Origin of the sequence: Enterococcus sp. DIV0008 (assembly GCF_050542615.1) — a bacterium.
Lineage (GTDB): Bacteria > Bacillota > Bacilli > Lactobacillales > Enterococcaceae > Enterococcus_D > Enterococcus_D innesii.
This window is the reverse complement of the sequence record NZ_CP172937.1, coordinates 2,286,866-2,748,238: the sequence shown is the minus strand read 5'-3', so window position 1 is coordinate 2,748,238 and position 461,373 is coordinate 2,286,866. Positions and strand designations below refer to the sequence as shown.

The 461,373-nt window shown below is 43.2% G+C and carries 413 protein-coding genes, 4 tRNA genes, 2 pseudogenes and 2 other annotated features (2 of these 421 only partly in view); of the genes and pseudogenes, 313 read left to right on the top strand and 106 right to left on the bottom strand.

Going from position 1 to position 461,373, the window contains the following annotated elements:
* The 3 genes from IGI84_RS12900 to IGI84_RS12890 form a co-directional block, all read left to right on the top strand.
* Positions 1-555, top strand: partial view of a methionine ABC transporter permease gene (locus IGI84_RS12900; protein ID WP_081117871.1) — the 3' portion only. It extends 105 nt beyond the left edge of the window; the window shows 555 of its 660 coding nt (coding positions 106-660); the start codon falls outside the window, past its left edge; the stop codon is at positions 553-555.
* 181 nt (positions 556-736) lie between these two features.
* On the top strand, positions 737-1,069 hold the full coding sequence (locus tag IGI84_RS12895) for a zinc ribbon domain-containing protein YjdM (protein WP_005228268.1): 333 nt from the start codon (positions 737-739) through the stop codon (positions 1,067-1,069).
* A 94-nt stretch (positions 1,070-1,163) separates the two neighbouring features.
* Positions 1,164-1,871: a zinc metallopeptidase gene (locus tag IGI84_RS12890; protein WP_016612795.1), complete on the top strand. Its 708-nt coding sequence runs from the start codon at positions 1,164-1,166 to the stop codon at positions 1,869-1,871.
* A gap of 56 nt (positions 1,872-1,927) precedes the next feature.
* Here IGI84_RS12890 and IGI84_RS12885 read toward each other — a convergent pair whose 3' ends face one another.
* The 4 genes from IGI84_RS12885 to IGI84_RS12870 form a co-directional block, all read right to left on the bottom strand.
* Complete coding sequence (locus IGI84_RS12885) at positions 1,928-2,617, bottom strand: hypothetical protein (protein WP_220426440.1); 690 nt, start codon at positions 2,615-2,617, stop codon at positions 1,928-1,930.
* Positions 2,607-3,092 carry an RNA polymerase sigma factor gene (locus tag IGI84_RS12880; protein ID WP_096741670.1) on the bottom strand — a complete coding sequence of 162 codons (486 nt, stop codon included), beginning with the start codon at positions 3,090-3,092 and terminating at the stop codon, positions 2,607-2,609. The genes IGI84_RS12885 and IGI84_RS12880 overlap by 11 nt, the downstream gene beginning before the upstream one ends.
* Positions 3,093-3,391: 299 nt before the next feature.
* Positions 3,392-4,084: an HAD family hydrolase gene (locus IGI84_RS12875; protein WP_081117874.1), complete on the bottom strand. Its 693-nt coding sequence runs from the start codon at positions 4,082-4,084 to the stop codon at positions 3,392-3,394.
* Positions 4,085-4,086: 2 nt separating this feature from the next.
* Positions 4,087-4,872, bottom strand: coding sequence for a DeoR/GlpR family DNA-binding transcription regulator (locus tag IGI84_RS12870; protein WP_016621693.1), 786 nt, complete (start codon positions 4,870-4,872; stop codon positions 4,087-4,089).
* A gap of 236 nt (positions 4,873-5,108) precedes the next feature.
* Here IGI84_RS12870 and lacG point away from each other — a divergent pair, with 236 nt between their 5' ends.
* From lacG to IGI84_RS12845, 5 genes are all read left to right on the top strand, one after another.
* Complete coding sequence (gene lacG / locus IGI84_RS12865; RefSeq protein WP_142425066.1) at positions 5,109-6,509, top strand: 6-phospho-beta-galactosidase; 1,401 nt, start codon at positions 5,109-5,111, stop codon at positions 6,507-6,509.
* A 24-nt stretch (positions 6,510-6,533) separates the two neighbouring features.
* Positions 6,534-6,851 (top strand): PTS lactose/cellobiose transporter subunit IIA, encoded by a 318-nt coding sequence (locus IGI84_RS12860; protein WP_010749967.1) that lies wholly within the window; start codon positions 6,534-6,536, stop codon positions 6,849-6,851.
* A 12-nt stretch (positions 6,852-6,863) separates the two neighbouring features.
* On the top strand, positions 6,864-8,537 hold the full coding sequence (locus IGI84_RS12855) for a PTS lactose transporter subunit IIBC (protein WP_220426439.1): 1,674 nt from the start codon (positions 6,864-6,866) through the stop codon (positions 8,535-8,537).
* A 15-nt stretch (positions 8,538-8,552) separates the two neighbouring features.
* The gene (locus tag IGI84_RS12850; RefSeq protein WP_081117876.1) at positions 8,553-10,184 is read left to right on the top strand and encodes a glycoside hydrolase family 53 protein; all 1,632 of its coding nucleotides are present in this window, start codon (positions 8,553-8,555) and stop codon (positions 10,182-10,184) included.
* A 525-nt stretch (positions 10,185-10,709) separates the two neighbouring features.
* A complete protein-coding gene (locus tag IGI84_RS12845) occupies positions 10,710-12,317 on the top strand; it encodes a CTP synthase (protein ID WP_081117877.1) in 1,608 nt (535 codons plus the stop codon).
* A 261-nt stretch (positions 12,318-12,578) separates the two neighbouring features.
* Here the strand turns inward: IGI84_RS12845 and IGI84_RS12840 are convergent, their stop codons facing one another.
* Positions 12,579-13,034, bottom strand: a complete 456-nt coding sequence (locus tag IGI84_RS12840; RefSeq protein ID WP_142425536.1) for a YehR family lipoprotein — start codon at positions 13,032-13,034, stop codon at positions 12,579-12,581.
* A 368-nt stretch (positions 13,035-13,402) separates the two neighbouring features.
* Here IGI84_RS12840 and IGI84_RS12835 point away from each other — a divergent pair, with 368 nt between their 5' ends.
* From IGI84_RS12835 to IGI84_RS12820, 4 genes are all read left to right on the top strand, one after another.
* Positions 13,403-14,272 carry a class II fructose-bisphosphate aldolase gene (locus tag IGI84_RS12835; protein ID WP_005228297.1) on the top strand — a complete coding sequence of 290 codons (870 nt, stop codon included), beginning with the start codon at positions 13,403-13,405 and terminating at the stop codon, positions 14,270-14,272.
* A gap of 173 nt (positions 14,273-14,445) precedes the next feature.
* Complete coding sequence (locus IGI84_RS12830) at positions 14,446-15,705, top strand: UDP-N-acetylglucosamine 1-carboxyvinyltransferase (RefSeq protein WP_060791464.1); 1,260 nt, start codon at positions 14,446-14,448, stop codon at positions 15,703-15,705.
* Between the two features lie 2 nt (positions 15,706-15,707).
* Positions 15,708-17,003: a transcription termination factor Rho gene (gene rho, locus IGI84_RS12825; protein ID WP_005228301.1), complete on the top strand. Its 1,296-nt coding sequence runs from the start codon at positions 15,708-15,710 to the stop codon at positions 17,001-17,003.
* Between the two features lie 99 nt (positions 17,004-17,102).
* Positions 17,103-17,366: a type B 50S ribosomal protein L31 gene (locus IGI84_RS12820; protein ID WP_005233979.1), complete on the top strand. Its 264-nt coding sequence runs from the start codon at positions 17,103-17,105 to the stop codon at positions 17,364-17,366.
* Positions 17,367-17,553: 187 nt separating this feature from the next.
* Here IGI84_RS12820 and IGI84_RS12815 read toward each other — a convergent pair whose 3' ends face one another.
* Positions 17,554-18,174: a site-specific integrase gene (locus IGI84_RS12815; RefSeq protein WP_259280111.1), complete on the bottom strand. Its 621-nt coding sequence runs from the start codon at positions 18,172-18,174 to the stop codon at positions 17,554-17,556.
* 105 nt (positions 18,175-18,279) lie between these two features.
* The gene (locus tag IGI84_RS12810; RefSeq protein ID WP_241508708.1) at positions 18,280-18,342 is read right to left on the bottom strand and encodes a hypothetical protein; all 63 of its coding nucleotides are present in this window, start codon (positions 18,340-18,342) and stop codon (positions 18,280-18,282) included.
* A gap of 392 nt (positions 18,343-18,734) precedes the next feature.
* On the opposite strand from IGI84_RS12810, the gene IGI84_RS12805 reads away from it, so the two are divergent.
* A complete protein-coding gene (locus IGI84_RS12805; protein WP_140965297.1) occupies positions 18,735-19,022 on the top strand; it encodes a hypothetical protein in 288 nt (95 codons plus the stop codon).
* 325 nt (positions 19,023-19,347) lie between these two features.
* Here the strand turns inward: IGI84_RS12805 and IGI84_RS12800 are convergent, their stop codons facing one another.
* Positions 19,348-20,232, bottom strand: coding sequence for a hypothetical protein (locus IGI84_RS12800; protein WP_220426438.1), 885 nt, complete (start codon positions 20,230-20,232; stop codon positions 19,348-19,350).
* Between the two features lie 119 nt (positions 20,233-20,351).
* Positions 20,352-21,338, bottom strand: coding sequence for a choloylglycine hydrolase family protein (locus tag IGI84_RS12795; RefSeq protein ID WP_220426437.1), 987 nt, complete (start codon positions 21,336-21,338; stop codon positions 20,352-20,354).
* Positions 21,339-21,640: 302 nt separating this feature from the next.
* On the opposite strand from IGI84_RS12795, the gene IGI84_RS12790 reads away from it, so the two are divergent.
* A complete protein-coding gene (locus tag IGI84_RS12790) occupies positions 21,641-22,006 on the top strand; it encodes a YopX family protein (RefSeq protein WP_321205992.1) in 366 nt (121 codons plus the stop codon).
* Between the two features lie 366 nt (positions 22,007-22,372).
* Positions 22,373-22,588, top strand: coding sequence for a hypothetical protein (locus IGI84_RS12785; RefSeq protein ID WP_140965293.1), 216 nt, complete (start codon positions 22,373-22,375; stop codon positions 22,586-22,588).
* 1,298 nt (positions 22,589-23,886) lie between these two features.
* Here IGI84_RS12785 and IGI84_RS12780 read toward each other — a convergent pair.
* The 4 genes from IGI84_RS12780 to IGI84_RS12765 all read right to left on the bottom strand — a co-directional run bounded on the left by IGI84_RS12780 (position 23,887) and on the right by IGI84_RS12765 (position 26,831).
* Positions 23,887-24,054, bottom strand: coding sequence for a hypothetical protein (locus tag IGI84_RS12780; protein WP_005234033.1), 168 nt, complete (start codon positions 24,052-24,054; stop codon positions 23,887-23,889).
* 223 nt (positions 24,055-24,277) lie between these two features.
* The gene (locus IGI84_RS12775; RefSeq protein ID WP_086291731.1) at positions 24,278-25,051 is read right to left on the bottom strand and encodes an ABC transporter permease; all 774 of its coding nucleotides are present in this window, start codon (positions 25,049-25,051) and stop codon (positions 24,278-24,280) included.
* Between the two features lie 5 nt (positions 25,052-25,056).
* On the bottom strand, positions 25,057-25,860 hold the full coding sequence (locus IGI84_RS12770) for an ABC transporter permease (protein ID WP_220426435.1): 804 nt from the start codon (positions 25,858-25,860) through the stop codon (positions 25,057-25,059).
* The gene (locus IGI84_RS12765) at positions 25,857-26,831 is read right to left on the bottom strand and encodes an ABC transporter ATP-binding protein (protein ID WP_081117895.1); all 975 of its coding nucleotides are present in this window, start codon (positions 26,829-26,831) and stop codon (positions 25,857-25,859) included. The genes IGI84_RS12770 and IGI84_RS12765 overlap by 4 nt, the downstream gene beginning before the upstream one ends.
* Before the next feature lie 390 nt (positions 26,832-27,221).
* Here IGI84_RS12765 and IGI84_RS12760 point away from each other — a divergent pair, with 390 nt between their 5' ends.
* The gene (locus IGI84_RS12760) at positions 27,222-27,890 is read left to right on the top strand and encodes a CPBP family intramembrane glutamic endopeptidase (protein ID WP_096741662.1); all 669 of its coding nucleotides are present in this window, start codon (positions 27,222-27,224) and stop codon (positions 27,888-27,890) included.
* 46 nt (positions 27,891-27,936) lie between these two features.
* Here IGI84_RS12760 and IGI84_RS12755 read toward each other — a convergent pair whose 3' ends face one another.
* Positions 27,937-28,728, bottom strand: a complete 792-nt coding sequence (locus IGI84_RS12755; RefSeq protein ID WP_096741661.1) for a helix-turn-helix domain-containing protein — start codon at positions 28,726-28,728, stop codon at positions 27,937-27,939.
* A 233-nt stretch (positions 28,729-28,961) separates the two neighbouring features.
* On the opposite strand from IGI84_RS12755, the gene IGI84_RS12750 reads away from it, so the two are divergent.
* The 3 genes from IGI84_RS12750 (at position 28,962) to IGI84_RS12740 (ending at position 31,751) form a co-directional block, all read left to right on the top strand.
* On the top strand, positions 28,962-29,975 hold the full coding sequence (locus IGI84_RS12750) for an acyltransferase family protein (protein WP_096741660.1): 1,014 nt from the start codon (positions 28,962-28,964) through the stop codon (positions 29,973-29,975).
* Positions 29,976-30,152: 177 nt separating this feature from the next.
* The gene (locus tag IGI84_RS12745) at positions 30,153-31,217 is read left to right on the top strand and encodes a DUF1002 domain-containing protein (protein ID WP_081117899.1); all 1,065 of its coding nucleotides are present in this window, start codon (positions 30,153-30,155) and stop codon (positions 31,215-31,217) included.
* Positions 31,218-31,379: 162 nt separating this feature from the next.
* Complete coding sequence (locus tag IGI84_RS12740) at positions 31,380-31,751, top strand: YccF domain-containing protein (RefSeq protein ID WP_010749951.1); 372 nt, start codon at positions 31,380-31,382, stop codon at positions 31,749-31,751.
* Between the two features lie 258 nt (positions 31,752-32,009).
* Here the strand turns inward: IGI84_RS12740 and IGI84_RS12735 are convergent, their stop codons facing one another.
* The gene (locus IGI84_RS12735) at positions 32,010-32,861 is read right to left on the bottom strand and encodes a MurR/RpiR family transcriptional regulator (RefSeq protein WP_005228428.1); all 852 of its coding nucleotides are present in this window, start codon (positions 32,859-32,861) and stop codon (positions 32,010-32,012) included.
* Between the two features lie 152 nt (positions 32,862-33,013).
* Between IGI84_RS12735 and gnd the strand changes: the two genes are divergently transcribed.
* The 11 genes from gnd to IGI84_RS12680 all read left to right on the top strand — a co-directional run bounded on the left by gnd (position 33,014) and on the right by IGI84_RS12680 (position 42,301).
* Positions 33,014-33,913 carry a phosphogluconate dehydrogenase (NAD(+)-dependent, decarboxylating) gene (gnd, locus tag IGI84_RS12730; protein ID WP_081117900.1) on the top strand — a complete coding sequence of 300 codons (900 nt, stop codon included), beginning with the start codon at positions 33,014-33,016 and terminating at the stop codon, positions 33,911-33,913.
* Between the two features lie 11 nt (positions 33,914-33,924).
* Positions 33,925-34,926: a D-isomer specific 2-hydroxyacid dehydrogenase family protein gene (locus IGI84_RS12725; RefSeq protein WP_081117901.1), complete on the top strand. Its 1,002-nt coding sequence runs from the start codon at positions 33,925-33,927 to the stop codon at positions 34,924-34,926.
* Between the two features lie 15 nt (positions 34,927-34,941).
* A complete protein-coding gene (locus tag IGI84_RS12720; protein ID WP_220426432.1) occupies positions 34,942-36,045 on the top strand; it encodes an iron-containing alcohol dehydrogenase family protein in 1,104 nt (367 codons plus the stop codon).
* Positions 36,046-36,056: 11 nt separating this feature from the next.
* Positions 36,057-36,890: a PTS mannose/fructose/sorbose/N-acetylgalactosamine transporter subunit IIC gene (locus tag IGI84_RS12715; RefSeq protein ID WP_081117903.1), complete on the top strand. Its 834-nt coding sequence runs from the start codon at positions 36,057-36,059 to the stop codon at positions 36,888-36,890.
* Positions 36,891-36,909: 19 nt separating this feature from the next.
* Positions 36,910-37,767 (top strand): PTS system mannose/fructose/sorbose family transporter subunit IID, encoded by an 858-nt coding sequence (locus IGI84_RS12710; protein ID WP_008380577.1) that lies wholly within the window; start codon positions 36,910-36,912, stop codon positions 37,765-37,767.
* A gap of 18 nt (positions 37,768-37,785) precedes the next feature.
* Positions 37,786-38,292, top strand: a complete 507-nt coding sequence (locus tag IGI84_RS12705) for a PTS system mannose/fructose/N-acetylgalactosamine-transporter subunit IIB (RefSeq protein ID WP_005228434.1) — start codon at positions 37,786-37,788, stop codon at positions 38,290-38,292.
* A gap of 102 nt (positions 38,293-38,394) precedes the next feature.
* The gene (locus tag IGI84_RS12700; RefSeq protein ID WP_220426431.1) at positions 38,395-39,270 is read left to right on the top strand and encodes a hypothetical protein; all 876 of its coding nucleotides are present in this window, start codon (positions 38,395-38,397) and stop codon (positions 39,268-39,270) included.
* A 24-nt stretch (positions 39,271-39,294) separates the two neighbouring features.
* On the top strand, positions 39,295-39,750 hold the full coding sequence (locus tag IGI84_RS12695; protein ID WP_220426430.1) for a PTS sugar transporter subunit IIA: 456 nt from the start codon (positions 39,295-39,297) through the stop codon (positions 39,748-39,750).
* Positions 39,751-39,770: 20 nt separating this feature from the next.
* On the top strand, positions 39,771-40,868 hold the full coding sequence (gene uxuA, locus IGI84_RS12690; protein ID WP_220426429.1) for a mannonate dehydratase: 1,098 nt from the start codon (positions 39,771-39,773) through the stop codon (positions 40,866-40,868).
* Positions 40,865-41,482 (top strand): bifunctional 4-hydroxy-2-oxoglutarate aldolase/2-dehydro-3-deoxy-phosphogluconate aldolase, encoded by a 618-nt coding sequence (locus tag IGI84_RS12685; protein ID WP_430600434.1) that lies wholly within the window; start codon positions 40,865-40,867, stop codon positions 41,480-41,482. The genes uxuA (IGI84_RS12690) and IGI84_RS12685 overlap by 4 nt, the downstream gene beginning before the upstream one ends.
* Before the next feature lie 96 nt (positions 41,483-41,578).
* Positions 41,579-42,301 (top strand): HAD family hydrolase, encoded by a 723-nt coding sequence (locus IGI84_RS12680; protein WP_220426427.1) that lies wholly within the window; start codon positions 41,579-41,581, stop codon positions 42,299-42,301.
* Between the two features lie 262 nt (positions 42,302-42,563).
* On the opposite strand, the gene IGI84_RS12675 is transcribed toward IGI84_RS12680, so the two are convergent.
* Complete coding sequence (locus IGI84_RS12675; protein ID WP_220426426.1) at positions 42,564-43,358, bottom strand: AraC family transcriptional regulator; 795 nt, start codon at positions 43,356-43,358, stop codon at positions 42,564-42,566.
* A 266-nt stretch (positions 43,359-43,624) separates the two neighbouring features.
* Between IGI84_RS12675 and IGI84_RS12670 the strand changes: the two genes are divergently transcribed.
* From IGI84_RS12670 to IGI84_RS12655, 4 genes are all read left to right on the top strand, one after another.
* The gene (locus IGI84_RS12670) at positions 43,625-45,241 is read left to right on the top strand and encodes a glycoside hydrolase family 43 protein (RefSeq protein WP_220426425.1); all 1,617 of its coding nucleotides are present in this window, start codon (positions 43,625-43,627) and stop codon (positions 45,239-45,241) included.
* Positions 45,238-46,563 (top strand): ABC transporter substrate-binding protein, encoded by a 1,326-nt coding sequence (locus IGI84_RS12665; protein WP_140965280.1) that lies wholly within the window; start codon positions 45,238-45,240, stop codon positions 46,561-46,563. Before IGI84_RS12670 ends, IGI84_RS12665 begins: the two co-directional genes overlap by 4 nt.
* Before the next feature lie 128 nt (positions 46,564-46,691).
* The gene (locus IGI84_RS12660; protein WP_042890501.1) at positions 46,692-47,603 is read left to right on the top strand and encodes a carbohydrate ABC transporter permease; all 912 of its coding nucleotides are present in this window, start codon (positions 46,692-46,694) and stop codon (positions 47,601-47,603) included.
* Positions 47,604-48,437, top strand: a complete 834-nt coding sequence (locus tag IGI84_RS12655) for a carbohydrate ABC transporter permease (protein ID WP_005228444.1) — start codon at positions 47,604-47,606, stop codon at positions 48,435-48,437.
* Positions 48,438-48,492: 55 nt separating this feature from the next.
* Here IGI84_RS12655 and IGI84_RS12650 read toward each other — a convergent pair whose 3' ends face one another.
* On the bottom strand, positions 48,493-49,671 hold the full coding sequence (locus tag IGI84_RS12650; protein WP_096741648.1) for an ROK family transcriptional regulator: 1,179 nt from the start codon (positions 49,669-49,671) through the stop codon (positions 48,493-48,495).
* 250 nt (positions 49,672-49,921) lie between these two features.
* Between IGI84_RS12650 and xylB the strand changes: the two genes are divergently transcribed.
* From xylB to IGI84_RS12615, 7 genes are all read left to right on the top strand, one after another.
* On the top strand, positions 49,922-51,418 hold the full coding sequence (xylB, locus tag IGI84_RS12645; RefSeq protein WP_220426423.1) for a xylulokinase: 1,497 nt from the start codon (positions 49,922-49,924) through the stop codon (positions 51,416-51,418).
* Positions 51,419-51,535: 117 nt separating this feature from the next.
* Positions 51,536-52,843 (top strand): xylose isomerase, encoded by a 1,308-nt coding sequence (xylA, locus tag IGI84_RS12640; protein ID WP_008380597.1) that lies wholly within the window; start codon positions 51,536-51,538, stop codon positions 52,841-52,843.
* A gap of 141 nt (positions 52,844-52,984) precedes the next feature.
* Positions 52,985-54,451 (top strand): glycoside hydrolase family 1 protein, encoded by a 1,467-nt coding sequence (locus tag IGI84_RS12635; RefSeq protein WP_207490732.1) that lies wholly within the window; start codon positions 52,985-52,987, stop codon positions 54,449-54,451.
* 36 nt (positions 54,452-54,487) lie between these two features.
* A complete protein-coding gene (locus IGI84_RS12630; protein ID WP_220426421.1) occupies positions 54,488-55,897 on the top strand; it encodes a response regulator in 1,410 nt (469 codons plus the stop codon).
* A 137-nt stretch (positions 55,898-56,034) separates the two neighbouring features.
* Complete coding sequence (locus IGI84_RS12625; RefSeq protein ID WP_096741644.1) at positions 56,035-56,934, top strand: ROK family protein; 900 nt, start codon at positions 56,035-56,037, stop codon at positions 56,932-56,934.
* Positions 56,931-59,201 (top strand): alpha-xylosidase, encoded by a 2,271-nt coding sequence (gene yicI / locus IGI84_RS12620; protein ID WP_194195144.1) that lies wholly within the window; start codon positions 56,931-56,933, stop codon positions 59,199-59,201. Before IGI84_RS12625 ends, yicI begins: the two co-directional genes overlap by 4 nt.
* Positions 59,202-60,665: a glycoside hydrolase family 43 protein gene (locus IGI84_RS12615; protein ID WP_220426420.1), complete on the top strand. Its 1,464-nt coding sequence runs from the start codon at positions 59,202-59,204 to the stop codon at positions 60,663-60,665.
* Between the two features lie 58 nt (positions 60,666-60,723).
* On the opposite strand, the gene IGI84_RS12610 is transcribed toward IGI84_RS12615, so the two are convergent.
* Both IGI84_RS12610 and IGI84_RS12605 read right to left on the bottom strand, forming a co-directional pair.
* Positions 60,724-62,508 carry a histidine kinase gene (locus IGI84_RS12610; RefSeq protein WP_220426419.1) on the bottom strand — a complete coding sequence of 595 codons (1,785 nt, stop codon included), beginning with the start codon at positions 62,506-62,508 and terminating at the stop codon, positions 60,724-60,726.
* A 10-nt stretch (positions 62,509-62,518) separates the two neighbouring features.
* Positions 62,519-63,124: a YesL family protein gene (locus tag IGI84_RS12605; RefSeq protein ID WP_086291759.1), complete on the bottom strand. Its 606-nt coding sequence runs from the start codon at positions 63,122-63,124 to the stop codon at positions 62,519-62,521.
* Positions 63,125-63,358: 234 nt separating this feature from the next.
* Between IGI84_RS12605 and IGI84_RS12600 the strand changes: the two genes are divergently transcribed.
* The 5 genes from IGI84_RS12600 to IGI84_RS12580 all read left to right on the top strand — a co-directional run bounded on the left by IGI84_RS12600 (position 63,359) and on the right by IGI84_RS12580 (position 69,487).
* On the top strand, positions 63,359-64,300 hold the full coding sequence (locus tag IGI84_RS12600; RefSeq protein ID WP_015510289.1) for an ABC transporter permease: 942 nt from the start codon (positions 63,359-63,361) through the stop codon (positions 64,298-64,300).
* Between the two features lie 12 nt (positions 64,301-64,312).
* Positions 64,313-65,260 carry a carbohydrate ABC transporter permease gene (locus tag IGI84_RS12595; RefSeq protein WP_086291760.1) on the top strand — a complete coding sequence of 316 codons (948 nt, stop codon included), beginning with the start codon at positions 64,313-64,315 and terminating at the stop codon, positions 65,258-65,260.
* Between the two features lie 30 nt (positions 65,261-65,290).
* A complete protein-coding gene (locus IGI84_RS12590) occupies positions 65,291-67,027 on the top strand; it encodes an ABC transporter substrate-binding protein (protein ID WP_086291761.1) in 1,737 nt (578 codons plus the stop codon).
* Positions 67,028-67,200: 173 nt separating this feature from the next.
* Entirely contained in the window at positions 67,201-68,667 is a 1,467-nt protein-coding gene (locus IGI84_RS12585; protein ID WP_220426418.1) for an alpha-L-fucosidase, read from the top strand.
* A gap of 10 nt (positions 68,668-68,677) precedes the next feature.
* Complete coding sequence (locus IGI84_RS12580; RefSeq protein WP_220426417.1) at positions 68,678-69,487, top strand: alpha/beta hydrolase; 810 nt, start codon at positions 68,678-68,680, stop codon at positions 69,485-69,487.
* Positions 69,488-69,568: 81 nt separating this feature from the next.
* Here IGI84_RS12580 and IGI84_RS12575 read toward each other — a convergent pair whose 3' ends face one another.
* On the bottom strand, positions 69,569-70,786 hold the full coding sequence (locus IGI84_RS12575; protein WP_220426416.1) for an amidohydrolase family protein: 1,218 nt from the start codon (positions 70,784-70,786) through the stop codon (positions 69,569-69,571).
* 229 nt (positions 70,787-71,015) lie between these two features.
* Between IGI84_RS12575 and IGI84_RS12570 the strand changes: the two genes are divergently transcribed.
* The 20 genes from IGI84_RS12570 (at position 71,016) to IGI84_RS12475 (ending at position 94,943) form a co-directional block, all read left to right on the top strand.
* A complete protein-coding gene (locus IGI84_RS12570) occupies positions 71,016-71,429 on the top strand; it encodes an RDD family protein (protein ID WP_200125462.1) in 414 nt (137 codons plus the stop codon).
* On the top strand, positions 71,407-71,700 hold the full coding sequence (locus tag IGI84_RS12565; RefSeq protein WP_220426415.1) for a hypothetical protein: 294 nt from the start codon (positions 71,407-71,409) through the stop codon (positions 71,698-71,700). Before IGI84_RS12570 ends, IGI84_RS12565 begins: the two co-directional genes overlap by 23 nt.
* A gap of 50 nt (positions 71,701-71,750) precedes the next feature.
* The gene (locus tag IGI84_RS12560) at positions 71,751-74,078 is read left to right on the top strand and encodes a glycosyl hydrolase family 65 protein (protein WP_220426414.1); all 2,328 of its coding nucleotides are present in this window, start codon (positions 71,751-71,753) and stop codon (positions 74,076-74,078) included.
* Between the two features lie 11 nt (positions 74,079-74,089).
* Positions 74,090-75,367 (top strand): extracellular solute-binding protein, encoded by a 1,278-nt coding sequence (locus IGI84_RS12555; RefSeq protein ID WP_194195135.1) that lies wholly within the window; start codon positions 74,090-74,092, stop codon positions 75,365-75,367.
* A gap of 62 nt (positions 75,368-75,429) precedes the next feature.
* Complete coding sequence (locus IGI84_RS12550; RefSeq protein ID WP_008380619.1) at positions 75,430-76,338, top strand: carbohydrate ABC transporter permease; 909 nt, start codon at positions 75,430-75,432, stop codon at positions 76,336-76,338.
* Positions 76,339-76,343: 5 nt separating this feature from the next.
* Positions 76,344-77,180, top strand: a complete 837-nt coding sequence (locus IGI84_RS12545) for a carbohydrate ABC transporter permease (protein ID WP_016612747.1) — start codon at positions 76,344-76,346, stop codon at positions 77,178-77,180.
* On the top strand, positions 77,167-79,293 hold the full coding sequence (locus IGI84_RS12540) for a glycoside hydrolase family 65 protein (protein WP_220426413.1): 2,127 nt from the start codon (positions 77,167-77,169) through the stop codon (positions 79,291-79,293). Before IGI84_RS12545 ends, IGI84_RS12540 begins: the two co-directional genes overlap by 14 nt.
* A gap of 3 nt (positions 79,294-79,296) precedes the next feature.
* The gene (locus IGI84_RS12535; RefSeq protein WP_220426412.1) at positions 79,297-80,322 is read left to right on the top strand and encodes a LacI family DNA-binding transcriptional regulator; all 1,026 of its coding nucleotides are present in this window, start codon (positions 79,297-79,299) and stop codon (positions 80,320-80,322) included.
* Between the two features lie 244 nt (positions 80,323-80,566).
* Positions 80,567-82,447: a BglG family transcription antiterminator gene (locus IGI84_RS12530; RefSeq protein ID WP_220426411.1), complete on the top strand. Its 1,881-nt coding sequence runs from the start codon at positions 80,567-80,569 to the stop codon at positions 82,445-82,447.
* A 3-nt stretch (positions 82,448-82,450) separates the two neighbouring features.
* Positions 82,451-83,236 (top strand): tyrosine-protein phosphatase, encoded by a 786-nt coding sequence (locus IGI84_RS12525; RefSeq protein WP_220426410.1) that lies wholly within the window; start codon positions 82,451-82,453, stop codon positions 83,234-83,236.
* Between the two features lie 15 nt (positions 83,237-83,251).
* Positions 83,252-84,517: a PTS sugar transporter subunit IIC gene (locus IGI84_RS12520; RefSeq protein WP_430600431.1), complete on the top strand. Its 1,266-nt coding sequence runs from the start codon at positions 83,252-83,254 to the stop codon at positions 84,515-84,517.
* Between the two features lie 28 nt (positions 84,518-84,545).
* Positions 84,546-84,845: a PTS sugar transporter subunit IIB gene (locus IGI84_RS12515; protein WP_010749922.1), complete on the top strand. Its 300-nt coding sequence runs from the start codon at positions 84,546-84,548 to the stop codon at positions 84,843-84,845.
* Position 84,846: 1 nt separating this feature from the next.
* Complete coding sequence (locus tag IGI84_RS12510; protein ID WP_061053195.1) at positions 84,847-85,188, top strand: PTS lactose/cellobiose transporter subunit IIA; 342 nt, start codon at positions 84,847-84,849, stop codon at positions 85,186-85,188.
* 156 nt (positions 85,189-85,344) lie between these two features.
* Positions 85,345-86,685, top strand: a complete 1,341-nt coding sequence (locus IGI84_RS12505) for a hypothetical protein (protein WP_086291778.1) — start codon at positions 85,345-85,347, stop codon at positions 86,683-86,685.
* Positions 86,686-86,906: 221 nt separating this feature from the next.
* Positions 86,907-88,262, top strand: a complete 1,356-nt coding sequence (gene guaD, locus IGI84_RS12500) for a guanine deaminase (RefSeq protein ID WP_142424669.1) — start codon at positions 86,907-86,909, stop codon at positions 88,260-88,262.
* 49 nt (positions 88,263-88,311) lie between these two features.
* The gene (locus IGI84_RS12495; protein ID WP_220426531.1) at positions 88,312-89,595 is read left to right on the top strand and encodes a solute carrier family 23 protein; all 1,284 of its coding nucleotides are present in this window, start codon (positions 88,312-88,314) and stop codon (positions 89,593-89,595) included.
* 328 nt (positions 89,596-89,923) lie between these two features.
* Positions 89,924-90,541: a LysM peptidoglycan-binding domain-containing protein gene (locus tag IGI84_RS12490; protein ID WP_008380639.1), complete on the top strand. Its 618-nt coding sequence runs from the start codon at positions 89,924-89,926 to the stop codon at positions 90,539-90,541.
* 289 nt (positions 90,542-90,830) lie between these two features.
* Positions 90,831-91,232 (top strand): MmcQ/YjbR family DNA-binding protein, encoded by a 402-nt coding sequence (locus tag IGI84_RS12485; RefSeq protein WP_259280110.1) that lies wholly within the window; start codon positions 90,831-90,833, stop codon positions 91,230-91,232.
* A 229-nt stretch (positions 91,233-91,461) separates the two neighbouring features.
* Positions 91,462-93,171, top strand: a complete 1,710-nt coding sequence (locus IGI84_RS12480; RefSeq protein ID WP_220426407.1) for an ABC transporter ATP-binding protein — start codon at positions 91,462-91,464, stop codon at positions 93,169-93,171.
* Positions 93,172-93,173: 2 nt separating this feature from the next.
* Positions 93,174-94,943: an ABC transporter ATP-binding protein gene (locus IGI84_RS12475; RefSeq protein ID WP_194195127.1), complete on the top strand. Its 1,770-nt coding sequence runs from the start codon at positions 93,174-93,176 to the stop codon at positions 94,941-94,943.
* A 206-nt stretch (positions 94,944-95,149) separates the two neighbouring features.
* On the opposite strand, the gene IGI84_RS12470 is transcribed toward IGI84_RS12475, so the two are convergent.
* Both IGI84_RS12470 and IGI84_RS12465 read right to left on the bottom strand, forming a co-directional pair.
* Complete coding sequence (locus tag IGI84_RS12470) at positions 95,150-95,467, bottom strand: RNHCP domain-containing protein (RefSeq protein WP_170920085.1); 318 nt, start codon at positions 95,465-95,467, stop codon at positions 95,150-95,152.
* Positions 95,468-96,127: 660 nt separating this feature from the next.
* Entirely contained in the window at positions 96,128-96,919 is a 792-nt protein-coding gene (locus IGI84_RS12465) for an L-threonylcarbamoyladenylate synthase (RefSeq protein ID WP_430600429.1), read from the bottom strand.
* 324 nt (positions 96,920-97,243) lie between these two features.
* Here IGI84_RS12465 and IGI84_RS12460 point away from each other — a divergent pair, with 324 nt between their 5' ends.
* A complete protein-coding gene (locus tag IGI84_RS12460; protein ID WP_142424663.1) occupies positions 97,244-98,164 on the top strand; it encodes a cation transporter in 921 nt (306 codons plus the stop codon).
* 65 nt (positions 98,165-98,229) lie between these two features.
* Entirely contained in the window at positions 98,230-99,066 is an 837-nt protein-coding gene (locus IGI84_RS12455) for a YitT family protein (RefSeq protein ID WP_081117936.1), read from the top strand.
* 97 nt (positions 99,067-99,163) lie between these two features.
* Here IGI84_RS12455 and IGI84_RS12450 read toward each other — a convergent pair whose 3' ends face one another.
* The gene (locus IGI84_RS12450; RefSeq protein WP_220426406.1) at positions 99,164-99,832 is read right to left on the bottom strand and encodes a GntR family transcriptional regulator; all 669 of its coding nucleotides are present in this window, start codon (positions 99,830-99,832) and stop codon (positions 99,164-99,166) included.
* A gap of 188 nt (positions 99,833-100,020) precedes the next feature.
* Between IGI84_RS12450 and IGI84_RS12445 the strand changes: the two genes are divergently transcribed.
* The 5 genes from IGI84_RS12445 (at position 100,021) to IGI84_RS12425 (ending at position 105,270) form a co-directional block, all read left to right on the top strand.
* A complete protein-coding gene (locus tag IGI84_RS12445; protein WP_220426405.1) occupies positions 100,021-101,616 on the top strand; it encodes a mannitol dehydrogenase family protein in 1,596 nt (531 codons plus the stop codon).
* Between the two features lie 3 nt (positions 101,617-101,619).
* Complete coding sequence (gene uxuA, locus IGI84_RS12440; protein WP_194195123.1) at positions 101,620-102,696, top strand: mannonate dehydratase; 1,077 nt, start codon at positions 101,620-101,622, stop codon at positions 102,694-102,696.
* A gap of 16 nt (positions 102,697-102,712) precedes the next feature.
* On the top strand, positions 102,713-104,101 hold the full coding sequence (gene uxaC / locus IGI84_RS12435; protein ID WP_194195122.1) for a glucuronate isomerase: 1,389 nt from the start codon (positions 102,713-102,715) through the stop codon (positions 104,099-104,101).
* 138 nt (positions 104,102-104,239) lie between these two features.
* Positions 104,240-104,566 (top strand): MGMT family protein, encoded by a 327-nt coding sequence (locus tag IGI84_RS12430; RefSeq protein WP_008380664.1) that lies wholly within the window; start codon positions 104,240-104,242, stop codon positions 104,564-104,566.
* A complete protein-coding gene (locus IGI84_RS12425; RefSeq protein ID WP_077451974.1) occupies positions 104,563-105,270 on the top strand; it encodes a GntR family transcriptional regulator in 708 nt (235 codons plus the stop codon). Before IGI84_RS12430 ends, IGI84_RS12425 begins: the two co-directional genes overlap by 4 nt.
* Before the next feature lie 93 nt (positions 105,271-105,363).
* On the opposite strand, the gene IGI84_RS12420 is transcribed toward IGI84_RS12425, so the two are convergent.
* Positions 105,364-106,563 carry an enolase C-terminal domain-like protein gene (locus IGI84_RS12420; RefSeq protein ID WP_194195121.1) on the bottom strand — a complete coding sequence of 400 codons (1,200 nt, stop codon included), beginning with the start codon at positions 106,561-106,563 and terminating at the stop codon, positions 105,364-105,366.
* A 290-nt stretch (positions 106,564-106,853) separates the two neighbouring features.
* Here IGI84_RS12420 and IGI84_RS12415 point away from each other — a divergent pair, with 290 nt between their 5' ends.
* Entirely contained in the window at positions 106,854-108,683 is a 1,830-nt protein-coding gene (locus IGI84_RS12415; RefSeq protein WP_194195120.1) for a glucose PTS transporter subunit IIA, read from the top strand.
* 65 nt (positions 108,684-108,748) lie between these two features.
* On the opposite strand, the gene IGI84_RS12410 is transcribed toward IGI84_RS12415, so the two are convergent.
* The 5 genes from IGI84_RS12410 to IGI84_RS12390 all read right to left on the bottom strand — a co-directional run bounded on the left by IGI84_RS12410 (position 108,749) and on the right by IGI84_RS12390 (position 112,979).
* Complete coding sequence (locus IGI84_RS12410; protein WP_430600427.1) at positions 108,749-110,023, bottom strand: ABC transporter permease; 1,275 nt, start codon at positions 110,021-110,023, stop codon at positions 108,749-108,751.
* A complete protein-coding gene (locus IGI84_RS12405) occupies positions 110,020-110,703 on the bottom strand; it encodes an ABC transporter ATP-binding protein (RefSeq protein ID WP_194195118.1) in 684 nt (227 codons plus the stop codon). The genes IGI84_RS12410 and IGI84_RS12405 overlap by 4 nt, the downstream gene beginning before the upstream one ends.
* A 153-nt stretch (positions 110,704-110,856) precedes the next feature.
* On the bottom strand, positions 110,857-111,627 hold the full coding sequence (locus IGI84_RS12400; RefSeq protein WP_005228499.1) for an ABC transporter permease: 771 nt from the start codon (positions 111,625-111,627) through the stop codon (positions 110,857-110,859).
* Entirely contained in the window at positions 111,620-112,555 is a 936-nt protein-coding gene (locus tag IGI84_RS12395; RefSeq protein WP_220426404.1) for an ABC transporter ATP-binding protein, read from the bottom strand. Before IGI84_RS12395 ends, IGI84_RS12400 begins: the two co-directional genes overlap by 8 nt.
* A 175-nt stretch (positions 112,556-112,730) precedes the next feature.
* Positions 112,731-112,979, bottom strand: coding sequence for a helix-turn-helix domain-containing protein (locus tag IGI84_RS12390; protein ID WP_077451962.1), 249 nt, complete (start codon positions 112,977-112,979; stop codon positions 112,731-112,733).
* Positions 112,980-113,173: 194 nt separating this feature from the next.
* On the opposite strand from IGI84_RS12390, the gene IGI84_RS12385 reads away from it, so the two are divergent.
* The gene (locus IGI84_RS12385; RefSeq protein ID WP_005228502.1) at positions 113,174-113,437 is read left to right on the top strand and encodes a hypothetical protein; all 264 of its coding nucleotides are present in this window, start codon (positions 113,174-113,176) and stop codon (positions 113,435-113,437) included.
* A gap of 13 nt (positions 113,438-113,450) precedes the next feature.
* Positions 113,451-114,368 carry a LacI family DNA-binding transcriptional regulator gene (locus IGI84_RS12380; RefSeq protein WP_220426403.1) on the top strand — a complete coding sequence of 306 codons (918 nt, stop codon included), beginning with the start codon at positions 113,451-113,453 and terminating at the stop codon, positions 114,366-114,368.
* A 60-nt stretch (positions 114,369-114,428) separates the two neighbouring features.
* On the opposite strand, the gene IGI84_RS12375 is transcribed toward IGI84_RS12380, so the two are convergent.
* Positions 114,429-115,202 carry a MerR family transcriptional regulator gene (locus tag IGI84_RS12375; RefSeq protein WP_096741619.1) on the bottom strand — a complete coding sequence of 258 codons (774 nt, stop codon included), beginning with the start codon at positions 115,200-115,202 and terminating at the stop codon, positions 114,429-114,431.
* Between the two features lie 114 nt (positions 115,203-115,316).
* On the opposite strand from IGI84_RS12375, the gene IGI84_RS12370 reads away from it, so the two are divergent.
* From IGI84_RS12370 to IGI84_RS12350, 5 genes are all read left to right on the top strand, one after another.
* Complete coding sequence (locus tag IGI84_RS12370) at positions 115,317-116,198, top strand: HAD-IIB family hydrolase (RefSeq protein ID WP_220426402.1); 882 nt, start codon at positions 115,317-115,319, stop codon at positions 116,196-116,198.
* Complete coding sequence (locus tag IGI84_RS12365; RefSeq protein WP_077451954.1) at positions 116,185-116,541, top strand: DUF1827 family protein; 357 nt, start codon at positions 116,185-116,187, stop codon at positions 116,539-116,541. Before IGI84_RS12370 ends, IGI84_RS12365 begins: the two co-directional genes overlap by 14 nt.
* Before the next feature lie 243 nt (positions 116,542-116,784).
* On the top strand, positions 116,785-118,251 hold the full coding sequence (locus IGI84_RS12360; protein ID WP_096741617.1) for a nicotinate phosphoribosyltransferase: 1,467 nt from the start codon (positions 116,785-116,787) through the stop codon (positions 118,249-118,251).
* Positions 118,252-118,313: 62 nt separating this feature from the next.
* Positions 118,314-119,138 (top strand): ammonia-dependent NAD(+) synthetase, encoded by an 825-nt coding sequence (gene nadE / locus IGI84_RS12355; protein WP_430600425.1) that lies wholly within the window; start codon positions 118,314-118,316, stop codon positions 119,136-119,138.
* 192 nt (positions 119,139-119,330) lie between these two features.
* The gene (locus IGI84_RS12350) at positions 119,331-121,151 is read left to right on the top strand and encodes an LTA synthase family protein (RefSeq protein ID WP_077451950.1); all 1,821 of its coding nucleotides are present in this window, start codon (positions 119,331-119,333) and stop codon (positions 121,149-121,151) included.
* 67 nt (positions 121,152-121,218) lie between these two features.
* Here the strand turns inward: IGI84_RS12350 and IGI84_RS12345 are convergent, their stop codons facing one another.
* Positions 121,219-122,868, bottom strand: coding sequence for a MutS-related protein (locus tag IGI84_RS12345; protein ID WP_430600424.1), 1,650 nt, complete (start codon positions 122,866-122,868; stop codon positions 121,219-121,221).
* 41 nt (positions 122,869-122,909) lie between these two features.
* Complete coding sequence (nrdI, locus tag IGI84_RS12340; protein WP_220426400.1) at positions 122,910-123,359, bottom strand: class Ib ribonucleoside-diphosphate reductase assembly flavoprotein NrdI; 450 nt, start codon at positions 123,357-123,359, stop codon at positions 122,910-122,912.
* 136 nt (positions 123,360-123,495) lie between these two features.
* Between nrdI and gloA2 the strand changes: the two genes are divergently transcribed.
* A complete protein-coding gene (gloA2, locus tag IGI84_RS12335; RefSeq protein ID WP_220426399.1) occupies positions 123,496-123,873 on the top strand; it encodes an SMU1112c/YaeR family gloxylase I-like metalloprotein in 378 nt (125 codons plus the stop codon).
* A gap of 94 nt (positions 123,874-123,967) precedes the next feature.
* Positions 123,968-124,534, top strand: a complete 567-nt coding sequence (locus IGI84_RS12330; protein WP_220426398.1) for a GNAT family N-acetyltransferase — start codon at positions 123,968-123,970, stop codon at positions 124,532-124,534.
* A 4-nt stretch (positions 124,535-124,538) separates the two neighbouring features.
* Here IGI84_RS12330 and IGI84_RS12325 read toward each other — a convergent pair whose 3' ends face one another.
* A complete protein-coding gene (locus tag IGI84_RS12325; RefSeq protein ID WP_005228514.1) occupies positions 124,539-125,060 on the bottom strand; it encodes an LURP-one-related/scramblase family protein in 522 nt (173 codons plus the stop codon).
* 39 nt (positions 125,061-125,099) lie between these two features.
* Positions 125,100-125,969 carry a Cof-type HAD-IIB family hydrolase gene (locus IGI84_RS12320; protein ID WP_077451942.1) on the bottom strand — a complete coding sequence of 290 codons (870 nt, stop codon included), beginning with the start codon at positions 125,967-125,969 and terminating at the stop codon, positions 125,100-125,102.
* A gap of 132 nt (positions 125,970-126,101) precedes the next feature.
* Here IGI84_RS12320 and IGI84_RS12315 point away from each other — a divergent pair, with 132 nt between their 5' ends.
* The 5 genes from IGI84_RS12315 to IGI84_RS12295 all read left to right on the top strand — a co-directional run bounded on the left by IGI84_RS12315 (position 126,102) and on the right by IGI84_RS12295 (position 129,653).
* Complete coding sequence (locus tag IGI84_RS12315; RefSeq protein ID WP_220426397.1) at positions 126,102-126,791, top strand: uracil-DNA glycosylase; 690 nt, start codon at positions 126,102-126,104, stop codon at positions 126,789-126,791.
* A 141-nt stretch (positions 126,792-126,932) separates the two neighbouring features.
* Positions 126,933-127,916: a phosphate acetyltransferase gene (gene pta, locus IGI84_RS12310; protein WP_005228517.1), complete on the top strand. Its 984-nt coding sequence runs from the start codon at positions 126,933-126,935 to the stop codon at positions 127,914-127,916.
* Positions 127,917-128,130: 214 nt separating this feature from the next.
* Positions 128,131-128,604 carry a tRNA (adenosine(37)-N6)-threonylcarbamoyltransferase complex ATPase subunit type 1 TsaE gene (gene tsaE, locus IGI84_RS12305; protein ID WP_220426396.1) on the top strand — a complete coding sequence of 158 codons (474 nt, stop codon included), beginning with the start codon at positions 128,131-128,133 and terminating at the stop codon, positions 128,602-128,604.
* Positions 128,597-129,121: a GNAT family N-acetyltransferase gene (locus IGI84_RS12300; protein ID WP_220426395.1), complete on the top strand. Its 525-nt coding sequence runs from the start codon at positions 128,597-128,599 to the stop codon at positions 129,119-129,121. The genes tsaE and IGI84_RS12300 overlap by 8 nt, the downstream gene beginning before the upstream one ends.
* 16 nt (positions 129,122-129,137) lie before the next feature.
* A complete protein-coding gene (locus IGI84_RS12295; protein ID WP_220426394.1) occupies positions 129,138-129,653 on the top strand; it encodes a GNAT family N-acetyltransferase in 516 nt (171 codons plus the stop codon).
* Between the two features lie 75 nt (positions 129,654-129,728).
* On the opposite strand, the gene IGI84_RS12290 is transcribed toward IGI84_RS12295, so the two are convergent.
* A complete protein-coding gene (locus IGI84_RS12290) occupies positions 129,729-130,262 on the bottom strand; it encodes a 3'-5' exonuclease (protein WP_010749886.1) in 534 nt (177 codons plus the stop codon).
* A gap of 84 nt (positions 130,263-130,346) precedes the next feature.
* Positions 130,347-131,099: an exodeoxyribonuclease III gene (locus IGI84_RS12285; RefSeq protein ID WP_194193373.1), complete on the bottom strand. Its 753-nt coding sequence runs from the start codon at positions 131,097-131,099 to the stop codon at positions 130,347-130,349.
* Positions 131,100-131,321: 222 nt separating this feature from the next.
* Here IGI84_RS12285 and murB point away from each other — a divergent pair, with 222 nt between their 5' ends.
* Both murB and IGI84_RS12275 read left to right on the top strand, forming a co-directional pair.
* Entirely contained in the window at positions 131,322-132,206 is an 885-nt protein-coding gene (murB, locus tag IGI84_RS12280) for a UDP-N-acetylmuramate dehydrogenase (RefSeq protein WP_370447898.1), read from the top strand.
* Between the two features lie 116 nt (positions 132,207-132,322).
* On the top strand, positions 132,323-133,540 hold the full coding sequence (locus IGI84_RS12275) for a hypothetical protein (protein ID WP_220426393.1): 1,218 nt from the start codon (positions 132,323-132,325) through the stop codon (positions 133,538-133,540).
* Between the two features lie 66 nt (positions 133,541-133,606).
* Here the strand turns inward: IGI84_RS12275 and IGI84_RS12270 are convergent, their stop codons facing one another.
* The 4 genes from IGI84_RS12270 to IGI84_RS12255 are packed head-to-tail and all read right to left on the bottom strand — an operon-like array spanning position 133,607 to position 136,579.
* A complete protein-coding gene (locus tag IGI84_RS12270) occupies positions 133,607-134,251 on the bottom strand; it encodes an ECF transporter S component (protein WP_005228527.1) in 645 nt (214 codons plus the stop codon).
* A gap of 2 nt (positions 134,252-134,253) precedes the next feature.
* Positions 134,254-134,811, bottom strand: coding sequence for a phosphopantothenoylcysteine decarboxylase (gene coaC, locus IGI84_RS12265; protein ID WP_008380717.1), 558 nt, complete (start codon positions 134,809-134,811; stop codon positions 134,254-134,256).
* A gap of 32 nt (positions 134,812-134,843) precedes the next feature.
* Positions 134,844-135,593 (bottom strand): phosphopantothenate--cysteine ligase, encoded by a 750-nt coding sequence (coaB, locus tag IGI84_RS12260; protein ID WP_430600422.1) that lies wholly within the window; start codon positions 135,591-135,593, stop codon positions 134,844-134,846.
* Positions 135,590-136,579: an acryloyl-CoA reductase gene (locus tag IGI84_RS12255; protein WP_216682331.1), complete on the bottom strand. Its 990-nt coding sequence runs from the start codon at positions 136,577-136,579 to the stop codon at positions 135,590-135,592. Before IGI84_RS12255 ends, coaB begins: the two co-directional genes overlap by 4 nt.
* Before the next feature lie 386 nt (positions 136,580-136,965).
* Here IGI84_RS12255 and IGI84_RS12250 point away from each other — a divergent pair, with 386 nt between their 5' ends.
* From IGI84_RS12250 to IGI84_RS12215, 8 genes are all read left to right on the top strand, one after another.
* Complete coding sequence (locus IGI84_RS12250) at positions 136,966-137,508, top strand: helix-turn-helix domain-containing protein (RefSeq protein WP_015510239.1); 543 nt, start codon at positions 136,966-136,968, stop codon at positions 137,506-137,508.
* A 16-nt stretch (positions 137,509-137,524) separates the two neighbouring features.
* The gene (locus IGI84_RS12245) at positions 137,525-138,613 is read left to right on the top strand and encodes an ABC transporter ATP-binding protein (protein ID WP_016608869.1); all 1,089 of its coding nucleotides are present in this window, start codon (positions 137,525-137,527) and stop codon (positions 138,611-138,613) included.
* A gap of 12 nt (positions 138,614-138,625) precedes the next feature.
* Positions 138,626-139,435, top strand: coding sequence for an ABC transporter permease (locus IGI84_RS12240; RefSeq protein WP_005234157.1), 810 nt, complete (start codon positions 138,626-138,628; stop codon positions 139,433-139,435).
* A complete protein-coding gene (locus tag IGI84_RS12235; protein ID WP_216682329.1) occupies positions 139,432-140,268 on the top strand; it encodes an ABC transporter permease in 837 nt (278 codons plus the stop codon). The genes IGI84_RS12240 and IGI84_RS12235 overlap by 4 nt, the downstream gene beginning before the upstream one ends.
* On the top strand, positions 140,265-141,338 hold the full coding sequence (locus tag IGI84_RS12230) for an ABC transporter substrate-binding protein (protein WP_010749877.1): 1,074 nt from the start codon (positions 140,265-140,267) through the stop codon (positions 141,336-141,338). The genes IGI84_RS12235 and IGI84_RS12230 overlap by 4 nt, the downstream gene beginning before the upstream one ends.
* 395 nt (positions 141,339-141,733) lie before the next feature.
* Positions 141,734-143,500 carry a 1-deoxy-D-xylulose-5-phosphate synthase gene (locus tag IGI84_RS12225; protein WP_194195103.1) on the top strand — a complete coding sequence of 589 codons (1,767 nt, stop codon included), beginning with the start codon at positions 141,734-141,736 and terminating at the stop codon, positions 143,498-143,500.
* Positions 143,501-143,791: 291 nt separating this feature from the next.
* Positions 143,792-144,970, top strand: a complete 1,179-nt coding sequence (locus IGI84_RS12220; RefSeq protein ID WP_194195102.1) for an MFS transporter — start codon at positions 143,792-143,794, stop codon at positions 144,968-144,970.
* Between the two features lie 127 nt (positions 144,971-145,097).
* Positions 145,098-145,985, top strand: a complete 888-nt coding sequence (locus IGI84_RS12215; protein WP_430600420.1) for a MurR/RpiR family transcriptional regulator — start codon at positions 145,098-145,100, stop codon at positions 145,983-145,985.
* Positions 145,986-146,020: 35 nt separating this feature from the next.
* On the opposite strand, the gene IGI84_RS12210 is transcribed toward IGI84_RS12215, so the two are convergent.
* Positions 146,021-146,842 carry an MBL fold metallo-hydrolase gene (locus IGI84_RS12210; protein ID WP_194195100.1) on the bottom strand — a complete coding sequence of 274 codons (822 nt, stop codon included), beginning with the start codon at positions 146,840-146,842 and terminating at the stop codon, positions 146,021-146,023.
* Positions 146,843-147,307: 465 nt separating this feature from the next.
* Here IGI84_RS12210 and IGI84_RS12205 point away from each other — a divergent pair, with 465 nt between their 5' ends.
* The 7 genes from IGI84_RS12205 (at position 147,308) to IGI84_RS12175 (ending at position 157,145) form a co-directional block, all read left to right on the top strand.
* Positions 147,308-149,164 carry a beta-glucoside-specific PTS transporter subunit IIABC gene (locus tag IGI84_RS12205; protein ID WP_194195099.1) on the top strand — a complete coding sequence of 619 codons (1,857 nt, stop codon included), beginning with the start codon at positions 147,308-147,310 and terminating at the stop codon, positions 149,162-149,164.
* Positions 149,165-149,175: 11 nt separating this feature from the next.
* Complete coding sequence (locus IGI84_RS12200; RefSeq protein ID WP_194195098.1) at positions 149,176-150,600, top strand: 6-phospho-beta-glucosidase; 1,425 nt, start codon at positions 149,176-149,178, stop codon at positions 150,598-150,600.
* Between the two features lie 242 nt (positions 150,601-150,842).
* Entirely contained in the window at positions 150,843-152,492 is a 1,650-nt protein-coding gene (locus IGI84_RS12195; RefSeq protein ID WP_194195097.1) for a sensor histidine kinase, read from the top strand.
* Positions 152,485-153,243, top strand: coding sequence for a response regulator transcription factor (locus IGI84_RS12190; RefSeq protein WP_186366377.1), 759 nt, complete (start codon positions 152,485-152,487; stop codon positions 153,241-153,243). The genes IGI84_RS12195 and IGI84_RS12190 overlap by 8 nt, the downstream gene beginning before the upstream one ends.
* A 98-nt stretch (positions 153,244-153,341) precedes the next feature.
* Positions 153,342-154,385 carry an ABC transporter substrate-binding protein gene (locus tag IGI84_RS12185; RefSeq protein WP_144771384.1) on the top strand — a complete coding sequence of 348 codons (1,044 nt, stop codon included), beginning with the start codon at positions 153,342-153,344 and terminating at the stop codon, positions 154,383-154,385.
* Positions 154,386-154,400: 15 nt separating this feature from the next.
* A complete protein-coding gene (locus IGI84_RS12180; RefSeq protein WP_144771385.1) occupies positions 154,401-155,480 on the top strand; it encodes an ABC transporter ATP-binding protein in 1,080 nt (359 codons plus the stop codon).
* Positions 155,481-157,145, top strand: a complete 1,665-nt coding sequence (locus tag IGI84_RS12175; RefSeq protein WP_144771386.1) for an ABC transporter permease — start codon at positions 155,481-155,483, stop codon at positions 157,143-157,145.
* 194 nt (positions 157,146-157,339) lie between these two features.
* Here IGI84_RS12175 and add read toward each other — a convergent pair whose 3' ends face one another.
* From add to IGI84_RS12155, 4 genes are all read right to left on the bottom strand, one after another.
* Positions 157,340-158,362, bottom strand: a complete 1,023-nt coding sequence (gene add / locus IGI84_RS12170) for an adenosine deaminase (protein WP_216682327.1) — start codon at positions 158,360-158,362, stop codon at positions 157,340-157,342.
* A 152-nt stretch (positions 158,363-158,514) separates the two neighbouring features.
* Positions 158,515-159,621: an alanine dehydrogenase gene (gene ald / locus IGI84_RS12165; protein ID WP_216682326.1), complete on the bottom strand. Its 1,107-nt coding sequence runs from the start codon at positions 159,619-159,621 to the stop codon at positions 158,515-158,517.
* 147 nt (positions 159,622-159,768) lie between these two features.
* Positions 159,769-160,491: a C39 family peptidase gene (locus tag IGI84_RS12160; protein WP_220426390.1), complete on the bottom strand. Its 723-nt coding sequence runs from the start codon at positions 160,489-160,491 to the stop codon at positions 159,769-159,771.
* 100 nt (positions 160,492-160,591) lie between these two features.
* A complete protein-coding gene (locus IGI84_RS12155) occupies positions 160,592-162,523 on the bottom strand; it encodes an ABC-F family ATP-binding cassette domain-containing protein (protein ID WP_142425483.1) in 1,932 nt (643 codons plus the stop codon).
* Between the two features lie 217 nt (positions 162,524-162,740).
* On the opposite strand from IGI84_RS12155, the gene IGI84_RS12150 reads away from it, so the two are divergent.
* The gene (locus IGI84_RS12150) at positions 162,741-163,415 is read left to right on the top strand and encodes a redox-sensing transcriptional repressor Rex (RefSeq protein ID WP_005228549.1); all 675 of its coding nucleotides are present in this window, start codon (positions 162,741-162,743) and stop codon (positions 163,413-163,415) included.
* 92 nt (positions 163,416-163,507) lie between these two features.
* On the opposite strand, the gene IGI84_RS12145 is transcribed toward IGI84_RS12150, so the two are convergent.
* Entirely contained in the window at positions 163,508-163,870 is a 363-nt protein-coding gene (locus tag IGI84_RS12145) for a thioredoxin family protein (RefSeq protein ID WP_096741580.1), read from the bottom strand.
* 220 nt (positions 163,871-164,090) lie between these two features.
* Between IGI84_RS12145 and IGI84_RS12140 the strand changes: the two genes are divergently transcribed.
* The 15 genes from IGI84_RS12140 (at position 164,091) to IGI84_RS12070 (ending at position 176,330) form a co-directional block, all read left to right on the top strand.
* On the top strand, positions 164,091-165,038 hold the full coding sequence (locus IGI84_RS12140) for a permease (protein ID WP_216682324.1): 948 nt from the start codon (positions 164,091-164,093) through the stop codon (positions 165,036-165,038).
* A 3-nt stretch (positions 165,039-165,041) separates the two neighbouring features.
* The gene (locus IGI84_RS12135) at positions 165,042-165,872 is read left to right on the top strand and encodes a TIGR03943 family putative permease subunit (protein WP_220426389.1); all 831 of its coding nucleotides are present in this window, start codon (positions 165,042-165,044) and stop codon (positions 165,870-165,872) included.
* 145 nt (positions 165,873-166,017) lie between these two features.
* Positions 166,018-166,284, top strand: a complete 267-nt coding sequence (locus tag IGI84_RS12130) for an IreB family regulatory phosphoprotein (protein ID WP_005228556.1) — start codon at positions 166,018-166,020, stop codon at positions 166,282-166,284.
* Entirely contained in the window at positions 166,284-166,715 is a 432-nt protein-coding gene (gene ruvX, locus IGI84_RS12125; RefSeq protein ID WP_005234242.1) for a Holliday junction resolvase RuvX, read from the top strand. Before IGI84_RS12130 ends, ruvX begins: the two co-directional genes overlap by 1 nt.
* A 22-nt stretch (positions 166,716-166,737) precedes the next feature.
* Positions 166,738-167,055: a DUF1292 domain-containing protein gene (locus tag IGI84_RS12120; protein WP_005228559.1), complete on the top strand. Its 318-nt coding sequence runs from the start codon at positions 166,738-166,740 to the stop codon at positions 167,053-167,055.
* A gap of 106 nt (positions 167,056-167,161) precedes the next feature.
* A complete protein-coding gene (locus IGI84_RS12115) occupies positions 167,162-167,581 on the top strand; it encodes an NUDIX hydrolase (protein WP_081117531.1) in 420 nt (139 codons plus the stop codon).
* Between the two features lie 146 nt (positions 167,582-167,727).
* Positions 167,728-168,831: an alpha-hydroxy-acid oxidizing protein gene (locus IGI84_RS12110; RefSeq protein ID WP_010749842.1), complete on the top strand. Its 1,104-nt coding sequence runs from the start codon at positions 167,728-167,730 to the stop codon at positions 168,829-168,831.
* A gap of 175 nt (positions 168,832-169,006) precedes the next feature.
* On the top strand, positions 169,007-169,633 hold the full coding sequence (locus IGI84_RS12105; RefSeq protein ID WP_010749841.1) for a glycosyltransferase family 32 protein: 627 nt from the start codon (positions 169,007-169,009) through the stop codon (positions 169,631-169,633).
* Between the two features lie 112 nt (positions 169,634-169,745).
* Positions 169,746-170,255: a GNAT family N-acetyltransferase gene (locus IGI84_RS12100; RefSeq protein WP_086297857.1), complete on the top strand. Its 510-nt coding sequence runs from the start codon at positions 169,746-169,748 to the stop codon at positions 170,253-170,255.
* 121 nt (positions 170,256-170,376) lie between these two features.
* Complete coding sequence (locus tag IGI84_RS12095; RefSeq protein WP_216682319.1) at positions 170,377-171,219, top strand: DUF368 domain-containing protein; 843 nt, start codon at positions 170,377-170,379, stop codon at positions 171,217-171,219.
* Between the two features lie 259 nt (positions 171,220-171,478).
* Positions 171,479-172,930, top strand: coding sequence for an amidase (locus IGI84_RS12090; protein WP_216691327.1), 1,452 nt, complete (start codon positions 171,479-171,481; stop codon positions 172,928-172,930).
* 12 nt (positions 172,931-172,942) lie between these two features.
* On the top strand, positions 172,943-173,794 hold the full coding sequence (locus IGI84_RS12085; RefSeq protein WP_194195088.1) for a transporter substrate-binding domain-containing protein: 852 nt from the start codon (positions 172,943-172,945) through the stop codon (positions 173,792-173,794).
* Positions 173,794-174,474, top strand: a complete 681-nt coding sequence (locus IGI84_RS12080; protein ID WP_430600419.1) for an amino acid ABC transporter permease — start codon at positions 173,794-173,796, stop codon at positions 174,472-174,474. The genes IGI84_RS12085 and IGI84_RS12080 overlap by 1 nt, the downstream gene beginning before the upstream one ends.
* 276 nt (positions 174,475-174,750) lie before the next feature.
* Positions 174,751-175,389 carry a GyrI-like domain-containing protein gene (locus IGI84_RS12075; protein WP_216682317.1) on the top strand — a complete coding sequence of 213 codons (639 nt, stop codon included), beginning with the start codon at positions 174,751-174,753 and terminating at the stop codon, positions 175,387-175,389.
* Positions 175,386-176,330 (top strand): ROK family protein, encoded by a 945-nt coding sequence (locus IGI84_RS12070; protein WP_216682316.1) that lies wholly within the window; start codon positions 175,386-175,388, stop codon positions 176,328-176,330. Before IGI84_RS12075 ends, IGI84_RS12070 begins: the two co-directional genes overlap by 4 nt.
* Positions 176,331-176,376: 46 nt before the next feature.
* Here the strand turns inward: IGI84_RS12070 and IGI84_RS12065 are convergent, their stop codons facing one another.
* Both IGI84_RS12065 and IGI84_RS12060 read right to left on the bottom strand, forming a co-directional pair.
* A complete protein-coding gene (locus tag IGI84_RS12065; protein WP_081117519.1) occupies positions 176,377-177,576 on the bottom strand; it encodes an AI-2E family transporter in 1,200 nt (399 codons plus the stop codon).
* A gap of 202 nt (positions 177,577-177,778) precedes the next feature.
* On the bottom strand, positions 177,779-178,147 hold the full coding sequence (locus tag IGI84_RS12060; RefSeq protein ID WP_016612672.1) for a PaaI family thioesterase: 369 nt from the start codon (positions 178,145-178,147) through the stop codon (positions 177,779-177,781).
* Between the two features lie 188 nt (positions 178,148-178,335).
* Here IGI84_RS12060 and menB point away from each other — a divergent pair, with 188 nt between their 5' ends.
* Genes menB through menC form a run of 6 tightly spaced genes read left to right on the top strand, consistent with a single transcriptional unit; the run spans position 178,336 to position 185,676 of the window.
* Positions 178,336-179,151 carry a 1,4-dihydroxy-2-naphthoyl-CoA synthase gene (gene menB, locus IGI84_RS12055; RefSeq protein ID WP_010749830.1) on the top strand — a complete coding sequence of 272 codons (816 nt, stop codon included), beginning with the start codon at positions 178,336-178,338 and terminating at the stop codon, positions 179,149-179,151.
* Positions 179,151-180,650 (top strand): o-succinylbenzoate--CoA ligase, encoded by a 1,500-nt coding sequence (menE, locus tag IGI84_RS12050; protein WP_081117518.1) that lies wholly within the window; start codon positions 179,151-179,153, stop codon positions 180,648-180,650. The genes menB and menE overlap by 1 nt, the downstream gene beginning before the upstream one ends.
* The gene (locus tag IGI84_RS12045; protein ID WP_220426387.1) at positions 180,628-181,992 is read left to right on the top strand and encodes an isochorismate synthase; all 1,365 of its coding nucleotides are present in this window, start codon (positions 180,628-180,630) and stop codon (positions 181,990-181,992) included. The genes menE and IGI84_RS12045 overlap by 23 nt, the downstream gene beginning before the upstream one ends.
* Positions 181,985-183,697 (top strand): 2-succinyl-5-enolpyruvyl-6-hydroxy-3-cyclohexene-1-carboxylic-acid synthase, encoded by a 1,713-nt coding sequence (gene menD / locus IGI84_RS12040; protein WP_216682315.1) that lies wholly within the window; start codon positions 181,985-181,987, stop codon positions 183,695-183,697. The genes IGI84_RS12045 and menD overlap by 8 nt, the downstream gene beginning before the upstream one ends.
* A complete protein-coding gene (menH, locus tag IGI84_RS12035; protein ID WP_430600417.1) occupies positions 183,694-184,533 on the top strand; it encodes a 2-succinyl-6-hydroxy-2,4-cyclohexadiene-1-carboxylate synthase in 840 nt (279 codons plus the stop codon). Before menD ends, menH begins: the two co-directional genes overlap by 4 nt.
* Before the next feature lie 15 nt (positions 184,534-184,548).
* Positions 184,549-185,676 (top strand): o-succinylbenzoate synthase, encoded by a 1,128-nt coding sequence (menC, locus tag IGI84_RS12030; RefSeq protein ID WP_216682313.1) that lies wholly within the window; start codon positions 184,549-184,551, stop codon positions 185,674-185,676.
* Between the two features lie 73 nt (positions 185,677-185,749).
* Here the strand turns inward: menC and IGI84_RS12025 are convergent, their stop codons facing one another.
* Entirely contained in the window at positions 185,750-187,288 is a 1,539-nt protein-coding gene (locus IGI84_RS12025) for an AMP-binding protein (RefSeq protein WP_140965981.1), read from the bottom strand.
* Positions 187,289-187,482: 194 nt separating this feature from the next.
* On the bottom strand, positions 187,483-188,106 hold the full coding sequence (locus IGI84_RS12020; protein ID WP_142425568.1) for a DapH/DapD/GlmU-related protein: 624 nt from the start codon (positions 188,104-188,106) through the stop codon (positions 187,483-187,485).
* Positions 188,107-188,200: 94 nt separating this feature from the next.
* Between IGI84_RS12020 and IGI84_RS12015 the strand changes: the two genes are divergently transcribed.
* The 4 genes from IGI84_RS12015 to IGI84_RS12000 all read left to right on the top strand — a co-directional run bounded on the left by IGI84_RS12015 (position 188,201) and on the right by IGI84_RS12000 (position 193,169).
* Complete coding sequence (locus tag IGI84_RS12015) at positions 188,201-189,394, top strand: NAD(P)-dependent oxidoreductase (RefSeq protein ID WP_140965983.1); 1,194 nt, start codon at positions 188,201-188,203, stop codon at positions 189,392-189,394.
* A 54-nt stretch (positions 189,395-189,448) separates the two neighbouring features.
* Positions 189,449-190,102 (top strand): GntR family transcriptional regulator, encoded by a 654-nt coding sequence (locus tag IGI84_RS12010; RefSeq protein WP_005234303.1) that lies wholly within the window; start codon positions 189,449-189,451, stop codon positions 190,100-190,102.
* Between the two features lie 135 nt (positions 190,103-190,237).
* Positions 190,238-191,452: a quaternary amine ABC transporter ATP-binding protein gene (locus tag IGI84_RS12005; RefSeq protein WP_430600416.1), complete on the top strand. Its 1,215-nt coding sequence runs from the start codon at positions 190,238-190,240 to the stop codon at positions 191,450-191,452.
* Complete coding sequence (locus tag IGI84_RS12000; protein WP_430600415.1) at positions 191,445-193,169, top strand: ABC transporter permease/substrate binding protein; 1,725 nt, start codon at positions 191,445-191,447, stop codon at positions 193,167-193,169. Before IGI84_RS12005 ends, IGI84_RS12000 begins: the two co-directional genes overlap by 8 nt.
* Before the next feature lie 117 nt (positions 193,170-193,286).
* Here IGI84_RS12000 and IGI84_RS11995 read toward each other — a convergent pair whose 3' ends face one another.
* From IGI84_RS11995 to IGI84_RS11985, 3 genes are read right to left on the bottom strand one after another with little or no spacing between them, the layout of a single operon-like run.
* Positions 193,287-194,123, bottom strand: a complete 837-nt coding sequence (locus IGI84_RS11995) for a histidinol-phosphatase HisJ family protein (RefSeq protein WP_194195081.1) — start codon at positions 194,121-194,123, stop codon at positions 193,287-193,289.
* 19 nt (positions 194,124-194,142) lie between these two features.
* Entirely contained in the window at positions 194,143-194,784 is a 642-nt protein-coding gene (locus IGI84_RS11990) for a sugar O-acetyltransferase (protein ID WP_081116352.1), read from the bottom strand.
* A gap of 13 nt (positions 194,785-194,797) precedes the next feature.
* On the bottom strand, positions 194,798-195,190 hold the full coding sequence (locus IGI84_RS11985) for a VOC family protein (protein ID WP_016619764.1): 393 nt from the start codon (positions 195,188-195,190) through the stop codon (positions 194,798-194,800).
* Positions 195,191-195,360: 170 nt separating this feature from the next.
* Here IGI84_RS11985 and IGI84_RS11980 point away from each other — a divergent pair, with 170 nt between their 5' ends.
* Entirely contained in the window at positions 195,361-196,341 is a 981-nt protein-coding gene (locus tag IGI84_RS11980) for an ROK family protein (RefSeq protein ID WP_216697793.1), read from the top strand.
* Between the two features lie 88 nt (positions 196,342-196,429).
* Here IGI84_RS11980 and rnhC read toward each other — a convergent pair whose 3' ends face one another.
* Entirely contained in the window at positions 196,430-197,356 is a 927-nt protein-coding gene (gene rnhC, locus IGI84_RS11975; protein ID WP_216682311.1) for a ribonuclease HIII, read from the bottom strand.
* Positions 197,357-197,572: 216 nt separating this feature from the next.
* On the opposite strand from rnhC, the gene zapA reads away from it, so the two are divergent.
* From zapA to IGI84_RS11930, 9 genes are all read left to right on the top strand, one after another.
* Positions 197,573-198,013, top strand: a complete 441-nt coding sequence (zapA, locus tag IGI84_RS11970) for a cell division protein ZapA (protein WP_005228634.1) — start codon at positions 197,573-197,575, stop codon at positions 198,011-198,013.
* A gap of 23 nt (positions 198,014-198,036) precedes the next feature.
* Positions 198,037-198,591: a CvpA family protein gene (locus IGI84_RS11965; RefSeq protein WP_005234314.1), complete on the top strand. Its 555-nt coding sequence runs from the start codon at positions 198,037-198,039 to the stop codon at positions 198,589-198,591.
* A 78-nt stretch (positions 198,592-198,669) separates the two neighbouring features.
* Positions 198,670-201,033: an endonuclease MutS2 gene (locus IGI84_RS11960; protein ID WP_430600414.1), complete on the top strand. Its 2,364-nt coding sequence runs from the start codon at positions 198,670-198,672 to the stop codon at positions 201,031-201,033.
* 96 nt (positions 201,034-201,129) lie between these two features.
* Complete coding sequence (trxA, locus tag IGI84_RS11955) at positions 201,130-201,444, top strand: thioredoxin (protein WP_005228645.1); 315 nt, start codon at positions 201,130-201,132, stop codon at positions 201,442-201,444.
* Between the two features lie 179 nt (positions 201,445-201,623).
* The gene (locus IGI84_RS11950; RefSeq protein WP_216682310.1) at positions 201,624-203,858 is read left to right on the top strand and encodes a L,D-transpeptidase; all 2,235 of its coding nucleotides are present in this window, start codon (positions 201,624-201,626) and stop codon (positions 203,856-203,858) included.
* A gap of 120 nt (positions 203,859-203,978) precedes the next feature.
* Positions 203,979-204,305 (top strand): PadR family transcriptional regulator, encoded by a 327-nt coding sequence (locus tag IGI84_RS11945; protein WP_077451805.1) that lies wholly within the window; start codon positions 203,979-203,981, stop codon positions 204,303-204,305.
* The gene (locus IGI84_RS11940; protein ID WP_140965993.1) at positions 204,292-204,972 is read left to right on the top strand and encodes a DUF2812 domain-containing protein; all 681 of its coding nucleotides are present in this window, start codon (positions 204,292-204,294) and stop codon (positions 204,970-204,972) included. The genes IGI84_RS11945 and IGI84_RS11940 overlap by 14 nt, the downstream gene beginning before the upstream one ends.
* A 17-nt stretch (positions 204,973-204,989) precedes the next feature.
* Complete coding sequence (locus IGI84_RS11935) at positions 204,990-205,889, top strand: ABC transporter ATP-binding protein (RefSeq protein ID WP_086291903.1); 900 nt, start codon at positions 204,990-204,992, stop codon at positions 205,887-205,889.
* Positions 205,882-207,135, top strand: a complete 1,254-nt coding sequence (locus IGI84_RS11930) for an ABC transporter permease (RefSeq protein ID WP_220426383.1) — start codon at positions 205,882-205,884, stop codon at positions 207,133-207,135. The genes IGI84_RS11935 and IGI84_RS11930 overlap by 8 nt, the downstream gene beginning before the upstream one ends.
* Before the next feature lie 72 nt (positions 207,136-207,207).
* On the opposite strand, the gene IGI84_RS11925 is transcribed toward IGI84_RS11930, so the two are convergent.
* Together IGI84_RS11925 and gloA are read right to left on the bottom strand one after the other, a co-directional pair.
* A complete protein-coding gene (locus IGI84_RS11925; protein ID WP_081117498.1) occupies positions 207,208-207,921 on the bottom strand; it encodes a gamma-glutamyl-gamma-aminobutyrate hydrolase family protein in 714 nt (237 codons plus the stop codon).
* 87 nt (positions 207,922-208,008) lie between these two features.
* The gene (gene gloA / locus IGI84_RS11920; protein ID WP_005234340.1) at positions 208,009-208,383 is read right to left on the bottom strand and encodes a lactoylglutathione lyase; all 375 of its coding nucleotides are present in this window, start codon (positions 208,381-208,383) and stop codon (positions 208,009-208,011) included.
* A 147-nt stretch (positions 208,384-208,530) separates the two neighbouring features.
* Here gloA and IGI84_RS11915 point away from each other — a divergent pair, with 147 nt between their 5' ends.
* A complete protein-coding gene (locus IGI84_RS11915; protein WP_220426382.1) occupies positions 208,531-208,974 on the top strand; it encodes an NUDIX hydrolase in 444 nt (147 codons plus the stop codon).
* A gap of 45 nt (positions 208,975-209,019) precedes the next feature.
* Here the strand turns inward: IGI84_RS11915 and yidA are convergent, their stop codons facing one another.
* The 3 genes from yidA to IGI84_RS11900 are packed head-to-tail and all read right to left on the bottom strand — an operon-like array spanning position 209,020 to position 212,023.
* Positions 209,020-209,838, bottom strand: a complete 819-nt coding sequence (gene yidA / locus IGI84_RS11910; RefSeq protein ID WP_016619757.1) for a sugar-phosphatase — start codon at positions 209,836-209,838, stop codon at positions 209,020-209,022.
* 9 nt (positions 209,839-209,847) lie between these two features.
* The gene (locus IGI84_RS11905; RefSeq protein ID WP_077451793.1) at positions 209,848-211,218 is read right to left on the bottom strand and encodes an HD domain-containing protein; all 1,371 of its coding nucleotides are present in this window, start codon (positions 211,216-211,218) and stop codon (positions 209,848-209,850) included.
* Positions 211,202-212,023 carry a lipoate--protein ligase family protein gene (locus tag IGI84_RS11900; protein ID WP_430600965.1) on the bottom strand — a complete coding sequence of 274 codons (822 nt, stop codon included), beginning with the start codon at positions 212,021-212,023 and terminating at the stop codon, positions 211,202-211,204. Before IGI84_RS11900 ends, IGI84_RS11905 begins: the two co-directional genes overlap by 17 nt.
* A gap of 222 nt (positions 212,024-212,245) precedes the next feature.
* Between IGI84_RS11900 and IGI84_RS11895 the strand changes: the two genes are divergently transcribed.
* Entirely contained in the window at positions 212,246-212,683 is a 438-nt protein-coding gene (locus IGI84_RS11895; protein WP_077451789.1) for a DUF1934 domain-containing protein, read from the top strand.
* Positions 212,684-212,767: 84 nt separating this feature from the next.
* Positions 212,768-213,376 carry a DNA-directed RNA polymerase subunit delta gene (gene rpoE, locus IGI84_RS11890; RefSeq protein WP_005234347.1) on the top strand — a complete coding sequence of 203 codons (609 nt, stop codon included), beginning with the start codon at positions 212,768-212,770 and terminating at the stop codon, positions 213,374-213,376.
* Positions 213,377-213,541: 165 nt separating this feature from the next.
* Here rpoE and IGI84_RS11885 read toward each other — a convergent pair.
* Positions 213,542-213,613, bottom strand: a tRNA-Arg gene (locus tag IGI84_RS11885).
* Positions 213,614-213,664: 51 nt separating this feature from the next.
* On the opposite strand from IGI84_RS11885, the gene rpoN reads away from it, so the two are divergent.
* From rpoN to IGI84_RS11840, 9 genes and pseudogenes are all read left to right on the top strand, one after another.
* The gene (rpoN, locus tag IGI84_RS11880; RefSeq protein WP_220426380.1) at positions 213,665-214,984 is read left to right on the top strand and encodes an RNA polymerase factor sigma-54; all 1,320 of its coding nucleotides are present in this window, start codon (positions 213,665-213,667) and stop codon (positions 214,982-214,984) included.
* 247 nt (positions 214,985-215,231) lie between these two features.
* The gene (locus tag IGI84_RS11875; RefSeq protein WP_005228675.1) at positions 215,232-216,269 is read left to right on the top strand and encodes a sugar-binding transcriptional regulator; all 1,038 of its coding nucleotides are present in this window, start codon (positions 215,232-215,234) and stop codon (positions 216,267-216,269) included.
* Between the two features lie 40 nt (positions 216,270-216,309).
* Positions 216,310-217,311 carry a type I glyceraldehyde-3-phosphate dehydrogenase gene (gene gap / locus IGI84_RS11870; RefSeq protein WP_008380858.1) on the top strand — a complete coding sequence of 334 codons (1,002 nt, stop codon included), beginning with the start codon at positions 216,310-216,312 and terminating at the stop codon, positions 217,309-217,311.
* 99 nt (positions 217,312-217,410) lie between these two features.
* Complete coding sequence (locus tag IGI84_RS11865; RefSeq protein ID WP_005234355.1) at positions 217,411-218,601, top strand: phosphoglycerate kinase; 1,191 nt, start codon at positions 217,411-217,413, stop codon at positions 218,599-218,601.
* A 63-nt stretch (positions 218,602-218,664) separates the two neighbouring features.
* Positions 218,665-219,420 carry a triose-phosphate isomerase gene (gene tpiA / locus IGI84_RS11860; RefSeq protein WP_220426379.1) on the top strand — a complete coding sequence of 252 codons (756 nt, stop codon included), beginning with the start codon at positions 218,665-218,667 and terminating at the stop codon, positions 219,418-219,420.
* A 112-nt stretch (positions 219,421-219,532) separates the two neighbouring features.
* A complete protein-coding gene (gene eno / locus IGI84_RS11855) occupies positions 219,533-220,834 on the top strand; it encodes a surface-displayed alpha-enolase (protein ID WP_005228686.1) in 1,302 nt (433 codons plus the stop codon).
* A 227-nt stretch (positions 220,835-221,061) separates the two neighbouring features.
* The gene (gene glf / locus IGI84_RS11850; protein ID WP_194195071.1) at positions 221,062-222,174 is read left to right on the top strand and encodes a UDP-galactopyranose mutase; all 1,113 of its coding nucleotides are present in this window, start codon (positions 221,062-221,064) and stop codon (positions 222,172-222,174) included.
* Positions 222,175-222,334: 160 nt separating this feature from the next.
* Positions 222,335-233,740, top strand: a pseudogene (locus tag IGI84_RS11845) (KxYKxGKxW signal peptide domain-containing protein); the annotation flags it as partial.
* Between the two features lie 192 nt (positions 233,741-233,932).
* Complete coding sequence (locus IGI84_RS11840) at positions 233,933-235,852, top strand: LPXTG cell wall anchor domain-containing protein (protein WP_430600964.1); 1,920 nt, start codon at positions 233,933-233,935, stop codon at positions 235,850-235,852.
* Between the two features lie 135 nt (positions 235,853-235,987).
* Here the strand turns inward: IGI84_RS11840 and secA2 are convergent, their stop codons facing one another.
* Positions 235,988-238,357 carry an accessory Sec system translocase SecA2 gene (secA2, locus tag IGI84_RS11835; protein ID WP_220427196.1) on the bottom strand — a complete coding sequence of 790 codons (2,370 nt, stop codon included), beginning with the start codon at positions 238,355-238,357 and terminating at the stop codon, positions 235,988-235,990.
* A 41-nt stretch (positions 238,358-238,398) separates the two neighbouring features.
* The gene (locus tag IGI84_RS11830; RefSeq protein WP_194195765.1) at positions 238,399-238,854 is read right to left on the bottom strand and encodes a hypothetical protein; all 456 of its coding nucleotides are present in this window, start codon (positions 238,852-238,854) and stop codon (positions 238,399-238,401) included.
* A gap of 258 nt (positions 238,855-239,112) precedes the next feature.
* Between IGI84_RS11830 and IGI84_RS11825 the strand changes: the two genes are divergently transcribed.
* The 48 genes from IGI84_RS11825 (at position 239,113) to IGI84_RS11590 (ending at position 287,242) form a co-directional block, all read left to right on the top strand.
* Complete coding sequence (locus IGI84_RS11825; RefSeq protein WP_140966004.1) at positions 239,113-240,330, top strand: accessory Sec system protein translocase subunit SecY2; 1,218 nt, start codon at positions 239,113-239,115, stop codon at positions 240,328-240,330.
* A gap of 21 nt (positions 240,331-240,351) precedes the next feature.
* Positions 240,352-241,953 (top strand): accessory Sec system protein Asp1, encoded by a 1,602-nt coding sequence (gene asp1 / locus IGI84_RS11820; RefSeq protein WP_259280207.1) that lies wholly within the window; start codon positions 240,352-240,354, stop codon positions 241,951-241,953.
* Positions 241,940-243,526 (top strand): accessory Sec system protein Asp2, encoded by a 1,587-nt coding sequence (gene asp2, locus IGI84_RS11815; RefSeq protein ID WP_220427194.1) that lies wholly within the window; start codon positions 241,940-241,942, stop codon positions 243,524-243,526. The genes asp1 and asp2 overlap by 14 nt, the downstream gene beginning before the upstream one ends.
* A gap of 15 nt (positions 243,527-243,541) precedes the next feature.
* The gene (gene asp3, locus IGI84_RS11810; protein ID WP_430600413.1) at positions 243,542-244,447 is read left to right on the top strand and encodes an accessory Sec system protein Asp3; all 906 of its coding nucleotides are present in this window, start codon (positions 243,542-243,544) and stop codon (positions 244,445-244,447) included.
* 16 nt (positions 244,448-244,463) lie between these two features.
* Positions 244,464-245,903, top strand: a complete 1,440-nt coding sequence (locus IGI84_RS11805) for a glycosyltransferase (protein WP_220427193.1) — start codon at positions 244,464-244,466, stop codon at positions 245,901-245,903.
* Complete coding sequence (locus IGI84_RS11800; protein WP_220427192.1) at positions 245,893-246,741, top strand: hypothetical protein; 849 nt, start codon at positions 245,893-245,895, stop codon at positions 246,739-246,741. Before IGI84_RS11805 ends, IGI84_RS11800 begins: the two co-directional genes overlap by 11 nt.
* A 7-nt stretch (positions 246,742-246,748) precedes the next feature.
* Positions 246,749-247,306 carry a hypothetical protein gene (locus IGI84_RS11795; RefSeq protein ID WP_220427191.1) on the top strand — a complete coding sequence of 186 codons (558 nt, stop codon included), beginning with the start codon at positions 246,749-246,751 and terminating at the stop codon, positions 247,304-247,306.
* A 48-nt stretch (positions 247,307-247,354) separates the two neighbouring features.
* Positions 247,355-247,546 carry a hypothetical protein gene (locus tag IGI84_RS11790; protein ID WP_077452924.1) on the top strand — a complete coding sequence of 64 codons (192 nt, stop codon included), beginning with the start codon at positions 247,355-247,357 and terminating at the stop codon, positions 247,544-247,546.
* Positions 247,547-247,591: 45 nt separating this feature from the next.
* Positions 247,592-248,578 carry a helix-turn-helix domain-containing protein gene (locus tag IGI84_RS11785; RefSeq protein ID WP_140966011.1) on the top strand — a complete coding sequence of 329 codons (987 nt, stop codon included), beginning with the start codon at positions 247,592-247,594 and terminating at the stop codon, positions 248,576-248,578.
* Positions 248,575-249,591: a sugar transferase gene (locus IGI84_RS11780; RefSeq protein WP_194195759.1), complete on the top strand. Its 1,017-nt coding sequence runs from the start codon at positions 248,575-248,577 to the stop codon at positions 249,589-249,591. The genes IGI84_RS11785 and IGI84_RS11780 overlap by 4 nt, the downstream gene beginning before the upstream one ends.
* Complete coding sequence (locus IGI84_RS11775; RefSeq protein ID WP_194195758.1) at positions 249,588-249,971, top strand: hypothetical protein; 384 nt, start codon at positions 249,588-249,590, stop codon at positions 249,969-249,971. Before IGI84_RS11780 ends, IGI84_RS11775 begins: the two co-directional genes overlap by 4 nt.
* Positions 249,972-250,042: 71 nt before the next feature.
* Positions 250,043-251,380: a hypothetical protein gene (locus tag IGI84_RS11770; protein WP_321206008.1), complete on the top strand. Its 1,338-nt coding sequence runs from the start codon at positions 250,043-250,045 to the stop codon at positions 251,378-251,380.
* Positions 251,381-252,040: 660 nt separating this feature from the next.
* Positions 252,041-256,207, top strand: a complete 4,167-nt coding sequence (locus IGI84_RS11765) for a Cna B-type domain-containing protein (protein ID WP_430600411.1) — start codon at positions 252,041-252,043, stop codon at positions 256,205-256,207.
* 144 nt (positions 256,208-256,351) lie between these two features.
* Positions 256,352-257,308, top strand: a complete 957-nt coding sequence (locus tag IGI84_RS11760; RefSeq protein ID WP_216681998.1) for an alpha/beta hydrolase — start codon at positions 256,352-256,354, stop codon at positions 257,306-257,308.
* A 17-nt stretch (positions 257,309-257,325) separates the two neighbouring features.
* Entirely contained in the window at positions 257,326-257,598 is a 273-nt protein-coding gene (locus IGI84_RS11755; protein WP_005234370.1) for a GNAT family N-acetyltransferase, read from the top strand.
* A 156-nt stretch (positions 257,599-257,754) separates the two neighbouring features.
* Positions 257,755-257,991, top strand: coding sequence for a preprotein translocase subunit SecG (gene secG, locus IGI84_RS11750; RefSeq protein ID WP_005228700.1), 237 nt, complete (start codon positions 257,755-257,757; stop codon positions 257,989-257,991).
* A 123-nt stretch (positions 257,992-258,114) separates the two neighbouring features.
* Positions 258,115-258,867, top strand: coding sequence for an alpha/beta fold hydrolase (locus IGI84_RS11745; protein ID WP_220427188.1), 753 nt, complete (start codon positions 258,115-258,117; stop codon positions 258,865-258,867).
* Between the two features lie 3 nt (positions 258,868-258,870).
* Entirely contained in the window at positions 258,871-261,231 is a 2,361-nt protein-coding gene (rnr, locus tag IGI84_RS11740) for a ribonuclease R (protein WP_220427187.1), read from the top strand.
* A 15-nt stretch (positions 261,232-261,246) separates the two neighbouring features.
* Entirely contained in the window at positions 261,247-261,705 is a 459-nt protein-coding gene (gene smpB, locus IGI84_RS11735; RefSeq protein WP_008380870.1) for an SsrA-binding protein SmpB, read from the top strand.
* A 293-nt stretch (positions 261,706-261,998) separates the two neighbouring features.
* The gene (gene atpB / locus IGI84_RS11730; RefSeq protein ID WP_077452900.1) at positions 261,999-262,718 is read left to right on the top strand and encodes a F0F1 ATP synthase subunit A; all 720 of its coding nucleotides are present in this window, start codon (positions 261,999-262,001) and stop codon (positions 262,716-262,718) included.
* A gap of 32 nt (positions 262,719-262,750) precedes the next feature.
* Positions 262,751-262,963, top strand: coding sequence for an ATP synthase F0 subunit C (atpE, locus tag IGI84_RS11725; RefSeq protein ID WP_005228705.1), 213 nt, complete (start codon positions 262,751-262,753; stop codon positions 262,961-262,963).
* A gap of 88 nt (positions 262,964-263,051) precedes the next feature.
* On the top strand, positions 263,052-263,576 hold the full coding sequence (gene atpF, locus IGI84_RS11720; protein WP_005228706.1) for a F0F1 ATP synthase subunit B: 525 nt from the start codon (positions 263,052-263,054) through the stop codon (positions 263,574-263,576).
* On the top strand, positions 263,563-264,105 hold the full coding sequence (locus IGI84_RS11715; protein WP_016619750.1) for a F0F1 ATP synthase subunit delta: 543 nt from the start codon (positions 263,563-263,565) through the stop codon (positions 264,103-264,105). The genes atpF and IGI84_RS11715 overlap by 14 nt, the downstream gene beginning before the upstream one ends.
* 23 nt (positions 264,106-264,128) lie before the next feature.
* Positions 264,129-265,685, top strand: a complete 1,557-nt coding sequence (gene atpA, locus IGI84_RS11710; protein ID WP_005228708.1) for a F0F1 ATP synthase subunit alpha — start codon at positions 264,129-264,131, stop codon at positions 265,683-265,685.
* Positions 265,686-265,700: 15 nt separating this feature from the next.
* Positions 265,701-266,603: a F0F1 ATP synthase subunit gamma gene (locus IGI84_RS11705; RefSeq protein WP_005228710.1), complete on the top strand. Its 903-nt coding sequence runs from the start codon at positions 265,701-265,703 to the stop codon at positions 266,601-266,603.
* 26 nt (positions 266,604-266,629) lie between these two features.
* On the top strand, positions 266,630-268,036 hold the full coding sequence (atpD, locus tag IGI84_RS11700) for a F0F1 ATP synthase subunit beta (protein WP_077452892.1): 1,407 nt from the start codon (positions 266,630-266,632) through the stop codon (positions 268,034-268,036).
* A gap of 31 nt (positions 268,037-268,067) precedes the next feature.
* On the top strand, positions 268,068-268,490 hold the full coding sequence (locus tag IGI84_RS11695) for a F0F1 ATP synthase subunit epsilon (RefSeq protein ID WP_005228716.1): 423 nt from the start codon (positions 268,068-268,070) through the stop codon (positions 268,488-268,490).
* Between the two features lie 161 nt (positions 268,491-268,651).
* Positions 268,652-268,885 (top strand): DUF1146 family protein, encoded by a 234-nt coding sequence (locus IGI84_RS11690; RefSeq protein ID WP_008380880.1) that lies wholly within the window; start codon positions 268,652-268,654, stop codon positions 268,883-268,885.
* 90 nt (positions 268,886-268,975) lie between these two features.
* Complete coding sequence (murA, locus tag IGI84_RS11685; RefSeq protein ID WP_077452891.1) at positions 268,976-270,268, top strand: UDP-N-acetylglucosamine 1-carboxyvinyltransferase; 1,293 nt, start codon at positions 268,976-268,978, stop codon at positions 270,266-270,268.
* A gap of 20 nt (positions 270,269-270,288) precedes the next feature.
* A complete protein-coding gene (locus IGI84_RS11680) occupies positions 270,289-270,465 on the top strand; it encodes a DNA-directed RNA polymerase subunit beta (RefSeq protein WP_005228723.1) in 177 nt (58 codons plus the stop codon).
* 92 nt (positions 270,466-270,557) lie between these two features.
* Positions 270,558-270,833 carry a membrane protein insertion efficiency factor YidD gene (gene yidD, locus IGI84_RS11675; RefSeq protein WP_206600723.1) on the top strand — a complete coding sequence of 92 codons (276 nt, stop codon included), beginning with the start codon at positions 270,558-270,560 and terminating at the stop codon, positions 270,831-270,833.
* 34 nt (positions 270,834-270,867) lie between these two features.
* Positions 270,868-271,326: a GNAT family N-acetyltransferase gene (locus IGI84_RS11670; protein ID WP_220427186.1), complete on the top strand. Its 459-nt coding sequence runs from the start codon at positions 270,868-270,870 to the stop codon at positions 271,324-271,326.
* Positions 271,327-271,452: 126 nt separating this feature from the next.
* Positions 271,453-272,334, top strand: a complete 882-nt coding sequence (locus IGI84_RS11665; protein WP_220427185.1) for an ROK family protein — start codon at positions 271,453-271,455, stop codon at positions 272,332-272,334.
* A gap of 284 nt (positions 272,335-272,618) precedes the next feature.
* Positions 272,619-273,806 (top strand): ABC transporter substrate-binding protein, encoded by a 1,188-nt coding sequence (locus IGI84_RS11660; RefSeq protein ID WP_220427184.1) that lies wholly within the window; start codon positions 272,619-272,621, stop codon positions 273,804-273,806.
* Positions 273,807-273,914: 108 nt separating this feature from the next.
* On the top strand, positions 273,915-274,793 hold the full coding sequence (locus tag IGI84_RS11655) for a branched-chain amino acid ABC transporter permease (RefSeq protein WP_005228742.1): 879 nt from the start codon (positions 273,915-273,917) through the stop codon (positions 274,791-274,793).
* 9 nt (positions 274,794-274,802) lie between these two features.
* Positions 274,803-275,780, top strand: a complete 978-nt coding sequence (locus IGI84_RS11650) for a branched-chain amino acid ABC transporter permease (RefSeq protein ID WP_005228744.1) — start codon at positions 274,803-274,805, stop codon at positions 275,778-275,780.
* Positions 275,761-276,537, top strand: a complete 777-nt coding sequence (locus tag IGI84_RS11645; RefSeq protein ID WP_008380898.1) for an ABC transporter ATP-binding protein — start codon at positions 275,761-275,763, stop codon at positions 276,535-276,537. The genes IGI84_RS11650 and IGI84_RS11645 overlap by 20 nt, the downstream gene beginning before the upstream one ends.
* The gene (locus IGI84_RS11640; RefSeq protein ID WP_005234392.1) at positions 276,537-277,238 is read left to right on the top strand and encodes an ABC transporter ATP-binding protein; all 702 of its coding nucleotides are present in this window, start codon (positions 276,537-276,539) and stop codon (positions 277,236-277,238) included. The genes IGI84_RS11645 and IGI84_RS11640 overlap by 1 nt, the downstream gene beginning before the upstream one ends.
* A gap of 3 nt (positions 277,239-277,241) precedes the next feature.
* Positions 277,242-277,889, top strand: coding sequence for a CBS and ACT domain-containing protein (locus IGI84_RS11635; protein WP_077452887.1), 648 nt, complete (start codon positions 277,242-277,244; stop codon positions 277,887-277,889).
* Between the two features lie 122 nt (positions 277,890-278,011).
* Positions 278,012-278,245 (top strand): DUF2969 domain-containing protein, encoded by a 234-nt coding sequence (locus IGI84_RS11630; RefSeq protein ID WP_430600409.1) that lies wholly within the window; start codon positions 278,012-278,014, stop codon positions 278,243-278,245.
* Between the two features lie 85 nt (positions 278,246-278,330).
* A tRNA-Tyr gene (locus IGI84_RS11625) sits at positions 278,331-278,414 on the top strand.
* Positions 278,415-278,418: 4 nt separating this feature from the next.
* Positions 278,419-278,490: transfer RNA gene (locus IGI84_RS11620), tRNA-Gln, on the top strand.
* Between the two features lie 381 nt (positions 278,491-278,871).
* The gene (locus IGI84_RS11615; RefSeq protein ID WP_220427183.1) at positions 278,872-279,579 is read left to right on the top strand and encodes an EAL domain-containing protein; all 708 of its coding nucleotides are present in this window, start codon (positions 278,872-278,874) and stop codon (positions 279,577-279,579) included.
* Between the two features lie 4 nt (positions 279,580-279,583).
* The gene (locus IGI84_RS11610; RefSeq protein ID WP_220427182.1) at positions 279,584-280,693 is read left to right on the top strand and encodes a GGDEF domain-containing protein; all 1,110 of its coding nucleotides are present in this window, start codon (positions 279,584-279,586) and stop codon (positions 280,691-280,693) included.
* 330 nt (positions 280,694-281,023) lie between these two features.
* Positions 281,024-282,076: a GGDEF domain-containing protein gene (locus IGI84_RS11605; RefSeq protein ID WP_220427181.1), complete on the top strand. Its 1,053-nt coding sequence runs from the start codon at positions 281,024-281,026 to the stop codon at positions 282,074-282,076.
* Between the two features lie 60 nt (positions 282,077-282,136).
* Positions 282,137-283,177 (top strand): bifunctional glycosyltransferase family 2/GtrA family protein, encoded by a 1,041-nt coding sequence (locus IGI84_RS11600; protein WP_077452883.1) that lies wholly within the window; start codon positions 282,137-282,139, stop codon positions 283,175-283,177.
* Complete coding sequence (locus IGI84_RS11595) at positions 283,174-285,438, top strand: glycosyltransferase family 2 protein (RefSeq protein WP_077452882.1); 2,265 nt, start codon at positions 283,174-283,176, stop codon at positions 285,436-285,438. Before IGI84_RS11600 ends, IGI84_RS11595 begins: the two co-directional genes overlap by 4 nt.
* Complete coding sequence (locus IGI84_RS11590; protein WP_220427179.1) at positions 285,413-287,242, top strand: lantibiotic ABC transporter permease; 1,830 nt, start codon at positions 285,413-285,415, stop codon at positions 287,240-287,242. Before IGI84_RS11595 ends, IGI84_RS11590 begins: the two co-directional genes overlap by 26 nt.
* A 71-nt stretch (positions 287,243-287,313) precedes the next feature.
* Here the strand turns inward: IGI84_RS11590 and IGI84_RS11585 are convergent, their stop codons facing one another.
* Complete coding sequence (locus IGI84_RS11585) at positions 287,314-288,282, bottom strand: AraC family transcriptional regulator (RefSeq protein WP_005225350.1); 969 nt, start codon at positions 288,280-288,282, stop codon at positions 287,314-287,316.
* A gap of 152 nt (positions 288,283-288,434) precedes the next feature.
* On the opposite strand from IGI84_RS11585, the gene IGI84_RS11580 reads away from it, so the two are divergent.
* Together IGI84_RS11580 and IGI84_RS11575 are read left to right on the top strand one after the other, a co-directional pair.
* The gene (locus IGI84_RS11580) at positions 288,435-291,092 is read left to right on the top strand and encodes a glycosyl hydrolase (protein ID WP_259280206.1); all 2,658 of its coding nucleotides are present in this window, start codon (positions 288,435-288,437) and stop codon (positions 291,090-291,092) included.
* Positions 291,089-292,903, top strand: a complete 1,815-nt coding sequence (locus tag IGI84_RS11575) for a beta-glucoside-specific PTS transporter subunit IIABC (RefSeq protein WP_220427177.1) — start codon at positions 291,089-291,091, stop codon at positions 292,901-292,903. Before IGI84_RS11580 ends, IGI84_RS11575 begins: the two co-directional genes overlap by 4 nt.
* Before the next feature lie 54 nt (positions 292,904-292,957).
* Here IGI84_RS11575 and IGI84_RS11570 read toward each other — a convergent pair whose 3' ends face one another.
* Positions 292,958-293,839, bottom strand: a complete 882-nt coding sequence (locus tag IGI84_RS11570; protein WP_034872044.1) for an AraC family transcriptional regulator — start codon at positions 293,837-293,839, stop codon at positions 292,958-292,960.
* A gap of 199 nt (positions 293,840-294,038) precedes the next feature.
* Between IGI84_RS11570 and rhaB the strand changes: the two genes are divergently transcribed.
* The 11 genes from rhaB to tkt all read left to right on the top strand — a co-directional run bounded on the left by rhaB (position 294,039) and on the right by tkt (position 305,942).
* Positions 294,039-295,454 (top strand): rhamnulokinase, encoded by a 1,416-nt coding sequence (gene rhaB, locus IGI84_RS11565; RefSeq protein ID WP_259280208.1) that lies wholly within the window; start codon positions 294,039-294,041, stop codon positions 295,452-295,454.
* Positions 295,451-296,704 (top strand): L-rhamnose isomerase, encoded by a 1,254-nt coding sequence (gene rhaA, locus IGI84_RS11560; RefSeq protein WP_430600406.1) that lies wholly within the window; start codon positions 295,451-295,453, stop codon positions 296,702-296,704. Before rhaB ends, rhaA begins: the two co-directional genes overlap by 4 nt.
* Before the next feature lie 7 nt (positions 296,705-296,711).
* Complete coding sequence (gene rhaD / locus IGI84_RS11555) at positions 296,712-297,536, top strand: rhamnulose-1-phosphate aldolase (RefSeq protein WP_005234418.1); 825 nt, start codon at positions 296,712-296,714, stop codon at positions 297,534-297,536.
* Positions 297,537-297,620: 84 nt separating this feature from the next.
* The gene (gene fucO, locus IGI84_RS11550; RefSeq protein WP_220427175.1) at positions 297,621-298,772 is read left to right on the top strand and encodes a lactaldehyde reductase; all 1,152 of its coding nucleotides are present in this window, start codon (positions 297,621-297,623) and stop codon (positions 298,770-298,772) included.
* A gap of 347 nt (positions 298,773-299,119) precedes the next feature.
* Positions 299,120-300,598 carry a BglG family transcription antiterminator gene (locus IGI84_RS11545; protein ID WP_140966522.1) on the top strand — a complete coding sequence of 493 codons (1,479 nt, stop codon included), beginning with the start codon at positions 299,120-299,122 and terminating at the stop codon, positions 300,596-300,598.
* Positions 300,591-301,028 carry a PTS sugar transporter subunit IIA gene (locus IGI84_RS11540; protein ID WP_220427174.1) on the top strand — a complete coding sequence of 146 codons (438 nt, stop codon included), beginning with the start codon at positions 300,591-300,593 and terminating at the stop codon, positions 301,026-301,028. The genes IGI84_RS11545 and IGI84_RS11540 overlap by 8 nt, the downstream gene beginning before the upstream one ends.
* 58 nt (positions 301,029-301,086) lie before the next feature.
* A complete protein-coding gene (locus IGI84_RS11535; protein WP_074536500.1) occupies positions 301,087-301,539 on the top strand; it encodes a PTS sugar transporter subunit IIA in 453 nt (150 codons plus the stop codon).
* A 25-nt stretch (positions 301,540-301,564) separates the two neighbouring features.
* Positions 301,565-301,885 carry a PTS fructose transporter subunit IIB gene (locus IGI84_RS11530; RefSeq protein ID WP_220427173.1) on the top strand — a complete coding sequence of 107 codons (321 nt, stop codon included), beginning with the start codon at positions 301,565-301,567 and terminating at the stop codon, positions 301,883-301,885.
* Positions 301,886-301,909: 24 nt separating this feature from the next.
* The gene (locus IGI84_RS11525; protein ID WP_220427172.1) at positions 301,910-303,010 is read left to right on the top strand and encodes a PTS fructose transporter subunit IIC; all 1,101 of its coding nucleotides are present in this window, start codon (positions 301,910-301,912) and stop codon (positions 303,008-303,010) included.
* Positions 303,011-303,080: 70 nt separating this feature from the next.
* A complete protein-coding gene (gene alsE / locus IGI84_RS11520) occupies positions 303,081-303,773 on the top strand; it encodes a D-allulose 6-phosphate 3-epimerase (RefSeq protein WP_086294769.1) in 693 nt (230 codons plus the stop codon).
* A gap of 165 nt (positions 303,774-303,938) precedes the next feature.
* Positions 303,939-305,942 (top strand): transketolase, encoded by a 2,004-nt coding sequence (tkt, locus tag IGI84_RS11515; RefSeq protein ID WP_430600402.1) that lies wholly within the window; start codon positions 303,939-303,941, stop codon positions 305,940-305,942.
* An 85-nt stretch (positions 305,943-306,027) separates the two neighbouring features.
* Here the strand turns inward: tkt and IGI84_RS11510 are convergent, their stop codons facing one another.
* Positions 306,028-306,900, bottom strand: a complete 873-nt coding sequence (locus IGI84_RS11510; protein WP_216681985.1) for an alpha/beta hydrolase — start codon at positions 306,898-306,900, stop codon at positions 306,028-306,030.
* 169 nt (positions 306,901-307,069) lie between these two features.
* Here IGI84_RS11510 and allC point away from each other — a divergent pair, with 169 nt between their 5' ends.
* The 7 genes from allC to arcC (IGI84_RS11475) are packed head-to-tail and all read left to right on the top strand — an operon-like array spanning position 307,070 to position 315,038.
* Entirely contained in the window at positions 307,070-308,299 is a 1,230-nt protein-coding gene (allC, locus tag IGI84_RS11505) for an allantoate deiminase (protein ID WP_220426890.1), read from the top strand.
* A 15-nt stretch (positions 308,300-308,314) separates the two neighbouring features.
* Positions 308,315-309,100: a (S)-ureidoglycine aminohydrolase gene (allE, locus tag IGI84_RS11500; RefSeq protein ID WP_081117457.1), complete on the top strand. Its 786-nt coding sequence runs from the start codon at positions 308,315-308,317 to the stop codon at positions 309,098-309,100.
* A gap of 13 nt (positions 309,101-309,113) precedes the next feature.
* Complete coding sequence (gene allD, locus IGI84_RS11495) at positions 309,114-310,190, top strand: ureidoglycolate dehydrogenase (protein WP_096741530.1); 1,077 nt, start codon at positions 309,114-309,116, stop codon at positions 310,188-310,190.
* 8 nt (positions 310,191-310,198) lie between these two features.
* Positions 310,199-311,953 carry an acyl-CoA synthetase FdrA gene (gene fdrA, locus IGI84_RS11490; protein ID WP_220426889.1) on the top strand — a complete coding sequence of 585 codons (1,755 nt, stop codon included), beginning with the start codon at positions 310,199-310,201 and terminating at the stop codon, positions 311,951-311,953.
* Positions 311,954-311,965: 12 nt separating this feature from the next.
* Positions 311,966-313,228 (top strand): DUF1116 domain-containing protein, encoded by a 1,263-nt coding sequence (locus tag IGI84_RS11485; RefSeq protein ID WP_005234461.1) that lies wholly within the window; start codon positions 311,966-311,968, stop codon positions 313,226-313,228.
* Positions 313,229-313,266: 38 nt separating this feature from the next.
* Complete coding sequence (locus IGI84_RS11480) at positions 313,267-314,130, top strand: DUF2877 domain-containing protein (RefSeq protein ID WP_220426888.1); 864 nt, start codon at positions 313,267-313,269, stop codon at positions 314,128-314,130.
* A complete protein-coding gene (gene arcC, locus IGI84_RS11475; protein ID WP_194194823.1) occupies positions 314,103-315,038 on the top strand; it encodes a carbamate kinase in 936 nt (311 codons plus the stop codon). The genes IGI84_RS11480 and arcC (IGI84_RS11475) overlap by 28 nt, the downstream gene beginning before the upstream one ends.
* Positions 315,039-315,068: 30 nt before the next feature.
* On the opposite strand, the gene IGI84_RS11470 is transcribed toward arcC (IGI84_RS11475), so the two are convergent.
* Positions 315,069-316,700 carry a PucR family transcriptional regulator gene (locus tag IGI84_RS11470; protein ID WP_096741525.1) on the bottom strand — a complete coding sequence of 544 codons (1,632 nt, stop codon included), beginning with the start codon at positions 316,698-316,700 and terminating at the stop codon, positions 315,069-315,071.
* Positions 316,701-316,830: 130 nt separating this feature from the next.
* On the opposite strand from IGI84_RS11470, the gene IGI84_RS11465 reads away from it, so the two are divergent.
* The 4 genes from IGI84_RS11465 (at position 316,831) to abc-f (ending at position 322,563) form a co-directional block, all read left to right on the top strand.
* Positions 316,831-318,045, top strand: a complete 1,215-nt coding sequence (locus tag IGI84_RS11465; RefSeq protein WP_220426887.1) for a pyridoxal-phosphate-dependent aminotransferase family protein — start codon at positions 316,831-316,833, stop codon at positions 318,043-318,045.
* Between the two features lie 151 nt (positions 318,046-318,196).
* On the top strand, positions 318,197-319,447 hold the full coding sequence (locus IGI84_RS11460) for an MFS transporter (protein WP_005225368.1): 1,251 nt from the start codon (positions 318,197-318,199) through the stop codon (positions 319,445-319,447).
* A gap of 18 nt (positions 319,448-319,465) precedes the next feature.
* Positions 319,466-320,734: a dicarboxylate/amino acid:cation symporter gene (locus tag IGI84_RS11455; RefSeq protein ID WP_220426886.1), complete on the top strand. Its 1,269-nt coding sequence runs from the start codon at positions 319,466-319,468 to the stop codon at positions 320,732-320,734.
* Positions 320,735-321,093: 359 nt separating this feature from the next.
* The gene (abc-f, locus tag IGI84_RS11450; protein WP_220426885.1) at positions 321,094-322,563 is read left to right on the top strand and encodes a ribosomal protection-like ABC-F family protein; all 1,470 of its coding nucleotides are present in this window, start codon (positions 321,094-321,096) and stop codon (positions 322,561-322,563) included.
* Between the two features lie 156 nt (positions 322,564-322,719).
* Here the strand turns inward: abc-f and IGI84_RS11445 are convergent, their stop codons facing one another.
* The 3 genes from IGI84_RS11445 to IGI84_RS11435 form a co-directional block, all read right to left on the bottom strand.
* The gene (locus IGI84_RS11445) at positions 322,720-323,865 is read right to left on the bottom strand and encodes a monovalent cation:proton antiporter-2 (CPA2) family protein (protein WP_220426884.1); all 1,146 of its coding nucleotides are present in this window, start codon (positions 323,863-323,865) and stop codon (positions 322,720-322,722) included.
* A gap of 203 nt (positions 323,866-324,068) precedes the next feature.
* Positions 324,069-324,866 carry an alpha/beta hydrolase gene (locus tag IGI84_RS11440; RefSeq protein WP_220426883.1) on the bottom strand — a complete coding sequence of 266 codons (798 nt, stop codon included), beginning with the start codon at positions 324,864-324,866 and terminating at the stop codon, positions 324,069-324,071.
* A complete protein-coding gene (locus IGI84_RS11435; protein ID WP_420680700.1) occupies positions 324,863-326,440 on the bottom strand; it encodes a PucR family transcriptional regulator in 1,578 nt (525 codons plus the stop codon). The genes IGI84_RS11440 and IGI84_RS11435 overlap by 4 nt, the downstream gene beginning before the upstream one ends.
* Before the next feature lie 116 nt (positions 326,441-326,556).
* On the opposite strand from IGI84_RS11435, the gene fdrA (IGI84_RS11430) reads away from it, so the two are divergent.
* The 11 genes from fdrA (IGI84_RS11430) to IGI84_RS11380 all read left to right on the top strand — a co-directional run bounded on the left by fdrA (IGI84_RS11430) (position 326,557) and on the right by IGI84_RS11380 (position 342,249).
* Complete coding sequence (fdrA, locus tag IGI84_RS11430; protein WP_220426881.1) at positions 326,557-329,565, top strand: DUF1116 domain-containing protein; 3,009 nt, start codon at positions 326,557-326,559, stop codon at positions 329,563-329,565.
* On the top strand, positions 329,555-330,376 hold the full coding sequence (locus IGI84_RS11425) for a DUF2877 domain-containing protein (RefSeq protein WP_077452860.1): 822 nt from the start codon (positions 329,555-329,557) through the stop codon (positions 330,374-330,376). Before fdrA (IGI84_RS11430) ends, IGI84_RS11425 begins: the two co-directional genes overlap by 11 nt.
* 15 nt (positions 330,377-330,391) lie before the next feature.
* Complete coding sequence (locus tag IGI84_RS11420; RefSeq protein WP_096741518.1) at positions 330,392-331,642, top strand: MFS transporter; 1,251 nt, start codon at positions 330,392-330,394, stop codon at positions 331,640-331,642.
* On the top strand, positions 331,639-332,571 hold the full coding sequence (gene arcC, locus IGI84_RS11415; RefSeq protein WP_430600398.1) for a carbamate kinase: 933 nt from the start codon (positions 331,639-331,641) through the stop codon (positions 332,569-332,571). The genes IGI84_RS11420 and arcC (IGI84_RS11415) overlap by 4 nt, the downstream gene beginning before the upstream one ends.
* A 13-nt stretch (positions 332,572-332,584) precedes the next feature.
* On the top strand, positions 332,585-333,802 hold the full coding sequence (locus IGI84_RS11410) for a dicarboxylate/amino acid:cation symporter (protein WP_216691455.1): 1,218 nt from the start codon (positions 332,585-332,587) through the stop codon (positions 333,800-333,802).
* A 49-nt stretch (positions 333,803-333,851) separates the two neighbouring features.
* Positions 333,852-334,913, top strand: a complete 1,062-nt coding sequence (gene allD, locus IGI84_RS11405; RefSeq protein ID WP_194194816.1) for an ureidoglycolate dehydrogenase — start codon at positions 333,852-333,854, stop codon at positions 334,911-334,913.
* Positions 334,914-335,141: 228 nt separating this feature from the next.
* The gene (locus IGI84_RS11400) at positions 335,142-335,624 is read left to right on the top strand and encodes a single-stranded DNA-binding protein (RefSeq protein ID WP_077452856.1); all 483 of its coding nucleotides are present in this window, start codon (positions 335,142-335,144) and stop codon (positions 335,622-335,624) included.
* A gap of 292 nt (positions 335,625-335,916) precedes the next feature.
* Positions 335,917-336,627: a gamma-glutamyl-gamma-aminobutyrate hydrolase family protein gene (locus IGI84_RS11395; RefSeq protein ID WP_220426878.1), complete on the top strand. Its 711-nt coding sequence runs from the start codon at positions 335,917-335,919 to the stop codon at positions 336,625-336,627.
* 28 nt (positions 336,628-336,655) lie between these two features.
* Positions 336,656-338,299 carry a peptide ABC transporter substrate-binding protein gene (locus tag IGI84_RS11390; RefSeq protein ID WP_220426877.1) on the top strand — a complete coding sequence of 548 codons (1,644 nt, stop codon included), beginning with the start codon at positions 336,656-336,658 and terminating at the stop codon, positions 338,297-338,299.
* Between the two features lie 463 nt (positions 338,300-338,762).
* The gene (locus IGI84_RS11385) at positions 338,763-340,517 is read left to right on the top strand and encodes an ABC transporter ATP-binding protein (RefSeq protein WP_220426876.1); all 1,755 of its coding nucleotides are present in this window, start codon (positions 338,763-338,765) and stop codon (positions 340,515-340,517) included.
* Positions 340,501-342,249: an ABC transporter ATP-binding protein gene (locus IGI84_RS11380; protein WP_220426875.1), complete on the top strand. Its 1,749-nt coding sequence runs from the start codon at positions 340,501-340,503 to the stop codon at positions 342,247-342,249. The genes IGI84_RS11385 and IGI84_RS11380 overlap by 17 nt, the downstream gene beginning before the upstream one ends.
* A 137-nt stretch (positions 342,250-342,386) precedes the next feature.
* Here IGI84_RS11380 and IGI84_RS11375 read toward each other — a convergent pair whose 3' ends face one another.
* Positions 342,387-343,298: a LysR family transcriptional regulator gene (locus tag IGI84_RS11375; protein ID WP_220426874.1), complete on the bottom strand. Its 912-nt coding sequence runs from the start codon at positions 343,296-343,298 to the stop codon at positions 342,387-342,389.
* Between the two features lie 138 nt (positions 343,299-343,436).
* Positions 343,437-344,276 (bottom strand): MetQ/NlpA family ABC transporter substrate-binding protein, encoded by an 840-nt coding sequence (locus IGI84_RS11370; RefSeq protein ID WP_430600395.1) that lies wholly within the window; start codon positions 344,274-344,276, stop codon positions 343,437-343,439.
* Positions 344,277-344,325: 49 nt separating this feature from the next.
* Positions 344,326-344,557 (bottom strand) — a binding site (T-box leader).
* Positions 344,558-344,749: 192 nt separating this feature from the next.
* Here IGI84_RS11370 and IGI84_RS11365 point away from each other — a divergent pair.
* Positions 344,750-345,355 carry a short chain dehydrogenase gene (locus tag IGI84_RS11365; RefSeq protein WP_077452848.1) on the top strand — a complete coding sequence of 202 codons (606 nt, stop codon included), beginning with the start codon at positions 344,750-344,752 and terminating at the stop codon, positions 345,353-345,355.
* An 80-nt stretch (positions 345,356-345,435) separates the two neighbouring features.
* Here the strand turns inward: IGI84_RS11365 and IGI84_RS11360 are convergent, their stop codons facing one another.
* The 4 genes from IGI84_RS11360 to IGI84_RS11345 form a co-directional block, all read right to left on the bottom strand.
* The gene (locus IGI84_RS11360) at positions 345,436-346,020 is read right to left on the bottom strand and encodes an SOS response-associated peptidase (RefSeq protein ID WP_077452847.1); all 585 of its coding nucleotides are present in this window, start codon (positions 346,018-346,020) and stop codon (positions 345,436-345,438) included.
* A 218-nt stretch (positions 346,021-346,238) separates the two neighbouring features.
* Positions 346,239-346,385, bottom strand: a complete 147-nt coding sequence (locus IGI84_RS11355) for a hypothetical protein (RefSeq protein ID WP_005234527.1) — start codon at positions 346,383-346,385, stop codon at positions 346,239-346,241.
* Positions 346,386-346,847: 462 nt separating this feature from the next.
* Positions 346,848-348,452 (bottom strand): amidohydrolase, encoded by a 1,605-nt coding sequence (locus IGI84_RS11350; protein ID WP_077452846.1) that lies wholly within the window; start codon positions 348,450-348,452, stop codon positions 346,848-346,850.
* The gene (locus IGI84_RS11345) at positions 348,453-349,532 is read right to left on the bottom strand and encodes an ABC transporter substrate-binding protein (RefSeq protein ID WP_077452845.1); all 1,080 of its coding nucleotides are present in this window, start codon (positions 349,530-349,532) and stop codon (positions 348,453-348,455) included.
* Positions 349,533-349,799: 267 nt separating this feature from the next.
* Here IGI84_RS11345 and IGI84_RS11340 point away from each other — a divergent pair, with 267 nt between their 5' ends.
* The 4 genes from IGI84_RS11340 (at position 349,800) to IGI84_RS11325 (ending at position 353,069) form a co-directional block, all read left to right on the top strand.
* Complete coding sequence (locus tag IGI84_RS11340; RefSeq protein ID WP_220426872.1) at positions 349,800-350,768, top strand: NADP-dependent oxidoreductase; 969 nt, start codon at positions 349,800-349,802, stop codon at positions 350,766-350,768.
* 14 nt (positions 350,769-350,782) lie between these two features.
* A complete protein-coding gene (locus IGI84_RS11335; protein ID WP_077452843.1) occupies positions 350,783-351,145 on the top strand; it encodes a TIGR02328 family protein in 363 nt (120 codons plus the stop codon).
* Between the two features lie 153 nt (positions 351,146-351,298).
* Positions 351,299-352,360, top strand: coding sequence for an LLM class flavin-dependent oxidoreductase (locus tag IGI84_RS11330; protein ID WP_015509212.1), 1,062 nt, complete (start codon positions 351,299-351,301; stop codon positions 352,358-352,360).
* Positions 352,353-353,069, top strand: coding sequence for an NADPH-dependent F420 reductase (locus IGI84_RS11325; RefSeq protein WP_077452842.1), 717 nt, complete (start codon positions 352,353-352,355; stop codon positions 353,067-353,069). The genes IGI84_RS11330 and IGI84_RS11325 overlap by 8 nt, the downstream gene beginning before the upstream one ends.
* Before the next feature lie 235 nt (positions 353,070-353,304).
* On the opposite strand, the gene IGI84_RS11320 is transcribed toward IGI84_RS11325, so the two are convergent.
* Positions 353,305-353,757 carry a DIP1984 family protein gene (locus IGI84_RS11320; RefSeq protein ID WP_077452841.1) on the bottom strand — a complete coding sequence of 151 codons (453 nt, stop codon included), beginning with the start codon at positions 353,755-353,757 and terminating at the stop codon, positions 353,305-353,307.
* Between the two features lie 562 nt (positions 353,758-354,319).
* Here IGI84_RS11320 and IGI84_RS11315 point away from each other — a divergent pair.
* Positions 354,320-355,972, top strand: a complete 1,653-nt coding sequence (locus IGI84_RS11315; RefSeq protein ID WP_077452840.1) for a peptide ABC transporter substrate-binding protein — start codon at positions 354,320-354,322, stop codon at positions 355,970-355,972.
* A 92-nt stretch (positions 355,973-356,064) separates the two neighbouring features.
* Here IGI84_RS11315 and IGI84_RS11310 read toward each other — a convergent pair.
* Positions 356,065-356,146: transfer RNA gene (locus IGI84_RS11310), tRNA-Leu, on the bottom strand.
* Between the two features lie 630 nt (positions 356,147-356,776).
* Positions 356,777-357,016, top strand: a binding site (T-box leader).
* A gap of 92 nt (positions 357,017-357,108) precedes the next feature.
* On the opposite strand from IGI84_RS11310, the gene IGI84_RS11305 reads away from it, so the two are divergent.
* From IGI84_RS11305 to IGI84_RS11280, 6 genes are all read left to right on the top strand, one after another.
* Complete coding sequence (locus tag IGI84_RS11305) at positions 357,109-357,957, top strand: SAM hydrolase/SAM-dependent halogenase family protein (protein WP_220426871.1); 849 nt, start codon at positions 357,109-357,111, stop codon at positions 357,955-357,957.
* On the top strand, positions 357,954-358,508 hold the full coding sequence (locus tag IGI84_RS11300) for an ECF-type riboflavin transporter substrate-binding protein (protein ID WP_005225401.1): 555 nt from the start codon (positions 357,954-357,956) through the stop codon (positions 358,506-358,508). Before IGI84_RS11305 ends, IGI84_RS11300 begins: the two co-directional genes overlap by 4 nt.
* Before the next feature lie 26 nt (positions 358,509-358,534).
* Positions 358,535-360,244 (top strand): ABC transporter ATP-binding protein, encoded by a 1,710-nt coding sequence (locus tag IGI84_RS11295; RefSeq protein WP_220426870.1) that lies wholly within the window; start codon positions 358,535-358,537, stop codon positions 360,242-360,244.
* The gene (locus tag IGI84_RS11290; RefSeq protein ID WP_220426869.1) at positions 360,234-361,064 is read left to right on the top strand and encodes an energy-coupling factor transporter transmembrane component T; all 831 of its coding nucleotides are present in this window, start codon (positions 360,234-360,236) and stop codon (positions 361,062-361,064) included. The genes IGI84_RS11295 and IGI84_RS11290 overlap by 11 nt, the downstream gene beginning before the upstream one ends.
* Positions 361,065-361,507: 443 nt before the next feature.
* A complete protein-coding gene (locus IGI84_RS11285) occupies positions 361,508-362,392 on the top strand; it encodes an ABC transporter ATP-binding protein (protein WP_220426868.1) in 885 nt (294 codons plus the stop codon).
* Positions 362,389-363,204, top strand: coding sequence for an ABC transporter permease subunit (locus IGI84_RS11280; protein WP_430600393.1), 816 nt, complete (start codon positions 362,389-362,391; stop codon positions 363,202-363,204). Before IGI84_RS11285 ends, IGI84_RS11280 begins: the two co-directional genes overlap by 4 nt.
* A 285-nt stretch (positions 363,205-363,489) precedes the next feature.
* Here IGI84_RS11280 and ypfJ read toward each other — a convergent pair whose 3' ends face one another.
* Positions 363,490-364,380 carry a KPN_02809 family neutral zinc metallopeptidase gene (ypfJ, locus tag IGI84_RS11275; protein WP_220426866.1) on the bottom strand — a complete coding sequence of 297 codons (891 nt, stop codon included), beginning with the start codon at positions 364,378-364,380 and terminating at the stop codon, positions 363,490-363,492.
* Positions 364,381-364,581: 201 nt separating this feature from the next.
* Between ypfJ and IGI84_RS11270 the strand changes: the two genes are divergently transcribed.
* From IGI84_RS11270 to IGI84_RS11250, 5 genes are read left to right on the top strand one after another with little or no spacing between them, the layout of a single operon-like run.
* Positions 364,582-366,222, top strand: a complete 1,641-nt coding sequence (locus tag IGI84_RS11270; RefSeq protein WP_140965795.1) for a BglG family transcription antiterminator — start codon at positions 364,582-364,584, stop codon at positions 366,220-366,222.
* Positions 366,219-366,647, top strand: a complete 429-nt coding sequence (locus IGI84_RS11265) for a PTS sugar transporter subunit IIA (RefSeq protein WP_096741496.1) — start codon at positions 366,219-366,221, stop codon at positions 366,645-366,647. Before IGI84_RS11270 ends, IGI84_RS11265 begins: the two co-directional genes overlap by 4 nt.
* Before the next feature lie 12 nt (positions 366,648-366,659).
* Positions 366,660-366,941 carry a PTS sugar transporter subunit IIB gene (locus IGI84_RS11260; RefSeq protein WP_005225413.1) on the top strand — a complete coding sequence of 94 codons (282 nt, stop codon included), beginning with the start codon at positions 366,660-366,662 and terminating at the stop codon, positions 366,939-366,941.
* 2 nt (positions 366,942-366,943) lie between these two features.
* Positions 366,944-368,194, top strand: coding sequence for a PTS ascorbate transporter subunit IIC (locus IGI84_RS11255; protein WP_430600392.1), 1,251 nt, complete (start codon positions 366,944-366,946; stop codon positions 368,192-368,194).
* Entirely contained in the window at positions 368,195-368,932 is a 738-nt protein-coding gene (locus IGI84_RS11250; protein WP_220426865.1) for an SIS domain-containing protein, read from the top strand.
* Between the two features lie 150 nt (positions 368,933-369,082).
* On the opposite strand, the gene IGI84_RS11245 is transcribed toward IGI84_RS11250, so the two are convergent.
* Positions 369,083-371,224 carry a helix-turn-helix domain-containing protein gene (locus IGI84_RS11245; protein WP_220426864.1) on the bottom strand — a complete coding sequence of 714 codons (2,142 nt, stop codon included), beginning with the start codon at positions 371,222-371,224 and terminating at the stop codon, positions 369,083-369,085.
* A 222-nt stretch (positions 371,225-371,446) separates the two neighbouring features.
* Here IGI84_RS11245 and IGI84_RS11240 point away from each other — a divergent pair, with 222 nt between their 5' ends.
* The 4 genes from IGI84_RS11240 to IGI84_RS11225 all read left to right on the top strand — a co-directional run bounded on the left by IGI84_RS11240 (position 371,447) and on the right by IGI84_RS11225 (position 377,722).
* On the top strand, positions 371,447-372,817 hold the full coding sequence (locus tag IGI84_RS11240) for an extracellular solute-binding protein (RefSeq protein WP_194194801.1): 1,371 nt from the start codon (positions 371,447-371,449) through the stop codon (positions 372,815-372,817).
* Positions 372,818-372,902: 85 nt separating this feature from the next.
* Positions 372,903-373,796 (top strand): carbohydrate ABC transporter permease, encoded by an 894-nt coding sequence (locus IGI84_RS11235; RefSeq protein ID WP_194194800.1) that lies wholly within the window; start codon positions 372,903-372,905, stop codon positions 373,794-373,796.
* A gap of 9 nt (positions 373,797-373,805) precedes the next feature.
* A complete protein-coding gene (locus IGI84_RS11230) occupies positions 373,806-374,636 on the top strand; it encodes a carbohydrate ABC transporter permease (RefSeq protein WP_008379135.1) in 831 nt (276 codons plus the stop codon).
* Complete coding sequence (locus tag IGI84_RS11225; protein ID WP_220426863.1) at positions 374,633-377,722, top strand: alpha-mannosidase; 3,090 nt, start codon at positions 374,633-374,635, stop codon at positions 377,720-377,722. The genes IGI84_RS11230 and IGI84_RS11225 overlap by 4 nt, the downstream gene beginning before the upstream one ends.
* Before the next feature lie 50 nt (positions 377,723-377,772).
* On the opposite strand, the gene IGI84_RS11220 is transcribed toward IGI84_RS11225, so the two are convergent.
* Positions 377,773-378,612 carry an aldo/keto reductase gene (locus IGI84_RS11220; RefSeq protein ID WP_220426862.1) on the bottom strand — a complete coding sequence of 280 codons (840 nt, stop codon included), beginning with the start codon at positions 378,610-378,612 and terminating at the stop codon, positions 377,773-377,775.
* Positions 378,613-378,744: 132 nt separating this feature from the next.
* Positions 378,745-379,572: a manganese catalase family protein gene (locus IGI84_RS11215; RefSeq protein ID WP_430600391.1), complete on the bottom strand. Its 828-nt coding sequence runs from the start codon at positions 379,570-379,572 to the stop codon at positions 378,745-378,747.
* A gap of 186 nt (positions 379,573-379,758) precedes the next feature.
* Here IGI84_RS11215 and IGI84_RS11210 point away from each other — a divergent pair, with 186 nt between their 5' ends.
* Positions 379,759-380,700 carry a magnesium transporter CorA family protein gene (locus IGI84_RS11210; protein ID WP_220426861.1) on the top strand — a complete coding sequence of 314 codons (942 nt, stop codon included), beginning with the start codon at positions 379,759-379,761 and terminating at the stop codon, positions 380,698-380,700.
* A 72-nt stretch (positions 380,701-380,772) separates the two neighbouring features.
* Here IGI84_RS11210 and IGI84_RS11205 read toward each other — a convergent pair whose 3' ends face one another.
* The 3 genes from IGI84_RS11205 to IGI84_RS11195 form a co-directional block, all read right to left on the bottom strand.
* The gene (locus tag IGI84_RS11205) at positions 380,773-381,624 is read right to left on the bottom strand and encodes a carbohydrate ABC transporter permease (protein ID WP_010747711.1); all 852 of its coding nucleotides are present in this window, start codon (positions 381,622-381,624) and stop codon (positions 380,773-380,775) included.
* A complete protein-coding gene (locus tag IGI84_RS11200) occupies positions 381,614-382,486 on the bottom strand; it encodes a carbohydrate ABC transporter permease (protein WP_086291975.1) in 873 nt (290 codons plus the stop codon). Before IGI84_RS11200 ends, IGI84_RS11205 begins: the two co-directional genes overlap by 11 nt.
* A 92-nt stretch (positions 382,487-382,578) precedes the next feature.
* Positions 382,579-383,838, bottom strand: coding sequence for an ABC transporter substrate-binding protein (locus IGI84_RS11195; RefSeq protein ID WP_077452822.1), 1,260 nt, complete (start codon positions 383,836-383,838; stop codon positions 382,579-382,581).
* Positions 383,839-384,244: 406 nt separating this feature from the next.
* Here IGI84_RS11195 and IGI84_RS11190 point away from each other — a divergent pair, with 406 nt between their 5' ends.
* The 3 genes from IGI84_RS11190 (at position 384,245) to IGI84_RS11180 (ending at position 386,191) form a co-directional block, all read left to right on the top strand.
* Entirely contained in the window at positions 384,245-384,493 is a 249-nt protein-coding gene (locus tag IGI84_RS11190) for a GlsB/YeaQ/YmgE family stress response membrane protein (RefSeq protein ID WP_077452821.1), read from the top strand.
* A gap of 184 nt (positions 384,494-384,677) precedes the next feature.
* Entirely contained in the window at positions 384,678-385,079 is a 402-nt protein-coding gene (locus tag IGI84_RS11185) for an Ohr family peroxiredoxin (protein ID WP_005225423.1), read from the top strand.
* A gap of 77 nt (positions 385,080-385,156) precedes the next feature.
* Complete coding sequence (locus tag IGI84_RS11180; protein WP_216681952.1) at positions 385,157-386,191, top strand: hypothetical protein; 1,035 nt, start codon at positions 385,157-385,159, stop codon at positions 386,189-386,191.
* 60 nt (positions 386,192-386,251) lie between these two features.
* Here IGI84_RS11180 and IGI84_RS11175 read toward each other — a convergent pair whose 3' ends face one another.
* The gene (locus IGI84_RS11175) at positions 386,252-386,596 is read right to left on the bottom strand and encodes a peptidase (protein WP_005234590.1); all 345 of its coding nucleotides are present in this window, start codon (positions 386,594-386,596) and stop codon (positions 386,252-386,254) included.
* A gap of 292 nt (positions 386,597-386,888) precedes the next feature.
* On the opposite strand from IGI84_RS11175, the gene pepA reads away from it, so the two are divergent.
* The 4 genes from pepA to ytpR all read left to right on the top strand — a co-directional run bounded on the left by pepA (position 386,889) and on the right by ytpR (position 389,781).
* Entirely contained in the window at positions 386,889-387,965 is a 1,077-nt protein-coding gene (gene pepA / locus IGI84_RS11170) for a glutamyl aminopeptidase (RefSeq protein WP_034878843.1), read from the top strand.
* 132 nt (positions 387,966-388,097) lie between these two features.
* On the top strand, positions 388,098-388,418 hold the full coding sequence (locus tag IGI84_RS11165; RefSeq protein ID WP_026008043.1) for a thioredoxin family protein: 321 nt from the start codon (positions 388,098-388,100) through the stop codon (positions 388,416-388,418).
* 12 nt (positions 388,419-388,430) lie between these two features.
* A complete protein-coding gene (locus IGI84_RS11160) occupies positions 388,431-388,892 on the top strand; it encodes a universal stress protein (protein WP_005225429.1) in 462 nt (153 codons plus the stop codon).
* 274 nt (positions 388,893-389,166) lie between these two features.
* Positions 389,167-389,781 carry a YtpR family tRNA-binding protein gene (ytpR, locus tag IGI84_RS11155; RefSeq protein WP_005225431.1) on the top strand — a complete coding sequence of 205 codons (615 nt, stop codon included), beginning with the start codon at positions 389,167-389,169 and terminating at the stop codon, positions 389,779-389,781.
* A 68-nt stretch (positions 389,782-389,849) separates the two neighbouring features.
* On the opposite strand, the gene IGI84_RS11150 is transcribed toward ytpR, so the two are convergent.
* The gene (locus IGI84_RS11150) at positions 389,850-391,154 is read right to left on the bottom strand and encodes a trypsin-like peptidase domain-containing protein (protein WP_220426860.1); all 1,305 of its coding nucleotides are present in this window, start codon (positions 391,152-391,154) and stop codon (positions 389,850-389,852) included.
* Positions 391,155-391,528: 374 nt separating this feature from the next.
* Here IGI84_RS11150 and rlmH point away from each other — a divergent pair, with 374 nt between their 5' ends.
* From rlmH to map, 3 genes are all read left to right on the top strand, one after another.
* The gene (gene rlmH, locus IGI84_RS11145) at positions 391,529-392,008 is read left to right on the top strand and encodes a 23S rRNA (pseudouridine(1915)-N(3))-methyltransferase RlmH (RefSeq protein ID WP_220426859.1); all 480 of its coding nucleotides are present in this window, start codon (positions 391,529-391,531) and stop codon (positions 392,006-392,008) included.
* Between the two features lie 65 nt (positions 392,009-392,073).
* Complete coding sequence (truA, locus tag IGI84_RS11140) at positions 392,074-392,811, top strand: tRNA pseudouridine(38-40) synthase TruA (RefSeq protein ID WP_195264693.1); 738 nt, start codon at positions 392,074-392,076, stop codon at positions 392,809-392,811.
* A 42-nt stretch (positions 392,812-392,853) separates the two neighbouring features.
* Positions 392,854-393,639: a type I methionyl aminopeptidase gene (map, locus tag IGI84_RS11135; RefSeq protein ID WP_430600388.1), complete on the top strand. Its 786-nt coding sequence runs from the start codon at positions 392,854-392,856 to the stop codon at positions 393,637-393,639.
* 336 nt (positions 393,640-393,975) lie between these two features.
* Here the strand turns inward: map and IGI84_RS11130 are convergent, their stop codons facing one another.
* Together IGI84_RS11130 and IGI84_RS11125 are read right to left on the bottom strand one after the other, a co-directional pair.
* Complete coding sequence (locus IGI84_RS11130; protein ID WP_086291981.1) at positions 393,976-394,857, bottom strand: DMT family transporter; 882 nt, start codon at positions 394,855-394,857, stop codon at positions 393,976-393,978.
* Entirely contained in the window at positions 394,854-395,339 is a 486-nt protein-coding gene (locus IGI84_RS11125) for a GNAT family N-acetyltransferase (protein WP_077452813.1), read from the bottom strand. Before IGI84_RS11125 ends, IGI84_RS11130 begins: the two co-directional genes overlap by 4 nt.
* A gap of 104 nt (positions 395,340-395,443) precedes the next feature.
* Here IGI84_RS11125 and IGI84_RS11120 point away from each other — a divergent pair, with 104 nt between their 5' ends.
* The 22 genes from IGI84_RS11120 (at position 395,444) to IGI84_RS11015 (ending at position 418,263) form a co-directional block, all read left to right on the top strand.
* Positions 395,444-396,313 (top strand): AraC family transcriptional regulator, encoded by an 870-nt coding sequence (locus tag IGI84_RS11120; RefSeq protein ID WP_194194791.1) that lies wholly within the window; start codon positions 395,444-395,446, stop codon positions 396,311-396,313.
* A gap of 208 nt (positions 396,314-396,521) precedes the next feature.
* On the top strand, positions 396,522-396,812 hold the full coding sequence (locus IGI84_RS11115) for an AbrB/MazE/SpoVT family DNA-binding domain-containing protein (protein ID WP_081118257.1): 291 nt from the start codon (positions 396,522-396,524) through the stop codon (positions 396,810-396,812).
* Positions 396,806-397,156 carry a type II toxin-antitoxin system PemK/MazF family toxin gene (locus IGI84_RS11110; protein ID WP_220426858.1) on the top strand — a complete coding sequence of 117 codons (351 nt, stop codon included), beginning with the start codon at positions 396,806-396,808 and terminating at the stop codon, positions 397,154-397,156. Before IGI84_RS11115 ends, IGI84_RS11110 begins: the two co-directional genes overlap by 7 nt.
* A 310-nt stretch (positions 397,157-397,466) precedes the next feature.
* Entirely contained in the window at positions 397,467-398,390 is a 924-nt protein-coding gene (gene msrA / locus IGI84_RS11105; protein ID WP_086291984.1) for a peptide-methionine (S)-S-oxide reductase MsrA, read from the top strand.
* Positions 398,391-398,738: 348 nt separating this feature from the next.
* A complete protein-coding gene (locus tag IGI84_RS11100; RefSeq protein ID WP_005225442.1) occupies positions 398,739-400,100 on the top strand; it encodes a hypothetical protein in 1,362 nt (453 codons plus the stop codon).
* Positions 400,101-400,116: 16 nt separating this feature from the next.
* Positions 400,117-401,340 (top strand): amidohydrolase family protein, encoded by a 1,224-nt coding sequence (locus IGI84_RS11095; RefSeq protein WP_430600387.1) that lies wholly within the window; start codon positions 400,117-400,119, stop codon positions 401,338-401,340.
* Between the two features lie 246 nt (positions 401,341-401,586).
* On the top strand, positions 401,587-401,994 hold the full coding sequence (locus IGI84_RS11090) for a helix-turn-helix domain-containing protein (protein WP_008379091.1): 408 nt from the start codon (positions 401,587-401,589) through the stop codon (positions 401,992-401,994).
* A 321-nt stretch (positions 401,995-402,315) separates the two neighbouring features.
* The gene (locus IGI84_RS11085) at positions 402,316-402,882 is read left to right on the top strand and encodes an LOG family protein (protein WP_430600386.1); all 567 of its coding nucleotides are present in this window, start codon (positions 402,316-402,318) and stop codon (positions 402,880-402,882) included.
* Positions 402,879-403,319, top strand: coding sequence for a nucleoside 2-deoxyribosyltransferase (locus IGI84_RS11080; protein ID WP_325810895.1), 441 nt, complete (start codon positions 402,879-402,881; stop codon positions 403,317-403,319). The genes IGI84_RS11085 and IGI84_RS11080 overlap by 4 nt, the downstream gene beginning before the upstream one ends.
* Positions 403,320-403,335: 16 nt before the next feature.
* The gene (locus IGI84_RS11075; protein WP_430600385.1) at positions 403,336-404,040 is read left to right on the top strand and encodes a deoxynucleoside kinase; all 705 of its coding nucleotides are present in this window, start codon (positions 403,336-403,338) and stop codon (positions 404,038-404,040) included.
* 646 nt (positions 404,041-404,686) lie between these two features.
* The gene (locus IGI84_RS11070; protein ID WP_077452806.1) at positions 404,687-405,736 is read left to right on the top strand and encodes an FUSC family protein; all 1,050 of its coding nucleotides are present in this window, start codon (positions 404,687-404,689) and stop codon (positions 405,734-405,736) included.
* A gap of 235 nt (positions 405,737-405,971) precedes the next feature.
* Positions 405,972-408,041 (top strand): BglG family transcription antiterminator, encoded by a 2,070-nt coding sequence (locus IGI84_RS11065; protein ID WP_430600384.1) that lies wholly within the window; start codon positions 405,972-405,974, stop codon positions 408,039-408,041.
* A 22-nt stretch (positions 408,042-408,063) separates the two neighbouring features.
* Positions 408,064-408,366, top strand: a complete 303-nt coding sequence (locus IGI84_RS11060; protein WP_220426853.1) for a PTS sugar transporter subunit IIB — start codon at positions 408,064-408,066, stop codon at positions 408,364-408,366.
* A gap of 31 nt (positions 408,367-408,397) precedes the next feature.
* Positions 408,398-409,687 (top strand): PTS sugar transporter subunit IIC, encoded by a 1,290-nt coding sequence (locus tag IGI84_RS11055; protein WP_430600382.1) that lies wholly within the window; start codon positions 408,398-408,400, stop codon positions 409,685-409,687.
* A gap of 18 nt (positions 409,688-409,705) precedes the next feature.
* Positions 409,706-410,098 carry a tetratricopeptide repeat protein gene (locus tag IGI84_RS11050; RefSeq protein WP_430600381.1) on the top strand — a complete coding sequence of 131 codons (393 nt, stop codon included), beginning with the start codon at positions 409,706-409,708 and terminating at the stop codon, positions 410,096-410,098.
* A 22-nt stretch (positions 410,099-410,120) separates the two neighbouring features.
* The gene (locus tag IGI84_RS11045; RefSeq protein ID WP_005234664.1) at positions 410,121-410,987 is read left to right on the top strand and encodes a class II fructose-bisphosphate aldolase; all 867 of its coding nucleotides are present in this window, start codon (positions 410,121-410,123) and stop codon (positions 410,985-410,987) included.
* On the top strand, positions 410,988-411,608 hold the full coding sequence (locus IGI84_RS11040; protein WP_142424217.1) for a zeta toxin family protein: 621 nt from the start codon (positions 410,988-410,990) through the stop codon (positions 411,606-411,608).
* 206 nt (positions 411,609-411,814) lie between these two features.
* Positions 411,815-412,414 (top strand): NUDIX hydrolase N-terminal domain-containing protein, encoded by a 600-nt coding sequence (locus tag IGI84_RS11035; protein WP_430600379.1) that lies wholly within the window; start codon positions 411,815-411,817, stop codon positions 412,412-412,414.
* Positions 412,415-412,574: 160 nt separating this feature from the next.
* A complete protein-coding gene (locus IGI84_RS11030; protein WP_081116571.1) occupies positions 412,575-413,885 on the top strand; it encodes an NCS2 family permease in 1,311 nt (436 codons plus the stop codon).
* 373 nt (positions 413,886-414,258) lie between these two features.
* Positions 414,259-415,254, top strand: a complete 996-nt coding sequence (locus IGI84_RS11025; RefSeq protein WP_430600378.1) for a LacI family DNA-binding transcriptional regulator — start codon at positions 414,259-414,261, stop codon at positions 415,252-415,254.
* A gap of 146 nt (positions 415,255-415,400) precedes the next feature.
* Positions 415,401-416,777 carry a PTS transporter subunit EIIC gene (locus tag IGI84_RS11020; protein ID WP_195264710.1) on the top strand — a complete coding sequence of 459 codons (1,377 nt, stop codon included), beginning with the start codon at positions 415,401-415,403 and terminating at the stop codon, positions 416,775-416,777.
* Positions 416,778-416,820: 43 nt separating this feature from the next.
* Complete coding sequence (locus IGI84_RS11015) at positions 416,821-418,263, top strand: glycoside hydrolase family 32 protein (RefSeq protein WP_430600377.1); 1,443 nt, start codon at positions 416,821-416,823, stop codon at positions 418,261-418,263.
* Positions 418,264-418,388: 125 nt separating this feature from the next.
* Here IGI84_RS11015 and IGI84_RS11010 read toward each other — a convergent pair whose 3' ends face one another.
* Positions 418,389-419,057 (bottom strand): cyclic nucleotide-binding domain-containing protein, encoded by a 669-nt coding sequence (locus IGI84_RS11010; protein WP_086292000.1) that lies wholly within the window; start codon positions 419,055-419,057, stop codon positions 418,389-418,391.
* 92 nt (positions 419,058-419,149) lie between these two features.
* On the opposite strand from IGI84_RS11010, the gene IGI84_RS11005 reads away from it, so the two are divergent.
* Positions 419,150-419,809, top strand: coding sequence for a YczE/YyaS/YitT family protein (locus IGI84_RS11005; protein WP_034878443.1), 660 nt, complete (start codon positions 419,150-419,152; stop codon positions 419,807-419,809).
* A gap of 21 nt (positions 419,810-419,830) precedes the next feature.
* Here the strand turns inward: IGI84_RS11005 and IGI84_RS11000 are convergent, their stop codons facing one another.
* From IGI84_RS11000 to IGI84_RS10990, 3 genes are all read right to left on the bottom strand, one after another.
* Entirely contained in the window at positions 419,831-420,157 is a 327-nt protein-coding gene (locus IGI84_RS11000) for an arsenic metallochaperone ArsD family protein (protein WP_229045485.1), read from the bottom strand.
* Between the two features lie 130 nt (positions 420,158-420,287).
* Entirely contained in the window at positions 420,288-421,265 is a 978-nt protein-coding gene (locus IGI84_RS10995) for an ABC transporter substrate-binding protein (RefSeq protein WP_430600376.1), read from the bottom strand.
* Positions 421,262-422,014 (bottom strand): polysaccharide deacetylase family protein, encoded by a 753-nt coding sequence (locus IGI84_RS10990; protein WP_411415492.1) that lies wholly within the window; start codon positions 422,012-422,014, stop codon positions 421,262-421,264. Before IGI84_RS10990 ends, IGI84_RS10995 begins: the two co-directional genes overlap by 4 nt.
* A 96-nt stretch (positions 422,015-422,110) precedes the next feature.
* Between IGI84_RS10990 and IGI84_RS10985 the strand changes: the two genes are divergently transcribed.
* From IGI84_RS10985 to IGI84_RS10950, 8 genes are all read left to right on the top strand, one after another.
* Entirely contained in the window at positions 422,111-422,830 is a 720-nt protein-coding gene (locus IGI84_RS10985) for an ABC transporter ATP-binding protein (protein ID WP_430600375.1), read from the top strand.
* On the top strand, positions 422,827-423,561 hold the full coding sequence (locus IGI84_RS10980; protein WP_081118232.1) for an ABC transporter permease: 735 nt from the start codon (positions 422,827-422,829) through the stop codon (positions 423,559-423,561). Before IGI84_RS10985 ends, IGI84_RS10980 begins: the two co-directional genes overlap by 4 nt.
* 229 nt (positions 423,562-423,790) lie before the next feature.
* Complete coding sequence (locus IGI84_RS10975) at positions 423,791-424,615, top strand: PRD domain-containing protein (protein WP_223273017.1); 825 nt, start codon at positions 423,791-423,793, stop codon at positions 424,613-424,615.
* 97 nt (positions 424,616-424,712) lie between these two features.
* Positions 424,713-426,614 carry a beta-glucoside-specific PTS transporter subunit IIABC gene (locus IGI84_RS10970; protein WP_430600374.1) on the top strand — a complete coding sequence of 634 codons (1,902 nt, stop codon included), beginning with the start codon at positions 424,713-424,715 and terminating at the stop codon, positions 426,612-426,614.
* A gap of 42 nt (positions 426,615-426,656) precedes the next feature.
* Positions 426,657-428,162 (top strand): sulfatase-like hydrolase/transferase, encoded by a 1,506-nt coding sequence (locus IGI84_RS10965; protein WP_430600373.1) that lies wholly within the window; start codon positions 426,657-426,659, stop codon positions 428,160-428,162.
* 18 nt (positions 428,163-428,180) lie between these two features.
* Complete coding sequence (locus tag IGI84_RS10960) at positions 428,181-429,293, top strand: SPASM domain-containing protein (protein WP_430600371.1); 1,113 nt, start codon at positions 428,181-428,183, stop codon at positions 429,291-429,293.
* On the top strand, positions 429,290-430,066 hold the full coding sequence (locus tag IGI84_RS10955) for a sulfite exporter TauE/SafE family protein (protein WP_220426838.1): 777 nt from the start codon (positions 429,290-429,292) through the stop codon (positions 430,064-430,066). The genes IGI84_RS10960 and IGI84_RS10955 overlap by 4 nt, the downstream gene beginning before the upstream one ends.
* Positions 430,067-430,081: 15 nt before the next feature.
* Positions 430,082-430,945, top strand: coding sequence for a formylglycine-generating enzyme family protein (locus tag IGI84_RS10950; protein WP_142424232.1), 864 nt, complete (start codon positions 430,082-430,084; stop codon positions 430,943-430,945).
* A gap of 51 nt (positions 430,946-430,996) precedes the next feature.
* Here IGI84_RS10950 and IGI84_RS10945 read toward each other — a convergent pair whose 3' ends face one another.
* From IGI84_RS10945 to IGI84_RS10930, 4 genes and pseudogenes are all read right to left on the bottom strand, one after another.
* Entirely contained in the window at positions 430,997-431,839 is an 843-nt protein-coding gene (locus IGI84_RS10945; RefSeq protein WP_220426837.1) for a hypothetical protein, read from the bottom strand.
* 182 nt (positions 431,840-432,021) lie between these two features.
* A complete protein-coding gene (locus IGI84_RS10940; protein ID WP_008379021.1) occupies positions 432,022-432,237 on the bottom strand; it encodes a DUF378 domain-containing protein in 216 nt (71 codons plus the stop codon).
* Between the two features lie 28 nt (positions 432,238-432,265).
* Positions 432,266-432,601 carry a YrhK family protein gene (locus IGI84_RS10935; protein WP_128488157.1) on the bottom strand — a complete coding sequence of 112 codons (336 nt, stop codon included), beginning with the start codon at positions 432,599-432,601 and terminating at the stop codon, positions 432,266-432,268.
* Positions 432,602-432,629: 28 nt separating this feature from the next.
* A pseudogene (locus tag IGI84_RS10930) lies at positions 432,630-433,762 on the bottom strand (alcohol dehydrogenase catalytic domain-containing protein).
* 287 nt (positions 433,763-434,049) lie between these two features.
* Here IGI84_RS10930 and IGI84_RS10925 point away from each other — a divergent pair.
* Positions 434,050-434,334 carry a hypothetical protein gene (locus IGI84_RS10925; protein ID WP_026008050.1) on the top strand — a complete coding sequence of 95 codons (285 nt, stop codon included), beginning with the start codon at positions 434,050-434,052 and terminating at the stop codon, positions 434,332-434,334.
* A 55-nt stretch (positions 434,335-434,389) separates the two neighbouring features.
* On the opposite strand, the gene IGI84_RS10920 is transcribed toward IGI84_RS10925, so the two are convergent.
* Entirely contained in the window at positions 434,390-434,908 is a 519-nt protein-coding gene (locus IGI84_RS10920; RefSeq protein WP_081118224.1) for an isochorismatase family protein, read from the bottom strand.
* 241 nt (positions 434,909-435,149) lie between these two features.
* On the opposite strand from IGI84_RS10920, the gene IGI84_RS10915 reads away from it, so the two are divergent.
* The 9 genes from IGI84_RS10915 (at position 435,150) to IGI84_RS10875 (ending at position 446,398) form a co-directional block, all read left to right on the top strand.
* Entirely contained in the window at positions 435,150-436,466 is a 1,317-nt protein-coding gene (locus tag IGI84_RS10915; protein ID WP_008379010.1) for an ABC transporter substrate-binding protein, read from the top strand.
* Positions 436,467-436,598: 132 nt separating this feature from the next.
* Positions 436,599-437,510: a carbohydrate ABC transporter permease gene (locus IGI84_RS10910; protein WP_005234717.1), complete on the top strand. Its 912-nt coding sequence runs from the start codon at positions 436,599-436,601 to the stop codon at positions 437,508-437,510.
* Positions 437,510-438,370 (top strand): carbohydrate ABC transporter permease, encoded by an 861-nt coding sequence (locus tag IGI84_RS10905; protein ID WP_005225484.1) that lies wholly within the window; start codon positions 437,510-437,512, stop codon positions 438,368-438,370. The genes IGI84_RS10910 and IGI84_RS10905 overlap by 1 nt, the downstream gene beginning before the upstream one ends.
* Entirely contained in the window at positions 438,367-438,969 is a 603-nt protein-coding gene (locus IGI84_RS10900; RefSeq protein ID WP_086292009.1) for a hypothetical protein, read from the top strand. The genes IGI84_RS10905 and IGI84_RS10900 overlap by 4 nt, the downstream gene beginning before the upstream one ends.
* Before the next feature lie 141 nt (positions 438,970-439,110).
* Positions 439,111-440,145, top strand: coding sequence for a LacI family DNA-binding transcriptional regulator (locus IGI84_RS10895; RefSeq protein ID WP_081118221.1), 1,035 nt, complete (start codon positions 439,111-439,113; stop codon positions 440,143-440,145).
* A gap of 100 nt (positions 440,146-440,245) precedes the next feature.
* Positions 440,246-441,580, top strand: a complete 1,335-nt coding sequence (locus tag IGI84_RS10890; RefSeq protein ID WP_077452777.1) for a PTS sugar transporter subunit IIC — start codon at positions 440,246-440,248, stop codon at positions 441,578-441,580.
* Positions 441,581-441,633: 53 nt separating this feature from the next.
* The gene (locus tag IGI84_RS10885) at positions 441,634-442,101 is read left to right on the top strand and encodes a hypothetical protein (RefSeq protein WP_077452776.1); all 468 of its coding nucleotides are present in this window, start codon (positions 441,634-441,636) and stop codon (positions 442,099-442,101) included.
* A gap of 8 nt (positions 442,102-442,109) precedes the next feature.
* Complete coding sequence (locus IGI84_RS10880; protein WP_430600370.1) at positions 442,110-444,347, top strand: alpha-galactosidase; 2,238 nt, start codon at positions 442,110-442,112, stop codon at positions 444,345-444,347.
* Positions 444,344-446,398, top strand: a complete 2,055-nt coding sequence (locus IGI84_RS10875; RefSeq protein WP_430600369.1) for a beta-galactosidase — start codon at positions 444,344-444,346, stop codon at positions 446,396-446,398. Before IGI84_RS10880 ends, IGI84_RS10875 begins: the two co-directional genes overlap by 4 nt.
* 74 nt (positions 446,399-446,472) lie before the next feature.
* On the opposite strand, the gene IGI84_RS10870 is transcribed toward IGI84_RS10875, so the two are convergent.
* Positions 446,473-447,309 (bottom strand): NAD(P)H-hydrate dehydratase, encoded by an 837-nt coding sequence (locus IGI84_RS10870; RefSeq protein ID WP_140965825.1) that lies wholly within the window; start codon positions 447,307-447,309, stop codon positions 446,473-446,475.
* Between the two features lie 160 nt (positions 447,310-447,469).
* On the opposite strand from IGI84_RS10870, the gene pepV reads away from it, so the two are divergent.
* Positions 447,470-448,894 (top strand): dipeptidase PepV, encoded by a 1,425-nt coding sequence (gene pepV, locus IGI84_RS10865; protein ID WP_430600367.1) that lies wholly within the window; start codon positions 447,470-447,472, stop codon positions 448,892-448,894.
* Between the two features lie 221 nt (positions 448,895-449,115).
* Entirely contained in the window at positions 449,116-449,409 is a 294-nt protein-coding gene (locus tag IGI84_RS10860; RefSeq protein WP_005234725.1) for a hypothetical protein, read from the top strand.
* Between the two features lie 140 nt (positions 449,410-449,549).
* Here IGI84_RS10860 and IGI84_RS10855 read toward each other — a convergent pair whose 3' ends face one another.
* Complete coding sequence (locus tag IGI84_RS10855; protein WP_008378986.1) at positions 449,550-449,756, bottom strand: hypothetical protein; 207 nt, start codon at positions 449,754-449,756, stop codon at positions 449,550-449,552.
* A gap of 128 nt (positions 449,757-449,884) precedes the next feature.
* Positions 449,885-450,193, bottom strand: a complete 309-nt coding sequence (locus IGI84_RS10850; RefSeq protein ID WP_008378984.1) for a DUF5960 family protein — start codon at positions 450,191-450,193, stop codon at positions 449,885-449,887.
* 160 nt (positions 450,194-450,353) lie between these two features.
* Between IGI84_RS10850 and IGI84_RS10845 the strand changes: the two genes are divergently transcribed.
* Positions 450,354-450,692, top strand: coding sequence for a hypothetical protein (locus IGI84_RS10845; protein WP_077452769.1), 339 nt, complete (start codon positions 450,354-450,356; stop codon positions 450,690-450,692).
* A gap of 116 nt (positions 450,693-450,808) precedes the next feature.
* Here IGI84_RS10845 and IGI84_RS10840 read toward each other — a convergent pair whose 3' ends face one another.
* A complete protein-coding gene (locus IGI84_RS10840) occupies positions 450,809-451,552 on the bottom strand; it encodes an NADPH-dependent oxidoreductase (RefSeq protein WP_220426832.1) in 744 nt (247 codons plus the stop codon).
* A 349-nt stretch (positions 451,553-451,901) separates the two neighbouring features.
* Between IGI84_RS10840 and IGI84_RS10835 the strand changes: the two genes are divergently transcribed.
* Entirely contained in the window at positions 451,902-454,553 is a 2,652-nt protein-coding gene (locus tag IGI84_RS10835; protein WP_220426894.1) for a cation-translocating P-type ATPase, read from the top strand.
* A gap of 58 nt (positions 454,554-454,611) precedes the next feature.
* On the opposite strand, the gene IGI84_RS10830 is transcribed toward IGI84_RS10835, so the two are convergent.
* The 5 genes from IGI84_RS10830 to IGI84_RS10810 all read right to left on the bottom strand — a co-directional run.
* Positions 454,612-456,750 (bottom strand): transglutaminase-like domain-containing protein, encoded by a 2,139-nt coding sequence (locus IGI84_RS10830; RefSeq protein WP_430600366.1) that lies wholly within the window; start codon positions 456,748-456,750, stop codon positions 454,612-454,614.
* A complete protein-coding gene (locus tag IGI84_RS10825) occupies positions 456,747-457,790 on the bottom strand; it encodes a DUF58 domain-containing protein (RefSeq protein ID WP_430600364.1) in 1,044 nt (347 codons plus the stop codon). The genes IGI84_RS10830 and IGI84_RS10825 overlap by 4 nt, the downstream gene beginning before the upstream one ends.
* A gap of 2 nt (positions 457,791-457,792) precedes the next feature.
* Positions 457,793-458,731 carry an AAA family ATPase gene (locus IGI84_RS10820; RefSeq protein ID WP_077452765.1) on the bottom strand — a complete coding sequence of 313 codons (939 nt, stop codon included), beginning with the start codon at positions 458,729-458,731 and terminating at the stop codon, positions 457,793-457,795.
* 198 nt (positions 458,732-458,929) lie between these two features.
* Entirely contained in the window at positions 458,930-460,771 is a 1,842-nt protein-coding gene (locus IGI84_RS10815) for an FAD/NAD(P)-binding protein (protein WP_430600362.1), read from the bottom strand.
* Between the two features lie 37 nt (positions 460,772-460,808).
* Positions 460,809-461,373: the 3' portion of an ROK family protein gene (locus tag IGI84_RS10810; RefSeq protein WP_430600361.1), read on the bottom strand. It continues 431 nt past the right edge of the window; only the last 565 of its 996 coding nucleotides appear in the window; its start codon lies off the right edge, out of view; it ends in the stop codon at positions 460,809-460,811.

Sequence of the window (461,373 nt, the reverse complement as noted above, 5' to 3'; positions counted from 1 at the left end):
TTGATTGGATTAGTCCTGTTTTTAGTCGGCAGTAAACTTTTTCATAAAAATGTTTTCTTGCATCATCTGGCCGATTTTGTCGTCAATGCAATCCGTTCGCTACCATTTTTGATCTTATTGATTACGCTGATTCCGTTATCAGCGATGCTGATCGGTGATCCTTATACCCCGGCCGGCGGAGCGATTGCTTTATCGATTGCCGCGATTCCTTTTTACGCCCGAATCGCTGAATCCGCATTTGCCGAAATCGACTATGGCGTCCTTGAAGCTAGTGTCGCTTCCGGAGCATCGACGGGGCAAATTATTCGCGAAGTGATTTTACCAGAAAGCTTGCCAGCCTTGATTCGCGGATTTGTGCTAACTTTGATCAGTCTTTTAGGCTACTCAGCGATGGTGGGAACAATTGGTGCAGGCGGCATTGGCGATTTAGCAATTCAGTATGGTTATTATCGCTATGAAACGGCGATTTTGATTGTGGTGATTCTCTTGTTGATCCTTTTGGTACAACTCATCCAGTGGATCGGCGATGCTTGTGCAAATTATTTCTCGAAATAAAAATGAATTCTGTGTAGTTCCTTTTCGGATACACGTGAATTATCGCTTCTGTTATTACTCTACAGAAGCGATTTTTTTGCTTATCGGTCACTGATTTTTGGTTGCGCCACTAGTGGTTTTTCGGTATGCTGATGGTGAGTTGTTTTTTACAGCGAAAATTATATTTTAAAGGAGCAACATTATGACTCAAATTCCTAACTGTCCAAATTGCCAATCTGAATACGCTTATGAAGATCGCGGGCTGTTTGTTTGTCCTGAATGCGGAAACGAATGGCAAGAGCAACAAGCGGCGGAAGAAGCACCCGTATACAAAGATGCCAATGGCAATATTTTAGTAGATGGTGATACAGTGACAGTCATCAAAGACTTGAAAGTCAAAGGCGCATCTGGCGCCATCAAACAAGGAACGAAAGTGAAAAACATCAAATTAGTCGAAGGCGACCACAACATTGATTGCAAGATCGATGGCTTCGGCGCGATGAAACTAAAATCAGAATTTGTAAAAAAAGGTTAAAAACAAAATCTTCCAGTCATCTTCATAATTTTTTCACCACTTTAATGGTAAAATAAGGTCAAAGATTAAAAGGGGGAATTTTATCGTGTATGGTATGGGCGGATACGGGTTCGGCTTTTTTTATGACCCGACTTTCATTCTCGTAATTATCGGTATGGTGATATCGCTAGCAGCGTCAGCGTACGTCAAAAGTACCTTTAACAAATATGACAAAGTCAGAAGTAAAAATAATATTACCGGCACAAAAGCGGCGCAGTACATCTTGCAGAGCCAAGGAATCAATAATGTTGGTGTGCAAGCGATCGCTGGTGATTTGACGGATAATTACAATTCTGGCAACAAAATGCTGAGTTTATCACAATCCACCGCACAATCAACTTCGGTAGCAGCAATCGGTGTTGCAGCCCATGAGTGTGGTCACGCAGTCCAAGATGCCAAAGGTTATTTTCCTTTGCGTTTGCGTCATGCGATCGTGCCGATCGCCAATATCGGAACTAGCATCTCGATCCCGTTGATTTTGATCGGGGTACTGTTACGAGGCTCGTTTCTGATCAACTTAGGTTTGTTGGCTTTCTCATTGGCATTTATTTTCCAATTAGTGACCTTGCCAGTCGAGTTCGATGCCTCAAAACGGGCGATCCGTATTTTGGCAGATGGTGGCTTGTTAACAGAAGAGGAAGTGCCTCAAGCGAGAAGAGTGCTCTTTGCCGCAGCGTTGACCTATGTCGCAGCTGCCGTAGCAACCTTATTGCAGCTCTTACGTTTGATTATTTTATTCGGTAATAACAACCGTCGGAATTAATCGACAGTATGACAGAAAAAAGACCAGCTCAGGCATCCTGAACTGGTCTTTTTTCGTTATTCTACTATTAAGTAAATGTAATAGACGTTTTCAACGCTTTTTAAATTTTCTTCGGACAAGTTATTTTCCATCACATCATATAATTTTAGGTCGCCACCTTGTGCAATATAAATCAAAGGAATCTCAACATTTTTTTGGATTTCTAGGGGATCTTCTTCAATGTGGTAGATTGCTCCCCCGGGAAGATCATTGTCTTCTCCAAGAGAAATATACTGAAATGCCGTAAGATCTGTCGTTGTTTCTGATGCTCCGCCATTGGAAGATAAGTTTACGAGCAGCTTTTTTTCCCCTTTAGAAATACCAATTGTTAAATAACCGTTATAATTGCTTTTGGTATCTGTCATTAAGGAAGCAATCAGCTTGTGGGTTGTTTTATCGCCTTTTTGATAGTGATCAAAATAAACCGTCATCGCTCGAGCTTGGGTATTAAATTTTAGCTGTGAGCCAAAATCAAATAATAATCTGGAAAGATCCATTTGATTTTCGACTTGAACTAGATGATTATCTGGAACACCCGCTATTTTTTCTCCTCGAAAAGGACCGTAATTGTAATAGTTTAAATAAAGCCCCCCTGGTAGACCAATCAATACTATCAAAGACAGTACAGCAATAACAATTGTCCTATGTGTGTTTTTTAGCCGAGCTTTTTTCACGATTTTTTTAAATTCTTGATCTTTAATAGTCATGATTCTTTTCCTCCATTCGTTTTTTCAGTTGTTTTCTTCCTCGGTATAATGCTGTTTTGATGCTATCTTCCGGGCGATTCAGTAAAAAGCTTATTTCTTTTAAACTCAAATTTTCTGCGTACTTCATGATCAAAAGGGTGGAGGTAGAAACGGGTAATTCTTGAAGTGTCTCATAAAGATCATCATCAGTTTCTTGCCAGTTGATACCAGAAGCAGTCACTGGCAAATACTGCCTGACGATTTCTCGCCGTCGCTTTGTTTGTTTATACAACGTAAAGTAACCATTGATCCCCACACGAAACAGCCACGGACGAATCGCTTCTGCGGTTAAGACCGAATCGATTTCAAGGATTTTAACAACTGCTTCTTGAGCAATATCTTCGGCATCCTGTTGAGAAGCGCCGAGGGACTGCAGGTAATGAACCAAGTCATTCGTTAACTTCAGTAAATAATGTTCGTAAGCATTCAAACGCATTTTTCTCCCTCCTTAACAATACAACAACTGAAAATAAAAAAAGTGAACATCTTTCAACTGAAAAAATCGAAAAAAATCGATAAAATGTTAAATTAATCGATTGAGTTGTGCTTATTTTCTCAAAGAACAAAAAGAATGACAATGATTGGTTGGAGAAAATCTAGAAATTTTTAGCAGAATGAGTAAGAACTAAACGAAAATGAAAAAAACTGCAGTGAAATGACATGAAGACACGTGTCATTTCACTGCAGTTTTTTATAAAAGGAGATATGCATCTCAGTTGTTTTTAATAGAATCGCTTAAGAATTAACGGATATGACAGATAGGTACTCTGTCCAAAAATCAGTAAAATCTTTGATTGTTCCATCTTTATTTAGCTGTGCCTGTTCAAATACTGCATTATTTTTTCCGAATGGATCAATTGCGATAATTGTTCCAATCCCAGCACGCTTGGCAGCAAGCAAACCTGAATAAGCATCTTCGATAACAAGACAATCAGCAGGAGCTAAGCCCAATTTGCCAGCCGCTTTAAGAAAAATATCCGGTTGCGGTTTTCCAGGAAAAGAGCCATCGTCATAGACGATCTTATCCCAATCAAACCAGCGTGCTAAATCGAAAGTATCAAAATAAAAAGCAACATTCTCTTTAACAGTAGCCGTGGCAATCGTTAATGGAATCTGCTGGTCAGTCAGCTGATCAAGAGTCGCTTCAAGCCCCTTTGTCAATTGGAGATCGTTCTCATTTTGCAAGCAAAGCATACGATAATAGCTTTCTTTTTCTTCTGACAAGACGGCGATCTCAGAGACAGTCAAATGTTCTGAAATGAAATGTTTTAAAATCTCCGTATTCGTTCGACCATGGATATTTTTTAAAATATCCTCATCTGATAAACCATCTTTTGTATGATCATGAATCATGTGCAGCCAAGCAGCTTCATGTAGATGAGAGTCCAAAAACATTGTTCCGTTAAAATCAAAAATAATCCCTTTCATAGTTACACTCCTATAGTGGTATTTTCGGTTGAATCAGCAATTTGCAGATCGACATATTGTGCATAGTGCTCTTGTAGCTCAGGTGATATTTGACGATCCGTAATGAGTAGGTCGAAGTCATGCAAATTATAAAATACATAAAAATCATCACGGTTGAACTTTTTGTTATCAACGAGCAGATATTTCTTACGGGAATTATTTAATGCGATCTGCTGGGCTTCTCCTTCTTCTGTACTATAAGTAGAAATGGCTTCGTTGTGTACCCCGTTTGAACTGATAAATGCTTTTGTAAACTTTAATCTTCTTAAATTGTCGTTAGTAATCGGTCCAACAAATGCACCGGTATTTTTACGAAAATCGCCGCCAATTAGTAAAATTTCCGGTCCATCTGCTTGCGCAAGAATATCAAAAACCGGGTAATTATTAGTAATGATCCGGATTTTCTTGTTCAGTAAATGTGTCGCCAATAGTTCGATTGTTGTACCTGGTCCTAAGAAAATCGTTTCCCCTTCGTGAATCAATGAGGCTGCTGCGGCAGCAATTTCTTTTTTTTCTTGAATCTGTAGAGTGGCTTTTTCGGTGTGAGAAAGTTCTTGATCTAAAGTATAGGAAAGACTTTGAGCCCCTCCATGGATACGTAGCAGCTTGCCCGATTTTTCTAATTCATCTAAATCTCTGCGAACGGTCATATCAGAAACATCTAATTGATTGATGATCTCGTTAACAGTAAGAATTCCTTTTTTATTGACCATTTCTACGATAGTAAACAATCTTTCTTTTTTCAGCATCGTCTTCACCTCTAATTTAAAGATAATCTATCATATAATCGGCTAGCAGTCAATCTAATTCGAACAAAAACAAACATTTTAAACATATTCTATGTTTGTTTCAATAAAAACCATCATTATTTTCCGATTTTTGTGATTATTTATGTTTGTTTTTGTTGACAAATGTTTTGGATGCGATTACAATTCAATCAGTTAGAAAATGCGGAAACTGATTATAGATTTGAGGAGAGATGTACATGCTTAAATTACCAGAAGATTTTATTTTTGGTGGAGCCACAGCAGCCTATCAGGTTGAAGGAGCCACTAAGGAGGGCGGCAAAGGCGCTGTTGCTTGGGATGATTTTTTAGAGGAACAGGGTAGATTCAGTCCTGATCCGGCAAGTGATTTTTATCATCAATATGCAAGGGATATTGAATTGTGTGAACGATTTGGTGTGAATGGGCTAAGATTATCCATTGCATGGAGTCGAATTTTTCCTGATGGTGATGGGGAACCGAACCCAGAAGGAATCGCTTTTTATCATCGTGTGTTCGAAGAATGTGCGAAAAGAAACGTAACGCCGTTTGTGACATTGCATCATTTTGATACCCCTAAACGTTTGTTTGACCAGGGAGATTTTTTGAATCGAGAAACAATAGAAGCATTCGTTTCCTATGCCATTTTTTGTTTTCATGAATTCAAAGAAGTGAAAGTGTGGAGTACCTTTAATGAAATCTATCCTGTTGCGACCAATCAATATTTGTTAGGCGTTTTCCCACCAGGAATCAAATATGATTTTACAAAAATCATCGCCTGTCTTCATAATATGATGGTTGCCCATGCACGTGTTGTGAACTATTTCAAAGAAAACGAACTTCCAGGCGAAATCGGTGTCGTTCACTCATTGGAGACGAAATATGCGGCAACAGATGCTCCAGAAGATAAGCATGCAGCCTTTTTAGACGATGCATTGTCGATCCGCTTCTTATTAGATGCTACTTATTTAGGCTATTATTCAACTGAAACCTTGACTGCTCTTGATGAGATATGTGAAGCAAATCAGGCCAGCTATCATTTTCCTGAAGAAGATTTCGTTGAATTGAAAAAAGCCTCCACGCGTAATGACTATTTAGGGATCAATCACTACCAATGCCATTTTGTCAAAGCTTACGATGGAGAAAACGCGATCCATCATAATGGCACGGGTGAAAAAGGGACCTCTGTTTATAAAGTGAAGGGGATCGGAGAACGCATTTATAAAGAAGGAATTCCTCGAACAGATTGGGACTGGCTGATTTATCCAGAAGGTCTTTATGACTTGTTGTTGCGAATTAAAAGCGATTACCCGCATTACAACAAAATCTATATCACTGAAAACGGCATGGGGTATAAAGACCAGTTTGAAGATGGCATCATTATGGATCAGCCGAGAATCGACTATTTGAGAGTCTATTTGGAATCCTTAAGCAAGGCGATAACAGCTGGGGTAAATGTGAAGGGATATTTTTTGTGGTCGCTTATGGATCTTTTCTCATGGACAAATGGGTATAACAAAAGGTATGGCTTGTTTTATGTTGATTTTGAAACCCAGAAGCGTTACCCGAAAGAGTCAGCATACTGGTACAAATTAGTTAGTGAAACCAAAACGATTATTTAATAAGTAATAATGGAGGAAGAAAAGATGAATAAAGAGGAATTACAAATGCTTGGTTTTGAGATCGTTGCTTATTCAGGGGACGCTCGCAGTACATTATTGAAATTATTGAAAGAAGTAAGACAAGGGAACTTTGAGCATGTTGATTCAGCACTGAAAGAAGCCGACGAAAATTTAACTCTTGCACACAATTCGCAAACGAAAATTTTAGCGGAAGAAGCATCGGGAAAAGAGATGGAGATGGGATTCATTTTTATTCATGGACAGGACCATTTAATGACCACTTTGTTGCTGAGGGATCTGATTCAAGACTTTATTGCACTGTACAAGCAGAATCAAGGATAGGAGAAGAACGCTATGGATGGAATCATTAAACAAATCGAAAAAGGGAAACCGTTTTTTGAAAAAATCTCACGCAATAGTTATCTGGGAGCCGTTCGTGACGGATTTTTAACAGCGATGCCGGCTATTTTATTCTCAAGCATATTCATTTTGATTGCTGCGGTTCCTGAGATTTTTGGTTACCAATGGCCTGAAGCTGTCTCCACTTGGTTGTGGAAAGTCTATAATTATTCGATGGGGGTTGTAGGGTTACTTGTTTCAGCAACCACTGCTCGCTGCTTGGCTGATTCGATGAATCGCCGCTTACCGAAAAACAAAGTGATCAACACGACTTCTGTGATGCTGGCTTCTGTGGTAAGTTTCCTGTTGTTAAGCGTCTCTCCGATCGAAGGCGGATTTTCAACGGAATACATGGGGACAAAGGGGCTATTGGCGTCCTTTGTCGCTGCATTTTTAACAGTTAATTTATATAAGTTTTGTGTGCTGAAAGACATTACCATTAAGATGCCTAAAGAAGTTCCTGGTACGATTTCGCAAACCTTCCGAGATATTTTTCCTTTCTCTTTTTCAGTATTTGCGGCCGTTTTAATTGATTTAGGTATTCGGCAAATTTTCCAAATCTCATTTGCAGAAGCAATCATTACTGTGCTGCAGCCATTATTCACAGCAGCCGACGGTTATTTAGGAATCGCTATCATCTGGGGAGCGATGGCGCTATTTTGGTTTGTCGGTGTTCATGGACCGTCAATCGTGGAACCAGCAATTGCAGCAATTATCTATGCCAATGTGGAAACCAATCTGCAATTGTTCAATTCCGGTGAGCAAGCTTCAAAAGTACTGACAGTCGGTTTAGGAAATTTTGTAGGAACTATGGGAGGAACTGGGGCCACATTGGTCGTTCCTTTTATCTTCCTACTCTTTGCTAAGTCCAAACAATTGAAGGCAGTCGGGAAAGCTTCCTTTATTCCAGTAAGTTTTGCTGTCAATGAACCATTGTTGTTTGCAGCACCCATGATTTTGAATCCTTATTTTTTCATTCCGTTTTTGTTAACACCAGTTGTAAACGTTTGCTTGTTTAAGTTTTTTGTCGATGTGCTAGGCATGAACAGTTTTATGTACGTTTTACCTTGGGCAACTCCGGCACCGATCGGTCTGGTTCTAGGAACGGGCATGGGGGTGTTAGCCTTTGTTTTAGCAGCGGTTCTAATCGTCGTTGACTTCCTGATCTATCTACCATTTTGTAAAGCATACGATGCTGTTTTAGTAGAGCAAGAAGCACAAAAAGCGGAAGTGATCGCAACCGAGGAAGGTGCTTCTGCTGCTATACGTGAGGAAGTACCTGTGGTAGCGAGCCAAATTATCAGCGATACAAATAAAGAAATCAATGTGTTGGTGCTTTGTGCTGGAGCAGGGACAAGTGCGATGTTAGCTAATGCTTTAAAAGAAGGCGCATCTGAATCGAAAGCACCGATCAGTGCAATGGCGGGTGCTTATGGTTCTCATTACGAAATGCTGCAGGATTTTGATATGGTGGTCTTAGCACCGCAAGTCAATTCTTATTATGATGATATCAAAGAAGATACCGATCGCTTAGGAATCAAGCTGGTTGCGACAAAAGGAGCAGAATATATCGGATTAACGAGAGATCCTGAAAAAGCCGTTCAATTTATTCTGAACCAATTTCAATAAAGGAGGAGCAAATGAATGAAAAAGGGAGCGTGGTTACGTAAAGTCGCTTTATTTGCAGCTGTGATAGGGACTTTGGGGGCTGTTTCAAAAACAGTTGAAGCATCTGCCAGCGAGTTTATTCGCGGAGCAGATATTTCAATCTTGTCAGATATGGAAAAATCTGGTGCAAAATATTATGAAGATGGTATTTCAAAAGATGCCTTAGAGATTCTAAAAAATAATGGTGTCAACTATGTTCGACTGCGTTTGTGGCAGGATCCTTATAATAGTAACGGAGAAAGTTATGGGGCAGGGACAAATGATCTGGAAACGACGATTGCCCTTGCAAAACGAGCAAAGAGTCTTGGACTCAACGTGTTGCTAGATTTCCATTACAGTGATTTTTGGGTTGATCCTGGGAAACAGAATGTTCCTAAAGCGTGGCAAGATCTGACCTTTGAAGAAATGAATACGGCGTTGTATGACTATACAAAGAACGTTCTGTCGGAAATGAAGCAGCTAGACGTTTATCCTGATATGGTTCAGATCGGCAATGAACTGAATAGTGGCATGCTCTGGCCTTATGGCAAGTCTTGGGGAGAAGACGGGGGAGAGTTTGATCGATTAGCTACTTTTTTGAAGTCTGGTGTCCAAGCTGTTCGAGACACTCAACCTAAAACAACTCCAGTAATGCTCCACTTAGCTGATGGTGGCGATACAGGAGCATTTACTTGGTGGTTTGATGAAATCACCAGTCGGGGTGTGTCATTTGATTTAATTGGAGTATCGTATTATCCGTATTGGCACGGTTCAATGAATGAACTTCAAACCAATATGAATACGATCAGTCAACGGTATGGCAAAGAAGTGATCGTAGTTGAAACAGCTTATGGGCATACAACAGCGAATGCAGATACTATGCCAAATGCCTTTGGCGAAGCCGAAGCAGCGGCGGGGGGATATGAACCAACACCGTCAGGACAAGCAGAGTATTTGCTGGATCTAGCCGATCGTATTCAAGCGGTGCCGAATGATCGCGGGGCGGGCTTCTTTTATTGGGAACCTCTTTGGTACAACGGAAACGTGAGTTGGGCAACACAAGCAGGTATGAATTATCTCGGTGTTCAATCTACTATGGGAAACGAATGGGACAACCAGGCGATGTTTGATTTTGCTGGAAACGCCTTGCCAAGCTTGCGTGCGTTTAAACAAGCAGGGGCGCAAACAAATCTGGTTAAAAATGCAAGTTTCGAGAGCGATGGACCAACGACCAGTCCTTCCGATTGGCAAACGTGGTTTCAACAAGGAACAGCTGAAGGTACGATCAAAACGGAAGCTGGGACTTTTTTTGGAGACTACAAATTAACTTTTTGGCAGGACCAAGCTTACGAGGCATCAGCTTATCAAAATGTTAGTGGCATCAGCGATGGAACTTACACATTGAGTGCCTATGTAATGTCTGGGGGAGAGTTTGATACCAATCAGTTATATATCAAAAATTATGGTGGAGCGGAACTAAATACTGCGGTTGTTAAAACAAGTGAATGGACAAAAATTACAATCAAAGACATTCCAATTACAACAGGTGCTTGTGAAATCGGGGTTTACAGCAAGGCTTCAGCAAATGCTTGGACGAACGTTGATTTTGTTTCATTGGTTAAACAATAATCTAAGGATTGCTGCGATTGATCCTCAGAGCTTCCTTTCAACCGCATCACTAGCGTAGAAGGCAGGAATCGAACCTGCACCTCGTCTTTGCCAAAAATAACCAGAAATACGTTCCGATCATTTTTACCAAAACGAGTAAAGCGCCAGACTTCATCTACACTTTGTATTATGCCAAAGAGAGTTCAACGATTTCGTAAGAAGCAATGAAAAAATTGCAAAAAGTTGTGTAGAAAACATGAAGGTTGTTTAAGAAAGAGTAACCATAGAATGCCGGCGTGAAAAAGGAGAAACTAGCTGCATCGAAGCGTAAAACGCTTCGTTTGGAAACCTCCGTTTTTTCTGAAAAAATCAGATAAAGTTTTCTTGACATTTGCTAGGTGAGAATGTATCATTCTGTTTGGGCACTCTTTACAAGAGTCAGAAAGTGATTTAGAATTTTCGCTCCCTATTCATTTATGGATAGGGAGCTTTTATTATTTTCTAAATGCTTTTCCTGTAAAATAGATTAAAGGAGTTTTTCAGTTTATGACAAAATATATTTTTGTAACCGGCGGTGTGGTTTCTTCTATTGGTAAAGGGATCGTAGCAGCATCATTAGGACGTCTGTTGAAAAATCGCGGCTTGAAAGTAACCATTCAAAAATTCGATCCGTACATCAACGTTGATCCAGGAACGATGAGCCCATACCAACATGGTGAAGTATTCGTAACCGATGATGGAGCAGAGACCGACTTAGACTTAGGTCACTATGAACGCTTTATCGATATCAATTTGAACAAATACTCAAATGTAACAACTGGAAAAATCTATTCAGAAGTTTTGCGGAAAGAGCGTAAAGGAGAATACTTAGGCGCGACTGTTCAAGTGATCCCGCATATCACCAACGAGATCAAAGAAAAAATCATGCGGGCAGCCAAAATGACTGATTCAGATGTGATCATCACAGAAGTCGGCGGTACAGTAGGGGATATTGAATCATTGCCGTTTCTAGAAGCTTTGCGTCAAATGAAAGCAGACGTAGGTTCAGACAATGTGATGTACATCCACACGACGCTGATTCCTTATTTGAAAGCAGCGGGCGAAATGAAAACCAAACCGACCCAACACAGTGTGAAGGAACTGCGCGGCTTAGGGATTCAACCAAATATCTTGGTCGTTCGGACAGAACAACCCGTAGGACAATCAACAAAAAACAAATTGGCACAATTCTGTGACGTGGCACCAGAAGCCGTGATCGAATCTCGTGACGTTGAGACCCTTTATTCGATCCCATTGGCACTGCAAGCGCAAGGCATGGATCAAATCGTGTGTGATCATTTGAAACTGACCGCACCAGTTGCTGACATGACTGAATGGCAAGCATTGGAAGAAAAGGTGCTGAATTTGAAGAAAAAAGTACGCATCGCATTAGTCGGAAAATATGTGGAATTGCCAGATGCTTATCTATCAGTTGTCGAAGCCTTGAAACATTCTGGTTTTGCCTTTGATGCAGACATCGAGATCGATTGGATCAAAGCCCAAGAAATCACACGGGAAAATGTGGAGTCTTACTTAGGTGAAGTAGACGGAATCCTTGTTCCTGGTGGATTTGGGGATCGTGGGATTGAAGGGAAAATCGAAGCGATCCGATATGCTCGGGAAAACGATGTGCCATTCTTAGGGATTTGTCTAGGGATGCAAATGGCTTGTGTGGAGTATGCCCGCAATGTCGTTGGCTTGGAAAATGCCAACTCCGCAGAAACGGATCCTGAAACAGCCAATAACATCATTGACTTGATGGCTGACCAAGAAAACATCGAAAACTTAGGTGGAACATTGCGTTTAGGCTTGTATCCATGTAAAGTGAAAAAAGGCACCAAAACAGCTGCAGCTTATGATGGGGAGGAAGTTGTTCAAGAACGTCACCGTCATCGTTATGAATTTAATAACAAATACCGTGAAATCTTTGAAGCAAATGGTATGGTCTTCTCAGGTGTATCGCCAGACAATCGTTTGGTTGAGATCGTTGAGATTCCAGAAAACAAATTCTTCGTGGGTTGCCAATTCCACCCAGAATTGATTTCTCGTCCAACACGCCCACAACGCTTGATCAAAGCATTTGTTGGTGCTTCATTAGACAACCGTCAAGCGTAATAATCGCTAGCCGCAAACCAAAAAATGAATGTGCGAAACTCCTCATCTCAAGATGGGGAGTTTTTTGAGTTGCGCGATCCCAGTAATCCGTAAAAGGTTGACACTTGCGTGAGCGTTGGTGGAAATCATCTGTTTCTGCATACAAAAAACTTCCGTCAAAACGACCGGAAGTTTCAGGCTGATGCATTATTTTTTTCGCTAACAGTTCGAATGAAATCCGCCAGCGGAAACGCGTGTTGATTTGCTGGTGCCTAGAGAGGATTATTCTTTTAATTTATACCCTTGATCCAAGAGCATTTCCTCTGTACGTTCCATGCTGATCCCATTTTCGGTATTTCCTTCAAAACTAACCCCAGGCAATTGTTTTGCTGAATCATAATCCAACTCGTCGTAATTGATCTTCAAGGATTCAGTCGCTTCACTATCTGTATAGTCGAGGGAATAGTCCAACCCTTTGACTTGCTGATACTGTTCTGCGATCGGATCAAGTACCGTCTGTGCTTCTTCTTTGGTCGTTACCCCAATTGCTGAATAAGGCATGACATTGTTCGCAGTCTGAGTTTTTACTTTATCGCCTTCATAAGTGAAGACCAGTTCCATCGAAACCCCATTTTGATCCATTGTGAATGTTTTGGTTTCTTCTTTGGCCCCCGAGCTGCAACTTGCCAAGAAAAGAACTCCGATGACTGCCAAAAATCCAATAAGCGCTTTTTTCATTTTATCCCTCCTTTTTTACATAATAATATAGCCGCTTTCACAAGGCTATTCTTATGCTCAGAGGAGAAGAAGGAAGGATTTACTGGAAAATTATGATAAAACGACGAAAAAATATGTGAAATTTTTCTCGAATTTTCACACGCTGATATGTTATCTAACGACCGCATATAGGAGAGCAAAACCTTACAGAATCGTAGACTTTCAGAAAAGATGATGAAAATGCTGGATTTTTATATTTGTGCAATCTTTTTTTGAAAAGAGAAATTCCTCTTTTTAGTAGCAAATACCGCAAATATTTGCTAAAATAGCATTGTCGGTTAAGCATTGCTTAACAAATAAAGTTTTTCAAAACTTAGGAGGAATTTTTTATGCCAGTAGTATCAGGAGCTGAATTCTTAAAAGCTGCTCGTCAAGGCGGATATGCAGTCGGCGGATTCAACACAAACAACTTAGAATGGACACAAGCGATTTTAAAAGCTGCTGAAGCGAAAAAAGCGCCAGTTCTAATCCAAACTTCAATGGGTGCTGCCAAATATATGGGCGGATACAAAGTTGCTAAAGACATCGTTACAAACTTGGTTGATTCAATGAACATCACTGTTCCAGTTGCAATCCACTTAGACCATGGTGATTATGATGCAGCAATGGAATGTATCGAAGTTGGTTACACTTCTGTTATGTTTGATGGCTCTCACTTACCATTTGAAGAAAACTTGAAATTGGCTAAAGAAGTTGTCGAAAAAGCACACGCAAAAGGCGTTTCTGTGGAGTGTGAAGTTGGTTCAATCGGCGGAGAAGAAGATGGAATCATCGGTTCTGGCGAATTAGCTGACATCGAAGAATGTAAACAAATGGTTGCAACTGGTATTGATTACCTAGCTTGCGGAATTGGTAACATTCACGGTCAATACCCTGAAAACTGGAAAGGCCTTGCTTTTGACCACTTACAAGCAATCGCTGATGCAGTAGGTTCTGATGTACCATTAGTATTACACGGTGGTTCTGGTATTCCTCAAGACCAAATCGAAAAAGCAATCTCAATGGGTGTTTCTAAAGTAAACGTAAATACTGAATTCCAATTATCATTTGCTAAAGCAACTCGTGAATACATCGAAGCTGGCAAAGATAAAGAAGGTAAAGGATTCGACCCTCGTAAATTATTAGCACCAGGTGTTGCTGCAATCGTTAAAGATGCAGAAGAACACATCGACTGGTTCGGTTCAGCTGGTAAAGCTTAATCTTAATCAAAGATCAAAACTCTTAGAATCACTGATTCTAAGAGTTTTTTTGTTTTCCAAGAAAATATTCTTGATGCGGGGATCAAAAATATCCTGCATCTTTTTTCTTTGAGGGATCTGTGCTAAAATTGGAATGATACACATAAATTAAAAAAGAGTATAGGTGGAATTCCATGAAAAAAATTGTCATCAACGGCAATCGTCCCTTAAAAGGTGAAGTCACCATTAGCGGCGCAAAAAACAGTGCAGTCGCATTGATCCCGGCAGCGATCTTAGCTGATTCACCGGTCATTTTAGAAGGAGTGCCTGACATCCAAGATGTGCACTCATTAATTGAGATTATCGAAATCATGGGTGTGAAGACCCATTTTGAAAACAATACGCTTGAGATCGATCCGACAAACATCGTTTCGATCCCGATGCCTAACGGAAAAATCAATAGTCTACGAGCTTCTTACTATTTCATGGGGGCATTGTTGGCGAAGTTTGGTGAAGGCGTCGTTGGATTGCCTGGCGGCTGCTTCTTAGGCCCGCGACCCATCGATCTGCATATTAAAGGCTTCGAAGCACTTGGCGCAAAAGTCACCAATGAACATGGTGCTATGTATTTGCGTACCGAAGAAGAAGGCTTGACTGGCGAACGGATCTTCCTAGATATGGTCTCCATCGGAGCAACCATCAATGTGATGCTGGCAGCAGTAAAAGCCAAAGGCAAAACGATCATTGAAAATGCCGCACGGGAACCTGAGATCATTGATGTTGCCACCCTTTTAAATAATATGGGAGCGAAAATCAGAGGTGCAGGTACCAATGAAATTCGTATCGAAGGCGTGGAAGAATTGCACGGTTGTCGTCATTCCATCATTCCAGATCGGATCGAAGCAGGAACCTACCTTTCTTTAGCCGCAGCAGCGGGGGAAGGCATTACTGTCAAAAATGTGATTTATGAGCATCTAGAAAGCTACATTGCGAAATTGGAAGAAATCGGCGTGCGAATGGATATTAGTGAAGATGAAATCTATGTGCATCCCTCAAAAGACTTGAAACCAGCGACTGTGAAAACTTATCCTTATCCAGGATTTGCCACAGACCTGCAACAGCCGATCACACCATTATTGCTAAAAGCAAAAGGAACGTCGGAAATCATGGACACGATTTACGCCAAACGGGTCAACCATATTCCTGAATTAGCACGAATGGGCGCACAAGCAACGACAGAAGGCAACATGATTTTTGTCAGCGGACCAAGCCAATTGCACGGAGCAGAAGTTGTCGCTTCTGATTTACGAGCAGGAGCTTGCCTTGTCATTGCCGGATTGATGGCGACTGGCACGACCAGCGTCTTTAATGTCGAGTACATTTTGCGCGGCTATGATCATATCATCGAAAAACTAACGGCTCTTGGAGCTGATATTCAAATGATAGAGGAGTAATTATGAGCGATTATCTTACGATGGCAGAGTTGGAAAACAAAACCTTAAAAGAAATCTACACCTTTGCCAAAGAGTTTCGAATTCCTTATTACAGCCAAATGAATAAAAAAGAATTGTCATTGGCTGTGATACGGGCGCAGGCGGAAAAACAAGGCTTCTTTTATATGGAAGGAATCTTGGATATCGTAGGCCAAGAAGGCTACGGTTTTTTACGCCCAATCAACTACGGACCGAGTGCAGAAGATATCTATATTTCTTCGTCACAGATTCGTCGGTTTAGTTTGCGTAATGGCGATAAAGTCGCCGGTAAGGCGCGCCCGCCCAAGGAATCTGAGCGCTATTATGGATTGATGCACGTTGAGTCTGTTAATGGCAAAGATCCAGAAGATGCCAAAGAGCGTCCGCATTTTCCAGCGTTGACGCCGCTTTATCCGAATCGTCATTTAAAATTAGAAACAACGTCAGGACGCCTTTCTACTCGGATGATCGACATGCTGTCGCCAGTGGGTTTTGGACAACGGGGACTGATCGTTGCTCCGCCTAAAGCTGGGAAAACCAGTATATTGAAAGAAATTGCCAATGGGATCACTGACAACTATCCTGAGGTGGAATTGATCGTTCTTTTGATCGACGAGCGCCCAGAAGAAGTGACTGATCTGGAACGCAGTGTCAAAGGCGATGTTGTTTCTTCAACCTTTGACCTGCAGCCTAGCAATCATACCCGTGTCTCTGAATTGGTACTAGAACGGGCGATGCGTTTGGTAGAAGACAAGCGTGATGTCGTGATTCTGATGGATAGTATCACTCGTTTGGCAAGAGCCTACAACTTAGTGGTACCTCCAAGCGGACGTACACTAAGCGGCGGGATCGATCCAGCTGCTTTGTACAAACCAAAGAAATTTTTTGGTGCTGCCCGTAATATTGAAGAAGGCGGCAGTTTGACGATTCTTGCCACAGCACTGGTGGATACCGGTAGCCGCATGGATGATGTCATCTATGAAGAGTTTAAAGGAACCGGCAATATGGAGCTGCAGCTTTCTCGCAGCTTAGCAGAACGTCGAATCTTCCCTGCGATCGACATCAAGAAATCTGGTACCCGTAAAGAAGAATTGCTGATGAGCAGTGAACAATTGGAAGAAACTTGGCGCTTGCGCAACAACATGTTAGGGGATTCCTTGGAGTTCACAGAACAATTCATTCAATTCTTGCGCAAAACGAAGAACAATGAAGAGTTTTTAGCGGCTTTTCATGATGTCCATTTCGGAGACAAGCGGCAAAAAAGAAATATAAAAAGATAATTGCATCTAAAAACTAAACATGGTAAGATAGTCATGTTGTAAAATCGACAAATCAACTCTGGTGAAGCAAATGAGCCAGGGCAAAGGAGAGAAGAAGAAATGAAACAAGATATCCATCCAGATTATCATCCAGTTGTATTCATGGACTCAACTACTGGTTTCAAATTCTTATCAGGTTCTACAAAGAATTCTCAAGAAACTGTTGAGTGGGAAGACGGCAACACGTATCCATTGATCCGTGTCGAAGTAACTTCTGATTCACATCCATTCTACACTGGACGTCAAAAATTCACACAAGCAGACGGACGTGTGGACCGTTTCAACAAAAAATACGGTCTCAAAGACACAAACGCTGCAGAATAAGACAAACATTGTCCAAGGGCTGTCTTATCAGCTTTCTAGAGGTTTTCCTATTTATAGGGAAACCTCTTTTTTTACATTTGACTACCCCTAGTATTTTTATCTGGATATGGGCTGCCGTTTGCCATGAAGTTTGCAAAGTCATGAGCAGTTTTTTCTTTTCTTTGTTCAGTTACGTGAGCGTATATGTTCATAGTAGTTTAATATCAGTATGGCCCATTCGTTCCTGCACGTCTTTTATTGAAACACCTGCTTCAAAAAGTAAACTACAATGAGTATGTCTAAATCCGTGGACAGTCATTTTAGGTAAAATGTTTTCTTTCAGGATTTTTGAAAGATTATGGTTCAGGTAATCTAGATAAAGCGGTTTGTTTTCAGTAGAAGGGAAGAGCAATTGCTCTTGAGATAATGAGTTTATGCCAAACTGAAAAAGAAATTTTTGTTGGTGTAACTTCCATTTTTTTATCAGACCCAGCGTCTCATCATCCAAAGAGATAGTACGAATACTTTTTCTTGTCTTCGGCGGCTGAAAAACTAACTCCCAATTCTGAATAGTTGCTAGTGTTTGTTTGACGGTAAGAGTTTTCTTATCGAAATCAATATCTTTCCAACGTAAGGTATGCAATTCTCCTTTGCGAAGACCCGTATACCCAAGAATGCGAAACATCACAAATAATTGTTCTGAATAGTTTTCTTTTACTTCTATTACCACCGACAAAAAAGTAAGCAACTGTTCACGATCATAGAAAGGTGCGATGTAGTCCTCTTCATCTACTTTTTGCTGTTTCTTAGGTCGAATTACACCATCCATTGGCTTATTATTGAGTAACCGGATATTGATAGCATAATTGAATACTGATGCCGTGATACCGATTAAGTTGGAGTACTTTTTATAGCAACTAAACCAATGATTTACCTATTTTTGGCAAAATTGAATAGTAATCTTACTCATTCGGATATGACCAAATAAAGGGAGAATGTGTTTGTCTATAGCAACTTTTTGAATATTTTAAGTGTCACGATGAAGTTACGGAGACTACCCACTTTGTTATCAAGAATGGCTACATTTACGTTTATCGATACCTAAACTTCAAGCGTTGGTTCTCAGAAGACGGTACGTTACAAGCTTTGGAGAAGGACTTGCATGAATACATACAGCTAGGAACTTTCGCTAACGGTACAAACGGTTATGGCGGTGTGTATTGCCAACACTGGAGCTATCCTGAAGAGTCAATGAAGGTTATTCAACAAAAAGTTATTGATATTGGTTTTTTTCAATACCATTGTCGAAGACCTTTTTAACTATAATTAATCAGTAATCCACCAGAATAGTTGATTGGTGGAAGAAATAGAATAATAGGAGGGATAAGAATGAAATCAGAACTTGAATATGATTCTTCGAGACCGTTAATGCGTTTGGAAAAGGGCGACAAAGTTTTCATTAAATATAGAGAAGCTATCTACGAAAATGAAAAGGATAGATCAATGTACAAAAATGTGCCAGATGGGTATTATAACGGAACTTACATGGGAAATTACACTGTTAAATGTAGTGAATACCCAGAATTAAGCGGAAAGTATAACTACTGGCGAGGTGATCGCTGGGGTTCTTCTTCGTTCTTGTTCGCTGACGAGAGCCTTTCTAGTAACAAAAACTAATTACAATAGTGACAGAGATTAACAACTTAAATACCAGTTTTTTGAGAAAACAAAAAGGCAACTCAAGAGTTACCTTTTGTAGGTATATTCTGCTTATTTTTTCTTCCTATCAATGCCGTAAGTAGCGAAAGCAGGAATAAAGAGGACCGCTAAGAATACACCAACCCATTTAAATGCTTTAGGAACTTTTTTCAAAGAAACCGCCTCCTTTATAGATATGATTATAGATTATAGAGGAGAAAAATAGTCTGATATGACAAAAATGATAGAAAGATTTATAGTTTGAGCAGTCAGCAATCCACCAAAATAGTTGACTGTGAAGCGGTCATAAAACAATGGATCCTAACCAGTTAGAGAATAGTGCAGTTATCCATTCAGAATCTTTTCTTCTGTTATCAAATGGAGTATAGCCGTTATAAGAATAGTTATAATCAGTTTTCCATCCACCGGAAGATGTTTGTTTTTTTCGGAGCACTTCCAACAGTGGGGAAACTTCTGGTCGATTAAAACTATTTGTTTTACTGACTATATAAACAAGATCCGTAAAGGAGAGCATATAACTTTGAGGAAACATAATGTCGGTAATATGGGCGCTAATCGGTTGACGATTACTTAGGCGTTGGAACATATTGTGCTGTAACATATATTCTAATCCGATATGAATTAAATGTTTTACCTCTTTATCTGGAACAGGAGAAAATTCACGATAGGTAATTAATGCTCGGATTGTTTTACCTATACCAATATAACAAGGAACATTATTCATACATCCGCCATGTTTACAAATACCACTGTACGGCCAAGTAGTTTTCGTAACACGATCAAAAACTTGATAGTTTTTAATCCAATAAAGCGCATTTTGAGCCTCTGTAGATTGATGTAAACCAAGTCGGCAGTAAGCTTCAAAAATCATTGCATTGTAACAAGGAACAATATCATTAATTGATCCGGTGTAAGAAAAACCTTTGTCAGTGGATAAATTTTTATTAATAAAGAGCAATAAGTTTTGTGTGTATTCTAGGTAAATTGAATTCGGGATTTCTGCTATTCCGATTAAATTCCAGATATAACTCAATAGATTTTTATGTTCAATACTCGTCAGCTTTTCAATAAGCTTTGAGTCTGTTAATAGATGCATCACTTCTATATGAGTTTGGTCTTTGAGTAAATTTTTTTCTTTGAGCAATCGAAGTTTTAATGCAGTATCCATTCTTTACACCTGCTTTTTACTTTAATTATAGCAAATAAAAGATATTTTATAAGTCAGCTATCCGACGAAATAGAAAAAAAGAACCCTATAAAGGATTCTAGTTTAGAAAAGCCACCTTTTTAGCAGTTCATAAATTGGATCTGAAGTTCTTCTTCAAAAAGGAATTCAGTAGGTTCTACTGCATTCAATAGTTCTTCCGTTAGTTTAACTGCAAAAATGCTATTTGTATCATATGGGTTAAAGTAATAGATTTTGTTTGAAGCATCCATTACTGCTCGGTATTGTGTGTAATCATCTAGTCCATCGTCCTTGATATTTACTCCTTTTGGAATAGTCACACCGTTTAAAATTTTCAATATCGTATTTACGGCTTCAGTGGAATCAGCAGCTTGTTTGATCAAGTGTTTCATATAGACTGTTCGAACAAATCTTTCAGGAGAAGTAAAGCCGCCTGGCAATCCGAATGTTCCTGAACCTTGACCGAAAGGATGTAGGGTGAGTTCGCCTACTTGTCTATTTTTTACATTTGTTGGTTTTAACGAGAGAAAATTATTTAAATTTGTTAAATGCCATTCGAATTTTGGGCTATTTGTCATTACTCCTACTGGGTTCTCTTTGATGACTAGCTCTTTATCTTCGGTCTCGATTACAATCGACTCTCCAGTGGAATCGGTAATGATGTAGTGTAGTGGAGGAACATCATCCAACAGTGAGACTTTTTTATTGATTAATCGGACACCGCCGATATTTTCTTTTATTTCGGCAATGGATTTATTTTCTCCCATCACCCACATTATGAATTCATGTGGAGCTAAGTTAAGCTTGCCTGGTTTTTTAGAATCATGATAGGTTGCTTCATTTGGATGATATAGTTCGGCCACCGACAATCCAAATTCATTCACACCATCAGCAAAAAAGTACCCATCCAATTTACGTCCAGTTCCGACGAAACCGTATCTTGTTTTAATTTCTTTGCCATTTTGTCTTTCCCACACATAGTTTCTAGGGATTGCGACAGGTCTACCTTCTAACTTAACCCCAAAATCCATTGTTCTTGCAAGAAAGAATGTATGGTTCTTTGCTTCATAAGTTAAGCTTGTACACATTGTTGATCTACCTCCTCGGATTAATTCTAGTTCGATTCTGATTTTATCATACGTAGGTTTTGTATAGATGGAAATGTGTATTTTATAATAAAAAGTTGAAGGGTAATGAAAAAAAGAGCGTATTTACTAATTTTAGATTTTGATAGCTTGTTATCATCGACAGTAAACAAAAGAAATTGAAGAGAAGGAGCGATTATATGGTCAGAAAAATAAGAGTGGATATTGAAACGACTTGGTCAGGTGTTGGTGAAACCGAATATTTTGAAGTGGAGGATGATGCAATCGAAGATGAGGGATAAGATATACCAAAATTAAGAGCTTGGGATAAAGGGTTAGAATCTATGATGCCGGTTGAAAGTATCGACTTTGAATACGGAATGATAAATGTAAATGCCGCTTGGCGGTGGTTCGAAGAAATTGAACACATGCAATCACCAGGCTTGAAAGACAACAACGGCGTGGAGATTTTCGAAGGGGATATTATCTTCTATACTTATTTTGAAAAGAATGCAAACAATCGCCTAGTAATGTTTGTGAATGGCCAATTTATTACTGAGTTAATTAGACATGGTTACTACAAACCTTTAGTTAATGTTAGTGATGATGCAAAGAAAATCGGCAACATATACGAGAATCCAGAACTATTGGAGCCGGCCGATGAAATCTAAAATTATCTTTCTAGACCTACACATTGAAAATAGAAAGAAGGCGATTATTTTAGATTCTAAGCTAATTGAATCGAGAATGAAGCAAGAGGCTTGAAAATAGGGTGACCCAGGTTGATGTAGCAATTAGGAATCTCTAGTAATTATTATGGAAGCATTGAAAATGGTAAAAATCCACCTGCTGTTTAGAAGCTAAGTTCAATAATAAAAGTACTTGGATGTCGCTTACATATTACATGGATGACATGGAAAAGCGTGTGACAGAAGAAAAGGATCGTCTTCAACAAATGTTCAATACAATTCCTCGTGACAAACTTAGTATGGTTGAAGAACTAATTACTCAAGCTGCAAGATTAAGAGTTTTGCTAGATGATAATTGGATCTGACATTATTCGTACAATCCAAATGGGGCTTAAATCTAGAGGAGGATATTATTCTAGTGTAATGGATGGTTTATGTGGCGAAGCAACAATCAAACCGATGCAAAAAGTATTGGGAACAATGGTTGACGGTATTGTTAGTCAAGTTTCTGATATAGTTAAGGAATTGGAACGAGCGATGAACGATAATAAGCTTCCATGGTAGACTCTTTCTTGGATAAGTATAATCTTGCAAAAACAGGATAATTGAAAGTGTAGGAACTCGTGGAAATATGTTATATAATTAAGTCACGGATAGAACATAGATTAGTGCTAGTCACAATCTCCTTACTTTGGCCCCCTCATTATGAGGGGGTTTTGTGTTATGTCCCAAGACTTTTTATTCCAAATTCAACCATGATTTTGTATTGGAAGTATCAAAATGCTTTCTTGGAATTTCCCGATTTAGCAAAATTTCGCAAAAATAAGATAATGGATGTTATTGAAAAAAATTATTCTTCTTATATAATGTATTTATGAATAATAGTCATAACCTTACTATTATTACATCCTTTTTTCTGTCCTCCTCAAACGAGGGGGATTTTTTTTTAATTGCTTGCAGTAGCTAAGTTTAGGATTTAAATTAGTAAGTGCATGCAAAAGAAGCTGAGGAGTATTAGGCCGGAATGCTTGGGGAAGTGTACCTGATACTCTTCAGTTTTCTTATTCTAGCACTATTCACGACAATGAATATTTATATTTTGATTGTCGGAAAATTTTTATGTGTAACAAAAAGATTCTAATCATAACCTAATGTCAAATAGTTCATTCTCTCTACCTTTTTAGCTTCTGTACTTTTTCGCAAATAATTAACTATAGTGGGATTGTGCACAAAAGAAATAAACACCTTGAATGTCTAATGAAATGGTATTTACAAATGTTAGTAAGTAAGAGATATTTTTTTATAAGACAAATAGAATTACATGATTAAAATTACTATGCCAAAATCTCTTGCTAAGTACACTATAAACAAGATTTCGATGGCTGTTTTTGATCAAAATCTTCGCCCTAAAGATAACAAATTTGCTATAAATAGAAAACTGCGTTCTGTTTAGTCCTTCAGGATTAAATGATGGGGCATTGGCGGCAACCGGTGCTCCTTTTTATTTTACCGAAAAAAATCGCAAGAAATGAACGCTTTCTCTTCATTTCTTGCGGTTTTCTTTTATGGACTTATGTCAAAGCCTCTTTATTTAGGTGTAATTTAAACAAACTCGTTCCATACGAATGTTCCATCATGCAGTCGGAAGACTGAGTGCCTAACTCTATGGGTTGCAAAATGTTTTGGAAAGACGAGGCGGTAACGAACGCGTATATGATACTTTCGGCAGATTAAGTGATCGAAAAAGCAGCGATTTTTTGAAGCAGGACGCAATTTTGGTATGTCCTACTGCTTCTAAACAGGGGATAATGAGTAAATTAGCTACGGTTATTTTGAAGCCAGCTCCCCGTGTTTTTGACGACTTAAAGTGTATTTGAATAGAAGAAAACGTAAGAAATGGCAATCAAACAAACCAACAATAAACCAGAGAGTGACAGAAAAAGCAGCATGATCCGTTTCTTCTTCAATCCTAGTACAAGTATCACTACATTCAATAGAAAGAAAACAAGTAAAATCGCTAAATATTCCATAACTGGTCCTCTTTTACGTTTTTATTTATCTTACCAGAGATTGCTTGCTTTTCCTAGCCAGTTTTTGTCTTTAAGGGGATAAATATTTACAGTATATCAGGGACGGGATTGCTCAAATAAAAAAGCGACTGAGCAATTTTACAATTATCGAAAAGAAAAAGAGCATCAATCATTAGAGGATGTGTCTTCAATGATTGATGTCTAAAAGGGCTTCTTGCTTGTTCTATGAACCCGTTGAAATATAATTCTTCAAACCTACTCGCCAAAAGAAGAAGGCGGGAAAGGCAAAGAGCAGACAAACCAACGGCGATAAGATCCACCAAGGATTAGTTACGCGACCAATGACATACAAAAACGGATAATACTGAAACCAAGCCATCGGCACGACGTAGGTCAACAAACGCAAGACGTGTTTTCCGTAGATACTAAATGGGTAGCGACCAAACTCGCGGGCACCATCGGTAAAAATATTCATAAATTCAAGTCCTTGGATCGTAAAGAAGGAAATGGCAGCATACACTAAGAACAATAGGGCGAAAAAGAGGGCGCCGCAGACGATCATTAGAAAAAGAGTCAGGACATTTCCAAAATGCCAAGCAATTCCACTATTGGGAATCGCATAAGCAAACAACAGCAAGGCTTGAATAAAACGACCGAGACGCGAGAACTCCATTTTGGAAGCTAAGACTTGAAAGATCAAGGAGCGGGGACGCACGAGTGCCCGATCGAACTCGCCATTACTGATCATTTGTGGAAAAAGATCGAACCCGCGAAAGAAGCATTCCGCAATCGAAAAGGCAAACAAAACCGTCGCAAAGGAAAGCAGGACTTCCTCAAAGGTAAAGCCATCCACTTGATGAAACCGCGTAAACATAAACCAAATGCCTAAAAAAGCAGTAAAGGAACCTAGAAATTGTCCCAAAGCAGTTAACATAAAGGAAACTTTATACTGCATCTGACTTTTGATATGAATACAAAAATAATGCCAATAAACCATATTCCTTAACCTCCTTGCACAACGACACGCTTGAGTGCCTGATGCAGCCAAATTTTTCCGATCACGATCAAAAGTACGAGCCAAAAGACTTGTAAGAGCAATGCGGAAACCAGCGCAAAGCCAGTCAGATCCCCATTGTAAATTCGCAGCGGGACGTTTTGCATGGAAGCAAAAGGCAATAGTTCCACGAATTGGCGAAAAGGCTGCGGAAAGAAAGGCAGAGGAATGACCCCGCCAGCTAAAAATTCACCGATGGAGCTGATGACGATCCGCACCCCGATGGAGGATAATGTATAAAAAGTTGAGATGTAGACCAGCTGCGACATAGCGATCACTACACCTAAACTCAGCACCATAGACAAAAGAAACAAGAACAGGGCAGCGACGTTTGTTGGCAGAATCAAGCGATAAGGGGCTGGTAGTAAAAAAGCAATCACAAAAATTGGTCCGCAACGCAAGAGGGCTTTTGCTAAGCGATTGGCAGCCGATTGGCAAAACCAGCGATTGTATAGCTCCATCGGCCGCACAAGTTCGTAGGCGATCGACCCTTTGGTGATGGTATCGAAAATTTCTGCCTCAAAGAACCACAACATAAACAAGGATAAGAAGGCTTGCTGGAGCCAAACATAGGAGACGGTTTGTTGAAAGGTCATGGGAAAGGCACTAGGATCTGCTTGGTAAAAGGCGTGGAATGCCAGAATCTCCATCAAGCCCCAAGCTAGTTGTGTAGCCATCCCGGCAATCGCCGCCGAGCGGTATTGCAAGGTATTGATAAAGCGAATGCGGAAAAATGCCTGATACTTCCTCATATTTGATACTCCTGATACAGCTTGGCGACCATTTCTTCGGCGGTGATACTGGCAACGGCCAAATCGGTGATCTCGACTTGATTGCTGAGCAGACTGAGCAGCTGAGCGACTGACACTTCTTTGGGATCAAGCTTCAGAACCAGGCGACCAACGTCTTTTTGAAGCAGCTGGACATTTTCTGGCAGATGGGGCTCCTTCCCTTGATAGTCGATCTCCAGCGTTTTGACATCAGAAAAACGATGCTTTAGTTCATCGAGGCGACCATCCAGCAAAATTTGCCCTTTGCCGATCAACAGAATTCGTTGTGTCAGCGCCTCGATATCTTGCATATCGTGGGTCGTCAGGATGACTGTGGTACCTTTTTCTTGGTTTCTTTTTTTGATGAACTGACGCACAGCAATTTTTGATACAGCATCTAAACCGATGGTGGGTTCATCAAGAAATAAGATTTTGGGGTCATGGAGTAAGGAGGCGGCGATCTCACAGCGCATACGCTGACCGAGACTCAAGGAACGAGCCGGGGTTTTTAAGATCTCACCTAAATCTAGTAAGGTGACTAATTCTTCTAGGTTGCGCTGATAACTAGCAGCGTCAACTTTGTAGATATCACGGATCAAATCAAAGCTGTCATTGACGGGGACATCCCACCAAAGTTGACTGCGCTGACCGAAGACGACGCCGATGTCTTTGACATGTTGGATACGTTCTTGCCAAGGGGTACGACCATTGATGTGACAAACGCCTTGATCAGGGGTCAAAATCCCACACATGATTTTGATGGTGGTACTTTTTCCAGCACCATTAGGCCCGATGTAGCCAACCATTTCGCCCTCATTGATGGTAAAGCTGATGTCTTGCAACGCATGGACGGTGGTGGTTTCACGAGAAAGAAAGGCTTTGGCTGCTTGGCGAAAGCCGCTTTTTCGCTTGGATACTTGGAAGGTCTTGCTGAGGTGTTCTACTTGGATCATTTGGATTCACTCACTTTCTTTTGACAAACGCGACAAAAAGAGCATTCGAAATCGAATACTCGCAACGAGTTGGTCCAAACGAACATGGTTGGGGCAGCGGTTCGTCAGCCAAACAAAAGTAGGAACAGTGTAGCATAAGAGAGCGCTTTTTTCAAACATTACTTATATTTTTTTGAGAGCAGCAAAAGAAAAAACGTGGTTTATTGGATAAAATACGCAAAATAACTGTTTTTATTTTTTATTTGTTGTAAATACTGAAGAAACTCAGTATCATTAGAAACAAGCCGATAGCGGCTTGCTTCTGGATATATGGGGAACCAAGTGATGAGCTGTGTCATGATTTGTCGTAACCCAATCCTGCAAAATGCAATGAGAAAAAAGGAGGAGAGCATGAAAGCAGTAAAGAACTTATTTATTTTGATTGGCTTATTCTTACTTAGTCAAGTAGGGATGACCGTATTCAGTGTGGTAAAAATCTATTATTTGGAAGCCGGAGAGCCGAGGATTCCTGCGATGATGAGCTACGGATTGATTGCCTTGCTTTTGGCAAACATTGGCCTGATGATGTATTTGGCTTGGAAGCTAGGACTTGCCACCTTTGACTTTGGCTGGTCAACGAAGCGCAACTGGTTATGGATCATCGGTGGCTTTGTTTTAGGACGAGTTATTGCTGTTGGTGGTACCATGTATCTGCAGCATATTTCCGATCAAGAAGCGACCGCCAATGATGCAGTGTTAGGGGAACTGTTTACAGGCGAAAATCCGCTTTTGATCTTTCTATTGATCGCCGTGGCGGCGCCAATCATGGAAGAGATCGTTTTCCGGGGTGGATTCATCGGCCTTTTATTCAAGAAATACCCGATAGTCGGGATCATCTCAAGTGTGGCGGCTTTTAGTATCATCCATTCCGTCACCAATCTGGTCGAGTTTCTAATTTACGGTGCTATGGGATTGATCATGGCGCTGATTTATGTAAAAACTAAGCGCTTAGAAACAGCCATCGCCATGCATTTTCTCAATAACGCCTTGGCAGCGATCGCAATGATCTTGTTAGGATAAGAAGTCAGCAAAAAACCACCGATCAAAACGATTCGGTGGTTTTTGTTTACTCTGGCAGTTGTCCTTGTTCAAAGGGTAATTGTTCCAGTTCTTCTGCAGTAAAGAGGAGATCGCCTTCGTCTTCGATAGAAAATGTGTCACCTGCTGCAGATTTTTGATAGGCGCGTGCTTTATTCATATTACGAAGATAAAGATCCTTGCCTGCATTTAATTCTGGTGCAGCTAAATTGTCTTGGCGATTGCTGCGAATGACGATTTTACTTGTTTGCGTGCCAAAATGAAAACCGCGATGACCAAAAGCCATTAATTGGCTGGCATTTTCGCTGCTGTATTCTTTATAACCCGACAGACGGCCCGTTTTTACCAATGGCCGATCGATCGTATAAGTGATCAAGTATTCCGTATCTTCAGGCAGCTGAATCACTTGTCCGGTTTCCTGATTCGTTATCTCAGTGGCAGGCAAGTGGTACTTTTTAATAGAAGTGATCGTTAGGTCTTCTTTTGTGAAAAAGACTGGATCGATCCAAAATCCTGCCAGCAAAATCGTACTTAAGCTAATACTGAGAACAGTCAAAAGGGCGATCAATACGAGGCCAATTCGTTTGCGGTGGGTGGTCAGATTGAGTTCTTGCACCATCTGCTGATCTTCTTTTAATAAATAGTCCAAGGTCAATTCAAAATAGTTGCTCAGCTTGACTACTTGATCTAGATCAGGATAGCTCTTGCCGTTTTCCCATTTTGAAATCAGTTGCCGAGTGACAAAAAATTCCTGCGCCAATTGTTCTTGTGTGAGATTTCGTTTGGTGCGTTCTTCTTTAATAATTTTCCCAATATCCATGTGTCTGTTTTGCCTCCATCATTCTTTCTATATTATAGCAAACTCTTTTCTATGCGAACGAGGATCTATGAAATTAGCGATGCAACAAAGGGTAACATCCTTTATTTATCAATGTTTCTACTTGTTGCACTGTCTTTCTATCCTGGAAGCTTTCAGTGCTGGTCATAAAAAGAAAGGGTCAGTAAAGTGAAGGATGTTTGATCAAATTTGACGGAGAAAGGAGAAACGATTGAATGAAGACAAAACAACCTATGGTTCCAATTGGCTACATCCAATTCATCGCTTCCTTACTGGTGATTCTCGTTCACTGTGGTCGACTGGCGGAAAACAACGGGCTTCATTTTTTGTTAAAGAGTCTCTTATGTCGTTTGGCGGTTCCTTTTTTTCTGCTGCTGAATGGCTATTTTTTTCAAAAGAGCACCTGTTCATGGCAGCAATGGTGCAAACGACAACTTAAGTTATATTTGCGTTGGTCGATCGTGTATCTTCCCTTAGGCTGGTTTTATTTAGGAGAGCAAAATCTTGCCGATCCATTACGGGTCATCGGTTTGGTTGTTGGCTTTTTTACTGTAGGCATTTGGTATCATCTCTGGTATTTTCCAGCGTTGCTCTTTGGCATGTGGTTAGTACGGAAAACCCGCTTTCTTGGCTATCGGCGGCAGTTTTTACTGGCGATCAGTTTGTATGTGATTGGCTGTCTTGAAACGTACAGCAGTTATTTAAGTGGACCTTTATTAGTATTTTATCAAAATTATCGGACCCTATTTTTTACAACGAGAAACGGTCTTTTTTATGGGTTTCTTTTTTTGCTGTGCGGGTTTTGTTTAGGTGAACACCAGAAACGTCCTTTTTTCACGAAGCATCTTGGCAGAAAATTCGCGGTCTCTCTTTGTTTATTAGGCATTGAAGGTCGACTGGTGTATCTCAATCAGGGGGACGATAAGAATTTCATGCTGTTCTTTGTGCCGACGACTCTTTTTTTCCTTGCTTGGCTGATCAAGCAGCAACCACAAAAGCGGACTTGGCAAGCAAAACAAGCAGCTGAGGCTAGTCGATTGATCTTTCTGAGTCACCCGCTGTTTCTGGAATCCGGGAAAGTCTTTTTTTCACTCACAGGGTTTCCGTTGTTCTTTTATACGATAGCTTTAACGGGAGCCTTTCTTAGTTTGAGGAAAGTGGGCAGCCGTTTGAAATCCTATGCGGTTGGTTTTGCTAAAAAAACAGTTGATGAAAAGAAAAGCGTCTAAAGTATTGCTGTACCAAGGATAATACCAAATTGTGCCTTTTTTAAATAGCAGCAGAGTTCTAAGTTTTTCTTCATTTCAGACCCTAGACGTAGGCTTTGCAAGAAAACCTATAGTACAATAACAGCAGTAAGTGGGAAAAATCCCTGAAAAAGAGATCAACACTTGGAGGATATAGTGATGAAAAAACAGACTCGAAAACCAGCGATGATTTTAGCGACTCTCTTGGTATCTAGCCAAGTTTTATTAGCAGCACCACAAGTTTTTGCTGACGAAACCAATTCAACGACCAGCAGTTCCACTGCAACAAGCAGTTCTACTGCAACGACAGCCACTACCGACAGTCAGACGAGTACCTCTGACAGCAGTTCAGATCGTTTGCAAGTCAATGCCGTGGCGATCGGAAATGCCTTGACGAAAGCACAAGAAGACTACACACTTGAACGCCTGGGCATTCAAGGCGAAACACCGATTTATACGACAAACGGTACTGACTTGATGAAATACATTCCCGATGGTGGCTTTACCGCAGATTGGGCGGTCTATAGCTCGGTCAGAATGCAGACGCTAGAAAGCGGAGCAGGAATCACTGTCGATATCGCGACACCAGATAACATTACCCGCATCACCGCAGCCCAATATCAAAATGCAGCGCTGACGGCAGGGATCACTGATGCGAAGCTAACGGTAGCTTCTGCTGTACCGATCGACGGTTCCGGTGCTTTAGCTGGGGTATACAAAATCGTTGAAGAATCAGGCGGCGTCATCAATCAGAATCGAGTAGCTGTAGCTCAAGATGAGATGGATGTGCTTTCTACGATCACCGAAGAGAACAAAGACAAAGAAGGCTATTCCGATGAAGCATTGAATGCAGCGCAAGAACAAGCGAAAACCGATTTGGCTGCTCAAACCGCAGATGGTACGGAATTAACCCAAGCAGACATTCAAGAGACAGTAGAAAAAGCCTTGAAGGACAACGGACTTGAAGGAATCGTTACGGAAAATCAAATTTCTGAATTGACCTCTTTAATGAGCGACATGCGAGACAACAATATCTTCGATGACTTCATCAAAGAATTGGATCTATCAGAAGCCCGCAAGCAAATCGAAGAAACCTCTAAGGGCCTTTGGGAAAATATCAAGAGCTTTTTTAGCGGCATCTGGTCTTCGATCACCGGTGTCTTCGGCAATGACTCAAATGAGTCCAACAATAGCAGCGAATCAACCGTTGATTCTGGGCAATAAGCATTTTACAAAATAACACATTTCGCTCGTATTAAGAAAAAAGAGAAGCGCGCAGGGGAAGGATCACCAGACGATAGCGCATGTCTGAGTGCTAACGATGCCCCCTGCTTTCTTTGCTAAAACAGGAGCAGTCTTTATTAAAAAAAGAAGGAGGGCAATCAGATGAATTTTTTAGGCAACGTGATTTGGTTTGTCTTTGGCGGCTTGATCGGTGCGATCTCATGGTTTTTGGCTGGGTGTTTATGGTGTATCACCATCATCGGCATTCCCATTGGTCTGCAATGTTTTAAGTTTGCGACGTTGTCACTCGCACCATTTGGGAAAGACATCGTTTACCGTGGCGGTGGCGTGTCCGTGATTCTAAATATTTTATGGTTGATTTTTTCTGGTATACCACTGGCTTTAGGACATTTAGCTAGCGCAGTCATTCTAGCCATCACGATCATCGGCATTCCATTTGCGGCGCAATCATTGAAAATGGCGCGCTTAGCGTTGATGCCCTTTGGAGCAGAGATTGTGTCTAGTCGTTATTGATTTACCTAAAAAAAGATAGTCTTAAAAAACCACATTACAGAGCGGATAGCTTTGTGATGTGGTTTTTTTGCGACCATCAGCAAGAGTAAGGGACAAGATTTTTGGCAGGCTCAGCGCATTTGAGATTCAGAACTGAAGAAGTTGTTAAGAAACCAAAGAAGAGTACAGAAAAAAGCACAAGTTTTTTTTGCATATCAACTGTGATTCACAAAAGATTTAGCGAAACACAGAAAAATGTTAAGTTTTTTTCTTCCCTTCTCAGGGTTCTTTGATTTTTGAAATGGAGCGCCGAATTTTGGCAATCGATTGTTGCGCTTTGTCTCGATTAATAAACATTAAGATGACATAGAGGGAATCCATGATGCTCAGTTGAGCGATTCTGGATGCCAATGCCTCTGAGCGAAACTCAGTTTCTTCGGAAATAGAGATGAAAACCACGTCGCCGAGTTTGGCTAAAGGGGAAGCAGCATGGCTAGTAATGACGATAATTTTGGCACCATTGTTTTTGGCAACTTGAGCTAGTTCAATGGTTTCTCTTGATTTTCCAGTATGAGAGATAAAAATGCCGCAATCATCTGGCGTCAACAATGAAGCCTCCATCAGTTGGATGTGATAATCACTGCTGTGAAAAACAGTGATCGGCGAGCGCAAAAATTTGTGATAGGCATCGGTTGCCACGATCTCTGAACCACCAACGCCGAAGAAAAAAAGTCGTTTAGATTGATTGATCATTGCAGCAGCAAGCTTTAAATCTTCTTCTTTCAAAAGATTTTTAGTATCAGTCAATGTGGTCATATTGGAATCAAATACTTTTTGAGCCATAGTCAATTCATTATCAGACTTCTGGATATTTTCATGGATCGAAATGGCAGAAAAATCATTTTCCTGCATTAGCATTGCCATTTTGAAGTCTTTAAATCCGTTGTAACCGAGTTTTTTTGTGAATTGAAAAAAGGTCGAATCAGCGATGCCTAATTCATTGGATAAATCACTGATTGAACTGTGGCTGACTTTACTAGGATTTTCCAAAATGTAGTCGGCAATCGCTTGTTCTTTGAGACTTAAGTCTTTATAAAGCGTTTTTATTTGCAGGCGAATCGAAACAGTCAAAGACGGTTACCTCCTTTATATGAACATTATTATCTTTGTATTGTTACGTTACCTCTTTTAAAGAAAAAAAGCAAATAAAAATTATTTTTATTTTTTATGTTTACAAAAAAATATTTTTTTGTATAATGAAAGTATGAAATGGAGGCGCTGTCATGGAGATAGGAATTATCGGACTTGGAAAAATGGGATTGAACTTGGCCCTCAATTTAAAAGATCAAGGTTATCAAGTAAAAGGGCTGGATCTTTCGATACATGCGCAGAAAACAGCGCAAGAAGCTGGAATTACACTCTATCAAACGCTAGCTGATTTGACGAATTCTTTTAGCGGCCGACAGATTTTATGGTTGATGCTTCCTGCGGGAACGGTGACTGAGGGGATTCTTGAAGAACTATGGCCCCTTGTATCAGCGAAAGATATCGTGATTGAAGGCGGAAATTCTAATTACAAAGATTCGATTCGCCGAGCAGCCTGGTTTAAAGAAAAAGAGGTGCATTACTTTGATTGTGGGACTTCTGGTGGGGTTTCCGGAGCTAGAAAAGATGCATGTTTGATGATTGGCGGGAATGAAATCGCTTTTTCAGAAGTGGAATCTTTGTTTGCAGATGTGGCTATTTTAGGAGGCTACCTTTACGCAGGGGAATCAGGAAGCGGTCATTTTCTAAAGATGGTCCATAACGGTATCGAATACGGAATGATGCAAGCGATCGGTGAAGGCTTTCAATTGATTGAACAAAGTGCCTATGACTTTGATTTGGCTTCCGTCGCAGAGGTATGGAATCATGGATCTGTTATTCGCAGCTGGCTGATGGAAATCGCAGCGGCCCAATTTAATGAGAGCCCTAAGTTGGAGGAATATCGCGGGGTTGTTGCAGCTTCTGGTGAAGCTAGGTGGACAGTGGAAACGGCTTTGGAGATGAATGTTGCTGTACCGACGATCGCTATGAGTTTGTTTATGAGAAATTTGTCCCAAGAAGAAGACAGTTTCTCAGCAAAAGTCGTCTCTGCGCTAAGGAATGGTTTTGGTGGTCATGAGATTGTTGCAAAAGAGTAAGGAGGAAGAATATGGAACAGTTTAAGATCGCTATAGTGAATTCCAGCAGCTTTGGAAAAATCTTTCCGCAACATATCGAGCGGTTGCAAGCAATCGGAACTGTCAGTCATTTCACGTTCGATAGCGAAATCAATGGGAAAGAATTAGCAGAAAAGCTTAAGGGATATAACATCATTATAGCAAGTGTTACCCCGTTTTTTACCAAAGAGTTTTTTGAGTACAAAGATGAATTGCTACTGATCACACGCCACGGGATCGGCTATAACAATATTGATTTAGAAGCAGCGAAGGACCACCAAACGATTGTTTCGATCATTCCAGCTTTGGTCGAGCGAGATGCAGTAGCAGAAAATAATGTGACCAATCTATTGGCGCTTCTGCGCTGTACAGTTGAATCGAATACAAAGGTCCGCGAAGATCAATGGGAAAAACGAGCGGACTTTGTCGGACGGGCATTATTTAACAAGACGGTAGGAGTGATCGGTGTCGGCAATACTGGAAGTTGTGTAGTAGAAATATTGAGAAATGGTTTCCGCTGCGAGGTTTTGGCATACGATCCATATAAGTCCGCTTTGCATATTCAAAGCTATGGCGGAAAAAAAGTCGAGCTAGACGAGCTGCTAGCAAAATCAGATATTATTTGTCTATGTGCTAACTTGACGGAGGAAAATTATCATATGATTTCCTTTGAAGAAATTTCAAAAATGAAAGATCAAGTGTATCTCTCCAATAGTGCCCGTGGCGCACTTTTGAATGAAGAGGCAATTGTAAGCGGATTAAAAAGTGGGAAAATCGCTGGTCTTGCCACCGATGTCTTAGAGGAAGAGCCTGGTCATAAAGATCATCCGTATTTAGCTTTTGAAAATGTAGTTATGACACCGCATACATCAGCTTATACTATGGAATGCTTAGAAGAGATGGGAAACAAATGTGTCACGGATATTGAACGAATCGTTAAGGGACTGCTGCCAGACCGTGCTGTTCAAGCGGAAAGTCGGTTTTTAGCTGTATAAAGGAGAGTGAAACTCGTGCTAACGGATTTAAAAGTAAAGGTTGGACCGCAAGTTTATCGTTACCATGAAGGCGCGATCGACTATGTGCCGGAAGTATTAAAAGAGTACAAAGTAAAACGCCTGCTGCTCGTACATGGAACGGTTTCTTGGGAAAAAGCGAAACCAAAATTACCCTTTTTAGAAGATGCGCATTTGGAAATTTTTTATCATCGCTACACAGGAGAATGTAGTTATTATGGCGCTGGACTGATTGCTGATCTTGTTGAAGAACTGGCGATCGATTTTATTCTGGGGGTTGGCGGCGGGAAGTTAGCCGACTTAGTGGGGTATGCAGCACATGTAGTCAATCGACCCTTTGGACTGATCCCAACATTGGCCAGCAATTGTGCACCATGGACACCCTTGTCTGTCATGTATAAAGAGTCAGGAGAATCTGAAGGAAAGTCGGAACACTATTTAAGACAGGCTGCTTTTTTGATTACCGATCCGACGTTAGTGATCGATGCACCAGTCTCCTACTTTATCGCCGGTTTAGCAGATACGTTGGCAAAATGGATTGAATCGGAAGCAATCTTAGCCCAACCACATTTGGAAAATGAGCCCTTCTTGCAAATGGCAGGCTATACAGCAAAATTATGCGAAACAGCTATTTTGACACAAACGAAACAAGCGATTGAAGATATGAAGCAGCAGGAAGTGACAGACGCCTTTTGTCATTTGTCGGAGATCGTTATTGCAGTTGCTGGAATGGTAGGCGGGCTAGGCGATAAATATGCCCGCAATGCAGCGGCGCATGCGATGCATGATGCCATCAGTAAATATCTGCCTGAGAGTCATCGTTTTCTTCACGGGGAAAAGGTTGCCTATGGGATGTTTTATCAATTAGCCCTTGAAGAAAAATGGACGGTCATCGATCAGTTGATCCCCTTTTATCAAGAATTGCACTTACCAATGAGTTTACATCAAATGGGTATTTTTCCTGAAGATGCACAGGTCATCGATCAGTTGGTGCAGTTCATAGATTCGAAAGAAAAAGTACACTTGATTCCAGTCTTAATCACCAAAGAATGCTTGAAAGAAGCTGTTCTTGATTTAGAAAACTATTTGAAAGAAGTTTAGGAGGAGGAAAAATGGATACATTAAGTGTTACACAAAGTTTACTGATTGCGCTGTGGGTTGCAGCAGTCATGTCTCGTTGGCTCGGCGGAGGCGCCACACTGACTTTACGTTTTTCACCATTGATGACGGGATTAGTTGTCGGACTGGTGATGGGAAATGTGGCTCAAGCCATGATCGTCACTGCCGCTTTACAAATGATTTACATGGGGGTATTTTCTCCTGGCGGATCCATGCCGGCGGAACCTTCGATTGCTGCGGCGATTGCCGTACCGGTAGCTTTGCTAGGAAATCTGCAACCAGAAGCAGCGATTGCTGTTGCCGTTCCTGTTGGGTTGCTAGGGAGTTATTTGTATCAGTTCCGTTTCTTTATCAATACCTTCTTAGGAAAGTATACGGATAAAGCAGTAGAAGATCTGAATGCCAAAGCAATGACTCGTTCAATTATTTTATACCCAACGTTGGCTTCATTTATTTTATTTGTTCCGCTGGTATTTATTGCACTTTATTTAGGCGCTCCACTGATTGCTGATGTCATCAATGCCCTTGAGGGGACAGTCGTTATCCATATTTTAGAAGTAGTCGGTGGCGGATTGGCAGCGATCGGGATTGCAACTACCGTCTATGTGATCGGTCGAAAAGATTATATGGTCTTTTTCTTCTTGGCCTATTTCATGAGTGTAGTTTTCAGTTCGCTGGAAATTACCATGGTCACCTATGCGATTTTTGGTATTTTAATCGCGTTGATTTTTGTTCAGTCACAAAAAGGAAAATTGGCCCCAGCCCCAGAAACGAATACAGCATCACCATCCTTTGATGATGACGATGACTATGATGACGGGTTCTAATCGATAAGGAGGAGCAGTAATGACCGAAATAATTCAAAAAGCGCAAGGCGCACCGGAAGAAATCACGAAGAAAGATGTCACAAAAGCATACCTAAGATGGCATTTCGCCAATGAGATCCCGCATTCATTTGAACGGTATTTATCACCCTCGCTTTTATACGCCATGATGCCGATTTTGCGCAAACTTTACAAAGACGATGAGGCACTGAAAGCTGCCTACAAACGCCAACTGCTGTTTTTCAATACCCAGCTGAGTTGGGGTGGCGGAGTCATCACTGGGCTGATGTCATCAATGGAACAACAGCGGGCCGAGGAAGAGCATGAGAAAAAAGAGATCTTGATGCAAGATGATCTAATGTACAACACGAAAGCTGGTTTGATGGGGGCTTTAGCAGGAATTGGGGATGCCATCGACTCAGGAACCGTTCAATATATCTTTATTGCGATTGCCGTCCCTTGGGCACAGCAAGGAAGTCCGCTAGGTGCGTTGTTCCCATTCATTTGCTTTGCACTGTATCAAGTTTCTCTAGGAATGTTTTTCGCCCGTCAAGCATTTTCGATGGGGCGCAATGCAACTGGTTTGATGCAGAGTACAGGCGTCCAAACCGCAATTGAAACACTGTCGGTTCTCGGTTTATTTATGATGGGGGTTCTGGCTGGAAACTATGTCAAAGTCAGTTCTTCGCTACAGTTTGATATTTCTGGACGAGAATTTATTATCCAAGATATCCTTGATCAGATTGTACCAGGGATTTTGCCGTTAGCAGTTGTAATGGGCGTCTACTGGTTCTATACAAAGAAAGGATTAAAAGTCACGCAAGCATTACTATGGCTGACCTTGATTCTGATTATTTTAGCCGGTGTCGGTATTTTATAAGAAAAGGAAGTGTCAAAAATGGGTGTAGTAAATTTAGCACGAGTCGACGAACGATTGATCCATGGGCAGGTCATGATGACCTTATCGCAAAAAAGCGGAGTCAACTCGATCTTTGTAGTGGATGAGGTAGTAGCTAAGGATAAGTTCATGCGGGAATTATACAAAAATGCCGGTAGCCGCACAGGGCAAAAAACGATCGTCGTGACACCAGAAAAAGCCAAATTTTACTGGGATGAATACAACTTCAAAGATTACAACTGTATTTTGATCGCTAAAACCGTCAGTGTGATGTACGACTTAGTCAAACACGGCGTGCCAATGAAAGAATTGAACATAGGCGGTATCGCCCAAAAAGATCCTGAAAAGGACCTTCTCGTTACAAAATCTGTTTATTTAAATCAAGCGGATGCGCAAAAACTCAAAGAAATGAACGAAGCGTACGGTGTGGAATCAATCTATTTTCAAGCAACACCTTCTGCACCGAAATCAACACTTAAAGATGTGTTGAAGCAGTTCAATTTGTAATCATTGAGCGAGTTCGTCATCTGTTGAAGAGGAAGGCGGAGGATCTTATAAAAAAAGAGTTCCTCCTTCCTTGTCGGTAATTTGTGAATAGGAGAATTCGCCATGAATCAAACAGAAACATTTCGTGATTGGCTTTTTCGTTATCGGTATGTCTACCAGTCGCGATCCACGGATAAAAGCAAACAAAGATTTTTGAAGGCACTCATCGCAGATATCATTCCGTTTCGCAAAGATCTTCAGGTGATCGAATATGATCACACGAAAAAAAACGCCTCACGCAATTTGTATGTTGGCGATCTGACCAAAGCAAAACGGATCATCTGCACATATTATGATACACCGCCACAGCATTTCGGCGATTACCATTTTTTTGATCGGCAGGAGCAAGGGCGCAAAACAAATCAATTTATTCTGACTGCTTCAGCAGTGATGATTCTTTTAGGGGTGTTGGGTACCTGGCTTTATATCCACTTTGCCTCAGGGAGATTTCCCTTGTTGTCATGGCAAACAGCGCTTTTTGCTTTAGGAGTCGGTATTTATTTTCTACTATTAAATCGCGTAAGCCGCGGGGCAGGATTTGAGCAAAATTTGACCCGCAATACATCCTCTATCTTAGCGCTGCTGTCACTGATTAGTCAAAACAGTCAAACAGCGACTGCCTTCGCATTTCTTGATGAAGGAAGTTACGGAGAACGCGGGTTGGAAGTGTTACGTGATTCAGCAAGGCCGAATGCGAAGATTTATTATTTAGATTCTATTGGTGCCGATGCGCCGATTCGAGCTATCGGCAAGCAATTCAATGAAGGGCAACTGCAGCAGCTGGCGATCGAACACAGCACTGAAGCGATGGGCAGCATCAACTATCTGTTTTGTGCAGAAAAGCAGCAGGATCAGACGTATGTGTTGCCTAGAAAACAATTAAAGCAAAAAGAGCTGAATAGTAGGAATATGCAAAAAGTCCTTGCATTATTTGGTTAGGAAGCGAAAAAGGAGGAACAACATTTGTTAGGAATCGTATTGGCAACTCACGGACAGCTGAGTACTGGTTTTAAAGATGCCGCAGAGGTGATCATGGGCAGTGTCGAAAATATTGCGGTCGTTAATTTGAACCACGGAGAGGATATTCAGCTTCTGGGAAACAAAATCCATGAAGCAATCCATGAAACAGATCAAGGGGACGGTGTATTGGTGTTTGCTGATCTATTGAGTGCGAGTCCCTACAATCAGTCGGTTGTAACGATCAATCAATTAGATGAACCACTTCAGGAAAAGACGTATGTGATCGGCGGGGTGAATTTGCCGATGGTATTAGAAGCGATCAATCACCAATTTTTGGCGACACCGATTGAACAGGCGGTGGCAGCAGTGATCCAGCAAGGAGAAAACAGTGTAGCGCTTTGGCACAATTCTTCGGCAGGTGATAGTAGCAAAGAAACTGATGAGGACGATGATTTTTAAAAACGAAAGGATGACAGCAAATGCAATGGGGGTTTCGATGGTACGGGGAAGGGGATACGATCCCGTTAACGAATATTCGACAAATTCCAGGAATGCACGGCATTGTAGGAACACTTCTGAATAAAATGCCCGGAGATGTCTGGGAGATTTCCGAAATCAACGCACTAAAAGCATCAATTGAAAAAGATCATCTTTCGCTATTAGGGATTGAGAGTGTGGCGATCCACGATGCGATCAAAGCCGGAACAGAGGAACGGGATCACTACATCGATCATTATATTCAAACGATTCGGAATTTAGCAGCTTGTGATGTACATATGATCTGCTATAGCTTCAAACCGATCTTCGGCTGGGCCAAAACAAACCTATTTTATCAAAACGAGGATGGCAGTTTCTCCTTGCTCTATGATCAAGCCGTTGTAGATGATATGGAACCTAGTGAGATGTATACGTTGATCCATAGCCAATCAAAAGGCTTTAAATTGCCAGGCTGGGAAGAAGAACGACTGAAAAAGTTCCAGCGTTTGATGGCAACTTATGAAGGGGTCACTCAAGAGATCCTCTTTGATAACTTAAGCTATTTCTTAAAGCGGATCATTCCTGTGTGTGAAGAAGTAGATGTGAAAATGGCGATCCATCCCGACGACCCACCTTGGGAAATTTTTGGCTTGCCACGGATCACCAAAAATTTAGAGGACTTGAAAAAAATCATGGCCATCGTGGATTCACCTTATAATGGGGTGACGTTGTGCACCGGTTCGTTAGGTGCCGATCCAGAAAACGACATGGTGGAGATCGTTCATGCCTTAAAAGGCCGCATCAACTTTGTTCATTTCCGCAATGTGTTGTTTATGGGGGAACGCAAATTTAAAGAATCTGCCCATCTTTCCACTGAAGGATCGTTAGACATGTATGCCATCATGAAAGCCTTGGTTGAGGTCGGTTTTGATGGCGTCATCCGTCCTGATCACGGACGGACGATCTGGGGGGAAGTGGCGATGCCAGGCTATGGTCTGTATGATCGCGCGATTGGAATCAGTTATCTTCAAGGGCTTCATGAAGCCGTCTTGAAAGAACAAATACAATCGAAGGAAACGAAGGGAGGAAAGAGTGTATGACACTCTATGAACAATTGGCAAAAACAAGGGTATTGCCTCTTTACACTGCAACGGATCTTACCTATTTGCCAGTAGTAGAATCACTGCTGATTGAGCATGAACTGTATTTTATTGAAGTGACCTTCCGCAGTGACCTTGCTTTAGCAGCGATTGAAAAACTCTCTCAATCGGGCAAATTGATCGTAGGCGCAGGCACGGTACGCACCTTAGAACAAGCGAAAGCAGCAGTTGAGAAAGGGGCGCGCTTTATTGTTTCCCCTGCTCTTGTACCTGATGTGGTGGAATTTTGTCTTGCCAAAAACATTCCAGTATTTCCAGGAACAGCTACCCCAAATGACATTCAACGAGCAGCGGCTTATGGCTTATCAGTTGTGAAATTTTTCCCCGCGGATATCTACGGAGGCTTGTCGGCGATCAAAGCCCTCAGCGGTCCGTTTTATGATATTCGATTTGTCCCAACTGGTGGCATCACTCTCGAAAATATGCAAGACTATTTATCTGATCCGCAGGTGCTAGCAGTTGGCGGCTCCTTCATTCTTTCAGAATCACTAGTAAAAGAAGGTCGGGAAAAGGCTGACAGCCATTTGGCGCATGTAAAATCATTGCTAAGTTGAGCAGTCAGCTGTAAATAAACAAGGTGAAGCAATGGGTGCCAAAGGATTTTGGTACCATTGCTTTTTTATTCGCAGAAAAGTAAAGGAGGCTATAGGATGAAAAAGATAAAACTGGTGATTTTTGATATGGACGGTTTGATGTTTGAAACAGGTCGTCTAGCTTACCGCGCTTATTTAAGCGCCGCGGAGGAATATGATTTTGAAGTTTGCCAAGAAGTTTATTATTACCTGACTGGCAGAACGGAAGCCGATATTCGTAAAGGGATGCAGGAACTTTATGGCAGTACGGTACCAACGGATCGGTGGCGAGCAGCGATGAATCGTCAGAAAGAAGTGATTTTAGCTGAAGAAAAACGGGTATTCAAAAAGCCCGGCCTTCTTGATCTGTTGGAAGCATTAAAAAAACAAGATTGCTTGATAGCCGTGGCATCCTCTTCATCGAAAGAAAAAATCAAGGCGTATTTTGAAATGGAACAGATGCCAGATTGGTTTGACACGGTGGTTTCTGGGGATCAAGTGCGAAAGGGCAAACCTGATCCAGAAATCTTTCTAACAGCTTGCCAACAATTAGGCGTAAAGCCTGAAGCAGCCTTGGTGTTAGAAGATTCTCTCGCCGGCATAAAAGCCGCAAAACAAGCCGAGATCCCAGCTTTTCTGATTGTGGATGATTTGAGTGCTTTGCCAGTCAAAAAAAATGGGAAGTATCCTTTGCTTAAACAGCCAAAACTTGAGCAAGAAGTAGCTGCACAGGTGAAAACTTTTTCTGATCTGACGGAAGTCAAAGACTGGCTAGTCGTGAATCATTTTTCTTGGGCTTGATCAATATTTAAAGAAGCTTCGATCAAGCAAACGGTATTAGGCAAGAACATACGGTGCTGTAAATCAGGGATAGTGTTGCGGAATCGGTAAAACAACAAAGGTTTATTTTGGCAATTGTTTTTTTTCTGCTCATTTCTCTATGAAGAAGGGGAGCGTTAGAACGTTTTTCACTACTTTCTGGGAACGTGGCAAAAGGTTGACTAGAATAACGAGTAAGATTGTAGCAGCTCACTTTATAGGTAAGTGAAGCTGCTTTTTTGCGCTATTCCTTCAGCAACGAAAAATGAGCATTGTGTTTTAAGCGGTATTCTTTCGGAGTCAGTGAGGTCAATGCTTTGAAATTTCGATTGAAGGTTCGCACGTTTTGAAAGCCAGCTTGTTCTGCTACTTCCGTAATCGGCAAGAGACTATGGGTCAGCAAAAAAGAGGCATGGCGAATTCTTGCTTGATTCAAAAGCCGAGGAAAGGTGCTTTTCAATTTATCAGTGATCATTCTGGAAACGTAGACGCTACTATAACCGATACTGCTGCTTAGTTTTTCGAGCGTCAGCTCTTCTTTGAAGTGTGACTCGATATAGGCAAGCAGCTGGATCAGGATATCCTCTTGGTTTTTGGCTGGTAGTAAAGTCGTTTGGTGCTCAAAAAGGTAAAGGACTTGATACAGTGCCGATTTTCGTAAATAGAGGGAATCCGTTTCAAATAAAGGATAATACAGCTGATTTGCGACAGACGGATCAATGGTGATAACGGGATCTGACAAAGCGAAATCTTTGGTTTTGGCATAAAAATCTGGAATAAACTCCGGCGAAAAAACCAGAATATGCAGTTGTGATTCCTTAGGGGTTTCGATGGCATGGGTCTGGTAAGGCATGACTAATAACACTTGGCCAGTTGTAAGGACATAGGGACTTTCTTCAATTTTGACAACCGCTTCGCCGTCACTACAAAAAAGCAATTCAAAGGAACGATGAAAATGTTCCATGTAATTAAGCGAGTAGGGATGGTAACTGGAAACGCCTAGATATTCGCCAAAATGGTATTCTTCTAAAATGGTCACGCAATCTTTCCTCCATTTTTTGTCTATCGATGTGTGGAAATCGTCCTGTGAATGATAGCGATTTCATTTTATAATTATGACAGTTCAGCTGAAGAAAGTAAATAGAACAATGATTAGTGAATATTTTTAAAATGGACTACAGCAGCAAGTTTCTTTTTTTAGTTAGGTATATTAGTAAAGAAAACTTACTAACTGAAAGAAGCTCATTCCTACTGTCTCTCAGTTGAATCACAAAATGCCAAAAAGGGAAAGAGGAGGAAATTTTTTTGATTACCAATCCGATACTAACAGGCTTTCATCCAGACCCGAGTATTTGTCGTGCAGGAGAAGATTATTACATTGCTACATCGACCTTTGAATGGTTTCCAGGTGTGCGCATCTTCCATTCGAAGGATTTGAAGAACTGGCGCTTGATCAGTACACCAGTCAATCGTGTCAGTCAGTTGAATATGCTGGGAAACCCTGATTCTGGGGGCGTTTGGGCGCCAAACTTAAGTTACAGTGATGGTCGTTTTTGGTTGATTTATTCAGATGTCAAAACCCAATCCAATAGCTGGAAAGATGTGAACAATTATTTGATCACCTGTGAAACCATTGATGGGGAGTGGTCAGAACCAATCTATATGAACTCTTCTGGTTTCGATCCCTCGTTATTTCATGACGACGACGGCAAAAAATATTTTCTGAACATGGTATGGGATTATCGCCCGACAAACCATTCCTTTTATGGGATCGCTCTTCAAGAGTTTGATTGGCAAGCCAAGAAATTGGTGGGGCAGCCCAAAATTATCTTCAAAGGAACAGAGCGCAAATTGACGGAAGCACCGGTTATGTATAAAGTAAACGGCTATTATTATTTATTGACGGCAGAAGGTGGCACCAAGTTTGAACATGCAAGTACCATCGCTCGTGGAACGCACATTGAAGGTCCCTATGAAGTTCATCCTCAAAACCCTCTGATCAGTTCCTGGGGACAGCCAGAGATCCTGCTACAAAAAGCTGGCCATGGTTCATTTGTGAAAACGCAGACCGATGAATGGTATTTTGTTCACTTAACAGGGCGAGCGCTGAAGTATCCAGAAACGCCCCTCTTAGAAAATCGCGGCTATTGCCCGCTCGGACGGGAAACAGCGATCCAGTCTGTTTATTGGGAAAATGATTGGCCGTATATCACAGGTGGAAACTTTCCAAAAGAGGAAGTCCCACAGCCACAGCTGCCCGAACATCCGTGGGAAACAGAATCAGGCTTTGATGATTTTGAAGAGAAGTCTTTGGCACCAGTGTTTCAAACCTTGCGGATTCCTTTTTCTGAGGAGATCGGTAGTTTGACCGCACGACCTGGATACTTGCGCTTGTATGGGCGAGAATCATTCAATTCCTTGTTCCATCAAGCACTGGTGGCAAGGAGATGGAGCGATTTTCGTTTCGAAGCAACGACTGCCGTCGAATTTTCACCGACCTCGTTTCTACAGTTGGCAGGCATGACGAATTACTACAATACACAAAATTGGTCGGCGATCTACATCACTCATGATGAGACGAAAGGAAAAATCATCACTGTATTGGCAAGCGAAAAGGGCCAACTGAAGAGTCAAAAAGCACCAGAAGTTATGATACCAGCCGATGTACAAACAGTCTACTTCAAAACGATCGTCAATTATGCCCACTATCAATACGCGTACTCCTTTGATCAAAATGAGTGGCAGGTCATCGATCAGCTATTTGACAGCTTGCAATTGTCTGACGACTATGTGGCAGAACATTACGGTGGGTTCTTTACGGGGGCTTTTGTGGGGATGTTTGCGATCGATACGACTGGCAATCGTTTGGCGGCTGATTTTGATTCATTTGACTATCAAAAAATCGAGGAGGAAGAAAGATGAAAAATTGGAAACGGGTCTTACAAACAGCGTCAGTGGCGGGCTTAGCGGCTTTTATGCTTAGTGGCTGCGGGAATGGTTCAGGAAACAGCGGCTCGGATAACAGCGCAACGGGAAGCAGTGGCAAGAATGAACTCGTGGTTTGGACCTTTACTTCAGAATTATCAACGATGATCAATGATTACTATTTGCCGGCGCATGACGATTTGGCCTATGACATTCGGATCGTGGAGATTCCTTCTGACCAATTCGAGACCAAGCTCGATCCGATTCTCGGTTCCAAAGATGCACCAGATGTGATTGCTTTAGAATCTGCCTTTGTCAAAAAATATGTGGAATCAGGGATGATGGCAGACCTTGGTTCACTGGGACTTGATGAAGCCGCGGCAGATACGTATCAATATGTCAAAGACGTAGGAACTTCAAAAGACGGGGTTCTTCATGCCTTGGCTTGGCAAGCTGCTCCTGGCGGGTTTTATTACCGGGCGTCGATGGCAGAAGAGCTGCTAGGGATCGATGATCCAGCGGCTGCGCAAGCGGCCTTGTCAGACTACGACAAGTTCTATGAGGAAGCCAAAGCAGTCAAAGAAAAAAGTGGTGGAACCACCTATATGATCTCTAGTGTCCAAGATTTGGCGAAGCCTTTTTATGGTCAACGCGAACATGGCTGGGTTGAAGACGGTAAATTAGTGATCGACGACAGTTTGTATGATTTGTTGGATATATCACGAAAATTTGTAGAAGAAGGCCTGACACAAGATACAGAAGGACAATCAGAAGCTTGGTTTGCTGGAATGAATAGCGACAATGTATTCGGTTATAGTTTGCCGACATGGGGGCTGCACTATTGGTTAAAACCAAATGCGACAGCTGCCGATAACTCCAGCTCAACAGAAGGGGACTGGCGCATGATCCAAGGACCGTCGTCGTGGTTCTGGGGCGGCACATGGATCGGTGCTACGGCAAATTCTGAGATGCAAGAAGAAGCGGCGCAATTGGTGGCTTACTTGACCACAGATCAAGCATTTTTAAAACAATGGGCCGAAGATACCGGTGATTTTGTATCGAATGAGCGAGTCGTTGAAGAAATTAAAAGCGAATACCAAGAGGAATTTTTAGGCGGTCAAAACCACTATGCAGAATTTGCCGATATGGTTCAAGACATCAACGCGAAAATTCTGACCGAGTATGACCAAACGATTGAAACCCTCTTTACGGATAGTTGTTTGACACCATATTCAAAAGGTGAAGTGGATCAGGAAACGGCGATCCAAAACTTTAAAGATGCGGTCGTCAATGCTTATCCAGATGTTCAAGTAGATTAGGTGTTGTTGAAACCGGCACCGAAGACGGGGTCGGTTTCAACCTTTTCTAGGTACTAGGCGCTGCTTAAATGGCTTGTCTTTATAGGCAGAAGTTGACAGTGGAAGAAAAAAATATCAGGGGGATTACGATGCAGAATAAGAGAAGATTTGAACAGTATCATCGCTATGGGCTATTATTTATCGCACCATTTTTTCTAGCATTCTTGGTTTTTCAGCTTTATCCAATTCTCTATACAATTTACCTGAGCTTTACAGATCTAAAAGGGTGGAATCCGACTGCCAATCTTGTCGGACTGGATAACTATCTTGCGATTTTTCGCAACCCGTTATTTTTAAAATCGATCAGCAATACCTTTATTTTGTGGGGCGTAAACTTTGTTCCTCAAATTGGCTTGGCTTTGTTGCTGGCGGCATGGTTTACCAATATCAAGCTGCGCTTGCGGGGGAAAGGCTTCTTCAAAGTCGCTTTTTACTTACCCAACATCATTACTGCCGCTTCAGTAGCAATCTTATTTTTTGTTTTGTTCAGTTTTCCGTTAGGTCCGATCAACCTAGTCTTGCAGCATTTCGGTGTTTTGGACCAGCCCTATGACTTTTTCCGTAGTGAAACGGGCACTCGGCTGATCGTTTCCTTTATCCAATTTTGGATGTGGTATGGTCAGACCACGATCGTTTTGGTTTCGGGCATTTTGAGCATTGATGATGCTCTTTTTGAATCAGCAATGGTCGATGGAGCCAATGATGGTCAAATTTTCCGCAAGATTACGCTGCCTTTGTTAAAACCAATCTTGCTTTATACATTGGTGACGTCCTTGATTGGCGGCTTGCAAATGTTCGATATTCCTTTTTTGCTGACAAATGGTAATCCCAACAATAGCGTCTTAACGATCACGATGTTTATCTACAACCAGGCCTTTACCGGGAGTCGGAATTTCAACGTTGCCGCAACCGCGTCGGTACTATTATTGGTACTTTCAATCGTATTAAGCACGTTATTGTTTCAATTTTTCAAAGAAAACAGCAAAGTGGGGCGAAAATAAATGGAAAATAGCTATCGAGCAAAACGATTGTTGATCTATGTCTTTTTGGTGTTGCTGACCATCCTAAGTATACTGCCGTTTTGGGTCGTCTTAGTCAATGCGACCCGTTCAGCGGAACAGATCCAGCAAGGGCTGTCCTTGTGGCCCGGCGGTAATCTCCAATACAACTGGTCCGTCTTAATGGGCAGAGGTTTCAATGTTTTCAATGGGTTTAAAAATAGTTTCCTGATTGCTGCTGGTGCTACCGTTCTCAATGTGTATTTTTCGGCGCTGACGGCTTATGGCGTGATCGCCTATGAATTTCGTGGCAAGAAAGTCCTGTTTGCTGTCATTCTTGGGCTGATCATGATTCCTCAGCAAATCAGCATGATCGGTTTTTATCAATTTATGAATCGCTTAGGGCTCTTAAATAATTTTCTGCCATTGATTTTACCAGCGATCGCATCACCCGCTACCGTTTTTTTCTTAAAGCAATATTTAGAAACGATCTATCATCCTGATTTGGCAGATTCTGCTCGTTTGGACGGAGCCGGCGAAATCAAAATTTTCCATCGCATCATGTTGCCCTTGATGAAACCGGGCTTAGCTACCATGGCGATTTTCTCGTTCGTGACCTCGTGGAATAATTTCTTGATGCCCTTGATCTTGATCAACGATACGGAAAAGTATACGTTGCCGATGCTGGTCCAATTGTTGAAAACTGATGTTTACCGTACTGAATTTGGCAGTATGTATCTAGGGATCTCATTAAGTATTATTCCTTTACTGCTGATTTACCTGTTTCTATCGAAATACATCGTGGGCGGTGTGACGGCTGGCGGAATCAAAGGATAGCGAGACCCTTTTACCAAAAGAAAACGCTGGACTGAGTTTTCAGTCCAGCATTCATTTAACGGATCACACGGGAGAGATCAAGTGCCGCAAAGCGCAAATCGTTGATATTCAAGAAATGTTTTGCCACTAGAACGTTACCGCCAAACAGCGGGGCTTGATCGCCTAATCGGCTGTTTTTGATCTTCGTGTTTTTGGTGAACTGACTGGTTAATTTTTGCTGCAGCGCCAGTAATAAATCAGGAATTTTGCGATAGACCGAGCTGTTGATATAGACTTCTTCGGGATCAGAAAAAGTGATGACATTGTTTAGCCCAATGCTAAGAAACTCAACATTTTGTTGCGCCAATTCAACTGCTGATTTTTCTCCGGCATGGTAGGCTTGTGCGAAGGTATCCGAATTTACGAAGGCAGTTTTTGTATAGTGACTGTAGGTGTCAAACAAGACTTTGTTCGAGGCATATTGCTCTAAGCAGCCTCGATTGCCGCAAGGGCACAAGTTGCCGTGAGGAAAGAGCGTAGAATGGCCAACTTCCCCCGCCATACCGTGAGTACCGGTTTGCAACTGCCCATCAACGATGATTCCGACACCGATCCCGCTATGGACGCTGACGCTCAGTAAATTCGTGGAATCAGAAGAAAAACAGTACTCGCCTAAAGCTGTTAAATTGGCTTCGTTTTCTATATAGACCGCCGTATTGTATTTTTGGCTCAAAGGGGCGATCAAATCAAAGTGTTCCAAGTCGTAGTAGGGGGCAAAGGTGATCGTCTGATTGTGAACGATGCCGTGGATCGCCAAACAGATTCCTACTAATCCATGAGTAGTTTGCGGCATTTGCGGCCAAAATTCTTTCATCATAGAATCGATCGTCGCCAGTACATTTTCTTTGGTGATCAATTCATGGGAATGATCGGCGGAGGCGATCATCTCGCCATTGATATAAGAAAGCATTCCACGAACATAGTTATAGCCGATGTCAAAGGTAACAGCTAAGCTGCTGCGGTGATTGAATTGCAATTGAATCGGTTTGCGACCACCGATCGAAGTGGAATCCCCAATGCCGACTTCGCGCACGAAGTCCGTGTCGATCAGTTTTTTGGTTATTTGAGAAACAGACGCTTTATTGAGATGGGTCAAATTTGACACTTCCGCTCTTGACACATTTTCATTGTCAATGATTGTCTTCAATACAGCCGCTTCATTTTGTTCGCGTATGCCCATTTTATTGATAATCATGTGTTCTCCTCTTCGTAGATGTGATTAGTGTTAGTTTACCGTGCAAATTAATATTGTGCAAGCTGAAGAATAAAGAAAAAACGAAGAATGTAGGAACAGTAGTTTGAGAACGAAAAACCATAAAAGAATCGTTGAAAGCGCTTGACAGGAATGCGAGAATCGTTTACTATCCAATTAGTTAGTTTTGAATGCTAATTAACCTATTGAGGGTCAATGGTTAACTGCTTCAAACAGAGGAAGGAGAGAAGAGATGGCTTATTTTTTAGGGTTGGATCTAGGAACAAGTGCGTTAAAAGGCCTAGTTTTTGATCAAACCGGGGAACTCCAAGGAACAGCAAGTGCTGACTATCCATTGTCATCCTCTAGACCGGGGTTCAGTGAGCAAGAGCCGGTGCATTGGCAAGAGGCGGCAGATAAGGTAATCAAAACCTTGATCCAGCAGCTTCCAAAGCTGCAGAAAGAATTGATCGGCATCAGCTTTTCCGGACAAATGCATAGTCTTGTTTTACTGGATGAAGAAAACCGAGTCATTCGCCCGGCAATATTATGGAATGACGTTCGAACCACCAAACAATGTCAAGCGATCATGGCATCCTTTGGAGAGGAAATAAAAGCAATCACCAAGAATGTTGCTTTGGAAGGGTTCACCTTACCAAAAGTTTTATGGGTTCAAGAACATGAGCCTGAACATTGGCAACAAGTTCGTCACATGATGCTGCCAAAAGATTACTTGGCTTTTTGGCTGACTGGTAACTATTCGATGGATTATTCCGATGCAGCGGGTACATTACTGCTGGATATCGAAAAGAAGTGCTGGTCTGAAGCCATTCTAGAAAAATTCGCAATCGCATCGGATTTACTGCCGCCGCTTTTTGAATCAGCAGCGCCTGTAGGGCAAATGCGAAAAGAGCTGCAAGAAGCCTTTGGCTTTGAACAAGAGGTGACGATCTATGCAGGTGGCGCAGACAATGCCTGTGCTGCATTAGGGTCAGGGATCATTGCCGAAGGTGTCGGCATGGTGTCGATTGGCACTAGCGGTGTGTTCTTATCCTTTGAAGAAGCGCAAGAGGTTGATTATCAAGGCGATCTACACCTTTTCCGTCATGCGATCAAAGACAAGTTGTATTCAATGGGGGTCACGTTAGCCGCTGGAAATTCCTTAAGCTGGTATCGTGATACGTTTGCCCCAAACCAATCGTTTCAGGAATTGCTTTCAGCGATCAGTGAGGTAAAACCGGGGGCAGAAGGCCTGCTGTTTACGCCTTATATCGTGGGCGAACGCACCCCACATACCGACAGCCAAATCAGAGGAAGTTTTATTGGCATTGACACACGGCATCGCGAAAAGCATTTCAGTCGTGCCGTCTTAGAAGGGATCACCTTCTCTTTGAAAGATTCCCAAATGATCATGGAAGAACGAGCACAGCGGAAATTCACCCAGATCGTTTCTGTGGGGGGCGGTGCGAAAAATGCCGAATGGCTGCAAATGCAAGCCGATATTTTTAATGCAGAAATGCTGACTTTGTCTACTGAGCAAGGTCCAGGTATGGGCGCAGCAATGCTGGCAGCAATCGGCAGTGGCATTTATCCAGATGCAGGTGCTTGTGTTAACGCCTTTGTCAAATATGGAAAGGCCATTGCACCGATTCCTGAAAATGTCGCCAAATACCAAGAAATCTATGCGATCTACCGGACCGTCTACCAGCAGACCGCGCCTATCTGCCATGCGTTGGCGCAAATCGAATAGCGTAATGGCCACAGGCAATCTGCTTGATCAAAGCGAGGAATCGTTTTTGGTTCTAAATGATTGGAAACAAGTAAGTTAGTTTATTACACTAAAAAACATAAAATGGAGGCAACAATAATGACTTATTTCCCAGAGATCGAAAAAATCCGCTACGAAGGTCCTAAAACAGACAATATGTTTGCATTTCGCCACTACGATGCCGAAGAAGTTGTTTTAGGCAAGAAAATGAAAGATCATCTACGTTTTGCAATCGCCTATTGGCATACCATGACGCAAGACGGCTCTGATCCTTTCGGCGCACCCGTCAACAAACGGACGTGGATCGGTGACACCGAAATGGAAACAGCGAAAAATCGAGTAGAAGCCTTCTTTGAGATTTGCGAAAAATTAGGAGCAGAGTTCTTCTGTTTCCATGATGTTGACGTGGCACCTGCGGGAGAAACGTTAGAAGAATTTTTCCAAAACTTAGACGAAATCACCGATTTAATCAAAGAAAAAATGGAACAAACGGGAATCAAACTATTATGGAATACAGCAAATATGTTCTCACACCCTCGTTTCAACAACGGCGCTGCTTCCACCAATAATGCGGAAGTTTACGCGTATGCAGCAGCCCAAGTTAAAAAAGGCTTAGATATCTCGAAAAAATTAGGCGGTGAAAACTATGTCTTCTGGGGCGGCCGTGAAGGCTATGAAACCTTGTTGAATACAGACATGAAATTTGAACAAGACAACATCGCCCGTCTATTCAAAATGGCGATCGCTTATGGCGAAAAAATCGGTCATAAACCGCAGTTCTTATTAGAGCCGAAACCAAAAGAACCATCAAAACACCAATATGATTTTGATGCAGCGACAACGATGGCCTTCATTCAGCACTACGGCTTAGAAGGAGATTTCAAATTAAACCTAGAAGCCAATCATGCAACATTAGCTGGTCATACCTTTGAACATGAAATCGCTGTTGCCCGCAGCTATAACGCATTAGGCTCACTGGATGCCAACCAAGGAGATATGCTGTTAGGATGGGATACGGATGAATTCCCAACTAACGTTTTTGACTCGACACTCGCTTTATACGAAGTCTTAGAAAACGGCGGCATCGCACCGGGAGGAATCAACTTCGATTCTAAAGTCCGTCGTTCGTCATTTGAAATGGAAGATCTGTTGTTAGCCCACATCGCTGGTATGGATACGTATGCCCGAGCGTTGAAAGCAGCAGCCAAACTAAAAGAAGACCGCTTTTTAGACGAGTTGAAGGAAAAACGATACGCCTCGTTCCAAGAAGGCATCGGAGCGAAGATCGTTGCTGATGAGGAAAACTTAGAAACACTGACAGATTACGCATTGGCGCATGATCAAATCGAATTAGAATCCAGCCACATTGAATATGTGAAATCGCGTTTGAATGATTATCTGTTTTAATAAGAAACGACTGTCGTTCTGAGGAGCGACAGTTTTTTCACCTAAAAAATATCTTTTGGCAATTGTTACGAATCAACCAAATTATGATACGATAAAATGTAACCGATTTAACTCGGTTTAGGAATTGAAGGAGGCAACTTGATGTTTCACACAAACTTAGATCCTTTCCCAGAAAACTTCTTATGGGGGGCGGCTTCGGCGGCCTATCAAATTGAAGGTGCGTGGGCAGAAGACGGCAAAGGTCCGTCGATTTGGGACACCTATGCCCAAATTCCCGGCAATACCTTTGAGGAAACCAACGGCAAAGTGGCGATCGATCACTACCATCGATACAAAGAAGATGTTGCCTTGATGAAGCAAATGGGCTTGAAAGCCTATCGCTTCAGTGTGGCGTGGTCGCGAATCTTGCCTGATGGCGAAGGCGTGGTCAACGAAGCGGGTGTGGCGTTTTACGAAAAGCTGGTGGACGAATTGCTTCGGCAAGGAGTAGAGCCGGTTTTGACGCTGTATCATTGGGACCTTCCTCAGGCTTTGCAAGACAAGTACCAAGGATGGGAGGGGCGAGAAACAGCAGCGGCATTTGAACGGTATTGCCGAATCCTTTTTGAACGCTTAGGAAAGAAAGTCACCTATTGGGTCACCATGAATGAACAAAATGTCTTCACTTCCTTAGGGTACCGTTGGGCGGCACATCCACCGGGCTTGAAGGACTTAAAACGGATGTATGCAGCCAATCATATCATCAACCTTGCTAATGCAAAGGCGATCAATTTGTTCCATGAGCTGGTTCCACAGGGCAAGATTGGTCCAAGTTTTGGCTATGGTCCGATGTATCCGTTTAGCTGTGACCCAGAAGATGTGCTGGCAGCAGAAAATGGCGAAGCCTTCAACAACGCGTGGTTTTTAGATGTCTACTGCAAAGGTGAATACCCGAAATTTGTCTACAAGCAATTAGCCAAAGTCGGTCTGGCTCCTGAAGTTACTCCAGAAGATCAAGCACTATTAAAACAGGCAAAACCTGATTTCTTAGGAATCAATTACTATCACGGCGGGACGGCCCAGCAAAACAATTTGCAAAAGCAGTCAGCTGAAAAGAAAGAATTTTCTAAAGTCGATCCGTATTTGATGCAAGCGGCAGCTGGTGAGTTCTCACCCGAAGAAACCATGTTTGCGACAGCAGAAAATCCTCACTTGAAAAAAACAGATTGGGGCTGGGAGATCGATCCCGTTGGTTTCCGTGTAGCCTTGCGGCGCATCCAAGCCAATTATGACTTGCCGATTTTTATTACTGAAAATGGGTTAGGCGCTATCGATCAATTGACAGAAGACAAACAGATCCATGACCCATATCGCATCACCTATTTGCAGGAACATCTGGTGGAACTGCAAAAGGCCATCACGGATGGGGTTGAGCTGATCGGCTATTGTGCTTGGTCCTTTACAGATCTACTAAGTTGGTTGAATGGATACAAAAAACGCTATGGGTTTGTTTATGTTGATCGCGACAATCAAAGCGAACGTCAGTTGGCGCGCATCCCGAAAGATAGTTTTTATTGGTATCAAGAGGTGATTCGCACCAACGGGGCAAGTTTGACAAGTGAAACATGATGTAACGAAGGAGTAGCTGAAAATGGAGGTTGGAAAATGCGTAAAGTGTTGATCGTTGACGATGAAGCATCGATCCGAAATGGGCTACCTCTGATCATCGATTGGGAACGTCTGGGGTATCAAATCGTCGGGTCGGCGGAAAACGGCGAAGCTGGCTTGGCAATGATCCGCGAATTGAAGCCAGATGTTGTGATCGCTGATATCCGTATGCCGGGAAAAAATGGTCTTGAGATGGTGCAAGCAGCATCGGAGGAAGGGCTTTTGTTTTTTGCCATTATTTTGTCCGGATACTCAGATTTTGATTATGCCAAACAAGCGTTGCAACTGGGCGCTGTGACCTATTTGCTGAAACCAGTTGATGAAGAAGAGCTGATCGGTATTTTGACGAAAATCGATCAAAAAGCCAAGACCGATCAGCAGAAAAATCAGAAGAGTCAGTTGATGGAGAAATTGTTTGGCGGGGATCCAACGGGGATCAAAGACGCACAAGCCATCAAGCTATTGCGACTTCCCGAGGAGGCAGATGCCCAAAAGCTGGTTGAGAAATTGCAGGAGCAAGTGGCGCAAGTCATCACCTTGATCCATCGGCATCATCGGTATTTGGTTTTGTTAAACGAGGAACGCTTTCCCGACGAGGCGATCGATGCGTGGTGCCGCAAAAAAATGGCTCATCAAGAGATCTTGATCTCTCGCTGGTTTGCGGCGCAAGATAACTTGAAGCCATTGATGATCGATATCCAGACATTAAGTAAATTAATTTTCTTATTTCCCAATCAAGTCATTTCCCACCATGTTTTGGATACGACCCGAGAAGCAGAAGAACGAAGCGATTTGCGTGAAGAATTAGTTAAGGCGATTTTGGCAAACGATCCATTGGAAAAGCCGTTATCCCGCTATTATCAAACCTTTTATCATTCATTGGCATTGGAAGAAGAGATCAAATGGCAAATCAATGGTGACATCGAATGGTTGCAGCATCAAATCAGTGAAAAAGTAGCCTTAGCAATCGAATGGTCGACAGACGAAGTGCATCAGCAGATTTTTCTCGCCCAAACGTTTCCGATGCTGCAAGAGGTCATCACCGCAAAACTAGCAGCCTTGCAAGCAACAGTCGCCAGCAGTTTGAACCAAATCGATATCATTGCAGAATTGATCCAATATACAAAAAAGCATTATCAAGAAGATTTGACCTTGAAAAAAATCGGGGAACGTTTCAATTACAATAGTGCCTATCTAGGCAAGAAGTTTCGCAAAGAAACCGGTAAAAATTATTTGGCGTTCTTGGATGAAGTACGAATGGAAAAAGCGGTGGAAATCTTACGTCATTCCAATCTAATGGTCTACGAAGTCGCTGAATTGGTAGGCTACAGCAATGTTGATTATTTCTACAAAAAGTTCAAACAATACCATCAGGTTTCACCAAATGAGTTTCGGAAAAATGAATAACCACAAAGATGTCCGTGATTTTCTACGGACATCTATTTTTTAGGGTAACGATGACTAAATTGCTTGGTAGGTTTTCTTTTTTTTCTTTTATATAATTTAGATGAAACTGTAAGCGCTTTTTGAACGGAGGAGGAGAAATGACAGATGTACGCCTGTGCTTTGATGTAGGCGGGACCTATATCAAATTCGGGGTTTTTACCGAGAAGAATCAATGGCTGGACCGAGGCAAAATCAAAACCCCGAGTAATACGCGGGATGAATTTTTTGCTGCCTTAGCTGCCAAAATACAAGAAGTCGAGCAAGCGCATGTTATCGAAGCGATCGGGCTGAGTTTTCCTGGTTTCATTGATTCAGTCAATGGCCGAGCGATCATGGCGGGGGCGTTGGCTCCTTTACACGGCTGTGCTGTCGTACAAGAGCTGCAGCAGCGTTTAACCAAGCCCTATCCGATCTGGATCGAAAATGATGCGAAATGTGCTGCTTTAGCAGAACTTTCGACCGGCAATGCTACTGACGTACAAGATTTTGTCATGATCACATTAGGTACCGGTATTGGTGGCGCGCTCGTTCATCAGCGCCAGTTGATTCACGGGAATGGGTTTCGGGCAGGAGAATTCGGGATGATGATCACTGATTTTCAAGCATCTTCTTTTGCGACCCTCCATGATCTAGCTTCAACGAGAGGACTGATTGCTGCCTATCGACGGGCAAAAGCGATTCCTGAATCAGAGGAGATTTTAGGCGAAACCATCATGCAGCAGCGGTCGAGTGATCCTGAAACGCAGGAGATTCTGAAACAGTGGGCACGTTATGTCGCACTTGCGATTTACAACCTAGCTGTCACGATGAATCCCGAAAAAATACTGATCGGCGGCGGCATCAGCCAAAACCCTGATCTATTAGCTATAATCAAACAAGCAATCAATGAGAACCCCCATTGGCCAGATTTCCAAGTGCCGATTGAGACTTGTCGTTACTATAATGATTCCGGTCTGTTAGGGGCGTTGACATTGATCCAACAAGGAGGAAAAAAATGAAATTTTCAGATGGCGGTTGGTTATTTCGTGAAGGATTTGATGTGAAATTTGCGGTGCATGTCTACGATGCCCGTAAAGAAGAAAACAAATTGGTCTTATATCTGCCTTATAGCTATGTCGGGCATAAAGGGGCAACCTTGGATGGCGGATTGTTAACGATGGAAGTCACTACCCCTAGAACCAATATCATTGGGATCACCCTCTATAATTATAAGGGAGTCCAAGCCAAAGCCCCCGATTTTGAATTGATGACAGAAGCGATCACTCCTGATATTTCAGAAGATGAGCAATCGTATGTTTTTCGCTCGGGAGACTTGCAAGTCGTGATTAGCAAAGAGGAAAATGTGACAGCTTCGTTTTATTACAAAGACCAGCTGATTACCCAAAGCAAACCTCGCAGTAAAGCCTTAGTGATTGATCCGCAAGCAAATACCCATATCAGCGAACAGTTGACCCTGGATGTGGGAGAAACGATCTATGGTTTAGGGGAACGCTTTACAAATTTCGTGAAGAACGGCCAAAGTGTTGATATTTGGAATGCCGACGGGGGCACTGGTACGGAGCAAGCTTACAAAAATATTCCGTTTTATGTAAGTAATAAAGGGTATGGCGTCTTCGTCAATTCACCAGACCGGGTGCAATTTGAAGTGGGGAGTGAAAAAGTTTCTCGTGTTCAATTCAGCAATCCAGGACAATCGCTGCAGTACTTTGTGATCGCCGGTGATGAGTTAAAACAAGTGATCCAGCGCTACACTGATTTGACGGGGAAACCGTCGCTGCCACCTGCGTGGTCCTTTGGGTTGTGGCTAAGTACCTCGTTCTTGACGGATTATGATGAACAAACCGTAACATCTTTTGTAGACGGTATGGCAGAACGTGAGATTCCCCTTGAGGTCTTTCATTTTGACTGCTTATGGATGAAAGAATACGAGTGGTGCAACTTCACGTGGGACGAACGAACTTTCCCAGAACCGGAAAAAATGCTGCAGCGCTTGAAAGCCAAAGGATTGAAAATCTGTGTTTGGATCAATCCTTACATTGGGCAAAAATCCCCCTTGTTTGACGAAGGAATGGCGAATGGCTACTTTTTGAAACGCGCCAATGGAGATGTCTGGCAATGGGACAAATGGCAAGCAGGTTTGGCGATCGTCGACTTCACCAACCCTGAAGCGGTCGCTTGGTACAATAGCAAGCTGCGTGCCTTATTAGACATGGGTGTGGATTGCTTCAAAACGGATTTTGGGGAACGGATTCCCACCGATGCGGTATACTATGACGGCTCTGATCCAGAAAAAATGCACAATTATTACGCCTACCTATACAATAAAGTCGTCTTTGACTTGCTGAAAGAAGTCAAGGGAGCAGAAGAAGCCATCGTTTTTGCGCGGGCAGCTTCGGTTGGTTCGCAACGTTTGCCTGTACACTGGGGTGGCGACAGTACCTCAGATTATCCATCGATGGCAGAGTCACTGCGAGCAGGTCTGTCCTTTGGGTTAGGCGGCTTTGGGTATTGGAGCCACGATATCTCAGGGTTTGAAGCTGGCTCAACCCCAGACCTTTACAAGCGCTGGACACAATTTGGTCTGCTGTCTTCCCATAGCCGTTACCATGGCAGCTGGGAATACAAAGTGCCTTGGGTCTATGACGACGAAGCCGTGGCGGTAGCCAAAGCCTTTACCAAGTTAAAATTGTCCTTGATGCCTTACTTGCAAGCCCAATCGGTGCTAACCGCCCAAACGGGGATTCCGATGATGCGGGCGATGGTCTTAGAGTTTCCTGAAGACGAGATGACCCATCATTTGGATCGCCAATACATGCTGGGGGAACACCTTTTAGTTGCACCCATTTTTAATGATCAAGGAACGGTCTCCTTTTACGTACCGAAGACGAAGGGGCATTGGATCGACTACTTATCTGGCAAAGCCTACGAGGGCGGACACTGGTACCAAGAAACCTATGACTATTTCCACTTGCCACTGTTAGTCCGACCAAATCAACTGATTGTCGAAGGCCATGAACAAACCAAAGCAGTCTATGACTATGCCCAACATCCAACGATCCATCTCTTTGATCCGCAAGACAAGACCGCTGCCGCTATCTATGATCACCACGGTGAATGGCTTGGCGAGGTAGCTGTCGAAAGAGTCGCTCAAGAACTGATCGTCAAGCTGACTGGCATCCAGCAAGCATCCTTGCAGATTCACACGACTGCTGGAAAAACGAGCCATGAGCTGACCGCTGACCAAACCACGATAAAGGAGTTCTAGATGCCCATGCGAACCATCACGAATCCAATTTTGCCTGGATTTCATCCAGATCCCAGTATTTGCCGTGTCGGTGAAGACTTTTATCTGGTGACGAGTACCTTTGAATATTTTCCTGGATTACCAATCTATCACAGTAAAAACTTGGCAGACTGGCAGCTGATTGGCCATGGACTTTCGCGACCTGAGCAGCTGCAGTTATCGACTGAAAATCCCAATGCTTTTGGTCTGTATGCCCCAACCTTGCGTTTTATCAAGGACCGCTTTTACCTCGTTTGCACCAACGTTGGCGCAAACGAAGGAGGAGAAGGCAACTTTCTGATCTGGACGGATGACATCGCCGGTGAATGGTCTGCCCCGATTTGGCTGGACACTCCTGGGATCGACCCGACGATTTTCGCAGATGACGATGGACAGACCTATTACTTAGGCACCCATAAGGAGATCTATCTGCGGACGATCGATTTGGTTTCTGGAGAACTAGGCCCGCGCCAAAACATTTGGACGGGCAGCGGAGCGGCTGATCCAGAAGGCCCCCACTTGTATAAAAAAGACGGCTATTACTACCTGTTGATCTCCGAAGGCGGAACGTCCTATGGGCATATGCTGACCATGGCCCGCAGCCGTTCCTTGACGGGACCCTACGAAGCATGCCCCAACAATCCAGTGATGACCAATCGCAGTACGAATTTGCCACTGCAAGCCGCAGGGCATGCGGATCTCGTGCAAGATACTAAAGGCAACTGGTGGGCAGTCTGTCTAGCAGTACGCCCCATCAGCTATCCTTTGAGGCATTTGTTAGGGCGGGAAACATGCCTACTGCCAGTGGACTGGTCAAACCCATGGCCGGTGTTTGGCGAGGAAGGTCATTTACCAGAAACCATTCAGGTAGACACAGCGGCAGCACTAAAGGAAACACGAAAGGAGAGCAGCAAGCCTGATTACGTGACTTTATTCGAATGGGACCCAACATTGATTGAAGAAGAGCCACATGGCTTCTTGCTGCATCCTAATCAGACGGGTCTGTCTGATCAAGGCAAACTCGCCGCAGTGTTCCAACGGCAAACCGCCTTTGAGCAACAATTTCAGGCAACCTTTGATTGTCGGCAACTAACGGATGGACAAGCAGGATTGACGGTTCTCTTAAATGCCACCCATCACTATGAGGGTTACCTTGAAAAAACGGCATCTAGTCAGCAGCTGGTTTTCCGCCGACAAATCGGTTCCTTATGGAAAGTGGAAAAGAAACTGCCTTATGCAGCAGATATGGTCACCTTGCAGCTGAGCGCCGATAAAGAAACCTATCGTTTTTCTGTTCTTGATGAACAAGGACAAGCACAGCCTTTAGGCAGTGGAGAAACAAAATATCTGACTACTGAAGTCGGTGGTGTCTTTACTGGAATCATGGTGGGCTGTTACGCCAGTGCTTCTTCACCACAACAAACCGTTCGTGTGCGGGATTTCTAATCAATCAAAAGCCCCCCTTCGATTTCTGAAACAGGAATCGAAGGGGGGCTTTACTGTTTTAGCGAGGAGAAAATGAATCTTGGCTTAGATCGTGGATCCGCAAGGTGACTTGTGTGCCGCTGCCCAACACACTCTCGATCGTTAAGCCGTATTCAGGTCCATAAAACATTTTGACCCGATGATTGACATTGGCTAGCCCAATGTTCTTTTTGGCATGGGTGGAGGGCGTCTTGATTTTTTGCTGCAAGTGTTCAAGTTTTTCTGGCGGTATCCCGCTGCCGTTGTCTTGTACCACGATCACCAGATCATGGCCGTCTTTAGTGATCGTCAAACGGACAAATCCTGGATAGGTGATGCCTTCCAAGCCATGGGAGATGGCGTTTTCCACCAATGGCTGAATCAGGAGGGGCAATATTTGGACTTCTTTTTGGTCGATCTCATTGGAGACTGAATAGGAAAAGTTGACTCGATCGCCAAAGCGCATCCGCTGGATCTTGACATACACGTGAACGGCATCTAAGGACTCTTCTAAACTCGTTCGCTTGGTCCCGTGGGCTTCTAGCGTATAGCGCATCGATTTTGCCAGTAATTTGATGGCATAAACTACGTCTGAATTGCCGGAAGTCAGCGCCATCATGCGAATCGTTTCTAACGTATTGAACAAAAAGTGGGGATTGATCTGCCCCGCTAAGATATTAAATTCCATTTGCTGCTGCTGAGTCAATAGCTCTTGCTGTGCCAAACGCGAGCGGTAGATCTCTTCTTCTTTTTTCTTGATTCGTTGAATGATCTTATGGAAATCAAGAGAGATCTGAGAAATTTCATCTTCGCCGCTAATATTTTGAAAGAAATCATAATCCTCGATCGAGGCAAAGTAGACCGCCTGCTGCAGTTGAGAGATTCGTTTGGTAAAGAATCGAGCAAAGAGAAAGACGATGATGAAAGTAGTGATCAAAATCACCAAAACGATCGTGCTCCACCGGATCAGATTGGCGCGTAGATTGCGATAGGCATTGGTATCCGCACTATAAATTGTGATGATGTCTTCTTTGTTACTCATGGGTAAGGTGCTTTTTGCAATCAGAAAACGATCATCATTTTTCTTGAGAAAGGTGTCTGCTGTACTTAGTTCAGAATCACTTGAAAAACGAATTGGTTCCCCGACTTGATTGATCGTATCACTGTAAAAGTTGACATCATCGTTCAGTTGCAGTTCTAATTTATAGGAAGAATTACGAAGTCGGTTACTTAAATAATTGTAATCCACTTGAATGGCTAAAACGGCTCTTTCCTCAGAGAGCGGCAGGGGAAGATTTTTATATAAGGTGAGCCGATTCATTTCCCCCTCTTGTTCAGAGGTCATTAAAAAAGCATCCGGCTGTTTCATTGCTCGTTGGTACCAGAGGCTTTCTTTGATCGCATCATCCGCTTGGCGAAAGAACTTGTAATCTGGAATCGTCTCATTTGTAGTATAGATGGTCAAATCAGCAATCGAAGTTTGTAAACTACGTATTTCATCGATACGTTCATACTCACTAATCGTATCAACTGCTTCTTGTTCTTCTGAGAAAGCAGTTGTCAAAATCGTGCGTAAATGCGTATCATTAGAAAGCGTGCTGGCTGAGTTGGTCAAAGTGTTAGTGGTATCGAACAAAATAGATTTGACACGCTGAGCATTCAGCTCTGTAAGATGCTGATAATTGCCAGTCAATTGTTTGGTAGAGTCCCAAACCAACATCAAACCGATAGTGACGGTCGAAAGAATAATAATCGGCAGATAGATAATAAACAACTGTCGACGAATAGAGAACTGGTTGAGGTGTTTTACAAAGGAATGTTTCATTCAATCATCCTCACGCTTGATATCTGGTGAAAATCTTTAATAAGAGAAAGCAACTGCAGTAGATAACAAAAGCAATTCCGAACATCAGAAAGAGTATTCTGAAAAACGGTACGAATAACCATAATACACTGGTAATCACTAGTATTAACAACAGCATCATTGAACGCAGTGGTTCAACCAGCGGCAGCAACATCGCATTTTTAAGGGTTTGTTTGATCGTCGTGTCATATCGACCAACCAATGCTAAGCTATAAATCAGCACGATCAAGAAATAACTGCCTAAAATCAAAGCAACTATGCCAACGATACCGGCAAAGAGTGTCTTGAGGGAAAACCAGAAGCTAATACTGAAAATCAAGATTACCAATGGTAGGAGCAAGACAAAAAATACGACAGTTGCTGGTTTCCAATTGCTTTTTAAGGCTTGAAAATAGTCAGGTATCAATTCGCCTCTTTCACCATCAGCATAGTTGAGGCAGACTTCATACAAAGCGGATGTGGCCCAGCCAATGGTAATGACGGGCAAACATAATAAAAGATAAACAATATTTAAAAAAATGAAATGGATGAGTGTCGTCGTTACTTGATGAAACGTACTGTCGGGTTTGAACTTCATTAACTGTTCCTCCTCGTTGATGTTATTTGTAGTTTACATGTAAATCAGGCATTTTGAAAGCCTTATCAAAATTGTTTTTTTATGTTAAATGCTGATTTAATAATGTTTCTGGACAAGTTGTTATTTAGAATGTCTAAAATGTACGTATCAAAGTCCATTTTTGTCAGATGGCAAATAGAAGATGAGATGATAGGATAATTAATGTAAAGCGTTTACAATGCGAGGGGGATGAAAATGGAGATTGGAAGAAATAAAGAACCGGTTATCAGCAAGAGGGCAAACCGAGAAGGAAAGATCATGTTCCTTTGTGTCTTGCCTTTTCTTTGCTTAGTATTTTTATTTGCTTATTTTCCTTTACACGGATGGATTTATTCATTGTTTGATTACAAGCCGGCGTTAGGATTATCCGGAAGTGAGTTTGTCGGATTAAAGTGGTTCCGCATGCTGATTTCAAGTGAAACGCAAGTTGCACAGATCGTGCAAGTCATGAAAAATACTTTTGCGATGAGCTTTTTAGGTATTGCTACATCGATTTTTCCTGTGGCTTTTGCAATTCTCTTAAATGAAGTCAAATGGAAGTGGTTTAAAAGTTTGGTGCAGACGTTGACTACATTGCCCAACTTTATTAGCTGGGTGTTGGTTTATACCATTGCTTTCAGTCTCTTTTCTACGACGGGCCTATTGAACACACTGCTAGAAGAGTGGGGACTGATCACAGATCCAATCAAATTCTTAGACAGCGGCAATCATACGTGGCTGATGATGTGTCTATGGAACATCTGGAAAGGTTTGGGCTGGGGAGCAATTATGTACTTAGCGGCGATTGCGGGGATCGATCCTGAATTGTATGAAGCCGGACGAATTGACGGCGCCAGCCGCTTTCAATTGATGCGCCATATCACGCTACCTGCGCTGATGCCCACGTTTTTAGTCATGTTGATGCTGTCGATTGCTAATTTGCTTAATAACGGGATGGATCAGTACTTTGTATTCCAGAATGCCTTCAATAAAGAAACGATCCAAGTGTTGGACCTCTATGTCTATAACATCGGTCTTGGCGGCAATAGTTTGTCATTAGCAACTGCCATCAGTATGCTGAAAAGTTTAGTCAGCGTCGCTCTTTTGGCAATCGTTAATATTGCATCAAAGAAAATCAGAGGGTCATCGATCATCTAAGGAGGGATAGTCATGGAATTATCAGAAAATCTCAATCGAAAACGAACCAAAAAGAAAACAAAAGAAGCGCGCAGCAAAGGCGACGTCGCATTTACGATTTTAAACTATACATTTTTTGTTTTGATCACGTTGATTTGCGCTTATCCCTTTTATTATCTGATCATTAATTCAATCAGCAACAACGAATTAAGTGCATTAGGCGATGTTCGGTTTGTACCAAAAGGGATTCATTTTGAAAATTATCGACAAGTATTTCAATTAAGCGGATTGACCGCTGCGGCCATCGTATCGGTTGCCCGAACAGTCATTGGTACGGCTTGTACAGTACTAGCTTCTGCTTTTCTTGGCTTCATGTTCACGCAAGAAAAAATGTGGAAAAGAAAATTCTGGTATCGGTTTATCATTATCAGCATGTACTTTAATGCAGGACTGATCCCAATGTTCATCACCATGAAAACCCTTGGTTTAACAAATAACTTTTGGGTCTATATTTTGCCGGCGATTGTTCAACCATTTAATATCATTTTGGTGAAAACCTATATCGAATCGATTCCAAAGTCGCTACAGGAAGCAGCTGAAATCGATGGAGCAAACATTCTGCAAGTTTTCTTCAAAGTCATTTTGCCAAACTGTATGCCGATATTAGCAACTGTTGCAATTTTTTCGGCAGTTGCTCAGTGGAATTCATTCCAAGATACATTGATTTATATCACCGATCAAAGCCTTTATTCACTGCAATATCTGCTGTATACCTATATTAATCAAGCCAATTCACTAGCCCAGATGGTCAAAAATTCCGGCGGTGCGCTATCTAGTGTGGCCTCGGCAGCCACGACACAAACACCTACATCGATTCGGATGACCGTTTCAGTGATCGTTGTGTTACCAATTATGTTTATTTATCCGCTTTTCCAACGGTACTTTGTAAAAGGAATCATGTTAGGAGCGGTCAAAGGGTAGATAATAACAAAACAGGAAGGGGAAAAACAAATGGAAAGCAAAAAATGGTTGAAAAAAACAGTAATGGGTCTCGTATGCGGGGGAGCCTTGCTCGGGTTAGCTGCCTGCGGTTCATCGAATGAATCTTCGAATGAAAGTTCTAATGATAACAGTGAAACACTAACGATCGATGTCTACAATAGTGTTGCTAATTATATGGGCATCCAAGGCGGATGGTTTGGTGAATTAGTTAAGGATAAGTTCAATATTGAGTTAAATATCATTGCGCCTAATGTCGCAGGTAACGGTGATACCTTGTATCAAACTCGTACCGCAGCCGGTGATTTAGGTGATTTGATTATCATCAATAATGGAAAAGAGTACAATGAATTGGTACAAGGCGGCTTACTGTATGAATCATCCGAATTGTATGAATCAATGGAGAACTTAAAGCAGTATGATGGTGCTGTCCAATTTTTGAATGAAGGACAAGATGGAATTTATGGTTTTCCAACAGAGGTTTCCACTTCTGCTCCTGATACTTCTTCTGAAGGACTTGATTTGAATGTAGGGCCTTACTTGCGCTGGGATCTTTATAAGGAAGTCGGCTATCCAGAAATGAATACCTTGGAAGATCTGCTTCCAATCCTTCAACAAATGCAAGAAGCCAAAGGGACAACCGAAGATGGTAAACGCGTCTATAGCTTCTCCTTGTTCAGCGATTGGGACGGTGATTCCATGTCAAATGCAGTTCAATTAGCCCAAATGTATGGCTATAATACAGTAGGATATGCATTGGCGAGAGCTGATGGTAGTGATATCCAAGGGCTGTTGGATGATGATTCAGAATATATGCGTGCGTTGAAGTTTTATTATGAAGCAAATCAAATGGGGCTAGTTGATCCTGAATCTACGACGCAAAATTATGACACTCTTTATTCAAAATTCCAAGGCGGCCAAGTTTTGTATTCGTGGTTCCCATGGTTAGGTCAATCTGCTTACAACACGACCAAAAATATGGATGAAGGTGTTGGGTTCATGCTGGCACCGATCAAGGATCAAAAAAATTATTCTGATGGTGCTAAAGTCAACGGTGGAAATCTTTTCATTGGCATCGGTTCAAATGCAGATGATCCACAAAGGATTTCTGAATTTATCGATTGGCTATACTCCCCAGAAGGAATTATGGCGAATTCGTCTCAAACCGTCGGTGGTTCCGGTCCAGAAGGATTGACTTGGGAAGTCGGCGAAGATGGTGCGCCCGTATTAACAGATTTCGGGAAAGAAGCATTGATCGATGGCGATGCAGATGTACCAGAAGAATTTGGTGGTGGCAGTTATAAAGACGGTGGTTCAGCATTGAATTTCAACTCTGTCTTGCTGATCGATGAAAACCCAAATACGGGCTATCCTTATAATTTCAATCAATGGGATTCGTATGCAGAAGCCACTTCTAATGCATTGAAAGAAGACTGGTCGTCTCAAATGGGCGGTGCTTCAAGTGCCATCGAATTTTTACAAGAAAATGATCAAATCATGGTAGCACCAGGTGCTACATTTGTTACCCCAGAAGATAGCTCTGAAATTTCTACGCTACGAAGTCAGATCGGATCAACGATCAAAGAATTCTCATGGAAAATGGTCTTTGCTTCTAACGAAGAAGAATTTGAACAGTTAAAAGATGAAATGCAGAAAACCGCAATTGGTTTAGGTTATGAAGATGTCTTGGCTGTTGATATTGAAAATGCTGAGAATCAAAATAAAGCAAGAGAAGAGATTATGAAATAAATGACAGCGAATCTGTACGAACCGGTTGCTTAAATTGCATAAGAAGAAAGTCTGGCAGAAAACGAGTTGACGTTTTTTGCCTCTCTTTCTTTTTAAGTAAAACTAGATAACGATACTAGCTGTCTGAAAAAAATATAGCAGTGATTCGCTGCTTTTCACAAGGAGGATGATCCATGATCACGATCGAAAAAATCAAACAAGTCGCGCACCAAGGCCCCTTTTTCCCAAATTGGCAGTCATTGGGCGCTTTTGTTCTACCAGAATGGTTCCCCAAAGCAAAATTCGGGGTCTTCATTCATTGGGGATTGTATAGTGTTCCTGCATTTAATAACGAGTGGTACTCCAGAAATATGTACATCAAAGACCATCCGGAATACGATCACCATATCAACACCTACGGTCCACAAAAAAACTTTGGCTACAAAGACTTTATTCCCATGTTTACTGCAGAAAAATTCGATGCAAATGAGTGGATTCGACTGATCAAACAAGCCGGTGCCAATTATCTTTTTCCCGTTGCAGAACATCACGATGGGTTTCAGATGTACAAAAGCGAGCTGTCTGAATGGAATGCGGCAGTTATGGGACCGAAAAAAGATATTCTTGCGGAATTAAAAGAAGCAGCTGAGGAACAAGGCCTGCATTTTTGCACATCATCTCATCGTGCCGAACATTGGTTTTTTATGGGACACGGTAAGGAATTTGACAGCGACATCAAGGAACCGTTAGAAAAAGGCGACTTTTATTGGCCTGCTATGCCAGAACCTGATAATCAAGATTTGTATAGCGAGCCATATCCATCAAAAGAGTTTTTAGATGATTGGCTACTGCGAACTTGTGAATTAGTCGATAACTATCAACCAGAGCTGCTCTATTTTGATTGGTGGATCCAACACGAAGCCTTCAAGGAGCACCTGCAACTTTTCGCTGCTTACTATTACAATCGTGGGGCTGAATGGGGCAAAAAAGTTGGTATCTGCTACAAACACGATGCCATGATGTTTGGTAGTGGTATTGTGGAGATCGAACGGGGAAAATTTGCCGAACCACAACCTTTTTACTGGCAAACAGATACAGCGATCGCTCGTAATTCATGGTGCTATACCACAACGTTGGATTACAAACCAACGCGTGAGATTTTACAGGATTTGATCGAAGTCGTCAGTAAAAATGGCAATCTCCTTTTGAATATCGGGCCGAAAGGGGATGGTTCGATCCCAGAAAAAGATCAAACGATCTTAAAAGAAATCGGTGCGTGGTTGGATGTAAACGGTGAAGCCATTTATGAAGCGAAACCATGGCGCAAAGCTGGGGAAGGACCCACGACCGTTGTCTCAGGCCAATTTCAAGAGGCACAGGCGACGACATACACGAGCCAGGATTTCCGCTTTACGGTTCAGGGGGATTCGTTGTATGCTATTGGCATGGCAAGTCCTGAGAATGGACACGCAAGGATCCAAGCACTGGCCCAGTCTAAAGATCAAAATTTGCCAGAATTTCACGGCATCATCCAAACCGTGACGATTCTAGGATACGAAGAACATTCTGTTGATTGGCAAGTGACCGATGAAGGCTTGCAACTAACTTTTGAACCAATTGAAACCGACCAACCAATTGTCTATAAAATTACAATGAAATGAGGCGCAATCCGTGATACATGAAAAAATAACCGCACTTTTACCAGAAAGCCAAGCCAGTTTAACTACCTATGTCGTCGAAAATTCTCCTGAAATGGAACCAGATCGTGTCCGACCGGCGGTCATCATCTGTCCTGGCGGCGGCTATGAAATGTTGTCGGATCGTGAAGCGGAACCTATCGCCATCAAAATGATGAGCTTTGGTTTCCAAGCCTTTGTGTTGCATTATAGTATCAAACCGGCTGTCTATCCGTTAGCCCTAAAGGAATTGGCGGCTGCCGTTCGTCTTGTGCGCACCAATCATGAGGTCTGGCACGTCGATCCTGAAAGAATCATTGTTGCCGGTTTTTCAGCTGGTGGTCACTTAGCTGCTAATCTGGGTGTGTCTTGGCAGCAACCTTTTCTAGCAGAGGCTTTACAAGGAGCCAATGAAGAATGGCGACCTAACGGGTTACTGTTGAGTTATCCAGTATTGTCTAGTGGAGAGCTTGGGCATCAAGATTCCTTCCGTTCATTATTAGCAGATCGCTATGAAACAGAAAAAGCCGCTTTGTCTTTAGAGACTTTAGTCAATGAACAGACACCGCCGACGTTTCTTTGGCATACGTTAGAAGATGGATTAGTCTTGGCGGAAAACAGCCTCCTTTTTGCCGAACAGCTGCGCAAATTTAATATACCTTATGAGCTGCACATTTTCCCTCGGGGCGGTCATGGACTAAGTTTAGGAACACCGGAAACCGCCAACAGCGATCAATACGGGATCGAAGCGTCGGTTGTCCGTTGGCCAGAATTATTTGCTGATTGGGTGAAGTGGAATTTTTGAGAAACGTTTTAAGGTCGGAAGAAATAAGCCATTGTCTGTTGAGTTCAGACAATGGCTTTTCTTTTGTTGCTATCAGATAGTTTATTCAGCTGAAAAGACAACCGTTCCTCGATAAAAACTTTTGCTGACGAAGCCTTTACGGGCAACAAATTCTGCCGTACAAGCAGCTGGTGTCAGTAAGAAATCAGCCGAATCACCAACCTTAGGCCATTGCTGCGCACCGTTTTTATCCAATGGCACTTTGCCATCCGTGACTAAACCTAATGCTTGCGTCAAGTCTTCCTGACTTTTGACGGCAAATATCTCTAAATAGCGGGCCAGTTTTTCTTGTAAAGAACCATCTCCTAGAGAAGACCAGGAATCATAGACGTTGTCGCAACCAATATGAACAGCAACGCCATAGCATTGCAGTTCCTTAAGTGGCGGAATCGTGCCAGGGCTGATGGGAATACTTGAAATGATGTGGATCTCTAAATCTGCTAACGCTTGAAAGACTTCTTTGCGTTCTGCGCCTTCAAAGTCATTTAGACCAAAGGCGTGACTGATGGCCACTTTTCCTTGCATATTGAATTCCTTCGTCAAACGAATCATTTCTTTGACGGTCGCTCTGCCAGCTTCTTGCCGATCATGAAGATGGAGGTCAATACCGACATGCCCTTTTTGAGCAAGTTCAAAAGTTGTCTGTAAGGAAGTTTTATAATCTTGATCGAGTGTATACGGATCAACACCGCCAATAAAAGAAGCTTTGCCCGTTGCTAAGGCTTCTTCAATCAAAGAAGCAGCATTTGAACGCAATAAGCCATGTTGTGGGAATAAGACCAACTCCGAGCCAAAAGGTTGTTCGGCAACTAATTCGGTAATTGCATCAAAATAACGCAGCTGAGTCATTGGTTCAATATCAATATGTGAGCGGAACATCACCGCACCATGAGGCAGTTCTAAATCGATTAGCGCTTGTCCGCGTTCTTTGATCGATAACGGCAAGGCATCTAATTGGGGAATCTCAGTTTCAAATCGTTCTACCAAGCTAGCTGCCGGCGTTACTGGACGCCAAGGAGTACCTAATTTACTTTTGTCCAAATGACAATGTTTTTCGATCAATCCTGGCAACAATAACTGATTTTCCCCATCAATGATCGTCGCTTCGCTTGATGCCTGCCATTCGGTCATCGGCACGATCTCCGCTATTTTTCCATCATTGATCCCGATTGCTGTATTTTCTGTTTTGGTTCCATAAGACCAATCGCCTTCTTTTAAATAACTCGTCTCAAGTTGTACATTTGTAAGCCATAAATCCAAGAAATCGCCTTCTTTCGTGTTTGCTTCATGGTATCACAAGTAAAGCTGGTTCCCAACCAAATCGCTTGCAAAAAAACAGACAATCTAAAACGTTTTAGTGTTTACGCGATTTTCCATTAGGAAATCGGAAAAAATAAAAATTATTTTTTATGAAAACGCTTGAATAGAGAAAAAATGTCTGGTAATATGTGGATATAACGAAAAGGTTTTCGAAAAGAGGGGGACAAATATGCTGTTACTAAGATTGCTAGCATTTTTGATTGATTGCATGATCATTTTTTTACCAAGTACCATGCTTAGCTATCTCCTAATGGTACCTGCTGGAGTAACGATTGTCTTGCCACAACTTCTCTTTGTGGTCTACAACATGATTTGTTTGAGTAGCTTTGAGGGGAAAACGATTGGCAAACATTTTGCGAAACTCGTTGTTTTTACGAATCAACGTAATATATTAACTGTAGGAATGAGGGAAGTAGCAAAATTGCTCTACTTTTTACCAATGATCGGTTGGTTGTTTTTCACTGGTTCTTTCTTCCTCTATCTAGGTACGAAAAAAACGTTACACGACATTTTAGGACAAAGTGTAGTGGGGTTCAATAAGAAACAGGGGAATGATCAGTATGAACGAAACCTCCTTCGATGAGTTGTTAACAGGGAATCCTTTATTGGAGATCAATACACAAGCGCTACTTTTGCTAGTTATTTTTGCTTGGGCTATTGCTAGTCTTATTGCTTGGAAGTGGCGAAACGAATACCAAGCCGCAAAAATAATTAGAGATTATGCTTACTATGCGCCACTCCACTTGATCGTAGGATGGGTGTTTCTTAACGCAGCAATTGTCCTAGTAATTGGTAGTTATTTCATGGGCTTGATTGTACTTTTGTTTCGGTCCAATAACTATTTTTATAAATAAAAAATTTTTGAAAGAAACTAAAACGTTTTCTGAAGAAATAGGAGGAAGAAATGGAGACAGCGATGCAGTATTTAAAAGAAGACCCTTGGAAAATTACGGAAAAGACCTTTGATACAAAATGGTTAGGCAAAGCAGAAGCCATCATGTGTTTGGGCAACGGGTATCTGGGGATGCGCTCTGTGACAGAAGAGAAATATGTTGGCGAAACGCGTAATCTTTTTGTTGCAGGAACCTTTAATAAATTCGACGAAAATGAAGTGACTGAGCTTCCTAATGTGCCGGATATGATTGGAATGGAGCTCCTTTTTGATGGCGAACGATTAGATTTATCAAAAGGCAAATATTCAAACTATTCACGTGTCTTAAATTTGAGAACTGGGGAACTCACGCGCTCCTTTCAATGGAAACATGGTCAGATTAATGTCGAACTGACCTTTAAGCGATGTGTTTCCTTTGCCCAAAAGCATGTGTTTGCGCAACAAGTGCTGGTCGAAAATTTAGGAAAAGAAGTCACGTTGGAAATTATTTCTGGTATTGACGGACAAAAGACAAATAGCGGCTCGCAGCATTTTACTGAAGGTGACAAATCATTAACAGAAAATCGTTTCTTACAAATGATGCCAAAGACCACTCAATCTAAGATCGCCTTTGTTCTTTCGACAGCACATAATCTAGAAAAAACAGAAGATTGCTATGATGGAACGAAGAAGCGGATCGAGATGGGAAGACGGAAAATCTACAATCGTTACTGGCAAACCTTGGCACCTAATGAGACGTTGAAGCTTGAGAAGTTTTCTTCTGTTTATACCACGATCGATAAAGAGCATTTAGGAAAGACACCACAAGATTTGAAGAAGATTGCCCTTGAAGAGCTGAAAGAGATTCGCAAAAACGGCTATCAGGAATTAGCAAAAGCTTCAGCAGCGGCATGGGACAAAGAAGTCTGGTCCGTCTTTCCAATCAAAATCAAGACAGAGAACACACTAGATCAATTAGCGATTCATTTTGCAAAATATCATCTTCATGTGATGACACCAGCCCATGACGAACGCATGAACATAGGTGCCAAAGGCCTATCTGGGGAAGGGTACAAAGGACATACCTTTTGGGATACAGAGATTTTTATGCTGCCATATTTTACCTTCACACACCCAGAAATCGCCAAAAAATTAGTGACTTATCGCTATTTAGGTTTGGCTGGTGCCCATAAAAAAGCTACTGAGAACGGCTATCAAGGCGCCCAATTTCCGTGGGAAGCTGCTTGGCCTGAAGATGGTGAGACTACGCCAGTTTGGGGCGCTGCGGATATCCTTACGGGCTTACCAACGAAAATTTGGTCAGGATTTATTGAACAGCATATTACCAGTGATGTCACCTACGGCATCAAACAATTTATTGATGTAACGAATGATCAACAATTTGCATGGGAAAAAGGTTATGAAGTGATTTTTGATACGGCGATCTTCTGGGCGAGTCGTTTAGAGTGGTCCGAAGAAAACCAGCGCTTTGAAATTTTAGACGTAGTCGGACCAGATGAATATAAGGAGCATGTCGATAACAATGCTTTCACGAATCATACTGCGCACTGGAACATTCAATTAGCTATTTCATTGTATGAAGAGTTGAAAAAGAACCAGCCAGAACATTTTGCGAAACTAGCTGAAAAATTACCATTAAATGAAGCTTATCAAGAATGGCAAACAAAAGTAGCTGCTATTTATTTACCGCAACCGAATGAAGCGGGAATCATCCCGCAAGATGATACCTATTTGACGAAAAAAGAGATCGATCTCACGAAATATAAAAATGATTCGCAGGTAGGCACACTGTTCCATGAGTATAACTTAGAACAAGTCAACGAGATGCAAGTTTCGAAACAAGCGGATGTTCTTTTGCTCTTGTTCTTATTTGAGAACCTTTTTCCAAAAGAAGAGAAACGGTTGAATTGGGATTACTATGAGCCGAAAACGTTGCATGATTCTTCCTTATCCTTATCGACACATGCCATCCTCGCTGCTGATTTAGGGGAAATAGCACTTTCTTATGATCTGTTTCAACAAGCAATCAACATTGATATGGGAGAAAATATGCTGTCTTCTAATGAAGGGATCCATGCAGCATCACTCGGCGGTATTTGGCAAATGACGGTCTTCGGCTATGGCGGTGTCCGTTGTTTAGACGGCCAGTTAAGAATCGAACCACATTTACCAAAGGCTTGGGAAGCACTTGAATTTGGTATTATGTGGCACCAACAGCCATTAAAGATTGAGGTCACACAGGAAGGTTTTACGGTCACCAACCATGGGGAGCAAGCGATTGAGTTTATCGCTTTTGATAAGGTTTATCTGCTTGAAGAACAAATCAAAATCACTTTTTAGGGGGAAATAAAATGACTGGATGGAAAAAAGTAGTAGGAACAGGGCTTCTATTGTCTGGAGCAGTGGTGCTGGCAGCTTGTGGGGGAAACGAAGACACCAGTAGTTCGACAGATCAGACGGATTTCACAGGGGATTCGTTAACGATCGGTGTTTGGGGTGGCAACGAGGCAGAAGAAAAATCGTTGGATGAGATGATCCAATCTTTTGAAGAAACAACGGGTGCAACAGTTGAAAAGAAAGTATATACCGATTATAATACCCAAATTCAAGCTGACATGGCTGGTAGAACGGCACCAGATGTCTTTTACGTGGATGCCTATATGTTCCCATGGTTCTCAGAGAATGGCACACTTGCAGAGCTGGATCCGGCTAATTTTGAAAGTGAGCAGTTTTATGATAGCTTGATCGATGCTTTTACGACTTCGGATGGACAACTGCAAGCTGTTCCCAAAGATATGTCAACTTTAGCACTCTATTTCAATACAGCGATTTTTGAAGAAGCGGGTGTGTCGATCGATGAAGTGCCAGACACACTTGAAGCGTATGTTGAGTGGCTGCCGTCGTTCCAAGAAAAAATCAATGAGGCATATGGTGACGGAAATGTTTTTGCCATGAGCTATAACCAAGATATGGCTCGCAACTATCATCTTGCAACGCGGGAAAATGCTCAACCAATCAATGAAGATGGGACGGCTAATTTGGCTGATCCAGCAGTAGTTGATAATCTTTCGATTTTAAAAGAGTTGGTCGATACGAAAGCAGCTGTTACACCGCAAGATATCGGAACAGGTTGGAACGGCGAAGCTTTTGGTTCTGGAAAAATTGCGATCATGGATGAAGGAAACTGGGTGTATGAGACACTTAAGACAGAATTTCCTGATATTCCTTTTGTTGTAAAAGAAATGCCAACGTATAAAGGAACGGAAGGGTCAATGATGTTTTCTGTCGGTTGGGGAAAATATGTTGGGACTGAAAAAAGTGGCTTGGCAGATAAATGGATTCAACACGCTACTGGTCAAAGCGGTATGCAAGCATGGGTTGAAGGAACCGGGACATTACCTAGTCGTCAAGATGTAGCAGATGCGGCCAAAATCACAGAAAACAGTGACTTGAATGTTCACCTAGAGGCTTGGGATTATGCAACGATTTGGCAAAAGGGCACCACTTTAGATACGATCAACAAAGCCTATCAAAACTTTTTACCGAATGCTTTAAATGGAAACATGACCTTTGAAGAAGCAATGGAAGCTGCTGATGAACAAGCGAACGCAGATATTACAGCAAACTAGTCTGAATTTGAACGAGGGAGAGGAACTCCTCTCTCTTTTCTTTTGGGAAAGGTGACAACATGATGGAACGAAAAAAAACTAACTATACAAAAAGCCAATGGCAAGAAATCCGACAAGCGTGGCTCTTTCTGGCTCCAGCAATCATTGTCGTAGGAATCTTTTTCGTCTTAGCTGTTCTCTTTGCTTTTTATCTATCTTTCAACGACGTCAATTTGTTTACCAATACATTTTCTTTTAAAGGGATAGAAAATTATTTACGTATCTTCACCGATCAAAAAGCGCGAATCGCTCTTAGAAACACGGCCACGTTTGCCTTGGTCGTCGTTCCGTTACAAACGATTTTTGCTTTGATTATCGCGTATATTTTAAGCAGCAAAGGAATCAAGGGGAAGAAACTGTTTCGGATGGTTTATTTTTTGCCAACTTTAACCTCTAGTTCAGCATTGACGATCATCTTTATGTTTATTTTTAATATTTACGGTCCAGTCAATGACTTATTTATGAATTTAGGATTTTACTCAGAACCAATCAATTTTTTACAAGAACCGGCCTATGCGTTGAAAGTGATTATGGTAATGAATATCTGGTCGACCGTGCCTTATTATATGACGATCTATTTGGCTTCTTTAGTTGATCTGCCTCATTCTTTGTACGAAGCAGCAGAGATCGATGGTGCGACAACCGTGGATAAATTACGGTATATCACGATTCCTTATCTACGCCCAATCACTACCTATGTACTGCTGACGGGGATCATTGGTACCTTTCAGATGTTTGACCAGGCGTATATCTTCTCGAACGGATCAGGGGGACCCAACAATTCGACTCTGACCTTGTCACTAATGATTTACCAATACGCCTTTGGACAAATGAACACGATGGGGTATGCGGCAGCATTAGCGATCGTTTTAGCAATTATTATCTTTATCACGTCACTTTTAGCAGAAAAATTGAACAAAGAAAGAGGGTAACGTCCGTGAGAGGAAAAGAGAAAACAAAAATTTTAAAGATCTTGCTCTATACGATCTTGATTCTTTATGCAGTACTGACCTTTTATCCTTTTGTCTGGGCAATTGCTGCATCTTTCAAACCCTATAGAGAAATTGTTTCTGGGGATATGAGTTTGATCCCCAATGAGTTTACTTTAGACAATTTTCGATATGTCTTGGGGCGCTCTTCTTTGTTTATGCGCTGGTTTCTAAACTCCGTGATTATATCCGTTATTGGAACGACCATCAATATTTTATTAAATACGATGGCAGGTTATGCCTTAGCAAGATTAAATTTTCCGGGGCGTGAACGAATTTACTATGGGTTTTTGGCATTGATGATGGTGCCAGCTCAGGTTTTGTTGATTCCAAATTACTTAATCTTGATGAATCTAGGAATGTTAGATAGTTTTTCAGCGTTGATTTTACCAGCTGCGATCAACATCGGGAATATCTTTATGATGCGTCAATTCTTTTTATCTTTTCCAAAAGATGTGGAAGAAGCTGCGGCAATCGATGGTCTCGGCAGATTTCAAACATTCTTTCGTATCGTGATGCCATTAGCAAAACCATCCATCGCAACCCAAGCTGTCTTTATTTTTATGGGCTTTTGGAATGAATTCATGAAACCAATGCTCTATTTGACCACGCCAAGTAAATATACTTTGACTCTAGGGTTGCAGACTTTCCAAAGTCGAAATGGTGGTGTACGATGGGATCAGACGATGGCGGCAAGTGTGATCACGATCATTCCCATTGTGATCATTTACTTGCTGTTCAACAAATATTTCTTACAAGGAGTGCGAATGGATGGCGAAAAATGATTCATTTAAAGTAAGTGCAGAGGAACTTTCTCATCAAACCCCTGAATACTTAGAAACATTGTTTGCAGTTGGCAATGGTCAAATTGGCGTGCGGGCAGGGCATCCTTTAAAAGTTAATGAGCTTTACGGGGGGAATCCGGGCTCCTTTGTTAACGGTTTTTTTGATAGTGAGCCGATTCAATACGGTGAATGGGCATACGGCTATGCCAAAGAGCATCAGACGATCATCAAGCTGCCGAATCTAAGAGGCGTACGTTTACAGATTGGTGACGAGGACTCTAGTGCTTCAGAATGGCAAGTAAAGCCTATACAAATGACTTTGGATTTGGAAAAAGGCGTGTTGGATGAATCCTATAAACTAGTAACGCCACTAGGTAAAACTTTTGAATTGGTGATGCAGTCGTTTGCCTCTGTGACACGAAGTGAGCTCTACGTCTGTCAGTATCAAATTAAGAACACCAATTTCTCAGAGCCAATTTCCATGACACATCCGTTAGAACAAAAAGCAGCAATTGTTCAAACAGATGATCCTCGGGTTGCCAGTAAAGCACATCACTTACGAAAAGCTGATTATCAGGATTATGCGATTTGGACTGCTGAAAATAGTCAACGAAGTATAGCAATTCGAGTGATCAATGGCGAAAAGCAATTACAAGCAGAGGAAACGCTTACGGCGGTTTTCCAAATGAAACTACTTGAAGATAATCAAAATCACGAAACACCTTTTAACCAAGAGTTAGCCGATTTTGAAGTTCTCTTGCAAGAGCAGCAACAAAGTTATCAGCAATTTTGGGCGGCAAGTGATATCCAAATCGAAGGAGATCCAGTTCTTCAAAAAGGCATTCGGTTCAATTTGTTTCATTTGAATCAAGGTGCGGGGCGAGACGGCAGAACAAATTTCGCAGCCAAAGGATTGACTGGCGAGGGATATGAAGGGCATTACTTTTGGGATACGGAAATGTATCTGTTGCCATTTTTTATTTTCACGAACCCTGAAATAGCCAAGGCATTGCTTTCCTATCGCGGGAAGATCTTGCCGCAAGCCAAACAACGGGCGCAGGAGCTAAGCCAAGAGGGTGCTTTGTTTGCTTGGCGAACAATTGATGGAAATGAGACGAGTGCTTATTATCCAGCGGGAACTGCCCAAGTCCATATCAATGCGGATATCGTTTATGCATTCCAATTGTATGAACGAGTGACTGGCGACCAGGCATTCATCGAAACGGTTGGCAGTGATGTTGTTTTTGAAACGGCGAAATTCTGGTTGAGCTATGGCGATCTAGTAGAAAAAGAGGGCAAGCTTGCCTTTTGCATCAATGGAGTGACTGGACCTGATGAGTACAGTGCCCTTGTTAATAATAATTTTTATACGAATAAAATGGTTCAAAATAATCTTTACTACGCAATTGAGTTAGCACAGCGGTATGGTAAATACCAAGAAACAATTAGTGCTTGGCAGCAAGCAGCCGACTTAATGTACTTTGGTTACGATGAACAGCGAGGGATTACGAAGCAAGACGATGGATTCTTAGAACAAGCAGTCTGGCCATTTGAAACTACACCTGCTGAAAAGTATCCTCTCCTGCTGCATTATCATCCAATGGTCATCTACAAACATCAGGTCTGTAAACAAGCCGATACGGTTTTGGCCCAAATGCTTTATACAGGAGATTTCAGTCTTGAGCAATTAAAAAAAGATTATGATTATTACGAGCAAGTAACGACGCATGATTCTTCCTTATCTCGTTCTATTTTCAGCGTGATGGCGAGTCGAATTGGGGACTCTGAGAAGGCGTATCGTTATTTCATGGATACGGCTTTGATGGATTTAACGGATTTACAAAAAAATGTTGTCGATGGCATTCACGCAGCCAATATGGGGGGAAGCTGGCTGAGCTTGATTTACGGATTTGCTGGTTTGTATTACGATCAAGGGTTGCGATTAGCGAATCACTTGCCACAGAAAATAAAAGAACTAAAATTTACGCTCTTTTATCAAGGAGAACCTGTTAAAATCAATTTAAAGGATCAACGTATTGACTGTCAGTTAGCGGAGGAAACACGATTGATCGCTAGTAAGACTGATGGTGGTATCTGGATAAAGGAGAGATAGCAAATGCGAACAACGATTCGCGATGTGGCAAAGGCAGCCGGTGTATCAATAGCGACTGTATCCAAAGTTTTTAACGGGTATAGTGATATCAACCGGCAAACCAAGCAAGAAATTTTAAAAATAGCGAAAGAATTAGACTATTCCCCAAACATGGCAGCAAGGACACTGTCTTCCAAGAAACAACAAACCATCGCCTTGATTTTAAATGAGTTGAATTTTAACCGAAAATCAACGATGCCTTTGGAAGTGTTGAATGGAGTTTATCGTTATACAGATCAGTCAGATTTTGAGTTTGTCTTTTATGGGACAAGTACTGAGAAACAAAAGCAAAAGACGTTTAGTCAGTTCTGCAATGAGCACAATATCACTGGTGTAGTGATCCAAGGGTTAAAAACCACCGATCCTTACTACCAGGAAGTACAGCAAACCTCTTTGCCGACAGTTCTGATTGATATGGAAATCGACAATCCTAAGATCGGCTTGGTTTCGATTGACAATGAAAAAGCGGCGCAAGAAGCTGTGGATTTTTTGATTGCCAATAATCATCGACAAATTGGCATGATCAACGGGAGTCGTGATGCCAATGTCAGTGAACTTAGAGAAAAAGGCTACCGCGCTTCTTTGGCAGCGCATGGCTTGTTAGTGAATGAGTCGTATATCCAGTACGCCAACTATGAAGAAGAAATTGCCTATTTGATTTGTAAAAATCTGTTAGAAAACAATCAAGAAATCACTGCACTGTTCTGTGCTAGTGATATTATGGCAATCGGAGCGATACGTGGAATCAAAGACATGGGCTTGCGGGTTCCTGAAGACATTTCGGTCATCGGGTTCGATGATATTATTTTGGCTAGCTACGTAACGCCTGAATTAACAACCGTTGCTCAAGATATGGAACGAATCGGTTATGAAGCAGCTGAATTACTAGCAGACATCATCACCAATCAAGCAGAAACGAGCCATCGAAAAATTAGTCCCCATCAATTAAAAGTGCGACAGTCGGTAGAGAAAATCAGCGAGGTTCGCTAAATAAAAAAGACATGACCTTCATTTAGTGAAGATCATGTCTTTTTTTGTGGAGAAGAAAACTCAAACAAATTGGTCGGTCATATGTGGCAACAACAAAGTGAAAGTCACGACCATTCGTTTTTTTGATAAGAAGCAAAGCACAAGTCAAGCAACTTCTTGTAGAAATTTCCCTTAATGAAAGGGAAGATATACCTATGGAGGTTGTTTGGGTTTGACTCTAAACTAGTAAGCGAGGGAGAGAGAGATGGAAAAATTAAGCCTATTGTTGTTAAGAACACTTTCGGAGCATGACGGTTTTATGACGAGTAAAGCGGCTGCTACCGAGTTGGGTGTTAGCAGGAAAACCGTTCGCCGTTATGCAGAAGAAATTAACCAGCATCAAGAACGATACGGTTGTATGATTCAAGCGAAAAAAGGGAGTGGGTTGTATTTACAAATAACGAACGAAGAAGCTTTTCAGCGAAGGAAAGAACAAGCGTCACACAATGACGACTTTGTTTCTAGAATTATTGAATTCTTTATTCAAGAAGAAACGTATATTAAGTCCGAAATGCTTTGCGAACGCTTATTCATTTCTCAAAGCAAGCTATCTCAAGAATTGAAAAAGCTGCGACGGATACTAAGCCATTACCAGCTCTCCATTCAAACGAAGCCGTATTACGGAATGAAACTTAGCGGCAGCGAATTTGACTTGAGACGATTTATGGCTAGTAATTATTTGCAAAGAACCCATATCAAGCAGTTAGAAGAGGGCACAATCAGCGAAGATACACCGTCGCTTCTTCACCAGCAGATAAAAGCGATCGTTTCGTCGGAGTTTTCGCAAAAAGCCTACCCCATGTCGGAGGCTATTTTGAACAATCTGGTGAATCATTTAGCGATCGCTGTCTTACGCATGCAAAGCGGCCGCTACTTAGATCGAAACCTACCGATCAGCGGCAGGACCAATGATGAACAGACATTACTAGGAGAGCGAATCATCGCCAGAATTGAAAAAGAGTGTGCTGTACATTTTACCGAATACGAGCGAAATTATGTTTTAGGGCAAATCGTTGGCAAACGAGTAGTCCCTAGAAATGAAAAGATGACTGTTTCAGATGAAGCAGCAGAATTGGTCAGCAAAATTTTAAAAGCGATCAAGGAAAGCCGCCAAATCGATTTCATTAAAGACTTGGATCTGCAAACGATGTTGATGTTGCACTTTGCTCCGCTGATCGATCGGATCGAATTGGGGATCGAGCTGAAAAATCCTTTGTTGAATGAGGTGAAGGTACACTGTAATGTCGCTTATGATTTAGCCATTATTGCCGGTCAAGTCATTGCAAAGCAATTTGAAAAGACCATCAGTGATCATGAACTCAGCTATTTGGCGATGCACTTTGATGTGGCTTTAAATAAGAAAGATTCGCAAACACAGCGCAAGTATATTTTAGTGGTCAATGACCTCGGCCGAGCGACCAATACCTTCCTTAAAGAGAAATTTGAGTTTTATTTTCGCAATTATATCAAGAAAGTCACGGTATGCAATCAATATGAATTTTTGCAAATGATCGAAGAGCAGGAGTTCGATTTTATCTTTTCTTCGATTCCACTTCCTTACGAAGGAACGATTCCTGTTATGAATGTTGATTATTTTATGCAACCGGATATGATCAAAAAGATCGAAGCCGCATTGGCTGCTGTCTTCACAGAAGAAGTGCTTTTGAACTACTTTAAGGAATCGTTATTCATCTGTGAACAAGAATTTGAAACAAAAGAAGCGGTGTTGCATTTTTTATGCCAACAAATCAAAGAACAGTATTCAATGCCTGAGAATTTTGAAACCTTAGTTTTTGAACGAGAAGCCTTTTTTGGAACCGATTTCTTGCCGTCAGTCGCTTTCCCTCATCCCAATGCACTGATTGGTTCAGAAACGGTGATTGCCGTTGCAAACTTGAAAAAGCCAGTGTTCTGGTACAAACAGACGGTTCGTCTCGTTTTCTTATTAGTGATTGCTGAACAAGATCACTTAAAAGTGAAACCGTTGAATGATCATTTGATCAAACAATGTTCTTCGTTGGATAAAGTAAACAAACTAGCTGCGACAACGGATTTTATGACGTTCATTAATTATTTAAAGGAGTAGTATATGACAAATGAAAAAGTAACCTTAGAAGGTGCGTATAATTTTCGCGATTTTGGCGGCTATCGGACCAAAGAGGGCAAATACGTAGTGACTGGAAAACTATACCGCTCAGACGAATTGAGCAAATTGACAGAAGCCGATCAGAAAAAATTAGCAGCTCTGGGAATTGAGAAAATTATTGACTACCGCAATGCCCAAGAAAGAGCAGACAATGAAGACAAACCTATTGGGAATGCTCAGATCCTTTATTTGACGCCAATTGCTGATATTGCTGCTTTAGCTTCTTCAGAAGAAGGGGAGCCAATGGCGCTTTCTTCAGAAAAAATCACCGCCGAAGTTGCAAAAGAATTGATGATTCGGCAAAATTATGAATTTGTTGAAAACAGTCAGTGCAAGACCGTTTTTAAAGAAGTATTGGACATTCATTTGGAAGCTGAAGGTGCAGTGGTTCAGCACTGCCGTGGTGGCAAAGACCGCACCGGGTATGGGGTTGCCCTGATTCAGTTACTGTTGGGTGTCAGTTATGAAGAGGTCATGGAAGATTACCTGCTGACCAACGAGTACAAAAGGGAGAAAAATACCAAGAGTCTCAAGCTGATACAAGAAGAAACGAACAACCCCGATTTTGTGGCAGCAATGCGATACTTCAAAGAAGCTGATCGGTGTTTTTTACAAACCGCTTTGGATTTGATTGAGGCTCATGGGGGGATTGAAACGTATGTAAAAGAAGAACTGGGTTTTTCACAGCAGAAAATCCAGCTGTTTAAAGATAAATACTTGCGGGATTAAGTGAAGGAGGACCTTATGAATACACTGAAAGATAAAATACTAGCTGCAGCCGTTCAAGTACAAAACAATATTTATATGAAAGCCATTGCCAATGCAATGATGGGCTTAATGCCCGTCATGATGATCAGTTCCATTGCTTCCTTGATCAATGCGATCGACATCGGGGCAACGCAACAGATAATGGAACAAATTGGTTTGAAAGCATTATTAACCCAAGTCAACGCGATGACAATCGATGTCGTTTCCGTTTATGTCGCCTTTCCAGTCGGCTATAAATTAGCCGAGCATTTAAATGCGGATCAACTAAATGCCGGTATCATGAGTTTGGTCTCATTTTTGATCTTGAGTCCGATTTCGACTTTAGAAGAAACCCGTACGATGGAGTTGTCGACCCTTGGCTCCGGTGGGATGTTTGTCGCCATGTTTGGCGGATTGTTGGGTGCCAGAATTTACATTTTATGTGTACAGAAGAATTTGATGATCAAAATGCCGGATTCGGTACCGCCGATCGTCAACAAATCCTTTGCAGCGATCGTGCCAGCAATTATTGTTTCAGCCATTATGGGCATCATTTATGTGGGCATGGCGGCAACTCCTTACGGCACGCTGACAGATATGATCTATACTTGGGTACAAGCTCCATTGACCTTGCTAGGAGCGAATATTTTTGCTTGTATGATCATTGTGGCGTTTATCGAATTTCTTTGGTTCTTTGGCATTCACGGAGTGTTGGCTGTTTATCCGATCTTGATGTTGGTCTTTTACCAACCAGGGCTTGATAATCTGGCGGCGTACAGTGCCGGCCAAGCATTACCACATTTGTTTACGATTGGGTTTATTTTGAACAATCGCGGGGCTCGTTCATTTGCAGTCGCTTTACTGGCTATTTTTGGTTGCAAATCAGAGCAGCTAAAAGCTGTTGGTAAAATTGGTTTGATCCCTTCCATGTTTGGTATTTCTGAGCCAATCAAATTTGGGATTCCTCAGGTGATGAATATCAGAATGCTGCTTCCCTTGATGTTAACACCGGCTGTTTCCGTGTTGTCAGCATATCTCTTAACAATTGTCGGCTTTTTGCCTTATCACAATGGAGTCAATATCCCAACTGGATTTCCGATTATTTTCGGTGGCTTCTTAGTGAATGGCTGGCAAGGGATCATTGCACAATTGATTCAATTTATCTTATGTGTCATCATCTACATCCCTTTTATGCGTCTGCAAGACAAAGCAGCACTCGCTGAAGAAAAGAATCTGCAAACCCAAGCGGCAGTCGTTGAGTAACAAATAACGAGAAAATGGAGGAACAATGATGAAAAAAATAGTATTAGTTTGCGCTGGCGGCATGTCTACTGGCGTCTTAGTAAATAATATGAAAAAAGCAGCGCAAGAAAAAGGAGAAACGGTGGCGATCGATGCGTTCTCTATTGAATCGGTCACGACTGCAGCAAAAGATGCTGATTGCGTACTGTTAGGACCGCAAGTTTCATACCGATTAAATGAAGTCCAAGGTTTAGTTGCTTGTCCAGCAGCCAGTATCGACATGCGCACCTATGGCATGATGGATGGAAAAAAAGCATTGGAACAAGCACTTGAACTAATAGGAGAGTAGAATGGAAGAAAAAGAACAAATTTGTTTTCAGATTATCTCGCAAGCGGGTATGGCAAGAAGTTGCTTTTTTGAAAGTATTCAAAAAGGAAGAGAAGCCCAGAATCTGGCTGCACTGCAAGCAATCGAAAAAGGAAAAGAACACTATCATGAAGCCCATTTGGCACATCGGAAGTTAGTTCAACAAGAAGCACAAGGGGACAAAGTTTGGATGTCCTTACTACTAAGTCATGCGGAAGATCTTTTGATGAGCGCAGACATCATGAGTGAGCTTGCAAAAGAGTTTCAAGGGTTGTATGAAGAAATTCAGGCAATTAAGCAAACAATTCAGTCTACTGGCTCCTAACCGAAAATCGCAATAAGAAAAAGAAACGAAGTGTCAGTCTTTTGACAACACACTTGGTTTCTTTTTGCTTAAATTTGGCACGCAAGTTGACAGGATTGCTTGAAAGTGTAGGATAGAAGAAAGATGGAACTTTAAATCAAGGCAAGGAGTCGGACGATGAAAGCTTTAAAATCCCATACCGCACTTTTGATCATTAGCAATACGATCACGATCATCCCGTATCTTTATTTCTTATCTTTGAGCAAAGAGCAGTCGCTAAGTGCAGCATTAGCCTTTGCGCTCTTTTATACCTTTCGCATGACAGGGGTCTTTTTCTTACAGACGCTAACGGCGCTTTTCGCACCATCGCTCTTAGCAGCCAGTGTCTTGATCGGCGGCGCCGGCGCATTGGTAGGTATCTTGAGCACTTGGTGGAGCGCTGCACTCTTGCCAGCTGCTGGTTTGTTGGGGATCAGTGCTTCTTGGTTGCCGCCAGCTGACCTGATGGTACGCCAAAAAGCCAAGCTCACTGAACAGCCGCTGAAAAATGATTGGAAGGAGGCGCTGTTCTTTCTTTTCGTTTTATTGTTTGCCTTACGGTTGCCTGATGACCTTCAAGGCATTGGTCTATTTGGCAGTTATCTTGCACTCTTTGTGCTGGCGGCTAAGAGTAGTCAAACCTTCAAAAACCTACCGAAAAGACCGCTGATGCAGCGCAACCAGTTATTCAACAAGCAATTTTTGTTGTATTTCTTTTTCTTTCTCTTACTGTTTGGCTTGCGAGCAGCCAGGCTGATCAAGTCGAATGCCCTCTTTGAGTGGGCGATCACTGGTTTCTTGTTTCTCTTTGCTTTGCTGCTGATCACTTTAACGAAACGCAGTAAGTCGTGGAGACAGCCGCTTCACTTGAACACCCTCACCTTTATTCGGGGAGTGATCGGTAACTTTCTTTTTCTTTTCGGCTCGGTCTATGTTACCGGTCGATTTGGGGCACAAGCGCTCAGTACTCATGTTTACTTGCCGTATGCACTGGGCCTTTTTGGCGCAATGTTTCTCGGAGGAAAACTCGCACGCTTGCTAGAAAAACAGTTAGTACCGGCGTATTTGCTTGGATTGATGGTTGGTGTTCTTCTATTTAGCAGCGATTTTTTGATCCCAATAAGTTTATTTGTCATTAGTTTCTTTAATGCGGGATTGAATCAATGGCTCACGAAACAGTATTTGGCGGCAAAACCGGAAGCAATTGAACAGCAGAGCTTAGCCAAGTATGCCACACAAAACAAAGGGAGTCTGGTACATCAATTTCTTTTGATGACACTCCTATTTGTTATTCTTCGTTTTGAACATCAGCCGCTGGCTTTCTTGTTTCAGCTATCAGGAACGACGGCAACGAATCAAACCTCAAGAATCCAAAGCTTTTTAGAGCCAGCAAAATGGGGCTCGATTGCAGGAGTACTCTGTTTGCTAGTAGGTGGACTGGTGGTATTTCGCCGACAATCAAAGAAAACAAAAGAATAAGCGTCTTTAGCAGTCACTATCTTGATTCAAGACAGTGGCTGCTTTTTTTTGAAATCGCATAAAAACCGAACGTTTATCGTTTTATCTTCCTTTATGATAGTGAATTTTATTGCACTATTTTCGAATAGCGTTAAAATAAGAACATCGTGTTAGTGAAAAAGGAACATTAAATGAACAGCTTTTTCCTGACAATGTCTTAGAGAACGGGGGAAATCAACCAAATGGCAACCATTCGCTATTTTAAAGGAGATGTTTTCCATACGCCAAGTGATGGAAAATTGGAGTATATAGAAGAAGCTTTGATTCAAGTCGATGACGCAGGGATCATCACAAAAGTCACTGCTAAAACAGATCAAGGGTATGAGTCAGAGCTGGCGAAAGCATCAGAGAATCTGCAGGCTTTATCTGAAGGCCAGTGTTTTTTACCAGGGTTTGTCGATCTGCATGTCCATGCACCACAATGGCCGCAAGCAGGGATCGCGTTAGATGAACCGTTAAATGTCTGGTTAGATGAATGCACGTTTCCGCTGGAGGCAAAATATGCCGATCCGGCATTTGCCAAAGCTGTCTATCAGGATTTGGTGGCACAGTTGTTGGCAAGAGGAACGACAACGGTTCTTTATTTTGCAACGATCCATCTAGAAGCGAGCCTTCAATTGGCGAAGATTTGTGCCGCTCTTGGTCAACGGGGATTAATCGGAAAAGTCGTTATGGACGATCCTCAAGCCAATCCTGCTTTTTATCGGGACGCATCAACAGAAGAGGCATTAGCGGATACAGAACGTTTTATTCAAGAAGTACAAGCAATCGCAAAGACCGCACCTCAAGGCGTTTATCCTGTGGTTACTCCGCGATTTGTCCCGAGCTGTACCGATGAAGGCTTGGCAGGGTTAGGCGCATTGGCTCAAAAATATGATGTCCATGTTCAGACCCACTGCAGTGAAGGGCAATGGGAACATGACTTTGTTCAAGAGCGATTTGGCAAAACGGATACCGAAGTGCTGCAAGATTTCGGCTTGTTGCGAGAAAAAGCAGTGATGGCTCATGGCAATTTCATCAGCCCAGCTGACGGCGCCCGTTTTGTCGAAACCGGTGCTGCAGTTGCGCACTGTCCCATTTCAAATGCCTACTTTGCCAATGGCGTGATCCCAATCAAGCGCTTGAAAGAGCAAGGGGTCACGATTGGTTTAGGAACGGATATCTCCGGCGGTTTTTCACCGAGTTTGTATGACAACATCAAACAAGCTGTGATGTCTTCGCGAATGTTAGAAGATGGTGTAGACGTCACGCTTCCCCAAAACACACGAGGAGTAGCCGATTCTCGTATATCCGTGATCGATGCGTTCTCATTGGCGACAAAAGGCGGCGGTGAGGCACTGAAATTACCAGTAGGTGTCATCAAAGAAGGTTATGCGTTTGATGTGCAAATGATCGATACGCGCCAAAAAGAAAATCCTTTGCCTGACTTCGGTGTGTTCACCTCACCCGAAGCAAGATTACAAAAAATCCTGTACTTAGCAACGATGCAAAATATTCGCCAAGTCTGGGTCCAAGGAAAAAAAGTACACGAAAAATGAGGAGAATGAGACAGTGGAATCAACGAAAAACAAACATTTAACGATCGGAATGAATGAAGACATTCCCTTTGGTCAAGCAGTACTATTAGGATTGCAGCATGTGTTGGCAATGGACGTGTATGTGCCGCCATTTATTATCGCAACGGCGGTGGCGATGTCCTCTTCAGACGCATCAGGTTTGATCCAATCGACCTTTTTAGGAGCAGGGATCGCTTCTTTGATCCAAGTCCTCTTTTTCTTGAAATTACCCGTATGTCAAGGGCCATCCTTTGTCCCCGTTGGAGCGATCATCGGTATTTATTTTGGTGCCAACGGCATGGACACGGTGTTAGGAGCCAGCATCGTTGGTGCCGCAGCAGTCATTTTACTAGGTTTTACGGGCATCTATAAGTATATCGTTCGTCGTTTTATTCCTACGATCGTCAGTGGAACGATCATTATGATCGTTGGGTTGACCTTGCTGCCAACGGCATTTACTAGCAATATCTATCCTGCCACTGAAACACTAAGTGCCAATCAAAACATGTTGTTAGCTGCGATTACTGCGGCGATTTTGATCTTGTTTTCCATGTTAGGTGATTATTTTCCGGGAATGGGAAAATACTTCCGGATCAGTTCGGTCATTATTGCATTGGTTATCGGTACCGTGATTGCTTCCTTTATGGGGGGCGTTGATTTTCAGTCGGTGGCGGATGCTTCTTTCTTTAGTCTGCCAAAACTGGTATTTCTAAACTATGGCCTGCACTTTGATGTTTCAGCGATCTTAACGATGCTAGTGATCTATATGGTGCTCCTAGCAGAAACAACAGGTACTTGGTATGCGGTCAGCTCTGTGACAGAAGAACCTGTTACAGATGAACAGATCAATAAAGGCGTGATCGGTGAAGGGTTAGGCTGCTTGGTTGCCGCCTTAGTAGGAACGACCCCTGTGACTGGTTATTCTACCAATGCAGGGATCATTTCGATCACAGGGGTTGCTAGTAAAAAAGTCTTTGTGATGGCATCCGTCTGGTTTATCCTATTGTCCTTTATGGGAAAACTTTCAGCCTTGATTCATGCAGTACCTTCTGCTGTCATCGGTGGCGTGTTCGCGGTCGTCTGTGTCATTATTTTGTTGAGCGGCTTTCGGGTCATTAAGAATGAAGAGTTTTCCGAGCGGGAGTTGTATATTATCGGGGTACCGTTGATTATTGCCATCGGCTTGTTGTTTATGCCAGCAGAAATCAAAGAATCTGCGCCTCAATTCTTACAATATTTATTAGATTCACCGATTGCTTTAAGCGCTATTGCGGCGATCGTCATGAATAAATTGATCCCAGTGAAGAAAAAATAGGAAGTAAATGAGGAATGAGACCTTGTCTCGTTCCTTCTTTTGTTACAATCCTGTGTAAAAAGAGGGTTTTTTGTAATATAGGAAAGGTTTTCTAAGGTTAACTGGTTTACCTAAAAACAAAATAACTGTAATGTTAAAAATTACAGCAGAGAAAAACTTGATATGATAGTCTTTTTCAATTCTTACGAAACGTAAGGCAACTGTCGTTTTCGTAATCATCTGTAATGATTTTTTTACCTATGAAATATTCTTCGGTGTTAGACTTGTTTATGCGCTTGAGTCATCTCAAATGACGCAAAATGAGTTTCAAAGAAGGAGATTTAATTATATGAAGTCTTTAAAAACTGTTTTACTTAGTACAGCTGTCCTTGCCGGTTTCGGCCTTTTCTTAGGTGGGAAAGACGCCTTTGCAGACGAACAATACACTGTTCAATCTGGTGATACATTATCAACAATCGCTACTAACTTTTATGGTTATAGCTCTGATGATACGATCAATGCGATCGTTGAAGCAAACGAGATTGCTGATAAAAACTTGATTTTTGTTGGGGAAGCATTGATCATCCCTACAGATGGCACTGCAACTTATACAGAATCTGCAAACACGACTGCTGCAGCAAGTGTCCAACAACCAAGTGAACCAGCAGCTTCACAATCAAGCAACACACAATCTGCTGCTGCAAGCACTCAAAGCAGCTCAAGCTATAGCTCTTCAGCTAGCGGCTCAGAAGCTTCAGCAAAAGAATGGATCGCAAACAAAGAATCTGGTGGTTCTTACACAGCGACAAACGGACAATACTACGGTCGTTACCAATTAACCAACTCTTACTTAAATGGTGACTATTCAGCTGCTAACCAAGAAAAGGTTGCCGATGAATATGTAGCATCACGTTATGGTTCTTGGTCTGCTGCCAAAGCATTCTGGGAAGCAAATGGTTGGTACTAAGATTCTAAAATGAATCTTGTCCATGACATCTAGTAATCAATTGCCCTTATTGGCGAGTACATCTTACTCGCTGATGAGGGCTTTTTTTGTATCTTCTGAGAGAGATGAATGAATGTAACGCCGCATGCAACTCTCAAGAGTCATTTTCAGGCGACATGCCATTGATAAAAAATCCCTTTTTACACGGCAACCATGTATAATAGTAGGAAGTAGAGCAGAAGGCGATTCAATCTGTCAAAAATTGAGACAGAAAATGACGGTTTTGATAGTAGAAAGTGAGGGGCACACAATGAGTACATCGATTGAAGAAAAAATTGCACAAAAAATGCAGCGATTTCAAGCATTTGGGGAAAGCTTGCCGGGAGCCAAAGTCTATTACCGCGAAGATTGGGATGCAATCTACTTTGATTTAGTAGGAAAACAGTTTGGGATCATGAGTCCGCAAGCAGAAGAAACAGCGTTTTTGACTTTGAAAAATCTGCCCGAGGTCAACGAAACGCTGCGAGAGCAATTTCCTGACGTCATCATTCCGGGGTATTATGCCAATAAGACCCATTGGAATACCATCAAGTTGGCATCTGATGCCTTGATGGAAGAAAACATCGAACAAATGATTTTGGTTTCCTACGATCTAGTCAAACAAAAACTGACAAAAAAACAAAAAAGTGAGCTGGAAAACAGCGAATCGTAAGTCAAAGATTTAGCGACAGAAAATAAGGAAGACCCTCTTGAGGATCATCATAATCCCTTTATTATTCGTTATTTTCGCCAACGTTTATGCAATATTTTCAAAGAGCTTTCATGAAAGCTCTTTTTGTTTTATTTGTTCGCTTGTTTCTAGTCGTGATCCATGGTAAATTGTTGTGCAACCGAAATTTTTTGGCAGTCTTTTCTGCTAAACACAAAGGAGTGGTACGTATATGGATCTGGTCTTACGCCATGTCAAAAAGTACAAAGCGGCAACCAGCATTGCCTTATTATCGGTCATTTTAATGGTCGTTGCTGCATTATGGCAGCCAAAGCTCTTGCAGCAAGTGCTAGAATCAATTATTACCGAAAACAATGATGAAATGAAAAAAATTGGTGTGCAGCTGATTGGGCTAGCATTGCTAGGCCTTGTTGCAGGGATCATCAACACGATTTTTTCTGCGAAAGTGGCGCAAGGCGTTAGTGCCGATATTCGGGAAGAGATGTTTCGGAAAATCCAGACATTCTCATTTGGTAATATCGAAACCTTCTCGGCAGGAAACCTAGTGGTGCGCTTGACCAATGACATCACGCAAATTCAAAACTTAGTGATGATCTCGCTGCAATCGTTGTTTCGCATCCCGTTCTTATTTATCGGTGCCTTCATTTTGGCGATGACAACCATGCCACAACTTTGGTGGATCATCGTCTTACTGATTATCGCTGTTCTAGTGATTACGGCACTCTCCTTTACACGGATGGGGAAACACTTTATGATCATCCAAAACTTGATCGATAAAATCAACGGGATCGCCAAAGAAAATTTGATGGGGATTCGTGTGGTGAAATCCTTTGTCCAAGAAGACAACCAACTGCAAGGCTTTTCCAAAGTCAGTGAAACGTTAACGAAGCATAATATTATTGTAGGAACCCTGTTCTCTGTAATGATCCCCTCCTTTATGCTGGCGGCCAACTTAGCAGTGGTCGGCGCGATTTTCTTTGTCAGTGATCTAGCGAAAGATGACCCAACCTTGATTGGGGGAATTGCCTCATTCATGAACTATTTGATGCAAATTATGATGGCGATCATTATCGGCGGCATGATGATGATGATGACATCACGGGCTGCAGTTTCCCTAAAACGGATCAAAGAGATTCTAGATACCGAACCAGATCTGCAATACCAAGATGTCCCAGAACAAGAATTGTCTGGAAGTGTCGCTTTTGAAAACGTCAGCTTCCGTTACCCTGGGGATGAAAAAAATGCCCTAACGGATATCAGTTTTACCATCAAACCTGGCGAAATGATTGGGATCGTAGGAGCGACTGGTGCCGGCAAATCAACACTGGCGCAGCTGATTCCCCGTTTGTTTGACCCAACGGAAGGTATCGTGCGGGTTGGCGGCGTTGACCTAAAAGAAGTCAATGAACAAAGCTTGCGTAAAACGGTCGCCTTTGTCTTGCAAAAAGCGATCCTCTTTTCAGGAACGATTGCCCAAAACTTGCGGCAAGGGAAAAAAGATGCTTCAGAGTCTGAGATGTCTCGGGCAACAGAAATCGCCCAAGCCAGTGAATTTATTCAAAAATTGACAGCGGGTTTTGAAGCGCCGGTCTCCGAGCGCAGCAGCAATTTTTCTGGAGGACAAAAGCAACGCTTATCGATTTCTCGAGGCGTGATCGGTGAACCGAAAATTTTGATTTTGGATGATAGTACGAGTGCATTAGATGCGCGTTCGGAAAAGTTGGTTCGCGAAGCGTTTGAAAAACAATTAAAAGACACGACAACGATCATTATCGCGCAAAAGATTGCCTCTGTTGTGAAAGCCGACCGTATCTTCGTTTTAGATAATGGACGTCTGGTTGGTGAAGGAAGCCATGAATTTTTAGCCAATAACAATGCCATCTATCAAGAAATCTTCGCAACACAGAAAGGAGAGGAGTAACCATGACAGATTTGTTCAAAGCGAGTAAATTTTTCTATCATTACTTAAAACAATACAAGTGGTCGTTTCTATTCATTTTTGTAACGGTGATTCTGGCAACGTATCTGCAAGTGCAAGCACCAGTTTTTGTCGGAGAAGCGTTCCAAGAGTTGGCGAATTATGTTGGTGGTTTGATGCAAGGGGTCGATGATAAATCGGCTTTTCTATCAATCATTTGGAAATTGTTGATTTTTTATGTCTTAGCCAGTGCAGCCAATTTTGTTTATAGTATCTTGTTCACGCAAGTGGTGGGAAAATCAACCAACAGAATGCGGATCGGCTTATTCAATAAACTGGAAAAATTGACAATCAAATTCTTTGATTCCCATCAAGACGGTGATATTTTGAGCCGTTTCACCAGTGACTTGGATAACATCCAAAACAGTCTGAACCAAGCATTGTTGCAAGTGCTGACCAATGTAGTCTTAATGGTGGGAATCTTGATCATGATGTTCCGTCAAAACGTTGAATTGGCATGGGCAACGATTGCTTCTACCCCGATTGCGGTGTTGATCGCGGTGATCGTGATCCAAAAAGCCCGCAAATATGTCGATCTGCAGCAAGATGAAGTCGGAAAATTAAACGGCTATATCGATGAAAAAATCAGTGGTCAACGAATCATCATCACCAATGGACTGCAAGAAGAAACCATCGACGGTTTCTTGGTCCACAACCAACAAGTCCGCGAAGCTACCTACAAAGGGCAAGTCTACTCTGGGCTGCTTTTCCCCTTGATGCAAGGGATGTCCTTGTTGAACACGGCAATCGTGATTTTCTTTGGTGGCTGGTTAGCATTGAACGGTGACTTAGAACGTTCCGTTGCTTTAGGATTAGTTGTGACCTTTGTCCAGTATTCACAGCAATATTACCAACCATTGATGCAGATCTCTTCTGGTTACAGCATGATTCAGTTGGCGATCACCGGTGCGCGCAGAATCAATGAAATGTTTGATGAACCTGATGAAATCAAACCAAAAGACGGGATCAAAGTGAAGGGCATCAAAGAGGCGGTTGCTTTGAATCATGTGGACTTTGGGTATGACAGTCAAAAATTGGTCCTAAAAGATGTCTCGATCACGGTCAACAAAGGCGAAATGGTCGCATTGGTCGGGCCGACGGGTTCAGGAAAAACGACCATCATGAACTTGTTGAATCGGTTCTATGATGTGAATGGTGGTTCTGTGACCTTTGATGGCATCGACATCCGGGAGCTAGACTTGGATCTGCTGCGTTCTCAAGTGGGGATCGTTTTGCAAGAATCCGTGTTGTTCTCAGGGACGATTCGTGAAAACATTGCTTTTGGGAAACCAGAAGCGACTGAAGCCGAAGTCATTGCAGCAGCGAAACAAGCCAATATCCATGAGTTTGTTATGACGTTGGAAAAAGGCTATGACACGGAGATCACCGAAGAGAACAATCTTTTCAGTACTGGTCAAAAACAATTGATGAGTATTGCCCGAACGATTTTGACCAATCCAGAATTGTTGATTTTGGATGAAGCCACCAGTAACGTTGATACCGTGACTGAAGCGAAAATTCAACGAGCAATGGATGAAGCAATCAAAGGACGAACCAGTTTTGTGATCGCCCATCGCTTGAAGACGATTTTGAATGCCGATCGCATCGTTGTCTTGAAGGACGGCGAAGTCATTGAAGAAGGCAATCACCATCAGTTGGTGGCGGCTGACGGCTTTTATGCAGAACTGTATCACAATCAATTCGTTTTTGAATAAGCGCAAACCAACGTAAACTCATTAAGAAGACACTAGCAGGACAGCCCGCAATTTCGTCAACCAATCGACGAAACAGCGGGCTGTTTTTTAGGTTAGAGTAAGCGCTTCTTATGACCACAATGTCTATGAGCAGTTAGTGGTATAAGGGGTCCGTTGTTCTGATAACCAAAAAAAGACCAGCCTGAAGCATGGTCTTCTTTGGTTTTTTAGTGATACGCAGCGGTTTGTGCCAACCACTCAATAAAATGGTCTGGCTGTTGCGTATCCTGTGCCACGATATTCCACTGCTGGTTTTTGCAACGAGTGCATTCATGCAGCAGCTGATAGCCTTTTTGGGAATGTTGGCGATAGTCGATCGGTCGCATCAGGCCATGGCAAGTATTTTGACGATCACCCGGGCGAATATCCACGTGTAACGAGTAGAGGCATTGGGGACAATGGTTGCGGTACGAACCATTGGTCAAGGGGGCAACAGGCGTACTGCAGTTTTTACAAACAAAGGTCGTGTTTTCATCTTTTCTCATTTTGCTTTCCTCCAAAAGAATGATTTCTTTTGAGAGAAAAGGGTTCCGTTCGTTCTTCATCAGGCTTCTTTGGCTAGGGACACATTCACCGTCCGTAACGATTACTTCTGCTTCCAGCTTCATGCGATTTCGCAATCCGTACCACGCTTAGTTTTTTTGTTTTGTGCTAAGCACTGTGTTGCGGCAGCCCACAACCCAGCAGTAAGTGTAGTCCAAAGTCACTGTCATTGGCGTCGTCCCCTAGAAAGCAATTGAGGAATGCTTTTTCATAGAGTCCCTCCTATGTGTTTATGAGGGTATTATAGCAGAGAAAGAATTGGAATTCTAAAATAGATAAAAATATTGATCCTAATTATGGATTCGTTTTTCGTAAAAAATATAATGATTTATATATAATGCTCATATTTTTTGTATAAGTAGATAGCTTCCAGTTGAATTTTATTTATAAAAGAAGAGACACTGATTCATAGCATGGAGAAAGGGTAATTGAATGAAAGGAATGCCATGAGGTCTTCCGCTAACTAGAAAGCTGAAGATTCAAACGGAACAGTAGCAAAAAATGTATGGGACGCGATAGAAAAACCGAAGAACGAGCTGAGCGTTTTTCCTTGAAAAGGAGGCAGCTAGCTGGTTCTTCGGTTCTTTGTTGACGATGAAAGATTAATAGTACTCCCCGTGGCGATAGTCCCATGAGTTGAACTGATCAGAAAGGTACATTTGGATTTTTTCAACATCGAGTCCTTTACGGATCAAGACAGGTGCTGGCGTGATGGAGCGTTGGTCTCCTTGCTCTGGAATCAAGTTGCCGTCTTGGTCAACGAAAGAAACCATGACTCCTTGCTCATAGCGGGTTTCCAGCGTTTTATCTGGTTGGATCGATGCAACATAGTCGTTTCCTTCGATGATCAGATCGGCTTCTTGAGCGATTTGTTCACCGATCCCTTCAACAAGTCCACGATTTCCTTTGCCTGAAGGGTTCGCTGAGCTGGCGAAAAGCAATTTCTTTTTTTGATCCCAAAGTTCTTTTGAGATCTGCTCACCAGGGACACCGAATTTGATCACGAAACAGCTAGTTCCCCGAACGTCCGTCATCAATTCTTCTGAGCCATCGTTTGTGATATAGGCTTTTCCTGATTCTTTCCAAGGCAAAATCGCACCGAATAACACGTCATTGTTCCAACACGTTTCATAAACAGCGGCGGTTTCCGTATTTAATTCAGCTAGTTCGTGTAGCTGCTCCAATGAGCTGCAAAGAACGACACCTGGTTTATTACGTTTGCGATTCTTTGCCGAAAACTTGCGTTCCAGCCCTTTTTTATCAGAGACGGCAATAATATAGCCGACTTTGGTGGGGCAGACGATCACTTTGCCTTCTTCATTCAAATAGTTGATCGCTCGTTGGTTAGGTTCTCCTGTCCATGGGACTTGTTTTGCTTCATTCACTCTCTTCATCCTCCCTGTCTTCCAATGAATCGCCGTTATGAAAAATATAACGGAATATTCTGAAAATTCTGATTGAATATGGTTACCCTTGATGATAAGGGAATCAATCTGCGTAGTCAAGGGGATTTACACCAGAATGTAAAAAGAATAGGCCGGGGAAATCGAGTATCTGTAACGAGGACTAGGAAGAATGAGTGACAGCAACACTATTTTTTTCCGCTTTGTATGAAAAAAATGACTGTTTTTTATGTTATTTATATGGGAAGATAGGCTTATAGATAGAAGAATGCAATCAAATTGATAGTTTTTTTGAAAAAAAGAAAGAGGAATATCATGAGTGAAAAGAAAAAAATACGCAAGCTCTTGCTGGCATCGATTGTCGCTGGAAGTATCTATGGCGGCGGTGCCTTGCTTTTTGGGTTACTGGTCAGTTATAACGTTCTCTTGTTAGATGGAGTTTATACATTGATTGGTGCAGTGATGTCGCTGATTGCTTTATATGTAGCAAAGTATATCCAAGCCCAAGATTTTGAACGTTTCCCATTCGGTAAAGAGGCATTGATGCCATTAGTGGTATTTATTCAATATAGTATCATCCTGCTGATCTCAATTTATGGGATTATTGAGTCTGCCTTTAGTTTGTTACACGTTAGTGACGGCATGATTGATCCAATCGGTTTGTATTTCTCACTGGTTGGTACGATCTACTGTTTCTCTTTTTACTTGTACTTAAAAAAGAAACCACTGACTCATCCCTTTTATTGGGTGGAACTAGAACAATGGCGTTTCGGCTTTTTCTTTAGTCTGGGTGTTGTCGGTTCGTTCCTTGTGTCCTGGCTGATCCAAGCCAGTCCCTATGGAAATTTCGCAATGTATGTCGACCCAATCATCTCCATCGGGATCACCTTGTTCTTTATTCAGCTTTCGATTAAAGAGTTGAAAGCGGCCATTCTGGAATTGACTTCTTCAACACCGAAAGAAGAACTACGAGAGTCCATCATGACGATCGTTGAAAAAGAATTGCGCGCAGAAGAAGTGGTGGACTTTGTGTTACGTACCGCCAAAGTCGGCAATCAAGTCATTGTGGAATTAGATGTGGTGATTTTACCTGCCAGTCCTCTCGATACAGTTGGGCGGCAAGATCCCTTGCGAGAACGGTTGAATCAAGCAATCAGCCGACAGATATCCGGTTATTCCCTCTGGCTAAACATAAATTTTGTCGGAGACATCAAATGGGCGTATAGTGAGGAGTAAGAATGGCTGCTAGGCGGTCACTGACGGAATCAACTTGTGAAAATGACAAAGAAAAGAGGAAACAAATGACAATTCTGAAAACTTATGGAAAAATTACCGCAGCACTTTTTTTGCTAGCGGCAAGCATCAATTTATTTTTAGGCCCGCATCATGTGGCAGCTGGCGGTGTCAGCGGAATCGGTATTTTATTAGAGTCAGCACTCGGTTGGGATCGAGCGGCTGTTATTATGGTGTTGAATATTTTTATGCTTATTCTGGCCTATGCTTTCTTAGGGAAGGGGCCTTTTCTGAAAGTCCTCTATGGTAGTTTTGCTTTTCCAGTAGCAATTGCTTTAGTCCCAGAATATATGGTGGCTGAAGATCGGCTGCTTTCCGTGATATTTGGCAGTGCGATTTTTGCTCTAGGTGTAGCGATTTTGTACAAAAATCAATCTTCCAGCGGCGGCACAACGATTCCACCGCTGATTTTCAAGAAATACTTTAATTTGAATCCAGCGATTGGCTTGCTGGCGACCGATGCGATCGTTGTTTCCATGAACTTGTTCGTTTTCGGGTTTGAAGAGTTCTTGTTTGCGATATTATCGATCGTGATCACCTCTGGTGTGATGACCTACATTGAAACGGGCTTTAACCGGAAGAAATCCATCATGATCTTAAGTGAGAACCACGTGAATGAGATTCGAGAAGCGGTCTTTGATAAAACAGCTCGTGGTGCCACTCTATTGGCTGCCCAAGGCGGTTACCAGCAAGCCGACAAGCAAGTGTTGCTGATCGTGGCCAGCGACCAAGAGTTTATGCAGATCAGACAAATCATTGAGACCATTGACCCCAAAGCGTTTGTGATCGTCAATAATGTCTCAGAAGTACTGGGCCAAGGCTTTAGTTATCACCCAATCGAATGAGCGTATTCTCGCTTGTTCAGCGTATGAAACCACCCTCGTCAAGTAGGCTATCTACTCGACGAGGGTGGTTTTTAGGGTCCATGATTTTCAAATAGCTTTACTCCGTAAAGTAATCGGGAAAGGCCTTTTCCACAAAAATCAAATCGTTATCAATGACATCAATGTGTTGTCCGACCAAGGGAGCAATTTTGGCTTGGTCTTTTTCTTTTAAAGTGGCTAAGATTTCTTCGTGATCCCGCAAAATAATTTCCCAAGACAATTCCTCCACCTCTAAACGTAAGAAGCGGAAGCGATTTAAAGGCAGATTGATCGTTTGTAGCCAATTCCAGACATTTTCTTTGTCGGCGATTTTATAAATCAACTGATGGAAGGCCTCGTCGAGTTGGAAAAACTCGATTTCATCCTTCAATTGGGCATAGGTCCGCTGCAAAATAACGAGTTTTTCTAGTTCTTTCAGCTGTTCTTCTGTAACGGCTTGGCAGGCAGCTACGAATACTTCTTTTTCAAGCGTCTCTCTGACAAAACGAGATTCTTCAATTTGTTTGATACTGATTTTAGAAATATAGGTGCCGCTTTGGGGAACGACATGGATCAGTGCTTCACGGCGCAGACGAATAATTGCTTCACGGATCGGCGTCCTGCCAATGGTTAGCCGTTGCTCCAATTCCTTTTCAGATATTTTTTGACCGGGAATCAGTTTGGCGGTTAAGATCAACTCTTTGATTGATTCATAAGCTTGTGATTGAAAATTTGTAGGGTTCAACATAAACGCTTCTTTCTGTATCAGGCATTCAATTCCCTTCTAAAGAAAAACTCTGAAGGAAGGTGCCTAGGGATAGTTTTGAGTAATAAAACTAGTATATAAGTTGAATAACCTTTTGTAAAGGCTTGCAATTCAGTATAGAATGAACTAGAATACTAATATATCAGTTTCAAGAAAAAGGAGGAAGTAGGATGTTTGATTTTGCTGCCTTGAAGCAGGCAGGAGTTACGATGCCGATCGTTCCCAAAGAAGTGACGGATCAATCAGATACTCAGTTTCAATGGCTACACTTTGGTGGGGGAAATTTGTATCGGGCATTTCACGCAGAAGTAGCCCAAACGTTGATCGATCAACAAGCACTGACAAAAGGAATCGTAGTTTGTGAAACCTTTGATGAACAGGTGATTGATCAAGTATATGCCCCTTACGAGAATGATATTTTAGAAGTAATCATGGACGAAGGGGGACGGTTGGAGAAAAAATTGCTCCAGTCAACGGCGGCTAGTTATTATTGCCATCCTTCCCGTGCTGCGAGTTATGAGCAAATACGCAAAGTATTTCAGGAGCCGTCACTACAGTTGGTTACCGTAACGATCACAGAAAAAGGCTATGGCTTAAAAGACAGTCAGGGGAATTTTTTACCTGTTGTCCAAGCGGATCTTGCTGCGGGTCCCCATCAGGTCAACCATACAATGAGCATTTTGGCTAGCTTTTTATGGGATCGTTTTCAATCAGGGGCACTTCCGATCGCTATGGTCTCCACCGATAATTTTTCGCAAAATGGGCTCCGTTTCCAAACGGCGATTGTCACCATCGCAAAAGAATGGCAAAAGCTAGGGCATGTTTCAGAAGCGTTTGTCCGATACTTAGAAAACAACGCGCAGGTGACGTTTCCGTGGTCAATGATCGATCGGATTACACCAAATCCTTCAACAGCAGTTGCAGAAGATTTAGCAGCAGCTGGCATTCAGCAGTTGCCAGTCATCCGAACCGATAAAGGAACGACGATCGCTCCGTTTGCTAATACAGAGGCGACTCATTACTTAGTGATTGAAGATGATTTTCCAAATGGTCGCCCGAATTTGGATAAAGCGGGGGTGATCTTGACGAGTCGAGAGATCGTCGACAAAACCGATAGTATGAAAGTCACAACTTGTTTGAATCCACTGCATACCGCAATGAGTTTGTTCGGCTGTTTACTCGGTTATACATCCATTGCTGCGGAAATGTCCGATCCTGATATTGTTGCTTTGATCAAAGGAATCGGCTATCGTGAAGGCTTGCCGGTAGTGGAAGATCCTGAGATCATTCAGCCAAAGAAATTTATCGATGAGGTGGTCGGCCTTCGTTTACCCAATCCGCTGATTCCTGACACTCCACAGCGGATCGCCGCAGATACCTCACAGAAAATCGCCATCCGTTTTGGCGAAACCATCAAAAAGTATGTGGAAAAAGAAGGCTCGGCTTCTGAGCTGACTTTCATTCCCTTAGCGATTGCAGGCTGGTTGCGTTATCTATTAGCGATCGATGATGAAGGCCATCCATTTGGCCCAAGTCCTGATCCCCTCTTAGCAGAATTACAAGAGAATTTACATGAGTGTCAGTTGGGGACAGTCGCTGATGTTCAAGGGATCATTCGACCAATCCTAGCAAATCCGCAGATTTTTGGTTTGGATCTCTATCAAGCAGGAATCGCTGAAAACGTGGGTCACTTGTTTGCTAAGATGCTGGCAGGAACCGGCGCAGTCCGTAAAACATTACATGAAACAGTAGAAGGGATCGAATAAAAAATGGAAATGACATTTCGTTGGTATGGAAAAGACTACGATAAAATCAAATTAGCAGATATCCGGCAAATTCCTGGGATGAAAGGCATTGTCGGCACACTCTTTGATTTGCCTGCTGGGGCAGTTTGGCCGAAAGAACGGATCAAGGCGCTCGTGGAAGAAGTCGAAGCAGCTGGACTTTCCCTCAAGGTGATCGAAAGTGTCAATATTCATGATGACATCAAGATTGGCTTGCCTTCGAGAGACCTGTATATCGAAAACTACAAAGAAACGATTCGAAATTTGGCAGCATATGGGATCGAAGTGATCTGCTATAATTTTATGCCGATTTTTGATTGGATCAAAACGGATCTCGATTATCGATTGGCTGATGGTTCTTCTACGATGGCATTTGAAAAAGCAGGGATCGACAAAGACCCAGAAGAGATCGTCAAAGAAGTCGAGGAATCAAGCTCTGGCTATACCTTGCCAGGCTGGGAACCAGAACGTTTGGCACATGTCAAAGAACTGTTTGCTGCGTATAAGGATGTCGATGATGACAAATTAAGAGAAAACTTTGCTTACTTCCTAAAAGCCATCATTCCCACCTGTGAAGAGGTCGGCATCAAGATGGCTGTTCATCCAGATGATCCCCCCTATTCGATTTTTGGTCTGCCGCGTATCGTTAAAAACCGCGATGATCTGGATTGGGTCTGCAACGTGGTCGACAGTCCGTCAAATGGCATCACACTTTGTACTGGCAGTATCGCCGAAGACCCAGACAATAATGTCTATGAGATTTTGGCTGAGTTTTGTCGCCGGGACCGGATTCCTTTTGCCCATGTTCGTAACATTCAATACTTGGGTAATGACAAAGACTTTTATGAAGCACCGCATCTCTCCTCTGAAGGTTCGTTAGACATGTATCAAATCCTAGAAGCGATGTACAAAAATGGCTTTGACGGCTACATTCGACCAGATCATGGGCGAATGATCTGGGGAGAGACGGGACGTCCAGGCTATGGCTTGTATGATCGGGCGATCGGCGCTTCTTACTTATTAGGGTTGTGGGAAGCCATCGACAAGAGCGTGGGGCGTTAAGAAAAGGAGCGAAGAAATGTTTTTAACTGATGATTTTATTTTGAAAAACAGCTTTGCCAAACAGTTATACCATGGGTATGCAAAAAAGCAGCCGATCATTGATTACCATTGCCATTTAGATCCGAAAGAGATTTTCGAAAACCAAAACTTCACCAATCTCACCCAAGCGTGGCTGGCGGAAGACCATTACAAATGGCGCTTGATGCGAGCCAATGGTGTTGCGGAATCATTGATCACTGGCGATGCTGACGACTACGAAAAATTCTGTGCTTGGGCGCAGACCTTGGAGGCTTGCATTGGCAATCCCTTATATGTCTGGACCAATTTGGAATTGAAACGAATCTTTGGTATTGATGAGCGGTTGACACTAGCCAATGCAGCAAGCATTTGGGAAAAAGCCAATCAACAGCTGCAAACGAAGGAATTTTCACCACGAGGGCTGATCAAAAAGATGGCCGTTGAGGTGATCTGTACGACGGATGATCCCATTGATTCGTTGACGTATCATCAAAAGCTGGCAGAAGAATCCTTTGCTGTGTATCCTACCTTTCGTCCTGACAAAGCAATCAATCTGCAGAATCCAGAATTTCCAGCATACCTTAAGCAATTGGCTGTAGCTGCGAGCAAAGAGATCACTAGCTATCAAACGCTAGTTGAAGCATTGACCGTACGTATTTCTTATTTCCAGCAACAGGGCTGTCGTTTAGCAGATCACAGTCTGTCACGTCTTGGAGAGGAAGCTTATGATGTCGCTGCACTTGAAGCGATTTTTCAAAAGCGTTTGACCACTGAGACATTGACTAATGAAGAAATCAGACAGTTTCAAACCGGCTTGCTGATTGACTTGATGCGCCAGTATGCGAAACAAGGCTGGACCGCGCAATTGCATCTGATGGCGACTCGCAACAACAGTCAAAAGCTCTTCCAACAACGAGGACCTGATAGCGGCGGTGATGCGATGGGGGACGACCGTCTAGCGAGGGGCTTAAGTCGGACATTGGCGCAGCTTCAGGCGGAAAGCTTACTGCCGAAGACAATTTTGTATTCACTGAATCCCAAAGATTATCCGGTGTTGACTGCGCTGATGGGGGCGTTCCAAGAAGAAAGCAAAGGTAAGCTGCAATTAGGCTCTGCTTGGTGGTTCAATGATACGTATTCTGGCATGCGGCATCAGTTGACGACCCTAGCAGAAGGCGGGATTCTCGGAAACTTCGTCGGCATGCTGACGGATTCCCGCAGCTTTTTGTCTTATCCACGCCACGAGTATTTCCGGCGGATTTTGTGTCAGGTGATCAGTGAATGGGTGGAAGACGGTCAACTGCCAGCAGATGAAATATATTTAGGACAGATCGTCGCAGATATCTCTTATCACAATGCGAAAACCTACTTTGATTTTCCAAACTAATGACTACTCGATTCGTTCTTGGCTTACTAGAGAAGGAATCGAGTGTTTGTACGGCTATTGCTAAAGTTGCGTCTGTTCATTTACTATTGGTAGGGAATCCAGTACTATGATAGAAAGATCAAAGAAGGAGCGAACAGTATGAATCCATTCTATGAAGAAGTCTATGCGCTGGCGCGGCAGATCCCTTTTGGTAAAGTCGTCTCCTATAGTCAGATCGCATGGAAATTGGGACAAATCAACGGTGCGCGGGCAGTCGGTCGAGCGATGCGCTTGAGCCCTCAGGATGTCCCTGCCCATCGAGTCGTGCGGGCAGATGGCGTCTTAGTTGGTCCTACCGCCAATGTGCGAAAAGCAGCACTCGTCGATGAAGGGGTGGTCTTCAAAGCCAGTGGTCGTATCGATATGAAGGCTTGCAGTTGGTCCATGAGCGAGATCGCTCCCGCTCAAATGAAGGAGCCGTTATGAAAAAACGTGAATTTATCGTACAAGATCTGTTGAGTAAAATCTATCAGGAAGAATTTTCTGCCGGCAAACTACCCAACCAAAGAACCCTTGCGCAAACCTATGGCGTTTCTCGGTTTACGATCCAGCAAGCAATCAAAAACCTTGAAGAGATCGGGATCGTCAAAGTGGTTCAAGGCTCAGGGATTTTTATCCATGAAAAATGGGTCAAAAACCCAATGATCTTTAATTCCTTGACCCGCACCCCTTATGACCGAATCCGTTCCAAAATGATTTCCTTGAATAGGGCGGCAGCAACGTTGGATGAACAGCAGATTTTCCAAATAGGCCCAGATGAGGAAGTCTGGACCTTTGAACGAGTGCGGATCGTCAATTACAAAATCGAACAGCTGGAAACCTCTAAATTGCCTGTCAGCCTATTTCCCGAATTGACACAAGAAATCGTGGAGCACTCGATCCAACGCTATGTCGAAAGCTGCGGGTACCGCATTTCCCACTACATCACCAGCTATACCCCCATCACCACATCGACTGCGCAGTCGGGCATTTTATTGTGCAAGCGGGGGACGCCGGCAATGCAGATCAGCAATCGGGCGATTTTAGAAGACGGCCGCGTGTATGAGTTCAGCAATATCGTTGCCATTGATTATGCCGTGACCTACATCCGTCCCTTTGACCGCGAGATCCATCGCTCACGCATCGATTGATTTTGGGAAAGCAAAGGTGCCAGTTGCGTCGTCTTTACCCAGAGAGAACAAAGACATCCCCTGTCGGTGGACAGGAGATGTCTTTTGTTGTGTTTAAGGAGTGATCAAAGTGCCGTCTGGTGTACGGCTCTGGGTCCATTCATGAGGACGGTAAACCACGGGAAATTCCGCAGCTGCTGCTTCATCAAACGTGATCCCAATCCCACTTTTCTCGATGGGATAAAAATAGCCATTTTTTGGTTGGGGACTGCCACCAAAGACCGATTGGGTATTTGCTGGGATCGCAATCGTTTCTTGGATCGCGGCATTGTGGAGATGGATGTTTAAATGGGTGTTGACGGCTAGGCCGACAGGGCTGATATCAGACGGTGTGTGCCAAGCGATCCGAATGCCCATCGCATCGCAGAAGTGAGCCAATTTCAATGCTGGCGTGATCCCACCGATTTGCGAGACATGGGCACGCATAAAGTCGATCTGTTGATTTTTGACCAGCTCTTGCCATTCCATCGGATTATTGAACAATTCGCCGGTCGCGATCGGGGTCGCCGACTGGCTGCGGAGTTGCTGCAACCACTTGTTTTGATCCGGCGACAAAATATCTTCGAGGAAAAAGAGATTAAAAGGTTCCGCAGCTTTTGCAAATTGAATCGCTTGGTTTGGATGCAGCCGTTCATGCACGTCATGCAGCATTTGGAATTGATTGCCGTATCGTTCTTGGATCGCAGCAAACATCTTTAGTGTTGTGTCCATGTAGTCTGTTTGATCAAAATAGGAACCAGCGATGGGCTGATCGGGTGTTTGCAGTTGGCTAGGATTTCCACCATAAAAGCCTAATTGGCAACGGATATAGCGATACCCCTCAGCCAAGAAGCGATCGATTTCTTGGTAAAGGTCTTCGAGATTATCTGCCACGGCATGGGTATAGGCGGGAATCGCCGTACGCGCTTTTCCACCTAACAGTTGATACAATGGCATATCGGCTAATTGTCCCTTGATGTCCCACAAAGCCATATCGACTCCTGAGAGGGCATTGTTGGTGATCGGACCATTCCGCCAGTAAGAATTGACATTCATCACTTGCCAAAGGTCTTCGATTTGATTGGCATCGCGGCCAAGTAAGAGAGGGCGCAAATACTCGTCAACGACGGTTTTTACGGCTAGTGGGCGAAACTGGAAGGTTGCACAACCTAACCCAGATACGCCTTTGTTCGTTTCTACTTTAACGACAACAAGGTTATGACGATCAGGTTTGATCGCAAAGGCTTTGACGTCGGTGATGATCGTTGGTGTCATTTCATTCACTCCAATTTTTGTCTCTAGTTGCTATAGCCATTGAAACATGCTTGGCAACCGCTGTCAATTTGGTCTAATAAAAACTGGATATACACCATAAAACCAGTCCAATTTTTACTTATTTTATAATAAAACGTTGATATATAGCGTTTTTATTCTGGTTTTATCAAAAAAGGACTGGTTTTACAAGTCTGTGTGAGCATGCTACTATGTGTGTGAAAACGGAAACACCTGAAAGGGCGCCCGTCAAAAGGATCAGGACCGTTAGCAAACAACAGGGGGAAAAAAAGATGACCAAAGAAGACATCGTAAAACAGATCATTAAAGATGTTGGCGGATCAGACAATATCAACAATGCATGGCACTGTATGACTCGCTTGCGTTTTGATTTAAAGGATGAGAAAAAAGTCGACTATGCGGCGTTAGAAAAAACACCCAAAGTCGTAGGAACAAAATATCAAAGCAATCAGCTGCAAGTAGTGATAGGAACGGATGTTGCTGATTATTATGCACCTTTAGCCAAAGAATTAGGTCTTGATGAAGCGAACCAAGGGGAAACATCAGAGAAAAAAGGAGCCGTTTCCTTATTTATGGATACCGTTTCTGGCGTTTTTGGTCCGATCGTTCCAGCTATCGCTGGCGCAGGAATGATCAAAGGATTGATGGCTGGATTGGTGGCATTGAATGTCATCTCTAATCAAACAGATACCTATTTAGTGATCGACATGATCGCGAGCGGCGTATTCACATTCTTGCCATTTTTTGTTGCTGCCTCTGCCGCTCGGATTTTTAAAACCAATCAATATTTAGCGATCGCAATCGCGGCAACGCTGCAATTTCCAACGATGACCAATGCGGTAGCTGAAGGAAGCATTTCCGCCTTTCGTTTGTTCGGCGTATTGCCAGTACCCGTCTTTAACTATGCAGGGACAGTGATTCCCATTATCTTTGCCGTGCTGGCGCTCAGTTATATTTACCGTTGGGTCGATAAACTCTTACCACAAGTGCTACGTACCGTGTTTACACCGACGATTTCGTTGTTTGTCGCTGGTATCTTGACATTAACGGTCATTGGCCCAATCAGTATCCATCTAGGAAACTTATTGGCTGCTGGCGTGGCTGGGTTATTCACTATCTCGCCTGTCTTAGCAGGAATCGTGGTAGGGGCGATTCGACCAATCGCAATCTTCACGGGACTGCATCATGCCATGACCCCAATCGCTTTGCAAAACTTTGCCAATCAAGGGTATGACATGCTGATGCCAATGATGTTTATGGCAAATATGGCAATCACCGGCGCAACAGCAGCTATCTATTTCAAAGTCAAAACCAAAGAAGAAAAATCGATCATTCTATCTTCGGCGGTTTCTGGCTTGTTAGGGATCACAGAACCTGCGTTATTCGGGATTTTGTCGAAGTATAAAAAAGCCTTTATCGCAGCAACAGTTGGTAGTTCTGTGGCTTCTGCCTTCATCAGTTTCTTCGGTGTTCGGATTTATGGGTACATTCTTTCAAGTATCTTTAGTTTGCCAGCCTATATTGGGGAATACTTTATCTATGCTGTTTTAGGGATCATCTTGGCGATCGGCTTATCTTTTGCCATGAGCTGGTTCTTGGTACCAACTCAAGCAGCCGAAGGCGATCGTTACACCAACGAAGTGGATCTGCATGCCGTGACCCATGGTGAATATGTCCCATTAGAAGATGTACCAGATGAAGTTTTTTCAACGAAAATGATGGGAGAGGGCTATGCCATCGAGTCCCAAGATGGCCAAATCTTTGCACCAGTCAGTGGCGAAGTCACCACTGTGTTCCCTTCAAAACATGCCGTTGGGATCAAAACCCAAAACGGCGTTGAAGTTCTTGTGCATATGGGGATCGATACAGTTTCCCTTGGCGGTCAAGGCTTTGAAGTCTTTGTCAAAGCTGGGGAGCAAGTCACTCCGCAAACCAAACTGGCACAAATGGATCTGCCTTATATCAAGCAGCAAGGCAAAGAAACCATGGTGATCGTTTTGATCACCAACATGGATCGCGTGCAGCAATTTTCTGGAAGTACTGATTTAGAAGGCAGACACCAAGCCGGGGCATTACTGGAAAAAGTTGTTTTGAATGCCTAATAAAAGAAAAAAGATGAGCTTCTTCAAGGAAGTTCATCTTTTTTGTTTGTCCAGTAACTATTTTTTTACTCATAGCGCAAAGCTTGAATTGGATCTAGTTTGCCTGCGCGGTTAGCAGGCAATGTGCCGGCTAAAAAGGTGATCAATAGGATGACACCCATAACAGTCAGCGTGTTCGACCAAGAAAAGCCGATCAATTCAAAGCCAGTCAATTCTTCTAGGAAGGTGTTCGCAGCGTAATCGTTGATGACATTTCCTAAACCATAAGCGGCGAGAATTCCGGTGAGGGCGCCAAAGAAACCAATCAAAAGCGCTTCGAAACTGAAGGTGAGAAAGACCTTGCTGCGGCTCATGCCTAATGCTTTCATCAATCCAATCTCACGGGTACGATCTTGAACTGACATATAAAGTGTATTGATGATACCAAAGCTAGCGGCAAGTAATGAGATAGCGCCAAAGAGTGTAAGAACCCCAGTGATAGCGTTGATGACTAGTCGGAACATATTGATTTCATCTTCGATCGTCACACCTTGAAACCCGAATTCACGCAATTCTTTTTTGATCGTATCGATTTTTGTGCTGGACAGATCATCCTCTAGATAGGCCTGTGCTGCAAAGGATTGATTTTTTAAGTTTTCTGGTAATCCCTTTTCGGCGATTGTTTGCACACGCTGGCTTAATGCTTGGTTCAAAATAGACATGCCAGTTTGGACAAAACTAAAATTACGGACTCCAACGACTTTGGCGGTCACAGTTTCTTGTTCGCCAGTCACTTGAGCAGAAACTCCGAGAAGGACTTCTTTTTCCAATGCATCTTGAGCATTTTTAAAACCTAGTGGTTCGATATATTCTTGATCAAGGACGATCTCATATTCGTCTGTCTCATTATTGATTTGACGCCCCGCCTCTAAGTCTAAATCAATACCTGCTGAGCCCATGGCGTTTAATTGATATTTTGAATCAGTCAGACCTTGAATATAATCAATCGTTAAAGCCGCGATTGGTTCTACTCGATGGATATTGTCAATTGTTCCTATTTTTTCGATATCCTTTGGAGTGATCATACTTGCCTCAGCGGCATTTTTTTCTGGATCGTATTCTTGTAAATTGCTGCCCGGAACCATGTTGCCAGTCTCATCTGATTTATAAACAAGTAAAAGCTGATCATTACCAGCGGTTTCTAGCTGCAGATCTATATAATTATTGATGCCAGTATTAATACCTAGTGTTAAGTAGATCGTAAAAGACCCAATAAAGATTGCGATGATCGTTAGAAGTGTTCGACCTTTGTTGCGTAAGAGATTTCCTGCAGAAGATTTTATTAAATCGATTAGGTTCATTTTTCTACCTCCTTAATCACTAAACCATCTTTGATATGGATCTGACGATCACAGCGATCAGCCAGCTCAGGATCGTGAGTGACGATGACTAAGGTGATATTTTCTTTTTTATTGAGGCCGAACAAAAGGTCCTCAACTTTTTGGCCAGTCGTTGAATCAAGGTTTCCAGTCGGTTCGTCGGCAAAAATGATCTTGGGTTTGTTAACGATGGCGCGGGCAATACAGACCCGTTGTTTTTGACCGCCAGAAAGGTCGGTTGCTTTATTTTTGGATTTTTCTGATAATTCGACAGCTTGTAAGGCTTCATCAACCAATTTTTTTCGCTGACTGCGGCGCATGCCATTTATTTTTAATGGCAACATGACATTCTCATGGACTGTATCTTTAGCATTCATAAAGAATTGTTGGAAAACAAAGCCAAATGTTTCATTTCGTAAGTGATTTAATTCCGACGCTTTTTTTCCTTTGACGTTTTGACCCATCAAGAACAATTCTCCGCTAGTGGGTTGATCAAGTAACGCCAATAAGTGCATCAATGTGGATTTTCCGGAACCACTTTTTCCGACGATTGCTACTGAGTCACCTTCTCTGATTTTTAAATCAATTCCTTTTAACGCATTGAAGGATGATTCGCCTTTTCCGTAGACCCTTGTTAAGTTTCGTGCTTCTAAAACAATCATTTCATTCCTCCTCTTAAAAAGTTATTAAGTTAAGGTTATCACAAATAGTTGTCAATAAATCAGTCTCTAGTCGTAGATTTTTAAATATAATGAAAAAAAAGACGATTTCCGCTGGAAATCGTCTTGAAAATGCAAGAAAGATTTTAAGTTCAATTAACTACGCAGCCCGCGGCCTTTTTGGATCAAGTACCAGCATACGCTGTATAAGACAACAATGAACAAGACCAAAATACCGATGGATAGGAAAATTGGGACATCGATGGTGCCTAAAAAGCCGTAGCGGAAACCAGAGATCATATACACGATCGGGTTGACTTTGGAGATCGTTTGCCAAATCGGCGGTAGCATGCTGATGGAGTAAAAGACGCCTCCAAGATAGGTCAATGGTTGTAAAACAAAGGTTGGCACGATGGAAACATCGTCAAAGGATTGGGCGAAGATCCCATTTAGCAACCCTGCTAATGAAAATAAGATGGCGGTCATGACTAGGGTTAAGACAACGATGACCCAAGAATACACATGTAATGGGACGAAGAAAAGGGAAATGATGGTCACCAATGTGCCCACCAAGATACTACGGCCAAGTCCGCCAAAGACAAAGCCCCAAATGATGACGTGGGTAGGGACCGGCGCCACTAAGAGTTCCTCAATGTTTTTTTGAAACTTCTGTGAAAAGAAGGAAGAAGACACATTAGAGTAAGAACTAGTGATCGTCGACATCATGATCAGCCCAGGAACGATAAATTCCATATAAGAAAAGCCGCCCATTTCGCCGATGCGGCTGCCGATCATTTTCCCAAAGATAATAAAGTATAAGGAAGTAGTGATGACGGGTGGGACGAGGGTCTGCACCCAAATCCGTAAATAGCGGTTGGTCTCTTTGACCGCTAAACTTTTTAAGGCTGTAAAATAAAGACTAAACATGGTTTTCCTCCGCTTCGTGTGCTTCTTCGGTGATTTTCAAAAATAGTTCTTCCAAGCGATTGGATTTGTTGCGCATGGAGAGGACATTGATCTCTTGCTGGCTGAATTGAGCAAAAAGATCGTTGACGCCTTGGTCTCGAGCGACTTCAACGGCGATGGTCTGTTCATCTTCCATTTGGATCGGATATCCAGTGATCGTTGGTGCTTGTTTGATCGGTGCGATATCAAAAAGAAAGGTTTCAAATTGCAGTTTTGCTAACAAAGATTTCATACTGGTGTTTTCGATCAGTTCACCAGATTGAATGATCCCGATGTTGCGGCAAAGCATTTCCGCCTCTTCTAAATAATGGGTCGTCAAAATGATCGTTGTGCCATTTTGGTTCAGCTCCCGCAAAAAGCTCCACATTTCCCGACGCAATTCGATATCGACACCTGCCGTCGGTTCATCCAAAATCAATAGCCGTGGTTCATGCATCAGGGCACGGGCAATCATCAAACGACGTTTCATCCCGCCTGACAGCATCCGCGCACGAACATTGCGTTTTTCCCACAAATTCGACTGCTTCAAGTATTTTTCGCTGCGCTTGATGGCTTCGTTGCGGGGGACTCCATAATACCCGGCTTGATTGACCACGATCTGCTGGACCGTTTCAAAGGGATTGAAATTGAATTCTTGGGGAACTAGACCAATCTGTTGTTTGACTTGGACCAATTCTCTGTCTAAATCGTAGCCGAAGACTTTGACGCTTCCGGAAGATTTATTGACAAGAGAGGTGATAATGCCGATGGTGGTGGACTTTCCAGCGCCGTTTGGACCTAACAAGGCATAAAAGTCGCCTTCTTCCACCGTCAAATTTATGCCCCGCAACGCTTCAACGCCGGTAGCATAGACTTTGCGTAAATCGGTTAGTTCTAGTGCATAGGTCATGTTTATTTGAACTCCTTCTATGTATGATGGTTTATTCTATCATTTTTTTTCAAGAAGAACCGCATGTTTTGATTTTTTCATTCGATTAGATAACGATTGTTGCTAATTGATTAAAAGTGGGAAAGAGACAAAAGAAAAAACGACCGTTTGATCGTTTTTTCGATAAAGTCGATTGTTAGCATAAATACCGTTCTGGTCGTTCTGTCTGTCCTAGTAAGTAATCGACAGAGACATTATAGAGGGAAGCTGCGTGTAGCAGCGTCAATACATCGGGTAAGCGATCGCCTGCTTCGTATAAGGTGTAATCGGGGTAAGGCACATCGAGATGCTGGCATACTTCTTTTGGGCTCAATCCGCGTTCTTCTCTTAAAAATTTGAAGCGGCATCGCAAGGTGTCTAATAAAAAAGCTTCTTCTAATGTCACTTTGCGGTCCTCCTTAAAAAAATCGCGCTTCCTTTCGCACTGTTCTCTTTTTATTGTACCAACAAAAGCAAAATATGCGAAGTAATTCACATGAAGGTCGATCGGTTTTTGTTAAAAAGTGAAACAAATGACTTGCTCTGAGACGCGTTTCATACAGTATGCTTGATTCATAAAAAGGAAGGCGGGATGAAAAAATGAATACGTACATGAAGAAGAATGGTGCGGAATGTTGTTATGTAACGTTGGCTTTTGATGGACAACAATTGGTATTGACGAAACCAAAAGGGTTCTTTCAAGAACGCTTGGTAGAAATTCCGGTGGATGAGATCAGTCATTTGACATGTGATGAACACTTCGGGTCTCAGCGGATCGGGTTTATTCATCACAATGATTACTATGAATTTTATACATGTGGGTTAAGTGTGATAGACTATATGAAAGAACAATTATTCGTTTAAGGAGCAGTGAGTCATGGCAAACATTCGGGATATTGCACGCTTGACCGGTTATTCGGTCTCCACAGTTTCACGAGTCATTAACAACAATCCGTATGTCAGTGAAGAAAAGCGTCGCAGGATCCTGGCTGTCATGAAAGAGGTCAACTATATTCCAAATTACACCGCGCGGGCATTGAGTGTTGGCAAAACCAAAAATATTGGTGTGATTCTGCCATTTGTCAATCATCCGTACTTCGATCGCTTGTTGAGCGGCATCACGACAGCAGCGTTTGCTCGGGGTTATAAGGTGACGCTTTTAGCCACGAACTATGATCCGCAAGTAGAGGAAGCGTATTTGCAAGAATTTGCGGCGAAAAGCTTTGATGCCTTGATCATTGCCTCGCGGGCGAATCCGATCGAAACCTTATTGCCTTATCGTTCTTACGGTCGCATCGTCTTTTGTGAGAATATCCCGTATTTGACTGATGGCTGCACCTATATCGATCGAGAGGAATCGATCAAAGAAGTCTTTACGTATTTTAAGGAACAAGGTATCCAGAAAATCGGCGTGACATTGGGACGTAGCCGTAAGCTAAGCAGCAATTCAAAAATCACGGTCCGTTTGGCTCATGACTATTTTCCGAACTTTTCCGAAGACTTGATCTTTTGGGATTGTTTGACGGAAGAAGATGGCAAAGAAGCAGCTGCTTATTTTGCAGATAAAGGGGTCGAAGCAATCTTCACCAATGGGGATCATGTTGCTGCTGGGATCCAGTCGCAGGCGCCGGGAGAATGGCTTGTGATTGGACGGGACAATTTATACATCAGCGAGCTGCTGCAGCTTTCAACGATCGATCATCACTTGCAAGCTTGCGGGGAGACTGCCGTCCAATTGGCGATAATGGAAAAAAGCGGCAACTATCGCATGCCCTATGAGTTCATCAAACGATAGCATAGACGAAACGATGCGCAAACAAAGCCCCTGAGCGGGCAGTGCTTGCGCATCGTTTTTTTAATGGGATTTGGTGTAATGGTCAATGATCTGTTTCAACAGCTGGGCGCTGCCGACACCCGCTTTTTGATCGTAATAGGCGGTAAAACGCTCGTCTTGAACGTACATTTCCCCTAAAGATCGGTGATATTCTGCTGAGTAAAAGGGCGCTGCTTGTTTGAGCCATGCTTGATGCGCAGCAAAAGCCATTTGGGCTTTGTCAGAAGGGATTCGTTTCCCTTCCTTTTCATTCAACAGCTCTTTTATCAGCTGCAATAAGCGGTTTTCGTTGTCGGTCAGTGCTTGATAATCGACTTGGGTCATCTGCTGCCACTTTTGGTTGCTTTGTTCGATGATTTCCTCACCGTAGGCTTCTCGTAATTCGGCACCGTAGTTCGCTTCGTTTTCACGAATTTTTTGTTCCTTAAAATAACTGAATTTCTCTTGATCGGTCATGGTCTTTTCTCCTTCATAATAATCAATTGTTTGCGCTAAGGTGGTCAAAAGACTGTCCAGGGCTGCTCGTTCTTGTAAAAGCTGTTGGTAATGCTGCAACAAGACCGTTTGGATCGATGCTTGCGGCTCATCCAAGATTCCGCGGATCGTTTCTAATGACAGCCCAAAAGACTTAAAATACAAAATCTGCTGCAGGCGATCGACTTCCTGCCTCCCGTAGATACGGTAACCAGCTGAGTTGGTGCGTTGCGGTTGTAACAACTTGATCTGATCATAATACCGCAGGGTACGACTGCTGACTCCTGACAGTTTGGCTAAGGCACTGATCGTATATTCCATCGGCTTTTCCCTCCTTACACCTGTATCCTAAAGGTTGACGTAACGACAAAGTCAAGAAAATTTTTTTGCGTTTTTTAAAATGTGCTATAATTATAACAAAGAAAGGAAGATAAGATGCAAATAGTTTTTTCTGATATTGATGGGACGTTTCAAGAAATGGGGCACCCGATTCATGAGATCAATAAAGAAGCCATCCGTTGTTTGCAAGCCCAAGGGGATCACTTTGTGTTTGTCACAGGGCGAGGATTTGAGCTTGTTCAAGATATGATGGCGGAAGAAGGCCTTTCCTGCGATGTGATTTTCGGAAACGGCGCCGGTCTGATGATAAAAGGAGAAGCGCCTGTTTTGACGCATACCTTACCCTATAAGACATTGGCACAAGTGATTGGTATCTTAGAGACAGAAGAGGTTTTTTATTTCTTACATACTGACCATGGCATCATTTCCCCACAAGCGCATTTGTATGAAGCGCAATTTCAAGAAAGCCGTAAGCAGTTACTCGCGGAGTTAGGGGAGCGAGGACAAATCATCGCTGACTACAAATATGAGTTCTTTTACAACGAATGTCTTCATAAAGACGACGTGCTGCAGTTTATGAAGGAACATCCAGAGATAAAGGTCATCAAAATCGAACTGATGGAAGCGTCAGACGAAAAAAGAGAACGGCTGCGGGAGATGATCCAATCAGAAACGGCTGCGATTTTTCAATCCTTTGTCCAAACACTGGAGATCGTTGATCCATTGGCGACCAAAGGTGCCGCGATCCGTTCCTTTTTAGAAGCTTTTCCCGCTGCCAAAAGCTATGGGATCGGTGATGGTGAAAATGACCTTGCGATGTTTGAAGCGGTGGATGTTTCTTTGGCTGTAGCGAATGCCAGCCCAGCGATCAAAGCAGTTTGTGATCGAACCATTGAGCGCGCGGAAGACGGCGGTGTTGGCCGCTTTATTTTAACAGAATTAGTTTCGAGAGAGGATGTTGTGCATGAAGTTGATTGAAACCCCAGTAAACCAAAATCTAAATATGGAAACTTTTTACCCGAACATCTCCAAGTACCTATTCGACAAAATAGCGATCAAATACTATAAATTGTACTCGCTTGATCGGACGCAGATTCTCTATGTGGATAGTTTTGATACGATTTCTTTAGTATTGATCAACAATAAAAAGAAAATCAGTCGGGAAGAAGTCGACACAGCGATTCATCGTTTGCTGAAGGTCGATCGCAAAGACGTGACCGTCAATGTTAATATTCGTAAAGAAATGGAAGCAAGAGGCATCACCTTTTCTAAACCGAGAAAAGATGTCATTCTTGTTCAATTGCCTGTGAAAGAACACTAGTTGAAAGAAGTTGGGACATGCACGTTGCAAGAGTAATCAAACGTTGAACAAAGGGGCGACCTTATACGAGCGCGTAAATAATGCGCAATAAGTAGGAGGTTGACCCATGCTTTGAGCAATTTGTTCTCAGGTGGATTGTCTTGTACTGGCAAAAACCCAACTTTTTTTTGAAAAAACAAGTTTTTCTGTCTTTTGTGTTTTTTTTGCTATAATGAGAAGAAGTAAGCTAGAGGGAGTAAGAACATGCAGAAATTATTTAAAGATGACAGCTTGACGCTACACACCGATCTCTACCAAATCAACATGATGCAAACCTATTGGGAGTTAGGCAGAGCCGATCGTAATGCGGTGTTTGAATGCTATTTCCGTGACATGCCTTTTGAAAACGGCTATGCGATCTTTGCCGGTCTGGAACGATTGATCGATTATTTGAACGATTTATCCTTTTCAGAAACGGATATTGCCTACTTGCGAGAAATCGGCGGCTACCCAGAAGCCTTTTTAGAGTATCTAAAAGAGTTCAAGTTTGCTTGTACCGTTCGTTCAGCGTTAGAAGGCGATTTGGTCTTCAACAATGAACCGATCATTCAAGTAGAAGGGCCGTTGGCACAAGCGCAGCTGATCGAAACGGCGTTACTAAATATGGTCAATTTCCAAACCTTGATCGCCACGAAAGCTGCCCGCATCAAATCCGTGATCGGCACGGATCCCTTGTTGGAATTTGGTTCACGGCGGGCACAAGAATTGGATGCAGCCATTTGGGGGACTCGAGCGGCCTATATTGGCGGAGCGGATGCGACAAGTAATGTGCGAGCAGGGAAGATTTTTGGCATCCCAGCCAGCGGAACCCATGCCCATTCCCTCGTGCAATCCTACGGCAATGACTATGATGCATTTATGGCGTATGCCCAAACCCACAAAGATTGCGTATTCTTAGTCGATACCTATGATACATTGCGTTTAGGTGTGCCAAATGCGATTCGTGTGGCCAAAGAGATGGGGGATAAAATCAATTTCTTAGGTGTGCGGATCGACAGCGGCGATATGGCGTATATCTCGAAAAAAGTCCGTGAACAGCTGGATGAAGCGGGATTCACGGAAGCCAAAGTCTATGCTTCCAATGATCTAGATGAAAATACGATTCTAAGCTTGAAAATGCAAAAGGCGAAAATCGATGTGTGGGGTGTCGGCACCAAGCTGATCACCGCTTACGATCAACCGGCATTAGGTGCGGTTTATAAACTGGTTGCCATCGAAAATGAGCAGGGAGAAATGATCGACACCATCAAATTATCCAGCAATGCCGAAAAGGTTTCGACCCCTGGGAAAAAACAAGTCTGGCGGATCACCCGTAAATCGGACGGCAAGTCCGAAGGCGATTATGTCACGTTATGGGAAGAAAATCCCCAAGCAGCAGACGAACTGTTCATGTTCCATCCTGTTCACACTTTTATCAACAAAACAGTGACGAACTTTGATGCGCGACCATTGTTGCAAGACATCTTTGTAGATGGCCAGCAAGTGTATCAAGTGCCTGACTTAGAACAGGTCAAAGCCTATGCGACGAATTGCTTGGATTCCCTTTGGGATGAGTACAAACGTGATTTGAATCCACAGAAATACCCAGTCGATCTCTCGCAAGAATGCTGGGATCATAAAATGCGGACGATTGAAAAAGTACGCAAACAGACCAATGGCGCGATTTTGTAATCCGCAACTGCGCTGGTCCTAAGATCAGTCAGCTGCTTCAAAAAATAAGAGGAGGCGTTTCTATGACCATGCAACAAGAAATTATCAAAGAATTAGGAGTCTTACCGACCATCGACCCGAAAGAAGAAGTTCGTAAGAGTATTGATTTTTTAAAGGCGTATCTGCAAAAGAATCCGTTCTTGCATACGTTTGTCTTGGGGATCAGTGGTGGACAAGATTCGACGTTAGCCGGCCGAATCGCGCAATTGACGATGGAGGAAATGCGTAGCGAAACCGGGAATCCCAACTATCAGTTCATAGGGGTACGCTTACCTTATGGGGAACAAGCAGATGAAGAAGATGCCAAAAAAGCCATTGAATTTATCAAACCAGATATTGAGCTGCGGGTAAACATCAAAGCCGCCGTCGATGCCCAAGTGCAAGCGGTGGAGGAAGCAGGCTTAGTGGTTTCTGACTTTAATAAAGGCAATATCAAAGCCCGTCAACGGATGATCACACAATATGCCATTGCGGGTGAAAAAGCAGGGGCTGTTCTGGGTACGGATCACGCTGCGGAAAATATCACCGGCTTCTTTACGAAATACGGCGATGGCGGTGCCGATATCTTACCACTGTTTCGTTTGAACAAACGCCAAGGTCGTCAACTCTTGCAATACTTAGGCGCGCCAGAAGCGTTGTATACAAAAGTCCCAACTGCGGACTTGGAAGATGGCAAACCTTTAGTGGCAGATGAAGCAGCTTTAGGAGTGACCTACAACGACATCGATGACTATTTAGAAGGCAAGGAAATTGCGGCTGAAGCCCAACAAACCATTGAAAACTGGTGGAACAAAACGCAACATAAACGCCACTTGCCCGTCACGATTTTTGATGATTTTTGGAAATAAACGAAACCAGTGATTGAGTTCCATTCGGATAGAAAGAAGAGTCTAGGGGGCAAGAAACCTTAGACTCTTTTTATATGAGGGTTGCTTTCTTTAAAAATAACAAAAGCTTCTTGCCCTGGCTTTACTTTCTTGTCCTGAAAGCATAAAATACGGGGGTACCTAGAACGTGTAGAAAAGGAGGAATGTTCCTTCGTGAAAATAAATAGCCATCCTTATCTGAAGATCGCATTAAAAGGCATCGCCATCGTCCTGTTGATCATTTTCAGTAATTTATATTTGCAATGGTGTCAAAACAATCTTTCCGTTGAATTAGCCTTGAAATTTGCCTTTTCGTGGCATACAGCAAAGTTTTTCTTGGCTTGTGGGGTGTTACTGCTGGTGTATGGGGTGTTTGCCAGCTTGGCAGGTTCGGTACTGATCGGGGGCATCTTTTATAGTGTCGTCATCGGAATCTTAGGATATGCCAACCACACGAAGATGGTCTATCGCCAAGAACCAATCTATCCCGATGATTTAAAGATGGTCACTCAATTCGACCTTCTACGAACTATGATCGGCAATGGCGCCTTTTTCTTAGCCATCCTCTTCGCTCTGGCGGCGATCGGAGCGATCGGCTGGAGTATCTATCGCAGCCGCAAATTAAACCGGCGTTTGCAAGTGATGCGAGGGGCAGTGCTGGTCGTATGCTCGCTAGGCTTAGTCTATGTTTCTCACTTCAATGACAGCAACAACCTTTTACGCAAAGCCTACAATCAGACCGCACTTTGGATTCCTTATTCACAAAAAATGAACTATTACAATACGGGATTTATCGGTGGGTTTTTGTACAACTTGCGGGTAGATGCCATGACGAAGCCTGAGGGGTATTCAAAAGAAGCGATCCAAGCGATTGCGGACACCTATAATGCACAGGCGGCGGAGAAAAACCAAGACCGTGAAAGTGAAGCACCAAATATCGTTTATGTGATGAGTGAGAGCTTTTCCGACCCGAGCCATTTAAATGGCTTGTCAATCACCGGCGATCCGTTGAAAGACTATTACCACGTCGCCGATCAAACCATCAGTGGAAAAATGCTTTCGCAAAATTATGGGGGCGGTACGGCAAACATCGAATTTGAAGCGTTGACTGGTTTTGCCATGGGCCTATTGAATCCGCAAATGACAACGCCTTACACGATGCTAGTGCCGAAATTGACGCAACTGCCATCCTTGGTTTCTTTCTTGGAACAATCAGGGTATACGGCAACGGCGATCCATCCTTACGATACATCAATGTACAAACGCAAGGATGTCTATGGGGTGATGGGGTTTGAACAGTTTATCGATCAAGATACGATGACCTATACCGACAAAATCGAAAATAATCCTTACATCTCTGATGAGGCGGCCTACAAAGAAGTGCTGGCATTGTTGGAAAACGATCAGCAACCGCAATTTGTCCATTTAGTGACGATGCAGACCCATATGCCCTATGCTGGCAAATACGATACGCTGAATTACCAAGCGAGCGGTCCGGGCAATATGGCTTCCTTGGAAAACTACCTACAGGATATCTCTTATAGCAGTACAGCGTTGAAAAACTTTGTGGCTGAATTAGAGCAGCTGGATCGGCGAACGCTGGTCGTCTTTTGGGGCGATCATTTACCAGGCATTTATGCCGATGAGATCAAGGATCAAAATGAAACGGCTGCCCTGCATGAAACCGAGTTTTTGATGGTTGATTCGCAAGGGAATTTTGCACCAGAAGATGTACCAGTAACAAGTCCTTTTTATTTTGCGCCGAACCTATTAGAAGCCAGTGATCAACCAACCAGCGGGTTTTACCAGTTGTTGTTGGCCTTGCAAGATGAGTTGCCGGCTTTTGAACTGGGTCAATATTATCAAGAGGGACAATGGCAGACGACTCTTGCGTTGGATCAAGAAGCTCAAGAAATCTATGATGCCTATAGTTTGATCCAATACGATGTGTTACAAGGAGAGCAATACAGTTTAACGACTGGTTTGTTTGACTAAATGAAACATAAAATAGCGCCCTATCCTGTGACTGACACTGGGAGAAGGCGCTTTTTTGTGTGTGAAGTTATAATTCCTGCCATTTCCGGTTTTGATCAAAATCATTGGCGGCGGCATAGGCGTCTTGAACGATCATTTCAGGGTAGCCCATGACTTTTAAGAGGGCGATCGCGTTGCGGCTCAAGGCAGGACCGGATTTGACCTTATAATCAAAGGAGATGCCGTCATCTTCCGTGACTTGTTCAGAAAAATGAATGTTGCGGCAATCATTTTTCAAAATTTCAGTCAGCTCAATATCATGGGTAGCGACAAAGGCCAATGATGGGTAGGCTCGCAACCAATGGATGATGCTAGCAGAAGAAGCGATTCGTTCCACCGTATTGGTTCCTTTTAAAATCTCATCAACAAAACAGTAGCAGCGCTGTTTCGTGGCAACGGTATCTAGCAGGCGTTTGATGGATTTGATCTCCGCCACGAAATAGCTGTCGCCTTCAAATAGATCATCTTCGACAGCCATCGAGGTAATAACGTGACCAGGAACCATCGTAAAGGTTTCAGCTACTGCTGTCTGGATGGTTTGTGCCAAAATACAGTTGATGGCGACACTTTTGACATATGTCGATTTGCCTGAGGCATTGGAGCCAGTTACAAGGGTATTGTGGTTCCAAGTGACATCATTCATGACTGCTTCACTCAGAAGGGGATGATACGTACCCGTTGCTTCTACACCTCCGCTTGCTTGGAAGGTCGGTAGGCAAGTGATGGGCATATACGTGCGAAAATTTAAAATGGCGACTGCGACTTCCAATTTTCCCAGCAAATTCCACAGATCGATGGCTGCTTGTTGGTGTTTGGCCAGAGTAGTGGTGACCGTTTGATAGGAAATAAATGGCAGCATAAAAATGATATTGATGTATTCAAACAACATGTCTCCTTCGCTGCCGTTTTTGGCACGAAACGAGAAAGCGAAACGAGTGATCTTCTTTAATGGTGCCAAGGATTGTTTGATCTCTTCTTGGAGGGGTGTGTTGATTTTAGCAATCTGACTGCCACAGGCAATCGTTTGAACCAAATAACGCATACTGTTCAGTTCTGTTTCCAGCTTGGCTTTTTTGATGGAGTAATAGATCGTATTGAAAACGACACTAACCAACGTCAACAGGATGCCTTGGACAAACCCCAGCAGGAGCAGCAAGATGCCGACTAATGGCAGCACACCTAAAAAGACAAAGAAAGGCAGAGAACCGATGGATTGCGCCGCTTCATTGGCTAAGTAGGCTTTCGAAAAATTATCATCTTGTTTTCCTAAACGAGCAAACGTATATTGGGATTGTTCGCGTGCGGCACTGTCAGCAGCAAAAAAGTCGATCAATTTGGTCAGCTGTTTGTCCGTTTTGAAACGAAAATTGCGTAACTGCTGATACAACGCTTCTGAACCGACACTGGAAAACGTCAGATTAATGGACTCAAACAACGAAAAGCCATCTAAGTCATACCAAGTGATGTCATCGACCTCACTATCAAAATCGTGAAACTTCTTCTCCGTCAGCCAAGCCTTTTTCAAACTCGCTTCTTTATCAAAGCGGGGCTGACGGGGAAGCTTTCCCCAAGCAAGCCGAACGTAACGGCGTACTTTGTATCGATTCCAGATATCTAGTGCGGTCAAGATGAGAATGCTGGCGAGTATGATCAAAATGACCATCGTTTGTGGTTCCATATGCAAAAGTCCTCCTAATGGCTAATGAATGCTGGCTAAAGCTAAGTGTTGCTGTGGGCAGGATCGATTTCTTTTAAACAAGCATAGATCCGTTCAATATCTTGGGTCGTGCCTCGCAGCTCGAAATCCGCTAAGAACGGGATCGAAAATTGTTCCGCATATTGCTTTGCGGTCAAACAATATTGATAATTGAAGTTTTTGTTGCCGCTGCCGATCACGCCCAAGCAAAGAGCGGCGTTGTTTTCATAGTCAATGTATTCACGCATGGTTTCTGTGAGGATCTCTTGATCGCCGTTATCGACGCCATTTCCACCTTCTAAATAGGTAGGGACAAAAACCACATAAGGTTCGTCTTCTTGTTCAAAGATACTATTGTCATGAATTTCTTTGGCTTCCCAAGTACTCGGGGTATCTTGCTGATCCGCATAGGCCAACAAGCGGTTGACGAATGCACGGGTATTTCCAGAGATTGAAATATAGAGTATTTTCATTTTTTCATCACCTTCCGCTTTCTAGTATAACAGAAACCATTTATGAAAAGAGGAGAACTTCGGCAGTCTTTTTCTAGTAAAATGCAGCCAAAGGCATTAAACTGAGAGAGGAGTCCAATACAAAGGAGTGGCAATAATGTTTTCAAAAATGCATCATGTGGCGATCATTGCTAGTAATTACCAACAGACCAAAGAGTTTTATGTAGAGAAATTAGGCTTTGAAGTGATTCGTGAACATGCGCGCCCAGAAAAGAAAGATGTAAAAATCGACTTGCGCTTTGGGGAATCAGAAATAGAACTGTTTGTGGTGGAAAACCCACCAGCACGACCAAGTTTTCCCGAAGCAGCCGGCCTGCGGCATTTGGCCTTTGCGGTGGAAAATATTGAAGCAGTCGTAGCGGAGTTAGCCGCTAAAGGGATTGTGTGCGAACCGATTCGTTTTGATACCTTTACCAATAAGAAGATGACCTTTTTCCAAGATCCAGACGGCTTGCCCTTGGAATTGCATGAATAAATAGAGGGAACTTCAGGTAGGGCATTTTTTTGATTCAACTTGGTTTTTCTTAAAAGAATTGTTATTCTATGTATAGAAGCAAGGAGGAAAAAACGTGATAAGATTTGCAAAAGAAGAAGATCGTTTTGTCATGGCTGAACTCGTTTTAGTCATTTTAAAGGACATGGAATTGCCGTTTGTCAAAGAGATCGGAGAAGCCAAGACCTTAGAGATCTTGGCAGATGCCATGCTAGAACCCGATTATCGTTACGGCTTTCGCCGTGCGCTAGTCAATGAGATCGACGGAGAAGTTGCTGGGGTCGCCTTTGGATACCCAGACAAAGAAGAGGCGACGATCGATCAGCCTCTAGATAAAGTGCTGGAACAGTACGGTTTGAGTAAAGACATGAAGCTGTTTATCGATGAAGAGACTTTACCAAATGAATGGTACTTAGATACCATTTGTGTGGCTGAGAAATTTCGGGGCAAAGGTGTCGGCTCAGCCTTATTAGAAGCATTGCCAAAAATTGCTTCTAGAGATGGCTATGAGGTGATCGGCTTGAGTGTTGACCGAGAAAATCCCCATGCGAAGCGGCTCTATGAAAAGCACGGCTTTGAAGTCGTGGCCCAAAGAGAGATCAGTGGCCATCTTTACGACCATATGCAAAAAAGAACCAGCTGATTTTTCAGCTGGTTCCATTTGTTAGTCGAAGCTCAAGAGGATGGTCTTTTTTGCGGTGCCGATTGTACAGCCAGTAATCCATGACGGCCGCAATACAGATGCAGACCGGCGCATCCCGGTCATCGACAACATCCAGTACATAATAATCCCCCGTCAACAAGGTCGCTTTGTCCATCTCCATAATCTTTTTATTGAAATGATGGATCCCATAGCGATGATTGTAGATATCGCCATGGACTGCCCAGTGAAGCTGTTGGATATAGTAGAAATCACCTGGCCAGTTAAAGATTTTTTGCAGTGTACCGACTTTCTCAAAGTCTTTGTAGATCTCAAAGCGTGTACCAAAAGTAAAGCTGATTTGTTTGATACTAGCGACCATTTGCCCATTTAAACGGTAAAGGGAGAGGGCATCGCCCTTTGTTCCCCAACGTCCCACCATCAAAAATAGTGATTTGCCTGTTTCATCTTTGACAATGGTTCGTGTGACTCTGCTAAGTTGCCTATCTTGGATGAAAAATTCTGACATACTTACGCCTCCTCATGTATCCCCAAAAAGCTGCGTGGTTTAAAGATTTTCATCAATTGCCCGAACGATTGCTTTGCCGACACCAGCCTCAATATTGGTGTCCGTCAAATACTTCGCGGCTTCTTTTACCTCTAACTCGCCATTTCCCATTGCAAAACTAACGCCTGCCAGTTGCAGCATACTTACGTCATTTAAGTTGTCACCGATCGTCATCACTTCCGCCAGTGAGATCATCCGATCTTTGGCGACATGTGCCACTGCGATTCCTTTTTGCGCGTTTCGGTGGTTGATCTCAATATTGTTTTGTCCAGAAGAAGTCACCACTAGATCGCCGTACCCATCGATGATTTTCGTGATAGGACCCAATACCCGCGCACCATCTTGATGGAAGCAGATCACTTTCAAAAATTCTAATTCTTCGATCGAAAACAACTCACTGAAATCATCGACATAATTGATCGGTAAAAATTCTAAACGGGCTGCTGTCATAGCAATCGCCATCTTATGAGTGAGATGGGGCATTGCTTCTGCCGTATGGATCGCAAAATTTTCGATCCGACGTGTCTGACTTTCCGAATAGATCCCATTGCTCGTTGAGATCTCAAAATAGATGTCGTTTTCTTTTAGTAGGTCGATCAACGAACGAGTTTGTTCATGGCTGATCGGCACAGTAAATAATGAATTACCCGCTTCGTCATAGACTTGGGCCCCATTCAAGGTGATCATTGCACAGTCGATCCCGGCTTCTTGCAGCGGCGGCAATGCCTCTTTACGGTTACGGCCAGTTGCGACCATAAATTCGATTCCTTTGGATTGGGCATATTTGATTGCTTGGATATTTTCTTCTGAAATCTGCATACTGGCATTTAAAAGCGTACCATCCATATCAGAAGCAATTAATTTGATCATTGTCAGCGTCCTTTCTTAATCGTTTCTACAAATAGTGTACCATAAATCACGGATTTTTTTTCTTTCGAAGAGTAATTCTTGTTTCTAAGGGGAGGGATTTGTTATCCTAGAAGAAAACAAAGGAGATTCGCCATGAAACGACTATTGGACAATGATTGGCAAGAGCAATTGCAAGAATCATTTGAGCAACCCTATTACCAACAACTACGGGCTTTCTTGAAACAAGAATATGCCCAGCAAACGATCCATCCAGCGATGGATCATATTTATGAAGCACTTAAACTGACGCCATACCATGACGTAAAAGTTGTCATCTTAGGTCAAGATCCTTATCATGGCCCGCACCAAGCCCACGGACTGTCGTTTTCCGTGCAGCCGGGGGTCAAAATACCGCCTTCCTTACGCAATATTTACAAGGAATTAGCCGATGACTTAGGGATTGCACCTGTGTCCCATGGCTATCTTGTGCCATGGGCGCAACAAGGGGTCTTATTGTTGAATACCGTATTGACGGTACGTGAAGGGCAAGCCTATTCACATCATGGACGTGGCTGGGAGCAGCTGACTGATACAATCATCGAAAAATTGAATCAACGAGAAGAACCGGTCATTTTTGTACTTTGGGGCAAACCCGCCCAAAAGAAAGCCGCTTTGTTAGATACCAGCAAACATATTATTATAACAGCGCCTCATCCAAGTCCGTTATCAGCGCATCGAGGATTCTTTGGTTCGAAGCCTTTTTCTAAGATCAATCAAGCATTGCTGGCGTTAGGGGAAGAACCGATTTCCTGGGCGTTGCCAGAAAAAATAACACAGTTTTAAAACTGTGTTATTTAGAATGAGTTAATTTGTGAAAAAGGTAACGATATTTAAAATAATCGACTAATACAGGATTTTTATCTGTTCTTTTTTTCGCAGTTATTGTACAATGGAAGGGTATAAAAAAACTGGAGGTCTTTACCCGTGGAATTATTCGAAAGTTTAAAATTTAAAATCGTGCGTCGTCATATCAAAATCGTTTTTCCAGAAGCAACAGATCCTCGTATCCTAGGTGCTGCTAGCCGTTTACGTTCAGAAGAATTAATTGAACCTGTTTTGATCGGTAACCCGGTTGAAATCGAAAAAGCAGCGGAAGCTCGCGGAATCAACGTATCAAACTTTGAAATTTTAGATCCTGAAAATTATGATCGTTGGGATGAAATGGTTGAAGCTTTTGTGGAACGCCGCAACGGCAAAGCAACCAAAGAACAAGCAGAAGAAATCTTAAAAGATGTCAACTATTTCGGTACAATGTTGACTTACATGGGCATTACTGAAGGAATGGTTTCAGGAGCGATCCATTCTACGGGTGATACAGTAAGACCCGCTTTACAAATCATCAAAACAAAACCAGGTGTGAGCCGTACAAGTGGTGCTTTCTTAATGGTTCGTGGTCGTGACCAAGAAAAATACTTGTTCTCAGACTGTGCCATCAATGTAAACCCAACTGCACAAGAATTGGCAGAAATCGCTGTTGACTCAGCGAAAACCGCTGAATTATTTGAAATCGATCCAAAAGTTGCTATGTTAAGCTTCTCAACGAAAGGGTCTGCGAAAGCACCAGAAGTAGATAAAGTCGTTGAAGCAACAAAAATCGCCAAAGAATTGGCACCAGAATACCAAATCGATGGAGAATTGCAATTCGATGCTGCGTATATCTCAGCAGTTGCGCAATTGAAAGCTCCTGAATCTGAAGTAGCAGGTAAAGCAACCGTCTTTGTTTTCCCAGATTTACAATCAGGAAACATTGGCTACAAGATCGCCCAACGTTTCGGTAACTTTGAAGCGATTGGACCAATCTTACAAGGATTGAACAAACCAATCTCTGATTTGTCTCGTGGTTCAAATGAAGAAGATGTCTACAAATTATCAATCATTACTGCGGCACAAACACTAATGGAAAAATAAGCAGCCAATCGCTGCACTGATGAAAAACTGATCCCTTAAGGGTCAGTTTTTTGTTTTGCCCTTGGAAAGTTGAGGGCAGCAAAGGAGGAAGTGTGCGCAAAAGCAACGATCCAGTGATCGTCGGGGAATTTTCCCTAAGCTCCTTCTTTACAATTCCTTGAAAAACAAGCTATACTAGCAACTAGTAAATTAGATTGATCAAAGGATGGGGACTATGTTTACCATTAACGACTTAGAAGCAACCGCAGCATTTGCAAAAATCATTGGAGAGGCAGCCGAGCCAGGGGATAATCTGGTATTGACGGGCGATTTAGGTGCTGGCAAAACAACCTTGACGAAAGGCATCGCCTTGGGGCTAGGAATCGAGCAACTGATCAAAAGTCCGACCTATACGATCATTCGTGAATATACCAATGGGCGGATGCCCCTGTACCATATGGATGTCTATCGGGTGGAATACGGTGCAGAAGATTTAGGACTGGATGATTATTTTGAAGGGGATGGCTTGTGTGTGATCGAGTGGGGCAATCTCTTAGAAGCCTCCCTGCCAGAGGATTATTTAGAACTGATTTTGGAAAAAGATGATACAGATGAACAAAAACGTTTTGTGAAATGTCATGCATATGGCACCAAAGCAACCGCCTTTTTGCAACGGATCACAACCAAATGGCAGGCAGCCCATGAGTGAAATCCAATTACAGATCAAAGAAGCCGCGGGTGCTGATGCCAAAGCTGTGTTAGCAGTCAGTCAACAGCTAGGAGAAGAAACGGATTTTCTCTTAATGGACGAAAGCGGCTTGGCGTTGCCAGAAGCCTTATTGGCAGAACAGCTGGATGCTATCTATGAACGGGAGGACTATTTGCTGTTGTTGGCATTTGATCAAGAACAGTTGATCGCCATGGCATCAGTCAAAGGCAATGAAGAGTGGCAATTAGCCCATGTCGGGGAGATCGGTATCTCGATTTTAAAAGACTATTGGGGCTTGGGCTTAGGTTCACTCCTGATTGAAGAATTACTGGACTGGGTAGTAGAAGTTGGCGAATTGACCCGCATCGAATTGACCGTCCAAGCGAGAAATCTACGAGCGATCCATCTGTATCAAAAATTTGGTTTTTTAACAGAAGGCTGCATGAAAGAAGCGGTGCAAACCCGCGAGGGGCAAAAAGTTGACGTCTTGATGATGGCACGTCTTTTTGAATCATAAAAAAGGAGTGAAGGAAATGGAGTTTCGGGAACCGACGATCGCAGACTGCGATCAAATCGAAGCGTATCGGCAAGCGTTTGAGAAGAATCAAGAAGTCATCCATGGTGGGGCAGGACTTGTAGAAAGTCCGACAGCCAAAGACTGGCTAGAGGGATTGGCGGATTTTAAAACAGCAGAAACGGTACCAGAAGGATTCGTTCCCGCCCGTACCTATTTGGCTATTCAAGATCAAAAAGTGGTCGGTCTCTTGAATCTGCGTCTGACACTTAATGCGTATTTGCGCCAAATTGGCGGACACATCGGGTATTCGGTGCACCCAGATCATCGAAAGCAAGGCATCGGCTCGGCAATGCTGGCACAGTCATTGGTAAAGGCCAAACAATTTGGCTTGAACAACGTGTTAGTAACCTGTGAAGAAGCCAATCGCGCCTCCGCCAAAGTCATTGAAAACAACGGCGGTAAACTAACCGAAAAAGTCATTGATCCAGAAGATGGCGCTGTAATCTGTCATTATTGGATCGACCTGACCTGAAATGAATGCTTCCTTAAATGAAAACGTGCGTCCTAAAGTCTAGCGCAATGCTGACTTTAGGACGCACGTTCTTATTTATTTGACTAATACTAATTTTTTTAATGGATCGATGCCAAATTCTTCTTCTTGACGCAATAAGATTTGGGCACATGCCCGACTATCTTCCAAGGCATCATGGTGGTTTAGTAAAGGAATCTGTAATTGCTCACAAACCGTGTTTAATTTGTGGTTCGTAAATTCTGGATACAGTTTGCGGCTCGTTCGCACCGTGCATAAGGAAAGATAATTTGGTTGTGACAACCCATAATAATCAAGACATCCTGCCAAAACCCCAGTATCAAAACCAGCGTTATGCGCAACGATCAAACTGTTCAGTTGATAATATTGTTGGATTTGTTTCCATACGTCAGGAAACTTAGGCGCTTCTTGTACATCTTCTGGACGGATGCCATGAATTTGAATGTTTTTCCAAAAAAATTCCGTTTCCGGTTGGATCAATGTGTAATATTCGCCCACGATTTTGCTATCTTGTACCATGACTAGTGCAAGGGAACAGGCACTATGCTTTTGATAATTTGCTGTTTCAAAGTCCATTGCGATAAAATTCATCAGACTCACCTCATTGCCATTCTAGCACAAAATCAAAGAATGAAAAGCGAACAAACGTTAAGAAAAACTGAAGTTTTCTTACGGTTAGTTGAGATCCAGTTCCACCGGACAATGGTCACTGCCGATGATATCTGTATGGATCTTGGCGTCTAGCAAGCGCTCATTTAAGTCATCCGAAACGACAAAGTAATCGATGCGCCAGCCGGCATTGTTTTTGCGAGCGTTGAAACGGTAGCTCCACCAAGAATAAATGCCTTCTGCATCTGGATAGAAATAACGGAACGTATCGGTAAAGCCAGCAGCCAAAAGAGTCGAAAACTTTTCCCGTTCTTCAGGTGTGAACCCAGCATTTTTTTGATTGGTTTTCCAGTTTTTGATATCGATATTCTTATGGGCAACATTCAAATCACCACAGAGAATCACTGGCTTTTGTTGTTTCAATTCAGTCAAGTAAGCCAAAAAGGCATCTTCCCAAGTCATGCGATAATCTAAGCGGCGCAATTCATTTTGAGAATTTGGTGTGTAGCAAGTAATCAAGAAAAATTCAGGATACTCTAGTGTGATGACGCGACCTTCCGTATCATGTTCTTCGATCCCTAATCCATAACGGACGGATAGTGCAGGTTCTTTTGCGAAAATCGCTGTGCCAGAATAGCCTTTCTTCTCCGCATAATTCCAGTATTGATGATAGCCTGGTAAGTCCAATTCGATCTGACCTTCTTGCAACTTTGTTTCTTGTAAACAAAAGAAATCAGCATCGAGGGCTTCAAACACTTCAGAAAAATTTTTTTTAACGATGGCCCGTAAACCATTCACATTCCAAGAAATAAATTTCATTGAGACTCCTCCTTATTTTCCACTACGCCTCCCATTTTACCTAAAAAAGCCAGAAGCGCAAAGCAAGTGAGCGGAATGAGGAAAACAAGGAGGAATGCTTGCCTTCAAGAGGGGGGATTGGTTGAAGATCATATTCACCAGAGGTAGCAACTTTTCCTTGAACATGCTAAAATAAGTGAGATGTTTATTGTGAAAGGAAACCTTCTCGTGAATAAAGACTTGATGATTGCGCAATTCCCTGAAATTGCCTTATTAAAAGATGAACCCTTATTGAACTATACGTATACAAAAACTGGTGGACCGGCAGACATTTTGGCTTTTCCCAAAACAGCGGAAGAGGCTAAACAGCTGCTTGATTATTGCCGAGAACAAGCGATTCCTTGGATCGTCTTAGGAAATGCCAGCAACTTGATCGTCCGTGATGGTGGTATTCGTGGCGTGGTAATCATGCTATCAGAAATGAACCAAATCGTGGTGGACGGCACTTCTTTGATCGTCGATGCTGGAGCAAAGTTGATCGATACTACCTATGTCGCTTTGCATGAATCGTTGACTGGTTTTGAATTTGCCTGCGGGATTCCCGGCAGTGTCGGCGGTGCCGTCTTTATGAATGCAGGCGCCTATGATGGCGAGATCCAAGATGTCTTTGCGTCATGCGACGTTTTGCTGGCTAATGGTCAAATCGTGACTTATACCAAGGAAGAAATGGAATTTGCTTATCGTCATAGCAAATTGCAAGAGCAAAAGATGATTATTTTGAGCAGTCGCTTTGATTTAGCAAAAGGCGATCAAGAACAAATCAAAAAGCGGATGGATGAACTGACAGAATTGCGGCAATTGAAGCAACCGCTAGAATACCCCTCATGTGGGAGTGTCTTCAAACGCCCAGTCGGTCATTTTACCGGCAAGCTGATCCAAGATGCAGGCTTACAAGGATTGAAATGGGGCGGTGCCCAAATTTCGGAAAAACATGCGGGCTTTATCGTAAATGTCGATCAAGCCACTGCAACGGATTACGTTGAACTGATCGCTCATATCCAACAAGTCATCAAAGAAACTTTTGATGTCACCTTAGAAACAGAAGTCCGAATCATCGGCGAAGAATAGATTAGCGAAAAGATTGTCCCGAGGGGCAATCTTTTTTTCATGAGAGCTAATAAAAAGAGCTTAGGATTGTAAGCTTTCGCAGTCTTCGGTACAATAAACGAAAAGGAGTGAGCAGGATGAAAAAGTGGGGACGCGTCATTTTGTTTGTTGGGTTCGCCTTTCTTATCGGTGGTTGTACGAAATTACCGCAAGAACAGTTTGCCGAACAGTTGACGAATCAGCAAGCAGCGAATGCTGGTGAATTCCAAGCGACGATCGATACGTTTGAGATGGGCAACAGCAGCGATTACGGTCAAGAAGCCGATAGGTATGCCTCTATGTTGATGTCACAGTTAGTCGGCTCGTCATTTAAAGGGGACTTCGTCCAGGACAAAGAAACCAAAGCGATTTTACTCAATCTGGCAGTCGCTTATGGTGGTCAGGAGCTGCCGATCAAGCTGATCGTCGATCCAGAAAAACAAGAAGCGTATGTGTCAGCTGAAATCTATGAAACACTGCAAGGGTATATCAGCGCATTTGGTAGTGACAGTTATGGGACAAAACCAGACGCTGCGGAATATGAAGGCAAATACCTGCGCATCGATCAAGAAACCTTAGATTCTTACTTTGGCGAAGGAACTTTTGCAGAGGACGACGAGGGGACGACCGAAGCAGAAAAAGCGCCTGAAAACCTCTTTACCATGAACAGTCTTTTTCATAATGAGACATTTGCAGACTATTTGAAAACCTTTGAACCGGATGCTTTCAAAAGAGATGGAGATACGATCAGCCACACGTTTACCAAAGAAGAATTGGCAGATTATGCAACCTATGCTCAAGAACACGGCGCCGATCAAAATCAAGTCGCCGAATTAGAAGCGCTGCTGGAAGAAGTCGAGCAGTTTGACTTAGCTATGACCGTCAATACGAAAACGAATCAGCAGAAAATGGCTTTTCACTTCGTGCAAGCAGATGAGCTGCAAACCACTATCGGAGCCACGGTGACTTTTACAGGGAAGAAAAGTGATACTGCGGTTGCGATTCCCACAGCGGAAGAATTGATTGACCCAGAAGAATTGTTTACTCCCTATGATTATGGCTGGGATGACAGCTATGACGATGGGGATGAAAATGATTATGATGATGAGTACTGGGATAGCTATGATGAAGCCGATGATTGGTCTTCTTATATGCTGACGGATGAGGAGTTTGAAGAATTGCTGCTGCAAATCAAGCAAGAGCTGCCTTATTTGACCCAAGCAGATATCGATGATTATCTGACATTTTATGAAGAGTACTTGACCCAAGAGCAGTATCAAGAGCTTGTCGAAGCACTCCAAGTGCAAAGTCTATGAGTCACTCAAAAGGGAAGCGACCGCCTAAGTTAGCCAAAAAGCTAACTTTAGGCGGTCGCTATTTTTTTAGATACGATTTTTTTTGCGGTTCATGACTAAGCGCAAAAGGACGGTTCCAACTGCCATCGTGGCGATTCCCGCTACAATGGCTTCAGGTACACCTTGGGCGAAGATTACACCTAAAATCGCTGCATAGACAGCATTGCCAGCTTTCCCCACAACCTCCGCATATTCTTGCTGGAACAAGAAGTAGATCAAGTTCATTACCAGAATCGTATTCGTCAAGCCTCCAGCAACACCAGCAATCAGTAGCGAGAGACTTTGCTGTTTGTTTTTCCAGATTTTTTGACAGCCCTTATAAACAAAGTAAGGAACGACACCAATCAAAATACGGGGAATCAGCGCTACGAGGATCGCTTTCCAGCTTCCTTGATCACTCCCATAAATCGGTACGAAAGGAGAGAAGACAAAAGAAAGCGGGGTGATGATCCACGTCGAACGCACCATACTGATGATCCCAAAGGCGCCACCTAAAAAGCCGCCGATCCGAGGGCCCAATACAATGGAAGCAATGATGACAGGAATGTGCATCGTTGTCGCATTGATTGGTCCTAAGGGAATAAACCCAAGAAAGGGTACCGATGCTAAAAGAATCAAGATTCCTAAAAAGAAAGCTGTTAAGACAAGTTCAAAAGTTGATATTTTTTTCATTGTTAGACACTCCGTACTTCCAAAGCAGTCAATGCTTTTTCAAGAATCGTTTCTGTTGCTGCTAATGCGCCTCTGCCGAAATCACCGCAAGCCAGTAACGCTTCACGGGGTTCAATCTCTTGGAAGCCGACTTCTTTCAAAATCCCCAAATTTCTTTGAACAATCGGGTTTTCATACATGACGGTATTCATGGCTGGCGCAATCAAGCGGGGCACGGATAACGGCAACGCTAAGGCAACTGTTGAGATCAAATCATCGGCTAAACCATGCGCCAGCTTGCCAATACTGTTGGCACTGGCTGGGGCGAGCAAGAAAAGATCGGCTTGTTTGGCTAGTTCAATATGGTTGATCCGATCTGGTTGGCGCTCTTGCATAACATCCACATGGATCGGGCGTTTGGATAATGACTGTAACGTCAAAGGCGTAATAAATTGTGTGCTATTTTGAGTCATTAAGACATCCACTGCATAGCCCTTTTTGGTTAATTCATTGGTCAGGTCGGCTGCTTTGTATGCAGAGATACTGCCGCTGACGCCAAGCAGAACGTGTTTTTGTTTCATGATTCTTTCTCCTTTTCTAAAAAAACATCTAGCTAAGCACGCAGGTCATTGCGTAATGTGTCAACGATCAAGGTTGCAATCTCAGCTTTTGTGCGACCAGTCCCGATTTGTCCTTCTTGTGTCAAAAGGTGGCCAACATGCTGGTTTCCTGAAATTTGCGTCAAGTCGTTGGCCAACACATAGTCCGCTTGGCTAGCCAGTAAACTTTTTCGTGCGACCGCAAACAACTCGTCTTCTGCGACGTCTACTAATAATTTGAATCCGACTAATAAGGTTGTCGGCTGTAATGCTTTGATGGTTTGGATCACTTTCGGGGTTTTCTTCAACACTAAAAACAAATGATCAGTATTGGAAGAAACTTTGCCTGCCGTTGCTTCAGATTGTGCGAGCACGTGTGCTATCAATGCCGGAGTGACCTGGTTGTCATAAGTCGGTAGGGCATCGTTGATTGCTTCATAAAAGGCTGCTTCTGAAAAATGAGCAGCAGGGGTAAAATCACTAACTGCCATACTGTGGATCACGGCAGCATACGAATGGGTCGTCAATAAATCGGTCAATTGCGCCAACAAGTCCGTGGTCCCTTCAATGAAATGACAGGTAACGCGTGGATCGGACGGCGGTTGCTTGGCAGTTTTCGTCGTAACGTAATCGATGGTCACCTCAGGGGACTGCAGCCATTCCTTGGCAATCGCTTGACCAAGTGAACCCGTGGAATGATTCGTAATTGCACGGACATCATCGATTTTTTCAGAAGTACCGCCAGCCGTAATCAAAATTCTCATTGCCCTTGTGACACCTCAACGATCGTTCGTCCCTGGTGCGTGCCAGCTAATAAAGCTGCCAACGTTTCTGGCAAGTCTTCCAAAGTGATGGCTTTCGTGTAAAGCTGATCGATCACATTCCACTCACCCGCTAATTTCTCCCATAATGCCGTGCGGATCTCATGGGAAACATTGACTGAATCGATCCCAATTACGCGAATCCCACGCAAAATAAAGGGTAAGACAGTCGTTTCGATTTTGATTCCACCAGCATTGCCGCATAAGAAGGCACCGCCCCCATAAGCGATTTGCGGAAGCACTGCCGCAAGCAATGGACCGCCAACAGTATCGATGACCGCTGCAAACGATTGTTTTGCTAATGGTTTGACCTTTTCGGGTACCACTTCATCAGGACTGACGATTTTTGCTGCGCCTAGGTCCAACAACCATTGCGCATCGGTTTTCCGAGATAGCGCCACTATATTTGTATAGCCCAGTTTTTTCAATAAAGCAATGCTGACACTGCCGACGCCACCGCTCGCACCTGTCACCAAAATAGCAGCGTCTTTTGCTAAGTGCAGCTGTTCTAATTCTTGCACCGCTAAAGCTGCTGTGAACCCAGCAGTGCCATAAGTCATACTGTCTTTTGCTGAAAAACCAGCAGAACGTTTCACGAGCCACTCGGCTGGGACCCGTTGAAATTGACTGTAACCGCCTGGGTGAGAAACCCCTAAGCCATAGCCAGTCACTAAGACTTGGTCGCCTGGGGCAAAATCAGCAGACTGACTGTCCACGACTTCCCCTGCTAAATCGATTCCCGGCGTCATCGGATACGTGCGGATCACCCCGCCATTTTCTTTTGCTGCCAAGGCATCTTTGTAATTGACATCTGAGTAATCAACCCGGACAAGCACATCGCCTGCTAGCAGCTCGTCAAGGGTTGCAGTTGTGAGTGAAGCAGTAAAATTTGGTTCATTCATGACACGAAAGGTAGAGAAATTCGTCATTTCAGACACTCCTTTGATGGTTTGTACTCATAATACCATAAGTTTTATTTTTTTAACCAGTGAAGCAAGAAAAGGCAGGGCTTCTTATCAAAAAATCAGTAAAAACAGATCATTATTAAATCTACCTTTTCTTCGTTAAAATAGAAGTTGTTCTTTTAAACCTGTGAAAAGCGAAAATGACGGGACCGCCAATCCTTTCCTTTATAGCACAAGCGTTTAGCGTCACTCCTTTTTTTGAGCAGCAAGAAAAGAATTCAAAGAAATGCAGAAAAAAGGCTTGTGTTTTTTGCAATTATTTGTATACTAGAAAAAGTGAAATTAAACATGAAGTTTACTTATAGCAAACTTTTTTACTTACAGTTGTGTCAATAAAAGGGGGAATGAACATGGAGATTGGCGAGAAGCTGCGCAATTTGCGCGTTCAAAAGAATTTGACCCAAGAAGAATTAGGCGAGCGGACCGATTTGACGAAAGGCTATATCTCACAGTTGGAACGTGATTTGAGTTCGCCTTCTATGGAAACTTTTTTTACGATCTTAGAAGTTTTAGGCGTGACACCAGAGGAATTTTTCCGAGAAGAAAATGCGCAGCATCAAGTGGTTTATCGCGAAGAAGACAGCACGCTCTATTATGATGAAGAAAATGGCTATGAATTGAAGTGGCTGATTCCCGATTCCAATGAAAAAGAAATGGAGCCCGTCTTGCTGACTTTTGATAAAGCGGGCGAATACAAGACCTTTGAACCATCGTTAGCAGAAACATTTATCTATGTCTTAGAGGGCAGTGTGGCGTTGACACTTGGAGAAACGCAGTACAAGGCTCGTAAAGGCCAATCGATTTATTATCAGGCGACTGAGCCGCATCAATTAAAAAATATTGCGGGCAAAAAAAGCCGTGTGCTTGTAGTCGTGACAGATTCTTATTTATAGTACAGGAGGAAAGAGTGTGGGAAAAACAATAATTTCATTCAACAATGTGGTGAAGCGATTTGATGATGATGAAACAGTTTTGAAAAAAGTGAGTTTTGATATTGAAGAAGGTCGCTTTTATACATTGTTAGGTCCTTCAGGTTGTGGAAAAACAACTATTTTACGTATCATTGCGGGTTTTTCGGACGCAACAGAAGGCGACGTTTATTTTGACGGACAAAGAATCAATGACGTTCCTGCCAATCAACGGCAAGTGAATACTGTCTTTCAAGATTATGCCTTATTCCCACATATGAACGTTTTTGAAAATGTGGCATTTGGTCTGCGAATCAAAAAATTACCAAAAGATGAAGTGAATAAAAAAGTCTTAGAAGCGTTACGGTTAGTACAACTTCCTGGTTATGAGAATCGTGAAATCAGCGAAATGTCAGGAGGTCAACGCCAACGGGTCGCAATCGCACGAGCGATCGTCAATGAACCCAAAGTATTGCTTCTTGATGAACCATTGTCCGCATTGGACTTGAAATTGCGAACTGACATGCAATACGAGCTGCGGGAATTGCAGCAGCGACTAGGCATCACCTTTATTTTTGTCACCCATGACCAAGAAGAAGCGTTGGCCATGAGTGATGAGATTTTCGTTATGAACAAAGGGAAGATCGTCCAAAGCGGCACACCAGTGGATATCTACGATGAACCAATCAACCATTTCGTGGCGGATTTTGTCGGTGAAAGCAACATCGTCACAGGCACGATGATCGAAGACAACTTAGTGGAGTTTGTCGGCAAGCAATTTGAATGTGTCGATGGCGGGATGCGGCCGAATGAAGCCGTTGAGATCGTGATTCGTCCAGAAGATTTGAATTTGACGACGGCAGAAAATGGCAAGCTGGTCGTTGAAGTAGACACGCAATTGTTCCGAGGCGTGCATTACGAGATCATTTGTTATGACGAACAAGGCAACGAATGGATGGTTCACTCTACAAGAAAAGCTACTGAAGGAAGCAAGATCGGGCTTTCCTTTGAACCAGAAGATATCCACGTCATGCGTTTCAATGAGTCCGAAGAAGATTTTGATGCTCGTTTAGAGAGCTACGAAGATTAGGAGGGAAAGCTAATGACGAAAATGCGTCGTTTTTATGCGATACCCTATGTCTTTTGGTTATTGCTATTTGTTATTGCACCAGTCTTATTGATCATCTACCAATCCTTTTTTGATATGAACGGCAACTTTTCGCTGGTCAACTATCAAAGCTACTTGGGTTCTGGCAAATATTTGATCATGACCTTAAACTCGGTTTGGTATGCCTTTTTGATCACCTTGATTACCTTAGTGATCAGCTACCCGACAGCCTATTTCTTAACTAAGCTGCGTCACAAAGATTTGTGGCTGCTGCTGATCATCTTACCGACGTGGGTCAACTTATTGTTAAAAGCCTATGCGTTTATTGGGATTTTCGGCATTCATGGCAGTGTCAACAACTTCCTAGAAATCATGGGTGTTGGACCAAAGCAGATTTTGTTTACCGACTTCAGCTTTTTGACGGTTGCCGTCTATATCGAACTGCCCTTTATGATCATGCCGATTTTTAATGCCTTAGAAGAAATGAATCCCTCTTTGATCAGTGCCAGTCGCGATTTAGGGGCAAACAGCTATGATACTTTCCGACGAGTGATTTTCCCTCTGTCGTTAAACGGTGTGAAAAGCGGCGTCCAAGCCGTCTTCATTCCGTCGCTCTCCCTCTTCATGTTGACCCGTTTGATTGGGGGCAATCGCGTGATCACGCTTGGTACAGCGATCGAGCAGCATTTTCTCGTTACCCAAAACTGGGGCATGGGTTCGACCATCGGGGTCATTTTGATCATCGCCATGTTCCTCGTGATGTTGTTTACGGGAGAAAAGAAAAAAGGAGGGCAACGTAAATGAAAAAATTTCGCTGGTCGAATCTTTATCTGATCGTCGTCTTTATTCTTTTGTACGTGCCGATCTTTTATTTGATTTTCTATTCCTTCAATGAAGGAGGCACCATGAATACTTTTACGGGTTTCACTTTTGAGCATTACCAATCCGTCTTTCAAGATACCCGCTTGATGATCATCGTGTTGAACACCTTTATGCTGGCATTTTTATCAGCATTACTGGCAACGATCATCGGCACATTTGGTGCGATGGGCATCTACTATACCCGCAAACGCCGAACGAGAACGGCATTGTTGAGTTTGAATAATATTTTGCTGGTTTCACCAGATGTCATCATTGGTGCCAGCTTCTTGATTTTCTTTACGATGATCGGCAACTTGTTCCGTGGGTTTAGCTTAGGCTTTTTCAGCGTATTGCTTTCGCATATCGCTTTTAGTATCCCGATCGTGGTCTTGATGGTCTTGCCGAAACTGCAAGAGATGAACGATTCAATGATCGATGCTGCCCGTGATTTAGGCGCGAATAATTTTCAAGTCATTAAAAATATCATTTTGCCTTTCTTGACGCCGGGCATCATCGCCGGCTATTTCATGGCATTTACTTATTCACTCGATGATTTTGCCGTGACATTCTTTGTGACAGGCAATGGCTTTAGTACCTTATCGGTAGAGATCTATTCTAGAGCACGTCAAGGAATCAGTTTAGAAATCAATGCATTAAGCACACTTGTCTTCTTATTCTCCATGATCCTGGTGGTAGGCTATTACTTTATCAGTAAAGAAAACGGCGCGAAAAAGTTGCGTAAAAACCGCCGTGTGGAGGTGGCAAATCTGCGATGAAACGACTACAATCTCTGATTATCGGTATTGTTGCGATCGTCCTGATCTTGCTCTTTGGTGTCCGTGAATTGGAACGCTCCTCTGGTATGGCAGGCGCTGAGGTCGTCAACATCTACAACTGGGGCGACTACATCGACCCTGATTTGATCAGTAAGTTTGAAGAAGAGACAGGCTACAAGGTCAACTATGAAACCTTTGACTCAAATGAAGCGATGTTCACGAAGATCCAACAAGGCGGTACGTCTTATGACATCGCCATACCGAGTGAATACATGATTGAGAAAATGATGGAACAAAATCTTTTAAAACCATTGGATCACAGTAAAATCAAAGGGTTAGACAATATCGACCCTCGCTTTTTGGACCTGAGTTTTGATCCAGGCAATCAATATTCCATCCCTTATTTCTGGGGAACACTGGGGATCGTCTATAACGATAAATTCTTTGATGAAGGTGAGATCACCCAATGGGACGATCTTTGGAAACCCGAATTAGCAAATAGCATCATGCTGATCGATGGCGCGCGTGAAGTAATGGGATTAGGTTTGGACAGCTTAGGCTATTCTCTAAACAGCAAAGACGATGATCAGCTGCAAGAGGCATTCAATAAGCTGCGGACCATGACCCCAAATATCAAAGCCATCGTCGCAGATGAAATCAAGATGTACATGGCCAATGAAGAAGCATCGGTTGCGGTCACATTTTCTGGGGAAGCAGCCGACATGATGTACGAAAACGAGCACATTCATTATGTGATCCCTTCAGAAGGCTCCAACTTGTGGTTCGATAATATGGTCATTCCTAAGACCTCACAAAACGAAGCCGGCGCTTATGCCTTCTTGAACTTTATGCTGGAACCCGAGAACGCTGCACAAAACGCAGAATACATCGGCTATTCCACGCCTAACCAAGAAGCCATGGCATTACTGCCAGACGAGATCACCGAAGACGAACAATTCTATCCATCCGATGAATTGATGGAACACCTCGAAGTCTATGAAAACTTAGGTGCTGAGTATCTTGGCATCTATAATGATTTGTTCTTGGAATTGAAGATGTATCGGAAATAAGCAAACTGCCATTAAGCAGGGAATGGATCCTGTTTAATGGCAGTTTTTTTTAATTTACTATGACATATCAAAGGAACCTCAAGGAATATGTATTAGAAAAAATCAGCCTCACTTTGTTCAAAATGTTTCAAAAAGTGCTTGACCTAAAGTCAACTCTAGGTGGTATCTTTTTAGATAGAAGAAATGAGCAGCGATTGTTGAAACTCAGAAAAATCACGATTTCCCTTTAGGATAACTTGCTATTTCTTGGTTTAACAGGAATTTAAAAAAGAGCGTCCATCTCCGATTGCCGCTTTTTTTCATTCTAGAAAACGATCAACTCATTTCGACTTCGTGTCTTTTTCCTTGTGAGTAAACACACGAACCATTCAAACATTTCTACAGGAGGTACGTACATGTTATTAGAAAAAATCAAAAGCCCCAAAGAGTTAAAAGAATTGACCAGTGGGCAACTTCAAGAACTGGTAGTAGAAGCACGAACTGCTTTATTGGAAAAAATCAGTCACCATGGGGGGCACAATGGCCCCAATCTGGGGATGGTTGAGATGACGATCGCGTTGCATAAAGTCTTTGATTCCCCCACCGATAAGCTGATTTTTGATGTGTCTCATCAGACCTATATCCATAAAATGTTGACGGGACGCGCCCATGCCTTTCTTGATGCTACGCAGTATGATGCGGTTTCTGGTTACACGAATCCGAAAGAAAGCGAGCACGATCTCTTTACGGTCGGTCATACCTCCACCTCAGTTTCGTTGGCAAATGGTGTGGCGAAAGCCCGTGACCTAAAAAATGAAACGTATAACGTCGTTGCCGTCATTGGCGATGGTTCTCTATCAGGTGGCTTAGCGTTTGAAGGCTTGAACAATATTGTGGAATTAGGCACCAATACCATCGTGATCCTCAACGACAATGACCAATCAATCGCAGAAAACCATGGGGGGATGTATCAGAATTTGCGGGCATTGCGGGAAACCAAGGGGCAAGCAGCAGATAATCTGTTCAAAGCGATTGGTTTTGAGTACCACTATTTAGATGACGGAAATGACCTCGCTGCCTTGATCGCTTTATTTGAAAAAGTGAAAGACATTGATCATCCTGTTTTATTACACATTCATACGATCAAAGGCAAAGGCTTCAAGTTTGCGGAAGAAAATCGTGAAAAGTTTCATGCAGGCGGTCCTTTTAGTTTAGAAACAGGCGAATATATTTCTGCTGGCGGCAATCAAGTAACCTACAACAGCTTAACAACGGATTATTTATTAGAAAAAATGGCGTCAGATCCTAAAGTCGTGGCAGTAAACGCTGGTACACCGATGCTGCTTTTTTCTCCAGAACAACGAGAAAAAGTAGGCAATCAATTTGTAGATGTAGGTATTGCAGAAGAACATGCGGTATCGATGGTTGCTGGGTTAGCAAAAAATGGCGCGAAACCTATCTGGGCCGTTTTTTCTACCTTTATGCAACGTAGTTTTGACCAAATTTCCCATGATTTGGCCTTAAATCATCTGCCTGGAACGATTCTGGTATATGGTGCATCGATTCACGGCATGAATGACGAGAGCCATTTGGGAATTTTTGATATTCCATTTTTGGCACATATTCCCAACCTTATTTATCTTGCGCCAACCTCTAAAGAAGAATATCTGGCAATGTTGGATTGGTCGCTGGAACAAACCAACGCACCAGTTGTGATCCGGGTACCGGTTGGACCTGTCAACGAAACGGCAGTGGCAGTCTCTACTGACTATAGCGATCAAAAAAATGAGGTGACTCAAGCTGGCACGCAGGTAGCCATCGTCGGTGTTGGAAACTTTTATGCGCTAGCAGAAGAGATCGCAGAACAATTGAAAATGCAACATGGAATTACGCCAACGGTGATCAATCCTAAGTTTATTTCAGAGGTCGACAAAGAGTTGCTGGATGCTGTGGCACGATCGCACAAACTCGTTGTCACGTTGGAAGACGGCATACGAGAGGGCGGCTATGGACAAATGATTGCCAGCTATCTTGGTGATCGTGAGATTGCCGTCAAAAACTATGGCTTAGAAAAGAAATTTTATGATAATTACCGGGCAGCAGACGTTTTATCTGAACTTGGTATCACTGCTGAGGCAATTACGAAAGACGTTATGGAACAGTTACAGCAATCAATTCACTAAGGCGTTTTTGAGTAATTACAGTCGATTTATGAAAAGAAGGAAACCTAGCAGAAAACATACTGCAAGGTTTCCTTTTTTTAGACAAACATAAATGAGTTCCAGCAATCGCCATAGAAACCTAGCAAAATACAGAAGACCAATGCTTTTCAAGCATAAAGCCCAAGCGCGTTAAGCATTGGTCAACGAGGTTAATCTAGCGAATAATAAGGTAGTGAAAGGATCACTTTGTCATCTTGGACTATTGGGTTCAGATACAAGGAAGAAAAGGTGTTTTTAAGGAAAGGGGTATTTATGAAATTTTTTTCTATGAAGTTGCTGGCACTACTATCGGTGGCAATGGTCGTCTATTCGGCACCGGCGATTTCTGCCAATGTTCCAGCGATTGCGGCAAGCTTTCCAGAAGTTGAAGCGGTCTACATTGGGTTACTGACCACAATTCCGTCATTGTTTCTTTTACTGGGGATTTTTACTACCAGCATGATCGAAAAAAGGATCGGCAAAAAATACACGATGGTCACCGGCTTGGTCATTGTGGCAGTTTTTGGCACGCTGCCGGCATGGTATCAGGGGAGCTTTCCCGTCTTGTTTCTTTCTCGAGGGATTCTTGGCTTCGGGATCGGCTTATTCAATCGTTTGGCGATTCAAATGATTAGTTTGCTGTTTCAAAATGAGCCGCAAAAGAAAGCCAAAGCCCTTGGATTAGAAAGTGCCGTCGGTGGTTTAGGTGGTATCTTTATGACTTTGCTGGTTGGGCAGCTAGTGAAAATCAGTTGGGAAATGTCCTTCTTGGTTTATGGCTTTGCCCTGATCAGTCTCTTCTTTGTCCAGCTATTTATTCCAAACGAAACACAGGCTGTGACTAATGAGATGTTATTGGCGAACGTCACGGTTTCAAAAGAACGGAAACAGCGATCATTCATTCTGGGTGTGCTCTTGTTTCTAATCGTTGTCTTGTTTATCAATTACAATTTACAGATCACACCATTGTTATTGGAAAAAGGAATCGGGGACGCCACCGAAGGCAGTAACATGATCGCCGCCATTGCGACGGGGGCATTTATCGCCGGCAATGCCTTTGGCTTGATATACAGTCGCCTACATCGCTGGTTGCTGCCCATTGCGGCATTGCTTGCAGGAAGCAGCATCTATTTGACCTATCCCTTGCAGACAGTGGGGCTACTCTTGGGTTGTTCTTTATTATTAGGCTTTGCCTTTCGCAGCATCATGCCTTTTTTCACCCACTTGCTGACGACTGGTGGTGAAGCGGAAGCTAAGTTTGGCACGATCGTCTCGATCGTTGCTTACAATTTAGGGGTCACGTTAGCGCCTTATGCATCACGCTTGCTGATACTAGTCAGCGGCAGTGAAACAGCAGGGATGCAGATGATTCTATCAGGGGGCTTGTTGTGCTTGATTGGTGTCCTAGCTTTTTTGGGAAATAAATACTTTCTGTATTTTGAACGAGGATAGGCGAAAGCTAGCTTGATCCTCGTTTTCCGTCTTCATTTCATCCTTCTCATCGCTTATAATAAAAAGAAACAATGATGAGTTGAGCGCACTAGACAAACTGCCAGCGTCAATCAGAGGGGAGAACCAGATGTATCTTTTTCAAAAAATTGAAGAAGCAGCGTTTAAACAAAATGACGCGAGACGAACGATCGGTGACTTTTTATTAAGCAATCGAGAAAAAGTTAGTGAGTATAGCATGGAAGAAATCGCAAAACTGACCCATACCTCCAAGCCGACGCTGGTCCGTTTTGCAAAATATTTTGGCTTTTCTGGTTGGAAAGAATTTGTATATGCCTTCATGCACGAATTGGCTCATTTTGATGATGGCTCAGCAACGATCGATGTGAATATCCCTTTTGGTGAGACGGCAGACACATTAGAAATCATTGAAAACTTGGCGAACTTGCGCATACAGACGATTAAAGAAACAGCTTCACTTATGACAGTGAAAGACCTGAATCAAGCCGCTCGGCTCATCAATGGAGCTCAAACCATTGTCATCTATGGGCGTAGTCCAAATTCGTATTTCGGGCAGCTGTTTAAACGCAACTTAAACACGATTCATAAAAAAGCCTTTGTTGCGGATACGGACGAAGCGAGCTTGATTTCTAATACGCTGACCCCACAGGATTGTGCCATTCTTATCTCTTATTCTGGTAATAATTCAGAAACGTATCCTATGAAAAATGTGAAAACATTGTTGAAAAATGGTGTGCCGATTATCAGTATTACGAGTGGTGGAGAGAACTATTTGCGGGACTATTCGACGATCGTCTTGACGATTGCTAGCCGAGAAAAACTGTATTCTAAAATCGGAAATTTTTCCACAGAAGAATCGATTCAATTCCTTTTGACAGTTTTGTTTGCTAAGATTTTTTCCCTCGATTATCAGGAAAATATCCAAATGAAAATCACCAATGCTCGTTTTTTAGAGACGAGCCGAAAAACGACGTTTAAAGAGATGGCAGAAGAATAAAAGGACCGCACCGAACATGGTGTGGTCCTTTTTCCCTATTGTACATTGTTGGAAGTGGTTAATTTCAATTCAATCGGCTCACCGGCAGCGACAAGACGAATCCGCTTTGGATTGACGATCCGATCGTACAAAGCTTCAGGATCCCCATTAAAGGCATCGATATGCGGAGCATCCACTGTTCCCCAATGGGAGAGGATCAATTCAGCATGCGGATAGGTGTTTGCCAGCTTGACGGCATTCTCAAAGCCGATGTGCCACGCGTTGTCGTTAAAGTCAAACAAGATCGCATCTGGCTGAGGCATCTCTAATTGCTCTGGTAAAAGACGAGAATCGCCAGGAATCCACAAGGAACCATCCGGGGTATCGATCCAAAAGCCACAATAGTCCTCAATTTGGAAGACACGATCAAATTTTTTCGTTTCATTTTGCCAAAGGTGATACGCCTTTGTTAAAGAAATCGTCAAATTCTTCACGGTGAATGAATCGTAGATTTCGTGGCCTTGGGCAGCAACTTGAAAGTGCTCTTGCATAAGTTCGGCAACATATTTGGGTCCATGGAAGCTATCGGTAACCGGGACTAATTTTTCAATCGTCGGAATGCCGTAGTGATCATTATCTGAATGGGTGATCAATACCGCATCTAAGTGAGGGACTGCCGCCGGTTTGATTGGCAGATCGATCAGTAACGGCAGGTCAAATCCTTCTAAGACCGGATCGACCATGATACAAGTACCACGGCTGTTTAGAAGAATACCGGAGTTTCCTAACCAGCGAATGATCGTTTGATCCGTTTTTTGAAAAGCGTCTTCATGAAAAAAAATCGTTTTTGGAGGCATTGCTTGTTTCGCATTTGTCATTTTCCATCGTTCCCTTCGCCTGTTTTTTATAAAGCCAACGTAAAATAGCCGTTCATAACCGGCTAGATCAAATCGGTGATTCAGTAAGGATTGCTTCAATGGTCGGGGGAAGAAGCAGTGGTTTGGTCCGTTGTTGCGGGATCATCGGGGTGTTCATTTTGGTTGGTAGATCCATTACGTTTAAAGGCCTATTATGATCGCAGTAAATCAAAAGTAACACAATCATCTAGTAAATTATATCATTGTTTCTAGTGGCTTCGTCAAGGCGATGTTTGGTCTTTTAATGGAATAAATTTCGAAAAAAGAGCGGTATTTAATGAAAAGGTGAAATCCATTTCGACTTTAGGAAAATGTGTTGGAACCGCTCTCTAAAAATGGTACATTGCTGGCAGAAAGAACAGTATGTTTTACCGGTGAGCACATACAACATAGATTTTCTTTGAAATTTATCTAGGGGTGGAATGTATGAGTGAAAATTATCAATCATTAGCAAAAAAAATCGTCCAGTATCTGGGGGGACAAGAAAATATCACGGATGCCTATCATTGTCAAACACGATTACGCTTTAAAGTCAAAGATGAAAAGTGTATAGATCAAGGAGAACTAGAGGCACTCGATGGGGTTGCCAAATACATCAATAACGCAGGGGTACATCAAGTCGTGATTGGAACACATGTCAAAGATGTCTATGAAGAAGTCACAAAATTGGTTTCGCTTCAATCATCAGGGACGTCAGAGCCTGGGGAGAAAAAAGGGCCGGCAGCTGCAGTGATCGATTTTGTGGCAGGAACGTTTCAACCAATTATTCCGGCATTGTCCGGTGCTGGAATGGTTAAGGCAGTTTTGGCTTTGTTGATCGTCTTTGATGTGATCACCGCTGATTCGCAAACCTATTACATGCTGAATCTTTTTGCAGATGGTGTTTTCTTCTTCTTACCAATGATCCTGGCCTTCACTGTGGCACAAAAATTGCGATGCAATCCGATTTTAGCGGCTTCAGTGGCTGCTATGATGATGCATCCTAATTGGGGTGCCTTGGTCACAGCAGGCGAACCCGTTCACTTTTTTGGGGTTATTCCTTTTACATTAGCAAACTATACGGGATCAGTTATTCCGATCCTGATCGTGATTTTTTTCCAATCGTATGTCGAAAAGTTTTTGAACAAAGTGATTCCAAAATCAGTAGAACTGGTTTTTGTTCCAATGCTAACATTTTTGATAATGGGTACATTAGCCTTCTCGCTATTTGGACCGATCGGTAGTATCTTGGGTGGCTATTTGGCAACTTTCTTTACCTTCTTAAGTGTCCATGCTAGCTGGGTTCCAGCGGTTTTGATTGGGGGCTTTTTACCAATCATGGTGATGTTTGGTTTGCACAATGGGATTGCTCCTTTAGGGGTGATGCAAATGGCAGAACTTGGGTATGACAGTATTTTTGGTCCAGGGGCATTAGTCTCAAACATAGCTCAAGCAACCGCAGTAGCAATTGTCGCATTGCGTACGAAAGAGAAAAAGACTAAGCAGTTGGCGGTATCAGGGGCGATTACTGCCTACATGGGGATTACTGAACCCGCTTTATATGGAATCAATTTGCCAAAAAAATATCCGTTAGTTGCGGCAATGATCGGTGGGGCTTCTGGTGGTTTGTATGCTGGCTTAACCAATACGCATCGCTTTGCGACCGGTTCGTCTGGTCTCCCAGCAGTCTTACTATATATCGGTGATGATACGATGCGCTATTTTTGGAATATCATTATTGCATTGGTGATTGCAGCTGTGGTGAGTGCGGTCGTTACCTATGTCTTAAGTTTCAAATATGAAACAAAAGTGACAATTGATGTTCCGGAGATGAAAGCAGTAGTCTTAGAAGATACCCAATTGATCAATCCTGTACCAGGAACCGTGATGCCACTGAATCAAGTCAAAGATGACGCATTTGCTTCTGAAGCACTCGGAAAAGGATTCGCGGTCGATGAACCCATCGGTGAAGTCATTGCGCCTTTTGATGGAAAAGTCGCTGCTGTTTTTCCTACCAAACACGCGATTGGCTTGGTTTCAGACACGGGAATTGAATTGTTGATCCATGTCGGTTTAGACACAGTGGAACTAAATGGTCAGTATTTTGATGCGTTAGTAGAAGCAGAGCAAAAAGTTACAAAAGGGCAGCGATTGTTGACGTTTGATGTACAGCAGATAAAAGCTGCAGGATATGTCACACAAGTACCGATCATCGTTACCAATACACCACAATATACCGCAGTCGAACTTTTGAAAGAAGGATTGGTAGCTAAAGAAGAGGAAGTACTTGTAGTCAAAGTTTAGGAGGAAATAACATGGGATTATCAGATGATTTTTTATGGGGTGGTGCAACGGCTGCCAATCAAGCAGAAGGAGGCGTATTAGCAGGAGGACGTGGCTTATCAAATGTCGACCTCTTACCAACTGGTCCTGATCGCGCAAAGGTCGCTGCTGGTGAACTGGAAATGTTGGAATGGCAAGAAGATTCTTTTTATCCAGCCCAAACGGCCATTGATATGTACCACCATTATATGGAAGATATTGCCCTTTTTGCCGAAATGGGTTTTAACGTGTACCGGATGTCACTTTCTTGGTCACGGATTTTTCCAAATGGCAATGACGAAGAGCCCAACGAAGAAGGATTGCTTTTTTATGAGAAAATCTTCAAAGAATTGAGAAAACATCAAATCGAGCCATTAGTCACGATTGCCCACTTCGATGTTCCGCTGCATTTGATCAAGGAATTTGGGGGCTGGAAAAATCGCCGACTCATTGATTTCTATGTGACCTATGCGGAAACCGTCTTCCAGCGCTATCGCGGGTTGGTCAAATATTGGCTGACAATCAATGAAATCAATATTTTGCTGCATCAGCCCTTTGTAGGTGGCGGGATCGTCTTTAAAGAAGGGGACAATCGTCAAGAAATCAAATACCAAGCAGCGCATCACCAGTTAGTCGCCAGTGCCTTAGCAACCCAAAAGGCTCATGAGATCGATCCGACCAATCAAGTTGGTTGTATGCTGGCTGGTGGCAGTCATTATCCTTATACTTGCCGACCTGAAGATTACCAAGAAGCAATCAATCGTGATCGCGAAGGCTATTTCTTTATCGATGTGCAAGCCCGAGGCAAATACCCCAATTATGCCTTGAAAAAATTTGAACGAGAAGGCTTAACGATCAAAATAACACCTGAGGACGAGGCGATTTTAGCGGCTTCGCCGGTTGATTTTGTCAGTTTTTCTTATTACTGTTCGCGAACGGTCAGTGCCCATTCAGAAGACTATGCGCAAGCGACAGGGAATCTCTTTCCATCAATTAAAAATGAACATCTACCATCGACTGAGTGGGGGTGGCAGATTGATCCGTTAGGACTGAGAAATTCATTGAATCAATTGTATGATCGCTATCAAAAACCGTTGTTTATCGTAGAAAATGGGTTAGGGGCGATCGATACCCCTGATGAGAATGGGTTTGTCGCAGACGATTATCGGATCGACTATTTAAAAAAACATATTCAAGCCTTCAAAGATGCAGTGACGATCGATGGCGTGGAACTACTTGGTTATACTACTTGGGGGTGTATTGATCTTGTAGCAGCCAGCACGGGTCAAATGAGTAAACGCTACGGCTTTATCTACGTGGATCGAGACGATCAAGGCAATGGCAACTTGAAACGAACCAAGAAAAAATCCTTTGAGTGGTATAAAAAAGTGATCGCTTCAAATGGGGATTGGCTATAAGATCGATTGCCATTCATACTTTCAATAACGGAAATTAGAAGAACATATAACTTTGCAGTGGTACCTCTTAGAATGGGTACTACTGTGAAGTTTTTTTATAGACGTTAAGGCGAACGTCCAAAAATGAAATTGGATCTGCATTATCTGCCTATGAAGAATTTGGTAAAGTAAAGACAATGTAGAAAGCGTTATCATTAGTGTGGTATGATACAACTATTGATAACTATTATGGAGAAAAGTCTATGAAACATTCCTTTCAAGAAGAATTAAATCATGAGATAAAAAAACGCTTTTCACTATTAGCGATCCTAGTGTCAGCGTTCTTGTTTTTATTGTTGATTTTGTTTGTATTTGCTATCCAATATTATCAGTTGACGCTGGAAACAAATAATATAAGAAATAATTTTCATGAAGATCAAGCAGAATATAAAAAAATTTTAAGTACTATGAATAGAAAGTCAATTCCGTTATTTTTAAAAAACGAAAAAACAGATCGTGAAATATATAGCGAATATTATGAGCTGAGTGCTGAGCATCTATCCAGAGGTATTTTAGTGATTATGGATCAAGCAGGATCCATCAGATTTACCACTCAACAAACCGGACAAAATCCAGTTATTTCGCCCAATTATTTAAAAACAGTTCTTTCAGGAAATAACTACCACCGCAGCATGAGACGTATTACGAAAGGGGAGGACAGCAATCATTATTTAGTGATGATTGATACTATCAGTGAGGGAGGGACAGAGTTAGGGTATAGTGCGATACTGCTCAATGGAAATGACTTCTTACCTGAGGGCTTATATTATGGTACCAATTACATCATTGCTGATCAGTTTGACAATGTCTACGCAAATAATGCGAATCATTTTATCACAGGAACATTGAAAAAAATTAATTCGAATGTTTTTGATCGCTTCTTATTTTCCTATGATAGACAATTATACCTTTCTAAGAAAAGTCTGATTGGTCAAAATATTAACCTTTATACTTATTCGATGATTTTTCCAATCAGTGTATTGGCATTATTTGGTATCACTTCAGCATTGATTATTTTTCTAGTATTGCTATATCACTCAAAGCGTTTAGCAACTAAGATAGCCAAAAGAAACACGGTGAGTATTAAGATGCTTGTAGATGAAACAAAGAAAATCAGGAATGGTGAAAAGCAAAAAATCGAGATACAAACGGAAGATGAGTTTGAATTCTTAGCCGACAACATCAATGAGATGATGGAGGAATTGGATCGATTGATTCAAATGAAAATTTATTTGGAAAAAAAGAAGAATTTATATGAGATCAAGATGCTGGAAGCGCAATTTCATCCTCATTTTCTATATAACACTCTTGAAAACATCAGAATTACCAGTAAAATTGATACAGATTTGAGTGAAAGGCTGATTTTATCATTAAATCGAGTGCTGCGTTACAGCATCGATCATGCCAATGAAAAAAGCAATCTGATAGATGACCTTGCGATTTTACAGGATTTTTTGGAAGTTACAAAAATACGTTTTGAAAAATTTATTTACACGATCGATGTGGAAAAAGATCTGCACATGATTCAGATACCGCGACTGTTTTTATTACCGGTTGTTGAAAATGCAATCAAATATGGAATGAAAGAACGAAATGATCTTAAAGTAGCGGTCGCTGTATTTTCAAAAGGGGAAGAAATTTTTTTTGAAGTGCGCGATAATGGGCCTGGATTTGAAGAAGAATTGATTGAAAAAATCTATCTGCAGTATGAAGAAGAAGAGACGCATCATGGCTTGATCAACAGTTATCGCAGATTAAAAATAGAATATCCTTTTCTTGATTTGCGTATTTTTAATCATAAGAAAGGCGCATGTGTTCAATTTGTAGTTTGGAGGACTATCGATGGTGTATAAATTATTAATAATAGAGGACGAGCATTTAATTCGACGTTGGTTAGCCTATGCGATCGATTATTCTGATATAGGATTGAAAGTAGTTGGTGCTGCAGAAAACGGACAAGAGGGAGCTGATATGATTCGCAATTATCTGCCAGATATTGTGATTTCTGATATCAATATGCCGGTTATGGATGCCTTCGAAATGTTTGAACTGACGAAAGATCTCTTCTTCAAAAAAATCATTCTCTCAGGATACAATGATTTTTTTAATGCAAAAAAGGCGATTCATTACGGCGTTAGAGAATTTCTTGCTAAACCATTACAAACAGAGGAACTAAGGCTAAGCTTGCTTCAGCTAACGAATGAATTGGAAAACGAAAAGCGTTTGACCAATCAGAAAAAGTATGAAGCATTGGTGGTAGCTAGAAAAACGCACCACGATAAAGATATGATCGTTCATCAGGTACTAAGTTGGATCCATGAGTATTATGCACAAAAATTTACTATTGCGGATATAGCAGCTAGTTTAGGCTACAGTGAAAGTTACCTGTATAAAAAAATTAAAGACCATCTTGACATCACCATTAACGATTATGTGAATCGTTATCGAATCAAAAAGGCAATCGATCAATTAATCGAGGATCCAAATGTACTCATATATGAAGTAGCAGATAGGGTTGGATTTTCTGACTATAAATATTTCAATAAAGTATTTAGAAGATATATTGGTGTTTCGGTCACTGAGTTTAAGGAGGAGATTCTCTAAAGTGTAGAGAATTTTCTCCTTTTTGTATAGATGTGTGCTATTTTGAAAGCGTTTTATAGAGTGTATGATAAAGGTATACTTTGGAGAGGGGAATGAAAATGAAAAACAAATTTGTTTATTCAGTTATATGTGCATCGGCATTAGTTGGTTTAGCAGCTTGCGGCAATGGAGGAACATCCAACTCGTCAGACACTGCTTCTTCTGGCAGTGATACATTAGTGATTTATTCACCAAACTCAGAAGGACTAATCAACGCAACAATACCTGCTTTTGAAGAACGTTATGGGATTAAAGTGGACCTGATTCAAGCAGGAACTGGTGAATTATTCAAAAAACTTGAAAGTGAGAAAAATGCACCTGTTGCAGATGTCGTCTTTGGCGGTTCCTATACACAATATTCTGAAAATCAGCATCTTTTTGAAGAATATGTATCAGATGAAAATGACAATATTGAAGAAGATTATCAAAATCAAACCGGTTTCTATACACCTTATACGATTGACGGCAGTGTTTTGATCGTAAATCCAGACCTAACAGAAGGAATGACTATTGAAGGGTATAGTGATTTGCTGAATGATGATTTAGCCGGAAAAATAGCTACGGCTGATCCAGCTAATTCTTCCAGTGCCTTTGCTCAGTTAACAAATATGTTGCAAGCTCAAGGCGGCTATGAATCTCAAGAAGCTTGGAATTATGTAGAGGATTTATTTACGTTGATCGATGGAAAGATAAGTTCAAGTTCTTCCAACGTCTATAAAGCAGTTGCTGATGGGGAGATGGCTGTTGGTTTGTCTTATGAAGATCCGACTGTCAAACTGCTAAATGATGGGGCGAATGTAGAAATCGTGTACCCGAAAGAAGGTACCGTTTTCTTGCCAGCTAGTGCTGCAATCATCAAAAATGCAAAAAACATAGAAAATGCCCAAAAATTTATTGATTTTATTATTTCAGAAGATGTTCAAAATACGTTGGGGACAACGACAACAAATCGCCCTGTACGTAAAAATGCACAAACAAGCGATAATATGAAACCACTCAAAGAGATCAATACGATTGTAGAAGATTACGACTATGTAATTGAAAATAAAGATGAAATCGTCAATAAATATAATGAAATTTATGTTGGTATCCAATCCAAATAAGAAGGTGTGGAAAATATGAGTCAAATAACCATAAATAAAGCAAAAAAAGTCTATGACTTACAGCCAGTGATTGAAAATCTTGATTTGACAATTCCTGAGGCGTCTCTATTTACTTTATTAGGACCCTCAGGATGCGGAAAGACAACTTTGCTTAGAATGATTGCAGGTTTTAACTCGATCGAGGGAGGCGATTTTTACTTTGGGAGTGAGCGAATCAACAATATGGAGCCAAGTAAACGCAATATTGGCATGGTCTTTCAAAATTATGCAATTTTTCCTCATTTAACAGTGAGAGAAAATGTAGCTTTTGGACTTCGTCAAAAGAAAACTTCAAAGGAAGAACTGACAAAACGGACAAATAAGTATTTAAAGTTAATGCAAATCGACAAGTTCAGTGAAAGAAAACCGGATCAGTTGAGTGGCGGTCAACAGCAACGAGTTGCTTTAGCTAGAGCTTTAGCTATTAATCCGAAGGTTTTGCTTATGGATGAGCCTCTCAGCAATCTAGATGCGAAACTCCGTGTAGATATGCGTCAGGCGATACGTGAGATTCAGCATGAAGTAGGAATAACGACAGTCTATGTCACTCATGATCAAGAAGAAGCGATGGCTATCTCTGACCAGATTGCAGTAATGAATCTAGGGAAGATCCAACAAGTAGGAAGACCGAAGGAATTATATCATAGACCGAGCAACGAGTTTGTTGCTACCTTCATTGGACGAACAAATATGATTCCTGCTAAATTGATTCACGATGATGAAGGTACTAAGATCCAATTGTCTAATGGTTACCAGATGGCATTTCCAGAACTAGATAGTGAAATGGAACAAGATGTACGTTTAAGTATTCGACCTGAAGAATTTACCCGCAGCGATCAAGGTGATATTTCTGCCGTCATTATTGATAGTCTTTATCTTGGACAAAACACAGAATACTATATGAAGACAGAATTTGGCGAGAAAATTCAGGTCAGTGAGGAATCTACTTTTACAGAAGATTTGGGTGCAGGTGATAAAGTCAAGTTGCTGATCAAACGAAACAAGATCAATATATTTACCTCAGATGGCTCAATCAATCTTTTGGGGGTGAGATAAATGAACTCGGAAAGAAAAAAAATCAATATTTGGACAGTTTCTTCGTTGTTTATTTTTACAGCATATTTGATTTTCTTGGTCTATCCTATTGTTACTATCTTAGGACAAGCAATGTTTGTAGATGGAAGAATGTCTTTTAATAATTTTTCCCAATTCTTCTCCCAAAGTTATTATTTTGATACTCTGTTTAATAGTTTTAAAGTTTCGTTGACAGCGACTCTCTTCGCACTGATATTAGGAACTCTATTAGCATATTTTTTCTCGATGTATGCTTTTAAAGGTAAGAAAACCTTGCAAATTCTCATTATCATTGCCTCCATGTCGGCCCCTTTTGTCGGTGCATATTCATGGATCCTATTACTTGGACGAAATGGGCTGATTACTCGTTTTATGATGAACGTTTTTGGATTCCCACAAATTGACATTTACGGGTTCTCTGGAATTGTTCTCGTATTTACATTGCAACTATTTCCACTGGTTTTTCTTTATGCTTCGGGCGCATTTTCTAGTATTGATAATTCCATTTTAGAAGCGGCTGAAAGTATGGGCGCGCGAGGAATCAATCGGTTTTTTAAAGTTATTCTTCCACTACTTGTTCCTACGTTATTAGCAGCTGGTTTACTCGTTTTCATGAGAGCATTCTCTGATTTTGGTACACCTATGTTGATTGGAGAAGGGTATCGTACGTTTCCAGTTTTAATTTATACGCAATTCATAAGTGAAGTAGGAGGGAATGCAGCCTTCGCTTCAGCATTGGCCATTTTAGCCATTATCATCGCACTCTCTATTTTTCTTATTCAAAAGTATATTGCTAATCGTCATAGTTTTAGTATGAACTCATTGCACCCGATTGAGCCGAAAAAAGTCAGCAAAGGGAAAACTGCGATGATCTCATTTTTTGTCTATAGTGTGGTATTTATTGCCATTTTACCGCAACTCTATTTGATTTATACTTCGTTTTTAAAGACATCAGGAATGATTTTCGTACCCGGTTATTCGTTAGATAGTTACAGAAATGCTTTTGGCAGAATGGGCTCAGCCATTTTTAATACAATACGTTTGCCTTTGATCGCATTAGCAATCGTGATCGTTTTTGCTACGATGATTTCCTATTTAGCAGTTCGAAAAAGAAATATTTTTACTTCAATGATTGATAGTTTGAGTATGATTCCTTATATTGTACCAGGCACAGTTTTAGGTATTGCCTTTATCACTTCGTTCAATACAGGGATTGGCGGCACAGGGATTCTAGCCATAACAGGTACAGCATTTATTATGATCGCCTCGCTGACAGTCAGAAGATTGCCTTATACTATTCGCTCATCTGTTGCAAGCCTTCAACAGATTTCGCCAAGTATTGAAGAAGCGGCAGAAAGTTTGGGAAGCACACGAATGAATACGTTTGTTAAAATAACTATTCCCATGATGATGTCCGGAATCGTGTCAGGAGCGATATTATCTTGGATAACGATGATATCAGAGCTTTCTACATCGATCTTGCTGTACAATGTACGAACTCGCACAATGACAGTTGCGATCTATACTGAAGTAATAAGAGGAAATTATGGTATTGCGGCGGCCTTGTCAACGATATTAACTGGCTTGACGGTTCTTTCATTAATGCTTTTTATGAAAGTATCGAAAAGCAAAACAATCACTATGTAGCGGAATTCAAAAATAGTTGTAAGTCACATGATTTCGAGGTATCGGCTTTTCGAACCGCTCTATTTAAGGAAATGAACGCCAACAGAATCTCCTGCTGGAAATTATGCGGCATACACATGAATCCAAATAAAAAAGTAGAAGATCTAAATTATCTTTAAGTAAAAAAGCACTCGCTTCTAAACGAGTGCTTTTTACTATTGAATAATTTGCCATTCTTGAATTTTTTTCAAGAGTACCGCTTTGTCGGCAGCTTCCGCAAAGGAATGCTGAGCGGCGGTTTCGTTTAAGAAGCGCATCTCTGATTCGGTCATGTCGCAATGATGAGCCATTTGCAGGTATTCATTGGTCAATGTCGTGTTTGAGACCGTTCGGTTATCGGTGTTCAAACAAAAAGGGACCTTGGCTTCTAGCCATTCTCTTAATGGGTATGCCGAGTATGTGGGAATCGCACGAGTATGAACATTGCTAGTAGGACAGCCTTCGATACAGCGATTTTGTTCTCGAACAAACGCTTGGGCAGTGTGGTCTCCTTTTAAGGCGATGCCGTGGCCAATCCGCTGCGCACCGCTTTCGATGGCTTGATAAATGTTTTGCACACAGCCACATTCGCCTGCATGTAAGGTCAGCTGGACACTTTGGTTCTTGAGGAACACTTGATAGCTGGCAGCTAAATCAGGGACGTACCCATCTTCTTCTGGACCTGCCAGATCAATGCCGACTACTTTTTCATCGGTAAGAGCGATCGCTTCATCAAAAATCGCCGTAATAGCTGGTAGGTCTTCTTGACGCATCCCAATGACCAAAACATTGCCTTTGATTGGGTAGCGTTCTTCTGCTCGTGCGATGCCTTCAATCACGGCTTGGATGGTCTGGCTGCAAGTAAGTCCTTTGTCCATCGATAAGCTGGGAGCAAAGCGAATCTCAATATAAGCGACCCCATCTTGAGCAGCTTGTTCCATCACGTCATAGGCGGCGGCAGCTAGCGCTTCTTGTGTTTGCAGATACGGCCGAACGAAATCAAAACAGCTAAGGTAATCCCTCAGGTCATGACAATCCTTGGGGGCTTGCATCTGTGCTTTCACAGCTTCTATGTCTTGCTCGATCGGTAGTTCTTGCTGATTGGCGATGGCGATCAATGTTTCTGGACGAATGGAACCGTCGAGATGGCAGTGAAGTTCTACTTTAGGAAATGCTTGGATTTGTTGTTGAGTAAGCACAGTGTTCCTCCTGTCTAGGTCGAATTTTTTTTAAGTATGAATATAGCATACTTCCAAAGCCCATGCTACCCAAAAAAGGAAATTCTCATAGAAAGCAAAACAGCAGCCGCGAATTACTTGTGCGGCTGCTGGTTTTATTGTGGGAGAGTGACTCAAATCAATTCCGATAGATCGGTAAAAGGCAATGACAGATCGTGAGCGGCTTCTTTTGAAGTAAATGCGCCCTCATAGGCGATGACCCCTTTGGCAAGTGCCTGATTTTCTCGCAACGCTGCTAAAGGATCGTTCGCTAGCTGCTGGGCATACGGCAAGGTGGCAATGCTCAATGCGATGGTTGCCGTTTGTGGTACAGCACCTGGCATATTCGCCACTGCATAGTGAATAACTTCTTCCCGGATATAGGTTGGCTCGTCGTGGGTGGTGACTTTGTCTTCGGTCTCAAAAATTCCGCCTTGGTCAATGGCAATATCGACGATCACAGATTTTTCAGGCATCTGTTTCACCATGTCGCGGGTCACTAAGCACGGAGCTTTTTGTCCTGGCAATAAGACGGCTCCTACCACCAAGTCTGCGGATTGGATCGTTCGTTCGATATTCAAGCGATTGGAATACAAGGTTTGGACTTGACCAGAAAACTGTCGATCCAGCTCTTGTAAGCGTGGGATCGAAACGTCTAAAATCGTTACTTGTGCGCCCAGACCTACGGCGACTCTCGCGGCATTCTCACCGGCAACGCCACCACCAATGATCGTTACCCGACCTTGACGGACGCCGGGAACACCTGAAAGCAGGATCCCTTTTCCGCCATATATTTTTTCGAGAAATTGTGCGCCGATTTGAACAGACATTCTTCCAGCGATCTCACTCATAGGCGATAGCAGAGGCAGGGTGCCGTTCGCCAGCTGGACGTTTTCATAAGCAACAGCGATCACTTTGCTGTCGATCAATGCTTGAGCAAGCTTTTGATTGGCGGCTACGTGGAAATAGGTGAATAAAACCAGTCCCTCATGCAAAAAGGGGTATTCTTCTGGTAAAGGTTCTTTGACTTTCATAACCAATTCAGAGGCCCAAACCTCTTCAACGGTAGTAATCGTAGCGCCGACTTCCTGATACGCTTGATCAGAAAAGGTTGATCCTGCACCAGCGCCTTGTTCAACGAAGACTTCGTGTCCGTCTTGGACTAACTCATAGACTCCCGAGGGCGGCAATGCCACACGATTTTCATTGTTCTTGATTTCTTTTGGGATACCGATTTTCATAGACTTCACACCTTTCTTTCTTCCATTATAATAGAAAGCGGATTCCTAAGGGGAGAAAGAATGGTTTTTTTATTAAAAAAGTAAGATCCAGTTGCTGCTTTCGGGACGACAAAGAAAAAAGCCCCCAATGGGACTTTTTTCGATCAATCAGCTGAAGGTCCAAAAGCGCAAGCTTTGATCAGCGATTTCATCTAGTGTGTAATAGATAGAGTAATGGGATTTTTCTGGATCATCATTGGGATCTAAGACAAACACTTGATCGTCCATCATTCCACCTAAGACCATAATATGGCCGCCATCTGTAAATTCCCCTGGGGTCATAGAAACGATGACGGGATGGTTTTGTTGCAAATAAGCTTCAACGCTGGCTAGATCTGTGCCGAGATCATAATAGTTGTAGCCGTTTGCATCGGCAAAGTCAGAAAAAATCCGCCAGTCCGTTCCTTGGCCGTCAACGTAATAATGATCTCCTGCCCAATCGAGGACTTCCAGTGGCGAAATGGGATAGCCTTCAAGGTAGGATTGAACCATCGCAAGAGAAGCGATCGCGCAGCCGTTTTCTGCCAAGGTCTGGCTGCCGTCATTGCCATAGGATCTATCGGCCCATTCTTCGTTCGTCTGCAAGAAAATCGGTGTTGTGATGTCCATTTCCCCTAAGTAAGCATTGATATCTTCACTTAAAATAGCTTGGGAGTAAACATAGTCGTCATCGTAGCTATCATCATAGGCAACGGCGGTAGACACGTGTTCGGACAACTCTCCGTACAACACGTGATGAGAGATTCGATTGAACCCTATCCAAATCAACACCAATCCTGCTAAAACAATCATTGGCCGACGCTTTCGATAAACATCTGTCTGTTTTTGCATTTTTCCCTCCTTGTTTTACGAATCGTACGTATTCATCCTGTTCTTTTAAGTAAAACAAAGGAGGGGGAGCTTGTCATCGGCCTACAGACCGATTCCACGATCAACTTTCAAATACCTCTAGTTCTAAGCTAGTATTTTCCCATGCTTCTAATAGGGCTTCTTGTTCAGTGCGGGCTTGTTCTAACGCTTGATTCAACGCGGTCAATTTTACATGATCATTCAACGCTTCTGGTGCGGTCATGTCTTGTTCCAGTTGCTGGATCGTTTCTTCTATCTTGGCAAGCTCTTCTTCGATTTGGGCGACTTTTCGCTGTAAGGTTCTAACGGCTTTTTGCTGTTCTTTGCTTTGGACAAAGTTTTGTTTGCCTGCTGAAATGGTGGTTTCGGTTGTTTTTGCTTCCAGCATCGCTGCGATTTCAGCTTCTTCTTGTTTCTTTTCTAAATAATAATCGTAATCGCCTAGATAGAGCTTGCTGCCATTTTCAGACAGTTCCACGACCTTGGTGGCGATTCGATTGATAAAGTAGCGGTCGTGAGATACGAAGAACAACGTGCCTTCATAATCGATCAGGGCATTTTCTAAGACTTCTTTGCTGTCGATGTCTAAGTGGTTGGTTGGCTCATCCAAAATCAAGAAATTGTCATGGTCCATGGCTAATTTTGCCAAAGCGACACGGGCTTTTTCGCCACCGCTTAACAGCGTGATCGGCTTTTCAACATCTTCTCCCGAAAATAAGAAGCTGCCTAATATATTGCGAATCTCGACTTCAGGTGTGGTACTGTGGTCATCCCAAAGCTCATGGAGGATCGTTTTGGTTGAGTGCAGATCGGATTGAGTTTGGTCATAGTACCCGATTGAGACATTGGCGCCAAAATGGACCTTTCCTTGAATAAAGGGGATTTTATGAATCAGCGATTTCAGTAAGGTTGATTTGCCGATCCCATTCGGTCCTACTAAAGCGATCGCATCTTTGCGCCGAACATCTAAGTCGATGGGCGCCGATAAGACTTCTTCTTCAGAATAACCGATAGCGGCATTTTCTACTTGCATTACAACATTTCCTGAAGGTTTTTCAATGGAAAAAAGGAAGTGGGCGGACTTTTCATCTCCTTGCGGGCGATCCAACCGGTCCATTTTCTCCAATTGCTTACGGCGACTTTGCGCGCGTTTGGTGGTAGAGGCACGGACAAGATTGCGGGCAACAAAGTCTTCCAGTTTATTGATTTCTTCTTGCTGCTTTTCAAAGGCTTTCCATTCGCTTTGCAGCTGTTCGGCTTTCAGGGTCAAATAGCGGCTGTAATTGCCTTTGTAGTGGCGCATTTTTTGGCGACTCAGTTCGTAGACTTCGTTGACGACTTTGTCTAGGAAGTAACGGTCATGGGAAACGATCAGCAACGCACCGGCATATCCTTGTAGATAGTTTTCCAGCCAAGATAACGTTTCGATGTCTAAATGGTTGGTCGGCTCATCCAGGATCAAGATATCAGGTTTTTGCAGCAGCATTTTTGCTAATGCCAAACGGGTTTTTTGACCACCGGAAAGGGTATCGATCGGCTGTGTGTAAAAAGAAGGATCAAACTGAAAGCCGTGCAAGACGGAGCGAATTTCATTTTCATAGCCATAGCCGTTTTTTTCTGCAAATTCATGCTGCAACTGGTCGTATTCTTTCAGGAGATTGCCAGAGTCAGCAGCAGGATCTGCTTCGGAGATAGCGATCTCTAAGGTACGCATGCGCTGCTCCATCTGCCGAACCGTTGCAAAAGCTCCTAGCATTTCTTCCCAAACGGTGGCCTGACTATCAAGTCCGGTATCTTGAGCTAAGTAGCCCATCGTAGCAGTTTTGTTTTTAGCGATCGTTCCTTTATCAGGACTTTCGAGTCCAGCAATAATTTTCAGTAGCGTTGATTTACCAGCACCGTTGCGCCCAACAAGCGCGATTCGGGAATTGCTGGCAATCTCTAATTGGATATTTTCAAATAAAACCTCGGCTCCGAAAAGACGGGCGATTTGGTTGGCTTGTAATAAAATCATGTGTATGTCATTCCTATCTTTAAGAAACTTGTCTGTATCAAGGTTGCAATACTACAAGTCTATCATATTTTAGGGGAAACGGCGATTGGGAAAAAGTTTGATTTTACCATTATAAAATTTATATTTCAAATTATGAGCATTCAAATTGATTTTTGAACAATGTATTTGTTATGATAGCTTCATCACAAGTGAATTTTTCACAATGGGGGAGTATTCTTTGAAAGATCATCAAATTCCAAAGGCAACAGCGAAGCGATTGCCTTTATATTATCGTTACTTGCGTATTTTGCACCAAGCAGGCAAATTAAAAGTTTCTTCGACCGAACTAAGTGAAGCTGTTCAAGTTGATAGTGCGACGATCCGCCGCGACTTTTCCTACTTTGGTGAATTAGGAAAACGCGGCTACGGCTATGATGTTGAAAGCTTGATGCAGTTCTTTGCGAAGACATTGAACGAAGACCACATGACGAATGTAGCTTTAGTCGGTGTCGGAAACTTGGGGAGCGCCTTGTTGAAATACAAATTTCACCAAAGCAACAGCATTCGGATCAGTGCCGCATTTGATGTCAACGAAGATCTAGTTGGTCGAATCGTAGATGGTGTGCCGGTCTATCCAATGGATGACATGAAGGAACAAGTGAAGATCCAACAGATCGATGTGGCTATTTTGACGGTTCCCGCACAACATTCACAAGATTTAGTGAACGAGCTTGTGAAAGCTGGCATTAAAGGAATCTTGAACTTTACACCTGCGCGAATCACTGCACCAAAAGGCGTGCTGATTCAAAACGTTGACTTAACCAATGAATTGCAAACATTGATTTATTTCTTGCATTCAGGCAACGTCTTGTCACATGAAGAACCAGTAGAAGAACCATCACTAAGCGAATAATCGCATCACATAAATAGGAACCAGCAAAACAGCTGCCAGATCGTAGTATACACAACGATCTGACAGCTTTTTTTGACTTTTATTCACTGAACTTACTCGTCTAACTGGTCAAAAAGTGATTCGTAGGAATCTTGCTCCTCAACGCTTGTGAGCGCTTTTTGATACCGCAAGATTTGTTGAGTCAAACGTGTGAAATCGATGATGCGGGCTTCACGATGCACTTCTTTCCCATTCGCGAACAAGAGGACGACGGGAACCGTCAAGACCGAAAATAAACTGGCTGCTTCTGGCTCTGCCAGCGTGTTGATGGTAAATAGGGGGAGTTGTTGGGTTTGTGCCAGTGTTTGGATGCGTGGTTTGTCTGCAACACAAATACTGCAATTCGGTTGAGAGAGATAGAGTAGTGCCAACGGATGTTGGTCGAGCTGCTCTTGGATCGGTTGATTTTTTTGCATAAGTCATTCCTCCATGGAAAATGTACGCTGTTCTTGAGGAAAAGTCAAAATATCTGCTAGCAGCTGATCGCTTAAATGAGTAAGAAGGATTCAAAGATAAGGGAAATCTAAAGCAACGATTAAAAAAATAGGCTGCTTTAAAAAAAACGTTGTATAAAAAAAGGAAAAAACGTATAGTAATTCCAGCGTTTCGAATTTATTGATAAAGAAGGTTAAAGTTATGTTTCAGGCATTACCGAATTCTGTCCTGCAAATGAGTGTTATTTTTTTATCTATCGTCATTGAAGCCTTGCCCTTTGTCCTATTGGGCTGCTTGATCTCAGGTGCTTTACAAGTCTTCTTGACGCCAGAAAGAGTCACGAGACTCTTACCAAAAAACAAATTGGCATCGATCACAGTTGGTTGTGGTCTGGGGGTCTTTTTTCCTTCCTGCGAATGTGGGATCGTACCGATCGTTAATCAGTTCGTAAAAAAAGAGGTTCCAGTGTATACGGCGTTTGCCTTTATGCTGACTGCACCGATCATCAATCCTATCGTGATTTTTTCTACATTCATTGCCTTTGGAAATTCCGCGAAGTTCGCCTTTTTGCGTGTACTGGGCAGCTTATTGGTCGCAATGGTCGTGGGGATCTGGCTGGCGTATTTTAACAAACAAGAGGTCTTAAAAACACGGCTTGCCAATCAATTAAGTGGCGGGAATGAGCAGGCAGCTCACCGACACCATCATGGGCATGATCACGCCCACCATCAAACAGAAAAGACCAGTCATCCGCTCCTTCGGCAGATTCGTCATTTGCTGCAGCATAGTTTGGATGAGTTTTTCGATACTGGGCGTTATTTGATCATTGGTGCGTTGATCGCCTCAGCGATGCAGACCTATCTGCCAACTGGCTTGATGCTGACATTAGGCTCCACGAAGCTGTTAGCGGTCTTCGTCATGCTGCTGTTGGCACTAACGTTATCCCTATGTTCCGAAGCAGATGCCTTTATCGGCTCTTCGTTGTTGAGTTTATTCGGCACGGGACCAGTCGTCGGTTTCCTGGTTTTTGGTCCAATGGTAGATATTAAAAACCTGTTGATGATGAAGCGGTACTTTTCGGGGCGTTTTATCGCTTCTTTAGTTGGTTTAGTCGCAATCGTCGTTTCAATTTATGCATGGGTGGTGTAAAGAATGATTCGTTTTTTGATCTTATCAGGCTATTTTGAATTAATGATGTATTTGCAAGTGACGGGCAAACTCAATCAGTTTATCAACATTCATTATCGCTATCTCGCTATTTTATCTATGATCATTTCTTTATTGTTGGCTTTGGTCCAGCTGTACTTTTGGGTCAAACAAGAGCCCGATCATCATCATGACGACGAGCACCAGCATGGATTAGGGAAAAAATACCAACGAGTGATTGCGTATTTTCTATTAGCCTTACCGATCATCGTGGGGCTCTTTTTCCCCACCGTTAGCTTGGATACGACGATCGTTGAAGCAAAAGGGTTTAATTTCCCCCTAAGTGAAGAATCTGTAGGGGATCCAGAAATGACGACCCAATATCTGAAACCCGATACAAGTCTTTATTTTAACAAAGAAGATTATGACACTCAGATGGATGCCGCATTGGCACGTTACGCCAAAGATGAGACGATTGCGGTAACGGAAGAAAATTACTTGGAAGTCATGGAGTTGATCTATACGTACCCGAGTGAATTCATTGGTAAGAAAATCACCTATGATGGATTTGTGTACCATGCAGATCAAGATGATGCCAATGAAATCTTTTTGTTTCGTTTTGGCATTATCCATTGTGTGGCTGATTCAGGCGTTTTTGGCTTGCGAGTGGAATTACCTCAACAAACAACGGCAGAAAATAACCAGTGGCTCCACGTGGAAGGGACGATCCAATCGAAGTACTATCAACCCTTCAAACGGGACTTGCCGATGGTGGTAGCAGACCAAGAGAAGACGATTGAAGCACCAGAAAATCAGTATGTCTATCGCGCTTTCTAGCTTTTTTTAAGAAAGTTCATAAAAACATCATAAACCTTTGTTATAATGGAGAAAATCTAAGCATATGTTTGTAGTTTTATCAAACGTTTAGTACAATATAGAAGGAACATATGCTAAAATCTATACAAAAGAGAGGTGTCGTGAAATGGGTTTTACAGATGAAACAGTTCGCTTTGATTTTGATGATAGCCGTAAAAAAGAAGTCAGCGAAACATTAGCTATCGTCTACCGAGCATTAGAGGAAAAAGGATACAATCCGATCAATCAAATCGTCGGTTATCTCCTTTCTGGCGACCCGGCTTACATTCCTCGTTATCGGGATGCCCGGAATTTGATTCGTCGTCACGAACGGGATGAGATCATGGAAGTTCTGATCCGTTATTATTTAGGCAATCACGGGATCAACCTATAATGAGAATCATGGGATTGGATGTTGGTTCGCGGACAGTCGGCGTGGCGGTCAGTGACCCAATGGGCTGGACAGCACAAGGGATTGAGATCATTCGCATCAATGAAGATGAAGGCAATTTCGGTTATGATCGACTTGCTGAATTGGTGAAAGAATATGAAGTCTCACGTTTTGTGGTAGGACTACCTAAAAATATGAATAATACGATCGGACCTAGAGCGGAAGCTTCTATGGCTTACGGCGCAGCGATCGAACAGCAATTCGGTTTGCCGGTCGTTTACCAAGACGAACGTCTGACGACCGTTCAAGCAGAACGAATGCTGGTAGAACAGGCGAATACCTCGCGTGCCAAACGAAAAAAAGTGATTGATAAATTAGCAGCAGTCATGATTTTGCAGAATTATTTAGATGGTGCTGGGAAACAGCTGTTTTAATTTACAGAAAAGAGGAAAATAAATGTCAGAACATACACACGATCATAACCACGATCACGATCATGAAGGACATGAACACATTACTTTAATCGATGATCAAGGAAATGAAACATTATACGAAATTCTATTAACGGTTGACGGTACGGAAGAATTCGGCCGCAACTACGTCTTGCTTTATCCAGCAGGCGTACCAGAAGAAGAAGATGTTGAATTACAAGCGTACGCTTATATTGAAAACGAAGACGGTTCTGAAGGTGAATTAGAACAGATCGAAACAGAAGCAGAATGGGATATGATTGAAGAAGTCTTCAACACATTCATGGCGGAAGAAGAAGAGTAATAAGCTGCAAGTGCTGGCCCTTTTCATAAGGGATCAGCACTTTTTTTGATTTTTAACGACTGTTTATTATAGAAGCAAGCCTGCTTTTTTGAAAGGAATGAGTAAAATGAATCACGTAACGATTTTTGAGCTTGAAAAGATCGCAGAAGAGCAGCTAGTTTTTGCGGTGATCATCAGCAAGTATCAAGAAAAGCTCGTCTATGTCAAACACAAAGAACGAGACACATTAGAAATACCCGGAGGTAAGCGAGAACTAGGAGAAAGCATCACAGAGTGTGCCGCCCGTGAATTAAAAGAAGAAACAGGCGCTAAGCAATTTACTCTAGAGCCGTTATTTATCTATGGGGTAGAAAAAGACGGGGAGACCGATTACGGCTTGGTGTTTGAAGCCCAGATCACGGACTTGCAGGATGAATTGACCTCAGAGATCGAAGCAATCTATGTAATGGCAGAGCCGCCTACCAGCTGGACATATCCAACGATTCAGCCGTTGTTATTGGCAGAATATGTTAAACGAGCAAAATAATAATTCAGCCAGCTCAATGGAGGGCTGTCTTGAGTGGGAAAGTAAAAGAAGCTTATTTGAAAGAGTGAGCGAATGAGTTGCGTGATCCTACAATCAGGCGTAGGATGAAAATGTAAACGTTATCTTATTGGAGAGTAGGGAAAGGCATGGAAAAAATTTATCAAGCAAGTACAGCAGAAGGAGCAATTGATTTTATCAATATGCGCGATTTGGAGATCGCGGCAGAGGAAGTGATTCCTAAAGGTGGGTATGGCTATATCAGCAGTGGTGCGGGGGATATTTTTACCTATCAAGAAAATGAACGCGCCTTCAATCACAAATTGATCATTCCTCATGTCTTAAAGGACATTGAATTACCGGACACAACGTTGTCCTTTGGCGGTGATACGTTGTCAGCGCCAATCATTATGGCGCCTGTGGCTGCCCACGGCTTAGCAAATGTTGCGGCAGAACAAGCGTCAGCCAAAGGTGTTTCACGTTTTGGCACGATCTATACGGCGAGTTCGTATGCCTCTTGTACGTTGGAAGAAATCCGAGCAGCTGGTGGCCAAGAAGCGCCGCAGTGGTTCCAATTTTATATGAGTAAAGACGATGGCATCAATAAAGACATCTTGGCGATGGCAAAACGCAATGGCGCCAAAGCGATCGTTTTGACCGCAGATGCAACTGTTGGGGGCAATCGAGAAACGGATCGCCGCAATGGCTTCACCTTTCCGTTGGCAATGCCGATCGTTCAGGCCTATCAATCAGGGATCGGACAAACGATGGATGCCGTTTACGGCTCCTCAAAACAAAAATTAAGTCCCCAGGATGTCGCTTTTATCGCCAAAGAATCTGACTTGCCAGTTTATGTCAAAGGGGTGCAATCAGAAGAAGATGTGGAACGAGCTTTAGGGGCAGGTGCACAAGGGATTTGGGTCTCAAATCACGGGGGACGCCAATTGGATGGTGGCCCAGCTTCCTTTGATTCCTTACAGATCGTGGCTGAAGCAGTGGCAGGTCGGGCGCCGATCGTCTTTGATAGCGGGGTACGGCGTGGACAGCATGTCTTTAAAGCGATTGCTTGCGGAGCAGATCTAGTGGCGATCGGCCGCCCAGTGATCTATGGGTTGGCTCTAGGTGGTGCTACCGGTGTTCAACAAGTCTTTGATTTCTTCAAAAAAGAATTGGAGATGGTCATGCAGCTTGCGGGGACGCAAACGGTGGCAGATATCAAAAAAGCCGTTTTACGGGACAATCGTTATTTATAAGCAATCCCTCAAAAAGCACTCGAGTCGTTGACTCAGGTGCTTTTTCAATGATCCTTTCTGATCCTGAAGAGCAGAGGAAACAGTTCTTTTCGCCGTAAAAAGTGTATATGATTTTGAAACAATTGCAAAATCCGCTACACTTAAAAGAGACCAATAAACTAAAGGAGAGAGATTGATGATTCCAAAAATTATTCATTATTGCTGGTTTGGCGGCAATCCATTAGGTGAACAAGAAAAGAAATACATGGATACCTGGAAAAAATATTGTCCGGATTATGAGATCAAACGTTGGGATGAATCAACGATCGACCTTTCAAAATTCGGTCCTTATCTAAAAGAGGCCTATGACCAAGAAGAATGGGCATTTGTGTCAGATGTGGTTCGTTTGTATGCGTTAGTGACAGAAGGCGGTATTTATATGGATACCGATATCGAGGTGGTCAAACCTTTAGATGAGCTCTTGACACTGGAGGCATTTATGGGCTTTGAGATCGAAACCAAGATTTCTACTGGGATCATTGGAGCGGTGCCGCACCATCCCTTTATGGAAGAATGGTACCACGATTACGATGACCGAAAATTTGTCCGGGCAGAAAAAACGGAAGATGTCGTCACCAATGTGATCCGAGTGACGGAACTGCTGCAAAACCACGGATTAGAATTGAATAATCAACGACAAACCGTTAAAGGCGTAGAAATCTTCCCGCAAATGACGTTTTCACCAAAAAGCTATATCACGGGTGAGGTTGAAGAAGATCCGAGTACGATGGTGATCCATCAGTTTTCTGGGTCTTGGTTATAAAAGAGTAAGTCTATGAAAGGACGGACAGTGGGAAAGCTGTCCGTCCTTTTTGCTTTTGCAAGGGATAATGGAGATGTGATAGAATAGCTTGATAAAAAAAGGAGGCGTTTTGATGGCTATCAAACGATGTACTTTGGCAGATTTAGAAGAATTGGGAGAAATCAGCGTATCCACCTATTACGATACATTTGCTCCTTTCAATACGGAGGAAAATACCCGCATCTATCTAGAAGAAGCCTACAATCTGCCGAAACTGACCCGAGAGTTAGAAAATCCGCAATCGGCGTTTTATTTTTTACAAGAAAATGATCAAACCGTAGGATATATCAAACTTAACTGGGGGGAGGCGCAAACGGAAGCAATCGCCCCAGAGGGGTTGGAAATTGAACGAATCTATATCAAAAAAGAACATAAGCGGATGGGCTATGGCAAAACACTGCTGCTGTTTGCCCAAGAGACCGCCAAAGAGCTGCAGAAAAAGTCGATCTGGTTAGGCGTTTGGGAATTCAACGACAATGCGTTGGCTTTTTATCATACGATGGGCTTTGAAAGAGTTGGCAGTCATTCCTTTTTTATGGGGGATGATGAGCAGACGGATTTCTTGATGCTAAAAGAACTTTGAGTGCCGCCTTGTATGAGGAATTAGAAATTACTTTCCATTTTTTTGGCAATCAAGTATAGTTAAAGGGATTGATGAAAAAAGAACGATTGGTGAAAACCATCGCTAAGGAGAGCAATTGTAAATGGAAAAACAGAGAAACGAAAGTATTTTGTCACGTTTTTTTAAAGGCGTGGTGATTGCCTTGGGCTTTATCTTGCCTGGTGTTTCAGGAGGCGTATTGGCAGCCATCTTAGGCATTTATGAGCGGATGCTGCGCTTTATGGCACATCTGACGAAGAATTTTAAAGAGAATTTCCTCTTTTTCCTACCAGTAGGGATTGGGGGAATCGTAGGGATCGGTCTTTTATCGAAGCCATTAGAGTGGCTGCTGCAAAATTATCAAATCATCGTTTTATGGGGCTTTGCGGGGGCAATTATTGGGACATTACCGGCACTTGCCAAAGAATCGACTTTAAAAAGCAAACGAACAACCGGTGATTTGATTTGGTTCTTCGGCAGTATGGTCATCGGCTTCTTGTTCCTCTATTTTATGGGCGATATCTTAGGAACGATTCCTGCCAATTTCATAGGTTTTGTGATCGCCGGCGGTCTGATCGCGTTAGGTGTTTTGGTTCCCGGCTTGAGTCCTTCAAACCTTTTGCTCGTTCTGGGCCTTTATGATCCGATGTTGAAAGGCTTTAAGAGCTTTGACATCATGGGTGTCTTTCTACCGATCGCCATTGGCGGCTTGGCAGTGATGCTGTTGTTTTCGAAATTGATGGAGTGGCTATTGACCCATTATCATTCAAAAGTCTATCACTTCATTTTAGGGATCGTTATTGCCTCAACGGGTTTGATCGTGATTCCTCCGGTGGCAAACTATAGCGGCTTTACTTGGATAACGGCCGTCATCGGAATTATCTTGTTTGTCTTGGGGGCTGGGTTAGGTCTTTGGATGAGCAAGCTGGAAGAAAAATACAAGTAAATCAAAACGGCACATCGTTTGGCGATGTGCCGTTTTTGTTAGGTAATGATGAGGGCAGCTAAGAAGAAGCGCTGGTCGACAGCTGGTAGTAAAAAGATGGGAACATTTGAGAACGATATGATACAGGTTGGAAAACTGTTCTATTTTTGTTGAAAGATTTCCTAGTGTTTGGTATATTGTAGTCTATATAAAGAAGAATTTTTCATGTGTTACAGTTTAGATAATTGTTTGAGGTTTTTGAGGAAAAGGAGGGACAAGCATGCAAGATGCGACCTATTGGGCGGAACAATTGCGGCAAGGACAAATTAGCTTTGCCGAGCGGGTGGCGATGATCGAAGAAAAAGTCAATCAACAAGATCCGCTTTTGAATGCGCTTGTAACATTTGATCCGCAAGCAGCGATTCAGCATTACGAGCAGCATCTTCAAAAAACGGTTTTTGGTGGACAACCCATGCCATTAAAAATACTCGGCCAAAACAAAGCAGGGTGGCCAGCAACATCAGGAGCCAAACTGTTTGCAAAAGCACGGGCCAGTCGCACGGCTCATTTTGTCTCTCGTTTAGAAGAGACGGGCTTTGTGCCGTTAGGGCAAACCAATGCACCAGAATTTGGATTCAAAAATATCACTGATCCAACATTGTATGGGCCTACACGTAATCCGTGGAATCCTGCCTATTCAGCTGGTGGTTCCAGTGGTGGTGCGGCAGCGGCAGTGGCTTCGGGGATGTTTCCGATTGCGGGTGCCAGTGATGGCGGCGGATCGATCCGCATTCCAGCATCCTTTAGCGGATTGATTGGTTTGAAGCCAACCCGTGGCACGATGCCAGTGGGTCCTAGTGAGTGGCGCAGCTGGCAAGGCGCTTCCATCAACTTTGCGTTGACGCTTTCTATGCGTGATACGGAACAGTTGTTTTATGCGTTGCGAACGTCACAGCCGACTGCCCCTTATCAGGCACCGCAAGTAGAATGGCATCATCAGCAAGCGAGTCAAAAACCGCGGTTGAAGGTTGCTTTTACTACCGCATCGCCGACCGGTGGCCAAGTGTCTGAAACTGCCATCCAAGCAGTCCGAAGTGCAGCCGCATTTTTAGAAAAGCAGGGGCACGAAGTCGTTGAAGTGGGCTATCCAGTGGATGGTCAGCAAATGATGACCACCTATTACGCCATGAATGGCGGCGAAACAGCTGCGATGTTTGCTGAGATCGATGCTGCTCGTCAAGAACCGGTCAGACGGGAAGAAATGGAATTGATGACCTGGGCACTTTACCAATATGGAAAAAAACTGCCTGCCGCCGATTACGTCCTTGCCTTGCAGTGGTGGGATCAGCTGGCAGAAAAAATGGAAGAAGTCTTTTCGACCTATGATCTCTTTTTAACACCGACGACGGCTTTTCCAGCCCCTTTGATTGAGGAAGACTTACAAAGCGATAGCATTCGCCAAAGACTGCATGAGATCGAAACGCTTGGAAAAAATGCTGCGGGTGAGTTGATCGAAGAAATGTTTGCCAAGAGCTATGCTCTGACACCGTACACTCAATTAGCCAACTTAACGGGGCAGCCAGCCATCAGCTTGCCAACTGCTCTTAGTGAGGAAGGGTTGCCGCTAGGGATCCAATTTATGGCTTCTAAAGGCAGAGAAGATCTGCTTTTCCAAGTCGGCTATTTATTTGAAACACAGCAACGATTTCTGTTGCCAAAACAAGGAAACTAAGAGGAGGATATTATGAAACAAGTTAAAAAAGGGAAAATCGTTGCCATGGTTGGCTTTTTAGGTTTATTTGCGGGGGTCCTGTTAAGTGCCTGCAGCAAGCCAACGGAAGAAGACACCAGTTTAAGCAAGGTGGAAGAAGCCAAAACATTGGTTGTTGCTACTTCGGGAACCTTGTATCCATCGTCTTACTATAACGATGAAAATGAATTAGTGGGCTATGATGTCGATGTGGCAAAAGAAGTCGCCAAACGATTAGGCGTAGAGATCACATTTAAAGAGTACAATGTCGATGGACAAGTTTCTTCTTTAACACGTGGAGAAGCCGATTTTGCTGCCAACGATTTTGGTTTGACGGATGAACGGGCGGAAAAATTCAGTCTCTCAACGCCTATTAAATACTCGTTCGATAGTATGATCGTGCGTAAAAGTGATGACTCTGGGATTGCTTCTTTAGAAGATTTGGATGGCAAAAAAGCCGCTGGTGAACCGAATACCAGCTACATGCGCTTAGCCGAATCCTATGGGGCAGAATTAGTGACTTACGACAACGCAACGAATGATCAGTATTTGACAGATGTTGCGAATGGTCGAACGGATGTGATCTTGAATGATTACTATTTACAAAAAATGGCAGTCGCTGCTTTGCCAGATATCCCTGTGAAAATTTTAGAAGATGTTTACTTTAATCCGAATGAAACGGGCTTCTTATTTGTGAAAGATCATAAAGCATTGCAGGAAAAAGTGGATGCTGTTTTAGCAGAAATGAAAGAAGACGGCCGTTTAAAAGAACTTGCGGAAACGTATTTTCAAACCGATATTTCAGTAAAATCTGATCAAGCGATCCAAACGGTTGAAACAGACTAATGTATATTCCAACCCTTGATTTGCCGTTGATGTGGGACTCATTGCCCTATTTGCTGTCGGGCTTGTCCTATACGATCGGCATTACTGTCGTTTCGTTTCTAGGTGGCAACCTCTTAGGGATCATGCTCACCTTCTTAGGGATGTTGGAAAACCCCATCATTAGAGGGTTCGTGCGGGGCTACCTCTCATTTCTAAGAGGCGTCCCAGCGCTGGTCTTGTTGTTCCTACTGTATTTTGGCTTGCCTTATCAATTGTCGGCGCTTAGTGCTGCGATCATCTGTTTTACATTGACCAGCAGCGCATTTATCGGGGAAATCTACCGAGGATCAATTGCTGGTGTGGATCGTGGGCAATTTGATGCTGCCTATGCGTTAGGGTTATCCTTTACGAAAACGATGCGTCTGATTATTTTGCCGCAAGCCTTTCGTATTTCTGTACCGGCATTGAGTAATGTGGCAATGGATTTGTTGAAAGGGACGTCCTTGGCAGCAATGATCACGATTCCTGATATTTTTCAAAAAGCCAAGATCGTTGGCGGACGAACCTTTGATTACATGTCCATGTATGTGCTAGTTGCCATCATCTATTGGCTGTTGTGCATTTTGATTGAAGCCGGGCAAAAGCGGTTAGAACAACATTTTTCAAAACGCTTTGCCGCTAATGAGACCGTAAGACAATAAAAAAGAGCCGAGGCTCGATCACTGCAGAAATCAATTTCTTCTGGAAATGTTTTCTGCAGTTTTTGTATTTGAAAAGATAAAAGAAAGGAGATTGTCATAATAAAACAATAAGCGAAAGCAAGGAAGATGTAGGGATTTCTGGAATGTCAAACTGGGTTCAATATAAAAATGGTGCTACCCAAGTTATTTTCCTTCACTTAATCGGCCTATATTTCATTCGTTCGGCTCAAGTGATTCATGGTAAAATAAAGAAAAGCAAATCGAGGAGGGTCTTTTATGAAGTATGAATGGCGCAAACTAGAAAAAGAGCTTTATCTTCCCAAAAAACCAACAGTGATCGAGGTGCCAACGTATCAATTTATTAGTTTGAGCGGCAGCGGCAATCCGAATCGTCCTGAATTTAGCGAAGAGATCGCCGCTTTATATACGATTTCTTATTCACTCAGGATGGGATTGAAAAAAGGGGCTTTTGGCAATGAACCCTTTGAATACACGGTCTTTCCTTTGGAAGGCGTATGGACCTCGCTGACAAAGCCAGACGGTGCCGTCAACAAAGAAGAATTGATCTACAAAATCATGATTCGCCAACCAGAGCCCGTTACGGAAACACTGTTTCAAGAACAGCTCTTGGCAGTCAAAGAGAAGAAAGACAATCTAAATCTAGAGAAGCTCATCTTTGAGCGCTATGAAGAAGGACTGTGTCTGCAAGCGATGCATACAGGCTCTTTTGACACTGAAGCGGAAACCTTTGCGAAAATGAAGGAGCTGTTAAAACAAGAACAGTTAGTGATCCGTCCAACGATGGACACGTTCCAGCATCGAGAAATCTATTTGTCTGATCCGCGAAAAATCTCACCAGATAAAGCCAAAACCGTCCTGCGATGGGCAGTAGAAGCAGAGGGTGGGATTCAGTGAATAAAAACTATTTAAGCATCGACATCGGTGGCACGAAAATCAAATCGGCTGTCATTGATCGCTCGGGGAATATTCTGACACGAGTACGGATGGATACGCCAAAAAATCTTGCGGAATTTTTGACGGGGATTGAAACGATCGTTGAGGACGTTCATGGAAGCATTCGGGGCATTGCGGTTGGTACCCCAGGAAAAGTCAACCCAGAGACCGGGACGATCTCGTTTGGCGGGGCATTGCCTTTTTTGGATGGGGTCTCCTTAAAACAACTGCTGGCAAAGTATCAAGTGCCGCTTGCTGTGACCAACGATGGCAAAGCAGCCGCATTAGCTGAATGGTGGCTAGGAAACCTTAAAGGGATTCAAAACGGGGCTGCCATAACCTTAGGTACTGGTTTGGGCGGTGGCGTAATCGTTGAGGGAAAACTGATCCAAGGTGCACATTTTCAGGCAGGGGAATTAAGTTTTCTACTAAATGCCACTAAGAGAAGTGACGCTCAAGAAAACGCTGAGCAACCAGCTAATCAGGGACTGACCCTGCAGCAATTGGCAGGTTTTAGCGGTTCAGCGGTCGCCATGATTCGCCGCAGCGCCCAACTGCTAGGCTTAGCTGATCTTGCGGATGGTGAAGCAGTTTTTAACGCCATCAATCAGAAAGAGCCACAGGTCTGGGCGCTGTTTACAGCGTATTGCCGAGAAATCGCGTGTGTCATGCTCAATGTTCAAGCCGTGATTGACTTAGAGCGCTTCGTGATTGGCGGTGGCATCAGTGCCCAAGCGATCGTAGTGGAAGAAATCGACCGTCAGTATCAGCAACTGCTAGCTAGTTTACCGATTTTGCAGCAGACCTTGACGAAGCCGGAAATCCAAGCGTGCAAATTTCAAAACGATGCAAACTTATTAGGGGCGCTCTATCATTTCTTTTTGGAACATGAGCTGAAATAAAATAGACCAAAAAACTGCCGCGAACCAACGATTCGCGACAGTTTTTTTAGGCTTTTTTCTTGGTGTCTTTGTCTTCGTCACCTAGGTAATCTTTGCTAGTGAAGGCACTGTGGAAGTATTTGCCCTCTTGACCGTAATAGCGGTTATAGCGCTGCTTGAATTTGCGGAACATGTAAACGACAAGAACTTTTAGCAGACAATAAATTGGGATCCCGAAAATCACTCCAACGATCCCCATCAAATCACCCATCACTAATAAAACAACCAGAATCGTAATAGGATGAATTTTTAATCGGTCACCCATCACACGGGGCACGACTAAATCCCCATGAAGCAACTGTACAGCAAACCAAGCAATCAAAAATTTAACCAACATCCCGGTGGAGTCTTGTGCGGCAATGAAAAGTCCTGGGAAAAAGACGATAAAAGGACCAATATAGGGGATGATGCAAAGCAGACCAGCGGCGATCGCCAGAATACTGGCATACTCTAAGCCAATCAATAGGAAAACGACCCAATAGATCGCCCCTAAAATCAATGAAGAAATGATTTGTCCTTTCAAAAAGGCACCGACTTGTATGTCAGAGATCTTGACGATTTCATTAAAGTCTTTGCGAAAACGTGGTGGCACTAACGAGAGAACTGAAAAATAAAACTTGTTGGGGTTGCGCAATAAGAAAAAGGCAATGATCGGTCCCGTAAATAAAGCAATGAACAAGGTCGAAATCGTTGAAAACAAACTGCTGAGCCCAGCAGCACCAGTTTCCCAATAGTCCCCAATAAAACTCATGATGTTGTTGGTGATATTTTGCAATGTGTCTGTAATTTGTGCCATCTCATCTTGAAACGGGGTATTTTCTAAAAAGGCGGTCGCGTTTTTCTCAAAGTCACTGACCAAACTTGGTAAGCTGTTGATCAGATCGGTGGTTTGTTGCTCCAAAATCGGGTAAAGCTGGAAACCAGCAAAGACGATCAACAAAAGAATCAAAAGATAGATCCCAGCAATCGAAACACTACGGGGAATTTTTTTCGATTCCAATTTATCGACCACCGGGTTAAACAGATAGTAAAGGATCAGCCCAAATAAAAAGGGTGGGATAATAGCTGTAAGTATGGCTGAAAAGGGTGTAAATAAAAAAGAAATCTGATTTAGCAAAAAGACAGCAACTGCCGACAAGATAATCAGTCCTAAGACATAATAGCTTGTTTTGCCGCCTAAAAAGTGGATCAATCGGTTATTTTTCATAATAAGCCTCGCTTTCTTAGCTACATTATAACGAAAGACCCCTATTCTGTAAAAAAACAACGTACCTTTTGAAAAAACACTGTCGCGCTTTTAGAATCCTCTTTACTGAAAGAAGCTCGTCCATAAGGAGTTGTCTGGTGAAACTCTTCTTATAAACCAGGCCCAAAATGCTCCCGTGTTTACAACACAGGAGCGAAAAGAATTATTTGCGCACTGTTGTCAAGGTACAGCGACCAACGGCAGTTTTTAACCCGCTAGCTAACCAAATAGTGGCTTGCCAAGTTTGGATACGGGCACCGATGCGATCAGGACTAGCTTCTACGATCAGGGTTCCTTCTTGGGCGGCGGCTAGATGGTTGACTTGTAGGTCAATGCCGGCGGCGAAGGCTTCTTCTTGAGCCAAAGCTTGATTGGCACCGATGCTGCAGGCAGTCTCGATCAAAACGCCGTTAATGCCACCGTGAACGAGACCAAAAGGCTGTTTGTGCTGTTCTTTGATCGGCATTCGTAAACGAACAAAATCGGCTGTTGCTGCTTCTACTTCGATTTCTAAAGCTTCTAGTAAGTTCATTTTTTGCTCCTTTTTCTAAGAAAGTTACCATGATTATAGCACGAGTTTTAGTAGAATCAGCCGAAGTTCTAAGAAAGACAGCAACAGGTGGAGAAGTCTTAAGAAATTCCCTTAAACAAAGCAATTTCTAACGAAAAGCGACTAGATATGTGTATAATAGAGCTATGTGAATTGAGGAGGAACAAGTAATGAGAGAATGGAAAACCTTAAAAGAGTACGATGAAATTTTATTTGAACAACATGGAAAAGTGGCGAAAATCACGATCAACCGCCCAGAAGTCCACAATGCGTTTACACCAAAAACGGTGTTTGAAATGATTGATGCGTTTTCAATCAGTCGCGATGAACCAGGCATCGGCGTGATTATTTTGACAGGCGCCGGCGACAAAGCCTTTTGTTCAGGCGGAGACCAAAAAGTCCGTGGTCACGGTGGCTATGTTGGGGAAGATCAGGTTCCTCGCTTAAACGTATTGGATCTGCAACGCTTGATCCGCACGTTGCCAAAACCGGTGATTGCCATGGTCAAAGGCTGGTCGATCGGCGGCGGGAATGTTTTACAATTGGTTTGTGATTTAACGATTGCCGCTGACAATGCTAAATTTGGTCAAACAGGACCAAATGTCGGTAGTTTTGATGGTGGCTATGGTTCGGGCTATCTTGCACGGACGATCGGACATAAAAAAGCCAAGGAAGTTTGGTTCATGACAAAACAATATACTGCCGAAGAAGCATTGGCGATGAACTGGATCAATACAGTCGTTCCTCTTGATCGAGTAGAAGATGAAACGATGGAATGGGCCGAAACGATGCTGCAAAAGAGCCCGTTGGCGTTACGTATGATCAAAGCATCAATGAATGCCGATACGGATGGATTAGCTGGCATTCAGCAATTAGCCGGCGATGCGACCTTATTGTATTACACGATGGATGAAGCCAAAGAAGGTCGTGACGCGTTTAAAGAAAAACGTCAACCAAACTTCGACCAATTCCCTAAATTCCCATAATGACTGGGAGTTGGCTGCAAAGGCAAGCACAACTTCATCCAGAACGACCAGCTTTTTATTGGCATGAAAAAAGCTGGTCGTTTGCTGCCTTGCAAAAAGAGGTTTATGCTTACGCTGCTTATTATCAAGCCCAGTTCGTTGATCAGCCAAACCGGGTAGCCCTTTTTAGCAATAACTCCCCTGAAATGGTTTTTACGATCCTTGCGTTGTGGGAGTTGGGGATCGAAGTCCAGCTGTTGAATACGCGATTGACAGCCGCTGAGATCACCTTCCAATTGCAAGATGCCCACTGCGACTGGCTGATCACGGCAGATCAAGCTGCAGTCCCAGGTGTTCGCAGCATGGCCTTTGGACAAGCGATGGAGCAGGCGAAGGCTCTTGCCAGTTCTTTTGATCCTTCGTTTGTTCCTAATAAAGCAATCTATCAAGCAGAACAGGTAGCTTCGATTATGTATACATCCGGTACGACTGGCAATCCCAAGGGTGTGCCGCAAACCTTTGGGAATCATCTAGCAAGTGCCGAAGCGACTCAAAAGAACTTAACGATCACTAGTGAGGATTGTTGGCTTTGTGCAGTTCCGCTGTACCATATCAGTGGATTATCAATTCTCTTGCGTTCACTGCGACTTGGAATGAGTGTTCGTTTGTATGAGCGCTTTGATGCTGTAGAAATGGCAAAAGATCTTGAAGCAGGAAAAGGGACGATCGTTTCTTTGGTGGCAAAAATGTTGATGGACTTGCTGCCATTGGTGCCCCAACATGGCTTTGATTCGTTGCGTTATGTACTGCTAGGCGGCGGGCCCATTGCCAAAAGTATATTGGAAAAATGCCAGCAAAAACAGCTTTCTGTGATCCAATCCTATGGGATGACAGAAACTTGTTCACAAGTGGTGGCATTGCCACCAGAAAAAGCTTCAGAAAAAATCGGCGCCTCAGGGGTTCCCCTGCAAAGTGTCCATTTACGAATTGCGGCTGATGCGAAAATGGCAGATCATCAGACTGTTGAAAGTACCCAGCCGATCGGAGAGATCCACCTGCAAGGACCTGCGATCACGACTCGTTACTTGAACGATCGCAGTCCACAGCAGTGGGACCAAGAGGGCTGGTTTGCCACAGGAGATCTAGGGTATCTTGATCAAGAGGGCTTTTTGTATGTAGTCAGTCGTGCAAGCGAACTGATCATATCTGGTGGAGAAAATATCTATCCCGCAGAAGTGGAGCAAGCCTTGTTGCAGCATCCAGCGGTCAAAGAGGCAGCTGTGGTGGGGGAACCAGACGAGGAGTGGGGACAATCTGTCGCGGCTTATTTAACGTTAAATGAGTCCGTCCGACTTCAAGCGTTGTTGGATACATTAGAAGGGCAGATCGCCCATTATAAATTTCCGCGCCGTTTTTATCACGTGCGAGAAATGCCGCGCACAGCAAGCGGCAAACTTTTAAAACGGCTATTGCTGAGTGAAGAAAGAGTGAACTACATTGAACAGCAAATCAACAAGTAATTATGAAGCAGCGATCGCTGCCGGGAAAACCTATTTGAGTGAGTATCAGCCTTTAGAAAGGTGTGACTTACTGGCTCTTTATGCAGCGGCACACGAATATCAAGGGGAACGCTATTTCTGGCGTACTCCTGATGAAACGACTAGTATGGTAGGATTGGGTTGGTTAGTCACTTTTTCGCAACCCAAACTTGCAGACTTTTCAGAAGTCCGCTCTCTCTTAAAGCAAGCCCATTATCAACCAGAGGCACCTTTTCAGGCGCAGCTGGTTGGGGGCTTTGCTTTTGATGAACAGGCAGAAGTCAGTCAGGATTGGGCTGAGCTAGGTGCCGGTCTCTTTGCGTTGCCAGAAATACTGGTCCGCAAAACTGGCGATCAGTGTGGCGTCGTTTATACAGTAGCCGCTTCTTCCGAGGAACAACGACAACAAAAAGTCGCTGCCTTACAGGAAAAAGTCGCAAGCTGGTTGAATGCCAACCCGGACAAGAGTCTTGTAGCAGAAACGCCTGCTTTTCAGGCACAAGAGGAACTAGAGGTGCCCCAATGGTTGCAAACGGTCGAAGAGACAGTGGCAGCCATTCGCTCGAACGAAACACCGTTGAAAAAAGTGGTTCTGGCCAGGAGAATGAAGATAGAAACGAAGCAGTCGATCATTAGTGCTGGGGTGTTGCAACGGTTGGCGCAACAGCAGCCGAATACCTATCTTTTTGCCATCGAACATGGGGGCCATGTTTTTGCTGGTGCGACGCCAGAACGCTTGCTAAAAGCGACTGTCGATCAATTTGAAACGGTAAGTATCGCAGGTTCCGCACCAAGAGGCCAAACAAAAGAAGAAGATGAGGCACTGGCACAAGCCCTCTTAGCGGACGCAAAAAATACCCATGAACATCAAGTAGTTGTCGATCGCTTAGAAACGGCATTGGCCACTTTGTTAGCTGACGGCTTTCAATCAGAAGCCCGCTCCGTCATCAAGAATCGTGACATTCAGCATTTGTTTGTTCCTTTAGCAGGGCAAAGAAAAGCAGGAGTCAATTTTCTGAGCGCCGTGCAAAAACTACACCCGACCCCAGCATTGGGGGGAGAACCGAAAGAAGCAGCCGTCTCATGGATTCGTACTCATGAACCAGCCAGCAGAGGGATGTACGGTGGACCGATCGGTTGGTTGGGTATTCAAGAAGATATTGGCGAGTTTGCTGTGGCGATCCGCTCAGGATTCTTTAGCGGCAATCAAGCAACGCTGTATGCGGGCTGTGGGATCGTTGCCGATTCAGACGCAGAATCTGAACGTCAAGAAACACGGTTAAAATTTCAACCGATGAGGAGAGGGATCTTAGGAGATGAATAATCAGACAGTCATGACAGACTATTTATTAGCGGCAATCCAGGGACTAAAAGCAGCGGGTGCGAAGCGAGCGGTTATTAGTCCCGGTTCACGCTCAACGCCATTGGCGCTACTATTGCATCGTGATCCTGAGATCACCTGTACGGTGGCTGTCGATGAACGTTCGGCTGCTTTTTTTGCTTTAGGGATGTCCAAAGTTGATCTCCAGCCAACAATCTTACTGTGTACTTCTGGAACTGCAGCAGCCAATTATTATCCAGCCGTTTGTGAAGCAGAAGCTACCAACTTGCCATTGATCATCTTAACGGCTGATCGCCCGCCAGAACTGCGGGGCGTTGGGGCGCCACAAGCAATGGATCAACAGAATTTGTATGCCTCTCACGTCAAAAAGATGGTAGAGATGACGGTGCCAGAAAACGACCCAGCTTTGTTGCGTTATAGTTTTTGGCAAGCTGCAACTTGCACGATCGAAGCGCAAAAGCAGCCGAGAGGCCCTGTCCAAATCAACTTTCCATTACGGGAGCCGCTGTTGCCTGACTTTAGTCGCCAATGCAGTATACAGCAAGACGTGAGCTATCTGGCACCACAACAAGAGCTGTCAGCAGAGATGATCACCCAGCTAGCCCCTTACTTTGGTAAAAAAGGTATTCTGATTGCTGGAGAAAGCCTTACGATCGAAGAAGCGCAGCAGTTGCTGACTTTTTCAGAGAAATTAGGCTGGCCGATTGTCGGCGATCCATTGACCAATTTGGCGACAGCCGGTACCAAAGTAGGAACATTTATCAGCCAAGCCGATCTTGTTTTCCCGCAATTGACTTCTGCCTTCCAACCAGAAGTGGTCGTGCGTTTTGGTCGCTTACCAGTCACTAAAAATGTCCTATTATGGTTGAACAAAGCAGCGGATACGACGACGTGGCTCTTTGTTGATCCATCGGGACAGTGGCAAGACCAGTTGCATCGGGCAAACTATTTGATCGAAGCAGCGATCAGCACTTTCGTGGCGGCCATCACCCAGTTGCCGATCGTCAAAAATATGGCGTGGCAACAACAATGGCAAGCACTTCAAGCGCGGGCAGATCAGGTGCTTGCTGCATGTCCGCAGTTGCAACAATGGGATGAGAGCAGCGCTGTGCGCATGCTCCAACAATGTTTGCCCGAAGATGCGCAGATCCTTTTGGCAAACAGCAATGCGATCCGTTTCTTTGATCGCTACGGCAGCAAAACTACCTCCACTTATCGAGTGTATGGAAATCGGGGCGTCAATGGGATCGACGGCCTTGTCTCGACCGTAGCTGGGATTGCTTCCGCCAGTCAAAAGCCTACCTACTTGTTGATTGGTGATTTAGCGTTGTACCATGATATGAACGGCCTACAACTACTGCGTCAGTATCAATTGCCAGTAACGATCATTTTACTGAATAATAACGGTGGTGGGATCTTTTCCTTTTTGTCACAAAACACCTTAGAACCAAACGACTTTGTCCCGCTCTTTGGCACGCCGTTAGATCTTGAGTTTCAAAAAGTGGCGGCCTTATATGAGGCAGATTGGCACACACCGACCTCTTTGCTAGAGTTTCAAACGATTTTAACGGAAACAAGCCAACAGCCGCGTTTTCAAATAATCGAAGTGAAAGGTGAGCAAAAAGATCCGGTCAACACTTGGCAAGCACTGCAACAGCAGTTTAGCGAGGCGGGAGCACAGCAATGAGGGACACGATAAATGGCGTCAGTTATTTTTATCAGTGGTTGCAACCGTACCGACCAGCCTTACCAACCCTTGTGGCATTGCATGGCTTCACGGGTTCTTCGGAAAGTTTTCGACCGGTTTTTGTAGAGGAAGGTTCTTATAATGTATTGGCAGTCGACTTGATTGGACATGGACGGTCATCGATTTATGTCCATCCCATGCGTTATGAACTTCCTTTACTGGTGGAGGATCTCGCACAGCTTTTAGCGATGCTAGGGATTGAACGTTATGGTCTTTATGGCTACTCGATGGGGGCACGAATCGCACTTTTTTGGGCGGTCATGGAACCAGCTGCAGTGACCCATCTTTTGCTTGAGAGTGGTTCCCCCGGGTTAGCTGATCCAGCGGAACGACTCGCTCGTCAGCGACACGATCGTTGGTTAGCGTTGCGCTTACTAAGGGAGCCTCTGGTCGATTTTGTCGATTACTGGCAAGAACTGCCGTTGTTTGCTAGTCAAAAGGAGCTACCCTTAGTGCAGCAGGCTGCTGTACGGCAAGGTCGCTTGCAGCAAAATAAATTTGGCTTGGCAGTAAGCTTGGTTTACGGTGGTAATGGCAAACAGCCAAGCTGTTGGTCGGCACTTCCGCAGCTAGCTTGTGAAATTCTTTGTTTAGCGGGGGAAAAAGATTTAAAGTTTCGTAAAATCGCCCACCAAATGAAGCAGCTGCAACCAGAGATGACCATCAAAGTCGTTGCTAATGCTGGACATTGTATCCATTTAGAACAGCCGACACAGGTTCGTCATGAAATCGATCAATGGTTTGTAAAAGGATCGGGGCCACAGTCAGCTGATTGACAAGGAGAGAACGCAATGAAGATTGAAAAAATTGAACGCATCGCCTGTCGCTTGCCCCTCAAACAACCCTTTGTGACAAGTTACGGACAATTAACAGAAAAAGCCTTTGATCTTTATTTGGTGACGGCAGAGGATGGAATGGTTGGCATCGGTGAATTGGTCGCTTTTGAGCAGCCAGATTACATTGAAGAAACCCTCTTTTCTGCTCGACAAGTGATTGAAACAGCACTGATCCCATTATTGATTGACCAGGAGATCGAGCATCCGCAAGAAGTTTGGCAATTGTTTCAAACGGTCCAAGGAAACTACATGGCAAAATCGGCTTTGGAAACAGCAATTTGGGATCTATATGGCAAGCAAACGCATCAAAGTGTGAAAGAGCTGTATACCGCAACCCGACCGAGTGTCGCTGTTGGCGTTAGTATCGGCATACAAGACTCTGTCGAAAAACTAATGGCTCTTGTTGCCGCTTATGTCGCCCAAGGGTATCAACGAATCAAGTTAAAAATCAAGCCGGGGCAAGATGTGGCACCCTTGCGAGCGATTCGACAAGCCTTTCCAGAATTGCTTTTGATGGCAGATGCGAACGGGGCCTATCAAAGTGAGCCTGAACGCATTTTGGCATTGGATGACTTAGGCTTGGTGATGATCGAGCAACCCCTTAAGGTACGAGATCTGGTGGGGCACAGTCAGCTACAGCGACAGATGAAGACGCCTCTATGTTTGGATGAAGATATTCGAACGGCAGAAGACGTCGATACAGTCGCAGCACTGGACAGCTGCCGTGCGATCAACCTGAAAATCCCTCGTGTCGGTGGGATCACCGAAGCTTTGCGGATCCTTGATCGATGTCAAACCCATGGACTGCTTGTTTGGTTAGGCGGCATGTTTGAGTCTGGTGTAGGACGAGCCATGAATTTGCAATTTGCGAGTCAAGATATTTTCCATTTTCCCGGGGACCTTTCCGCTTCTGACCGTTACTTTTATGATGATGTCATTACACAGCCTGCAACTTTGCATGAAGGCAAGCTGCTGGTACCTGATGGAAAGGGCTTTGGTATCACATTAGCTGAAACAAAGCTAAGTCAATATGGGCAATCTAAAGAACGTATCTACTCAAGAAAACGGTCAGCGAAAGAATAACCGCAGCGAAAGAAAACACAGCGAAAGCAAAAGAAACGGCGAGCAGGGAAATCTGCTGGCCGTTTCTTTTGTTTTAGTCTGCGTTTTTGAATTCTTTTTCAATTTGTAGTCGTTGAACTTTCATGGTTGCTGTTCGTGGGATATCTTCGTAGTCGCGTAAAATTGGCTGATTGAGGTGAGGGAGATCTTCCACCATTTTCCACCAAGCATCCCAATCCATTTCACGATTTGGCGCTAAAGCAATGATTGGTTGTGGTGAGTTTTCTTTGTCGCGAACAATCACAACTTCGGCAAGGAAGTCTAAATGATCTAGCAAAAGGTCTTCCAAGGCAAGATTGCTTTCAATATTTTTGATCAAGTCCACTTGACGGTCTTTTAAGTAAAGATGGCCCTGATCATCCATCATGCCGTAGTCACCACTGTCCCACCAAGCGCCATAGACATTGTCAGCAAAACGCTGATCTTCTTTATAATAGGTCAACGCGCGTCCTTTTGAAAGGAAATGGATGTGCCCATCGGTATTGGCTGGCAGCTCGTTGCCCTCTGCATCGGCGATCCGTGCTCTCGTTAAGTCCTCGAGACCCACACCCATATCACGGGCATCGTTGGTAGCGATGCTTTCTAAGGTATGTGCTTTTAGGATCATTGGCCCGCATTCACTTTGACCATAGACTTGCAAAAAGATTGCTTCTTTTGTTGCTGAAGTATTTAAAAAAGTGGCCATTGTTTGGTTGTTGATGGCATCAAAGGTTGAATGGTAATAGCGAATATTGGCGAAAGCATCTGGTTGTTCTTTTGCTACAAAGCTCCATTGGACAAAATTGTTTGGATGAGTTTCCAAAGCGATTGGTGGGTATTCTTTTAGCATGCTTACGACATGAGCGCCGTTGGCATTGGCTAATGGCATCATCGGAAAGCCCATCGCCATCAAGGATGAGATGCCAATATTGAAGCGGGAGTGCACCGGTGAGATATGGAACGCAATTAAATCAGAGTCTGCTTTGGTGCGATCAATCTTGGTGAAGATCGTTTTTTGCCATTTTGTCCGCCAGCCCATGGAGTTTGCCGAATGACAAATCAATTTTGGAATACCCGTTGTTCCAGAAGTGTGGGTCATATAAGAAATTTGATCCACCGGTAACTCAGTTTGGGCCACTGGTTCCGCTGGTTGTTGCAGCAGATGACGAACAGCAATCTGTTTGTCAGTACTGCTATTTTTCACTTGTGCGACGCGGCCTTCGGTTTCTTCATCAAATAAGATGAATGGATCTTCTAAGCGATCCACAAACACTTCGATGGTTTCAGCAGGAAAATGATAGGAGATCATGGCAGGAACGGCACCAAGGTAAGAAGCAGCCGTTGCTAATAAATAGGTATCGAATTTTGAAGATTTGTAAAGAATGATTTTATCGCCGGCTTGCACGCCTAGTGCAGCAAGTTGGTACGCACGTTTTAAAATCATTTCATGGCTCGAACGGTAGGTACTACGATAGCCAAGTTCAGGAAATGCTGGCAGCACTTCATCGTGGATGATGGTTGTGTCAGGAAATGCCTCGGCAGCTTCGCGGTAATTGGTGTAAAGATTTAATGGACGATAGTCTAAAATGGTCAAATAGAACACTCCTTTAAAAGTTCGTGAAAAACTTCATTTGATTTCTCCATTTTAGCACAGGAATTTCTCGATACAATAGATTTTCAGTGTTTTTTATTTATTTCTAAAAAATCCTTCCCTCAAAGACTTTCGAAGAATGAATGACTGTGATGTGTTATCATTCATTCCTCGTACTAAGCGGAAAAAGCGCATAATCAACGGGTGTATTTTACTACAAAATCTTCGATTGGGAGCCGGAAATCCGGATAGCGTGCTTCTAATTCTGCACGACTCCAATTCCACCAAGCGATTTCTTTTAAAGCAGTGATCGTTTCTGGATCAAAGCGGTATTTGATCACTTTTGCTGGAACCCCGCCGACGATCGCATAAGGCGGCACATCTTTGGTTACGACTGCGTTTGAGGCGATCACGGCACCATCACCGACGGTCAAACCAGATTGGATCACGGCACCGTGGCCGATCCAGACATCATTGCCAATGACGGTCGTTTTTGCTTTGCGTTTTTCTAAGAAGGACTCGTCCTTTGGCGCAAATCCATAGCCTTCGCCATTATAGGCAAAAAGATGCTGACTAGGGCGTTCATAGGGATGATTGGTGGGGCCGATGCGGACCATCGCTGCGATACTGATAAAACGTCCTAATTGACTGTTCTGAATAAAGCAATATTGCCCCGTATAGGTATAATTGCCGATGGAAGAATGATCAATGTGATTGGCTTCGCCAATTTCGACATAGTCTCCTAAAGTTGTGTCTTGAAGCTGCGAGTCTTTGCCGACGATCGGCTGTTTATCTGGAAAATTTGTGATCGATAGGTGCATAGTAATCATCCTCTCTTGCGTATTGCTATCATTTTACCGCACTTTTTTGTACTATTTGACTAATACGCACTAAAGACAAAAGGAGGTCTGCGTTATGGAGACGATTTATCAGTTAGATAAGATGACCGAAACGATAGGTAAGCGAGCAATCAAAAAAGGATACACGTTAAAAAATCAAGCGGCCCCAGAGGCGCTGTTTGTACGCAGTTCAACGGTTCCTAACGAATTGATCACACCCAAATTAGCGGTGATCGCTCGCTCAGGAACAGGCACCAATACGATCGATTTGGCACGGTGTACTCAAAATGGCACAGTAGTCTTCAATAGTCCCGGTGTCAATGCCAATGCAGTCAAAGAATTGGTGCTCTCCAATTTGTTTCTCAGCGTTCGCCCCTTATTCAAAGCCATCCAGACGGTAGCCGATTTGCAAGAAGAGCTAACGTCAGGTCAAATTGAAGCAGAAGATGTGTTGAAGGTAGCTGAAGAACGGCGAAAAGAAGTGATCGGCGAAGAATTAGCTGGAAAAACCATCGGTATTTTAGGCTTAGGAGAGATCGGTGAACGGGTGGCAAAAGCCTGTCACCAGTTAGGAATGGAAGTCCTCGGCTATGCCCGTACGAAAAAAGCGGCCCACGATTACGAACAAGTCAGTGACTTGCACGTACTGTTGGCCGAATCAGATTTTGTGGTGGTTTTGCTTCCTTTGAGTCAAGAGACCCACGGCTTGCTGAATCGACGAACGATTCAGCAGATGAAAAAAAATGCAGTGCTGATGAATTTTGGTCGTGGGGAGATCGTGGAAGAAACAGCCGTCTTAGAAGCATTAGCCAAAAATCAGCTCAAACAATACATCACTGATTTTCCTAGTGCGGGCTTGATCGGCCAACCGAAAGTATTGTGCTATCCGCATATTGGCGGTAGTACTACCAATGCCTTGGAAAAAGGGGATCACGTAGTTTTTGATCGCATGCATGCCTATTTGCGCGCTGGGACGATTCAAGAATCGGTCAACTTTCCTCATGCAGAGTTGCCTTTTTTGGCACCGTATCGCTTGGCGCTGTTTTATCACGACAAGCCTGGTGCTTTTGCCCCATTATTGCGGATCATTTCTGAAGCAGGTGTAGATATCGATAATTTGACAAGTGAAAGAAAAGCCGGAGTCGCCTATACCTTGATCGATCTTGATGAGACAAATGAAACGCTGCTGCAAGATCTGCAAAAACAGATGCAGCAGGCAGGGGCAATCATTCGTGTACGTTTGATCAAAAATCCGCGAATCAGTGAATAGTTGCCACCAACAATGTTTCTTGTTATGATGAAAAAAAAGTAAAGGAAGTTCATCATGACGAATAAGTTTCAAGATAAAAAGAAGGTCGCTTTGCCTCGTTATCAGCAGATTGCCGTGGCGATCGCGGAACGAATCGTTGAAAATCGCTACCAAGTTGGGCAAAAGATCCATGCACGCTCAACGTTAGCCAGCAATTTCAATGTCTCTCCTGAAACAGCCCGTAAAGCGATCAATGTATTAGTTGATTTAGAAATCATGGATGTCCGTCATGGCAGCGGCGCCTATATTGCTTCAAAGGAAAAAGCACAGGCCTTTGTGGAACAATACCAAGATGTGCAGTCGATCCAAGAAATCAGACAAGACATTTTAGACAGTGTGGAGCGGCAGCAGCAAGAGCTGGATAATTTTTCTGACTTGTTGAACACGTTAGTGCAGCAGACCAAAAAGGTACACCACATGAGTCCGTTTGTGCCCTTTGAACTTCAGTTGACGGAACAAGCGCAGCATTTGGAAAAAAGTATCAATGAATTGAATATTTGGCAAGCCACAGGGGCGACGATCATCGCAATCCAAACAACCGAAGAATTGTTGTTGTCACCAGGACCTTATGCGAAATTTAGTGCAGGCAATACGATTTATTTTGTCGGAAATGAACTGGCGTTGCAGCGCATGACCAATTTCTTCTATCCAACGGACCATTCAGCGTAATTCTTTTTCCTGATTCCCATGCTTTTTTTGCAAAAGAAAAAGCATTGGGAAATTTTTTTTGACAAAGTGACCACATCTTGTTAAGATAGTATGGTCACTTTCGTGAAATTTTTCAGAAAAAGGAGTATTAATCATTTGAGTAAAGTTAAAGTGGAACACTTAACCAAAATCTTCGGTAAGAAAAAGCAGCAAGCTCTTGCCATGGTCAAAGAACAACGTAGCAAAAACGAGATTTTAGAAAAAACGGGTGCCACCGTCGGGGTCTATGATGTGAACTTCGAAGTCAACGAAGGCGAGATTTTCGTCATCATGGGCCTTTCTGGAAGCGGGAAGTCAACATTGATTCGCCTCTTGAATCGATTGATCGAGCCGTCTGGCGGAGATATTTACATAGATGGCGTGGATGTTGCTAAAATGAGTAAAGAAGAACTGCGAGAAGTTCGCCGTCACAAAATCAACATGGTTTTCCAAAGCTTTGGCCTTTTCCCTCATCGGACGATTTTAGAGAACACAGAATACGGACTAGAAGTCCGTGGGGTCTCGAAAGAAGAACGAACAGCGAAAGCGGAAAAAGCGTTAGAAAACTCAGGGTTGCTTTCATTTAAAGACCAATATCCTGACCAGCTGTCTGGAGGGATGCAACAGCGTGTGGGACTTGCCCGTGCGTTAGCCAATGATCCAGAGATCCTCTTGATGGACGAAGCCTTTTCAGCACTCGATCCGCTGATTCGCCGTGAAATGCAAGATGAACTTTTAGAACTACAAGCCAATGTTCAAAAAACGATCATCTTTATCACCCATGATTTGAACGAGGCCTTGCGGATCGGTGACCGGATCGCTTTAATGAAAGATGGTCAGATCATGCAGATCGGTACAGGAGAAGATATTTTGACGAATCCTGCCAACCAATACGTGCGTGATTTCGTGGAAGATGTCGATCGTTCCAAAGTCTTGACTGCGCAAAACATCATGGTTCCAGCATTGACGACGAACATCGAGATCGATGGACCAAGCGTAGCATTGAACCGGATGCGGAAAGAAGAAGTCAGCATGTTGTTAGCCGTTGACAAACGTCGTCACCTAAAAGGAAGTTTGACAGCCGAGTCTGCTCGTGAGGCACGGAAAAACAATCTGAACTTGAAGGAAGTTATTGATAAAAATGTTAAAAAGATTGATAAAGATATGCTGGTAACGGATATCTTCAATTTGATCTATGATTCGCCTACACCTTTAGCTGTGGTAGAAAATGATCGTTTGATCGGAGTCGTGATCCGCGGAAGCGTGATTGAAGCGTTGGCTGAGACCGATTCAGCCGCTCAAGCAGAGGAAGGGGTAGTGACAAATGGATAATTTCTTACACCATACGATTCCGGTAGCTGATTGGGTCGAAAACTTTACTGATTGGCTAACAGGAACTTTCAGTGGATTGTTTTCAGCCTTACAGTCTTTCGGACAATTTATCATGGACGCTATTACAAATGTATTATTGTTTGTACCACCGTTGTTAATGATCGTCTTATTGACGGCTGCTGCCTTTTTCGTTTCACGCAAAAAATTCGGCTTGCCAGCCTTTACTTTTGTTGGGTTGCTGTTCATCTATAATCAAGGGTTATGGACAGACTTGATGAACACCGTGACGTTGGTCTTGTTGTCAAGTTTGGTTTCGATCATCATTGGGATTCCACTAGGGATCTTAATGGCGAAAAGCGAAAAAGCGCAAAGCATCGTGACGCCAATCTTAGACTTTATGCAAACGATGCCTGGTTTCGTTTATTTGATTCCTGCGGTTGCTTTCTTTGGGATCGGCATGGTTCCTGGGGTCTTCGCCTCAGTGATCTTTGCTCTACCACCAACCGTTCGGATGACGAACTTAGGGATTCGCCAAATTTCTCGTGAATTGGTAGAAGCCTCTGATTCCTTCGGTGGGACTGGCTGGCAAAAACTGATCAAATTAGAATTGCCACTAGCCAAAAGTACTATTTTGGCTGGGGTCAACCAAACGACGATGCTGGCATTATCAATGGTCGTGATCGCGTCAATGATCGGTGCTCCTGGGTTAGGGCGCGGCGTCTTATCCGCCTTACAACGAGCACAAGTCGGTAACGGATTTGTCAGTGGGGTATCCTTAGTTATTTTGGCGATCATTATGGATCGCTTTACCCAGAATTTGAACCGTTCGGCACATCAAAAAGCAGCGAGCAAGACGAGTCGCAAACAAAAACGTCTTTTTGGCGGGATTGCTGCAGCGGCAGTCGTTGCTTTGATTGGAGCATCGTTTGCTTTTGGAAATGTTTCTAACAGCAAAGGCACGGTGAACTTGGCGTATGTCGAATGGGATACGGAAGTTGCATCTACCCATGTGGTGGCAGAAGTCTTGTCGCAAATGGGCTACGAAGTCAATACGACGCCATTGGATAATGCCATCATGTGGGAATCGGTGGCAAAAGGGGAAGTTGACGGGATGGTTGCTGCTTGGCTGCCATCTACGCATCAATCCCAGTATGAACAGTACCAAGACCAAGTCGAGAACTTGGGTCCTAACTTAGAAGGGGCAAAACTGGGGATCGTTGTACCAAGCTATATGGATGTAGATTCCATCGCAGACCTTTCTGACGAATCTGGCAAAACCATCACTGGTATCGAACCAGGCGCTGGGGTCGTGAATGCAGCGGAAAATACGGTTGCGACGTATGACAACCTTTCAGATTGGAATGTCGCTACCTCTTCTTCAGGAGCGATGACAGTGGCATTGGGCCAAGCCATCAAGAACCAAGATGAGATCGTTATTACTGGTTGGTCTCCACATTGGATGTTTGCGAAATATGATCTGAAATATCTGGATGATCCTGAAGGAACAATGGGTGAAGCAGAAAGCATCAATACTGTTGTACGCCAAGGATTAGCAGATGACATGCCAGAAGTCTACGAAGTACTTGATCGTTTCAACTGGACACAAGAAGACATGGAAGAAGTCATGTTAGCAATCAATGACGGAACGTCAGCCGAAGATGCAGCCAAAGATTGGGTAGCCAATCACCCAGAAGAAGTTGCTGCTTGGACGAACTAATGTCTAAAAAAGAACGACCGCAGATTAAAGCGGTCGTTCTTTTTTTGTTTAAAATACTTAGGTTCGTAACGAAAGACGAGGGGATGATTTTTGCAAAAGACGGAGCTTTTGTGCAAGTTAAGCAAAACGATGAAAAATCGGCTGCATCTGTTCAAACGTACAGAGTTCAGTAAATCCTAATGATCGTAAAAGATCTTGTCCCTCTTTGATTTGAAACCCGAGCTGCTCTGGTTTATGACTATCGCTGCCGATGGTTAGCACGCTTCCCCCCAAGTCACGATAAAGCTTGAGGATCTCGATCGATGGCGTATACCCATTGATTCCGTAACGGTGGGAAGAGGTATTCAGTTCAATGCCTTTGCCATCTTTGATCACGACTTTCAAGATCTCTGCGATTTGTTCTTTCGTTTGTTTAAAAGCGTCCTTCTCTTTATCTAAATAACGACGAATCAAATCCATATGGGCTAAGACGGAATACTCTTTATATGTCGTGACTAGTTGATACATTTCATCATAATAGCGCTCGTAGCATTCCTGTTGGCTGCGTCCTTTTTGAAATTCTCCGGTCCAAAATTCTTGATCGTCTACCTGATGAACGGAAAGTAAAATGAAATCAAAGGGATGCGAACGATAAAGACGGGTAAATTGTGGGATCGTGTGCATTTGCATCCCAAATTCCAGCCCAGTTTTTAGCTTGATTTGGTCACTGTATGTTTCCTTTAAGCGTGCCAGTTCGTTAAAATACAAGTCGTAGTAGACATTTTTTACGACTTTATTGGCTCCGACGAGGTATGTATCCGTCGCTTGCCAGTCTTCTTTGACCCCATAATCAACATGATCGGTAAAGCAGATTTCTGCTAAGCCTAGTTTAATGGCGTCTTTGACTACATCTTCCATCAAATACCAAGAATCATCGCTGTAATCACTATGAACGTGATAGTCTGTAAAAATCATGGCGTCTCCTTTTGTTTCGTTATTTTTGCTGCTTCTGCCAGTCTGCTCGTTTTTGATGATAGAGCTGGGCGGCAGTCTCCCAATGTTCTTTGTCAGCCGGCTGAATCTCACGGATCACACGGGCTGGATTGCCGCCGACGATCGTATTCGGCGGCACATCTTTTGTGACGACGGATCCAGCAGCGACGATGGCATGTTTGCCGATCGTGACACCTGGTAAAATCGTACTATTGCCCCCGATCCAAACGTAATCTTCGACGGTGATCGGTAGGCCAAATTCCAAATCTTGACTGCGGACCACAGAATCGATTGGATGACTGGCGGTATAGAAGCTGACCCGTGGTCCCACCATCACATGATCACCAATCAGAATCTTATTGACATCTAAAAAAATGCAATCCATATTGGCATAAAAGTGATCACCAATCTCAACATGGCGACCATAATCAACATAAAGGGGTGGTTGGACAAAGCAATGCTGCCCAAATTTGCCAAAGAGTGCTTTTTCTTTGGCGATGATTCGTTCTCGGTCATCGACTGGTAAGTGGTTGATTTCCTGGGCACGTTTTTTTCCCTCCGCTGAACCATTCTCAGGGAGAATGCCAGCAGCTTGATACAATTGACCAGCCAACATCGCTTGATAATCAAAGTCTTCTTTCATTGCAAAATCCTTTCTAAGACGGTAAATCGTCGGTGGTTAATTCAATCAAATTGCCTTCGGGGTCTTGGACAACTGCTTCATAATAGCCATCGCCTGTTGTACGAGGACCATTTAAAAGAGGGTAGCCATCTTCAACAAACCGTTGAGCGTATCGATCGACGTCAGCTTGATCACCAACTGCTATCGCAAGGTGAGTGTAGCCTAAGCTTTCACTGACACGAGGGCTTAAAAATTTCTTGGTCGTTAATTCTAACCGACTTCCAGAATCAAAGGTCAAAAAATAGGACTGAAAGCCTGTTTTCGGATTATGGTATTTTGGGTTGCTGACCGCCTGAAAGTAGGTTTCATAAAATGTCCTCATTTTTTCCAAATCATTGACATATAGTGCGATGTGTTCAATTTTCATTATCGACAACTCCTTTAATAAGCAACATGCGTCGTTCTTTCTTCGTTCCTTTTTGAACTTAGTAAACTTTGTTTAATAAGTTGCTTCTATTATACCTTTGTTAACAAAATTAATAAAGGTATATTCCCAGCTTTTTATCTGTTAAAATAGGAGCGTTGAGGGGGAGAAAAATGAAAGCTTATCAGCCAACGACCATTAAATTACATAATCAGGCAGTTTTGCTGAATTTGCTAAAACAGCAGCAAGCGCCTATGACCAAGCGCCAACTGGCAGATGCCTCTCAATTAAGCGTGGTAACGATCAACAAGTTGCTTCCTGAATTGATTGAAAAGCAACTACTTTTGACGACGGATCAACCGCAACGAACGGGGGGACGTCAAGCTGCGGCTTACCAGTACAATGCACAACGGACACTGTTGTTGATCATTCAGTTTATCGAAGAAGATCAGCAGATCGTGATTCGTTTTTCAGTTGTTGATCTCGTGGGGAACATTTTGCATCATGAGCAGTCAGCAGAGGGCCGATTGCCGCAGTTCTTGCAAGTGATTCGTCAGATAAAACAGAAATACCCGAAAATCGGCTTGGCAGTCGTGGGGATTCCGGGTGTGGAAATTGCTGGAAGACTGAAGATCATGGATGCTCCGGCATTTAAGGACATGGCGTTAGGAGAATTGATTGAAAAAGAGATCGCTGTAAAAGCGCTTATTGAGAATGACGTGAATGCTGCGGTATTTCATTTCAAAGAAGAGAAAAAAATCGTGGCTGGCATTTATTTTCCGAAAAATTATCCGCCAGGTGCGGGACTAGTCATCGACCAACAGCTCTTTAAAGGAGCCAACCATTTAAGTGGCGAAATCAAGCATTTGCCGCATCTCTACACGGCTTCTTACCCGTTGGCAACAGAGGCGATCCCAGAACAAGTGACTGCCACTCTCCAAGCGATCGTGGCAGTGACGGACCCGCATCAAGTCATTTTGTTTTTGCCCTCTGAATGGCAGGCGCTCGTGTCGCGCTCCTTTTTGGAAAAGCAGCTGGCAGCAGTGTTTCAGTATGGCGTCTTGCCAAAATTACACTTTTCCGATCGGTTTTCAGAAAATTATTTGGCTGGTTTAATCACGATGGGAATCGAAGCAGCTGGCTTAGGGCTTTGATTCGCAGCATTCACTTGGTACTTAGGACAAAAACTGCCACCGCTTCCTTTATCAGAAGTAGTGGCAGTTTTTTTGAAAATACGAGAACTCACAGCTTAGCGAGTTTCTGTGCTTTTTCGGTATTCGCAAAATGCAGTTTGGCATATTTGCTCAATAGTGCTATGCCACCTTGTTGTAGTAATTTTGCGGCAACTTGGTCAGCAGCTGTGTGGGCGCCAGAAGGCAAACGCATACCGATTTCTTTGGAGGCTGCCTCTAATTCATCCAAAAAGACTGTACGGCATAAAATAGAGGCTGCCGCTACTGCTAGATGATATTGTTCACCCTTCGTCGCAAAATAGAGCTTTTCGGTGACCGCTGCTTGTTCCGACTTTAAATAGGTGCGATAATTTTTTTCGCTCGTGAACTGATCGATCAAAATGGCATCTGGTGTCTCAGGAGCAATTTTTTGCAAAAGCAAACGAATGGCTTGATTATGCAAAGCAACTTTCATTCGGACCGTGTTGTATTTTGGTTGGATCTCGTTGTATTTGCTGGGCGTGACAGTGAGCAATTGGTAAGGAACCAATTCTTTGATTTTCGGCGCCATCTTACGGATCTCTGGATCTGTCAGCATTTTTGAGTCCTTGACACCTAAGGCTTTCAGCTGTGGTAATTGCTCTTTTTTGGCATAGACGGCACAGACCACCATAGGACCGAAATAACTGCCGTTGCCGACCTCGTCACTGCCGACGACGCTTTTTTCGCTAAATCCTGCTGGCAACGCAGTGGTTGAAACAGGCGCTTTTTTCTTATCCGGTACAGCACTAGCCGTGTCGCCCCATAAGGAAGCTTCTTTTTCAGCAGTCGCTCCTTGAAACATGACTTTTCCAGACGTATAAGCAGTGATCGTCGTTGGCCCTTTTTTGGCGACAAACACTGTATAAGGAACTTTCTTCGCCAGCAATTCTCGTTGATAAAATTGCTGCATTTTTTGGATAGTTGAAGTTGGTACTTTGATAACGATCGTACTCATTTGATTCCTCCTGATTTTTTGTCTTTTTTTAGGTAGACAAAAGGATACTTTAAGATTTTACCATACTTCTTATTCTTTTTTACTAAGACGATCAGCAAACAAACGATTGGCATGGAAATTCATAAGAAAATCACGTATAATAGTTAAGAGTTTGCGACACATGTTCAATAAGTGATAGAATAGAGCAGAATGTAAGCAATGGGAGGAAATATTCCTATGACGGAGCAAAAGAAACGCTATAAAGCAGTTATCGCGAATCAAAGTTACACGATTATTGGACGCGAAAGCAAAGAACACATGGATATGGTGACAAGATTGGTCAATGACCAACTGCTTGAGATCATGCAATTGTCGCCACAAACCGATCAAGAACAAGCGTCGATCTTATTAGCGATCAACGCTGTTTCCGACCAGCTGAAAAAACAAGAACAGCTGTTGGTCCTACAAAAAAAAGTGGACGAATTGCGGGGACAAGCCATTAAAGCAACGGAGCTTGAGAATCGTATCAAGCGGATCGAAGCGATCGAATCCGAAGCACGGAAAGTTCTCGATGAGACAGGTCGCAGTGATGTGGAGATCCATAATCATGTGGAAGCACAACAGATCTTAAATGAACAAAGGAAACGAAAAATTCAAGAAAAGACAGCCCATGGGTAGTGCGGCGTAGAAAGGATTCCTAAATGATTGGATTATTTGTCTTGGTTTTGTTGTTGGCAGCCTTTTATGGCGGCGCGCGGCGCGGAACCAGTTTACAATTGGTCTCAGTTTTGGGCTATTTGATCTCTTTTTTCTTTGCAGTTGCGAATTACCAAGAAATTGCGAAAAAAATTGAGCTCTATGTTCCTTATATGTCAGTAACGGCGGATTCAAAGTTAAAATACTACGATATGGAACTGGCTTTAGATTTAGACAAAGCCTATTATGCGGCCATCGCTTTTGTGATGGTACTCTTTGCTGGTTGGCTGATCACCAAACTATTAGTGATTTTTGCAGACAGTTTGCGTTACAAACGCCTACGTTTTTTAGGCGGCTATGACTGGGCAGTTGCGGGTGTTTTGAATGTCATCTTGATGTATATCAATTTGTATATGTTTTTCATGATTCTCTCAATGATCCCGTTTGCCACGATTCAAAATCTGTTTGAAACGAGCGGAACTGCGAATTTCATCGTTGATCGGTCACCGATTCTCTCAGATTACTTCTATCGATTGTGGATCACAGATGTGATTGGGTAAAAAGCAGGCAGATGGTTGCAGAGCCATTCTGCCTTTTTCTTAGGAACAAAAAGTTAAAACAAAGCAGGTGAGAAAAGAATGAATACTAAGATCCTTGATGTTTTAGGATTTGAACAAGTAAAGAGTCAAATCGGTCAGTATATCGTAACAGCCCAAGGAAAAGAAGCCTTAGCAAAGCTTGTGCCATCAAGTGATGAGCAAGTCATTTCCTCTTGGCTAGCAGAAACAGAAGACGCGATCAAGATCCAGCGTTTAAGAGGCGGAATCCCTGTACCAAAAATTGAGAATATTCGTCCCCAAATGAAACGGATCGAAATCGGCGCAGATTTAAACGGCGTTGAATTGGCACAAGTTGCCCGCGTCTTATCAACCACGCAGGAATTGAAACGCTTTTTTGCTGATTTGTCTGAAAGTGAGATTGAATTTTCCCGCTTGTATCACTGGGAAGAACAGTTGGTGTCTTTGCCAACCTTGAATCGTCGCTTGAAAGAATCTATCGATGAGGATGGCCGAGTCACAGACGATGCCTCTCCAGCACTACGGGGAATTCGCCAATCGATCCGACGAGCAGAACGGACGATTCGCGAGACATTGGATGGCATCGTCCGAGGTGGCAATGCAAAGTATCTAAGTGATACGATCGTAACCATGCGAAATGAGCGTTATGTGATTCCAGTCAAACAAGAATACCGAGGTGTTTTTGGCGGCGTGGTTCACGACCAAAGTTCCTCTGGTCAAACCTTGTTTATCGAACCAAAACAAGTAGTGGAACAAAATAACCGTTTGCGTCAACATCAAATTGCGGAACGGGACGAAATCACTCGTATTTTAGCAGAATTATCAGCAGAGTTAGCCCCATACCAAAGAGAGATTCTCCATAATGCGTATGTGATCGGGATCATGGATTTCATGAATGCCAAGGCTCGCTTTGGGAAAGAGATGAAGGCGGTCGTACCAGCGATCAATCAAGATAACCATGTCTTTTTTAAACAAGCACGTCACCCATTGATCGATCAAGAAAAAGTCGTTCCTAACGATATTACGATTGGAAAAGACTATCAAGCTGTTGTCATTACTGGGCCGAATACCGGTGGGAAAACCATCACCTTAAAAACATTAGGGCTGTTGCAGATCATGGGCCAAGCCGGCTTACCAATTCTGGCAGAAGAAGAAAGCCAAATGGGGGTCTTCAATGAAATTTTTGCGGACATTGGTGATGAACAATCCATTGAGCAAAGCCTATCGACCTTTTCTTCACATATGACAACGATCGTTGATGTGTTGAAAAAAGTCGACGAAACAAGTCTGGTGCTTTTTGATGAACTAGGTGCTGGGACCGATCCTCAAGAAGGGGCGGCACTAGCGATTGCGATTTTGGACGAACTTGGGGCTAAGTCGGCTTATGTCATGGCGACGACCCATTATCCAGAATTGAAAGTTTATGGCTATAACCGATCCAATACGATCAACGCCTCTATGGAATTTGATGTTGATACCTTAAGTCCAACCTATCGCTTGTTGATCGGGGTTCCAGGACGAAGCAATGCGTTTGAGATTTCGAAAAGACTTGGCTTGCCAGATACCATCATTGACCAAGCCAAAGAGATCATGGATGGAGAAAGTCAAGATCTGAATGAAATGATCGCTGATTTGGAAAATCGACGCAAAATGACGGAAACGGAGTATCTGGAAGTTCGTCATCATGTAAAAGAAGCAGCCCGCTTGCACCAAGAATTGGAAGCAGCTTACAGTTATTTCTTTGAAGAACGCGAAAAAGAATTGGCAAAAGCCCGTCAAAAAGCCAATCAAATTGTAGAAGAGGCTAAAGAGGAATCAGAAAAAATCATTGCCGATATTCGTAAAATGCAGTTAGCTGGCGGTCAAACGAAGGTCAAAGAACACGAACTGATCGATGCGCGCACCAAGCTATCAGGACTGCAGCAAGAAGAACATCTGCAAAAAAACAAGGTTCTGCAAAAAGCCAAAGCAGCTAAGACGCTGAAAGAAGGAGACGAGGTACTCGTAACTTCTTATGGGCAGCGCGGGGTACTGTTGAAAAAAGCCGGTAAAAATCAGTGGCAAGTCCAAATCGGCATTCTGAAAATGAATTTGCCAGAAACAGATCTCCAACCAGCAGCGCCAGTGAAGGAGCCTACACAGCGTATCGTTAATACGATTCGTTCTGCTGACAGCAGTCCAGTGGTCAATCAGTTGGATTTACGCGGCAAGCGGTACGAAGAAGCCCTCAATGAAGTGGATCAGTATTTGGATGCAGCAATTTTGGCAGGTTATCCGCAGGTGACGATCGTTCACGGTAAAGGAACCGGCGCATTGCGTCAAGGGATCACTGACTACCTAAAAAAACATCGCTCGGTGAAAAGTTTTGAATTTGCCCCAGCAAATCAAGGAGGCAATGGAGCGACCATTGTGAAGTTTAACTAAACGTTAAGAACCCTTACCTTTTGTAAGCAGACGGTTTTAAAAAACTTCCGATACGTGGTATACTTTTTTTAGTTTTAAAAATGGAGGGGAAGTACGATGGCAAAAGAAATTACCGATAAAACTTTTTCAGAAGAAACCGATAAAGGCTTAGTCCTTATTGATTTTTGGGCAACTTGGTGTGGCCCTTGTCGTATGCAAGCACCGATCTTGGAACAATTAGCGAATGAATATGAGGAAGACGAATTGAAGATCGTGAAAATGGATGTGGATGAAAATCCTGAAACACCTGCTTCATTCGGAATCATGTCTATCCCAACTTTGTTGTTGAAAAAAGACGGACAAGTGGTTGATAAAGCAATTGGGGTTCATACAAAAGATCAATTGAAAGCTTTAGTTGCAGAACATATGTAATAGAAGAAATGTTTTTTAAGCAATAGCCGAAAGTGGCTATTGCTTTTTTTATTTTGGGGACGTTTTTTTCAAATTTTCTTTTAGGCAGTGGTATACTTAAAGTGGGGAGTGGCACTAAAAAATATCTCGTTCATATAGTAAGAAAGTGATACCAAAATAGGATTAAAGGGGGAATAAAAATGAAAAAGTTAAAACGCGGGTTATTTCAAGGCGTTGCGATTGTTGGGGTACTGATCGCACCCATTGTAGGAACGATCACACAAGTTTATGCAGCAAATGAAGGGGATTCGACAACAGCTTCTTTCGCTGCGCAAGAGACGACGTCAGAAAGTTTCTCAGAAGAAAGCGCAGCATCATCTCAAGAGGTCAGCACTGAGAGTGTAGAGTCAAGTACGGCAACAGAGTCCTCATCAACGTCTACCTCTTTATCAGAAACAACGTCAAGTACTAGCACGGCTACGACTGAGAGCAGTCAGACCGAGACCACACAAGATTCATCTACTCAATCGACGGAAGAATCTTCTGAAGAACCAGATGTTGCGAAAATCGATGTTAAGAAAGTAGAAGATAATGACCAATATGTAAAAATCAAGCCGATCGCCGCAACAGATCCAGAAACACAAAAAATCCTTTACCGATTAGAAAATGGTCAATTGATCGAACAAGGAACGATCGATGAATTAGCTGGCAAGGTATACCGTAGTGTCAAACAGTATCAAGGTACCGACAAGCAGACCTATCTTGAAATTCGCGACGATCAAAAGGTTGTCGGTGTCGTAGCAGAAGCAGCAGTGAAAGTTGCCAGCGGAACCTTCAAAACCGAGAAGAAATATGCAACCATCACAAGTGCGAAAGAATCGCTTTGGCAAGATGTGTTTTTAGATAAAAAAACGAGCACCTCTTCAAGCATTAATGGTCAAACCTTTGAAATCAAAGAAGTATTCACGACGAATAATAAAGTGACCTATTACGCATTGTATTCAAATAAAAATGTTCTTATCGGTTGGATAAAAGCCGCCGGTGTTAAGCTAGCGACTTCACCCGGCGGTGCATGGCAATCTGAATCAAAATATGCCACAATCATCAGCGGAAATTATACGCTATGGCAAAATTTTAATTGGACAGCGAAGAAAGGAACGACAGCCGCTTTAAATGGCAAAACAGTCAATGTTACTGGGAAATATCGTCACTTGAATGGGTCGACGTACTATTCCCTTTATACAAATAACAATAAATGGTTAGGCTATATCAATGCCTCGGGTGTTAAGTTAACGACGGATGCACAAGGCGCCTACCAATCCTACGGAAAATATGTGACATTGACCAAGAAAAATTACACGATTTGGGGAAATTTCCGTTGGTCGAGTAAGAAAAATACTACAACGAAATTAGCGGGAAAAACCTATCTTGCAAAAGGAAGATATAACCACGTCAATGGCGGTGTCTACTTGTCCCTTTATGATGCTAACGGAAAATGGATTGGCTACTTAAATGCCGATGCAGCAACGGTCGCCAACAATCAAGGTGGTACTTGGCAAAGCGAAAAACGCACAGTCCGCCTTAAAAGCAAGAATTATACCTTATGGCAAGATTTAGCTTTTACGAAGAAAAAAGGCAGTAGCGCAAATTACATGAATAAGAATATCCAAGTTACTGGGAAATATCAACATTTCAACGGCTCCACCTACTACTCACTCTATCTCAACAACAAATGGCTGGGCTACATCAATGCAAGTGGAGTGACCAATGCCCATACGATCACTTCTCAAAGCAACATTAGCCGCTATGTGGTCGTTAAGAATGGAGATGGCAATTTCTTTGAAAAAGCCGATCCAAATAGTACGAAACTTGGAAAAAAGAGTGCCTACAAAGGCTATATGGCACAAGCGACCAAACTAGCAAAAACAAGTGATGGCAATTACTTGTATCTCGTTTCGCCAGCTGGTCGAATCGGTTGGGTCAAGGAAAATCAAACCACAAATGTAAATAGCAATTTTTGGATGTATACTACAGGAGGGAAATATCCTTCATTAAACGTTCAAAACTTAAACATTGAAGTATCCATCAGCAAACAGCGGGTTTATATCAAATCAGGGAATAAAGTGATTTATACGATGCTTTGCTCGACCGGTGCCTTTAATACACCAACACCTTTAGGGAATTTCCGCATTCAAGCAGAAAAAGGCTTAGCTTTTTCAGGAGCCGCCTACTACCGCTCCTTTAAAGACCATGGGGTCTATTTATTCCATACGATTCCAACGAGTATCGCTTGGTCCACCAATGCTTTTAGTTCTGTTGAAGGACGAAAACTAGGTACCCGTGCTTCTCATGGCTGTATTCGTTTAGCAGTGCCGGATGCCAAATGGTTTTACTATAACATGCCTTATAATACACCTGTCAAAATTGCTAATTAATGATCAAAAGTCGTTTCCGTCAACGGAGACGGCTTTTATTTTCCAAAAAAAAGATTGACGCTGGCTATATCATTCGATAATATATCATTAAGTGATATAGGTGATGGATGGAGGAATCTAATGGATGAGGCATTGACAGATTCGACCTATTTGATTTTATTAGCGCTTTTAAAGCCAAAACATGGGTATCTCATCATGAAACAGATTGATGACCTAAGCCAAGGGACGTTTGAGATTGGTCCCGCAACGATGTATACGATTTTGAAAAAGCTTACGAAAAAGGGGTGGATTGATTTAGAAGAAAGCGTTGATCGAAAAAAAATCTATCAAATTACATTAGAAGGAAGACAAATTCTGGAAAAAGATATTCAGCGACGCAAATTATTTTATCAAATCGGAGAACAAGTCTTCGAAGCGTTAGGAGGGGATCAAGATGGGCATCAATAAGAAATATCTTCTTTCTCTTGGAGTCGCCTACTATCCAGAAAAGGAAATGGTTCGTCTGCAAAAACAAGCGTCACTAGGCTGGCATTTTGTGAAGATGAATCGTTTAGGTTTTTTGAAGTTTATCAAAGGAAAACCAGAAGCGACCAAATATGCAGTGGACTTTTTCGAAGGGGAACCATCTGAGATCGTTGACTACTTAGCGATGTACCAAGCTGGGGGCTGGACCTACATTAGCAATTATAAAGATCGGTATTTTTATTTTAAAGCGTCACTAGATACACCGGCGATTTTCAGTGATCAAGAAAGCTATCAAGAACGGATTGATAACGAGACACGTTATTTGATGAAAAAATCGATTCTGTTTTCGGTAATCAGTCTCGCAATACTAGCAGCAATATATTTTATTGCTAGTTATTTCAATATTCGTACAAATCCGTTTAAATCTTTCGGACTAGGAGTACTCACTGGTCTTGTGTTTATTCCGATTGGTATCGGGGTAACCACGATCATTATGAAATTCTTATATAAAAATCGAGCAAGTTATTACAATGAACCAGAGAAACTGGCGAAGCGACAACGGGTAATTCGTGACACAGTCATTTTGATGTTTGTCGGAGCAATCATTGGTGCCGTTATCGGCTTTTTCTTTAGTGATGTATTTTATTAGACAGGGAAGGTGAGCATGTGTTAGAAGCAAAACAATTAGTAAAAACATTTGGGGATTATACAGCAGTTGATCATTTATCCTTTACCATCAATGATGGACAGATCATGGGCTTAATTGGTCAAAACGGAGCAGGAAAAACAACGACATTCCGATTGATTTTGGATTTCTTGAAAGCCGATCAAGGAGAAGTATTATGGGATGGTCACAAAATTAGTGAAAAAGAATACAATATTATCGGCTATCTGCCAGAAGAACGCGGCTTGTTTCCAAAAGTCACGATTGAAGATCAATTGATCTACTTCGCGCGTTTACGAGGCAAAAAGAAAGAAGACATCGTACCTAAAATTGACTATTGGATGGACAAATTTAAAGTCAAGGGCAAGAAAACTGATAAAGTCAAATCTTTATCAAAAGGAAATCAGCAAAAAGTTCAGCTAATCTCAACATTGATCCATGAACCAAAATTAGTGATTTTAGATGAACCGTTTAGTGGCTTAGACCCAGTCAACGCGGAACTGTTGAAAAACGGGATCATTGAATTGAAAGAAAAAGGCTCTTGTGTCATTTTCTCCAGCCATAATATGGATAATGTAGAAAAAATCTGCGATCACTTGATTATGCTACGAGATGGTCAAACGGTCTTAAACGGAAAGGTCCATGAAATTCGTGAATCCTTTGGACGAACGAAAGTTTATTTAGAGTCTAATTTGACGAAAGAACAGCTTTTGGCAGTGTCAGGTGTCGAGCAAGTCATTGCTAGAGAAGACGGCAGCTATGATATTACGATCGCTGATCCTGCAGTAGGAAAAACCTTATTTGATTTAGCGACGGCGGATGGTTATATCCCTATGTTCAATCAACAACCGCCAACGTTAGAAGAAATCTTTAAGCGGAAGGCAGGAAAAAAAAATGAATAAGTTTTGGGTAATCGCATTAGATGTTTATAAGAAAAATATCAAATCAATTTCGTTTTTGATTATGATATTGGTTCCATTCATTGCAATGGGCGGGTTTTATCTAATTAGTTATTTTGCTGATGGTATGAGCAGTGTCGATAAAATTGCTGTTTATGCGAATGAACCGGCTATTGCGCAGACCTTTGTGGAGCAAAGTAGCGATGATTATGAATTTGAAGTTGTTGACAGCGAAGAACAAGGACAACAACAATTGGCAGACAAAGATGCTGATGCCTTGCTAGTTATTACTTCTTCAGGGGATACGCTGCAAGGGGAATTATTAAGCGAGTCTTCGATGGGGCAAGCTTTAGAGCTGACGATCCAACAATTATTGACGGGCCTGCAGTCATCCTATAGAGCTAGCGGGCTTGGTTTGACGGCTGAGCAAGTGGCAGTTCTTAGTGAAGTTGCACCGCTTGACCGGCAAAAAGTTTCCTTCAGTGAAGATGGCGAAATGACCTATGGAGAAGATAATACCGCGATGCAAGCAGCGGTTAGTACCATCGCAACAATCGTTCTCTTTTTCTTTATCATCACTTACGCACAAATCATTGCGCAAGAAATTGCTTCTGAAAAAGGCACACGCATTATGGAAGTCATTTTGTCTAGTACGCGAGCACAAACCCATTACTACGCCAAATTGACTGGGGTAATCATGGTTGCAGCAACCCAGCTAGTTGCGTATGTTGCGATTTTTGGCGGGAGTTATTTCTGGATCAAGGACAACTCGATGGTAAAAGACTTGTTGGCAAGTTTTTCGTCAGATGGCATTTTTGGTCCTTTCCTCGTGTTTGCGATCGTTTTCGTCTTCTTAGGAATCTTGATCTATTCTGTCTTGTCAGCCCTTTGCGGGTCGTTAGTGAATAAAGCAGAAGATACGGCGAAAGCCATTATTCCAGTGACGTATCTTTCATTGGGCGGGTATATGCTAGGAATCGTACTAGGCGGTATGGATCCGCATAACGTTGTTTTACGAGTAACCTCTTATATCCCATTCTTGTCCTCGTATATTATGCCAGTACGGCTTGCTAATGATACAGTGGGGATTGGCGGAGCGTTGATTTCAGTAGGGATCCTTGCTGTTACTACGATCGTTCTGATGCTGGTTTCTGCAAAAATGTACAAATCAAATGTCTTGATCTATAACGACAATGGTATCTTGGCAACGTTGAAACAATCACTAGTGTTAATGAAAAACGAGAAATAAGCAAAACGCCCGATTTTTTTCGTAATCGGGCGTTTTTTATTGGCTAGAATCTAGAAAACAAGGTGCAAGCTTTTAGAATTCCTGCACAAAAAAGTCGAAGATCGATTGCTCAGAAGGCAACTTGTGAGCGGCTAGCTCAGGATGCCACTGAATACCTAAGATCGGTGCGCCATAGGCGGTGGATTCAATGGCTTCAACAACACCATCAGGAGCGGTGGCGGTCACGTTGAAATCATCTGCAACTGTTTTGACTGCTTGGTGATGAAAAGAATTGACGTGATAGGTTGTGCCTAAAAGAGCAGCCAAACGACTGTCTGCCTTGATTTCCACCCGATGTGTAGGGAATTGAAAGAACGTTGGCAATTGCACGTGTTTGATCGTTGGGTGATCGATCAAAGAGAGATCTTGGTACAAACTCCCACCAAATGCGACATTTAGTAACTGCATACCGCGGCAGATTCCAAGGATCGGTTTGTTTTGAGCCACTGCTTCTTTGATCAATGCCAATTCAAAGACATCACGATCAGGATGAATGCCTTGAATCAAAGGATGAGGATCTTCGCCATAATGGTCAGGGGAGACATCATGACCACCGGCTAACAAGAGTTTATCGATTTTGCTGATATAAGTTGCAGCATCTTCCACGACACCCATTGGTAATAATAGGGGAATGCCTTGGGCTTGTTGGATATGGGTGACAAAATTTTTGGGTGTATAGGACAACCAATGCTCTGCTTCTTCAATCATTGGTCGTTCATTAGCAGCGATGCCGATAATGGGTTTCATTTGATCAAACCTTTCTACTAGTAAATGAATCGAAATGGATCGAAAAAGAAAAAAGGACACGAGGTCCTTTTATCGATCACCTTCGCTTTATTTTTCGCGAATAACTTCGATTTTATAACCATCAGGATCTTTCACAAAATAGTAAGAAGGAGAAGTTCCTGGTAGTCCTTTCAGGTCAGTGACATCAAATCCGGCAGCTTGGTGCTTCTCATGAAGCGCTTCTAGATCATCGGTACTGATGGCGATGTGGCCATAGCCGTCGCCTAACTCATAGCCAGGATGGTCATAGTTATATGTCAACTCTAGCTCGTAGTCATCACCAGGCAATGTTAAGTAAACCAAAGTAAATTGATGTTCAGGAAAATCACGACGGCGAGATTCTTCAAAACCAAAGGCAGTTTGATAAAAATCTAGAGAAGCCGTTAAGTCTTTGACGCGGACACAAGTGTGAGCCATTTTCATGGGTAAATCATCCTTTCGATCTTGATAGTTGTATGATAACATATTTTCTCATTTTATAACGAATAAAAGACAACAGGGCGTTATTTCCAGCTTGTCCAGACTATTGGCATAGGGTAAAATGGAAAGAAAGTGTTGGTGGAGGGAATCATGCCAGAAAAGGAAATTGTGTTCGGGGAAAAAGAAGCGGGGAAACCATACAAATCAAGATATGGCGCGTATGTCGTTCTTCCAAATGAAAAAAATGAAGTGATCTTGGTACAAGCACCCAATGGCGCCTATTTTTTACCAGGCGGTGAAATTGAACCAAATGAGACCAAAGAAGAAGCGATCCAGAGAGAATTAATAGAAGAACTTGGATTTGAAGGGGAGATCGCTGCCTATTTAGGAGAAGCAGTTGAATACTTCTATTCACGCCATCGCGATACATTTTACCATCACCCCGGCTATTTCTATTTAATGACCAAATGGAAAAAAGTCTGCGAACCGACAGAAGAAACCAATCAGTTGTCATGGCATACGCCAGAAAAAGCGATTCAACGATTGAAACGCGGCAGTCATAAATGGGCAGTTGAACAATGGTTGGCAAAATAAAAAAGGCAGGCTTCCGATAAAAAGGAAACCTGCCTTTTTTTACACTTAGTTATTTGCTAAAACATACTTGTTGATTACTTCTGCCACACCGTCTTCTTCGTTTGAAGCGGTTAGGACATCTGCGGCATTTTTCACATTTTCAGTGGCATTGGCCATCGCCACACCGATACCAGCGTATTCCACCATGGTTAAATCATTTTCGTTATCGCCGATCGCCATGACTTCTTCTTGTTTGATGCCTAAGTGCTCCGCCAATTTTTTGACAGCAGCTCCTTTATGGGCTTGTTTATTTAGGACTTCCAAGAAGTAAGGAGCACTTTTGACCACATTGTAGTTGTCCGTCAAACTGCTCGGCAATTGTGGGATGATCTGATCCAGTATTTCGGGATCATCGATCATCATCATTTTGATGATATTCAAGTCAGCAGTCATTTCTTCTGGTGTCCGATATTTCAATGGCATGTTGACTAAGAAAGCTTCATAAATCGTATAAGGACTGATATCGCGGTTAGCGGTATACATAGTATCTTCGGTTTCTACATGAAGATGAACCCCTAATTTTCTCGCAGTCATCTCAACAAAGAGATAGTCGTCTTGGGACAAACCAAATTCAGAGATGATCTCTTGGTTTTTGGTTTTTTGAACCAAAGAGCCATTATAAGTAATCACGAAATCATTGTCCGTAAATAAGTCTAGTTCCTTTAATAAATCTTGGACACCAGTTAAAGGGCGTCCCGTACACAAAACGATGCGTACACCTTGCTTTTCAGCGTCTTTCAATGCCTTGTAAACGGCTGGGGTGATCTTGCGGTCGTTGTTCAACAGGGTGCCATCGATATCGATGGCGATCAATTTGATACTCATAAGTTCCTCCTAGTGGCTTGGTTTGATCAAAGCACCATTGCGAATGTGCTTGGCAAACTCTTGATACGTCTCTCCAAATAAATCATAGTGATTTTGGATGTTGGGGTCAATCATTTCTTTTGGAAAATAAAAGCGCTGGTCACCTTGGGTTTGTCCTGCTAAGGCTGCAACAAGCTGACTGGCTTGGGATAATTCCACAAGAGAACCATCTTTTTCCTGTAATTCGATCTGTGTCCGATGTTTGCCTGAAGTCGGCCGATAAAAATCATAAGGCAGATCGAAGCTTGAATTGATGGCAGTATAATAGCGGGGATTGAAGCCGACTTTTTCCACCAGTCCCTGCATTTCTTCAATCATCGGCAACTGTGTCTCATCGTCAAAGCGGGCGGATTTTAGCGGTTTACGATTTAAGAACCGCTTGGCTAAATCGCTGAGGATCGGATCATTCTCTTCCGTCCATTGGGTAAAGTAGGTATTCAACACGCCATCGTCGAGTTTCAAGTATTCATCTAAAGTGAATTCTTGTTTTAAAAATGGGAGAAGCAGCTGCGAATGGCCTTGAAACAATTCTGAATCCACTTGATACAGTTCTGCAGCTCGATCCAGCAAATGGGCTAAGATCACTTCCATCCCTCGAGAACTAGCATGGAAATAAACTTGCACATACATTTGGTAACGACTGACGATGTAGTCCTCCACAGCGTGCATGCCATTCATAGAAAAAGCAATACCGCCTTCATAAGGACGAATCACTCGTAGAATGCGAGTCAGATCAAACGTGCCGTATTCAGTGCCGGTAAAATAAGCATCGCGCAGCAAGTAGTCCATCCGATCAGCATCGATTTGACTGGAAATCATTTGAACGACTTGGGGATTGGGATAGGTTTTAGTGATAACACTTGCCACCTTCTCAGGAAATCCAGCTTCCACACGATTCAATATCTGATGAACTTCCGTCTCAGGAGAAGTGATGATCGCCACTGTGATCGCTTCATGATCCGTATGAAAAATATGCTCAAAGGTGTGGGAGTAGGGTCCGTGGCCCACATCATGAAGCAATGCTGCACACAAGGTCACTAAACGCTCTTTGTCATCCCAGCCGTTTGGCCCGACTTTTTCAATGGGATAATTGCGTTGGAAAATATCGCAAATGCGGCGGCTGATTTCATAAACCCCCAAGGAGTGAGAAAAGCGGCTGTGTTCTGCTCCGTGAAAGGTAAAAGAAGCAGTTCCCAGCTGTTTGATGCGTCGTAAACGCTGTACTTCTTTGGAATTGATCAAATCTAAAATTACTTGGTGCTGTACATGGACATAGTTATGAACGGGGTCACGAAATACTTTTTCTATCGCTAAGGTTTGATATTTATAAGGTAGACTCATCGCTAAACTCCTTTATTGGTTGGTTTCGCTTTTCCATGCCAGCTAAGCGTTGCTGCATTTGTTCGCTAAGGGTATTTTCTGTCAGCCATTGATCCAGTGATTCAAGCGGATATAGGGATTGGTCAGAGATCAAGGAAAGCAGGGCTTTTTGCAAGCGGTCAATCACCTCTTGTGTGGTAAACTTACGGCCGAGGGCTGCTTCTAAAGTGGTCATACTCGCAGGATTGACGGCTGGATAGCCATTCGTACCAAAGCGCTCTTTCAAACCTGCTTGGTAAAAACGACGAACGAGAGAACCGCGGGCTGGTTGGTCGCCATTGATGCTCAGATACATCATGACAGCCACGCCATCTTTGATCCGTCGTTGTGCTGTACCAGCAATTTTTTTTCCATCAATACTCAGGTCATAGGTGCCTGGGCAATACGAGTCAGCAATTTCATAAGCCAAAATTGTCCGCTCAGGAAAGGCTGTTTGCAACAATGTCGCCATCATTTCATAGGCGGCATCCGTGGTGGCAGCCAAATGTTTAGGGAAAATGAGGGAGACATTCAAAATACCGGCATCATTGATTACGCCAAGCCCGCCTGAGTTGCGGATGATTGAAGTATAGCCAGCTTCTTTTAAAATTTGCAGGCCGTCTGTCAAAAACGGCAACCGGGTATCTTTCATGCCTAAAATCATCGTATCGGACAACTGCCAAAAATGACAATAAACTTGTTCCTGTTTGCCAGCAGCTTCGGTGGCAACATCGGTGAAGGCAAATGGCTCATAAGGATTGTGGATACGTGGTAAGGTTTGATCCATTACATAGATAGTCAAATCGGTTAAACTCCTTTAAAAATAGCTGTTATCCTTATTATATACGATTCTTGGAAAATTACTTGGAGAAAAGAATGAAAACTTGCTTTTGTTTTCGTTTTTTATTTTCAATGAAGAAATAGACCAAGGAGAATCAACTGAAATGATTGACAAACGCATAAAAAAAAGCAAGAATGAAACTGAAATCTTCAAAGGAGGCACACGTACATGCAAGAATTATCAAAAGGAATCCCAATCTCGATTCATTTAACAACCAATGTACGTCAAGCAGGGGAAACAGAGAACTTTCTGTTTGATCTGCAAGGACAAGCAGTCAAGATCGGTGATACCTTATATATCCGTTACAAAGAGATCCAGCCAGATGGCACCGACATTCCCGTTACGATGAAAATCATGCCAGACGGACTGATTCAATTGATTCGCTCAGGGGAAATGCGCATGCGTTTGAAATTTTCTTATAAGGAACGTTTAGAGACGAGCTATCAAACCCCGTATGGCTTGATGATGTTCCACACCTTCACCAATCACTTGCACGTTAGTTTGAAAGACCGTCCATACTCGGGAAAGATCGATATCGATTATGACTTGTTCATGGCTGCTGACAAAGTCGGCGAATACAAACTATCTTTAGAATTTACCGCTTGATCAAAGGGAAATTGAAAGAAAAAATTGCAATTTGAGCCGTAATTTTGTATGATTAGGAGTAGACTGTGAAAGGACGTGTCCTGTTTGGAAATTAATGTATTTGAAGGTGTAAATAAAAACGAATTGTCGATGATTGAAGTTGCCCATGCGATTTTAGAGCAGCGCGGTGACGTGATGGATTTTTCTGATTTGGTCAACCAAATCCAAAATTATCTTGAAACATCAGACAGCGAGATTCGTGATTCATTGGCGCAGTTTTATACAGACTTGAATATCGACGGTAGTTTTATTTCTTTAGGCGACAATCGTTGGGGCTTACGTTCATGGTACGCCATTGATTCGATCGATGAAGAAGTCAACCATGGCATCGAAGACGAGGATGAAGATACACCACGTCGTCGCAAACGTAAAAAAGTCAATGCCTTTATCAACGATGATGAAGACGCAATCGATTATAACGATGATGATCCTGAGGATACTGATTTGTCAGATGACGAAGAAGATGATCTCTTTGATGATGATGATGACGAGGATGAAGAAATCTCGGCATACAATTCAGACTTGCAAGAAATCGGCGCCGACAACAGCACCGATGATGAAGAAGAATTACCTGACAGCATTGAGGAAGATCTCACCATTATCGATGACGATGATGAAGATGATTTTGCGGATGAAGAGGAAGAAGAGGAGTAATCCTCTTCTTTTTTTCGCCTTTTGGTTGCAAGCAACTTATAATCGGTGAAGGACGATTTTGTCTTCTTACATAGATACAAATAAAAAAAAGAACCGCGTCAGCGGTCCCTAAGTGCTTTTGAATTATTGATTTGAATCGAGTATACTTGTAACGAAAAGAAAAAACGCGCCTTGAGGGAATCGAACCCCCGTCTCAAGAACCGGAATCTTACGTGATATCCACTACACTAAAGGCGCGAAGCACAAATATTAGTTTAACCAATTTCAGTGAAAAAAACAAGAGGTAGAATGATGAAATTTCAACAGCAATTTTCACAACAACAAAAACAGACGCAAAAGCTTGCTATGACGCAGAAATTGCAGCAGTCGATCCAAGTGCTGCAATTTTCCGCAGACGAATTATTGTCATTCATAGATAACCAGGCATTAGAAAATCCGTTGATTGATCTGGGGGAATATGATTCGCCCATCACACCAAGCAAGAGCAGCGGCTCGTCAGAACAAATAATGGATTATCTAAGTCAGATTCCTGACCAGCATACATCGTTGTTTGAACACCTCATTGATCAAGTCCATTTAAATTACCGCGACACCTTTTTGCGGACGATCGTTTTATTTTTAGTCGAGTACATTGATTTAAACGGCTTTTTGACGATTGACTTGGAAGAAGCTGGAAAGCTTGTTGGTGGGACCCCAATCCAAATGCTCGATGCCTTGACCTTGATCCAGCAGCTAGATCCGGCAGGAGTCGGTGCTCGTGATCTAAGAGAGTGCTTGATGCTGCAAACGGAAAGAGATGACTATGCGCCGCTAATGGCCTATCTCATTTTAGAAGAATTCTTTACGGAAATGGCAGAGCGCAAGTGGGACAAAATCAGTAAAGCGTTGCAGATCCCTTTAAACGAGATCCAAAAGGTCTTTGACTATGTTCAAACATTGACCCCGACACCGGGGGCGGCGTTTGGGTCAACGGATGGGCTCTACATTGTACCTGATTTGCGAGTAACGGTTGAAAAAGGACAACCAATCGTGAAATCAAACAAACGCGCCTTACCAGAAGTTCGCTTTCAGCAACAGTACTTTGACCAATTAAAGCAAAGCGGTGATCCGGAGGTCCTAAGTTATTTAGACAATAAAGCCCAAGAGTTCGAGTGGCTAAAGAAGACCTTGCAACAACGAGGGGATACCATCTATCGTGTCGGCGTGCAGATCGTTGCTCGGCAAAAGGAGTTTTTCACCCAACCGGATCGACCATTAAAGCCATTGGTTTTAAGAGAAGTTGCCGAAGAGTTAGGCATTCATGAATCAACGGTCAGCCGGGCAGTCAACGGGAAATATTTGGAAACCTCCTTTGGGGTGTTTGAATTGAAGCTATTTTTTGGACAGAAAGTTTCGACGCAAGAAAGCGGGGATGACCTGACGACTGCATCGATCAAACAGCAGCTAAAAGCACTGATCGATGAAGAAAATAAAAATAAACCATTGTCAGATCAAAAGTTGACAGATGCCCTCAAAGCCGAAGGCATCGATATTTCCAGACGAACGGTGGCAAAGTATCGCGAAGCCATGAATATCCCTGGTTCTTCCAAGCGGAAACGATTCGAGTAAAGCAAAAGCTTACTACTAACGACGAGTAGGGAAGGCAGCAAAGCCTTTCCTTTTTTTATCGATCACTTCCAATTTTTTAATTTATGACGATTTTATGAAAAGCAAGATTTTGTGACTGAAATAGTTGCGTATCAAGGCGATAAGTGCTACTATTATTGGTGTAGGAAACAGATTTAAATTTTTTTTGCAATCGATGGGTCATTTTAAGTCATTGTAGGACGAAAATTGTCCAACGGGAGGATATAAAATGCTCGATGAATTAAAATTGATTGAGGCAATCACCCCGGATATTCTCGCTGTACTCCAGGAACGTTACCGTATCTTAAGAAATATTTATTGGATGCAGCCCGTTGGCCGCCGGACACTTTCGGAAAGTTTATCAATGACGGAACGCGTGTTGAGGACGGAAACAGATATCCTTAAAAAGCTGAAACTGATCGACTCTTCAAAAAGCGGCATGCAATTGACCGCCTACGGAGAAGAAGTGTACACGAAGATCGGTGCACTGATGGATCAGCTGTTCGGAATGCACCAAATCGAGAAACGATTATCAGAGACCTTTGGCATCGAACGTTGTTTGATTGCGAGTGGCGATGGTGATCGACAACCGAAAGTTATTGCTGAATTTGGCCAGTTGCTGAATGAATCGTTGGATCTCTTATTGCCAGAAGGCAAAAACACCATCGCAGTGATGGGAGGGACGACAATGGCGAAAGTTGCTGAGGAATTAGGCAATTTAGAAACCGCCAAACGTCATAACTTGTTTGTACCAGCCCGTGGCGGTATTGGAGAATCAGTCAACGTCCAAGCAAACTCAGTCAGCTCAGTGATGGCGATGCAGACAAATGGCGATTATCGCTCCTTGTTTGTACCAGAACAATTAAGCATGAACACCTACGAGTTTCTCTTGAAAGAACCCGCCATCGTTGATGTCTTAAACTTGATAAGTCAAGCAAATTGTGTTATTCATAGTATTGGACGGGCGTTGCATATGGCGGCTCGACGAAAAATGTCAGAACAAGAAATTCTGATGTTGAAACAAAAAAATGCAGTTGCAGAATCCTTTGGGTATTTCTTTAATGAAGCAGGCGAGGTCGTTTACAAAGTTCCTCGAATTGGCCTTCAATTAAAAGATTTGCAAAAAGTCCCAATCATTTTTGCGGTCGCTGGTGGACAGTCAAAAGCCAAAGCGGTCAATGCATACATGAAAAATGCACCAAAACAAACCTGGCTCATCACTGATGAAGCTTGCGCAAATGAGATTTTAAAAGGGGCAACCCTTTAAAATAAATATTTTTATGATTTTCATAAGGAGGAAATCTTAAATGACAGTTAAAGTAGGTATTAATGGATTTGGACGTATCGGACGCTTAGCATTTCGTCGTATCCAAGAAGTAGAAGGAATCGAAGTTGTGGCTATCAATGATTTAACAGACGCTAAAATGTTAGCTCACTTGTTAAAATATGATACAACACAAGGACGTTTCAACGGTACAGTGGAAGTTCACGAAGGTTCATTCAATGTGAACGGAAACGAAATCAAAGTTTTAGCTAACCGCAACCCTGAAGAATTGCCTTGGGGCGAACTAGGTGTTGAAATCGTGTTAGAATGTACTGGATTCTTCACTTCTAAAGCAGCTGCTGAAAAACATTTAACAGCTGGTGCAAAACGTGTAGTTATCTCAGCTCCTGGTGGAAACGATGTTCCAACAATCGTTTACAACACAAACCATGAAACTTTAACAGGTGAAGAAACAGTTATCTCTGGCGCTTCATGTACAACAAACTGTTTAGCTCCTATGGCGAAAACATTGAACGACAAATTTGGTGTGATTGAAGGATTAATGACTACAATCCACGCTTACACAGGTGACCAAATGACTCTAGACGGACCACACCCTAAAGGTGACTTCCGCCGTGCCCGTGCTGCTGCTGCAAACATCGTGCCTAACTCAACTGGTGCTGCTAAAGCGATCGGCTTAGTAATCCCAGAATTGAACGGCAAATTAGATGGTGCTGCTCAACGTGTTCCTGTTGCAACTGGTTCATTAACTGAATTAGTTACTGTTCTTGACAAAGAAGTAACTGTTGATGAAATCAACGCAGCAATGAAAGAAGCTTCAAACGAATCTTACGGTTACAACACAGACGAAATCGTTTCTTCTGATATCGTTGGTATGACTTACGGTTCATTATTTGATGCAACTCAAACAAAAGTTATGACTGTTGGCGACAAACAATTAGTTAAAACTGTTGCTTGGTACGACAATGAAATGTCATACACTGCACAATTAGTACGTACTTTAGAATACTTCGCTAACCTATAAGAGTTGCGAACGACTTTAATTTAAACCATCGCAAGAGAAAGCGGGGAAGCATCGCGCTTCTCCGCTTTTTTTAACAATTATGCTAGGAGGAATCTGTTCATGGCTAAAATGACAGTTCAAGATATCGATTTAAAAGATAAAAAAGTTCTTGTACGTGTGGACTTCAACGTTCCATTGAAAGATGGAGTGATCGGAGACGATACACGGATCAAAGCAGCATTACCAACAATCAATTATGTGATCGAAAACGGCGGAAAAGCAATTCTTTTCTCACACTTAGGTCGTGTGAAAGAAGAAGCAGATAAAGCTGGAAAATCTTTAGCGCCAGTTGCGAAACGTCTTGGCGAATTATTAGGCAAAGAAGTAACTTTCGTTGATGAAACCCGCGGCGAAAAATTAGAAGCAGCGATCAACAACATGCAAGATGGCGATGTCGTTGTTTTTGAGAACACTCGTTTCGAAGACATCGATGGCAAAAAAGAAAGCAAAAACGATCCTGAACTAGGCAAATACTGGGCTTCTTTAGGCGATGTTTTTGTAAATGATGCTTTTGGTACTGCACATCGCGCACACGCTTCAAACGTAGGGATCGCTTCAACAGGTATCCCAACAGTTGCTGGTTTCTTAATGGAAAAAGAAATCAAATTCATCGGGGAAGCAGTCGAAGAACCAAAACGTCCTATGATCGCGATTCTTGGTGGAGCAAAAGTATCTGATAAAATCGGCGTAATCGAAAACTTGATTCCTAAAGCAGACAAAATCTTGATCGGCGGCGGAATGACGTATACGTTCTACAAAGCAAAAGGCATGGAAATCGGTAATTCTCTTGTGGAAGCAGATAAAGTAGAATTAGCAAAAGAATTGATCGAAAAAGCTGGCGATAAATTAGTATTACCAGTTGATTCAATCACTGCTGCTGAATTTTCAAATGATGTCCCAACAGAAGAACATACTGGTGATGTTCCTGAAGGACAAATGGGCTTAGATATCGGACCTGAAACCATCGCTTTGTTTGCTGAAACATTAAAAGGCGCAAAAACAGTCGTTTGGAACGGACCTATGGGTGTGTTTGAAATGTCTAACTTCGCAAACGGTACGATCGGTGTTTGTGAAGCAATTGCTAACCTTGAAGATGCAACAACGATCATCGGTGGCGGTGACTCTGCAGCTGCAGCAGAACAATTAGGGTTTGCTGACAAATTTACCCACATCTCAACAGGTGGCGGTGCCAGCCTTGAATTGCTAGAAGGAAAAACACTTCCTGGCCTAGCTGCGATCAACGATAAATAATCAATGACAAGCCGTGCAAAGAACTTTCTTTGCACGCTTGATAACGAAAAGGAGTGCCAGAACATGCGCAAACCAATTATTGCCGGAAACTGGAAAATGAACAAAACTGCGAAAGAAGCAAAAGAATTTGCTGAAGCAGTCAAAACAAAAATTCCTAGCAACGAGACAGTTGACTCTGTGATCGGTTCGCCAGCTTTATTCTTAGAAACATTAGTGAATGCTGCTGAAGGAACAGAATTAAAAATTGCTGCTCAAAACAGCTACTGGGAAAATGAAGGTGCCTTTACTGGTGAAACTTCACCAGCGGCTTTAGCAGATCTAGGTGTTGACTATGTCATCATCGGCCATTCAGAACGTCGTGAATACTTCCATGAGACAGATGAAGACATCAACAAAAAAGCCAAAGCAATCTTTGCAAACGGCATGATCCCAATCCTATGCTGTGGTGAATCTTTAGAAACCTATGAAGCTGGCAAAACAGCGGAGTGGATCGAAGGACAAATCACTGCAGGCTTAGACGGTTTAACAGACGGTCAAGTAAGTAATCTTGTGATTGCGTACGAACCAATCTGGGCAATCGGTACTGGTAAATCAGCGGATGCAAACATCGCAGACAAAATTTGTGGCGTTGTCCGCAAAACCGTTGAAAAATTATACGGCAAAGAAGTTTCAGATAGCGTGCGTATCCAATACGGCGGTTCTGTAAAACCTGAAAACATTGCTGAATACATGGCAAAAGAAAATGTTGACGGAGCATTAGTTGGCGGCGCAAGCTTGCAAGCTGATTCATTCCTAGCATTATTAGATGCTGTAAAATAATTTCATTTTCATGAAAATAACATTTGCAGAATCGTGATTTTTTCACTACAATTAAGTTGTTCGCAAGGGGTATTCCCCTTAAGATAAAACAAACTCAAAGGAGAGACAAAACATGTCAATTATTACTGATGTTTACGCACGCGAAGTCTTAGACTCACGTGGTAACCCAACTATCGAAGTAGAAGTCTACACAGAATCAGGTGCTTTCGGCCGCGGAATGGTTCCTTCAGGAGCTTCAACAGGTGAACACGAAGCAGTTGAATTACGTGATGGCGACAAAGCTCGTTATGGCGGTAAAGGTGTAACGAAAGCAGTTGACAATGTAAATAACATCATTGCAGAAGCTATCATCGGCTACGATGTCCGTGACCAAATGGCTATCGATAAAGCAATGATCGCTTTAGACGGAACTCCTAACAAAGGCAAATTAGGCGCAAACGCGATTCTTGGTGTTTCTATCGCTGTTGCTCGTGCAGCTGCTGATTACCTAGAAGTACCTTTATACCACTACTTAGGCGGATTCAATACAAAAGTATTGCCAACTCCTATGATGAACATCGTCAACGGTGGTTCTCACTCTGACGCACCAATCGCTTTCCAAGAATTCATGATCTTGCCTGTAGGCGCACCTACATTCAAAGAAGGCTTACGTTGGGGTACTGAAGTATTCCACGCTTTGAAATCAATCTTGTCTAAACGTGGTTTAGAAACTTCAGTAGGTGACGAAGGTGGTTTCGCTCCTCGTTTTGAAGGAACTGAAGACGGTGTTGAAACAATCTTAGAAGCAATCAAAGCTGCTGGTTTAGAACCAGGTAAAGATGTATACCTAGGATTTGACTGTGCATCATCAGAATTCTACGAAAACGGTGTTTACGACTACTCTAAATTTGAAGGCGAAAACGGCGTAAAACGTACTGCTGCTGAACAAGTTGACTACTTAGAAGAATTAGTTAACAAATACCCAATCATCACTATCGAAGACGGTATGGATGAAAATGACTGGGATGGTTGGAAACTATTAACTGAACGCTTAGGCGACAAAGTTCAATTAGTAGGGGATGACTTGTTCGTTACAAATACTGAAATCCTTGAAAAAGGGATCAAAAACGGTATCGGTAACTCAATCCTTATCAAAGTTAACCAAATCGGTACATTGACTGAAACTTTCAATGCAATCGAAATGGCGAAAGAAGCTGGTTACACTGCAGTAGTTTCTCACCGTTCAGGTGAAACAGAAGATTCAACAATCTCTGATATCGCAGTTGCAACAAACGCTGGCCAAATCAAAACTGGTTCTCTTTCACGTACTGACCGTATTGCAAAATACAACCAATTACTACGTATCGAAGACCAACTTGGTGAAGTTGCTGAATACAAAGGCTTGCAAGCTTTCTACAACTTAAAAAATAAATAATCTCTCGATTATTGCTTTGCTCTGAAAGAGTAGCGGTTGATTTAACAGTCAGCCGCTGCGATTTCAGAGCTTTTTGTTGTCTCGATTCATTCATTGAAGACAATGACCATTCATCTAAGATAACTGAAAGTACTCATTTCTTCTTTATTTTCTTTTTCAGAAAAAAGAAATTATAGTTCTGGCTTATCAAAATTCTAAAATAAAAGAAAAAAGGTTAGGAGAAAAAAATGGCTTATGATTATTTGATCGTTGGTACAGGACTTTTTGGCTCAGTTTTTGCTCATGAAGCAGCGAAACGGGGACATACAGTGAAAATGTTAGAAAAACGGACACATATTGGCGGCAATTGCTACACAGAAAAACAAGCAGGAATCGACGTACATAAATATGGTGCGCACATTTTTCATACATCGAGTAAAAAAATTTGGGATTATATCAATCAGTTTACTGAATTCTATCCCTATATTCATGCACCAATTGCAAACTATCAAGGTGAGTTATATAATCTTCCTTTTAATATGAACACATTTTACCAACTGTGGGGAACCAAAAATCCTACTGAAGCTCGAATCAAAATATCGACCCAAATTGAAAAGACAGGAATAAAAAGACCACGAAATTTAGAAGAACAAGCTCTTTCTTTAGTCGGGACAGACATCTATCACAAACTGATCAAAGGCTACACTGAAAAACAGTGGGGACGAGAATGTGATCTTCTTCCTTCTTTTATTATCAAAAGGCTGCCTATTCGGTATACCTTTAATAACAATTATTTTACGGATATTTTTCAAGGAATACCCAAATTGGGCTATACACAAATGATTCAAAAAATGCTTACACATCCACTAATTGATATTTCTTTAGAGACTGATTTTTTTGCAGATCGCACACGTCATGAAGCCTCTTCTAAGAACATTGTTTATACTGGAATGATTGACCAATATTTCGATTATTGTTATGGTGAGTTGGCCTATCGGTCTTTACATTTTGAAACTAAAGTCTATGACACGGATAATTACCAAGGAACAGCAGTCATGAACTTTACAGACAGTCAAACGCCCTATACGCGAATCATTGAGCATAAACATTTTTGTCCAGTGGTGACAAAAAAAACAGTTATCACTAAAGAATACCCGAAAGAGTGGAAGAAAGGAGATATTCCTTACTACCCAATCAACGATCAAAGCAATAATGCACTGTATCGCAAGTATGAGAAATTGGCGCAACAGCAAAAAAAATGTTTATTTGGTGGGCGCCTAGCCAACTATCGCTATTATGATATGGACGATACGATCGCAGCTGCTTTGAAGCTTGTTCAATATGAATTTCCAGCAGAGTAACCTCTTTTATTGGAGAGGTTGCTTTTTTTTGTCCCGATTCTGGGACAAAACGTAACTTTTTTACTAGCTATGAAATAATTAGTTGTCCTATCTCATAAAGAAATAGGACTTGGGGAAGCTTGTAAAAATATTTTTACGAAAGGGGAGAAAAATAAACGTAATGAGTAAAAAGAATAATTATCGAAAGTTGTTACGATCCAATAAAAGTGAACGCTACAAGATGTATAAAAGCGGAAAACATTGGGTGTATGCAACGATCACTTCTTTTACTGGCATTGCTGGATTGAGTATCACGCCAATCGTGGCGCATGCTTCAGAAATCACACCGCCATTAGATGCAAGTAAAGAAGCAAATGCCGAGAATGTCTTGGCAAATAAAACGACTACCAAAATACCGGCTTCATCGACACAAGAAAGTGAAGCTACTTCACTCTCTGAAAGTACGCAGCCATCGGAAAGTTTTTCTGAATCCGAAAGTAATACGCAGTCACAAAGTGCGACAGAGTCAACTAGTTTAACAGAATCACAGAGTGTGAGTGATTCAGAAATTGAAAACAATGTTACCAGTATTGAAGAATCCCAAAGTGTTTCTGAATCAATGAGTCTTTCTGAGGAGGAGAGTGTGTCCGAATCAGAAAGTTTGAGTATCTCAGAAAGTACTTCGATTTCAGAAAGTGGTTCGTTGTCGTCAAGTGCATCAGAATCGACCAGTTTATCAATGTCACGATCTACAAGTGTTTCTCATTCAACGTCAGTAAGTCAAAAGAACCCACCAAAACAAACAGTCACCGAAAAAAATAAAGTAGAATCACAAAAAGCACAAGAGCTCTTTGATCAATTAGTGCCTAAGAAAGTACAAGCTTCGGTTGACACTACAACGAATTCATTAGAAATAGTAGTCAAAGATGGCAATTCACCAAGTACATCTTTGATACGGGCAGCGCAGCAATATGCTAGTGCCAATAACTTGATTGCAAGTTTTGCAATCACCACTCAATCAGGGCAGATCATTAAAATCAACGTTTCTGCAGATCCGGATATGGGTCGAGAAGAATTTGAACAGGCAATCAATGATGGAAATAAAACCAATTCACCTTCTGGAGTAACAGTTGATGTGCCTGATCAAGTGAAGAATAAAGATTTATACAAACAAACCGCTATTGCTAATGGCACGTATGCGGCAGTTAATGACTGGGCTACCTTAAAAGCAGCGTATGGAAATTCTTCGATTACCTATATCGAGGTCACCGCCAATATTACAGCAGCTACCAATGTGGCTACTCGTGATTTAGGTTGGCGCGAAACGAGTGTGATTATTGACGGGAATGGTTTTACAGTCAATATGGCAGGAGCAGCGTTTAATGTAGGGGCAAGTTCTACGGTTCGCGGTTCTATTTTTACGATCACAAATATTAACTTGATTCATTGGCAGTCAGGCACCAACTCAGGAGACAGTGGGACAGGTACAGCGGACGCAGTGATTGATTCAAGGTCGGCAACAGGTGGTTATGGATACTGGTACTTCAATATCGATAATGTCACTCTCGAAGGACGAGATGGTGTTAGCGGAACAGATACTGCTTATCAACCACGACGACTACTGGATGCTGAGGATAGTCAAGTGACTTTATCTGGCAAAATTGTTGCCAATGTAAAACAAGAATTGATGCAAATTGGGGAAGTAGCTATCGCTAATGGGTCCCATGTAGAGTTGAACCGAACAGCTGGTACCACTGGTTATTCAATGTTTTACTATATGGCGATCCGAGGGAACAATGCGAGTGATACAGGATTCAACCATACCTTTAAAGTAGGTGATGGTGCGACAATTATTGGTAACGAACTTAGTACCTATAATAGTAACAACTATCCCCTTGTCTATTATGGATTTAACTCAATCACTGTTGGAGATGACGTAACCTGGAAACAAGACGGCTTCCAAATGCTCCTTGATTTTTCTCGTTATTCAGGAAGTCAATCAAATGACCGAACTGCAACTTTTGGACAAAACCTGCAAATGACCGCTACCCGCACAGTAGGTTCCAATTCGCTAAATGTTACGAACAGAGCAGTTGTTACATTTAACGCTGGAACAGTACTTGATTTGCAACAATGGAATGCTAATACTGTTGTAAACGTTGACTCAGGCGCAACCGTTCGCTTTATTTCACCGCGAGCATTGCACTTAGCACGTCTAACTTCTTCAGGAGCTGTTTCAGCCGGCCGATTGATTACAGGTTCAGGAACATTCGTCATGAATAATTCTCAGATTAGTACATGGCAAGGCAGCAGTAGCCAAACCGATGCTCCAGAAGGAAACCGTAATTTAAAATTCGTAGAAATGACTATTTCAGGTACGACAACCACCATTAAAGATACGGCTGGAAATGTTACTACATCTAATATTGTAGATACCTCTACCCGTGAATTAGCGACTGTTGCTATTGCACCAGGAACTGTAACTGTAAACTATGTTGATCAGTATGGCAATATTATCAAAACTGTTGATATGCCAATTGATCCAGACGTTAATTACATTGGTGAGTATCTTGATTTGCAAACGTTGGAGTATGCAAATGAGTTAATGCCTGATAATTACATGTGGGCGATTGGTACCCAAGTCGCTAGTTCTGCGAAAAATGATGGCCAAAGTGGTGGAGATAGTACGACTGATGCTGATAATGGGGATAGTTATGGACAAGCGACAGTTGCGATCGTTCCGATGGAAAACACCAATTATACCTATAATATTTATGTATACGGTGTTGCCAATAATTCGGTTCAGTACCAATATGTTGACGTTAAGACAGGTCAAGTGATCTCTTCTGAGTACATGAATGCTGGTACCGAAGCTTCAGGAACAGATAGAATTCCTGCAAACTATGGAAATGTTATCGATTGGACCAATAGTTACTATACTTCGACGAATTTACCTCCTGGTTACTATTATGCAACAGGTGCAGTATTAAATGGCAACGTCCAGCCTGGATCTACAACAGTAGGAACAGGTGCGAGTCTAACCACTATTTATGTTGTAGCAGATACACAAACAGTCAACGTAACATTTGTTAATTCAGATGGTCGTCCATTACAGAACCAAACTGGCACAGTTGCCATCAATGGGACGACCGGACAAGAAATAAGTTATACGGATTTAATTGCGGATTACCTCACTCAAACCGGCTATTATGCAGATCAAACAGGGACATTTGTTTTTGATAATACTAGCAATAATGGTAGTACGACAGATAGTGATCAACAGTTTATTACGATCACTCTTTATCCGTCTTATCAAGAAGTCGGTGTCGTTGGGAATAACCAACCGGAATCAGATCCGGCTACAGGGGAAGCATTTGAGCAAATCCCGGGAACAGTCACTGTTGGAAAATATGGTACTTCTGGCGTTTCAAACGAAAGTATCACTCTTGGTGTAACAGATGCAGATTTAGAGAGAAATGGATATATTTATACGGTTACTGGACCAGATGGAGTAGTCTACAATACATTAGCGGAAGCTTTGGCTGCCAATCAAACTTTTGACACTACTAGCAATGGAGCATCTCAAATGGATTCTTCACCTCAGATGTTCACGGTCAATTATGAGCAAGATCCAGTATCATTGTCTACCTCAGAGTCTGTTTCGGGAAGTGAATCATTATCTGAATCCATTATTACTTCTACTTCAGAATCAGAAAGTGTTTCTCTTTCTCAATCGATTTCAGAAAGTGACTCTTTATCAGAATCGATCTCTGTCAGTGATTCAGAATCTATGTCTACATCAACGAGTGAATCTGTTTCAGTATCAGAATCAGAGAGTGATTCATTGTCATCGTCGATTTCAGAAAGTGAATCTGATATGAATGATTCGACATCTGAATCATTATCAACATCAGTCTCTACTTCATCTTCTTTAAGTGATTCAGAATCGGTTTCGATTTCATTGAGTGACTCAGAATCAGCGTCTCTTTCAATAAGTGAATCTATTTCAGTGTCGGACTCAGAGAGTGGCTCGTCATCGACCTCTATCTCAGAAAGTGAATCAATGTCTCTTTCAATTTCGATTAGTGATTCAGAATCTTTATCAGAATCCCTATCTGAAAGTATTTCAACATCTATTTCACTGTCGGATAGTGATTCAATGTCAGAAAGCCTTTCTGCATCAGAATCGTTATCCATATCAGCTAGTGTTTCTGAGTCAGATTCAGAAAGTGATAGTTCTAGCTTTAGTGCCTCTGTTTCTGGATCATTGAGCAACAGTACAAGTGATTCTGAAAGCTTATCTTTATCTGAGTCAGTATCAGTTTCACTCTCGCAATCACTCAGTGAATCCACTTCACTATCATTGTCAGAGAGTGATTCAGTATCAGAAAGTATTTCAGCATCAGAATCATTGTCTGTCGCAATTAGTGAATCTGATTCTTCTTCGCTTAGTGAGAGCATTAGTTTCAGCGAATCTATTTCTGATTCATTGAGTACCAGCATGAGTTTATCAGAAAGTTTATCGGAATCAGACTCGATCTCAAATTCAATTAGTACGTCGATGTCATTGAGCAATAGTGAGTCTACTAGCGAATCAGCAAGCTTCAGTGGCAGCACAAGTGTGAGCAACAGCGATTCCACAAGCGCAAGTACGTCAGTGAGCGAATCAACATCTACAAGTGTTAGTGAGTCGATAAGTACCAGCACATCAGTTAGCGATTCATTATCGTTAAGTAACAGTGAGTCAATGAGCTTGAGTACCTCACTTAGTGATTCCTCCTCATTGAGTGCCAGCATTTCGACCTCACTAAGTGCAAGTGACTCTGCAAGTTATAGCGGCAGTACGAGCGTAAGTAATAGCGATTCGACAAGCGAAAGCATATCTGCAAGTAATTCACTTTCAGTAAGTAATAGTGAGTCAACAAGTGCAAGTACGTCAATCAGCGATTCTTCCTCATTGAGTGCCAGCATTTCGACATCATTAAGTGCAAGTGACTCTGCAAGCTTTAGTGGAAGTACAAGTGTTAGCAGTAGCGAGTCCACAAGTGTAAGTACGTCAGTGAGCGAATCAACATCTACAAGCGTTAGTGAATCCACAAGCGTAAGCACATCAATCAGTGATTCATCATCATTGAGTACAAGCATTTCGACATCCCTAAGTGTAAGTGACTCTGCAAGTTACAGTGGCAGTACAAGTGTAAGTAACAGTGACTCCACAAGTGCAAGTACGTCAGTGAGCGAATCAACATCTTCAAGTATCAGTGAGTCAACAAGTACTAGCACATCCATTAGCGATTCATTATCGGTAAGTACAAGCATCAGTAATAGTGAATCAACAAGCCTGAGCACCTCGATCAGTGATTCATCATCATTGAGCACAAGCATTTCGACATCTCTAAGTGCGAGTGATTCTGCAAGTTATAGCGGCAGTACGAGTGTAAGTAATAGCGATTCTACAAGCGAAAGTATATCTGCAAGTAATTCACTTTCAGTAAGTATTAGTGAGTCAACAAGTGCAAGTACGTCGATCAGCGATTCTGCATCATTGAGTACAAGTATTTCGACATCTCTAAGTGCGAGTGATTCTGCAAGCTTCAGCGGCAGTACGAGCGTAAGTAACAGCGATTCCACAAGCGAAAGTACGTCAGTGAGCGAATCAACATCTACAAGTATCAGTGAGTCAACAAGTACTAGCACATCCATTAGCGATTCATTGTCTGTAAGTACAAGCATCAGTAACAGTGAATCAGCAAGCCTGAGCACATCAGTCAGTGATTCATCATCATTGAGCACAAGCATTTCGACATCCCTAAGTGCGAGTGATTCTGCAAGCTTCAGTGGTAGCACAAGTGTAAGCAACAGTGAGTCGACAAGTACAAGTACGTCAAGTAGTGAATCAACCTCTACAAGCATTAGTGAGTCAACAAGTTTGAGCACATCGATCAGTGATTCATCATCATTGAGTACAAGTATTTCGACATCATTAAGTGCGAGTGAATCAGCAAGCTTTAGCGGAAGCACAAGTGTAAGCAACAGTGAGTCGACAAGTACAAGCACATCGATCAGTGATTCATCATCATTGAGTACAAGTATTTCGACATCTCTAAGTGCGAGTGATTCTGCAAGCTTTAGTGGTAGCACAAGCATAAGCAACAGTGAGTCCACAAGCGCAAGTACGTCAGTGAGCGAATCAACATCTACAAGCGTTAGTGAGTCGACAAGCTTGAGCACATCAATCAGTGATTCATCATCATTGAGTACAAGTATTTCGACATCATTAAGTGCGAGTGAATCAGCAAGCTTTAGCGGAAGCACAAGTGTAAGCAACAGTGAGTCGACAAGTACAAGCACATCAATCAGTGATTCATCATCATTGAGTACAAGTATTTCGGCATCATTAAGTGCGAGTGAATCAGCAAGCTTTAGCGGTAGCACAAGTGTAAGCAACAGTGATTCCACAAGTACGAGCACGTCAATTAGCGATTCATTATCAGTAAGTACAAGCATCAGTAACAGTGAATCAGCAAGTACAAGCACATCAGTCAGTGATTCATCATCATTGAGCACAAGCATTTCGACATCTCTAAGTACGAGTGAATCAGCAAGCTTTAGTGGTAGCACAAGTGTAAGCAACAGTGATTCCACAAGTACGAGCACGTCGATCAGCGATTCATTATCAGTAAGTACAAGTATTAGTAACAGTGAATCAGCAAGCCTGAGCACATCAGTCAGTGATTCATCATCATTGAGCACAAGCATTTCGACATCCCTAAGTGCGAGTGATTCAGCAAGCTTTAGCGGAAGCACAAGTGTAAGCAACAGTGAGTCCACAAGCGCAAGTACGTCAGTGAGCGAATCAACATCTACAAGCGTTAGTGAGTCAACAAGCTTGAGCACATCAATCAGTGATTCATTATCATTGAGTACAAGTGTTTCGACATCTCTAAGTGCGAGTGAATCAGCAAGCTTTAGTGGTAGCACAAGCGTGAGCAACAGTGAGTCCACAAGCGCAAGTACGTCAGTGAGCGAATCAACATCTACAAGCGTTAGTGAGTCGACAAGCTTGAGCACATCAATCAGTGATTCATCATCATTGAGTACAAGTATTTCGACATCTCTAAGTGCGAGTGATTCAGCAAGCTTTAGCGGAAGCACAAGTGTAAGCAACAGTGAGTCCACAAGCGCAAGTACGTCAGTGAGCGAATCAACATCTACAAGCGTTAGTGAGTCAACAAGTACTAGCACATCCATTAGCGATTCATTGTCTGTAAGTACAAGCATCAGTAACAGTGAATCAGCAAGTACAAGCACATCAATCAGTGATTCATCGTCATTGAGTACAAGTATTTCGGCATCCTTAAGTGCGAGTGATTCAGCAAGCTTTAGTGGTAGTACAAGTGTAAGCAACAGTGAGTCGACAAGTACAAGTACGTCAAGTAGTGAATCAACCTCTACAAGCATTAGTGAGTCAACAAGTTTGAGCACATCGATCAGTGATTCATCATCATTGAGTACAAGTATTTCGACATCATTAAGTGCGAGTGAATCAGCAAGCTTTAGCGGAAGCACAAGTGTAAGCAACAGTGAGTCGACAAGTACAAGCACATCGATCAGTGATTCATCATCATTGAGTACAAGTATTTCGACATCTCTAAGTGCGAGTGATTCTGCAAGCTTTAGTGGTAGCACAAGCATAAGCAACAGTGAGTCCACAAGCGCAAGTACGTCAGTGAGCGAATCAACATCTACAAGCGTTAGTGAGTCGACAAGCTTGAGCACATCAATCAGTGATTCATCATCATTGAGTACAAGTATTTCGACATCATTAAGTGCGAGTGAATCAGCAAGCTTTAGCGGAAGCACAAGTGTAAGCAACAGTGAGTCGACAAGTACAAGCACATCAATCAGTGATTCATCATCATTGAGTACAAGTATTTCGGCATCATTAAGTGCGAGTGAATCAGCAAGCTTTAGCGGTAGCACAAGTGTAAGCAACAGTGATTCCACAAGTACGAGCACGTCAATTAGCGATTCATTATCAGTAAGTACAAGCATCAGTAACAGTGAATCAGCAAGTACAAGCACATCAGTCAGTGATTCATCATCATTGAGCACAAGCATTTCGACATCTCTAAGTACGAGTGAATCAGCAAGCTTTAGTGGTAGCACAAGTGTAAGCAACAGTGATTCCACAAGTACGAGCACGTCGATCAGCGATTCATTATCAGTAAGTACAAGTATTAGTAACAGTGAATCAGCAAGCCTGAGCACATCAGTCAGTGATTCATCATCATTGAGCACAAGCATTTCGACATCCCTAAGTGCGAGTGATTCAGCAAGCTTTAGCGGAAGCACAAGTGTAAGCAACAGTGAGTCCACAAGCGCAAGTACGTCAGTGAGCGAATCAACATCTACAAGCGTTAGTGAGTCAACAAGCTTGAGCACATCAATCAGTGATTCATTATCATTGAGTACAAGTGTTTCGACATCTCTAAGTGCGAGTGAATCAGCAAGCTTTAGTGGTAGCACAAGCGTGAGCAACAGTGAGTCCACAAGCGCAAGTACGTCAGTGAGCGAATCAACATCTACAAGCGTTAGTGAGTCGACAAGCTTGAGCACATCAATCAGTGATTCATTATCATTGAGTACAAGTGTTTCGACATCTCTAAGTGCGAGTGATTCAGCAAGCTTTAGCGGAAGCACAAGTGTAAGCAACAGTGAGTCCACAAGCGCAAGTACGTCAGTGAGCGAATCAACATCTACAAGCGTTAGTGAGTCAACAAGTACTAGCACATCCATTAGCGATTCATTGTCTGTAAGTACAAGCATCAGTAACAGTGAATCAGCAAGTACAAGCACATCAATCAGTGATTCATCGTCATTGAGTACAAGTATTTCGGCATCCTTAAGTGCGAGTGATTCAGCAAGCTTTAGTGGTAGTACAAGTGTAAGCAACAGTGACTCGACAAGTACAAGCACGTCGATCAGCGATTCATCATCATTGAGTACAAGTGTTTCGACATCTCTAAGTGCGAGTGATTCAGCAAGCTTTAGTGGTAGCACAAGTGTTAGCAGTAGCGAATCCACAAGCGTAAGTACGTCATTAAGTGATTCATCATCGCTAAGTACAAGTATCAGTAACAGTGATTCAGCAAGTACAAGCACATCAATCAGTGATTCATCATCATTGAACACAAGCATTTCGACATCTCTAAGTGCGAGTGATTCAGCAAGCTTTAGTGGTAGCACAAGTGTTAGCAACAGTGAGTCGACAAGTACAAGTACGTCAAGTAGTGAATCAACCTCTACAAGCATTAGTGAGTCGACAAGTACAAGCACATCGATCAGTGACTCATCATCACAAAGTGCAAGCATTTCAACATCCCTAAGTGCGAGTGAATCAGCAAGCTTTAGTGGCAGCACAAGTGTAAGCAACAGTGAGTCGACAAGTACAAGTACGTCGATCAGTGATTCACTATCATTGAGTACAAGTATTTCAGCATCCCTAAGTGCGAGTGAATCAGCAAGCTTTAGTGGCAGCACAAGTGTAAGCAACAGTGAGTCGACAAGTACAAGTACGTCGATCAGTGATTCACTATCATTGAGTACAAGTATTTCAGCATCCCTAAGTGCGAGTGAATCAGCAAGCTTTAGTGGCAGCACAAGTGTAAGCAACAGTGATTCCACAAGTACAAGCACGTCGATCAGCGATTCATTGTCTGTAAGTACAAGCATTAGTAACAGTGAATCAGCAAGTACAAGCACATCAATCAGTGATTCATCATCATTGAGTACAAGTATTTCGGCATCTCTAAGTGCGAGTGATTCAGCAAGCTTTAGCGGAAGCACAAGTGTTAGCAGTAACGAGTCCACAAGTGTAAGTACGTCATTAAGTGATTCATCATCGCTAAGTACAAGTGTAAGCAACAGTGACTCGACAAGTACAAGCACGTCGATCAGCGATTCATTGTCTGTAAGTACAAGCATCAGTAACAGTGAATCAGCAAGTACAAGCACATCAGTCAGTGATTCATCATCATTGAGCACAAGCATTTCGACATCCCTAAGTGCGAGTGATTCAGCAAGCTTTAGTGGTAGCACAAGTGTTAGCAGTAGCGAGTCCACAAGTGTAAGTACGTCATTAAGTGATTCATCATCGCTAAGTACAAGCATCAGTAACAGTGAATCAGCAAGTACAAGCACATCAATCAGTGATTCATCATCGTTAAGTACAAGTGTAAGCAACAGTGACTCGACAAGTACAAGCACGTCGATCAGTGATTCAATGTCTGTAAGTACAAGTATCAGTAACAGCGAATCAGCAAGCCTGAGCGCATCGATCAGTGATTCATCATCGTTAAGTACCAGTGTGAGTGATAGTGATTCGACAAGTACAAGTGCCTCAATTAGCGATTCAATGTCTGTAAGTACAAGCATCAGTAACAGTGAATCAACAAGATTGAGTACGTCGATCAGTGACTCTTCGTCATTGAGCACAAGTATCTCAGTATCACAAAGTGCGAGCGATTCTACAAGCTTTAGTGGTAGCACAAGCGTAAGTACTAGTGAATCAACAAGTGCAAGTACGTCGATCAGTGACTCGTTATCTCTAAGCACAAGTACTTCGTTGTCATTAAGTGCGAGCGATTCTACAAGCTTTAGTGGCAGCACAAGTGTAAGCAACAGTGAGTCAACAAGTACGAGTACGTCATTGAGTGACTCATTATCAGTAAGTACAAGTATTAGTAACAGTGAGTCAGCAAGTATTAGTACTTCACTAAGTGATTCATCATCATTGAGTACTAGTGGTTTAATGTCACAAAGTGCAAGCGACTCTGCAAGCTACAGCGGTAGCACAAGTACAAGTAATAGTGAATCAACAAGCATTAGTACGTCTGTGAGCGATTCACGGACTAGTGAAAGTCAAAGCTATAGCAGCAGTACTTCAGCCAGCTTGAGCATGAGTACTAGTGTCAGTACTTCGGTTAGTGACTCTGCTTCAATTAGTACAAGCATCAGTAACAGTGAATCGAATAGTTTGAGTACGTCAATTAGTGATTCACGATCAAGTATGAGTGAAAGTTTTAGCAGCAGTACCTCAGCAAGTATTAGTCTAAGTACTAGTGACAGTACTAGCTACAGTAGCAGCACCTCAGCAAGCATAAGTACAAGTACTAGCGATAGTACAAGTATTAGTAATAGTGCTTCTGAAAGTATGAGTGAAAGCTTGAGTATCAGTACATCAATGAGCGACTCATCGTCAATCAGTGCTAGCTTGAGCAATAGCGATAGTCTTTCAGAAAGCAGATCACTAGCAAGTGAAAGTCAAAGCTACAGTAGTAGTACTTCTGCGAGTCTAAGTCTGAGCACAAGTACTAGCAGTTCATTAAGTGATTCATCGTCAACTAGTGCGAGCAACAGCTACAGTTTGAGTAATAGCTTGAGCCAATTGACAAGTGACTCACTTTCCGAAGGTATTAGTTTAAGTAATAGCCTAAGTAATAGTTTCAGTCAAAGTACTTCAGCTAGCACGAGTTTGAGTTCAAGTACAAGTCTAAGTGAACAATTATCTCAATCAGTCAGTGCCAGCGAGTCACGGAGTGATAGCCTAAGCTATAGCAGCAGCACATCAATTAGTACGAGTGAAAGTAGCAGTACTAGCTTGAGCGAATTACTATCTCGTTCAACCAGTGCCAGTGAATCACGGAGCAATAGCTTGAGCCAAAGCACAAGTACTTCGTTGAGTGGCAGCAACAGCTCTAGCTTAAGTTTAAGCGAAATGAACTCTCAATCTAGCAGTGCGAGCGAATCACGGAGTGATAGTGTAAGCAATAGCATGAGCACATCAACCAGTGACAGCTTAAGTTCTAGTACAAGTGTAAGTGATTTACTTTCTAGATCAGAGAGTGCAAGTGAATCTAGAAGTGATAGCCTAAGCTATAGCGGCAGCACGAGCGTAAGTAACAGCTTAAGTTTAAGCGCGAGTCTAAGTGATTTACTATCTAGATCTGAAAGTGCCAGCGAATCACGTAGTTTCAGTATGAGTGATAGTGCAAGCACATCACTCAGCAATAGCGATAGTGCAAGTGATAGCTTAAGCGATCTATATTCAAGATCGAACAGTTCTAGCCTTTCAACCAGTGACAGTACAAGTACAAATGATTCTGTCTCAGCAAGTGCTAGTGAGAGCACCAGCATTTCACAATCTACTAGTACAAGTCTAAGCGAATCGGCATCAATCAGCACATCGCTTAGCGAAAAACAAGAAGTGATTGAATCTCAAAGTGTGAGTGCTTCGACAAGTGATTCACAAAGCTCTAGCACCAGTGAATCAGTTAGCGTCAGCATCAGTACTAGCGAAAGCGAGCGGAATAGTACGGAAGTTACACCTAGCGAATCAACCTCCATTAGCGAAAGCATTAGTACAAGTGAAAGTGTCCGAGATTCCGAATCGGTTAGTTCAAGTGACAGTACAAGTTTGAGTCAATCTATGAGTACGAGCGATCAAGCCTCCGCTTCTGAAAGCACAAGCAACAGTTCTAGCATTCGCGATTCTGAGTCTGAAAGTGCAAGTATTTCTACGGAAGAAAGCCGCAGCTTCAGTACAAGTGAGTCGATTTTTGCAAGTGAAAGCACATCAATCAGTCAAAGTGACAGTACAAGTATGAGCGAATCAGCTAGTGAAAGTGCCAGTATTAGTGACAGTGAACGTGGTTCAATGTCTGATAGTGCAAGTGTAAGTGATTCGACTTCAACAAGTGACAGTACAAGTGTGAGTGAATCTGTTAGCGAAAGTACCAGCATTAGTGACAGTGAACGTGGTTCAATGTCTGATAGTGCAAGTGTAAGTGATTCGACTTCAACGAGCGAAAGCCTAAGTGTGAGTGAATCTGTTAGCGAAAGTACCAGCATTAGTGACAGTGAACGTGGTTCAATGTCTGATAGTGCAAGTGTAAGTGATTCGACTTCAACGAGCGAAAGCCTAAGTGTGAGTGAATCAGCTAGCGAAAGCACCAGCATCAGCGATAGTGAACGTGATTCAATGTCAAATAGTGCAAGTGTAAGTGATTCGACTTCAACAAGCGAAAGCCTAAGTGTGAGTGAATCAGCTAGCGAAAGCACCAGCATCAGTGATAGTGAACGTGATTCAGTATCACTTAGCGCCGAATCAAGTGATTCTGGGTCAGCAAGCGATAGTCTGAGTGCTAGCAACTCGGCTAGTCAGAGTGAAAGCTTTAGTGCCTCTGATCGAGATTCAGTTTCCATGAGCGCTAGTGAATCAATCAGCGATAGTACCAGCGTGAGTGAATCTGCTTCGCTAAGTACAAGTACAAGTGATATCAACTCTGATATCGTCAGTGAATATCACAGCAATAGCTTGTCTGAGAGTCTATCAGAGCTGCAATCACAATCAACTAGCCAAGATCATTCACTTTCGGCAAGTGAGTCTATCAGCGGCTCTACTTCAACACCATCAAGTTCTAATCAGAACAACGGAGTGAATGGAAATACAGTAACGCCAATTGGCAACACTGGAGTAGGGGGTCGTACGACCAGTGCATCTGGTTCTACTCTTCCTAAGACTGGCGAATCTGATGCAAGTGGTATTCAAATGTCTCTTGCTGGAATTGCCACGCTGTTAGCTGCTATTGCTTTAATGAAAAAGAAAAAAGATGAAGCAAAGCGTGAAACAGAGTAACTCGTTAGTCTTGGTTTATGAAGAGCTAGGATAAATTTCCTAGCTCTTCTAAAATGATAAAAGTACTTCTATTAAATAAAAAAGCATCACAGTTAGGCAAACTAACTGTGATGCTTTTTTATTGGCTATGGTTGGTTATGGAAATTCAACATCGAATGAACCATCTTCTGTTTTTACCAACTCGGATAATAATAAATTTCTGACTGCTTCTAGATAAATGGCTTCACGCATTTCAGTAAAAGAACGATGTGCTTCTACTTGAAATTCATAGATGGGACGATGTTGTCCCCAGTTTCGCCCATTGATGACTGTTTTCAATTGTTGCAGGTTGTCTGATTGTTCGATCCAAAGAGTATCTAAGGCTTTTAAAAGAATGATTCGCTTGAAAAACAGCTGTTGGAAACTATCTGGCATAAATTGATAAATGTGAGTCAAACGCTCTGAAATCAGATCCAATAAAAATTTTTTGACCGTTCGCTTATTAAATTTATCTAGTTTCTCGATTTCAAAAACATCAAAATTATAGTCCAAATTATTAAAGATAAAATCAAGGATCGTTTGTTTATTTAGGTTCTCTTTTTTAGTGATGAGCTGATTGATTGCTTCTTCTATGCATTGATTAATGATATTTTCTAATTCAACCGGAGTGCCTGTCATAATTCTGTTTCTCATGCTGTACATTTTGTCTCTTTGAATGGTAATGATTGAGTCAAATTCAAGCGTTGTTTGACGTCCGGCAATTTCTTGATTTTTGCGATTGCTTTGAGACTGATTGATTAGTTTATTGTATTTTTTCTTTTTTAAAGGAGTGAGATCATTGGATAATTCTTCTTGTTCAGTTAATAATTCTCGTTCGTCGGCGGCCCATTTGGGTGCACTTTCAACCACGATTTTGTCTTCCATAGATACATAAAAAATGCTGTCACCCGGATCTCCTTGACGTCCAGAGCGTCCACGAAGCTGATTGTCAATTCGGTCACTGGTCATCCGCTCAGTTCCTACTACTAATAGACCACCATTTTCCCTCGCATCTTGTTCAAGTTTAATATCTGTACCACGCCCAGCCATTGAAGTAGCCACAGTTACGGCACCTTTTTTACCAGCTTCTGAGATGATCCAGGATTCTTTGGTCGCTGTTGTAGCGTTTAAAAGATTATGAGGGATTCGATGCTTTAAGAGAATCAGGGAGTATAACGTCGACATTGAGACTGATCCTGTCTCAATCAATACGGGGCGTTCTTGCGTCAAAGCATTTCTTACTGCTTCTAAAGAAGCCATGATTTTCGACTGATTGGTCACATAGACCAGATCCTGATGATCTTTTCGGCGAATGGGTTTATTTGTCGGAATTTCGATTACGTCAATATCATACGTTTCTCGAAATTCGTCGGCGTCTGTTTTGGCAGTACCAGTCATTCCAGATAAAATTTTAAATTTTCGGAATAGATTTTGGTAGGTGATGGAGCCCATGGATCGGCTCTCTGTGGTGATTTCTACACCTTCTTTCGCTTCGATTGCTTGATGGAGACCAGCTTGTAGTTTTGTTCCAATCAATTTCCGTCCATTTGCTTCATCAAGTAAAAGAATCTCATTGTCTTCCACAACATAATCTTTGTTTAAGTGTAAGAGATAATTGGCCCGTAAGGCAATGACTAAATGACGATAAAGATTTTTCCATTTTTCTGAAAGAATAGTTTCAACGCCTAAGTAGTCTTCGGCTTTTTTTATGCCTGCTTCTGTAAACCAAGCATGACGTTTGTTTTCACTTCTCATAAAGTCTTTACCTTCAATCAAGCTTTTCACAAACCAATCAGATAACGTAAAAAAGTTCGACTGAACTTTGGGTGCTCCTGAAATGATCAATGGTGTTTGCGCCATATCAAGTAATATTGCATCGATTTCATCTATCAGTACATAATTGAAGTGGGTGACGTATTGTTCGTCTGGAGAAACAGCCAAGTTGTCAAACAAATAGTCAAAGCCCAGTGCGCTATGCGTAGTGTAGACAATGTCTGCTGCATAGACCACCTCTTTATCGATTTCTTCTCCTTCATCTTCATGTTCAGGAACACCTACAGCTACGGATAGTCCTAGAAAACGATAGACTTTTCCTGTTTCTTCAATATCTCGCAAAGCTAAATACGTATTAGAAGTAATCAAAAAATTGCCTTTGCCTCCCAGGCCATGTAAATACATCGGCATGGTTGCGGTCAATGTTTTTCCTTCTCCAGTTTTCATTTCAGCAACATTACCGTAAAAAAGAGCAATTGCACCAAGAATTTGAACAAAATAAGGCTCCATTCCTAGGACACGACGGTCTGCTTCGACAACTACAGCATAGGCTTGCGGGAGTAAACTCTCTAGTTTTTTGCCCTGTTCGAGTTGTTGTCGAAAATGAATGGTTTGCATTTGCAATTCTTGATCTGACAAATGTCGATAGTTTTCCGCGAGACTTTGAACTTTTCTCGCTAACCGAATATACTTGCGAAACTTTTTATCTTTCATTTTTATTGATCCTCCTTTCAAAAACTTATATTGCTTATGCCTTAATCAGCAATGCTTTCTAATTTAGCACGAATCATGACGTCGTCTAGTTCCAAAAGATATTCCCTCATCAAATCATTGGCTTCTAAAAAAAAGACGATTTTTCCCTTCTGAGTAACTAGTTTCATTTCTCTTGATGCAATAAGTGGTTCCTTATTTTGATCAAGCAGCGCTTCACCAGAACTTGTTACGAAGTGAAGCGAAAACGTATAGGTTTTGGTGGTATCCATATTATAGTAGGGAAATTCACCTTGATAGATAGAATCTTGATCACCTGCTTCCAGAGAGTCTTCAGTTCGCAAAACGACAGCTTTCAATTCTAACTTAGGAGTTGTTTCAGCGTCAGGGGCTCTAGATTCTGTAGTCGGTGTTTCGTTGCTTGTTAAGTTTTCTTTCAAAAAAAAGATACCTCCTACCAGCAAAACAAGAGGTATTATGACTTCAATTAGCTTCTTCATATAAAATCCTTCTTTATGGGAGATGTTTTTAAGAAATTCTTCCGTTTTTTCAATCCACGTGTTTTTCAGATGATCGTCAAAAAATGAATAGCTACTTTCTAATTTGAATTTAAATCGATAATACCACAATGACCAACATCACCTTTTCCTTTTTTTTTTTCATTTCAACAAAAAACAAGTACAAAAGGCAAATTTAAAACTGATAATATTTTATTAAACATTGTAGATTAAAAAAAAGTAAGAAAATTGGAGATGAAAATGAAGAATCAAAAAGAACTCATTCAAAGAATAGTAGCGAGCTTTTTTCTTTTGTTCATCGTTGAGATAGGAAAGCATATCCAGGTTCCATTTTTTGTTTCAGAACAGATACCAGAAGAATCAACAAGTTTGATTTTGAAGTTTTTAGCGACATCAACCGGTGGGAATTTCACTGTTCCGACGCTTTTTTCTTTAGGAATGGGCCCGTACATGACCGCTCTGATCATCTGGACGACGATCAGCATGATTGATACAGAAAGTATCGGAAATCTTTCCACCAAACGAATTGGTTATATTCAACGCTGTTTGACTCTTTTATTTGCTATCCTTCAAAGTTGCGCACTAGTCTTAAAATTTCGTTCCTCGATGATTGATCAAAAAGCTATTGGAGGTTCTATTGTCCTGTTGTTTTTAGGAGCAGTTCTTGTATTGTCTGCCGGGGGATTGTTCGTTGCATGGCTAGCTGATATCAACATTGATAAAGGAATCGGAGGTCAAAGTCTGTTTATTGTTCCAGGTTTACTGATGAATATCCCAGCTATGTTAATTTCGGGACAAACAGAATCTGTTCATTTGAGTCAAAACTTTCTTATCGGGTTAGTTATGTTGACCTTGGTTTTTATTTATCTCACACTGTTTCTTTACAGTGCAGAGTACCGTATCAATATTGAGCGGACAGGTATCGACAGTCGCTTTAACAATTCGTATATTCCTATTCGACTTTTACCTGCCGGGGCAATGCCTTTTATGTTTGCAGTAACCGTCTTTTCAATGCCGCAGCTTTTACTATTGAACGAAAAGTGGGGGGACACAGGCTTTTCGAATTTTATTACGACTTACTTTTCATTTAATAATGTGCGGGGTGTTTTCACTTATGGTCTGATTCTCTATGTTTTAGGTTACGGATTTAGTTTTATAAATGTTCGACCATACGATATAGCGAAAAATCTAAAAGAGACAGGAGATTATATCTTAAATGTTGCTCCTGGTAAACAGACAGAGCAATATATATGGAAACGTTTGTCGACCGTTGCATTGCTTGGCAACAGTTACCTTGTGATCATTTCAATGATTCCTTTATTGATTGGATTGCAAAATCAAATTATTTCCAACTTAGCTTTTTATTTCGGAAGCATTTTTATGTTGATCATTATTTTAGAAACTATCACAAATGAAATACGGTTCCTCTTTTCCAGACATACTTACCGGATTTTTTAGAGGATGTTAGGAGGCAATTCTTTGAACTATTTTATTCCTGATTGGACGAGTAGTAGCGGCAATTTAGAAAGTGATTACATGATGAATATCATTCAGCTTTTCAAGAACAATCGAGAACCGTATCACTTATTGTTATTGGAGCATATGCCGTTTTTACGTTATCAGATGCATGCATATGAATTAGAAGCAGCGCAAATGACTTCACTTTATGATTGCTTGCAAGACATTCAAAAAACCAATGGATTTCCCTTAGATGTCGATGACTTGCCTCTTGCTGAGAATGTGGAGAAGGTCTATACACCTTTTGGGATCACACTGATTAAGGAAAATCAACCATTTGGTGAAATTCGGTTCAATACATTTGGTTTTGCAGAACAGATGTATTTAATGACGGAACCTTATCGACATATTCTCTTTTTCGATGATCGGGGTTTTATTTCTGCAAAATCGTTTCAGAATGACAAAGGGGAACAAGTAAAGAAGATTTATTATAACGAATCAGGAATAGAAAAATGTGTGGAATACTTTGGAGAAAATCCACACGTTGAGCTGATAAGTCCTCAAAGAATTGGGCTAAAGAAAAGTCAGTATCGAAGCATGGATGAACTTCTTTTAGAGATGATGAATCAATCTCAACTGAACCTTGAGTCAGAAGATCAAATAATGTGTTTGACAAATGAGCGGAGTCTAAGATTGGTCAAAACGAACGAGGAACGAAAAAGAGTGATCCAGATCGTTTCTGATGCCCACAGACTTTCAACTTGTGCATCAGATGAAAAAGCAGAATTATGGGCAGGCGAAAATAAAATTATTACTGATTCGACTAGTAATCAAACAGCGCTTCTCTCTTTAATGAGACAGTCCGGTATTAATGACCTATCTCGGATACAGCGCATACCTATTTACACAACTTCTTTTCAGCTGGGCAATAGCAACTCCATTCCCCAGCTGGTTCTTTATTGGAACGCCGGTGAGCTTAACGAAGACGTTCGAAGAATCCATCATCTATTACTGCAAAAAGTTATTCAGAATGATCGTTATGACTTAATCATCGAAACAACGACATTCCAAAGCGAAGTCGTTTTACGAGAAGCACAAAAAGAACTGGTTGATACTCATTTCGGTGTCGATAGTGAATCAGAGGAGTATCAAAAGGTATTAAAGTATTTTGAAGCAAAAAAGGCAAAAAAGTTATTTAAAACGGATGAAGAGGCGATTGAAGAGATTCGAGAAAGCAAAAATTGGCGAAATCTAGTAGAGGCAGTTGATGTCAATTTTAGGATTCACTTTCGTTTGGATTCTCATCTCACCGCGATTCGTCAGGATTTCAATGAGACACGGTTGTATATTGATTTGTCTGCTGAAGTTGATGTCCAGAAACAAGCACTAGCTGTTAGTGCAGGGATTCCTCAGCTTGTTAGGAAGAAAACCGATTATGTGGATGACCAAAAGAATGGGCAAATCATTGGTCAAATTAGAGAATTAGATGCAGCAATCGCTTTTTACATGGACGATTTAAATAATTGGAACCAAGCATTAGTGGAAAATATTAGTTATATTGAGCATTTTAGTGAGGAAAATATTATGAAACAATGGAGGGAGTTGCTAAATGGTGTCGTCTAAACAGATTCAGGTATTTCATATTGCAGCTGTTTCTTCCGAGTGGCAAAAACGGCTCTCTCCTTTGTTTGCCTATCAGTGGCTTCCATTAGCCTATGATTTCAGCAAAGATGAGCAGGAGCTGCAGCTGTTTAAGAAAGACAAATATAATAGCAAATATCATCGGGCAATTTTTCTTCTAGAGGAAAATGCCGCAATTCTTGAAAATTTTGAATTTTTAAAACAATTGCCTGCCTACCAAATATTTTACGAAGAAAATGATCGACTATCTCCAGAAATTCAAGCGCTTTTCACATTAAAAGCAGCGAATCGCTTTGATAAAAAGCAGCTAGAAAATGTTTTTCGTATGATCAATGAGCAATTTTCAGCAAAGCAACAAGGATATAAGCTGTCTATGGATCACATGAAATTTAATAAAGATGTTTCGTTGCAGATCGCTAAAGAAGGACATGCAGCCTGTCAGGTAAAGGCGCAATTGACATCAGACTATCAGCAAATAACTACTTGGAAAATGACTAACCTGATTCCTAAAAATGAACGCACCTGCTTTTATCCGGAAATCGCAAATATCGAAGGAGAAGCGATTGTGAAGATCAAACTCTTTTTTATTAGAGAAAACACGAATCAAGTCATCCAAGTGATTGAGATTCTTCACGATCAAATCATAAATGGGGAACCGATTTACTTCAAATTAGATCAAAATTCATACATCAATGTTTCATTGTATGCCAAAGGAAATCGAGGGCAATTTACGATCGGGCAGATGCACCTGCGTAGAGCAATGGCGGATGAAAGTGTCATGATTCCAGGAGGTGGTCGGATTCGAGATGAAGAGAATCTGGGGGGAGAAGTGATCTATTACTTTAACCCGGGAGATTTAAAACCTCCATTAGCGGTTTATTTTTCTGGCTATCGTTCAGCTGAAGGTTTTGAAGGCCGTGGGATGATGGGAAGTATGGGCTGTCCTTTTCTGCTGATTGGTGATCCTCGTTTAGAAGGTGGAAATTTCTATCTAGGCAGCCAGAATTTCGAACAAGAAATCGTAGCGATCATCTTAGGAAAACTAGCACTGCTAGGTTTTGAAAAGTCAGATCTCATTTTATCCGGATTGTCGATGGGAACGTTTGGCGCGCTATATTTTGCTAGCGATTTAAGCCCAAACAGTGTCATCGTGGGAAAACCGTTGACGAATCTTGGTTCCATTGCTCTAAATGAACGCATCAATCGACCAACTGGATTTCCAACCTCATTGGATATGCTGCTTTACAATATTGGGGTTGTTTCAAAAGAAGCGAGCAGTCAATTGAATGAACGGTTCTGGAGCAAATTTAAAAGTGGCGATTATCGTGAGACGACATTTGCTATCGCCTATATGAAACAAGACGATTACGACATGGAGGCATTTCCAATGTTGTTTGATTTTTTAAAAAATAATTTCCCCATGACTCGTGTTCTGTATAAAGGCATGATCGGCCGACATAACGATAATAGTCCCGCCATCAATAGTTGGTTTTTGAAACAATACAAAAATATTCTTGTGCATACATTTCACCGTGATATCAAGAAAATATTATAGGGAATGAGGGAGTCGATGAATAGTTTATATCGTATCAAGTGGGGGATCGACTTTAATGACAATTATAATTATGGCGCAAAAATAGCTTATATGCCCTCTGGGGAGGTCTCTTATTCTTCTCCTTTGATGCCTCCCGGCGTCAGTATTAAATCTTGGTATTCGAAAACAGAATTTCATATTAGTCGGAAATCACCAATGCTGCCTATGTTACTGCCGGGACACAAGTACGAGTTAACACTTCATGCTGAATTCGATCGTGAGGAAGCAGTACAGCTATTGATGGAATTTTTTGATAAAGATGGGTTTTTTCTTGAAAAACTAGTCTTCGAAACAAACCAGGAATGTTTTCTCTTTCCCAAAGGTGCCACTGATTACCAGATTCATATGGTAAACAAAAAGCATCAAGAGATTCTTTTTAAGGAATTGGTTTTATCCACTAAGGAGAATCAAGCATTTGAAGTGGTTCCTATAAATGCAGACACTGGAGCAAAAGTAGGCTCAAACATAGCTACCAGCGTTGTTGCGGTTACACCGCTGGTTGAGAAACATGCTGCATTATCGGTCGTATTTGAAAAACAGAACAGCTATGTCAAAGAATATGCACTTTCAGATTTTGAAGCAGGATTGTTTGTTGAACCGGATATTAAGGCTGCATCATCGTACTTGGAGGCATTGCTTGAAGAAATCTACCAGCGAAGCGACAGTCCTGAAAAAATCAACCTTAAAATGGGACAAAATTTTTCTCTGCTGGAATCTTGTTACCACGAAGATTTTTCTGTATTAGCTTTATTATTTGCAAAGCCAAATGAAGAAACTGAAGCATCCGAGCTTATGGATCGTTTGCAAAAAAAGATCGCACTTAATCAAAGGGCACTAAAAGTTTTAGAGAATGTAAAAGAAAACAGGAAGAAATCAACCTAATAAAGAGGGGGACATCATGAATTTTTTTGTAAATAAAGCAATTGGGATTGGCAATTCTGGTGTGGAACATGCACAGTTCTATCGTGCTGCTTGTTTTGATAGAAAAAAAATTCCCTATAAGTATATTTTTATGGAATTAGTGAAGAATCTCCATGAAGCCATGGCAGCTTGGAAAATACCAGATGATAAAGTCATCTCCATGTGGGAGTATTTTGCACTAGAAGGTGATTATTTAAGGAAAGGGGCTAAAGCAGTTTTTACTGCACAACAAGATCTCTTAGTAGATGCTACGAACACACATAGAGTCAAAGAAACTATCACATCCTCAGGATTAAAAATCGTAGAGCATATGGAAAAATCTCCTAGTCGAAAAAAAGAAGGCTTACTGCTAGTTTCGGATTATCGGGTAGAGATCTTTGACTATCGAACGAATCAAAGAAAAATCATGTACAGTTACCAAAATGATCCGCATCGGGGAAGAGTAATGACGAATATTCATTTGTTTGCTTTCAAAGGCAAACATCGTTTCTTTAGAAATGAGGTCTTATTGCAGCGATTTTTCTTTAATCAACTGATAGAAGAATTCCCAGAAACCAAAAGTATCATCATTGATCGGGGGGAGGAAAGCGAGGCTGCTTTGTATGATCATTGTCCTCCGGAAATCAAATTGATTGAGATTGTTCATGCCGATCATTTATCTGATCGTGACGTAGCTAGCGCCCCTCTTTGGAACAATTACTATGAATTTGCTTTGACACATTTGGAACAAGTCGCTCATATCGTTGTTGCGACAGAATTGCAAAGGCAAGATTTGTTGATCGACTTTCCAAACGAGTCTCAAAAAGTTGTCACGATCCCGGTGGGAGGGATTCGTGATATGACAGAAGACTCATTTGAAATAGGCAAACAACAGGCAGAGAAGTTTGTGACGGTGTCTCGTTTGGCATCTGAAAAGCACATTGATCTTGTGATGCGGGCAATTGCTGCAGCAAAAAAAGAATATCCAACGATCTCTTTAGACATCTATGGTCAAGGGGGAGAAGAAAGTAAGTTAAAAGCAGTGATCAAGGAGTTGAATGCAGAAGAGTACATTCGGTTAAAAGGGCATTCTCATGCAATCAATGAAGTATATCCTGATTATGATGCATTTATCTCTGGTTCTTTTTCAGAAGGTTTCGGATTGACTTATATTGAAGCTTTAAATGCAGGATTGCCAATTGTAACCTTCAAGGCTCGTTTTGGGGCCATGGAGTTGATCAAAGAAGGAGTCAATGGTTATTTGAAAGATTTTTCTAGAACTGATGAAGCCTATACTATTCAGCAACTAACAGATGGCATTCGTCAGTTGACTGCTTCTGATTTAAACCAACTTAAAGCCAATACCCGCAAGTCTGTCCGAATGTTTCAAGACGCGATAATTGCAGAGAAATGGAGTGAGTTGATCGATGCATTATGAATTAGTCACCGTGATCCGACCAAATGACCGAATTTGGATGGCACAAAAATCACGAATCAAAGAAGGAAGTCAGGTGTTGTCCATCTCACCGAGTCCAAATTTCCAAGCAATGCTCCAAAAAGAAGCATTGCAGGGAATCAATATTTTAGATCAAGTGACACAGCGCAGTCACGATCCAGAAGCCTTTCTGTTTTTTAACCAAGTACCAACAGCATATTGTACAGAAGTTTATATGAACGAGGATCGGACCATTTCGTTGATCACTGATGGAGATGAAGTAGGTAAAGTGAGCTTGTATCCAATGACTAGAAGACATGTGAAAGAAGTTCGATACTTTTATCCTGATGGCACGACAGATTTCATTGAAGAATATGCCGCAGATGGGAAATTGTTCTCAATTATTTATTACTGCAATGACCAGGTCCAAGAGATTGCTTTTTTCAATGATCAGCAACAGAGCATCTTGAATTACTACTTTTATCAAGGCACCATCAATTTGGTCACGACTCGTGATAAAGAAACATTCAAGGTAACTCAAAAATTTAACACAACACTTGATTTCATTCGGGATCAGTTAGCTTTCCAGTTAACAGAAAATGATACAGTTGGCATTTCGTACATGGGATTAGAATTATTTTCTCTAGCAAAAACCAACTCAATAAATACACTTTATCTGGAAGAATCGCCGCTTGATGGCAAAGGGAATATCAAAGGGAACTTAATGAGTATTTTAGATGACCGCATTCCTTATATTCATAAGGTAGAAGTCGATCAAAAGAATTATCAGTTGTTGGCAAACAAAAATGTATGCATGGACAAAGTTGTGTTGAAAGGATGAAGACAAAATGAAAAAAATGAAAGCCACTGAATTGTATGAGCAAATTAAGTTGTTAATAAAAGAGAACAGTGGGTCCATGCTCACTTTTGAGAAGGAACAAGAGGAAGCAAAGAAACTTTTTGCTCATCAAAACGAATTGATAGATCAGTTGATTCAAATCAATCAAGAAATGAAAGCAATGATGAATCAGCCAGAAAACGACATCGATCTAAATGTGATCCAAACGTTAAAAAAACAATTCAATGTATCTTTTGAGCAGCAGCAGGAGGAGCAAAATAAATTACAAATGATTTATGAGAAGCTCTTTTCTGCTTATGAGGTTGAAAAGCAAATGCTTCGAACCTATTTTTTGAATGAAACCGAGCAGATCATTGATCGGTTAACTTCAACCGTCCAAAGACAAGATAACGATGTGAATCAATTGAGTCAAGAGCTGATTGATGAGCTTCGGGCAATTGAAGCAGCAGAGGTAGTGAATGAGATAGCTACAAACGAAAATCAACCAGTAGAAAATGTTTCAGAAGTGAGTGAGTCACTACAACTGGCAGTCGATCAGAACCAATAGATAAACCAGTTTTCTTCATAGGTGTTTGCCGAAAATAAACTGGAAGAGGTGATATCGTTGGCGAATAATCAGCTAGAAAAAACGATTCAAGCGGGATTTCAAGAAGAACGAGAAAACGTAAGAAATCACTCAGAAGAAAAGAAAAAGGGCAAAGCGATCACCATCGTGCTTTCCTTAGTTATGTCGATCGTGATCCTTGGATCGTTGGTTTATTCTTTATTGGAAGCATTACAGAAGTAAGAATAAAAATAGGTCCTGCATTTTAGAAAAAAGGATTTGAAAAATATGGAAACTAGATTACTAAGCGTTTGTCGATTAATTAGCACGATCAACCCAGACTTAAAGATACCTGATACATCAGTCGTTGCTGTCAATATTGATCGCGAGAAATTAGAAGAGATACGCAAATGTAAAGGACTATCTGTGAAATCTTTTGAAAGAAAGATTGGGTTATCTCGCTCACGGTACTATAGATGGGTACAATATGAGATCGACTTGCCCTTCGAATTGGTTGTTGGCATCAAGAAAATGTTGAGCATATCTGATACCGAATTGTTAGACATGTTTGCAATGTCAACAGATGAACAACTTCATCTATTAAGTGTATTGATTTATAGCTCTTTATCAACGAAAGAGGACATGTTTGTTACCTTTATGAAAGTCAGAAAAGAGTTAGAAAAATTTCGCTCCTCTACTGAGGATAATACGATGTTTAAACTTATGTTAGCCTATTCTGACCTCGTATTTGGTTGTATGAACCAGAAAGTCCCGGATGCAAGTTTAGAAATGCTTGAAACATTTTTTCTGGGAACTGATTTTTATACATTATTTGACAGCCTTTTATATTTAGCTACATTACGCATCAAACAGCGCTATGGCTTGCACGCTTCATCTTTAGAAAAACAAATTTTTTTGTTAGAGAGCTGCATTTTAAAGAAAATAAATTCGACTGATTTTACGGAACTGCGGCCAGTCTTGGTAGGCGCCGTACTAGATTTATCAGAATGCTTGGTAGACATCCAACGATGTGATGATGCGGTTCAATTACTTCAACATGCAAGTCGTTTAATGGAAGAGCATTGGCATATTGATGTCTATAATCAGACAGTTCTAAAACTAGTCAAATATCTGCTGCTTACAAGGAATACTGCCCAAGAAGATCCAGCTGTACAACTGTTTTCTAAAAATTTGAAGGGGGCAGAATGGTGCTTACCAAAAGATGAAGTGATGTTTGTGCGGGCAATGATGGAAAAGGAGATGGGGCAAGCGTGAATCGGTGGGTGACGACGATCATTGAATCGAATGCAGCAGATTCAGTCAAAAAAGCGAAAGTAGATGTTTATCACATTGCCAATGGGATGGATTATCAGCCTTTATATATTTATCGTTATATCGATGAGAATGAAGATGATTATGCACTTATGTCAAGGATTGATGGCATTACAGCTGGTGTCGCTTATGAAGATATCGTGGTCTATCAATATCCAAGTTATAACGGAGCCCATTTTGACCGGATGTTTTTACAAAGAATGAAACAAAGAGGGATTTACACGATCTTATTTATCCATGATGCCGAGATGTTGCGTGGAAAAGTCGATTTTGATGAATCTGCTCTTTTCAATGAAGCTACATTATTAATTGTTCATAGCCAAGCTATGCAGGTAGCACTAGTCGAAAGAGGCGTGACACGGAAAATGGTCCAAAAACCATTTTTCGACTATCAGCACCAGGGAGTTAGTGTCAGTCATGAAAGACCAGAAAAACGTGTTGTCTTTGCAGGAAATTTGGCAAAAACCCGTTTTCTACAGAAGTGGCCCAATCACACGGAAATACTTGTATACGGCGATAAAAACGACAGTCAATTTGGTCCAAATGTTCATTATTGTGGTGTTTTTGAGCAAGAAGAATTGGTTCGTAGGATGGAGAAAAGTAGTTTCGGACTTGCGTGGGATGATAAGTTGCCTGATGGTGGTGACTACCAACAATATACGAAGTATAATGCCCCGCACAAAATCTCGTTGTATCTCTCGTTGGGAATCCCTGTCATTGTATGGAAAGAAGCAGCTATAGCAGAGATGGTACAGAAACTGGAACTTGGCATTACTATCAACGCGATTGAAGACATTGATCATCAATTAAGTGAGTTATCAGATGAAGAGCTGCTGCGGATAAAAAATAATGTTCTTTCATTTAGTTGTTTACTGCAATCAGGAATATTTACTAGAACGGCACTGATGGATTCAGAAGTGAAAATACTCCTAAGCAAAGGAGCAAGTCAAGCATGAAACAATCGATGAGTACAAAGAAGTTATCCGCAATCGTTCAAATCAGCGAGCTAGACCAGATGCTGGCCAATTTGAAACAAGCGATCGAACAACGAGATAGGAAAATTGCACAGTTACAACAAATGATTTTAGAAAAAAAACAGTCAGTCATTGGGTATCGCGATTTTTTTGTCTTAAAGAATAGCCAAGATGAGTTGAGAGAGCTATGTCAAAAAATTGACATACAGCTGGTCAAAACTAATGAACTTCTACGGCATATCTGTGATACAAAAGCTATTTTCAGCGATTTGTTGTTTTTAGAAGCAGAAGTCAATGAGCAAAGGGAGAGAATTCAGGAACTGTCCAATGCATTCTTTATCCAAGAAGTGACAGGAGAATAGAGAATGAAGCGTCAATAGGATGGTATGGAAAGCTGTAAGTCATGATCATTAGGGAAGTTAGGAGGATTAGTGTGAACAAAATCATTGCGTTAGACATTGATGAATTTCGAGTAGGCGTTGTTGGCTACGGTTATCAAGATGTCAGAAGTTCTGTTTACTCAGAAGTCAAAAAAAATAATCTACAGTATCTTTTAGGAAAAAATAATGAACCGATCTACCTAAAAAACAAAATAGGGAAACGAATTCTTCTCGAGGGCAGCGAGAAAGAAATTACTTGGGGCCTCGACAGGTTGTATAGTCGACGATCGGAAGCCTACCAAACATTTGGGAATCCGTTGATAACTCTCGGAGATCAAAAATTTAAGACATATATCAAAACGATACTCTCTTATTTAGTAGAGAAAAGCCCCTCACTTTTTACCGAAATTGCAGAGGATTGCTTTAGCTGTTCATTATGCCTTGGAGTAGCAACAGAAAGTTTTGACCGGCTTGCTGACATTGAGAGACAACTGGCGGATGAATTCGAGACCGTTGTTGATGGCACTCACTATCGGATTCGTATCGAGCGAGTAAAGCTGATTCCAAAATCTCTAGCCGCAGTTTTTGAAAGCAAACGAAATGATATTCATTTGATGTTAGGCGTGGAAGAAATCCTTGCTGGGTTGACTTATGTCTTTGAAATCAATGATCATTCTCTCACTTGTGACAGCTACGAAAATGGAGAACTAATCAAAAGTTCAAAAGTCGCAGACGGCTTGTATGAATTGGCAGGTAACGTGGTACAAGCTTATCAAGAAAATGAAGGGAATCATCCGGCACCAATCTTTGAGCTGGATCATGGCGTCGTCTACGATATGCTTGTCACAGCTAAGAAAAACAATCCATTTATTGTGACGATCAATGGACGTCAGACAATAGATTTAACTGAAATCGTTAGTAAAGAGACGACTGCTTTGACAGATCAATTGATTGATTATGTAAATAGTGATCAAGATATTCAATATGCTGATACAATTCTAGTCAGAGATATTCCTTCAGCAGCGATCAACGAAAACACAGTAAATCAGACACTCATCAAGATGGGGCTATCTTGTAAAGTATTTAACAATAAAAATGCTCTTGGTGTGTATCTCTTTGGGGAGTTATTCTGGAAAAGTCAACTGAATGCTTCGACGGATCACTTTGAAGATAACAGTCCATTTCCAATGAAGCCAGACAGTTTAGAGACGAAAGTGAATGCAGAACCTTTACCAGTCGAGAAGGCCATCGAATCAGCAACTAACCAAATTGATGCTGAGTTGCCAGAAGCTACCAAGCAAAAGAGTCATAATCGAAGCTTATCAGTAGAAGCAATTTTTGCGGAACAGTCTGAATTGCTCGACTTCTTGATCAACAACGATAAAGAGTAGTCAATTTGGTAAAGAAAAAGTGAATCTTCTGCAAATAGCGATAACCATTCCTTTTTCCAAATGGTCAGTTTTTTTACAATATCAGAATATCAGACTGCGCAATAAAATCTTTCTCTCATTGAGATTGATGTGTTAGGCAAAATCAAATTTGGGACTGAAGAATCAATTCTGAGTAATCAGTCCCAAAAATGATAAAGACGTTTCTTTGTACAGTAAAAATTAAGAGAACTTATAAATAGAGAGAAAATAACAGTAAGATTTTAAAGAATCTGCTAAAATTTTTGTAATCGAAAATGAAAATAATGTGATTGTTTATGAAAATTTTCATTTTTTATTTACAACTATTATTTTTTGACTAGTGAAATTTTAACGAGTTGCCAATCACTGCTGTTGCTCAAGAGTTTTAAATGAAAGAACTTTTATCACAAACAAAAGATTCTTTCTTGATTTTGTGTATTTATAATGAATAAATTGTTCTTCTGTTTTTTAAAAATAAAGAAATTATATTTCATTTTCACAAGTTCTCCTGAGAGCAAGAATCATTTTATGTTTCTTGCTTTCATTTTTTTCACATAAACAAACTTTGAGGTATTTTGCATTTTGTCTTTTTTCCGATTAGGATAATCACCTGAGTAAAATTTGTTGTTTGGAGGAAGAAAAATGCTTACTTATGTGAAAAAAATAGCTTACCCAATTTTCATGTTGTCCTTGCTTGTCATGTCGTATGTGACGCCATTGTTACCAGTCGTTACAGCTCATGCAAACACCGAGGGAAGCACCAAAACAGTCCTATTTCAGAACGAAAAAGGCACAGCGCAAGTGACCTCATTACCAGATCCTACCACAGGGGAGATCACTTGGAGCATCCAAGTTGAAAAAAACCAACAAGTAGCAGCTAATCAACTGGCATTCAGCTTGAGTGAAGGGGAACAAACGATTTTGCCGGAATCAATCCAAAGCAGCGGCACGAAATTTACATATGATTCGCAAAGACAGCAGTTGATAGAAGAAACTGCTAGCAGTTCCTTTAGTCAAATGACGCTAACGTTTCAAACAAAAAGTCTTCAAACATTGACAATCAAATCAGCGTTTCTTCAAACAGATGAAGAAAAGGGTCAAGTGAAAGAAGACCTCATCAACGCAACCGATGTAGCAGTTGTTCTACCTGAAAATCAATCCACAGAAGCAACGAGTACCGAAGCAGTACTTGCCGAGAGTCAGGAATCAGAGGCTTCTGAAAAACCGACTGCAACAATAAGTAGCGAGTCACAACAGCAAACGGCGTCAAATACTGCATCAACAGCAATAGAATCAACACCTGATACCCAAGCAAGTGCACCAGCAGCTTCACAACTTTCAAGTGGCGGCATTTTTAAAAATGATGTTCCTGAAGTTGATGACGCCCTTCTAGGAGAAGCCCAATATTTTCATATTTTTGCTAACCATGCGACGCTAAATACCCATACGAATGGAAACTTAGCAGTGGGAGAACTAAATGGAAATGTCAATTTTGGAACCAGTATTCAGGATGGTTCGTTGGCAACAGAAATCAATTACATTCAAAAGGTCAATACGATTGCAAATTCTTCTTTTGTGTCAGGAACGGATAGTAGAAAAAACAAAGTTGTTTTTGGTCCATCAGTCACAGTAGATTTAGCAGATCAAAATCAGCAACCTGCCGTTTTTGTAAATGGTCAGAGAATGGATCACTTGAAGACTTCCGAAGTTTTTCAAGATCCATCCGTAAGTGAACCGTATATAGATTTTGGAAAGGTATTTTCAACGTTACAGGCGACGTCAGAAAGACTGGGAGCTTATCCGCAGACACCCGGTGTAACCAAGGAGTTCACTGATAATAATCAGCGGGTCATTGATACTACCAGTGCTGAAAATGATACTCAAGAGGTTGTTTTGACCTTAACGGATGAAAAAGGAAAGCCGCTTGATGACGGTGTCTACGAACTTCAAAATAAAAAGACACATAAAGAGGTTGATGAAGAGATCACAAATGATGATGGACAAGTAATCGAAACGGATCTTCCAGAGGGAGAGTATTCCTTTGTGGAAACGGAGGCGCCAGACGGCTACCTGATTGATACGAAACCCATCTCCTTTTCAGAAGATCCAATTGCGAAAGAAGACCAAAAGGTAGTTGTTTCTCTTTCAAAAACAGAATTAGAAAAAGATACGCCGATTACTATCAAAGGGCTGACAAAAGGCACGTCTCCTGTGCTCATCAATGTGGATACCGAAGGAGCAAGTACCGTTAATATCAAGTCGCAAATCAAACTAGAATATACGGATGGTACGTCCCGTAATAGCCATGAAACAGAAGAGTTTGATGATGCTGTTATCTTATGGAATTTTGTTGGCCAATCAGAGGGCCAAACGATTTCGATTAATAGTCCCTTCCAAGGAACCATCTTGGCTGTTGGTGATACAGTCGATGTCCATCAAAATGTTGACGGCAGTATCATTGCGGATACAGTATTGGTCAATGCAGAAACCCATCGCTGGGATCTGCAAGCAAATGAAACAATCGTGCCGACTATTAAACTAGCTGCCATGAATCAATTGCTTTCTTTTGATACAACGACAATCAGCGGGACCAAAACGTGGGACGATTATGACAACAAATTTAATACCCGTCCGGCAAGTATTACGGTTCAATTATTGCAAAACGGTGAAGTGTTCCAAACAAAAATGGTTACCCCAAATAAAGAGGGGGAATGGCATTATGAATTTACGGACCTACCGACAACTGACGAATCTGGTCAGACTTATGATTACACAATCCAAGAAACACCTGTTGAAGGGTATACTACTAAAGTAAACGGCTATGATCTAGTCAACACCTATCGTAACACCGAAACGACAGAAGTAGCCGGAACAAAGACATGGAATGACTATGACAATAAGTTCAATACCCGCCCTGAAAGCATCACTGTCAAGCTGATGCGAAATGATAAGGAAATCGACGATCAAATCGTAAAAGCAGATCACCAAGGCAACTGGACTTATCGCTTTGACAATCTGCCTAAGTATGATGTCGAAGGAAAAGCTTACACCTACGCGATCCAAGAAGAAAAAGTGTCAGGATACACCACTGAAATCAAAGGCTATGACCTAGTAAACACCTATCGTAACACCGAAACAACGGCAGTATCGGGAACGAAGACGTGGAATGACTATGACAACAAGTTCAACACCCGCCCAGAAAGCATCACTGTCAAGCTGATGCGAAATGATAAGGAAATCGACGATCAAATCGTAAAAGCAGATCACCAAGGCAACTGGACCTATCGTTTTGACAATCTGCCTAAGTATGATGCCGAAGGAAAAGAGTACACTTACACGATCCAAGAAGAAAAAGTGCCAGGTTACACTAGTGAAATCAACGGTTATGACCTAGTCAACACCTACCATAATACCGAAACGACAGACGTAGCTGGAACAAAGACATGGGATGACTATAGCAACAAGTTCAACACACGCCCTGAAAGCATCACTGTCAAGCTGATGCGAAATGATAAGGAAATCGACGATCAAATCGTAAAAGCAGATCACCAAGGCAACTGGACCTATCGTTTTGACAATCTGCCTAAGTATGATGCCGAAGGAAAAGAGTACACTTACACGATCCAAGAAGAAAAAGTGCCAGGTTACACTAGTGAAATCAACGGTTATGACCTAGTCAACACCTACCATAATACCGAAACGACAGACGTAGCTGGAACAAAGACATGGGATGACTACGACAACAAGTTCAACACACGCCCTGAAAGCATCACTGTCAAGCTGATGCGAAATGATAAGGAAATCGACGATCAAATCGTAAAAGCAGATCACCAAGGCAACTGGACCTATCGTTTTGACAATCTGCCTAAGTACGATGCCGAGGGGAAAGCATATATTTACACGATCCAAGAAGAAAATGTTTCAGGATACACCACTAAAGTCAACGGCTATGACCTAGTCAACACCTACCGTAATACCGAAACGACAGACGTAGCTGGAACAAAGACATGGGATGACTATGAAAACAAGTTCAACACCCGCCCTGAAAGCATCACTGTCAAGCTGATGCGAAACGGCGAAAAATACGCAGAAAAAATTGTAAAAGCAGATAACCAAGGGAACTGGACCTATCGCTTTGACAATCTGCCTAAGTATGATGCCGAGGGGAAAGCATATACTTACACGATCCAAGAAGAAAAAGTGCCAGGTTACACTAGTGAAATCAACGGTTATGACCTAGTCAACACCTACCGTAATACCGAAACGACAGACGTAGCTGGAACAAAGACATGGGATGATTATAGCAACAAGTTCAATACCCGCCCTGAAAGCATCACTGTCGAATTAATGCAAAACGGTAAAGAAATCGCCAAGCAAGTCGTAAAAGCAGATAAAGAAGGCAACTGGACCTATCGTTTTGAAGATCTGCCAAAATATGATGCGAAAGGTCAAGCTTACACCTATAGCATTCAAGAAGTGGCTGTCAAAGGATACAAGTCAGATGTCCATGGCTATGATTTGATCAATACTTATGTCGAACCAAAAACGCCGAGAACGCCTGAGACACCGAATGATCCTAGCGGTCCCAAAATACCAACACCTTCTGACAAGTCTGATAAACCGAAAAAAATAGCCAGAAACGCCGAGCAAAAGCTGGATGACAAAAAGAACCAGACAGAGTCATCACAGACAGATAATGAAAAATGCTTGCCAAAGACAAACGAGGAATCCTCTTATGAACTAAGTGTTCTTGGAGGTATCTTACTCACCATGATTGCTTTCCTATTCTATAAACAGAAACATATTTAACCAAACAAATCTTTGTACTGCTCCTTCGCTAGAAGTCAGTACAAAGATTTTTTCTTAAAAAAGTATAGGACTTATTTAAGACTTGCGACAAAACTTTGGCTGAAAACCGGTGTAAATGGTAAACTAAAATGAAGGGGGGATCCTATGGTTTGGCTATTGCTACTACTGCTTATTTTTATTTTTTTGGTGTACTATGTATATCGCACGTCTGTGATGAAAAAGGGCGTACGCTATTTTGTTTCGGCAATTATTATGCGTAACAATGAATGGTATGAAAAAGAAGGCAGAAAGAAACTGGGGATTCCATACAAAGAGCGGATCGCAAAAAGCAGTTCGGCTTTTTGGGCACAAGGTTCGGAATGTACGGTAACGACCACCGATGATCTGATCTTGAGAGCAGAAGTCTTCGATCAGTGTGCTAAAACATGGGTGATTTGCTTGCATGGGTATCGCAGTGACGGGCAAGCAGATTGTCAAGAGGCGGCCGAGAAATTCTGGGCTGCGGGTTACAATGTTTTAGTTCCTGATTTGCGTGGACATGGTCGCAGTGAAGGCAAAGAGATTGGTTTAGGGTGGCTAGATCGGATGGACCTGCTTTTGTGGATCGATAAGATTTTGGAAAAAGACCCCCAAACTCAAATCTTCCTCTATGGTTTGGGAATGGGGGCGGCGACTTTGCTGCTGGCCAGTGGAGAAGTCATGCCGGTGCAAGTGACGGGGTTGATCTCAGACAGCAGTTACACGTCCGTTTACAGTGCCATTCGGGCAAGTCTACCGCAATTTTCTCGGTTACCCGTCAAGCGCTTTTTGCGATTAGCCAATCGTTACAGTAAACACCTAGTTGGCTACCCCTTCCTACAAATCTCAGTGACCCGACAAGTCGGCAGCAACCATTTACCTGTGCTGTTTTTACAAGGAGAGAAGGATACGTTTCTTTCTGAAAAAGAAATCAATACTTTAATGGAGGCAACGGCTGGTCCGAAACAAAAAGTCCTTTTTCCCAGTATGGGACATTTACAGGCAGTTAAAGACGCACCAGAATATTGGCCAACCGTTTTGCAATTTATTGAGAATAGCAAACAAAATACAGACATTGTCTGATAGAAAGGGAGAATACAATGGAAATAAAAGAAGAAAATAAGCGTTTTGCTTTGTATGATGGAGAAACAGAAATCGGAGAGATCACATGGCAAGAAACGCCAGATGATGTGCTAGAAGTAGACCACACCTTCGTCAACCCTGATTATCGCGGACAGCAATTGGCGCAAAAGTTACTCAAAGCAGTTGTTGAAAAAGCACGACGGGAAGAGAAAAAAATTATGCCTGTCTGCTCTTTTGCGGTCAAGGAGTTTAAAGAGAAACCAGAGTACGATGACGTACTGGTTCGCTGATTTGAACGAAAAGCAATCTATGAGAAAAAGGCTGTCAGAAAGGACAGTCTTTTTTTAAACCATCATGCAACGGGCAATGACAAAAAGAGAGTAGTAATTTCCAGCGGAAAATGCTAAAATGGAAAGGACGACTTTAGCAAGCAAGGAGGAGCTAACGTGTATAACATCTTATTAACTGCTGTGATCGTTATTTCGATTTTAATGGTCATTACGATCATGATGCAGCCTAGCAAGCAAAATAGTGCAGCTAGTGCCTTTACCGGCGGTGCAGATCAATTGTTTGGTAAGCAAAAAGCCCGTGGATTTGAAGCGGTGATGCAGCGTTCAACGGCCATTTTAGGTTTTGTTTGGATGGTCTTGCTCTTTATTTTGGCTTTTCTTTCATCAAACTAATCACTTTGTTAGCGAACCTCTCGTAAAGAGAGGTTTTTTTCTTTTTAAGGGGAAGATTTTGATCGCATTTGTCGAAGTATTCTTGCTAACTATGGTAGAATTGGACGTGAGGTGAAAGGAAACATGAAAACATTTAATCAACCAAAACCGGTTTTTGCTGAACACGGCAAACGAGCGGTCATTTTGTTCCATGCCTATTCAGGCAGTCCTAACGATGTGCGCATGCTTTGTCGTTCGTTAGAACAAAAAGACTACACGGTTTATACACCGATGTTTACTGGACATGGTACACCGAATCCAGATGATATCTTAAATCAAGGGATGGCTGTTTGGCAGCAGGATGCTGCGGATGCAGTTGCTTATGTGAAAGAAAAAGGCTATGAGGAAGTTGCTGTTCTGGGACTTTCCATGGGTGGGATTTTAGCGATGGATCGTTTGACCCAAGATCCAACATTGATGGGGGGCGGACTGTTTTGTTCGCCATTATTTGAAACCAAGAATGACGTGCCAGTCAATTTTGAAAAGTATGCTGAAATGGTCATACCCTATGCTGATTTAGACGAGGCGACCCAAAAAAAAATATTGGCAGGAGTCCCTCGTAAGGTCAGAGAACAGCTGCAAGGAATCGAAACAGTCGGACAAACCACAGCTGGGCATTTAGGAAAAATCAAGCGCCCAATCTTCCTGGCGCAAGCAGGAAAGGATCAAATGATCGATCCACAGACAGTTTTCAAAACAGCAGAGGCACTGTCCCATGTTCCCTATACGCTTCAATGGTATCCCGAAAGCGGTCATGTGGTGACCGTTGGACCAGAACGGAAAAAATTAGAGCAGGATGTGTTTGCTTTCTTAGAAACACTTGCTTGGAAAGAGTGAGTTATGACAGAAACGATTAAAACAAAAATCATTCAGTTTCTCGAAGAAAGCCGCAAAAAAAGCTTTTCAATGGAAGAAATTGCTGAAGGTCTAGGACTTCAAAAAAGCACAGACTTTAAGAATCTTGTCCAGACAGTAGCAGCGATGGAACGAGAAGGCAGTGTGATTTTTAACAAAAAAGGCAAAGTGAAATTACCCATGAAACGTGTATTTGTGGAAGGGACTTTCCGAGCCAACGAGCGGGGCTTCGGTTTTGTCACGTTGGATGAAGAAGAAGACGATATTTATATTCCTAAAGAAGCAACAGGCTATGCCATGGACGGCGATACCGTTGCTGTAGACATCGTGCATGTTGCCGATCCTTTCTCAGATCGTGGTGCAGAGGGGAAAGTCGTAGAAATCAAACAACGCGCCATCAGTCAGTTGGTCGGCGAGTTTACATTATTTGACGAAAAAGAGATCGAAGAGTCGGATCTATATGGCGTAGTTCAGCCTAAAGATAAAAAACTAAGTGAATTAAAGGTGTTTATTGGCGCTCAAGGGATTCGACCTGTAGATGGTAGCATTGTGATCGTTGAAATCAGCCATTACCCAGAAAAAGGTTATTCGAAAAGCTTAGAGGGGTTGATCACGAAAGTTGTAGGACATAAAAACGATCCTGGAATGGATATATTGTCGATCGTCGTGGCGAACGGGATTCCCACAAAATTCGAGGAAGAAACCTTAGCGGCGGCAGATGTAGTCCCAGATACGATCGATCCTGCTGACTTTCCAGAACGGCGGGATTTGCGAGATCAACAGATCGTAACGATCGATGGAGCGGATGCCAAAGATTTGGATGATGCGGTGACGGTAAAAGCATTGCCTGACGGCAGCTTCTATTTGGGCGTGCATATCGCCGATGTTTCTTATTATGTGACCGAAAACAGCGCATTGGATAAAGAAGCGTTTGATCGGGGAACGAGTGTCTACCTTACGGATCGAGTGATTCCAATGATCCCACAGCGTTTATCAAACGGCATCTGTTCGTTGAATCCAAACGTGCCCAGGTTGACCATGAGCTGTGAAATGTGGATCAATCAAGAGGGGATCGTCACGGATTACAATATTTTCCAAAGTATTATTCAAACAAGTGCCCGGATGACGTATCAAGCAGTCAATCAAATCATTGAAGATAATGATCCAGAAACCACCAAAAAATATGCGGAACTAGTACCGATGTTCCATGATATGGCCGCCTTGCATCACGTGTTAGAAGCGATGCGCATCAAACGTGGGGCAGTTTCTTTTGAAGACCGAGAAGCGAAAGTCTTAGTCGATGGAGAAGGACACCCACAAGAAATCGTTCTGCGAGAACGTGGTGTCGGCGAGCGATTGATCGAATCCTTCATGTTGGCAGCCAATGAAACTGTGGCGCGCCATTTCAATCGAAAGCACTTACCATTTATTTATCGGATCCATGAGGAACCAAAAGAAGAGAAAATGCGCCGCTTCTTTGATTTTGCGTCTGCTTTAGGGATCGTAGTCAAACAGACCAATGGCTCGATCTCACCAAAACAACTACAAAAAGTGGTTGAAGATGTGGCAGGTAAGCCAGAGGCAATGGTTGTCAATACGATGCTACTAAGAAGTATGCAACAAGCGAAGTATTCTGAAGAAAACGTCGGTCACTATGGTTTGGCAGCGGAAGATTATACCCACTTCACGTCACCGATCCGTCGGTACCCCGACTTGATCGTGCATCGCTTGATTCGTTCTTACAGTGAAGATGTCTCTGAAGCCAACCAAAACAAATGGGCGGAAATCTTGCCGGACATCGCGATGCACAGCTCCCAAATGGAACGACGAGCAGTCGATGCAGAAAGAGAAGTCGATGCGCTTAAAAAAGCTGAGTATATGGCCGATAAAGTAGGAGAAGAGTTTGACGGTATCATCAGTTCAGTGGTCAAGTTTGGCTTGTTTATTGAATTGCCTAACACGATTGAAGGGCTGATCCATATCAATAACTTGAAGCAAGATTACTTCCATTATTTGGAAAACCATCTAGCACTTGTGGGGGAACGGACAGGCTTGACCTTTAAAATTGGTCAGAAAGTTCGCATCAAAGTCGTAAAGGCTGATCCAGAAACAAGAGAGATTGATTTCGAACTGGTAGCAGCAGAAGAAGTTGAAAAACTGCAAGCACCAAAAGCTAACAAACGAAGCAACCATCAAAAAAATGAAGCGAACCGCCGTGGAAAAAAACAACGAAACCCTGAGAAAAACCAAGGGAAACGGTTTGAACAATCAGGCAAAGCCAAGCCGAAAAAAGCTGGCAAAGTGAAAAAGAAAAAACCTTTTTATAAAGGAATCAAGAAAAAATAATTGGAGGGATGGCCCGTGCCTAAAGGAGAAGGGAAATTAATCGCCCAAAACAAAAAGGCCCGCCATGATTACACGATCCTCGATACGATCGAAGCGGGGATCGTCTTGCAAGGAACCGAGATCAAGGCGATCCGCAACAGTCGGATCAATTTGAAAGACGGCTTTGTGCGCATTCGCAATGGTGAGGCATTCTTAGTCAATGTGCATATCAGTCCTTACGAGCAAGGCAACATTTTTAATCATGACCCATTGCGGACGAGAAAACTGTTGCTACACAAAAAGCAGATCGCTCGTTTGATTGGCGAAACAAAAAATACTGGTATGACGATTGTGCCATTAAAGGTGTATATCAAGGATGGTTATGCCAAAGTTTTGATTGGTTTAGCGAAAGGAAAACGCGAGTATGATAAGCGAGAATCCTTAAAACGCAAAGATCAGGAAAGACAAATTGACCGAGTTCTTAGAAATTTCTAATTTTCTAAGAACTTCTTTTAGAATCCGACAGAGGTTATCGCTTTGAAAATCACGCTAAATTTGGTAGCATTTAAGGGAAAGCTGTTGATTTAACAGGCTTTTTCTTCCACATAGCGACACGAGGATTTTTCACTTAATTTAGGATTTTTAGCATTGTGAGTTTTTTGTCTAATTTTCTTGAAAATGCTTTGAAATTTTCCATTCGTGGTGGTATGATACCGATTGTTATGAGAGGAAACGCATTGTAACACCAGATTTTTTTCTGGAGATGACAGGAAAAGAGGTGAGAAAGATTGGAAGATAAATCGCTTATGTTTCATATCGGTCCTATATGGTTTGATGGAACTGTAGCTATGATGACAATCATTTCTTGTATCATTGTTTTTTTGGTGGTCTTTATTTGTACACGTAATTTGCAAATGAAACCGAAAGGGAAGCAGAACTTCATTGAATGGGTCATTGACTTTGTTCGTGGCATCGTGGCGGACAATCTACCAGGATCTCAAGTGAACAACTTTCATTTGCTCGGTGTAACAATGTTTCTTTTTGTGTTTGTGGCAAATGAGATCGGCTTAGTCACAAAAATCGTGACGACAGATGACATTACCTTATGGAAAAGTCCGACAGCAGACCCGTTTGTTACATTGACACTCGCACTTATGGTTATTTCCTTGACACATTTCTTTGGGATCAAGTCGTTGGGCTTCAAAAATTACTTGATCAATTCGTATCTGAAACCGGTGGGCTTTTTATTGCCGCTAAAAATCATCGAAGAGTTTACGAATGTCATCACGTTAGGCTTGCGTTTATATGGAAATATATTCGCTGGTGAAGTGTTATTAGGATTGATTGCCAACATGTTTATTAGTCTTGGTTGGTGGTCATTGCCGATCGTGATGCCGCTAGAAATGATCTGGATTGGCTTCTCGCTCTTTATTGGAGCGATCCAAGCTTATGTATTTGTTACATTGACCATGGTATTTATGAGCCACAAAACCGTGGCAGAACATTAATCGAATCGACATACAATTAGGAGGAAAAAAGAATGAACTTTATTGGAGCAGGATTAGCAATTATCGGAGCAGCAATTGGTGCAGGGTATGGTAACGGACAAGTAATCGCAAAAACGATCGAATCAATGGCACGCCAACCTGAAATGTCAGGTCAACTACGTTCAACAATGTTTATCGGGGTAGCGCTAGTCGAAGCTGTACCGATTCTAGGGGTAGTTATCGCGCTGTTATTAGTCTTCCGATAAGACAAGCACGAAAAGGCAGAAACGAACAATTGCACTCGTTTTTGCTTTTTTCTAATGAAACAATGACTTTCAGAAAGGAAGAATCGTTATGCTAAATCAGTTGGTTATAGCGGAAGTTCAAAATCCAATGCTTGGCAATATTATCGTTGTCAGCGGATCAATTCTTCTTTTGCTATTCTTATTGAAACATTTTGCATGGGATGCCATCAGTAGCATGATGCAAAAACGGGAAGATAAAATCGCCAATGATTTGGATTCAGCGGAACAATCACGCTTGAATGCAGCAAAATTAGAAAAAGAACGCCAAGAAAAATTGGCACGTTCTCATTCTGAAGCTGCGGAGATCATCAAGAGCGCCAAAGATAGCGGGGAATTGAGTCGGCAAAATATTTTGAGCGAGACCAAAGAAGAAGTGGCTCGTTTGAAAGAAAAAGCCAACTCAGATATCACCCTTGAAAAAGAAACTGCGTTAAAAGAAGTGAAAGATGATGTGGCAGAACTTTCGCTTCAAATCGCAGAAAAAATCTTAGGCCGCGAATTGACTCCCGAAAATCATGAATCCCTAATCAATCAATATATCGAAGGATTGGGTTCAGTTAATGAAACTCGATAAATTCACAGTGGGAAAACGTTATGGAAAAGCGTTGTTCGAATTGGCGATGGAAGAACAACGCTTGACAGAAGTTTACCAAGAATTAATGACCTTGCGTCAGATTTATCAGGAGATTCCAACATTCGGCCAAATCGTGACCGATAACCGTTTGGATCTTCATGAGAAAAGACAATTAGTCGATCAATTGCTGAAGGGCTTTGAAGGCTTGGTCAGAAATTTCTTAGAGATCGTTTATGAATATGATCGCATGGATGATCTATTGCTGATCATTGATGAATACGAACGTCGTTACGATGAATATCAAGGTCTTGTTCTCGGAACGATCACAACGGCTGTTGCTTTGTCAGCAGAACAAAAAAGCAAAATTGAAAAGCAAATCGCCGATAAGCTTGGGTACAAGCAGGCACAATTGAAAGAAACGATCGATCCAACGATTTTAGGCGGTGTCATCGTTGAAGCAAATCATCAAGTGATCGACGGTAGTATTAAGAGCCAACTGGATTATCTGCGACAAAAAATCGGCAGATAAACAAGAGATAAGAGGTGAATCGGATGGCCATCAAAGCAGAAGAAATTAGTGCCTTGATCAAAGAGCAAATTAAAAATTATCAGAACGAACTTTCTGTAGAAGAAATCGGTACTGTCACATACGTTGGGGACGGGATCGCCCGCGCCCACGGTTTAGAAAATGCCATGAGTGGAGAACTGCTTGAGTTTTCAAACGGTTCTTATGGGATGGCACAAAACTTAGAGTCAAACGATGTCGGGATCATCATCCTAGGTGATTTTGAAACCATTCGTGAAGGGGACAAAGTAAAACGAACCGGTAAAATCATGGAAGTTCCTGTCGGCGATGCATTAATTGGCCGGGTAGTAAATCCATTAGGGCAACCAATCGATGGTTTAGGTCCGATCGAAACAGATAAATCACGCCCAGTCGAAGCAGCTGCACCAGGTGTTATGCAACGGAAATCCGTTTCGGAACCAATGCAAACTGGTTTAAAAGCTATTGATGCTTTAGTACCAATCGGTCGTGGCCAACGGGAATTAGTCATCGGTGACCGGAAAACCGGGAAAACAACGATCGCTATTGATGCGATCATCAACCAAAAAGGGCAAGACATGATCTGTATCTATGTCGCAATTGGCCAAAAAGACTCAACGGTTCGTGCACAAGTGGAAACATTACGCCGTTATGGTGCACTTGATTATACAATCGTTGTTTCAGCAGGTGCTTCACAACCAGCACCACTGCTTTATATCGCACCTTATGCCGGGGCTGCGATGGGAGAAGAATTCATGTATAACGGCAAACATGTTTTGATCGTCTTTGATGACTTATCAAAACAAGCAGTCGCTTACCGTGAACTTTCTCTCCTTCTACGCCGTCCGCCAGGTCGTGAAGCATACCCAGGGGATGTCTTCTACTTGCACTCTCGTTTATTGGAACGTGCAGCGAAATTAAGTGATGAACTAGGCGGTGGATCAATGACGGCATTGCCGTTTGTTGAAACACAAGCAGGGGATATCTCAGCCTATATCCCAACTAACGTGATTTCTATCACAGATGGACAAATTTTCTTAGAAAACGACCTATTCTATTCTGGTGTGCGTCCTGCCGTAGCGGCTGGATTGTCCGTTTCACGGGTTGGTGGTTCTGCGCAGATCAAAGCGATGAAAAAAGTTGCCGGTACCTTGCGTTTGGACTTGGCTAGCTATCGCGAACTAGAGGCCTTTACACAGTTTGGGTCTGATCTAGATGCTGCGACACAAGCCAAATTAAACCGAGGTCGTCGAACCGTTGAAATCTTGAAGCAAAAACTGCATGAACCATTGGCAGTAGAAAAACAAGTCGTGATTCTTTATGCCTTGACGCATGGATTCATTGATAGTGTGCCAGTCAATAAACTATTGGACTTTGAAGCAGAATTATTTGAATATATCGAAGCAAACGCAGCAACGATTTTTGAAACCATTCGGACAACGAAAGACTTGCCAGAAGAAAGCTTGTTAGATGACACCATTAAAGCATTCAAAGATATTTTCATGGCATCCAACAGTTCTCGGGTAACGCCGCAAGATAAAATATCGACAATGCAAAACGCATAAAAGAGGTGAGAGAAAATGGCTGCTTCATTAAATGAAATCAAGCAACGAATTGCCTCAACAAAAAAAACCAGCCAAATCACAAAGGCCATGCAAATGGTTTCAGCTGCAAAATTAACAAAATCTGAAGCTCATTCGAAACAGTTTCAAGTGTATGCCAACAAAGTACGTGAAATCGTTACGCATTTAACTGCGCAGCAGCTTTCCGATCTTGCAGGTTCCGGTCCTAAAGATGGTGTGAACTATAACAGTATGTTGGTTAGTCGTCCGGTCAAACGCACAGGCTATATTGTCATCACTTCTGATGGCGGTCTAGTGGGCGGCTACAATAGTTCCATCTTGAAGCAAATGATGACCATGCTGGACGAAGACCATGCAAAAGAAGAAGAGTATGTCATGATTGCCATTGGTGCAACTGGCGCCGACTTTTTCAAAGCACGGGGCATCAATTTGGCGTACGAGTTAAGAAACCTTTCGGATCAACCAAGCTTTGACGAGGTGCGTAAAATCGTAACATTGGCGACAACGATGTACCAAAACGAAGTCTTCGATGAATTATATGTGTGTTATAACCATCATATCAACTCATTGACTAGCCAATTTCGTGTGGAGAAAATGTTGCCGATTTCCGATCTAGATCCTGAAGAAGCCGAAAGTTATGAACAAGAATACTTGTTTGAACCTTCTAGAGAAGCGATTTTGAATCAATTACTGCCTCAATACGCTGAAAGCTTGATTTATGGTGCGATTGTTGACGCAAAAACAGCCGAGCATGCTGCCGGAATGACAGCGATGAAAACAGCAACAGATAATGCCAAAAATATTATTGGGGACTTGACGATCTCTTACAACCGAGCGCGCCAAGGCGCAATCACCCAAGAAATTACTGAAATTGTGGCGGGGGCATCCGCGTTAGAATAGTTTCAAGAACGAATGGAGGAATACGAATGAGTTCAGGCAAGATTGTTCAAGTCATTGGTCCCGTTGTTGACGTGGAATTCTCTCTAGACCAATCATTACCAGATATCAACAATGCGTTGATTGTTTACAAAAAAGATGAGCAGAAAACAAAAGTTGTGTTAGAAGCTGCCTTAGAACTTGGCGACGGCGTTATCCGTACGATTGCCATGGAATCAACAGATGGCTTACAACGAGGAATGGAAGTAATCGATACAGGCGCCTCCATTTCTGTTCCAGTTGGGACAGACACCTTAGGACGGGTGTTTAATGTCTTAGGGGACACCATCGATTTAGAAGCGCCATTCCCTGATGAAGCACCCCGCAGTGGGATTCACAAAAAAGCTCCTGACTTTGATGAATTGTCAACAAGTACCGAGATCCTTGAGACTGGGATCAAAGTTATCGACTTATTAGCCCCTTATTTAAAAGGGGGGAAAGTTGGTCTTTTCGGTGGTGCCGGTGTTGGTAAAACCGTCTTGATTCAAGAACTGATCCACAACATCGCCCAAGAGCATGGGGGGATCTCTGTCTTCACAGGTGTTGGTGAACGGACACGTGAAGGAAACGACCTTTATAATGAAATGAAAGAATCTGGCGTTATCGAAAAAACAGCCATGGTGTTTGGACAAATGAACGAACCACCAGGTGCTCGGATGCGGGTTGCCTTGACTGGTTTGACCTTAGCGGAGTACTTCCGCGATGTAGAAGGACAAGACGTACTCTTGTTTATCGATAATATCTTCCGCTTCACTCAAGCAGGTTCTGAAGTATCTGCCTTACTAGGTCGGATGCCTTCTGCTGTTGGGTATCAACCGACACTAGCAACCGAAATGGGACAATTACAAGAACGGATCACTTCAACGAAAAAAGGATCGGTTACTTCTATTCAAGCGATCTATGTTCCTGCCGATGACTACACGGACCCGGCACCAGCGACTGCTTTTGCCCATTTGGATGCAACAACCAACTTGGAACGGAAATTGACTGAACAAGGGATCTATCCAGCCGTTGATCCACTGGCTTCTTCTTCAAGTGCGTTAGCACCTGAAATCGTTGGTGAAAAACACTATGAAGTAGCGACTGAAGTACAGCATGCGTTGCAACGTTACCGCGAACTACAAGACATCATCGCTATCTTAGGGATGGATGAGTTGTCTGATGAAGAAAAAACGTTAGTGGCTCGTGCGCGTCGGATTCAATTCTTCTTGTCGCAAAACTTCCACGTAGCGGAACAGTTTACTGGACAACCTGGTTCTTATGTACCAGTTGAGGAAACGATCAAAGGCTTTGCTGAGATTCTTGAAGGAAAATATGATGATCTTCCAGAAGAAGCCTTCCGTAGTGTAGGACGAATTGAAGACGTCATTGAAAAAGCGAAAAAAATTGGCTATTAATTAACCAGCCTCGAAGAAAGAGGGGAACCTCATGGATCAATTTTTAACAGTCAATGTGGTGACACCTGCTGGTTTGGTTTACGATCACCACGCGAAAATCGTGGTTGCACGTACGACAGATGGCGAGATCGGTATTTTGCCGCATCATGCCCCAATCATCGTTCCTTTGACGATTGATGAAGTCCGGGTCAAACGGATCGATTCGGATACTCACGTCGACTGGGTCGCCGTCAATGGCGGTATCCTTGAAGTGCGGGACAATGTTGTCTCTATCGTAGCCGATAGTGCGGAACGTGATCGCGACATCGACGTTTCACGGGCAGAAAGAGCAAAACAACGTGCAGAACGTCAAATCGAAGAGGCCAAACAAGTCGAAGATATCGACCAGCTTCGTCGCGCAACGGTTGCTTTGCACCGCGCCATCAATCGAATCAACGTGTCAAAACATTCCTAAAAAAACAAGGGCATCTTGCCTTTGTTTTTTTGTTTCTCCAAGAAAACGTTTTAAAAACTTTTTAAAGTCTTTTCATGAAGGTTTCAAGAAAGATTATTTTTTATCTTGACATCTTTGTGGTATGATAGGAATGTTCAATTATGAAAAAAGGAGCAGGAAGTATGCAAGTGTATGGAATTGATGCAATCATTCGAATCGTGAGTCATTTAGCGTTCATCTATTTAGCATTTTGGGCATTGCAATCTGTGCGGATCGATGCTTTTTTTAAAGCCTTACGAACGACTCAGATACGAATGGTCATGGTGTTTCTTGCGATTGCATTAGGCTACACCGCCAGTACTTTTTTCCTTGAGTTGATTGCGTTATGTCGTAATTTATTTTTAACAGGTTTTTAAGAATTTCATTAATATATGCAAAAACACCGAATATTATGCTATAATTGGCAAGATTTGTGTGAGTCACTGCATTATTTGGAGGGAACATAAATGGAAGAGATGATCGTTCAAGGTGGTAATCGATTAACTGGAACAGTGAAGATCGAAGGGGCAAAAAATGCTGTTCTACCTATCTTAGCGGCAAGCTTATTAGCGGAAGAAGGAACAACGACATTAACAAATGTACCGATCCTTTCCGATGTATTAACAATGAAAGAAGTGATTCGGCATTTAAATGTCGCAATCGATTTTGAAGAAGAAAACAATACGATGACGATCGATGCATCACAAGAGTTAGCGATCGAAGCACCGTATGAGTATGTAAGCCAAATGCGCGCTTCAATCGTAGTCATGGGACCTTTGTTAGCCCGTAATGGTCATGCCAAAGTGGCAATGCCTGGCGGCTGTGCAATCGGCAAACGACCAATTGATCTACATTTGAAGGGATTTCAAGCACTAGGCGCTCAAATCATCCAAAAAGATGGATACATAGAAGCGATCGCTGATGAGTTAAAAGGCAATAGCATTTACTTGGATTTCCCAAGTGTCGGCGCAACGCAAAATATCATGATGGCTGCCGTAAAAGCTAAAGGCATCACCATCATTGAAAACGTCGCTCGTGAACCTGAAATCGTCGATTTAGCAAACATTTTAAACAAAATGGGTGCCAAGGTCTTTGGTGCAGGAACCGAAACGATGCGTATCGAAGGGGTCGAACATCTGCATGCAGTAGATCATTCGATCGTCCAAGACCGTATCGAAGCAGGAACCTTTATGGTTGCAGCTGCGATGACTCAAGGAGACGTTATTATTAAAGATGCAATCTCAGAACACAATCGTCCATTGATTTCAAAATTGATCGAAATGGGCGCAGAAGTGACTGAAGTAGCTGAAGGGATTCGTGTCGTTGGACCTGAAAAATTGAAGGCAACAGATGTGAAAACAATGCCTCATCCAGGTTTTCCTACGGACATGCAAGCGCAAATGTCTGCTATTCAACTTTTAGCAGCTGGAACAAGTGTTGTGAATGAAACGGTATTTGAGAATCGTTTCCAACATTTAGAGGAAATGCGTCGGATGAATGCTCATGTTAAAATCGACGGCAACATAGCAGTGATCGAAGGCGGCCATGAATTGCAAGGTGCGCTGGTCTATGCGACGGATTTACGTGCTGCCGCAGCGTTGATTTTATTAGGTCTGCGTTCAACTGGTCGGACACGTGTCCGCAATCTAAAATATTTGGATCGTGGCTATTACAAATTCCATGAAAAATTGCAGCAATTAGGTGCTTCTGTGGAACGAGTTTCTGAAGCAGTTGAAGAAACCGTACCAGTAAACGCTTAGTAGGAGTAGGAGAGAATAAAGTGAAGTTGAACCGTTACATTCTAACTAGCTTGATAAAAATTCTAATCGTCATTTTGTTAGCTATTTTATTGTTCTTAGCTGGAACAATGATTGGCTATGGAGTGATTGGCGACGGTAGTCCTTTTAAAGTCTTCTCTCCAAGTCTTTGGAATCATATCTTTGAGTTTATGAAGTAAACCAAAACTAGGACTTACGCCTCGTGCTGAGTCCTAGTTTTTTCTATCTGCCTTTACTGCATCGTGATCATAAAAAGAAAGGTTGGCAAGAAATGAGTAAACTTTTGATTGGCTTTGTTCGTTTCTATCAACGTTTTATTTCCCCATTATTTCCTCCTAGCTGTCGTTATTATCCGACTTGCTCAGGATACATGATCCAAGCGATCCAGGTCCATGGGGCTGCTAAGGGAGGCTTGATGGGAATCGCACGTATCTTACGGTGCCATCCTTTTGTAAAGGGGGGAATCGACTACGTGCCTCAGACCTTTACGTTAAAACGTAACACTGATGATAAAGTCAAACCAACATACCGTTATCGGAAAAGTTAAACGAACATAAGAGAAAAAGAAAAGGAAGAAAAACATGATTCGTCCAATCCACCCTAATGAATCGTATCCTTGGTCACTGTTGCTGGATGCGGATCCTGAAAAAACAGTTGTAGAAGGCTATCTATATGACAGCCAGACGCTTGTTTATGAAGAAGCTGGAGAAGTGATCGGTGTCTTAGTGTATCAAGACCAAGGCACAAAGTGGGAGATAATGAATGTGGCTGTCTCCCCAGCAAAGCAAGGAAGGGGCATTGGGGGTCAATTGTTGCAAGCTGCTGAAAAAGCGATTCTTAGCCAGCAGCAAGGTGCAAAACACCCTCTCGTCGTGATCAAAACCGGTAGTCTGCCCTCAGCAGCCCTGACTTTGTATCAAAAGCAAGGATATACTGAAAAAGACCGGGTGAAAAATTATTTCACCACCCACTATGCTGAACCGATTTTCGAAAATGGGCAGCAGTTGATCGATCAAGTTATTTTGGAAAAGCAGCTCTAATCCCATAGAGACAGTCTATGTCGATTTTAGGCTGTTTTTTTTATTGTTATCGGAAATCGCTTTCTTCAAGCGGGGACTTACGGTAAAATAGATAGTATCAGAATAATAAAGGATTGAGGGGAAAAAATGGCGATTTTAGTCTTTGATATGGGTGGTTCAGCAGTAAAATACGGCGTCTGGTCACAAGATTCTTTGGTGAGTAAAGGCAAATTTATTACTCCAAATACTTGGGAGGAAATGAAAACCCAGCTGCAGCAAGTGAGAACAAGCGTAAACGAAGAGATCGAAGGGGTCGGGATCAGTGCGCCGGGTGCGGTCAATGCCCAAGAGCGGCGGATCGACGGCATCAGTGCGATCCCTTATATCCATGGGTTTGATATTTACTCAGAACTCGAAACAGCATTTGGGGTACCAGTAACCATCGAAAATGATGCCAATTGCGCTGGGATGGCTGAATTTTATCAAGGAGCGGGCAAAGAGTTTCAGCAAGCTGCCTTCGTTGTGATTGGAACAGGCGTTGGCGGCACCCTGTTTCAAAATGGTGAGCTAGTCCGTGGGGCACATTTATACGGTGGCGAATTTGGGTTGATGATCTTGGATCAAGGCAAAACATTTTCGCAATTAGGGACAGCGGTTCAGATGGCTTGGCGGTATTGTGATCGAATCGGTGTAGATCGAGCCACAATTACCGGCGAAGAGGTCTTTCAACGCGCAGAAGATGGGGATGCCATTGCGATCGAGGAAGTCAATAAATTTTACCGCTATTTAGCGCAAGGACTGTTCAGTATTCAATTTGCTTTTGATCCTGAAGTGATCATTATCGGTGGCGGTGTCAGTGCCAAAAAAGGCTTATTACAAGAAGTTGATCAACGGTTGAAAAAAATGCTGGCAGATCAAGCTTTAAATGATTTTGTCCCACTGATCAAGCTTTGTGACTATCGCAATGACGCCAATCTAGTTGGGGCAGCAGCCAATTTTCAAGCATTGTATCCAAGAAATAGCCGCTAACATCTAGATGTGATGTTTTCAAACGTCCTTTTGACAAAAAAATGAAGCAATTCGAAACGTTCGAAAAGTAAGCAAAGGAAAAAAACTTTGCTTACTTTTCTTTTTGCTCAAAAAACTGAAAAGCGATTCCATTGTTGGTGGATCAGTGTTTTAAAAACCCCATTTTTTCATAGCGAAAAAAATAAATTCTGAATAGGTGAAATATTCTGATAATTCGTTGACATTTTCCGGATTTTTCAGTATATTGGATAACATATTCAGGGGAAGTGAAGGAGAGGAAAAATATGAAAAAGAAATTTGCGTTTTTGTTTGCGAGTTTGTTTTTGTTGACAGCGTGTAGCGCTGGACCAACAGGTGGATCAACGGACGGCAGCGGGGCTGCTGAAGGTGGCAACAAACAAGAGGGAGATACTATCAAGATCGGAACCAATTTAGAGTTGTCAGGAGCCGTAGCTGCTTATGGGACAGCTGAAAAAGAAGGAATCGACTTAGCAGTAGAAGAAATCAATGCTGCCGGCGGTGTTCTTGGAAAACAAATTGAAATTATTTCGAAAGATAACAAATCAGATAACAATGAAGCTGCTACAGTAGCAGCCAATTTAGCAACGAATGATAAAGTGGTAGCCATCATTGGTCCAGCAACCTCTGGTGCTACGAAAGCAGCTTTGCCTAACGTGACTAGAGCGCAAGTACCAATGGTTACTCCTTCAGGTACTGACGATGCGATTACTTACACTAGTGGGAAAGTGCAAGAATTTGCCTTCCGTTCTTGTTTCCAAGATAGCTTCCAAGGAACGATCTTAGCGAAATATGCGGCTGAAAATTTGGATGCATCAAAAGCTGTGATCTTGGGAGACAACTCAAGTGATTACGCGATTGGATTGACGGAAGCATTTAAAGAAAGCTACCCAGGCGAAATTGTCTTAGAAGATAACTTTACTGAAGGCGACAAAGATTTCCAAGCAGTTCTTACAAGAATCAAAGATGTCGACTTCGATGTCTTGTTCATTCCAGGCTACTACACAGAAGCTGGTTTGATCATCAAGCAAGCGCGAGAATTAGGAATTGATCAAGCAATCATTGGTGCGGATGGATTCGGTGATGAAAAAATGGTTCAAACAGCTGGTGCAGAAAATGTCAGCAATGTTTACTATACCGGCCACTTCTCTACCAAAGCACCAGCAAACGACAAAGTTGAGCCGTTTGTGGCAGCTTTCAATGAAAAGTATGGCAAAGAACCTTCTGCTTTTAATGCGTTAGCCTATGATGCCGTTTATATGATCAAACAAGCAATCGAAGATCAAGACTCAGCAGATTCATTGGCAATTGCAGCTGGTTTGTCTGAACTGAAAGACTTTGTCGGCGTGACAGGTGAAATCACAATGGATGAAAATCATAACCCTGAGAAATCAGCAGTTGTTTTAGGATTGACTGACGGGAAGGAAACCTCAGCAGACACTGTGGAACCTTAAAAACCTGCAGTTGTTTGGCAGTGAAAACTGGGACAGACCTGATGTGTTTGTCTCAGTTTCTTTTCTCTGACGAGAAGAACCATAATAAATGATATTGGAAGTGAGTATATGGAAATGATGATCCAACAATTGATCAACGGCTTGTTTCTAGGCAGTATCTACGCCTTGTTAGCGTTGGGTTATACGATGGTGTATGGCATCATCAAGTTGATCAACTTCGCCCACGGAGAAGTTTACATGATCGGTAGTTTTATCGGTTACTTTTTGATCAATCAATGGCAATTAGGGTTTTTCCCAGCGTTGTTTATTTCAATGATCGCCAGTGCAGCTCTTGGGGTAACGATCGAATTTTTAGCCTATCGTCCTTTGAGAAATTCCACGCGAATTTCGGCATTGATTACGGCAATCGGGGTTTCTTATTTTTTGCAAAATGTCATGATCTTTTTCTTTTCAGCCAATGTGCGCCCCTTTCCGCAAGCGATCGAACGACAAACCTATTCCATCGGGTTTGTTCAAGTAAGTAATGTCCAGTTATTGATCTTGGCTGTTTCGGTTACACTGATGATCCTGTTGCAATTGATCGTGAAAAAGACCCGTATGGGAAAAGCGATGCGTGCAGTAAGTGTTGATGCGGATGCAGCGCGTTTAATGGGGATCAATGTCAATCGAACGATTTCCTTTACCTTTGCCTTAGGCTCGGCTTTGGCTGCAGCTGGTGGGATGCTGATCGGTTTGTATTATAATTCCATTGATCCATCAATGGGGGTCGTTCCTGGTCTGAAGTCTTTTGTTGCAGCGGTTCTCGGCGGGATCGGGATCATTCCTGGTGCAGCTTTAGGCGGCTTTGTGATCGGTTTGGTGGAGACAGCAGCGACAGCGCTTGGTTTTTCTGATTACAAGGATGCTTTAGTGTACGTCATTTTAATAATTATATTGTTGGTTCGTCCAGCTGGGATCCTCGGCAAAAATATCAAAGAGAAAGTGTAGGTGGCAGAAATGAAAAAGAATTTACGTTACAACTTAATCTGGCTCGCTCTGGCAGCTATTCTTTATTTCGGATTATTTGCAGCTTACAACGGCGGGATGATCAATCTGTTTTCTGACGCCATCATTGTCAATATCGGGATCAACATCATTTTGGCAGTCAGTTTGAATCTTATCATTGGTTTTTCAGGGCAATTCTCCTTGGGACATGCCGGGTTCATGGCTATCGGTGCTTATGCTGGCGCGATCCTGTCGGCAAGCAATCCAACCTTTGGCGGCTTTTTAACTGGTTTATTGGTGGGAATGCTGGTTTCAGGTGCAGTCGCATTAGTAGTTGGGATTCCGACCCTCCGTTTAAAAGGTGACTATCTAGCGATCGCTACCCTAGGTGTGGCAGAGATCATTCGGATCTTGTTGGTGAACTTACGAGGCTTGACCAATGGTCCTGCAGGAATTTTCGGATTGCCCCAATTCAGTAATTGGCAGATCGTCTTTCTCTTTGCCGTTCTATCGATTCTTGTCGTGTCAAACTTTATCCATAGCGGACCTGGTCGAGCGACTTTAGCGATTCGAGAAGATGAGATCGCTGCAGAATCGATGGGGGTCAACACAACGAAATACAAGGTAATTGCGTTTGTAATGGGAGCAGTGATGGCAAGCATTGCTGGTACCCTTTATGCCAGCTATCAGCAGTCGGTTTTCCCACGAGATTACGGTTTTATGAAATCGATCGATGTCTTGATCATCGTCGTTTTTGGAGGGCTTGGGAGTACCACAGGAGCAGTTGTTTCGGCAGTAGTGCTAGGAATCTTAAACATGTACTTGCAAGGCTTCTCTGATTTGCGTATGATCATTTATGCATTGGCTTTGATCATCATCATGATCTTTAAACCAAGCGGACTTTTAGGAACCTGGGAATTCTCCGTAAAAGGACTGTTGGACAAATTTAGAAAAAAGGGGGATGACAACGATGCCTCTATTAGAAGTTAAAAGCTTAACGAAAAACTTCGGCGGGTTAGCTGCTGTTTCTCATGTAGACCTCCATCTAGATACCAATGAGCTGGTCGGGTTGATTGGACCAAACGGAGCCGGCAAGACAACGCTCTTTAACCTCCTGACAGGTGTGTATGAGCCTAGTGAAGGCGAAGTGCTTTTTGAGACCCAAGGTAAGCCAAAACGTTTAAATGGCGTGAAGCCTTATAAAATCGCGGATTTAGGCCTTTCAAGAACCTTCCAAAACATTCGCTTGTTTAAAAACTTGACCGTGATGGACAACGTTTTGATCGCTATGAACAGTAAGCATAAAGAAGGACTACTGACCAGCATCTTGCGTTTGCCAAAGTATTACAAAAACGAAGAATCCATGAAGAAAAAAGCCTTAGAGCTGTTACGGATCTTTGATATGGATGGAAAAAGTCAAACGTTAGCGAAAAATTTGCCTTATGGCGAACAACGCCGTTTAGAGATCGTACGCGCACTAGCTACAGAGCCAAAAATTTTGTTTCTTGACGAGCCGGCAGCGGGGATGAATCCTCAGGAAACAACAGAACTGACAAAGCTGATCTATAAGATCCAAAAAGATTTTCAATTGACGATCCTCTTGATCGAGCATGATATGAGTTTGGTCATGGAAGTGTGCGAACGGATCTATGTACTGGAATACGGGCAAGTCATCGCTCACGGTGAACCAGAAGAGATCAAAAACAATCCACGGGTAATCGAAGCCTATCTAGGAGGGGAAATCTGATGCTGGAAATTCAAAATTTAAGTGTTCACTACGGCATGATCCAAGCAGTTCATGATGTTTCCTTCCACGTCAATCAAGGAGAGATTGTTTCGCTGATTGGTGCCAATGGTGCCGGGAAAACCACGATTTTACGGACGATTTCTGGATTGATCCGTCCTTCAAAAGGCTCCGTCACTTTTGAAGGAAAGCAAATTGAGAAAGAAGCACCGCAAAAAATCGTCGCAAACGGCTTGTCGCAGGTGCCAGAAGGGCGGCACGTCTTTTCCGGTTTGACGGTTCAAGAAAACTTAGAGATGGGCGCCTTCTTGCGTAAAGACAGTGGTGTCAAAGAAGACTATGAACAAGTTTACCGCAAGTTTCCTGTATTGAAAGAACGCCTCTCGCAAGATGCGTCGACATTATCTGGCGGTGAGCAGCAGATGTTGGCAATGGGGCGGGCATTGATGTCAAAACCGCGCTTGCTTTTGCTGGATGAGCCATCGATGGGCTTGGCACCAATTTTTATCAAAGAAATTTTTTCCATCATTCAAGAAATCAAGCAGCAAGGAACGACTGTGCTGCTGATCGAACAAAATGCGAAAATGGCTTTATCGATTGCCGATCGCGGCTATGTATTAGAAACGGGGAAAATCGTTTTAGAAGGTACTGGAGAAGAATTACTAGCAAGTGATGAAGTAAGAAAAGCGTATCTAGGAGGCTAAACAATGAGTGTAAGTGATTTTATGACGAAGACGGTCGTCACCGTCGATTCGCAGACACCGATCTTTGATGCAGTAGATTTAATGAAGCAGCACGATATCCACCGTCTGCCCGTCGTTGACGATGGTAAATTAGTAGGGTTGATCACAGAAGGAACGATCGCTGAAGCAACTCCCTCAAAAGCGACAAGCTTAAGCGTTTATGAAATGAACTATCTCTTAAATAAAACGACGGTCGCTGATATCATGTTGAAAAAAGTGACCACGATTGAACCAGATGCACTATTAGAGGACGCCATTTCCGTCATGCGTAGTGAGAACGTGGGGGTTTTACCAGTCATGGATGATGATGCCCTAGTGGGAATCATTACCAACAATGATATTTTTGATGCCTTTTTGAAAATCACTGGCTACCACGATGGCGGGACCCGAGTATCGATCGAGATCACGGATGACCATGTGGGGGTTTTAGCAGACGTGACGAAACTCCTTGCCGATCATCAAATGAGTATTTTGACGATTGTGGTAAATCGGATGGCACTAAAAACAGTTGTTGAGATCCAAGTAGAATCACGGCAAGTCGCAGCAATCGAGAAAATTTTAAGCGATGCAGGTTATACCGTGACGAGTGCTGTCTTGACGAACCAGAAGTGATCTAAGGAAATGTAGCTGATCGTAAAGATTGGCTACTTTTTTTATTTCCAGAAGAGATTTTCTTTTTCTTTTGCTGCTTTTCTGTTAAAATAGAAAGGTGCTGTAAAGAAAGAGGTGCAACCATGTCTAAGAAAAATAAAGATATCGAAGTCCGTATTGAAGAAACAACAAAAGCCATTCATGGCAAAGACTATACCGTCAATGAATTATTTATCGGTAAAAAACGCATCGGTGAGATTTTAACAACTGGACCAAAAGAATTTCAAAGCTTTTTAGGGGATAAAGATCTAGGTTCGAGCAGAAGCTTAGAAGCTGCCATCGAGATGATTATTCGCCAATGGAATTTACATGAATAATTTCTAGAAAAAATTACTTTTTGCTCTTGCAATTTGTTATCTTTTTCGGTATTATAACTATTGTCAGGTTTGAGAAAAACCTTTTGGAGGAGTAGCGAAGTGGCTAAACGCGACGGACTGTAAATCCGTTCCTTAGGGTTCAGTGGTTCGAATCCACTCTCCTCCACCATTATTGGGGTATAGCCAAGCGGTAAGGCAACGGACTTTGACTCCGTCATGCGTTGGTTCGAATCCAGCTACCCCAGTCAAAGAAATACGTAGAAAAAACAGCAAGCAGACTTGCTGTTTTTTTGTTATTTAAAAAGAATCGTTTTTTTTATAAGTACTTAGGGAAATAGGAAGCTGATGAGAAAGAAGCAACTTTCAACGTGAAAGTTTCTACGAAAAAGCAAAAAGTGGTTACTTTGGGGCATTTCTATTAAACAGGCATGGGGTTACCGTCCATTCTTTCACGGAAGTCCCTTTCAGAGAATTTAAAATATTTGGGCATTTTTGGTTCTGTTTGGTATACTTAGGCAAATCAGTTCCTTTACGAGAACCATTTTTTTTGCATGAGAAACGAACGATGACAGGAATATTACCGATTCTCAGATATGATAACTTTACTAGATGGGGGCTTAACGAAGATGGGGAATGAAACAACTTGGGAAAACATAGATCGCCTTTATCTGTTGTGTCAACCAATCATGCAGGTAGAATCGCTAAGTCAGCAGGAGCTGAATGGCTATGAAGTCTTACTGCGTAGCGAGAAGAACAACCGCTTCCCTCAGCAAGAATTCAGAACAATGATTCAAACTGAAAGCGGCAATCAGCAATTGATGGAATGGTATGCTAAGGAATTGCGGCGTTTGTGTCAAAAAAAGCCGGAAACCCGCTTTAGTGTCAATATTCATCCACAACAGCTGCTGTGGCAGTCAACGTGGTCCTTTTTTGAAACGATGGCTGTTCATAAGGAGCAGTTGCAGATTGAATTGACGGAGCATCCCGTACGCATACAGCAGGAGTCATTTGATTTGTCTGTAGCCATTGCAAAAATTAAAGCTTATGGTTATGTGATTGCGGTCGATGATATCGGTTGCGGACAAAATACCCTCTCGTTGGTCTTTGCCAATCTTGCCAGCGTTGATTGTTTGAAATTTTCGTTGTTACCGTTTATTCAGCTTGATGAGGAGATTGGCTTCAGCTTTTTGGCTTGTTGGTTGAAGGTTGCCCAAAAATATCAGCTTGAGCTGATCGTTGAAGGCATCGAGAACCGCGAAAAAATGGTACAGTTGCTTGAGATGGGGGTGCATTTGCAACAAGGGTATTTATGGTCTAAAGGAGAGCGATTGTGATGGAATGTTAGAACGAGGCGTGCTTTTGGCGTTTGGTTTGCCGCTGATGATTGCCAGTTTACTGGTGACCGCAGATGTTTTTGTACGAAGTGTGCAAAAAATATCGGTTTCTCGTCCATTTAAGTATTTTATTCTTGGTATTCTGACGTTTACGCATTTGTATTTTATTCTTTCTTTTTCAATGAATTCAGTTGGGTTTATCTGTTATCAATACACAACTGCTTTTATAGCGAGTCATTTTTTCTATGGTGATCGTGGTAAGATCTTGATTTTGATAACGCCGTGTATGGTCGTCTTTTATTTGTGGTTTGTCGGTTTTTCTGATGTGGGTAAAGCTTTTTATCTTCCATTATTCGGAGTTGGGCTCTTTGTCCTTGATTTTCTTTTATCAAAAGTCAAGCGGATCCGTCCGCAACAGCAATTTTATTTGATGTATTTTTTGACCTGTCTGCTCTCACCGCATTTTTCGATGCTGGTCCATCATACGACGACCTATGACTGGGAAGCGATGCTGGCAGTATTTGTTGGTTCTTTTGTGCTGTTGGGCGGCTTTATGTGGCTTCATCGGTTGATTGAAGGCGAAGAGTACCAAGTACTGGCAGAGTTGGCGAATAGTAAGATCGATGCGTTGACCGGCTGCTTCAACTATGGGACCTATAACCACGATCTGCTTCAAGCCGTTTCACAGAAAAAGACTGTGACGATCGCCATGATTGATCTCGATCACTTCAAAAAGGTCAACGACCGTTATGGTCATATCGCCGGAAATGAGTTGTTAAGAACCTTTGCCTCACGGACGACTACTTTTTTAGAGGCGCATTTTGCCGAGACCTTTTCCTTTTATCGTTATGGCGGAGAAGAGTTCTGTCTCGTGATCGAAGGGGATGTCAAAGAAAAGACCGTAGCTGCGATGACGACACTGTGTCAAACCATTTCCAGCAGTATGTTTCCTGTGGCCAATTTTGAAAAAGGGACGATGTCTTTGTCTTGCGGCGTTGAAGCGAGTACAGTTTGTCATGGCGATATCTTGGCAGCTGTTGAAAGAGCCGATCAAGCCCTCTATCTCGCAAAACAAAGTGGTCGAAACCGGGTGTGCACCTTGCCTGAGACGTAAAAAATAATGGAAAAATAATTTACACAAATTCACAAAGAATTAAATGTTTATGCACAAAAAGTTAGTAATAATAAAGAAATAATGTTATTTATTTAGAAAATATACATTTTGATCATTTTATTTATTTTGAGAATCTTCTTATATCAACAAAAAGATTGAAAATATGTATAATTTCTGGTAAATTATTTTAAATCAAGAGTGATAGAAACTGTCAATGATAAATAGTGATCCTTACTTGATGCTCCGTCCGCTTTTCCATGAAACATCTTTGGAAATGTTCTGTCGAATCAGCAAGTAAGGGTTCTTTTTTTTAGAAAGGAAGCGCAGGAAATGGCAAATACGCTGGTTGTCAATACACTCGCAAATTTAGGTGCAATCATCATCAATATTTACTTGTTGTTCAAAGTCAGTGATGGCTTCGTAGGGCAAGGGACCTTCAAAGCAAAGCAGATCGCAGCGGCGATTGTTTGTGAAACCGTGGTAGGGATGTTGCTAATGAACTTCTCTTATGTCGTATATGAAACAAGATTTGACCTGCGCTTTTTGCTTTACGCTTTTTCTATGAAGTATCTGGGCTGGAAGGTGACCGTACCAACGATGTTCAATCTAGCGTTAGGTCGTTTTTTGTTTGAAGTATCAAAATCTTCTTGGTTGAACTTATATCTCAGTTTCTTTTTGATGGTGACCCTGACGTTTCTCCATGCTTGGGCCAAGCAGCGGCTTAGTGACAAACAAGAGTTGATTTTATCGATCACCTACTTGATTGTTATCTCCTTTCTATTTGGCTGCTATTTGACTGGCGACATTCAAAAAACGACCTTAATTTATATAGTTTATGGCATTCTTGCTTATACGTTGGCGTTTTTCCTTTACTCAATATTAAATGATATGCAGCGCATTTTGGCTTTAGTCAAAATCGATGATTTGACGCAGTTGAACAACTTTCGTAAGTTTCAAGAGGACCGCCAACGCCTAGATACGACCGAGGTGGACTTATCGATCGCTTTGATCGATATCGATCATTTCAAAAATTACAATGACCGTTACGGACACCGTGCCGGGGATGTGATTTTGCAAGAAATCGCTCGTATTTTTTCGACCTACTGTACGGCGAGCAATCCGGTCTATCGCATCGGTGGGGAAGAGTTTGCAATCTTGATCCAAGGAGACGCACAGGCTGCTGCTTATCTCCTCGAAAAAATCCAAAAGCGCATCCGTTACCAAGAAATCTTCTTAGATGCTGGCGATTCGGTCAGCATCACGTTGTCGATTGGGATCGCACAACGGCAAAGGGGCGAGCTGCTGATGCAAACACAAGAACGTGCCGATCAAGCATTGTATCGCGCCAAGCGCAGCGGTCGCGACCAACTCTGTCTTTACTGATGGGGTTGGCTTCTTTTCTTTTTTTGTTTTCAAAAATACTACCTTAAATGAGGAACGCATATGGAAAATAGTTTAATCATGATTCCTTCGCTAGAACCTGACCACAAACTGCTGGCTCTGGTGGAGAAAATTCGTTTGCATAACCAGCACCTGCCGATTTTGGTCGTGGATGATGGCAGTGGATCAGCTTATCAGTCTGTCTTTTCGGCGTTGGAACAGCAGTTTGGCTGTCAGGTTTTGACCCATCCAAAGAATCTTGGAAAAGGCGCAGCTATCAAAACCGCCCTCACCGAAGTGCTGACAAATCAACCAGCAGTTGAATTTATGGTGACCATTGATTCGGATGGGCAACATGAGTATACCGATATGATGGCTTGCTTAACCAAGGCCCAAGCCCATCCGGACAGCATTATTTTAGGGACCCGATCCTTTGGCAAAGAAGTCCCCTTGCGGAGTAAGTTCGGCAACATTTTGACCCGAAATATCTTACGTTTAGCGACTGGTCTTGCCATCGAGGATTCGCAGACGGGCTTAAGGGTTTTCCCTCGGAAATTCATGACAGATTTGTTGGCGATCTCAGGTGAGCGCTTTGAATATGAAACGCGGATGCTGATCGAAGCCCAGAAGCGGGGGTGGCCGATTCTCTCGCAACCGATCGCCACCATCTATATTGAAGAAAATGCGTCTTCCCATTTTCGGGTCTTGGCAGATTCTGTCGCTATCTATAGCGTCTTTTTGAAGTATTTGTTTTCATCTGTGGTCTCCTTTTTTGTCGATGTGATCGCCTATGCGTTATTGATCCATTTCTTGTCTGTCATAGATCTGTCCTCCATCGTGATCGCTTCGCTGGGGGCCCGATTGATTTCGGCGATCGTCAATTATTACATCAATCGTGAGCTTGTTTTTGGTCAACGGACAAAGAACAGTATGTTGCAATATTTTTTATTGGTGATCGTACAGATTTTGCTGTCCTCTTTCCTCGTCTACTTGATCTATTTGATCCTGCCAATCGGGGATTCTGTGTTGTTAAAAATAGGCGTTGATTGCCTGCTCTTTTTCTTTAGTTACCATGTGCAAAAAAATGTCATCTTTAAGGAGTGATTGAGGTGGAACAAAAACGTTTGCCTTGGGCGAAAAAAGTCGTTTACTTTCTGGCGTTTGTCTTTTCGCTGATCTATTTATCATGGCGGGGGCTGTATACATTGCCATGGCACGAGTCTTGGTTTGCCCTGCTGTTTGGTTTGCTGCTTTGGGGCAGTGAGATCGTATCGAACTTTACGGGCTTGCTGTTGATTTGGAACAAAAACAAAGCAAAGCCTTTTGAAAAACCGATCGTGCCAGGAGCCGACTATCCAGCGATCGATGTGTTGATTGCGACCCATAATGAAGAAGTGCCGCTTTTATTAAAAACGGTCAATGCGGCAGTTCATATGAAATACCCCGATCCCAAAAAAGTTCACATCTACTTGTCAGATGACACCAACCGTCCAGAGGTCAAAGCACTGGCAGATAAATTTGGCATCGGCTATATCGGGTTGACAGGCAATCAGCATGCCAAGTCAGGCAATCTCAATCATGCATTATCAGAAACCAATTCGCCGCTAGTGGCGACCTTTGATGCAGATATGATCCCTTACTCAGATTTTTTGCTGGAAACAGTGCCATATTTTGTGGCAAATCAGCAGGAACGCCGTAAAGACCAGACCATCAAACCGTTGGGCTTTGTCCAAACACCGCAAAGCTTTTATAATGCGGATCTTTTTCAGTACAATCTTTTTTCAGAAGCGGCAATCCCTAACGAGCAGGACTTCTTTTCCAGAGAAGTCAATGTTTTGAACAACGCCCATGATACAGCTATTTATACAGGTTCCAATACGGTGATCGCACGAGAAGCGATCGAAGCCGCTGGCGGATTTCCGACGGACACGATCACGGAAGATTTTGAATTAGGCGCCTTGATCAATTGCCAAGGTTATCGCAGTTTATCAACACTGCAGCCAATGGCCAGCGGTCTGTCTCCCATTGATATCCCAAGTGCCTTAAAGCAGCGGATTCGCTGGGGAAGAGGAGTGGTCCAAAGTGTCCACAATCTCCATCTTTTTAAGAACAAGACGTTGTCTTTGGCGCAAAAAATGGTTTTTTTAAACAGTTATTTGTATTGGTGGTCGTTTTTACGTCGGTTGCTGTTTATTTTCGCGCCGATTTTGTACACCGTCTTTAATGTAAGGGTCGTAGAGACCAACTTTTGGGTCTTGCTGCTGTTTTGGCTGCCAAGCTATACGTTCTTGCATTTGGCGATGCAGGATTTGAGCAGTGATATTCGAACGCAGCGTTGGGGCGAGATCCAGGAAACGATTTTTGCACCTTACCTAGTGATTCCTGTCTTTTTACAAGCCATTGGCATCAAAGAGACCCGTTTCAAAGTGACCAATAAAGCAGCAACTCAGTCTAAAAAAGACTTGTTGTTTGTGGTGCCGCATTTGTTGCTGTTGATTTTGACGATTATCGGCTTAGTGAAGTTTAATTACGGCAAATTCGGTTCAGAGATTTTCTATGGCAGCGTGTTGACCTTCTGGCTGCTGACCCATTTCTTTAACTTAACCTTTGCGGTCTTATTTTATCTCGGTCGCCCGATTTACCGAACGACGGAACGGTTCAGAGCCCATTATCCTGTTGAAGTTTCCGACCAAGACGCCAGCTATTCTTTGATGACAGAAAATATCTCAGAAAACGGCTTGTCCTTCGTTTCTGACGTTCCTCTTTATTTTCCGCCGGATTCGCCGCTGACTTTTAAAATCACCCGCAATGGCTACCAAGCAGAGATGACGGGAAACGTCGTCCGCGTCTTTTCAGGCAAGGATCGCTGGGTCTATGGGGTTGCTTTACACCAATTATCAGAAAAAGACTACTTGGCTTATTTGCAGATCATTTATGATGGCTTCAATCAAAGCTTACCGGTTCTGCGGGACCCATGGATGACCTTCTTTGATAGTCTTTTTGAGAATCTCGGTAAGCATCTGCTGCAAGCCAAACAAAAGCCATTGCCGCCTCAACGAGTGCCCATACTGACCATTGATCAAAAATGGCACTTTGATGAAGGAACCTATGTGGTCACAACGTTTGGTTTTGACCAGTTCACGCTGACAAAAGCAGAAGAAGTCGAGATGCCGGCTCATCTAACCTTGCCGATCAGTAATCTTGTGCTTCACGCTGAAAAAGCGATGCTTCAACCAACAGAAAATCAAGTGATTTATCAAGTAAGCAATCTTTCCGAGCTGCGTTTTACAGCAGCCTTTCAAGAATGGGTAGACAGCTTGCTGAGAAAGGAGGCAGACGATGATCGAGATCCTGCTGCGATTTAGTCTCTTTGGTTTATCATTAGCTGGCTATGCCTATCTTTTTGTACGAGTTTGCCATTTTCCCAAACACATCAGCTGGATCGCTGCTTGCTGTTTGCCGATCCTCGTTCTTTCCTTTGTCGCATATGGTCCCAAAGGATGGTTGATCTGGGGGGCATGGGTTTTATTTGGTCTTGGCTTACTATTATGCGTTTGGCGTTTTTGGCAGGAGCGCTATCAGGTGCGTTGGGGCTTGCAAGAGCCCATCCTGCTGTGGTTTTACGGCTATTTTGCTTTGTTCGTTTTAACCTTGCTTCACAGTCATTTGACCCACTATGACAACTTCTCCCATTGGGCGACGATCGTTAAATTCCTTTATACGCAGGGACAATTGCCAACGGCAGCCGATGCCATCATTAGTTTTACTTCCTATCCTTTAGGCAGCTCGCTATTTGTTACTTATACAGCGATCATTGTTGGCTATCATGAGAATGTCTTGCTGATTGGTCAATTGATTTTGATTTTCTGTAGTCTGTATAGTTTCTTTGCGATTATTCGTGATCCGAAAAGAAAGCTGGCTTTCGCTCTGATCTTCACCAGTATGGCCGTTTTCAATTATTTTAATATTGCGATTCGAATGAATAATTTGTTAGTAGACTTTATCCTGCCAGTGTTGACTTTAGCTGGCATCGCTGGCTTATTCGCTTTAAAAGGCAAAGTACTACCGTCGATCGGTTTCTTTCTTTTGATTGGCGCCTCTCTTGATTTGGTCAAAAATAGTGCCGTCTTTTTTCTGCTGATTTTAGGCGGCTATTTACTAGTCTGCTTGTGGCAGGCATCAGTTCGTTGGCGGCAACGGCTGGGCATAATGGTTGTAGGATTAGTTGCCATTGGGCTATCTGTCCTGCCGGCGATTCTTTGGAACCTGCATGTCAAAGCGAATTTTCCTAAATCGAAGCATGAAGTCAGCGTGACCGCTTATAAACAGATTTTTGGCGAAAAGGATTCACAGATACTGCAACAGATTACGGATGTGTTTGTCAAAACCATTACGGATGTTGCGACGATCTCCACGCAAGGGATTCTCTTGATCCAGGTCATCCTGTTGGGCAGTTGGCTATTTGTCCGATTTATCATGAAAAAACGCAATCCATTTTTCAAAGAACTGCTGTTGATCGATGGTATCATTGGGGGGTATTATTTAGGAATCTATGCCATGTTCTTGTTCTCGATGCCCACTGATGAAGCATTGTCTTTGGCAGGGTTCGATCGCTATGCCTCAAGTATCGTGATTTTAGCACTTGGATTAATGACCTTTTTCATGGTCCGGGGCATTGATCATTTGTATCATGAACAAGCGATCGATCGGCGAAACTACCGTAGCTTTGCCAGTTTGACCACAAAAAAAATCTATCAATACAGCACCTTGATTCTGCTATTTTTTGCGACATTGCTGATTCTTTCAGAAAATAATGGCATGCGTTATAACAATCGTGAATATGCTGATTCGATTCCAGCACAGGTTTCAGCCGCTACTGGCGATCACTTTGACCTGAACCAGAAAAAATACTTGGTCGTCAGTACCAATAAAGAAGCAGTAGACAGCTACTTAGTTGGCTATGTCGGCAAATATTACTTGTTTTCACCCAATGTCGATGGCCGAGAGAATTTCCTCTTATCAGATGCAGATTTTCGCACACTATTAAAGCAATACGATGAAGTCGTCGTCCTAGAAGAGCACTATACCTTTAATGCCATGACGAAGAAGCTAACAGGCAAAACCTTTGCCCCTGGTGTTTATTCGGTGGCGGAGGTGTTGGGGCGTTAGGGAATGACGAATAGAAAGAAGCCGAGAAGGAACATTTCTCGGCTTCTTTTTTTGCAAGTAGCGAAATAGGATCATTTTTTCTTTTTCGGTGTATGCCCATAATAAATTTTGTATTTTTTATAGAAAAAAGTGATATTGGTGAAACCTGCTTCAGCTGCGCATTGGGTGATTGGTTTGGTGGAGGAAGCAATTAAGTTGTGGGCGAGATTCAATTTTTTTTCGATAATCAATTCGGTCAAATTCTTACTAGTTTCTCGTTTGATCAATGCACTTAGATAGGAAGGAGAATAGTTAAAAAGGGTGGCGAGTTTTGGTAAGGTAACGGTTTGAAAATTTTCTTCGATATAGGTCAAGATCGCTAGAATGTGCTGTTTTTTTGCCGCTTCTTGCTTGTTGGTCTGATAGTCGAACTCACGCACGAGAAAAGTGAAAAGAATGGCTATTAGATTGCTGATGATTCGTTTACTACCAATGGCTTTTTCATAAGTTTCTTTCAGCATTTCTTGAATCACAGCATGGATCCGATCATCTTTATTGTTCTTAAAGACAATATATTGGTCATGCGCGTGCTTGTCTGACAATGCAGTCAGAACAAAATCAAGCACGACCCCTTCATTAAACTGTTCCCGACTAATCAATTGAGCGAAATAATCCCGCTTGATCAAAAGATTGATCAAAACATCTTCTTCACCGGTCATTTCAATCGAATGGGGAATTCCGGTATCAATCAGACAAATTTGTCCTTTTGTCAGCGTAACTTTCTGATCATCGATCAATTGGGTGCATGTTCCTGAGTAGATATAATTTAATTCGATAAAACTGTGGTTATGATAAGGAACTGGACTGAAGCGGCTTTGCTTTACCAGAGTAAAGTTTTCTTGTTCTTCCATCAGATTATCGAATAAGTAAACTTGTCGGCCATTGATCGTCACTTTTTCCAGCTGTTGATAATAGTCAGAAAGGTGGTTTGGATGGTCTCTGTGATAGCATTCTCGTTCAGATAGCTGAAAAAGTTTTGCTTCCATTTCTTCGGTTGTCATTACGATCTCCTCCTTTCATAAATCTAAAAATATGATAATTATCTGCAAAGCGTATGACATTGTTTCAAGCTAAAGAATTGCTTATGATACATTTGTAAGCGCATTTATTATGATTTTAAATGAAGTTGAATGAGAAAGAAAGAGGAATTTGTATGAAAAAGATAACGAATTTATTGAACGAAAAATATGATAATCATATTTTTCCGTTTTTATGGATGCATGGAGAAGATAAGGAAACGATTCAAACTTACATCAGTAAAATTTATGAAGCAGGCATCCGATCTGTCTGTATCGAATCACGCCCCCATGAAGAATTTTTGAAAGCACAATGGTGGGATGAGTTGGCGATCATCATTGAAGAGTGTGAAAAAAGACAGATGACACTTTGGATTTTGGATGATAAACACTTTCCAACAGGCTATGCCGCAGGGGAAATTGAAAAGAATCATCGTCACTTGCAGAAAGAATTTTTGAATTTCCGACAATTTGATTTTGTAGGCCCCAAAAAGAATGCTGGAATTATGTTGGATTGGTGTTTTAATGCAGAAAGACCGAATATTTTGAATTCAGAAAGGGAAACGGTTAAGGAGAGTGGCAAGTCATTTTTTTCAGCTGAAATCATCAGCGCCGTTGCGGTCAAGAAAACTGGATTTAAGCAGATCAGTGAGGAGAACTGGATCGACCTTACAGACTCAATTATTGATGAGACATTGTATTGGTCTATTCCTGAAGGAGAGTGGAGTATCTTTGTCTTTTACACGACACAAGAAGGAGGGGAAGCTTCGACACAAGGGTACTTGAATCCTTTGGTACCAGAAGCAACAGATATTTTGCTGGAAACGGTTTATCAAAGTCATTATCAACACTTTGGAGAGAAATTTGGCACAACGATCCAAGGATTTTTCTCAGATGAACCGCGGTTTGGGAATATCAAGGGTCCTGATGCAGTCCTTGGAAAAGTAGATATGCCATTGCCGTGGCGGCATGATTTGTTGACTTTGTTAGCAAACCAGCTAGCCATATCTGAAACTGAGCTGCGAGGGCTGTTGCCGGCTCTCTATCGTGGTGAATCAAAACATACGGCTAAGATTCGTTACAATTATATGTCGTTGGTTTCTGAGCTATATAGTCAACACTTTTCTCAGCGGATCGGACGTTGGTGTCGTGAACATAAAGTCGACTATATCGGACATGTGATTGAGGATAACAATGCCCATGCACGTTTAGGCTATGGGGCAGGTCACTTCTTTCAATCGATGAAAGGACAATCAATGGCAGGGATCGATGTCGTTTTGCATCAATTGATGCCGCAACAAAATGACGGATACTTTGAAGCCATGACATCTACTGGCTGGGATGGCGAATTTTTCCATTACGCATTAGGGAAAATGGGGGCGTCTTTAGGAAACTTAGACCCTGTGAAACAAGGTCGAACGATGTGCGAAGTATTCGGCGCATATGGTTGGTCAGAAGGAACCAAACTGATGAAATGGCTAACCGATCACATGCTGGTGCGAGGGGTCAATCATTTTGTCCCTCATGCCTTTTCAATGAATGACTTTCCTGATGCCGATTGTCCGCCGCATTTTTATGCGCAAGGCCATAATCCACAATTTGAGGGCTTCAAACAGCTGATGGCGTATATGAATCGTTTGAGTTATCTATTTAGTGACGGGAAACATCAAGCGGACATTGCTGTGCTGTACCATGCTGAAGCGGAGTGGGCAGGCGCTTATATGCCGATTCAAAAAGTTGCTCGTGAACTGATGGAACATCAATACGAATTTGAAATCGTTTCGGTTGAGATGATGCTTGATGCGCAATATACGAATCAAACATTTGTCATTAATGAGCATGCCTTTCAAACACTAGTCATTCCATATGCTGAGCGAATGTCTGATTCATTGATCAAAAAGCTGACAGCTCTCGCAGAATCTGGTATTCAAATTATTTTTATTGAGGAGATGGTGAAAGAATCCCTTGAAGAGACTTTGCTTAGCCATGAGCTGCGGCTTCTCGATCGTCTGACAGAAGTAACGCCGCTCACAGCACTTACTGATAATGCTGGCTTGAAGGTACGGGATCGTTTAGAAACGTCAAAAGCTCTGCCGTATTTGCGGTACTATCATTATCAGCAGCAGACAGATGAGGTATTCATGCTTTTCAACGAAAATGACAGTGAATCGCTGCAGTTTCAGGCTGTTTTTCCTGCTGAGAAGCCTTTAGTTCAATATGATCCAGTAGAAAATAAACTGAAACCTGTGTCATATAAAAATGGCAGCTATGAGATTCATTTAGTACCAGCAGAGAGTCTGATTCTTTTTGAAGCTACCTCGGAACAACCATTGCGTATTGAAACAAGCAAACCTATGAAAGAAGTTCATCTAAACGATCAGCCATGGCAAGTCACTTTCGAAGGAATCGGGAAAGAGCAAGCAGCGGTTACCTGTCAAAAACAATATTCGTCACTGCCTTTACTGGGGGTCGGTGATGACTTCAGTCGGTTTAGCGGGAAAATCACTTATACCGTGGACTTCCCTAAAGCAGCAGGAGAGGTTTTATTAAGTATTGAAGATGCTTCAGAAGTTGTGACTGTTTCAGTGAACGGTCATTGTGTAGGCACAAGAATCAGTACACCGTATACATTTGAGTTGACGGACCTGCTTCGAAAAACGAATAATTCCATCCAGATTGAAGTGATCAATAATTTAGGTCGCAGTATGAGGGATTATCTTTCACAGTTTGTCCTGTTCGAGCCTTTGGGGATCACTGGCGAAATCAAACTTTTTATTGAGGAGGAGCAAAAATGAACAACCAGCAGTTGGCAACAGAGGTTTTAAAGGAAATTGGTGGAAAAACCAATATCGAATCGGTGACCCATTGCGTCACACGTCTGCGCTTTGTATTGCATGATACCGGTATTCCAAATAAGGAGACGATTGCTAGTCTTGACGGAGTGATCTCAGTCGTTGAACAGGGCGGACAGTACCAGATCGTCTTAGGAAATCGTGTGAACGATGTCTATGAAGCGGTCCTGCAACAAGTTGGCGAACTAAAAGAGGACAATACTCGTGAAAAAACAAAAAAGTCTCTTTTTGATCAATTTACCACCACGATTTCAGGGATTTTCACGCCAGCTTTAGGCGCTATGGCTGCGTCAGGAACGATCAAAGGAATCTTGACGATTTTATCAGTAGCAGGTATTTTGTCAGAAACTTCGGGAACCTATATCGTTTTGTATGCATTGTCTAATGCTTTCTTTTACTTCATGCCAATCTTATTAGGTGCTTCGGCGGCAAATTATTTTAAATTAAACAGTTATGTCGGAATGTTGATTGGGGCATCATTGATCTATCCTACTTTGCTGCCGTATGCGACAGAAGGTAGTTTGACCTTTTTGTCGATTCCCGTGAATATGATGGACTATACTTCTTCCGTTTTTCCGGCAATCATTGCTGTCTGGGTGGCATCCAAAATCAATGGCTTCGTTCAGAATTGGCCATTGAAGGATTTGCGATTCATGGTACAGCCTCTTATCGTGTTGCTAGTTTCTGTCCCTCTTGCCTTGCTGGTCGTTGGTCCAATTATATCCAACTTATCCAGTCTAATGGCAGCGCTTGTTAATAATGTTTATCACTTTAGTCCGGTATTGGGTGGGCTGGTGATTGGGGGTCCATGGATCTTGATGGTCATGTTCGGATTGCATTGGGCATTCATTCCGATTTTTCTTAACAACATGGCGATGCAAGGGTTCGATCCTGTGATGGGTCTGCTCTTAGCGAACCAAATGGCAATGGCTGGTGCTGTCGTAGCGGTTGGTCTACGTACGAAAAATGATAAAACGAAAGCACTCGCATACTCAACAGGTCTGACAACCCTGATTGGTGTCAGCGAACCAGCATTGTACGGAGTATTGCTTCCTTATAAACGTCCGTTGATCGCTGCTGTCATCGGTGGAAGTTTAGGTGGGGTTATTGCAGGCTTTACGCAGACAGTGCAGTATTCTTTTGGTGGTTCAGGATTATTAGGTATTCCTTTGATCATCAATCCAGCAGGAATCGATGGTGGATTTTATGGTGGGATCGCTTCGCAGGCAGTAGGGCTTGTTGCGGCTTTTCTAATCACTTATTTATGGGGAATTGTAGAACCTGAAAAAAGGGAAGCAGTCAATTCAAAAGAGTCCGTGGATACCAAAATTAATTTTCAAGAAGTCGTTCAGGGAGAAGTCGTTCCCTTAACAGAGGTTGCTGATAAAGTTTTTTCAGAAGGCTTGATGGGGCAAGGTAAAGCTGTCAAACCGCAATCAAATACCTTTTATGCCCCTTTTGATGGCATGGTCACTGCTTTATTTCCGACAAAGCATGCGATCGGCTTGACCAGTGATCAAGGCGTTGAACTTTTGATCCATATTGGTGTTGACACCGTAGAACTAGAAGGAAAACACTTTACGACCCTTGTTGAAGCAAATCAAGCAATCAAAAAGGGCCAGCCGCTGATAAAAGCCGATCTCGCAGCTATCCAATCTGAGGGATATGCGACCATTACGCCAGTTGTGGTAACGAATGCGTCAGCATTCGAGAAGATCATGAATGAAAAAGAGTCTCTTATTGTTGCCAACTAAAACGTTAGATTCAATGCAAAAAAACATGAAATCAGTGAATGATTTCATGTTTTTTTACCGCCCATTCTCCGTCTGTCGATAATCACTAGGTGAAATGCCGACTTTTTTCTTGAATAAACGGCTGAAATAGGCGGTGTTTTCAATGCCGATCGCCAATGAGATCTCTTTGATGGAAAGACGAGAATAACGCAAAAGGTCTTTCGAGTAAGAGATGCGTTTGCTGATCTGGTACTCGATGGGGGGCAAGCCCATGTATTTGGAAAACTCCTTGACGATTTGATACTTATTAATATGGTACCTTTCTTCCAAAGATTCCAAGGTGATCCCTTGACGGAAATCTTCTTCTAGCTGGTCACGAATCTGCAAAATATAAGGCGGGATCTCACTATCCGAAAAGTCGAGATGATATTTTTGCAGGAGCAGTTCATTGAGCAGCTGATGGATCAAAACAGAGCTTTGGAAGGCAGTTTTCGCATTTGGTTCTGGCTGTAGCATCAATAAATCTTGTAAGACCAAGTGGATCGGATTTTGACGACTGCTGGCAGGATTGGTGTGAAAAACTGGACTGCCATTCTTTAGAAATTCATCATAAAACGCTGCGACATTGGCGCCATATAGATGGATCCAGTCCATTTCCCAGGGCTCTTGACTAACGGTGCGGTAGTACTGATAGTCTAGGCAGTCGATAAAAAACACATCACCTGCTTTTAATTGATAGCTTTTTCCTTTGTAGCGCAATTCACCGCAGCCGGACAATGTATACTTGATCAAATAAGAAGGCAGGTTCTCTCGTTCTGTAAAGTAAGGTTTGCTGGCTTTGAAATAGCCGATTTCTTGAATGTAATAGAAAAGTTCACGCTGCTTTTGAGTTGAAGTATTGATGTAACGCAGTGAATCGGTTGACCATGAGTGGTTGGCTTTTTCCCAGTAATCCATCGGATCCTCCTTTTTACCAAGATTGTGCAAGTCTTTATCAAAATTGTGTGATGAAACTCGTTGATTGTCAAGCTAAAATTGAGGAAACAAGAATGAATCAGTGAATTGTAATCGATTTATTTTTAAACAAGATAATGAAAGGTGGAGACCAGTGAACACATTTATCGCAATCGATATCGGCGCATCAAGCGGTCGTCTGATGCTGAGCCGTTGGGAAAATGAGCAGATCACTTTAGAAGAGATCCATCGCTTTAAAAACGGCTTTCGTCCCCATGAAGGCTTTGACCGTTGGGCGATCGATTATTTGATCCAAGAGATTTTAGTAGGACTGCAAAAAGTGAAACAAGCAGGTATCAATGACTGCTTCGTCGGAATCGACACCTGGGCAGTAGATTACTGTTTGATCGATCAAGCAGGCGAACGTTTAGGCGACCCAGTTGCTTATCGAGATAGTCGCACCAATGATGCGATCGCAACTTTTGGTCAGCGCTATTCTTTGCAAAAACTGTATGAGAAAACAGGCATTCAGCTGCAGCCCTTCAACACGATTTTTCAATTAGCCACAGAAGAAGCACAACTGTTGCAAAAAGCCGACAAACTGCTGTTGATTCCAGATTATTTGGGCTACGTTTTTACCGGCAAGATGGTCACGGAAAAAACCAATGCTTCGACGATGCAGCTTTTAAATGCCAACACCCAAACATGGGATGCAGAATTGTTAGCTGAGATCGGCGTAACAGAAGGCCTATTCCCACCATTGGTTGATGCTGGAACGGTTTTAGGCGCACTGCAAACACAGAAGTTTCCCGCCTATGATTTGCCACAAGCGACCTTTGTCACTGTCGCTAGTCATGATACGGCATCGGCGATCATCGGTACACCTGGAGAGGGGGCAGATTGGGGCTACATCAGCAGCGGGACTTGGTCATTGCTGGGGATCGAAACCAAAGTACCCAATGTTTCCCTTGCCGCCTTTGATGAAAATTATACGAACGAATGGGGTGCCCACAACACGATTCGCTTTTTAAAAAACATCATGGGCATGTGGCTGATCCAAGAAGTGGCTCGGCAGCAAGACTATCAGCATTCCTATGCAGAATTGACGGAATTGGCGCAAGCAACACCTGCTTTTCAACAGTTTGTCGATGTCAATGATCCTCGTTTTTTGAATCCAGAAAATATGATTACTGAACTGCAAGCGTATTGTCGAGAAACCCAGCAGAAAGTTCCAGAAACCGCAGGGGAACTGGCTCGCTGTGTGTATGATAACTTAGCGCTTTGTTATGCCAGCGAATTGCAAAAGCTGGAACAGCTGACAGGTACGACGAACAAGCTGCAAAAACTGCATATCGTGGGGGGCGGTTCCAACAATCGTTTTTTAAATCAACTGACGGCTGATGCTGCGCAGCTGACGATCGAAGCCGGTCCAAGTGAAGCAACGGCGATCGGTAATCTTTTAATGCAGATGATGAGTGCTGGCATCTTCACGTCGCTGGCTGAAGCACGCCGCGCGGTCAAACACTCATTTCCTTGCAGTGTTCATGAACCACAGCCTTTTGATCACAAGATTTTAAGCAACTATCAACGTTATATAGAAGGAGTAGGAAAAAAATGACAACGATTCAACAGCGTTACGAAGAAGCTAAGACAGCATATGCCAAATTAGGCGTCGACACGGATGCGGTTTTGAAAAAATTAGCCGATGTGAAAATCTCGATGCATGTTTGGCAAGGGGACGATGTCCAAGGATTTTTGAGTGATGAAGCGTTATCTGGTGGGATCTCTGTAACAGGGAATTATCCTGGTGCTGCGCATACCCCAGAGGAGTTGCGCCAAGATTTAGAAAAAGCCTACTCTTTGATTCCTGGAAAACATAAATTGAACCTTCACGCCATCTATTTAGACACCGAGGAAGCAGTGGATCTTAATGAATTGGAGCCGAAGCATTTTGAAAAATGGGTTGCTTGGGCGAAGGAACAAGGCTTAGGTTTAGACTTCAATCCAACCTTTTTCTCACATCCCATGTTCAAAGATGGCTTTACCCTTGCTTCACCAGATGAAGAAGTTCGTCAGTTCTGGATCGAACACGGCAAACGTTCGCGTCAAATCGCTGCCTATATGGGGAAAGAAACTGGGCAAGTCTGTGTCAATAATTTCTGGGTGCCAGATGGCTACAAAGACAACCCGATCGATCGTTTTACACCACGGGAACGCTTGATGACAGCATTAGATGAGATTTTTGCTGAAGAATTGCCAGCGGAATACACGGTAGATGCCGTGGAAAGCAAGTTGTTTGGTCTTGGTGCCGAAGCCTACACCGTCGGTTCTCATGAATTTTATATGGGCTATGGCTTGACGCGCGATAAATTGATTTGTTTGGATGCTGGACATTTCCATCCAACCGAAGTGATCTCCAATAAATTGTCTTCATTGGCACTATTTAGCAAAGGCATTTTGCTGCATGTCAGCCGACCTGTACGCTGGGATAGTGATCATGTCGTGATCATGGCCGATGAATTGCAAGAGATTGGCCGCGAATTGGTTCGCAATGACTTATTGCCAAAAACCAACATTGGGTTAGATTTCTTTGATGCGACGATCAATCGGGTCGCTGCGTGGGTGATCGGGACGCGCAATACTCAAAAAGCGTTGCTAAAAGCGATGCTAGAACCGATCGAAGAACTAAAAGCCATCGAATTGTCAGGTGATTTCACCACTCGTTTAGCCATGACGGAAGAATTAAAAGACTATCCGTATGCAGATGTTTGGAATTACTTCTGTGAAAGCCAAGGGGTACCAGCAGGTCTGGAATGGCTATCAGAAGTGAAAGCCTATGAAGAAACCGTCTTAAAAGCCAGAAAGTAGGAGAACAATGAAAAAGATTGATATTTTACAAGCGAATTTTGTACAAGAAATGATGGAAACAACAGCAAATCTTTACCGTTTAGGGTGGGATGAGCGCAACGGCGGCAATATTTCTTACTTATTAACAGAAGAAGAGATTTTGCCTTTCATCGATCCGCAAAGCGTCTTGCGGGAAATTCCCATGATTTTTGATGCCACGGCACTAGCTGGCAAGTACTTTATCGTGACAGGTTCAGGAAAATACTTTAAAAATGTAGCGGCACATCCAGCGGAAAACCTTGGTGTGATCCGAGTCAAAGAAGATGGGCAAACATTGGAATTGCTTTGGGGCTTGGAAAATGGTGCGGTGCCAACGAGTGAACTGCCAAGTCATTTCATGAGTCATATCGCTCGCTTGTCGGTCGATCCAGAAAACCGAATCATCATGCATAACCACGCATCGCATCTTTTAGCCATGAGTTTTACCCATGAGTTGGATGAACGCAGTTTCACGCGGACCTTGTGGCAAATGTGTACGGAGTGCTTGGTGGTCTTCCCAGAAGGTGTTTCCATCATTCCTTGGATGGTTCCAGGAACGAACGAGATCGGCGAAGCAACGGCTGCTAAAATGAAAGAAACCCGTTTGGTTCTTTGGCCGCAACATGGGATCTATGGCGCTGGCAAAGATATGGACGAAGTCTTTGGCTTGATTGAAACGGCAGAGAAAGCTGCGGAAGTGTACACCTATGTCAAAGCGCAAGGCCCAATTTTACAAACCATTACAGATGAAAATCTGAAAAAATTGGCTGACGCTTTCAAAGTCACTCCCCGAGCAGGCTATCTTGAGGTATAATCAATGGTAGAAGAATAGAAAAGGCTTTCAGTCTTTTCTATTTAAACTATATTGTGAATAAACAAACAAATGGAGGTAGGAAGAATGGCGAATAGAATGATTTTGAATGAAACATCGTATTTTGGAAAAGGAGCGATCGAGAACGTACCGACCGAATTCAAGGCACGAGGGTTCAAAAAAGCGGCAGTGATCACCGACAAAGATTTGGTGAAATTTGAAGTTGCGACCAAAGTGACGAAATTATTGGATGAAGCAGGTGTCGATTATGCGTTATATGATGGGATCGTGCCGAACCCAACGATCCAAAATGTCAAAGACGGCTTAGCGTTTGTCAAAGAAGCCCAAGCCGATTGCATCATCGCGATTGGCGGTGGTTCACCGATCGACACGGCAAAAGCGATCGCGATCATTGCTACGAATCCTGAATTCTCAGATGTGATTAGTTTGGAAGGCGTGGCAGACACGAAAAATCCATGCTTGCCGATTTTAGCGGTACCGACAACTTCTGGGACTGCAGCCGAAGTAACGATCAACTATGTGATTACAGATGAAGAAAATCATCGGAAATTTGTTTGTGTAGATCCTCACGATATTCCTCTGGTAGCCTTTGTGGACAGCGATATGATGATGGGGATGCCGAAGAGCTTGGCAGCCGCAACGGGAATGGATGCCATGACCCACGCCATCGAAGGCTTCATTACCAAAGGCGCTTGGGAAATGACTGATATGCTGCACATCAAAGCAATTGAGATCATCGGCCGCTCATTGAGAGATTCCGTGAATGGCGATCAAGCAGGACGAGAAGCGATGGCGTTAGGACAATACATTGCCGGTATGGGCTTTTCAAACGTCGGCTTGGGCTTAGTCCACGGCATGGCACATCCATTGTCCGCTTGGTATAACATTCCTCACGGAGTAGCGTGCGCGTCCTTGCTGCCAACCATCATGAAATACAACAAAGACTTTACGGGTGAAAAATACCGTGAGATCGCGATCGTTTTAGGCATTGAAGGGGCAGAAGCGATGTCACTTGAAGACGTCCGAGATGCTGCTTGCCAAGCAATCGATCAGTTAAGCAAAGATGTGGGCATTCCGGCGACCATTTCTGAATTGGGCGTCAAAGAAGAAGATATCCCAGCCATCGCCAAAGATGCCTTGAACGATGTCTGCACACCAGGCAACCCGCGGGATACGACTTTAGAAGAAATTATTGAGCTTTATCGTTCGTTGATGTAAAAAGCTCAAATCATTCCTTTCAATGAGCGTGGTTATTTCGCTTGCTGCACAAGCCGTTTAAACCTGGATTGCTCTTTAACGGCGTTTGAAGGGTTTCGATAAAAGGCGTTTTCCTTATCGTTTCATGGGAACTAGCAGCTTTTCTTATTCCAACAGTTGAATAAGGAACATTGACGATAACACTGATTTTGTTACAGCCATTTTGAAAAATGGCTGTTTTTTTTGTCCATAACGTTGTATTGTAATTCTTATTATTGATCGTCTTTGTCCCATGAAGGGGACAAAGAATGGTAGAACGCTTACATTTCCTGGTGCTATGATAAGTGTGTAGAAAGGAGAACGGTTACATGACTGTTATGGAACAACGAAAGAGAAAAATCATCCATATTCTTTCCAATACGAGAGAATTTGTCACAGCCGATGAACTATCCGCAGCGCTTCGACTTTCTACAAAGTCGATTTATCGCATCGTAAAAGCGATCAATGAGGATGCCGCGATTGACTATGTGATTCTCTCAGAAAAAGGGAAAGGCTACCGCTTAAGTTTCCATCATCAAGAAAAGCCCCAGAGTCAGAAAGCGGAAATGCCGAATGCGCTGACACCAGTGGAACGCCGTAACAAGGTGATGGAGGAGCTATTGCTTATTTCACCCAAAAGAAAGAATATTTTTTCCCTGTATCAGCCTTTTTATGTGAGTGAAACGGTCATCAACAGTGATGAGAAATTAATTTCTGAAGCTTTGCAGCGTTTTGAGCTGACGGTTTCCCGCAAAAATAAAATGATCGGGGTGAACGGTGCAGAAAAAAATATCCGTCGTGCATTGCAGGAGTATATCCAACAAACCCGCAACATCCGCTTGGATGATCTGCATGTGACGAATGAGGCGTTCAACCGTTATGATGCGGAGTTTGTTTTGCGACAGCTGAATTTGATTGAAAATCACCTAGGATTAGTAATACCACATCCTTATAACATTAATCTTTTTTCTCACCTGTATATCTTATTGCGACGGTTTCGCAAAGTAGGGAATTCGTTTAACGAGGATATTTTAGATGAGAAAGAGAAACAGCAAATGCAAGAAAACCCAGAGTTAGCCACCATCGCCAAGGAGATCATTGGCAATAGCGAAGAGTACTTGCATACGAAATTACCAGAAAACGAAGGCTATTATATGTATCAATACCTCGTCTCCTCACGGATGCAAAAGGCCACGGATGAATTAGAGGATCTGTCAGAACAAGTAAAACTGATTTCCAATGCATTTATAGAAAAAATGAGCACTCAGCTGCAGCGCTCATTTGAAGACGAGGAGTTATTCGGTAAATTGGCTCGCCATATCAAACCAATGATCAATCGGTTGCGACATGGCATCGAAGTCAAAAACAATCTTTTGGAGCAAATCAAATTAGAATACACAGATTTGTTTTTTGCTACCGAAGAGACTGCAAGAGAAATCTGCCAAGTGTACGATTTGCCAGCGCTCACAGAAGATGAAATCGGCTTTGTCACCCTTTACTTTGCTCAAGCGATCGAAGAACATCCTCAACAACTCAAGGTTATGATCGTCTGTACTACGGGAATCGGGACCTCCGAATTATTAAAAGTAAAAGTGCATAAGAAATTTCGTGAGTTGGCAATCACCGCTGTCCTACCTTCTCGTGATGTGGAAGCGGCTTTAAAGCAACACCCGGATACGGAGATGATCATCTCAACCGTTCAATTAACGATCGATAGTCCGATTCCGGTCGTGATCGTGAGCGCCATGCTGACGATGGAAGACCAAAAACGCCTTGAAGCGATGATTGGGAGGGTGAGAAATGACTAAATTCCCTTTGTCCCTTACTTTAGTTTCAACAGAATCAGGAGAGACGAAAGTCGATGTTTTAAGGAAGATTGCAGCTGTTAGTCAAACAATCGGGCTGACGGAGAGCAAAACCCTGCTATTTGAAGCACTGCAAGCCCGAGAAGCGAGCGGCAATACGATGATTGCTGAAGATTTTGCGCTACCACACATTGAAAGTGATGTGGTGAAAAAAAGCGGAATCGTCCTAGTCAGAGGTGAAAAAGTCCTTTGGCAGGGAACGCTGCAAGCAAAAACAATTTTTGCGATCCTGATGAAGACTGACGAAACAACCGCGGTGAAACAAGCAGTCATCCGCTTAATGAAATGTTTCGCCTATGAAGAAAATCTGCAATTCATTGCAGAAAAATCAAAAGAAGAAATCGAAGCCTTCCTTCTCAACCAACGCGGCTGATAGGAATGAATGGTCAATTCAGTAAGGCAAGAGGTACTCAACTAGAGGAGGAAAACGAATGGATATTTCAACAGTGATTGATCCAAAAATAATCAAAACCAACATGGAGGCAGCTTCTAAAGAAGAAGCCCTGCAGCAATTGAGTCAGCTTTTATATACCAATGAGTACTTGACGGATCAGGCAGCATTTTTAAAAGATGTCTATGAGCGGGAAGCAGTTGGTCAAACAGGGATTGGTAATTACATTGCCATTCCTCATGGAAAAAGTGCTCATGTGAAGGAGATCGGCGTAGCAATCGGGGTTCTAAAAGAAGAGATCCCTTGGGAAACGTTGGATGGCAAGGGAGTGAAAGGAATTATCTTATTTGCCGTCGGTGATGACACGGAAGGAGCGCAAAAGCATTTGAAATTGCTCTCTTTGTTCGCTCGGAAATTAGGAAATGACGAGGTGACGGCTGCCTTGTTGAAAGCAAAAGAGCCGCAGCAAGTGATTGAAGCATTTCAAGGATAATAGAAAATTTAAGGAGGAATTATTTATGAAAATCGTCGGCGTATGTGCATGTACAGTAGGGATCGCTCACACTTATATTGCGCAAGAAAAGTTAGAAAATGCGGCTAAAAAGGCAGGTTACGAGATCCATGTGGAAACACAAGGAACGATCGGCCGTGAAAATGAATTGTCATCTGAAGCGATTGCGGCTGCAGATGTCGTGATTTTAGCAGTTGACGTCAAAGTAGCAGGACGTGAACGATTTGAAGGGAAACGGATCATTCAAGTGCCGACCGAAGTTGCCATCAAGTCCCCAAGCAAACTGTTGGAAAAAGCCAAAGAGGTCGTCCAGCAGCAGGCGGTCTAAGCAAACCGAAGGAGGAAGGAAACTATGGAAAAAATCAAAGCATTGAATTTAAAAGGACATTTGTTGACAGCCATCTCCTATTTGATTCCAATCGTCTGCGGTGCCGGATTCTTGATTGCCATTGGCATGGCTTTCGGCGGCACCAGCCAGGGACAACTAGTGCCAGGTGAATTTACGATTTGGGATGCTTTAGCTACGATGGGAGGCGCAGGACTCGGGTTGCTTCCAGTGGTCATTGCGACAGGAATTTCTTATGCGATTGCCGAAAAACCGGGGATCGCGCCAGGGTTTATTATTGGTTTGACAGCCAATGCCATTGGTTCAGGTTTTATTGGGGGAATTTTGGGCGGCTACTTAGCTGGATATCTAGTAATTGCTATTTTACGATTTATTAAAGTACCAAATTGGGCGAAAGGCTTGATGCCGACATTGATCATTCCCTTTTTGACCTCTTTGATCGGTGGTCTGATCATGGTCTATATTATCGGTACACCGATCACTGCCTTTACGAACTTACTGACGAACGCACTAAATAGCTTAGGCTCCTCTTCATTATTGGTTTTTGGTGCCGTCATCGGCTTGTTGAGCGGCGTTGATTATGGTGGACCAATCAATAAAACGGTCTTTGCTTTTGTTCTGACGATGCAAGCAGAAGGGATCAATGGACCGATCACTGCACTGCAATTAGTCAATACTGCAACACCGATCGGCTTTGGTTTAGCATTCTTTATTGCAAAACTGTTCGGCAAAAACATCTATACGCCTGTAGAAGTGGAAACGTTAAAATCTGCCGTACCAATGGGTGTGATCAATATCGTTGAAGGGGTGATCCCAATCGTTATGAACGATATCGTCCGAGGGCTGATCGCAACAGCTATTGGCGGCGCTGCTGGCGGGGCTGTTTCAATGGTCTTAGGAGCAGATGCAACGGTACCGTTTGGTGGTGTGCTGATGCTGCCGACCATGACTCGTCCATGGGCTGGGGCAGTAGCTTTGCTGGTAAATATAGTAGTGACTGGGATCACCTTGGCTTTGATTAAGAAAAATGTCACTGAAGAACAAGTAGCCGTACAAGCAGAAGTGGAAGAAGAAGAAATCGATTTAGATGATATTCAAATTTTCTAAAAAAGCGATTCAATTGGAAGAAGAGTCGTTCCTCTCAGTAGAAGACTGATTGAGGAGAAAGGATAAGTCTATGAACAAAGTTGAATTTTCACCGTCATTGATGACGATGGATCTAGATAAATTTAAAGAACAAATCACTTTTTTGAATGACCAAGTGGACTCCTATCATATTGATATTATGGATGGTCATTACGTACCCAATATTTCCCTATCCCCATGGTTTATTCAAGAGGTCCGCAAAATCAGTACGTTGCCTCTGTCCGCTCATTTGATGGTCACTGAACCTGCTTTTTGGGTGCAGCAGCTGATCGATATCAACTGTGAATGGATCTGTATGCACGCTGAGGTTTTGGATGGATTAGCATTTCGTCTGATCGATCAAATCCATGATGCTGGATTAAAAGCCGGGATCGTTTTAAATCCTGAAACGCCAGTATCGGTCATTTTGCCTTATATCGATCTTTTGGATAAAGTCACGATCATGACGGTTGATCCAGGGTTTGCGGGCCAACGCTTTATTGAAGGGGCGTTAGATAAAATTGTTGAACTGCGGGAATTACGGGAAGAATACGACTATCACTATGTCATTGAAATGGACGGTTCCTCCAATCGGAAATCCTTCAAACGGATCGATGAAGCCAATCCAGACATCTATATTGTCGGACGCAGTGGATTGTTTGGTTTAGATGACGACATTGCCAAAGCATGGTCGATCATGGTCGCAGATTATCAAGAAATGACTGGAAAAGTTTTGAGCAGCTGAGCAAAGCCGAAAGCAAAAGAACCGGACGACCAAAGTTAGGACTGTTAAAAAGAGGAGCATTCGTTGCCTATTAGCCAGTAAACTTTGGACGTCCGGTTCTTTTCTATTGTGAAAAGGCAGTGAATAGAAACATGCTGGCTGAAGAAAGTGAAGGAGGCAATTTAATTGAAAAAACTATTTGATAAAATCGATCAATTAGGAGTGAACACCCTTCGTACATTAAGTATCGAAGCCGTACAAAAAGCCAACTCAGGACATCCAGGATTACCGATGGGGGCAGCACCCATGGCCTATGCCTTGTGGACGAAACACTTGAAAGTCAATCCAACGACTTCTCGCAACTGGGTGGATCGTGACCGCTTTGTTTTGTCTGCTGGACATGGTTCGGCGCTATTGTACAGCTTGTTGCACGTGTCTGGTTACGATGTGACCATTGAGGATCTAAAAAACTTCCGTCAATGGGATAGCCGCACGCCAGGACATCCAGAAGTCGATCACACAGACGGCGTGGAAGCAACCACTGGACCTTTAGGACAAGGGATCGCTATGGCAGTCGGTATGGCGATGGCCGAAGCCCACTTGGCTGCAACCTACAATCGCGACAAGTATCAAGTCATTGATCACTATACCTACGCCTTATGTGGCGATGGGGACTTGATGGAAGGCGTTTCGCAAGAAGCTGCATCGATGGCGGGTCACATGAAATTAGATAAACTGATCGTCTTGTACGATTCAAATGACATCTCCCTAGATGGTCCGACCTCAAAAGCCTTTACAGAAAATGTCGGTGCGCGTTTCGAGGCGTATGGCTGGAAACATATTCTCGTTGAAGACGGCAATGATTTAGAAGCGATCTCAAAAGCAATCGACGAAGCAAAAGCTGAAAGTGACAAACCAACCTTGATCGAAATCAAGACTGTGATCGGATACGGTGCGCCAAATCAAGGCACCTCTGCCGTTCATGGTGCGCCGATCGGTGCCGAAGGCATTTCTGCAGCAAAAGCGATTTATGGCTGGGAATACCCAGAATTTACCGTACCTGACGAAGTTGCCGCGCGCTTCAAAAAAACCATGATCGATGAAGGGCAAAAAGCTGAAGCAGCTTGGAACGAAACTTTCCGTGCCTATGAAGCAGCCTACCCAGAACTTGCGGCGCAATTCAAACAAGCCTTTGCGGGTGAATTGCCAGCAGATTGGGATACAGCATTACCAAGCTACGAAGTTGGCAGCTCACAAGCTAGCCGGGTATCCAGCAAAGAGATGATCCAAGCGTTGTCCAAAGCCGTACCTAGCTTATGGGGCGGATCGGCTGACCTTTCTGGTTCCAACAACACGATGGTAGCAGCAGAAAAAGACTTTGAACCTGGCCAATACGAAGGCCGCAACATTTGGTTTGGTGTCCGAGAATTTGCGATGGCGGCAGCGATGAACGGGATCCAATTGCATGGCGGTACGCGAATCTATGGTGGAACCTTCTTCGCCTTCGTTGATTACTTGCGTCCAGCGGTGCGCTTGTCTGCGATCCAGCATGCGCCTGTGATCTATGTCTTGACGCATGACTCCGTGGCGGTTGGAGAAGATGGACCGACCCACGAGCCAATCGAGCAATTAGCTAGCGTCCGTTGCATGCCAAATGTCCAAGTGATTCGTCCAGCAGACGGCAATGAAACCCGTGCTGCTTGGAAACTGGCCATGACAACAACCGATAAGCCAACGGTCTTAGTCTTAAGTCGACAAAACCTACCAGTGATCGAAGGCACGCAAACTGGTGCGGATGAAAATGTCGCAAAAGGTGGCTATGTGATTTCAAAACAAGCCGGTGAAACACCAGCGGGTATTTTGATCGCCACAGGTTCAGAAGTGAATCTTGCGGTCCAAGCACAAGCTAAATTGGCAGAAGAAGGCATCGATGTATCGGTGGTCTCCTTACCAAGCTTTGATCTGTTTGAAGCCCAAAGCTCAGAATACAAAGAAAGTGTCTTGCCAAAAGCAGTGAAGAAACGGGTAGCGATCGAAGCGGCTTCCCCATTTGGTTGGGAACGTTACACTGGCTGCCATGGAAAAGTGATCGCGATCGATCATTTCGGTGCATCCGCACCTGGTGACAAGGTATTAGCAGAATTCGGCTTCAGTGTTGAGAATGTCGTGAATACCTTCAACTCACTATAATCAAAAAACAGGCGATCTTTAGAGGGAACACTCCTTTGAAGATCGCCTGTTTTTGTTTACTAAAGACGCATGGCTAAATCTGCGCTTAATTTTTCTCTATTGTTAAAAGGAGCCATGAAATCATCTCTCGATAGCACTCATCAGCGATCGCATTTGGTGTCCGATCAAAGTCATGCTGATCTAAGTCGAGCCAAAGTGTTTTGGCATGGGGGACTTGTGCAGCGAAAGCTTCGGATGCGCTGAAGGGAACATCTGGATCTTTTTTGCAATGAACGACAAAGCAAGGAGGAAAGTCTTGGTAAGCGGCAGCAGGAATCGCCAAGGCTGCTAGCTGTTCCCGATTCCCTAAATAACGCTGCCAGTTGCCATATTGACGGGCGGAAAGGTACAAAGGGAATCGTTTTTCTAGCGTGCCGTGGGTGATAGGTTGGCTTTCGATCATGGCTTCAGCGGCGAGTGGTGGGACTTTCGGAAATTGTGTGTAAAAGCGCGCCGGCTGCAAAAATTCTTTACAAAACAACTCTTGGTAACCGTAAAATCGGATCAAGCCCTTTTGCTCCGAGTGCTTTGTGCGTGCGGTCAGTAAGGTCGCTAAAAAACCGCCGGCGGAGCGACCGAATAGAATGTACTCATTTGCACCAACGCCGCTGAAGTGCCAGCCCTCTGTCAAAAACCATTCCACTGCCTTTTTTGTATGAAGGTAAATGTCGTTCAGCGCTACTTCGGGAGCCAGTGGATAATCGAACAGGTAAAGGCTAACACCGGCAGCCAGCAATTGGTGGGCATAATCCTGCGGAAGGTCTTCTCGCTGACCATAGAGGAAGCCACCACCATGAAAATACAAAAGGCTGATCCGAGGCTGCGCTGCTTTTAGGATCGTCACTTCTAACGGCAAAGTGCCGTAGGTGTCAAATTGGATTTTTTCTGTTTGCGCAAAGGCATTTTTAGGATAAACCATTGTTTTCTTCCTTTCTCTTCTTCGATAGTATAAGGAAGAGTATAGGAGAAGGAAGCGGTTTAGAAAACAGCGTTATGACTAAAAATAGAAACGGTTTTGTCGAAAGTGAACAATGATGTCCGTCAGTAACACGCTTACAATAACCGTATAAATTAAAGGAGGCAGAACAATGGAGTTGAAAAAAGAAGTAGCGGCAATGATCGATGCACTATCTCAGATTGGGAGTGATCCAACTGGAGGAATGACTAGACTGCTTTATACCGATTCATGGAAAGAAGCGCAATCATTTGTAGAAAAACAATTAAAAGAAACTGGCTTAACGACGTCCTATGATGCAGTCGGCAATCTCTTCGGCAGAATGGAAGGCAGCCAGTTTCCAGAAGAAACGATTCTTTCAGGGTCACATATCGATACCGTCGTCAACGGTGGCACATTAGACGGTCAATACGGAGTCGTTGCTGCTGCTTTAGCGATCAAGTATTTAAAAGAGACCTATGGGCAACCTTTACGCTCCTTGGAAGTCATCTCAATGGCAGAAGAAGAAGGCAGTCGTTTTCCAACCGTTTTTTGGGGAAGTAAAAACTTTGTCGGAGAGGCCAAAAAAGCCGATGTTGAAGCGATCGCAGATTTTGAAGGCAATCGCTTCGTGGCAGAGATGCAACGCCAAGGTTTTGATTTTCGCGACCCACAAGAACCGGTTCGATCAGACATCAAAGCCTTCGTGGAAATCCATATCGAACAAGGCAGTGTTTTAGAAAAAGAAAATTTGCAGATCGGTGTCGTCAATAGTATCGCTGGTCAAAAGCGCTACACCTTTGTCTTAAAAGGACAAGCCAATCATGCAGGAACCACACCGATGGGCTATCGCCAAGATGCTGTGTATGGTTTTGCCAAAATGTGTGCCGCAGTGATCGACCGTGGCTTAGAGCTTGGGGATCCATTAGTAGTGACATTCGGTAAAGTTGAGCCAAAACCGAATACGGTCAACGTGGTTCCTGGTGAAGTGTTGTTTACGATGGATTGTCGCCATACTGATGGGCAGCTATTGGATGCCTTTACTGCTGAAGCAGAACAGATCATTCAAACGATCGCCCAAGAGCATGACTTGACAGTGGAGATGGATCTATGGATGGATGAACGCCCTGTGCCGATGGACGAGACGATCGTTGCCACGGTGGAACACGCGGTGAAGCAAACTGACAAACGCTACAAAGTCATGCATAGTGGGGCGGGGCATGATTCCCAAATCATTGCACCACATTTTCCAACGGCGATGCTGTTTGTACCAAGTATTGATGGGATTAGCCACAACCCAGCCGAAGCAACGACTATCGAAGATTTAACAGCTGGGGTAGAAGTTTTAGCAGCTTCCCTTTACGAGCTAGCATACAAAGAATAGAAAGCAGGGACACACATGGGATACAAAAATAATAACACGGGCTATTTAGATGGATTGCTGCAATCACGAGCAGTCATTAGAAAAAATAATTTTGCGATCTTGCCGCATGATGGGCTAGTGAATAATGTCATTCCAGGATTCGAAAACTGTGAATGTTCGATACTCGGCACACCAAAATTAGGGGCGTCTTTTGTCGATTACATCATTTCATTCAAAAAAGATGGCGCCAACCAATTGGGCTTCGGCGGTCCAGAGATCGAGAGTTTCTTGTATGTCATCTCGGGCAAACTGGAAGTAAGTGATGGCAAAGAAACCCATACATTGACGGACGGAGGCTATATCTATCTGCCTGCTGGAGAAAAACTGTATATGAAAAATCTCCAAGAAGAAGCGACAGAAGTGTTCTTGTATAAGAAGCGTTACCAACCGTTAGAAAATCACCAATCCTACAAAGTAGTGGGGAATCTTTCAGAGTTGACACCGATCCAATACGAAGGGATGGCAGACGTCTTGCTTTGGGATTTCTTACCGAAAGAGTTGGGCTTTGACATGAATATTCATATCCTTTCCTTTGAACCAGGGGCAAGTCATGGCTACATTGAGACCCACTATCAAGAACACGGGGCGTACTTACTGTCAGGTAAAGGGATGTATAACTTAGACAATGAGTGGTTCCCGGTGGAAAAAGGCGACTACATTTTCATGAGTGCCTATGTACAGCAAGCGGCCTATGGTGTTGGTCGTGACGAACCATTGACCTATATTTATTCCAAAGATTGCAACCGCGATCCGGAAATTTAAAGGAGTTTAGAAGATGGAAGAGACGGTTATTGTACAGTCACAAGAGTTACAGCAATTGATCCAAAAAAAATTAGCGGCTGCTGGTTTGTCTGAAGCGCACGCAGCCATCGTTGCAGAGCATTTGGTCTTTGCCGATGCCAGCGGGATCCACTCTCATGGGGCTGTACGGGTAGACTATTACGCAGAGCGGATCGCTAAAGGTGGAATGAATCGCACTCCACAGATCACGTTTGAAGAGACTGGGCCGAGCAGCGGGATCGTTCACGGTCAAAATGGCGCAGGGCAGGTCGTTGTATTAGAAGCGACAAAGCATGCCATTGAGATGGCCAAACGTTCTGGGATCGCGGCAGTTGGTGTACGGAAAACGAGTCATAGTGGGGCGCTATCCTATTATGTCAAAAAAGCTGCAGAAGCTGACTTGATTGCATTATCTATGTGCCAATCAGATTCAATGGTGGTTCCTTTTGGCGGCAAAGAAAATTATTTTGGTACCAATCCAATCGCATTTGCCGCACCACGAAAACAGGGGGCACCGGTGGTCTTTGATATGGCAACGACGGTCCAAGCGTGGGGCAAAATATTAGACGCTCGCTCCAAAAATAAAGAGATTCCTGCAACATGGGCCGTTGATGCCCATGGCAAGCCAACAACGAATCCGCATCATGTTCATGGGTTATTGCCAATCTCAGGACCAAAAGGCTTTGGGTTGATGATGATGGTGGATATCTTGTCTGGAATGCTTCTTGGGCTGCCTTTTGGCAAGCATGTTTCCTCTATGTACAACGATCTGACGAAAGGCCGCGACTTAGGGCAATTTATTTTGCTGATCGATCCGCAACGTTTTACAGATTTAGACACATTTAAAGAGTCGGTGGAAACGATGATCGAAGAGCTGCACGATATACCAGCTGCTGAACAGTTCCAGCAAGTCTATTATCCAGGCGAGATCAATCAACTAACTTATGAAAAATATATGGCAGAAGGTATTCCTATCGAAAAGAACATTTATCGCTATCTCATTAGCGACACGGTTCATTTTGACCAGTATTCTGGGTCAGATGCCTTTGCACAGACAGGAACAGGAGAGTGAGGAGACCCATGTTACACACTATTATTCAAAAAAACAATTACCAAGATTCCATTGTTTTAATGCTTTTGACCAATCGTTTACTGACGATCGAAGGGATCAACAACGCTTCGGTCATGATGGGTACACCTGCCAATAAGGATATCTTCAAGACGGGTGGTCTTTATACCGAGGAGATGAGCAATGCGACATCCAACGATATGGTACTCGTTTTAGACATTGAAGGGGAAGAAATCATCGAAACAGTCCTGTCAGAAATCGATGCCTTCTTATCGGACCAAAGCAATAGCGCAGGGGAAGAAACCCAAAGCGTCAAAACTTGGGAAAAAGCCTTAGATCTTGGAAAAGATGCGAAGGTCGCTGTCTTATCGATTCCTGGTACTATGGCAGCACCAGAAATTGAAACCGCATTAGCAGCGGGCAAACATGTTTTTTGTTTCAGTGATAATGTTTCATTGGAAGAGGAAGTTCGACTAAAGAAACTGGCTCATGAACAAGGACTTCTTTTAATGGGGCCAGATTGTGGCACAGGGATTCTCAATGGGATACCAGTAGCCTTCACGAATGCCGTTCGTAAAGGGAAAATCGGTGTTGTCGGCGCTTCGGGTACGGGCATCCAAGAAGTCACCACCATCATTCATAAATTGGGTGCCGGTGTGACACAAGCCATCGGAACCGGTGGACGAGATCTCAAAGAAGCCGTCGGTGGGATCACCATGAAAGACAGCATTCTTGCCTTGGAACACGATCCTGATACAGAGGTGATCGTGGTGATCTCCAAACCACCTGCACCACGTGTCCGCGATGAAGTGTTGGCATTATTAAGAAGAGGAACAAAACCTGCAGTCACGATTTTTCTTGGGGAAGAACCAACGGATCACGAAGAAAATCTTTACAGAGCCTACACGCTGGAAGAAGCGGCACAATTAGCCGTGCAGCTGCTACGTCAAGAACAGATTGGATTAGAGCCAGTAAAAGAGGAAACGGCAGCTGTCGCTTTTGGCCCTGAACAGCAAAAAATCAAAGCTTACTATTCTGGTGGAACATTGGCGTACGAAGCAGCGATGCTGGTCAAAGCAGGATTAAATCTAGAACAAGAAGATGCCCCTCAGGAAGGGTACATCTTAAAAGCAGCTGGCCATGAGATCATCGATTTAGGTGATGACATCTATACGCAAGGCAAGCCCCATCCGATGATCGACCCAACAAAGCGGATCGAACTGTTGAAACAAGCGGGAGAAGATCCTGAAACGGCAGTGATTTTGTTAGATATCGTTTTAGGGTACGGCTCTCATCAAGATATGGCGAGTGAATTGGCACCGACCATCAAATCGTTGAAGGAAGCTGCACAAGCAGCTGGCCGGGAGTTAGCGGTGATCGCTACGATCGTCGGAACTGATTTAGACCCCCAAGACAGCAACGAGCAAGCAGAGATTTTAATAGCAGCTGGCGTGATTTTGTGTCAAAGCAATGCCCAAGCAGTCAAAAAAGCTTTAGCATTACTCGGTCACCCCTTTTCACCAATTAATCGTAAGCTGTTGCCAAAAGCAGTGACAACTGCCGATGCATTGCCAGAGCCATCTGAAAAGAGCCGCGAATTGTTGGCGAATGACGCATTCATCAATGTAGGATTGCGTAGCTTTGCGGAAGCAATCCAGGCGCATCACGGTCAAGTCGTTCAATATGACTGGCAGCCAATTGCTGGTGGAAACGTAACGTTACAAAAAGCCTTACGTTTCTTAGCACAAGTGTCACTATCAGAGTAGGAGGAAGTTATCGTGTACGAAACTATTGAAGAAGCAAACCAAGCCGTTATTGCCAAAATCGTTGCGGGTTCGCCTTTTTTGCTGGATGTCGTTCCAGCAGTCAGTGTCATTCCAGAGTTAGGTGAAGGAAAAGTCCTATTGCATGCAGGACCACCGATCCGCTACGATCAGATGATCGATCCGATTCAAGGTGCTTGTGTTGGTGCGGGGCTTTTTGAAGGCTGGGGCGAAACGGAAGAAGAGGTACGTCATTTATTAGCATCTGGGGAAGTTCAACTGATTCCTTGTCACCACGTGCAAGCGGTTGGCCCAATGGGGGGCATCACCTCTGCCAATATGCCAGTGCTCGTGGTAGAAAACAAAACCGATGGCAACCGAGCGTATTGTACGATGAACGAAGGGATCGGGGCAGTTTTACGTTTTGGCGCCTATTCTCAAGAAGTCATTGATCGCTTGCATTGGATGAAAAATACGTTAGCACCAGTTTTAAGTGCTGCACTACAAACAAAACCCGATGGCTTGAACATCAATGTCTTAGTCGCAAAAGCAATCGCCATGGGGGATGAGTTCCATCAACGGAATATCGCTGCTTCGTTGGCGTTCTTAAAAGAAGTAGCACCAGCGATCGTTACTCTGGAAGGATTTGAAAAAGAAAAACCAGAAGTCATTCAGTTTCTAGCAGACACGGATCAGTTTTTCTTGAATATCATGATGGCTTCTTCAAAAGCGGTGCTTGATGGCGCCCGGACGATTGAAGAAGGCACGGTTGTGACCGCAATGTGTCGCAACGGGCATGAATTCGGTATCCGTATTTCTGGCATGGGGGACGAGTGGTTTACTGGTCCTGTCAATACACCAAAAGGGCTCTATTTCTCAGGATTCAGTGAAGAAGATGCCTCTCCAGATATGGGCGACAGTGCCATTACGGAAACCTTTGGTGTTGGGGGAATGGCAATGATTGCTGCCCCAGCTGTGACACGCTTCGTTGGTTCTGGGGGATTTCACGATGCGTTGAAAACCAGCAATGAGATGTTAGAGATCTCCATTGATACCAATCCGAATTTTCCCGTTCCTACATGGGACTTCAAAGGGATCTGTTTAGGGATCGATGCTCGTAAAGTCGTGGAAACAGGGATCTTACCGGTGATCAATACAGGGATCGCCAACAAACAAGCTGGACGGGGACAAATTGGTGCCGGGACAGTGACACCACCAATGGATTGCTTTGAAAAAGCTGTCTTGGCTTATGCGAAAAAATTAGGATTTGAAGAATAAATCAGGGACTGAAAACGTGAAAAAGGAGCAACCTAGCGATGATACAGGCAAAATGGATCGACCAAGCTTTATTTGAACCCACATTTATCAATGGCAACTGGATCGTTCACAGTGTGTTTCAGCATAGTTTCAATCTGCAAGATCCTCGTCAGGATCAGCTGATCTGTGTCTCCAAACAAGCGGCTCGCGTGCCCAAAGGGATGATTTTAGCTGCCGACGATTATGCAGCGTTGGCGACAGGCTTAGTTGCTGGTACCGCTCTTTTGGTTCAGCAACGGGTGATCCATTTTCCGCATCATCGTCTGTCTTTTCAAAAGGCAGCCAAATTTACAACCACCTTTCCAGCTGGCACAGTCCCATTTGATCAAGAACTGTTTTGGTCAGCCCTCCAAAGCGTCACGGAAAAGACGGGAATTCAAGAAGCGGTTTCAGAAACCATCCGCAGCAATCATCCGTTTTATGACGCAATCGATCAGCTATGCACGCCTTCATTTAAGGAACAACGGCAAGCAGTCGCTTATTTAGTCGGACGGGGTGTCGGATTGACCCCCACAGGCGATGATATGCTAGTTGGTCATTTACTGGCTCGCCGAGTGATGGGGCAAGAAGATACCCGCTTGGTGGCTTATCTACAAAAAAGGCTGTTGACAGTCAATGATTTAACGACTGACGTCAGTAAACACTATCTTCTGCATGCACTGACAGGCGCATTCAATCAATCGGCATTGTCCTTGACCAGGTGTACCGATTCAGCGGCTTTTTCCCAAGTAATCAAAGAGATACTAGCGATCGGTCACACCTCGGGGGCCGACTTTTTGGCAGGGTTTGCTCGCAGTATCGATCAATTTCAAAACAATAGAAATGAGGAATTCATATGGCAAAACGAGTGGTCATCGCTCTAGGGGGCAATGCAATTTTAAAACCGAATCAACCAGCGACCGTTGAGACACAGCTTGCAAATATCCAGTTAAGTGCAGAACAGATCGCTAAAATCGAGAAGCTTGACCATCAAATCGTCGTGACGCACGGCAATGGTCCGCAAGTCGGCAATATTTTACGACAAAATGAAGAAGCCAAAGAAGTCGTGCCGCCTTTTCCACTGGATGTCTGCAATGCAGAGTCACAAGGCTTTATCGGTTATTTAATGGAGCAAAGCATCAAAAATAAAATTGAGCAAGAAGAATTGACCAGCAATGTCGTGACCTTATTGACCCAAGTGGAAGTGGCAGCGGATGATCCCGCGTTTGAAAAGCCAACAAAGCCGATCGGCTTGTTCTACTCAGAAGAAGAAGCAAAAACAATGGCTGAGGAAAAACATTGGGTGATGGAAGAAGATGCTGGACGTGGGTACCGTCGCGTCGTGCCATCTCCACAACCTGTGACGATCCACGGCGTGGAATCAATGGTTCATTTATTGAATCAAAATACCATCGTGATCGCTGGTGGCGGCGGTGGGATTCCAGTCGTAAAACAAGCGGAAGGCTTGAAAGGGATCGAAGCAGTCATCGATAAAGATCGAACTGGGAAAAAACTGGCAGAACAAGTGGATGCCGATGTATTTATGATGCTGACCGACGTCAACAACGTTTATATCAATTATGGAACACCGAAACAAGAAAAATTAACGGGCTTATCCGTAAGTGAAGCGCAAGCATATTTTGATGCGGGGCATTTTGCAGAAGGTAGTATGGGGCCGAAAATGGAAGCGGCGATTGCGTTTGCCAAACAAGGAAAGACAGCAATCATCTGCTCATTGGAAGAAGCGGACTTAGCATTGTTAGGTGAAGCAGGCACAAGGATCGCTGGGTAAAACCAGCGATCCAACTGCTTGATTCGCCTATTAGTCGCCTTCTTCGGACAGCTCAAGGGCTAAACGCAGATCCAGGCTGATGCTAGGATCATGCACGTTTTTTCCTAGTAGCTTTTGACACTGTTCGATGCGGTATTTGATCGTGTTGCGATGAACGAACAAGGCTTTGGCGGTGCGGGTGATCTCACATTGATAATCCAAGTAAGCCCGTAAGGTTTTGCGCAATTCGATGGTGGCATCTTCTTGCGGAAACGCCAATTCTTTAAGAATCGTACGGCAGAAATAATGGATATCTTCAGGGCTCATTTTTTCAAATAGACTCCGCATTCCCCGTTGATGGTAGAAAGAGACGATGGACGAATCATGTTGGCCTCTTCGTTCTTCATAAGCAGTCTTTGCTTCGATGTAGGAGCTGGCTAAATCATTGATACTTTCACAGACACTCCCTACACCAAAGGCCATTCGAAATGGCAACCGACTGGTCAAAGCATTGGCGGTCTCGATCAAATGGTCTTCTAAGGCATCACACTTGTGCTGCACGAAAATCGCAAAGTGATTGCTGCCCTTTAAGCGAAAGAGACAAACATCTTTGATGCGATAAGGTAGTTGTTCACTAAACCACTGATAGACCAGGTCACTTTCTTCTTTTAGGTATTTGTCTTTGCCTTTGGTTTCTTTGGTTGGTTCACAGGCACCATAGATGACACGATAATGGCGGGCTTTGACTAACCCGTAAGTCTTTCCGAGATCTAACCAATCTTTTTGTTCCTGTTTGGAAGATTGCTGGTATTCGATCATCCGTGTTAAAAAGTCACTTTTTAAATCTTCAAAAGATTCTTGCACTTTTTGGTTCTTGTAGAGCATAAACGACAAGACCAATGCTGCTTGTTCCAGCGCAAAATCCGAGACAGGATAAGGAATTGCCTCAGGATTCAAAATGACTAAATAATGCGGGAAATAAGTGGAGGTTTCAATGGCATAATAAGAAATTTGTGACGTTTTTTCATGGAGATCTTTGATAGGGATCGCCCCGCTTTTTTCACCAGTAAAAACCCCTTTCGTTTGTCCTAATTGATGGATGTAGTACTCCGCGGGTTTTGACATGCGGGTGAAATGCTTGGAGTGGGCAATCACTTGTTTGAAAGGATTCAACAAAATGATCGGTGTATTGACCATTTGGCCAAAATCAGCGATAAAGCGAGCGATGCTGACATCCTTCATCAAGGAAGCAGAGAACCGTTTTTGAATGTCTAACGCATAACTCAGCTGCTCGGTTTTGGTGTTCCACAATAAATTCAAAAGCTGGTGCATCAAACGACCCAGCGGCATCGTGGCAGGTACTTCTACGATGGGGAAACCCAAGCTATCAGCGTAGGCGATGACTTCAGGATCGATGACATCCAAAAAACGACCGATCTTGATGCCTAATCCAGCGGCATTTTTGGCTACGAGAGAATCGATCAGTTCTAGAAGCGCTCCTTGATTATCTTTATAAACCATCGCCGTGCTTAAGATAAAGGTATGCTCAGGAATATAGTGGGCGATATCGGGGGTCTCAGTGATTTCGATACTGTCGACGGGAATTTCCGCGGTAATGGGATCTGTCAACAAACGCAAATTGGAAAAGCGTGGTGTAGCAAGCAATTCAGCAACTAACTTCATAGAGAAACTCCTTTTGGAAGTGAACAAAATAAACAAAAACATGTCCTTTTTTAGCTTTATTGTACAACAAACTTGGAAACGTTGACAAGGCGTTGGACAGTGAAATCAAAAAGAGAAATGAGGGAAAAAGATGTATAAAGAGTTAACGATCGCACAACGTACGATCATGACACCTGGGCCTGTAGAAGCCCATCCAGCTGTTCTACAAGCAATGACCAATCGTATTTTGGGGCAGTTTGATCCGAATTTTTTGGCGATCATGGATGAGGTCAAAGAAATGATCAAACAACCGTTTGGAACCAAAAACAAAGAGGCATTTGCCATTGACGGGACTTCCCGAGCTGGTTTAGAAGCGGCGCTGATCGCTTTGATCGAACCAGGGGACAAAGTCTTGATCCCAGCCTATGGGCGCTTTGCTTTCTTACTGGGAGAAATCTGTGAACGTGCCCAAGCACAAGTCAAATATGTAGAAAAAGAGTGGACAGCTCCTTTTGCACCCGCAGAGGTCATCAAAGAAATCGACGCATTTCAACCCAAGATCGTGGCGATGGTCCACGGGGAAACCGCCAACGGGCAAATGCAGCCGTTAGCAGAAATCGGGCAGTATTGTCGCGCAAAAGATATTTTCTTTGTCGTTGACATGGTGGCGACTTATGGTGGCGTAGCCCTGTCAGTCGATGATTGGTGTGTCGATTTGGCAATTGCTGGTACTCAGAAGTGTTTAAGCGTGCCGTCTGGTCTTTCATTAGTGACCTACAACGAGCGAGTCGAAGCTGTCCTTAATTCCCGTTACCAAAAAGAATTAGGCTTGAGCAAAACGGATCGAAACAAGCGGCACATTATGAGTAATTACTTGGATTTGAGTCAACTGCAACGCTACTGGAATAAAGAGCGAATCAACCATCACACAGAAGCGACGAGTATGATCTATGCGCTTCATGAAGGATTACGGATGTTGCTAAACGAAGGCCTCGATGCAGCCTATCAACGTCATTTGACGAATGAAGGGGCGTTGGTCGCTGGACTGGAGGCAATGGGGCTGTCGATTTATGGCGAAAAAGCAACCAAAATGCCGACAGTTACCCCTATCTTTATTCCAGAAGGTGTTGATGGCGAAGCTGTCCGAGAAGAGATGCTTCACTCCTTTGGTGTAGAGATCGCTAGTTCATTTGGTGATCTAAAAGGAAAAATCTGGCGGATTGGAAATATGGGTTACAGCAGCCGCAAAGAAAATATTTTACATGTCCTAGCCGCGTTAGAAGGGGCACTATTGTACCAGCAAGCACCAATTTCTGCCGGCAAAGCGCTCATCGCTGCGTTAAATTACTACCAAAAAACGACTTAAAATTTTAGCACAAATGCACAACGACTGAAAGCGCTTTGTGAAAAATGACAAATGCAATCGTCGGCAAAAAAACGTACACTAAGACTATCTTAAAGCGCTTTCGTTGGCGTGCTTCACAAACTTTACTTGTGTAACTGATGGAGGGAAAAAAATGGAAATCAATAAAGAACGTGGTGGGCTTGCCTACTGGAAACAAATTATTATCTTAATGTGTTCAGGCTGGGTCACTATCTGGATTTATCGCGCTGCGTTATCGCCAGTCTATCCGCAAATCAATGAGTCACTTGGCGGCAATATTTCTGATACAGCATTAGGATCGATTGCCAGCTTTTACTTTTTCGGCTATGTAATCATGCAGATCCCGGCCGGCTTTTTGGTGGATAAGATTGGGAAGAAAACAGTTCTGCTTCCAGGATTCGTGGTATTTGCACTGGCAGCTTTACTGATTTCACAAGCCTCTTCAATCTCCATGATCTATACCGGTAGCTTTTTAGCAGGGATCGGCTGTGGGTCATTTTACGGTTCAGCGTATTCTTTGACCTCACAGAACATTCCGAAAGAAAAGAAGAGCTTCTCAACAGCGATCGTCAATAGTGGTTCTGCCGTTGGTTCAGGGTTTGGGATGATCTTATCAAGCTTTATCGTTATTCAGATGAACATGCCTTGGCAAACAATGATGTATTTATCCGCTTTCTTGATCGTTTGTATGACGATCGCTTTTGCATTGGTGATCCGCAGCAACAAAGAAGACGTGGCTTTCTTGGAGAGCCAAGCAGCAGCTGAAGAAGAAACAACGGATCAGCCGAAAGAAAAAGTTTCCCTTTCGACCTTGTTCTCACTGCGGATGCTCTTTACTTATGTGTTATATTTTGCGACGTGTTATGCCTACTATATGACGGTTACTTGGCTACCAAACTTCTTAGGAACAGAACGAGGCTTCCAAGGAGTCGCAATCGGATTCTCTTCTTCATTGGTGGCATTTGCTTCGATTCCTGGGGCCTTGTTCTTTAGCCGCTTGGCAGACAAATACATGCATAAAAAAGTTACCTTTATCGTTATTTTAGAAGTATTGGCGGCGTTGATGTTATTAGTAACGGTGCAAGCAACAAATTCGACCTTCTTAATGATCGCGTTGATCTTGTACGGGTTCCTTGGAAAACTAGCGGTTGAACCAATCATCATTTCTTGGCTAGGGGAAAATGCACCAAAAGTTGGGGTCGGTACGACATTAGGGGTCTTCAACTTTTTCGGCATGATGTCTTCCGTTATCGCACCAACATTGACCGGATCGATCTCGGATGCAACAGGGTCAAAAGTAATGGGCTTTTATATCGCAATTATTTTGTTGATCGGTGGTACATTCTTATTCTTGACTGTAAACTCTAAGAAAACAGCAAAGTAGAAAAGTGAGGAACAACAGATGAAAAAACGATCCTTAAAAATCAGTTTGACCAACCAAATCATGATTGCAACGGTATTGGGGATTTTTTGGGGCGTTTCCTTTCCCGGTTTAGGTGATCAAATGCAGCTAGTCGGGAACTTCTTCTTGCGACTGATTCAAATGTCTGTGGTCGTGTTGGTCATGGGCTCGGTGATTGAAGCGGTGGGGGGACTTGATCCAAAAGAATTAGGTGGTATTGGCGGGAAAGTCTTCCTCTGGTTTACCGGTTCGACCCTTGTCGCCGCTATTTTCGGTCTCTTTTTCGCCTTGATCCTCAAGCCCGGCGCAGGCCTTGATCAATCCCTGCTGCAAAGTACAGAAACCGCATTAAGTACCAGCAGCATGGAAGAAGTCATCTTAAACTTTGTTCCACTGAACATTATTCAAGCCATGGTGGAGCAGAATATGATCCAAGTGATTATTTTTTCGCTCTTCTTTGGCCTTGCCTTGAGCTTGATCAAGCATGAAAAAAAGAATCAGCTGTTTCTAGATATGATCAGCAGTTTTAATCATATTTTGATAAAAATGGTCAGCATGATCATGAAGTTGGCGCCGATCGGGATTTTCGGCCTTGTTGCTTCCTTAGTAGAAGATACCGGTATTCGTGTTTTGGGAATGTTAGCCAGTTTTTTATTGACGTTAGCAGCAGCATCTTTGCTCTTTTTGTTTCTTTGGTTTCTCTTGACGTCGCTCTATTGCAAAGTTTCCTTGTTTCGTTTGATAAAGAACATGTGGCGCCTCTCGGTGATTTCCTTTACGACCACCTCTTCTGCTGTCTCATTGCCGTTTCAAATCGAAGATGGCAAAGAACGATTTGGGATCAGTGATCGAATCAATAAGCTCGTGATGCCTCTGGGCATGACCTTAAATAGCAATGGGCTCTCCTTATTTTTAGCCCTGGCAATCGTAACCGTTGCTCAGGCGTACCAGATCCAATTAAGCTTGGGAGATCTTTTGCAAGTGGTCTTGTTATCCTCGTTGGCATGCTTGGGAACGATCGTCGTTCCAGGCGGCGGATTAGTCACACTGGCTACGGTTTTACCTATGTTAGGACTGCCTAATGAAAGCATCGCCTTACTGGCAGGGATCGATTGGTTTTCTGGGATGTTTCGGACCCTTTTGAATGTGGATCCTGACGTCACGGTGGCGTTGATCGTTGCTCATGATGAAGGAGAACTGGATCGTGCAGTCTTCAATGGTGAAAAAGCCCCGGTCAAATTAGCAGAAAAAATCACCGATGGCGTATAAGACCAATCATTCTTGTGATGAAACTTTACTCTTTTTTGAAAACGTGCTACGATTGATTCGTTGATAGACTAAAGAAGCTTCCTGAAATACCGTAAACGGTAAACAGTAGCAACTGATTTTCAGCTCGTCATTCAACAGACAAATACGACAAAAAGAGGAGGAAAAAACATGACAGCATCGATGAAATTGTGGATTGACCTTTTGAATAGCTAATTTAAATCTATTTCAAAAGTCTAGGCAATCGTGATTTCAAGGGATGAGTGTCCTCTTTTTTCCAATTTCTTATTAAAATCAGGGTATAGCGGTAGGCTATGCCCTTTTTTTGTTCTTGCGTTTTCCTAGACGGGAAGGACAGACTGATGGAACAATTAAGTGTAAAAATAAACAAGCTAATCAAAAATTATGGGTCCAAAGAAGTACTGAACATTGAAGAACTGAGCGCCTATCAAACAGATCGAATCGGGATCGTGGGCGCAAATGGGCAAGGCAAGTCCAGCTTGCTGAAATTGATTGCGGGAGTGATCGATCCTGATTCAGGAACGATCCAAAGAGAAAATTCGTTTCACTATTTCCCGCAAATCGCTGAGGTGACTGAAAAGACGGAGGCTCTTGACTGGGCGCTGTTTGGTCGTTTTTCGATCCCAACGAATGAATTGGCGACACTAAGTGGCGGGGAGGAGACCAAATACCGGTTGGCACAAATGTTATCTTCCTATCAATTAGGACTTTTGCTCGATGAGCCAACGACCCATTTAGACCAGCAAGGAATTCAAGTCTTGATTGAGGAATTGCAGTATTATTATGGCACCCTGATCGTGGTCAGTCATGATCGGTACCTATTGAATCAGCTGGCAACGAAAATCTGGGAAGTCGATCAAGGCAAAGTCATCGAGTATTCTGGCAATTATGACAGTTACCGACAGCAAAAAGAGCAAGCGACACAGCGTGTTGCCTGGGAGGCGGCACAGTATCAGCAACAAAAGCAGCAGTTGACTCAAGCAATCCAAAAGAAAAAAGAACAAGTGATCAAGAGCAGTCGCATTTCTGAAAAAAAGCGGCAGCAAAACATCCGACCAGACCGTTTGTCGTCATCAAAACAAAAGGACACGGTGCAAAAGTCATTGCAAAAAACAGTCAAAGCCATGGAAAGCCGCTTGGATCAGTTGGAAGAAGTGAAGGGGGTCGCGCGGCAGCAGGTGATTCGTTTTCCAGTAGTCCCTGCAGTGGAACTGCATAATAAACAACCGATTCGTGGGGAGCAAGTAACCATTCAAAGAGGGACGAAATGTTTGCTAGACAGCAGCAGTTTCCAGTTTGCTGCCGGGAAGAAAATCGCTATCGTGGGTCCGAACGGTTCGGGGAAGTCGACTTTACTAAAAGAAATCATCGCAGGTGGAGAGGGAATCTATGTATCACCGAAAATCGTCTTTGCGATATACGAGCAAATGGGCTATCGAAAAAACAGCACCACACCACTTTTGACGGAATTGATGGCTCAAACAGACTATCAGGAACCACTGGTCCGCAGTATTTTACACAATCTAGGATTTAGCCAGAATGAAGTGATGAAGCCAGTCAATGTGCTAAGCGGCGGAGAAGCGACACGGGTCGAGCTTGCACGCATCTTTACTCAAGCTGCCAATGTCTTGATTCTTGATGAACCGACGAACTTTATTGATCTGCCGACAATCACCGTCTTGGAACAATTGATTCGCAGCTATCGTGGCATGGTTTTGTTCACTTCTCACGATCAAGCGTTTATTGATGCTGTCGCGGATGACGTGTATCAAATCGATCATGGGAAATTAACATTGGTTTCCAGTAACTAGCAGCATTGTCGCTTTTATACCTGTATAGAGAAAAACAGCGCGGGAAAGGAAATGACCGCCCAACGTTCGATCAAAAAATCGGCCGTTGAGCGGTCACTACAAAACCCGCACTGTTTTTTTGCACTAATCGGTATCGCCTAGCTGTTGCTACATCGCTTAATAAATCTTTTGCGTAAAGTATTTTAAGATCAGTGGAGAGATCAAGGTGCTCAACAAGACAACGATCACCAAAGGGGAATACAATGTGGACGAAATCAATTGGTTTTGTTGACCAATCTGCAAAATGATCAATGCCATTTCACCTCGGGAAATCATTCCAGCTCCCACCATCCAAGCACTGTTGTTCGAGAATTTCGCGATTTTCGCCCCGACATAGCCGCCGACCAGTTTGGTCAAGATCGCGACCACGGTAAAGGCAAGAATAAAGAATAATTGCTCATTTAAGCGGGAAAAATCAACTTCTAAGCCAACGCTGACAAAGAACACCGGAATGAAGACGGCATAACCTAATGCTTCGACACTGTGTTCCACTTCCTCACGAACCTTCGTTTGACTGACAGCGATCCCTGCGAAGAAGGCACCAATGACAGAGCTTAACCCAACAAGGTCAGCAAGATACGCCATTCCTAAGCAGATGATCAGTGACATGATGATCACCGCGGAATTTGCAAATAGCTTTTCTGCAAGTGCCAATAAGAACGGAGCGATCCATTTCACCAATAGAAAAATCAACACAAAATAAATCAGTTCTACCAATAAGGTGACCGGCAGTGGTGTTGCTTGGCTGCTTTCGCCGCCTAAAAAGGAAAGGCTAAGACTCAAAACCAACACGACCAAAATATCATCCACGACGGAAGCACCAAGAATCGTCGAACCTTCTTTCGTGTTCACCACATTCAACTCTTTCAATACTTCGACAGAAATACTGACTGAGGTGGCAGCTAATACGATCCCGAAAAAGAACGCTTCTGTGGGACTGCTTTGAAAACCGACTCCTGTGGCATACCCGAAGAGCATCGGGAACACGATCCCCAAAAGGGCAACGAGCATTCCTGGACGAAAATAGCGTTTCAATAAAGAAATATCACTTTCCAGTCCCGCTAAAAACATCAGCAAAATAACACCAATCTCTGAAAAATCATGAACTAGAATATCTGGATGGACCCAATTGAGTCCTGCGCCTCCTAATAAAACCCCCGCTAGCAACTGCCCGATGACAGCAGGAACGCCCATCCGTCTCGCCAGATGCGAGAAGAGGGTCGTCGTGATTAGGATCAAACACAAAATCCCGACAAAATGCATAAAACCTCATCCTTCTTTCCTATAACATACTCCCCTTTAGTATAGCATTCTCTCTTGAATTGAGCCTGTATCAAGCTTTTTTTAATAAAAGAGTTTCATTAAACCGCACGTTTTTTGAGATGAGGAGGAAGCGAAGGCAATTAGAGTTATTCTGCGCAATCATTAAAATAAAAAAACATTATTTTCGCTTTATTTATAACAAATTATTGTTCGAGCCAATGGGCGAGCTGCTGAAACACCATTTGGACTTGCGGCTCCTCGACGTTTTTCAAAAAGTCGTGGGGCAAATCATAGACAGGGACAAATTTGCTTTTAGGCACTTTCTTCAAGCCTTTGCTGTAACGAAAAGGAACTTCCTCATCGGTACTGCTAGCACTGCTGAAAATTGGAGGAAATTGAACAAGCAGCTCAGGATCAATGGCATAGTCAGAAAGATCCTCAGCTGTTAGCCCATAGATGGTGGCGAGTTCTTGCTGTTGGACCCAATAAACATAAGGCAAATAGCGCTGAAACTGCGGATCATCCCAAACGATCTCGGTTTGATCCAAAGGAGGGACTTGCTCTTTGCTTAAGAGCGGCTGCTGCAAGACTCGTTTGTTTTCGATAAAAGAAAGATCGGTGTACCCATAAAAGTTGACCAGTTTTTCAGGTAATCTCTGTTGTTCCTTCAGTAATTGCTGGGTCAGCGCCAGCATCAAATAACCGCCAGCTGAGCGTCCGCAGAAACAAAACGGGTTATCTTTAAGCACAGTTGCTTGCAATTCTTGAAAATTTTGCCAGTTCAGCGCCAAAATCTCCGCTAACGAGGAATTGGGCGCCAGCAAATAATCGACTGTAAGGACGCTGTATTGCTGCTCTTGAAATAGTGCGATCAGTGATGCGGGAATGTCTTGACGGGTTCCATAAACAAAACCGCCGCCGTGAAAGTAAATCACGTATTTCTCCGAAGCAGGATAAAGGGATACCGAAGCACCGGTGGTCAATTGCCATTCTTTTTTCATTTTGCTTGACTCCTTTTCTGAAGCTCTAATAAATAGGTGCCGATCTCGTAATTGACTAATTGGATCGGACTTGTCAGATCGATCTCTAGTAGCTGTTCGATTTTGCTTAGCCGATAACGAATCGTTTTGGCATGAAGAAACAAGGTTTCAGCCGTATTTTTGTAATTGCGATTCGTGATAAAAAAGGTATACAGCGTTTTGAACAGCTCTTCATTTTCTTCCGAGAGTTGATACAGCTTCGGGGGAATACTTTGCTGCAGCTTTTCCAGTTGGTTCTCCTTGATAAAGGAACTAAAGATACCTAAGTCGCTATAGGCAATGATCGGCGCCAAATAAAACTGCCGATTGAAGCGAATCGCATCCAAACACTCTGGCAGGATCTCTTTGATCTGTTCCTTGCGCAAGACTTCGCTGACCACCAAGCAGCCATGTTCATCGGCTAACAGGGCATCATCAAAATGTGTCTGCAACATCTGTTTCGTCACCTGATGGGCGATCGATTGGAAATTATAGAGGATCACCAAATAATTGTGGTGTTCAAAAAAGACGTGGGGTGTTTTCAACGCCCGTAGCTTGTGCAAAACGACGGACTTACGCTCCTTATCTTTGAAGCTGTTGGAAGCAAAGGCGATGCCTTGGTAGAAATCGTAGCGATCCAGTTGCGCTTCTTCTAACAAAAGATCCAGCTCAGCCAAATTGCTAGGAGTGTTTTGCAAGATCGCATCGGCAAGATTGTTCATGCGATTGTAGCGCTCTTTCTTCAACAAATACTCCATTTGGAGGCGTTCATAGATGACGTCGATCACATTTTCAATAATCATGACTTTTGCCTCAGGGATCTGCGAATCTTTCTGATAAACGATCAAAGTACATAAATCATTGTAAGGATTGATGATCTCTACTTTGATGGCAGTCACATATTGATTGTTCTCATGAGAAAATAATTCCAAATATTCGTAGTGGTTCTTGGTAAACTCGACGGTTTTCATGGGTTCTTGTTTGGTCACCACGAAATTCTTAAAGGATTGACCTACGGACACATGCACATTTAAATGGGGGATGCGCAAAGAACAAGGCTTTTCGATCAATTGATAGAACTCCTGCATGATCTGATCGAAAGAAGAGTGGTTGCGCTCAACTTTCATGAAGCGCTGGCGAACTTCGTAATAGGTACGCAGCAGCTGGGTTTGGTGATTTAGCAATGGTTCGTAAACAGCTAGCATGATGGCTTCATAGCTGACTTCTTGCTGCACTTTGATCAAAGGGATCTGATAAGCAAAGCTAAGCTCGATCACCCAATCTGGGATCATAGGGATCAAGCGATCCACTTTGATCACTAAACCGCTGACACCGATTTGCTGCATTTTTTCAAAAAAAACACGCAGTTCCTCAGGGGATTGGTCTTTGAAGGCATAAAAAGAAGTCAAAATCAATTGATGGGCTTTGCTCCATTTCTCGATATCCATCGCTTCCAGCACCATAACGGAACCAACGGAATTTGTTAAACCAATGGAGCCAGTCAGGACTTTACTTTTTTCAAAAAGCGGCAGTTCAACCAATTCTTTTAATTTCATAAAATGCTCCTTTTTTCTCTTTTGGATAAAAAGTATAGCATTTTTTTAGAACTTTATCCAATGAAAACGCAAACAAGGCTCGTTAGAATGAGAGTATAAGAAAAGGAGGAGAACAAATGCTGCACACAGTAATCTTAAAGAATAACTACCAAGATTCCATTAACTTAATGCTGCTGACGAATACGATCAATGATCTAGGCGATGTCGAAATGAGTCAAATCATGATGGGGACGGATGCAAACAAAGACATATTAAATAACACTGGATTGCTTTCTAAAGAGGCAGAAGGTGCTTCACCCAACGATATGATGATCGTGGTCGATAGCCAAAACGAACAGATCATGGATCAAGTAATGCCAGCGATCGATTCATTTTTAGCTGATCTTTCAGCAAAAGATCAAGGCAAAGAAACGCCAGCGGCGGCTTCATGGCAAGAAGCCTTGAGCGCAATGCCAGATGCCAATGTTGCACTATTTAGTATTCCTGGGGAATATGGCGCAGCCGAGATGGAAAAAGCCTTGAAAAATGACTTGCATGTTTTCTCGTTTACGGACAATGTTGCTATCGAAGATGAAGTGCGTTTGAAAAAGCTGGCTCATGAAAAAGGTTTATTGATGATGGGGCCTGACTGTGGGACCGGTATTATTTCCAGCATTCCGATTGCCTTCACGAATGTCGTGGCACCAGGAAACATCGGCGTCGTTGGTGCCTCTGGTACGGGGATTCAAGAAGTGACGACGATCATTGACCGATTAGGCGGTGGTGTCGTTCATGCCATTGGGACCGGCGGACGTGACTTAAGCGACAAAGTTGGGGCGATCACTGTCAAAGATGCCATCGTTGCTTTAGAAAATCATGAACCGACAGATGTGATTTGCGTGATCTCGAAACCACCTGCAAAAGAAGTGCGGGATGAAGTCGTTCAATTGCTGCAAAGTATCAGCAAACCAGTGGTAGCGATTTTCTTAGGAGAAAAACCAGAAGCCCATGAAGGAAAAGTCTATTTGGCACATACGCTGGAAGAAACAGCGCGCATCGCTGTTGATCTTGCCAATGAAGAACCCGTCAAAGCGAACTATTTTGAACGCGTGGCAACCCCAGATGTGCCCAAACTCGCTGAAGACAAAGTGGTCAAAGGTCTTTATTCTGGCGGTACATTAGCTGCCGAAGCAGGAATGCTGATCTCCGAAGCCTTGAATCTAGAAGGCCTTGTAAAACAAGAAGGCTATATCTTGCATTCCCACGGCTATGATGTGATCGACCTTGGTGATGATATCTATACCCAAGGCAAACCGCACCCAATGATCGATCCTGAAGTGCGCATCAAAAAAATCGAAGACTATGCGCAAGATGAGCAAACCGGGGTCATTTTATTTGATGTGGTGTTAGGTTACGGCGCACATGCAGATATGGTAGGTGCACTGTTACCAGCCATCGAAGCTGCACAGCAAACAGCCCAAGCAGCCGATCGCGCGTTGTACTTTGTTGCTACCGTCTGCGGAACTGAAAAAGATCCGCAAAACTATCAAGAAGCAGTCAACCGTTTGAAAGCAGCTGGCGTCTATGTGGCACCAAGCAATGCTCAAGCAGTGCAATTAGCCCTCGCCTTAAAAGGGGTGACTCTTTCTGAAGCAGACAAAGCGGTCAATAATTATACTGGTAGCAAAGTTGAGGTGCCGACGGTTAGCGAGAAAGTGATGGAGCTGTTGACCACCAAACCACGGATCATCAATGTTGGCTTGCAAAGTTTCAATGAATCGATCCTGCAATATGGCGGGAAAACAGAACAATTCAACTGGCGTCCTCGTGCCAACGGCAACAAGAAAATGATCCGTATTTTAGACGCGTTAGAAGAATTTGACGAAAAAATCACAGCTGAAAACCAAGCAGTGACGGATAAAATCAAAAATGCCCAACCATTCTTGATCGATGTCGTTCCAGCTAAATCAGTGATCGCTGAATTAAACGAAAGCCAGAAAACCTTGCTGCATGCAGGACCACCGATCCAATGGTCGGAAATGACGGGACCGATGCAAGGATCTTGTATCGGCGCTGCCTTGTTTGAACGCTGGGCGAAGGATGAAGACGAAGCCCGCCGCTTACTCGAAAGTGGGGAAGTCCGCTTTATGCCATGTCACCATGTCAAGGCAGTTGGACCAATGGGCGGGATCACTTCTGGGAATATGCCTGTCTTTGTGGTTGAAAACCGCCTTGTCGGCAACAAAGCCTACTGTATTTTGAACGAAGGGATCGGTAAAGTCTTGCGATTCGGTGCCTATTCACAAGAAGTCATCGATCGTTTGGATTGGATCAAAGACGTCTTAGGACCAACCATTGCCAAAGCATTACAATTAACAGAAGAAGGCATCAACTTGAATGTATTGATTGCCCGGTCGATCACAATGGGGGATGAATTCCATCAACGAAATATTGCAGCATCATTGAACTTCTTGAAAGAGATCGCACCGTTGATCATCCAAACAGAGATCGATGAAAAGCAAAAATATGAAGTGATCAAGTTCTTAGCAGATACCGATCAGTTCTTCTTGAATATCATGATGGCAACTGGCAAAGCCATCGTTGATGGTGCTCGTGTCGATGCCAAAGGAACGATCGTGACCACCATGACAAGAAACGGCGTCAATTTTGGAGTTCGTGTCGCCCAAACAGAAGACCAATGGCATACTGCACCAGTCAATACGCCGAAAGGTTTGTACTTTACTGGGTTTACCGAAGCAGATGGCAATCCTGATATTGGGGATAGTGCCATTACTGAAACCGTCGGCGTCGGAGCAATGGCGATGGTAGCTGCACCAGGGGTAACCCGCTTTGTCGGCGCTGGTGGCTTTGAAGATGCGCTAGAAACTTCCAATGAAATGGCAAAAATCTGTTTCGGTCATAATCCGACCTTCTCGATCCCAACATGGGACTTCCAAGGGACTTGTTTGGGGATCGACATCCGTAAAGTCGTTGAAACAGGCATCACCCCAATCATCAATACCGGGATCGCCCATAAAGAAGCAGGTGTCGGCCAAGTCGGTGCAGGGACTGTGCGCGCACCGTTAGGCTGTTTTGAAAATGCCTTGACGGCTTATGCGAAGGATCTGGGGATCGATGTTGACTGAGAAAATCAAAATCAGTGATTATCTAGACCCATTGCGACGATTCGGTCGTAACGGTCGGGTGCATAGCGTGTTTGATCGTTCATTCAATGTGATGATCGGGCAGCAACTGGTTAACATCAACAATTATCACAACTATTTGACTGGCTTCGGTATCTTTTTACCAGATGCATTGTTTGAACAAGTCCTGCCTTTGATCGAGGTCGGCAATCGCGTGCAAGTCCGAGAGCATGGTCTGACCTTTTACAGCACAAAAGGAACATTTTCTCTGTCATTAGAGGAAAAAGAATTGGTTTCGCTGCAGGTGAAGGAGCTATCCTTCACCTCTGCGGAATTGCAGCTTTTGAAAGAAATCCTGCTTCAACAAAAACTAGAAACCAAGATTGGGTTGCCCGAAGATGAGAAAACCCAAGCAGTGTTTGCGGCATTGCGGCAGCCTGTCTCAGATTGGGAACCAATCATTGCTCACCTGATTGGCCGCGGCAAAGGATTGACACCTAGCGGCGATGATCTTTTAGTTGCCTATCAAGCGATGCTCTATGCCTTGCAGCAGCCAGAAGCTGACGCGTTAGCGCAAGCATTGGCAAAACCGCTGTCTACGACGGATGTCAGCCTTGCTTATATTCAAAGTGCCAGTCAAGGGTATGTCAATTCTCTGATGCTGCAATTATTCAAAGACTTAAAAAAGCAAAACCCACAGGTGATTGAAAAAGATGTGCAGCAGTTGATGTCCGTTGGTCATTCGTCAGGCAAAGATCTTAGTTTTGGGTTGTTGTTAGCGTTGGAGTCATTGTCACTTGAGGAAAAAGAATAGAAATGGGGAGAAATCATGGAAATCAGTAACCAGAAAGATGCGGTCAAAGTAAGCAATTCTTACTGGAAAAAAGTCGTTGCTATTTTCTTTGTCGGCTGGATTTTAATGTACGCCACACGGACGATCTTCAATCCAATCATGGGTGTGATCGGAGAAGAATTCAATTTAAGCAACACACAACTAGGACTTGCCAATAGTATTTTCTTTTTGACATATGCCGTTGCGCAAATTCCTTTTGGTATCATCGGCGACAAAATCGGTCGCAAATTGGTGATCGCCCTAGGTTTTGTTTTATTGGCGGTGACTACGTACTTCAGTGGGCTAGCCACAAGCTTTGTTTTGTTCTTAGTGATTCGTGCCATTGCAGGGATTGGTCAAGGTGCCTATTACGGTCCGCAATACGCATTGTCTACCGAAGCGATTCCCGACAACAAACGGACCGTCGGAAATGCCATTATCAACAGTGGGATGGCGTTTGGAACGTCTGGCGGATACTTGCTTTCTAGTAAATTGGTCTTGGATAATGGGGGCCATTGGAGTCAACCCTTCTTCCTAATGGCGATTCCGACCTTGATTGTAGGTGTCTTGTTCTATTTTGTTTTGAAAGAAAAAGTGATTCGTCCAGAAGATGAAGGACAAGAAATAAAAGAAGAGGGGCCAAAAGAAAAGATTTCCTTGAAGCAGATTTTTTCAAACCGCAATCTCGTGGCAGCCTTTGTTCTATGCTTTACCAGCATTTATGCAAACTTTGTGATCATTACTTGGCTGCCGCAATTCTTGATTGCCGAGCGTGGCTTTGAAGGGGCGAGTGTCGGCTTTATTGCTTCCTTAGTCCCATGGGCATCAATTCCAGGTGCGTTGATTTTTGCTCGATTGAATGATAAAACAGGCGCAACGAAAAAATTAGTCTATTTATTGGTCCCATTGGCGACCCTTTCCGTATTTGCCATTGCCTTTGTAACGGATCGTACCTTATTGATCACTGTTTTGATTTTGTATGGATTGACTGGCAAGTTGGCGCTTGATCCAATCGTCGTGACCTTTGTGACGAAAAACGCACCAAAAGGCGCCTTAGGAACGACCTTGAGTGCCTATAACTTTATCGGGATGTCGGGGTCGATCTTAGCGCCTTATGTTACTGGCTTTTTAGCCGATTCTTTAGGATCGATGCAGGTCGGGTTTTACCTGTCTTGTCTATTACTGCTGATCGGATTAGGTGCTTTTGCCGTATTAGCAAAGGAAAATCAGAAGGAGAGCATAAAATGAGTTTGAATGTGATCGCGTTAGGCGGCAATGCTATTTTAGATAAAGACCCCAGTGATGAAGGACAAAAAGCAGTTGTTGCGCAAGCAGCACGTTATATTGCCGATTTTGTCGAAAAAGGGGAAAAAGTCATTGTTTGTCACGGCAATGGACCACAAGTCGGCAATTTACTGCTGCAGCAAAAAGCCGGGGAAAGTGAAAAAAATCCTCAATTGAAATTAGACAGCTGCGTGGCGATGACTCAAGGAAGTATCGGGTATTGGCTGCAAAATGCCTTGATCAATGAGTTTGCCACACGTCAAGCACATCCTTCAGTGATCTCATTAGTCACCCAAGTTCGTGTCGATCCAGCAGATCCATCCTTTGAGAAACCTTCCAAACCAGTCGGACCATTTTATAGTGAAGAGGAAGCCAATGCTGCGATGGCAGCCAATGGCGGGGTATATCAAGAAGATGCTGGGCGTGGTTTCCGCAAAGTGGTTCCATCCCCGAAACCGCAAGAAATCGTTGAAAAAGAAGCCATTAAAACATTGGTCGATGCTGGTGTAATCACGATTTGCGCCGGTGGTGGTGGCGTACCTATCGTTCGCAACGATAATGGGTTTACTGGCGTGGAAGCCGTCAACGACAAAGACTTTACCGCCAGTGTCTTAGCAAAAGATGTGCAGGCCGATCGCCTGATTATTTTGACCGGTGTCGACAATATCTACATCAATTACAACCAGCCGAATCAGCAAGCCTTAGGGAAAATCAGTGTGGCACAAGCCAAGGGCTACATCGAGGAAGGCCATTTTGCAGCGGGCAGTATGTTGCCAAAAATAGAAGCTGCGATTGATTTTGTTGAAGAAGATGCAGCCAGAACCGCGATTATTACCTCAATCGAAAAGTTAGCTGAACTAGATCAGCATACAGGAACCATACTTCGAAAATAAAGAGGGGATCAAAGTGAAAGCAAAAAAACTACCGATGGTGACGCAGATCGTTATTGCCGTTCTTCTAGGGATTCTTTGCGGTTTGTTCTTTGGGCAAGCCGCTTCATTCCTAAAAATCTTGGGCGATCTTTTCTTGCGTCTGATGCAAATGGCGATCCCGTTATTGATCGTTGGACAAATCATTCAAGCAGTTGGGGGCATTGCCCCGAAAGAACTCACACGTTTGGGTGGAAAAACGATCGCTGTCTTTGGGATTTCCTCCTTATTCGCTGCTGCATGGGGTGTGCTGATGGCGGTCTTCTTTGCTCCGGGCAAAGGGATCGACTTTTCACAAGCTGCCGGTGAACCTCTGCAAGCACAAGAAATTTCTATATCAGAGACAGTGATCAACTTTATTCCCACGAATATTTTCGATGCGTTGAGTAAAGGGTCAATTATTCAAATCATCGTTTTTGGGTTATTTTTTGGTGTTGCCCTCAATCGCTTTATGCAAAAGAAACCTGAGTCAGCTCTTTATGGGCTGATCGTGGATCTGAATGAGGTCGTCATTGCCATCATTCGTTACGTGATGATCGTGGCACCAATCGGTATTTTTGCATTGATCGCTTCAACGATCAGCTCCCTGGGGTTGCAGATCATTTTGCCATTAGGCAGCTATTTGCTCATCTACGGTCTAGCCACCGTTACGTTCCTTGGGCTGTGGCTAGTCTTGTTGACCGTGTATTGTCGGATCAATCCGTTACGATTGATCAAAAATATGAAAAATATGTCGGTCATGGCATTGGCGACAACCTCTTCTGCCATCACACTGCCGATCGCTATGGAAGAATCCCAGAACAAATTAGGACTCAGTAGCCGCATCACCAATTTGGTATTGCCATTGGGCATGTCTTTGAACAGCAATGGGTCAGCAATGCATATGGCGATTACCGTCATGACGATCGCCCAAATGTATCAAATCAACTTTGACGGGATCCAAATGGTGACGGTAGCTGTCACTGCGACTTTCGTTTCTTTAGCCAATGCTGTTGTTCCCGGAGCGGGGTTAGTTTCCTTGGCAATCATCGTTCCCCAGCTCGGGTTACCAATCGAAAGCATTGCGCTATTTGCTGGTGTCGAATGGTTTGTTGGCATGCTGCGGACGATTTTGAACGTGAACTCAGACGTCTATTCAGCGCTGCTGATCGCTAAGTCAGCCGATGAACTCGATTATCGCGTGTTTAATCAATAGGAGAAGCCGTTGCCAAGCGTGCTTCTCTTTTTCATAAGGAGGAGAAAAGATGGAAGAAATGAGCAGACGTTCTCTGCTGGAATTAGAAGCATTAATGAAAAAGAAACTCTTGGCTGCTGGTTTGCCAGAAGCCGCTGCCAGTGAAACAGCGGCACATTTGACCTTTGCGGATGCGTGCGGGATCCATTCTCATGGTGCCGTGCGGATGGACTACTATGCCGAGCGTTTAGTAAAAGGCGGCATCACGCTGGAACCAAACATGTCTTTTGAAAAAACAAGCGCCGCTACCGGAATTTTCCACGGAGATAACGGTATGGGGCATTATGTGTGCAATGAAGCGATGGCGATCGCCATTCATCTGGCAAAAGAAGCCGGGATCGCTGCAGTAGGAATCGAGCAGACCAGCCATAGCGGGACGATGGCGTATTACGTCAAACAGGCTGCTGAAGCCGACTTAGTGGCGATCGCCATGTGTCAATCGGATCCGATGGCGGTGCCTTTTGGTGGGACCGAAAACTATTTTGGCACCAATCCAATCGCGTTTGCTGCACCACGAGCCAATCATCCGCCGGTGGTTTTTGATATGGCGACAACGGTTCAAGCGTGGGGCAAAATTTTGGACGCTCGTTCGAAGAAACAGCAGATCCCCGATACTTGGGCCGTAGACGAGCAAGGCTTGCCTACCACCGATCCCTATGCAGTCCAAGGATTATTGCCCATCGCCGGTGCTAAAGGATATGGCTTGATGATGATGGTGGATATTTTAGCTGGCTCAATGCTAGGCTTGGCTTTTGGTAAACAGGTCACCTCCATGTATGCGGACTTGACGGAAAAACGCCGCTTAGGACAATTCCTGCTTGTGATCGATCCATCTCGTTTTACCAACACCGAAACCTTCAAGCAAAGCATCGATCAGATGGTGACTGAGCTGCATGCAATCCCGCCAGTAGAAGGGCAATCACAAGTCTACTATCCTGGAGAGATCAGCCAAATACACTTTGAAAAAGCCCAGCAAGAAGGGGTCATGATCCCCAAAGCGATCATCGATTATCTCGAAAGCGAAACCCTCCATTTTGATCGCTATGGTAGTCAAGATTCCTTTGCTAAATAAAGATCTGCAGAAGACGGTTGGTTCAGAGGGGGATTGAACCAACTGTTTTTTTGCTGTGTGGAGCAAAGAGAAGTTTTCAGTCAGAAAATCGCACATTATTGGCAGGATCAGACGAATTCTTTGAGTTGGTTCATTTTGTTCAAAGCATTTCTTAAGCCATTCGACCTTTGATTGCTTGTTTTTTGGAATGTGGTAGAATAGGTCGCATAAGTTAAGATCACTCAAGAAATGAGAGAAAAGCGAGGATGCAACGTGGCAATGAATAAAGTGGTTCTTACTGGGAAAATCGCAGAGATGCCTAGTAAAGAAGCGTTTGATGCGGCGGACGATCAGGGCGTACGTTTTGATCTTGTCATTGTGTCTCAATGGCAAAACAGTGAAGAAGTGCACCATGAATGGTTTGCTTGCGTCATTCATGGAAAGCAGGCAGAGACCTTTTTACGGTATACTCAAAAAGGGGCAAGTATCAAAATCAATGGACACTTGCAAGGCTGTCCTTATGAAACACCAGAAGGTCAGAGACTTTGTGCGGCAGAAGTGGTGGTGGATAGCTTCCAAATCTTAGAGTTGGCAGAAGAACCAGCGGCGCCTTTTCCTAAAAAGCGGCCATCGACACTTGATGAAACGACGCAAACAAAGTTGATCCGTAATGAAAAAGATCCCCTAAAAACACAGATGCTGGAGTTTTTAAAAGACAATCGATTATTTTAATGACGAAACATGCGGAAAGCAACGGCTTCTCGCATGTTTTTTTACGTAGAGAAAGCATTGGTAAAATTCAACTATATCTGACTAGCGGTGTTCTTTATTGCGTATCAAAGAGGGGGTTAAATAGAATGGTGATTGTAATAAATGATCGTGAAAGTGAAAATAGTGTTTCACAAAAAGTGCGGATTGGTTTAGAATAGTTGAAACATATCTTGAGAAAAAGAGCGGCGCTTGCCTTGTTCAACTGCTAGATGCCGCTTTTTTCTGAAAAATCGTTAATCAGGGAGGGATGTCGATGAGCAAACCAATTATAGGGATCGCTGCGAATGAAGTGCAAGATGCTGGCGATGTGCTGCATCATTTGCCGATCGCCTACACACCATTAGGGTATGTGCGAGCGATCCAGCAAGTGGGCGGACTGCCATTGCTCGTGCCAATCAGTGAGCCAGCTGCAGCCAAGGACTATGTTTCACAGATCGATAAACTGGTATTAGCTGGTGGACAAGATGTTTCACCCAAGTTTTATGGGCAGGAAGCCCATCAGGCAACTGGAAGTGGCTTTTTGGCACGGGATGAGTTTGAACTAGCGCTGATCGATGAAGCGCTGCTGCAAAAGAAACCGATCTTTGCGGTTTGTCGGGGAATGCAGCTGGTCAACGTGGCATTCGGGGGCACGCTGCAGCAAGACATCAGTACCTTCAGTGAGATCATTCATATGCAGGCACCGATTCCGAAAGAAGTGCCGACTCATGCCATCGCGACGGCTGAAAAAAGTATGTTGGCTCGTGTCTATGGCCAAAAAACAAAGGTCAATTCCTTTCATCATCAAGCGGTGGATCGATTGGCTCGTCCATTGCAAAAGACAGCTTGGAGTCCTGATGGCATCATTGAAGGCATTGAACACGTGGGTCAGCGTTTGTTGGCGGTTCAATGGCATCCTGACTTTGCCTATGATGCACTTATACAAGAACAAGCGGTTTTCAAGTATGTCGTTGACGTGTTGTAAGAAAGAGGGTCACGCAAGGAGGAGAAAAATGAAAAAGAAAATGATTGGTATCGCTGCTTTCACATTATTAGTTTTAAGTGCCTGCAGTACCACGAGTTCCACGACGGATTCTGGACAGCAAGAGGAGCAAGGCGCCGTGGCTCAAGAGATTCAAGTGTCAACCGCTGGCGCCTTATCGACCCTTGATAGCGGGCAATACACGGATGTCAATAGTTCCGATATGATCGGACAAGTGGCAGAAGGGTTATACCGTCTGGATCAAGAGGGGGATCCTGAGCTTGCGATGGCAGCTGAAGAGCCTACGGTATCAGAAGATGGTCTGGTTTATACCTTCACCATTCGTGATGCAAAATGGAGCAATGGCGATCCTGTTACAGCGGATGATTTTGTCTACGCCTTTCAATATGTTGCCAATCCAGAGAACGGTTCTAGCAGTAGCAATCAAATGGATGTGTTGAAAAATGGCAGTCAAGTGCGTCAAGGGGACGCTGAGGTGAGTGAGTTAGGTGCCAAAGCATTGGACCAGCAGACGTTAGAGCTGACATTGGCAAGTCCAATCTCGTATCTGGATCAAATTTTGGTCGGGACACCTTTTATGCCAAAAAACCAAGCGTTTGCTGAAGAAAAAGGTGCCGATTATGGGTTATCAGCGGAAAATTTTGTCGGCAACGGCCCATTCTTGATCGAAGGGTGGAATGGAACCAACGAATCATGGACGTTAACGAAAAATCCTGATTATTGGGATGCTGAGAATGTCCAATTGACCAAGATCGACGTGCAAGTAGTGAAGGAAACGGCAACTGGTGTGAGCCTTTTTGAAACAGGGGAACTGGACTACACTACCTTGACAGATACTTACGCACAGCAATACCAAAACTCAGCTCAAGCCAACTATGTGCCAAAGGCGCTGGTGGGGTATTTAAGTGCCAACCAAAAACGAGAAGTCACAGGCAATGTCAAGGTACGTCAGGCGATTTTACAAGCCATCGACAAAGAGGCATTTGCCGAAAATATCTTAGGCGATGGGTCCACTGCATTGAACGGCTTTGTGCCAAGCAACTTTGCCAAGGATCCTGAAACAGACCAAGATTTTCGTGAAGAAAACGGCGATTTACTGCCGTATGATCTAACAGCCGCACAAGACCTTTGGGCGCAAGCCAAAGAAGAGCTAGGACAAGACGAGATCACCTTGGAGTTGCTATCGGCAGATACAGCAGCAGCCAAGAAAACCATCGAATTTGTCCAAGGGCAGTTAGAAACCAATTTGCCGGGATTAACCATCGATGCCAAGTCGATTCCTTTACAAAACCGCTTGGACTTGCAATCCCAAGGTGAATTTGATCTCGTCTTTGGGACTTGGACGCCGGATTATGCGGATCCAATCAACTTCTTAGAATTTTATGATTCGACAGGTGGCTTGAATACCTCTGGGTATGCCAGTGAAAGTTACGACCAAGGGTTAGCAGAAGCACGGACGACTTTAGCAAACGACTCAGCTGCCCGTTGGGACTCATTGAAAGAACTCGAAAAGCAATTGATCGTTGAAGATACAGCCGTTTTGCCGTTATATCAAGGAGCGGTGGCGTATTTGAAAACGGATCGCTTGCAAGGGGTGCAAGTGTTTCCTTTTGGACGAACAGTATCCTATCGCCTAGCATCTGTCACAGAATAAACAGGTAGTAAGAAAACAGAGGAACTTTTTTTCAACCAATTGTGCTGATCAAACAGCGCTTGTTGAAAAGAGGGGCATCTGTTTTTTTATTTTTGCCAAAATCCTTGCAACTCTTGGGATAAAGCAGGAATTCGTTTTCAAAAAAAGGTTGTTAAAAAGGATTGTTCTGACATTCGCATTTTTAGAAAAGTCAATCTTTTTTAAAGAAAATTAATAAAAGTTGTTGCATTCTCAGAAACTTATCTGTAAAGTGTTAGGTGTAGTCAGCAAAATAAAAAGAGATGGAGGGATTACGATGCAAAAAGTATTTGATAAAAAAACAACCAAATTGAATAAAGTGAATCCCTCATTCGGTAACCATTAGTGTACAGATAATGTCTATAATAACGACGTTTATGCTCTGTCCTTTTTCCGAAGGGACAGAGCTTTTTTGTGTACTTTTTTAGAATGTGAGGGATAAAACATGAAGTATGTATTAAAACAATTAACAACGTATTTTAAAGAACATAAGGTGCGCTATACCTTTGTATTCGTCTTTATGGTGATCGCTAGTGCGATGTATGTTGCACCGATCTATATTCTGCGCTTGTTCATCGATGCGTTGATTCAAGATAATTTTGATTACTCCGTACTGATCCAATATGTGAGTCTCTTCGCGGGAGCTATCTTGTTAGGATATTTGGCGGAATTTGTTTGGACGTTTAATTTATTTATTGGTTCCTACGATTTGCAAAAACAATTACGGGAACAATTGATGAGCCACTTTCTCAAAATGGGGGCGCCGTTTTACCATCGTTTCCGAACAGGTGATTTAATGACTCGTTCCAGTGACGATGTCCAAGTGATGGGGATGACCGTTGGGTATGGTCTGATGGTTTTCTTAAATACTAGTTTGTATCTAAGCTTTATCGTAGCGATGATGGCTGGGACGGTTTCTTGGTTATTGACCTTGATTGCCTTGATTCCAATGCCGCTTTTAGCCTATTACATTTTCAAATGGGGCTCGCAAGTCGATAAGGCGTTTACGGAAGCGCAGAATTCTGTTTCTGAGATGAACAGTGAAGTGTTGGAGATCATTGATGGCATTCGGGTCGTCCGAGCTTATGGACTAGAAGGAGCCACCACGGAACAGTTTCAAAAGAAAACACTGGAAACACGAGCAAAAAACAATATCGTTTCTGAGATCGATTCCCGTTTTGGGCCGCTGATTACCATCATCTTAGCGATCAGTTTTGTGATGAGCTTTGGTGTCGGGGCGTTTCTTGTTGCTAACCAAACGATCACCATTGGTGCGATGGTTTCTTTCCAAGTGTACTTGACAATGGTCGTTTGGCCGATGATCTCAGCAGGAGATCTTGTGAATGTGATGCAGCAAGGTGCTGCATCCTGGCGTCGGATCAATGAAGTGCTGCAGACAGGGGATGAATTAGAAACGCCAGGCGAAGCCGACCTGCAAGCCATCAATACGATCCGTTTTGAAGCATACCATTTCCAATACCCACAAGCAGCTCGCTATGTGTTAGAAGGACTGGATTTGACGATCACTCGTGGAGAAGTCTTAGGGATCGTTGGGAAGACCGGCAGCGGAAAAACGACGCTGCTAAGACAATTCGGTCACCGCTATCCATACTCTGATCAAGTACCCTTGATCAATGAGCAGCCCTTGACGGCCTATCAAACAACAGCCGTGCGCAACCACTTTGCAGAAGTACCGCAAGAACATACCTTGTTTTCACGAACGATTCGCGAGAACTTGTTATTCGGACAGCCAGACGCTTCCGAAGAAGTATTGTGGGAAGCCCTGGAAGCTGCTTGCTTTAGCGAAGACATCAAGCGGATGCCAGAAGGGCTCGAAACGATTGTCGGTGAGAAAGGCGTTTCCCTTTCTGGTGGACAAAAACAACGCTTGTCCTTAGCACGGGCGTTTTTACGAAACAGTGAAGTCCTCTTACTGGATGATGCCCTTTCGGCAGTTGATGCCAAAACGGAACAAGCCATCATCACGAATTTGAAAACGATGAAGCAGGCACCGACCTCCATTATCGTGACCCATCGATTGTCCGCCATCACCGAAGCGGATCAAATCATCGTCTTAGAAGACGGACGGATCACACAGCGTGGTACCCATCAGGAGTTGATCGAAACGCCAGGCTGGTACCAAGAGCAGTATTATCATCAACAGTTAAAGGAGGACGATACGAGTGTTCTCGACGATTAAACGTTTGCTCACGTATTTGAGCTATTATAAAAAACAATTTACCGTGGGTGCGATCTTGCTGTTGCTGGCAGCAGCGCTCGAACTGACTTCACCACTGATTGCCAAACAGCTGATCGACCGAGTGATGACACCGGCGGTTGACAGCAGAAACCTAAATACGATGCTTTTGATCCAATTACTCGCTGGGTATTTGCTGGTCAATTTGATTGGTTCCCTTTTTCGTTATATCAGCTTGCTACAATTGCGAAAAATGTCCAACAGTATTGTCAAAAAAATGCGGGATCAGCTTTTTGACCATATGCACAAATTACCGGTTTCTTACTTTGACCAGATTCCAGCCGGCAAGGTCGTCGCACGGATCACGAATGACACCGAAGTCTTGCGGTCTAATTTCTACGTGATCGTGATCAGTAATTTGTTAAGCAACATTATCCAAATCATTGGTGCGTTTATTGCATTATTTCTTTTGAATCGCACCTTAGGAGCAGCGATGCTGATTTTGATCCCGATTTTAGGAATCTGGCAGCATTTTTACACCAAATATGCCTCTCGTTACAATTTAGCAATGCGGGAATACATCTCTCAAATCAGTGGACAGTTAAATGAATTTGTCCAAGGAATGGCGATCATCCAAGCCTTCCAACGAGAAAAGCAGTTGCAGAAAGAATTTAATGAGACAGTAGAGAAATGGTTCAAAACCGGACGGAAATACCTCTTACTCGATTCAAGTATCGCTTGGGGATTAGGCAATTTGTTGCGAAATTCAACCATCTTGATTTTAATCACGACCTTGGCCGCCTTTTTCCTTGATGGCCGCTTGGCGATCTCAGCAGGTTTGCTGTATGCCTTTATTGATTACATCAACCGCCTGTATGATCCCATCGAGGGGCTTGTCCAAACCATCACCAACGTGCAGCAATCATTAGCTGCTGGACAGCGGGTCTTTGAGTTTGCTGATCAGCCGGTTGAAAAACAACAAAGTGAGCAGCTGACTGTTACGAATGGCGATGTTTCTTTCCAACAGGTGACCTTTGGCTACGACCCTGAGCAAGCGATCTTGCACGATATCAACTTCGACGTTGCCGCAGGAGAGACCATTGCTTTAGTCGGTCATACTGGTTCTGGAAAATCGAGTATTTTGAACCTGTTGTTCCGTTTTTATGATCCGCAGCAGGGGAAAATCGTTGTGGATGGACAAGTGATCACTGATTATGATCGTCATAGTTTAAGAGATTCAATGGCGATCGTCATGCAAGATCCCTATCTATTTACTGGAACGATCGCCAGCAACATCGGGATGAACGATCCAACGATCACCGAAGCGATGATTATCGATGCCTTGAAACAAGTCGGCGCTGACTACCTTTTGAGCCGCTACGAAAAAGGCATCCATCATCCAGTCGTTGAAAAAGGCAATGAGTTTTCTAGTGGAGAACGTCAGCTGATCAGTTTCGCCCGTGCGCTGGTCTTTGATCCAAAAATCTTGATTCTGGATGAAGCGACGAGCCATGTGGACACTGAAACAGAGTCCATCATTCAAAAGGCGATGACCGTCTTGCAAAAAGGACGGACGACCTTCATGATCGCTCACCGTTTATCAACGATCAAACAAGCCGATCAAATCTTGGTCCTAGACCAAGGGAAGATCGTGGAACGGGGAACCCATGCAAGTCTTGTCCAAGGGCAAGGAATCTATCAGCAAATGTATCAAATGCAGGCAGAGCAGCTGTAATCAGCGGTGATTGCCGACAACAGTAACCGTAAAAGAAAATCCTTGAGCCTCCTGCATGGGAAGTGGCTCAAGGATTTTTAATATAATGCGAAGGTGCAGCCAATCATCTATGGGGAGTAGGAAGAGGAGGCCTTCGCTTATATATCAGTAGGAAAAGCGGCAAGGTGTTGTCGTAATTTTGTTAAGAAATGCTCGCCGATCACTGATAACGGGCGAGCGTTCTTTTTAATGAGGATGATCTCACCCTCGGACGCGTCGATCAAAGGAAGAAAAGCCAAGCCTTGGCGTTCTGGTTGGGCAACGATCCCCGAGCCGGTTCCATAAAGATCCGTCTGCTGTAATAGCTGGACCATCGTGCCTCGATCGCTGACATGCACCACTTGAGGGCTTGGAGCAAAGTCGATCAAATCTTCGGAAAAAAACGAATAGCGTTCATCTTCTTGCAAAAAGCGTACTTGTGGATAAGGGGCGAGATCTCTTAAGGAAAGCTGCCTTTTTTCTGTCAAGGGATGAGCCGCTCGCAAAAAGACATGGGGGCGAAACCGTCCCAACGCCTCGAAGGACAATTGGGCGCCTTGCAACAGTCGTTCCAACCCTGCTTGGTTTTGCTCATTTAAATAAAGGATCCCAAATTCACTTCGATATTGCTGCACGTCCGTGATTACCTTTAAGGTCGTGGTTTCTAAAAGGCGAAACTGGCGACAGTCGGGAAATTCCTGCAGCAGCTCACTGAAAATTCCAGCCGTGAAATCATAGTGCTGGCTTGCAATAGTGAAGGTTTGATTCGCTGCTTGTTTGCTGGAAAAACGTGTTTGCAGCTGCGCCACTTGACTCAAGATCGGCTGGGCATGGTCTAGAAATTCCGAGCCTTCAGCAGTCAAGCGGGCGCCTTGATTCGTACGCTCAAAAAGCTGGACCTCCAATTCTGTTTCCAACTCTTTCACGGCTTGGGAAAGACTTGGCTGCGAAAGATACAGCCGTTTGGCTGCTTCACGAAAACTTCCATGGTCAGCGATCGCTTGCACGATCCGCATTTGTTGAATATTCAATTTTTGACCTCCTTTACAAAGATTTCGACAGGGAAGGGTCCACCAATCAATAGTAGTCAGTTCTTTTCCTTCTATAATAATAGAAGCTTCTTTAAAAAATAAGACGACAGTTGCTGCTTATTGCTACTTGTGAAGCGGTCATTGCAACTCTTCAGGAATAAACCAATAACCCGTTTGATTCTCTTCTGCCAGCAGTTCTTTAAAGGCTTCAGAATGATAAGCTGCCACCACTGCCTGTGCCCAATCACTATCTTTATTGGCTTCTTTTACCGTTGCCACCAGTTCATATTCTTGCAAAATGTCTTCACTTAATAGGCTTTCCTCTGCAGCGATTTCTGCACTATAAACGATGCTGCCGGGAATCACCGCATAGTCTAAATCTGCTAAGCTGCGGGGGATTTGGGCAGAATCCATCTCGACGATGTCCAGGTCATAAGGATTGTTAGTAATGTTTCTCAAAGTCGCGGCAATGGGCGCCACTTCGGAGTCAAGCTCGATCCAGCCGGCTTTTTGTAGCAGCAACAGGGCACGGGTACTATTTGACGGATCATTGGGGATCCCGATGGTATCGTTTGCTTCAATCGCTGTTAAACTGTCCTTTCTGCCAGGATACAAGGCGGCTGGAACGGTAGGAATCGGTGTGATACCCACTAAATCGGCATCCGTGTTTTCATTGAAGTTTTCTAAATAGGCGGTGTGCTGATCGACGTTTAAGTCGATCTCGCCATCGTTCAATGCAATGTCCGCTTCCAAGACCCCAGTAAAGCCAATATCCGTCACAGTATAGCCAGCTTCTTCTAAAATCGGTTTGATTCCTTTGAGAAATAGTTCACTGTAAGGCCCTGGTGTCGTCACCAATCTGATTTCTGTTTGCTGTTCCTCGGCATTTCCCGTTACTTCTTCTTGATTGCCACAACCGGCAAATAAAACTAAGGACAATAAACCAATGCCCACACCCAATCGAATCTTTCGTTTCATAACTTTTCCTCCTTTTTTATAAAAAAAGCCTTCCCAAAGAATAGTCTTTGGGAAGGACGATCATTTCGCGGTACCACCTTCGTTTGTTTTTTGCTGAAACAAAAAACCTCAGTCAGTTCATCAAATAAACTGCATTGCGCTATCGGGCTTTCTCCGTCGGGGATTGTTCGTCCACGAATGCTCAAAGGTCATCTTCGGATCGTCTTCCTTACTCGTTTCCACCAGTTCCGAGTTCTCTTGAAAGAAAGGGGGGATCGTACTCTTCTTCTCACTGCATGTGTATGAAATTAGTAGTATCTTAGAACAAGATGAGAAAGTTGTCAATTGCTTTCGTGATAGGTGATTCCAATCACTACGCAGGTAGAAGGGGAACAAATGGACAAGGGCAAGAATAGACCTAAAAAGCAGATGAATGGTCGAAATCGCTTGGTTGGGTTAGAATCGAAACACAAAACAAAAAAAGAGGCGAGCAAATGAAATTACTTTTGATTGGACATACCGGCACACTTGGGCAGCTTTTAGCTGAAGGCTTTCAGCAGGTACCAGAGGTGGAGCTGATCACGGCTAGCCGTAGCAATGGCGATCATCAGGTCGAAATTGCGGATGCAGACAGTGTCAGCCAGCTATTTGCAGCTACTGGGAAAGTGGATGCTATTGTTTCCGCTGCGGGAAGCACAGTGTTTAAACCCTTTGAGGAATTGACGCCAGCTGATATTCAACAGTCGGTGGCTTCGAAGCTACAAGGACAAGTCAACCTTGCGTTGATTGGCCAGCATTTTCTCAATGAAGGCGGTAGTATCACACTGACTTCTGGAATTATCAAAGACGAATTTATCCCAATGGGCACGCCTTCAGCACTGGTCAATGGCGGTTTAGAAGCCTTCGTGGCATCGGCAGCTTTTGAGATCGGTCATGGGTTACGAATCAATGCAGTCAGTCCCAATGCGCTTGTGGGTTCTTGGGAAACCTTCGCCGATTCTTTCAAAGGCTTTATTCCCGTTGGTGACGCACCCGTTTTTGCAGCGTATCAAAAAGCAGTTTTTGGGATCATGACTGGCAAAACCTTCACCGTTTATTAAGAAAAGCAGAAGTAGCAAAAACCGCCAAATCACAGCTGACTTGGCGGTTTTTGTTCTGCTGAAAAAGAGGTAGCAAACAGTTAAGAAGAGAGCATTTGGGTTTTCAGCTTGGGCATTTCTGCTTTGAGTTGTTGGCGTGCAAAAGCCAAGTCATTGATCCAAGAAGCAATCGCTTCTTTTTCTAAGAACAGAGGCATTCGATCATGGACTGGTTCAACAGAATCGTTCGCGGTAGTCGTTAGAATGATTGATTCAGTTTCGATCTGATCCTCTTTTTGAAGGATGCGATAAAAACCAGCGGCATAAATCACGTGATCTTGCGAAAAGAGGAACTTTTCCTTTTCATGATTCCATTCATAGAAACCAGACATCGGAAAGACACAGCGATGCTCTTGGAAAGGTTTGCGAAAAGTCGGTTTCTCTTCAACGGTCTCAGAACGCGCATTGATCATCAAATGCCCTTTTTTAAAGCCGGTAAAGCCCCATCTTGTCACACCAGCTACAACTTGTTGTTGTTGATTTGCACCGATGGTTACGACGTGATTGGAGGGGAAAACATCATTGATAGCGACAGTCTGTTGGCGCTTGCGGGCTTTCGCCGCGGCTTCTTGATAATATTCTGACAATTCGCCAGTTGTTGGGTCAAATAAGTATCGGCCGCACATGGACGGGTCACTCCTTTTTTTGGATTGGCTGCTGCCTTTGTTTCAGTATAAAGACTCAAGGCGTCAAAACCAACTAACTTGCTTCACTTCTCGATTCAACAAGAAAAGGATCTTAAACATATGTAAAAAGTCAGGAGTATCGCTTGATTTGCTGGAAATCAGACAACAAAAAAAGGCAGTCACCTACTGAGGTTGACAGCCTTTTTTATTCTAGTTGGTTAGCCAATTTTTTTAACTCTCCCGCCGATTTTATTTGCGAAACGTTCAGCATCTTCTCTGCAAGTATAGGTCAATGCAATTGTTTTGTCCCGTGTTCTTTTTCCTTCGGCGGTTAGATAACCATGAAAGATTTTAATCGCATACAATAGATAAACACCTCCTTATCCTTGGTAATAATAACAAATTTACCGCTTACATTCAAGGGATATAGTAAAAGTTTATTTTTTGTTAGTTATTTTATTAAGAATTTATTCAAAGGTTTAAGAAACGATTGAAGGAGTAAGGGTGGAGAGTGGAATAGACCAATGCGCATTTGAAGGAATAAGCTCCAGGGAAAAGAGGAATGTTTCTGAATTTCCATCAAATAAAGAAACTGGTAACTGCTTGAATTATTCTTTTGCTACGCCAATCGAATAGACCAATCCACGAGGATCAAAATGGCCGAAAGAAAACCTATGATAAAGCATAGCTGCCAAGCAGGGAATCCATCGTAAGGGATAGGGGCAAGTACGAAAAGGGAAGAGTGGTCCAAACTAAGCACCTATTTCTGTATTTTTTGATCAAAGAAAAACACCAGACCTTGTACTTTCACAAGATCTGGTGTTTCATCAGTTGCCCCGATAAACAAATCGTCCATCAAATACGGTGGCTTCAACGGTCGTTTGAAGCAATTCTTCGGCAGTTAAAGGCAAGATGTTTTGTGACAAAATACAAAGATCGGCTAAACAGCCAACTTCTAATTGACCGATATCTTGCCGACTCAAGGCTTTGGCGGCGCCTGCGGTGTGGGCATAGAGGGCATCGGCGATGGTGATTTTTTCCTGTGGCATCAATCCGCCTGCTGGCTGGCCATTTTTTTCTTGCCGAGCAACCGCATAATACAGCGAGTCTAAAGGGGTCACGTCGATCACGACCGGCGTATCAGTCCCAAATGCCAAGGTTGCGCCTTGCTCTAGAAAGGACTGAAAAGGAAACATTTGACTGGCACGCTGAGGTCCTACTTCTTCATCGAGGGTCTCATAACCGACTAATAAATGGCTAGGCTGTACGGAGAGTACCAGTTGTTCTTGGCGAACTAGTGGCAGATCAGCGGCATCCATCACTTCCAAGTGTTCCAAGGTATTGGCTTTGCCTTTAGAAAGCGGGTGAGCAGCAGCACTTTCTTGATAAAAGAGGAGTGCTTGTCGAATCGCTTCATCACCAATGGTATGGATGCGCATCGGCCAGTCTTGCTGGTTGGCTTGTAAAATAAAGCGGCGCATCCGTTGAACATCGATCAACGGCATCCCGACATCACCAGCAAAATACGGTGTTTCATATTCCGCTTTTAAAAAAGCGGTGTGCGTACTCGTCACGCCGTCAAAAAATTGTTTGACGCCGCCCATCTGTACTTTTTCGGAGCGATAAGTACGGTAAGTTTCTTTTAGTTGCGTGATGTCTTCTCGCATGGCTGGATAAAAGACAGCGCGCAAGGTCGCTTCTGCTTCCGTCTGTCGATAAAGAGTGGGATAGACTAGATCGTCCCAGCTTTCTCCTGTCAAGGCAACATCGCCGATCGTCGTGATGCCGTATTGATTGAGCTGTTTCATATAGGTCAGAAAAGCAGCAGGGCTTTGTGCTTGGAACGACTGTAAGACCTTTGCTAAATAATGAATGGCGATCGCTTCTAAAAAGCAGCCGCTTAATTGTCCGCTGTTTTCGTCAAGTAGTGCCTCCCCGCTGATCCCTGCTGGTAAGTTCTCAGGTGTGATCCCTAAAGCAGCGATCCCTTGGCTATTCAACCAAATACTGTGGGCATCACCGGAAATCAGCATGACAGGCGTGTCGGCACAATAGTTGTCGATCGAATCTTTCGTCGGGTAGACTTGCTGACCGAAATCACTGCTGAACCAGCCGATGCCAATTTTCCATCCATGGGTGATGGGCAAGGCGGGCACTTGCTGGGCAACGGCTTCTTCTGTCACTCCCGTAAGATGGGTCAGTGCCCCTTGGTGGAGTAATGCGGAAAGATAAAAATGAACATGAGCATCAATAAAGCCTGGGATGATCATTTGTTCTTTGAGATCAATGACCTGGGTGTCTTCAGCAAGTGTTGGCAGCGCTGAAAGAGGACCCACAGCCGTGATTTTCTGGTCTTCTATCAAGAGAAAGCCCGCAAAAGTCGTTTTCGTTTTGGTATCAAAGATGTGTTCAGATTTTAGTAATAGTGACAATTATAATCCCAACTTCCATTCAAGGAAAAGGTCGTTGTAAAGCTCAACCGCTTCTTTTCCTAAGTATTCATAATGTTCCATTTGTTCCATCGCACTTGGCTCAGGGTAGAAAGCCTTGTCAGCAGTCAGTTCAGCCGGCAGCATGGCTTTTGCCGTTTCACTCGGCGTGGCATAGCCCACGTATTCGGCATTTTGTGCGGCATTTTCTGGGCGGAGCATAAAGTTGATGAAGGCGTAGGCTCCCTCAAGATTACCAACGGTTTTCGGGATCGCAAAATTGTCTGTCCAAATCGCACCGCCGTCATTGGGAACGATATAGGTGACGGCAGGATTTTCCGCCATCACATAAGCGGCATCGCCCGAATACCCGATTCCTAAAGGGGCATCGTTGCTGATCATCAAGGTTTTGATCTCGTCGGTCAAAACTGCTTTGACGTTGGGACGGATACTTTCCAGCTTCTTCAAGGCTTTGGCGACCTTGGTCGGGTCTTTTTCATTTTGGGAAAGACCGAGCGTCTGTAACGCGATTCCTAAGGTTTCGCGAGCACCATCCACCATCAATAAATCATTTTTAAATGCAGGGTCCCATAAATCACTCCAGCCATGGATCGAAGAAACATCAACTTCTTCAGTATTTGCCATGATTCCGATCGTGCCCCAAAAATAGGGGATTGAGTAGGTATTGTCAGGATCAAAGGCTTGATCCATCAAAAAAGGCGACAGATCTTCCGTTCCCGTCAATTTCTGATGGTCTAAAGGCACTAACAATCCTTCTTCGATCATTTTCGGAATGATCGATTCGCTAGGGAAAACCAAATCATAGCGCGAGCCGCCTTGTTTGATTTTCGTTTCCATCGCTTCGTTGGAGTCAAATGTATTATAAATCACTGAGTAACCAGTCTCAGTTTCGAATGTTTTGATCAATTCGGGGTCAATATATTCGCCCCAATTGTAAATAATCACTGTATTTTTGTCGGACGACGTTGCTGCCCCCGATTCTTTCGTTAACACCGAAGCACCTAAAAACAGCAACGCGGTGATGCCGATCACACCGCCAAAAAATATCCACAACCTTTTCAATTCATCAATTCCTTCTTTCTCTACAATTTCGTATTTCTTGAGTAGCGTAATTGATTTTTAAAGAAAAGGCAATAAAAAAATGAAGAAAAAATAAACCCGTTTCTTTCAAGGCTTTGAAGGAGGAACGGCCAGGTGGCTGGGGCAGTTTCCAAACATATCATTTGTCAAATTCCCTCCTTTTGCCTAAGCTAGGGAAGTGAGAAATCAAGGGATGGAAAAACAGGAACCTCTCTTTGATGAAGAATGAATGTAAGGAGTGAAGCATCAATGGAAACACGTGCTGTCGTTATTGAAGCCTATGGTGGAAAAGACCAATTAAAAGAAGCAACGGTCCAATTACCAGAATTAAAAGCAAATCAATTATTAGTCAAAGTTGCCGCAACATCCATCAACCCAATCGATTGGAAATTAAGAGAAGGCTATTTGAAACAAATGTTTCCATGGGACTTCCCAATTATTTTAGGTTGGGATGTCGCAGGGGATATCGTAGAAATAGGTGCTGACGTGACAGAATTCAAAGTTGGTGATGCGATCTATGCCCGCCCTGAAACGACTCGTTTTGGGACGTATGCTGATTACGCCATCGTCGATGCTGAGTTAGCAGCGATCAAACCAGAAAACCAAAACTACGCAGAAGCAGCTGCAGTGCCATTAGCTGGTTTGACTGCTTACCAAGCGTTGTTTGAACACGGTCGTTTAAAAGAAGGGGAAAAAGTCTTGATCCATGCCGGAGCAGGCGGAGTTGGTACCTATGCGATCCAACTAGCAAAAGCAGCTGGCGCTTACGTCATCACGACGGCTAGTCCTCGTAACCATGAGTTATTACAAAAACTTGGTGCCGATGAGATCATCGATTACCACACGACGGATTTTGAAGAAGTCTTGCAAGACATCGATTTGGTCTTTGATACGATGGGGGGCGACACCCAGAAGAAAAGTTTCACTGTCTTGAAACCTAAGGGCCGTCTGATCTCGATTTTGAGTATTGAAGACGAAGGCTTGGCAAAAGAAAAAGACATCTTCGCCAAAGCAATTTGGTTACGAACCAACGGCAAACAATTGGCAGAATTGACAGAGCTGATCGAAGCAGAAAAAGTCAACAGTGTCATCGGTGCAACCTTCCCATTGACAGCACAAGGGATTTACGATGCCCACGCATTGAGTGAGACACACCATGCAGTAGGTAAGATCGTTATTGAAAATCAAGACAATTTCATCAGCCAAGACGCAGAATAAAGGAGGCTGAACCGATGCGCTTATGGCATGAAGCACTGATCCCTGCTTTGCCCCGGCAGCAGCTGTTAGGCCAGCATCGTGAAGCAGCAGCCTTACGGGGGCTTGGCTGGGGCAAGAAGCACGCAACCGTCGATTACGTTTTTACCCATCCGCCCTATAAATTGTTTCAATACCATCAGTTAGTGCTGGATGAAATGACCCGTCGAGGCTATCGGCCAGCACCTGAATGGTACGATCCGGCGTATCGTGGCAAAAATCTGCCGCTGGAATCATCCGTTCAAGCCGTCCCTTTGACTACGCCGATCTATCCAGAACATGATGAAGCATACTTGGAAGAATGCTTAGTGAATCTCCATAGTAAAGGGATCTATCTTTAAAGACCAAACACTTTCCTGAATTTTTGTTCGGGAAAGTGTTTTTTTCGCTTTAAAATCGTTAACTTACAAAAAGTAAGCATATTGTTCGCAACTTTTTTTGTTCCTTGTTATAGTGAGAACAGAGAATCAGTAATGAGAAATGAGGAAAAGAAAATGACCATCAATCACAGAAATCTTGAATTTGGGTTAGATACTTTTGGCGATCTAGCCTTTGATGATACAACGAAAGAACGGATCAGTTACAGCGAATCGTTGCGCAATATCGTAGCGGAAGGAAAATTAGCCGATGAAGTCGGCATCGATGTCATTGCCTTAGGGGAGCACCATCGGGAAGAATATTCGATCTCAAGTCCTGATACGGTACTAGCGGCTTTAGCAATGGTTACCAAAACCATCAAATTAGGTACCGGTGTAACTGTCTTGAGTTCGGATGATCCCGTGCGGGTCTACGAACGGTTCGCGACTGTTGATGCGTTGTCGAACGGTCGCGCACAAATCATGCTGGGACGAGGCTCTTTTACTGAATCATTCCCTCTATTCGGCTATGACTTGCAAGATTATGAAGAACTATTTGAAGAAAAAACAGCAATGTTCAGTGAATTGAGAAAAGGCAAACCATTAACTTGGGAAGGCAAGTTCACGCAATCCTTAAAAAATGCCGACGTTTTTCCAAAAATCGAGGGGCATCAATTAGATACCTATGTGGGTGTCGGTGGAACCCCTGAATCGATCATTCGTGCCGTCCGTTATGGGTTTCCCGTTATGTTAGCGATCATCGGTGGCGAACCCGCTCGTTTTGCGCCCTATGTTGATCTGTATAAAAAGGCAGCACAGCAACTGGGGCAACCGATTTTGCCAATCGGCATGCACTCCCATGGTGTGATCGCCGACACCGATGAAGAAGCCTATGAAATCGGCTGGAACTACATCAAAAAGAGCATGGACAAAATCGGTCTTGATCGCGGCTGGCCAGCCATGAGCAAAGAACGCTTTGACTTTGAAGTCGAACATGGGTCTTACTATGTAGGCAGTCCAGAAACCGTGGCGCAAAAAATTGCCCGTATGATGCCGCAAGTCGGTGTAGAACGCTTTGATCTGGTTTACGGTACTGGCGGCCAGCTGCAAAAAGACCGTTTCAAAACGATTGAATTGTATGGAACCAAAGTGATTCCACGGGTGAAAGAATTGTTGGCAGCAGGTGATGGCAATGCCTAAAACCATCGGTATTTTAGGTGCAGGCAAGTTAGGCTTAGCGCTCGCAAATCTTGGTGCCCAGGCGGGCTATCGGGTCTTGATCGCCAGTACGAAGCCAGCAGAAAAAATCGCCTTGTCCGTTTCTGTGTTGGCTCCGGGAGCGATCGCAAAAAATGCCGCTGAAGTGATGACAGAAGCCCAAACGATCATTTTGGCAATCCCATTGAGTAAGTACCAACAGCTGCCAGCAAAAGCATTGGCTGGCAAGCTAGTGATCGATGCCATGAATTATTGGTGGGAAGTCGATGGCAAAGAGACAGAATACTCATCCATCGAGCAGACTTCTTCGGAACGTGTGCAACGCTATTTTTCCCAAAGTAAAGTAGTCAAAGGATTCAATCATATGGGGTACCACGACATCCAAGAGGAATCCTTGCTGACGAGAACGGCTGCTCAAGGAACTGCCAAAAAAGCCATCGCCATTGCTGGTGATGACCAAACCGCCCTTGATCAGACAGCCGAAATCGTTGCCGCTTTCGGCTTTGATCCCTTTCCTATCGGTGCTTTAGCTAATGGCATCATGTTAGAACCCGGCAGCCCTTTCTTTGGTGCCAATCAAACCAAAGAGGGATTGACGGCATTGATGAAGGAGTTTTGGAGCAGTGAGAAAGGGCAAACGTTTCTGGCGCGTCCTTCCGCTGTGAGTAACAAGCAGCAGGTTCCTCAGTAAAAGAGCCGGCTCCACATACGGCTGGATACGATAAAAACAACCCTCTTCTCAAAAAAGAAGAGGGTTTTTCCCATCCAGTCAAATCAGCACGTGGTCGCTAAAAAATACAATGTGATTGTTACGATTGTGATTCGTAAGCAGTGGTTGTTACGTTTACGTCTCTGCCAGACGTTCCATAGTGTACATATCAGCCTGTACCTGCTTTGTGCTCGCCTTTGACACCCACCCATATTGATTAAAGATCGACCAGCCAGTTGGTTTGTTGGATCTTTCCATCTAATTCTCGCAACTGCTTGGCGGTCGCATTCAATTGCTCCGTTAGCGTTTTTGTATCGATCGTACGCACCAGTCGAATTTCGTTGCGACCCATTCGGGGAGCTGCTTTGGTTTCATCCAGTGCTTGCGTTAGCAGTGCATGCTTGCGGCGCAGCTGTTCTCGCCGTTCTAGTGCTTCCATCAGCAATAACGCACTATCTGCTACAGAGGCAGTCGCATTTTTCCGATTGATGGCTACGACTAATTCTGAATACTGTTGATTGATCTCATCGTATTCCTTGAACAATTCTGTGATACTGCGATCCAAGGTATCGCCTTCTTGGACTAACACACTACTAGAGATCTCGTTGCGCAATTGAAACAGACGATTGTTCAAATCTCGTCTTAAAAGTAACGCTTCTGCTAATTTCATTTTCGGCACACTCCTTTTTACAAATGAGAAGGCTTATCTAGTTCTTATCCTAGAGAAGAACGTGACGAAAGGCAAGCAAGACGCAAAACAAGCTCTGATAGAAAAATCATAAAAAACTGAATATTCGCAATTCTTGTTGACTTCCAAAAACACCAATAGTATACTTTATAACAATCATGAAATAGACAAAAAAACGTCATTTACCATTTTTTTAGATAAAAAGAAAGACGATGAAGAGAAGAGTAGCTTTGGAATCTGTTAGAAGAGAACCCGGATGGTGAGAAAGGGCAGCAGAAAAAAAGTGAAGATGAGCTCTGAGTGATCTGATTTGTTCACGCAAATCAGACGGAAAGCAGCCGTTACCGTGCCAAGTATCTTAGCGTACTGTTGAGGTGCCATTTGTGAGAGTGGTGCGAAAAAGGGTGGTAACACGAAAATCTCGTCCCTTTGTTTGTCAAAGTTGATAAGCAAAGGGATGAGGTTTTTTCTTTTTATCGTTGAATGCGTTTTTGGCTGTCATGAAAAACACTTGCGTTGGTTGCGCAATCACATAGGAGGAAGAATGAAAATGATCTGGAAGAAGCGTTTATTGGTTGCAGCAGGAGTGATTGGGTTGACCCTTTCTGGCTGCACGACAACAGGAAATACTGAGGGATCAGAGGCTGAAACTAACGGAGCGCCGAATCAAGCGATCGCGGTGAGTCTACCAGCTGAGCTGACGACTCTCGATACGACCCAAACGACGGATAAAGCAACGTTTACCATCGTCCAACATTTATTCGAAGGGCTTTACCGTTTCGATGAAAACAGCGAACCAGTTCCAGGCTTGGCAGAAGGAGTCGAAATCAGTGAAGATGGCAAAACCTATACCTTTACCTTGCGAGAGGATGCGAAGTGGAGCAATGGCGAAGCGATCACTTCAGCTGACTTTGCTTATGCGTGGAAAAAGTTAGTCGATCCAGCAACGATGGGACCAAACGCCTATTTGTTGGATAATGTAGTCAATAGTAAAGACATTCGTGAAGGCAATGCAGACGTAGAAACGATTGGTCTGGAAACCCCAGATGATGCGACCTTTATCGTGCAGTTGGAGCAGCCGCAGCCTTCGTTTTTATCCTTGATTTCCATCGGCTGGTTGGCACCGCAAAATCAAGCCTTTGTTGAAGAAAAAGGCGAGACCTATGCCCGTACAAGTGAAGATTTGTTGTATTCTGGTCCCTTTACTTTAACCGATTGGCAACAGACGGGAGATGAGTGGACGCTAGTGAAAAACGACCAATACTACGATGCTGATGTCGTTCAATTGGAGGAAATCAAAGGCTCCACCATCAAAGAAGAAAATACGGGGATCCAATTGTTTGAAAGCGGCGATCTTGATTTGCAAAAAATCAGTGGGATCTATGTTCAACAATATGGAGACAATGAAGAGCTAGTTACGCAAAATGATGTGGCGAACTTTTTCTTAGACTTTAACAAAACCGCCAACGATGCCTTAGCAAATGTTCATGTGCGTAAAGCGATCGCATTGGCGATCGACAAAGAAAGTCTCGTGGATAATGTGTTGAACGATGGCGCGAAAGTTTTAAATGGATTGATCCCTACCGGCTTAGCTGCGAATCCAAATACTGGCGAAGATTTTCGAGCATATAGCGGTGATTATAACCTGTATGATTTAGAGGCTGCCAAGGAAGAGTGGGAAAAAGCCCAAGCCGAAATTGGCGAAAGTACGACGCTGCGTTTATTAGTGACAGATGATGACAATGGTCAAAAAATCGGGGAGTACTTGCAAAGCCAACTGCAAGAAAACTTGCCAGGCTTGTCGATCTCCATCAACAAACAGCCACGTGCCAGCTTGAATCAATCAAGAGCAAATAGTGATTATGAGCTTTCCGTTTCTGGTTGGATCGCTGGAAGCAGTGACATGGATATGTTCTTTATCTTATACAAAACCGGCGCTTCCTTTAACTACGGTGGCTATGTCAATGAAGAATATACGGCGTTGACGGAAGATGCGCGCACCGTTCATGCCAATGACCCCGATCAATATTTTGAAGATTACAAAGCGGCAGAAGAAATTTTGTTGGAACAAGATGCTGCGCAAGTCCCTCTATACCAAAGTGCTTCAAATTATCTAATCAAATCAAAGGTAAAAGACATCCAATTCCCAGCTTATGGCGCGCATTTCTTTTTCCGCACCGCCTATGTGAGTGAATAAGGGAAAAATAGTTGAATGAAACGCGCATGTTTATTCGATGAACATGCGCGTTTTGCAACAAAAAAAGCAGTTCAGAAAGCTGAACTGCTAAATGCGGAAGATGGGAGTTGAACCCACACGAGATAAACTCACACGCGCCTGAAGCGTGCGCGTCTGCCATTCCGCCACTTCCGCATAAGATAAAGATAATCCTTTCTAGGAAGAAATGCAAGTCCAATCTCACAAAAAGGAGCCCGCCAGCGGGGACTGGCGGGATAGGAGTAAAAATGAAAAAGTGTTAGGGTTGTTTGTTGGTATGCATTTATAATAGCGGGAAAATGTGAAAAAAAATTGACGAATCAAACAGAATTCTGAGAAGAAATCGCCAAGAAAAAGTGAAACCATCTAAAACAGTCAGAAGACAAAAAGGAGCCCGCCAGCGGGGACTGGCGGGAAGGAGTAAAAATGAAAAAGTGTTAGGGTTGTTTGTTGGTATGCATTTATAATAGCGTGAAAATGTGAAAAAAAATTGACGAATCAAACAGAATTCTGGGAAGAAATCGCCAAGAAAAAGTGAAACCATCTAAAACAGTCAGAAGACAAAAAGGAGCCCGCCAGCGGGGACTGGCGGGAAGGAGTAAAAATGAAAAAGTGTTAGGGTTGTTTGTTGGTATACAAGTATCATACCGAGAAAATATGAAGAATTTTCGAGCGAAATTCAGGAATTGCGTGAATCTTTTGACAAATTATGCCTTCTGTTTGAATTTTTTCTTAAAAGAGAATTGACAAAAGGCACAAGCTTTGATAATTTAAATGAAACAAAATGCAAACGCGATGAAAAAGAAAGTAGAATCAAGGTAGTTGTCTAGCAGAGAGTTCCGGTAGGTGAGAAGGAACGACAACGAATGATTTGAAAATGACTTTGGAGCGGATTTTCTGACTAATTAGGAAAATACGGTTGCCCCGTTAACAAGCGACAGTCTCCGAGTGTTTTCGGGTACTGAATGAGGTGAAGCCTGTGAAGGTTTTGCAGATTAAGGTGGTACCGCAGGTGATGCCCTTAGCTTTGGCTAAGGGCTTTTTTTGTGTCTGTAGGGTCAGCTGTTTCAAGCGCAGGTTTTGTTAAAAAGGAGAAAGGTTGTTGGGAGGAGAGAAAAATGCACAAATTAGTGGTTCAAACCGATTTTGGTTTGCAAGATGGAGCGGTTAATGCGATGTACGGGGTAGCTTATCAAGTGGCACCGGAGCTGGTCATTGCGGATTTGACTCATGAGATCGAGCCATACAACATTCATGATGCCAGCTATCGTCTGCTGCAAAGCGTCACCTATTGGCCAGCGGGAACGGTCTTTGTTTCAGTGGTGGATCCTGGCGTAGGGTCTGATCGACGAAGCGTGGTTGCCAAGTTGGCGACCGGACAGTTGGTTTTGACGCCAGATAATGGCACCCTAACCTATTTAGCGACTTATATCGGAATCGCTGAACTACGGGTGATCAATGAGGCAACTGAGCGGTTGGCCGGATCAGCCGAAAGCCATACGTTTCATGGTCGGGATGTTTATATGTATAACGCCGCTCGGCTCGCTAGCGGCGCCATCAGTTTTGAAGAGCTAGGAACACCCGAACCTAAAGAAGCGATCCAAGTCTTTGCCATTGAAAAGCCAAGCCAAACAACAGAAACGATCACTGGTACGATCGATATTCTCGATATCCGCTTTGGTTCGTTGTGGACGAATATTCCCCACACGTTCTTTAAGCAATGGCAGGTACAGTACAATGAGCCGCTGCTCGTCAGTATTTATTACCAAGATACGCTGCGTTATCAAGAAGAAGTGCGTTTCGGACGCTCCTTTGCGCAAGTGTCGGAAAATGAACCTGTCTTATATGTCAATTCCCTATTGAATATTGGTTTAGGGCTCAACTTGGCTTCATTTGCTGAAACCTATAAAATCGGGACTGGCACGAATTGGAAAATTACCCTCAAAAAAAGGAGAAATGAAAAATGAATCAATCAAAATTTACAGTAAAACACATTGTTGCAATCGGTATCGGTGCTGCGGTCTTTTTCGTCTTAAAACGTTTCGTCACGATTCCGACGGGTTTCCCAAATACAGATATCGCCACAGCCTATCCTTTCTTGGCGCTATTAGGCGTTGTCTACGGTCCGATCGTGGCTGGTTTAGCGGGCTTTATCGGCCATGCCCTAGGAGATTTGACGACTTATGGTCCATGGTGGTCTTGGATCGCCGCCTCTGGGATCTTAGGGGTGTTCTTTGGACTTTTGACGCGTTGGATTCCAATCCAGCAAGGAACCTTTGGGGCTAAAGAAATTCGGACCTTCTTGATCGGTGAAACGATCGCAAATTTGGTCGTCTGGGTGATCATTGCCCCGATCGGTGATATTTTGATCTATGGCGAACCAGCGAACAAAGTCTTTACGCAAGGAGTCATTGCGGGATTGACCAATGCAGTCGTAACTGGGATAATCGGAGTGATCCTGCTAAAAGCCTATGCCCAAACCAAAACCAAAAAAGGCAGCTTGAGCAAGGAATCCTAACCAAAGAAATGTGTGAAGGCTAAAAAATGAAACAAAAAATCATTCAATTTACGAATTTTTCTTTCCAATATGATGCACAAGCGGAACCCACCTTGAAAAACATCGATCTAACGATCTATGAAGGAGAAAAAGTCCTGATCGTCGGTGCCAGCGGTTCTGGCAAAAGTACATTAGGAAAATGTTTGAACGGTTTAATTCCGCAAAATGACAAAGGCAGTAGTACCGGAGCTTTGACGATCGGTACTAATGATTTTGGACAAGCTTCCGTCTATGAGCTGTCTTTGACCGTCGGCACGGTGCTGCAAGACACCGATAGCCAATTTGTAGGTTTGACCGTAGCAGAAGATATCGTGTTTTCATTGGAAAACGATCAGCGTAGTCAAGCTGTGATGCAGGAGGCGCTGCGCGTTTGGGCTGAAAAGACCGACTTAATGGATCATTTGGCGAAAAAACCGCAGGAATTATCGGGTGGCCAAAAGCAGCGTGTTTCAATGGCAGGTGTTTTGATCGATGAAACACCGATTCTACTGTTTGATGAGCCGCTAGCCAACTTGGATCCGCAAACAGGTGTGGAAGCCATCAAAATGATCGACCAGCTGTATCAAGAGAAGCGTTTTACCACCATCATCATCGAACACCGCTTAGAAGAAGTGTTAGCCGCCGCTGTCGATCGCATCATCGTGATGGAAGAAGGCCGCATCCTTGCCGACAGTACACCGAACGAACTATTAAAAACGGACATGCTGCAGCAAGTCGGCATTCGTGAACCACTGTATTTAGCTGCCTTAAAAAAAGCGGGGGTTCCCGTGACCGACGCTGCTGATTTAGTCGCGGTAGAAGCATTTGCATCATCTGAGATTGCCGAAAAACTGACTCAGTTTCAAGAAAAATTTCCGAAAACGGCACTTCCTAGCCACCAGCCGCCGTTGTTGGAAGCGAAGAATCTATCGTTTTCTTACCAAGTGGGCAAACCAATCTTGCAGGCACTGGATTTTACCATCCATCAAGGAGAAATGATTAGTTTGGTCGGGCATAATGGCGCAGGAAAATCAACCTTGTCCCATTTGATTACCGGCTTTTTGACACCGACTTCTGGCAAGTTGCTTTGGCAAGGAACAGACATGGGCAATGATTCCATCAAAGAACGAGCGCAAAAAATCGGGTATGTTTTGCAAAACAGCAATCAAATGCTGTCAAAAAACTTCCTGTTTGACGAAGTTGCCTTAGGCTTGCGCAACCGAAATGTCCCAGAGGCTGAAATCACAGAAAAAGTTCATCAGACCTTGAAAATTTGTGGTCTTTATCCGTTTCGCTCATGGCCATTGTCGGCACTAAGTCATGGGCAAAAACGCCGAGCCGCCATTGCAGCGATCCTCGTCTTAGATCCTGAACTCATTTTATTGGATGAGCCAACAGCAGGACAAGACTATCGCCATTACACCGAAATGATGCAATTCTTACAGGAGTTGAACCAGCGGGGATTAACGATCGTTATGATCACCCACGATATGCACCTGATGTTGGAGTATACACAGCGGACGATCGTTTTGACGCAAGGAACGATTTTGCTGGACGCACCGCCAGAAGTTGTTTTAGCAGACAAACAAGTGGTGAGTGCCGCGAACCTCAAAGAAACCAGCTTGTACACACTGGCGACCCTTAACCAGCTGACAGATCCCGCCGCTTTTACTGCCGCCTTTATTGCCAGCGAGAAGGAGGGACACGATGGAGAGTAATCTAATCGGCTATCTTGACCGCAAAACGTGGATCCACCAACTAAGCGGTGCCGCAAAACTGATTTGTTTTTTGCTGCTATCCGTTATCGGGATGATCTCTTATGATACGCGTTTTCTTATTGGACTGGCATTGTTTTCGGTCTTTCTATTTGCCAGTGCTGGAATTCGCTACCGAGATATCGCTTTTGTGTTGAAATTTATCATCTTCTTTTCGCTTTTGAATTTGGTGGCGGTCTATCTTTTCGCACCAGAATATGGGGTGGAGATCTACGGTACGCGCCACGTGATTTTTGAAGGGATCGGTCGGTATACATTGACCCAAGAGCAAGTGTTTTATGAGCTGAATCTGTTGATCAAATATTTTGTCACGATTCCCCCAGGGTTGATTTTCCTGTTTACCACCAATCCAAGCGAGTTGGCGTCCAGTATCAACCGCATCGGGATTTCTTACAAGATCGCCTATGCAGTCGCACTGGCTTTGCGTTACATCCCTGATATTCAAGAGGATTTTCGGACCATTGCCAAAGCGCAGCAAGCACGGGGCGTGGAGCTTTCTAAAAAAGCACCTTTGCGCAAACGCGTGACAGGCAATGTCGCGATCGCGATTCCTTTGATTTTTTCCAGCTTGGAACGGATCGACCATATTTCTGCTGCCATGGAGCTAAGAAGGTTTGGCAAGCATAAGCAGCGTACTTGGCTGAAAGCTAAGCCGATCCAAGGCAAAGATCTCTTGGCGATTGCTGTCGTTTGCTTGATCGTGGCGCTCGGATTGTCCTTGATGGTCCTTAATGGCGGACGTTTCTACAATCCGTTTCGTTAACAAATCAACCCATGAAAACTTAAAAAACGGACGCATTGTCAATAATGAAAGTGGGACGGATGATTCAGAATTGATTCATCCGTCCCAGAAATGATCGAGCCAAAAAACGCAGGATAGTCAGTCAATTGACTTTAGCGAGTGCTACATTTGCTAAAGTCAGTTGCTGCTAGGTCTGCGTTTTTTTGCCGATAAAAAAAAGGAGCCCACCAGCGGGGACTGGCGGGATAGGAGTAAAAATGAAAAAGTGTTAGGGTTGTTTGTTGGTATGTATTAATAATAGCGGGAAAATGTGAAAAAAATAGGAAGAGAAAGCAATAGAAGTGTGTCAATCTGTTGATGATTTTCGTAAAACATTCCAGCGGAAGCCTTTTAGATCTTTGATTGACGGAAACACGAAATAAGGCTACACTGATGGCATCAAAGCAGTACAAGGAGGGGACAGGATGGATGCCATTACGATCAACGGACTAAGCAAACAATACAACAAGAAGTACGCCATCGAGAATGTATCATTGCAAGTGGCAGAAGGAGAGATTTTTGGCTTTATCGGACCAAATGGTGCGGGAAAATCAACGACCATCAAAGTATTGTTGAATTTTATCAAACCAGATGCAGGACAGGCGGCGATTTTTGGACGAGATTGCCAACAAGCAGCCAAAGAAATCAAAACGTTTACTGGATATGTTTCCAGTGATGTACGGTTTTATTCAAAAATGACGACAGCAGAATTGCTGGCATTTACGGCAGATTTTCATCAAGTCAAGCATCCAAAAAAAGAGATTCAGGAGTTGATGGAACTTTTTCAAATTGATCCAAACAAATCGATCGCAGAACTTTCTTTGGGCAACAAGAAAAAAGTCGGGCTTGCGAGCGCCTTGATTGCACAACCGAGAATGTTGATTTTAGATGAGCCGACCAATGGCTTAGATCCCTTGATCCAAAAACGGCTGTTTGAAGAGCTTCTCAGAAGAAACAAACAGGGGATGACGATTTTTCTATCCAGTCATGATCTGCATGAAATTCAGAGCTATGCCCACCGGACCGCCTTTATTCGTGAAGGACAGATCATCACCGTGAAAGAACTGAGTGAGGAAGAAAATTTCGGCAAAGTTGTAACGCTCACGAATGAGGACAGTATCTCATTAGTCGGCTTGGAAAACGTACAAGTTCTTGCTCAGGAATCACACAGCTTGCGTTTTTTCTATCAAGGAGACATGAATCAGCTGGCACATTTTCTAACCAATCCTGCCATTAAAGAGTTCACGATCGAACACCCAACCCTTGAACAGCAATTTATGCTGCTCTATGAAGGAGGTTCTCAAAAATGACTTTAATGAAAATCGACCTTAAAAATACCTTCAAAGGCTGGCTAGTCTGGACGATCATTTTTGCAGGAATCATTTTTGGATTTACGGCTATCTATCCTCAAATGATCACGCCAGAAATGAAAACGTCCTTAGACCAGATGTTGGGCTCTTTCAGCCCAGAATTACTAGGCATCTTTAACATCCAACTGACAGGACCTTCAAGCTTGGTTTCACCGACAGGCTTTTTCGGGTACTACTTTCAATACTTATTTATCGCCGCATGTATTTATGGGATGCTTTTAGGCTTGAACAGTCTGATCACTGAAGAATCAGAAGGAACGATCGAGTATTTATATGCTCAGCCTATTAGCCGCAGAGAAATCGTTGGGTGGAAGTTCCTCGCCCGATTGTTGCTGCTGACTGGCTTTTGGCTGATTGCCTATGGCAGTAGTCTGGCCTCGTTTGCTCTATTCAAACTACCAGGAGATGACCTGTCCGCTTTTATAGAAGAAATTAGCAAAATCTTCGTTGCCGAGTACGGTGTCTTAGTTTTCTTCCTCTGTCTAGGTTTCTTTTTATCCACGATCTTGCGTTCCAGCAAACAAACAGCCAGCGTCGGCTTAGGCTGCGTGTTCGGTCTGTATTTGCTCGGCATCGTGGGGGAACTCTACGATAAATTGGAGTGGCTGGCAGGACTTTCACCTGTGCGGATGGCATTACCCGTCCAACTCATGGATAACGGCGCCACATCAGTCCTATGGGTACTGCTGATCAGTATCATCTGTTTCTTTGGCACCTTTTACCGTTATGAGCGCAAAGACTTGCAGGTCTGAGCACATCCAATCAAAACCCAAAAAAAGAGCCTGTCAGCGGGGACTGACAGGCAAAGGAGTAAAAATGAAAAAGTGTTAGGGTTGTTTGTTAGTATGCTTATATAATAGTCTCGAAATGTGAAAAAAGTATGACGAAGCAGGCACGTTTTTGCGAAAAAATCATTGCGAAAGTTAAGAAAGCGTAAAGCGCCCCTTCACCAAAAGCCTTGAAGGGACACCTAGAACCTAAAAACACTCCGAAGCAGCATGAAACGCCTGCTGCTTCGGAGTGTTTTTTAGTTGAAGCTACTTGCTCAAATCAAGGCTATCGACATTGAAGGTGTCGCCATGTGCTAAGTCACCATAACGATAACCACGGTTAAACCAGTCCACGCGCTGCTGCGATGTGCCGTGCGTAAAACTATCTGGAACAACATAGCCTTGGTATTCTTTTTGCAGCGTATCATCCCCGATGGCATTGGCAGCCGTGATCGCTTCTTGAATGTCGCCAGCTTCTAAGATCGGTTGTCCTTGATAGGTTTCACCTTGCAAATATTTCGCAAAAGTACCAGCTAAGTAGTCAGCTTGCAGTTCCAAACGAACGCTGTACTGATTGTATTCCTTCTCTGAAACTTGCTGGCGGATTTTGTCCAATTGTTGGGTGATCCCCAGCTCATTTTGCACATGATGACCGACTTCATGGGCGATGACATAGGCCATTGCGAAGTCGCCGCTTACGCCATATTTATCGGAAAGCTCATTGGCAAAGCTCAGATCAAGGTACACATTCTCATCTGCTGGGCAATAAAACGGACCAACCTGTGACGTGGCATAGCCGCATGCCGACTGCACACTTCCCGTAAATAATACGAGTGTCGGGTCTTGATAGGTTTCTTGCCGCTCTTGAAAAACGTCTTGCCAATAATCTTCTAAATAGCCGAACACGACTGCGGAAAATTCTTTTTCCTCCGTGTACTCACTGGTGCCCACATTTTCTGTCTGGTAATTGGCTGCTTGACCGCTGCCACCTAAGACATCCGGCAGCGAACTTAAATCACCACCGCTAAACAGGAAAAATAAAACAGCGATGATCACCGTACCGATCCCGCCACCAGCAGCCAACATCCCGCCTGAGCCAGATGATCGCCCCGTTCGATCATCGACATTTCTGCTTTGTCTACCCCCACGCCATTTCATGTTATCTCCTCCTATATAAATCCTAGCTTAATTATAAGAGAAAGGCGGCAGATTGTGAAAAAAAGCGCCTTGAAATTGTTATAAAATGCCTGCAGGAGGCTTGAAAATCAAAGTGTACACTCCTTTTAATCATTCTTTAATCTAACAATTAGCCTTCTAATTTGGTACAGTAGCAATAAAATAGATGTAGAGGGTGAGCGTATGAAAATGAATTATTCGGGGACATCGGAACGAAGGATTTTGATTTTTAAGCGGTTGATTGCTGGCGAGCATCTCAGCTATCAGCAGTTAGCAGAGGATTATTTCGTTTCCCGCAGCAGTATTGCCAAAGATATTTCTTATTTAAAAGAGCTGTTTCAAAAAGAAAGCTTACGTCTGAGATTTGATAATTCAGGTACATTTTTTGAAGCAAGTGAATCCCAGATCCATCGGGTGCTCAAACGCTTTTGCTTAATGATGCTGGATCAACCAGCGGCGTTTTCCTTGTTGGTGGAACCTGCGAAATACCAGGAAGTAAATCAGGCCTTTCGTCGAGCGTTAATGGAAAAACAAGTGGAAATGCCCGACAGCTATATCCAAAGTATTGTCCTTTCCATCGTGCTGCTGATCGAACGGGCAAGTCATGCGGAAAACTTAGTGATTGAAGAAAATCGCCAAGTGGGGAAGCTGTTTTTGGAGTTCGACAAATATCCGTTAGTCTATGAGCTACTGAAAGAAATCGAAGAACAGCACATTTATCAATTTTCACCAAAAGAAGTGCAATATCTAACCTACCTGATCGTCGGTAGCGGCTTGAAATTTTTTATGAAAAGTGAAAAAGTTCCTTTCGTCTTTCGGGGAAAAGTGCGCAACTTGATTCAAAAAATCAGCGAAGGCTTAGGCACCGACTTGACCCAAGACAATCGATTGGAAGAAGATGTGACGATCCATCTGTATCAACTACTGCTGCGGATCGAAGCGCAAACCACAGTCATCAACCCTTTGTTAGAAGAAATCAAACAAAACTATCCTGCCTTGTATGGCGTGGTCTGGTTCTCGCTTCATGATTTCTTGAAAGCGTATCAAGTGGGGATCTCTGATGATGAGATCGGATTTGTCACAATCCATTTTCAAGCAGCAATCGAGCGAATGCGCCGCATGAACAAAATCATTTTTGTCTGTCCCAATGGCGTCGGCACTAGCTCATTTGTCTCTGCGAAAATTCGTCGCATTCTACCTGAGATCGACAGTATCGAAACCGTTTCAGTAGAAAAATTAAAGCAGATGGACATTTCGGCAATCGATTTTATTATTTCAACCATCGATCTCGTAGGGATTCAAAAACCTGTGGTACGGATCTCGCCTATGGTGACCAATCGCGACATGAAGCGGATCATGAATCACTACATCGATTTAGTCATCGATAATGAGGCGGTGGTCGATCAAAATGGTTTACTTCTTCAAGCCCAATCGATGATCCAGCCAACCGTCTTTTTCGAGCGATTTGCCAGCAAAACAGAAGCCATCAATTTTTTGATCGAACAAATCCCTTTTAGTGATGAAAAACGAAAAGCGCAGTTTCGGCAATCCGTCATTGAAAGAGAGCAGCTACAATCAACCTATTTAGATAATGGCTTTGCCATCCCTCATGGCAATCCGAATTATGTCGAAAAAACAGCGATCTCGATTTTGCTTTTGGATCAGCCAGTAGAATGGGGCAACCAAAAAGCCGACATCATTATTTTATTGATGATCCGAGAGGATGAGACGCAAAAGGTGGAACCAATGATGAAATTGATCATGCAAGGAATCGAAAACAAAGAATGGTTCCTATCAAAAATGTTGGAGGTTAAATCAGAATGAAAGTGAAGGATTATTTGCCTGAAAAGCATATACAAACGGATGAGACAGTGGCAGATTGGCGCTTAGCCGTAAAATTAGCTAGCCAGCCCTTGCTGGATGAAGCGCTGATCACGTCAGAATACATCGAAGCGATGATTCAAAGCGTGGAAGAAAATGGTCCTTACATGGTGTTGGCGGATTACTTTGCGCTGATGCATGCCCGTCCTGGAGAAGGGGTTTTGGAGCAAAGTATGAGCCTTTTAGTAACGAAACAGCCCATCGATCTTGAGGGGAAACCGGTGCGGATATTTCTTGTCTTAGCCGCCGCAGATAGTGAAAGCCATCTAGAAAGCTTGAAAGAGATCATGGCGATCTTTATGGATGAAGAAAAATACAACGTGATATTAAACGGCGATCGGGAACAAATTTGTCAATTATTCCAATAGGAGGAAAAGGATATGAAAATTTTAGCAGTATGTGGATTTGGTGTAGGAAGCTCAATGGTATTGAAGATGACGATCGATAAGGTGATCAAAGAGTTAGGGTTGACGGCAACTGCCGAGAATACTGATTTATCAACAGCAAAAGCGACACCAGCAGATGTTTATTTTACGAGTAATGAATTATTGAATGAGTTAAAAGCATCCGTTAAAGCACCCGTTTATCCAATCAAAAAGTATATGGATAAAGAAGAAGTCAAACAGCAAATGGAAAAATTTTTAGCTGAAAGAGAGGGATAAGCATGAATTTTGTTACGGATTATATTTTAAAAAATCCGCCAGTCCTACTGGGGATCATTGCCATGATTGGGTTATTGGTACAAAGAAAACCTTTTGCAGAAGTCGTCAAAGGAACCTTAACAGCTTCCTTCGGGATGGTGGCATTGACGGCTGGGGTAAATATGTTGGTGGGAACGATCGCACCGATCAATGCTGCGGTTCAAACCCAATTAGGCGTTGCTGTGTCAGATGGACTCTCTGACATCACCTTTACGGCAGAATACGGCGGAACAGTTGGTTTAGCGATGTTTTTCGGACTTGTCATTCATTTATTGATTGCTCGCTTTACACCTGTGAAGACGATTTTCCTCACCGGCCACATGTTGTGGTGGTTCCCATTCGTCATCGTCGCTGGGGGCGTTGAAGGCGGACTTACCGGAATCCCACTGTTGATCTTAGGGGCGGTTCTATCTGCTTGTTACTGGTCATTCATGCCATGGATCATGCGGAAATATGTTTGGGATGCCACAGGCGATGATTCATTTTTGATCGGTCATCCAACGGGAATCTTGTCATTGGTTTCAGGCTTTGTTGCAAAACGGGTCGGAAACAAAGAAAAATCGACGGAAGATTTGAAAGTGCCAGAAAATCTCTCGTTTTTCCGTGAAATATCGATTACTGGCGCATTAGTGATGTTTTTGATGAATATCGTTATCGGTTTGATTGCGCCCGTATTAGTTCCTGAAGGGGGCAACTTGGTGATGTTTGCGGTTGATGCTGGCTTGAATTTCGGTGCAGGACTATTGATCATGTTGTATGGGGTACGTCTATTGATCAACCAAATCATTCCAGCCTTTCAAGGGATCGCAGAAAAAGTCGTTCCAGGAGCAAAACCAGCTTTTGATGTGCCAATCTTGTTTAACTACCGCCCAAATGCTGTAATCATCGGCTTTATCGTGGCGATGATCACCTCAACGATTTTAGTGGTCATTGCCAATACCACCAACGTCTTTGGCATTTTGATCGTTCCTTTAGTCATCACCAGCTTCTTTGAATGTGGCGGTGCTGCGGTGATCGGCGAAGGACAAGGGGGCTTGCGAGGGGCCATTATTGGTACGATCACAGCTTCTGTCGTTATGGTAGCACTCGTTGGGGTCTCTGCAGCGTTGTTCTCAACGACGATTCAAAACTGGATCTTGATTTTCGGTGGGAACGATTTATCTCTATGGGGCATCCTTGGTGAATTGATCGGCAAGCTGTTTGGAGGGTTTTAAATGTTTCAATACTTTGAAAAAGCAAAAGAACTATTGTCTATTGTAGAAGAAAAAGAAGCACCAGCGATTGAGCAAGCCATTGAATTGTTGACGCAAGCCAACTTGACCAAAAAAGCCATCTACATTTTTGGCGCAAGTCACGCTGGGATCTTAGCCGAAGAGATGTATTATCGAGCAGGTGGCATGATGACCATCAACGCGATCTTTGGAAGAGAACTGATGCTTGATCGCAGCCCAATCACCTTCACTAGTAAAATGGAGCGCTTAGAAGGCTACGGTAGGGCCTTGGCGGCGACCCAGCCCTTTACAGCAGGCGATGTGCTGATCTTGCATTCGGTGTCTGGGCGAAACCCAGTTATCATCGATATGGCGCTTCATGCTAAAGAAAAAGGGGTCAAGATCCTCGCATTAACGAACCTTACCTATTCGAAAACAGTCAGCAGCCGTCATACATCAGGCTTGCGTTTGTTTGAAACGGCGGATATCGTCATCGACAATCATGGCGAGATTGGCGATGCTGCGTGTACGATTCCTGACGTGGAACAAAAAGTCGGGCCTACATCCACCGTAGTCGGCGCAACGATCTTAAATGCGATCATCGTTGAAGTTTGCCAAAAACTAAAAGAAGCCGGTGTCGCCTATCCGCCGATTTTTTACTCAGCAAACCTAGACGGCGGGGATGAATTGAACCAGTCCCTGTTTGAAAAGTACCAAGAGGCGATCCATTATCAGCTGTGACTGTATAAGTAACTTATCTTTTTATTAGAACGATCAGAACGAAAAATTTGAAAACTACTAATAGAACGAATTTTCTTGAGGGAAACAATTCGTAAATGTAGGGATCAAATCTCGTTCAGATCGTTTTTTTTTGTATTAGAATTTTAAAGCTTAATGAATTTTATTGGTACGATAAGTACCAGGTGTCGACCCTTCAAATTGTTTGAATACCCGAATAAAGGAATTGGTATTTTTAAAGCCGACTTTACTAGCAATTTCATTGATTGAACTTTCTTGTTCGCTCATCAGACGTTTGGCTTTTTCGACACGTAGTTGATTGACGTATGGTTTGAAGGACATGGACAGTCGTTCTTTAATCAACCGGCTTAAATAGGCTTCACTTAGATGAAACTGCTGGGCAATATCTGTTAAACTGAGGTCGCTGCAATAATTGCTATTAATAAATTGAATGATTTCATCTGTTTTGGATCCATTATTATTTTCCGTGGTTTCGATCTGAGTGATCAGTGTGTCAAAAAGGGTAAAAATTGTTTTTTTCACATCGGGATCTGAAAAACCTTTTTTTAAGTAAAGAAATTGTTTCTTATTTTGTTCGTAGAATTCAGGATAGGAAATCTCTTTGATCACAGTGATTCGTTTTATTGTTAAGGTCAGAGCTGTTGAAAATTCCTGAAGGAAGCCTAGGGAACGGTTGCTAGAAATATTGATCTCAACGATTTGTTGCAATAATTCTCTAGCATGGACAAAATCACCTACTTTGAAATATTGGATCAGTAACTGTTCTTCATCAACGGTATAATTGATTTTATGAAAAGCATTGGATGTTGGAACCGGTATTTGATGGAACTGATTATTGCCGTTGCATTCATCTGACCACTGACAGGTTTCATGAAAGACTTCGATAAAATGTTCGAGAGAATGAAAAGGTTTGGAAAGTAGATAAGTCATTCTTAAGTTCAAACTGTCTTCGATTGTTAGTTTCAATTGATCGATCTCTTTCATGATTTGTGAATATTCCTGATCGTAAAAAAGAATGACAAGGTGTTTTTCGGAAAAACTGATGATATCATAACGCTCGATATGAAGATTTTTCTTGATCAACTGTTTGCGTACATGAATGATCTCTGTTTCATTAAAAGTGGCTTCTTCTGCCATCTCACCTGAGAAGGTTAGAAAAGCAAAACTCCCGCCTTTTTCTATGCCTTCAAGATGAAAAGTAGGCAGTAAACTCTTGCTCATATTGTACGTATATTTTCCGTAAAGCAGATTCTTTAAGAATAGTTCCTTTACTTCTTCTGAGACAGGGGACTGGAGCTGGTTGATCGAACTAGACGACTCGATTATCTGGTGCAAAGCTAAGTTGATATCATCAACCGTTAAAATATCAACATTACTCTTTTTGATTTCATCTAATATTTCTAGATAAGGTTTGTACATCCGCTTACTCAAGAAAACGACGATCAAAGCACCCAGTACGATCAAAACCATTAATGGAAGGAGAAAGGAAGAAATCGTAGATAGTGGAAAACTGCTTTGAATCGCGGTTGTCAATTGATAATTGGCAAAAGGGAGCACCTCTGAATTTTTTGTAAAAACGATAGTATCTGATTTGGCCTCTTGCTGAATGGTATTTTGTGTAAAATCAGTAAGTATCGGTGAATTGGTCTCACTAGAAGGATATTGGTGATCGATAACTTGTATTTCTTGATTCATTGGAGACAGTAGTTCATTTTTTTTCCAGTAGGCAAAGAAGTAGAGGGTCTGATTCTCTACTTGCTCTTTATGAAGCATGATCAGTCGTTGATCAAGGGTTTCGAAGATGGAGGAACTGAAGCTGGCATCTGCCAGCATTTCGGAAAGAAGCCCGGCTTTTGTTTCTATATTCAAAAAGGAAAAGAAATCATTGTAAACAAAATAGCCGTCAGAACTTACGATGATATGATTCTCTGGATTCAAGATTCCGATAGAGTATTCAAACTGATTCATTAATAAATAGTTTTCACGAATTTCATCATACATCGCTGAAAACAGCGTATAATCAGATTCAGTACTTTGGGAAAACACTATAATACTTTCTTTTGTTGCTAAAGATTTCATTGAATTGAGGGCAAATCGAAGTTGTTGATCAATGCGAAACGCACTGTTCTCTAACGTCATAATACTTTGGGTAGTTTGCTCAGTTTTTCGCTGATTGACTTCATTATTGATAACAATCACCATAATAAAAATAGTATACACAATGATTACCGTTAAAAAGGTTAAGAATATTTTTCGATAGGTTTTTGATTTCATAAGTGCTCCTTTCTTTTTTTGGTAACGTTTACATTGATTATAGAGATAAATCAGCTTGAGTCAAATCATCATTATTTGCAGTTGTCTACAAAACTTGATATTAAGGTTAAAAAGTGTATATTCCAACGAATAATGTTGATATTCAACAATGTCTAAATACGCTATATTTAAAGCGCTTACTTTAAGCGAGAGAAAATGAAAAATGATTTAGGAGGAACAATTATGTCAATGAAAAGAAAAGCTGCATCACTCCTGACCATCCTGACGCTGCCTATGGTTCTTGCTGCTTGTGGGAACAGCGATGGCTCTTCAAGCGGGGAAGGTTCAGAAGGGAAAACCGAGATCAAGATCACTTGGCGCAATACTGGGGAAAACGATAAAATGACCCAATACTTGGAAGAAACATTTATTCCAGAATTTGAGAAAGAAAATGAGGACATTAAAATCGTACTTTCTCCGATTACGGCAAGCGAAGGGGATTATTTTTCAAAAGTTGCTCTTTCCATGCAGTCAGAAAGCACAGCACCCGATGTAGTGGCAGAAGATTCCTTTATGTTGAATTCTGATGCAAACGCTGGTTACTTAACCAATCTTGATGAATATGTTGCTGACTGGGATCAATGGGATAAATATACAGAAAACTTAAAAGCTGGTGTCATTGCTGAAGATGGTAGTACGTATGCCATTCCAGGAACTTCTGATTCTCGCGGGATTTGGTACAACAAAAATGTCTTTAAGAAAGCCGGTCTGCCTGAAGACTGGCAGCCAACAACTTGGGGGGAGATTATTGAGGCAGCTGAAGCAATCAAAGCTTCCGATGAGAATGTGATCCCCTTAGGATTAGGTGTGGCTAAAGCCAATGGTGAGTCGGTTTCCATGCAGACTTTCCAGATGCTTTTATACGGTACTCAAGACACACTATTTGATAATGAAACGCGAAAGTGGCAAGTGAATACACAAGGGATCATTGACTCTTTAACTTTTATTGATGAAGTGTATAACCAGAAACAATTAGGCCCTTCTTTATCTGTTGCTATTAACAGTAATTACGGATCAGTGATGTTCCAAGACAAATTTCCTAATGATGAAGTTGGTATGCTACTGGATGGATTTTGGAGTGCCGGTAACTGGACAGAAAATGGGGCAACTCCTGTTGAGAATATGACAGAACGTTTTGGGTTCGCAGCCATGCCTACACAAAATGGTGGTGAACCGCCATTTACGACCATGTCAGGAGGCTGGACATGGGCCATTCCTGAAAAAGCACAAAATAAAGAAGCTTCATGGCGAGTAGTTCAGGCTCTCGGTGGAAAAGAACAGCAAGCTGCTCGTGCAATTGCTGAAGGGAATCTAACCGTCCGAGATGATTCAGCTGAAATTGACGAATACAAGAAGCAGCCTTTTATTGAACAAGCAACCTCTTTCTTGCAGTATGCCCATTTCCGTCCTGCCGATGACAAATATCCAAATGTTTCCGTTGAGATTCAAACAATGGTAGAGGCGGTTGCCACTGGCAGCAAGACACCGGAAGAAGCAGCTAGTGATTACGCAGCCAACGTGACGAGGATTGTCGGTGAAGATGCCATTGATTAAGTAAATAAATAGGAGAAGGACTCGTTGAAAACGATCCGACTAGGGTCTAACGTTCCTTCTCTTTTTACTAAGAAAGGAGAAAAGAATGGAACATTCGCTAAAACGAGAGCAGCAAATGTCCAATAGTAAAAAAGCGTTGATCTTTTTATTTCCCAGTTGGCTCTTGCTGCTGATATTTTTTGTTGGTCCAGTTATCTTAACTTTTATCTTTTCCTTCACGAACTTGGCTCTGACTGGTGCTGAAGCAAGTCAATTGCGGTTCATCGGCTTTGAAAATTTTGTGCGCATGTTCAATGATCCGGCTTTTCAAACCAGTGTCGTGCGAACCTTGATTTTCGTCATTTTTTCTGCAGTGATTGGTCAATGTTTCTTAGGTTTTTTGATTGCATTTATGATGCGGGAGAAGAATCGTGCCTTTCGGCGAGTCGTCGGTCTGATCATCATTGCCGCATGGGTTACGCCGGAAGTCGTTGTTTCCTTTTGCTGGGTTGCTTTTTTAGGGGACAGTGGAACAGCCAACTGGTTGATGGGACTGATGGGATTTGAGCCAGTTGCTTGGCTGTTTGCGTTTCCTATGATCAGCGTTGTGATTGCCAATATTTGGCGAGGAACGGCCTTTTCAATGATGGTGTTTCAATCCGCTTTAGATGAGATCCCTAAGGAAGTAGAGGAAGCAGCGGTTATGGATGGCGCCAGCCGCTGGCAAGTGATTCGAAAAATTACGATTCCGATGGTCAAAGGTACCATTGCAACGAATTTGATGCTCGTCACTTTGCAGACATTGGGTGTCTTCACGTTGATTTATACCATGACTGGTGGTGGTCCCGGCAATCAGACTGCAACCCTGCCAGTCTTCATGTACAAACAAGCTTTTGTCAGCTATCAGCTAGGATACGGAACAGCGATTTCGTTGGTCTTGCTACTGATTGGTGCTGCCGCAAGCTTGATTTATATGAAAATGCTGAAAGTGAAAGTGTAGGTGAAAAAGATGGTAAAACGCAGTGAAAAATTGGAGACCATGATTCATTATCTGCTTTTGGCAGTATTAGCCTTGTTGTTTTTGCTCCCATTGTTGTGGATGCTGATCGCCTCTATTGATCCGGGCGCTATTCAAACTTTGAAATTACCTGAAGCAGTATCATTTGAAAATTTTGCTTCGATCCTTTCTGATCAAACTATCATTCGGTCATTCGGAATCGGCTTGCTTTTGTCCGGCTGTCAATCGATTTTAGTTGTTGTCTTATGTGTTTTGGCAGCATATCCCTTGTCGAGGTATCAGTTAAGATATAAAAAAAGTTTTTTGATGGCGGTACTGTTCATGACCTCATTACCGATGACTGCTGTCATCGTGCCGGTCTACCAACTGTTTATCTTTTTGAAGTTTCAAGATTCATTACTGGCGGTGACGTTCTTCTTGACGGCGTCCTCACTGCCTTATGGGATTTGGATGATGAAGAACTTTATGGATTCGGTACCAATCGACTTAGAAGAGTCCGCTTGGGTCGATGGGGCTTCAACATGGCAAGGGGTACGAAAAGTCGTAGCGCCGCTGATGGTTCCAGGTATTTGTACGGTTGGTATTTTTACTTTTACTGGAAGTTGGGGCAACTTCTTTGTTCCTTATATTTTGATTCAGTCACCCGAAAAAATGCCGGCATCAGTCTCGATCTTTCAGTTTTTCGGCAACTTTGGTATGGTCAATTATGGCCGTTTAGCCGCTTTTTCGGTGCTGTATACCTTACCAGTCGTTATTTTATATGCTTTGTCACAAACGTATATGTCTAAAGGATTTAGCATGGGAGGAGCGACGAAAGGATGAAAGATCCATTTCATACGACAAAAAAATTAACGAAACGAATCGCTGAACTAAAAGCGTATCGTTTTCAAAAAGTACAAGACCTGAAAATGTGGTCGGCAAAAGAAGATAAGTCAAAAACGGAACAATACCCACCAGAAGAGTGGGACTTTACACTTTCAGTTGGTGATTTCTGGCAAGGGAGAGACCGTTACATTTGGGCTCATTATGAATTGGTGGTTCCAGACGAGGAAGACTTATGGCTGCTGATCGATTTTGGTCGTACAGGTGGTGGCTATAATTCAGGCTTTGAGTCCTTGCTGTTGATTAATGGTGAGCCTTATCAGGGTGTCGATTCGAATCATACAGAGATTTTTCTGGCGGATCATTACCGGGGGAAAACCATCCGACTTGATTTGAAACTATGGTCGGGCTTGGAAGGCGGTGGGGCTGAAGTCATTCAACGGCATGAGTTTCGGCAAGCTTGTTTGGCAAAACGACACTTAGCTGCTGACGACTGTTTCTTTCTCGCTGATATGATGGCGAAAACTATCGATGGGTTACCGGAAAATGAACCGATACGATACAAGCTGTTGAATCTTTTAGATGATGCCTTTCGTTTGATTCAGTGGCAGGTACCCGGATCTATCTCTTTTTACCATAGCATTGAGGAAGCGGATCATTATTTAAATCAAGAACTGCAAAAAATACCTAAACTTTCGGAGATCACTGTAACAGCTGTCGGCCATACACATATCGATGTTGCTTGGCTGTGGCGGCTGAAGCATACAGGGGAAAAAGCTGTCCGCAGTTTTTCAACGGTTTTACGTTTGATGGAACAATACCCAGAATATATTTTCTTGCAAACCCAACCTCAGCTATACAAATATGTCAAAGAAAGCTATCCAGCTCTTTATGAGAAAATCAAAAAGAGAATCAAAGAAGGCCGCTGGGAAGTGGACGGAGCCATGTGGCTGGAAGCCGATTGCAATATACCGTCAGGTGAATCATTGGTCCGTCAGATACTCCATGGGAAAAAATTTGTGAAGGAAGAATTTGACAAAGAAATGCATTTCTTGTGGCTTCCGGATGTGTTCGGCTATTCTTGGGCATTGCCTCAAATTTTGAAAAAATCAGGTATTGAGACGTTTATGACGACCAAAATCAGCTGGAATCAGTATAACCGGATGCCTCATGATACCTTTTATTGGCGGGGGATCGATGGGACAGACATTTTGACGCATTTTATCACCACGCCAGTTGATGGTAAAACGGATGAATGGGCAGAAGAATGGTTTTATACCTACAATGGAACGCTTTCTCCTGAGACCGTTCAAGGAATTTACGACGGATATCAAGACAAGCGTTTGAATCAAGAATTTCTGCTGTCTTACGGTCATGGGGACGGCGGAGGCGGTGTCACTAGAGAGATGCTGGAAAATCGACGACGCCTTGACCAGATTCCAGGATTGCCGCAAGTCAAAACAGGAAAAGCGAAAGCCTTTTTTGAACGACTGCATCAGACAGTAGAACGAAATAAGTCGCTGGTCTCTCGTTGGGATGGCGAATTGTACTTGGAATATCATCGAGGAACCTATACCTCGCAAGCGTTTGTCAAAAAAATGAATCGAAAAGCTGAAATTGCTCTACGGGAACTTGAGATTCTCTATACATGTTTAGCAGCCAGCAAAGAAGACGAGTATCCTAAGGAGCCGCTTTTTGAAACATGGGAGACGGTTCTTCGTAATCAATTCCACGATATTATTCCTGGTTCTTCGATCAAAGAAGTTTATCAAGACCATAGAGCAGAGTTTGCCGTCGTGACTCAGACCATTCAACAGTTATTTGAACAATTAGATGGACCTGCTAGTCAAAAGTATACAGTCATCAATACAGCTGGCTGGTCACGGAATGAATTGGTTGAACTTCCGCTTTTACAAGAAGGCCGCTTTATTGATTCACAAGGAAAAGAACTTCCGGCTTATTTTGACGGAAAAAAACAGTCTGTTCTTGTGGCAAATGTTCCGCGGATGAGTCAGGTGGTCATAGAGTTTCAACCGATAGCAGGAAATAAAGACATCAAACCGCTCGCTGTGTTCACAGAGGGGGCGATTGAGACCAATCGTTTGCGAATTTTATGGGAAACATCGGGAAATTTAATTAGCATTTTTGATAAGAAACTGGGTAGAGAAATGTTGGAAGGAAAAGGCAATGTTTTTCAGCTATTTGAAGACAAACCTTTAAATTATGATGCATGGGACATCGATAGTTTTTATCAAGAAAAAGCAACAGTGCTTCAAGCCGATCAAATTCGATTGCATTCAAATAATGCGCTTTACGCTTCCGTTGTATTTGAGTATACGTTTGGTAATTCGCAGATACATCAGGAAATGCGGGTCTATGCTCATACACAACGAATCGATTTTTTAACAAACGTTTCATGGCATGAACGCCAACAACTGTTGAAGGTAAACTTTGATGCAGCAATTCGATCAACTGAAGCAGTCTTTGATATTCAGTACGGAAATGTAAAACGAGCTACCCATGCTAATACCAGTTGGCAATTGGCTCAGTTTGAAACAGTAGGCCACCAGTGGGCAGATCTTTCAGAAAAATATTGTGGGATAAGTTTATTGAATGACTGTAAATATGGTTATGCTGTTAAGGAAAATCAATTAAGCTTGACCTTGCTTAAAGGCGCTATTTATCCTGATCCACTGGCTGACGATGGTGATCACGAATTTACTTACAGTTTTTATGCCCACGAGTACGATGCCATCGATGGGGGAACTATGGAAGAAGCATGGTCCCTCAACTCGCCATTAACGGTTATTAACGGAGAACATTCTTGGTTGCTTCCGTTGCAAATAGACTGTGAAACCTCAGTTACCATCGACACCATCAAGCAAGCAGAAACCGGCAAAGGGTGGATTTTACGTTTACATGATCACACGGGAGGAACTAGGGAGGTTACATTGCAGTTGCCACACAGTTTTTGGCAAGAAACAGATTTGATGGAGATACCTTTAAATAATGAGCAGTGGAAAGATAAAGTCTCATTTACCTTGTCACCCTTTGAAATAAAGACATTTCATTTTGAGTTGAGATAAACTAAAACCAGCAGCTTCTCCATTTATAGCGGAGAAGCTGCTGGTTTTGTTTATTCAAACTCTTCATACTCATTTGGGTCTTGACCATCAATACGGCCGTCTTCCTTGTTTAACTGATTGATTTGATTGATTTCATCTTCAGTCAGTTCAAAGTCGAAGATCGCAAGATTTTCTCGTTGATGGGCGAGGTTTCTTGATTTAGGTAGGGGCAAAATGCCACGTTCCACATGCCAGCGCAAGATGATTTGACCAGCTGATTTTTGGTATTTCTCAGCTAATTCAGTGATCAGTAGTTCTTTCAGGGCATCGCTGCCACGACCTAGTGGGCTCCAAGCTTCTGTTACGATGCCGCGTTTTTTGTTCTCTGAAACCATTCGTTCTTGGACCCAGTAAGGATGGATCTCAATTTGATTTAGCGCAGGGGTCACACCAGTTGCTTCAATGATGGCATCCAAATGTTCTGGTTCAAAATTGGAAACGCCGATGGAACGGATCAAGCCTAATTTTTGGGCGGTCACTAAGGCTTGCCAAGCTTCGACATATTTGCCGCGTTTTGGTAATGGCCAGTGGATCAAAAAGGCATCGAAGTAGTCGAGTCCCATGCGAGCAAGGGATTCTTGAATGCTGGTTAGGGCATCATCGTAGCCATGGTATTTTCCCGGTAATTTTGAGGTGATATAAAATTCTGAACGTGGGATACCAGAGCGACGGATCGCTTTGCCGACAATGCCTTCATTGTCATAATTGGTTGAAGAATCGATCAATCGATACCCGTCAGCGATCGCTGCTTGCAGCTGGCTCAACCCTTCGCCACCGCGGATCTGATAGGTACCGATGCCCACGGCGGGGCGTAAATTGCCGTCGTTTAATGTCAGTAAAGGTGCTTTCATAAAATGATTCCTCCTTTTCTTTACATTCTACTCTAACGCTTTTTTGACAGGAACGTAACCAACTTGCTCAAACAAACAAAGAAAAAAGAGCAACTGCTTCTTTTTCAGAAACAATTGCTCTTTTTGATCAAATTATTTTTCAGGCGGTGTGCCATACATTTTTGGTGTGACTTGATCGAGTTTTGGCGCTTTTCCTTCGACTTTTGGTTCGTCTAGCCATTGGTATTCGCCTTCACCGTCAAGAGCTTTGCCTTTCGCCCAAGAGCCTTCTTTGCTTTGGTCGCCTTCTGAGAAGTTATAGAAATCATAAGCGATATCTAAGCGTTCGTTTTTGCGGTCAAAGGTAGTCGGCACTAAAATTGAGCCTTCGTTTTCTTCCAATTCTTTCACGGCAGCTGCCCAAAGATTTTGGTGGTAGCTATCACGCGCTAATAAGACCGAAAGTAAGTCTTTGACCCCACGGTCATCGATCATTTCATAGATGCGTGCTACTTGCAGACGTCCTTGTGATTCTGCATTTAAGTTGGCACGGAAATCAGCAAGCAAGTTGCCACTAGCAATGATATACGCACCTGACCATGGATTGCCGACGCTATCAGCAGGACGTGGTCCTAAGCCGGCAACGATGGCATGTTGCGGGTTCATTCCGGAAATGATCGCACCGATCGTTGGGTCTTTTTTCATGGCAGCTTCCTGATCTTCCACAGGTGCACCTTCCAGCAGACGTGCAACCATCGTTGCTAACATTTCAACGTGTCCAAGCTCTTCAGTAGCGATATCAATCAACATATCTTTGTATTTTTCTTCCCCACGGCAGCTCCATCCTTGGAATAAGTATTGCATGGCAACACTCATCTCTCCATATTGTCCACCGATTAATTCTTGAAGGTATTTCGCAACTAACGGATTTGGTTTTTCTGGTTTAGCTTCAAACTGTAGTTCTTTTTGATGACGAAACATACTATTCCTCCTAAAATTTTTTATTGGGCCCATAAAAAGTTTCTCATGAATCGAAAGGTTCGTCTAATAAAATGCACTTAGTTCAAAATGAAAAAAGCTCCAAAAAGAAAAGCCATTTACTTTGACAAAAAGCGAGAAGCGTTAGATAGTTAAATTAAGAGAGAATTAGAAAAGGAGCGAGTCACCATGTTTCAGTATTACAAAATGGACGACCGAAAAATCAGGGAATCCTCGGAGGAAGATTACAATTGGCTGGTGGTTTCTGGGACAGATCCAGAGGAACAACGCCACTTGTTGGAGCGCTATCAGCTACCTGAAGATATTTTTATTGGCGCCAATGAACCGGAAGAAGTCTCACGTTTGGAATACTTACGTAACACTAAGTTAAATCATCCGATTCTTTATACCTTGATCGATTTGTCAGAAGTGACACAAGACCGCATCGAAGATCGTTTAGAACCGGTGACGTTTATTTATACCAAAGATCTTTTAATCACTTATGTCTCTCATCAATCTACACTGATCAAACGGCTGATTGAAAAGCATGAGCAAGATATTCAACGGTATGAAGATATTGTTGCCTACTCGACGTTGATGATCTACACCCATTACATCAAAGGTCTGCAGGAAATGAAGAAACAGATCGATGCACTAGATGAAGCAGCCCGTAAAACGACGGAAAACAACGAATTGTTTAATTTAGCCGATACCGAACGAGACATGGTCTATCTGGATCACACCTTACGGGATCAGAACCATACCGTCGATCGTTTGATGGATCGCAAAGAATTTTTGGATCGTTTGGATAATGAAGCACTTGTTTATGACATCAAGCTGCGGCAAAAATTTGCCATGAAAATGGTCACCATCTATCGCGACTTGTTAGAAACTATCGGTGGCTTGTTCTCCGATATGATGGACAACAATCTAAACCATCTGATGAAATACTTAGATTCTGCGGCATTAGTGGTGGCTGTGCCGTCCTTGATCGCGGGGCTATGGGGGATCAACACCGGGGGACTGCCAGGAAAAGACAATGCGATCGGTACGATCGTCGTCTTCGGCTTGGCTATTTTAGTCGGCATCTTAACCGCCGTTTACTTGTCACGAAAAGACTTCTCAAAATAAAAAGCGCCGCTGCTCTGTGGCACCGTTCGTCCATAAAAGGAGAAAGGTGCGACGAAGCAGTCGGCACTTTTTTTATTTTAGCCCGCTGTCTAAATTGCTGTCGAGAATCCAGCGCTGAAAGGCGAGAAAGACCAGCAGCAAAGGCAAAATGGAAATTACTGAGGCAGCGATCAAAATCGTCCAATTGATATTTTCCGCGCCCACCAAGCTGCGGATCGCCACTTGCAAGGTATATTTTTTCGGATCATTCAAGACGATCAAGGGCCAGATATAATCATTCCACCGCCACTGGAACGAAAAGATCCCCAGTGTCATAATGATTGGTCGGGCAATCGGCAGCATGATTTTCAAAAAGATCATCCCATCCGAGGCGCCATCGATGCGGGCTGATTCAATCAAATCGTCAGGAACGGAGACGAAAAAGGTCCGAAACATAAAGATACCGGTTGCTGTATTGATGGAAGGAATGATGATCCCCAGCAAGTTATCATATAAGCCTAGCGAACGAATGACGGAAAACGTCGGATTCATGATAACTTCCGTCGGCAGCATGGTGGTGGCGATGATACAGATGAAGAAAAAACGCAGCCATTTGGCATCGTATTTTGCAAAGGCATAACCACAGGCGGCGCTGACTAGGATCGTCAATAAAGTGGTGACGACCGCTGAAATCAACGTATTATTGAAGTAACGAAAGAAATCCAATGTCGTCCAAGCATCAATAAAGTTTTGAATGGTTGGATTTTCAGGAATGATTTTCAAGGGATAAGCAAATAGTTCAGTCCCTGGTTTGAAGGCACTCAATAAGAACCAAAGCAGTGGAAAAAGGTACAGTAGGGAAGTGATGATCAATGCCAGCGTTAAAAAAAACATCGCTGACTTTCTTGTGACAGGTCGTTTGGTTTTGATGGTCTTAGATGTCATTCTTGCCGCCTCCAATCTTCATTTGTGCTAAGCCTAACAGTAAAAGAATCACGAAAAGAACCATGGAGGCAGCACTGGCATAGCCGACCCGCATTTTGTCAAACCCAGTCGTATAGATATATTGCACGATCAACATGTTGTCGGTTCCTGGACCACCATTAGTCAGCGATTGCACGAGGGCGAACTCTTTCATAGCGCCGATCGAAGCCAATAAGATGACCATAAAGGAAGTTGGCCGCAGCATAGGCAATGTGATGTAGCGCAATTTGTGCCCAAAGCTAGCGCCGTCGATCTCGGCAGCTTCATACAACGAGCGGGGGATATTTTTCAAAGCTGCAGTAAATTGCAGCATGTTAAAGGCAGTGCCGCCCCAGATGGCAGCCAAAATAATGACAGAAAAGGCAGCATTCGAGTCGGTAAACCACGGGACAGTTTGTTGTCCCGCTTGCTCTAGAATAAAGTTGATAAAGCCAAAGTTTTCACCAAACAGCCATTTCCAGATAACCCCAGCGATGATCCCAGAGATGGTCCATGGTAAGAAAAAAATGATCTTTGCGAAAAATTTGCCTTTCGCCAACTGACTATTCAACATCAAAGCGACGGCGAGAGAAACGACATAGATACTTGGGACCAGAATGATCACATAACGAAATGTGCGGAATAGTGCTTTATAAAAGCTGGCGTCTTGAAACAATTCTTGGTAGTTTGCCAAGCCGATAAAATTGGCTGTCGCAAAGCCTTTATAGTCCGTCAACGAGTAATAAAGTCCTAAGAGTGCTGGAATCAAAAAGAAGATAATGAACAAAATGATGCTTGCGCCAGTGAAAAACAACGGCCATTTGTTTTTTTGTAAAGTGCTCATAGAAAATTCCTCCTCCGACGATCGTATCAGCAACAAAGAACCCGCAGTCTGCAAAAAGCCAGACTATGGGTTCTTTGTGGTTGAACGTCTGTTTATTTCTTCAAAAACCCATCATTGTAATCCTTGATCGTCTTGTCGATTGCCTCATCTAATGTAATTTCATCATTTAATACTTGCACGATGGCATCACGGTAAGCCCCTGTCAATCCAGTGTAGCCTTTCATACTCATCGTCACTTGATCGGTGGTTTGCTTGCTGCTGATTGGTTGAGCAGCGGCTGCGATCTCTTGGTTGTAGATTTCATAAGCATCCTGACCTTGTTCATAATCGACCGTCAAATCTTCCACCGCAGGTAAGTAGCCAGCATAGGTACAAAGCTGTTTGTAATTTTCTTCTTCGTACAACCATTTGATGAATTTTTCGCCTTCTTCACTGTTTTTACTATTGTTGAAGCCAGTGATGAAGTTGCCGCCCATATTTACCGCGCGGGTCTCTTCATAAGGAGAATAGGTGGATTGCCAGTTAAAGTTGCTGATGTTGGTAGAAAAATCAACGATCTGCCAGCTGCCAGAAAAGTAAGCTGGAACACGGCCGCTCTTGAACATAGCAGAAGCATCTTCTCCAGAGGTCCAAACCGATTTTGGCATCACTTCGTCATTGTTCAAATCCACAAATTTTTGCAAAGCCGCTTTCGTAGCATCATCGGTCGTATAAGAATCACCGCTGTCATCTAAAAAGAAATCTTGTCCCCCGTATTGATAGGTGAAAGCCCGTAAACGGTGATCCGACGCGTCCATGACCATGCCGTATTTGGCATCGGTTTTTTCAACGACTTCATTGATCGCAGTTAAAAATTCATCCCAAGTCCAAATGTCTTCTTCCGAAGTGGGGTAGGTCACACCAGCTTCGTCAAACAAATCCGTATTGATAAACAACCCAGTGGCAGTGACATCGGAAGGGAGCGCTTTGACGACATCTGCTTCATCTTTGATCGTCATCGATTCCAATGTTTTTGCCTCACTGGCGATGTCTGATAGATCCATCAGATAGTCATTCCAGTCAGGTTGAACGGTAGAAACCCGCACGACCTCTGGCGCATCATCTGCTTGAACAGCTTTGGTGATCTTTGTCAGCAAGTCCGCATAAGGCACATCGGTGACTTCGACAGTCACACCAGTTTCTTCCTTGTATTTTTCCGCCATTTTCGAATAAGCGCCGCCTTCACTGGTATCTCCAGAAACGAACATACGGATCTGTTTGCTGTCGCTGGCACTGTCACCACTGCCGCATCCAGCGACCCCCAACATCACTGCCGCTAAAGACAAAATTGAATACCCTATTTTTTTGTTCATTTTGTTCCTCTCCTTTATTGAATGATTTTTGTTCAAAAAAACGTTTCCAATCGAAAACGATCGAAACGTCCCCCAATGAAAAATAGCTGAAGTTCTGAAAAGATAGCAGTCCTAGGACTGATCGAGGAGTGAAAAGTGCCAATTATCTGACAAAATAAGAGTGGTTCTTCCTCAGTTTAGCGGATAAGATACAAAATACAAAATAAAACGATTTCAAAAAATGCACCAATACTAAAAAAAACGAATTAAAGCTCTTACAACGATAATTAAGAAGTGCTGATAAACGTTAATATAACAAGGTTTGAAAATTTTTTTTGCAAATTGAGTGCAAATCTTTTGTCTAAAACGGGGATTAAGCGTAACATAATATGTGTAATAACTACTTAAAAGAAAGAAGGAGAAAAATATGCATTGGTTATGGGTATTAATCGTAGGAGCTATTATCGGTTTGATCGCCGGAGCTATCACAAATAAAGGTGGATCAATGGGTTGGATCGCCAACATCGTTGCAGGTTTAGTAGGTTCAGCTATTGGACAAGCGATCTTAGGTTCTTGGGGTCCATCACTTGCTGGAATGGCAATCATCCCATCAATTATTGGTGCGGTTATTGTCGTTGCTGTTGTTTCATTCTTCTTAGGACGTTCAAACGGCTAGTCCATTCAGCAATTGTTTCCATTTATTTATTTCGGGTAGCAATTACCTCGAATAGACAGGCAAATCCAGAGTTTCTGGGTTTGCCTTTTTTGTTTTCAAGAAACAAGTACAAGCAATCCTTTTGTCATATCGGGAAATTGTCGTTACACTTGAAGTAGGTCAAAAAAAGAAAGGAAGAGGTTCAATGAAAAAGCAATATGAAACAGCGATGATCAATCGAGGCGGTCGTGTCGGAGAGGTCGAAGCACCAAATGGCAGTTTTCACCTGAAAATTGACAAACCGGGTCTTCATAGTGAAGGGACTAACCCAGAACAATTATTTGCCGCAGGCTATGCTTCATGCTTCAACGGTGCCGTACAGCATATGTTGAAAGAGCATAACATCGAATCCGAATCCGAAGTTAAAGCAAGAGTGTCTTTGTATCAGCATGAGGACGGTAGTTACCAAATCGGCGTGATTTTAGAAGTATCGTTACCAGGCGTTGAAAAAGCCGAAGCGGAGAAAATCGCAGAAGAAGCGCACGATTTTTGTCCGTATTCTCGGGCAACTCGTGGCAACATTGATGTCGAAGTACAAGTAGTCTAAGCATTATTGCAGCTAGACAAACAATAAGCGGCTGATAAATCAGCCGACAAGAGGGAATTCATCAAGGAGGCCAATCAATGAGACAAACAGAGTGCTTGCTGCTTTTGGGCGTGTTTGTGGTTGGCCTTTTTGTGGTGTACTGGCTAAAAAAGCACCGACATACGCGCCACAATCAAGCGCTGGTAGCCCAGCTGAAGCGTTATCCCAGGGTGCGGCAAGCGTGGCTGGCAGCCGGGGCAAAAAGGGAAGCAGTCCTTTTGGTTCCCGGTTTAAAAGAAGCCACTGCCGCAGTGGCAACGACGGCAACGGCGAAAGCAGAAACGAGGCCGCACAAGCATGCGGATCAGTGTCAGGCAATGACCCCACAAGGGTTGGCCGTTTCAGAGGACTATTTGTTCCTCTCTGCGTACTGTTCGCAGCAGGAACATCACTCACAGCTTTATATAATAGAAAGAACGAGCGGGCGGCATCTGAAAACGGTGATTCTGCCAAAACGCCCCCATGTCGGCGGATTAGTCTTTGATCGAGCAACGCAATTGCTGTGGCTAACCATCACTGGAAAAGGAATGGGGCGCGTGGCGTGTGTTTCTCTGCAGAAACTGCTGGAAGATGATTCCTTGGCAACCAATCAGCCTATCGCTTATCAGCAAGTCATCGAATTGGCAGGGATCACTCACAGCTCCTATTTGGCAGCCGATAGCGGTGAACTTGTCTCAGGAACCTTTGCCTTGAAACAAGGGGGCGTGGTGGCGAATTATCCGCTGCCTGTTCTTTCAGCCAACGGTCGCAAAGCGTCTCCTCGCATCAAGCCGCGTAAGAGAAGGGTCACCACCACGAAAGTCCAAAGTATCGCCTTTACCACTGAATACATGTTGCTGGCACGTTCTTTTGGACCAGGGTCGGCGGAGTTATGGGTCTTTCCAAAGGATGCAACGGTGCTGACCCGCAAACATGCGTTGCGGCGCATCAAGTTTCCCCATTACCTTGAACAGATCGTGGTAGAAAAAGGGCAGCTGTACTGCTTGTTTGAAAGTGGGGCATGGGCGTATCGGCAAAAAGGCGGCAGCATCGATGAAGTCGTGGTATTGGACCTTGCGACTTTGCTCCAGTAAAAGCACTGCTTAAAAAGAAAAAAGACCAGCCTCTTAAGAAGCTGGTTGTAAGTGCAGTGATTATTCCACGATTGCTCGTTGGATATCTAAGACGGTGCCGGTATGAGCATCTGCCAAAAATTCATAGGTGACAAGCTGCCCGTCTTCGGTGCGGGTGATGCCGCCAGTATATCCTTGGGAAGTGATCGCAAATTTGCGCAAAGGTTGTTTTTCGAAATTGATCCAAGAACCTTCGATCGGTCCTTCTTTGATAAACGCCGCTTTTATATTGTCTAAGACATCATCGGCATTCATGGCTTGCCTTTTCTTCAACCAGATCGTTGAAAAAATCCCTCCTGCAAAGCCAAGACCTAAACCGATGGTCAGTCCATTTTTAAAATAATGCAATGGATGCTCATTCTCCATCTAATGTCCCTCCTAAAGTAAGTTTTCCCGAATGTTGTGATCTCGGTGAAAGCACAAGTTCTCTTAACAATAGTTTACCATAGTTTAGAAATATTCTATAAGAAAAATAACCAACAATAGAAATTTGCGCTATAATAAAGAATATCAGTAGGAATAAGGAGGAAGAGAGCACATCCGTTGTTTCACCCAAAAATTGCTGGAAAACACAGCCACAGCAAGCGTTGCTTTTTCAAAAAAAGCAGCTTTGTTTCTTTAGGGCAGCAAACAACCGATACGTGTTTCTCGAATGATCATGGAAGAAAAAACATTTCAACGTATCAAAGAACTAACGGAGTTACAAGGAACCAGCGGGTTTGAACACGACGTGCGCGCGTATATGCGTGAAGCGATGACCCCCTTGGTAGATGAAATCCAACAAGATGGCTTAGGCGGCATCTTCGGTTTGCGTCACCACCAAGAAGCAGATGCACCACGAGTGATGTTAGCTGCTCACATGGACGAAGTTGGCTTCTTATTGACGACGATCACCGATCGCGGCTTATTCAAAGTCACTCCTTTAGGCGGATGGAATCCCTATGTGGTTTCTGCTCAACGGTTTACATTGAAAACAGCGAAGGGCGATTACCCATGCGTTTCTTCTTCAGTACCGCCACATTTGTTGCGAGGAAGCAGCGGTCAGAAAAATGTCGAAGTGACAGATATTTTGTTTGATGCTGGGTTTGAATCAAAAGAAGAAGCAGAAAGCTTTGGTGTACGTCCTGGCGATACGATCGTCCCCCAAGTGGAAACCATCAAAACAGCCAATGGGAAAAACATCATCTCGAAAGCTTGGGACAACCGTTACGGCTGTGCGGTCGTATTAGAAGCACTTGAAGCCTTGAAAGAGGAAACGTTAGGCCATACGCTGATTGCTGGTGCCAACGTTCAAGAAGAAGTCGGCTTACGGGGTTCCCGTCCGTCTGTGACGAAATTCAAACCAGACTTGTTCTTTGCGGTCGATTGCTCGCCAGCAGATGACACAGTCACGAAAAATGGCACCTTTGGTCATCTAGGAGCCGGGACTTTGATGCGAATCTATGATCCAGGCATGATCATGTTGCCGCGGATGAAAGAATTCTTGTTGGATACAGCAGAAAGCAACAACATTCCTTACCAATACTTTGTTTCAAAAGGTGGTACCGACGCTGGTGCGGCACACATGGCAAATGAAGGGATCCCAAGTTCAGTTATCGGTGTTCCTGGACGATACATCCATACCCACCAAACCCTATTCAGTATCGCTGATTATGAAGCGGCACGGGAAATGGTGATTCAAGTCTTGAAAGGTTTGGATCGTTCAACCGTTGATACGATTTTGGCAGGACAATAAGCGAGAACGAACGAAAGCAAAGAGACAGCAACCCGTTGTCTCTTTTTTTCTGCAGGGGTTCTAAGATCAGCATGTCAGTTGGTAGTCCCTGAAAGAAAGGTGTATACTTAAAGAAAAGAAAGTGGTGAGAATTTGATTATTCCAAAAGATTTAGCAGAGTTAGCAACATATGTGGAGAAAGGCAAAAATGTCTTCTTTTTCACCGCCGATTGGTGTGGGGATTGCCGCTACATCAAACCGCAATTGCCTGAGATCGAAGCGGACTTTCCAGATCTTCAATTTATCGAAGTCGACCGTGATGAATACATGGATGTAGCGGTTGAATGGAACATTTTTGGTATTCCTAGCCTCGTCGTCATCGAAGACGGCAAGGAGCTGGGACGGTTAGTCAACAAGGATCGCAAAACCAAAGAAGAGATCGAAGCCTTTTTAACCAGCGTACAATCAGCATAGGAGGGGAAAAAGATGGAAGCACAAAGATATCAAAACATTTTAGTAGGGATCGATGGGTCAGATCAAGCGATGTCTGCCTTCAAAAAAGCAGTGGAAGTCGCTCGTCGAAATCAAGGGAAGGTCTATGCCGCAACGATCATCGATCAGCAAGTACCGACCATGATGGGCTATGCACCTTTGGATAGTTCCATCTTGGAACAAGAAAAAGATACGGCGAAAAATCTGATCGACGACTGTAAAGCCTACGCAAAATCAGTGGATTTTGATCTAGTAGAAGGCATCGTCGCTTACGGCTCCATCAAAGACGCTCTTGCCACTCAATTACCAGATCAATACGACATCGATTTGATCATGGTGGGGCAATCCGGGCTAAACGCCGTGGAACGCTTCATGATGGGGAGTGTCGCCAGCTTCGTTATCCGTGAAGCCCGGTGCGACGTGCTGATCGTATCCCCTGAAGAAACCAAAGCGTAAGGTCATTTTTTTGAAAAAATAAGCTTGTCGTTGCCGTGTTCTTTTCCTTAGTTCGCATGGTAGTAACAAGTGACAAAAGGAAGTTCCTGAGAATCAGCGGTTTTGCTCGCTAGTGAAGCATTGTCTTTAGCAAATGAGCAGTAGCTGGTTTTCAGGCTTTTTTGTCTTTGAAAATAACTAGAATTTCAAGGAAAACAAAGAAATTCCATGACGGATGCCGAAAAATTTGTTAAGATTATGGGCGGAATGTGTAAGTACCTAAGGAGGAAAAAACGTGATTTTTGCTTATAACAAAGAATATGTCAGTGATACACTGCTTGCCATCACAGCAGATGATAAAGGATTAGAACAAACCGTCGAACGCAAAGGCAATGTTGCCCAAATCAAAAATGAAGAAGGCACGATCGTCGGCTGGAATTTTTTTGCGATCTCAGAAGTAATGACGATCGAAGGCCGTGGTCAAGTAACGTTGACGAAAGAACAAATCCAACAATTGAACACCATGATCAAAGAAGCAGGATTCAGCGAAGAACTGCCAGCAGATACGGAACCAAAAATCGTTGTTGGCTATGTGAAATCTTGTGTGGAACATCCAGACAGCGACCATCTGTCTATCACGGAAACAGAAGTTGGAGATGGGGAAGTCTTGCAAATCGTCTGTGGCGCTGCCAATATCCGTAAAGGCTTGAAAGTCGTTGTCGCAAAACCTGGCGCAATGATGCCAGATGGCTTGATGATTTGGCCGGGGACGCTTCGTGGCGTAGAAAGCTTCGGAATGATCTGCTCTGCTAAAGAACTACATTTAGAAGGTGCACCAATGAAAAAAGGCATCCTTGAGCTGCCTCAAGATGCCGTTGTAGGTGAAGCTTTTCCGGTCGGTAAAGCCTAAAAAAATGAACTGCCGCTTCCTGTTTTTGCGGCAGTTCATTTTTTGATTGTTTTGATTGGTTTTGGTGATTAGTTGCTGCTGTCTGTTGATTGTTCGTTGATCGATGTATCAACGGAAAGTTTTACTTCTGCTGTTTTTTCTTCATCGCCACGATAGAAGGTTACAGTGATTGTGTCACCGACTTTGTGTTTGTACAACGCAGATTGCAGATCAGTTGTTGTGCTGACTTCTGTATCATCGATTTTCGTGATAACGTCATATTGTTGCAATCCTGCTTGTTCTGCTGGTGTTGCATTGTTGACTGAGTAGATCACAACGCCTGAAGTTACAGATGAAGGAACTTTCAAGATTTGTTCTTGTTGTTGTGATGTGATGGAACCTAAATCGATCGTTTGGATACCTAGTGCAGGGCGGACCACTTTGCCGTCTGCTTCTAGTTGATTGATGATTTCAACGACATCGTTACTTGGGATCGCAAAGCCCATTCCTTCGACACTAACGCCTGAAGCAGAGCCCGAGGTGCTGGCGATTTTACTTGAGTTGATCCCAATCACTTGACCATCAACGTTGATCAGTGGACCACCTGAGTTCCCTGGGTTGATCGCAGCATCCGTTTGGATCGCATTGATACTGATCGTACCACCAGATTCGTTTTGGCTTGTTACTTGACGATTCAAGGAAGACACGATCCCTTGTGTCACAGAGTTTGCATAGTCAGAGCCTAGAGGAGAACCGATCGCGATTGCTGGTTCGCCGACTTTCAAGGCACTTGAATCGCCAAATGTTGCGGCAGTTGTAACTTTTTCAGAAGAGATTTTTAAGACGGCTAAGTCTGTGTAAGAATCGGTACCTACCAATTCAGCTTTGACTTTTGTACCATCTGCTAAGACAACTTCCAAACCATCTTGACCTTCAACGACGTGGTTGTTGGTTACGACATAGGCATCGTCGCCATCAATTTTGTAGATGACACCGCTACCTTCAGAAGAAGCTTCTAAGGCGCTGTCGTCTTCGCTTTGGCTATCGCCTTCACTTTGTCCACCTTGCTGACCAAAGAGGCTGTTCCAATCGTTGCTTTGACTTTGTTGTAGATTAATGATGGAAACCACAGAATCTTGTACTTTTTCAACTGCTTTCGTGACATCGCTAGTCACGTCTAGTTTTACATTGGATACCTGTGTTTGTCCGTTAGAATCTTGGACCCCGCTGTTGGTCGTAGTTTCTGGTGTTGAAGTCAAAGATGAACCCATTGCCAAATACAGACCGCCGAAGGTCAATAAACCGCCGACCATACCGCCTAAAATCCCAATACCTAATCGTTTTAATAAACCAGGAGAAGTTTTCTTGCCTGGTGTGACATATTTTCTTGCCATTACTATTTCCCCCTTAATGAATAATTCGTTATAATCAGTATATTCCTTCTATCTGAGATTAGTCTACTAAGAGATTTTGAAAAAAATATGAAGAAGTTGCGTAAGAATCTGTTTCAAACGATGAAATTTTCTTCGCAAAACCCGTTCATTTTTGAATAAAAATAGCAGAGAAATCTGGGGAGAAGCAAAGGTTTTTTTATCCACAGTGTGTGGACAATCTTGATGGGGGTTGGTTGGGTGGATGAAGGAATCGTTGAATTGTCACAGTTTTATAGATAAGATAGAAGAATTTCAAAGAAAGTCAAAGTGTGTAAAAGGTTGTGGATAGCATTGTCCACATTTTTATAAAATAAGGGGATAACGAGGAGGAACCTATGAAAATAAAAATCGTCACAGTAGGAAAACTAAAAGAAAAGTACCTCGTTCAAGGAATCAACGAGTACGCCAAACGATTGGGGGCATACGCAAAGCTTGAGTTTGTTGAAGTACCAGATGAAAAAGCACCAGAAACCTTGAGTGAAGCTCAAATGCTGCAAATCAAAGAAAAAGAAGGCCAGCGCATTTTAGGCAAAATCAAAGACACCGAATATGTCTTTGCCTTAGCAATCGAAGGCACCAATCCCACCAGCGAAGCCTTCGCCAAACAAATCGATCAACTCGGTATCCAAGGAAAAAGCCAACTGACCTTCGTCATCGGCGGTTCCCTTGGCTTAAGTCAAGAAGTCATGACCCGCAGTGATGCCAAAATCTCCTTTGGCAAAATGACCTACCCCCACCAACTCATGAAACTGATCTTATTGGAGCAGATTTATCGCGCGTATCGAATCAATACGGGGGCGCCTTATCATAAGTAAATATCTCAAGCAATAGAATAGAAAAAATTATCCACCGGTACTACCGGTAAAAAGGAGCAACAACCATGCGAAATATCAAATTAACGATTGAATATGACGGCAAGCGCTACTTAGGGTGGCAACGACTAGGAGATTCTGAAAAAACGATCCAAGAAAAAGTTGAAGGGGTCATCAAATTATTGACGGGAGAAGAAATTGAAATCGTCGGTTCTGGCAGAACCGACGCGGGCACGCATGCTCAAGGACAAGTGGCGAATTTCAAGACGACCCATCAAATGAGTTTGCCAGAGATGCAGCAGTTCTTTAACCGCTATTTGCCACAAGACATCGTCGTCAACAAGATTGAAGAAGTCCCTGAACGCTTCCATGCACGCTATCATGCCAAAGGCAAGCAATACAGCTATTATGTTTGGAACAACGCGATCCCATCAGTCTTTGCTCGCAATACCAGTTTTCATTGCCCGCAGCCCCTTGATTTGGAAAAAATGCAGCAAGCGGCTGAGAAGTTGATCGGCACCCATGATTTTATTGGCTTTTCTGCGTTGAAAAAATCAAAAAAATCAACGGTGCGGACGATCGATGAAATCACCATCACACCAGAAGGCGACCTATTGCGGTTTACCTTCAAAGGTAACGGCTTTTTGCATAAAATGGTCCGAATCTTGACAGGCACACTGATTGCCATTGGCGATGGCACACTGCCGCCAGAAGTGATCGATCAAGTGTTAGCCGAGAAAGTACGACAAGCAGCTGGTGAAACAGTGCCTTCTCATGGCTTATTTCTAGATGAGGTGTATTATTAAAAGAAACATGGTAATGGCTATTTAAGGAAAGGAGATCATCTATTGATCACATTAAAATCCCCACGAGAAATCGAACAAATGAAAACTTCCGGTCATATTTTAGCAAGTATTCACGAGCAACTACGGGAAAAAATCGTTCCTGGTATCACCACGAACCAAATCAACGTCTTTGTCCATCAACAGATAGAAGCTGCAGGGGCAACAGCCGCGCAAATCGGGTTTGAAGGCTATGAATTTGCGACGTGTATCAGTGTCAATGAAGAGATTTGTCATGGTTTCCCTTCAGAATATGTTTTAAAATCAGGCGATGTCGTCAAAGTTGATTTTTGTGTCGATTACAAAGGAGCAATCTCTGACAGCTGTTGGACGTATGCTGTAGGAGAGATTTCACCAGAACATCAAGCGCTGATGGAAGTAACGAAAGAAGCCTTAATGAAAGGCATCGAGCAAGCACAAGTTGGCAACCGGGTCGGCGATATTGGTTATGCGATCCAAAGCTTCGCTGAAGAAAAAGGGTATGGTGTCGTGCGGGACTTTATTGCTCACGGCATTGGCCCAACCATTCATGAAGAACCATTCTTTCCTCATTTCGGGTTACCTGGCAAAGGAATTCGTTTGAAAGAGGGCATGACGATCACCATCGAACCGATGATCACGACCGGTACTTGGCGCATGAAGATGGACCCGAACGGCTGGACAGCACGCACGATTGACGGCAGCTATTGTGCCCAATATGAACATTCGATCGCCATCACCAAAGAAGGTCCAGTCATCATGACGTTGCAAAAGGAAGAAACGTCATCATCACTTAATGTCTTTGAAAAATAACTGTGCGGAACTTCTGTATCATGTAGATTTTCCACATCTCTTAAAAGGGCGTACCTAACTGATGGTACGCCCTTTCGATCTGTGCTTTTTTCAAAAAGATCGTAAAAGAACTCAGTAATCAACAAGTGCTTGTCTATTCATATCGGTATTATTTGATGGAGTCACTTTATTTTAAGGTTTCAGAAACTTAAAACGTTTTTGGCTTTTTCTTATTTGGTTCCGATTATTTATTTTGCTTTATAAATCATTTAACGATCAGTAGAAGAGGGAATCGAGTGACATTTAAGCCAACGAAAATACAAAAAAATAATATCATGAGGATTGTACATTAGTAAATTATTGAAAAGTTAATATACTACCTAAAAATATCAACGAGATACCTACAATACTAGAAAAAGGAATAGGATCATTTAAGATTAGCAAACCAAATATTGCAGAAACCGCAGGCTTAGAGAAAAAAACAGTGTGTGATAATTTTTTGAATTTTATTTGACAGATAAGGTAAAACAGAAAGCCGCAGGCGGTTACCACAATGCTCAAATAGAATAGACCTGGTAATGTTTGTAGGCTAAAATCGGTAAAGTAATGAAATGTGAAAATCGATTTTAATGGAGAATCATCATTAAATTTCGAAAAAATCAAATTTAATAGCGCCAATTCCAATGCGCCAAAAATAAAGGTATATGATGTAGAAGTCACTGTACTTAAAGTATATTTTTTGATAATTCTTTCGTTTAGTGTACTATATAATCCAAATAAAATAGAAGAGATCAAAGCAAATAGAACCCCTAGATCATTTTTTGTGTAATTTGAAACAATGATGATTATGATTCCTAGTACTGAAAGTATGATCGAAAGTGAAGGTACTTTTAACTGACGAGTTAATAACGTATTTATCAATTGTGTAAACAATGGATTTGTGCTAAAAACAACTGCTACAAAGAATGCGCTTGATTGAAAGATAGCCATTTGATAGAAATTCATGCTGAATACGATAAATAAAATCGCATTTAAAACAAGGAGTGGCAAAGAAGCTACCTTTATACTTTTTTTCTTAGCTAAAATAAATAGAAAAATACCGCCAATCAAAAAACGCCAAAAATTTAATTGCCCCCCGTGGCTACTCGTTCCCCCTAGTAACTTTAGTGTAATCTCTGTAGAACTGACTATTAGAATTGTAAAGATAGTGAAGAGAATGCCTTGGTATTTTTTTATCATAGCGATCGATGCATAATATACATGTCAGTAAAAATTCCATTCTTCAGTCGGAATCCTTTAGGGATAGAACCGATAATGGAAAACCCATTTTTCTCGTAGGTATGGATCGCTGCCTTGTTATTAGAGACGACGGCGTTAAATTGCATTCCTTGAAAACCTAGTTGTTTTGCTTCCCATAAGGATCTTTTTACTACGTGTTTGAATAAGCCCTTTCCTCTCATCCTTTTATCGATACAATAGCTCGCATTTGCCGTATGTGCACAACGTCCGATATTATTAGGATGAATTATGAAGAATCCTGCATAGACTCCATTATAAAGAAGACAGGATGCAGCAGATTGTTCTAATAACATTAATTCAAAATCTTCTGTATTAAATAAATCTTCTCCTGGAAATGCTTCGCCATCTATCAAAATATCATTCCAGGTTTGTGTCATTTCGCTTAAAAAACGCTTATTATAGGGGATAAATTCGATTGTCATAATTATTCAACTCCAATATTTTTATATGATAATATCATCAAATGATATATAATAATATGAAAAAAAGGTTCTTACATATGAAAATATAACCAAAGGACAAGTTGATGAAAAAATTATTTGAACAGAATCACTATCAAGATACTAGTTTTCCTTTTGAAATTTATCATATAAATCAAAATGGAGTGAATCCTTCAGGTAGAGGATTCGATGATGCCCATTGGCATGATGAATTACAATTTACCATTGTTGAGAAGGGAGTAGTTAATGCAAAAATTAATGGAGTCGACTATATATTAAATAAAGGTGATTTTATCTTTATCAACTCTAATGTTCTACATCAAATGACTCAACTAACACCCAATAGCTCTTATATAAGCATAAATTTTATCAAGGAGAATCTCACTTTCTTCCCTGGAAGCCGAATGGACCTTAGCTATGTGGAGCCCTATGTAAATAGTATAAAATATCCTTCTATTGCGATGGACAACCTGGATATTTCTTCAAGAGAAATCTTATCTATCCTAAAAGAAATTATCGATTTGTATTACATGGAACCAAGATTTGGTCGAGAGTACTTGATATCGATAGATCTTTGTAAAGCTTGGCTTATTCTAATCAACTCGAAGTTAGATCAGATAAAGCAACCGACTACCATTAAAAATACTAAAATAAATCAGATAATGACAATGATCCAATTTATATACGGAAACTATGCCGAAAATATAGCTTTAGCTGATATTTCCTCAAGTAGTCACATTAGTAATTCAGAGGCGAACAGATTGTTTAAAAAGTACACATCCATGACCCCTTATAAATTCTTGATTGATTATCGATTACAACGAAGTCAGAGTTTATTGGAAAATAAGAATTTAACAGTTACTGAAATTTCTCAACAAATTGGATTTTCTGATACGAGTCATTTTATCCAAAGTTTTAAGAAAAAATATGGACGAACGCCCGGATCCATAGATTAATGGGCGATAACTTAAAATAGGGTCAGAAACATAAAATTTTTTAATTCTTCATTTCACAATTCCTTTAGTAGCTCCATTAGTTAGGTCAGAAAGATACTAACTTAGCACAGCAGTGTAAACTTGTAAGAACAATTCTTTTTAATGGAATTTAGGTGAATCGACCAAAAGGATAATTATGTATATACTTAGTCGTGATATATGTTATACTATGTATATACAGAAAGAGGTGTCGCGCATGGAAATGTTACCTATAAAAAAATGGGGCAATAGTAACGGTCTTAGATTGCCCAAGCACATTTTGGAGTATCTTGGCATTCATACAGATGACAAAGTGAAGATAATACAAGAAGAAGTAAACGGGCATAGACGGCTAATCATCGAAGCGGCAAATGTAGAAAACGAGTTAACGATTGAAGAGTTATTTGAAAATTACACTGCTGAGAGAAATCACGTGGAAATTCAACATTTAGGTGAAGCAGTAGGGAATGAAAAATGGTAAGAAAACCTAGACAAGGTGATATTTTGTTATTGGATACAGCTCCTCGTTCTGGACATGAACAAACAGGAAAAAGACCCTATATTGTTTTAAGTCATGACATGATTGCAGATTATAGTAACGTTGCCACCGTTGCTCCGATTTCCAGTACAAGTAGAAACTATCCGTTATATGTAAGTATTAATCCAGATTATGGCATGAAGACAACAGGAAAAGTATTGTTAGATCAATTAACGACAATAGATTATGAAGCCAGAGTATGTGTTTTTTTGGAAAAAGCGCATGAGCACTTGGTTGATGAGTTATTCATGAAAGTCAGAACAGTATTTCAAAAAGTAAGTAAATAAAAACAGCATGATCATCTTATCGATGTCGACCATGCTGTTTTCTTTTATTCTATAAACAGTATATCCGTAAGATTATACGCCCGTGCAATCTTTAAGACATCAGCTCCATTCTCAAGAGCCTGGACGATACTTTTATAAACAAGGCAACTGGGGGAGCTTTTGTGTCTGCATTAGCAATTTTAATACTTTGTGCTTGGCGACGTTTGAAGTCGGTACGCTGCTGGGCATCAAATTGGGCGAATCGGCGAAACTATGGTACAGTGCAACCAAACAAGGAGCGAGAGTCGCTCCTTCATGAGGCAAAGGGGCAATGGTGATGAAGCAAACAACGATGGCGTGGCTGTCAGAAATCTATAATTTGATCTTGCATCCTGGCACGAGACAGTGGGAACGAGAACAACTGGTGCAAGCAAAAAATACACTGGAAACCCAGCTGGCGACCAAACAAAAAGCGGGCAAACACGAAAAGGAATCGTCAAATAGTCTTGAAGACCAACAGACCAGACGGGTTTTGGAAAAACTAGAAGCGTCGTTGCGTCCTTTGGCACTGAGAAACAATCTGACCCCGAATGTCGCAGAGTTTTATCAAACAATCAGCCAGTCAGCACCGAAAAAGGCAAGGAATGAAGAAACAAGCAAAGCCCAACCAGCAGAAGTTTCTGTGGAGCCGACCGAAACAGGTGGAAAAGCACAAGAAGTGGCTATTTTTGCTGGAGGCTGCTTTTGGTGTATGGTCGAGCCTTTTGAAGACCAGCCGGGCATTCTTTCCGTCTTGTCGGGGTATACCGGGGGAACCGTCCCGAATCCGACGTATGATCAAGTACTAAGTGGAACAACAGGGCATGTCGAAGCAGTAGAGATCATTTTTGATCCCAAAATCATCACCTATCAGGACTTGTTGCAGTTATATTGGCAAGTGACAGACCCGACAGATGCTTTCGGACAATTTCAAGATCGCGGCAATTTTTATCGCCCAATCATTTTCTATACGACTGCTGAGCAGGAAGTGCTTGCGCAACGAGCCAAAAAGGAACTAGCACAATCTGGTTATTATCAGCAACCCATCGTGACTGAAATCCGCAAGACCACGCAGTTTTGGCCAGCGGAAAACTACCATCAAGCATTTTACAAGAAGCAGCCAAAGCGCTACCAGCGGATCAAGCGGGCGCGCAAACAACTGATGCTTTTTTATCGGCTGAAACGCTGGACAAACCGAGGTGAAAAACGATCATAGGCAGAAGATACATCAAAAAAGCGGGGCTCCGAGAAAAGGCCAGAGGATCAAATGAAGGCTCTTTTCTCCACAGGCCGCGCTTTTTTCTGCGCTTTTAGCCAATTGGATAAAAAACGAAGATTTATTTTAGAATAATGTCCAAAGAAAGCGTTAACAACAAGAATTATAATAGAGAAAGAAAAAGTGGCGAAAAAGGTCGAAAAAGCAGGTGTCTTTTGCTTGGTTCCTTTCTTCGAGGAAAGAAGGTGGGAAACACCAGAGAAAAATCAGCGGAAAAATCAATCAGCAACACCCCATAGCAACACAACATTTATTATATGAAGATTCATATAAGTTAGGAGAAATGTGATGAAAAAAAAGGGAACGTTCGTCTCACTGTTTATGGCTCTCATTCTTTTTATCTTTTCAGAAAGAACAGTGTTTGCGGCAGAAGCGATCAATGAGATCGTTGCACCAACTGGAGTCAAAGCATTTTTAGTACTGATTCCGTTAGTGTTAGTACTGGTTTTACTCTTTAAAAAAGTAGATATGATCATTGCTGGCTTGATTGCTGGGATATTGGCGATGATTATTGGCGGGATCAGTTTAGCTGAAGCCAATTCGCAACTGTTGGAAGCTATTCCGACGATGTTAAGTATTACGGTGCCAATCATCAATTCCGCTGTAGCGATGGCGGTCTTCAAAGCCGGTAGTTATACGGCAGCCTTAACCTTAGCCAAAAGAGGGACCAAAGGAAAAGTGGAATATGTGGCAGGGTTTATTGTCATTTTATTGGCAGCAGCGACTTATATGTCCGGGATCGGCGGCGGGAGTGCGATGGTGATCGCACCGTTAGCATTTGCGGCAGTTGGGGTGGTACCCGAATTGATCGCAGCGATGTCGTTAGCGGCAGCTGTCTCCTTTACGACTTCTCCTGCCTCTTTGGAATCTAGTATCGTGTCTGAACTAGGCGGCTTTAGTGTCGCTTCTTACGTAGATCAAATGCGCCCATTTTGGTTGTTATTCGTTGGTTTGGCGATTTTATTGGCATTCTTTGGGACCAAGCGTCGTCATCTGGGCTTCAAAGAATCAGCCAATCAAGAGTATGAAAACAAAAGCAATGGTGAATTGTTCAAAACGACACTGCCTGCGATTTTCTTGCTTTTTGCGGTCATCTTTGGTCCGTTGATCAATGACCTGATCGGCTTTGTCCTCTTTACACCGCTAGTTTATATGGTGGTCACGTTGGCGTTGATTTTTGTTTGTACCGACTTTTCGATGAATCAATCGGTGGAAGCGATGGTGGACGGATCGACGTATATTTTGACCCGCTTGTTCCAAGTGGGGATCTTTTTAGCCTTCATCAACGTGATCGCTGAAACCGGGACATTTGCTGTAATTGCAGGTGCGGCACAAAATGCCCCCGCAGCGATCGTCGTTCCCGTGGCGATCTTGACGGGTGTCTTGATTGGGATTCCCGCGGGTGCCTATGTCGGCTCCGTATTAACATTAGTGTTACCAGTTGCCGTTTCATTAGGCTTCCCAGTGTTAGCTCTTGGCTTTGTAACGATGGGGGTTGGCCTCGGGAGTCAAATGAGTTTCGTCAACATTACGATGCAAGCTTTATCTTCTGGTTTCCAAATTCCGATTCTGGATGTAGTCAAAGGAAACGTGAAGTGGTTGAGTTTAGCAGCCGTATTATTATTAGTCATCGGCTTAGTGTTTGGCTGATGGATAGGAGGAAAACATGGATTTATTGATCAAGCAAGCACGTCTTGAAGACGATGCAGAATTAGTAGATATTGCAATTTCAGAAGGAAAAATCACCGCAGTTGCACCCATCATTGAAGAATCAGCAGCAAAAACGATTGAGGCGAAAGGCAAAGTTGTGATCCCCGGATTGATCGAAAGCCATATCCACTTAGACAAAGCCTTGATCGCCGATCGTGAACCCAATAATTCAGGTACGTTGCAAGAAGCGATCCAAGTTACGGCAAAGCTCAAACCGACCTTTACCGAAGAAGACATTTATGATCGAGCGAAACGTGCATTAGAAATGCTGATCGTACATGGCACGACTGCTGTGCGCACCCATGCCGAATTTGATCCAGCACAAGGCTTCACTGGGTTTGACACCATCATGCGCTTAAAAGAAGAATACCGCGACTTGATCGATATCCAGGTCGTTGCCTTTCCGCAGGAAGGGATTTTTAAAGCACCCGGAACGGATAAAATGATGATCGAAGCGATGGAGAAAGGCGCCGATGTCGTTGGCGGCATTCCTTACAATGATGCGCCAGCCAATGAGCACATCGACTTGATCTTTGAGATCGCCAAGCGATTTGACAAAGACATTGACTTGCATCAAGATTTTGCCGACGAAGCAGACGATACATCGATCGTCTACCTGTGTGAAAAAACCATCGCAGAAGGCTATCAAGGTCGGGTATCAGTAGGACATTTGACTGCACTGCATGCCATGGAACCGGATCAGCTGGCAGAAGTCATCGATTTGATGGTCAAAGCCCAAATCAATGTGATGCCGTTGCCTGCGACCGACTTGCACTTAGGTGCCAGAAACGATGCCTACAACGTTCGCCGTGCCGTGACGCCGATTCGCAAATTACGTGATGCTGGTGTGAATATCTGTTTAGGCAGCAACAATATCCGTAACGCCTTTACGCCCTATGGCAACGGTGATTTGATTCAAATTGCTATGTTGGCTGTGCCAGTGGCGCATTTAGGCGGCGCCGATGACCTGCCGACGGTCTTGCCAATGATCACGACCAATACCGCTAAAGCATTAAATATCAAAGACTATGGAATCGCTGTTGGCAACCGCGCAGATTTGATTCTTTTAGATACTCAAAGAAAAGCCGATGTGCTGATCGATATTCCTGAACGTTTGATGGTCATCAAAAATGGCCGCATCACCGTAGAAGTCAAAAAAGAAGTGACGATCCACCGTTAGCAACAGGTCATGTTTTCTCAAGTAGTACGATTTATTCGTGCTACTTTTTTTGTCGTAGTATAGTCGAAATAAAAAAATCATTTTCTAGTCATTTATTCTTTTTTCATCTATGATAGAAAGAAAACCACTATCACGGAGAGTTCGTGTAAGAAAATCCTGTCAAAACTGTTTGACAATGCCGTAATATCAATGGATTTGAGCAGAAATCACAGCAGGTCTGCGTTAAGGTAGAAGAAGGAGGCCAAGATGACGATTGGGGAAGCACTAAAGAACCATCGAGTCACACAGCAAATGAGCCAAGAAGAAGTAGCAACAAAAATTTTAGTGACCCGCACATCGATCTCAAATTGGGAAACCGGCAAGACGGTACCAGACAGTTTGAATTTATTAAAACTGAGTACCCTTTATGGGTGCAGTGTCGATGAGCTATTAAAAAAGGAGCGAGCAGGAATGAAAAAGAACTTTCGTACGATGACCTATGGTGCTGGATTGAAAGATGGAACGATGCGTTTAAAAATCGAGACCGATGCCAGCAAGTTTTTCCCACGAGGGGTTGAAGTCAAAGCATCCGTCGATTTGGAAACAGGAGAAGTGACCTTTTTTGTCGAGCAAGAGGATTTGGAAAAACTGAAAGCAGCTACTGAAGAAAAATAATTTTTTTATACAGTTTTTTGCTGAATTTTGTTTGGACAAGAGAAAAAAGTGATGGATAAAAAAACACGAGCCTAGCTGCATCGTGTTTTTTTATGTGGGATGAAAGAGGGCTGAGGGAATCGATGAAAGCTGGTTCTGTTTGTTCTTGGCTGCTATTTTCAAGGTTTGTAAGGTTTAAGGGAAAGCGAAAAGATGCAAATGGCGATATACAATATATAGTGAATAGATCGATTTTCATCTAAATGAAGCACAATATGTAGTATTTACTTTTTTAAGAGATTGTGTAAAATAGCAGGTGTAGTGAAGAAGGAGCTGTTGTTTTTGAGAGTAACTGTATGTTGCGGCACCCGTTTAGAAAATGAGAAAAAGTTGGCAAAGACCGCTCGTGCTATCGGCAATGCCTTAGCAAAAAATCACATCGAGTTGGTTTATTGCGGCCCTTTGGCTGGCTTGATGAGGGAGATCGTGAAAGGGGTCTTTGAAAAAGAAGGCGCAGTGACGGGGATCTATCCATCAGGTTCCTTTGCAGAAGATTTGCCGCCAATCGTCACTGGATCAAGCACATACACCGAGTTCTATACGGATACAAGGGATGAACAAACGCAACAATTATTGGAAATGAGCGATGCCTACCTTGTATTACCTGGTGGATTTGGTACACTAGAGGAGTTGTCATCAGTATGCTCTTTTTTGACTCTTGGGAAATTGCCAGTCAAGCCGATCGGTGTGTTAATGAACGAAGGCTTGAAGGATGGACTGAAGCCGCTGCTAACAATGTTTGAAGCTTGGGCTGAACTGCCGGAAACGCTCTTTTTCCTATCTGACGTTGAGTCGTTGATCCAACGATTGGCGGCGAAGGGGTCAGGAAAGGATTGCTTGGCAGGATGAAGCAGGTCTATTTAGCTGGACCGTTTTTTTCAAACGAACAAGTCGCACGACTCAAACAGGTAGAACGCAGTTTAGCGGAAAATCCGCAACCCTTGGCGATCTATTCGCCGCGCCTGTATCAAGAAGGTTCATCTGAACCCAATCCACCGGAATGGGCGAGAGAAATTTTTGAAAAAGACATGCCGGAATTGACACGAGCCGACGTCGTCGTTGTCGTTGTGGATTACCATGGTGGAATCCCTGATCCGGGAACAGCCTTTGAAATCGGCGCAGCACACGTACGAAATAAACCAGTGATCGCTTTTCATGAAAAAGCTGCGGCGGTCAATCTGACGTTGACGGAGTCGGTACAAGCGTATTTGACTGATTTGGCGGCACGAACAGCGTATGATTTTGAAGAGATGGCGCACCGAGCATTTGTCGGTGACTATATTTAATAAAGGATGGATGAATGTGTTATTAATCGCAGGTACGATCGGGGCAGGAAAAAGCAGTTTGACTGATTTTTTATCGAAGGAAATGGCGTCGAAGCCTTTTTATGAAAACGTGGAGGACAACGATGTTCTGCCATTGTTTTATTCCAATCCAGAACGATACGCTTTTTTATTGCAGATTTTTTTCTTAAACAAAAGTTTTTTAGGGATGCGGGAAGCGTTGTCGAATGATGACAATGTCATTGATCGCTCCATCTATGAGGACAGTTTGATGTTTCATCTAAATGCCGATCTAGGTCGCATCGCACCGATGGAGGTCGAACAATACGATAACCTGTTGAACACGATGCTACGGGAATTGGAAGAATCGGCGCCGTTGAAACATCCAGATTTAATGGTTCATATCAAAGTTTCCTTGGATACGATGATCGAACGGATCAATAAACGTGGCCGTTCCTATGAACAAATTGCCAATGATCCGACATTGTACGACTATTACAAAGAATTGAATCAGCGATATGATGAATGGTATGAAAACTTTGACGTTTGTCCGAAAATGCAAATCGATGGGGATCAATTGGACTTTGTTGCCAATGAAGACAACCTCATAGTGATCCTCGAGATGATCCAAGAAAAATTGGCAGAGGTCCGTCAGACCCATGGCAAAGGCCACTATTGTACGGACAAAGCCATCGCAAAAGGTGATTTTTCCAAGAAAAATTAAAGCAGAGAAGCAACCGATGATTCTTGCCAGCTGGTTGAAAAGCAGTCATCCCTGTCAGCTTTTTTATGATTAATCGAAGTGCTTGAAAACGCTGATTTTACAGGATTAAAGAGCAATCATTGTTGTCAAAGCAATTATTCAATGGCGTTTGGAGTAAACAAAAGGAAATTGGTCAGCACCGAAGACGCCGTTTTCGGTGCTTTAGTGTTTCAATTATCTATTGAGAGACACATTCGCGCCAGACACCAGCAGCAAAGGCAATGACTCGTGTTGGTGTATCAAGAGTCTGTCCATGTGGTCACTAGGGTGAGTTACTAGCTGATTGAGTGCATCAAGTGTTATTCAAACGGGTGAATGCTGCGCGATACTAATAGTAGATACAATCACCAGCACTTCATTGAAGAATATTTTGCCTAAAAGTAGAGAGATTCGCTTGTAGTCTATTGCCAAGCGAATGCTTCTCTTTTTTTATTGCTAAGGGCTGTTTTGTGCCAGCGTATGATTTGATCAAGAAAACATCGCTACGATTATATCGAAAAGTTTCTGAAAAAAATTTGCATATTCATCTTTTGCTCCGTATACTAGTTTAGGACGTTGTTTATAAAACGCTGTATCATCGTACATATTTTTTGATAGGAGGAATTGCATGAAAGAAAAACGAAAAGTCTTGCGTCCGTTAGGATCAGGGTTTGCGATGGCGGTTCCTTTGTTTATAGGGATTCTTGTTCAGGACCCTTTGATAAGTTCTGTGGGGGCGATGGGGGCTTTTTCATACTTGGCTTTTCAACATCGGTCCCTTTTTTATAATCTGCGCGCCATTTTGACACACGGCGCGGCGTTGTTGCTGGCCTTTATTTTAGGTGCTGGGACAGCACTGATTCCTTGGAGCGCGCCTTTTATTATCGGCGCTTTATCGTTTTCCGCGTTTTTGTTGTCAAAAGTGATGCGGATCCCCAAGCCGGATTATTTCTTCGTGTTGATGCTTTATGCCACCGGCTTTAACTTTCACGCCGCTCATCTTGGAGAAATCTTGCACCACAGTTCCTATTTGCTTTACGGCATCGCAGGCTCGCTGCTTGCTGGACTGGTGATTTCGTTAGCTGAACAGCTACCGTTGAAAGAAGAAAAAACGGCCTTTCAACAACTGAGCTTGCACGAGAAATATTCGCTGGCATTATCTCAGCAACCAGAAATGGTCATCAAGGCGTTGCACTTTTCTTTGATCTTGTTTATTGCCACCTACATTGCCTATCTGTTGCGGGACAGCAACGGGTATTGGATCTTGATTTCTGCTGCTGCCGTCTTGGCAGGAGAACATATGGAAAAAATCAAAAATCGCACGATCGGCAGGGTACTGGGAGGAATTGTAGGGCTGCTGCTGGGTTTCTTATTGATGTCCTTGCATATGCCCCTTGAAGCGATCGCAGTGGTATTGATCATTCTAAACATATTGACGGAGTTTTTTATGCCAGTCAATTATACCGTTGCTAATTTCTTTACCAACCCACAAGTCCTGCTGTTAATGACGATCGGTACTAGTTTTACGCCACTGAAATTGATCCCATTGCGTTTTTCAGGGGCATTGATTGGCAGCGTGCTGGCAATGCTGTTGATCTTTCTAATGGATTGGGCAGTAAAGCAAATGGAGCAAGCGCTAGGAAATAAGCCAGAAGACACGACGGATCAAACACAATAGCATGCACCATCATCGATAAGCAAGAGCAGCTGCTCTTGCTTTTTTTGCATCTGATCCTCTATCTAAACGTTTTCTCCATCGGATAGGAAAAATAAGGAAAATATGAAATAATCGAGCAAAGGTTCCTATTTTGAAATAGAAGCGTTTACATTTTTGCAAACTAAAGTGGCAGAAACATCTACTTTTTTTGTTGTAAGCGAAATCATATACTCAAATCAGAGAAGGAGAGAAAGTTGTGAAAAAACGAATCGTAGATGTTTTGCATCGCCTGTTGGTGACTGATTATCCACTATCCATCGAGCAACTGGCAGAAGAGACCGCAGCGAGTGGGCGGACGATCCGCAATGATTTGAATGAGATCAACACGTTTCTTGCTGGCTTACACATCGGACCGATCCAAACCCTTCGAGGAAAGGGCATCCTTTTGAAAATGCCCTCAAAGCAGCAAGCCATCGTTTGGCAGGCATTACAGGCACAACAGTCGGAATATATGACCCGTGAAGAGCGTAGTTTTGATCTGCTACTGCATCTGACATTTTCAAAAGAGATCCTGGTGTTGAATAAAAAAGAAGAAGCGTACCAGATATCGAAAAGCAGCATGGATGAAGACATGCGCCGTTTGCGGGCGGACATCAATAAATATGGCATTGAGATCATTAGTCTAGGAAAAAAAGGACTGCGGTTGAATGGATCGGAACGAGCGATTCGGACGATGATTTTTGACATCATCAATCAGCGGATCGGTAGGCTGCCACTTGATAAACAGACCCCAGATTTAGTCTTTACGAAATTGCTTTATCGCTATTTGCCGCAAAAAGAAATCAAACAGATCCAACAAGTGATGCAAGCAGTGTTGCCGCCAAATCAAAATGAGTTGTATAGCAGCCAAATCTTATTGTTTACCGCCATTTGGCTGATGCGCATCAGAATGAAGGAATTTATCACTCGCATGAATTGGTCTACTTCCAGCAATCCGCTCCAAGGGTCAGCCTATATCCAGGCGATCGCTGAAACCTTTTCGATCGAGCCACCAGAAATCGAAGTCAACTATCTTTCTTTCATCATCGAATCACTGAATTTTAAAGATTTGTCCAATTCCATCGAATGGGCGCATGCGCAACTCTTGTCGCTGCAGCTGATCCAATTTGTGGAATGCCAAACCAAGATCCCTTTTAGTAAAAAGGAAGAAGAGTTGTTAGAGGGATTGTATAAACATATGGCCGCGCTGATCGTTCGAGCCAAGAGCGGCATTCAAGTACCCAATCCGATCAAAGAGACCGTTCGCAAAAATTATGGACAAATCTACCAAGCCGTCAAGGGGTTCGCTCCTACGATCGAAGAGATCGTAGGGCAACCACTATCAGAAGATGAATTGACATTTCTCGTGATCCATTTTTCTACAGCCCTAAGTTCATTGAACCACGAGATTATTACGAGCTATAAGGCGGTCGTTGTCTGTAACCATGGAATGGCAACCGGCAATCTGCTGGCAGCCAGCCTCAAGGAGAAGTTTCCAGAAGTAGAAGTTGCGGCAGTCTTGAATTCACAAGAAGTCAATTTGATTACGAAATTCGATGTGGATCTAGTTTTTTCAACCTATGAGATCGATTATCGAGAAAAGCCAGTATTACTGATCCCACCGATCATCAATGAAGAAAATCACCAAGTGATCCGTCGTTTCTTAAACAACAATGAACAATTCAAACGGATCGCCTTTGACCAAAAAAATGCCACGCTGTTCTTCAATCAGTTGCTTACAGTCATTGAAGAAAGCGGCGGGACGATCGATGCTGCCGCCTATCGCAAATTGACCCACCTGTTTGAACAAAATCAATTAGCCATTAATGCAAGGGAGATTCAGCCAATGTTAAAAGATGTTTTATCCGCGAGTCATATTCAATTAAACGTTCCTGTTCAAAATTGGGAAGAAGCCATTGAACGCTCGGCGCAGCCGCTAGTAAAAGAACAGATCATCGAACAACGCTATATCGAGGCAATGGTTGCGGCGGTGGAGGAATACGGTCCTTATATCGTCATTGGCAAACATTTGGCGCTGGCGCATGCCCGACCAGAAGATGGCGCCCGGCAGTTGGGTGTGAGTGTCCTCACCTTGGCGCCGCCAGTCGCATTTGGGAACCCAGAAATGGACCCTGTCAAAATCATTTTTTGCTTGGCTGCGGTGGACTCCTACTCTCATCTTGCCATCATGAAGGAATTGATCGAACTGATCAATGATGAAGAAAAAGTCACGCAGTTGCTGGCTTGCTCTACGATTGAAGCTTTTCAATCATTGCTATTTTCATAAAAAAAAGAAAAGGGGAAGAATCATGAACAAATTATCGATCTTATTCGTATGCGGTGCAGGTCTTGGCAGCAGCTTTGCGGCTCAGATGTCAACAGAAGATGTCTTAACGAAATTAGGAGTGGAGGCGAAATTGGATCATGTGGATATCTCATCAGCAGTATCAATGAAACCAGACATCATCATTACAGCAGAGAATTTTCGGACGCAATTTGAAAAGTTTGCTTTGGACCCGACAACCGCAATCATTTATTTACGCAACATTGTTTCAAAACCAGAAATCGAAGAAAAAATCATGCCGGTATTAACGGAAAAAGGCGCACTGTAAGGAAGGGTCATGACGAAGGGAGTTTGAAAAAATGGGCATCATCAATTTTATTATTGATAATATTTTAACGCAGGCATCGATCACGATCGCCTTGATCGCGATGTTAGGACTGCTGCTTCAGAAAAAGTCAGCAGGTCAAGTCATTTCAGGAAGTTTGAAGACGCTATTGGGCTTTCAGGTTTTAAGCGCTGGTTCTAGCATCATCGTCGGTAGTTTGACCTATTTCGGCGAGATTTTCACAGAAGGATTCGACATGCAAGGCATAATCCCTTCCATCGAAGCCATCAACGGGCAAGCGATGAATGAGTTGGGCTTGGGGCGGGACATAGCGCTGACATTTTTAGCCATCTTTGTTTTTAATATTTTATTGGCACGCTTTACGAAATGGAAATATATTTTCTTAACGGGTCAAGCCATTTTATGGATGGCGACCATGACGACGGTCTTTGGCTATTTCGCTGGTTTACGGGGCGTTGTCTTGATTCTTGTCGGTGGGCTGATTGGGGCAATCTTTGCCGTAGCGATGCCAGCGATGGCTCAGCCTATCATCCGTAAAGTCACTGGGTCAGATGACATTGCTCTCGGACATTTTTGTACGATCGGCTACCTCTTTGAAGCAGGCGTTGCCTATCTGTTTGGAGAAAGAGGCGAGAAGAAAAAATCGATCGAAGACATCAAACTGCCACGTTCTTTTGAATTTTTACAAGACACCTATCTTTCTGTCATGGTCGTGATGGTTCCACTGTATATCGTGACGGTCTTGTTTGCTGGAGAAACCTTTGCTTCTACGCTCTCTGGTGATCAAAACTATATCATGTATGCCTTCTTGCAAGCCATCCAATTCGTGGTTGGGGTCTATGTTTTGTTAGCAGGCGTTCGGTTGCTCTTAGGCGAGATCATCCCTGCGTTTCGTGGGATCGCTATGAAATTGGTGCCTGATGCAAAACCAGCACTCGATTGCCCAGTATTCTTCCCATATAGCCCAAATGCAGTTATTTTAGGCTTCATTACTACAACGATTGGGACAGTCATCGCCATGTTCGTTTTACCAGTCTTTGGCTTGGCGATGATCTTGCCAGGTATGCTGACGAACTTCTTTGCCGGCGGCACCGCTGGGATCTTCGGCAATGCGGTCGGTGGACGTCGAGGGGCGATCATCGGAGGGATCTTCCACGGCTTTTTCATTACATTACTGCCAGCCCTACTTGTGACGATCTTCAATAAAATGGGCTTTGTTAACGCTACGGCAACCGATGTGGATACCGTCACGGCAGCCCTGCTATATGCTTGGATCATCAGTCCCTTATTGAAAAACTTTTAATCGCTAGGAGGAAGACGCATGTTCTCTTTTTTCAAAAAAGAAAAAAAGCCCACAGAAACACCAGCGGTTCCTTTGACCGCTGAAGAAAGCCAAGAGGCAGAAGTGCTTATTGCAACCTTAGAAAGTCAGTTGCAAGCAGAAACTGACAGCGACGAACAAGCAAAATTGTATGAAGCGTTAGGCTTAGCGCAGGCTAAACTTTCTCGCACAGAAGAAGCGATCGACGCATTGGAAAAAAGCTTGCAGGCGAAAAAATCGATCGGGGACGGCTACAAAAAACTGATGTCCCTTTACAATGCTCAGCGTGCCGCCGCCGCACGAAACGGCGACGATGCAAAGATCGACTATTACATGGACAAAATGGAAGAAATGCGGCAAATCGCCAAACAACTTACGATCAGCGGCAATTAAACTAGACGAGGTGGAATCAAGGATGTATACAACATTAAAAGAAGTAACGAAAACAGCAGAAGCATTGAATTTTACAGTGGGGGCTTTTAATACCCATAATTTAGAAATGCTACCAAGTATGCTGCGGGCAGCCAAAGAGATGGGGGCACCCATCATCATTCAAACAAGTATCGATACGGCGAAATACATCGGCTATGATGTCTTGGTCAATGTCGTCAAAACGATTGCCGATCACGAGCTAGTGGACGCTGTCTTGCATTTGGACCATGCCAGAGATTTCGATGAGATCAAAGCAGCGATTGATAGCGGCTATAGCTCGGTGATGTATGATGGCTCGCATTTGCCCTTCAAAGAAAACATTTTGAAAACGCGCGCAGTCGTCGAATACGCCCATGCCCATGGGGTGTCCGTCGAAGGAGAATTAGGAACGATCGGCGGCACAGAAGAGGGCATTCATGTGGAAGAAGACGATAAAGTCTTCACACGCCCAGAAGATGCGGTAGAATTTGTCGCTGCTACTGGCGTCGATGCGCTAGCCATCGCTATCGGAACCAATCACGGTCAATTCCGCTCCAAAACCGAAGTGAATGTTGCGTTATTGAAGGAAATCCATGCGGTCGTAGACGTGCCGCTAGTCATTCATGGAGGAACTGGCGTCAAAGAAGAAGATTATCCTGAATTGATCAATAACGGCATTCGCAAGTTTAATGTAGGTACTGAATTGTTGGTGAATTGGACGAAGATCGCAAAAGAAAATTTTGGGGCAACGGAAGTCAACAAATCATTGCGCCACAACGTGATCCCATCCAATGAAGCCATCAAAGAAATCGTCAAGCACAAGATCGGCCTTTTCATGAATACGAAAGCGCCGACTGCGATCGGCAAATAGATGGTACGCAAAAAGATGCTTGTTTTATTGGCAGGCAGCCCTGGAACTGGAAAAAGTTATTTACTGAATCTGTTGAAGACACGTTTTCCTGATCTTTTCGCACTTACGCCGGATGAAATCAAAGAGTGCTATGCCGAATCCCTTGGCTTTGATTCATTGGCAGAAAAAGCCCAGATCGAAAAACAGTATGTTTGGCCTTTTTACTATCAGGCATTAGGCTTGTACATGTCTTTAGGAAAACGTTTGGTGGTCTCGGAATACCCTTTTAGTGAAAAGCAGAAGCCCTTGCTGAATTTTCTCGCCCAAAGCTATGGCTATGACTGCTTGACCATACGTTTGACAGCCTCTTTTGAAACCTTATGGGAAAGACGCTTCTTACGTGATCGTGCGGATGACCGCCATTTGAGTTTTATCATGGAACGATACCATTACGGGGATGTGCTGGAAGATAGACAAGCTGCAACCAACCATATAACCAAAGAAGCGTTTCGGCAAATCATCACCGATCGCCGTTACGATGACTTTCAGTTAGGGGAGCTTATCGAAGTCAATGTGGAAGATTACGAGCAAGTGGATTATCGTCCATTGATCGAGAGAATCGCAATTGAGCTAAGTAAATAAGCAAAGCAGTGGGCGTTATACCTGGTCTAGGTACATGCCAACTGCTTTTTTTGATGAGCTATTTCTCATGACTCAGCTTTTGGGGAAGTTTAGCTGTCAAAGCAAGACGGATTGTTGCTTATGTCTCAGAAGACTTTCTTTTGCAAAACCGGCGATTTCCTCTAGAATAAGAAGCATAACAGAGAAATGGAAAAGGCGGGGAATGGATGAAAGATTATTTTACGCAATACAAACGCCTGTTATCGATCGCTGAAGCAGGTTTGTACTATGGCAAAGATGTGTACGATAAGGAACGTTATCAAGAAATCAAAGAGTTGGCATTGCATTTGATGAGTACCGTCGTGGATCAAGACGCAGCTGCGTTGACCCTTTTAACAGAAAAAAATGAGGGGTATCCTACGCCTAAAGTCGATGTACGAGCATTGATCCAAAAAGATGAAAAAATTTTGCTAGTGGAAGACAGCCTGACGAAAGAATGGTCACTGCCGGGTGGCTATGCAGAAATTGGTTTGACACCACGGGAAAACATCAAAAAAGAAGTGCTGGAAGAAACCGGCCTGCTAGTAGAGGTCAAAGAGCTACGTGCAATTTTTGATACGAATCTAAGACAAGACATTCCGCAAGTGTTTCAATACTATAAGTTGGTCTTTGAATGTGAGGTTCTGGCAGGGGACTTCATCAAAAACAGTGAAACCTCCAACAGCGATTACTTTGCGTTGAACGAGTTGCCAAAGCTTTCCATCAAGCGCACCACCAAGGAACAGCTGGAGCAATTGGTGAATGAGAAGGCGTTACACGTGGATTAGAAACAACTAAGGGTAAGATGTTGGAAAAAGCGTTTTATTGGTTTTTTTAACCGGATAATATTTACTTGCAGATAAAGTTGGTTTATGATTGATTTCGTCGTTTTCATTATAAAAAATCAAGCAATCGTGATACCTTTGCTTGATTGCTGGAGGAGTAAAAATGAAGAATCAAATCAATTCCTTTTTTGGGCTGGATGCCCTACAAACAACGGTCAAACGAGAAATCTTAGCTGGATTTACCACCTTTATCTCAATGGCCTATATTTTATTCGTCAATCCAACGGTCCTTGGGGCATCTGGGATGGACGAAGGTGCCGTCTTTACAGCAACGGCGTTAGCCAGTGCATTGGGCTGTATCTTGATGGGAGTTCTAGCAAAATACCCGATCGCTACGGCACCCGCATTAGGGATCAACGCTTTCTTTTCTTATTCAGTCTGTATTGGAATGGGGGTTCCATGGCAAACAGCATTAGCCGGTGTGTTTGTGGCATCACTGATTTTTATCGTGATCACGATCTTCAAATTACGGGAGCTGATCATTGATGCGATCCCTGCTGATTTAAAATATGCCATCTCTGGGGGGATCGGTCTGTTCATCGCCTTTCTGGGATTGAGCGAAGGCGGGATCATCGTTTCCGACGATTCGACCCTTGTGGCATTAGGTTCATTGAGTGTCGGTACAACGTGGCTGACGATTTTTGGTTTAGTGATCACTGCCGTCTTGATGGTTCGCCGAGTTCCTGGCGGAATTTTTATCGGGATGGCCGCAACAACTGTTTTAGGTCTTTTGACTGGCTTGATCCAAGCACCATCCAGTATCGTTTCTGCTGCACCAAGTATTTCTTCCACATTCTTAGTGGCGCTCAACCATGTAGGAGACATCAACTCCCTGCAAATGTGGGTCGTGGTGCTGACTTTCTTACTCGTCACTTTCTTTGATACCGCAGGCACCTTGGTGGGACTTGCCAACCAAGCGGGCTTCATGAAAGACAACAAAATGCCACGAGTCGGCAAAGCACTTGCTTCTGACTCCACTGCCATGCTCGCCGGTTCTTTATTAGGGACCTCACCAGTAGGGGCGTATGTGGAATCTTCCGCTGGGATCGCCGTGGGCGGTCGTTCTGGCTTGACTGCCGTGACGACGGGAATTTTCTTCTTGTTCGGCTTGTTCTTTTCACCATTGCTATCCGTTGTCACTTCTCAAGTGACCGCACCAGCACTGATCGTCGTAGGTGTATTGATGGCGCAATCGCTGCGAGAAATCAAATGGCACGAAATGGAAATTGCAATCCCAGCCTTCTTGATTCTATTAGGCATGCCGTTGACCTACAGCATCTCCGATGGGATCGCGTTGGGCTTTATCTTTTACCCAATCACCATGTTAGCAGCCAAACGCGGCAAAGAAGTCTCACCGATCATGTACGGCTTGTTCTTTGTCTTTCTTGGGTTTATGTGGATTTTGAATGTGTGATAGAGGGGTTTCAATGTAAAGTTAAAGTAGGATTTCTACTAATGAAAAACCAGTTAAGCGTGGCTTAGCTGGTTTTTTTATTATATGTCGCTTGCTATAAAAATGTTCAGAATCGAATAAGGGTTTACTATTCGTGGTTTATCTGCTGACGAATCAGGGCGTTGTGTTGCTTAAAAAATATACTCAATGATCTGATCGATCTTCGCCATAGCTTGTAAAGGGAGGTTTTAGTTTCTCTACCATTCATTGATTGTAAGATGACTTTGAAGTGAAGCTTCATTCCAAATTCTCCTATCCCAACAATTTTCACGCAAAACCTGCGCTTTTCTTTCAGTTATTGTTATAATAAAAGAAAATGCAAAGGTGGGAAATCATGACAACGATCAAGGACATTGCTGAAAAGGCGGGAGTAGCGAAAAGTACGGTTTCCCGCTATCTGAACAATGGCTATATCAGTGAAGAAAAGCGCAAAAAAATTGATCAGATCATTGCTGAAACTGGCTATCGTCCTAATACATTTGCTCGATCGCTGAAAGCCCAAGACACGAAATTGCTAGGCGTGATCATTCCTCGGCTGAATTCACCATCGACAAATGATGTGTTGAAAGGGATCGATACGACGGCACGGGAAAATGGCTATCAAATGCTGATCACCAACTCTGATCAAAGCGATGAACGGGAACTAGAAAATATCGAAATGCTGGTCAAACAAAAAGTAGCAGGGATGATCCTTTTTGCGCGTAAAATCACGCCGCAGCTGCAAGCGGTGCTGGCAGAGGTTCCTATGCCGGTTTTATTGTTAGGCCAACAGTTAGCTGGCATTCATTCCATCGTCCATGAAGATTATCAAGCGGGCAAAACCATGGCAGAATATGCAGTCAGCGCTGGCCACCGACGTTATTTATTCGTTGGAGTCAGCGAGAATGATTATGCGGTAGGTGTCTTGCGAAAAAAAGGATTTCTTGATGTCTTGGCACAAACCCCCAACGTCAAGGTGGACTTTATCGAAACGTCTTTTTCTAGAAGAGAAACGTACCAAAAAGCTCTTGTGTTCTTGAAAGATCAACCGGCAACGTACATCGCCTGTGCTACGGACAATATCGCTGTTGCTGTATTGAAAGCCGCCCATGAACTAGGGTACCAAGTGCCGCAAGACTTTTCCTTGAACGGATTTGGCGGCTATGATTCGACGGATTATGTCTATCCGACCATCACAACGACCCAATATCCCTATGTCCAATTAGGCATCGATGCCGTCTTAACGATCCAAAAACTGACACAAGGAGAAGAGGTTCCTGAAGTGATCGAATTACCGAATCGATTAGTGGTCAAACAGTCGACTGCCAAGCTTGACATTCAGGAGCGATAAAGCAAATATTTTTCGAGAAAACAGAACGTCCAGTTGCGGCGTTCTGTTTTTTTATTTTCTTTGCTTGCAATTGCAAACGGTTTCTGTTAATCTACAAATGTAGAACCGGTTCCACAAATGGACCGACGATCAAAGGAGTGGGAAAAATGAAGGAACAAAAAACGATCGACCAAGTGTTAGAAGCTGTTGGCGGCAAAGAAAATGTCAAAAACTTTGAACACTGTGCCACACGTTTGCGCTTGATTTTGAAAGACGATCAGTTAGTAGATAAAGACAAAGCGGAAGCAGTTGAGGGCAGCAAGGGCTATTTTTTCAACACGGGACAGCATCAGTTCATTTTTGGAACAGGAAAAGTCAATGAAGTGTATCAAGCCTTCGCTACAGAGATGGGCAATGACGCCTCCGCTGAAAAAGCTGGCTTCAAAGATGATGTTTATTCGAATCTGTCACCCGTCCAAAAAGTTGTCCGCACGTTGTCAGATGTCTTGGTGCCACTGATTCCAGCTTTGGTGACGACGGGGCTCTTGATGGGGATTCGGGGATTATTGACCGAGTTGGGGGTCACCTATAGTGCTGACTGGTTAGCTATGTTTGAAATGTTAACGGATACAGCGTTTGCCTTTTTACCTGTTTTGATCGCCTATAGTGCGACGAAAAAATTCGGCGGTAATCCGATCATCGGGATCGTGGTAGGATTGATGATGGTGGCTCCGCAATTGCCGAACGCTTGGGCAGTTGCCAGCGGGGATGCAGAGCCACTGCACTTATTCGGTTTATCGATCTCTGGGTATCAAGGGTCGATTTTTCCAGCAATTATTGTCGGGATCTTAGTTTCTAAGTTAGAAAAATGGTTCCGTAAATTTGTTCCGCAAATGATGGATTTGATCGTGACACCATTCTTAACGATCGTCATTACTTTAGGTTTGATTTTGTTTGCGTTAGGACCAATCTTGCAAGTAGCTGAAAGAGCAGTCATCAACAGTATCGTCTACTTGGTGCAAGCACCATTGGGCATCGGTTATATCATTTACGGAGGGGTTCAGCAAGTGATCGTGATCACTGGATTGCACCATTCGTTAAGTATTATTGAGTTAGGGTTATTGAATACGACAGGCGAAAACGTCCTACAAGTCTTAGGTACAGCAAGTATGGCGGGACAATTTGGGGCTGCGATCGCTGCGGCATTTATTTATAAAAACAAAGTCAAACGCTCAAATGCCATCAGTGCGGCGGTTCCAACCTTATTTGGGATCACGGAACCTTTACTATTTGGGGTCAACTTACGCTCGATGCGGATTTTTGGCGCAGGCATGCTGGGGGGCGCAGTCGGCGGGTTTGCGACGTATGTCTTCCAATTAGCTGCCACTGGGATGGGCATCACTTTTATTCCAGGACTATTGTTGTATACTGGAGATTTCGGTGCCATGCTGAAATACGTCGTCGTGATTTTGATTGCCTTTGCAGTCGGTTTTGCTGGTGTCCAATTGCAGCGCAAACCGCTAGCCAAAGAGTTGAACCAATAAATAATCCCTTGCTGTTCATCGGCAAGAGAAAAGAGGTACCACAATGTTAACGAAAGAATACTGGGCACAGCTTGCCCAAACTCAAAGCGAATTAGCGGAAAAAATCAGTGCTGATGCGTGGCGCTTGAACTATCATTTGATGCCAGAAACAGGATGGATGAACGACCCGAACGGTCTTTGCCAATTCAAAGGTGTCGTTCATTTTTACCATCAATATGTACCGCAAACGCCCCACGGCGGAGAACCCCCCCACTGGGGACACAAAACGTCGACGGATTTTGTCACGTTTCAAGAAGAAGCGCTGTTTCTTTCTCCCGAACACAACTATGACAAAGACGGGGTCTACTCGGGTTCTGCCTTTATCGAGAATGACACGATCCATTTTTTCTATACTGGGAATGTCAAACATCCTGGTGATCATGACTATACCTTTAGTGGACGAGAACAAAACACGGTCCATGTAATCAGCAAAGACGGCTATACCGTCGAAAAGCAAGAAGTCGTGATTCCTCATGAGGACTACCCTGAAGGATTTACCGATCATATTCGTGACCCAAAGGTTTTTGCCCACGAAGACACCTACTATATGCTGCTAGGCGCGCGTACGTTGGAAAACGAAGGCAAAATTTTGATTTATGAATCGACGGATTTAAATGAATGGAACTATCGAGGAATCTTTTTCGGTGAGGACTATGCGCTAGGCTACATGTGGGAATGCCCAGACTACTTCCACTTAGATGGCAAAGATGTGTTGGTCTTCTCACCGCAAGGCTTGGCAGCCAAAGAACATGCTTGCCAAAATATCCATCAATCAGGGTATCTGATTGGAGAGGTGGATTGGGAGACCCTGACGTTCAAAGAAACTTCTGCGTTTCGCGAACTTGATTATGGCTTTGACTTCTATGCCCCGCAAACCTTTGAAGATGAGCAGAAACGGCGGATCTTGTGGGGCTGGATGGGGTTAGGGGATACCAGTCCTGAATACAGCAATCCAACGATCCCTCGCGGCTGGCAGCATGCCGCAACGCTGCCAAGACAGCTTTCGGTCAAAAATGACCAGTTGTATCAAGAACCTTTGCCAGAATTCCAAAATTTGCGGGACAAGCAAGTCAGCCAAAAAATTGTGCTATCAGAAAAACCGCAGCACTTGTCTTTCGACGAGTTGGCTTATGAGTTGCAAGTTATGGCGGAAGCCCCATTGCAGCAGTTCCAGCTTGGGCTTTTGCAAGATACGACTTTGGCTTATGAAGCTGGTGTCTTCACGATCCATCATGGCGTTTCTGGCTACGGTCGTAAACAGCGCAGTGTCAAGGTCGATGAGCTGACGCAGCTGCAGATTTTCGTCGATACGTCGTCGATTGAGATTTTCTTAAATGGCGGGCAATATTGTTTGACCTCTCGCGTGTATCCAAAACGGACCGAGGCGATCGCTCTCAGCGGAACTGGCACGGTTACTGTCAATGCATGGGCATTGGCGAAAAAATAAAGCAACGACCCGAAAACGACAGCAAACAGTTGGTTTTTCTTGTTGCGCCTCCTAAAAGTCAGCTTTTTCTCTGGCTTTTAGGGGAGCATCATACCAACTATTTCGCTGTCGTTTTTTGCTTACTACTACTTTTGTTGGTTTTGGATAAAGGTCTGCAGCGCAGGCGCATCGATCCGATAGCCGTCTGCAGTTTTTGAGACTAGTTTTTGCGTTTTGAAATCTTTTAAGGTATACGTCAAATGGCGATAGCTCACGCCTAAGTATTCTGCGGTCTCCGTTAATTTTTCTTGAAAAAGATCATCGATCGAAGCTTCCAACAGTAGCTGGGCAAGGCGCCAAGCCAAGGGATAGGTTTGATTGACGGAAAAATGATCCATACGCAGCAGCAATTTTTCACCGATAGTTTTGCCTAGCGTTTGTACGAAAGCCAGGTCTTGCATGAGCCCGTGAGCTGCTGCTTTCATAGGAATGCCCAGACAAGTTGTTTCACCGATCGCAACCACGGTCTTCGGCACTGTTTCGGCGCCAATCAACGTGAGATCACCAATGCAATCACCAGGATGGAGAAACTGTAGCAAGGCACGTTTGCCGTTTTCTTGCGTTTGAATGATCTTGGCTTTGCCAGTCAATAGGACGAAAAAGACCGACATCGGCACCGTTTCTTTTTGGATCGCTTCACGATGATCAAAGGTCCAGAGGGCACTTTGTTGTAAAATCTCCTCAGGAATCGGCAAGGGGCAGCTTTCTTTGATTGGTACCTGCTTTATTGCCAAGGCATAAGCGGTTTTTTTCACTTTTTTCCTCCAAACTAGGAGAAATCTCCTATTTGTTTTTAGTCAGTATAGCACATACTTAGAAAAGCAAAAATGAAAGTGTGGGAGAAAAAATGAATAAAAAGCAATGGATAGGATCTGGGATATTTTATGGGCTGAGTGCTTTCGGGATCAGCTTGACCATTAAAGCCAGCGTCGGGGTCAGTAGTTTTAATGCCTTAAATGTCACACTGGCAACGATGTCCGGAATCAAAGTCGGCACCATCACAACAGCCATCAATTTGGGCTTTTTAGCTGCCTGTTGGCTATTGGATCGGCGGCAGACGTCCCTCAAACAAAAAGGCAGTGAGTACTTGATTATGTTTTTTGCTTTGCTGGCATTCGGCTATTTGATCAATGGCTTTGTTTACTATTTCTTGGCATCGCTGCACTTGACGAATTATTGGAGCCAACTAGCTGCTTTGATCGGTGGGATCTTGATTTCTGGAACGGCGACGGGGCAAGTCTTACGGTTGCAGGTCTTGAAATTTCCAATCGAGCACTGGTGTCATTTGCTGGCGCAACGCAGTCGCTGGACGTTCAAGCAGTACCGTTATGGCGTTGATGCGGTCTGTATTTCGGGGGCGCTCTTGCTAGCGATCAGTTTGGGCTTACCGCTAGCGGTGAGGGAAGGGACGGTCATTAGTTTCTTTTTGCTGTCGGGTGCCATCGCTTGGTCGAAGGAACGTGACTTGACTTTGGGAATACCGACACGGCAAAAGCGTCAAGGGTAAATCCTTCAACGCCTTTTGATCTTACGCATCAAATTGCACAGTGATCCCGGATTTCGTCAATTGTTCCCATTCACGGATCGTTGGCAAACGACCTTGACAAAATAGCTGATCGTCGACATAAACGAGCGGAAGGCAGCTGCGCCCATTGCTTGCTAATTGCTGGCTAACGTCTTGATTCGTATAGAAAGGGGCAGGATCTTTTGTAAAAAAATATTCGTCGATCGTTAAAGGTTCGTTATGAAATGTTTGATGAGCCTGGGTCCTTTCTTCATTTATTTTTAACTGGTGAGTCAAGTGTGCTTCCCAAGTATCTTCTTTCTGGTCGGCATAAACAGAGATCGTTGGCATTGCATCAAATCCTTTCATGACAGCTGATTTGTCAAAAGTATACCTGAATTTCTTGCCACGAGCAAAAAAAGAGTGGCAAAAAGAAGTGAAACAACAAAAAAAGACGCAAATGCGTCTTTTTTGTTGTTTCTTATTCGTCAGCGGGTAAAAAATCGAAATTGGTCAACTCGTTGTAAGAATACGCTTGATCGATTTGACCCTTGTCTTTCGTCCAAGCAATGATTGCGTCGAATTGCTCTTGCGGCACTGCCTGGGCATACGGATAGTCTTCCTGGCTGTCTAAGTAAGTACTCATAGCATCGGGAAATTGATAGTCTGCCAAGATGTCGGCATAGTCTTTTGCTGAATGAGCATTCATGTAATCGATGGCTTCGTTGTAAGCAGTGTAGAATGCTTTTAGGTCTTGCGGGCGATTTTGGATGACTTCGTCCATAAATTGCAGTGTGCCGCCTTTGATGCCAGCATCTTTAGAGCTGCCTAAAACAATCGCCCCTTGGGCAGCCAACATGCTGGCTTGCGGTTCCGTATAAACAGCGCCATCGACTTGGTCATTGAGCAATGCTTCGGAACGGGCAGAAAAAGAAGCGATATCCACGATGTCATAAGTAAAATCATTTTCCTGTGCAAATTGGTCCATGATGTATTCTAAAATGAAATTCGGTACAAGGGTGATTTTTTTATCCGCTAACCCTTTCATCTCAGTGATCCCTGAATTCGGTGAAGCGAGAATCTTGAAGTTTTCCAAAATATCAGAAGTGATCGTCATATCGATGCCGTTTTGCTTGAAGGTCGCTTCTGTCATGACATCGCTGATGGTACCATCCAACTCGCCTGCCTGCACCGCCACATTGCGGTCATTCGGGGAAGTGAAGGATTTCAGCTCCACAGTCAATCCTTGCTTTTCGAAAAAGCCTTCTTCTTTTGCTAGAATGATCGGAATCGCTGATTCTGCTGGTAACACCCCGATCGTCAATGTTTGATCTGTGACCGCAGCTTCTGTACTGCTGGTGCTGGAATTGCTGGTGCTTGCTGTTTCGCCAGTGTTGCCGCAGGCGGCAACGCCAACAGCGAATAGTGCTAGGATACTTGCTAAAATCGTTTTTTTCATTGGTTCAATTCCTCGTTTCTAAATCGTTGTTCAAAAGCAGCCATTGGTAGTGAGAACGGGATGACTGCCCGATGGAGTTCCATTGGCTTGGTTTGTGCCGTATTGATCCCGGGTTTGGTTGTAAATGCTAGAACAAAGCCTTCCTTTTCCAAAGTAGCGATCGTCTGCTGGTCATAGAAGCCAAAAGGATAGGCAAAAACATCCTTGATGGCCACGTGCTGATTGCAGCTTCGTAAGTCTTGCGCAAAGGCTGCTGGTGTTTCCCACATTGAACGCCCTTGCTGATCCTTGCGTTCGTGAAAATGATCGGTATGATTGGCATATTCGAAGACATCGCTCATTTCGGCTAATTCGGCGCTGCTCAATGTCCGTGAAACTTCTGGATCGTAAGGCTGAGGGGCATCAAAAAGCCAGCCGGTCACGACAAAGGCAGTTGCCTTGAAACCAGCTTCTTTCAACAGTGGGTAGGCATATTCTTTCATCGATTGATAGCAGTCGTCAAAGGTCAGCAACACGGATTTTTCTGGTAGCGGCTGCTGCCGAAAATAAAAATCTTTGACTTCTGCAAGGGTCAACGTATGGTAATTTTCTGCTTTCAAAAAGTCGATTTGTTGTTTAAAATGAGAAGTGCTATTGAATAAGGGCAGAGGCAAGGCATCTTGATAACCGTCTGCGACTTTGATCGGGCGAACCTGATCATAAAGTTCTGCTTCGGGACGTATTTCATGAAATACGAGGGTCTGAAACATCATAAACCATCCTTTCTTGTCAATCACGCAAAAAATAGTATAGCATAAAATGTGAAAACCAACACAAATAATTTGAAGAAAGAAGTTTATTCTCTTATGAGTATTCTATTCGATTCCGTTTCCTTTACCTATGGAGATACTGCCATTTTTAAAAACCTTTCGTTTTGTTTTGAACAAGGCTCGACCTATGTGCTGCTGGGAGAATCGGGGATTGGCAAAAGCACGCTTTTATCCTTGATCAAAGGGTTGCAGCGACCGCAATCCGGCACGATCACTTACCAAGGCTGTTCCCCTGACAACATCGAGGTCGTTTTCCAAGAACTGCATTTGTTTCCTTGGCAAACAGTCTACCAAGCCCTGGAAATGCCGCTGCTTATCAACCAAATCCCTAGTGAGCGCCGTAAAAAATGGGTCACCAGCTGTATTGCTGAGTTGGGATTGACGCAGGTGCAAGACCGCTATCCGCATCAGCTTAGCGGCGGTCAAAAACAGCGGGCTGCCATGGGGCGTGGACTGATCACACAGCCCGATGTTTTATTATTGGATGAGCCGACCGCTTCGCTAGATCAAGAAACCAAAGCAAACGCCCAAGCCATGATCGCTGCCCAACAGCAGCGTAGACAAAACAGCTTGATTGTGGTGACCCACGATCCAGAAGAGGCAGTGTTTTTGGGGCAGACGATTTTGCTGCTAAAAGATCAAGGCGTTACGCCGATCAGTAATCCTTTTTACGGCAGCCAGCAGGAACGAGACTCATTGGCTTTTTATGAAGTCGTCTTGCAGTTGAAAGAACAAATGAGGGAGGCAAGGCAATGAAAACCATTAAATCTTTTGCTTGGGGCTTCTGTTCGTTTGTCGTGGTTTGGTGGGGTGTAAGCTGGGTGACCAACAATCGTTCACTGCCTAATCCTTTAGAAACGGCTGAGCGTTTTTGGGCATTGCGAGAAGTCTTGCTGATCCACGCAGGTGCCAGTTTGCTGCGGGTATTTGCGGCGCTCAGTGGGGCTTTACTGGTTGGTGTGCCGTTAGGGATCTTGATTGGGCGATCCCAAAGAGCCGATCGGCTGCTTGGTCCACTGCTTTACTTTTTATATCCGATTCCTAAAGTTGCGTTTTTACCCGTCTTTATGATTTTCTTTGGTTTAGGCAATCTCTCAAAAGTTCTCTTGATTTTTGCGGTGATCGTCATTCAAGTGATCGTCTCGATTCGTGATGCAGTCACGAAGATCCCACCAGCGTATTTTCAGGTCATGAAAAATTATACCAACCAATGGCGCCATGTCTTGCGCTTCGTTATTTTGCCCGCGCTCATGCCAGCACTTTTTGCCAGTGTGCGGGTCAGTATCGGGATCGCGTTGGCTTCCCTCTTTTTTGCCGAAAACTATAACACGACGTATGGTGTCGGCTATCTGATCTTAAGTGCGTGGTCAAAAATGGACTACCCACAAATGCTTTCCGGGATCCTCCTGATTGCTTTGATGGGCTATCTGCTTTTTGCCAGTATCGATTGGTTGGAAAAAGTGGTGTGCCGTTATCGACAATCTTAGAAAAACATGATGGATTGATGAATGGTTGCGGCAGTTCGTGTAGTTTCATAACAGAGGGGAAAAAAGAAAAATCAATAAAACGCTTGCAACGTTTCTATAAAAATAGTATAGTAAAGGCAATCAAATGGGTAGTTACTGATAATGCAGGCTATACCTTTTTACGTGTGTATGGATCCTACACATGTATTAAGGTATCGCCTTTTTTCATTTTAAGGAGGTGAGAAGCGTCTTGAAGATCAAAAAAATTTTAAACAACAATGCAGTTTTGGTCGGACAAGATGGCAAAGATTTTATCTGGATCGGTACCGGCCTTGGCTTCAAAATGAAACCCGGACAAACCGCCGATGAATCAAAAATTGAAAAAGTGTTTGTGCTTCATAAAAACAAAGTTTCCGAGCGATTTTTAAGTTTATTGTCATCCATTCCGACAAAATATGTGTCTTTAGCGGATGATATTATCTCACTTGCGAAAGCGGAAATTAACCAGGAGTTAAGCGAGACGCTCTATGTATCACTTACCGATCATTTGTATAACCTGTTTAAACTGCATGAACAAGGAATCACAGTTACGAACCGATTATCATGGGAAATAAAAAAGTTTTATCCGCAGGAATTTGAAGTTGGTAAAAAAGCACTAGAACGGATCGAACAAGAAACAGGGGTTGTCTTTGAGGAAGAAGAAGCAGGAAATATAGCAATGCATTTGATCAATGCACAAGTAACAGATGAAGTTGATCAGCCAAAAGATGTCCAATCGATTGCAAAAAAGATTCGCGATATTATTTCACTTATTCGATTTTCTAACAAGATACAAATTGATGAAAACTCTTTGGCATTCGATCGATTTATCACCCATTTGCGCTTTTTTTTCCAGCGATTGAAGGCTCGACCAGATGTGGTAAAAGCAAATCCACTATTGGGACACGTAAGCGGACAGTATGCAGACGCTTATAAGACGATGCTTTTGATTGAAAAGTATTTAGGTGTTCCCTTGAACGATGATGAAAAGCTGTACTTAACGTTACACATTCAAAAGTTAATAGAGAACGAATAAAGGTTGTTACTGATAATGCAGGCAAGACTGATAATTATTCCATCAAGGAATAGTTATTTGTCTTGCTTTTTATTTTTACATTGAAAGGATGAGGACGATGGCATATCGAGAATTGGTCGATGAAATTTTAAAAGGAGTCGGCGGAAAAGAAAATATCAATGGGGTGACCCACTGCATCACAAGGCTGCGTTTTGATTTGAAACATGAGGAGCAAGCAGACACAGAAACGCTGAAAAAGACGAAAGGGATCGTGACAGTTGTTCAAAGCGGCGGTCAATACCAAGTCGTGATCGGCAATCATGTGCCGGAGGTGTACCAAGAATTTGTTCAACATGCAGGATTGGCAGGAAATGACGCGGCACCTTCGGGAGAAAAGAAAGGTCCGCTGGATGCTTTTATCGATGTGATCTCCAGTATCTTTACACCTGTATTGGGTCTTCTAGCTGCCACAGGGATGATCAAAGGATTAAATGCGCTATTTGTTTCTTTGGGATGGATTGAGAATACTTCAGGAACCTATGCGATTTTGCAAGCAGCAGGTGATTGTTTCTTCTACTTCTTTCCAATCTTTTTAGGATATACCGCAGCGAAAAAATTTGGTTTAAAGCAATTTGTCGGTATGGCGATCGGTGCTGCCCTTGTTTATCCAGCTTTGTCTGGCTTGACGGCAAATGCCGAACCGTTGTATACCTTGTTTGCAGGAACCGTTTTTGAATCGCCTGTTTATGTCACTTTTTTAGGGATACCAGTCATTTTAATGAGTTATAGTTCCAGCGTTATTCCTATCGTCATTGCTACCTATTTTGGTGCCAAATTAGAAAAAGGTATTACAAAAATCATTCCTAGTATTGTGCGAAGTTTCTTAGTTCCGTTTCTAACTGTCTTGATCATGGTTCCCCTGACTTTCATTGTCATTGGTCCGATCGCGACGTGGATCGGCAATTTGTTGGGTGCGGCTGTTTTGGCGATCTATAACTTCAGCCCAATTATTGCAGGGATTGCAGTTGGTGCTGTTTGGCAAGTGTTGGTCATGTTTGGTCTTCACTGGGGAATCATTCCGATCGCAATCAACAATATCGGTGTTCTTGGTTACGACCCAGTGATGGTCTTAGGACAAGCGACTCCTTTTGCGACCGCAGGAGCGGTGCTGGCAGTTATTATTAAGTCTAGAAATAATTCTATTCGGGCAATCGGGGTTCCCGCATTTATTTCCAGTCTGTTTGGGGTATCGGAGCCATCCTTGTACGGTATCACGTTGCCTAGAAAAAAACCATTTATTGCAACCTTGATTTCAGCATCGATCGGCGGGTTAATCATGGGCGCAATGGGAACAAAATCCTTTATTATAGGTGGGATGGGTATCTTCAGTTTACCCAACTACATTGATCCAGCAAAAGGCATCGGAAGCGGCTTTTATGGGTATGTATTAGCAATCACTGTAGCATTCGTCTTATCATTTATTTTAACGATTACTTTCTTGTATGATCCGCAAGAAGATCGACAAGAAGCAAAAGCTAGTGATAATGAAGCCTCACCTTTGATTCCATCAGAAAGAGCAGCGAAAGAAATCACTTTTTCGTTACCATTAACAGGCATCGTTTTGCCTTTGTCGGCAGTAGAAGATCAAGCATTTGCAAATGGATTATTAGGAAAAGGCTTAGCAGTTTCACCAGATGAAGGACTGGTTCGAGCACCTTTTGACGGAGTTGTTGAAACACTGTTTCCAACGAAGCATGCGATTGGCTTGAAGTCGGACGATGGCGTGGAAGTGTTGATTCACATCGGCATGGATACAGTGAACTTAGATGGTCGTTTTTTCGAAACAAAAGTCAAGCAAGGGGATCAGGTCAAGCAAGGAGAGGTACTGCTTACATTTGATAAAGAAGAAATTGAAGAGGCAGGATACTCGTTAGTGACGCCGATCGTCGTTACGAATACTTCCGCGTACTTAGATGTGATCGCTGATGATAATCGAGGGGCGATAACGATCATCAAGTAGTCGCAATGACCAAGAAAAGGAAAGAAAGAAGGAAAGAATGCTATGCGAGCAATTATGCTGATGTTTGATACTCTGGCTAGAGATTTTTTATCAAACTACGGAAACGATTGGATCAACACGCCAAATTTTGAACGGCTAAGAGAAAAAACGATTACGTTTGACAACTTTTATGGTGGCAGCATGCCTTGTATGCCAGCGAGAAGAGAACTTCATACAGGTCGTTACAATTTTATGCATCGTTCGTGGGGACAATTAGAACCCTTTGATTCGTCAATTTTTGATACGCTGCAGCAAAATGGGGTCTATTGTCATTTGGTAACCGACCATTCCCATTACTTTGAAGATGGCGGTGCCACTTATCATAACCGTTATTCCACATGGGAAGGATTTAGAGGACAAGAAGGTGACCGATGGGTTCCAAGAAAACAGGCAGAGAATCATCCACCGCTGAATCCGTTAAATAAGAGTGGTATTTCTGTGGAACAGCATTTTGCGAATCGAACACGGCAAGCAGTAGAAGAAGACCTGTCCACGGTTCAAACGATCCAAGCCGGCTTGGATTTTTTGGAACAGTACAAAAATGAAGATCAATGGTTTTTGCAAGTCGAATGTTTTGACCCCCATGAACCATTTTATGTGCCAGCAACCTATCGCAAATTGTACCAGGAGACACCAAATGAATCACCTTACTTTTGGCCAAAATATGGTCGTGTAACAGAAGACGTTGGCGAGCAGGATTTGATTGAGCTGCAAAAAGAATACGCAGCGTTGATCAGTATGTGTGACCATCACTTAGGACGAGTGCTGGACTTTATAGAAAAAAATAATATGTGGGAGGATACCTTGATCATTGTGAATACCGACCATGGCTTTTTGTTAGGGGAACATGACTGGTTAGGAAAAAACGTAGCACCGATGTATGAAGAAATCATTCATCTGCCCTTTTTCATCAGTTACCCGGAAGCTGAATCGGGAACCCATACTCAAGTATTGAGTCAAACCATCGACATTCCAGCAACTTTATTGGATTATTTTGAAATTGAGAACACCTTAGATATGGATGGCAAATCTTTGCTGCCTGTGTTGAAAAAACAGCATTCGCAACCACTTCATCAAGAAATTATTTTTGGCACAAACGGCGGTCATGCCAATATCTACGATGGTCGTTATGTGTATATGCGTGCATCGGTTCACCCTTCGAATGGACCAATCACCATGCAGACGCTTAGTTATGCTTCATTGCGAGGTTTTTTTAATAAAGAAGTCTTAGACAGTATGGTCTTGAAAGAGGGCAATCGATTTACAAATCATTTTCCATACACAGAAGTCGAAGTTTCCACCTATATCGATTCTTATTCAGTGGGCCACTTGCTGTTTGATTTAAAGAATGATCCAAAGCAATTAACACCGCTTCATGACCCACTGATTGAACAAGAAATGATTCAGAAATTGATTAAAGTAATGGATCAGATTGAAGCCCCTGAAAGCGAGTATCAGCGTTTAGGTTTAAGAAATACACAGAGGCAGACAATCGAACGAAAGAAATAAAGAAGTGAGGAACAACAAATGAAACACATCTCCGTATTGATCAAGCCAGCATCCTCTCTTTGCAATCTGCGCTGCACCTATTGCTTTTATGCCAACGTCAGTTCCTTGCGCGAAGTACGTTCCTTTGGCAAAATGAAAGAGGATGTAATGGAAAAGATGATTGCAAACATCTATGCAGACCTAGAAGCTGGTGATCATTTGACGTTGGCATTTCAAGGCGGAGAGCCGACGATGGCGGGGCTGAGTTATTTTCGAAAACTAACGGCTTTTGTTGCGGCGCAAAAAAAGCAAGTGACAGTACACTATGCAATCCAGACCAACGGCATGGTGATCAATGATAAATGGTGTCGTTTTTTGAAAGAGCATCGCTTTTTAGTCGGGCTGTCGATCGATGGGCATCCGCTTGCGCACGATCGGCATCGATTAGACGCCAAAGGACGGGGGACCTTTGCACGGGTTTTGCAGACCAAGCGATTATTGGACGCCTATCAGATTGAGTACAATGTCTTGTGCGTGTTGACAAATCCCTTAGCAAAGGAAGCCCAGCGTGTGTTTGATTTTCTCAAGGAAGAGCAGATTGCCTTTGTGCAGTTCATTCCTTGTTTGGCTGATTTGGATGCCACATCAACGAACGACTATGCCTTGACACCAAGAAACTTTGCTGGCTTTTATCAACAGCTGTTGGCGTTTTGGCTGCAGGAATTGACGCAAGGGCGCTACCTAAGTATCAAGCTGTTCGATGATTTACTGAATCTATTGGTGCGGCAGCAAGTAACTGCCTGCGGGATTCTAGGCAACTGCCAAGTGCAGTATGTGATCGAAGCCGACGGCAGTGTCTATCCTTGTGACTTCTATGTATTAGATGAGTTTCGCATGGGCTATATCCAAGAGCAAACATTGCGGGAATTGTTTTCTCAAGACTGTTCGCAGCAGTTTTTGTGCCAGAAAAAAGACATGCCTTCGAAGTGTACGCAATGTCCTTTCCAAAAAATGTGCCGAGGAGGCTGTAAACGAATGAAAGATGCTATGTACGTGGATAGTGAGGGTTTTTGCGGCTATCAGGAGCTGTTAAAAGACTTCACACCTAGAATCAATGAGATACTGGGGCTTTTGCAAGGGGTGAGACAATGATCGGACTGATTTATTTTCTCGTGATCGTCTTAGCAAATGCCGTAGGCGCAGTTTCGGGCATGGGGGGCGGCGTGCTGATCAAACCGATTTTCGATTTTATCGGCGCCCATTCTGTTGCTGCGATCTCTTTTTACTCGGCGACAGCGGTCTTCACGATGTCCATCGTTTCGACAGCTAGACAATTAGCCAGTGGACGGAAAATCAAGTGGTCGATTGCCTTGTGGGTTTCTGGCGGCGCTGTGTTAGGCGGTGTTTTAGGCAATGTTGCCTTTGAACAGCTATTGCTTGTCTTTCGAGACGACAAGCTGGTTCAGCTAATCCAAATCCTTGTGACCGTGCTAACACTATTATTCGCTTTTTTATATACAAAATATAACTGGCGCGGGTTTGCGCTGGAAAAAGTCGGCTGGTATGCAGCTTGCGGCTTGATTCTCGGCTTTCTAGCCAGTTTGCTGGGGATTGGCGGCGGACCCATCAATGTCTCTTTATTGATGCTGCTGTTTGCCATGCCGATCAAAGAGGCGACGATTTATTCAATTTGTACGATTTTTTTCTCACAGCTGGCAAAAATTTTGACGATCGCTTTTTCGACCGGTTTTGGTGCGTATGATCTGCAAATTTTGTGGTTTGTTATTCCAGCCGCGATCGTGGGAGGACTCTTAGGCGCCAAGGCCAGCAACGTCCTGTCACCACAGCGAGTGACACTGGTATTCCAAACCGTGATCGTACTGGTGTTACTGATCAATCTGTACAATGGCTATCAATTATTATAAAAAGGAGGCAAGCAGATGCCCACGATTCCAGCAGGAACTTATCGAATCGGCACGAATACGATGGACGGCTTTGCCGAGGATCTTGAGGGACCGCAAATCAGCCTCGACAGCCCAGCATTTGCCATTGATGCCACGACGGTGACGAACCAAGCTTTCCAAGTTTTTGTGGAAGCAACAGGATATGTCACAGAAGCCGAGCGCTTTGGCTGGTCGTTCGTTTTTCACTTTTTTTTAAGTGAGCAAACGAAACACCGCAGTCAAAAAGTACCAAATATGGCTTGGTGGTACGCGGTTAGCGGCGCAGATTGGCGTCATCCGGAAGGACCTGATTCAACGATTGCCCAGCGGATGGATCACCCAGTGGTTCAGGTGTCTCGCAACGATGCGATCGCCTATTGCCACTGGGCAAACAAACGCCTCCCGACAGAAGCAGAGTGGGAGATTGCTGCAAAAGGCGGGACAAGTTTTGAAAAATATCCTTGGGGAAGGGAATTTTTGGCAGAAAATACCTATCATTGCAATATTTGGCAAGGCGAGTTTCCAACAAGCAACACGAAGGCAGATGGTTTTACCAATACAGCGCCTGCGAAATGGTATGAGCCCAATGGCTTTGGTCTTTATCAAGTGATCGGCAACGTCTGGGAATGGTGCGTCAATCCTGCCCGCATCCCGTTGACGCAGTTTCAACAACAGACGGGACAAACCTTTTGGATAAGGAATCAAACACAAGATGATCAAATGTATGCGACTCGCGGCGGTTCATTTTTGTGCCATGAATCCTATTGCAAACGATACCGAATTGCCGCTAGAAATGGTAATTCTGGGATGTCGGCAGCTAATAATCTAGGGTTTCGTTGTGTCAAAGACTTGGATCAGTAAACCGATAAAAGCAAAAGCGGCACCTTTCCTCGTGGATAGGTGCCGCTTGTTTTATTGCCATTCGGATTGATAATTTCCTTTGAGATCATAGACATAATTGATCTCGGTGCGATTACGAATCCCATTTAACCCAACGGTCCAAGTCCATTCACCTTGGAAGCCGTTTAAAATGACGATGCTGACGCCAGGGACATAGTGATCCAGCTGAGCTGCTCGCGCCTCAGAATCCTTGATGATCTTGGGAATGACGCCCCAGTTGATGGCATCAAAGGCAATGGTATCTTCCATCGAAAGCTCGATCGTATCGTCGTCTTTTTTCCATTTGGTCAACAGATTTTCTGGGTAATACCAATACTCGTCTTGCAGGCCTGTGTTTGGATTGATCACTCGCGCAACTGCATAAATGCCGCTTTTTAGCGGGACATTGCGGATGTGAAAACTATAGCTGACCAGTTGCAGCTCTTTGTCCTTGAATGAGGATTGATTCGGTAGCGCCGCCATAATTTCTTTGGCACTGGTTTCTTCTCGGAAAAGTTGGCGATCCACTGGCAAAAACGTAGAGACTGCTCCAATACAAAAGAGGATCGCTGGCAGCAAGAGCAATGAGAATAACCAGTAAAATGGCGATTTTTTGCGTTTTTTGAGGCCGATGATCAGACCGATCAAAAAGACCAGCAGGATCCCTGCTACCCAAAAGTAGGGGAACAAACGAATGATCTGATGCCTGGTTTCAACGACTTGGTATTCATTCAGACCAAACCAATTTTCTGCGATGGTGAGGTTATTTAAAACAATAATTCCGCCAATAATACTTAGAATAAATAAGAAAATCAATAGCAAAAGCATCCGACCGAGTATCCGACGTATCAGCGAGGGTCTAGTAGGTGGGGTCATGAGTCACGTCCTTTTTATTTTTTTCGAAAATAGTAGGTTAAATACAAGAGTAGTACAACTGATGTTTTTTTTCAATGATTGTAGACAAAAAAACTGCATCCATAGATGCGACCTCAAAAAGTTAGACCAAAAATCTAACTTTTTTTGGGTCAGGACACCGCAGATGCAGGTTTTATTTTCATTTAGTCGAGTGTTTGTTGGCGGGCGATAGCTGGAAAGAATTTCAGGCTATACAATGCGCTGATCCCAACTAGAATATAAATGACGCGGGCAATGATCGATGTGCTGCCGCCGGTGATCGCTGCGACAAGGTCAAACTCGAAGGCGCCGACCAGTAGCCAATTGATCCCACCGATGATCAATAGGGTCAGTGCGATCCCATCAAATGTTTTTAACATAGGAAACTCCTCTCTAGTTGTCGTCCCATCAACGTTCATCGTCGGTGATGGTGACATCTTTTTCTTTCTCCCCTTGTTGATTGCGATCATTATAGATATAGACATGGCGAACGATTTTAATCAGCGGGCGAATGGTCAAAAAGACTCCGCCGATCAAATAGGCGATCGTTCCGTAAATCGCAGGCAAGCTAGTTAATGAAACGATACTTCCGAAAATATAAAACAAGCCCGTCAAAATATCATTCGTAAGTGAGATCAACATGTAGCGATTTTGAAAGTAGATGCGAAAGCGGCTTGCCTTGATGATCACATCTTCTTCTTTTCCCGGATCGAATTGATGTTCACTCCGTTTGATTTTTGGCATAGGTGCTATCACTGCTCCTTTATTTGTGCTAAGGTTTCAAGACAACTTTGATGTTCTTGTCTTCTTTTTTGTCAAAAATCTCATACGCTTTAGCAGCATCTGCTAAAGGCATCGTGTGGGTGATGATCTGTGACGGGTCAAACAAACCATCGGCAATCATGTCATAAATTTTCGGCATTAAATGGATCACAGGTGCTTGCCCGTGTTTGACATCAATGTTGCGCATAAAGAATTCTTGCAATGGATAAGAAGAAGCTGGAGTCATGTAAACGCCAGTGATTTGGACGGTACCAAATTTTTTGACTGCCTTAGCGGCCATCTGGATCGGTGAGATCGTGCCACTTTGTAAGCTGACTAGGTTTTTGGCTTTTTCTTTGACGGGTTCTAAACCATCCATCCCAACACAGTCGATGATCACATCAGCGCCACCTTTGGTCAGCTCATACAGTTCATCAGCACTAGTAGCCAAATCATCCAATTGGAATGTTTCGACTTGATTGTAGCTGCTGGCTTTTTCTAAGCGATGAGCAACAGGGTCTACGGCAATCACCCGCTTAGCGCCTGCCATCACGGCAAATTTTTGGGCAAACAAGCCAACTGGTCCTGAGCCTAAGACGATCACGGTATCATCCTTTTTGACGCCAGCATTTTGGACACTCCAATACGCTGTAGGTAAGATGTCAGATAAAAACAATACTTTTTCATCAGGGATCGTGGATTCAGGTACGATAAACGAGGTGAATCTGCGAAAGGGACGCGCAAGAATTCGGCTTGACCGCCCCAGTGGTTGCCGTTCATTTTTCCAAAACCGAATAAGCCGCCATACAATGTATCTTCTGAAGAATTGTCGCATTGACTTTCCATTTCATTTTGACAAAAGTGGCAATGGCCGCAACCGATATTGAAAGGGATGACGACGCGATCGCCTTTTTTTAGTTTCTGTACTTGACTGCCGACTTCTTCGACAATACCCATTGGTTCGTGACCAACAACATAGCCTTCTTCCAAAACAGAGCCGCCATGGTGGTAAAGGTGGAGATCAGAGCCGCAGATTGCAGTTGCGGTGATTCGGATGATCGCATCCGTCGGTTCTAAAATCGTTGGATCTTCTACACGGCGAACGTCCATTTTTTGATTTCCTTGCCAGGTTACTGCTTGCATCATTTTTCCTCCTTGTTTGTTCAGATAAGTTCGGACAATCACTAATTTTTTCAACAACATGTTTTTACTTTTCAGTAACAGATAGTTTAATTCTGCAAGGATTTTAACGATTTGACAACGAAAACGCTCAAAACGGTTGATTTGTTTTTTCTTCATCAATGGTTTAAAAAAAGAAAAACAGATGATTTGCTAAAAAAGTGAAAGCGTGACACTATTAAAGTGAAGCATGCATGCGTTACGAGTATCTAACGGAACCTGCATCAACCAGTGACAAGAAATGAGGAGGGATGATCATGGATCTAACGATTCGAGGAAAAGCTTCCTGCACCAATTGCAATGAAAACTTTGATGGGAAGCTGGTCGTTCATTTACAAGAAGACAGCGAGGGGCAATTAACCATGGTACCACCGTTGGAAACGAATGAATTGGCAGAAGATGAAATCGCTATTCATTACGCTTATGGGGAAGTGAAGGAAGCCATCGAAGGAACCTTCGTATGTCCAAACTGTCAGACTGAAAATGAGGTTCGGATTGAAATTCCGACCGAGCTATTAGATGGCTCAATGAATTAAATCAATAATCAAATTGAAAAAGCTCTCTGTTCCTTGAACAGGGAGCTTTCGTTACCTATTGGTCATTGGTTTGTTTTGTGCCATCAATGATTTGGACATTGAAATCTCGTAAGATGTCGAGTCCTTGCGACTCGTGGTTTTTACCAGCGACTAATGTTTTATTGATGGTGAAATCAGCGTCAGGAAAGGCGCTTTGGATCTCGATCGTATTGGAAAGGACACAGATGTTGGTTTCAACACCAGTGATTTCGATTTTCTTTTCTTCTTCAGGTTCAAATAGATTTTTCTTGATGTCGATCAAGACTTCAGGTGGAATACTGTAATAGTATTTCTTGACGACTTTTTCATTTTCGAGAGGCTTAAGTTCTGGGATCAGCTGCAGGGCAGCGGCTTCTTCATCAGGCGTTCCTTTGACTTCGATTGGGATGTCGCGGGTGTGTAAGATGTACTCCCCATCCGCCCGCGCTTGTTCTAGGCGCTTGGCGATTCGTTTGACGAGAGCAGCGCCATCTGGCACATACGCTTCGTTCTCTTCATCGAGAATTTGGTTTTGCATATCGACAATGACTAGCATGTGGTTACTCCCTTTCTATAAACATCGTTTTTTAATGGTCTGACGTGAGGTTGAAAAATAGGTGCTATTTCTATGATGCCCCACTTTTTTTATATTTTCAAAGAAAACGCTCTTCTTGTCGTGGAACGGCAAAAATGTTATTTTTTTATTCGAATAACGATGCTTTTTATTTGCTGAAAAGAAGAAGTAGTGATAGCTTTTAAATAGTACATTAAAAATAAATGAAAGTAGGTTAGGTTAAATGAGAAAGTTATTTTATATGGGGACTTTGCTTTTTTCAGTTGGTGTACTGGCGGCAGGATGTGGCAATAGTGAAACCGCTGATTCCTCGGGGAATGAGTCAGCAGATGGCAAAACGACGTTGGATTTTTGGTCCTTCTGGGGATCTGGTGCAAGACAAGAAGTAATTGAAGAAATTATTGATGATTTTAATGCGTCACAAGATAAAATCGAGGTCAAATACAGCTACCAGCCTTGGGGCGATATTTGGACAAAATCACTGTCGTCGATCACTGCTGGTAATCCGCCTGATGTTATTGTACAAGATATCAATTCTGTTGCTCAGCGGGCAGAAGCGCAGCAAGCAACGAATTTAAGCGAGTATATCGAAGAGGGCTTTTCTGATGAATTTTATCCGCAATTATGGGATACAGTGGAGTACGAAGGGGATGCCTATGCGGTTCCTTTCAATACAGATACGCAAGTGATTTTCTACAATAAGACACTCTTTAAAGAGGCTGGTATCAGTGAAGAGCAACTGCCCCAAACGTGGGAGGAGTTAGAAACAGTTGCTCGTAAATTAGATGTCAAAAACGGTGATGACTTTGAGCGGATCGGCTTTTACCCATTGTGGAATTTAGGCGCTGACGTGTGGGCGTTGAATGCCGACGATGGCGTCAGCTGGTTTGACAAGGATGAGAACGTCAAAATCGATACAGACAACAAAGTGGAAGCGTTGGAATGGATCTTAGACTGGCAAGAGTATTATGGTCAAGATACCATCAATCGCTTAGAAGCTGAATTTGGTTCAGGGGTTGCCGATCCATTCATTTCTGGATTAGTGGCGATGCGTGCGCAAAACATCAACTATTACTCAAGTTTGGCGGAAAATGCACCAGATGACTTTGAATTTGGGGTCATTCAAATTCCTGAAAAAGAAAGTGGCTCTGGTCACTGGTCATGGGGCGGCGGGTTCGTCCTAGAAGTGCCATACGGTGCCAAAGATCCTGAAGCCTCCTATGAGTTTATCAAATACTTGTCGACACCAGAAGTTCAAGAGAAATTTGGTGAGAAGAGCTTTGATATCATGGCGAATCGGACAGCCAACGAAAACTTGGTCAACAACGACAATCTAGATGAAAATGGTCAAATGATCTACCAAATGGCGGATGAAAACTTTGCCAACACGGTGATCACGCCTGTGCCATTGACAGCGCCTGACTTCAGCAGTCTTGTCAATGAACAAATCGACCAAATCATGCTAGGCAGTAAAACACCGGCTGAAGGGTTGGCAGATGCGCAAAAAGCGGTGGAAGATCTTGTTGAGCAAAACAAATAAATTTCAAAACGAGCGTTTTTAAAAAAGAAGGAAAGTCCAGTCGGTTAGCGGACTGGGCTTTGCTTTCTGCTTTGCGAAGCGGACATGTTTTCTTGAACAAACAATGAGTAAAAATAGAATGGAGTGGAAGGAATGCCAAAGAAGCGTTCAAAAAGTAAACGGCAAGAAGCTCTTTGGGGCTACTTCTTCGTAGCGCCATTTTTGCTTGGGTTCGTGGTGTTTATGTTGGGGCCCATGCTGTTTTCCTTCGTAGGAAGCTTTACCGATTACAATCTGACTTCGAAAATGAATTTTATCGGCTTTAAGAACTTTACCCGCATGTTCACGCAAGATACCCTGTTTTGGAAATCTCTCTATAACACGGCGTATTTTGTACTTTTCAATGTTCCCTTAACCACGTTGTTCAGTGTCTTTCTAGCCACTTTATTGAATCAAAAAATCCGCGGAATCAGTTTTTTCCGAACGACCTTTTACTTGCCAGCGATTCTTTCAGGGGTTGCCGTCTACGTCTTATGGATGCAATTATTATCTCCTTCCGCAGGATTGATCAATACCTTCTTGAGCTGGTTCAATATCAAAGGTCCGGCATGGCTGTTTGATCCCGAATGGACGAAACCAGCGTTGATTTTGATGAAGATTTGGAGTTCAGGGGGCGCGATGCTCTTGTATCTAGCTACCTTGCAAAATATTTCGCCGACACTGTATGAATCGGCTGAGATCGATGGGGCGGGAGTCTGGGCGAAATTCAAAAATATTACGATCCCGTTGATCACGCCGATCATCTTCTATGATGTGATTACTTCTACGATCGGTTCTTTTCAAATTTTCCAAGAAGCATACGTGATGACCAAAAATGGTACCGGTGGTCCGGCGAATTCGCTGCTCTTCTATAATTTGCATATGTGGAACAAAGCCTTCGTCGCCTTTGATATGGGCTATGCGATGGCCATGTCGATGATCTTGTTCTTGATCGTCTTAGTCTTGACCTTTATCAATCTCAAGCTGGCACCGCGCTGGGTTCACTATACCGGAGGTGGCAGCTAATGGAAATGACGACAAAAACACGAAGCAAATCAAGCCAACAGCGAGTCAAAAAAATCATCAGCTATGTGGTGATGTCGATCATCGGGATCGTGCTGCTGATTCCGTTGCTGTGGATGGTCTTTACATCATTGAAACCGATGGAGGAGATCGTGCGTTACCCGCCGACCTTTTTCCCAGAAGAAATCAATCTTGGCAATTATTTGGAGACTATCAACGCCTTTCCATTTTGGCAGTATGCAAAAAATACGTTATTCATTACCGTCTTAGTGGTCTTCGGCAATGTCTTATCAAATTCCTTCATTGCTTATGGGTTTGCAAAATTGGCCTTTCCAGGAAAAAATCTGATCTTTGCCCTCGTCTTGTCTACGATGATGATTCCTGGCTTTGTGACGATGATCCCGCAATATGTCTTGTTTTCCAAAATCGGCTGGGTCGGCACCTATCTGCCGCTGATCGTTCCAGCGTTTTTCGGGAACGCCTTTAACATTTTCTTGATGCGGCAGTTTTACTTGTCCGTTAACAATGAATTGATCGAAGCCGCTAAGATCGATGGCGCCAATCATCTTTATATTTGGAGCCATCTAATGATCCCATTGACGAAACCCGCGCTGATCACGATTGCCATCAACTCCTTCAATGGGGCGTGGAATGATTTCTTAGGACCATTACTGTATATTCAAAACCAAGAAAAGTACACGCTGCAGATTGGCCTGCAAGTCTTCCAAAACCAATCAACGACCCAGTGGAACTACTTGATGGCAGGAGCAACGCTTGTGCTATTGCCGACGATCTTGCTGTTCTTCCTCGCTCAACGCTACTTTATTGAGGGAATGGATCTGACGGGAGGTTCCAAAGGATGAGAACAAAAGTTACCCCTCAACGCTTAAACCAAGCGCTGTTGACTGGCATCAACTGGCTTCCGCATTTACTGGTTTTACAAGGCATGTGGCTGTTGTATTCCTTGCCTTTGATCACCAGTACCACCGCTAGTCGAGCATTGATCGAGACGTTGACGGAACTGCGTAACGAGGGCTTGGTGGCAAGCAGCAAAGCTCATTTTCAGCAAGCATTTCATCAGCAGTGGGCAACAAGAAAAGGGCAAGACCGTTTGCTCAGTCTATTCTTCCTGCTGCTTTTGGCGGACAGCTTTATCTTTAGCCGTTTGCAGCACCCGCTGTTTCAGATCGCTAGTTACGCGTTAGCGTTCACCTTTGGCTTGTTTTGCTTGGTCTTGCTTTATCAAACGAGGCTGCTTCACACCTATCCGCAGCAGCCCAGCTCATTGTTTTATAGTTTTTACCAGTTTGCTCGTTCACCCAAACGAGTACTGGCGCATCTTTTAGCAACAGTGACGCTTGTCTTGACCTTTTTGCTGTTTGGTCCAGTCTACTTATTGGTCTTAGGGATCAGCACCTTGTATTTAGTCAATGTCTTGCTCTGTGACCAAGCGCTCAAATAGAAAACAAACGGGTATCCCGAAACTTCCTTAGTGAAAAGCTAAGGAGTTTCGGTTTTTTTGTGAAAAGAAGGTTGACAGGGTCAAAAATTATGCCTATGCTGAATGTAAATTTAGTAAACAGTAAACAGATGAGGTGCAGCTATGGCAAGTATGAGAGATATCGCGAAATTAGCCGGGGTGTCGGTAGCAAGTGTTTCTAGAATCCTTAACAATGATGAAACCTTCAGTATCAATGAACATACGCGTCAGCGAGTCATTGAGATCGCCAACCAAATGAATTATTCAAAAGAAAAAAATCAACCCCATTCCCGTGAAGTCGGCGACCAAAACACGATTGCCATCATTACCCGCCACGATCGAGAGTCGGAAAGAAACGATCCGTATTTTATGATGATCCGCAACGGGATCGAAAAAGAAGCGGCGAAGTGGCGCTTAAAAACGATTCGGGCCTTTTCCATGCGGGAGCCTCAAAAAGATTTGGCACAATTGGCGAAGTATGGCGCAGTCATTATTATTGGAGAGATGACCAGCGATGCTTTGGCAGAGATCAGTCAGCAAAATGCCAATATTATCCTGGTGGATAATTATAGTGAAGCCCCCAGCTACGATTGCATCCAAACCGATTTTGCCCAAAAGACCCACCAGATCCTCACGATGTTAAAAGAGAAGGGCCATGAGAATATTGCCTTTGTGGGTGGTGTTGCCAGCCGAGTGACGATTTCTGGCGAAGTCGTTTACGATGAACAAGAGATTCGAGCAGAAAATTATCGCCAATGGATGCTGCTTAATAAATTGGAAAAGTTCACAACCGTGCTGCAGGGGAAATGGTCACCAGAGACTGGTTTGCATTTTGGTCAGCAGATCGCGCAAATGAATCCTCGCCCCACAGCGATCGTCGTTGCCAGCGATCCTATGGCTGTCGGGGTTTACAAGGCACTCGCTGAAGCGGGGCTATCGATTCCTAAAGATGTGTCGGTCGTTAGTTTTGATGATATCGAAATGGCGCAATTTATGACGCCCGCATTGTCCTCCGTTAAGATGAAAGCCGAAGAGATGGGGCAGATGAGTGTCGAATTAGCGAAAAATAAAATCCTTGGGGTGCGGACGATGCCGGTTCGCGTCGTTTGTGGCAGTGAATTGATTATTAGAGAATCGATTGCCGAAAAAGATCAGTGACGTCTGATCTTTTTTTATTTTAGGGGTTGTGTAAACATTAACTAAACAACTATACTGATTGTAGTAAACGTTTACAGTTAAAAATAAAGGAGAAAACGAAATGAAGTTTATTGATAAATTAGCCGAAAAGATGGTGCCTTTTGCTCAGATCATTGCCAACAACAAATACTTGTTAAGTCTGCGTGATGGGTTTATGGTCGCTTTTCCTGCGACAATGTTTGCGTCAATTATGATTATTATTCAAAATCTGCCTGCTACTTTCGGACTCTCGGAAAAACTTCCAGAGGGATTCATCACGTTTCTAAATGACTTTTTTGGTCCTATCGGGAATGCGACCATGAGTATCACCGCTATTTTCGTTGTTTTTGGGATCGGCTATCAGTTGGCTGGCAAATATGGACAAGCCAAATTATTTGCGGGTGCCATCTCACTGTCTTCGTTTTTGATGCTGCTGCCTTTTGGCTCATCCGAAGAGTTAGGTACAGTGATCCCCTTGTCGAAATTAGGGGCTGAGGGAATGTTTGTCGGGATCATTACGGCCATTATCGCTACGCAGATCTATTGCAAAATCAGTGCGGCTGGGCTGACGATCAAAATGCCGGATTCGGTTCCGCCAATGATCGCAGAATCCTTTGTCGCCATCATTCCTGGGGCGGCACCGTTGTTCCTTTTCAATTTGATCCGCTACTTGTTCACCTTTACTTCATGGGGCAATGCCGTTGATTTCGTTTATGAGATTTTGCAAAAACCATTGATGGGCTTAGGCGGTACGTTGCCAGCAGTACTGATCGCCGTCTTGTTTACCCAATTCTTCTGGTGGTTTGGGATTCACGGAACACTAGTGGTCAATGCGGTGATCGATCCAATCATGAATGCGTTAGCGATCGAAAACTATGAAGCCTACAAAGCAGGGGCGGAGCAACTGCCCCATATCATTAACACTACGTTTATGGGCGTGTTCGTCAATCAAGGAATGCAGCTGGGGATCTCGATTACGATGGCCTTCTTTATCGCTCGTTCGATTCGGATGAAAAAATTAATGAAGACCGTGATCGCGCCATCTGTTTTCAACGTATCTGAACCGATGACCTTTGGTTTGCCGATCGTCTTGAACCCGATCGCTTTTGTCCCATGGATCTTAGCGCCATTAGCCAGTACGACGATCTCTTACTTTGCGATTGCCGCAGGCTTGGTGCCACGACCAATTGGAGCAACGGTGGTTTGGACGACCCCGGTCTTCTTATCTGGTTGGTTAGGCACGGGTTCTGTTGCCGGTGCAATCTTACAGTTAGTGACGGTTGCCGTAATGACCTTGATCTGGGTGCCATTCTTGATCGTAATGGATCGCGGGTACTTGAAAGAAGAAAAAGCGGAAGCGTCATTAAATGAACAAGCGACATCTGAGACGATCAATCAAAGGGTAGAAGAAAGATAAGCCCAGAAACGGAAAGGAATGCAATACGCGCACCCTTTAGGAAGGAATTTGTGATGAGAACCGATACATTGTCTTGCAGTTATCAAATGAATACCACACCTACGGACTTTTCCCGTGTGTTATTGGCGGAACAAGAGAAATTCTTTCGAGCCAAACAAGCCCAAGAACCGTTCGGGGAAGGCTGCCGTATTGAAACGATGATCCAAACCAAAACCGCTCCGCGGTTGGTACCTGCCGTTATGACGGTCAAAAAAATTGCCGCGGATGAGCTGTGGCTTCGTACGACCCATGAAGAAGGAGTGATCGATCAACGGTACAGTTTTGCTCCAGGACGAAAAGGGAAGCTGCAAGTCACGTATTCGGAACAAAGCCGTTTTGAGCAGCAGAAAACAACCTACAGCTTTATGTTGGCGGCACTGTTTTACAAATTCTTTTTCAATCGTGGCGTCAAAAAACGCTTGCGTTATCTTGAAGCAGCTTGTCAACGAGCAGGGACAAATGAAAAAAATGGGGAAAATTGAGGATAGCAATGATAGAAATTAGAAACGAACAACTCTTTCACTTATACAATGAAAAAATCAGTTATATCATCAATGTGTTACCAAATCAGCAACTGGGTCATGTCTATTTTGGGCCATCTCTAGGCACACTGGCGCCGTTTGATCAAGCGTACCTTGAGAAAAAAGAGAATAAATCGGCAGGAACCGTCAAATTTTTTGAAGCAGACAATCTTTTTACCTTGGCGGACCGTTTTCAAGAATTGCCAACGTATGGGACTTCTGATTTTCGAGAAGGGGCAGTGTCGGTTTTTGAGGAAGAAACCCCACTTTATGTGGATTTTAAACTTGTGGCTTTTCACTGTTTTGAGGGCAAAGAACGAAAGCTGGCGCAACCAGCCAGCTTCGCGGCTGCCGATGAAAGCCAGAGCATCGTCTTTGAATTGGTAGATCAAGAGCGGCAGCTGGAACTGGCGATCACCTATACGATCTTCACAGGATCAGGAACCATCACGCGGCAGCAAACATTGACCAATACGGGGAGCAAGCCTAGAACCATTCAGCGCTTTTTGAGTGGTGTCTTGGAGCTGAAAAATCGCAATTTTGAACTGCTGCATCTGTCAGGCGCCTGGCTGAAAGAACGGCATATCAAGACGGTCCCTTTGACCCAAGGGACGATCAGTGTCGGCTCGTTAAAAGGAGCGTCTGGTCATCAGCACAATCCTTTTGTCGCCTTAAAAGAACAGCAAGCCACCAATGACACTGGTCACGTCTATGGTGCCAACCTGATTTATTCTGGCAACTTTTTGGCGCAAGCGGAAATGGATGAATGGGACAACGTTCGATTGATGTTGGGGATACATCCTGAGCATTTCAGCTGGCAGCTTTCACAAGGAGAAACCTTTGAAGCACCAGAATGTCTCTTCACCTTCACCGCTGCTGGTCTGAATGGCTTGAGTCAAGAATCCGCCCAATTTATCGAAAAGCATGTGATTGCCCCTTATTGGCAAAAGCGGCAGCGGCCGATTGTCTTTAATAACTGGGAAGCGACATATTTTGATTTTAATGAAGAGAAGCTGTTGACCTTAGCCCAAGAAAGCAAGGCGTTAGGGATGGAGTGCTTTGTGCTGGATGATGGTTGGTTTGGGAAACGCAACGACGACCGCAGTTCATTAGGCGATTGGGTGGCGGACCCTGCCAAATTTCCAAAAGGAATCGGCTCTTTTGCTGAGAAAATTCATGCCATGCAGCTGCAACTGGGGATTTGGTTTGAACCGGAAATGGTTTCGCCAGATAGTCAGTTGTACCAAGAGCATCCTGAGTGGGTAATCAAGCATCCTTATGAGCGGATCTCTGTGGGGCGCGGACAATACGTGTTGGATTTTGCCAATCCAGCAGTGGTTGAGGCGGTTTTCGAAGCGATGCAAAAAGTGATCCTTGAAACCAAGCTGGATTACATCAAATGGGATATGAACCGTAATATCACGGAAGCTTACTCTCCTTACTTAGCGGAACAGGGAATTTCTCAGACTGAGTTTTATCATCGTTATATTTTAGGCCTTTATCGCTTATATGAAAAAATCTTAGCGGCGTTTCCGACCCTTTTGATTGAAGGCTGTGCTGGCGGCGGGGGCAGATACGATTTGGGGATCTTGTTTTACAGTCCGCAGATTTGGCCTAGTGATGATAGTGATGCAGTGGAACGTTTAGCGATCCAAAGCGGAACGTTGCTAGGGTATCCGTTGTCCTCCTTCAGCAATCACGTGTCGGCGGCACCAAACCACCAAGTCGGTCGGGCAACTTCTTTAGACTTTCGGCAAACCGTCGCAATGTTTGGGCCTTTGGGGTATGAACTCGATCTCTTTCATTTGTCTGACGCTGAAAAGCAGGCAATCAAATCCCAAATCGTCTTTTATAAAAAACAGCGGCAATTGCTGACCTTTGGCACTTTTTACCAGCTGCAGCAGTTGGACCATGGCAATGAAAAAACTTGGGCGGTGTATGATCCGCAAAACGAAGAAGCATTGATTGCTTTCTTTCGCGTGTTGGCACAAGCCAATCCGACGGCGGAAGACTTTTTGCCCGTAGCCTTTCTCGATGGCCAACAGGTGTATCAGGTCAATGGCGAACCCGTCTCTGGTCAGTTGTTAAGGCAATTAGGGTTGCGTAAACCCTATCAGTTTAATGCCGTCAACCATGGAACGGCGCAAGTCACTGGCGATTTTCAATCATTTGTCTACCAGTTACAAGCCAAAAAAGGAGTAGAATGATGAGCAATCAATTGTTTGATCAGCAGTTTATGCATGGCGGGGATTACAACCCCGATCAATGGCTGGCTTATCCAGAAATCTTGCAAAAGGATCTTGCCTATATGCAGCAAGCCCATGTCAACACCGTCACATTAGGGGTGTTTGCTTGGAGTGCCTTAGAGCCGCAAGAAGGCGTTTATCAGTTTGACTGGTTGGATCGTGTGTTTGATCAGATCCATGGCATCGGCGGCAAAGTCATTTTGGCCACTCCTAGCGGTGGACGTCCGCAATGGTTGAGCCAAAAGTATCCCGAAGTCAATCGGACCAACGCCCAAGGGCAAAAACATACCCATGGGTTTCGCCACAATCACTGTTACTCTTCACCGATCTATCGGGAAAAGGTAACGCAAATCAATCAGCAGTTGGCAAAACGTTACGGCAAGCATCCAGCATTAGCCATGTGGCATATCTCCAATGAGTACTCTGGCGAATGCTTTTGCTCCTATTGTCAGGAAAACTGGCGCCGCTGGCTGCAAAAAAAATATGGTGATTTAGCCACGTTGAATCATGCCTGGTGGACTTCTTTTTGGGGCGGTACGTACTCTGATTGGTCGCAGGTTTTACCGCCTTCGCCTTTAGGAGAACACAAAGTGCATGGCATGGATCTTGATTGGAAACGATTTGTCACAGATAGGACGATCGATTTTTATTTGCATGAATGTGCGCCGATCCGTCAACTGACCCCGGACATTCCTGTGACGACGAATTTTATGGCGGAAGGACATGCTACCCAAGATTTTATTCCTTTAGAAGGCATTGACTACAGCAAGTTTGCTCGTCATGTGGACATCGTTAGCTGGGATAGTTACCCTGATTGGAACAACAACTTTGAATCCTTGGCAGCGACAGCGATGAAATCCGCCTATGTGCATGACCAGTACTGGTCATTGAAGAAACAGCCCTTTTTAATGATGGAATGCACGCCGAGTTTTGTTAACTGGCATTCCTTCAATAAAGCGAAAAAGCCTGGTGTCCATCAGTTGAGTGCCATGCAACAGATCGCCCATGGCTCAGATAGTACCTTGTATTTTCAATGGCGCCAATCCCGTGGCAGTTCAGAAAAATTCCATGGGGCAGTCGTGGGACATGATGATTCCACGGAGAATCGGGTCTTCAAAGAAGTTGCGGCTTACGGCAAGCGCTTGGAAAAAATCAAAGAAATTCAAGGAACCACCAGAAAAAAAGCAGTGGCGATTCTTTTTGATTGGGAAAGCAACTGGGCATTGAAGCGAGGTGGCGGGTTTGGGCGACCAACACGACGGTATCCCCAAACGTTGCAGGAGCATTATCGTTATTTCTGGGAACAAGACATCGCGGTCGATATTTTGACCCCAGAGCAAGATTTTTCTGACTATCAGTTGGTGATCGCTCCGATGCTTTACTTGATGACAGCAGAGACGATGGCAAAACTTTGCCAGTACACGGAAGCTGGTGGTACCTTGATTTCCAGTTACTTTAGCGGCATGGTCAATGAAACCGACCTATTGTATCTGGGGGGCTTGCCACAGCCGTTGCGAGGGTTATTAGGCATCAACGTGCTGGAGCTGGAAACTCTTTTTGACACTGAACATAATCAAGTGGTTTTTCAAGGACAGCCCTTTGAAACACGGGACTACTCTGCAATCATCGAAGCCGAAACAGCGGAGGTACTAGGGGAGTATCAAGCAGATTTTTACCAAGGAACCCCTGCGATCACCAAAAATGCCTTTGGTGCCGGCACCGCTTATTATCTGGCGGCTCGCACCAACTATGACTTTTTCGAACAGTTTTATGCCTCTTTGGCCCGTGAGTTGTCTTTGGCAGAGGAAAGGATCGCGCATGCCAACCCTGAAGTCTCGATCCAAGGCAGGATCAGTCCGGAACGAACGTACTTTTTCATCATGAATTTTTCTGGGAAAGAGCAGACATTGGACTTGATCAAAGAAGTCGTTGATTTAGAGACCAATCAAGCAGTCCCTCCAACAGTAACCTTGGCGCCGTATGAAGTGCGAGTGGTTTATTTTAACAATTAGCTGACCATTGGAAAAACCGTCCCTTTCGACAAACACAGAAAGGGACGGTTTTTTGATGAATGGTTTATCAGAAATCATTCTGGATCGGATGCTTGGTACTTTTTCATCCATTGAGGCAATGCGGCACTGATTTGTGTCGGCAACACGACATAGTGCTCTTTTGCCAATACTTCGCCAATCAGGCTATGGAGATAGACAGCCGCTTGGATCGTTTCCTCTGTTTTTTCAAACTGTGCCAAAAAGCTGGTGATCATGCCTGCCAGCGTATCCCCCATGCCGCCAGTCGCCATTGCGGGTGTTCCGAGGGGATTTTGGGCGATGCTGCTGCCGTAAATTTGCGTGCGATGGCTTTTTAAGACCACCAGACTTCCGAGTTTTTGTTGGGCTTGTTGGTTGTTTTCTTCTGTCTGATCGGCAATTGCCAGTCCGCTGAGCCGTTGCCATTCCATTTGATGCGGCGTGAAGACGACTTGTTCAGGAAAGGGGATGATCAGCGGATATTTGGCAGCCAAATTGATCGCCGAACCATCGATCACCAACCATTGGTGTTCTTTTTGGGCAGAAACGATCCGCTGCAGCAGATCAAAATTGCTTTTTCCTTCGCCTAATCCAGGACCAATCAGTAGGACGTCCGCCGATTCGGTGACCGTATCGATCAGTTCTGTTTGCTGCCAATCGACAAACATCGCTTCAGGCAAGCGGGCGTGCAGGGCGGTTCGGTTGACGCCATCGGAGATCACGGTGGTCAAACCAGTTCCCCCATACACACAGGCTTGCGCAGCCATTAAGATCGCCCCACCGAATTGGCGGTTGCCCCCTACTAAAACGGCTCGGCCAAAAGTGCCTTTGTGGCTTTTTGTCGGGCGCTGTTGGATCACTTTGGATAAAATTGCAGAATCAAGTTGCTCCATGCAATGACTCCTTTCGTTAATCAAAAATCGAGTTATATTTATTATACCTGTTTCCTAGAAATTTCATAGAAAAGACCCATGGAAAAAGGCGCAATTTTTTTTCCTTTTTTGGTTTAAGAGTGTTATCATAAATAGCGAGAACAGAAATGGAGGGAACACTATGACAATCGATTGGAAAAAAGAGGTCGAAGCCCGCAAAGACGATTTGCTGAACGACTTGATTGATCTATTGAAAGTGAAAAGTGAAAGAGAAGATGATAAAGCGACTGCGGATGCACCATTTGGTCCTGGACCTCGTGATGCGTTGCTACACATGCTAGCTTATGGCGAACGTGATGGCTTCACAGTCAAAAACGTCGATAACTACGCTGGTCACATCGAATTTGGTGAAGGAGACGAAACATTAGGGATCTTCGGCCACATGGATGTTGTTCCTGCAGGTGACGGCTGGTCAACCGATCCTTATGATCCAGTCATCAATGACAACAAAATCTATGCTCGTGGTTCTTCTGATGATAAAGGTCCTTCAATGGCTGCCTATTATGGGATGAAGATCATCAAAGAATTGGGCTTGCCATTATCGAAAAAAATCCGTTTTGTCGTTGGTTCTGATGAAGAAAGCGGCTGGGCAGATATGGATTACTACTTTGAGCATGAAGAAAAGCCTGATTTTGGCTTCTCGCCAGATGCCAATTTCCCAATCATCAATGGAGAAAAAGGAAATGTGACATTAGGGATCCATTTCCAAGGCAACAATGAAGGAGACTTCACGCTGCAAAGCTTTACTGCTGGCTTGCGAGAAAATATGGTACCAGGAACGGCAACGGCAAGCTTCATTGCTCCATCAATAGAAGAAGCATTAGCGATCGAAAAAGCCTTTTTCGATTACGTTGAAGCCAATCCAGTGACGGGGACGATTGAAACAGAAAATGAACAAGTGACGATTGAATTAGTCGGTAAAGGTGCCCATGGTGCCAGCCCACAATCAGGAATCAATGCAGGAACCTTCTTAGCTTTCTTCTTAGATAACTATGCCTTTGGCGGCGGCGCAAAACAATTCATCCATGCAGCAGCAGCCTATGTCCATGAAGATTTCTACGGTGAAAAATTAGGTGTGGCGTACGAAGACGAAAAAATGGGTAAATTGACTATGAATGCTGGCTTGTTTGCTTTCAAAGCGAACCAAGCAGGAACGCAAGCAGACAACTTTATCGCATTGAACTTCCGTTATCCTAAAGGGGTAACTGCGGAAGGTCTTGAAATCGGTGTGGAACGCACCGTCGGTATGGAAGGGGCAACCGTTACTCGCAATGACCGCAACATGGAACCTCACTACGTGCCAGCAGATGATCCATTGGTAGAAACTTTATTGGCGGTTTATGAAGAACATACCGGCGAAAAAGGCTTTGAACAAATCATCGGCGGCGGCACATACGGCCGTCTATTGAAACGCGGCGTTGCCTATGGCGCAATGTTCCCAGGCTATGTTGACACCATGCACCAAGCCAATGAATTCATGAGCTTGGATGACCTATTCAACGCAGCGGTGATCTATGCAGATGCTATCTACCGTTTGGCGAAATAAAGAGACATTGATACCGTCTATTCTTTTTTTAGCTGAGTCGATTTATTAATACTTAGATGAATAGAGGTAATAAAGGAATAGCAGTACGACTGATTGTTTCAATCATTGTCGTACTGCTATTTTATTACTTTGGGAAATAAATATTTTATTTTCGTTGGGTTATTTTATTATTGACATCAAATCGTCCGAATGATTTACTTTTTGTAAGGAGTTGAAAAGTGATGCCTGATTTGGTGAAATTTATTTTGGTTATTCTGGCGATTTGGGTGGTTTATCAAGTATTTACGACGATTTTATTTACCCTTTCCCAAAAAGCAGTTGCCAAACGAATCAAAAGCGGGAAGATGTCTGATCAGCAGTTGGCGAATTTGTACCACGCTGTAGCACGAGCAAATCAAGGAAGCAATTTCCAAGCGATTTTCTCTTATGGGCTCTTTTACCGCAGCCATGCAAAGCAAAGTGATGCGGTTTATGAACTGTATCGCGCAGAAATGGCGAAAAGAAATCTGCTGTAACCAACTGTGAAGCAGCTGCTTTCGAGAATATTGCTCGAAGTAAAAAAGCCTAGGTCCTGCACAACACGTGCAGAACTTAGGCTTTTTTGGTATTTACTGGGCAGCAAGCTGTGACAGATAAACACAGCTCCTTGCTGCAGCTATTTTTTGTCTTTGTTGCTTTTTTGATCCATACCGGCACCGATCGCTACACCTAGTGCGATGCCTAAACCCATGCCTAATGCCAGGTTGTCAAAAAACAGCATCCCAAATGCAGCACCTAAGGCCATTCCGACACCGATCCCCAGTCCCATATTGTTAGAAGCGGCTTCTTTTTCTTCAGACGTTTGCGGCGGTTTTTTCGTCATTGTGAAAAACCCCTTTCTTTTTAGTATAGAAGGGTTTTGTTTTGTTGACAAACATTCGAACTGCTGATCAGTGATATTTATCAGGAGGGTGCAGTTGCTTAGTACAGTAAACGGGGTGAACCATTGGTCTATCTTCCGCCGGGCAAATAATTACGCTCGGGGTTGTAGCGGCGAATGATCTTATTTTCAGCAAGTACGTGCTCATAATAATAAACAGGCGCATCCTTAGTCTCTAGTCGAAAAACAAAGACGAGCGGAACCTTTAAGACGGAATAGCGCGCGGGGATCGCAATATACGATTTTTGGTTGCGCTCCATCGTCAGTGCGAATTCATCAAACAAAAGCGCCACTGGTGTGGGAAAGTTTACCAATTCATAATAGTGTTTTTCAAATGCATAGGTTTCTTGTTTTGCATAAGCGATTTTTGCAGCAGGCATACGCATTCACCTCACTTGAATTATACGAACGTTCGTTCTGTTTGTAAAGTGAAAAATCACCAAACGAGGAAAAAGGGGGCGTTCTCTATGAAAAAGATATTTTGCTAACAAGAAATTTGCTACACTAGAGAAAAGAAGGAATCAAAAAGGAGCAGATACCATGGATTACGAACACTTTGCACGATTACAGGCACGCTTTACCGATGAAAAATTGCTGACCAAAGAAGGGTACTATCGGTTGCGCTTGTCAGGGAAGGCGCAGTTCGAACTAGCCTTTATCAAAACCGGACCTTGTGGCGAGTCTGTCTACCAGCCGCTGATCAAGGGCACTTTTGCTGAAAAAGAAGCAATCCCCACTTATTTGCTGGATCTTGCGGCTCAGCCTATGATGCAAATCAGTCAGCGAACCTCCGAAAATGCAGCATTGTTAGATAAAGTATTCGTAGAATTAATGGAAAAATGTGAGCAAGCAGTTGCCGTCAACGAATCCGCACGTTAATTCACGACAAAAATACAAGATCCGCCTGAACCTGATTTTTACACTAAGAAAAAAACGATCCTGACAAGATTTCTTGCCAGTGATCGCTTTTTATTTTCCCGTGGTGTTTAGTGTCCTCATTCGCCGAAGTAGTCTGAGAAGCCTTGTTGCTTCATAAAGGCAGCGACATCTGGACGTCGTGGTTCACGGAAAAATTCCGTCATTTTCGTTTGCCAGTTGGTTTGCTGTTGATTGCTGCTGCGTTGTGCATAATAGGCTTCTGTCGTTTGGTTGTACTGGGCTGTTTGCTCCTGCGTCAGGGGTTGATACTGATCGACACTTACGATCGCTTCTTGGGGCAAGCGGACTTTCGGCTCATTTCTGTGTTGCGGATAGCCGATCGTTAAACCGAATAAAGGAAACGTCAATTTTGGTAAGCCGACAAGTTCTGCGATACGAGGCAAATCATTGCGGATGCCGCCGATGTAGCAAATTCCTAAGTCTTGCGCTTCAGCGTAAGCTACCATATTTTGGGCAGCGATGGTCGTATCAACGACTGACACAATAAATGGTTCCATCGTGGTTAAGTGGGTATCCGGCAATCCTGCTTGGGTCAGCAGCTGCTGATGCTTATGTAAGTCGGCGACAAAAAGGTAGAAGACGCCCGTTCGAGTGATATAGTTTGGGGCACCCGCGAGCTTTTCAATCTCAGCCAGCTTTTCGGGATCACTGACCTCAATGATCGAATAGGCTTGAACAAAATTCGAGCTGGAACCGCTCTGGGCAACCGTTACTAGTTTTTGCTTGAGTTCCTTTGATAGTGGCCGTGGTTGAAAATCTCTGACAGAGCTGTGGTGGGTAAAAGTATCAAAAAGATCCATCGTTTTTCCTCCTGTAACATACAAATTTCTTTCTTCCTTAGTGTAACAGAAAAAAAGGAATGGGAACAAAAAGAATGTTTTCAAAAAATTTTCAAATTGATGTTTTATAGTTGCCAAGCACAACAGTTTCCGTTATGATAATGATACATTCTTATTATTATTCCTTAGGGGAGTAACCGGTGGCGCAAGCTGCGATAATATCAACAGTAAGTAAGCTGGCGACAGCTTTCTGGTATTATTTGAAATGGTGAGACCTAAGACAAGCGTATACTTGTCTTAGGTCTCTTTTTTTCTAGCAGAGTGCCTAAGGAAAATAAAATTAAAAGGGGCAAAAAAATTGGCGAAAGAAATGTATCAAAAAGAAATCTCGGAAATTATGGCAGAGGTCCAGAGCAGTCCAGAGGGGTTGACGCAGCAAGAGGCAGCCAAGCGCTTAGAAAATGGCCTGAACCAGCTGAAGGAAGCACCTAAGAAATCTAGCTTTGCCTTATTCTTAGATACCTTCAAAGATGCGATGGTGATCGTCTTGCTGATCGTGGCAATCATCCAAATGGTTATGGGTGCCCACGTTGAGTCGATCGTTATCTTCGCAGTACTCTTGTTGAATTCCGTCGTCAGTGTGATTCAAACGAAAAAAGCCGAAGGGTCGTTAGACGCTTTGAAAAGCCTGTCGGCACCAGATGCTAACGTCATTCGGGATGGCAAAGAACAAAGTGTGCTAGCGAAAGAATTGGTTGTCGGCGATATCGTTATTTTAGAAGCTGGGGACTATGTACCAGCAGATGGTCGATTGATCGAAGAGGGTTCTTTGAAGGTCGATGAAGGAATGCTGACTGGGGAATCAACGCCAGCGGAAAAAGAATTAGGTGTGATCGATCGTACCGCACCGATCGGCGACCGTGACAACATGGTCTTCAGTGGAACGATCGTCACTTATGGGCGTGGTCGGTTTATCGTAACCGCAACTGGTAATGTGACGGAAATCGGTCAAGTGGCGGGCTTATTGGAAAGTACGGTTGAACACAAAACGCCATTGCAAAGAGGACTAGACAGCTTCAGTAAGAAACTGAGCTTGGCGATCTTGGTCCTTTCATTGATTATTTTAGGGGTTCAAGTCGCACGGCTGTTCTTAGGTGACGGTACAGGTGATATGACGGAAGATTTAGTCAACGCCTTTATGTTTGCGGTAGCCGTAGCCGTTGCAGCGATCCCAGAAGCCTTGCAATCGATCGTGACGATCGTCCTTTCGATCGGAACAAAACAAATGGCGAAGCGTCATGCCATCATTCGAAAACTACCAGCGGTTGAAACATTGGGTTCAACGAGTATCGTTTGTACCGATAAGACAGGGACCTTGACCCAAAACAAAATGACCGTTGTTGACTACTATCTACCAAATGGGCAAACGGGCACGTTCCCCGATGAGCCAACTACCTGGACATTGCCTGAAAAACGCTTGGTAGAAATCAGTGTCTTGGCAAATGATGCTGCCATCAGTGAAGATGGGGCGAAGCTAGGAGACCCTACTGAAATTGCGTTTCTGGATTACAGTGAGAAACTAAATCAGCCATATCGGGCGATTCGTCAACAGTTTCCTCGTTTGCAAGAATTGCCTTTCGATTCTGATCGTAAATTGATGTCCACCTTACATGAGATCGATGGCGAACATTTATTGTTGACCAAAGGTGGTCCAGACATCGTCTTTGGCCGCAGTACTAAAGTCTTGATCGATGATCAAGTCGTGCCTTTAACAGATGAAATCAGAAATAAGTTGCAGCATCAAAACGAAGAATTCTCAAAACGGGCATTACGAGTCTTGGCGTTTGCTTACCGTCCATTGACCGATGCCCAATCACGAGAATTGACACTAGAGGATGAAAACGAGCTGATTTTGGTTGGTTTGATGGCAATGATCGATCCTCCTCGTAAAGAAGTCAAACAAGCCGTAGCGGATGCTAAATCTGCTGGTATCAAAACAGTGATGATCACAGGGGACCACAAAACGACAGCCGTGGCGATCGCACAAGAGATCGGTATTTCAGCCGAGGGCGATTTAGCCTTGACTGGTACGGAATTGGATGCTCTTTCTGAAACCGAACTAGCGGATAAATTAGACAAAATCACAGTCTATGCTCGTGTTTCGCCGGAAAACAAAATCCGTATCGTGCGGGCTTGGCAAGAAAAAGGCAAGATCTCTGCCATGACCGGAGATGGGGTCAATGATGCACCTGCCTTGAAACAAGCGGATATCGGGATCGCAATGGGAACCGGAACGGACGTTGCCAAAGATGCAGCGGCGATGGTCTTGACGGATGACAACTTTGCCTCGATTATTCGTGCTGTAGAAGTTGGCCGAAACGTCTTTGACAACATCAAAAAAGCCATTTCGTATTTGTTTGCTGGAAACTTAGGTGCGATCATTGCGATCGTCTTTGCCTTAGTGATGGGTTGGGACAATCCATTTACTGCCTTGCAGCTACTCTTTATCAACTTAGTCAACGACTCATTACCAGCGATTGCTCTGGGAATGGAAAAAGCCGAACCAACCATCATGCAACGTCAGCCTAGAGATCCAAATGCAGGTATCTTCACTGGAAAAACTTTGATCTCAGTAACGTATCGCGGTATTTTGATTGCCGCTGTCGTGATTTTGGCACAATGGTTAGGGATGAGCCAATCACCTGAGTTAGGTGTAGCGATGGCCTTCTCAACACTTATCTGGAGCCGGACATTGCAAACATTGCCAGCACGCTCAAATACCGAGACTGCTTGGCAAGCTGGCCTTTTTGCCAATAAAATGGTGTGGTTGGCGATCGTCGTTTGTGGTGGACTATACAGCATTACCTTGATTCCTGGCATCCGTGAAGTCTTTGCGATTCCAGCAACCTTCACTTTAGGACATGTCGGTCTATGTATCGCAATGGCTGCTGTGGCAGTTGTTTTGATGGAAATCACAAAACTGATTATTATTGCCGTTCAAAAACGTCAAGGAAACGCCTAAAGCAAAAAACGTATCGATCCTTTGATCGATACGTTTTTTTGTCGTTTCTCCTCACTGCTTAGTTGATTTTTTTCAGCTGACTGATTTGGGCAGCGACTTGCTTCAAGAAGGCTTCTTGACCAGCCGGCTGTTCTTGGCTGTAAAGGTAGGCTTCGTATTGCTGCGTCAAGCGGATAAAATCACCATGGAACAGTGGATAGAAGGCTTCGAGTCGTTGGGCATAATCGATCAACGGCTCCGCCTCGTTACGGTACAGAACTTTCGTCGTTTGTCGTAAAAACAAAGGATAGGCAGCAACTAGCGGCTGTTTGTTAAAGCGGCAGATCAACCATAAATGAATACGGAAAAACGAATGGCGGAAATAGAAAAGCAGGCCAAGTCCTAAGATAGCTAAGCCTCCAAAGAAGCCATTGCGCAGCGTTTGTTTCAGCTCCTCAGTCAACCAAACATCATCGGTAACCGCGGCTGTTGCAGAACTGCTGGTCGTGGTTTCACTACTTTCTGTTTCCGTATTGCTCGTTGGTGTTGTCTCGCTGCTAGCGGTCGGTGTTTCTTCGGAGCTAGTAGATTCTTGCGTCAACACGGGACGATCTGGATTTTGGAAACTAGGTGTCGGTTCAAAAGGCACCCAGCCGTATCCGTCAAAGTAGACTTCCACCCATGAGTGGGCATTCAAGTTACGGACAGTATAAGTAGTGATGCCGTTTTCTGTCACGGGGGATCCAGGAGAAAAGCCTTTAGCCCAGCGAGCAGGGATCTCTAAACTCCGTAGTAGCACGACCATTGCCGTGGAAAAATTGTCGCAGTAGCCGACTTGTGATTCAAATAAAAATTGATCAACGTAATCTTGCTCTTCTGCAGGCACGACGGCATCGGTCTTGGAATAGCGGAATACGAGTGGATCTTTCAAATAGCTTTCAACCGCCGTGACTTGATCAAACAGACTGTTGCTGTCAGTGGTGATCTCAGCAGCGAGATCACGTACCCGCTGCGGCAAAGAATCGGGTAACTGGATATAATCGATCGGAGAATCCGGATAGATCAAAGGCAGATTTTGGAGATTTTCTGCGGCAAAATCTGGATGGTCCCAATCGAAGGTCAAGGTGGTGTCGGGGAGTGGATCAATGAGATCGACCCGCTGGATGGCATCGCTGATTTGAAAACCGCGAGCACCGTTTTCAAGGGACAACGTGCTGCGCCCATAGGGCAATGGGACATAGTCTCCATGGTTTTGAAATTGGACCCGAACGGATTCGTTTTCAAGATAGGCTTGCTGATAGCTTTGATCCGCGATCGTGACGCCCTCTGCCTCTAAGCGAGCCTCTTCGCGGCTCGTACTGATCCAGCCCTTACCAGAATAAAAATCTTTACTTTCCACCCGCCAGTAATGTGGGGTTTCTTGTTGCGCTTCAAATAAAATCGTCGCATCATCCAGTAGTGGTCCGCCTAATTGACGGTCGTTTTCACTGAATCCTGTGCGAGAACCAGTGGGGGTGCCATGTTCTTCAATAAATTGATAAAAACCCAGCTGATTCAGATTTGTCCGTATAGGCGTGGAACGGGCTGCCAACTGATCCCGCAGGCTCGTTTGCGGCAAGTAGACAGCAGTGACGGCTAATCCACCAATCAATAGCATCACGGCGAACCAGGGGGCGATCATTTGACTGGATTGAAAGGCGCTGCGCTGGATCAGTGAAGAAGCCAAGGCACAAAGAAAAATACCGATCAAATGCCACGTCAGATCAAATTGGTTAAAAATCACGACTGTTAGCAAGTAGCCGATCATGGTAGCGTAAATCAAGAAAAAGCGTTGATAAGCGATCGGTACGATCGCTAAAAACAAGACCCAACTAACGATCAATGTCACCGCCGCCAGTTCGGTGATATAGCCGACTTCACCGCTGAGGATCTCTTGAAAGGCACGGTGCAGGTCCAGCCAAAAACGCAGCAGCCAATCAAAAGAAAAGGCAGTCCCATAAGGAAAGATCCAATACAAGACCATCAGCCAAGCGGCTGCCAGCAAAGGCAAACTGTAACGGACTTTCGGCACGACGGTCAAAATCAAACAGACACTAAAGGCATAAGTTAAAAGGGTGAACTGATTGCCAAGGTCATAAACTGCGATAAACGGCAAGATCACCAGTGATAGACTGAGAAAGGTCAGAAGACCAATCAGCGCTTTCTTAATAAATCTCATCCTACCGCCTCCTCAAGATCATTCAACTGCCTCATTAAATCAGCGTAGGTAAACACTTGGCAGCTGTTTTTTGCTTCCAACTGACTGAGGTAGTTTTCCAGTTGTGGGGTGAAAACCGGGGTAATGAAGATAAGATGGCTGCCAGTCAAAAGCGGTACCCCTTCAGGAACTTTCTCGAAGGGAAGGATCTGGGCATAGGCAGCGGCATCCGTTTGGTAAGGAGAAGTTAATCCGTCACCAATCAAGAGCGGCTGAAAAAGTCGTTGATTTTGCGAGAAATGGTGGAGCGAATAAAACAGTGTCAAAGTCTCTTCAAAAGCAGGCTGATCTTCTCCCCAAAAGAGCAGAAAGATGTCTTGTTCTTCTTCGTGTTCTCGTTCGCGATAGATCAATTCCTGTTGTTTGCTGGATAATTTCCAATCGATATTTTTTAATGAATCCCCTAACTGGTATTGACGAAACTGTCGAATAGAAAAATTGGGTTCCCCGTGGCTTTGGCTGCGGACTTGCTGTTTAATAAAAGGCAGTAGGGTAACGGCTTCTGGCGTCAATTTAGGCAGAATCAAAATCGTTTGGTTCGCAACTGCAGCGTAGCTTTTTTCAAAAAAGCCAAAGAGATCATGGCTGGACAGTTGAACGGACAATTCTTCATAGCTGCCACGCTCCTTTGGGGTCCAAGGCAGCTGGAGCCGGATCAGATTGCCTCGATAAAAGGCGCTGTGATGACTTTCCTTGAAACGATCGTCAAACTGCAAGGTGAAATCGACCAGCGGCAGCAGCGTCGGGCGATACTTGAAGACTTGCAGCGGTAAGGTGATCGCTGTGTGTGTTTCAGCTTGGATCGATTCTTCTAAAATGATTTGGACCTTCTTGAGGGAGGGGAGCAAGAATACTGCGTCAAGCAACAATAACAGAGTCAGTAAAAACCAAAGGCTCCAGCCAGCATTATTATTGAAGATCACACAATAAGCCAGCAGCAAAAAATAAACAGCACCAAACAGCAGGATGCGCAGCAGGCGTTCAATTTTCTTTTTTTTCATCGCTATTTCCTCGTTGGGACAGGCACCCGCTGGATCATCTGTTTCATCAAATCTGAAAGGGTCTCCGTGCTAGCATGAACGCCGCCTTTCAGTAATAAACGATGACCGAAGACTGCTGGTAAAATTCGCTGCAAGTCTTGCGGCGTGACAAAGGTGCGGCCTTCCGTCAACGCTAGAGCTTTAGCGCCTTTTAAGAAGGCGATCCCACCACGTGGACTGATACCAAGGTCAATGGCATTGTGCTGTCGACTTGCTTGCACCAGCTGCAATGCATAACGGGCGACTTGCTCATCGACATATACGTCATCGACCATCGCTTTTAAAGCAGTCACTTCATCAGCATGTAAAATGGTTTGAATCTGATCCAAGCTTTGCTGTCGTTTTCCAGTCAAAAGGGCGAGCTCATCTTGAAAATCTGGGTAACCGATATGCAGGCGGAACAAAAAACGATCCAATTGGGCTTCGGGCAAGGGATACGTTCCTTCATATTCGATTGGGTTTTGGGTAGCTAACACAAAAAAGTGAGGGCTCAATGGGTACGTTTGATTGTCGATGGTGACATGATTTTCTGACATGGCTTCTAAAAGCGAGGCTTGCGTCCTTGGTGTGGTGCGGTTGATCTCATCTGCCAAGAGGACGGAGGTGAAGATCGGACCAGGACGAAACTCGAACTGGTGACTTTGGGAATTAAAAATCGAGACACCTAATATATCGTTAGGCAAAAGGTCAGGGGTAAACTGGACTCGCTTGTAGTCACTCTGAATGGCTTTTGCTAACGACTTGACCAACATTGTTTTCCCGACACCGGGAATATCTTCGAATAAAACGTGCCCGCCAGCAAGCAGCGCAGCTACGGTAAATTGGATCACATCTCGTTTGCCTAAAATCACTTTTTCCACTTCTGCGATCAAGGCATCAATTTTTTGTAATTCAGCGGTCATGAAACAACCTCCTTGCGTTCTTTTCTTCTATTGTAACGGTTTTCTAGAACTGTCGCAATTTTCGTGTAACAATTAAAGAAAATTTCAAGAATGTTCTAAATAATGAAGAAAAATCAGTGTGACGGAAGACGTAACAAAAGCAGACCCCCGAATGGTTCATCAGGTGTCTGCTTTTCATGGAAATGATGGACCCATTTGTTAAAGGGATGCGCGCAAAAGCTCAGCGGCGATCTGATCCGCCTGCCGTAAATTCCAAGCATCAGTTCCCGGCTGAGCAGTGGCAGCCGTCAGCCAGTGGATGCCTTCTGTGGGAATCCCAAAACAATAGAGGGTAGTGTAGGGGCGTTCATCTGGTCCAAGGACCTGATTGGTCTCTGGATCGATGGCGATAGCCCCCGTCTCAAAAGGCTCCTCATTGGGGATCGGCAACTGGTGCGGGTGAATGATCCGATCATTTAGCAGTTGCCGCAACAAGGAATTGTTGGTTCGACGAATCGCTGTCGATGGAATGCGGGCCTCAATTAGTTGCGTCGCGTGATAGCGTGTGTCGGGAAATCGCGTTGAATACGTACAATAAGCCTCCTCGATCTCAACAGTCATGTCAGGACCTAGTAAGGTCACCACTCCGGCTTCCATCAATGCCACTAGTTCCTGCAGGCGCCTAACTGGCGGACCGATCGATAAGAAGCTGTTCAAGGGAACGAAAGACTGCCAAAAGAGTGTTTTCAGGTCTTGTGCTGGCATTAGCTGATGATCGAGAACAAACCGAATCGGGTCCCGCAGATCTTTGAAGACTTCCAAGGCACTGCTGATGGGTCCCGTTAGATTGCCTTTTTCGGCATCTTGAATTTGGGTACGTAATAGTGCAATGAAAAAGTCTTGCAACGACTGCTGCTTTTTCTGAGCAAAGGGATCGGCTAGTTGTTGCCATGACCACCACTCCGTCGTAGGAAGCTGCCATTTTTTCAGCAAGTCTTCAGATCCTTCCGTGGCAACAAAGGCGGCGTTAAAAGCGGCAAGCTGATCTTTGCCAAGCCGTTGTTTTTCTATAAGCAGCGTTTGATAATAGACGAGTTCTGCCTCTTTTTTTAAATAGAAGAGCAGGGTCTTGCCAGCAACCGTTTTGGCTGCTTGCCAAGCAGCGAGGCGTTCAGGGGTCAAAAAAACGGGCTTTCGCTGCTGGGTCGGTGTTTTTTGATTGCGGCCGCGAGGATGATACGGGACACCCCGCCGAGAACCGGCGATGATTTGCGGTTCTTCACCAGAAGGTTGATAGACGAGGGATCCATTGACTTTGACGAAGGTGCCGCCCCGACCGCTAGTCAAGCGGGTGACGTAATCGTAAAAGGCAAGTCCTAGTCCTCGTAAAATCACAGGTTCGCCAGCTTTCACCGCCGTTAGATCCGTATCTGCCGCATTGGCTGGCGGTGCATAAAACCAGCCATTTTTTTCGGCAGCATTCGCCAATTGTTGTTCTGCTGCTGACAGTTGGGCTTGTGAATGGCCTGTAGCTAAGACGACGGCATCAACAAGGAATGTTTGGTGAGCCGTCGTCAATTGGTAACGATTGTTGGAAAGCGGTGTCAAGGAGCTGACCCTATCTGACAGATGGTTGACGGTAATGGATTCAGGTAGCGCTATTAACAACTGCTGATAAAACCACTGCTGATAGAGTCCATATAACGCCCGTGAGCAATGCCCGTTAGGATCAAGTGAATCAAGTGCTGTGCATTCCGCAACGAGCTCAGGGGCATGCGTGGCTGCGAAATGTTTCCCTTCTGTCACTGCCCACTCGTATAAGGTAGGTCCTTTGACCACGGGGCCGCCGGTGCTTAATGTGTCATCCGTGAAAAGGGTGACTTGACTGGTCACAGAATTCAATAGCAGATCTGCCGATTGATCCGTGCGCCAAACTGCCCCAGGAAGAAAGGGATCAAACAGCAGCAAGTCGATGGCTTGTTTGTTTTGTTTGCTATGAGCAATCAGTCGTTCGGAAAGTGAAAGTCCACGAGGACCAGCACCAATGATCGCTATTTTCATATCACACCGCCTCAATTATTCTATGGTCTTTGTGTCATCAACGAGCTAAGTCAAAAGGTGTCTTGCGGAAAATCAGCCAGTGCATGCCTAGCACCATGGCTTCCTCGATGGCATCGATATAATGGAAAGCAGGCTGATTGGGTTGTTGCTGCAGCAATGGATTTTTTTGGATCGCGTCTAAGAGATCGGTTTTTACTGCATCACTGCTGGCTAAAATGATACAGTGGGGGGCAAAAGCTGAATTGTAAAATGGCAGTAAGCTTGTCAGGCGCTGAACCAAAGCCCTGCGGTCTTGCGGTACCCCTTGATCTAAGTAGCCGGGCAAAAATTTTGCCTCTCCTGCTAGGGCATCTTTTCCTTCTAAAAGCGCACCATTGACCAGGAGCGTGATACCAGGCATGCTTTTTTCGGGATTGTACATGCCGACGATGGTTTGCTGCAAAGAGATCTGTTGGGCGATGCAATAGCCGATCGTTAAAATATGGGCATCGTTTTGACAGTAGAAGGGCAGTGCAGTGACCTCTGTCACGAGGGCTGCCAGGTGCCAGCCATTGAATTTTTCATACCAGCTGGAAGTCACGGTTCCTCCACTGATTTTTCCT

Bases quoted from the DNA above. Each gene is read 5' to 3' on its own strand.
- IGI84_RS12110 (WP_010749842.1), top strand. From the start codon at position 167,728: ATGGAAAAAATTTATCAAGCAAGTACAGCAGAAGGAGCAATTGATTTT.
- IGI84_RS12505 (WP_086291778.1), top strand. From the start codon at position 85,345: ATGAAAGCTTTAAAATCCCATACCGCACTTTTGATCATTAGCAATACG.
- IGI84_RS11535 (WP_074536500.1), top strand. From the start codon at position 301,087: ATGGATATTTCAACAGTGATTGATCCAAAAATAATCAAAACCAACATG.
- IGI84_RS10885 (WP_077452776.1), top strand. From the start codon at position 441,634: ATGAGAACCGATACATTGTCTTGCAGTTATCAAATGAATACCACACCT.
- IGI84_RS10960 (WP_430600371.1), top strand. From the start codon at position 428,181: ATGAAACACATCTCCGTATTGATCAAGCCAGCATCCTCTCTTTGCAAT.
- IGI84_RS11455 (WP_220426886.1), top strand. From the start codon at position 319,466: ATGAAAAAACGATCCTTAAAAATCAGTTTGACCAACCAAATCATGATT.
- IGI84_RS12705 (WP_005228434.1), top strand. From the start codon at position 37,786: ATGGGTGTAGTAAATTTAGCACGAGTCGACGAACGATTGATCCATGGG.
- IGI84_RS12885 (WP_220426440.1), bottom strand. From the start codon at position 2,617: ATGACTATTAAAGATCAAGAATTTAAAAAAATCGTGAAAAAAGCTCGG.
- IGI84_RS11190 (WP_077452821.1), top strand. From the start codon at position 384,245: ATGCATTGGTTATGGGTATTAATCGTAGGAGCTATTATCGGTTTGATC.
- IGI84_RS12290 (WP_010749886.1), bottom strand. From the start codon at position 130,262: ATGAATTTTATCGCAATGGACTTTGAAACAGCAAATTATCAAAAGCAT.
- IGI84_RS12430 (WP_008380664.1), top strand. From the start codon at position 104,240: ATGAATCCATTCTATGAAGAAGTCTATGCGCTGGCGCGGCAGATCCCT.
- IGI84_RS11035 (WP_430600379.1), top strand. From the start codon at position 411,815: ATGAAAGATTATTTTACGCAATACAAACGCCTGTTATCGATCGCTGAA.
- IGI84_RS11215 (WP_430600391.1), bottom strand. From the start codon at position 379,572: ATGTTTCGTCATCAAAAAGAACTACAGTTTGAAGCTAAACCAGAAAAA.
- xylB (WP_220426423.1), top strand. From the start codon at position 49,922: ATGGCTTATTTTTTAGGGTTGGATCTAGGAACAAGTGCGTTAAAAGGC.
- IGI84_RS11055 (WP_430600382.1), top strand. From the start codon at position 408,398: ATGGGCATCATCAATTTTATTATTGATAATATTTTAACGCAGGCATCG.
- IGI84_RS11600 (WP_077452883.1), top strand. From the start codon at position 282,137: ATGGAAAATAGTTTAATCATGATTCCTTCGCTAGAACCTGACCACAAA.
- IGI84_RS11545 (WP_140966522.1), top strand. From the start codon at position 299,120: ATGACTGTTATGGAACAACGAAAGAGAAAAATCATCCATATTCTTTCC.
- IGI84_RS10855 (WP_008378986.1), bottom strand. From the start codon at position 449,756: ATGACGAAAAAACCGCCGCAAACGTCTGAAGAAAAAGAAGCCGCTTCT.
- coaC (WP_008380717.1), bottom strand. From the start codon at position 134,811: ATGAAACAAAAACACGTTCTGCTTGGCGTCAGCGGCAGTATCTCTGCA.
- IGI84_RS10965 (WP_430600373.1), top strand. From the start codon at position 426,657: ATGCGAGCAATTATGCTGATGTTTGATACTCTGGCTAGAGATTTTTTA.
- IGI84_RS11830 (WP_194195765.1), bottom strand. From the start codon at position 238,854: ATGAAGAAGCTAATTGAAGTCATAATACCTCTTGTTTTGCTGGTAGGA.
- guaD (WP_142424669.1), top strand. From the start codon at position 86,907: ATGGCAACCATTCGCTATTTTAAAGGAGATGTTTTCCATACGCCAAGT.
- IGI84_RS12000 (WP_430600415.1), top strand. From the start codon at position 191,445: ATGGATAATTTCTTACACCATACGATTCCGGTAGCTGATTGGGTCGAA.
- IGI84_RS11090 (WP_008379091.1), top strand. From the start codon at position 401,587: ATGACGATTGGGGAAGCACTAAAGAACCATCGAGTCACACAGCAAATG.
- IGI84_RS11270 (WP_140965795.1), top strand. From the start codon at position 364,582: ATGAAAATGAATTATTCGGGGACATCGGAACGAAGGATTTTGATTTTT.
- IGI84_RS11785 (WP_140966011.1), top strand. From the start codon at position 247,592: ATGGAAACTAGATTACTAAGCGTTTGTCGATTAATTAGCACGATCAAC.
- IGI84_RS11615 (WP_220427183.1), top strand. From the start codon at position 278,872: ATGGGGAATGAAACAACTTGGGAAAACATAGATCGCCTTTATCTGTTG.
- IGI84_RS12275 (WP_220426393.1), top strand. From the start codon at position 132,323: ATGAAAAAGTGGGGACGCGTCATTTTGTTTGTTGGGTTCGCCTTTCTT.
- IGI84_RS11290 (WP_220426869.1), top strand. From the start codon at position 360,234: ATGGAGAGTAATCTAATCGGCTATCTTGACCGCAAAACGTGGATCCAC.
- rho (WP_005228301.1), top strand. From the start codon at position 15,708: ATGAGCGATTATCTTACGATGGCAGAGTTGGAAAACAAAACCTTAAAA.
- IGI84_RS12510 (WP_061053195.1), top strand. From the start codon at position 84,847: ATGGAAGAAAAAGAACAAATTTGTTTTCAGATTATCTCGCAAGCGGGT.
- IGI84_RS11925 (WP_081117498.1), bottom strand. From the start codon at position 207,921: ATGAAACCCATTATCGGCATCGCTGCTAATGAACGACCAATGATTGAA.
- IGI84_RS11540 (WP_220427174.1), top strand. From the start codon at position 300,591: ATGACTAAATTCCCTTTGTCCCTTACTTTAGTTTCAACAGAATCAGGA.
- IGI84_RS11690 (WP_008380880.1), top strand. From the start codon at position 268,652: ATGCAAGTGTATGGAATTGATGCAATCATTCGAATCGTGAGTCATTTA.
- IGI84_RS11205 (WP_010747711.1), bottom strand. From the start codon at position 381,624: ATGACATCTAAGACCATCAAAACCAAACGACCTGTCACAAGAAAGTCA.
- IGI84_RS11995 (WP_194195081.1), bottom strand. From the start codon at position 194,123: ATGATTTTTACAGACTATCACGTTCATAGTGATTACAGCGATGATTCT.
- IGI84_RS11070 (WP_077452806.1), top strand. From the start codon at position 404,687: ATGAAAGAAAAACGAAAAGTCTTGCGTCCGTTAGGATCAGGGTTTGCG.
- ruvX (WP_005234242.1), top strand. From the start codon at position 166,284: ATGAGAATCATGGGATTGGATGTTGGTTCGCGGACAGTCGGCGTGGCG.
- IGI84_RS11000 (WP_229045485.1), bottom strand. From the start codon at position 420,157: ATGCCAACGATCTCTGTTTATGCCGACCAGAAAGAAGATACTTGGGAA.
- IGI84_RS12415 (WP_194195120.1), top strand. From the start codon at position 106,854: ATGACCAAAGAAGACATCGTAAAACAGATCATTAAAGATGTTGGCGGA.
- IGI84_RS11060 (WP_220426853.1), top strand. From the start codon at position 408,064: ATGAACAAATTATCGATCTTATTCGTATGCGGTGCAGGTCTTGGCAGC.
- IGI84_RS11825 (WP_140966004.1), top strand. From the start codon at position 239,113: ATGAAGAATCAAAAAGAACTCATTCAAAGAATAGTAGCGAGCTTTTTT.
- IGI84_RS12445 (WP_220426405.1), top strand. From the start codon at position 100,021: ATGTTTGATTTTGCTGCCTTGAAGCAGGCAGGAGTTACGATGCCGATC.
- IGI84_RS12185 (WP_144771384.1), top strand. From the start codon at position 153,342: ATGAAAAACAAATTTGTTTATTCAGTTATATGTGCATCGGCATTAGTT.
- IGI84_RS11245 (WP_220426864.1), bottom strand. From the start codon at position 371,224: ATGAAATCAAAAACCTATCGAAAAATATTCTTAACCTTTTTAACGGTA.
- IGI84_RS11150 (WP_220426860.1), bottom strand. From the start codon at position 391,154: ATGGCAAGAAAATATGTCACACCAGGCAAGAAAACTTCTCCTGGTTTA.
- IGI84_RS12105 (WP_010749841.1), top strand. From the start codon at position 169,007: ATGATTCCAAAAATTATTCATTATTGCTGGTTTGGCGGCAATCCATTA.
- rhaB (WP_259280208.1), top strand. From the start codon at position 294,039: ATGCTGAGCCGTTGGGAAAATGAGCAGATCACTTTAGAAGAGATCCAT.
- IGI84_RS10840 (WP_220426832.1), bottom strand. From the start codon at position 451,552: ATGGATCTTTTTGATACTTTTACCCACCACAGCTCTGTCAGAGATTTT.
- IGI84_RS11325 (WP_077452842.1), top strand. From the start codon at position 352,353: ATGCCTAAAACCATCGGTATTTTAGGTGCAGGCAAGTTAGGCTTAGCG.
- IGI84_RS12895 (WP_005228268.1), top strand. From the start codon at position 737: ATGACTCAAATTCCTAACTGTCCAAATTGCCAATCTGAATACGCTTAT.
- IGI84_RS12755 (WP_096741661.1), bottom strand. From the start codon at position 28,728: ATGGATATTGGGAAAATTATTAAAGAAGAACGCACCAAACGAAATCTC.
- IGI84_RS12380 (WP_220426403.1), top strand. From the start codon at position 113,451: ATGGCAAACATTCGGGATATTGCACGCTTGACCGGTTATTCGGTCTCC.
- IGI84_RS11050 (WP_430600381.1), top strand. From the start codon at position 409,706: ATGTTCTCTTTTTTCAAAAAAGAAAAAAAGCCCACAGAAACACCAGCG.
- IGI84_RS12840 (WP_142425536.1), bottom strand. From the start codon at position 13,034: ATGAAAAAAGCGCTTATTGGATTTTTGGCAGTCATCGGAGTTCTTTTC.
- asp2 (WP_220427194.1), top strand. From the start codon at position 241,940: ATGGTGTCGTCTAAACAGATTCAGGTATTTCATATTGCAGCTGTTTCT.
- IGI84_RS12215 (WP_430600420.1), top strand. From the start codon at position 145,098: ATGTATCTTTTTCAAAAAATTGAAGAAGCAGCGTTTAAACAAAATGAC.
- IGI84_RS11045 (WP_005234664.1), top strand. From the start codon at position 410,121: ATGTATACAACATTAAAAGAAGTAACGAAAACAGCAGAAGCATTGAAT.
- arcC (WP_430600398.1), top strand. From the start codon at position 331,639: ATGAGTTTGAATGTGATCGCGTTAGGCGGCAATGCTATTTTAGATAAA.
- IGI84_RS12685 (WP_430600434.1), top strand. From the start codon at position 40,865: ATGACACTCTATGAACAATTGGCAAAAACAAGGGTATTGCCTCTTTAC.
- IGI84_RS11235 (WP_194194800.1), top strand. From the start codon at position 372,903: ATGGAACATTCGCTAAAACGAGAGCAGCAAATGTCCAATAGTAAAAAA.
- IGI84_RS12160 (WP_220426390.1), bottom strand. From the start codon at position 160,491: ATGCAAAAACAGACAGATGTTTATCGAAAGCGTCGGCCAATGATTGTT.
- IGI84_RS10955 (WP_220426838.1), top strand. From the start codon at position 429,290: ATGATCGGACTGATTTATTTTCTCGTGATCGTCTTAGCAAATGCCGTA.
- IGI84_RS10825 (WP_430600364.1), bottom strand. From the start codon at position 457,790: ATGAAAAAAAAGAAAATTGAACGCCTGCTGCGCATCCTGCTGTTTGGT.
- nadE (WP_430600425.1), top strand. From the start codon at position 118,314: ATGACCATGCAACAAGAAATTATCAAAGAATTAGGAGTCTTACCGACC.
- IGI84_RS11220 (WP_220426862.1), bottom strand. From the start codon at position 378,612: ATGAAAGCACCTTTACTGACATTAAACGACGGCAATTTACGCCCCGCC.
- IGI84_RS12570 (WP_200125462.1), top strand. From the start codon at position 71,016: ATGCTGTTACTAAGATTGCTAGCATTTTTGATTGATTGCATGATCATT.
- IGI84_RS11465 (WP_220426887.1), top strand. From the start codon at position 316,831: ATGTATAAAGAGTTAACGATCGCACAACGTACGATCATGACACCTGGG.
- IGI84_RS11470 (WP_096741525.1), bottom strand. From the start codon at position 316,700: ATGAAGTTAGTTGCTGAATTGCTTGCTACACCACGCTTTTCCAATTTG.
- IGI84_RS11990 (WP_081116352.1), bottom strand. From the start codon at position 194,784: ATGAAAGAAGACTTTGATTATCAAGCGATGTTGGCTGGTCAATTGTAT.
- gloA2 (WP_220426399.1), top strand. From the start codon at position 123,496: ATGTTTTCAAAAATGCATCATGTGGCGATCATTGCTAGTAATTACCAA.
- menE (WP_081117518.1), top strand. From the start codon at position 179,151: ATGACTGGGAGTTGGCTGCAAAGGCAAGCACAACTTCATCCAGAACGA.
- IGI84_RS11715 (WP_016619750.1), top strand. From the start codon at position 263,563: ATGAAACTCGATAAATTCACAGTGGGAAAACGTTATGGAAAAGCGTTG.
- IGI84_RS11895 (WP_077451789.1), top strand. From the start codon at position 212,246: ATGCAAGAATTATCAAAAGGAATCCCAATCTCGATTCATTTAACAACC.
- IGI84_RS11650 (WP_005228744.1), top strand. From the start codon at position 274,803: ATGAAAAAGAATTTACGTTACAACTTAATCTGGCTCGCTCTGGCAGCT.
- nrdI (WP_220426400.1), bottom strand. From the start codon at position 123,359: ATGAAAATACTCTATATTTCAATCTCTGGAAATACCCGTGCATTCGTC.
- IGI84_RS11525 (WP_220427172.1), top strand. From the start codon at position 301,910: ATGGAAAAAATCAAAGCATTGAATTTAAAAGGACATTTGTTGACAGCC.
- IGI84_RS11760 (WP_216681998.1), top strand. From the start codon at position 256,352: ATGGTTTGGCTATTGCTACTACTGCTTATTTTTATTTTTTTGGTGTAC.
- IGI84_RS11175 (WP_005234590.1), bottom strand. From the start codon at position 386,596: ATGGAGAATGAGCATCCATTGCATTATTTTAAAAATGGACTGACCATC.
- IGI84_RS12180 (WP_144771385.1), top strand. From the start codon at position 154,401: ATGAGTCAAATAACCATAAATAAAGCAAAAAAAGTCTATGACTTACAG.
- truA (WP_195264693.1), top strand. From the start codon at position 392,074: ATGCGAAATATCAAATTAACGATTGAATATGACGGCAAGCGCTACTTA.
- IGI84_RS11120 (WP_194194791.1), top strand. From the start codon at position 395,444: ATGAAAAAATTATTTGAACAGAATCACTATCAAGATACTAGTTTTCCT.
- IGI84_RS12320 (WP_077451942.1), bottom strand. From the start codon at position 125,969: ATGATCAAATTAATTGCTTCTGATATGGATGGTACGCTTTTAAATGCC.
- IGI84_RS12590 (WP_086291761.1), top strand. From the start codon at position 65,291: ATGGAAAGCAAAAAATGGTTGAAAAAAACAGTAATGGGTCTCGTATGC.
- IGI84_RS11095 (WP_430600387.1), top strand. From the start codon at position 400,117: ATGGATTTATTGATCAAGCAAGCACGTCTTGAAGACGATGCAGAATTA.
- atpD (WP_077452892.1), top strand. From the start codon at position 266,630: ATGAGTTCAGGCAAGATTGTTCAAGTCATTGGTCCCGTTGTTGACGTG.
- coaB (WP_430600422.1), bottom strand. From the start codon at position 135,593: ATGAGAATTTTGATTACGGCTGGCGGTACTTCTGAAAAAATCGATGAT.
- IGI84_RS11530 (WP_220427173.1), top strand. From the start codon at position 301,565: ATGAAAATCGTCGGCGTATGTGCATGTACAGTAGGGATCGCTCACACT.
- IGI84_RS11575 (WP_220427177.1), top strand. From the start codon at position 291,089: ATGAACAACCAGCAGTTGGCAACAGAGGTTTTAAAGGAAATTGGTGGA.
- IGI84_RS10945 (WP_220426837.1), bottom strand. From the start codon at position 431,839: ATGACCCCACCTACTAGACCCTCGCTGATACGTCGGATACTCGGTCGG.
- IGI84_RS12530 (WP_220426411.1), top strand. From the start codon at position 80,567: ATGGAAAAATTAAGCCTATTGTTGTTAAGAACACTTTCGGAGCATGAC.
- IGI84_RS11180 (WP_216681952.1), top strand. From the start codon at position 385,157: ATGAGACAAACAGAGTGCTTGCTGCTTTTGGGCGTGTTTGTGGTTGGC.
- IGI84_RS12140 (WP_216682324.1), top strand. From the start codon at position 164,091: ATGTTTCAGGCATTACCGAATTCTGTCCTGCAAATGAGTGTTATTTTT.
- IGI84_RS12555 (WP_194195135.1), top strand. From the start codon at position 74,090: ATGACTGGATGGAAAAAAGTAGTAGGAACAGGGCTTCTATTGTCTGGA.
- IGI84_RS11660 (WP_220427184.1), top strand. From the start codon at position 272,619: ATGAAAAAGAAATTTGCGTTTTTGTTTGCGAGTTTGTTTTTGTTGACA.
- IGI84_RS11320 (WP_077452841.1), bottom strand. From the start codon at position 353,757: ATGAAATTAGCAGAAGCGTTACTTTTAAGACGAGATTTGAACAATCGT.
- IGI84_RS12235 (WP_216682329.1), top strand. From the start codon at position 139,432: ATGAAAAAATTTCGCTGGTCGAATCTTTATCTGATCGTCGTCTTTATT.
- IGI84_RS12635 (WP_207490732.1), top strand. From the start codon at position 52,985: ATGTTTCACACAAACTTAGATCCTTTCCCAGAAAACTTCTTATGGGGG.
- zapA (WP_005228634.1), top strand. From the start codon at position 197,573: ATGACGGAGCAAAAGAAACGCTATAAAGCAGTTATCGCGAATCAAAGT.
- IGI84_RS12550 (WP_008380619.1), top strand. From the start codon at position 75,430: ATGGAACGAAAAAAAACTAACTATACAAAAAGCCAATGGCAAGAAATC.
- gloA (WP_005234340.1), bottom strand. From the start codon at position 208,383: ATGAAAATGGCTCACACTTGTGTCCGCGTCAAAGACTTAACGGCTTCT.
- IGI84_RS11945 (WP_077451805.1), top strand. From the start codon at position 203,979: ATGGATGAGGCATTGACAGATTCGACCTATTTGATTTTATTAGCGCTT.
- secA2 (WP_220427196.1), bottom strand. From the start codon at position 238,357: ATGAAAGATAAAAAGTTTCGCAAGTATATTCGGTTAGCGAGAAAAGTT.
- rnhC (WP_216682311.1), bottom strand. From the start codon at position 197,356: ATGAGTACGATCGTTATCAAAGTACCAACTTCAACTATCCAAAAAATG.
- atpF (WP_005228706.1), top strand. From the start codon at position 263,052: ATGCTAAATCAGTTGGTTATAGCGGAAGTTCAAAATCCAATGCTTGGC.
- allD (WP_096741530.1), top strand. From the start codon at position 309,114: ATGGAAGAGACGGTTATTGTACAGTCACAAGAGTTACAGCAATTGATC.
- IGI84_RS12115 (WP_081117531.1), top strand. From the start codon at position 167,162: ATGAATCACGTAACGATTTTTGAGCTTGAAAAGATCGCAGAAGAGCAG.
- IGI84_RS12480 (WP_220426407.1), top strand. From the start codon at position 91,462: ATGGATCTGGTCTTACGCCATGTCAAAAAGTACAAAGCGGCAACCAGC.
- IGI84_RS11840 (WP_430600964.1), top strand. From the start codon at position 233,933: ATGAACTCTCAATCTAGCAGTGCGAGCGAATCACGGAGTGATAGTGTA.
- IGI84_RS11960 (WP_430600414.1), top strand. From the start codon at position 198,670: ATGAATACTAAGATCCTTGATGTTTTAGGATTTGAACAAGTAAAGAGT.
- IGI84_RS12655 (WP_005228444.1), top strand. From the start codon at position 47,604: ATGGAAAATAGCTATCGAGCAAAACGATTGTTGATCTATGTCTTTTTG.
- IGI84_RS12455 (WP_081117936.1), top strand. From the start codon at position 98,230: ATGACAATTCTGAAAACTTATGGAAAAATTACCGCAGCACTTTTTTTG.
- IGI84_RS12585 (WP_220426418.1), top strand. From the start codon at position 67,201: ATGATCACGATCGAAAAAATCAAACAAGTCGCGCACCAAGGCCCCTTT.
- IGI84_RS11755 (WP_005234370.1), top strand. From the start codon at position 257,326: ATGGAAATAAAAGAAGAAAATAAGCGTTTTGCTTTGTATGATGGAGAA.
- IGI84_RS11460 (WP_005225368.1), top strand. From the start codon at position 318,197: ATGGAAATCAATAAAGAACGTGGTGGGCTTGCCTACTGGAAACAAATT.
- IGI84_RS10970 (WP_430600374.1), top strand. From the start codon at position 424,713: ATGGCATATCGAGAATTGGTCGATGAAATTTTAAAAGGAGTCGGCGGA.
- fucO (WP_220427175.1), top strand. From the start codon at position 297,621: ATGGCGAATAGAATGATTTTGAATGAAACATCGTATTTTGGAAAAGGA.
- IGI84_RS12515 (WP_010749922.1), top strand. From the start codon at position 84,546: ATGAAAAAAATAGTATTAGTTTGCGCTGGCGGCATGTCTACTGGCGTC.
- tpiA (WP_220426379.1), top strand. From the start codon at position 218,665: ATGCGCAAACCAATTATTGCCGGAAACTGGAAAATGAACAAAACTGCG.
- IGI84_RS11265 (WP_096741496.1), top strand. From the start codon at position 366,219: ATGAAAGTGAAGGATTATTTGCCTGAAAAGCATATACAAACGGATGAG.
- IGI84_RS12600 (WP_015510289.1), top strand. From the start codon at position 63,359: ATGGAGATTGGAAGAAATAAAGAACCGGTTATCAGCAAGAGGGCAAAC.
- ypfJ (WP_220426866.1), bottom strand. From the start codon at position 364,380: ATGAAATGGCGTGGGGGTAGACAAAGCAGAAATGTCGATGATCGAACG.
- IGI84_RS10820 (WP_077452765.1), bottom strand. From the start codon at position 458,731: ATGACCGCTGAATTACAAAAAATTGATGCCTTGATCGCAGAAGTGGAA.
- IGI84_RS12775 (WP_086291731.1), bottom strand. From the start codon at position 25,051: ATGGTTTATTGGCATTATTTTTGTATTCATATCAAAAGTCAGATGCAG.
- IGI84_RS12460 (WP_142424663.1), top strand. From the start codon at position 97,244: ATGAGTGAAAAGAAAAAAATACGCAAGCTCTTGCTGGCATCGATTGTC.
- IGI84_RS12085 (WP_194195088.1), top strand. From the start codon at position 172,943: ATGAAACAAGTTAAAAAAGGGAAAATCGTTGCCATGGTTGGCTTTTTA.
- IGI84_RS11225 (WP_220426863.1), top strand. From the start codon at position 374,633: ATGAAAGATCCATTTCATACGACAAAAAAATTAACGAAACGAATCGCT.
- IGI84_RS12270 (WP_005228527.1), bottom strand. From the start codon at position 134,251: ATGAAAAAAATATCAACTTTTGAACTTGTCTTAACAGCTTTCTTTTTA.
- IGI84_RS12420 (WP_194195121.1), bottom strand. From the start codon at position 106,563: ATGACACCAACGATCATCACCGACGTCAAAGCCTTTGCGATCAAACCT.
- atpA (WP_005228708.1), top strand. From the start codon at position 264,129: ATGGCCATCAAAGCAGAAGAAATTAGTGCCTTGATCAAAGAGCAAATT.
- IGI84_RS11395 (WP_220426878.1), top strand. From the start codon at position 335,917: ATGAGCAAACCAATTATAGGGATCGCTGCGAATGAAGTGCAAGATGCT.
- IGI84_RS12665 (WP_140965280.1), top strand. From the start codon at position 45,238: ATGAAAAATTGGAAACGGGTCTTACAAACAGCGTCAGTGGCGGGCTTA.
- IGI84_RS12325 (WP_005228514.1), bottom strand. From the start codon at position 125,060: ATGTCAGAATTTTTCATCCAAGATAGGCAACTTAGCAGAGTCACACGA.
- IGI84_RS12855 (WP_220426439.1), top strand. From the start codon at position 6,864: ATGGATGGAATCATTAAACAAATCGAAAAAGGGAAACCGTTTTTTGAA.
- IGI84_RS12080 (WP_430600419.1), top strand. From the start codon at position 173,794: ATGTATATTCCAACCCTTGATTTGCCGTTGATGTGGGACTCATTGCCC.
- IGI84_RS11425 (WP_077452860.1), top strand. From the start codon at position 329,555: ATGTTGACTGAGAAAATCAAAATCAGTGATTATCTAGACCCATTGCGA.
- IGI84_RS12630 (WP_220426421.1), top strand. From the start codon at position 54,488: ATGCGTAAAGTGTTGATCGTTGACGATGAAGCATCGATCCGAAATGGG.
- IGI84_RS11605 (WP_220427181.1), top strand. From the start codon at position 281,024: ATGGCAAATACGCTGGTTGTCAATACACTCGCAAATTTAGGTGCAATC.
- pepV (WP_430600367.1), top strand. From the start codon at position 447,470: ATGACAATCGATTGGAAAAAAGAGGTCGAAGCCCGCAAAGACGATTTG.
- fdrA (WP_220426881.1), top strand. From the start codon at position 326,557: ATGCTGCACACAGTAATCTTAAAGAATAACTACCAAGATTCCATTAAC.
- rlmH (WP_220426859.1), top strand. From the start codon at position 391,529: ATGAAAATAAAAATCGTCACAGTAGGAAAACTAAAAGAAAAGTACCTC.
- IGI84_RS12225 (WP_194195103.1), top strand. From the start codon at position 141,734: ATGTTATTAGAAAAAATCAAAAGCCCCAAAGAGTTAAAAGAATTGACC.
- IGI84_RS12400 (WP_005228499.1), bottom strand. From the start codon at position 111,627: ATGTTTAGTCTTTATTTTACAGCCTTAAAAAGTTTAGCGGTCAAAGAG.
- IGI84_RS11940 (WP_140965993.1), top strand. From the start codon at position 204,292: ATGGGCATCAATAAGAAATATCTTCTTTCTCTTGGAGTCGCCTACTAT.
- IGI84_RS12860 (WP_010749967.1), top strand. From the start codon at position 6,534: ATGAATAAAGAGGAATTACAAATGCTTGGTTTTGAGATCGTTGCTTAT.
- IGI84_RS11260 (WP_005225413.1), top strand. From the start codon at position 366,660: ATGAAAATTTTAGCAGTATGTGGATTTGGTGTAGGAAGCTCAATGGTA.
- IGI84_RS11435 (WP_420680700.1), bottom strand. From the start codon at position 326,440: ATGAAATTAAAAGAATTGGTTGAACTGCCGCTTTTTGAAAAAAGTAAA.
- IGI84_RS12785 (WP_140965293.1), top strand. From the start codon at position 22,373: ATGATAATTGGATCTGACATTATTCGTACAATCCAAATGGGGCTTAAA.
- IGI84_RS11980 (WP_216697793.1), top strand. From the start codon at position 195,361: ATGAAAGCTTATCAGCCAACGACCATTAAATTACATAATCAGGCAGTT.
- IGI84_RS11130 (WP_086291981.1), bottom strand. From the start codon at position 394,857: ATGATAAAAAAATACCAAGGCATTCTCTTCACTATCTTTACAATTCTA.
- allD (WP_194194816.1), top strand. From the start codon at position 333,852: ATGGAAGAAATGAGCAGACGTTCTCTGCTGGAATTAGAAGCATTAATG.
- IGI84_RS10860 (WP_005234725.1), top strand. From the start codon at position 449,116: ATGCCTGATTTGGTGAAATTTATTTTGGTTATTCTGGCGATTTGGGTG.
- IGI84_RS11315 (WP_077452840.1), top strand. From the start codon at position 354,320: ATGAAAATGATCTGGAAGAAGCGTTTATTGGTTGCAGCAGGAGTGATT.
- lacG (WP_142425066.1), top strand. From the start codon at position 5,109: ATGCTTAAATTACCAGAAGATTTTATTTTTGGTGGAGCCACAGCAGCC.
- IGI84_RS12315 (WP_220426397.1), top strand. From the start codon at position 126,102: ATGAAACGACTATTGGACAATGATTGGCAAGAGCAATTGCAAGAATCA.
- rhaA (WP_430600406.1), top strand. From the start codon at position 295,451: ATGACAACGATTCAACAGCGTTACGAAGAAGCTAAGACAGCATATGCC.
- IGI84_RS12100 (WP_086297857.1), top strand. From the start codon at position 169,746: ATGGCTATCAAACGATGTACTTTGGCAGATTTAGAAGAATTGGGAGAA.
- IGI84_RS11665 (WP_220427185.1), top strand. From the start codon at position 271,453: ATGGCGATTTTAGTCTTTGATATGGGTGGTTCAGCAGTAAAATACGGC.
- IGI84_RS11385 (WP_220426876.1), top strand. From the start codon at position 338,763: ATGAAGTATGTATTAAAACAATTAACAACGTATTTTAAAGAACATAAG.
- IGI84_RS12300 (WP_220426395.1), top strand. From the start codon at position 128,597: ATGAGTGAAATCCAATTACAGATCAAAGAAGCCGCGGGTGCTGATGCC.
- IGI84_RS12495 (WP_220426531.1), top strand. From the start codon at position 88,312: ATGAATGAAGACATTCCCTTTGGTCAAGCAGTACTATTAGGATTGCAG.
- IGI84_RS12715 (WP_081117903.1), top strand. From the start codon at position 36,057: ATGGATACATTAAGTGTTACACAAAGTTTACTGATTGCGCTGTGGGTT.
- IGI84_RS12565 (WP_220426415.1), top strand. From the start codon at position 71,407: ATGAACGAAACCTCCTTCGATGAGTTGTTAACAGGGAATCCTTTATTG.
- IGI84_RS11695 (WP_005228716.1), top strand. From the start codon at position 268,068: ATGGATCAATTTTTAACAGTCAATGTGGTGACACCTGCTGGTTTGGTT.
- IGI84_RS12255 (WP_216682331.1), bottom strand. From the start codon at position 136,579: ATGACGAATTTCTCTACCTTTCGTGTCATGAATGAACCAAATTTTACT.
- IGI84_RS11480 (WP_220426888.1), top strand. From the start codon at position 313,267: ATGATACAGGCAAAATGGATCGACCAAGCTTTATTTGAACCCACATTT.
- IGI84_RS11255 (WP_430600392.1), top strand. From the start codon at position 366,944: ATGAATTTTGTTACGGATTATATTTTAAAAAATCCGCCAGTCCTACTG.
- IGI84_RS10905 (WP_005225484.1), top strand. From the start codon at position 437,510: ATGGAAATGACGACAAAAACACGAAGCAAATCAAGCCAACAGCGAGTC.
- fdrA (WP_220426889.1), top strand. From the start codon at position 310,199: ATGTTACACACTATTATTCAAAAAAACAATTACCAAGATTCCATTGTT.
- IGI84_RS10835 (WP_220426894.1), top strand. From the start codon at position 451,902: ATGTATCAAAAAGAAATCTCGGAAATTATGGCAGAGGTCCAGAGCAGT.
- IGI84_RS11280 (WP_430600393.1), top strand. From the start codon at position 362,389: ATGACTTTAATGAAAATCGACCTTAAAAATACCTTCAAAGGCTGGCTA.
- murB (WP_370447898.1), top strand. From the start codon at position 131,322: ATGATTGCGCAATTCCCTGAAATTGCCTTATTAAAAGATGAACCCTTA.
- IGI84_RS12175 (WP_144771386.1), top strand. From the start codon at position 155,481: ATGAACTCGGAAAGAAAAAAAATCAATATTTGGACAGTTTCTTCGTTG.
- IGI84_RS11580 (WP_259280206.1), top strand. From the start codon at position 288,435: ATGAAAAAGATAACGAATTTATTGAACGAAAAATATGATAATCATATT.
- IGI84_RS11080 (WP_325810895.1), top strand. From the start codon at position 402,879: ATGAAGCAGGTCTATTTAGCTGGACCGTTTTTTTCAAACGAACAAGTC.
- msrA (WP_086291984.1), top strand. From the start codon at position 397,467: ATGGTGATGAAGCAAACAACGATGGCGTGGCTGTCAGAAATCTATAAT.
- IGI84_RS11025 (WP_430600378.1), top strand. From the start codon at position 414,259: ATGACAACGATCAAGGACATTGCTGAAAAGGCGGGAGTAGCGAAAAGT.
- rnr (WP_220427187.1), top strand. From the start codon at position 258,871: ATGACAGAAACGATTAAAACAAAAATCATTCAGTTTCTCGAAGAAAGC.
- IGI84_RS10915 (WP_008379010.1), top strand. From the start codon at position 435,150: ATGAGAAAGTTATTTTATATGGGGACTTTGCTTTTTTCAGTTGGTGTA.
- IGI84_RS11965 (WP_005234314.1), top strand. From the start codon at position 198,037: ATGATTGGATTATTTGTCTTGGTTTTGTTGTTGGCAGCCTTTTATGGC.
- IGI84_RS11905 (WP_077451793.1), bottom strand. From the start codon at position 211,218: ATGAGTCTACCTTATAAATATCAAACCTTAGCGATAGAAAAAGTATTT.
- IGI84_RS12560 (WP_220426414.1), top strand. From the start codon at position 71,751: ATGGAGACAGCGATGCAGTATTTAAAAGAAGACCCTTGGAAAATTACG.
- IGI84_RS12765 (WP_081117895.1), bottom strand. From the start codon at position 26,831: ATGATCCAAGTAGAACACCTCAGCAAGACCTTCCAAGTATCCAAGCGA.
- IGI84_RS12740 (WP_010749951.1), top strand. From the start codon at position 31,380: ATGAATTTTTTAGGCAACGTGATTTGGTTTGTCTTTGGCGGCTTGATC.
- IGI84_RS10980 (WP_081118232.1), top strand. From the start codon at position 422,827: ATGAAAACCATTAAATCTTTTGCTTGGGGCTTCTGTTCGTTTGTCGTG.
- IGI84_RS11645 (WP_008380898.1), top strand. From the start codon at position 275,761: ATGCCTCTATTAGAAGTTAAAAGCTTAACGAAAAACTTCGGCGGGTTA.
- IGI84_RS10950 (WP_142424232.1), top strand. From the start codon at position 430,082: ATGCCCACGATTCCAGCAGGAACTTATCGAATCGGCACGAATACGATG.
- IGI84_RS11125 (WP_077452813.1), bottom strand. From the start codon at position 395,339: ATGACAATCGAATTTATCCCCTATAATAAGCGTTTTTTAAGCGAAATG.
- IGI84_RS12470 (WP_170920085.1), bottom strand. From the start codon at position 95,467: ATGAGAAAAGATGAAAACACGACCTTTGTTTGTAAAAACTGCAGTACG.
- IGI84_RS12700 (WP_220426431.1), top strand. From the start codon at position 38,395: ATGAATCAAACAGAAACATTTCGTGATTGGCTTTTTCGTTATCGGTAT.
- IGI84_RS12625 (WP_096741644.1), top strand. From the start codon at position 56,035: ATGACAGATGTACGCCTGTGCTTTGATGTAGGCGGGACCTATATCAAA.
- IGI84_RS12780 (WP_005234033.1), bottom strand. From the start codon at position 24,054: ATGGAATATTTAGCGATTTTACTTGTTTTCTTTCTATTGAATGTAGTG.
- IGI84_RS11005 (WP_034878443.1), top strand. From the start codon at position 419,150: ATGAATAAAAAGCAATGGATAGGATCTGGGATATTTTATGGGCTGAGT.
- IGI84_RS11240 (WP_194194801.1), top strand. From the start codon at position 371,447: ATGTCAATGAAAAGAAAAGCTGCATCACTCCTGACCATCCTGACGCTG.
- tsaE (WP_220426396.1), top strand. From the start codon at position 128,131: ATGTTTACCATTAACGACTTAGAAGCAACCGCAGCATTTGCAAAAATC.
- allC (WP_220426890.1), top strand. From the start codon at position 307,070: ATGGAGTTGAAAAAAGAAGTAGCGGCAATGATCGATGCACTATCTCAG.
- IGI84_RS12365 (WP_077451954.1), top strand. From the start codon at position 116,185: ATGAAGTTGATTGAAACCCCAGTAAACCAAAATCTAAATATGGAAACT.
- IGI84_RS11570 (WP_034872044.1), bottom strand. From the start codon at position 293,839: ATGGATTACTGGGAAAAAGCCAACCACTCATGGTCAACCGATTCACTG.
- IGI84_RS12195 (WP_194195097.1), top strand. From the start codon at position 150,843: ATGAAACATTCCTTTCAAGAAGAATTAAATCATGAGATAAAAAAACGC.
- IGI84_RS12345 (WP_430600424.1), bottom strand. From the start codon at position 122,868: ATGGAACCACAAACGATGGTCATTTTGATCATACTCGCCAGCATTCTC.
- IGI84_RS12880 (WP_096741670.1), bottom strand. From the start codon at position 3,092: ATGCGTTTGAATGCTTACGAACATTATTTACTGAAGTTAACGAATGAC.
- IGI84_RS11400 (WP_077452856.1), top strand. From the start codon at position 335,142: ATGAGAGAAAAGCGAGGATGCAACGTGGCAATGAATAAAGTGGTTCTT.
- IGI84_RS12210 (WP_194195100.1), bottom strand. From the start codon at position 146,842: ATGACAAATGCGAAACAAGCAATGCCTCCAAAAACGATTTTTTTTCAT.
- IGI84_RS12680 (WP_220426427.1), top strand. From the start codon at position 41,579: ATGAAAAAGATAAAACTGGTGATTTTTGATATGGACGGTTTGATGTTT.
- xylA (WP_008380597.1), top strand. From the start codon at position 51,536: ATGACTTATTTCCCAGAGATCGAAAAAATCCGCTACGAAGGTCCTAAA.
- IGI84_RS11285 (WP_220426868.1), top strand. From the start codon at position 361,508: ATGGATGCCATTACGATCAACGGACTAAGCAAACAATACAACAAGAAG.
- IGI84_RS12120 (WP_005228559.1), top strand. From the start codon at position 166,738: ATGTCAGAACATACACACGATCATAACCACGATCACGATCATGAAGGA.
- IGI84_RS11745 (WP_220427188.1), top strand. From the start codon at position 258,115: ATGAAAACATTTAATCAACCAAAACCGGTTTTTGCTGAACACGGCAAA.
- IGI84_RS12450 (WP_220426406.1), bottom strand. From the start codon at position 99,832: ATGTTGAACCCTACAAATTTTCAATCACAAGCTTATGAATCAATCAAA.
- asp3 (WP_430600413.1), top strand. From the start codon at position 243,542: ATGAATAGTTTATATCGTATCAAGTGGGGGATCGACTTTAATGACAAT.
- yidA (WP_016619757.1), bottom strand. From the start codon at position 209,838: ATGAGTATCAAATTGATCGCCATCGATATCGATGGCACCCTGTTGAAC.
- IGI84_RS12075 (WP_216682317.1), top strand. From the start codon at position 174,751: ATGAAGTATGAATGGCGCAAACTAGAAAAAGAGCTTTATCTTCCCAAA.
- IGI84_RS12250 (WP_015510239.1), top strand. From the start codon at position 136,966: ATGGAGATTGGCGAGAAGCTGCGCAATTTGCGCGTTCAAAAGAATTTG.
- IGI84_RS11115 (WP_081118257.1), top strand. From the start codon at position 396,522: ATGTATATACAGAAAGAGGTGTCGCGCATGGAAATGTTACCTATAAAA.
- IGI84_RS10850 (WP_008378984.1), bottom strand. From the start codon at position 450,193: ATGCCTGCTGCAAAAATCGCTTATGCAAAACAAGAAACCTATGCATTT.
- IGI84_RS11635 (WP_077452887.1), top strand. From the start codon at position 277,242: ATGAGTGTAAGTGATTTTATGACGAAGACGGTCGTCACCGTCGATTCG.
- murA (WP_077452891.1), top strand. From the start codon at position 268,976: ATGGAAGAGATGATCGTTCAAGGTGGTAATCGATTAACTGGAACAGTG.
- IGI84_RS12835 (WP_005228297.1), top strand. From the start codon at position 13,403: ATGCCAGTAGTATCAGGAGCTGAATTCTTAAAAGCTGCTCGTCAAGGC.
- IGI84_RS11210 (WP_220426861.1), top strand. From the start codon at position 379,759: ATGTTTCAGTATTACAAAATGGACGACCGAAAAATCAGGGAATCCTCG.
- IGI84_RS12875 (WP_081117874.1), bottom strand. From the start codon at position 4,084: ATGAAAGGGATTATTTTTGATTTTAACGGAACAATGTTTTTGGACTCT.
- IGI84_RS10990 (WP_411415492.1), bottom strand. From the start codon at position 422,014: ATGTTTCAGACCCTCGTATTTCATGAAATACGTCCCGAAGCAGAACTT.
- IGI84_RS12800 (WP_220426438.1), bottom strand. From the start codon at position 20,232: ATGGATACTGCATTAAAACTTCGATTGCTCAAAGAAAAAAATTTACTC.
- IGI84_RS10900 (WP_086292009.1), top strand. From the start codon at position 438,367: ATGAGAACAAAAGTTACCCCTCAACGCTTAAACCAAGCGCTGTTGACT.
- IGI84_RS11040 (WP_142424217.1), top strand. From the start codon at position 410,988: ATGGTACGCAAAAAGATGCTTGTTTTATTGGCAGGCAGCCCTGGAACT.
- IGI84_RS11930 (WP_220426383.1), top strand. From the start codon at position 205,882: ATGAATAAGTTTTGGGTAATCGCATTAGATGTTTATAAGAAAAATATC.
- IGI84_RS12850 (WP_081117876.1), top strand. From the start codon at position 8,553: ATGAAAAAGGGAGCGTGGTTACGTAAAGTCGCTTTATTTGCAGCTGTG.
- gnd (WP_081117900.1), top strand. From the start codon at position 33,014: ATGGAGATAGGAATTATCGGACTTGGAAAAATGGGATTGAACTTGGCC.
- IGI84_RS11900 (WP_430600965.1), bottom strand. From the start codon at position 212,023: ATGGATCAAACCTTACCACGTATCCACAATCCTTATGAGCCATTTGCC.
- IGI84_RS10830 (WP_430600366.1), bottom strand. From the start codon at position 456,750: ATGAGATTTATTAAGAAAGCGCTGATTGGTCTTCTGACCTTTCTCAGT.
- IGI84_RS12465 (WP_430600429.1), bottom strand. From the start codon at position 96,919: ATGAAGAGAGTGAATGAAGCAAAACAAGTCCCATGGACAGGAGAACCT.
- IGI84_RS10815 (WP_430600362.1), bottom strand. From the start codon at position 460,771: ATGAAAATAGCGATCATTGGTGCTGGTCCTCGTGGACTTTCACTTTCC.
- IGI84_RS12425 (WP_077451974.1), top strand. From the start codon at position 104,563: ATGAAAAAACGTGAATTTATCGTACAAGATCTGTTGAGTAAAATCTAT.
- IGI84_RS11655 (WP_005228742.1), top strand. From the start codon at position 273,915: ATGGAAATGATGATCCAACAATTGATCAACGGCTTGTTTCTAGGCAGT.
- rpoN (WP_220426380.1), top strand. From the start codon at position 213,665: ATGATGAAATTTCAACAGCAATTTTCACAACAACAAAAACAGACGCAA.
- IGI84_RS10875 (WP_430600369.1), top strand. From the start codon at position 444,344: ATGATGAGCAATCAATTGTTTGATCAGCAGTTTATGCATGGCGGGGAT.
- IGI84_RS12220 (WP_194195102.1), top strand. From the start codon at position 143,792: ATGAAATTTTTTTCTATGAAGTTGCTGGCACTACTATCGGTGGCAATG.
- IGI84_RS11305 (WP_220426871.1), top strand. From the start codon at position 357,109: ATGCACAAATTAGTGGTTCAAACCGATTTTGGTTTGCAAGATGGAGCG.
- yicI (WP_194195144.1), top strand. From the start codon at position 56,931: ATGAAATTTTCAGATGGCGGTTGGTTATTTCGTGAAGGATTTGATGTG.
- abc-f (WP_220426885.1), top strand. From the start codon at position 321,094: ATGGAACAATTAAGTGTAAAAATAAACAAGCTAATCAAAAATTATGGG.
- IGI84_RS12795 (WP_220426437.1), bottom strand. From the start codon at position 21,338: ATGTGTACAAGCTTAACTTATGAAGCAAAGAACCATACATTCTTTCTT.
- IGI84_RS10940 (WP_008379021.1), bottom strand. From the start codon at position 432,237: ATGTTAAAAACATTTGATGGGATCGCACTGACCCTATTGATCATCGGT.
- IGI84_RS12750 (WP_096741660.1), top strand. From the start codon at position 28,962: ATGAAGACAAAACAACCTATGGTTCCAATTGGCTACATCCAATTCATC.
- IGI84_RS11950 (WP_216682310.1), top strand. From the start codon at position 201,624: ATGAAAAAGTTAAAACGCGGGTTATTTCAAGGCGTTGCGATTGTTGGG.
- IGI84_RS12090 (WP_216691327.1), top strand. From the start codon at position 171,479: ATGCAAGATGCGACCTATTGGGCGGAACAATTGCGGCAAGGACAAATT.
- IGI84_RS12200 (WP_194195098.1), top strand. From the start codon at position 149,176: ATGGGATTATCAGATGATTTTTTATGGGGTGGTGCAACGGCTGCCAAT.
- IGI84_RS11370 (WP_430600395.1), bottom strand. From the start codon at position 344,276: ATGAAACGAAAGATTCGATTGGGTGTGGGCATTGGTTTATTGTCCTTA.
- IGI84_RS12520 (WP_430600431.1), top strand. From the start codon at position 83,252: ATGAATACACTGAAAGATAAAATACTAGCTGCAGCCGTTCAAGTACAA.
- IGI84_RS12360 (WP_096741617.1), top strand. From the start codon at position 116,785: ATGCAGAAATTATTTAAAGATGACAGCTTGACGCTACACACCGATCTC.
- allE (WP_081117457.1), top strand. From the start codon at position 308,315: ATGGGATACAAAAATAATAACACGGGCTATTTAGATGGATTGCTGCAA.
- IGI84_RS10920 (WP_081118224.1), bottom strand. From the start codon at position 434,908: ATGCTAGTCATTGTCGATATGCAAAACCAAATTCTCGATGAAGAGAAC.
- IGI84_RS12065 (WP_081117519.1), bottom strand. From the start codon at position 177,576: ATGAAAAATAACCGATTGATCCACTTTTTAGGCGGCAAAACAAGCTAT.
- IGI84_RS11510 (WP_216681985.1), bottom strand. From the start codon at position 306,900: ATGGTTTATCCTAAAAATGCCTTTGCGCAAACAGAAAAAATCCAATTT.
- yidD (WP_206600723.1), top strand. From the start codon at position 270,558: ATGAGTAAACTTTTGATTGGCTTTGTTCGTTTCTATCAACGTTTTATT.
- IGI84_RS10995 (WP_430600376.1), bottom strand. From the start codon at position 421,265: ATGAAAAAAACGATTTTAGCAAGTATCCTAGCACTATTCGCTGTTGGC.
- IGI84_RS11915 (WP_220426382.1), top strand. From the start codon at position 208,531: ATGCCAGAAAAGGAAATTGTGTTCGGGGAAAAAGAAGCGGGGAAACCA.
- alsE (WP_086294769.1), top strand. From the start codon at position 303,081: ATGAACAAAGTTGAATTTTCACCGTCATTGATGACGATGGATCTAGAT.
- IGI84_RS12095 (WP_216682319.1), top strand. From the start codon at position 170,377: ATGGAAAAACAGAGAAACGAAAGTATTTTGTCACGTTTTTTTAAAGGC.
- IGI84_RS10890 (WP_077452777.1), top strand. From the start codon at position 440,246: ATGAAGTTTATTGATAAATTAGCCGAAAAGATGGTGCCTTTTGCTCAG.
- IGI84_RS11185 (WP_005225423.1), top strand. From the start codon at position 384,678: ATGAAAAAGCAATATGAAACAGCGATGATCAATCGAGGCGGTCGTGTC.
- IGI84_RS12870 (WP_016621693.1), bottom strand. From the start codon at position 4,872: ATGCTGAAAAAAGAAAGATTGTTTACTATCGTAGAAATGGTCAATAAA.
- IGI84_RS11640 (WP_005234392.1), top strand. From the start codon at position 276,537: ATGCTGGAAATTCAAAATTTAAGTGTTCACTACGGCATGATCCAAGCA.
- IGI84_RS12205 (WP_194195099.1), top strand. From the start codon at position 147,308: ATGAGTGAAAATTATCAATCATTAGCAAAAAAAATCGTCCAGTATCTG.
- IGI84_RS12710 (WP_008380577.1), top strand. From the start codon at position 36,910: ATGACCGAAATAATTCAAAAAGCGCAAGGCGCACCGGAAGAAATCACG.
- IGI84_RS11610 (WP_220427182.1), top strand. From the start codon at position 279,584: ATGTTAGAACGAGGCGTGCTTTTGGCGTTTGGTTTGCCGCTGATGATT.
- menB (WP_010749830.1), top strand. From the start codon at position 178,336: ATGAGAGAATGGAAAACCTTAAAAGAGTACGATGAAATTTTATTTGAA.
- IGI84_RS12130 (WP_005228556.1), top strand. From the start codon at position 166,018: ATGGGTTTTACAGATGAAACAGTTCGCTTTGATTTTGATGATAGCCGT.
- uxaC (WP_194195122.1), top strand. From the start codon at position 102,713: ATGTTTTTAACTGATGATTTTATTTTGAAAAACAGCTTTGCCAAACAG.
- IGI84_RS12890 (WP_016612795.1), top strand. From the start codon at position 1,164: ATGGGCGGATACGGGTTCGGCTTTTTTTATGACCCGACTTTCATTCTC.
- IGI84_RS11100 (WP_005225442.1), top strand. From the start codon at position 398,739: ATGAAAAAAAAGGGAACGTTCGTCTCACTGTTTATGGCTCTCATTCTT.
- IGI84_RS12155 (WP_142425483.1), bottom strand. From the start codon at position 162,523: ATGATTTTATTACAAGCCAACCAAATCGCCCGTCTTTTCGGAGCCGAG.
- IGI84_RS11335 (WP_077452843.1), top strand. From the start codon at position 350,783: ATGCGCTTATGGCATGAAGCACTGATCCCTGCTTTGCCCCGGCAGCAG.
- IGI84_RS12285 (WP_194193373.1), bottom strand. From the start codon at position 131,099: ATGAAATTTATTTCTTGGAATGTGAATGGTTTACGGGCCATCGTTAAA.
- IGI84_RS11865 (WP_005234355.1), top strand. From the start codon at position 217,411: ATGGCTAAAATGACAGTTCAAGATATCGATTTAAAAGATAAAAAAGTT.
- IGI84_RS10870 (WP_140965825.1), bottom strand. From the start codon at position 447,309: ATGGAGCAACTTGATTCTGCAATTTTATCCAAAGTGATCCAACAGCGC.
- IGI84_RS12770 (WP_220426435.1), bottom strand. From the start codon at position 25,860: ATGAGGAAGTATCAGGCATTTTTCCGCATTCGCTTTATCAATACCTTG.
- IGI84_RS12010 (WP_005234303.1), top strand. From the start codon at position 189,449: ATGACGAATAAGTTTCAAGATAAAAAGAAGGTCGCTTTGCCTCGTTAT.
- IGI84_RS10935 (WP_128488157.1), bottom strand. From the start codon at position 432,601: ATGCCAAAAATCAAACGGAGTGAACATCAATTCGATCCGGGAAAAGAA.
- IGI84_RS12595 (WP_086291760.1), top strand. From the start codon at position 64,313: ATGGAATTATCAGAAAATCTCAATCGAAAACGAACCAAAAAGAAAACA.
- IGI84_RS10985 (WP_430600375.1), top strand. From the start codon at position 422,111: ATGAGTATTCTATTCGATTCCGTTTCCTTTACCTATGGAGATACTGCC.
- ald (WP_216682326.1), bottom strand. From the start codon at position 159,621: ATGAAAATCGGTATCCCAAAAGAAATCAAGAACAATGAAAATCGTGTG.
- IGI84_RS12845 (WP_081117877.1), top strand. From the start codon at position 10,710: ATGACAAAATATATTTTTGTAACCGGCGGTGTGGTTTCTTCTATTGGT.
- IGI84_RS11295 (WP_220426870.1), top strand. From the start codon at position 358,535: ATGAAACAAAAAATCATTCAATTTACGAATTTTTCTTTCCAATATGAT.
- IGI84_RS12615 (WP_220426420.1), top strand. From the start codon at position 59,202: ATGCCCATGCGAACCATCACGAATCCAATTTTGCCTGGATTTCATCCA.
- menH (WP_430600417.1), top strand. From the start codon at position 183,694: ATGAGGGACACGATAAATGGCGTCAGTTATTTTTATCAGTGGTTGCAA.
- glf (WP_194195071.1), top strand. From the start codon at position 221,062: ATGGCTTATGATTATTTGATCGTTGGTACAGGACTTTTTGGCTCAGTT.
- IGI84_RS12805 (WP_140965297.1), top strand. From the start codon at position 18,735: ATGAAATCAGAACTTGAATATGATTCTTCGAGACCGTTAATGCGTTTG.
- uxuA (WP_194195123.1), top strand. From the start codon at position 101,620: ATGGAAATGACATTTCGTTGGTATGGAAAAGACTACGATAAAATCAAA.
- IGI84_RS11340 (WP_220426872.1), top strand. From the start codon at position 349,800: ATGGAAACACGTGCTGTCGTTATTGAAGCCTATGGTGGAAAAGACCAA.
- IGI84_RS11110 (WP_220426858.1), top strand. From the start codon at position 396,806: ATGGTAAGAAAACCTAGACAAGGTGATATTTTGTTATTGGATACAGCT.
- menD (WP_216682315.1), top strand. From the start codon at position 181,985: ATGAATAATCAGACAGTCATGACAGACTATTTATTAGCGGCAATCCAG.
- IGI84_RS11670 (WP_220427186.1), top strand. From the start codon at position 270,868: ATGATTCGTCCAATCCACCCTAATGAATCGTATCCTTGGTCACTGTTG.
- IGI84_RS12760 (WP_096741662.1), top strand. From the start codon at position 27,222: ATGAAAGCAGTAAAGAACTTATTTATTTTGATTGGCTTATTCTTACTT.
- IGI84_RS12490 (WP_008380639.1), top strand. From the start codon at position 89,924: ATGAAGTCTTTAAAAACTGTTTTACTTAGTACAGCTGTCCTTGCCGGT.
- IGI84_RS12020 (WP_142425568.1), bottom strand. From the start codon at position 188,106: ATGCACCTATCGATCACAAATTTTCCAGATAAACAGCCGATCGTCGGC.
- IGI84_RS11765 (WP_430600411.1), top strand. From the start codon at position 252,041: ATGCTTACTTATGTGAAAAAAATAGCTTACCCAATTTTCATGTTGTCC.
- IGI84_RS11195 (WP_077452822.1), bottom strand. From the start codon at position 383,838: ATGAACAAAAAAATAGGGTATTCAATTTTGTCTTTAGCGGCAGTGATG.
- IGI84_RS11775 (WP_194195758.1), top strand. From the start codon at position 249,588: ATGAAACAATCGATGAGTACAAAGAAGTTATCCGCAATCGTTCAAATC.
- IGI84_RS12650 (WP_096741648.1), bottom strand. From the start codon at position 49,671: ATGATTATCAATAAAATGGGCATACGCGAACAAAATGAAGCGGCTGTA.
- atpE (WP_005228705.1), top strand. From the start codon at position 262,751: ATGAACTTTATTGGAGCAGGATTAGCAATTATCGGAGCAGCAATTGGT.
- menC (WP_216682313.1), top strand. From the start codon at position 184,549: ATGAAGATTGAAAAAATTGAACGCATCGCCTGTCGCTTGCCCCTCAAA.
- IGI84_RS12820 (WP_005233979.1), top strand. From the start codon at position 17,103: ATGAAACAAGATATCCATCCAGATTATCATCCAGTTGTATTCATGGAC.
- IGI84_RS12485 (WP_259280110.1), top strand. From the start codon at position 90,831: ATGAGTACATCGATTGAAGAAAAAATTGCACAAAAAATGCAGCGATTT.
- IGI84_RS11330 (WP_015509212.1), top strand. From the start codon at position 351,299: ATGACCATCAATCACAGAAATCTTGAATTTGGGTTAGATACTTTTGGC.
- trxA (WP_005228645.1), top strand. From the start codon at position 201,130: ATGGCAAAAGAAATTACCGATAAAACTTTTTCAGAAGAAACCGATAAA.
- IGI84_RS11015 (WP_430600377.1), top strand. From the start codon at position 416,821: ATGTTAACGAAAGAATACTGGGCACAGCTTGCCCAAACTCAAAGCGAA.
- IGI84_RS12605 (WP_086291759.1), bottom strand. From the start codon at position 63,124: ATGAAGTTCAAACCCGACAGTACGTTTCATCAAGTAACGACGACACTC.
- rhaD (WP_005234418.1), top strand. From the start codon at position 296,712: ATGAAAAAGATTGATATTTTACAAGCGAATTTTGTACAAGAAATGATG.
- IGI84_RS12745 (WP_081117899.1), top strand. From the start codon at position 30,153: ATGAAAAAACAGACTCGAAAACCAGCGATGATTTTAGCGACTCTCTTG.
- gap (WP_008380858.1), top strand. From the start codon at position 216,310: ATGACAGTTAAAGTAGGTATTAATGGATTTGGACGTATCGGACGCTTA.
- IGI84_RS12135 (WP_220426389.1), top strand. From the start codon at position 165,042: ATGATTCGTTTTTTGATCTTATCAGGCTATTTTGAATTAATGATGTAT.
- arcC (WP_194194823.1), top strand. From the start codon at position 314,103: ATGGCAAAACGAGTGGTCATCGCTCTAGGGGGCAATGCAATTTTAAAA.
- IGI84_RS11300 (WP_005225401.1), top strand. From the start codon at position 357,954: ATGAATCAATCAAAATTTACAGTAAAACACATTGTTGCAATCGGTATC.
- IGI84_RS11020 (WP_195264710.1), top strand. From the start codon at position 415,401: ATGAAGGAACAAAAAACGATCGACCAAGTGTTAGAAGCTGTTGGCGGC.
- IGI84_RS10910 (WP_005234717.1), top strand. From the start codon at position 436,599: ATGCCAAAGAAGCGTTCAAAAAGTAAACGGCAAGAAGCTCTTTGGGGC.
- IGI84_RS11200 (WP_086291975.1), bottom strand. From the start codon at position 382,486: ATGAGCACTTTACAAAAAAACAAATGGCCGTTGTTTTTCACTGGCGCA.
- IGI84_RS12610 (WP_220426419.1), bottom strand. From the start codon at position 62,508: ATGAAACATTCCTTTGTAAAACACCTCAACCAGTTCTCTATTCGTCGA.
- IGI84_RS12240 (WP_005234157.1), top strand. From the start codon at position 138,626: ATGACGAAAATGCGTCGTTTTTATGCGATACCCTATGTCTTTTGGTTA.
- IGI84_RS10895 (WP_081118221.1), top strand. From the start codon at position 439,111: ATGGCAAGTATGAGAGATATCGCGAAATTAGCCGGGGTGTCGGTAGCA.
- IGI84_RS12475 (WP_194195127.1), top strand. From the start codon at position 93,174: ATGACAGATTTGTTCAAAGCGAGTAAATTTTTCTATCATTACTTAAAA.
- IGI84_RS12295 (WP_220426394.1), top strand. From the start codon at position 129,138: ATGGAGTTTCGGGAACCGACGATCGCAGACTGCGATCAAATCGAAGCG.
- IGI84_RS11805 (WP_220427193.1), top strand. From the start codon at position 244,464: ATGAATTTTTTTGTAAATAAAGCAATTGGGATTGGCAATTCTGGTGTG.
- IGI84_RS12815 (WP_259280111.1), bottom strand. From the start codon at position 18,174: ATGGATGGTGTAATTCGACCTAAGAAACAGCAAAAAGTAGATGAAGAG.
- IGI84_RS12060 (WP_016612672.1), bottom strand. From the start codon at position 178,147: ATGAACTTACTAGAAGCTTTAGAAATCGAAGTAGAAGCAGCAACAGCC.
- IGI84_RS12525 (WP_220426410.1), top strand. From the start codon at position 82,451: ATGACAAATGAAAAAGTAACCTTAGAAGGTGCGTATAATTTTCGCGAT.
- IGI84_RS12660 (WP_042890501.1), top strand. From the start codon at position 46,692: ATGCAGAATAAGAGAAGATTTGAACAGTATCATCGCTATGGGCTATTA.
- IGI84_RS12145 (WP_096741580.1), bottom strand. From the start codon at position 163,870: ATGCAAAAAAATCAACCGATCCAAGAGCAGCTCGACCAACATCCGTTG.
- IGI84_RS11365 (WP_077452848.1), top strand. From the start codon at position 344,750: ATGAAATTACTTTTGATTGGACATACCGGCACACTTGGGCAGCTTTTA.
- IGI84_RS12230 (WP_010749877.1), top strand. From the start codon at position 140,265: ATGAAACGACTACAATCTCTGATTATCGGTATTGTTGCGATCGTCCTG.
- IGI84_RS12410 (WP_430600427.1), bottom strand. From the start codon at position 110,023: ATGAACCTAATCGATTTAATAAAATCTTCTGCAGGAAATCTCTTACGC.
- IGI84_RS12370 (WP_220426402.1), top strand. From the start codon at position 115,317: ATGCAAATAGTTTTTTCTGATATTGATGGGACGTTTCAAGAAATGGGG.
- IGI84_RS12385 (WP_005228502.1), top strand. From the start codon at position 113,174: ATGAATACGTACATGAAGAAGAATGGTGCGGAATGTTGTTATGTAACG.
- IGI84_RS11230 (WP_008379135.1), top strand. From the start codon at position 373,806: ATGGTAAAACGCAGTGAAAAATTGGAGACCATGATTCATTATCTGCTT.
- IGI84_RS12540 (WP_220426413.1), top strand. From the start codon at position 77,167: ATGGCGAAAAATGATTCATTTAAAGTAAGTGCAGAGGAACTTTCTCAT.
- IGI84_RS11030 (WP_081116571.1), top strand. From the start codon at position 412,575: ATGAAGAATCAAATCAATTCCTTTTTTGGGCTGGATGCCCTACAAACA.
- IGI84_RS11705 (WP_005228710.1), top strand. From the start codon at position 265,701: ATGGCTGCTTCATTAAATGAAATCAAGCAACGAATTGCCTCAACAAAA.
- pepA (WP_034878843.1), top strand. From the start codon at position 386,889: ATGGAAGAAAAAACATTTCAACGTATCAAAGAACTAACGGAGTTACAA.
- IGI84_RS11160 (WP_005225429.1), top strand. From the start codon at position 388,431: ATGGAAGCACAAAGATATCAAAACATTTTAGTAGGGATCGATGGGTCA.
- IGI84_RS11800 (WP_220427192.1), top strand. From the start codon at position 245,893: ATGCATTATGAATTAGTCACCGTGATCCGACCAAATGACCGAATTTGG.
- IGI84_RS12725 (WP_081117901.1), top strand. From the start codon at position 33,925: ATGGAACAGTTTAAGATCGCTATAGTGAATTCCAGCAGCTTTGGAAAA.
- IGI84_RS11440 (WP_220426883.1), bottom strand. From the start codon at position 324,866: ATGAAAAAAGAATGGCAATTGACCACCGGTGCTTCGGTATCCCTTTAT.
- IGI84_RS10845 (WP_077452769.1), top strand. From the start codon at position 450,354: ATGGATTACGAACACTTTGCACGATTACAGGCACGCTTTACCGATGAA.
- IGI84_RS11250 (WP_220426865.1), top strand. From the start codon at position 368,195: ATGTTTCAATACTTTGAAAAAGCAAAAGAACTATTGTCTATTGTAGAA.
- IGI84_RS11985 (WP_016619764.1), bottom strand. From the start codon at position 195,190: ATGAAAATTGAACACATCGCACTATATGTCAATGATTTGGAAAAAATG.
- IGI84_RS12535 (WP_220426412.1), top strand. From the start codon at position 79,297: ATGCGAACAACGATTCGCGATGTGGCAAAGGCAGCCGGTGTATCAATA.
- IGI84_RS12395 (WP_220426404.1), bottom strand. From the start codon at position 112,555: ATGACCTATGCACTAGAACTAACCGATTTACGCAAAGTCTATGCTACC.
- eno (WP_005228686.1), top strand. From the start codon at position 219,533: ATGTCAATTATTACTGATGTTTACGCACGCGAAGTCTTAGACTCACGT.
- IGI84_RS11445 (WP_220426884.1), bottom strand. From the start codon at position 323,865: ATGCATTTTGTCGGGATTTTGTGTTTGATCCTAATCACGACGACCCTC.
- IGI84_RS12830 (WP_060791464.1), top strand. From the start codon at position 14,446: ATGAAAAAAATTGTCATCAACGGCAATCGTCCCTTAAAAGGTGAAGTC.
- IGI84_RS10925 (WP_026008050.1), top strand. From the start codon at position 434,050: ATGATCATGGATCTAACGATTCGAGGAAAAGCTTCCTGCACCAATTGC.
- IGI84_RS12015 (WP_140965983.1), top strand. From the start codon at position 188,201: ATGGAGACGATTTATCAGTTAGATAAGATGACCGAAACGATAGGTAAG.
- uxuA (WP_220426429.1), top strand. From the start codon at position 39,771: ATGCAATGGGGGTTTCGATGGTACGGGGAAGGGGATACGATCCCGTTA.
- IGI84_RS11630 (WP_430600409.1), top strand. From the start codon at position 278,012: ATGTCTAAGAAAAATAAAGATATCGAAGTCCGTATTGAAGAAACAACA.
- IGI84_RS11390 (WP_220426877.1), top strand. From the start codon at position 336,656: ATGAAAAAGAAAATGATTGGTATCGCTGCTTTCACATTATTAGTTTTA.
- IGI84_RS10880 (WP_430600370.1), top strand. From the start codon at position 442,110: ATGATAGAAATTAGAAACGAACAACTCTTTCACTTATACAATGAAAAA.
- IGI84_RS12375 (WP_096741619.1), bottom strand. From the start codon at position 115,202: ATGGAATATACGATCAGTGCCTTAGCCAAACTGTCAGGAGTCAGCAGT.
- IGI84_RS11795 (WP_220427191.1), top strand. From the start codon at position 246,749: ATGAAAAAAATGAAAGCCACTGAATTGTATGAGCAAATTAAGTTGTTA.
- IGI84_RS11360 (WP_077452847.1), bottom strand. From the start codon at position 346,020: ATGTGCGGCCGATACTTATTTGACCCAACAACTGGCGAATTGTCAGAA.
- IGI84_RS11420 (WP_096741518.1), top strand. From the start codon at position 330,392: ATGGAAATCAGTAACCAGAAAGATGCGGTCAAAGTAAGCAATTCTTAC.
- IGI84_RS11590 (WP_220427179.1), top strand. From the start codon at position 285,413: ATGATCGAGATCCTGCTGCGATTTAGTCTCTTTGGTTTATCATTAGCT.
- IGI84_RS11585 (WP_005225350.1), bottom strand. From the start codon at position 288,282: ATGACAACCGAAGAAATGGAAGCAAAACTTTTTCAGCTATCTGAACGA.
- IGI84_RS12405 (WP_194195118.1), bottom strand. From the start codon at position 110,703: ATGATTGTTTTAGAAGCACGAAACTTAACAAGGGTCTACGGAAAAGGC.
- IGI84_RS11875 (WP_005228675.1), top strand. From the start codon at position 215,232: ATGCTCGATGAATTAAAATTGATTGAGGCAATCACCCCGGATATTCTC.